The 458,379-nt window shown below is 65.3% G+C and carries 414 protein-coding genes, 8 tRNA genes and 5 pseudogenes (2 of these 427 running past the window's edge); 289 read left to right on the top strand and 138 right to left on the bottom strand.

The window, feature by feature from the left end; genetic code table 11:
• The 5 genes from ACTZWT_RS08225 to ACTZWT_RS08205 all read left to right on the top strand — a co-directional run.
• On the top strand, positions 1–947 hold the 3' portion of the coding sequence (locus ACTZWT_RS08225; protein ID WP_444769157.1) for a hypothetical protein. The gene continues 70 nt to the left of window position 1, outside the view; 947 of the gene's 1,017 nt are visible here — the last part of the coding sequence; its start codon lies beyond the left edge, outside the window; it ends in the stop codon at positions 945–947.
• Positions 944–2,128, top strand: a complete 1,185-nt coding sequence (locus ACTZWT_RS08220; RefSeq protein WP_444769156.1) for a radical SAM protein — start codon at positions 944–946, stop codon at positions 2,126–2,128. Before ACTZWT_RS08225 ends, ACTZWT_RS08220 begins: the two co-directional genes overlap by 4 nt.
• A gap of 840 nt (positions 2,129–2,968) precedes the next feature.
• Positions 2,969–3,307 carry a hypothetical protein gene (locus ACTZWT_RS08215; protein WP_444769155.1) on the top strand — a complete coding sequence of 113 codons (339 nt, stop codon included), beginning with the start codon at positions 2,969–2,971 and terminating at the stop codon, positions 3,305–3,307.
• Entirely contained in the window at positions 3,304–5,091 is a 1,788-nt protein-coding gene (locus ACTZWT_RS08210; protein ID WP_444769154.1) for a B12-binding domain-containing radical SAM protein, read from the top strand. The genes ACTZWT_RS08215 and ACTZWT_RS08210 overlap by 4 nt, the downstream gene beginning before the upstream one ends.
• 5 nt (positions 5,092–5,096) lie before the next feature.
• Entirely contained in the window at positions 5,097–5,999 is a 903-nt protein-coding gene (locus ACTZWT_RS08205) for a glycosyltransferase family 2 protein (RefSeq protein WP_444769153.1), read from the top strand.
• Here the strand turns inward: ACTZWT_RS08205 and ACTZWT_RS08200 are convergent.
• Positions 5,985–7,385 carry a pyridoxal phosphate-dependent aminotransferase gene (locus ACTZWT_RS08200; protein ID WP_444769152.1) on the bottom strand — a complete coding sequence of 467 codons (1,401 nt, stop codon included), beginning with the start codon at positions 7,383–7,385 and terminating at the stop codon, positions 5,985–5,987. The two genes, ACTZWT_RS08205 and ACTZWT_RS08200, sit on opposite strands and share 15 nt — an antisense overlap.
• Positions 7,386–7,459: 74 nt before the next feature.
• On the opposite strand from ACTZWT_RS08200, the gene ACTZWT_RS08195 reads away from it, so the two are divergent.
• Genes ACTZWT_RS08195 through ACTZWT_RS08185 form a run of 3 tightly spaced genes read left to right on the top strand, consistent with a single transcriptional unit; the run spans position 7,460 to position 11,194 of the window.
• Complete coding sequence (locus ACTZWT_RS08195; RefSeq protein WP_444769151.1) at positions 7,460–9,199, top strand: hypothetical protein; 1,740 nt, start codon at positions 7,460–7,462, stop codon at positions 9,197–9,199.
• A complete protein-coding gene (locus tag ACTZWT_RS08190) occupies positions 9,196–10,482 on the top strand; it encodes an alanine racemase (RefSeq protein ID WP_444769150.1) in 1,287 nt (428 codons plus the stop codon). The genes ACTZWT_RS08195 and ACTZWT_RS08190 overlap by 4 nt, the downstream gene beginning before the upstream one ends.
• Positions 10,457–11,194 (top strand): GntR family transcriptional regulator, encoded by a 738-nt coding sequence (locus tag ACTZWT_RS08185; protein ID WP_322517700.1) that lies wholly within the window; start codon positions 10,457–10,459, stop codon positions 11,192–11,194. The genes ACTZWT_RS08190 and ACTZWT_RS08185 overlap by 26 nt, the downstream gene beginning before the upstream one ends.
• Positions 11,195–11,219: 25 nt before the next feature.
• Here ACTZWT_RS08185 and ACTZWT_RS08180 read toward each other — a convergent pair whose 3' ends face one another.
• On the bottom strand, positions 11,220–11,618 hold the full coding sequence (locus ACTZWT_RS08180) for a nuclear transport factor 2 family protein (RefSeq protein ID WP_444769149.1): 399 nt from the start codon (positions 11,616–11,618) through the stop codon (positions 11,220–11,222).
• A gap of 282 nt (positions 11,619–11,900) precedes the next feature.
• On the opposite strand from ACTZWT_RS08180, the gene ACTZWT_RS08175 reads away from it, so the two are divergent.
• From ACTZWT_RS08175 to ACTZWT_RS08150, 6 genes are all read left to right on the top strand, one after another.
• Positions 11,901–13,085, top strand: a complete 1,185-nt coding sequence (locus ACTZWT_RS08175) for an ABC transporter substrate-binding protein (protein ID WP_444769148.1) — start codon at positions 11,901–11,903, stop codon at positions 13,083–13,085.
• A 221-nt stretch (positions 13,086–13,306) separates the two neighbouring features.
• On the top strand, positions 13,307–14,176 hold the full coding sequence (locus ACTZWT_RS08170) for a branched-chain amino acid ABC transporter permease (RefSeq protein WP_444769147.1): 870 nt from the start codon (positions 13,307–13,309) through the stop codon (positions 14,174–14,176).
• Between the two features lie 2 nt (positions 14,177–14,178).
• The gene (locus tag ACTZWT_RS08165; protein ID WP_444769146.1) at positions 14,179–16,668 is read left to right on the top strand and encodes a branched-chain amino acid ABC transporter ATP-binding protein/permease; all 2,490 of its coding nucleotides are present in this window, start codon (positions 14,179–14,181) and stop codon (positions 16,666–16,668) included.
• A gap of 183 nt (positions 16,669–16,851) precedes the next feature.
• The gene (locus tag ACTZWT_RS08160) at positions 16,852–18,084 is read left to right on the top strand and encodes an amidohydrolase family protein (RefSeq protein WP_444769145.1); all 1,233 of its coding nucleotides are present in this window, start codon (positions 16,852–16,854) and stop codon (positions 18,082–18,084) included.
• A gap of 41 nt (positions 18,085–18,125) precedes the next feature.
• Positions 18,126–19,319 carry an amidase gene (locus ACTZWT_RS08155; protein ID WP_444769144.1) on the top strand — a complete coding sequence of 398 codons (1,194 nt, stop codon included), beginning with the start codon at positions 18,126–18,128 and terminating at the stop codon, positions 19,317–19,319.
• Positions 19,320–19,436: 117 nt separating this feature from the next.
• Positions 19,437–19,685 carry a hypothetical protein gene (locus ACTZWT_RS08150; RefSeq protein ID WP_444769143.1) on the top strand — a complete coding sequence of 83 codons (249 nt, stop codon included), beginning with the start codon at positions 19,437–19,439 and terminating at the stop codon, positions 19,683–19,685.
• A gap of 51 nt (positions 19,686–19,736) precedes the next feature.
• On the opposite strand, the gene ACTZWT_RS08145 is transcribed toward ACTZWT_RS08150, so the two are convergent.
• Complete coding sequence (locus tag ACTZWT_RS08145; RefSeq protein ID WP_444769232.1) at positions 19,737–20,204, bottom strand: Lrp/AsnC family transcriptional regulator; 468 nt, start codon at positions 20,202–20,204, stop codon at positions 19,737–19,739.
• Positions 20,205–20,465: 261 nt separating this feature from the next.
• On the opposite strand from ACTZWT_RS08145, the gene ACTZWT_RS08140 reads away from it, so the two are divergent.
• From ACTZWT_RS08140 to ACTZWT_RS08085, 12 genes are all read left to right on the top strand, one after another.
• Positions 20,466–21,617: a PLP-dependent cysteine synthase family protein gene (locus tag ACTZWT_RS08140; RefSeq protein WP_444769231.1), complete on the top strand. Its 1,152-nt coding sequence runs from the start codon at positions 20,466–20,468 to the stop codon at positions 21,615–21,617.
• Positions 21,618–21,698: 81 nt separating this feature from the next.
• Positions 21,699–22,868, top strand: coding sequence for a M20 aminoacylase family protein (locus ACTZWT_RS08135; protein WP_444769142.1), 1,170 nt, complete (start codon positions 21,699–21,701; stop codon positions 22,866–22,868).
• Positions 22,869–23,087: 219 nt separating this feature from the next.
• A complete protein-coding gene (locus ACTZWT_RS08130; RefSeq protein WP_444769141.1) occupies positions 23,088–23,954 on the top strand; it encodes a VOC family protein in 867 nt (288 codons plus the stop codon).
• Positions 23,955–24,015: 61 nt separating this feature from the next.
• Positions 24,016–25,029 (top strand): quinone oxidoreductase family protein, encoded by a 1,014-nt coding sequence (locus ACTZWT_RS08125; protein ID WP_444769140.1) that lies wholly within the window; start codon positions 24,016–24,018, stop codon positions 25,027–25,029.
• Positions 25,026–25,460, top strand: coding sequence for a PaaI family thioesterase (locus ACTZWT_RS08120; RefSeq protein ID WP_444769139.1), 435 nt, complete (start codon positions 25,026–25,028; stop codon positions 25,458–25,460). The genes ACTZWT_RS08125 and ACTZWT_RS08120 overlap by 4 nt, the downstream gene beginning before the upstream one ends.
• A gap of 74 nt (positions 25,461–25,534) precedes the next feature.
• Positions 25,535–27,142: an ABC transporter substrate-binding protein gene (locus tag ACTZWT_RS08115; RefSeq protein WP_444769138.1), complete on the top strand. Its 1,608-nt coding sequence runs from the start codon at positions 25,535–25,537 to the stop codon at positions 27,140–27,142.
• 20 nt (positions 27,143–27,162) lie between these two features.
• Complete coding sequence (locus ACTZWT_RS08110) at positions 27,163–28,131, top strand: ABC transporter permease (protein WP_444769137.1); 969 nt, start codon at positions 27,163–27,165, stop codon at positions 28,129–28,131.
• A 2-nt stretch (positions 28,132–28,133) separates the two neighbouring features.
• Positions 28,134–28,991 carry an ABC transporter permease gene (locus tag ACTZWT_RS08105; RefSeq protein ID WP_444769136.1) on the top strand — a complete coding sequence of 286 codons (858 nt, stop codon included), beginning with the start codon at positions 28,134–28,136 and terminating at the stop codon, positions 28,989–28,991.
• A gap of 1 nt (position 28,992) precedes the next feature.
• Complete coding sequence (locus ACTZWT_RS08100; protein WP_444769135.1) at positions 28,993–29,997, top strand: ABC transporter ATP-binding protein; 1,005 nt, start codon at positions 28,993–28,995, stop codon at positions 29,995–29,997.
• Positions 29,975–31,006 (top strand): ABC transporter ATP-binding protein, encoded by a 1,032-nt coding sequence (locus ACTZWT_RS08095; RefSeq protein ID WP_444769134.1) that lies wholly within the window; start codon positions 29,975–29,977, stop codon positions 31,004–31,006. Before ACTZWT_RS08100 ends, ACTZWT_RS08095 begins: the two co-directional genes overlap by 23 nt.
• Positions 31,003–32,541, top strand: a complete 1,539-nt coding sequence (locus ACTZWT_RS08090) for a class I adenylate-forming enzyme family protein (RefSeq protein WP_444769133.1) — start codon at positions 31,003–31,005, stop codon at positions 32,539–32,541. The genes ACTZWT_RS08095 and ACTZWT_RS08090 overlap by 4 nt, the downstream gene beginning before the upstream one ends.
• Positions 32,538–33,302: an SDR family oxidoreductase gene (locus ACTZWT_RS08085; RefSeq protein WP_444769132.1), complete on the top strand. Its 765-nt coding sequence runs from the start codon at positions 32,538–32,540 to the stop codon at positions 33,300–33,302. The genes ACTZWT_RS08090 and ACTZWT_RS08085 overlap by 4 nt, the downstream gene beginning before the upstream one ends.
• Before the next feature lie 392 nt (positions 33,303–33,694).
• Here ACTZWT_RS08085 and ACTZWT_RS08080 read toward each other — a convergent pair.
• Positions 33,695–33,768: transfer RNA gene (locus ACTZWT_RS08080), tRNA-Gln, on the bottom strand.
• Positions 33,769–34,167: 399 nt separating this feature from the next.
• Between ACTZWT_RS08080 and ACTZWT_RS08075 the strand changes: the two genes are divergently transcribed.
• The 6 genes from ACTZWT_RS08075 to ACTZWT_RS08050 all read left to right on the top strand — a co-directional run bounded on the left by ACTZWT_RS08075 (position 34,168) and on the right by ACTZWT_RS08050 (position 39,964).
• A complete protein-coding gene (locus ACTZWT_RS08075) occupies positions 34,168–34,413 on the top strand; it encodes a hypothetical protein (RefSeq protein WP_444769131.1) in 246 nt (81 codons plus the stop codon).
• A 249-nt stretch (positions 34,414–34,662) separates the two neighbouring features.
• Positions 34,663–37,044 carry a TonB-dependent receptor gene (locus ACTZWT_RS08070; RefSeq protein ID WP_444769130.1) on the top strand — a complete coding sequence of 794 codons (2,382 nt, stop codon included), beginning with the start codon at positions 34,663–34,665 and terminating at the stop codon, positions 37,042–37,044.
• 23 nt (positions 37,045–37,067) lie between these two features.
• Positions 37,068–37,757, top strand: coding sequence for a Fe2+-dependent dioxygenase (locus tag ACTZWT_RS08065; protein ID WP_444769129.1), 690 nt, complete (start codon positions 37,068–37,070; stop codon positions 37,755–37,757).
• Positions 37,754–38,713: a tonB-system energizer ExbB gene (gene exbB / locus ACTZWT_RS08060; RefSeq protein ID WP_444769128.1), complete on the top strand. Its 960-nt coding sequence runs from the start codon at positions 37,754–37,756 to the stop codon at positions 38,711–38,713. Before ACTZWT_RS08065 ends, exbB begins: the two co-directional genes overlap by 4 nt.
• Positions 38,714–38,716: 3 nt before the next feature.
• Positions 38,717–39,166, top strand: a complete 450-nt coding sequence (gene exbD, locus ACTZWT_RS08055; protein WP_444769127.1) for a TonB system transport protein ExbD — start codon at positions 38,717–38,719, stop codon at positions 39,164–39,166.
• A gap of 3 nt (positions 39,167–39,169) precedes the next feature.
• Complete coding sequence (locus tag ACTZWT_RS08050) at positions 39,170–39,964, top strand: cell envelope integrity protein TolA (RefSeq protein WP_444769126.1); 795 nt, start codon at positions 39,170–39,172, stop codon at positions 39,962–39,964.
• Positions 39,965–40,351: 387 nt separating this feature from the next.
• Here ACTZWT_RS08050 and ACTZWT_RS08045 read toward each other — a convergent pair whose 3' ends face one another.
• The 3 genes from ACTZWT_RS08045 to ACTZWT_RS08035 form a co-directional block, all read right to left on the bottom strand.
• On the bottom strand, positions 40,352–41,101 hold the full coding sequence (locus ACTZWT_RS08045; protein ID WP_444769125.1) for an SDR family NAD(P)-dependent oxidoreductase: 750 nt from the start codon (positions 41,099–41,101) through the stop codon (positions 40,352–40,354).
• 250 nt (positions 41,102–41,351) lie between these two features.
• Entirely contained in the window at positions 41,352–42,086 is a 735-nt protein-coding gene (locus ACTZWT_RS08040) for an SDR family oxidoreductase (RefSeq protein WP_444769124.1), read from the bottom strand.
• A 362-nt stretch (positions 42,087–42,448) separates the two neighbouring features.
• On the bottom strand, positions 42,449–44,257 hold the full coding sequence (locus tag ACTZWT_RS08035; RefSeq protein WP_444769123.1) for an IlvD/Edd family dehydratase: 1,809 nt from the start codon (positions 44,255–44,257) through the stop codon (positions 42,449–42,451).
• A gap of 238 nt (positions 44,258–44,495) precedes the next feature.
• Between ACTZWT_RS08035 and ACTZWT_RS08030 the strand changes: the two genes are divergently transcribed.
• The 7 genes and pseudogenes from ACTZWT_RS08030 (at position 44,496) to ACTZWT_RS08000 (ending at position 53,558) form a co-directional block, all read left to right on the top strand.
• Positions 44,496–45,560 (top strand): ABC transporter ATP-binding protein, encoded by a 1,065-nt coding sequence (locus tag ACTZWT_RS08030; RefSeq protein ID WP_444769122.1) that lies wholly within the window; start codon positions 44,496–44,498, stop codon positions 45,558–45,560.
• A 100-nt stretch (positions 45,561–45,660) separates the two neighbouring features.
• Positions 45,661–46,986, top strand: a complete 1,326-nt coding sequence (locus tag ACTZWT_RS08025) for an ABC transporter substrate-binding protein (RefSeq protein WP_444769121.1) — start codon at positions 45,661–45,663, stop codon at positions 46,984–46,986.
• A 339-nt stretch (positions 46,987–47,325) separates the two neighbouring features.
• Complete coding sequence (locus ACTZWT_RS08020) at positions 47,326–48,279, top strand: carbohydrate ABC transporter permease (protein WP_444769120.1); 954 nt, start codon at positions 47,326–47,328, stop codon at positions 48,277–48,279.
• Positions 48,272–49,195 carry a carbohydrate ABC transporter permease gene (locus tag ACTZWT_RS08015; protein ID WP_444769119.1) on the top strand — a complete coding sequence of 308 codons (924 nt, stop codon included), beginning with the start codon at positions 48,272–48,274 and terminating at the stop codon, positions 49,193–49,195. Before ACTZWT_RS08020 ends, ACTZWT_RS08015 begins: the two co-directional genes overlap by 8 nt.
• Before the next feature lie 293 nt (positions 49,196–49,488).
• Positions 49,489–50,475: a D-erythronate dehydrogenase gene (gene denD / locus ACTZWT_RS08010; protein ID WP_444769118.1), complete on the top strand. Its 987-nt coding sequence runs from the start codon at positions 49,489–49,491 to the stop codon at positions 50,473–50,475.
• A gap of 225 nt (positions 50,476–50,700) precedes the next feature.
• Positions 50,701–51,870 carry an acetyl-CoA acetyltransferase gene (locus ACTZWT_RS08005; RefSeq protein ID WP_444769117.1) on the top strand — a complete coding sequence of 390 codons (1,170 nt, stop codon included), beginning with the start codon at positions 50,701–50,703 and terminating at the stop codon, positions 51,868–51,870.
• 162 nt (positions 51,871–52,032) lie between these two features.
• Positions 52,033–53,558, top strand: a pseudogene (locus ACTZWT_RS08000) (AMP-binding protein).
• Positions 53,559–53,714: 156 nt separating this feature from the next.
• Here the strand turns inward: ACTZWT_RS08000 and ACTZWT_RS07995 are convergent.
• Positions 53,715–54,608 carry an acyl dehydratase gene (locus tag ACTZWT_RS07995; RefSeq protein WP_444769116.1) on the bottom strand — a complete coding sequence of 298 codons (894 nt, stop codon included), beginning with the start codon at positions 54,606–54,608 and terminating at the stop codon, positions 53,715–53,717.
• Positions 54,609–54,842: 234 nt separating this feature from the next.
• Here ACTZWT_RS07995 and ACTZWT_RS07990 point away from each other — a divergent pair, with 234 nt between their 5' ends.
• The 5 genes from ACTZWT_RS07990 (at position 54,843) to ACTZWT_RS07970 (ending at position 61,360) form a co-directional block, all read left to right on the top strand.
• Entirely contained in the window at positions 54,843–56,057 is a 1,215-nt protein-coding gene (locus ACTZWT_RS07990) for a CaiB/BaiF CoA transferase family protein (RefSeq protein ID WP_444769115.1), read from the top strand.
• Positions 56,058–56,372: 315 nt separating this feature from the next.
• Positions 56,373–57,509 (top strand): thiolase family protein, encoded by a 1,137-nt coding sequence (locus ACTZWT_RS07985; RefSeq protein ID WP_444769114.1) that lies wholly within the window; start codon positions 56,373–56,375, stop codon positions 57,507–57,509.
• Positions 57,506–57,874 (top strand): Zn-ribbon domain-containing OB-fold protein, encoded by a 369-nt coding sequence (locus ACTZWT_RS07980; RefSeq protein WP_444769113.1) that lies wholly within the window; start codon positions 57,506–57,508, stop codon positions 57,872–57,874. Before ACTZWT_RS07985 ends, ACTZWT_RS07980 begins: the two co-directional genes overlap by 4 nt.
• Positions 57,871–59,976: an acetate--CoA ligase family protein gene (locus ACTZWT_RS07975; protein WP_444769112.1), complete on the top strand. Its 2,106-nt coding sequence runs from the start codon at positions 57,871–57,873 to the stop codon at positions 59,974–59,976. The genes ACTZWT_RS07980 and ACTZWT_RS07975 overlap by 4 nt, the downstream gene beginning before the upstream one ends.
• Positions 59,977–60,421: 445 nt before the next feature.
• Positions 60,422–61,360, top strand: a complete 939-nt coding sequence (locus ACTZWT_RS07970; RefSeq protein ID WP_444769111.1) for an IclR family transcriptional regulator — start codon at positions 60,422–60,424, stop codon at positions 61,358–61,360.
• Between the two features lie 98 nt (positions 61,361–61,458).
• Here ACTZWT_RS07970 and ACTZWT_RS07965 read toward each other — a convergent pair whose 3' ends face one another.
• Positions 61,459–62,742, bottom strand: a complete 1,284-nt coding sequence (locus ACTZWT_RS07965) for an MFS transporter (protein ID WP_444769110.1) — start codon at positions 62,740–62,742, stop codon at positions 61,459–61,461.
• A gap of 124 nt (positions 62,743–62,866) precedes the next feature.
• On the bottom strand, positions 62,867–63,637 hold the full coding sequence (locus tag ACTZWT_RS07960; protein ID WP_444769109.1) for an enoyl-CoA hydratase: 771 nt from the start codon (positions 63,635–63,637) through the stop codon (positions 62,867–62,869).
• Between the two features lie 133 nt (positions 63,638–63,770).
• On the opposite strand from ACTZWT_RS07960, the gene ACTZWT_RS07955 reads away from it, so the two are divergent.
• The 8 genes from ACTZWT_RS07955 (at position 63,771) to ACTZWT_RS07920 (ending at position 71,826) form a co-directional block, all read left to right on the top strand.
• Entirely contained in the window at positions 63,771–64,451 is a 681-nt protein-coding gene (locus ACTZWT_RS07955; RefSeq protein WP_444769108.1) for a TetR/AcrR family transcriptional regulator, read from the top strand.
• Between the two features lie 146 nt (positions 64,452–64,597).
• The gene (locus tag ACTZWT_RS07950) at positions 64,598–66,094 is read left to right on the top strand and encodes a CoA-acylating methylmalonate-semialdehyde dehydrogenase (protein WP_444769107.1); all 1,497 of its coding nucleotides are present in this window, start codon (positions 64,598–64,600) and stop codon (positions 66,092–66,094) included.
• A gap of 54 nt (positions 66,095–66,148) precedes the next feature.
• Complete coding sequence (locus ACTZWT_RS07945; RefSeq protein ID WP_322517664.1) at positions 66,149–66,376, top strand: hypothetical protein; 228 nt, start codon at positions 66,149–66,151, stop codon at positions 66,374–66,376.
• Positions 66,373–66,801 (top strand): type II toxin-antitoxin system VapC family toxin, encoded by a 429-nt coding sequence (locus ACTZWT_RS07940; protein ID WP_444769106.1) that lies wholly within the window; start codon positions 66,373–66,375, stop codon positions 66,799–66,801. Before ACTZWT_RS07945 ends, ACTZWT_RS07940 begins: the two co-directional genes overlap by 4 nt.
• The gene (locus ACTZWT_RS07935) at positions 66,798–67,946 is read left to right on the top strand and encodes an isobutyryl-CoA dehydrogenase (protein ID WP_444769105.1); all 1,149 of its coding nucleotides are present in this window, start codon (positions 66,798–66,800) and stop codon (positions 67,944–67,946) included. The genes ACTZWT_RS07940 and ACTZWT_RS07935 overlap by 4 nt, the downstream gene beginning before the upstream one ends.
• On the top strand, positions 67,943–69,016 hold the full coding sequence (locus ACTZWT_RS07930) for an enoyl-CoA hydratase/isomerase family protein (RefSeq protein WP_444769104.1): 1,074 nt from the start codon (positions 67,943–67,945) through the stop codon (positions 69,014–69,016). Before ACTZWT_RS07935 ends, ACTZWT_RS07930 begins: the two co-directional genes overlap by 4 nt.
• Positions 69,017–69,051: 35 nt before the next feature.
• A complete protein-coding gene (mmsB, locus tag ACTZWT_RS07925) occupies positions 69,052–69,939 on the top strand; it encodes a 3-hydroxyisobutyrate dehydrogenase (protein ID WP_444769103.1) in 888 nt (295 codons plus the stop codon).
• Between the two features lie 165 nt (positions 69,940–70,104).
• Positions 70,105–71,826, top strand: a complete 1,722-nt coding sequence (locus ACTZWT_RS07920) for an AMP-binding protein (RefSeq protein WP_444769102.1) — start codon at positions 70,105–70,107, stop codon at positions 71,824–71,826.
• Between the two features lie 169 nt (positions 71,827–71,995).
• Here ACTZWT_RS07920 and ACTZWT_RS07915 read toward each other — a convergent pair whose 3' ends face one another.
• The 3 genes from ACTZWT_RS07915 to ACTZWT_RS07905 all read right to left on the bottom strand — a co-directional run bounded on the left by ACTZWT_RS07915 (position 71,996) and on the right by ACTZWT_RS07905 (position 75,661).
• Positions 71,996–72,886: a crotonase/enoyl-CoA hydratase family protein gene (locus tag ACTZWT_RS07915; RefSeq protein WP_444769101.1), complete on the bottom strand. Its 891-nt coding sequence runs from the start codon at positions 72,884–72,886 to the stop codon at positions 71,996–71,998.
• Between the two features lie 194 nt (positions 72,887–73,080).
• The gene (locus tag ACTZWT_RS07910) at positions 73,081–74,496 is read right to left on the bottom strand and encodes an amidase (protein ID WP_444769100.1); all 1,416 of its coding nucleotides are present in this window, start codon (positions 74,494–74,496) and stop codon (positions 73,081–73,083) included.
• Positions 74,489–75,661 (bottom strand): M20 aminoacylase family protein, encoded by a 1,173-nt coding sequence (locus ACTZWT_RS07905; RefSeq protein WP_444769099.1) that lies wholly within the window; start codon positions 75,659–75,661, stop codon positions 74,489–74,491. The genes ACTZWT_RS07910 and ACTZWT_RS07905 overlap by 8 nt, the downstream gene beginning before the upstream one ends.
• Before the next feature lie 435 nt (positions 75,662–76,096).
• Between ACTZWT_RS07905 and ACTZWT_RS07900 the strand changes: the two genes are divergently transcribed.
• Positions 76,097–76,183, top strand: a tRNA-Leu gene (locus ACTZWT_RS07900).
• Between the two features lie 174 nt (positions 76,184–76,357).
• On the opposite strand, the gene ACTZWT_RS07895 is transcribed toward ACTZWT_RS07900, so the two are convergent.
• Complete coding sequence (locus ACTZWT_RS07895; RefSeq protein WP_444769098.1) at positions 76,358–76,813, bottom strand: GNAT family N-acetyltransferase; 456 nt, start codon at positions 76,811–76,813, stop codon at positions 76,358–76,360.
• Positions 76,814–77,029: 216 nt separating this feature from the next.
• Here ACTZWT_RS07895 and ACTZWT_RS07890 point away from each other — a divergent pair, with 216 nt between their 5' ends.
• A complete protein-coding gene (locus ACTZWT_RS07890) occupies positions 77,030–77,449 on the top strand; it encodes a twin-arginine translocation pathway signal (protein WP_444769097.1) in 420 nt (139 codons plus the stop codon).
• 33 nt (positions 77,450–77,482) lie between these two features.
• Here ACTZWT_RS07890 and ACTZWT_RS07885 read toward each other — a convergent pair whose 3' ends face one another.
• Positions 77,483–78,697 carry an FAD-dependent monooxygenase gene (locus ACTZWT_RS07885; RefSeq protein WP_444769096.1) on the bottom strand — a complete coding sequence of 405 codons (1,215 nt, stop codon included), beginning with the start codon at positions 78,695–78,697 and terminating at the stop codon, positions 77,483–77,485.
• 7 nt (positions 78,698–78,704) lie between these two features.
• Positions 78,705–78,950, bottom strand: a complete 246-nt coding sequence (locus ACTZWT_RS07880; RefSeq protein WP_444769095.1) for a zinc-finger domain-containing protein — start codon at positions 78,948–78,950, stop codon at positions 78,705–78,707.
• Between the two features lie 211 nt (positions 78,951–79,161).
• Between ACTZWT_RS07880 and ACTZWT_RS07875 the strand changes: the two genes are divergently transcribed.
• From ACTZWT_RS07875 to ACTZWT_RS07860, 4 genes are all read left to right on the top strand, one after another.
• Positions 79,162–80,322, top strand: coding sequence for a hypothetical protein (locus ACTZWT_RS07875; RefSeq protein WP_444769094.1), 1,161 nt, complete (start codon positions 79,162–79,164; stop codon positions 80,320–80,322).
• 84 nt (positions 80,323–80,406) lie between these two features.
• Entirely contained in the window at positions 80,407–81,159 is a 753-nt protein-coding gene (locus ACTZWT_RS07870) for an alpha/beta fold hydrolase (RefSeq protein ID WP_444769093.1), read from the top strand.
• A gap of 226 nt (positions 81,160–81,385) precedes the next feature.
• Positions 81,386–82,213 carry a serine O-acetyltransferase gene (gene cysE / locus ACTZWT_RS07865; protein WP_444769092.1) on the top strand — a complete coding sequence of 276 codons (828 nt, stop codon included), beginning with the start codon at positions 81,386–81,388 and terminating at the stop codon, positions 82,211–82,213.
• A 183-nt stretch (positions 82,214–82,396) separates the two neighbouring features.
• Positions 82,397–82,612 (top strand): DUF3126 family protein, encoded by a 216-nt coding sequence (locus ACTZWT_RS07860; protein WP_444769091.1) that lies wholly within the window; start codon positions 82,397–82,399, stop codon positions 82,610–82,612.
• A gap of 217 nt (positions 82,613–82,829) precedes the next feature.
• Here ACTZWT_RS07860 and ACTZWT_RS07855 read toward each other — a convergent pair whose 3' ends face one another.
• Positions 82,830–83,540: a hypothetical protein gene (locus tag ACTZWT_RS07855; protein ID WP_444769090.1), complete on the bottom strand. Its 711-nt coding sequence runs from the start codon at positions 83,538–83,540 to the stop codon at positions 82,830–82,832.
• Positions 83,541–83,721: 181 nt separating this feature from the next.
• Between ACTZWT_RS07855 and ACTZWT_RS07850 the strand changes: the two genes are divergently transcribed.
• Together ACTZWT_RS07850 and ACTZWT_RS07845 are read left to right on the top strand one after the other, a co-directional pair.
• On the top strand, positions 83,722–84,051 hold the full coding sequence (locus tag ACTZWT_RS07850; RefSeq protein WP_444769089.1) for a DUF6949 family protein: 330 nt from the start codon (positions 83,722–83,724) through the stop codon (positions 84,049–84,051).
• A gap of 58 nt (positions 84,052–84,109) precedes the next feature.
• Positions 84,110–84,640, top strand: coding sequence for a gamma carbonic anhydrase family protein (locus ACTZWT_RS07845; protein WP_444769088.1), 531 nt, complete (start codon positions 84,110–84,112; stop codon positions 84,638–84,640).
• Positions 84,641–84,682: 42 nt separating this feature from the next.
• Here ACTZWT_RS07845 and ACTZWT_RS07840 read toward each other — a convergent pair whose 3' ends face one another.
• Both ACTZWT_RS07840 and ACTZWT_RS07835 read right to left on the bottom strand, forming a co-directional pair.
• The gene (locus tag ACTZWT_RS07840) at positions 84,683–84,844 is read right to left on the bottom strand and encodes a hypothetical protein (RefSeq protein ID WP_444769087.1); all 162 of its coding nucleotides are present in this window, start codon (positions 84,842–84,844) and stop codon (positions 84,683–84,685) included.
• Positions 84,845–84,856: 12 nt separating this feature from the next.
• Complete coding sequence (locus ACTZWT_RS07835; RefSeq protein ID WP_444769086.1) at positions 84,857–85,051, bottom strand: hypothetical protein; 195 nt, start codon at positions 85,049–85,051, stop codon at positions 84,857–84,859.
• A gap of 167 nt (positions 85,052–85,218) precedes the next feature.
• On the opposite strand from ACTZWT_RS07835, the gene ACTZWT_RS07830 reads away from it, so the two are divergent.
• The gene (locus tag ACTZWT_RS07830; protein ID WP_444769085.1) at positions 85,219–85,635 is read left to right on the top strand and encodes a hypothetical protein; all 417 of its coding nucleotides are present in this window, start codon (positions 85,219–85,221) and stop codon (positions 85,633–85,635) included.
• Between the two features lie 157 nt (positions 85,636–85,792).
• On the opposite strand, the gene ACTZWT_RS07825 is transcribed toward ACTZWT_RS07830, so the two are convergent.
• Positions 85,793–87,280, bottom strand: coding sequence for a porin (locus ACTZWT_RS07825; protein WP_444769084.1), 1,488 nt, complete (start codon positions 87,278–87,280; stop codon positions 85,793–85,795).
• 521 nt (positions 87,281–87,801) lie between these two features.
• On the opposite strand from ACTZWT_RS07825, the gene ACTZWT_RS07820 reads away from it, so the two are divergent.
• Entirely contained in the window at positions 87,802–88,335 is a 534-nt protein-coding gene (locus ACTZWT_RS07820) for a MarR family winged helix-turn-helix transcriptional regulator (RefSeq protein ID WP_444769083.1), read from the top strand.
• A gap of 182 nt (positions 88,336–88,517) precedes the next feature.
• Here the strand turns inward: ACTZWT_RS07820 and ACTZWT_RS07815 are convergent, their stop codons facing one another.
• The 3 genes from ACTZWT_RS07815 to ACTZWT_RS07805 all read right to left on the bottom strand — a co-directional run bounded on the left by ACTZWT_RS07815 (position 88,518) and on the right by ACTZWT_RS07805 (position 92,437).
• Complete coding sequence (locus tag ACTZWT_RS07815) at positions 88,518–89,138, bottom strand: transglutaminase-like cysteine peptidase (protein WP_444769082.1); 621 nt, start codon at positions 89,136–89,138, stop codon at positions 88,518–88,520.
• 341 nt (positions 89,139–89,479) lie between these two features.
• Positions 89,480–90,091 carry a PilZ domain-containing protein gene (locus ACTZWT_RS07810; RefSeq protein WP_444769081.1) on the bottom strand — a complete coding sequence of 204 codons (612 nt, stop codon included), beginning with the start codon at positions 90,089–90,091 and terminating at the stop codon, positions 89,480–89,482.
• A 66-nt stretch (positions 90,092–90,157) separates the two neighbouring features.
• Positions 90,158–92,437, bottom strand: a complete 2,280-nt coding sequence (locus ACTZWT_RS07805; protein ID WP_444769080.1) for a PAS domain S-box protein — start codon at positions 92,435–92,437, stop codon at positions 90,158–90,160.
• 787 nt (positions 92,438–93,224) lie between these two features.
• Between ACTZWT_RS07805 and ACTZWT_RS07800 the strand changes: the two genes are divergently transcribed.
• Together ACTZWT_RS07800 and ACTZWT_RS07795 are read left to right on the top strand one after the other, a co-directional pair.
• Positions 93,225–93,437, top strand: a complete 213-nt coding sequence (locus tag ACTZWT_RS07800; protein WP_444769079.1) for a hypothetical protein — start codon at positions 93,225–93,227, stop codon at positions 93,435–93,437.
• A 161-nt stretch (positions 93,438–93,598) separates the two neighbouring features.
• On the top strand, positions 93,599–94,372 hold the full coding sequence (locus ACTZWT_RS07795; RefSeq protein WP_444769078.1) for a Crp/Fnr family transcriptional regulator: 774 nt from the start codon (positions 93,599–93,601) through the stop codon (positions 94,370–94,372).
• Here the strand turns inward: ACTZWT_RS07795 and ACTZWT_RS07790 are convergent.
• On the bottom strand, positions 94,354–94,914 hold the full coding sequence (locus ACTZWT_RS07790) for a PAS domain-containing protein (RefSeq protein WP_444769077.1): 561 nt from the start codon (positions 94,912–94,914) through the stop codon (positions 94,354–94,356). The genes ACTZWT_RS07795 and ACTZWT_RS07790 overlap by 19 nt on opposite strands.
• Positions 94,915–95,410: 496 nt before the next feature.
• Between ACTZWT_RS07790 and ACTZWT_RS07785 the strand changes: the two genes are divergently transcribed.
• Positions 95,411–96,190 carry a rhomboid family intramembrane serine protease gene (locus ACTZWT_RS07785; protein WP_444769076.1) on the top strand — a complete coding sequence of 260 codons (780 nt, stop codon included), beginning with the start codon at positions 95,411–95,413 and terminating at the stop codon, positions 96,188–96,190.
• Positions 96,191–96,406: 216 nt separating this feature from the next.
• On the top strand, positions 96,407–96,835 hold the full coding sequence (locus ACTZWT_RS07780; RefSeq protein ID WP_444769075.1) for a CBS domain-containing protein: 429 nt from the start codon (positions 96,407–96,409) through the stop codon (positions 96,833–96,835).
• Positions 96,836–97,017: 182 nt separating this feature from the next.
• On the opposite strand, the gene ACTZWT_RS07775 is transcribed toward ACTZWT_RS07780, so the two are convergent.
• Positions 97,018–98,058 (bottom strand): patatin-like phospholipase family protein, encoded by a 1,041-nt coding sequence (locus ACTZWT_RS07775; RefSeq protein WP_444769074.1) that lies wholly within the window; start codon positions 98,056–98,058, stop codon positions 97,018–97,020.
• Positions 98,059–98,318: 260 nt separating this feature from the next.
• On the opposite strand from ACTZWT_RS07775, the gene ACTZWT_RS07770 reads away from it, so the two are divergent.
• On the top strand, positions 98,319–99,380 hold the full coding sequence (locus tag ACTZWT_RS07770; RefSeq protein ID WP_444769073.1) for a hypothetical protein: 1,062 nt from the start codon (positions 98,319–98,321) through the stop codon (positions 99,378–99,380).
• A 220-nt stretch (positions 99,381–99,600) separates the two neighbouring features.
• Complete coding sequence (locus tag ACTZWT_RS07765) at positions 99,601–99,777, top strand: hypothetical protein (protein ID WP_444769072.1); 177 nt, start codon at positions 99,601–99,603, stop codon at positions 99,775–99,777.
• 802 nt (positions 99,778–100,579) lie between these two features.
• On the opposite strand, the gene ACTZWT_RS07760 is transcribed toward ACTZWT_RS07765, so the two are convergent.
• Complete coding sequence (locus tag ACTZWT_RS07760; protein ID WP_444769230.1) at positions 100,580–101,299, bottom strand: HWE histidine kinase domain-containing protein; 720 nt, start codon at positions 101,297–101,299, stop codon at positions 100,580–100,582.
• A gap of 477 nt (positions 101,300–101,776) precedes the next feature.
• Here ACTZWT_RS07760 and ACTZWT_RS07755 point away from each other — a divergent pair, with 477 nt between their 5' ends.
• Positions 101,777–104,050 carry an AAA family ATPase gene (locus tag ACTZWT_RS07755; protein WP_444769071.1) on the top strand — a complete coding sequence of 758 codons (2,274 nt, stop codon included), beginning with the start codon at positions 101,777–101,779 and terminating at the stop codon, positions 104,048–104,050.
• Entirely contained in the window at positions 104,047–105,903 is a 1,857-nt protein-coding gene (locus tag ACTZWT_RS07750) for a UvrD-helicase domain-containing protein (protein ID WP_444769070.1), read from the top strand. The genes ACTZWT_RS07755 and ACTZWT_RS07750 overlap by 4 nt, the downstream gene beginning before the upstream one ends.
• Before the next feature lie 24 nt (positions 105,904–105,927).
• On the opposite strand, the gene ACTZWT_RS07745 is transcribed toward ACTZWT_RS07750, so the two are convergent.
• Complete coding sequence (locus ACTZWT_RS07745; protein WP_444769069.1) at positions 105,928–106,623, bottom strand: hypothetical protein; 696 nt, start codon at positions 106,621–106,623, stop codon at positions 105,928–105,930.
• A gap of 218 nt (positions 106,624–106,841) precedes the next feature.
• Between ACTZWT_RS07745 and ACTZWT_RS07740 the strand changes: the two genes are divergently transcribed.
• On the top strand, positions 106,842–107,141 hold the full coding sequence (locus ACTZWT_RS07740) for a hypothetical protein (RefSeq protein WP_444769068.1): 300 nt from the start codon (positions 106,842–106,844) through the stop codon (positions 107,139–107,141).
• On the opposite strand, the gene ACTZWT_RS07735 is transcribed toward ACTZWT_RS07740, so the two are convergent.
• The 12 genes and pseudogenes from ACTZWT_RS07735 to ACTZWT_RS07680 form a co-directional block, all read right to left on the bottom strand.
• A complete protein-coding gene (locus ACTZWT_RS07735; RefSeq protein WP_444769067.1) occupies positions 107,142–107,483 on the bottom strand; it encodes a hypothetical protein in 342 nt (113 codons plus the stop codon).
• Between the two features lie 169 nt (positions 107,484–107,652).
• Positions 107,653–108,609 (bottom strand): TniQ family protein, encoded by a 957-nt coding sequence (locus tag ACTZWT_RS07730; protein ID WP_444769066.1) that lies wholly within the window; start codon positions 108,607–108,609, stop codon positions 107,653–107,655.
• Positions 108,610–108,616: 7 nt separating this feature from the next.
• Positions 108,617–109,045: a hypothetical protein gene (locus ACTZWT_RS07725; RefSeq protein ID WP_444769237.1), complete on the bottom strand. Its 429-nt coding sequence runs from the start codon at positions 109,043–109,045 to the stop codon at positions 108,617–108,619.
• 138 nt (positions 109,046–109,183) lie between these two features.
• Positions 109,184–109,564 (bottom strand): annotated as a pseudogene (locus ACTZWT_RS07720) (TniQ family protein); the annotation flags it as partial.
• Positions 109,561–110,658 (bottom strand): TniB family NTP-binding protein, encoded by a 1,098-nt coding sequence (locus ACTZWT_RS07715; protein WP_444769065.1) that lies wholly within the window; start codon positions 110,656–110,658, stop codon positions 109,561–109,563. The gene ACTZWT_RS07715 and the pseudogene ACTZWT_RS07720, both read right to left, overlap by 4 nt.
• A gap of 15 nt (positions 110,659–110,673) precedes the next feature.
• Complete coding sequence (locus ACTZWT_RS07710) at positions 110,674–112,869, bottom strand: hypothetical protein (RefSeq protein WP_444769064.1); 2,196 nt, start codon at positions 112,867–112,869, stop codon at positions 110,674–110,676.
• Between the two features lie 26 nt (positions 112,870–112,895).
• On the bottom strand, positions 112,896–113,486 hold the full coding sequence (locus ACTZWT_RS07705; protein ID WP_444769063.1) for a hypothetical protein: 591 nt from the start codon (positions 113,484–113,486) through the stop codon (positions 112,896–112,898).
• 5 nt (positions 113,487–113,491) lie between these two features.
• Positions 113,492–113,743 carry a hypothetical protein gene (locus ACTZWT_RS07700; RefSeq protein WP_444769062.1) on the bottom strand — a complete coding sequence of 84 codons (252 nt, stop codon included), beginning with the start codon at positions 113,741–113,743 and terminating at the stop codon, positions 113,492–113,494.
• A 558-nt stretch (positions 113,744–114,301) separates the two neighbouring features.
• The gene (locus ACTZWT_RS07695) at positions 114,302–116,227 is read right to left on the bottom strand and encodes an AAA family ATPase (protein WP_444769061.1); all 1,926 of its coding nucleotides are present in this window, start codon (positions 116,225–116,227) and stop codon (positions 114,302–114,304) included.
• A 24-nt stretch (positions 116,228–116,251) separates the two neighbouring features.
• A complete protein-coding gene (locus tag ACTZWT_RS07690) occupies positions 116,252–116,587 on the bottom strand; it encodes a DUF6634 family protein (RefSeq protein ID WP_444769060.1) in 336 nt (111 codons plus the stop codon).
• Between the two features lie 68 nt (positions 116,588–116,655).
• Positions 116,656–117,300 (bottom strand): hypothetical protein, encoded by a 645-nt coding sequence (locus tag ACTZWT_RS07685; RefSeq protein ID WP_444769059.1) that lies wholly within the window; start codon positions 117,298–117,300, stop codon positions 116,656–116,658.
• A 45-nt stretch (positions 117,301–117,345) separates the two neighbouring features.
• On the bottom strand, positions 117,346–117,645 hold the full coding sequence (locus ACTZWT_RS07680; protein WP_444769058.1) for a hypothetical protein: 300 nt from the start codon (positions 117,643–117,645) through the stop codon (positions 117,346–117,348).
• Between the two features lies 1 nt (position 117,646).
• On the opposite strand from ACTZWT_RS07680, the gene ACTZWT_RS07675 reads away from it, so the two are divergent.
• The 4 genes from ACTZWT_RS07675 (at position 117,647) to ACTZWT_RS07660 (ending at position 123,354) form a co-directional block, all read left to right on the top strand.
• The gene (locus ACTZWT_RS07675; protein WP_444769057.1) at positions 117,647–118,108 is read left to right on the top strand and encodes a hypothetical protein; all 462 of its coding nucleotides are present in this window, start codon (positions 117,647–117,649) and stop codon (positions 118,106–118,108) included.
• 140 nt (positions 118,109–118,248) lie between these two features.
• Positions 118,249–121,641, top strand: coding sequence for a tetratricopeptide repeat protein (locus tag ACTZWT_RS07670; protein WP_444769056.1), 3,393 nt, complete (start codon positions 118,249–118,251; stop codon positions 121,639–121,641).
• Positions 121,642–121,791: 150 nt separating this feature from the next.
• On the top strand, positions 121,792–122,634 hold the full coding sequence (locus ACTZWT_RS07665; protein ID WP_444769055.1) for a hypothetical protein: 843 nt from the start codon (positions 121,792–121,794) through the stop codon (positions 122,632–122,634).
• A 282-nt stretch (positions 122,635–122,916) separates the two neighbouring features.
• Entirely contained in the window at positions 122,917–123,354 is a 438-nt protein-coding gene (locus tag ACTZWT_RS07660) for a hypothetical protein (protein WP_444769054.1), read from the top strand.
• On the opposite strand, the gene ACTZWT_RS07655 is transcribed toward ACTZWT_RS07660, so the two are convergent.
• Positions 123,351–123,989 carry a transposase gene (locus ACTZWT_RS07655; protein WP_444769053.1) on the bottom strand — a complete coding sequence of 213 codons (639 nt, stop codon included), beginning with the start codon at positions 123,987–123,989 and terminating at the stop codon, positions 123,351–123,353. The genes ACTZWT_RS07660 and ACTZWT_RS07655 overlap by 4 nt on opposite strands.
• Between ACTZWT_RS07655 and ACTZWT_RS07650 the strand changes: the two genes are divergently transcribed.
• The 7 genes and pseudogenes from ACTZWT_RS07650 to ACTZWT_RS07620 all read left to right on the top strand — a co-directional run bounded on the left by ACTZWT_RS07650 (position 123,950) and on the right by ACTZWT_RS07620 (position 130,197).
• Complete coding sequence (locus ACTZWT_RS07650) at positions 123,950–124,666, top strand: hypothetical protein (RefSeq protein ID WP_444769052.1); 717 nt, start codon at positions 123,950–123,952, stop codon at positions 124,664–124,666. The genes ACTZWT_RS07655 and ACTZWT_RS07650 overlap by 40 nt on opposite strands.
• A gap of 292 nt (positions 124,667–124,958) precedes the next feature.
• Positions 124,959–125,993, top strand: a pseudogene (locus ACTZWT_RS07645) (sensor histidine kinase).
• A gap of 58 nt (positions 125,994–126,051) precedes the next feature.
• Positions 126,052–126,426 (top strand): response regulator, encoded by a 375-nt coding sequence (locus tag ACTZWT_RS07640; RefSeq protein WP_444769051.1) that lies wholly within the window; start codon positions 126,052–126,054, stop codon positions 126,424–126,426.
• 355 nt (positions 126,427–126,781) lie between these two features.
• Positions 126,782–126,939, top strand: a pseudogene (locus tag ACTZWT_RS07635) (DUF3309 family protein); the annotation flags it as partial.
• 37 nt (positions 126,940–126,976) lie between these two features.
• Positions 126,977–127,435, top strand: coding sequence for a Spy/CpxP family protein refolding chaperone (locus ACTZWT_RS07630; RefSeq protein ID WP_444769050.1), 459 nt, complete (start codon positions 126,977–126,979; stop codon positions 127,433–127,435).
• A gap of 94 nt (positions 127,436–127,529) precedes the next feature.
• The gene (locus ACTZWT_RS07625; protein WP_444769049.1) at positions 127,530–128,864 is read left to right on the top strand and encodes a ferredoxin reductase family protein; all 1,335 of its coding nucleotides are present in this window, start codon (positions 127,530–127,532) and stop codon (positions 128,862–128,864) included.
• A gap of 100 nt (positions 128,865–128,964) precedes the next feature.
• The gene (locus ACTZWT_RS07620) at positions 128,965–130,197 is read left to right on the top strand and encodes an APC family permease (RefSeq protein ID WP_444769048.1); all 1,233 of its coding nucleotides are present in this window, start codon (positions 128,965–128,967) and stop codon (positions 130,195–130,197) included.
• Between the two features lie 32 nt (positions 130,198–130,229).
• On the opposite strand, the gene ACTZWT_RS07615 is transcribed toward ACTZWT_RS07620, so the two are convergent.
• Positions 130,230–131,453, bottom strand: a complete 1,224-nt coding sequence (locus ACTZWT_RS07615; protein ID WP_444769229.1) for an MgtC/SapB family protein — start codon at positions 131,451–131,453, stop codon at positions 130,230–130,232.
• 220 nt (positions 131,454–131,673) lie between these two features.
• Here ACTZWT_RS07615 and ACTZWT_RS07610 point away from each other — a divergent pair, with 220 nt between their 5' ends.
• The gene (locus ACTZWT_RS07610; protein WP_444769047.1) at positions 131,674–132,264 is read left to right on the top strand and encodes a cytochrome b; all 591 of its coding nucleotides are present in this window, start codon (positions 131,674–131,676) and stop codon (positions 132,262–132,264) included.
• A gap of 133 nt (positions 132,265–132,397) precedes the next feature.
• Positions 132,398–133,093 carry a VIT1/CCC1 transporter family protein gene (locus ACTZWT_RS07605; protein ID WP_444769046.1) on the top strand — a complete coding sequence of 232 codons (696 nt, stop codon included), beginning with the start codon at positions 132,398–132,400 and terminating at the stop codon, positions 133,091–133,093.
• A gap of 140 nt (positions 133,094–133,233) precedes the next feature.
• Here ACTZWT_RS07605 and ACTZWT_RS07600 read toward each other — a convergent pair whose 3' ends face one another.
• Positions 133,234–134,193, bottom strand: a complete 960-nt coding sequence (locus tag ACTZWT_RS07600) for a helix-turn-helix domain-containing protein (protein WP_444769045.1) — start codon at positions 134,191–134,193, stop codon at positions 133,234–133,236.
• Between the two features lie 202 nt (positions 134,194–134,395).
• Here ACTZWT_RS07600 and ACTZWT_RS07595 point away from each other — a divergent pair, with 202 nt between their 5' ends.
• The 7 genes from ACTZWT_RS07595 to ACTZWT_RS07565 all read left to right on the top strand — a co-directional run bounded on the left by ACTZWT_RS07595 (position 134,396) and on the right by ACTZWT_RS07565 (position 147,112).
• The gene (locus tag ACTZWT_RS07595; RefSeq protein WP_234832247.1) at positions 134,396–135,187 is read left to right on the top strand and encodes a DUF2092 domain-containing protein; all 792 of its coding nucleotides are present in this window, start codon (positions 134,396–134,398) and stop codon (positions 135,185–135,187) included.
• A 369-nt stretch (positions 135,188–135,556) separates the two neighbouring features.
• Positions 135,557–135,814 (top strand): hypothetical protein, encoded by a 258-nt coding sequence (locus ACTZWT_RS07590; protein WP_119018715.1) that lies wholly within the window; start codon positions 135,557–135,559, stop codon positions 135,812–135,814.
• Between the two features lie 97 nt (positions 135,815–135,911).
• Positions 135,912–137,408 carry a DUF1254 domain-containing protein gene (locus tag ACTZWT_RS07585; protein ID WP_444769044.1) on the top strand — a complete coding sequence of 499 codons (1,497 nt, stop codon included), beginning with the start codon at positions 135,912–135,914 and terminating at the stop codon, positions 137,406–137,408.
• Between the two features lie 186 nt (positions 137,409–137,594).
• The gene (locus ACTZWT_RS07580; RefSeq protein ID WP_444769043.1) at positions 137,595–140,033 is read left to right on the top strand and encodes an arylsulfatase; all 2,439 of its coding nucleotides are present in this window, start codon (positions 137,595–137,597) and stop codon (positions 140,031–140,033) included.
• A gap of 210 nt (positions 140,034–140,243) precedes the next feature.
• Positions 140,244–141,254 (top strand): SphA family protein, encoded by a 1,011-nt coding sequence (locus ACTZWT_RS07575; RefSeq protein ID WP_444769042.1) that lies wholly within the window; start codon positions 140,244–140,246, stop codon positions 141,252–141,254.
• A 298-nt stretch (positions 141,255–141,552) separates the two neighbouring features.
• Positions 141,553–143,889, top strand: coding sequence for a tetratricopeptide repeat protein (locus ACTZWT_RS07570; protein WP_444769041.1), 2,337 nt, complete (start codon positions 141,553–141,555; stop codon positions 143,887–143,889).
• A 766-nt stretch (positions 143,890–144,655) separates the two neighbouring features.
• The gene (locus ACTZWT_RS07565; RefSeq protein WP_444769040.1) at positions 144,656–147,112 is read left to right on the top strand and encodes a putative bifunctional diguanylate cyclase/phosphodiesterase; all 2,457 of its coding nucleotides are present in this window, start codon (positions 144,656–144,658) and stop codon (positions 147,110–147,112) included.
• A gap of 326 nt (positions 147,113–147,438) precedes the next feature.
• Here the strand turns inward: ACTZWT_RS07565 and ACTZWT_RS07560 are convergent, their stop codons facing one another.
• Positions 147,439–148,002, bottom strand: coding sequence for a nitroreductase family protein (locus ACTZWT_RS07560; RefSeq protein WP_444769228.1), 564 nt, complete (start codon positions 148,000–148,002; stop codon positions 147,439–147,441).
• Between the two features lie 296 nt (positions 148,003–148,298).
• On the opposite strand from ACTZWT_RS07560, the gene ACTZWT_RS07555 reads away from it, so the two are divergent.
• Positions 148,299–148,877, top strand: a complete 579-nt coding sequence (locus ACTZWT_RS07555; RefSeq protein WP_444769039.1) for a hypothetical protein — start codon at positions 148,299–148,301, stop codon at positions 148,875–148,877.
• Positions 148,878–148,921: 44 nt separating this feature from the next.
• On the opposite strand, the gene thrS is transcribed toward ACTZWT_RS07555, so the two are convergent.
• A complete protein-coding gene (gene thrS / locus ACTZWT_RS07550; RefSeq protein ID WP_444769038.1) occupies positions 148,922–150,997 on the bottom strand; it encodes a threonine--tRNA ligase in 2,076 nt (691 codons plus the stop codon).
• A 246-nt stretch (positions 150,998–151,243) separates the two neighbouring features.
• Between thrS and ACTZWT_RS07545 the strand changes: the two genes are divergently transcribed.
• From ACTZWT_RS07545 to ACTZWT_RS07525, 5 genes are all read left to right on the top strand, one after another.
• The gene (locus ACTZWT_RS07545; protein ID WP_444769037.1) at positions 151,244–152,035 is read left to right on the top strand and encodes an FkbM family methyltransferase; all 792 of its coding nucleotides are present in this window, start codon (positions 151,244–151,246) and stop codon (positions 152,033–152,035) included.
• A 195-nt stretch (positions 152,036–152,230) separates the two neighbouring features.
• Entirely contained in the window at positions 152,231–153,448 is a 1,218-nt protein-coding gene (locus ACTZWT_RS07540) for a hypothetical protein (RefSeq protein ID WP_444769036.1), read from the top strand.
• A gap of 228 nt (positions 153,449–153,676) precedes the next feature.
• Positions 153,677–156,121, top strand: coding sequence for a diguanylate cyclase domain-containing protein (locus ACTZWT_RS07535; RefSeq protein ID WP_444769035.1), 2,445 nt, complete (start codon positions 153,677–153,679; stop codon positions 156,119–156,121).
• A 109-nt stretch (positions 156,122–156,230) separates the two neighbouring features.
• On the top strand, positions 156,231–157,346 hold the full coding sequence (locus ACTZWT_RS07530) for an MFS transporter (RefSeq protein ID WP_444769227.1): 1,116 nt from the start codon (positions 156,231–156,233) through the stop codon (positions 157,344–157,346).
• 168 nt (positions 157,347–157,514) lie between these two features.
• The gene (locus ACTZWT_RS07525) at positions 157,515–158,963 is read left to right on the top strand and encodes a mechanosensitive ion channel domain-containing protein (RefSeq protein ID WP_444769034.1); all 1,449 of its coding nucleotides are present in this window, start codon (positions 157,515–157,517) and stop codon (positions 158,961–158,963) included.
• Between the two features lie 136 nt (positions 158,964–159,099).
• Here ACTZWT_RS07525 and ACTZWT_RS07520 read toward each other — a convergent pair whose 3' ends face one another.
• On the bottom strand, positions 159,100–159,762 hold the full coding sequence (locus ACTZWT_RS07520) for an O-methyltransferase (RefSeq protein ID WP_444769033.1): 663 nt from the start codon (positions 159,760–159,762) through the stop codon (positions 159,100–159,102).
• A gap of 88 nt (positions 159,763–159,850) precedes the next feature.
• On the opposite strand from ACTZWT_RS07520, the gene ACTZWT_RS07515 reads away from it, so the two are divergent.
• Entirely contained in the window at positions 159,851–160,483 is a 633-nt protein-coding gene (locus tag ACTZWT_RS07515) for a TetR family transcriptional regulator (protein ID WP_444769032.1), read from the top strand.
• A gap of 7 nt (positions 160,484–160,490) precedes the next feature.
• Positions 160,491–160,901, top strand: a complete 411-nt coding sequence (locus ACTZWT_RS07510) for a DUF3574 domain-containing protein (RefSeq protein WP_444769031.1) — start codon at positions 160,491–160,493, stop codon at positions 160,899–160,901.
• Here the strand turns inward: ACTZWT_RS07510 and ACTZWT_RS07505 are convergent.
• The 3 genes from ACTZWT_RS07505 to ACTZWT_RS07495 form a co-directional block, all read right to left on the bottom strand.
• Positions 160,891–161,091 (bottom strand): TenA/THI-4 family protein, encoded by a 201-nt coding sequence (locus tag ACTZWT_RS07505; RefSeq protein WP_444769030.1) that lies wholly within the window; start codon positions 161,089–161,091, stop codon positions 160,891–160,893. The genes ACTZWT_RS07510 and ACTZWT_RS07505 overlap by 11 nt on opposite strands.
• An 88-nt stretch (positions 161,092–161,179) precedes the next feature.
• The gene (locus ACTZWT_RS07500; protein WP_444769029.1) at positions 161,180–161,518 is read right to left on the bottom strand and encodes a transcriptional regulator; all 339 of its coding nucleotides are present in this window, start codon (positions 161,516–161,518) and stop codon (positions 161,180–161,182) included.
• 41 nt (positions 161,519–161,559) lie between these two features.
• Positions 161,560–161,769 (bottom strand): cold-shock protein, encoded by a 210-nt coding sequence (locus ACTZWT_RS07495; protein ID WP_011441069.1) that lies wholly within the window; start codon positions 161,767–161,769, stop codon positions 161,560–161,562.
• Positions 161,770–162,143: 374 nt separating this feature from the next.
• On the opposite strand from ACTZWT_RS07495, the gene ACTZWT_RS07490 reads away from it, so the two are divergent.
• Both ACTZWT_RS07490 and ACTZWT_RS07485 read left to right on the top strand, forming a co-directional pair.
• The gene (locus ACTZWT_RS07490) at positions 162,144–163,364 is read left to right on the top strand and encodes an alpha/beta hydrolase family protein (protein ID WP_444769028.1); all 1,221 of its coding nucleotides are present in this window, start codon (positions 162,144–162,146) and stop codon (positions 163,362–163,364) included.
• Between the two features lie 222 nt (positions 163,365–163,586).
• Positions 163,587–165,002 (top strand): sulfatase-like hydrolase/transferase, encoded by a 1,416-nt coding sequence (locus ACTZWT_RS07485; protein WP_444769027.1) that lies wholly within the window; start codon positions 163,587–163,589, stop codon positions 165,000–165,002.
• Between the two features lie 28 nt (positions 165,003–165,030).
• Here the strand turns inward: ACTZWT_RS07485 and chrA are convergent, their stop codons facing one another.
• The gene (gene chrA / locus ACTZWT_RS07480) at positions 165,031–166,266 is read right to left on the bottom strand and encodes a chromate efflux transporter (protein ID WP_444769026.1); all 1,236 of its coding nucleotides are present in this window, start codon (positions 166,264–166,266) and stop codon (positions 165,031–165,033) included.
• Between the two features lie 212 nt (positions 166,267–166,478).
• On the opposite strand from chrA, the gene ACTZWT_RS07475 reads away from it, so the two are divergent.
• Positions 166,479–167,204, top strand: coding sequence for a DUF3750 domain-containing protein (locus tag ACTZWT_RS07475; protein WP_444769025.1), 726 nt, complete (start codon positions 166,479–166,481; stop codon positions 167,202–167,204).
• A gap of 304 nt (positions 167,205–167,508) precedes the next feature.
• Here the strand turns inward: ACTZWT_RS07475 and yidD are convergent, their stop codons facing one another.
• Positions 167,509–167,877, bottom strand: coding sequence for a membrane protein insertion efficiency factor YidD (gene yidD, locus ACTZWT_RS07470; protein ID WP_444769024.1), 369 nt, complete (start codon positions 167,875–167,877; stop codon positions 167,509–167,511).
• A 300-nt stretch (positions 167,878–168,177) separates the two neighbouring features.
• Here yidD and ACTZWT_RS07465 point away from each other — a divergent pair, with 300 nt between their 5' ends.
• A complete protein-coding gene (locus ACTZWT_RS07465; protein ID WP_444769023.1) occupies positions 168,178–169,077 on the top strand; it encodes a hypothetical protein in 900 nt (299 codons plus the stop codon).
• Between the two features lie 477 nt (positions 169,078–169,554).
• Here ACTZWT_RS07465 and ACTZWT_RS07460 read toward each other — a convergent pair whose 3' ends face one another.
• Positions 169,555–170,007: an iron-sulfur cluster assembly scaffold protein gene (locus ACTZWT_RS07460; protein WP_444769022.1), complete on the bottom strand. Its 453-nt coding sequence runs from the start codon at positions 170,005–170,007 to the stop codon at positions 169,555–169,557.
• Between the two features lie 268 nt (positions 170,008–170,275).
• On the opposite strand from ACTZWT_RS07460, the gene folE reads away from it, so the two are divergent.
• From folE to ACTZWT_RS07440, 4 genes are all read left to right on the top strand, one after another.
• Positions 170,276–170,965, top strand: coding sequence for a GTP cyclohydrolase I FolE (gene folE, locus ACTZWT_RS07455; RefSeq protein WP_322517607.1), 690 nt, complete (start codon positions 170,276–170,278; stop codon positions 170,963–170,965).
• 28 nt (positions 170,966–170,993) lie between these two features.
• Entirely contained in the window at positions 170,994–171,437 is a 444-nt protein-coding gene (gene hisI, locus ACTZWT_RS07450) for a phosphoribosyl-AMP cyclohydrolase (protein ID WP_444769021.1), read from the top strand.
• Between the two features lie 358 nt (positions 171,438–171,795).
• Positions 171,796–172,938, top strand: coding sequence for a transglycosylase SLT domain-containing protein (locus ACTZWT_RS07445; RefSeq protein WP_444769020.1), 1,143 nt, complete (start codon positions 171,796–171,798; stop codon positions 172,936–172,938).
• Between the two features lie 423 nt (positions 172,939–173,361).
• Positions 173,362–174,531: a DUF2336 domain-containing protein gene (locus tag ACTZWT_RS07440; protein ID WP_444769019.1), complete on the top strand. Its 1,170-nt coding sequence runs from the start codon at positions 173,362–173,364 to the stop codon at positions 174,529–174,531.
• A gap of 282 nt (positions 174,532–174,813) precedes the next feature.
• On the opposite strand, the gene ACTZWT_RS07435 is transcribed toward ACTZWT_RS07440, so the two are convergent.
• Positions 174,814–175,392, bottom strand: coding sequence for an Hpt domain-containing protein (locus ACTZWT_RS07435; RefSeq protein ID WP_444769018.1), 579 nt, complete (start codon positions 175,390–175,392; stop codon positions 174,814–174,816).
• A 4-nt stretch (positions 175,393–175,396) separates the two neighbouring features.
• Positions 175,397–175,942: a response regulator gene (locus ACTZWT_RS07430; RefSeq protein WP_444769017.1), complete on the bottom strand. Its 546-nt coding sequence runs from the start codon at positions 175,940–175,942 to the stop codon at positions 175,397–175,399.
• A gap of 599 nt (positions 175,943–176,541) precedes the next feature.
• Between ACTZWT_RS07430 and ACTZWT_RS07425 the strand changes: the two genes are divergently transcribed.
• Positions 176,542–176,718: a hypothetical protein gene (locus tag ACTZWT_RS07425; RefSeq protein WP_444769016.1), complete on the top strand. Its 177-nt coding sequence runs from the start codon at positions 176,542–176,544 to the stop codon at positions 176,716–176,718.
• Positions 176,719–177,105: 387 nt separating this feature from the next.
• On the opposite strand, the gene ACTZWT_RS07420 is transcribed toward ACTZWT_RS07425, so the two are convergent.
• Together ACTZWT_RS07420 and ACTZWT_RS07415 are read right to left on the bottom strand one after the other, a co-directional pair.
• Positions 177,106–177,885, bottom strand: coding sequence for an NAD kinase (locus tag ACTZWT_RS07420; RefSeq protein WP_444769015.1), 780 nt, complete (start codon positions 177,883–177,885; stop codon positions 177,106–177,108).
• Positions 177,886–178,008: 123 nt separating this feature from the next.
• Positions 178,009–178,530, bottom strand: a complete 522-nt coding sequence (locus ACTZWT_RS07415; RefSeq protein ID WP_444769014.1) for a tetratricopeptide repeat protein — start codon at positions 178,528–178,530, stop codon at positions 178,009–178,011.
• A 197-nt stretch (positions 178,531–178,727) separates the two neighbouring features.
• On the opposite strand from ACTZWT_RS07415, the gene ACTZWT_RS07410 reads away from it, so the two are divergent.
• The 6 genes from ACTZWT_RS07410 (at position 178,728) to ACTZWT_RS07385 (ending at position 182,154) form a co-directional block, all read left to right on the top strand.
• On the top strand, positions 178,728–179,129 hold the full coding sequence (locus tag ACTZWT_RS07410) for a hypothetical protein (RefSeq protein ID WP_444769013.1): 402 nt from the start codon (positions 178,728–178,730) through the stop codon (positions 179,127–179,129).
• Positions 179,130–179,332: 203 nt separating this feature from the next.
• Positions 179,333–180,046, top strand: a complete 714-nt coding sequence (locus ACTZWT_RS07405; RefSeq protein ID WP_444769012.1) for an outer membrane protein — start codon at positions 179,333–179,335, stop codon at positions 180,044–180,046.
• Between the two features lie 377 nt (positions 180,047–180,423).
• On the top strand, positions 180,424–180,537 hold the full coding sequence (locus ACTZWT_RS07400; RefSeq protein ID WP_322517594.1) for a sodium:solute symporter: 114 nt from the start codon (positions 180,424–180,426) through the stop codon (positions 180,535–180,537).
• A 295-nt stretch (positions 180,538–180,832) separates the two neighbouring features.
• Positions 180,833–180,907: transfer RNA gene (locus ACTZWT_RS07395), tRNA-Thr, on the top strand.
• A gap of 151 nt (positions 180,908–181,058) precedes the next feature.
• Positions 181,059–181,553, top strand: coding sequence for a hypothetical protein (locus ACTZWT_RS07390; protein WP_444769011.1), 495 nt, complete (start codon positions 181,059–181,061; stop codon positions 181,551–181,553).
• A gap of 58 nt (positions 181,554–181,611) precedes the next feature.
• The gene (locus ACTZWT_RS07385) at positions 181,612–182,154 is read left to right on the top strand and encodes a hypothetical protein (RefSeq protein ID WP_444769010.1); all 543 of its coding nucleotides are present in this window, start codon (positions 181,612–181,614) and stop codon (positions 182,152–182,154) included.
• Between the two features lie 65 nt (positions 182,155–182,219).
• On the opposite strand, the gene rlmB is transcribed toward ACTZWT_RS07385, so the two are convergent.
• On the bottom strand, positions 182,220–183,041 hold the full coding sequence (gene rlmB, locus ACTZWT_RS07380; RefSeq protein WP_444769009.1) for a 23S rRNA (guanosine(2251)-2'-O)-methyltransferase RlmB: 822 nt from the start codon (positions 183,039–183,041) through the stop codon (positions 182,220–182,222).
• Between the two features lie 199 nt (positions 183,042–183,240).
• Here rlmB and ACTZWT_RS07375 point away from each other — a divergent pair.
• Positions 183,241–183,326 (top strand) — tRNA-Tyr (locus ACTZWT_RS07375).
• An 88-nt stretch (positions 183,327–183,414) separates the two neighbouring features.
• On the opposite strand, the gene ACTZWT_RS07370 is transcribed toward ACTZWT_RS07375, so the two are convergent.
• The 3 genes from ACTZWT_RS07370 to ACTZWT_RS07360 all read right to left on the bottom strand — a co-directional run bounded on the left by ACTZWT_RS07370 (position 183,415) and on the right by ACTZWT_RS07360 (position 187,460).
• The gene (locus tag ACTZWT_RS07370; RefSeq protein WP_444769008.1) at positions 183,415–185,379 is read right to left on the bottom strand and encodes a MacB family efflux pump subunit; all 1,965 of its coding nucleotides are present in this window, start codon (positions 185,377–185,379) and stop codon (positions 183,415–183,417) included.
• Between the two features lie 3 nt (positions 185,380–185,382).
• A complete protein-coding gene (locus tag ACTZWT_RS07365; RefSeq protein ID WP_444769007.1) occupies positions 185,383–186,600 on the bottom strand; it encodes an efflux RND transporter periplasmic adaptor subunit in 1,218 nt (405 codons plus the stop codon).
• Between the two features lie 206 nt (positions 186,601–186,806).
• Positions 186,807–187,460 (bottom strand): TetR/AcrR family transcriptional regulator, encoded by a 654-nt coding sequence (locus ACTZWT_RS07360; RefSeq protein WP_444769006.1) that lies wholly within the window; start codon positions 187,458–187,460, stop codon positions 186,807–186,809.
• A gap of 211 nt (positions 187,461–187,671) precedes the next feature.
• On the opposite strand from ACTZWT_RS07360, the gene ACTZWT_RS07355 reads away from it, so the two are divergent.
• From ACTZWT_RS07355 to ACTZWT_RS07315, 9 genes are all read left to right on the top strand, one after another.
• Complete coding sequence (locus ACTZWT_RS07355; protein ID WP_444769226.1) at positions 187,672–188,889, top strand: efflux RND transporter periplasmic adaptor subunit; 1,218 nt, start codon at positions 187,672–187,674, stop codon at positions 188,887–188,889.
• Position 188,890: 1 nt separating this feature from the next.
• The gene (locus tag ACTZWT_RS07350; protein WP_444769005.1) at positions 188,891–192,037 is read left to right on the top strand and encodes an efflux RND transporter permease subunit; all 3,147 of its coding nucleotides are present in this window, start codon (positions 188,891–188,893) and stop codon (positions 192,035–192,037) included.
• Positions 192,038–192,057: 20 nt separating this feature from the next.
• On the top strand, positions 192,058–193,596 hold the full coding sequence (locus ACTZWT_RS07345; RefSeq protein ID WP_444769004.1) for an efflux transporter outer membrane subunit: 1,539 nt from the start codon (positions 192,058–192,060) through the stop codon (positions 193,594–193,596).
• A 368-nt stretch (positions 193,597–193,964) separates the two neighbouring features.
• Positions 193,965–195,539 (top strand): TolC family outer membrane protein, encoded by a 1,575-nt coding sequence (locus ACTZWT_RS07340; RefSeq protein ID WP_444769003.1) that lies wholly within the window; start codon positions 193,965–193,967, stop codon positions 195,537–195,539.
• Positions 195,540–195,717: 178 nt separating this feature from the next.
• The gene (locus ACTZWT_RS07335; RefSeq protein WP_444769002.1) at positions 195,718–197,919 is read left to right on the top strand and encodes a type I secretion system permease/ATPase; all 2,202 of its coding nucleotides are present in this window, start codon (positions 195,718–195,720) and stop codon (positions 197,917–197,919) included.
• A gap of 9 nt (positions 197,920–197,928) precedes the next feature.
• Positions 197,929–199,263: an HlyD family type I secretion periplasmic adaptor subunit gene (locus ACTZWT_RS07330; protein ID WP_444769001.1), complete on the top strand. Its 1,335-nt coding sequence runs from the start codon at positions 197,929–197,931 to the stop codon at positions 199,261–199,263.
• 334 nt (positions 199,264–199,597) lie between these two features.
• Positions 199,598–200,482 (top strand): transglutaminase-like cysteine peptidase, encoded by an 885-nt coding sequence (locus ACTZWT_RS07325; RefSeq protein ID WP_444769000.1) that lies wholly within the window; start codon positions 199,598–199,600, stop codon positions 200,480–200,482.
• Positions 200,483–200,586: 104 nt separating this feature from the next.
• Entirely contained in the window at positions 200,587–200,925 is a 339-nt protein-coding gene (locus ACTZWT_RS07320; protein ID WP_444768999.1) for a hypothetical protein, read from the top strand.
• A 476-nt stretch (positions 200,926–201,401) separates the two neighbouring features.
• Positions 201,402–214,997, top strand: coding sequence for a T1SS-143 repeat domain-containing protein (locus ACTZWT_RS07315; RefSeq protein WP_444768998.1), 13,596 nt, complete (start codon positions 201,402–201,404; stop codon positions 214,995–214,997).
• Positions 214,998–215,100: 103 nt separating this feature from the next.
• Here ACTZWT_RS07315 and ACTZWT_RS07310 read toward each other — a convergent pair whose 3' ends face one another.
• Together ACTZWT_RS07310 and ACTZWT_RS07305 are read right to left on the bottom strand one after the other, a co-directional pair.
• Positions 215,101–215,580 (bottom strand): hypothetical protein, encoded by a 480-nt coding sequence (locus ACTZWT_RS07310; protein WP_444768997.1) that lies wholly within the window; start codon positions 215,578–215,580, stop codon positions 215,101–215,103.
• Between the two features lie 122 nt (positions 215,581–215,702).
• On the bottom strand, positions 215,703–216,374 hold the full coding sequence (locus ACTZWT_RS07305; RefSeq protein WP_444768996.1) for a site-2 protease family protein: 672 nt from the start codon (positions 216,372–216,374) through the stop codon (positions 215,703–215,705).
• A 226-nt stretch (positions 216,375–216,600) separates the two neighbouring features.
• Here ACTZWT_RS07305 and ACTZWT_RS07300 point away from each other — a divergent pair, with 226 nt between their 5' ends.
• Together ACTZWT_RS07300 and ACTZWT_RS07295 are read left to right on the top strand one after the other, a co-directional pair.
• On the top strand, positions 216,601–217,764 hold the full coding sequence (locus ACTZWT_RS07300; RefSeq protein ID WP_444768995.1) for a S1C family serine protease: 1,164 nt from the start codon (positions 216,601–216,603) through the stop codon (positions 217,762–217,764).
• Positions 217,765–217,924: 160 nt separating this feature from the next.
• Positions 217,925–219,937 carry a methyl-accepting chemotaxis protein gene (locus ACTZWT_RS07295; protein WP_444768994.1) on the top strand — a complete coding sequence of 671 codons (2,013 nt, stop codon included), beginning with the start codon at positions 217,925–217,927 and terminating at the stop codon, positions 219,935–219,937.
• A 14-nt stretch (positions 219,938–219,951) separates the two neighbouring features.
• Here ACTZWT_RS07295 and ACTZWT_RS07290 read toward each other — a convergent pair whose 3' ends face one another.
• Positions 219,952–220,359 carry a DUF2177 family protein gene (locus ACTZWT_RS07290; protein WP_444768993.1) on the bottom strand — a complete coding sequence of 136 codons (408 nt, stop codon included), beginning with the start codon at positions 220,357–220,359 and terminating at the stop codon, positions 219,952–219,954.
• Positions 220,360–220,503: 144 nt separating this feature from the next.
• Between ACTZWT_RS07290 and ACTZWT_RS07285 the strand changes: the two genes are divergently transcribed.
• A complete protein-coding gene (locus ACTZWT_RS07285) occupies positions 220,504–220,716 on the top strand; it encodes a hypothetical protein (protein WP_011503608.1) in 213 nt (70 codons plus the stop codon).
• Between the two features lie 185 nt (positions 220,717–220,901).
• Here ACTZWT_RS07285 and ACTZWT_RS07280 read toward each other — a convergent pair whose 3' ends face one another.
• The 4 genes from ACTZWT_RS07280 to ACTZWT_RS07265 all read right to left on the bottom strand — a co-directional run bounded on the left by ACTZWT_RS07280 (position 220,902) and on the right by ACTZWT_RS07265 (position 225,410).
• The gene (locus ACTZWT_RS07280; RefSeq protein WP_444768992.1) at positions 220,902–221,753 is read right to left on the bottom strand and encodes a transglutaminase-like domain-containing protein; all 852 of its coding nucleotides are present in this window, start codon (positions 221,751–221,753) and stop codon (positions 220,902–220,904) included.
• A gap of 153 nt (positions 221,754–221,906) precedes the next feature.
• On the bottom strand, positions 221,907–224,108 hold the full coding sequence (gene glgX, locus ACTZWT_RS07275; protein WP_444768991.1) for a glycogen debranching protein GlgX: 2,202 nt from the start codon (positions 224,106–224,108) through the stop codon (positions 221,907–221,909).
• 220 nt (positions 224,109–224,328) lie between these two features.
• Positions 224,329–224,889 carry a DUF4142 domain-containing protein gene (locus tag ACTZWT_RS07270; RefSeq protein WP_444768990.1) on the bottom strand — a complete coding sequence of 187 codons (561 nt, stop codon included), beginning with the start codon at positions 224,887–224,889 and terminating at the stop codon, positions 224,329–224,331.
• An 11-nt stretch (positions 224,890–224,900) separates the two neighbouring features.
• Positions 224,901–225,410 carry a YciE/YciF ferroxidase family protein gene (locus ACTZWT_RS07265; RefSeq protein ID WP_444768989.1) on the bottom strand — a complete coding sequence of 170 codons (510 nt, stop codon included), beginning with the start codon at positions 225,408–225,410 and terminating at the stop codon, positions 224,901–224,903.
• Positions 225,411–225,662: 252 nt separating this feature from the next.
• Here ACTZWT_RS07265 and ACTZWT_RS07260 point away from each other — a divergent pair.
• From ACTZWT_RS07260 to ACTZWT_RS07210, 11 genes are all read left to right on the top strand, one after another.
• Positions 225,663–225,736 (top strand) — tRNA-Gly (locus tag ACTZWT_RS07260).
• A 93-nt stretch (positions 225,737–225,829) separates the two neighbouring features.
• On the top strand, positions 225,830–226,585 hold the full coding sequence (gene arsH / locus ACTZWT_RS07255) for an arsenical resistance protein ArsH (RefSeq protein WP_444768988.1): 756 nt from the start codon (positions 225,830–225,832) through the stop codon (positions 226,583–226,585).
• On the top strand, positions 226,582–227,667 hold the full coding sequence (locus ACTZWT_RS07250; RefSeq protein WP_444768987.1) for an ArsO family NAD(P)H-dependent flavin-containing monooxygenase: 1,086 nt from the start codon (positions 226,582–226,584) through the stop codon (positions 227,665–227,667). Before arsH ends, ACTZWT_RS07250 begins: the two co-directional genes overlap by 4 nt.
• 390 nt (positions 227,668–228,057) lie before the next feature.
• Complete coding sequence (gene phnC / locus ACTZWT_RS07245) at positions 228,058–228,831, top strand: phosphonate ABC transporter ATP-binding protein (protein ID WP_444768986.1); 774 nt, start codon at positions 228,058–228,060, stop codon at positions 228,829–228,831.
• 22 nt (positions 228,832–228,853) lie between these two features.
• On the top strand, positions 228,854–229,723 hold the full coding sequence (phnD, locus tag ACTZWT_RS07240) for a phosphate/phosphite/phosphonate ABC transporter substrate-binding protein (RefSeq protein WP_444768985.1): 870 nt from the start codon (positions 228,854–228,856) through the stop codon (positions 229,721–229,723).
• 13 nt (positions 229,724–229,736) lie between these two features.
• Positions 229,737–230,531 carry a phosphonate ABC transporter, permease protein PhnE gene (gene phnE / locus ACTZWT_RS07235; RefSeq protein WP_444768984.1) on the top strand — a complete coding sequence of 265 codons (795 nt, stop codon included), beginning with the start codon at positions 229,737–229,739 and terminating at the stop codon, positions 230,529–230,531.
• 4 nt (positions 230,532–230,535) lie between these two features.
• Positions 230,536–231,516 carry an NAD(P)-dependent oxidoreductase gene (locus ACTZWT_RS07230; RefSeq protein ID WP_444768983.1) on the top strand — a complete coding sequence of 327 codons (981 nt, stop codon included), beginning with the start codon at positions 230,536–230,538 and terminating at the stop codon, positions 231,514–231,516.
• Positions 231,517–231,536: 20 nt separating this feature from the next.
• Positions 231,537–232,448, top strand: a complete 912-nt coding sequence (locus tag ACTZWT_RS07225) for a LysR substrate-binding domain-containing protein (RefSeq protein ID WP_444768982.1) — start codon at positions 231,537–231,539, stop codon at positions 232,446–232,448.
• A 258-nt stretch (positions 232,449–232,706) separates the two neighbouring features.
• Positions 232,707–233,000, top strand: coding sequence for an ArsR/SmtB family transcription factor (locus ACTZWT_RS07220; protein ID WP_444768981.1), 294 nt, complete (start codon positions 232,707–232,709; stop codon positions 232,998–233,000).
• Complete coding sequence (locus ACTZWT_RS07215) at positions 232,997–234,049, top strand: permease (protein ID WP_444768980.1); 1,053 nt, start codon at positions 232,997–232,999, stop codon at positions 234,047–234,049. The genes ACTZWT_RS07220 and ACTZWT_RS07215 overlap by 4 nt, the downstream gene beginning before the upstream one ends.
• Before the next feature lie 12 nt (positions 234,050–234,061).
• Positions 234,062–234,295, top strand: coding sequence for a thioredoxin family protein (locus ACTZWT_RS07210; RefSeq protein ID WP_444768979.1), 234 nt, complete (start codon positions 234,062–234,064; stop codon positions 234,293–234,295).
• A 126-nt stretch (positions 234,296–234,421) separates the two neighbouring features.
• Here the strand turns inward: ACTZWT_RS07210 and ACTZWT_RS07205 are convergent, their stop codons facing one another.
• A complete protein-coding gene (locus tag ACTZWT_RS07205; protein WP_444768978.1) occupies positions 234,422–235,087 on the bottom strand; it encodes a TetR/AcrR family transcriptional regulator in 666 nt (221 codons plus the stop codon).
• Positions 235,088–235,326: 239 nt separating this feature from the next.
• Here ACTZWT_RS07205 and ACTZWT_RS07200 point away from each other — a divergent pair, with 239 nt between their 5' ends.
• Together ACTZWT_RS07200 and ACTZWT_RS07195 are read left to right on the top strand one after the other, a co-directional pair.
• A complete protein-coding gene (locus ACTZWT_RS07200) occupies positions 235,327–236,559 on the top strand; it encodes an acyl-CoA dehydrogenase family protein (RefSeq protein WP_444768977.1) in 1,233 nt (410 codons plus the stop codon).
• Positions 236,560–236,713: 154 nt separating this feature from the next.
• A complete protein-coding gene (locus ACTZWT_RS07195; protein WP_444768976.1) occupies positions 236,714–237,772 on the top strand; it encodes a phosphotransferase family protein in 1,059 nt (352 codons plus the stop codon).
• 168 nt (positions 237,773–237,940) lie between these two features.
• Here the strand turns inward: ACTZWT_RS07195 and ACTZWT_RS07190 are convergent, their stop codons facing one another.
• On the bottom strand, positions 237,941–238,726 hold the full coding sequence (locus ACTZWT_RS07190) for an SDR family NAD(P)-dependent oxidoreductase (RefSeq protein WP_444768975.1): 786 nt from the start codon (positions 238,724–238,726) through the stop codon (positions 237,941–237,943).
• Positions 238,727–238,856: 130 nt separating this feature from the next.
• On the opposite strand from ACTZWT_RS07190, the gene ACTZWT_RS07185 reads away from it, so the two are divergent.
• Positions 238,857–239,615: a histidine phosphatase family protein gene (locus ACTZWT_RS07185; RefSeq protein WP_444768974.1), complete on the top strand. Its 759-nt coding sequence runs from the start codon at positions 238,857–238,859 to the stop codon at positions 239,613–239,615.
• A 129-nt stretch (positions 239,616–239,744) separates the two neighbouring features.
• Positions 239,745–240,512, top strand: a complete 768-nt coding sequence (locus ACTZWT_RS07180; RefSeq protein WP_444768973.1) for an SDR family NAD(P)-dependent oxidoreductase — start codon at positions 239,745–239,747, stop codon at positions 240,510–240,512.
• 297 nt (positions 240,513–240,809) lie between these two features.
• Here ACTZWT_RS07180 and ACTZWT_RS07175 read toward each other — a convergent pair whose 3' ends face one another.
• Positions 240,810–242,033 (bottom strand): serine hydrolase domain-containing protein, encoded by a 1,224-nt coding sequence (locus ACTZWT_RS07175; RefSeq protein WP_444768972.1) that lies wholly within the window; start codon positions 242,031–242,033, stop codon positions 240,810–240,812.
• A gap of 174 nt (positions 242,034–242,207) precedes the next feature.
• Between ACTZWT_RS07175 and tuf (ACTZWT_RS07170) the strand changes: the two genes are divergently transcribed.
• Positions 242,208–243,398, top strand: coding sequence for an elongation factor Tu (tuf, locus tag ACTZWT_RS07170; RefSeq protein ID WP_444768950.1), 1,191 nt, complete (start codon positions 242,208–242,210; stop codon positions 243,396–243,398).
• Between the two features lie 403 nt (positions 243,399–243,801).
• Positions 243,802–243,877, top strand: a tRNA-Trp gene (locus ACTZWT_RS07165).
• Between the two features lie 128 nt (positions 243,878–244,005).
• Here ACTZWT_RS07165 and ACTZWT_RS07160 read toward each other — a convergent pair.
• Positions 244,006–244,791, bottom strand: a complete 786-nt coding sequence (locus ACTZWT_RS07160; RefSeq protein WP_444768971.1) for an IclR family transcriptional regulator domain-containing protein — start codon at positions 244,789–244,791, stop codon at positions 244,006–244,008.
• Between the two features lie 282 nt (positions 244,792–245,073).
• Here ACTZWT_RS07160 and ACTZWT_RS07155 point away from each other — a divergent pair, with 282 nt between their 5' ends.
• From ACTZWT_RS07155 to ACTZWT_RS07055, 21 genes are all read left to right on the top strand, one after another.
• A complete protein-coding gene (locus tag ACTZWT_RS07155) occupies positions 245,074–246,432 on the top strand; it encodes an aromatic ring-hydroxylating dioxygenase subunit alpha (protein WP_444768970.1) in 1,359 nt (452 codons plus the stop codon).
• 94 nt (positions 246,433–246,526) lie between these two features.
• Positions 246,527–247,897 carry a glutamine synthetase family protein gene (locus ACTZWT_RS07150; protein ID WP_444769225.1) on the top strand — a complete coding sequence of 457 codons (1,371 nt, stop codon included), beginning with the start codon at positions 246,527–246,529 and terminating at the stop codon, positions 247,895–247,897.
• Positions 247,898–247,941: 44 nt separating this feature from the next.
• Positions 247,942–249,114: an ABC transporter substrate-binding protein gene (locus ACTZWT_RS07145; protein ID WP_444768969.1), complete on the top strand. Its 1,173-nt coding sequence runs from the start codon at positions 247,942–247,944 to the stop codon at positions 249,112–249,114.
• Between the two features lie 179 nt (positions 249,115–249,293).
• On the top strand, positions 249,294–250,160 hold the full coding sequence (locus ACTZWT_RS07140; RefSeq protein WP_444768968.1) for a branched-chain amino acid ABC transporter permease: 867 nt from the start codon (positions 249,294–249,296) through the stop codon (positions 250,158–250,160).
• Positions 250,160–251,158, top strand: coding sequence for a branched-chain amino acid ABC transporter permease (locus ACTZWT_RS07135; protein WP_444768967.1), 999 nt, complete (start codon positions 250,160–250,162; stop codon positions 251,156–251,158). Before ACTZWT_RS07140 ends, ACTZWT_RS07135 begins: the two co-directional genes overlap by 1 nt.
• Complete coding sequence (locus tag ACTZWT_RS07130) at positions 251,155–251,919, top strand: ABC transporter ATP-binding protein (protein WP_444768966.1); 765 nt, start codon at positions 251,155–251,157, stop codon at positions 251,917–251,919. The genes ACTZWT_RS07135 and ACTZWT_RS07130 overlap by 4 nt, the downstream gene beginning before the upstream one ends.
• The gene (locus ACTZWT_RS07125; protein WP_444768965.1) at positions 251,900–252,613 is read left to right on the top strand and encodes an ABC transporter ATP-binding protein; all 714 of its coding nucleotides are present in this window, start codon (positions 251,900–251,902) and stop codon (positions 252,611–252,613) included. The genes ACTZWT_RS07130 and ACTZWT_RS07125 overlap by 20 nt, the downstream gene beginning before the upstream one ends.
• Positions 252,614–252,959: 346 nt before the next feature.
• A complete protein-coding gene (gene secE / locus ACTZWT_RS07120) occupies positions 252,960–253,148 on the top strand; it encodes a preprotein translocase subunit SecE (protein ID WP_444768964.1) in 189 nt (62 codons plus the stop codon).
• Positions 253,149–253,164: 16 nt separating this feature from the next.
• Positions 253,165–253,695 (top strand): transcription termination/antitermination protein NusG, encoded by a 531-nt coding sequence (nusG, locus tag ACTZWT_RS07115; protein WP_011441168.1) that lies wholly within the window; start codon positions 253,165–253,167, stop codon positions 253,693–253,695.
• Between the two features lie 275 nt (positions 253,696–253,970).
• Positions 253,971–254,399 (top strand): 50S ribosomal protein L11, encoded by a 429-nt coding sequence (gene rplK / locus ACTZWT_RS07110; protein ID WP_092685317.1) that lies wholly within the window; start codon positions 253,971–253,973, stop codon positions 254,397–254,399.
• Between the two features lie 6 nt (positions 254,400–254,405).
• Positions 254,406–255,095, top strand: a complete 690-nt coding sequence (rplA, locus tag ACTZWT_RS07105) for a 50S ribosomal protein L1 (protein WP_444768963.1) — start codon at positions 254,406–254,408, stop codon at positions 255,093–255,095.
• Between the two features lie 110 nt (positions 255,096–255,205).
• A complete protein-coding gene (locus ACTZWT_RS07100; protein WP_444768962.1) occupies positions 255,206–256,153 on the top strand; it encodes a 2-hydroxyacid dehydrogenase in 948 nt (315 codons plus the stop codon).
• Between the two features lie 176 nt (positions 256,154–256,329).
• Positions 256,330–256,794 carry a (2Fe-2S)-binding protein gene (locus ACTZWT_RS07095; protein ID WP_444768961.1) on the top strand — a complete coding sequence of 155 codons (465 nt, stop codon included), beginning with the start codon at positions 256,330–256,332 and terminating at the stop codon, positions 256,792–256,794.
• Positions 256,795–256,797: 3 nt separating this feature from the next.
• Positions 256,798–258,966, top strand: a complete 2,169-nt coding sequence (locus ACTZWT_RS07090; protein WP_444768960.1) for a molybdopterin cofactor-binding domain-containing protein — start codon at positions 256,798–256,800, stop codon at positions 258,964–258,966.
• Complete coding sequence (locus ACTZWT_RS07085) at positions 258,963–259,616, top strand: Isoquinoline 1-oxidoreductase subunit (RefSeq protein ID WP_444768959.1); 654 nt, start codon at positions 258,963–258,965, stop codon at positions 259,614–259,616. Before ACTZWT_RS07090 ends, ACTZWT_RS07085 begins: the two co-directional genes overlap by 4 nt.
• A gap of 660 nt (positions 259,617–260,276) precedes the next feature.
• Positions 260,277–260,795: a 50S ribosomal protein L10 gene (rplJ, locus tag ACTZWT_RS07080; RefSeq protein WP_444769224.1), complete on the top strand. Its 519-nt coding sequence runs from the start codon at positions 260,277–260,279 to the stop codon at positions 260,793–260,795.
• A 54-nt stretch (positions 260,796–260,849) separates the two neighbouring features.
• Complete coding sequence (gene rplL, locus ACTZWT_RS07075; protein ID WP_444768958.1) at positions 260,850–261,221, top strand: 50S ribosomal protein L7/L12; 372 nt, start codon at positions 260,850–260,852, stop codon at positions 261,219–261,221.
• 538 nt (positions 261,222–261,759) lie between these two features.
• A complete protein-coding gene (gene rpoB, locus ACTZWT_RS07070; protein ID WP_444768957.1) occupies positions 261,760–265,932 on the top strand; it encodes a DNA-directed RNA polymerase subunit beta in 4,173 nt (1,390 codons plus the stop codon).
• Between the two features lie 152 nt (positions 265,933–266,084).
• Entirely contained in the window at positions 266,085–270,287 is a 4,203-nt protein-coding gene (gene rpoC, locus ACTZWT_RS07065; RefSeq protein WP_444768956.1) for a DNA-directed RNA polymerase subunit beta', read from the top strand.
• A gap of 301 nt (positions 270,288–270,588) precedes the next feature.
• On the top strand, positions 270,589–272,649 hold the full coding sequence (locus ACTZWT_RS07060; RefSeq protein WP_444768955.1) for an FAD-dependent oxidoreductase: 2,061 nt from the start codon (positions 270,589–270,591) through the stop codon (positions 272,647–272,649).
• Positions 272,650–272,776: 127 nt separating this feature from the next.
• On the top strand, positions 272,777–274,891 hold the full coding sequence (locus tag ACTZWT_RS07055) for an ATP-binding cassette domain-containing protein (RefSeq protein WP_444768954.1): 2,115 nt from the start codon (positions 272,777–272,779) through the stop codon (positions 274,889–274,891).
• Between the two features lie 231 nt (positions 274,892–275,122).
• On the opposite strand, the gene ACTZWT_RS07050 is transcribed toward ACTZWT_RS07055, so the two are convergent.
• Positions 275,123–275,935: a hypothetical protein gene (locus tag ACTZWT_RS07050; RefSeq protein WP_444768953.1), complete on the bottom strand. Its 813-nt coding sequence runs from the start codon at positions 275,933–275,935 to the stop codon at positions 275,123–275,125.
• 514 nt (positions 275,936–276,449) lie between these two features.
• Between ACTZWT_RS07050 and ACTZWT_RS07045 the strand changes: the two genes are divergently transcribed.
• The 33 genes from ACTZWT_RS07045 (at position 276,450) to ACTZWT_RS06885 (ending at position 300,287) form a co-directional block, all read left to right on the top strand.
• Positions 276,450–278,732, top strand: coding sequence for a TonB-dependent siderophore receptor (locus ACTZWT_RS07045; RefSeq protein ID WP_444768952.1), 2,283 nt, complete (start codon positions 276,450–276,452; stop codon positions 278,730–278,732).
• Between the two features lie 1,144 nt (positions 278,733–279,876).
• Positions 279,877–280,248, top strand: coding sequence for a 30S ribosomal protein S12 (gene rpsL, locus ACTZWT_RS07040; RefSeq protein ID WP_011441182.1), 372 nt, complete (start codon positions 279,877–279,879; stop codon positions 280,246–280,248).
• Positions 280,249–280,263: 15 nt separating this feature from the next.
• A complete protein-coding gene (gene rpsG, locus ACTZWT_RS07035; protein WP_322517519.1) occupies positions 280,264–280,734 on the top strand; it encodes a 30S ribosomal protein S7 in 471 nt (156 codons plus the stop codon).
• Positions 280,735–280,764: 30 nt separating this feature from the next.
• Positions 280,765–282,837 carry an elongation factor G gene (fusA, locus tag ACTZWT_RS07030; protein WP_444768951.1) on the top strand — a complete coding sequence of 691 codons (2,073 nt, stop codon included), beginning with the start codon at positions 280,765–280,767 and terminating at the stop codon, positions 282,835–282,837.
• 39 nt (positions 282,838–282,876) lie between these two features.
• Positions 282,877–284,067, top strand: coding sequence for an elongation factor Tu (gene tuf / locus ACTZWT_RS07025; RefSeq protein WP_444768950.1), 1,191 nt, complete (start codon positions 282,877–282,879; stop codon positions 284,065–284,067).
• 84 nt (positions 284,068–284,151) lie between these two features.
• Positions 284,152–284,460, top strand: coding sequence for a 30S ribosomal protein S10 (rpsJ, locus tag ACTZWT_RS07020; RefSeq protein WP_002712302.1), 309 nt, complete (start codon positions 284,152–284,154; stop codon positions 284,458–284,460).
• Positions 284,461–284,510: 50 nt separating this feature from the next.
• The gene (gene rplC / locus ACTZWT_RS07015; RefSeq protein WP_444768949.1) at positions 284,511–285,239 is read left to right on the top strand and encodes a 50S ribosomal protein L3; all 729 of its coding nucleotides are present in this window, start codon (positions 284,511–284,513) and stop codon (positions 285,237–285,239) included.
• A gap of 1 nt (position 285,240) precedes the next feature.
• Positions 285,241–285,861, top strand: a complete 621-nt coding sequence (gene rplD, locus ACTZWT_RS07010) for a 50S ribosomal protein L4 (protein WP_322517515.1) — start codon at positions 285,241–285,243, stop codon at positions 285,859–285,861.
• Entirely contained in the window at positions 285,858–286,157 is a 300-nt protein-coding gene (locus ACTZWT_RS07005) for a 50S ribosomal protein L23 (protein ID WP_322517514.1), read from the top strand. The genes rplD and ACTZWT_RS07005 overlap by 4 nt, the downstream gene beginning before the upstream one ends.
• A 13-nt stretch (positions 286,158–286,170) precedes the next feature.
• Positions 286,171–287,007, top strand: coding sequence for a 50S ribosomal protein L2 (rplB, locus tag ACTZWT_RS07000; RefSeq protein WP_444768948.1), 837 nt, complete (start codon positions 286,171–286,173; stop codon positions 287,005–287,007).
• A gap of 11 nt (positions 287,008–287,018) precedes the next feature.
• Complete coding sequence (gene rpsS, locus ACTZWT_RS06995; protein ID WP_444768947.1) at positions 287,019–287,297, top strand: 30S ribosomal protein S19; 279 nt, start codon at positions 287,019–287,021, stop codon at positions 287,295–287,297.
• Positions 287,298–287,307: 10 nt separating this feature from the next.
• Entirely contained in the window at positions 287,308–287,694 is a 387-nt protein-coding gene (rplV, locus tag ACTZWT_RS06990) for a 50S ribosomal protein L22 (protein WP_011441190.1), read from the top strand.
• A 22-nt stretch (positions 287,695–287,716) separates the two neighbouring features.
• Positions 287,717–288,415, top strand: coding sequence for a 30S ribosomal protein S3 (rpsC, locus tag ACTZWT_RS06985; protein ID WP_444768946.1), 699 nt, complete (start codon positions 287,717–287,719; stop codon positions 288,413–288,415).
• Positions 288,416–288,448: 33 nt separating this feature from the next.
• Positions 288,449–288,862 (top strand): 50S ribosomal protein L16, encoded by a 414-nt coding sequence (rplP, locus tag ACTZWT_RS06980; protein ID WP_119857377.1) that lies wholly within the window; start codon positions 288,449–288,451, stop codon positions 288,860–288,862.
• 5 nt (positions 288,863–288,867) lie between these two features.
• Entirely contained in the window at positions 288,868–289,077 is a 210-nt protein-coding gene (gene rpmC / locus ACTZWT_RS06975; protein WP_011441193.1) for a 50S ribosomal protein L29, read from the top strand.
• An 11-nt stretch (positions 289,078–289,088) separates the two neighbouring features.
• Positions 289,089–289,337, top strand: coding sequence for a 30S ribosomal protein S17 (gene rpsQ / locus ACTZWT_RS06970; RefSeq protein ID WP_444768945.1), 249 nt, complete (start codon positions 289,089–289,091; stop codon positions 289,335–289,337).
• A gap of 60 nt (positions 289,338–289,397) precedes the next feature.
• Positions 289,398–289,766, top strand: a complete 369-nt coding sequence (gene rplN / locus ACTZWT_RS06965) for a 50S ribosomal protein L14 (RefSeq protein WP_011441195.1) — start codon at positions 289,398–289,400, stop codon at positions 289,764–289,766.
• Positions 289,766–290,080 carry a 50S ribosomal protein L24 gene (rplX, locus tag ACTZWT_RS06960; protein ID WP_011441196.1) on the top strand — a complete coding sequence of 105 codons (315 nt, stop codon included), beginning with the start codon at positions 289,766–289,768 and terminating at the stop codon, positions 290,078–290,080. Before rplN ends, rplX begins: the two co-directional genes overlap by 1 nt.
• Positions 290,073–290,630, top strand: coding sequence for a 50S ribosomal protein L5 (gene rplE / locus ACTZWT_RS06955; protein ID WP_444768944.1), 558 nt, complete (start codon positions 290,073–290,075; stop codon positions 290,628–290,630). Before rplX ends, rplE begins: the two co-directional genes overlap by 8 nt.
• Before the next feature lie 57 nt (positions 290,631–290,687).
• Entirely contained in the window at positions 290,688–290,993 is a 306-nt protein-coding gene (gene rpsN, locus ACTZWT_RS06950) for a 30S ribosomal protein S14 (protein ID WP_011441198.1), read from the top strand.
• 13 nt (positions 290,994–291,006) lie between these two features.
• The gene (gene rpsH / locus ACTZWT_RS06945) at positions 291,007–291,405 is read left to right on the top strand and encodes a 30S ribosomal protein S8 (protein WP_322517510.1); all 399 of its coding nucleotides are present in this window, start codon (positions 291,007–291,009) and stop codon (positions 291,403–291,405) included.
• Between the two features lie 112 nt (positions 291,406–291,517).
• Positions 291,518–292,051 (top strand): 50S ribosomal protein L6, encoded by a 534-nt coding sequence (gene rplF, locus ACTZWT_RS06940; RefSeq protein WP_444768943.1) that lies wholly within the window; start codon positions 291,518–291,520, stop codon positions 292,049–292,051.
• An 11-nt stretch (positions 292,052–292,062) separates the two neighbouring features.
• Positions 292,063–292,425, top strand: coding sequence for a 50S ribosomal protein L18 (gene rplR / locus ACTZWT_RS06935; RefSeq protein ID WP_322517508.1), 363 nt, complete (start codon positions 292,063–292,065; stop codon positions 292,423–292,425).
• 60 nt (positions 292,426–292,485) lie between these two features.
• Complete coding sequence (gene rpsE / locus ACTZWT_RS06930; protein WP_322517507.1) at positions 292,486–293,061, top strand: 30S ribosomal protein S5; 576 nt, start codon at positions 292,486–292,488, stop codon at positions 293,059–293,061.
• A gap of 56 nt (positions 293,062–293,117) precedes the next feature.
• Entirely contained in the window at positions 293,118–293,312 is a 195-nt protein-coding gene (gene rpmD, locus ACTZWT_RS06925; protein WP_011441203.1) for a 50S ribosomal protein L30, read from the top strand.
• A gap of 12 nt (positions 293,313–293,324) precedes the next feature.
• Positions 293,325–293,810 (top strand): 50S ribosomal protein L15, encoded by a 486-nt coding sequence (rplO, locus tag ACTZWT_RS06920; protein ID WP_322517506.1) that lies wholly within the window; start codon positions 293,325–293,327, stop codon positions 293,808–293,810.
• Positions 293,811–293,960: 150 nt separating this feature from the next.
• Complete coding sequence (gene secY, locus ACTZWT_RS06915) at positions 293,961–295,292, top strand: preprotein translocase subunit SecY (protein WP_444768942.1); 1,332 nt, start codon at positions 293,961–293,963, stop codon at positions 295,290–295,292.
• Entirely contained in the window at positions 295,289–296,344 is a 1,056-nt protein-coding gene (locus ACTZWT_RS06910; protein WP_444768941.1) for an adenylate kinase, read from the top strand. Before secY ends, ACTZWT_RS06910 begins: the two co-directional genes overlap by 4 nt.
• 186 nt (positions 296,345–296,530) lie before the next feature.
• On the top strand, positions 296,531–296,899 hold the full coding sequence (gene rpsM, locus ACTZWT_RS06905; RefSeq protein WP_322517503.1) for a 30S ribosomal protein S13: 369 nt from the start codon (positions 296,531–296,533) through the stop codon (positions 296,897–296,899).
• Between the two features lie 123 nt (positions 296,900–297,022).
• Entirely contained in the window at positions 297,023–297,412 is a 390-nt protein-coding gene (gene rpsK / locus ACTZWT_RS06900; protein WP_322517502.1) for a 30S ribosomal protein S11, read from the top strand.
• Between the two features lie 136 nt (positions 297,413–297,548).
• Positions 297,549–298,568 carry a DNA-directed RNA polymerase subunit alpha gene (locus ACTZWT_RS06895; protein ID WP_444768940.1) on the top strand — a complete coding sequence of 340 codons (1,020 nt, stop codon included), beginning with the start codon at positions 297,549–297,551 and terminating at the stop codon, positions 298,566–298,568.
• A gap of 179 nt (positions 298,569–298,747) precedes the next feature.
• On the top strand, positions 298,748–299,164 hold the full coding sequence (rplQ, locus tag ACTZWT_RS06890) for a 50S ribosomal protein L17 (protein WP_444768939.1): 417 nt from the start codon (positions 298,748–298,750) through the stop codon (positions 299,162–299,164).
• Positions 299,165–299,492: 328 nt separating this feature from the next.
• On the top strand, positions 299,493–300,287 hold the full coding sequence (locus ACTZWT_RS06885) for an SDR family NAD(P)-dependent oxidoreductase (protein ID WP_444768938.1): 795 nt from the start codon (positions 299,493–299,495) through the stop codon (positions 300,285–300,287).
• Between the two features lie 369 nt (positions 300,288–300,656).
• Here ACTZWT_RS06885 and ACTZWT_RS06880 read toward each other — a convergent pair whose 3' ends face one another.
• On the bottom strand, positions 300,657–301,670 hold the full coding sequence (locus tag ACTZWT_RS06880) for a zinc-binding alcohol dehydrogenase family protein (protein WP_444768937.1): 1,014 nt from the start codon (positions 301,668–301,670) through the stop codon (positions 300,657–300,659).
• 209 nt (positions 301,671–301,879) lie between these two features.
• On the opposite strand from ACTZWT_RS06880, the gene ACTZWT_RS06875 reads away from it, so the two are divergent.
• Both ACTZWT_RS06875 and ACTZWT_RS06870 read left to right on the top strand, forming a co-directional pair.
• Positions 301,880–303,274: a DegQ family serine endoprotease gene (locus ACTZWT_RS06875; RefSeq protein ID WP_444768936.1), complete on the top strand. Its 1,395-nt coding sequence runs from the start codon at positions 301,880–301,882 to the stop codon at positions 303,272–303,274.
• A gap of 132 nt (positions 303,275–303,406) precedes the next feature.
• Positions 303,407–304,735, top strand: a complete 1,329-nt coding sequence (locus ACTZWT_RS06870) for a replication-associated recombination protein A (RefSeq protein WP_444768935.1) — start codon at positions 303,407–303,409, stop codon at positions 304,733–304,735.
• A 266-nt stretch (positions 304,736–305,001) separates the two neighbouring features.
• Here the strand turns inward: ACTZWT_RS06870 and ACTZWT_RS06865 are convergent, their stop codons facing one another.
• Positions 305,002–305,679, bottom strand: a complete 678-nt coding sequence (locus ACTZWT_RS06865) for a nitroreductase (protein ID WP_444768934.1) — start codon at positions 305,677–305,679, stop codon at positions 305,002–305,004.
• A 166-nt stretch (positions 305,680–305,845) separates the two neighbouring features.
• On the opposite strand from ACTZWT_RS06865, the gene ACTZWT_RS06860 reads away from it, so the two are divergent.
• Together ACTZWT_RS06860 and ACTZWT_RS06855 are read left to right on the top strand one after the other, a co-directional pair.
• Positions 305,846–306,583, top strand: coding sequence for a tetratricopeptide repeat protein (locus tag ACTZWT_RS06860; RefSeq protein ID WP_444768933.1), 738 nt, complete (start codon positions 305,846–305,848; stop codon positions 306,581–306,583).
• An 86-nt stretch (positions 306,584–306,669) separates the two neighbouring features.
• Complete coding sequence (locus tag ACTZWT_RS06855; protein ID WP_444768932.1) at positions 306,670–307,089, top strand: secondary thiamine-phosphate synthase enzyme YjbQ; 420 nt, start codon at positions 306,670–306,672, stop codon at positions 307,087–307,089.
• Between the two features lie 70 nt (positions 307,090–307,159).
• Here the strand turns inward: ACTZWT_RS06855 and ACTZWT_RS06850 are convergent, their stop codons facing one another.
• Positions 307,160–307,432, bottom strand: a complete 273-nt coding sequence (locus ACTZWT_RS06850) for a hypothetical protein (protein WP_444768931.1) — start codon at positions 307,430–307,432, stop codon at positions 307,160–307,162.
• 437 nt (positions 307,433–307,869) lie between these two features.
• A complete protein-coding gene (locus tag ACTZWT_RS06845; protein ID WP_444768930.1) occupies positions 307,870–308,094 on the bottom strand; it encodes a hypothetical protein in 225 nt (74 codons plus the stop codon).
• A 209-nt stretch (positions 308,095–308,303) separates the two neighbouring features.
• Here ACTZWT_RS06845 and ACTZWT_RS06840 point away from each other — a divergent pair, with 209 nt between their 5' ends.
• The 7 genes and pseudogenes from ACTZWT_RS06840 to blaOXA all read left to right on the top strand — a co-directional run bounded on the left by ACTZWT_RS06840 (position 308,304) and on the right by blaOXA (position 315,758).
• Complete coding sequence (locus ACTZWT_RS06840; RefSeq protein WP_444768929.1) at positions 308,304–308,843, top strand: REP-associated tyrosine transposase; 540 nt, start codon at positions 308,304–308,306, stop codon at positions 308,841–308,843.
• Positions 308,844–309,941: 1,098 nt separating this feature from the next.
• Positions 309,942–311,315 (top strand): RluA family pseudouridine synthase, encoded by a 1,374-nt coding sequence (locus ACTZWT_RS06835; RefSeq protein ID WP_444768928.1) that lies wholly within the window; start codon positions 309,942–309,944, stop codon positions 311,313–311,315.
• Between the two features lie 48 nt (positions 311,316–311,363).
• The gene (locus ACTZWT_RS06830) at positions 311,364–311,684 is read left to right on the top strand and encodes a hypothetical protein (RefSeq protein WP_444768927.1); all 321 of its coding nucleotides are present in this window, start codon (positions 311,364–311,366) and stop codon (positions 311,682–311,684) included.
• Positions 311,685–311,862: 178 nt separating this feature from the next.
• Complete coding sequence (locus ACTZWT_RS06825; protein ID WP_444768926.1) at positions 311,863–312,660, top strand: ATP12 family chaperone protein; 798 nt, start codon at positions 311,863–311,865, stop codon at positions 312,658–312,660.
• Between the two features lie 59 nt (positions 312,661–312,719).
• Positions 312,720–314,441: pseudogene (gene fliK, locus ACTZWT_RS06820) on the top strand (flagellar hook-length control protein FliK); the annotation flags it as partial.
• Complete coding sequence (locus tag ACTZWT_RS06815; RefSeq protein WP_444768925.1) at positions 314,333–314,767, top strand: EscU/YscU/HrcU family type III secretion system export apparatus switch protein; 435 nt, start codon at positions 314,333–314,335, stop codon at positions 314,765–314,767. The pseudogene fliK and the gene ACTZWT_RS06815, both read left to right, overlap by 109 nt.
• A gap of 172 nt (positions 314,768–314,939) precedes the next feature.
• Entirely contained in the window at positions 314,940–315,758 is an 819-nt protein-coding gene (gene blaOXA / locus ACTZWT_RS06810) for a class D beta-lactamase (protein ID WP_444768924.1), read from the top strand.
• A 4-nt stretch (positions 315,759–315,762) separates the two neighbouring features.
• On the opposite strand, the gene ACTZWT_RS06805 is transcribed toward blaOXA, so the two are convergent.
• Positions 315,763–316,200: a DUF4260 domain-containing protein gene (locus ACTZWT_RS06805; RefSeq protein WP_444768923.1), complete on the bottom strand. Its 438-nt coding sequence runs from the start codon at positions 316,198–316,200 to the stop codon at positions 315,763–315,765.
• 288 nt (positions 316,201–316,488) lie between these two features.
• Between ACTZWT_RS06805 and ACTZWT_RS06800 the strand changes: the two genes are divergently transcribed.
• The 6 genes from ACTZWT_RS06800 (at position 316,489) to ACTZWT_RS06775 (ending at position 321,588) form a co-directional block, all read left to right on the top strand.
• A complete protein-coding gene (locus ACTZWT_RS06800; protein ID WP_444768922.1) occupies positions 316,489–318,021 on the top strand; it encodes an acyl-CoA carboxylase subunit beta in 1,533 nt (510 codons plus the stop codon).
• Positions 318,022–318,060: 39 nt separating this feature from the next.
• On the top strand, positions 318,061–318,297 hold the full coding sequence (locus ACTZWT_RS06795; protein ID WP_444768921.1) for a DUF4160 domain-containing protein: 237 nt from the start codon (positions 318,061–318,063) through the stop codon (positions 318,295–318,297).
• Positions 318,278–318,532 carry a DUF2442 domain-containing protein gene (locus ACTZWT_RS06790; protein WP_444768920.1) on the top strand — a complete coding sequence of 85 codons (255 nt, stop codon included), beginning with the start codon at positions 318,278–318,280 and terminating at the stop codon, positions 318,530–318,532. The genes ACTZWT_RS06795 and ACTZWT_RS06790 overlap by 20 nt, the downstream gene beginning before the upstream one ends.
• Positions 318,533–318,875: 343 nt before the next feature.
• Positions 318,876–319,931 carry a lipase family protein gene (locus tag ACTZWT_RS06785; RefSeq protein WP_444768919.1) on the top strand — a complete coding sequence of 352 codons (1,056 nt, stop codon included), beginning with the start codon at positions 318,876–318,878 and terminating at the stop codon, positions 319,929–319,931.
• A gap of 69 nt (positions 319,932–320,000) precedes the next feature.
• A complete protein-coding gene (locus ACTZWT_RS06780) occupies positions 320,001–320,627 on the top strand; it encodes a hypothetical protein (RefSeq protein WP_444768918.1) in 627 nt (208 codons plus the stop codon).
• A 145-nt stretch (positions 320,628–320,772) separates the two neighbouring features.
• Positions 320,773–321,588, top strand: coding sequence for a DUF1295 domain-containing protein (locus ACTZWT_RS06775; protein WP_444768917.1), 816 nt, complete (start codon positions 320,773–320,775; stop codon positions 321,586–321,588).
• 113 nt (positions 321,589–321,701) lie between these two features.
• Here ACTZWT_RS06775 and ACTZWT_RS06770 read toward each other — a convergent pair whose 3' ends face one another.
• Complete coding sequence (locus tag ACTZWT_RS06770; protein ID WP_444768916.1) at positions 321,702–322,133, bottom strand: hypothetical protein; 432 nt, start codon at positions 322,131–322,133, stop codon at positions 321,702–321,704.
• A 325-nt stretch (positions 322,134–322,458) separates the two neighbouring features.
• On the opposite strand from ACTZWT_RS06770, the gene ACTZWT_RS06765 reads away from it, so the two are divergent.
• On the top strand, positions 322,459–325,944 hold the full coding sequence (locus tag ACTZWT_RS06765; RefSeq protein ID WP_444768915.1) for an indolepyruvate ferredoxin oxidoreductase family protein: 3,486 nt from the start codon (positions 322,459–322,461) through the stop codon (positions 325,942–325,944).
• A gap of 57 nt (positions 325,945–326,001) precedes the next feature.
• Here the strand turns inward: ACTZWT_RS06765 and ACTZWT_RS06760 are convergent, their stop codons facing one another.
• Positions 326,002–326,529: an RICIN domain-containing protein gene (locus tag ACTZWT_RS06760; RefSeq protein ID WP_444768914.1), complete on the bottom strand. Its 528-nt coding sequence runs from the start codon at positions 326,527–326,529 to the stop codon at positions 326,002–326,004.
• A gap of 379 nt (positions 326,530–326,908) precedes the next feature.
• On the opposite strand from ACTZWT_RS06760, the gene ACTZWT_RS06755 reads away from it, so the two are divergent.
• The 7 genes from ACTZWT_RS06755 (at position 326,909) to ACTZWT_RS06725 (ending at position 336,652) form a co-directional block, all read left to right on the top strand.
• A complete protein-coding gene (locus ACTZWT_RS06755) occupies positions 326,909–328,057 on the top strand; it encodes a thiolase domain-containing protein (protein ID WP_444768913.1) in 1,149 nt (382 codons plus the stop codon).
• On the top strand, positions 328,057–328,449 hold the full coding sequence (locus tag ACTZWT_RS06750) for a Zn-ribbon domain-containing OB-fold protein (RefSeq protein WP_444768912.1): 393 nt from the start codon (positions 328,057–328,059) through the stop codon (positions 328,447–328,449). The genes ACTZWT_RS06755 and ACTZWT_RS06750 overlap by 1 nt, the downstream gene beginning before the upstream one ends.
• A gap of 183 nt (positions 328,450–328,632) precedes the next feature.
• Entirely contained in the window at positions 328,633–329,493 is an 861-nt protein-coding gene (locus ACTZWT_RS06745) for a MaoC/PaaZ C-terminal domain-containing protein (protein ID WP_444768911.1), read from the top strand.
• Between the two features lie 169 nt (positions 329,494–329,662).
• Positions 329,663–330,616 (top strand): dihydrodipicolinate synthase family protein, encoded by a 954-nt coding sequence (locus ACTZWT_RS06740; protein WP_444768910.1) that lies wholly within the window; start codon positions 329,663–329,665, stop codon positions 330,614–330,616.
• 4 nt (positions 330,617–330,620) lie between these two features.
• On the top strand, positions 330,621–331,415 hold the full coding sequence (locus ACTZWT_RS06735) for an NUDIX hydrolase (RefSeq protein ID WP_444768909.1): 795 nt from the start codon (positions 330,621–330,623) through the stop codon (positions 331,413–331,415).
• A 150-nt stretch (positions 331,416–331,565) separates the two neighbouring features.
• Complete coding sequence (locus ACTZWT_RS06730; RefSeq protein WP_444768908.1) at positions 331,566–333,749, top strand: PQQ-dependent dehydrogenase, methanol/ethanol family; 2,184 nt, start codon at positions 331,566–331,568, stop codon at positions 333,747–333,749.
• A gap of 200 nt (positions 333,750–333,949) precedes the next feature.
• Positions 333,950–336,652: a PAS domain S-box protein gene (locus ACTZWT_RS06725; protein ID WP_444768907.1), complete on the top strand. Its 2,703-nt coding sequence runs from the start codon at positions 333,950–333,952 to the stop codon at positions 336,650–336,652.
• A 22-nt stretch (positions 336,653–336,674) separates the two neighbouring features.
• Here ACTZWT_RS06725 and ACTZWT_RS06720 read toward each other — a convergent pair whose 3' ends face one another.
• Positions 336,675–337,025, bottom strand: coding sequence for a GrlR family regulatory protein (locus ACTZWT_RS06720; protein WP_444768906.1), 351 nt, complete (start codon positions 337,023–337,025; stop codon positions 336,675–336,677).
• Positions 337,026–337,386: 361 nt separating this feature from the next.
• On the opposite strand from ACTZWT_RS06720, the gene ACTZWT_RS06715 reads away from it, so the two are divergent.
• Together ACTZWT_RS06715 and ACTZWT_RS06710 are read left to right on the top strand one after the other, a co-directional pair.
• Entirely contained in the window at positions 337,387–339,477 is a 2,091-nt protein-coding gene (locus ACTZWT_RS06715) for a carbon starvation CstA family protein (protein ID WP_444768905.1), read from the top strand.
• A gap of 4 nt (positions 339,478–339,481) precedes the next feature.
• Positions 339,482–339,670: a YbdD/YjiX family protein gene (locus ACTZWT_RS06710; protein ID WP_444769223.1), complete on the top strand. Its 189-nt coding sequence runs from the start codon at positions 339,482–339,484 to the stop codon at positions 339,668–339,670.
• A 91-nt stretch (positions 339,671–339,761) separates the two neighbouring features.
• Here ACTZWT_RS06710 and ACTZWT_RS06705 read toward each other — a convergent pair.
• Positions 339,762–339,838 (bottom strand) — tRNA-Arg (locus ACTZWT_RS06705).
• A 207-nt stretch (positions 339,839–340,045) separates the two neighbouring features.
• On the opposite strand from ACTZWT_RS06705, the gene ACTZWT_RS06700 reads away from it, so the two are divergent.
• Positions 340,046–340,492, top strand: coding sequence for a hypothetical protein (locus tag ACTZWT_RS06700; RefSeq protein WP_444768904.1), 447 nt, complete (start codon positions 340,046–340,048; stop codon positions 340,490–340,492).
• An 83-nt stretch (positions 340,493–340,575) separates the two neighbouring features.
• Entirely contained in the window at positions 340,576–341,451 is an 876-nt protein-coding gene (locus ACTZWT_RS06695) for a DMT family transporter (RefSeq protein WP_444768903.1), read from the top strand.
• A gap of 911 nt (positions 341,452–342,362) precedes the next feature.
• On the opposite strand, the gene ACTZWT_RS06690 is transcribed toward ACTZWT_RS06695, so the two are convergent.
• Together ACTZWT_RS06690 and ACTZWT_RS06685 are read right to left on the bottom strand one after the other, a co-directional pair.
• Entirely contained in the window at positions 342,363–342,722 is a 360-nt protein-coding gene (locus tag ACTZWT_RS06690; protein ID WP_444768902.1) for a hypothetical protein, read from the bottom strand.
• Between the two features lie 90 nt (positions 342,723–342,812).
• Positions 342,813–344,276, bottom strand: a complete 1,464-nt coding sequence (locus tag ACTZWT_RS06685; protein WP_444769222.1) for a cryptochrome/photolyase family protein — start codon at positions 344,274–344,276, stop codon at positions 342,813–342,815.
• A 111-nt stretch (positions 344,277–344,387) separates the two neighbouring features.
• On the opposite strand from ACTZWT_RS06685, the gene ACTZWT_RS06680 reads away from it, so the two are divergent.
• From ACTZWT_RS06680 to ACTZWT_RS06660, 5 genes are all read left to right on the top strand, one after another.
• Positions 344,388–344,786, top strand: a complete 399-nt coding sequence (locus ACTZWT_RS06680; RefSeq protein ID WP_444768901.1) for a DUF2177 family protein — start codon at positions 344,388–344,390, stop codon at positions 344,784–344,786.
• A 323-nt stretch (positions 344,787–345,109) separates the two neighbouring features.
• Positions 345,110–345,685 (top strand): hypothetical protein, encoded by a 576-nt coding sequence (locus ACTZWT_RS06675; protein ID WP_444769221.1) that lies wholly within the window; start codon positions 345,110–345,112, stop codon positions 345,683–345,685.
• Positions 345,686–346,072: 387 nt separating this feature from the next.
• Positions 346,073–348,088: an acetyl-CoA carboxylase biotin carboxylase subunit gene (locus ACTZWT_RS06670; RefSeq protein ID WP_444768900.1), complete on the top strand. Its 2,016-nt coding sequence runs from the start codon at positions 346,073–346,075 to the stop codon at positions 348,086–348,088.
• 4 nt (positions 348,089–348,092) lie between these two features.
• A complete protein-coding gene (locus ACTZWT_RS06665; protein ID WP_444768899.1) occupies positions 348,093–348,962 on the top strand; it encodes an isocitrate lyase/PEP mutase family protein in 870 nt (289 codons plus the stop codon).
• Positions 348,959–349,258 carry an acylphosphatase gene (locus tag ACTZWT_RS06660; RefSeq protein ID WP_444768898.1) on the top strand — a complete coding sequence of 100 codons (300 nt, stop codon included), beginning with the start codon at positions 348,959–348,961 and terminating at the stop codon, positions 349,256–349,258. Before ACTZWT_RS06665 ends, ACTZWT_RS06660 begins: the two co-directional genes overlap by 4 nt.
• A gap of 32 nt (positions 349,259–349,290) precedes the next feature.
• On the opposite strand, the gene ACTZWT_RS06655 is transcribed toward ACTZWT_RS06660, so the two are convergent.
• Both ACTZWT_RS06655 and lipB read right to left on the bottom strand, forming a co-directional pair.
• Positions 349,291–349,614, bottom strand: a complete 324-nt coding sequence (locus tag ACTZWT_RS06655; RefSeq protein ID WP_444768897.1) for a YnfA family protein — start codon at positions 349,612–349,614, stop codon at positions 349,291–349,293.
• Positions 349,611–350,378: a lipoyl(octanoyl) transferase LipB gene (gene lipB, locus ACTZWT_RS06650; protein ID WP_444768896.1), complete on the bottom strand. Its 768-nt coding sequence runs from the start codon at positions 350,376–350,378 to the stop codon at positions 349,611–349,613. Before lipB ends, ACTZWT_RS06655 begins: the two co-directional genes overlap by 4 nt.
• Before the next feature lie 63 nt (positions 350,379–350,441).
• Between lipB and ACTZWT_RS06645 the strand changes: the two genes are divergently transcribed.
• Both ACTZWT_RS06645 and ACTZWT_RS06640 read left to right on the top strand, forming a co-directional pair.
• On the top strand, positions 350,442–350,684 hold the full coding sequence (locus ACTZWT_RS06645; protein WP_011441262.1) for a FliM/FliN family flagellar motor switch protein: 243 nt from the start codon (positions 350,442–350,444) through the stop codon (positions 350,682–350,684).
• Positions 350,685–350,762: 78 nt separating this feature from the next.
• Positions 350,763–350,847, top strand: a tRNA-Leu gene (locus ACTZWT_RS06640).
• A gap of 134 nt (positions 350,848–350,981) precedes the next feature.
• Here ACTZWT_RS06640 and ACTZWT_RS06635 read toward each other — a convergent pair.
• Entirely contained in the window at positions 350,982–352,352 is a 1,371-nt protein-coding gene (locus tag ACTZWT_RS06635; RefSeq protein ID WP_444768895.1) for an ATP-binding protein, read from the bottom strand.
• On the bottom strand, positions 352,349–353,086 hold the full coding sequence (locus ACTZWT_RS06630) for a response regulator (RefSeq protein WP_444768894.1): 738 nt from the start codon (positions 353,084–353,086) through the stop codon (positions 352,349–352,351). The genes ACTZWT_RS06635 and ACTZWT_RS06630 overlap by 4 nt, the downstream gene beginning before the upstream one ends.
• A gap of 171 nt (positions 353,087–353,257) precedes the next feature.
• On the opposite strand from ACTZWT_RS06630, the gene ACTZWT_RS06625 reads away from it, so the two are divergent.
• Both ACTZWT_RS06625 and ACTZWT_RS06620 read left to right on the top strand, forming a co-directional pair.
• Positions 353,258–353,767 carry an EF-hand domain-containing protein gene (locus tag ACTZWT_RS06625; protein WP_444768893.1) on the top strand — a complete coding sequence of 170 codons (510 nt, stop codon included), beginning with the start codon at positions 353,258–353,260 and terminating at the stop codon, positions 353,765–353,767.
• Between the two features lie 65 nt (positions 353,768–353,832).
• Positions 353,833–354,324 carry a cytochrome b gene (locus ACTZWT_RS06620; protein ID WP_444768892.1) on the top strand — a complete coding sequence of 164 codons (492 nt, stop codon included), beginning with the start codon at positions 353,833–353,835 and terminating at the stop codon, positions 354,322–354,324.
• Positions 354,325–354,364: 40 nt separating this feature from the next.
• On the opposite strand, the gene ACTZWT_RS06615 is transcribed toward ACTZWT_RS06620, so the two are convergent.
• Together ACTZWT_RS06615 and ACTZWT_RS06610 are read right to left on the bottom strand one after the other, a co-directional pair.
• Positions 354,365–355,678, bottom strand: a complete 1,314-nt coding sequence (locus ACTZWT_RS06615) for a polysaccharide deacetylase family protein (RefSeq protein ID WP_444768891.1) — start codon at positions 355,676–355,678, stop codon at positions 354,365–354,367.
• A gap of 118 nt (positions 355,679–355,796) precedes the next feature.
• The gene (locus tag ACTZWT_RS06610; protein ID WP_444768890.1) at positions 355,797–356,594 is read right to left on the bottom strand and encodes a polysaccharide deacetylase family protein; all 798 of its coding nucleotides are present in this window, start codon (positions 356,592–356,594) and stop codon (positions 355,797–355,799) included.
• Positions 356,595–356,755: 161 nt separating this feature from the next.
• On the opposite strand from ACTZWT_RS06610, the gene mgtE reads away from it, so the two are divergent.
• The 3 genes from mgtE to ACTZWT_RS06595 all read left to right on the top strand — a co-directional run bounded on the left by mgtE (position 356,756) and on the right by ACTZWT_RS06595 (position 359,911).
• A complete protein-coding gene (mgtE, locus tag ACTZWT_RS06605; RefSeq protein WP_444768889.1) occupies positions 356,756–358,177 on the top strand; it encodes a magnesium transporter in 1,422 nt (473 codons plus the stop codon).
• A 45-nt stretch (positions 358,178–358,222) separates the two neighbouring features.
• On the top strand, positions 358,223–359,041 hold the full coding sequence (locus tag ACTZWT_RS06600; RefSeq protein WP_444768888.1) for an aldo/keto reductase: 819 nt from the start codon (positions 358,223–358,225) through the stop codon (positions 359,039–359,041).
• Between the two features lie 75 nt (positions 359,042–359,116).
• Entirely contained in the window at positions 359,117–359,911 is a 795-nt protein-coding gene (locus ACTZWT_RS06595) for a YdcF family protein (RefSeq protein WP_444768887.1), read from the top strand.
• A gap of 18 nt (positions 359,912–359,929) precedes the next feature.
• Here the strand turns inward: ACTZWT_RS06595 and ACTZWT_RS06590 are convergent, their stop codons facing one another.
• Positions 359,930–360,205, bottom strand: a complete 276-nt coding sequence (locus tag ACTZWT_RS06590) for a DUF3253 domain-containing protein (protein ID WP_444769220.1) — start codon at positions 360,203–360,205, stop codon at positions 359,930–359,932.
• A 185-nt stretch (positions 360,206–360,390) separates the two neighbouring features.
• On the opposite strand from ACTZWT_RS06590, the gene ACTZWT_RS06585 reads away from it, so the two are divergent.
• The 4 genes from ACTZWT_RS06585 (at position 360,391) to ACTZWT_RS06570 (ending at position 363,089) form a co-directional block, all read left to right on the top strand.
• Positions 360,391–361,047: a glutathione S-transferase family protein gene (locus ACTZWT_RS06585; RefSeq protein WP_444768886.1), complete on the top strand. Its 657-nt coding sequence runs from the start codon at positions 360,391–360,393 to the stop codon at positions 361,045–361,047.
• Between the two features lie 210 nt (positions 361,048–361,257).
• Complete coding sequence (locus tag ACTZWT_RS06580; protein ID WP_322517439.1) at positions 361,258–361,449, top strand: hypothetical protein; 192 nt, start codon at positions 361,258–361,260, stop codon at positions 361,447–361,449.
• 156 nt (positions 361,450–361,605) lie between these two features.
• Positions 361,606–362,616 carry a hypothetical protein gene (locus tag ACTZWT_RS06575; RefSeq protein WP_444768885.1) on the top strand — a complete coding sequence of 337 codons (1,011 nt, stop codon included), beginning with the start codon at positions 361,606–361,608 and terminating at the stop codon, positions 362,614–362,616.
• A gap of 35 nt (positions 362,617–362,651) precedes the next feature.
• Complete coding sequence (locus ACTZWT_RS06570) at positions 362,652–363,089, top strand: DUF1489 family protein (protein WP_444768884.1); 438 nt, start codon at positions 362,652–362,654, stop codon at positions 363,087–363,089.
• On the opposite strand, the gene panC is transcribed toward ACTZWT_RS06570, so the two are convergent.
• On the bottom strand, positions 363,090–363,941 hold the full coding sequence (gene panC, locus ACTZWT_RS06565) for a pantoate--beta-alanine ligase (RefSeq protein WP_444768883.1): 852 nt from the start codon (positions 363,939–363,941) through the stop codon (positions 363,090–363,092).
• A gap of 227 nt (positions 363,942–364,168) precedes the next feature.
• On the opposite strand from panC, the gene ACTZWT_RS06560 reads away from it, so the two are divergent.
• The 4 genes from ACTZWT_RS06560 (at position 364,169) to ACTZWT_RS06545 (ending at position 367,807) form a co-directional block, all read left to right on the top strand.
• A complete protein-coding gene (locus ACTZWT_RS06560) occupies positions 364,169–365,092 on the top strand; it encodes a division plane positioning ATPase MipZ (protein WP_444768882.1) in 924 nt (307 codons plus the stop codon).
• Between the two features lie 271 nt (positions 365,093–365,363).
• A complete protein-coding gene (locus ACTZWT_RS06555) occupies positions 365,364–366,197 on the top strand; it encodes an alpha/beta fold hydrolase (protein ID WP_444768881.1) in 834 nt (277 codons plus the stop codon).
• A 100-nt stretch (positions 366,198–366,297) separates the two neighbouring features.
• On the top strand, positions 366,298–367,038 hold the full coding sequence (locus ACTZWT_RS06550; RefSeq protein WP_444768880.1) for a VWA domain-containing protein: 741 nt from the start codon (positions 366,298–366,300) through the stop codon (positions 367,036–367,038).
• A 43-nt stretch (positions 367,039–367,081) separates the two neighbouring features.
• A complete protein-coding gene (locus ACTZWT_RS06545) occupies positions 367,082–367,807 on the top strand; it encodes a DnaJ domain-containing protein (protein ID WP_444768879.1) in 726 nt (241 codons plus the stop codon).
• A 264-nt stretch (positions 367,808–368,071) separates the two neighbouring features.
• On the opposite strand, the gene ACTZWT_RS06540 is transcribed toward ACTZWT_RS06545, so the two are convergent.
• Both ACTZWT_RS06540 and ACTZWT_RS06535 read right to left on the bottom strand, forming a co-directional pair.
• Entirely contained in the window at positions 368,072–369,802 is a 1,731-nt protein-coding gene (locus ACTZWT_RS06540) for a serine hydrolase (protein ID WP_444769219.1), read from the bottom strand.
• 451 nt (positions 369,803–370,253) lie between these two features.
• Entirely contained in the window at positions 370,254–371,642 is a 1,389-nt protein-coding gene (locus tag ACTZWT_RS06535) for a pilus assembly protein TadG-related protein (protein WP_444768878.1), read from the bottom strand.
• Between the two features lie 463 nt (positions 371,643–372,105).
• Here ACTZWT_RS06535 and clpS point away from each other — a divergent pair, with 463 nt between their 5' ends.
• Positions 372,106–372,435, top strand: coding sequence for an ATP-dependent Clp protease adapter ClpS (gene clpS / locus ACTZWT_RS06530; RefSeq protein WP_444768877.1), 330 nt, complete (start codon positions 372,106–372,108; stop codon positions 372,433–372,435).
• Between the two features lie 197 nt (positions 372,436–372,632).
• Complete coding sequence (gene clpA, locus ACTZWT_RS06525; RefSeq protein ID WP_444768876.1) at positions 372,633–375,026, top strand: ATP-dependent Clp protease ATP-binding subunit ClpA; 2,394 nt, start codon at positions 372,633–372,635, stop codon at positions 375,024–375,026.
• A gap of 239 nt (positions 375,027–375,265) precedes the next feature.
• Here the strand turns inward: clpA and ACTZWT_RS06520 are convergent, their stop codons facing one another.
• On the bottom strand, positions 375,266–376,786 hold the full coding sequence (locus ACTZWT_RS06520; RefSeq protein WP_444768875.1) for an ArnT family glycosyltransferase: 1,521 nt from the start codon (positions 376,784–376,786) through the stop codon (positions 375,266–375,268).
• 536 nt (positions 376,787–377,322) lie between these two features.
• On the bottom strand, positions 377,323–377,667 hold the full coding sequence (locus ACTZWT_RS06515; protein ID WP_444768874.1) for a PilZ domain-containing protein: 345 nt from the start codon (positions 377,665–377,667) through the stop codon (positions 377,323–377,325).
• A 243-nt stretch (positions 377,668–377,910) separates the two neighbouring features.
• Here ACTZWT_RS06515 and ACTZWT_RS06510 point away from each other — a divergent pair, with 243 nt between their 5' ends.
• Positions 377,911–378,903, top strand: a complete 993-nt coding sequence (locus ACTZWT_RS06510) for a lytic transglycosylase domain-containing protein (protein WP_444769218.1) — start codon at positions 377,911–377,913, stop codon at positions 378,901–378,903.
• A gap of 11 nt (positions 378,904–378,914) precedes the next feature.
• Here ACTZWT_RS06510 and ACTZWT_RS06505 read toward each other — a convergent pair whose 3' ends face one another.
• Positions 378,915–379,406, bottom strand: a complete 492-nt coding sequence (locus ACTZWT_RS06505) for a PilZ domain-containing protein (RefSeq protein WP_444768873.1) — start codon at positions 379,404–379,406, stop codon at positions 378,915–378,917.
• 19 nt (positions 379,407–379,425) lie between these two features.
• Here ACTZWT_RS06505 and ACTZWT_RS06500 point away from each other — a divergent pair, with 19 nt between their 5' ends.
• The 3 genes from ACTZWT_RS06500 to tsaA all read left to right on the top strand — a co-directional run bounded on the left by ACTZWT_RS06500 (position 379,426) and on the right by tsaA (position 381,042).
• Positions 379,426–380,166, top strand: coding sequence for an AzlC family ABC transporter permease (locus ACTZWT_RS06500; protein ID WP_444768872.1), 741 nt, complete (start codon positions 379,426–379,428; stop codon positions 380,164–380,166).
• Complete coding sequence (locus ACTZWT_RS06495; RefSeq protein WP_444768871.1) at positions 380,163–380,507, top strand: AzlD domain-containing protein; 345 nt, start codon at positions 380,163–380,165, stop codon at positions 380,505–380,507. The genes ACTZWT_RS06500 and ACTZWT_RS06495 overlap by 4 nt, the downstream gene beginning before the upstream one ends.
• 76 nt (positions 380,508–380,583) lie before the next feature.
• Positions 380,584–381,042, top strand: a complete 459-nt coding sequence (gene tsaA / locus ACTZWT_RS06490) for a tRNA (N6-threonylcarbamoyladenosine(37)-N6)-methyltransferase TrmO (RefSeq protein WP_444768870.1) — start codon at positions 380,584–380,586, stop codon at positions 381,040–381,042.
• A gap of 73 nt (positions 381,043–381,115) precedes the next feature.
• Here tsaA and ACTZWT_RS06485 read toward each other — a convergent pair whose 3' ends face one another.
• From ACTZWT_RS06485 to ACTZWT_RS06465, 5 genes are all read right to left on the bottom strand, one after another.
• Positions 381,116–382,195: a calcium/sodium antiporter gene (locus ACTZWT_RS06485; RefSeq protein ID WP_444768869.1), complete on the bottom strand. Its 1,080-nt coding sequence runs from the start codon at positions 382,193–382,195 to the stop codon at positions 381,116–381,118.
• Positions 382,196–382,399: 204 nt separating this feature from the next.
• On the bottom strand, positions 382,400–382,828 hold the full coding sequence (locus tag ACTZWT_RS06480) for an HIT family protein (protein WP_444768868.1): 429 nt from the start codon (positions 382,826–382,828) through the stop codon (positions 382,400–382,402).
• A gap of 52 nt (positions 382,829–382,880) precedes the next feature.
• Entirely contained in the window at positions 382,881–384,116 is a 1,236-nt protein-coding gene (locus tag ACTZWT_RS06475) for a GNAT family N-acetyltransferase (RefSeq protein ID WP_444768867.1), read from the bottom strand.
• A 91-nt stretch (positions 384,117–384,207) separates the two neighbouring features.
• Entirely contained in the window at positions 384,208–384,960 is a 753-nt protein-coding gene (locus ACTZWT_RS06470) for a glycerophosphodiester phosphodiesterase (RefSeq protein WP_444768866.1), read from the bottom strand.
• Positions 384,961–384,977: 17 nt separating this feature from the next.
• Positions 384,978–385,445, bottom strand: a complete 468-nt coding sequence (locus tag ACTZWT_RS06465) for a RidA family protein (RefSeq protein ID WP_444768865.1) — start codon at positions 385,443–385,445, stop codon at positions 384,978–384,980.
• 290 nt (positions 385,446–385,735) lie between these two features.
• Here ACTZWT_RS06465 and ACTZWT_RS06460 point away from each other — a divergent pair, with 290 nt between their 5' ends.
• Entirely contained in the window at positions 385,736–386,596 is an 861-nt protein-coding gene (locus ACTZWT_RS06460) for a cell envelope integrity EipB family protein (protein WP_444768864.1), read from the top strand.
• A 487-nt stretch (positions 386,597–387,083) separates the two neighbouring features.
• On the opposite strand, the gene ACTZWT_RS06455 is transcribed toward ACTZWT_RS06460, so the two are convergent.
• Both ACTZWT_RS06455 and ACTZWT_RS06450 read right to left on the bottom strand, forming a co-directional pair.
• Positions 387,084–388,373, bottom strand: coding sequence for a DNA polymerase IV (locus ACTZWT_RS06455; protein ID WP_444768863.1), 1,290 nt, complete (start codon positions 388,371–388,373; stop codon positions 387,084–387,086).
• On the bottom strand, positions 388,370–388,669 hold the full coding sequence (locus ACTZWT_RS06450; protein WP_444768862.1) for a DUF3572 domain-containing protein: 300 nt from the start codon (positions 388,667–388,669) through the stop codon (positions 388,370–388,372). Before ACTZWT_RS06450 ends, ACTZWT_RS06455 begins: the two co-directional genes overlap by 4 nt.
• Before the next feature lie 149 nt (positions 388,670–388,818).
• Between ACTZWT_RS06450 and ACTZWT_RS06445 the strand changes: the two genes are divergently transcribed.
• Both ACTZWT_RS06445 and ACTZWT_RS06440 read left to right on the top strand, forming a co-directional pair.
• Complete coding sequence (locus tag ACTZWT_RS06445) at positions 388,819–389,184, top strand: response regulator (RefSeq protein WP_322517410.1); 366 nt, start codon at positions 388,819–388,821, stop codon at positions 389,182–389,184.
• A gap of 9 nt (positions 389,185–389,193) precedes the next feature.
• Complete coding sequence (locus ACTZWT_RS06440; RefSeq protein WP_444768861.1) at positions 389,194–390,567, top strand: PleD family two-component system response regulator; 1,374 nt, start codon at positions 389,194–389,196, stop codon at positions 390,565–390,567.
• A gap of 218 nt (positions 390,568–390,785) precedes the next feature.
• Here the strand turns inward: ACTZWT_RS06440 and rpmG are convergent, their stop codons facing one another.
• Positions 390,786–390,953 carry a 50S ribosomal protein L33 gene (rpmG, locus tag ACTZWT_RS06435; protein ID WP_011441304.1) on the bottom strand — a complete coding sequence of 56 codons (168 nt, stop codon included), beginning with the start codon at positions 390,951–390,953 and terminating at the stop codon, positions 390,786–390,788.
• A gap of 290 nt (positions 390,954–391,243) precedes the next feature.
• Between rpmG and ACTZWT_RS06430 the strand changes: the two genes are divergently transcribed.
• Positions 391,244–392,494 carry an MFS transporter gene (locus ACTZWT_RS06430; protein ID WP_444768860.1) on the top strand — a complete coding sequence of 417 codons (1,251 nt, stop codon included), beginning with the start codon at positions 391,244–391,246 and terminating at the stop codon, positions 392,492–392,494.
• A 21-nt stretch (positions 392,495–392,515) separates the two neighbouring features.
• Here the strand turns inward: ACTZWT_RS06430 and ACTZWT_RS06425 are convergent, their stop codons facing one another.
• Genes ACTZWT_RS06425 through topA form a run of 4 tightly spaced genes read right to left on the bottom strand, consistent with a single transcriptional unit; the run spans position 392,516 to position 398,822 of the window.
• The gene (locus ACTZWT_RS06425) at positions 392,516–393,274 is read right to left on the bottom strand and encodes an NUDIX hydrolase (protein WP_444768859.1); all 759 of its coding nucleotides are present in this window, start codon (positions 393,272–393,274) and stop codon (positions 392,516–392,518) included.
• A 42-nt stretch (positions 393,275–393,316) separates the two neighbouring features.
• The gene (locus ACTZWT_RS06420; protein ID WP_444768858.1) at positions 393,317–393,748 is read right to left on the bottom strand and encodes a DUF983 domain-containing protein; all 432 of its coding nucleotides are present in this window, start codon (positions 393,746–393,748) and stop codon (positions 393,317–393,319) included.
• Entirely contained in the window at positions 393,745–396,078 is a 2,334-nt protein-coding gene (rnr, locus tag ACTZWT_RS06415) for a ribonuclease R (protein ID WP_444768857.1), read from the bottom strand. Before rnr ends, ACTZWT_RS06420 begins: the two co-directional genes overlap by 4 nt.
• Before the next feature lie 2 nt (positions 396,079–396,080).
• Positions 396,081–398,822 (bottom strand): type I DNA topoisomerase, encoded by a 2,742-nt coding sequence (gene topA / locus ACTZWT_RS06410; protein ID WP_444768856.1) that lies wholly within the window; start codon positions 398,820–398,822, stop codon positions 396,081–396,083.
• Between the two features lie 246 nt (positions 398,823–399,068).
• Here topA and ACTZWT_RS06405 point away from each other — a divergent pair, with 246 nt between their 5' ends.
• Entirely contained in the window at positions 399,069–399,275 is a 207-nt protein-coding gene (locus ACTZWT_RS06405; protein WP_444768855.1) for a hypothetical protein, read from the top strand.
• A 261-nt stretch (positions 399,276–399,536) separates the two neighbouring features.
• Here the strand turns inward: ACTZWT_RS06405 and ACTZWT_RS06400 are convergent, their stop codons facing one another.
• Positions 399,537–400,145, bottom strand: a complete 609-nt coding sequence (locus tag ACTZWT_RS06400; protein WP_444768854.1) for an FMN-dependent NADH-azoreductase — start codon at positions 400,143–400,145, stop codon at positions 399,537–399,539.
• Positions 400,146–400,217: 72 nt separating this feature from the next.
• Between ACTZWT_RS06400 and ACTZWT_RS06395 the strand changes: the two genes are divergently transcribed.
• Complete coding sequence (locus tag ACTZWT_RS06395; protein ID WP_444769217.1) at positions 400,218–400,655, top strand: winged helix-turn-helix transcriptional regulator; 438 nt, start codon at positions 400,218–400,220, stop codon at positions 400,653–400,655.
• Between the two features lie 4 nt (positions 400,656–400,659).
• Here ACTZWT_RS06395 and dprA read toward each other — a convergent pair whose 3' ends face one another.
• The 4 genes from dprA to ACTZWT_RS06375 form a co-directional block, all read right to left on the bottom strand.
• The gene (dprA, locus tag ACTZWT_RS06390) at positions 400,660–401,796 is read right to left on the bottom strand and encodes a DNA-processing protein DprA (protein WP_444768853.1); all 1,137 of its coding nucleotides are present in this window, start codon (positions 401,794–401,796) and stop codon (positions 400,660–400,662) included.
• 102 nt (positions 401,797–401,898) lie between these two features.
• Positions 401,899–402,492 carry a glycerol-3-phosphate 1-O-acyltransferase PlsY gene (plsY, locus tag ACTZWT_RS06385; protein WP_444768852.1) on the bottom strand — a complete coding sequence of 198 codons (594 nt, stop codon included), beginning with the start codon at positions 402,490–402,492 and terminating at the stop codon, positions 401,899–401,901.
• Between the two features lie 181 nt (positions 402,493–402,673).
• Positions 402,674–403,975: a dihydroorotase gene (locus ACTZWT_RS06380; RefSeq protein WP_444768851.1), complete on the bottom strand. Its 1,302-nt coding sequence runs from the start codon at positions 403,973–403,975 to the stop codon at positions 402,674–402,676.
• 18 nt (positions 403,976–403,993) lie between these two features.
• Positions 403,994–404,947, bottom strand: a complete 954-nt coding sequence (locus ACTZWT_RS06375) for an aspartate carbamoyltransferase catalytic subunit (protein ID WP_322517397.1) — start codon at positions 404,945–404,947, stop codon at positions 403,994–403,996.
• 182 nt (positions 404,948–405,129) lie between these two features.
• Here ACTZWT_RS06375 and ipdC point away from each other — a divergent pair, with 182 nt between their 5' ends.
• The 3 genes from ipdC (at position 405,130) to ACTZWT_RS06360 (ending at position 409,293) form a co-directional block, all read left to right on the top strand.
• Positions 405,130–406,761 (top strand): indolepyruvate/phenylpyruvate decarboxylase, encoded by a 1,632-nt coding sequence (gene ipdC / locus ACTZWT_RS06370; protein ID WP_444768850.1) that lies wholly within the window; start codon positions 405,130–405,132, stop codon positions 406,759–406,761.
• Between the two features lie 13 nt (positions 406,762–406,774).
• Positions 406,775–407,524: a M15 family metallopeptidase gene (locus ACTZWT_RS06365; RefSeq protein ID WP_444769216.1), complete on the top strand. Its 750-nt coding sequence runs from the start codon at positions 406,775–406,777 to the stop codon at positions 407,522–407,524.
• A 119-nt stretch (positions 407,525–407,643) separates the two neighbouring features.
• Positions 407,644–409,293 carry an acyl-CoA dehydrogenase family protein gene (locus ACTZWT_RS06360; RefSeq protein WP_444768849.1) on the top strand — a complete coding sequence of 550 codons (1,650 nt, stop codon included), beginning with the start codon at positions 407,644–407,646 and terminating at the stop codon, positions 409,291–409,293.
• Between the two features lie 315 nt (positions 409,294–409,608).
• Here ACTZWT_RS06360 and ACTZWT_RS06355 read toward each other — a convergent pair whose 3' ends face one another.
• Together ACTZWT_RS06355 and ruvX are read right to left on the bottom strand one after the other, a co-directional pair.
• The gene (locus ACTZWT_RS06355) at positions 409,609–409,992 is read right to left on the bottom strand and encodes a YchJ family protein (protein WP_444768848.1); all 384 of its coding nucleotides are present in this window, start codon (positions 409,990–409,992) and stop codon (positions 409,609–409,611) included.
• 42 nt (positions 409,993–410,034) lie between these two features.
• Positions 410,035–410,517 carry a Holliday junction resolvase RuvX gene (gene ruvX / locus ACTZWT_RS06350; protein ID WP_444768847.1) on the bottom strand — a complete coding sequence of 161 codons (483 nt, stop codon included), beginning with the start codon at positions 410,515–410,517 and terminating at the stop codon, positions 410,035–410,037.
• 261 nt (positions 410,518–410,778) lie between these two features.
• On the opposite strand from ruvX, the gene ACTZWT_RS06345 reads away from it, so the two are divergent.
• Positions 410,779–412,758, top strand: a complete 1,980-nt coding sequence (locus ACTZWT_RS06345) for an oleate hydratase (RefSeq protein ID WP_444768846.1) — start codon at positions 410,779–410,781, stop codon at positions 412,756–412,758.
• Positions 412,759–412,817: 59 nt separating this feature from the next.
• The gene (locus tag ACTZWT_RS06340; protein WP_444768845.1) at positions 412,818–413,462 is read left to right on the top strand and encodes a TetR/AcrR family transcriptional regulator; all 645 of its coding nucleotides are present in this window, start codon (positions 412,818–412,820) and stop codon (positions 413,460–413,462) included.
• A 10-nt stretch (positions 413,463–413,472) separates the two neighbouring features.
• On the opposite strand, the gene ACTZWT_RS06335 is transcribed toward ACTZWT_RS06340, so the two are convergent.
• Positions 413,473–414,420, bottom strand: coding sequence for a cyclase family protein (locus ACTZWT_RS06335; protein ID WP_444768844.1), 948 nt, complete (start codon positions 414,418–414,420; stop codon positions 413,473–413,475).
• A 307-nt stretch (positions 414,421–414,727) separates the two neighbouring features.
• Between ACTZWT_RS06335 and ACTZWT_RS06330 the strand changes: the two genes are divergently transcribed.
• From ACTZWT_RS06330 to ACTZWT_RS06320, 3 genes are all read left to right on the top strand, one after another.
• The gene (locus ACTZWT_RS06330; protein WP_444768843.1) at positions 414,728–415,804 is read left to right on the top strand and encodes an NAD(P)H-dependent flavin oxidoreductase; all 1,077 of its coding nucleotides are present in this window, start codon (positions 414,728–414,730) and stop codon (positions 415,802–415,804) included.
• A 91-nt stretch (positions 415,805–415,895) separates the two neighbouring features.
• Positions 415,896–416,183: an Asp-tRNA(Asn)/Glu-tRNA(Gln) amidotransferase subunit GatC gene (gatC, locus tag ACTZWT_RS06325; RefSeq protein WP_444768842.1), complete on the top strand. Its 288-nt coding sequence runs from the start codon at positions 415,896–415,898 to the stop codon at positions 416,181–416,183.
• A 12-nt stretch (positions 416,184–416,195) separates the two neighbouring features.
• Positions 416,196–416,402, top strand: a complete 207-nt coding sequence (locus ACTZWT_RS06320; protein WP_322517386.1) for a hypothetical protein — start codon at positions 416,196–416,198, stop codon at positions 416,400–416,402.
• Between the two features lie 3 nt (positions 416,403–416,405).
• Here ACTZWT_RS06320 and ACTZWT_RS06315 read toward each other — a convergent pair whose 3' ends face one another.
• Both ACTZWT_RS06315 and ACTZWT_RS06310 read right to left on the bottom strand, forming a co-directional pair.
• A complete protein-coding gene (locus ACTZWT_RS06315) occupies positions 416,406–416,645 on the bottom strand; it encodes a BrnA antitoxin family protein (RefSeq protein WP_444768841.1) in 240 nt (79 codons plus the stop codon).
• Positions 416,638–416,925 (bottom strand): BrnT family toxin, encoded by a 288-nt coding sequence (locus ACTZWT_RS06310; protein WP_444768840.1) that lies wholly within the window; start codon positions 416,923–416,925, stop codon positions 416,638–416,640. The genes ACTZWT_RS06315 and ACTZWT_RS06310 overlap by 8 nt, the downstream gene beginning before the upstream one ends.
• A 163-nt stretch (positions 416,926–417,088) precedes the next feature.
• On the opposite strand from ACTZWT_RS06310, the gene gatA reads away from it, so the two are divergent.
• The 5 genes from gatA to ACTZWT_RS06285 all read left to right on the top strand — a co-directional run bounded on the left by gatA (position 417,089) and on the right by ACTZWT_RS06285 (position 422,985).
• Entirely contained in the window at positions 417,089–418,567 is a 1,479-nt protein-coding gene (gatA, locus tag ACTZWT_RS06305; RefSeq protein ID WP_444768839.1) for an Asp-tRNA(Asn)/Glu-tRNA(Gln) amidotransferase subunit GatA, read from the top strand.
• Positions 418,568–418,648: 81 nt separating this feature from the next.
• Positions 418,649–419,749, top strand: a complete 1,101-nt coding sequence (locus tag ACTZWT_RS06300; RefSeq protein ID WP_444768838.1) for a sensor histidine kinase — start codon at positions 418,649–418,651, stop codon at positions 419,747–419,749.
• 123 nt (positions 419,750–419,872) lie between these two features.
• Positions 419,873–421,357: an Asp-tRNA(Asn)/Glu-tRNA(Gln) amidotransferase subunit GatB gene (gene gatB / locus ACTZWT_RS06295; RefSeq protein ID WP_444768837.1), complete on the top strand. Its 1,485-nt coding sequence runs from the start codon at positions 419,873–419,875 to the stop codon at positions 421,355–421,357.
• A 520-nt stretch (positions 421,358–421,877) separates the two neighbouring features.
• A complete protein-coding gene (locus ACTZWT_RS06290) occupies positions 421,878–422,006 on the top strand; it encodes a hypothetical protein (RefSeq protein WP_322517378.1) in 129 nt (42 codons plus the stop codon).
• 712 nt (positions 422,007–422,718) lie between these two features.
• Positions 422,719–422,985: a hypothetical protein gene (locus tag ACTZWT_RS06285; protein ID WP_444768836.1), complete on the top strand. Its 267-nt coding sequence runs from the start codon at positions 422,719–422,721 to the stop codon at positions 422,983–422,985.
• A gap of 65 nt (positions 422,986–423,050) precedes the next feature.
• On the opposite strand, the gene ACTZWT_RS06280 is transcribed toward ACTZWT_RS06285, so the two are convergent.
• Positions 423,051–424,070 carry a Bug family tripartite tricarboxylate transporter substrate binding protein gene (locus ACTZWT_RS06280; protein ID WP_444768835.1) on the bottom strand — a complete coding sequence of 340 codons (1,020 nt, stop codon included), beginning with the start codon at positions 424,068–424,070 and terminating at the stop codon, positions 423,051–423,053.
• Positions 424,071–424,219: 149 nt separating this feature from the next.
• Between ACTZWT_RS06280 and ACTZWT_RS06275 the strand changes: the two genes are divergently transcribed.
• From ACTZWT_RS06275 to ACTZWT_RS06250, 6 genes are all read left to right on the top strand, one after another.
• Positions 424,220–424,804: an NnrU family protein gene (locus ACTZWT_RS06275; protein ID WP_444768834.1), complete on the top strand. Its 585-nt coding sequence runs from the start codon at positions 424,220–424,222 to the stop codon at positions 424,802–424,804.
• 2 nt (positions 424,805–424,806) lie between these two features.
• A complete protein-coding gene (gene panB, locus ACTZWT_RS06270) occupies positions 424,807–425,631 on the top strand; it encodes a 3-methyl-2-oxobutanoate hydroxymethyltransferase (protein ID WP_444768833.1) in 825 nt (274 codons plus the stop codon).
• Positions 425,632–425,789: 158 nt separating this feature from the next.
• On the top strand, positions 425,790–426,443 hold the full coding sequence (locus ACTZWT_RS06265) for a tetratricopeptide repeat protein (RefSeq protein ID WP_444768832.1): 654 nt from the start codon (positions 425,790–425,792) through the stop codon (positions 426,441–426,443).
• A gap of 55 nt (positions 426,444–426,498) precedes the next feature.
• Complete coding sequence (locus ACTZWT_RS06260; protein WP_444768831.1) at positions 426,499–427,038, top strand: hypothetical protein; 540 nt, start codon at positions 426,499–426,501, stop codon at positions 427,036–427,038.
• 72 nt (positions 427,039–427,110) lie between these two features.
• The gene (gene der / locus ACTZWT_RS06255; RefSeq protein ID WP_444768830.1) at positions 427,111–428,493 is read left to right on the top strand and encodes a ribosome biogenesis GTPase Der; all 1,383 of its coding nucleotides are present in this window, start codon (positions 427,111–427,113) and stop codon (positions 428,491–428,493) included.
• Entirely contained in the window at positions 428,490–429,773 is a 1,284-nt protein-coding gene (locus tag ACTZWT_RS06250) for a TCR/Tet family MFS transporter (RefSeq protein WP_444768829.1), read from the top strand. Before der ends, ACTZWT_RS06250 begins: the two co-directional genes overlap by 4 nt.
• Before the next feature lie 98 nt (positions 429,774–429,871).
• On the opposite strand, the gene ACTZWT_RS06245 is transcribed toward ACTZWT_RS06250, so the two are convergent.
• The 5 genes from ACTZWT_RS06245 to radA form a co-directional block, all read right to left on the bottom strand.
• A complete protein-coding gene (locus ACTZWT_RS06245) occupies positions 429,872–431,098 on the bottom strand; it encodes an ABC transporter substrate-binding protein (protein WP_444768828.1) in 1,227 nt (408 codons plus the stop codon).
• 81 nt (positions 431,099–431,179) lie between these two features.
• Positions 431,180–431,923, bottom strand: coding sequence for an SDR family NAD(P)-dependent oxidoreductase (locus ACTZWT_RS06240; protein ID WP_444768827.1), 744 nt, complete (start codon positions 431,921–431,923; stop codon positions 431,180–431,182).
• Positions 431,924–432,041: 118 nt separating this feature from the next.
• The gene (gene purF / locus ACTZWT_RS06235; RefSeq protein ID WP_444768826.1) at positions 432,042–433,586 is read right to left on the bottom strand and encodes an amidophosphoribosyltransferase; all 1,545 of its coding nucleotides are present in this window, start codon (positions 433,584–433,586) and stop codon (positions 432,042–432,044) included.
• A gap of 22 nt (positions 433,587–433,608) precedes the next feature.
• Positions 433,609–434,235, bottom strand: a complete 627-nt coding sequence (locus ACTZWT_RS06230; protein WP_444769215.1) for a CvpA family protein — start codon at positions 434,233–434,235, stop codon at positions 433,609–433,611.
• Between the two features lie 212 nt (positions 434,236–434,447).
• Complete coding sequence (gene radA / locus ACTZWT_RS06225; RefSeq protein WP_444768825.1) at positions 434,448–435,899, bottom strand: DNA repair protein RadA; 1,452 nt, start codon at positions 435,897–435,899, stop codon at positions 434,448–434,450.
• Between the two features lie 204 nt (positions 435,900–436,103).
• On the opposite strand from radA, the gene ACTZWT_RS06220 reads away from it, so the two are divergent.
• Positions 436,104–436,496: a NifB/NifX family molybdenum-iron cluster-binding protein gene (locus ACTZWT_RS06220; protein ID WP_444768824.1), complete on the top strand. Its 393-nt coding sequence runs from the start codon at positions 436,104–436,106 to the stop codon at positions 436,494–436,496.
• Between the two features lie 226 nt (positions 436,497–436,722).
• A complete protein-coding gene (locus tag ACTZWT_RS06215) occupies positions 436,723–436,977 on the top strand; it encodes a hypothetical protein (RefSeq protein WP_444768823.1) in 255 nt (84 codons plus the stop codon).
• A gap of 135 nt (positions 436,978–437,112) precedes the next feature.
• Here ACTZWT_RS06215 and alr read toward each other — a convergent pair whose 3' ends face one another.
• The 3 genes from alr to ACTZWT_RS06200 all read right to left on the bottom strand — a co-directional run bounded on the left by alr (position 437,113) and on the right by ACTZWT_RS06200 (position 440,280).
• On the bottom strand, positions 437,113–438,360 hold the full coding sequence (gene alr / locus ACTZWT_RS06210; RefSeq protein ID WP_444768822.1) for an alanine racemase: 1,248 nt from the start codon (positions 438,358–438,360) through the stop codon (positions 437,113–437,115).
• Between the two features lie 50 nt (positions 438,361–438,410).
• Positions 438,411–439,907 (bottom strand): replicative DNA helicase, encoded by a 1,497-nt coding sequence (locus ACTZWT_RS06205; protein WP_444768821.1) that lies wholly within the window; start codon positions 439,905–439,907, stop codon positions 438,411–438,413.
• 250 nt (positions 439,908–440,157) lie between these two features.
• Complete coding sequence (locus ACTZWT_RS06200) at positions 440,158–440,280, bottom strand: hypothetical protein (RefSeq protein WP_444768820.1); 123 nt, start codon at positions 440,278–440,280, stop codon at positions 440,158–440,160.
• Between the two features lie 137 nt (positions 440,281–440,417).
• On the opposite strand from ACTZWT_RS06200, the gene ACTZWT_RS06195 reads away from it, so the two are divergent.
• The gene (locus tag ACTZWT_RS06195; RefSeq protein ID WP_444768819.1) at positions 440,418–440,618 is read left to right on the top strand and encodes a hypothetical protein; all 201 of its coding nucleotides are present in this window, start codon (positions 440,418–440,420) and stop codon (positions 440,616–440,618) included.
• On the opposite strand, the gene ACTZWT_RS06190 is transcribed toward ACTZWT_RS06195, so the two are convergent.
• Positions 440,606–440,806: a hypothetical protein gene (locus ACTZWT_RS06190; RefSeq protein WP_444768818.1), complete on the bottom strand. Its 201-nt coding sequence runs from the start codon at positions 440,804–440,806 to the stop codon at positions 440,606–440,608. The genes ACTZWT_RS06195 and ACTZWT_RS06190 overlap by 13 nt on opposite strands.
• Positions 440,807–440,854: 48 nt before the next feature.
• On the opposite strand from ACTZWT_RS06190, the gene ACTZWT_RS06185 reads away from it, so the two are divergent.
• On the top strand, positions 440,855–441,949 hold the full coding sequence (locus tag ACTZWT_RS06185) for a hypothetical protein (RefSeq protein WP_444768817.1): 1,095 nt from the start codon (positions 440,855–440,857) through the stop codon (positions 441,947–441,949).
• 78 nt (positions 441,950–442,027) lie between these two features.
• Here the strand turns inward: ACTZWT_RS06185 and rplI are convergent, their stop codons facing one another.
• From rplI to ACTZWT_RS06160, 5 genes are all read right to left on the bottom strand, one after another.
• Positions 442,028–442,615: a 50S ribosomal protein L9 gene (gene rplI / locus ACTZWT_RS06180; protein ID WP_444768816.1), complete on the bottom strand. Its 588-nt coding sequence runs from the start codon at positions 442,613–442,615 to the stop codon at positions 442,028–442,030.
• A gap of 35 nt (positions 442,616–442,650) precedes the next feature.
• The gene (locus tag ACTZWT_RS06175; RefSeq protein ID WP_444768815.1) at positions 442,651–443,601 is read right to left on the bottom strand and encodes a hypothetical protein; all 951 of its coding nucleotides are present in this window, start codon (positions 443,599–443,601) and stop codon (positions 442,651–442,653) included.
• A gap of 153 nt (positions 443,602–443,754) precedes the next feature.
• Positions 443,755–443,994, bottom strand: a complete 240-nt coding sequence (rpsR, locus tag ACTZWT_RS06170) for a 30S ribosomal protein S18 (RefSeq protein ID WP_011441353.1) — start codon at positions 443,992–443,994, stop codon at positions 443,755–443,757.
• A gap of 5 nt (positions 443,995–443,999) precedes the next feature.
• Positions 444,000–444,479 carry a 30S ribosomal protein S6 gene (rpsF, locus tag ACTZWT_RS06165; RefSeq protein WP_444768814.1) on the bottom strand — a complete coding sequence of 160 codons (480 nt, stop codon included), beginning with the start codon at positions 444,477–444,479 and terminating at the stop codon, positions 444,000–444,002.
• Between the two features lie 260 nt (positions 444,480–444,739).
• Positions 444,740–446,011, bottom strand: coding sequence for a diguanylate cyclase domain-containing protein (locus tag ACTZWT_RS06160; protein ID WP_444768813.1), 1,272 nt, complete (start codon positions 446,009–446,011; stop codon positions 444,740–444,742).
• A gap of 293 nt (positions 446,012–446,304) precedes the next feature.
• Between ACTZWT_RS06160 and fabD the strand changes: the two genes are divergently transcribed.
• The 7 genes from fabD to gmk all read left to right on the top strand — a co-directional run bounded on the left by fabD (position 446,305) and on the right by gmk (position 453,073).
• The gene (gene fabD / locus ACTZWT_RS06155) at positions 446,305–447,264 is read left to right on the top strand and encodes an ACP S-malonyltransferase (protein ID WP_444768812.1); all 960 of its coding nucleotides are present in this window, start codon (positions 446,305–446,307) and stop codon (positions 447,262–447,264) included.
• 20 nt (positions 447,265–447,284) lie between these two features.
• Entirely contained in the window at positions 447,285–448,022 is a 738-nt protein-coding gene (gene fabG, locus ACTZWT_RS06150) for a 3-oxoacyl-[acyl-carrier-protein] reductase (protein ID WP_444768811.1), read from the top strand.
• 341 nt (positions 448,023–448,363) lie between these two features.
• Positions 448,364–448,603, top strand: a complete 240-nt coding sequence (locus ACTZWT_RS06145; protein WP_002716125.1) for an acyl carrier protein — start codon at positions 448,364–448,366, stop codon at positions 448,601–448,603.
• A gap of 97 nt (positions 448,604–448,700) precedes the next feature.
• A complete protein-coding gene (fabF, locus tag ACTZWT_RS06140) occupies positions 448,701–449,966 on the top strand; it encodes a beta-ketoacyl-ACP synthase II (protein ID WP_444768810.1) in 1,266 nt (421 codons plus the stop codon).
• Positions 449,967–450,169: 203 nt separating this feature from the next.
• Entirely contained in the window at positions 450,170–451,423 is a 1,254-nt protein-coding gene (mltG, locus tag ACTZWT_RS06135; RefSeq protein WP_444768809.1) for an endolytic transglycosylase MltG, read from the top strand.
• A gap of 97 nt (positions 451,424–451,520) precedes the next feature.
• Positions 451,521–452,408, top strand: a complete 888-nt coding sequence (locus ACTZWT_RS06130; protein WP_444768808.1) for a YicC/YloC family endoribonuclease — start codon at positions 451,521–451,523, stop codon at positions 452,406–452,408.
• Positions 452,409–452,410: 2 nt separating this feature from the next.
• Complete coding sequence (gene gmk / locus ACTZWT_RS06125; protein ID WP_444768807.1) at positions 452,411–453,073, top strand: guanylate kinase; 663 nt, start codon at positions 452,411–452,413, stop codon at positions 453,071–453,073.
• Positions 453,074–453,106: 33 nt separating this feature from the next.
• Here the strand turns inward: gmk and ACTZWT_RS06120 are convergent, their stop codons facing one another.
• The 6 genes from ACTZWT_RS06120 to ACTZWT_RS06095 all read right to left on the bottom strand — a co-directional run.
• Positions 453,107–454,153, bottom strand: coding sequence for a hypothetical protein (locus ACTZWT_RS06120; protein WP_444768806.1), 1,047 nt, complete (start codon positions 454,151–454,153; stop codon positions 453,107–453,109).
• A gap of 159 nt (positions 454,154–454,312) precedes the next feature.
• Positions 454,313–455,371 (bottom strand): alcohol dehydrogenase, encoded by a 1,059-nt coding sequence (locus tag ACTZWT_RS06115; RefSeq protein ID WP_444768805.1) that lies wholly within the window; start codon positions 455,369–455,371, stop codon positions 454,313–454,315.
• Positions 455,372–455,384: 13 nt separating this feature from the next.
• On the bottom strand, positions 455,385–456,248 hold the full coding sequence (gene rsmA / locus ACTZWT_RS06110; RefSeq protein ID WP_444768804.1) for a 16S rRNA (adenine(1518)-N(6)/adenine(1519)-N(6))-dimethyltransferase RsmA: 864 nt from the start codon (positions 456,246–456,248) through the stop codon (positions 455,385–455,387).
• Positions 456,245–457,249 carry a 4-hydroxythreonine-4-phosphate dehydrogenase PdxA gene (gene pdxA, locus ACTZWT_RS06105; protein ID WP_444768803.1) on the bottom strand — a complete coding sequence of 335 codons (1,005 nt, stop codon included), beginning with the start codon at positions 457,247–457,249 and terminating at the stop codon, positions 456,245–456,247. The genes rsmA and pdxA overlap by 4 nt, the downstream gene beginning before the upstream one ends.
• A gap of 62 nt (positions 457,250–457,311) precedes the next feature.
• Positions 457,312–458,241: a SurA N-terminal domain-containing protein gene (locus tag ACTZWT_RS06100; protein ID WP_444768802.1), complete on the bottom strand. Its 930-nt coding sequence runs from the start codon at positions 458,239–458,241 to the stop codon at positions 457,312–457,314.
• 67 nt (positions 458,242–458,308) lie between these two features.
• Positions 458,309–458,379, bottom strand: partial view of an LPS-assembly protein LptD gene (locus ACTZWT_RS06095; RefSeq protein WP_444769214.1) — the end only. Its footprint extends 2,431 nt past the window's final position; the window shows 71 of its 2,502 coding nt (coding positions 2,432–2,502); its start codon lies beyond the right edge, outside the window — the gene reads right to left on this strand; the stop codon is at positions 458,309–458,311.

The following is a 458,379-nucleotide window of genomic DNA, read 5'->3' as shown; positions in this document are numbered from 1 at the left end:
TCGTGCCGCATCGTGACGGCCTGCAGACCCTCGGCGGCCGCGTGATCGCACTGCCGGCCACGGCCTGCGCGGTCGTCGCGCGCTTTGCCGAGGGACATGAACTCGACGAGAGCGAATTGTCGCCGGGCGAGCGCGTCGCCGCGCGCGACCTGATCGAGGCCGGCTTTCTGCTGCGTCTGCCACAGGCCCGGCCGATCGATCGCGCGGCGCCGGTCGACGTGGTGCTGTCGCCGCATATCGACGACGCCGCGCTGTCGCTCGGCGGCAGCATCGCTCTGGCGAAGCGCCGCACGCTGGTGATCAACGTGTTCACGTCGCAATCCTATCAGACCGGGCTGCGCGTCCCGCCCGAGCGGCTCGATGCGGTGGCCTGCGCCGAGGATCGTTTGGCCGGCCGGCTGCTCGGCTACGACGCCGTGTCGCTCGGCCTCGCCGGCGCGCAGGACCGGCATCGGTTCGGCCTGTCGGCGACGATGGGATGGCAGCCGCGCGACGTCGCCGATCGGTTTGCGGGCGAGATCGAAGTCGTGGCGCAGCGCGCCGTCGCGGCGATCCGGGCATCGCTGGGCAACGCACCGATTGCGAGTCTGTACGCGCCCGCCGCGATCGGCGGTCATCTCGATCATGTGGTCGTCGCGCTGGCGGCGCCGGCGATCGCCGCGGCGCTGGCGCTGTCGCCCGGCGTCGTCGCGTATTACGAGGATCTGCCTTATGCGGCGGCCGGCTGGTGCGGAGGCGTCGATCTCGGAGGTTACGCGCCGCGCTGCCGCGACATCAATGCGGCGCTGCCGCGCAAGCGCAGGGCGCTGGCGATCTTCAAAACGCGGCTGCGCGCGCCGCAGATCGAACTGTGCATCACGCACGCCTCACGCATCGCGGCGCGCGGCGCGGCGGAGCGTTGCTACCTGCGCAGCGACGATCCTGAGCGAGCGGAGGACGGCGGATGAAGCATCTTTTGTATCACGACCTGATCGTCGCCGGAAACTGGTGCAATCTGAAATGCAGCTACTGCACCAGCGTCGCCGACGCCGACGATTACGGCGCCGTCACCTCGGCGTCGCGGCGCGGCAGGGGCGCGACCATCGCGATCGCCGAGGTGCTGGCGATGCTCGACGGCTTCGCCGCGCGAGTCGACGCGCCGGTGATCAAGCTCAGCGGCGGCGAACTGTTCCTGCTCGCCAATGCCGCCGAGCTGATCGCCGAACTGGCGCAACGCTACGCGCATGTCCAGGTGCTGACCAACGGCACCGAACTCGACGCCGCGACGGTGCAGCGGATCGCGCGGCTCGGCAACGTCTCGTTCAACCTCTCGCTCGACGGCCATACCGAGGCGATGAACGCGATGCGCTGGCGCTCGCCGCGGATCGGCGCGCGGGTGATGGCGGCGTTCGCGGCGATGGTTCAGGCGTGCGAGACGGTCGAGATCACAAGCGTGATCAGCGCGGCCAATGCCGATTGCTATGCCGGCTTCCTCGACGTGCTGGCAGCGCAGCCTTGCCGCATCGTCGCGGTGCCGATCCCGGTGCGCGGCGTCCATGCCGCGGCGCTGTTTCCCGCGCAGGCGCGTCGCGCCTTCGCGGCGACGCTGCGGACCTGCGTGCGGACGAATCCCGACGTGCTCGGGCCGCCCGCTTACTACACGACGCTCGCGGATTTCCTCGACGCCGGCGGCGCGCAGCGCGCGCGGCGCTGCCATCTCGTCACCGCGGCCGTGCAACTGTTCGACACCGGCGCGGTGACGCCGTGCCCGGTGGGCTGGACCGGCGCGATCGGCGATCTGCGCGGCGAGGGCGCAGCCGCCGTCGCGGTGCGGGTCGGCACTCACAAGATGTACGACCTGCTGACCCGCGAGCGGCCGCGGGTGCCGGTCTGTCGCAACTGTTTCAGCGCCGCCGACATGCTCAATCTGTATCTCGACGGCGAGATCGAGCTCGACGCGCTGGCGCGGCTGCCGCTGTATCAATCGGCTGCGGCGCAGGCCCGCCTGGTCGCGCTGCGCGAAGCTGCGGTCAGCCGCCTGACGGCGTCGATCGTGTCGCAGCTCGGCAGCAGCGAGATCAGCAGCAGATCGGCCAGCGCCGGCGGATCGGCGGCGTCGCAGCCGATGCCCGCGCCCGCCGCGACCTGAGCCGCCTGCGCCTGCGCGCCGGGCCAGTCGTGCGCGAGGCAGGCCTGCAGCGCCGCGCCGAACGCCGCCTTGTCGGCAAGCCAGCCTTCGGTCGCGGCGCCGAGGCGGCGCAACCGGTCGCGGGATTCTGGCGCGCACAGTTCGGCGCGATCGGCTTGCGCGGAGTTGTCGCGCAGTGCTGCGACCGAGGCGGTGGCTGCGACCAGCCGGTCCAGCGATTTCGCAGGCGCGAGCTGCTGGGCGACGAACAGTCGCGTCCGCGGCGTCAGCGCCGCGCGCGGATCAATCAAAGCGGCGATCCGCTTCAGCGATGCGCGGCGCAGCGCATTGGCCGCGAACGCATCGGCGATCTCGAACGGCAGATAAGCCAGCGCCAGCGCGAAGCCGGCTTCCTCGGTGTTCAGCGTCGGCGTTGCCGCACGCAGCATCGCGCCGGCCGATCCTGCATCACCCTCGAAGCGCAGCAGCCGGCGCAGCGTCTCGCCGTCGCACGCGCCGGCGTCGATTGCCCGGATCGCGGCGGCGAGGGCGCGGAGCTGGCGCATGTCGGCAGCGCCGATCGTGGCGCCGAACATATGCGCCATCGGCACGAGCTGCTGTTTGGCCGCGAATTCGCGCAGCATGCTGCGCCCCCAGGCGCGGCCGTCGTCGATGAGGTCGGACACGGGCCCTCCGTGGCCATCGGCGCCGCTGCCAGGTTGTGGCAAATACAACCATGGCGGGAATTGATATTGACAGAAAACGTATAAGTTGCAAAGCTGGCACTGCTATCACGGAAGTTGCGCTACGCGGGTGACTTAGAGGTCCCGCCGCGGCGGCGCCGGCAGGGAGGTCGCAGCCATGGTCCAGGCCCATCCGACGAGCCTCGCGGAGGCACCCGCCGGGACGCAAGCAGACACGCTCACCGAAGTCCTGACCCGCATCCTCGCCAGCATTCTCGAGGCGAAAGGCGGCCTGCCGGACGACGTCGATCTGTCGACCGCGACCTTCACCTCGCTGGATTTCAACTCGGTCGATTACCTCGAATTCGTGCTCAACGCCGAGGCCGATCTCAATCTGGATATTCCGGACCTAGCCGTGCTCGATCAGTCGTTGTGTTCGGTGGCGACCTGGGCCGGATGGCTGGCGGCGCATGGCGACGAACTGGCGACGCCGGCGATCGGGACGGCCGGCGCATGACCGGCGCCGCGCGCGCGCCGCTGCGGGTGGCGCTGGTCGGGCCGCGCGAGCAGCCCTTCGCCGGCGATCCCGATCGCGAGCATCGTGAGACGATGCTGCGCAGCTACGCGGAGATCTGCGACAGCGTCGCCACCTTCGGCTCGGACTTCACGCTGTCGCGCGAATTTCTCGGCATCGAGTATCTCGCGGCAACGCTGCGGCGCGACGGCCGCATCGTCCGCGTGCTGTCCGCCGCCAATGAGGGGCTCGGCGACGACGCGCTGCTCGCCGAACTGCTGGCGTTCGCGCCTCGGATCGTCGGCATTTCGGTGCTGTACGATTTGCAGCTCGGCAATGCGCTGGTGCTGGCGCGGCGGCTGAAGGCGGCGCGGCCCGGTCTCGCCATCGTGTTCGGCGGCCCGCTCGCCACCGCGCTGTCGCAGGAACTGCTCGGCACCTTCGCCTTCGTGGACTACGTCGTCGAGGGCGAGGGCGAGGCAGCGCTGAGCCGGCTCGCTGACGCGATCGAACAAGGCGAGGCGCCGCGCGACGTGCCGGCGCTGGCGCATCGCGGCCCGGGCGGCGTCGTCCGCAATCCGCGCGGCGCGCCGCTCGATCTCGACACGCTGCCGCATCCGGCGCGCGACGGCATCGCCTCGATCCGCGACCGCGGCCTGCCGGCGCCGAGCGCCTATCTCACCACCTCGCGCGGCTGCAAGGCGTTCTGCACCTTCTGCACGGTGCCGGGCAGCGTGCGGAGCCTGAAGAGCGGTGTCTACCGGATGCGCGATCCCGTCGACGTGGTCGACGAGATCGAAGAGTTAGTCCGGGGCCACGGCGTCAGCCGGTTCTACATGGCGGACGACAATTTCCTCGGCTACGGCGAGGACAGCAATGCGCGGATGCATCGCTTCGCCGACGAGATCATCCGCCGCCGGCTCGCGATCCATTTCCACGCCGAATGCCGGGTCGACTCGCTGATCCCGGAGACGCTGATCAGGCTGCGCGCCGCCGGCTTCGACCAGATCCTGTTCGGCCTGGAATCCGGCTCGCCGCGGACGCTGAAGCGCTGGGCCAAGGGCCAGACCGTGGCGCAGAACGAAGCCGCGATCGCGCTGGCGCGGCGGTTGCGGATCGAGATGATGCCGAGCCTGATCCTGCTCGACTGGGAATCCGACCTCTCCGAGATCGCCGAGACGGTCGGCTTCATCGAGCGCAACCAGCTGTGGCGCAGCGGCCAGCCGCTGTGGCTGGTCAACAAGCTCAAGGTGCATTGCGGCACCGCCGCCGCGCGCCGCTACGACAGCGTCCACGGCCGGCCGACGCTACCCGCGATCGGGGACTCCGACGCCGATATCCACCGCTGGTGCGAGACCGTGACCTATCAGCACGTCGGCATCGACGATGTCTATGTCGCTGCGTTCTGGCGCGCGCTCAACGCCGCCGCCAATCGCTGGTCGGTGCTGATCGACGAAGTGCTGCCGCCGTTTCTGAAGAGCCTGCGCAGCGAGAGGCGCCGGGGCGACCGGATCGAACTGGTGCGCCGGCTGGCGGCATTCCGCCGCTCGATCGGGGCCTCGCTCGCGGTGCTGATGCGGCTGCTGATCAACCGGGCGGTCGCGCTGCAGCGGGCGAGGGTGCCGCGGCCGGATCTGCGCGCGGTCGCGCTCGCCTTCGCCGAGGCGCGGGAGCGCCGCTTCTTTCCGGAGGGTCTGCATGTGGCCTTGCAGGATACCGGCCGCCGCCGCGCCGTTGCTGGTTATGCGATCGGCGCGCGGCTGGGCGAAATCGTTTCGCCGGCGTGACGGCGATGCCGCAGCCGTCGGCGATTTCGATCATCATTCCGACCCGCGACAAGCCGGAGCGGCTGGTGCTGACGCTGCATGCGCTGCTGCGCCAGCGCAGTGGCAACGCACGCCGCATCGAGACCATCCTGGTCGATGACGGCAGCGCCGCTCCGGTCGAACCGTTGCTGGCGCCGCTGCGGGCGCAGGGGCGCGAGGTCGAGTTGATCCGGACCGCAGGCATCGGCCAGGCGGCGGCGCGCAATCGCGGCGCGGCGGCGGCGCGCGGCGAGTTGCTGCTGTTCGTCGATGACGACGTGCTGCTGTCGCCGGACTATGTCGCGCGCTGCGTGGCGCTGTGCAGCGGTCGTCCCGATTTGATCGTCCGCGCGCCGGTGTATCTGCTGCGCTATCTCGCGGCGTTCCGCGATCCCGAGCGCGGCCTGCGCTACGACGGCCGCGCTGCCGACGAGCGGCTTTTCGGCGAGCGCATCAGCCGCGCGATGATCAGCAATGACTGGCCGTCCATCGCGCGAAAATGCCGGCATCGCAACCGCTTCGAGCGGCTGGTGTCGGACGCGCTGGCGCAGCGGCCGCCGCGGTTTCCGTGGCTCGGCTATTCCGGCTCCGGCGTCGCGCTGTCGCGCGCGTTGTTCGTGCGAAGCGGCGGATATGACGAGGCCTTCGGCCTGCGCTGGGGCGCCGAGGCGATTGAGCTCGGCTACCGGCTGTGGCGCGGCGGCGCGCGCTTCGTCGAGGCCGAGGCCATCTATTCGGCGCACATGGATCATCCGCGCGGCGCGTCGCTGGGCAGCTTCGACGACAGTTTCGACCTGTTCTTCGCCAGGCATCGCGATCCCGCGATCCGCGAGGTGCAGGCGCTGATCCTCGCCGACGACCGGCGGCCGTCGGCGTCAGCGGCGGGCTGAACCCGAATCGAGAAAGCGCGCGAGATTGTCGATGCCGCGGGCGAACATCTCGCGCTCGGCGGCGCAGGAGACCCGGACCCAGAAGTCTGTCGAGGAGGCGTCGTCGTGATCGGCAAACACCGTCTCGGTATAGAAATCGGCGCCGGCCTGGTCGAAAGCGGCGGTGACGAACTCCCATTCCGTCATCCCGGTCGCGAGCCGGACGCAGTGATTGAAGCCGGACTGCAGGTCGATGCTGTGCGCGAGATGCGGGCCGATCCGCTGTTCGAAGTCATTCCAGTTGGCGCGGCAGGTCGCGCCGACCGCGGCGAGGTCGGCCGTGTAGCTCGCAAGCGCTGCGGTCCAGTCCAGCTCGGCATCGAGAAAGCGCCAGATCCCGTCGAAGCGGGCGAAATCGTCGGAGAACGGCGCGAACAGTTCGAGATAGTGCCGGGCCTCGCGCGCGGTGCGGGTGACGATGCGCTGCGCGTCGCGGCCCTGCGCGCGGCGCAGCCGCCGCGCCATCACCCGCAGGATCATGTCGGCGATCAGCGCGCTCGACCCGGCATTGACCGGCGACCAGGATTGCCGCTCATTGTGCTTGCGGACGAAATCGACCACCGGCTGCGCCGCCAGCAGATAGCCGGCGCGCAGGCCGGCGAGGCTGCGCGATTTCGAGTAGCTGCCGATCCAGATCAGCCGCGGCGGAAACGTCGCGAGGGTTTCGTCCGGCAGCGGCGCCGGCAGATCGTCCTCGTCGGCCGCGGCCAGCGACGGCACCTCGTCGAACACCAGCCAGCCGCCGGCCTGCGCGACGGCGTCGACGACACGGCGCAATTCGCCGGTGTCGTAGGTCTCGCCGGACGGATTGCTCGGCTGCGACAGCACCACGATATCCGGCCGCTCCGCTGCGATCCGCGCGCAGGCCTCGTCGGCGGTCGGCAGCAGGCGGTCGCGCAGCTCGGACCGCGCAATGCGATAGGCGATGCCGACCTCGTCGCAGACGGTCGAGAAGAAGCTGTAGTTCAGCCCCAGCACCAGCGCGTTGCGGGCACAGGCGGTGTCCGCGAGATAGCGGAAGGCGCCGGCGAGCGCGCCGGTGGCGCCGACGGTGAGGCACACATTGGCGGGGGCGATCGCGCCGAAGGCGGGGCGGCCGAGCCGGTCGTGCATTTCGAAGGCGATCGCCGCGCCGATGCCGAGCGCGCCGCCGGGCGCAGTGTAGTTCTCGATCAGCCGCCGCTCGCGCAACTCGCGCGCCGCGAGATCGAGCAGCACACGCGGCGTCTGCAGATGATTGACGCCCGAGGACAGATAGCTGACGCCGCCATGACGCGCGATCACCGCGCGCCGCCGCGCCGGGTCGTAGAAGTAAGCGTTGGCGCGTTCCAGCGAGCGATAGGTCATCGCGACGATCCGGGACAACGGGCTGCGCACGAATGGCGTGCGTCGACGCCTGAATACTCGCAAAGATTGTGTGAGTGCGCAACTTCAATCACGATGATCGCAGCATGATCCGCGCGTCGTGTAGCAGCGGGGACGAACTGCTGATCGAAGTGCGCGGCGCAGGTGTAGCTCGGCCCGACGCAGGCGACATCGTCGCCTTCGGCAACGAGGCCGTGCCCGCTGCCGCGCTGTATTCAGAACTGACAGGACGGCCATGGAGGGTTGCCGCGACGATCGGCGCGGGGGCGCTCGCGCGCTGCAAAGTCATCGTGGCGCTGACGACCCGGATCGACGACGAGCTGATCGAAATCGTGTTCGGCGAGCGCCGCGACGCCTATCCCGGCCTGATCATCGCCGCGACGCCGGAGCGGCTGCGCTGCCGCGTACTGAGCTGCGCGGCGGCGCTCGCCGCGGACGGCGAGGATCGGCCGCATCGGGTCGAGCTGATTCCGGGCCTCGACATCGAGACCATCGCGAGCGCCGACACGACGTTGCTCGGGCGCAGGTCGCGCGCCGCCGATATTCGGGCCGCGCTCGGCCGCGGCGATAGCGCGGTGCTGATCCACGGCCATGGCGACGGCATCGACGGCGATCTCGGGCCGCTGGTCCTGTGCCCGGTCGACGACGCCTGGCGCGCCCGGCTGCCTGACGCTGCGCCGGTGTGCCGGATCACCGCGCGCTGCTATCGCAACCGGCACGACCTCGGCTCCGATGCGCATCGCGCGGCGCAATTGTTCGCATCGCAGATTGCCGCGCGGGTGCTGATCTGGAACACCTGCATCGGCTTTCCGTCGCAGCACGGGCTGGTCGGGCGGGAGTGGGGCGCGGGCGTGCTGCTCGCGGAAAGCCCGTCGATCGGCGCGCTGCTGACGACATGGCGGATCACGATGGCGCCGGCGACGCTGCCGGCCGCTTTGCTCGATCGGCTGATGGCGGGCGCAACCATCGGAGAGGCGCTGGTCGCGATCAATGCGCGCGCCGATGCGCAGCGCGCCGGGTATCAGCTCTGTCTGTTCGGCGATCCTGATCTGCGGATCGCGCCGCCGCGCACTGCGACTCCGCAGCCACGCGCAGCGCAGTCGCGAAAGCCGCCGCGCGGCGTGCAGCTCACCGCCGCCGATCCGGCCGCGCGCGTGATCGAACTCTGCGTCCGCGACGCGCCCGCGTTGCAGACCCTGCCGAAACAGGCGCGGCGCGAAGCGAACCTGCGGCGATATCTGCGCAGCGCGCTGCTGCGCTATCAGCAGACGCAGGTTGCGGCGACGCGGGCGCGGCTGCGTCGCGGCTTGGTCGCCCACGCCGCCGCCCGCGGCGGCCTGCGCGATCTGTGGATTCCACACGCCGCGATCGTTGCGGACGGCAAGGAGGCGTGCCCGCATTGCGGCGCGCCGGCGATGCGTTTCGCGGCGGACCTCGATCATCTCGGCATTGCGCCGCGCGTGCTGCTGAATTGCAGCCGCTGCGAGATCGTGGCCGATCGCCCCGCGGCGCTACCCGTCTCCGCGACCGTGACGCATGACGGCGTCGCGTTGCGCGCCGATGTCGAGGCCGGGTGCTGGGATGCGATGCTGGTGGCGTCGTCGCGCTGGCCGGTGGCGCCGCGCATCCGCCGCTGGCCGGCTGCGGCCGACGGCGGGCCCGAACCAATGCTGTCGCTGGCGGATTGGCGCTGGCCGTATCCGTCCGAGGTCGCGGTCGTGGTCGCCGCCGGCCTCGACGTCGCGGTGCTGGCGCGCACGCTGCGGCTGCGGCCCGGCGACGAGCCGCCGCGATGAGCGCCCCGGTCGCGTTCGATCCCGATCGGATCGCGACGCTCGCCGCGCGCCACGGCACGCCGCTGTTCGTCTACGACGCGCCGGCGATGCGCGCCGCCGCGGCGCGATTGCAGGAGGCGCTGCCGCCGGGGGCGCGATTGTTCTATGCGGTGAAGGCGAACCCGGCGCCGGCGGTGATCCGGCTGTTCGCCGGCGAGGGCCTCGGCGCCGAGGTGGCGTCGGGCGGCGAATTGCGGCTCGCGCTCGGCTGCGGTGTCGCGCCCGATCGCATCGTGTTCTCCGGGCCGGCGAAGACCGCGCCGGAGCTGTGCAGTGCGATCGCCGCCGGCATCTTCGCGGTGCAGGCGGAGTCCATTGCCGAGCTCGAGACGCTGCAGGCGCTGTGCGTCGAGCGCGGCGCGACGGTGCGCGTCGCTCTGCGCGTCAATCTCGGGCAGAGCGGCGAGCGGCGCGGCGGCTGGGGCGGGCCTTCGCCGTTCGGCATGGATACCGACGCGCTGGACGAGGTCACGGCGCACGCCGCGCGGCTCGACCGCGTCCGCATCGTCGGCCTGCACAATCACCAGGCGTCGCAGACGCTCGACCCGGCGAAGCTGATCGCGCGGTTCGACGCCTTCGCGCGCATGGCGGCGCGGCTCACGTCGCGGTTCGATCTGCAGTTCGTCAATTTCGGCGGCGGCTTCGGCGCGCCGTTCTACGCCGACGACGAGCCGATCGATCTCGCGCCGGTCCGCGCGTCTTTCGCCGCGCTCGCCGGCGTGTTCGGCGAGCGGCCGCTGCAGATCGCCGCTGAGTCCGGGCGCTATCTCACCGGCCCTTCGGGCTGCTACGTCGCGCGCGTGGTCGATGTGAAGCGGTCGTTCGGGGTGCGCTACGCGCTGCTCGACGGCGGCATCCATCACATGCTCGGCCTGTCCGGCGCGATGCGGGCGCTGCGCCGGCCGGTGGCGGTGGCGCGGGTCGGCGCGCGATCGGGGGGGCCTTGCGAGCCGACCGAGATTGCCGGGCCGCTATGCACGCCGATCGATCGCCTCGCCGGCGCGGCCGAGCTGCCCTGCGATCTCGCCGCCGGCGATCTGCTCGCCTTCGCCAATTGCGGCGCCTATGCCAAACACGCGAGCCCGCTGAATTTCCTCGGCCACGACTGGCCTGCCGAACTGATGATCGACGGTGAGCGCGTCATCGTGCTGTCGCCGCAAATTGCATTCGACCCGCTGCTGTGGCAATCACGTGAGGCACTCCAGCGATTTCGATGCGATGGCAAAATCCACTCGGGCTCCTGATCGCGGCGCGGTCATCTACAAGGCGTTGTGGCACGCCATCATCGAGCAGGCGCTGCAGCCCGGCGCCAAGCTTCCCGAAGATGCGATCGGCGAGAAATTCGGCGCCAGCCGCACCATCGTCCGCGCCGCGCTGGGCCGGCTCGCTGCGGAAGGGCTGGTCGAGCTGCGCCGCAATCGCGGCGCCGCGGTCGCGACCCCGAGCTGGAACGAGGCGCGCGACATCTTCGACGTCCGGATCGGTCTCGAGCGGCTGGTGGTGGCGCGGCTCGCCGGCCGGCTGACGCGCGAGCAGATCAAGCAGCTCGAGCAGCATGTCGACGCCGAGGAGCAGGCGAGGGGCAGCAACGAGCCGCTATCGATCCGGCTCGCCACCGCGTTCCATATCCGGCTCGCCGAGATGACCGGCAATCCGGTGCTGGCGCGCTATGTCAGCGAGGTGGCGTCGCGCTGCGGGCTGATTCTCGCGCTGTACAGCCGGCCGCATTCGGCCGATTGCGCCGTCAGCGAGCATCGCGCCATCATCGCGGCGCTGGCGTCGGGCGACGCCACCCGCGCCACCGCGCTGATGGACCACCATCTCGACGCGGTGGCCGAGCGTGCGCTGATCGTGCCGCACGCCCCGGAAGCGCGCGACATCCAGGACATCCTGTCGCCCTATGCGAAAGAGGCGGCGTTGCCGAAGACCAGGAAAGCCGGCGCGAAGAAGCGTTGAGCCGCCCGCCGCGAAAACTGCGCGCTTACGCCTCGATGCCGTGCCGGGTCAGCAGCCGCTCGGCGCTGTCGTTCCAGACGTCCATCTTGACGATCTTGCCGTCGCGCACCACGAAGCGGTCGACATAGCGATTGCCTTCGAACGGCGTGCCATCGGGCCATTCGCCGTACAGCGTGCCGGTGTTGTAGACGATGGTCTCGCCGTTTCCGGGCGCGACGTCGGTGCGCTCCATCTTCTTCTTCACCCATTTGTAGCGGCCGGCGTTGAACGCGGTGGCATCGCGCGGATGCTGGAATTTGCGGCCGCCGGTGAAGGTGATGGCGACGTCGGGAGCCATGAAGGTGCCGGCAGTCTCCGGGTCGGGAACCATCGACGCCACGAGAAAACGTTCGACCAGCGCCGCGGCTGCGGCGGTCTGATCCATGGACGGCGCGGCTTCAGCGCGGGATGATGACACGGGAATTCTCCTGAACATGCGACAACGGGCGGGGCGATCCAAGCAAGCCCGGTGCCAGATATCGTATCCGTTTCCAACAAAAATTGTATACGATTTGTGCGGGCGCTGTCTGGATAATGGGCAGCGGTCGTGAAAAACAGCCGCGATAGCGGGCTTTCCTCACGATTCCCGGCGGCTTCGGCGCGGTCGGGGGATGGCACAGCGCTTGCTAGCAAGGATGCGATGATTTCATCCTGCGAGGAGCCCGTGATGAGTTTCGCTTCCCAAATTTCGCGCCGCCTGTTGCTCGCGGCCGGCGCCGCATCTCTGGCGCTGGTCGGCGTGGCGCCCGCGTCGGCCCAGGACACCATGAAGATCGGCCTGGTCGCGGCGATGTCCGGCCAGTCGGCGAAATCCGGCGAGGCCATCGTCCGCGGCCTGTCGCTGGCGATCGACGAGATCAACGCCAAGGGCGGCGTGCTCGGCAAGAAGCTCGAACTGGTGGTGCGTGACGACGAGAGCAATCCCGCCAAGGGCGTGATCGCCGCGCGCGAGCTGGTGCAGCGCGAGAAGGTCGCCGCTTACTTCGGCGGCATCGACACCCCGGTGTCGATGGCGATCGTGCCGTTCGCGAATCAGTCCAAGGTGCCGTTCATCGGCGTCTGGGCCGCCGGCACCAAGATCACCCAGAACGGCGCGCCCGAGAACTACGTGTTCCGGGTCTCGGCGGTCGACGCGCTGGTGGATATCGCGCTGGTCGACTATGCGATCAAGAAATACGGCGCCAAGAAGCCCGGCATGATCCTGATCAACAATCCCTGGGGCGAATCCAACGAGGCCGGGCTGAAGAGCGCGCTCGACGCCAAGAAGATGACCGCCGCCGGCATCGAGAAATTCGAAGGCGGCGACGTCGACGTGGTGCCGCAGCTCACCCGGCTGAAGGACGCCGGCGCCGATACGCTGTTCTTGGTCGCCAACGTCGCGCCCTCGGCGCAGGTGGTGAAGTCGCTCGACCGGATGGGCTGGAACGTGCCGGTGGTGTCGCATTGGGGCCCGGCCGGCGGACGTTTCACGGAGTTGGCCGGTCCCAGCGCCGAGAAGGTCCACTTCATCCAGACCTTCAGCTTCTCCGGCAACAGCAACCCGAAATCGGTCGCGCTGTTCGACGCGCTGAAGAAGAAATATCCCGAGGTCAAGACGGCCGCCGACGTCACGCCCGCGGTCGGCATCGCCAACGCCTACGACGCGATGCATCTCACCGCGCTGGCGATCGCCAAGGCCGGCTCGACCGAAGGCCCGAAGGTCCGCGAAGGCTTCTACCAGATCGGCAGCTATGACGGGTTGATCAAGACCTACAACAAGCCGTTCAGCGCCGACAATCACGACGCGCTGTCGCCCTCTGACTATCTGTTCACCTACTTCAAGGGCGCCGAGATCCTGCCGCTGGTGAACTGACCTGCCGCCAGAGTTCGTCATTCCGGGATGTGCGTTCGTCGGCGAAGCCGACGGACGTGCAGACCCGGAATCCATATCCCCTGTGACCGCGGTTCGGCGCAGCGGTTCTCACGCCCTGAGCGAACAAACGGTCCAGGGGGTATGGATTCCGGGTTCGCGCTGCGCGCGCCCCGGAATGACGATCGTGAGTTTGTCCTTCTGAAAACCACTACGGACGTTTCATGCTCACCTCCGCCATCATTTCCGGCATCGGCCTCGGCAGCATGTACGGGTTGATCGCGCTCGGCTTTCACATCACTTACGTGGTGTCGAACACGGTGAATTTCGCGCAGGGCTCGGCGATGATGCTGGGCGCCGTGCTGGGCTACACCTTCGGCATCCGATACGGCTGGCCGATGCCGCTGGCGATCGTCGCGGCGCTTTGCGTCTGCGCGCTGTTCGGCCTCGTAGTCGAGCGCATCCTGGTGCGGCCGTTCGTGGCGCGCGGTTCCAACGCCTGGCTGATGGCGACCGTCGCCGCCGGCATCGTGCTCGACAATGCGGTGATGTTCACCTTCGGCAAGGAGCCGCGCGGCTTTCCCTCCGACTGGGCGGCCCAGCCGATCCGGATTTTCGGCGCCGGCGTTTATCCGCTGCAACTGGTCATTCCGCTGGTCGGGATCGGCGCTGCTGCGGTGATGCATCTCTTGCTGCGCCACACAAGGCGCGGCAAGGCGCTGCTGGCGGTGGTGCAGAATCCCGATGCCGCGCGGCTGATGGGTATCAACGTGCATCGCACGATCGCAATCTCCTTCATGGTCTCGACGGCTCTCGCCGGTCTCGCCGGCCTGCTGATCGCGCCGTTGTTCAGCGTCAGTTCGGAGATGGGCACGCTGTTCGGCATCAAGGCATTCGCGGTTGCGATCCTCGGCGGCATGGGCTCGGCCTGGGGCGTGGTGATCGCAGGCCTGGTCTACGGCCTGATCGAGGCGCTGGTGACGTCGTTTCTCGGCTCGGTCTACACCCAGATCGTGGTGTTCTCGGTGGTCATCCTGGCGCTGGCGCTGATGCCGAACGGCCTGTTCGGCCGCGCCGCGATCAACAAGGTCTGATCATGGGCTTGGCTGAAAGACTCCGCAGCTACGCGATGCCGGCGACGGTGTTGCTGCTCACCGCGATCGCGGCGCTCTACGCCGCGCAGGCGGAAGGCTATTTGCCGTTCGTGCTGGCGATGGTGGCGCTGACCTGCATCGTCGGCGTCGGGCTCAACATCCTGGTCGGCCTCACCGGGCAGATATCGATCGGCCATGTCGGCTTCTACGCGATCGGCGCCTACACGGTGGCGATCCTGACCCTGCAGGGCTGGAGTTTCTGGCTGGCGCTGCCGCTGGCGGGCGTGATCGCCGGCGCCATCGGCCTGCTGCTGTCGCTGCCGGCGCTGCGCGTCTCCGGGCCTTATCTCGCGATGATCACCATCGCCTTCGCCTTCATCGTGCAGCATCTCACCATCGAATGGCGCGGCGTCACCGGCGGCTCCAACGGGCTGATGGGACTGCCGCCGCCGCAGCTCGGCGGCACGGTGTTCACCGAGCGCGAGATGGCGCTGCTGGCAATTCTGTTGGCCGGCGCCTCGACCTATCTGTTCTATCGGCTGGCAGGTTCCGCCTGGGGCAAGGCGATGATCGCGGTGCGCGACGCCGAGGTCGCGGCGCGGTCGATCGGGCTCAATCCGGTCAGCGTCAAGGCGGCGGCATTCGTGCTGTCGGCGGCGTTCGCCGGCATCGCCGGCGGCATCTTCGCCTCGCTGCTCGCCTTCGTCGCCCCGGACTCGTTTCCGTTCTCGCAGTCGATCCTGTTTCTGTTTGCCTGCATCGTCGGCGGGGCCGGCTGGGTGCTCGGGCCGGTGGTCGGCGCCGCGATCACCGTGGTGCTGCCGGAATTGCTATCCCAGCTCGCCGAATATCGGCTGCTGTTCTTCGGGCTGCTGCTGCTGGTGGTGCTTTGGCTGGCGCCGGAGGGCATTCTCGGCACGCTGGCGCGATTAGTAAGGCGGATCGATCCACGGCCCGCGAAGCCTGGTGACGTCGCAGCCTTTCTTTCTGCCTCGCCTGAGCATGGCGCGCTGCAGGTCGGCGGCATCGGCATCAGCTTCGGCGGCATCAAGGCGGCCTCGCAGGTGTCGTTCACGGCCGCGCCCGGCAAGGTCACCAGCGTGATCGGCCCGAACGGCGCCGGCAAGACCACCGTGCTCAACATGATCGGCGGCTTCTACAAGCCGGATTCCGGCAGCATCCGGCTCGGCGGGCAGGAGCTCGCCGGCGCGCCGGCGTGGAAGGTGGCGCGCGCCGGCATCGGCCGCACCTATCAGACCACCAAATTGTTCGAGACCATGAGCGTGCGCGACAACGTGCTGATCGCGATGCGGCGCGGCCGGCTCGGCTCGATGCTGGCCTTTGCCGCGAACGACGCCGACGAGGCCGCCGCCGAGGCGCTGATCGATTTCGTCGGCTATCGCGGCGCGCTGGCGGCGATCGCCGGCGACCTGCCGCATGTCGATCGCCGGCTCGTCGAGATCGCCCGCGCGCTGGCGATGCGGCCGCGCGTGCTGTTACTCGACGAGCCCGCCGCCGGCCTGATGGCGGCCGACAAGGACGCGCTGAGCGGGCTGCTGCGCCGGATCGCCGATCTCGGCATCGCGGTCATTTTGGTCGAGCACGACATGCGGCTGGTGATGGGGATCTCCGACCACGTCGTGGTGCTCGACGCCGGCACGCCGATCGCGGCCGGTTCGGCCAACGTCATCCGTCGCGATCCGAAAGTGCTCGCCGCCTATCTCGGCGGCGCCGAGATGCGCGCCCGCGGCCGCGAGACGCCGTGGGACGGCTCGCGCGACGCGGTGCTCGACGTGATCGATCTGGTCGCCGGCTATGGCGCCGCGCCGGTGCTGCAGAAGGTCAATCTGCAGGTGCGGCCCGGCGAGATGGTGGCGCTGATCGGCGCCAACGGCGCCGGCAAATCGACGATGATGCGCGCGCTTGCCGGCCTGCTGCGCCCGGTGCAGGGCGACGTCATCCTCGACGACCAGCGCATCGAAACCAGCGAGGCGCATCGCATCGCCGCGCGCGGCCTCGCGCTGGTGCCCGAGGGTCGGCAAGTGTTTCCCGAACTCAGCGTCTACGACAATCTCGAACTCGGCGCCAACACGCGGAGCAATGTCGACTACGCCGCCGAGATCGAAGCCGTGCTGACGCGGTTTCCGCGGCTGCGCGAGCGGCTGAACAGCCGGGCAGGGCTATTGTCCGGCGGCGAGCAGCAGATGCTGGCGATCGCGCGCGGCATGATGGCGAAGCCCCGCATCCTGCTGCTCGACGAGCCGTCGCTGGGCTTGGCGCCGGCGATGATCAATGAGCTCTACGACGTGCTCGCCGACCTGCGCGACGAGGGCATCACCATCCTCTTGGTCGACCAGATCGCCGTGCTGGCGCTGGCGGTGTCCGACCGCGGCTATGTGATCGACAGCGGCCGCATCGTCCGCGACGACAGCGCTGCGGCGCTCGCCAGTGATCCCGAGGTCGAGGCCGCTTATCTCGGCCACGTCGCGTGATGCCAGGCGCCCTCATCGTTTCCCGGACGCGGTGCGGCATGCTTATGCCGCTCCGCAGATCCGGGATCCCGGTTACCTGCAAAAGCCGAAACCGGGACCCCGGATCTGCGAAGCAATCCTTCGGATTGCATCGCGTCCGGGGAACGGCTTTCGCGAACTGAATCAAACTTCAAGGACCCGTCCATGACCTTCGACCTCATCCTGCGCAACGCCGCCATCGTCGATCGCGAGGGCCGCGCCGACATCGGCATCAGCGGCGGAAAGTTCGCCGCGATCGAGGCCGGGCTGCCGGCGACCGGCGCCCCGGAGCACGATTGCGGCGGTCGCCTCGTCGTGCCGGGCTTCGTCGAGACGCATATCCACCTCGACAAATCCTGTCTGCTCGGCCGCTGCAATTGCGAGAAGGGAACGCTCGACGAGGCCATCGCCGAAGTGGTGAAAGCCAAGCGCGCCTTCACCGAGGAGGACGTGTACCAGCGCGCGTCGCAGACGCTGGAAAAGGCGATCAAGAACGGCACCAATCAGATGCGCACCCACGTTGAAGTGGACCCGCGGGTCGGCCTCACCAGCTTTCGCGCGCTGAAGCAATTGAAGCTGGACTATTCATGGGCGATCGATCTGCAGCTCTGCGTGTTTCCGCAGGAGGGCCTGCTCGACGATCCCGGCTGCGACGCGGTGATGCTGCAGGCGTTGCGTGAGGGCGCCGACGTGGTCGGCGGCGCGCCCTATATGGACAAGGATTCGCACAGCCAGATCGGCCGGATCTTCGAAATGGCCAAGGAGTTCGACGTCGACATCGACTTCCATCTCGATTTCGGGCTCGACCCCGCGCATCTCGATCTCGACGAAGTGTGCCGGATGGCGGACGCCACCGGCTGGGGCGGCCGCGTTGCGATCGGGCATGTGACGAAACTGTCGGCGATGCCCAAGGCCGCATTCGACGCCGCGGCGAAGCGGCTTGCGGACGCCGGCGTCGCCGTCACCGTGCTGCCGGCGACCGATCTGTTTCTCACCGGGCGTGACGCCGACCACAACGTGCCGCGCGGCGTCACGCCTGCGCACAAGCTGCGCGCGCAGGGCGTCAATTGCAGCATATCGACCAACAACGTGCTCAACCCGTTCACGCCGTTCGGCGACTGCTCGCTGATCCGGATGATCAATCTCTACGCCAACGTCACCCAGGTCGCGGCGACCGCCGATCTCACCGGCTGCCTCGATATGGTGACGTCTGGCTCGGCGAAGCTGATCAACCGCGCTGATTACGGCATCGCCGTCGGCCATCCGGCCGATCTCGTGGTGCTGGATTGCGCCACCAAGGCGCAGGCGGTGTGCGAGATCGCACAGCCGCTGTTCGGGCTGAAGCGCGGCGTGCGGACATTCGACAAACCCGCCGCGATGCTGCACAAACCGAACTGATCTCGCCGCGCGGCGACAACAAGAAACTCACGGAGAAGGCGATGCCGGTCGACGATACTCTGAACGCGTTCTGCACCTATGGCCTGGGCGATCGGCGGACGCAGGACAGCGGCGCGCTGGCCGGGCTGAGCTTCGCGGTGAAGGATTTCTTCGACGTCGCGGGTCTGCCGACCAGCGCCGGCAGCCCGGAATGGCTGGCGACGCATCCGGTGCCGACACAGTCATCGCCGGTGGTCGACCGGTTGTTCGCGGCCGGCGGCACCATGGTCGGCAAGACCCACACCGACGAAATGGCGTGGAGCCTCAATGGCGAGAACGCGCATTACGGCACGCCGATCAATCCGGCCGCGCCTGGGCGGATTCCCGGCGGCTCGTCGAGCGGATCGGCCGCGGCCACCGCAGGCGGCCTGGTGGATTTCGCGATCGGATCGGACACTGGCGGCTCGGTGCGGCTGCCGGCGAGCTATTGCGGCATCTACGGCATCCGCACCACGCATGGGCGGATTCCGCTCGACGGCGCGGTGCCGCTGGCGCCGAGCTACGACACCGTCGGCTGGTTTTCGCGCAGCGCCGCGTTGATGGCGCGGGTGGGTGAGGTGCTGCTCGACGGCGTCCGCGCGCCGCGCCGTCCCAAGCGCGTGCTGATCGCGCGCGATCTGTTCGACGCGCTGGAGCCGCGCGTCGTCGCGGCGCTGCAGCCGGGGCTCGAGCGGTTGACCGGATTGCTGGGCAAGCCGGAGCCGGTCGACGTCGCGGGCGATCAGCGCGCGGCATGGCGCAACACGTTTCGCGTGCTGCAATCCGCCGAAGCCTGGGCCGCGCATGGCGACTGGGTGAACGCGGTGAAGCCGGCGTTCGGTCCCGGCGTCAAGGAGCGCTTCGCCGCCGCCGCGGTGCTCGATCCCGCCGAGGTCGTCGCGGCGAAAGCGCTGCGCGAAACCATCGCGGCGAAGATGCGCGCGCTGCTGCAGGACGACGCCGTGCTGATCGCGCCGACCGCGCCCGGCATCGCGCCGCTGCGCAACAGCACGGGCGAAGCGCTGGAGACCTTCCGCGCCCGCTCGCTCGAACTGCTCTGTCCCGCCGGCCATGCCGGCCTGCCGCAGCTCTCCCTGCCGCTCGCCACGCTGGACGACTGCCCGATCGGCCTGTCGCTGATCGGCGGCCGGCATTGCGACGAAGACCTGCTGGCGCTCGCGGCGGAGCTGGAGGCGGGGACGGCGAAGCAGCACTGAGGCGCACATAGGCGCTTCTCATCGGCCGTTGACCGCGCCGGCGTCAGCCCGCCGCTTGACTCGTCAAGAACAAAATGAGAACAATTTTGTTGCGAAGCAGGCTCGGAAGGCGATTCGATGGCCGATGTCACCTACTACGTCGCGCTGCCCTTCACCGCGTCGGACGAGGGCGCGGTGCCCGGTGAGCCGGCCGAGTGCCAGAGCGCATCCGCCGCCATCCGCAGGGCCGAGGTGCTGGCGCGGACCAGCGGCAACGCCGGCGCGGTCGCGTTCAGCCGGACCGGTGATCCGTCGATCGGCGAATTTCACGACGCGGTTCTGCTCAAGGCGTTCGGCGATGTGCCGAGCGATCTGTCGGAGCTGTAGAAGCGTTTTCGAGCGAGGTCGATGCCGGCCCGCAACGACGGCGGGATCGGTTCAGCGCTGGACCGGGAACGGCCGTCCATCGATGATGGCCTCCATCGAGAAATATGAAGTGACGGTCTCCAGTTCCGTCTTGTTGATGATGGTCTGGTAGACCTTGTCGTAGTTGCTCATGTCGCGCGCCGCGATCTTCAGCATGTAGTCGAAATCGCCGCTGATCCGGTAGAACGCGACCACCTCCGGAATCGACTCGACCTGCGTCCGAAATCGCCGGAGCCATTCCGCGGAATGCCGGCGCGTGCGGACCATCACGAACACCGTCATCGGGACGCCGGCGGCCTCCTGAGAGACCCGTGCGCCATAGCCGGCGATGGCGCCGCTCGCCTCCAGAGCCTTCAGCCGCCGCCAATAGGCATTTTGCGACAGGCCCACTTCGTCGGCGAGGTCGCGCTGCGAGCGCGAAGAGTCGGCCTGCAGCGCCGCCAGAATGCGAAGGTTAATTTGATCTAATTTTGAGGTCATGATTGGTTCAAAGCCACCAGAAATTGCGCTGCAACAGGTAAAATATGTGAAGTTTTCTGCAGATTCAATGACGATAATTCGCAACTAGACGATTGCTGAAACTGACAAGCAGTGTGCCTCTCCCTGGGCGACGACCGAAGACGACGGGCCTGATCGCGATCCCGCAAATGCGGACGTGATGTCGGCCATCGCATCTTGGTTCGATCGCTCCGAGGCCCACGCGAGGTGCGGTACTTGATGACGAGTTTAGAGGTTGCGCTGGTGCAGAGTCCTTCCACCAAACCCGCAACGTTCGCGGGCCTGCCTGGCGACGAAGCGGCCGAGCGGGAGTGGGTGCGAAACGCCGTTGCCGTTCTCGAAGGGGAATCCCGTCGTTCGGTCGACACGCATCTGTTCCGCCTGAGATTTCCCGGCCTGAAGGGGATCGATGTCTACCTCAAGGATGAAAGCACGCACCCGACCGGCAGTCTGAAGCACCGGATGGGCCGTTCGCTCATCATGTTCGGACTCTGCAACGGCCTGATCGGGCCGGGCACCACGCTGGTGGAAGCCTCGTCCGGATCGACCGCCGTATCCGAAGCCTATTTCGCCGAACTCCTCGGACTTCCGTTCGTGGCCGTCGTTCCACGCTCGACATCACGGCAGAAGATCACCGCGATCGAGCGCTTCGGCGGTCGATGCCACTTCGTCGAGGGTTCCTCGGAGGTCTACGCCGCGGCGCAACTGATCGCCGCAGAGATCGGCGGTCACTATCTCGATCAATTCACCTATGCCGAGCGGGCGATCGACTGGCGTGCCGGCAATATCGCCGAAAGCATCTTCAAGCAGATGGCGGGCGAGCGTCACCCGGTGCCGGAGTGGATCGTCATGAGCATCGGCACCGGAGGGACCTCCGCGACGATCGGACGCCACATCCGCCACAGCAAGCACGACACCCGGCTGTGCGGGGTGGACGTCGAGAATTCGTGCTTCTTCGAAGCCTACGAATCACACAGCCGGGCGCAAAAATGCGCACGCGGATCGCGCATCGAGGGAATCGGACGCCCCCGGGTCGAGCCGTCCTTCGTGCCGACGGTGATCGATCAGATGATCAGGGTGCCCGACGCGGCGTCGATCGCGGCTGCCCGCGTCCTGACGTCGAGGCTGGCTCATCGGGTCGGCGGTTCGACCGGCACCAATTTCATCGGACTTTGCTATTGCGCGGCTGCGATGCTGCGCGACGGCCGGGCCGGATCGTTGGTGACCATCATCTGCGACGACGGCGAGCGCTATTCCGACACGTACTACGACGACGCCTGGCTGAAGGAGCAGGACATCGTCATCGCGCCGCATGTCGAGGCGATCGAACGCTTTCTCGACACCGGCATCTTCGAGATGCCCGGAAATGGCGCGGGGTTTGAATGTGCAAGCTGACGCCTCGCCGCGCATCCGCGGTGCAGGCGTGACTTCGAGGACCGGACCGGCAGCGAACTCGCAAACCCTCAGGATTTTTCAATGCCCGTAGAGAACTGGACATCGCGCTACCTCGACGAACTGAAGGAGTTCCGGCACGATCTGCATCGCAACCCGGAGTTGCTGTACGACGTGCATCGAACCGCGCAGCGGGTCGCGCAGCGATTGCGCGAGGCCGGCGTCGATGAAGTCCACGAAGGCATCGGCGGCACCGGCGTGGTCGGCATCATCCATGGCCGCTCCCGCGCATCGGGCCGGATGATCGGCCTGCGTGCCGACATGGATGCGCTGCCTATCCATGAGGCGACTGGCGCGGAATGGGCCTCGGAAGTTCCGGGCAAGATGCATGCGTGCGGTCACGACGGTCACACCACCATGCTGCTCGGGGCGGCTCTCGGACTGGTCGAAAGCCGCGCCTTCGACGGCACGGTCGCGATGATTTTCCAGCCGGCCGAAGAGGGCGGCGCCGGCGCCAAGGCGATGCTGGACGATGGTCTGCTGAGCCGGTTTCCGATCCAGGAATTCTACGGGATGCACAACCGTCCGGGATTTCCGCTCGGCAGCTTCGCCACCGGCCCAGGGCCGCAGATGGGCTCGGTCGACGAGATCATCATCACGATCGAAGGGCGCGGCGGTCACGCGGCACAGCCGCACGCGACGATCGATCCGGTGGTCATCGCCGCTTCGCTGATCCAGGCGACCCAGTCGATCGTCGCCCGCAACATCGATCCGCTGAAATCGGCGGTGATCTCGATCACCCAGATGGCGGCCGGCGACGCCTTCAATGTCATTCCCCAGACGGTGACGCTGCGCGGCACGGTCCGCACGCTGGATGAACCGACCCGGGATGCGGTCGAAGCGCGGCTTCGCGAATTGACGGAAAGCGTGTCCAGGGGGTTCGGCGCCACCGGGACACTGTCCTATCTCCGCCACTATCCGGTCATGCGCAATGCGGAGGTCGGCGTCGAGCGCTCGGTCGCTGCCGCCAGTGCGGTCGCGGGCGAAGCCCACGTCACCGCCGATCTGCCGCCGACCCTGGGCGGCGAAGATTTCGCTTTCATGCTCAACGAGCGTCCCGGCGCGATGATCATGATCGGCAACGGCGACAGCGCAGCGCTGCACCACCCGAAGTTCGATTTCAACGACGACGCGATCCCGTGGGGCTGTTCGTACTGGACCACGCTGGTTCGACAGCGAATGCCGCTGGGCTGAATCAGGTGAGCAAGGCCCGATGAGGAAAAGCACGCTGAGAATTGCCGCGCGCAGAGACGGAACACCTCGAAACGCGCGCAAATATGGAGAACCGCGTCGATTGGCAATCTGCAATAACGTCGACGGCGTTGGTCGAAGTGCGACGCGGGAATGAAGTGAGTGCGAACGTCGAGAACGAGAATTGTAACCGGACGCCCAACCAACCAACAAGGAGATTGAATGCCTGAATCAGAGGATGGTCATCAGCGCGGCCGACTGCCCGCTGAACTGGATCATGTCATCGTGCTCGTGCACGGAGACCTCGATGCCGCAGCTGCGGCTTACCAGTCGCTCGGATTCCATCTGACGCCGCGCGGTCACCATTCGCTGGGATCGTCGAACAATCTGACGATCTTCAAGAACAACTACCTCGAACTACTGGGCTACGAGCCCGGCAAGAAACAGCAGCGGCCGGAGCAACGGCACGACCCCAAAGGTCTGTCGGGCATCGTCTGGCGCTGCCCGGATCCGGCGCGCGCGCAACTCAACGCCGCGCATGCCGGCGTGACGCCAGAACAGCCGCTCGACTTCGTCAGGCCGGTCGAGACCAATGACGGCGTGTTCGATGCGGCGTTCACGGTGCTGCATCTGCCCAAGGTCGGGTTCGACTACGGCCGCACGTTCTTCTGCCATCACAGGACGCCGGAGCTGGTGTACCGGCCGGAATGGCAGACGCATCTGAACGGCGTCGAGAACATCTCCGAATTCGTGTTCTGCGGCGACGATCCGCGGGCGGCGCTCGGTCTGTTCGAGCGCATGTTCGGTCCGGGCCTGCTGATGGAGATCCCGGGCGGCTACGGCTTCGACGCCGCCGAAGCGCGCGTCGTCGCGCTCAGCCGCCAGGCTGCGTCCGAGCGATATGGCGCTGATGCGCCGCTGCCCGAAGAAGGCAAGACCCAGATGATCGGTCTCGGCTTCAGGACCGCGTCGCTGGCGCAGGCTGAAGCCGCGCTGAAGGCCGGCGGTGTGCCGTTCGTTGCGGCCGACGGCCGACTTCGCGTCGGCCCGGCGCACAGCTTCGGCGTCGCGATCGAATTTACGGAATAGTCCGGCTTCGGCCGATTGCGCGCGGAGCCGCGGGCAACATCAGAATCAAAGGGAGAACTCAATGCGTGCAGTGCTGCTTCATGAACATGGCGGTCTCGACAAGATGAGCTATGTCGAGGACTTCGCCGATCCGGTGCCGGGCGAGGGCGACGTGCTCGTCAAGGTCAAGGCGACCTCTTACAACTACCACGACATCTTCACGCGGCGTGGCATGCCGGGCATCAGCATCCCGATGCCGATCATCATGGGAATCGACATCGCCGGCGAAGTCGCGGCCTGCGGGCCCGGCGTCGAGGGCTGGAAGGTCGGGGATCGCGTGCTGATCGACCCGATCAACCGGGTCGAGGGCGGACTGATGGGCGAGACCCGCCACGGCGGGCTCGCCGAATACTGCGTCACCCGCGCGCACCAGTTGATCGCGCTACCCGATGACATCTCGTTCGAGCAGGCCGCCAGCCTGCCGGTGGCTTATGGCACCGCGCTGCGGATGATGACGACGATCGGACGGGTGTCGGCAGGCGAAAAGGTGCTGATCCTCGGCGCCTCGGGGGGCGTCGGAATCTGCTGCGTGCAACTCGCCAAGGCCGCAGGCGCCTATGTGATCGCCTGCGCCGGATCGCCGGAAAAGGGGCAGCGGCTCACCGAGATCGGCGCCGATGAAATCATCCTCTACAGCGAGGTCGATTTCATGCAGGAGTGCCGCACCCGCCACGGCAAGCCGCGGGCCGGCAAGGCCGCGGTCGGCGCCGGCGTCGATATGGTGGTCAACTTCACCGGCGGCGACACCTGGGTGCCCTCGCTGAAATGCCTGCGCAAGGGCGGGCGGCTCGTCACCTGCGGCGCCACCGCCGGCTTCAATCCCACCGAAGACATCCGCTTCATCTGGACGTTCGAATTGCAGATCTTCGGTTCGAACGGCTGGGAGCGCGAAGACATCCTGAAGCTGTTCGAACTGATCCGTATCGGCAAAATGAAGGCGGTGATCGACCGCACCTTCCCGCTGCAGGATGCCATCGAAGCGATGGGTGTGCTCGAGGACCGCAAGGTGCTGGGCAAGCTCGTGGTGACTCCATGAGCTCGACCGCGGCGAAGCCGCTCGACATCGCCGGCCTGCAGGCGATGGCCGACAACGCGCCCTTCATCGCGTTCTGCGGATTGAAGGTCACCGAGATCGACCTCGAGCAACAGGTGCTGACGATGCATGCGCCGTTCCGGCCCGAATTCGAACGCGGACCCGGCACCAGGCAGTGGCACGGTGGCCCGCTGGCCTCGATCATCGATACGGTCGGCGATTTCGCGATCGCCATGCTGGTCGGGGGTGGCATTCCGACGATCAATTTCCGCGTCGACTATCTGCGTCCCGCGGTCGACACCGGCCTGGTGGCGACCGCCAGGGTGCGTCGTCTCGGCCGCACCGTCGGTGTCTCCGACGTCGATCTGTTCAACGACAAGGGCGCTCTCGTCGCGATCGGCCGTGGATCCTACGCGATCCCGGCGGGCGCCTGAGCGGACCAATTTCCCGCAGAGCTCGCGCTCCGCGGCCGACCGACAACGTCCATTCTTCCTCAACGGAGATCCCAATGACTAGCAATATGAACAGACGAGTGTTCCTGGGCACGTCTGCCCTTGCCGCGATCGCCGCTGGTACGTCGTTTGGTTCGTCGTCGGCCGCGTTCGCCGCGACGACGCCGAAGAAGGGCGGGTTGCTGGTCGCGACCTGGGGCGGGTTCGAGCCGCAGGCGGTGTTCGTGCCCGGCGGCGGCGGGTCCAGCCCGCTGATCAGCTCGACCAAGATCCTCGAGCCGCTGCTTCGCCAGGACAGCAAGGCGGAGTTCTTCCCGGTGCTGGCCACCGGCCTGAAGCCGTCGGCGGACTTCAAGTCCTACGACATCGCGCTGCGCAAGGACGTGACCTGGCACGACGGCAAGCCGTTCACGGCCGACGACGTGATCTTCAGCATGAACAAATACTGGTCGCAGACGATCGCCAAGGCGGCGCTGAAGAATTTCGCCGGCATCGAGGCGATCGACGGCGGGGTTCGGGTGACGTTCAGCGAACCGACTCCCGAATTCTTCTTCAAGTCGGTGCTGGCGACCGCGCTGGTGATACCGAAGCACGTCTATGACGGCGCGGAGATCGCCACCAACCCCGCCAACAACGCACCGATCGGAACCGGGCCGTTCAAGTTCAAGCAGTGGGTGCGCGGCAGCCACATCGAGTACGCCGCCAACGACAAATATTGGGACGCCGGAAAGCCGTATCTGAACGGCCTGGTGATGCGCTATTGGAGGGACGCGGCGTCGCGCACCGCCGCGCTGGAGGCCGATGAACTGCAGCTCGGCATCTTCAATCCGATCCCGGCGCCGGACATCGACCGGCTCGCCAAGACCGGCAAGTTCGAGGCCTCGACCGACGGCTATCTCGGCGCCGCCTGGGCGTCGACGATCGAGTTCAACAGCCGACGCGACATCGTCAAGGATCCGGCGGTCCGCCGCGCCTTGCTGACCGCGATCGACCGCGAGACGATCGCCGACGTGGTCTATTTCGGCCGCGCCAAGCCCGGCACCTCGTTCGTCAGCTCCACCAATCCGAAATTCTACAACCCGAATCTGCCGCGCTACGAGTTCGATGCGAAGAAGGCGGCGAAGATGCTCGATGACGCCGGCTATCCGAAGAAAGGCAAGTCGCGCTTCAAGCTCAATCTGCTCGCCGCCGGCTGGTTCGAGGAGAACGGCAAGGTCGGCCAGTTCGTGAAGCAGAATCTGGAAGATATCGGCGTCGAGGTCAGTCTGACCGTGCCCGATCGCGCGACGTCGCTGAAGCAGATCTACGGCGACTACGATTACGACATCGCGCTGTCGAACTACGCCGCTCGCGTCGAGCTGGTGCCGCAACAGACCGACTACGTCACCACCAGCGGCATCGTCAAAGGCGCCGCGTTCCGCAACGCCAACGGCTATTCCAACCCCGAGATCGACGCCATCGTCGGCAAGATGTCGGTCGAGACCGACGAAGCCAAGCGCAAGGAACTGGCCTTCAAATTGCAAGAGATCGTGGCACGGGACCTGCCGATCACCGTCCTGGTCGAACTGATCTCGACCACGATGTTGGCCAAGAAGGTCAAGGGCATGGGCAATCGTGCCGATATTTCCGCCGACAGTCTGTCGGACGTCTGGCTCGACGTCTGAACACGAGAGGAGACCGATCGATGAAACGCGCGATCCTGCGGAGGCTGTTTCAGATCGTGACCCTGATCCTCGGCGTCATCGTGATGAACTTCACGCTCATCCAGATGGCGCCGGGATCGCTGCTCGACATCATGACGTCCGAGCAGCAGGTCACGGACCCGGCCACGCTGGAGCGTATGAAGCAATTGTACGGGCTCGACCAATCGCCCGTCGTCCAGCTTCTGCGCTACATCTGGTCGGTGTTCAGCTTCGATCTCGGCTATTCGTATCGTCAGAACGCGCCGGTGCTCGATATCATCATGGCGCAGCTGCCATCGACGCTGCTCCTGATGCTGACGGCGCTGGGAGTTGCGGTCACGCTCGGTATGATCGCCGGCGTGATCGCGTCGGTGAAGGTCAACACGGCGTGGGACGTGGTGATCTCGCTGGCGGCGGTGTTCTTCTTCGCCGCGCCGACGTTCTGGCTCGGCATCATGCTGATCATCTTCTTCTCGGTGCAGCTGGACTGGCTGCCGGTCGGCGGCATGACCACGATCGGCGCGCAGTACGGCCCGTTCGGCCACGTCGTCGACGTGCTCAAGCATCTGATCCTGCCCGCTTTGTCGCTCGGCCTGTTCTATGCGGCGATCTATACGCGGGTGATGCGCGCCTCGATGCTCGAAGTGTTCTCGCTCGATTTCGTGCGCACGGCACGCGCCAAGGGTCTCAGCAAGACGCGCGTGGTGATCGCACACGTGTTCCGCAACGCGCTGTTGCCGGTGGTGACGCTGCTCGGCCTTCAGCTCGGCACGGTGCTCGGCGGATCGGTGGTGATCGAGGCGGTGTTCTCCTGGCCCGGCATCGGCAGCCTCATGCTCGACAGCGTCATGAGCCGCAACTACCCGGTGGTGCTGGGCGTATTCGTTCTTTCGGCCGTCGTCGTGACCGTCGCCAATCTGCTGGTCGATCTCGCCTACTACCGGCTTGATCCGAGAATCCGGAGCCGATGAACATGCATGGTAGCTCTTCCTCCGCCTTCCTCGAATTCGCGGTGCGGTTCGCCCGCAACCGCGGCGCGGTGTTCGGAATGATCATCCTCGTGGTGGTGATTGGATTGGCGCTGGCGGCGCCGTGGCTGATCGACAAGAACCCGCTGCGCATCGTGTCCCGGCCCGAAGTCTGGCCGCTCACCAATCCGCGGTTTCCTCTCGGCACCGATTCGATCGGCCGTAACATCTTCGCGATGGTCGCTTACGGCGCGCGCACCACCCTGATGATCGGCATCGTCGCCGCGCTGACGGCGACGGCGATCGGCGTGGTGATCGGCGCGACCGCGGCGTGGTTCGGCGGCTGGGTCGACGAAATCCTGACCCGGCTGACCGAGCTGTTCCAGACGGTTCCCAACATCCTGCTGATCATGACGGTGGTGGCCATTCTGGGACAGTCGATCAACAATATCATCGTGGCGATCGGGATCACGATGTGGCCCGGCATCGCCCGGCTGACGCGCGCCGAATTTCTCACGCTGAAGAACCGCGAATTCGTGCTGGCGTGCCGCTCGATGGGAATGAGCAACATCCGGATCATGGCCCGGGAGGTTTTGCCCAATGCGATTCCGCCGGTGATCGTGCTGGCGTCGGTGATCATCGGCAGCTCGATCCTGTTCGAGAGCGCGATTTCCTTCCTCGGACTGGGCGATCCGAACGTGGCGAGCTGGGGAGCGCTGATCGGCGACGGCCGCACGCTGATCCGGCGATCCTGGTACATCTGCGCGATCCCCGGGCTGGCGATCATGTTCACGGTGCTGGCGATGAATTTGATCGGCGACGGCCTCAACGACGCACTCAATCCCAAGCTGAGGGATCGCTGAGATGACGGCACTGCTTGAAATCCGGGACCTGGAAGTCGATCTGTTCACCCGGCGCGGCGTGCTGCGGGCGATCGACCGGTTTTCATTGACCGTCGAGCATGGCGAGACGCTCGGCCTGGTCGGCGAGTCCGGTTGCGGAAAGTCGATGACGTCGCTGGCGATCATGGGGCTGCTGCCGACGCCGCCGGCTAGGATTACTGGCGGCGCCATCCTGCTCGAGGGGCGCGACCTGACCAAGCTCAGCGACGGCAAGATGCAGGCCGTGCGCGGGCGCGAGATCGGGATCATCTTCCAGGACCCGATGAGCTCGCTGAATCCGGTCTACACCGTCGGCTATCAGCTCGCCGAGGTGATCCGCCGGCATTTCAAGCTCGATCGACGTGCCGCGGAAAAGCGCGCGCTGGAGTTGCTCGATCGCGTCCACATTCCGGATGCACGGCGTCGTCTCGAGGCGTTTCCGCACGAACTCTCCGGCGGCATGAACCAGCGGGTGGTGATCGCGATGGCGATCGCCTGTGAGCCGAAACTGCTGATCGCCGACGAGCCGACCACGGCGCTGGACGTCACGATCCAGGCGCAGATCATCGAACTGTTGAAGGGCATCCAGCGTGAATCCCGGATGGGAATGATCTTCATCACCCACGATCTCGGCGTGATCGCCGACGTCGCCGACCGCGTCACCGTGATGTATGCGGGCAAGAAGGCCGAGGAGGCGCAGGTCGATGTCCTGTTCGACGATCCGCGGCATCCCTACACCCGAGGCCTGATCGGCGCGACGCCGAAACCCGGCGACGAGCGACGCAGCCGACTCGTCGAGATTCCAGGCACCGTGCCGGGGCTCTCCGACCGCGCGACGGGCTGTGGCTTCGCCAACCGCTGTCCGCTGGTGTTCGATCGTTGCCATGTCGAGGACCCGGCGTTGATCAGCCAGGGTGCCGGACACCAGGTCGCATGTTTCCTTGCTGCCGAAATGGAGGACCGCCATGTCGCTTCTGTCGGTGCGTAGTCTGGTCGTCGACTATCAGACCTCGTCGGGCACCGTTCACGCGGTGAACGATGTGAGCCTCGAGATCGAGCCCGGCGAGACGGTCGGGCTGGTCGGTGAGTCCGGCTGCGGCAAGTCCACCCTCGGCAAGGCGATCATGCAGCTGATCCCGGCGGCCAACGGGCAGATCGTGCTGGACGGCCAGGAAATCACCGGGCTGCGGCCAGCGGCGATGCGGCCGATCCGCGCCAAGATGCAGATGATCTTCCAGGATCCGCACAACTCGCTCAATCCGCGCCGCACCGTCGGAAACCTGATCGCGCAGCCGCTGCAGGTCGCAGGTTACGACAACAAGGCCGTTGCCGAGCGGGTTTCCGAACTGATGGTGCAGGTCGGACTTCCGCCGGACGCCGCCGCGCGTTATCCGCACGAATTCTCGGGCGGTCAGCGGCAGCGGATCGGCATCGCCCGCGCGCTGGCACTGAAGCCGAAACTGGTGATCTGCGACGAGCCGGTGTCGGCGCTCGACGTCTCGATCCGCGCCCAGGTGATCAACCTGCTGCAGGATCTGTCGGACAAGCTCGGCGTGTCGTATCTGTTCATCTCACACGATCTGACGATGGTGCAGCACATCGCCGACAAGCTGATCGTGATGTATCTGGGACGGATCGTCGAAACCGGGTCTGCCGAGACGATCTGGAAGCATCCGGCGCATCCCTACACGCAGGCGCTGCTGGCGGCGGCGCCGGTCGCCGACCCTGGCGTGATGCGCGGCCGCCGTCGCTTCGTGCTACAAGGTGACCTGCCGAGCCCGACCAATCTGCCGGAAGGTTGCGCGTTCTCGACGCGGTGCCCGTTCGTCACCGACCGCTGCCGGCAGGAGCGGCCGAACTTGCGGTCGCTCGGCGAGAACCGGAAGACGGCCTGTCACTACGATCTGGTCGACCAGCTCGATACCACAGAGAACAAGTCCACATCGTCGTTCGGCCCCAAGGTCGAGGGCAAGTACAAGGTAGGAGGATGGGCATGAGCGTCCGTTGGAAGAATCTCGGAGATCTGGTGGATCGTTCCGGCGATCTGAACCGCCCTGCGATCATCGATTTGCGGACCGACCAGCCGAGGGTGTGGAGCCACATCGAAATCGACCGGCTCGCCAACGGCGTGGCGTCCTATCTGACCGGGCTCGGCTTCGCCAGAGGAACGACAGTGGCGATCCTCGCGTCCAATCGCGCCGAGTATATCGCGACCTATTTCGGCATCATGCGGGCGGGCTATGTCGCGCTTCCGGTGAACACCAAGCAGCCGCCGGAGACGATCGATTTCGTTCTGCGCGACTCCGATTCGAAATTCGCCTTCGTCGACGCGCAGGCGCGGCGCCTGTTGCCGGAGGGGATCCCGTGTCTCGACTTCGACGACGAAGGGCAGGGCGGCTTTGCAGCACAGATCAAGCCCGGCGATTTCGAAACGGTGGAAGCCATGCCGGGCGAGCTCGGGCAGATCCTCTACACCTCCGGCTCCACCGGACGGCCGAAAGGAGTCGAGCTCAGCCACGACAGCCAGCTCTGGGCACTCAGCACCAAGGTCGGCGACGCCGACAGTTCCAACGAGGTCTACATCATCGCGCAGCCGCTGTTCCACATGAACGGGCTGTTCGGCGCCAAGGCCATCTTCGCCAGCAACGCCTGTATGGTGCTGATGCCGGGATTCGACGGCCGGCGCTATCTGCAGGCGCTGGCGGATTACGGCGTCACCGCGGTCACGGCGGTGCCGACGATGTTCGCGCGGCTGCTGCGTGAGCCGGATCTGCTCGCCGCCAATGATTACAGCCGGCTGAAGCGGCTGGCGCTGGCCTCGGCGCCGATCACCCGCGCGATGGCCGACAAGATCCAGGCGGCGTTTCCGTCTGCCGCCCTCACGCACGGCTATGGCACCACGGAAGCCGGCCCCGCGGTGTTCGGCGCCCATCCGCAGGGCAAGCCGCTGCCGCCGATGACGATCGGCTATCCGATCGATCCGGCGATGGTGAAGCTCGTCGACGGACCGGACGACAACGAGGGCGTGCTGCTGATGCGCAATCCCGCGTTGATGAACCGCTACCGCGGCATGCCGGAAAAGACGGCGTCGGTGATGCGCGACGGCTGGTACTACAGCGGCGACGTGATGCGCCGCGACGCCGACGGATTCTATTACTTCATCGGCCGCGCCGACGACATGTTCGTCTGCGGCGGCGAGAACATCTATCCGGGCGACGTCGAGAAGATGCTGGAAGGCCATCCCGCGGTTCGCCAGGCGGCCGTCGTGCCGCTCGCCGACGAGGAGCGGGGCCAGATGCCGGTGGCTTTCCTGGTGCTTGCCGACGGCCAGCACGCCACCACCGAGGACATCAAGGCCTACTCGTTGCGAAACGGCCCGACCTATCAGCATCCGCGCCGCGTCAGCTTCGTCGCCGACCTGCCGTGGGCCGGCACCAACAAGATCGACCGTGCCGCGCTGATCCGTGAAGCCCGGGAGCTCGAGGCGAGCAACGGCTGGTCGGTGTCGTCCGGCGCGGAAGCCGCGGCATGAGCGGACGGCTGGCCGGCAAGATCGCGCTGGTGACCGGGGCGAGCCGCGGCATCGGAAGGGCGATCGCAATCGAGGCGGCGCGTGAAGGCGCGCTGGTCGCGGTTCACTATGCCGGCGCCGCCGATGCGGCCCAAACCACGCTCGACAGCATTCGCGACGCCGGCGGGGACGGATTCATCCTGCAGGCCGATCTGTCCGAGAAGGACGGCCCCGACACGCTCGCCAAGAGATTTCTGGACGAGGTGGAGCGGCGAACCGGGCAGCGGACGTTCGACCTTCTGGTGAACAATGCCGGCCATGGCGGCCGCCACGGCATCGACGAGGTCGATCTGGACATCTTCGACCACATGATCGCGGTGAACTTGCGCGCACCGTTTTTCCTGATCCGGGCGTTGCATCCCGCGATCAGGGACGGCGGCCGCATCGTCAATGTCTCGTCGATGGGGACGCGCGCGGCGGCTCTGTACATGAGCATCTATGCGCCGTCCAAGGCGGCGCTCGAAACGCTGAGCGTGGTGCTCGCCAAGCAGCTCGGCCCTCGCGGCATCACCGTCAACGCCGTTCTGCCGGGCGCGACCGTGACCGACATGAATCCGCTCGACAAGGATCCGGCACGGGCGGCCGCCACCATCGACTCGATCGCGCTCGGACGCCTCGGCCAGCCACGGGACATCGCGGAGGTTGTGATGTTTCTGCTGTCGCCAGCCGGCGGCTGGGTCACCGGCCAGAGGATCGACGCGTCGGGCGGACAAAGGATTTGATGCTCACGATAGAGCTGTGATGCACCTGTAGCCGTGCGAGTTCGCTCGTTGTCCTTCCAGACGGATATCCTGGTTCATTCAGGGCAGAGCGGCTCATCGATTGATTGCAGCGATATCGTCCTTGCCGCATCCATTGAATCGTCATCCTGAGCAGCCCGGCGAAGCCGGGCGTCTCGAAGGATGCGGAGACGGCATCGCCTGCGGCGCATGGTTCGAGACGGCGCTTCGCGCCTCCTCACCACCATGAGGCTGTGCCTTTGGTGAGCAACCCAGAACACTGGTTGCCGATTCCATCGCAAGGGAGACGGCTGTAGAATGAAAGAACGCTGGGACCGCGTTGGCACCCGCCATAAGATGCTCAATGATTTCAGCTATTTAACGCGATCGCGGAATGGCTGGGGAACTAGGATTCGAACCTAGACAAACAGAGTCAGAGTCTGTTGTGCTACCGTTACACCATTCCCCACCGCCTAAATGCCGAATGGGATCAGGCATTTATCTGGTGCCGGGCGCGGGCTGAATTGACGCTTCACGCCCCGGATGTGGGCGACTTCTAACGGGCTCGCATCGTCCCTGCAAGGGCTTCCTGCGGAAGAAAGCCGGCGGGACACCGATCCGTCCCACCTCGTTCCGCTGCCTGCTGGGCCTCGCCGGGGCGACTGTCGTCGTTCGCCCGCCGGGACGGAGATCGGCGACGGCCTGTCTCCGAGCGGCATCTGCGCGACAGCTCTCTTCACGCTCCTGTCCGGCGCGGACAGTGGGTGGCGTCCCAGTTCAGAACTCTTCCAATTGTCAGCGCCCCCGCGGTCGGTCATATCCGCCGCAGCAGTTGTGGCCCACCCTCGCCACGCCAGCCGGAGCATGCATGGAAGAGCTGAACGGCCGCATGATCGCCTGCCAGATTCTGATCACCGGCCTGATCGCACGCGTCGCGAACGATCAGCCGGATCCGCTGCGTTTCCTCAGCGAGTTTCGCGACGAGATCCGTGCCGTCGTGAGCGGGATCAGGATCGACGGGGCGCTGGATACGGACCGTGTGCGCGTGATCGCGCAGCATACAGTCGACGAATTGTTCTCGTTGATGAAGCCGCCGAGCCCGCCGTCGGAATAACACCGCCAGGTCGCCACCATCCGTGTACCGTGGCATTTCGCGCAAAGAGCGCGCAAATGCTTATTCTATCGGCATTTCAGACGCATCTGGTCGTTCGCCTCCGGATGTTTCCGGAGCTCATAGTTTAGAACGATTTTCATCTTGAGTGATTCCAGCGCGACAAAGGCGCGCGCGCGTTGACCCTCCATTTCACGACCGATACCACTGAAACTGCAGGTAATTAGCAACTGCATGCTTTTGGGGGCAGTTATGATTGGGGTCAAGGCACCGAGGTCGCTACGTGCGGAAGCGTCGATCCGAATGGTCGACGAAGAGTTCGACAGCCATTATGGCCGCAAGGTCTCGGCCGTCGCCGGGATGATCGCAGTGGCGTCGATCGGCGGTGCCGAGGCGCAGCAGTCGAGCCTGCCTGCGGTGACCGTCGATGCCCCTGTGGCGCGGCCGCGCCCGGCTGCGAAGCCGACGCCGGATCAGGTGCGTGCCCGCACCGCGCTGCGTCGCGCGGCAAGGCGAGCCCAACCGGCGCAGGTGGCGCCGGTGCCGTTCCCCAATGCCGGCGCGCTGTCGGCGGATCGCAACCCCTATGCCGATGCGGACGCGCCCTACAAGGTCGACCGGCTGTCCGGCACCAAGTTCACCGAGCCGGTGCTGAATACCCCGCGCACCGTGACGGTGCTGAGCAAAGAGATCCTGCAGGACAAGAATGCGACCTCGCTGCGCGACGTGGCGCGCTCCACCGCCGGCGTCACGCTGGGCACCGGGGAGGGCGGCAACGCCTTCGGCGATCGCTTCTTCATCCGTGGCTTCGACGCCCGCAACGACGTCTTCATCGACGGCATTCGCGATCCGGCGGTGTCGATCCGCGAGAACTTCTTCACCGAGCAGGTCGAAATTCTGCGCGGGCCGGCATCGACGCTGGCCGGCCGCGGCACCGCCGGCGGTGCCATCAACATCGTCACCAAGCAGGCCACCACCGCGGGCAACTTCGCCAAGGCGGAAACCACCTTCGGCACCGACGCCACCAAGCGCGTCACCGTCGACGTCAACCAGGTGCTGAGCCCGACATTGGCGGTGCGGTTCGACGGCCTGTACCAGAAGGCCAACGTCGCCGGCCGCAACTACGTTTATGACGACCGCTGGGGCACCCTCGGCGCGATCAAATGGACGCCGACCGACGCCGTCAAGATCACCGCGAACTACGTTCACACCGATCTCGACGGCCTGCCGGATTTCGGCGTGCCCTACAACACCACGCTGCGAAAGCCGTCGACCAGCGTGAACGTGCCGCGCGGCACCTATTACGGTTTCGTCAATCGCGACTTCCAGAAGGCGCAGCAGGATTTCGGCACGGTGATCGGCGAGTTCGCGATCACGCCCGATCTCACGCTCAGCAATCGCTCGCGCGCCGCCCGTTCGGTGCTCGATTACATCGGCACGCTGCCGAGCAACCCGACCGCGACCACCGTTCAGCTGGCGTCCCAGAGCCGCTATCAGGTCACCAACGTGCTCGCCAACCAGACCGACCTGACCTACAAATTCGATACCGGCCCGGTGAAGCACACGATGGTGGCCGGCGCCGAAGTCTCCCGCGAAAGCGTGATGCGCGACACCTATTCGGGGCTGACCTCGGAACTCACCGGCTTCCAGACGGGCAATCGGATCACCGTGCCGCTGCTGTCGCCGCCGAACGAGTTCGATTTCGCCAGCACGCCGCAGCGCGCCTACAACCCGACCTACATCACGGTCGACACCAAATCGGCCTATGTGATCGAGACCGCGAACTGGAACGACTTCGTCATCCTCAACGGCGGGCTGCGATACGACGACTACAGCATCAACGGCGAAAGCAGAACCGCGTCGACCGGCGTGCAATCCGGCATGTGGAACTACAATCTCGGCGCCGTGGTCAAGCCGCTGCCCTATGCCAGCCTGTACGCCGCCTACGCCACCTCGTCCAATCCGGTCGGCGCCGAGCTCGACGCTTCGGGCACCGCCTATGGCGGTCTCGTCGTCAACAACACCACCTTCCAGGCGTTGCAGCCCGAGCAGAACAAGGCGGTCGAGGTCGGCACCAAATGGGAACTGTTCGATCGCCATCTGTTGCTGACCGGCGCGCTGTTCCAGACCGAGAAGTCGAATGCTCGCGAGACCGTGGGCAGCAACATCCTCTCCACCGGCGTGTATCGCGTCCGCGGCATCGACCTCGAAGCCGCCGGCAAGATCACCGATCGCTGGAGCGTGTTCGGCGGCCTCGTGCTGATGGAGAGCGAGGTGCTGCAGTCGGTCGATCCGACCCAGATCGGCGCGCAGCTCGCCAACATCGCGCATCAGTCGTTCAATCTGCTCAGCAAATATCGTTTCGGCGAGCAGTGGGAAGTCGGCGGGCAGGCGACCTATGCCTCAAAGATCTACGGCGGCACCTTCGGCGCCATCAACGGCAACGTTCTGCCGGAACATTGGCGGTTCGACAGTTTCGTCGAGTTCAAGGTCGACAAGCACCTGACTGCCAAACTGTCGGTCAACAACATCCTCAATACGACCTATTACGACGCGTTTTACCGCAGCGCCTCGCCGTTCGTGTTCATCGCGCCGGGCCGTTCGGTGCTTCTCACCATGCGCGGCACGCTCTGACGCGTGCCCGAGCCGGAGTTGCCATGCTGGTTTGCATTCCCGAGGTGATGTCGAAGCATGAGGTGGCGGAGTTCCGCCATCTCATGGACGGCGCCGACTGGGAGGATGGACGCTCCACCGCCGGCGCGCAGTCGGCCATGGTCAAGCGCAACGAGCAGCTGCCGCCGGACGGCGAACTCGCGCGTGCGCTCGGCCGCCGCATCATCCAGGCCCTCACCGCCAATCCGAAATTCGTCTCGGCGGCGGTGCCGCTGCAGATCTTTCCGCCGCTGTTCAACCGCTATGCCGCGGCGGGCAATCATCATTTCGGCATCCACGTCGACAATGCGGTGCGCGGCGATCCGCTCACCGGGCTTCGTATCCGCACCGATCTGTCGGTGACGCTGTTTCTCGCCGAGCCTGATGAGTATGACGGCGGCGAACTCGTGGTCGAGGACACTTATGGGTCGCACGAGGTCAAGCTGCCGGCCGGCGATTGCGTGCTGTATCCGTCGACCAGCCTGCACATGGTCACGCCGGTCACCCGCGGCGCGCGGGTCGCGTCTTTTTTCTGGCTGCAGAGCATGATACGAGATGCTCATGCGCGCAGCATGATCTACGATCTCGATGGTGCCATTCAGGCCCTGGTCCAGCGGCTGGGACGCGACGACCCTGAAACGGTCAAATTGACCGGCATCTATCACAACCTCATCCGCTACTGGGCCGAAGTATGAAACTGTCGAAAATTCGATCGATCGCCGTCGCATTGGTTGCCGCGGTCCTGCTGGGGCCGATTGCGCCTGTGTTCGCGCAACAGCCGACTGCGCAGCAGCCTCCTGCCGCCGCTCCTGCAATGTCGACGCCTTCGGCCGGGCAGCCCGCGACCGCATCCGAGCCCGCGGCCGCCCCCGAGACGGCTGCCGCGCCGGAGACGACCGGCGCGACCCAGGCCTTGCCGGCCTCCGGGACAGCGCCGAACGGCAGCGTGACGCCGGGACTTGCCGAACTGTCGCCCTGGTCGATGTTCCTGCAGGCCGACATCGTCGTGAAGGCGGTGATGGTCGGTCTGGCGCTCGCCTCGATGATCACCTGGACCATCCTCATCGCCAAGAAGATCGAACTCGGCCGCGCCCGCTTGCGGCTGCGCTCGGCGCTGAGGCAGATTGCGGAAGCGCGGTCGATGTCCGAAGCGCAGCTTGCGCTCGGCGACAAGACCAGCCCGCTGTCGATGCTGCTGGCCGCGGCGCTGCGCGAGGCGCGGGTCTCGGCCGGGCTCGCCAGCGACGAGGGTATCAAGGAGCGCGCGGCGTCGAGCTTCAGCGAAATCGTCCGCGCCGAGTCGCGGCACATGCGCCACGGCATGGGCTTTCTCGCCACCATCGGCGCGACGGCGCCGTTCATCGGCCTGTTCGGCACGGTGTGGGGCATCATGAACAGCTTCATCGGCATTTCGAAATCGCAGACCACCAATCTGGCGGTGGTGGCGCCCGGCATCGCCGAGGCGCTGCTCGCCACCGCGATCGGCCTAGTCGCGGCGATTCCGGCGGTGATCATCTACAATCACTTCTCGCGCGAGATTAAGGTCTATCTCGAAATGGTCGCGCGTGCCTCCGGCGCGGCGGGCCGGCTGTTGTCGCGCGATCTCGATCGCAGCCACGGCAGCGGGCGTCACGCCCGCGCGGCGGAGTAGCCGATGGCGGTCTCGCTCAACGATTCCGACGGCCTCGACGACGATTTCGACGAGACCCACGAGATCAACGTCACGCCGTTCATCGACGTCATGCTGGTGCTGCTGATCATCTTCATGGTCGCCGCGCCGCTGTCGACGGTGGATCTGCCGGTCAGCCTGCCGACCTCGACCGCGACGCCGCAGAAGCGCCCGGACAAGCCGACCTATGTCAGCATCAAGCCGGATCTCGCGGTGGCGATCGGCGAGGAGCAGGTCAAGCGCGTCGATCTGGTGCGCACGCTGGATGGGATGCCGGACATGACCAAGGATCGATTCATCTTCGTGCGTGCCGACCGCGCGGTGCCGTATGGCGAACTGATGGACGTGCTGGAGATGCTGCGCACCGGCGGCTACGCCAAGATCAAGCTGGTGGCGCTGGAGGGCGTGCCCGGGTCGACGCCCGGGGCGCAGTAACGCATGACCGAGTTCGATTTTTCCCACAAACCCTCGCGCACGCTCTGGCTGATCGCCGGGGTCGCCGCGGTCGCGCTGCATGTCGGCGGCGTGGCGCTGGCGATGGCGCATCGGGAGGAGGATGTCGACGACGACGCGCTCGGCGCGCCGGCGATCGAGGTCGGGCTCGAGATGATGTCGCCGAAGCACGAGGCGACCGATCTGCCGCCGGGTCCGGACACCGATGCGTCGGCCGCGTCGCCGGCGCTGAACGAGCAGAAGGCCGAGGTTCAGGAAACCGACCTGCCGAAGGACACGCCGCAGGAAACCGAAGAAGCCGACCGCGTCGTCACTACGCAGGAGGCGAAGAAGCCCGACGAGGAGGTGAAGGAAAAGGCCGTGGTGCAGCAGCAGGCCTCGACCGAATCGGTCGCCGCCGAAGCCACCGCGATGCCGAGCAACGAGACCGCCAAGGAAGGTCCGCGTTCGGTCGCCCCCGCCCAGGGCGTCGGCCAGGCCGCGCAGCGCATTCGCGCCACCTGGCAGAAGGAACTCGTCGCCTATCTCGACAAGCACAAGCGCTATCCGAAGGACGGCAGCCAGAAGAACGTCCGGATCGTGGTCAGCTTCGAACTCGACCGGGTCGGCCACGTGCTCGCGACCCGGATCGTCGAAGGCTCCGGCGATGCCGCTTTCGATCAGGCCGCGATCGACATGATCAAGCGCTCCGATCCGGTGCCGGCCCCGCCGCCGCTGATCGCCGACGAGGGCCTGACCTTCAGCCTGCCGGTGATCTTCCGGACCAAGGGCAGGGGGTAGTTCGACCCGTTCGTTCGACCCGCTCCCCGGACGCGCTGCGGCACGCAGTGCCGCTGCGCAGATCCGGGATCCCGGTTGCTCGATCGCGGCGGGCGCAAGAACTCCACAGCCCCGTTGCGATCGAAACTTCAAGCACAGCGGGGTCCCGGGTCTGCGGAGCAGCGCTGCGCGCCGCACCGCGCCCGGGACACGTACGCGACCTCTCACCCAAGTCATTCCGGGGCGCGCGCAGCGCGAACCCGGAATCCCTAACCCCTATCGCTGGTTGTTAATCGCGGCATGGCCAAAGCCATGCCAAACTTGACCACAGGGGTTATGGATTCCGGGTTCACGCCAGCTTCGCTGTCGTGCCCCGGAATGACGAACGGTCGTTAGTACGGTTCGAAGTTAATACGTCGCGCGGCCGCCCGAAATATCGAACACTGCGCCGGTCGAGAACGCGCAGTCCTCCGACGCCAGCCACGCCACCATCGCGGCGAGTTCTTCCACCAGCACGAAGCGGCCTTTCGGAATTTTCGACAGCATGAAGTCGATATGCTGTTGCGTCATCTGGTCGAAGATCGCGGTCCGCGCGGCGGCCGGCGTCACCGCGTTGACGGCGATGTCGTAGGACGCCAGTTCCTTGCCGAGCGATTTGGTCAGCGCGATCAGCCCGGCTTTCGAGGCCGAGTAGTGCGCGGCGTTGGGGTTGCCTTCCTTGCCGGCAATGGATGCGATATTGACGATGCGGCCGTATTTGTGCGCGATCATCAGCGGCACGATCGACTTGCAGACGATGAACGGGCCGTCGAGATTGACCCGCAGCACCCTGCGCCACTCGTCGTAATCGGTGTCCCAGACGGTCTTGTTGATGCCGGCGATGCCGGCATTGTTGACCAGGATGTCGATCTTGCCGAATGCGGCCATCGTCGCGTCGCGCGCGGCGTCGACCGCCGCCGGATCGGTGACGTCGACCTGATAGGCGGTGACGACGTCGTCGCCGATCTCCTTCGCAGTCGTCTCGGCCAGCGCGATGTCGTGATCCCAGATCGCGACCCGCGCCCCCGACGCCGCGAACCGCTTGGCGATCGCGCGGCCGAACCCCTGCGCGCCGCCGGTGACCACGGCGCAGCGGTGATTGAGATCGATGGTGTTCATGGCACGAAGCTCCCGCGTGTAGTTGCTGATCTTGTGTCGTCGGTCTTATCAACTGGGCACGACCGCAGCCGAATCGGAAACCTGCTCCCTCGCCCCGCTCTTGCGGGGAGAGGGTCGGGGTGAGGGGCTGCGGCCGGCCCGCAAGTGCCGAGGTCGGATGCAGCACAGTGCCTTGCCCCTCACCCGACCGGCTTCGCTGCGCTACGCCGGTCGACCTCGCCCCGCAAAAGGGCGGGGAGAGGTGAGCAAGTCACAGCGTCCAGCCGCCGTCGATGATATGCGCGACGCCGGTGGTGAAGGCGCTCTCGTCGCTGGCGAGATACACCGCGAGCGACGCGATTTCCTCGGCGGTGCCGAGCCGGCCCATCGGCTGGCGCGCCACGAACATCTCGCGGCCCTGCGGGCCGGCGGCGGCGGCGCGGCCGAGCATCGACGGGGTCTCGATCGTGCCGGGGCAGATCGCGTTGCAGCGGATGCCTTTGGTGATGAAGTCGGCGGCGACCGCGCGCGTCAATGCGGCGACCGCGGCTTTGGTCGCGCCATAGACGTAGCGGTTCGGCGCCGCCTTGAACACGCCGGCGGCCGAGGAGATGTTGACGATCGAGCCGCCGCCTTTCTCCAGCATGCCGGGCAGGAACGCCCGGATGGTGCGGTGCATCGACTTGACGTTGAGGTCGAACGAGAAGTCCCAGTCCGCATCGGAGCAGTCGAGCACGGTGCCGTGATGCACGAAGCCGGCGGCGTTGAGCAGGATGTCGACCGTGCCGACGCGTTGCGCCATCGCCGCCACCGCGTCGCTGTCGCGGACGTCGAGTTTTGCCGCTTCGCCGATGCCTTCCGTCGCGAGAGACGCGAGCCCGGCCTCGTCGATGTCGGTCGCGAACACCTCGGCGCCCGCGCGCGCGAACGCGATCGCCGACGCCCGCCCGATCCCCGCCGCCGCCGCGGTGACGAATGCGCGCTTGCCTTTCAATCGGTCGGACATGATGTTTCCCTTGGATCAGCTTTTGGATCAGTTTGCGTCTTCGCGTTTACTTTGAGTTCGTCATTCCGGGATGCGCCCGCAGGGCGCAGACCCGGAATCCATAACCCCTGTCAGTGAGTATGGATTCCGGGTTCGCGCTGCGCGCGCCCCGGAATGACGTCGCGCGGTGGTGATAACTCCCTCGCCCCGCCTGCGGGGAGAGGGCTGTGGTGAGGGGGCGTCTCGGCGAGGCGAGCGGCTCGGCCGTGTCGAAGCGCCCCCTCACCCGGAAGTCGCGCTGCGCGCAACTTCCGACCTCTCCCCGCACGCGGGGAGAGGTTCGACTGCTACGCGAGGAGAGGTCCTTCGTCAGCACGGGCGCATCAATGATTATGCCGCGCCACGCCCACTGTCCCTGCGATGTCGTGGTAGCGCGTCGCGAGTTCGAGGCAGGCGCCGGTGGCCTGTTGGCCGACGGTCTGGCGATACAATTCCTGCCACGGCGTCTGGTGTTTCGGATAGGCGAAGCCGCCGGCGGCGTCGAGATCGGCGCGGCGCTGCTTCAACTCGTCGTCGCTGATCAGAATATTGGCGCTGCCTTTGTTCAGATCGATACGGACGCGGTCGCCGGTCTTGAGGATCGCGAGCCCACCATTGGCAGCCGCTTCCGGCGTCGCGTTCAGGATCGACGGCGAGCCCGAGGTCCCGCTTTGGCGGCCGTCGCCGATGCAGGGCAACGAATGGATGCCGCGTTTGATCAGCGCCGCCGGCGGCTGCATGTTCACCACCTCGGCGCCGCCCGGATAGCCGATCGGCCCGGTGCCGCGCACGAACAGGATGCAGTGCTCGTCGATGTCGAGCGCAGCGTCGTCGATCCGGTCGTGATAATCCTCCGGCCCCTCGAACACGATGGCGCGGCCCTCGAACGCATTGGGGTCTTTCGGGTTGGACAGATAGCGCTCGCGGAATTCCAGCGAGATCACGGACGTCTTCATAATCGCGGAATCGAACAGATTGCCGCGCAGCACCAGGAAGCCTGCGTCCTGCACCAGCGGCCCGTCGTAGGACTTGATGACGTCGCCGTCGGGTGCGGGCGCAGCGGCGCAGTTCTGCCCCATGGTGCGGCCGTTGACGGTCAGCGCGTCCTCGTGAATCTTGCCGTGCGTCATCAGTTCGCGCACCACCGTCGGCACGCCGCCGGCGCGGTGATATTCCTCGCCGAGATAGAATCCCGCCGGCTGCATGTTGACCAGCAGCGGAATTTTGTGGCCGACGCTTTCCCAATCGTCGATCGTGAGCTCCACGCCGATGTGGCGCGCCAGCGCGTTGAGATGGATCGGCGCGTTGGTCGAGCCGCCGATCGCCGAATTGACCACGATGGCGTTCTCGAACGCCTCGCGCGTCAGGATATCGGACGGCTTCAGATCCTCCCACACCATCTCGACCGCGCGCACGCCGGTGGCGTAGGCGATCTGGCCGCGCTCGCGATACGGCGCCGGGATCGCGGCGCAGCCCGGCAGCGACATGCCGAGCGCCTCGGCCAGCGAGTTCATCGTCGACGCGGTGCCCATGGTGTTGCAATGGCCGACCGACGGCGCCGAGGAGGCCACGATCTCCATGAATTCCTCGTAGTCGATCTCGCCGGCGGCGAGGCGCTCGCGCGATTTCCACACCACCGTGCCGGAGCCGGTGCGCTCGCCATCATGCCAGCCGTTCAGCATCGGCCCGCCGGACAGCACGATCGCCGGGATGTTGACGGTCGCCGCCGCCATCAGGCAGGCCGGCGTGGTCTTGTCGCAGCCGGTGGTGAGCACCACGCCGTCGAGCGGGTAGCTGAACAGCACTTCGACGAGACCGAGATAAGCCAGATTGCGGTCGAGCGCCGCGGTCGGCCGCTTGCCGGTCTCCTGGATCGGATGCACCGGGAATTCCATCGCGATGCCGCCGGCAGCGCGGATGCCCTCGCGCACCCGCTGCGCCAGTTCCAGATGATGACGGTTGCACGGCGACAGATCATTGCCGGTCTGGGCGATGCCGATGATCGGCTTGCCGGACTGCAATTCGCCGCGCGTCAGCCCGTAGTTGAGATAGCGCTCGAGATACAGCGCGGTCATCGCCGGATTGTGCGGGTCGTTGAACCATTCGCTGGAACGCAGTTTGCGCCGGGCGGTCCCCGGGGTGATCTTGTTCATCGTTTCTCCCGCAGCGCACACGCCCGTTGTTCGGGCGTCTCGAGCTTATTGATGGTGAGTCATTCGGCGGAGGCGCATGCTGACATGCCGTGTGCGGCTCCGCAATTGGCGGTGATGCCGATAGCGCCAGTTAATTTGTTGGCGCGACATCCCCGCAAAAGTCTGGTAAGAGCTTCGTCAACAAACATCCGGCCTGCGGCAACGACCGCATTCAACAGGCCGGCCCGGGAGGTGACGTATGGCGTCGGTGCAGATTCACGACGTGCGGAAATCATTCGGCGGCTTCGAGGTCCTGCATGGCGTGACGGTTCCGATCGAGGACGGCGCTTTCGTCGTGCTGGTGGGCCCTTCGGGCTGTGGCAAGTCGACCTTGCTGCGCATGCTGGCGGGGCTGGAAAGGATCACCTCCGGAACCATCTCGATCGGCGACCGCGTCGTCAACGACGTGCAGCCGAAAGAGCGCGACATCGCGATGGTGTTCCAGAACTACGCGCTGTATCCGCACATGACCGTCGCCCAGAACATGGGCTTCTCCCTGAAGCTGCGCGGCGCCGACCAGGCGGCGATCGACGCCAAGGTCAATCGCGCCGCCGACATTCTCGACCTGCGTAAGCTGCTCGACCGCTTCCCGCGGCAGCTCTCTGGCGGCCAGCGCCAGCGCGTCGCGATGGGCCGCGCGATCGTGCGCGATCCGCAGGTGTTCCTGTTCGACGAGCCGCTGTCGAATCTCGACGCCAAGCTGCGCGTCGCCATGCGCACCGAGATCAAGGAACTGCATCAGCGGCTGAAGACCACCACGGTCTACGTCACCCACGACCAGATCGAGGCCATGACGATGGCCGACAAGATCGTGGTGATGCAGGACGGCATCGTCGAGCAGATCGGCGCGCCGCTCGATCTCTACGACAACCCCGCCAACAAATTCGTCGCCGGCTTCATCGGTTCACCGGCGATGAATTTTCTCGACGGCACGCTGACGGTCAATGGCGGCCAGCCCTTCGTCGAGACCGCGAACGGCGCGCGGCTGCCGATCAGCGAAGCGCCGGCGGACAGCAGCGGCCGGCCGATCACCTACGGCATCCGCCCCGAACATCTCGATTTCGCCGATACAGGCATCGCGGCGGAGGTCGTCGTGGTCGAGCCGACCGGATCGGAGACCCAGATCGTCGCGCGCGTCGGCGCGCAGGAGATCATCGCGGTGTTCCGCGAGCGGCATCGGGTGCAGCCCGGCGACGTCATCCATCTGCAGCCGAGGCCGCACGTCGCCCATCTGTTCGACAGGGAGACCGGCACGCGGCTCTGATGCCGCAGATCGAACCATTGGCTCGATCGACGAAGGTAGTGACAAGACGAGTACGATCGCAATCAAGACCAAATAGGCAATAAAGAGGAGTGAACGGACGATGACTGACTTCACATTCGATCGCCGCTCGTTGCTGAAAGGTGGCGCGCTGACACTGGCCGCTGCGGCGACCATGTCCGCCGATCAGTTGCTGGGCTACGCCAAGGCCTGGGCGCAGACCTCGCCGTGGAAGCCGGAAGCCGGCGCCAAGATCAATCTGCTGCGCTGGAAGCGCTTCGTCGAGGCCGAGGACGTCGCCTTCATGAAGATCGTCGACGCGTTCCAGAAGGCCAACAACGTCACCATCAACGTCTCCAACGAATCCTACGACGACATCCAGCCGAAGGCGTCCGTCGCGGCCAATACCGGGCAGGGGCTCGACATGGTGTGGGGGCTGTATTCGCTGCCGTTCCTGTTCCCGAGCAAATGCACCGACGTCACCGACGTCGCCGATCATCTCGCCAAGAAGTGCGGCGGCTGGACCGAGTCCGGCAAGGCCTACGGCATGCACAACGGCAAGTGGATCGGCATCCCGGTGGCCGCCACCGGCGGCCTCGTCAACTACCGGATCAGCGCCGCGGAGAAAGCCGGCCACAAGGAATTCCCGAAGGATCTCGCCGGCTTCTCGGACCTGATCAAGGCGATGAACAAGAACGGCACGCCGGCCGGCATGGCGCTCGGCCACGCCTCGGGCGACGCCAATGGCTGGGTGCACTGGGCGCTGTGGGCGCATGGCGGCAAGCTGATCGACAAGGACAACAAGGTCGTCGTCAATTCGCCGGAGACCGCCAAGGCGCTCGACTATGTGAAGGGCCTGTACGAGAACTTCATTCCCGGCACCGCGTCGTGGAACGACGCCTCCAACAACAAGGCGTTTCTCGCCGGCCAGCTCTATCTCACCGTCAACGGCATCTCGATCTACGTCGCGGCGAAGAAGGACAACAAGGAGATGGCGGCGGATATCGACCACGCGCATCTGCCCGCCGGCGTCAGCGGCAAGACCCGCGAGCTGCATCTCGGTTTCCCGATCCTGATCTACAACTTCACCAAGTTTCCGAACACCTGCAAGGCGTTCACCGCCTTCATGATGGAGCCGGAGCAGTTCAACCCGTGGGTCGAGGCGGCGCAGGGCTATCTGTCGCCGTTCCTGCTCGACTACGAGAAGAACCCGATGTGGACCGCCGACCCGAAGAACACGCCGTATCGCGACGTCGGCCGCACCGCTTCCACGCCCGCCGGCGACGGCCAGATGGGCGAGAATGCGGCGGCGGCGATCGCCGACTTCGTCGTGGTCGACATGTTCGCGAACTACTGCACCGGCCGCGAAGACGTGAAGACCGCAATGAGCAGCGCCGAACGCGCGGCCAAGCGCATCTTCCGGGCTTAGGGGAGGCGTCATTGCGAGCGAAGCGAAGCAATCCAGAGCCACGCGTCCAGCCTGGATTGCTTCGTCGCTTCGCTCCTCGCAATGACGGCGAGGTCGTCCCTCATGGTGAGCAGCCCGGCGCAGCCGGGCGTCTCGAACCATGAGGCCCTGATCTTTCTGTGAGGCGGAAATTGAGGCCATGAATTCGTCATTCCGGGGCGCGCGTAGCGCGAACCCGGAATCCATACTCCCGGTGGTGGTTATGGATTCCGGGTTCGCGCCAAGAGGCGCGCCCCGGAATGACGAACCTGAGGTCGTTAGTTCTGTCAGTCGGCCGATGATGGCCGAACGGAGTTGTGAATGACCACCATCCAGACCTCCGGGCCTTCGCGGTCGCATGGCGGCGCGTCGGCGTGGCAGCGGCTCTCGACCAACCGCAACTGGCTGGCGCTGTGGTTCATGATGCCGGCGGCGGCGTTCCTGATCCTGTTCCTGGCCTATCCGTTGTTCCTCGGCGTCTGGATGAGCTTCACCGACGCACGGATCGGCCGTGACGGCGTCTATGTCGGCATCGAGAACTACGAATGGCTGTGGGACGATTCGATCTTTTGGCTGTCGGTGTTCAACACCATCCTCTACACGACGGTCGCCAGCGCCATCAAATTCGCTGTCGGGCTGTATCTGGCGCTGCTGCTGAACCGGCACATGCCGTTCAAGGCGATGATCCGCGCCGCGGTGCTGGTGCCGTTCATCGTGCCGACCGTGCTGTCGGCGATCGCGTTCTGGTGGATCTACGATTCGCAGTTCTCGATCATCTCCTGGTCGCTGATCAAGCTCGGCCTGATCGACCAGAACATCAATTTCCTCGGCGACACGACATGGGCGCGCGCATCCGTGATCTTCGCCAATATCTGGCGCGGCGTGCCGTTCGTGGCGATCACGCTGCTCGCCGGGCTGCAGACGGTGTCGCCATCGCTGTACGAGGCCGCGACGCTCGACGGCGCCACCTCGTGGCAGCGCTTCCGCTACATCACCTATCCGCTGCTGACGCCGATCATTGCCGTGGTGATGACGTTCTCGGTGCTGTTCACCTTCACCGACTTCCAGCTGATCTGGGCGCTGACCCGCGGCGGGCCGGTCAACGCCACGCATCTGATGGCGACGCTGAGCTATCAGCGCGGCATTCTCTCGGGGCGGCTCGGGGAGGGCGCGGCGATCGCCACCGCGATGATCCCGTTCCTGCTCGCGGCGATCGCGATCTCGTGGTTCGGCATGCAGCGCCGCAAGTGGCAGCAAGGAACCGACAATGACTGAGACCACCGCGTCTGATCCGCGCCTCGCCGTCAAGGCCGCGACCGTCGCCAAGGACGACGACAGCGAGGGCATGAGCTATCTGGAGTCGCTGCCGCGCCGGCTGGTGACGCTGTATCTGCCGCTGTTCATCATCGTCGTGATCCTGCTGTTCCCGTTCTACTGGATGGCGCTGACCTCGATCAAACCCGACGAGCAGCTGATCGACATGGACACCTACAACCCGTTCTGGGTGGTCAAGCCGACGCTGAAGCACATCTCGAAGCTGCTGTTCGAGACGCAATATCCGCGCTGGCTGTGGAACACGATGTATGTCGCCGCGGCCGCGACCACGCTGTCGATCATCGCCTCGGTGCTCGCGGCCTATGCGATCGTGCGGCTGCGCTTCCGTGGCGCCGACAGCGTCGGCGGCGCGATCTTCCTCGCCTATCTGGTGCCGCCGTCGATCCTGTTCATTCCGCTGGCTTCTGTGATCCAGGCCTACGGCCTGTTCGACTCGCCGCTGTCGCTGATCCTGGTGTATCCGACGCTCTTGATCCCGTTCTCGACCTGGCTCTTGATGGGCTATTTCAAGACCATCCCGTTCGAGCTGGAGGAATGCGCGCTGATCGACGGCGCCTCGCGCTGGCAGATCCTGACCAAGATCATCGTGCCGCTGGCGGTGCCGGGGCTGATCTCGGCCTTCATCTTCTCGTTCACGCTGTGCTGGAACGAGTTCATCTACGCGCTGACCTTCCTGCAGTCGACGCCGAACAAGACCGTGCCGGTGGCGATCGTCAACGAATTCGTTGATGGCGACATCTACAAATGGGGCTCGCTGATGGCCGGCGCTCTGGTCGGCTCGCTGCCGCTGGTGATCCTCTATGCGTTCTTCGTCGAGCACTACGTGTCGGCGATGACCGGGGCGGTGAAGGAATAGTCGCTCGTGCAGAACATGCCGCCGCCCTTCGAGGCTCGCCCGAGCGGGCGAGCACCTCAGGGTGACGGCTCCAACCACAGCGTCATCCTGAGGTGCGAGCGCAGCGAGCCTCGAAGGATGGTGACGAGTCATCAAGGCATGATAAGTACGCCCAGCATCTCAGGCCGTAATCCCGGGGCGCGCGCCGCGCGAACCCGGAATCTGAAACGAGCACGTTAGCACCTCACCTTGAAGAGAGATTCCGGGTTCGCGCTTCGCGCGCCACGGAATGACAACGTCAAAGGACATCAACCTTGCACATCCTCATCCTCGGCGCCGCCGGCATGGTCGGCCGCAAACTCACCGACCGCTTGCTCGCCGATGGCCGCCTCGGCAGCCGCGAGATCACGCGGATGACGCTGCAGGACGTGGTCGCGTCGGCCAAGCCCGCCAACGCGGCGATGCCGATCACGACGATCACCAGCGATCTCGCCGAGCCGGAGCAAGCGGCTGCGCTGGTGGCGCATCGGCCCGACGTGATCTTTCATCTCGCCGCGATCGTCTCCGGCGAGGCCGAGGCCGATTTCGACAAGGGCTACCGGATTAATCTCGACGGCACGCGGCATCTGATCGACGCGATCCGCGCCGAGGGCGACGACTATCATCCGCGGCTGGTGTTCACCTCGTCGATCGCGGTGTTCGGCGCGCCGTTTCCCGACAGGATCGGCGATGAATTTCTGTCGGCGCCGCTGACCAGCTACGGCACCCAGAAGGCGATCTGCGAACTGCTGATCGCCGACTACACGCGCAAGGGTTTTCTCGACGGCGTCGGCATTCGCCTGCCGACGATCTGCGTCCGCCCCGGCAAGCCGAACAAGGCGGCGTCCGGCTTCTTCTCCAACATCATCCGCGAACCGCTCAGCGGCCACGAGGCGGTGCTCCCCGTGTCGGACGAGGTGATGCACTGGCACGCCTCGCCGCGCTCGGCGGTCGGCTTCCTGCTCCATGCCGGCACGATGGACACGGCGACGCTGGGCCCGCGCCGCAATCTGTCGATGCCGGGCCTCGCCGCGACCGTCGGCGAACAGATCGCGGCGCTCGAACGCGTCGCCGGCAAAGGCGTCGTGGCAAGGATCAGGCGCGAGCCCGATCCGGTGATCAACGGCATCGTCGCCGGCTGGCCGCGCAATTTTGCGACCGACCGCGCGCGCGCGCTTGGCTTCACCACGGCGGAACAGAGCTTCGACGACATCATCCGGATTCACATCGAGGACGAACGGGGCGGGGCATTCGTGAAGTAGCCGCCACTGCCCAAGGCGTCATTGCGAGGAGCGAAGCGACGAAGCAATCCAGAAGCGCCGTGTACGGAGCCCCTGGATTGCTTCGCTTCGCTCGCAATGACGAAAACGGGGGCGGTATCCGACCTTCGCCCGGCGCCACGCCTCCATGCTGACGAGGGGGATGCTTTTGGCTGACGGTCGTCCTATATTCCGGCCAAACCAGCAACCGGATCGAGGAGAAACGCCATGACCGCCAGCATCGTTGGATGGGCGCATATGCCCTTCGGCAAGTTCGACGCCGAGACCGTCGAGAGCATGATCGTCCGCGTCGCTAATGAGGCGATCGCCGATGCCGGCATCGCCGCCGGCGATGTCGATGAAATCGTGCTCGGGCATTTCAACGCCGGCTTCTCGCCACAGGATTTCACCGCCGCGCTGGTGCTGCAGGCCGATCCGGCGTTGCGCTTCAAGCCCGCCACCCGCGTCGAGAACGCCTGCGCCACCGGCTCCGCCGCCGTGCATCAGGGCATCCGCGCGATCGAGGCCGGCGCCGCCAAGGTGGTGCTGGTGGTCGGCGTCGAGCAGATGACGCGCACGCCGGGGCCGGAAATCGGCAAGAACCTGCTGCGCGCCTCCTATCTGCCGGAAGACGGCGAGACGCCCGCGGGCTTCGCCGGGGTGTTCGGCATCATCGCGCAACGATACTTCCAGAAATACGGCGACCAGTCCGACGCCCTCGCCATGATCGCGGCCAAGAACCACCACAACGGCGTGGCGAATCCCTATGCGCAGATGCGCAAGGATTTCGGCTTCGAGTTCTGCCGCGCCGAGGGCGAGAAGAACCCGTTCGTCGCCGGGCCGCTGAAGCGCACCGACTGCTCGCTGGTCTCCGACGGCGCCGCCGCGCTGGTGCTGACCAGCGCCGAGAACGCCAAGGCGATGGGCAAGGCCGTCAACATCCGCGCCCGGGCGCACGCGCAGGATTTCCTGCCGATGTCGAAGCGCGACATCCTGCAATTCGAAGGCTGCACCGTGGCCTGGCAGCGCGCGCTGGCCGACGCCGGCGTCACGCTCGATGATCTGTCCTTCGTCGAGACCCACGATTGCTTCACCATCGCTGAACTGATCGAATACGAAGCGATGGGGCTGACGCCGAAGGGGCAGGGCGCCCGCGCCATCAAGGAAGGCTGGACCCAGAAGGACGGCAAGCTGCCGATCAATCCGTCCGGCGGCCTGAAGGCCAAGGGACATCCGATCGGCGCCACGGGGGTGTCGATGCACGTGCTGACCGCGATGCAGCTGCTCGGCCAGGCGCCGGAGGGCATGCAGATCAAGGACGCCAAGCTCGGCGGCATCTTCAACATGGGCGGCGCCGCCGTCGCCAACTATGTCTCGGTCCTCGAGCCGGCGAAATAAGTAATGGCCGCTCGTTCGTCATGCCCGGCCTTGTGTCGGGCATCCACGTCTTGAAGGTTGCTCCGCATCGAAGACGTGGATGGCCGGCACAAGCCCGGCCATGACGCGTGAGTGAGTCGGCATCAACGACCCCTTCGTCCAAATTCACTTGAGAGGCGCGCGATGAATCTGGCGCAATGGCTCGCCGCGATCGCAAGGCTGCGGCCGGCTGCGCCCGCCTTGCTCACGGGCACCACCATCGAGGCGGACTACGCAGCCTTTGCGGCGCGCGCCGCCTCGTTCGCCGCAGCGCTGCAGCAGGACTACGCCGTCGCGCCCGGCGATCGCGTCGCGCTGTTCGCGCATAATTGCACGCAGTATCTCGAGGCGCTGTACGGCATCTGGTGGGCGGGCGCGGTGGCGGTGCCGATCAACGCCAAGCTGCACGGCCGCGAGGCGGCGTGGATCTGCAGCAATTCCGGCGCCAGGCTGGCGCTGATCTGCGACGACACGGCGGACACCTTCAACGAGGCCGCGCGCGAATTCCCGGCCGGCATGGCGACGCTGGCGCTCGACAGCGACGCCTACATCCGCGCCCGCAGCGGCGGAGGGCCGGCGGCGCCTGTCGCGCGCGAGGACGACGATCTCGCCTGGCTGTTCTACACCTCCGGCACCACCGGCCGGCCGAAGGGCGTGATGCTCAGCCACGGCAATCTGGTCGCGATGTCGCTGTGCTATCTCGCCGATGTCGACGCGGTGTCGCCCGACGATGCCGCGCTCTACGCCGCGCCGATCTCGCACGGCGCGGGGCTCTACAACATGATCCACACCAGGTTCGGCGCGCGTCACGTGGTGCCGCCGTCGAAGGGGTTCGATCCCAACGAGGTGCTCGATCTCGGCAAACAGCTCGGCAATGTCGCGATGTTCGCCGCGCCGACGATGATCAAGCGTCTGGTCGAGGCGGCCAGGCGCCGCGCGAGCGAGGCGAGGGGCTACGCACCATCGTCTACGGCGGCGGCCCGATGTATCTCGCCGACATCCGCGACGCGCTCGACGTGATGGGCCAGCGCTTCGTGCAGATCTATGGACAGGGCGAGTCGCCGATGGCGATCACGTCGCTGAAGCGCGAGCTGCACGCCGATGTCGATCATCCGCGCTATCTGCAGCGGCTGGCCTCGGTCGGCACCGCGCAGAGCGCGCTGTCGGTGCGGATCACCGGCGCCGACGGCGAGGTGTTGCCGGCCGGCGAGACCGGCGAAATCGAGGCCAAGGGCCCGACCGTGATGCGCGGCTACTGGAACAATCCGGACGCCAACGGCGAGACGCTGAAAGACGGCTGGCTGCGCACCGGCGACGTCGGCCGGCTCGACGACGACGGCTTTCTCACGCTGTCGGACCGCTCCAAGGACGTGATCATCTCCGGCGGCACCAACATCTATCCGCGCGAGGTGGAAGAAGCGCTGCTGACGCATCCCGCGGTGCGCGAGGTCTCCGCGATCGGCGTCGCCGATCCCGAATGGGGCGAGAACGTCGTCGCCTGCGTCGTGCTGGCCGAGGGCTCCGCGCCCGACGATGCCGCGCTCGACGCGCATTGCCGCGATGCCATCGCGCGCTTCAAGCGCCCGAAACGCTACGTTTATCTGGAGGCGCTCCCGAAGAACAATTACGGCAAGGTGCTGAAGACCGAGCTGCGCAAGATGGTGAAGTAGTCATCCGCCGAAGCAAGTCCTGACCGTCATCCTGAGGTGCGAGCGCAGCGAGCCTCGAAGGATGACTGCCGCAGGCTCGCATCCCGCCGTCGCCCTTCGAGGGCCGCTGCGCGGCCACCTCAGGGTGACGGCTAACGCCGTGCGGACGAACTCCGATCAGATCGCACCCGACAGCCGCCCCACCATCGCCGGCCGCTCGTCGCCGTCGACCCACAGCGCGAAATCGTCGCTGTCGGCCGCGTGCGCCTGCCGCAGCGTGACGTCGCGGCCGTAATACACCGGGCCTTTCAGCCACAGGTCGAGCTGCCGCATCGGCGCCTGTGTCGGCGCGAGGTGCCCGAGGCATTGCGCGGCGATCCGCTGCGGATGCGCCGAGGCCGCGGCGAAGCCGGTCCGTCGCGCATAGGCGTCGAGCAGATGCAGCGGATTGGCGTCGCCGGTCAGCCGCGCCCAGCGCAGCCGCCGATCGCCCTCGACGTTCCAATGCGCGACCGGCCGCAGCGTGGCGTCGACCACGGGCGACGCGAAGGCGGCGCCCTCGGCCGCGCCGCGCGAGAACTGCGGCGCGAAGCGGCCGCGATAATAGAACGTCGTGATGCTTTCCCACGGGCAATCGTCGCCCTGCAGCAGTTGCGCGTGGATGTCGAGCTCGATGCCCTTGTCGTGCACGCGCCAGGCGGTCGCCCGCGCGATCAGATCGGACGGATACGCGACCTTGATCTCGCCGCTGCGGGTCAACCGGTTGCGCAGCTGCAGCGCGCGCCAGATCGGCAGCGGCCAGCGCGGATGCATCAGCATCGCCAGCGTCAGGCGAAAGCCGGTGACGTGCGGCGCCAGCAGCAGCAGCCGGTCGGTGGCGGCGGCGTCGGCGCGGCCGGCGATGCGTTGCAGCGCGCCGATCGCCTGCTTGCTGATGCGGTAGTCGCGCCAGATGAAGCTGAATTCGGGAAAGCCGCGCTCCGCGTCCCAGCCCGGCGATGGCCACAGCGCGCCGATCCCCATCGCCGGCAGCGACGGCGTCGCAGAGAATATCTTGTGATGCGTCGTCATCTGGCCTCGGCGGGCGGGATCGCGGCTGTCCGGGTCGCTGCTCAATGAGGACATCGCTGGCCGCGGTCAATGATCTCGCGCGACGTTTCCGTGCCGCGGAACATCTCGGGCCTTGCGCGGGGCCGCAGGGCGCCATGTCGTGGGCCAGCTTGATCTGCCTGATTGCTCCACGCTACACCGGAACGACGGCGCCGCGGAGAGCGCCGAAATCCGCACCGGGGAGCGATCGCGACGATGGGGCCACTTGCGGGCGTGAAGATCGTCGACATGACGTCGGTGCTGATGGGGCCCTATGCGACCCAGATGCTCGGCGACTACGGCGCCGACGTGATCAAGATCGAATCCCCCGACGGCGACGTCACGCGGCAGATCGGCCCCGCGCGCCATCCCGGCATGGGCCCGGTGTTTCTCAACGCCAACCGCAGCAAGCGCAGCATCTGCATCGATCTCAAACACGCCGCCGGTCGCGACGCCGCACTGCGGCTGATCGCCGGCGCCGACGTGCTGGTCTATAACGTCCGCCCGCAGGCGATGGCGCGGCTGAAGCTCGGCTATGATGATGTCGCGCCGATCAACCCGCGGCTGATCTATGCCGGCCTGTTCGGCTTCGGCCAGGACGGGCCGTATGCGGCCAAGCCGGCTTATGACGATCTGATCCAGGGCGCCACCGCGTTGCCGGCGCTGAATGCGCGCATCGGCGACGGCATGCCGCGCTACGTGCCGAACGCGCTGGTCGATCGCGTCGTCGGGCTCACTGCCGTCGGCGCGATCTGCGCGTCGCTGGTGCATCGCGACCGCACCGGGCAGGGCCAGCGCGTCGACATCCCGATGTTCGAGACGATGGCGAGCTTCGTGATGGGCGATCATCTCGGCGGACTGACCTACGAGCCGCCGCTCGATCGCGGCGGCTATGCGCGGCATCTATCGCCGGACCGGCGGCCGTACCGGACCGCCGACGGCTACATCTGCGCGATGGTCTACAACGACAAGCAGTGGGTCAGCTTCCTGCGCGCAGTCGGCCGCGACGATCTTTTGGCCGACGAGCGCTACACCAGCTTCGCGCGGCGAGCGCTGAACATCGACGTGGTCTATGCCGAGCTGGCGCGGATCTTTCAGACCCGCACGACGGCAGAGTGGACCGAGCTGCTCGACGCCGCTGACGTGCCGGCGATGCGGATGCACGATCTCGAAACCATGCTCGACGATCCGCATCTGCTGGCGACCGATTTCTTCCCCGTCGTCGCGCATCCGAGCGAAGGCCCGATCCGCGACATGAAGGTCTCGGCGACCTGGTCGGCGACCCCGGTGGAGCGCCAGCGCCTGGCGCCGCGTTTGGGCGAGCAGGGCGCGGAGATACTTGGGGAGGTCGGCTATAGCGACGAGGAGATCGCGGCGCTCGCGGAATGCGGGGCATTGAAGCTGCCGGCCGCGGCGAAGGCGGCGAGCTGAGATGACGCGTGGTGCTAACAACTCCCCTGGCTCGGCGCTGCGGGTGCAACGGCGCCTCTTCTTCCTCCCCCCTTGCGGGGGAGGGTCGGGGGTAGCGACGCGCTCAGTGCTTGCGGACCCCCACCCCCGACCCCTCCCCGCAAGGGGGAGGGGAGTCGGTCGTCATCAGCTTCTCGTTCGTCATTCCGGGGCGCGCCTCTTGGCGCGAGCCCGGAATCCACACTCCCTGACGGTGGTTATGGATTCCGGGTTCGCCGCTGCGCGGCGCCCCGGAATGACGAACGAGAGGTTATTGCCAAGCGGCGGATATGCGCCATGAGCTACATCACCGGCACGGGCCTCACGCCGTTCGGCAGGATCGACGGTTCAACCACGCTATCGCTGATGCGCGACGCTGCCGAGCAGGCGCTCGCCGATGCGGAGCTGACGCGCGTCGATATCGACGGACTGCTGTGCGGCTATTCGACGACGATGCCGCACATCATGCTGGCGACCGTGTTCGCCGAGCATTTCGGCATCCGGCCGAGCTATTGCCACGCCGTGCAGGTCGGCGGCGCCACCGGCATGGCGATGGCGATGCTGGCGCATCAGCTCGTCGAGAGCGGCGCGGCGAAGAACATTCTGGTGGTCGGCGGCGAGAACCGGCTGAGCGGCCAGAGTCGCGACGCCTCGGTGCAGGCGCTGGCGCAGGTCGGCCACCCGGTCTACGAAGTGCCGCTCGGCCCGACCATCCCGGCTTACTACGGTCTCGTCGCGTGGCGTTACATGCACCAGCACGGCGTCACCGAGGAAGACCTCGCCGCATTCGCGGTGCTGATGCGCGCGCATGCGGCGACGCATCCCGGCGCGCAGTTCCGCGATCCGATCAGCGTCGCCGAGGTGATGGCGTCGAAGCCGATCGCGACGCCGCTGAAGCTCTTGGATTGCTGCCCGGTGTCGGACGGCGGCGCCGCGCTCATAGTCAGCCGCGAGCCGACCACGCAGCATCGCATCAAGGTCCGCGGTTGCGGCCAGGCGCATACGCATCAGCACGTCACCGCGATGCCGGCGGACGGCCCGTCCGGCGCGGAGCTGTCGATCGCGCGCGCCAAAGCTGCGAGCGGTGCGGCGATCGCCGATGTGAACTACGCTGCGGTGTATGACAGCTTCACCATCACGCTGCTGATGCTGCTGGAAGACCTCGGTCTCGCCGGCCGCGGCGAGGCGGCGGCGCGCGCCCGCGACGGCTACTTCTCGCAGGCCGGCGCGATGCCGCTCAACACCCATGGCGGGCTGTTGTCCTACGGCCATTGCGGCGTCGGCGGCGCGATGGCGCATCTGGTCGAGACCCATCTGCAGATGACCGGCCGGGCCGGAGAGCGTCAGGTCCGCGACGCCTCGCTGGCGTTGCTGCATGGCGACGGCGGCGTGCTGTCGTCGCATGTCAGCATGTTCCTGGAGCGGGTGCGATGAGCGAACCGGCGATGACCTCCGACTGGACCGCGGGCATCGAGGCGATCAGCTATCAGCGCTGCACCGCCTGCGGCGGCGTGCAATATTTCCGCCGCGACTTCTGCGCCGCCTGCGGCAGCAACGATCTCGCCACGCTGCGCGCCGGCGGCGAGGGCGTCGTCCACGCCGCGACGCTGGTGCACCGCGCCGCGACGCCGGAGGCGCGTGAACATGTTCCGTTCAAGATCGTTCTGATCGACACCGCGGAAGGTTTCCGCATGATGGCGCACGGCGCCCAGGATCTCGCCATCGGCGACCGGGTGACTGCGCGCTATGCGCGGTTCACAGGCCGCCTCGTTCCGTTCTTCGAAAGGACCCCTGCATGAGCCGTCTCCGCGCCGCCCTCGATCCGAAATCCGTCGCCATCATCGGCGCGTCGGACAATCCCAACAAGGTCGGCGGCCGGCCGGTGCATTTCCTCGGCAAGTTCGGCTTCAAGGGCAAGATCTACCCGATCAATCCCAGCCGCCCCGAGATCCAGGGTCACAAGAGCTACGCGTCGCTGCAGGACCTGCCCGAGGCGCCCGAGATGGTGATCGTCGCGGTCGCCGGCGACAACGCCATCGCCGCGGTCGAGGATTGCGCCGCCGCGGGCGTCAAGATCGCGGTGGTGATGGCGTCGGGCTTCGGTGAGGTCGATGCGGTCGACGGCAAGGCGAAAGAGCGCCGCATGGTCGAGGCCGCGCACAAGGCCGGCATGCGCATCGTCGGGCCGAATTCGCAAGGGCTCGCCAATTTCGGCACCGGCGCGATCGCGTCGTTCTCGACGATGTTCGTCGACATGGACCGCGCCGCGGAAGACGCCAAGGGCCATGTCGCGATGCTCAGCCAGTCCGGCGCGCTGTCGACGGTGCCGGTCGGCTTCCTGCGCCAGAAGGGCATCGGCGTCCGCCACACCCACGCCACCGGCAACGATGCCGACATCACCGTCGGCGAACTCGCCTGCGCGGTCGCCGAGGACGCCGAAGTCAAGCTGATGCTGCTGTATCTGGAGAGCATCCCGGACAAGCGCTATCTCGAAGAGCTGGCGTCGATCGCTCGCGATCGCGATCTGCCGATCATCGCGCTGAAGTCCGGCCGCACCGAGGCCGGCAAGGCGGCGGCGCAATCGCACACCGGCGCGCTGGCCAATGAGGATCGCGTCGTCGACGCGTTCTTCGCGCATCACGGCATCTGGCGCGCGCCGGACATGCGCGGGCTGGTCGAGGCGACAGAGCTGTATCTCAAGGGCTGGAAGCCGCAGGGCCGGCGGCTGGTGGCGATCAGCAATTCCGGCGCCGTCTGCGTGCTCACCGCGGATGCCGCAACCTCCGTCGGCATGCCGATGGCGAAGCTGGCGCCCGAGACCGACACCAAGCTGAAGGGCATCCTGCCGAGCTTCGCGACGACGACCAATCCGATCGATCTGACCGCCGCGCTGCTGTCGAACAGCGCGCTGTTCGGCGACATCCTGCCGGTGATCGCGGAAGACCCCGCCGCCGATGCGTTTCTGATCGGCGTGCCGGTGGCGGGGCCGGGCTACGACGTGCCGGCGTTTTCGCGCGATGCCGCGGCGTTCGCCAAGCAGACCGGCAAGCCGCTGGTGGTCGCGGCGACGCAGCCGAGCGTGGCGCAGGCGTTCGCCGCCAACGGCACCTCGGTGTTTCCGACCGAGGTCGAGGCGGTGACGGCGCTGCATCAGTTCCTCGCGCACCGCGAACTAATGGCGAAGACGCGCGCACGACGCGCGGCATCCGCGCCCGACGAGACGCCTTCCGCGGCGTCCGCGCAGATGCTGATGCTCAACGAGGCCGACAGCCTCGCGTTGCTGGCGTCGCGCGGCATTCCGGTGGTGCCGCACCGGCTGTGCCTGTCGCGCAACGAGGCGGTCGCGGCGTTCACGACGATCGGCGGGCCGGTGGTGGTGAAAGGCTGTTCCGCCGACATCGCCCACAAATCCGAGCTCGGCCTGGTCCGGGTCGGCGTCAATTCGGCGGATACCACCGGCGACATCTTCACCGAGATGGAGCAGATCATCGCGAAGAACGGATCGCGCTTCGACGGCGTGATCGTCGCCGCGATGGCCGGGGGGCGCCGCGAGATGATGATCGGCGCGCATCGCGACCCGGTGTTCGGGCCGGTCGTGATGGTCGGCGACGGCGGCAAATATGTCGAGATCTTCAAGGATACCAAACTGCTGCTGCCGCCGTTCACGGCGGACGACGTGCGCGACGCACTCCGCTCGCTGCGGATCGCGCCGCTGTTCGAGGGCGTGCGCGGCGAGCCGCCGATGGATCTCGACGCGCTCGTCGCCGCCGTGTTGAAGGTCGGCGAAGTGATGCTCGACCCCGCCGGGCGCGTGGCGAGTCTCGACCTCAATCCGGTGATGCTCGGCAGCGAGGGCCAGGGCTGCGTGGTGGTCGACGCCGTGGTGTTTCACAGCGTCTGATTGCAGCCGTCGACGGATCAGCCGGCACGAGGGGTCGCTGCAAGATGCGGCAATAAGTCGCCGAACCTGCGTAGCCGGCCGTCATGGCCGGGCGGCCTCCCGCCCGGCAACGCGGCCAGCAGCGAAGCCGCGGCGCCCGGCTGCGCGCGTGAGGCCGATGCGGCTTGCGAGGCAGAGCAGGATGACGGTGGGCGGCGTGTTCCTCGTCCCCATCCGGGCTGAATTCCACCCCGCGGCAGCTCGGGAAAATCTTGCGTCGACTGGCTGGGAAGGTGCCGCAACCTCCAGCTTGTTGTGGTTGTCGGCGCTGATCGCGTGATGTAGCTTCGTCGGCAAGTGGAATTTCATTCCGCAGAGTGAAATTAAAAAATGTGCGCCGTGACGGGGCTGATGGGCGCTCCCGTCGCTGTGCATTTGGCATCAAGAACCACGCGGGAAAAACAACATGGGACGACGCTCGGAACGGCTCTGCAGACAGGCCAGCGGTGACCTCGCCGGCGAAAGCGATGTGATTCAGGTGGTGTCGCGCGCATTCGACGTGCTGCGCTGCTTCGAGGGGGCCGAAGCCCGGCTCGGCAATCTCGAAATTTCCAATCGCTGCGGACTGCCGCGCTCGACGGTGTCGCGATTGACCCACACCCTGACCCGGATGGGGCAGCTGGTGTATCTGCCGCGCGACCAGAAATATCGCATCGGCCCGAGCGCAGTGGCGATGAGCACGGCGATGATGCGCGGGCTGCAATTGCGCAATCTGATCCGGACGCGGCTGCAGGAAGTCGCCGACCAGATCCCCGGCACGATCGGCTTCCTGATCCCGGACCGCTTTCATCTGGTGTACTTCGAATACGCCCGGGCGCCGCACGCGCTCGGCCTGAATTCGACCACCGGCAGCCGCATCGCGATGACGCAGACCGCCGGCGGCCATGCCTACGCCGCGGCGCTCGAAGCGGATGCCGCCAATGCCCTGCTGACGGAGATGGAACGCGAATTTCCCCAGCACGCGCCGCTGCTGCGCGAGCGCCTCGAGGCCAATCGCACGATGCTGCGCGAGCGCGGCTACGTGATTTCCTGTGGATTGCTCAGCCCGCACATCAACGGCATCGCCGTCCCGATGTGGTCGCCGCAATACCAGACCTACGTCGTGGTGAGTATCGGCCTGCTGGCGGCGATGTACGACGAGCAGCGGATCCACGACGAGGTGGCACCGGTGCTGCTGCGTCTCAGCACGGCGATCGATGCGTTGATCCAGAACGCCGATGGCGGGCTGATGGCAGCCGGCGCGGGCAAGCCGACAGGCCGGACGGCGACCACGGCCCGACGAACCGACCCGCGCAGCCTCGGCGCTGTGGACGAGCGGCGTCGACACGGTCAGGTTCCGGCCTGATCCACTCTCGCGCCCCTCACGGTGAGGCGCGCACCACGGCCCGCATGGCGAGGCGGCGCGCAGCGCCGTCTCGAACCATGAGCTGATTCACGGTTTTCCTACGCCGCGGCAGGCCGCGGATGCTTGCTGATCGTCAGCACGATCGCTGCCGCGATGATGCACAGCGCGCCGGCGACGAAGAACGCCGGCAGGTAGCTCAGCAGCACGGTGCGCGACAGGCCGGCGCCGAACGCCGCGGTGGCCGCGCCGAGCTGATGGCCGGCGAAGATCCAGCCGAACACCAGCCCGGCACGCTCGGGGCCGAATTTCTGCGCGGTGAGCCGCACCGTCGGCGGCACCGTGGCGATCCAGTCCAGGCCGTAGAACATCGCGAACAGCGACAATCCGTAGAAGGTGAAGTCGCTGAACGGCAGGAACAGCAGCGACAGCCCGCGCAAGCCGTAATACCAGAACAGCAGCCAGCGATTGTCGTAGCGGTCCGACAGCCAGCCCGACAGGATGGTGCCGACGAAATCGAAGATCCCCATCGCGGCGAGCAGCCCGGCCGCCTGCACCTGCGGAATGCCGAAATCGGCGCATAGCGGAATCAGGTGAACCTGAATCAGGCCGTTGGTCGATGCGCCGCAGATGAAGAACGTCGCGAACAGGATCCAGAACACCCGGGTCTTCGCCGCATCGCGCAGAGCGCCCAGCGCCGCCGCCATGATCGGGGCGTTGGCGGGCGGGGGCGGCGGCAGCGGCTCGGTCCCGGTATCGCCGAACGGCCGCAGCCCGAGGTCGCCGGGCCGGTCGCGCATCATCAGCAGCACGCCCATCGCGGCGATGCCGAGGCCGACGCACAACAGCATCAGCGCGACGCGCCAGCCGTAGAGTTCGGTGAGCTTCGCCAACATCGGCAGGAACACCAATTGCCCGGTGGCGACGCTGGCGGTGAGGATGCCGACCACGAGGCCGCGGCGATGGTTGAACCATCGCGCCGCCACCGTGGCGCCGAGCACCATCGCGGTCAGCCCGGTGCCGATGCCCACCGCGACGCCCCACAGCACCACCAGCTGCCACACCTGCGTCATCGCCACCGAGCCGATCAGGCTCGCGGCGATGATCACCTGCCCGGCGAGCGCGACGTTGCGCAGCCCGTAGCGGTTCATCAGCGCCGCCGCGAACGGCGCCATCAGCCCGAACAGCAGAAAGCGGATCGACAGCGCCGAGGAAATCTCCGCGGTGGTCCAGCCGAATTCCTGCTGCAGCGGCAGGATGAAGACGCCCGGCGCGCCGACCGCGCCGGCCGAGACCAGCGCCGTGAGGAAGGTCACGCCGACCATCACCCAGCCATAATGGATGTCGCGGCGGGCGAGGGCGGCGGACAGCCAGGTCGAGATCATGCGTCGGGTCCTGATGCAGGGGAGAGCGAGAACGGCGCCGGCCGCTTCAATATGATGCAGATCATATAATGGATCGCCCGGTTTGCAATCCGCTGCAGCGCAACAGGCTGTGATGTCGCCCGCGTCAGCGCTTGCGGCTGACGAATTCGCCCATCAGTCTCTGCGGCTCGCCGGTGAGGTAGGACTGGCCGAACACTTTGACAGAGTGTTCCACCGATTCGCGCAGCGGCATGTCGTGCCAGGCGGTCAGCAGCGCCTTCTGCGCCCGCAGCGCCTGCGGCGCGGCGGCGAGCAGCGACGCGACCAGGCCCTCGACCGCGTCGTCGAGCCCGTCCGGCGGCGCGATCGTGTCGATCAGGCCCCAGTCCAGCGCGATCGGCGCATCGATCGTCTCGGCGGTCATCAGCAGCCAGCGCGTGCGGCTCCAGCCGATCAGCCGCGGCAGCAGCGCGGCGTGGATCACCGAGGGGATGCCGACCCGCACCTCCGGCATCGCGAATTTGGCGTCGGCGGCCGCGACGCGAAAGTCGCAGGCGGCGGCGACTTCCAGCCCGCCGCCGAGGCACCAGCCGGAAATCTGCGCGATCACCGGGTACGGCACGGTGCGTATCGTTTCGCACAGATCGGCGAGCCCGGTGATGAAGCGCTCGGCCGAGGCCTGATCCAGCGTCGCCATCTCCTTGATGTCGGCGCCGCCGATCATGCTGCGGTCGCTTTCGCCGGCGACGATCAGCACGCGAATCGCGTCGTCGGCCGCGAGTTGTGCGACGCCCTCGCGAACCGCCTCGATCACTTTGGAGTTCAGGATGTTGAGCGGACCGGCGCCGCAGATCGTCAGCCGGACCACGCCGCGATCGTCGTCGGCGACGCCGCAATGGGAGTTGATCATCCGCATGGCTTTACCTTCCGTTTCCCCGCCGCGCATGTCCCGGTCGAGCGCGGCCTTTGTCAAGCGCGAGCAGTCCTTTCGCGATGGCATTCCCGGCGGATCGCGCTATGATATGATCAGGAACATCTGATCGGACCCGATGCGCTATTCCAAGGAACACAAGCTCGAGACCCATGCCCGGATCGTGCGGAAGGCGTCCGTGCGGCTGCGCGAAAAGGGCGCCCACGGCATCGGCGTTGCCGACCTGATGAAGGACGCCGGCCTCACCCATGGCGGGTTTTACGCGCATTTCTCCTCGCGCGAGCAACTGGTGATCGAGGCTTTCGCCTACGCGATGGACCGCGCCAACGAACGCTGGCGCAAGCTCGCGGACGACACGCCGCCGCGCGAGATGCTGGCGATCGTCGTCAACAACTACCTCTCTGCGGCGCATCGCGACGACCCCGGCCGCGGCTGCGCGGTGCCGGCGCTGGGCGCGGAGATCGCCCGCGAGAGCCCGAAGACGCGCCGCGCCTTCGCCGCCAAGCTCGAGCAGATGATCGCGACGATGGCGACGCGATTTCCCGACGCGAGCCCGAAGGCCGCGCGCAAGCAGGCGATGGCGACGCTCGCCACGATGATGGGGGCGCTGCTGATGGCCCGTGTCGCCGGCAGCGGGGAACTGTCCGACGCGATCCTCGAAGCCGGCCGCGACGCCGCTCTGGCCGGCGCCATGCCGGCAAAACCGGCGCCGAAAGCGCCGGCGAGACCGCGCGCGGCGCGGAAACCCGCGGCGGCGGCGCCGTCCCGAACCCGGACCAAAGCCGCTCCCCGGCGCTGATCGCCGTCCGTCCGCGCCGGACGCTGCCGGCGCGCACCAGCCGCGAGGGTTGCATTTTGGCAGGCGTCGGTCGCGCGCAGGCCCTTCCCAAAGCCCGAAAAAGGCTGTTCAAGGAAGTCCAGAAAACAGCCTTTCAGGAGGAACGGATGCGCACCATCGGGCACTTCATCGGCGGCAAAGAGGTCGAAGGACAATCCGGCCGTTTCGCCGACGTGTTCGAGCCGATGACCGGCGAGGTTCAGGCCAAGGTCGCGCTCGCGACCCGCGCCGAGATGCGCGCCGCGATCGAAAACGCCAGTGCCGCGCAGCCGGAATGGGGCGCCACCAACCCGCAGCGCCGCGCCCGCGTGCTGATGAAGTTCCTCGACCTGGTGCAGCGCGACTACGACAAGCTCGCCGAGCTGCTGGCGCGCGAGCACGGCAAGACCATCCCCGACGCCAAGGGCGACATCCAGCGCGGCCTCGAAGTCGCCGAATTCGCCTGCGGCATTCCGCATCTGATGAAGGGCGAATACACCGAGGGCGCCGGCCCCGGCATCGACATCTATTCGATGCGGCAACCGCTCGGCGTCGTCGCCGGCATCACCCCGTTCAACTTCCCGGCGATGATCCCGATGTGGAAATTCGCCCCGGCAATTGCCTGCGGTAATGCCTTCATCCTGAAGCCGTCCGAGCGCGATCCCGGCGTGCCGATGGCGCTCGCCGCCCTGATGCTCGAAGCCGGCCTGCCGCCCGGCATCCTCAACGTCGTCAACGGCGACAAGGAGGCGGTCGACGCCATTCTGGACGACGTCGACATCCGCGCCGTCGGCTTCGTCGGCTCGTCGCCGATCGCGCAATACATCTACGAGCGCGCCGCGGCCACCGGCAAGCGCGCGCAGTGCTTCGGCGGCGCCAAGAACCACGCCATCATCATGCCGGACGCCGACATGGACCAGACCGTCGACGCGCTGATCGGCGCCGGCTACGGCTCGGCCGGTGAGCGCTGCATGGCGATCTCGGTCGCGGTGCCGGTCGGCAAGACCACCGCCGACAGGCTGATGGAAAAGCTGATCCCGCGCGTCGAGGCTTTGAAGATCGGGCCGTCGACCGATCCGTCCGCCGATTTCGGTCCGCTGGTGACCAGGGAGGCGCTGGAGCGCGTCAAGAACTACGTCGAGATCGGCGTCCAGGAAGGCGCCACGCTCGCCGTCGACGGCCGTGGCTTCAAGATGCAGGGCTACGAGAACGGCTTCTACATGGGCGGCTGTCTGTTCGACAACGTCACCCGCGACATGCGGATCTACAAGGAAGAGATTTTTGGCCCCGTCCTGAGCGTCGTGCGCGCCCACGACTACGCCGAAGCGCTGGCGCTGCCGTCGGACCATGACTACGGCAACGGCGTCGCGATCTTCACCCGCGACGGCGACGCCGCGCGCGACTTCGCAGCGAAAGTGAATGTCGGCATGGTTGGTATCAACGTCCCGATCCCGGTGCCGATCGCCTACTACACCTTCGGCGGCTGGAAGAAGTCCGGCTTCGGCGACCTCAACCAGCACGGCCCGGATTCGGTGCGGTTCTATACCAAGACCAAGACCGTCACCTCGCGCTGGCCGTCCGGCGTCAAGGAAGGTGCGGAGTTCTCGATCCCGCTGATGAAGTGAGGTAGACTCCGGTGGGGCCGGGTGCGGCCTCGCCGGAGTTCGAGGAGGTGTATGATGGCCGAAGCACAGCTACGTAGCCGCGTGGAGGAAGCGTTGGCCTCGTTCGAGCGACGTGCCCGCGCGAAAGGGCGCACCTTCGATCAGGAGGTCGAGCTGCTCTTGCAGGGTGCAGAGAAGTTCACTCCCGAAGAACGTGTCGCGGTGTCTCACTATTTCCGATCACAGCATCCCGAGATACAACCCTCGCTCACTCTCGACGAGATCAGGGAAGGGTTGATGTGACCGATTTCATCGTCGACGCAAGTGTCGCGGTGAAATGGTTCGTTGCTGAACCGGACGCTCCGGCGGCCGATGAATTGTCGCTCGGCAGCGATCGGCTGTTCGCGCCTCAGATTATTTTCGGAGAGATTGCAAACGCGCTGTGCCGGAAAACATCGGCGGGGCTGATGTCTGCCATGGAGGCGGTCAGCTACTTTCGATCACTGCGTAGCTATTTCGACGGTATCGTGGCGACCGATGATTTGCTTGAGGCGGCTTTGCTCAACGGTTGTACCTTTCGTCATCCGGTTTACGATTTCATCTATCTCGAGGCGGCTCGTCGGATGAACGCAGTCATGATAACGGCCGACCGTCGCTTCGCCGCCAAGCTAGCCGGCACCGAACACGCCCGCTACGTGACCCTTCTCTCCGACTGGCAACCCGCATGACAATGTTCGACCTCAACGAAGACCAGCGCGCCATCCGCGACATGGCGCGCGATTTCGCTGCCGAGAAGATCGCGCCGCACGCGCTGCAATGGGACGAGGACAAGCATCTGCCACTGGACGTGATCCGGCAGGCGGCGGCGCTCGGGATCGGCGGCATCTACATCCGCGACGACGTCGGCGGCAGCGCGATGACGCGGTTCGACGCGGCCTTGATCTTCGAGGCGCTGGCGGAAGGATGCCCGGCGATCTCGGCCTTCATCTCGATCCACAACATGGCGGCGTGGATGATCGACAGCTACGGCTCGCAGGCGCAGCGGCAGCAATGGCTGCCGAGACTGTGCAGCATGGAGCTGATCGCCAGCTACTGCCTGACCGAGCCGGGCTCGGGCTCGGACGCCGCGGCGCTGCGCACCCGCGCGGTGATCGACGGCGATCATTATGTGCTCAACGGCCAGAAGCAGTTCATCTCCGGCGCCGGCGCCAACGATCTCTATGTGGTGATGGTGCGCACAGGCGGCGACGGTCCGGGCGGGATCTCGACGCTCGTCGTCGACAAGGACACCCCCGGTCTCAGCTTCGGCGCCAACGAGCGCAAGATGGGCTGGAACGCGCAGCCGACCCGCGCGGTGATCTTCGAGAACGCCCGCGTGCCGGTCGCCAACCGGCTCGGCGACGAGGGCATCGGCTTCAAGATCGCGATGGCCGGGCTCGACGGCGGAAGGCTCAACATCGGCGCGTGTTCGCTCGGCGGCGCGCAGTCGGCGCTATCCAAGGCGCTGGACTACATGAAAGAGCGCAAGGCCTTCGGCAAGCGCCTCGATGAATTCCAGGCGCTGCAGTTTCGCCTCGCCGACATGGCCACCGAGCTCGAAGCGGCGCGGACGCTGCTGTGGCGCGCCGCCGCCGCGCTCGACCGCAAGGACGCCGACGCCACCAAGCTGTGCGCGATGGCCAAGCGCTTCGCCACCGACACCGGCTTCAACGTCGCCAACGACGCGCTGCAGCTGCACGGCGGCTACGGCTATCTCGCCGAATACGGCGTCGAGAAAATCGTGCGCGATCTGCGCGTGCACCAGATCCTCGAAGGCACCAACGAGATCATGCGGCTGATCGTGTCGCGCAAGCTGCTCGAGGACAACCGATGAATGCGCCGATGACCGAACCCGACCTGATCGTCCGGCGCGAGGGCGCGGCCGGCGTGGTCCGGCTCAACCGGCCGAAAGCGCTGAATGCGCTGACGTTGGAGATGGCGCGCGGCCTCGACGCCGCGCTGACTGATTTCGAAGCCGATCCGGGCGTCGCGCTGATCCTGATCGAAGGCGCAGGCGATCGCGGGCTGTGCGCCGGCGGCGACATCGTCGGGCTGTACAACAGCGCGCGCGAGGGCGGCGATCTCGGCAAAGTATTTTGGCGCGAAGAGTACATCATGAACGCGCGGATCGCGAAATATCCGAAGCCCTATGTCGCCTATATGGACGGCCTGGTGATGGGTGGCGGCGTCGGCATCGCCGGCCATGGCAGCCATCGCGTCGTCACCGACAAGACGAAAATCGCGATGCCCGAGGTCGGCATCGGCTTCTTCCCCGATGTCGGCGGCACCTGGCTGTTGTCGCGCGCGCCCGGCGAGATCGGCACCTATTTCGGCCTCACCGGCGAGACCATGAACGGCGCCGACGCGATCCACGCGAAGTTTGCCGATGCGTTCGTGCCGGCGTCAGCATGGCCTGAGCTGCGCGCCGCGTTGACAGCGGCGTCGGCCGATGCCCATGCCGACAATGTTCGCGGCATCATCGCGCGGTTCACGATCACGCCCGAGGCAGGGTCGGCGCAGCTTCACGCGCAGCAGATCGACCAATGGTTCGCGCACGACACCGTCGAGGAGATCCTCGCGGATCTCCAGAGCGACGGCTCGGAGTTCGCGCAAGCCACGCTGAAGGCGCTGCGGGCGAAGTCGCCGACCAGCCTCAAGGTCGCGCTGAAGCTGCTGCGGATCGCGCGCGGCGCGGCGTCGCTGGAAGAATGCCTGGTGCACGAATATCGCGCCGCGCTGCAGGTGTTCGTCAGCGACGATTTCGTCGAGGGCATTCGCGCTGCGGTGATCGACAAGGACCGCGCGCCGAAATGGCGTCCGGCCACGATCGAAGAGGTGACGCCGGACATCGTGGCGCGCTACTTTGAAGACCGCGGCGCCGACGAGCTGCAATTTCCGGACTGAAGAGCCGGGACAGGCGAGGGACGAAGGGGGAGGATATGACGAATATCGCATTCATCGGACTCGGCAATATGGGCGGGCCGATGGCCGCCAATCTGGTCAAGGCCGGCCGCAAGGTCGTGGGCTTCGATCTGGCCGCCGCGTCCTGCGACGCAGCCAGGGCCGACGGCGTCGCGATCGCCAACTCCGCCGTCGACGCCGTGCAGGGCGCTGGCGTGATCGTCACCATGCTGCCCGCCGGCAAGCACGTGCTCGCGGTCTGGAACGAGATCCTGCCGCATATCGCCAAAGGCTCGCTGATCATCGATTGCTCGACCATCGACGTCGAAAGCGCGGTGCAGGCGCATAAGCTGGCGGCGAAGGGCGGCATCGCCGCGATCGACGCGCCGGTCTCCGGCGGCACCGGCGGCGCGAAGGCGGCGACGCTGACCTTCATGGCCGGCGGCAGCGAGGCGGCGTTCGCCGCGGCCAAGCCGGTGCTCGACCAGATGGGCAAGAAGATCGTGCATTGCGGCGGCGCCGGCGCGGGGCAGGCGGCGAAGATCTGCAACAACATGATCCTCGGCATTTCGATGATCGCGGTCGGAGAGGCGTTCACGCTGGCCGAAAAGCTCGGCCTGTCGCATCAGGCGCTGTTCGACGTCGCCTCGACCTCGTCGGGCCAGTGCTGGTCGCTGACGACCTATTGCCCGGTGCCCGGCCCGGTGCCGACCTCGCCGGCCAACAACGGCTACAAGCCCGGCTTCGCGGCGGCCTTGATGCTGAAGGATCTGAAGCTGTCGCAGGAGGCCGCGCAGACCTCCGGCGCCGCGACCCCGCTCGGCGCCCACGCCGCCGAGCTCTACGCCGCGTTCGAACAGGCCGGAAATGGCGGCTCGGATTTCTCCGGCATCATCAACTACCTGCGCGAGCAGGGGCGGAAGTAATCGCCGCGCACACGGCGTCGTCATCCTGAGGTGCGAGCGAAGCGAGCCTCGAAGGATGCGGCGGCAAGTGCAAGCGGCCCATCCTTCGAGACGCCCGGCTTCGCCGGGCTCCTCAGGATGACGTCTTCTTTGTAGTTGCTCAGTGAGACGATTGACGAGGGCGCCATGACCACATTTCAACAGGCCCGTTCCTTCCTGCTCGACCATCGCACCGACTACGCCGCCGCGGTCGCCGGTTTCAAATGGCCCGATCCGGTGCCGTTCAACTGGGCGCTGGACTGGTTCGACGCCGAGCTCGCGACCAATCCCGACAGCCGCGACCGCGCGGCGCTGTGGATTGTCGATGGTCCGACCGGCACCGAACTGAAGCCCAGCTTCGCGCAGATGTCGAAACGCTCCAATCAGGTCGCGAACTATCTGCGTGCCAAGGGCCTGAAGCGCGGCGATCATCTGCTGCTGCTGCTCGGTAATGTCGTGCCGTTGTGGGAGGTGATGCTGGCGGCGATCAAGCTCGGCCTCGTCACCATCCCGGCGACGACGCTGCTGACGCCGGATGAGCTGCGCGACCGGCTCGAGCGCGGTGCCGCCAAAGCGGTGATTGCGGCGCCGGATCAGGTCGCGAAATTCAAGGATCTCGGCGCCGACGATCTGGTGCGCATCGTCGTCGGCCCCGCGCAGGATGGCTGGCTCGGCTACGACGAGACGGCGCAGCAGCCGGACTCCTTCGCGCCGGACGGGCCGACGCAGGCCGACGATCCGATGCTGTTGTATTTCACCTCCGGCACCACCGCGAAGCCGAAGCTGGTGCGGCACAGCCAGCGCTCCTATCCGGTCGGCGCGCTGTCGACGATGTTCTGGCTCGGGCTGCAGCCCGGCGACGTGCACCTCAATATCTCATCGCCCGGCTGGGCGAAACATGCGTGGAGTTGTCTGTTCGCGCCGTGGAACGCCGGCGCAACCGTGTTCGTCGTCAACCAGCCGCGGTTCGACGCCAAGAGTCTTTTGGCGACGATCGGCCGCTGCGGCGTCACCACGCTGTGCGCGCCGCCGACGGTGTGGCGGATGTTCATCCAGGAAAAGCTCGCGGACTACAAAGTCGCGCTGCGCGAGGTCTGCGGCGCCGGCGAGCCGCTCAATCCCGAAGTGATCGATCAGGTCAAGGCCGCCTGGGGCGTCACCATCCGCGACGGCTACGGCCAGACCGAGACCACCGCGATGGTCGGCAATTCGCCCGGCCAGAAGGTGAAGATCGGCTCGATGGGCCGGCCGCTGCCGGGCTATGTCGTGCGGATCACCGATGCCGACGGCCAGCCGGCGAAAGAGGGCGAGATCACGCTGGCGCTGGGCGACGCGCGGCCCGCCGGCCTGATGCAGGGCTATCAGGGTGAGGGCGGCAAGCTCAGCGGCGCGGACGGCGCGATCTATCGCTCCGGCGACGTCGCCTTCGCCGATGACGACGGCTATCTCACCTTCGTCGGCCGCACCGACGACGTGTTCAAATCCTCGGACTACCGGATCTCGCCGTTCGAACTGGAGAGCGTGCTGCTCGAACACGATGCCGTCGCTGAGGCCGCGGTGGTGCCGAGCCCGGACCCGATCAAGCTGGCGATCCCGAAGGCCTATGTGCTGCTGACCGCAGGCGCCGATCGCTCGCGCGACACCGCGCTGTCGATCTTCCGCCACATGCAGGCGCGGATGTCCCCGTTCAAGCGCATCCGCAAGCTCGAACTCGTGACCGAACTACCGAAGACGATCTCGGGAAAAATCCGCCGCGTGCATCTGCGCCGGATCGAGCACGAGCACGACCAGACCGACTCGTTGCGCGGCATCGAGTTTCGCGAAGAGGAGTTCCCGGAGCTGAAAGCCGCCCCGGCGCAGGAGGGGTGAGGCCGCGCGACGCGCGCGCACCGTCCTCTCGTTCGTCATTCCGGGGCGCGCGTAGCGCGAACCCGGAATCTCTCTTTGCAATCACCGCGGGATTCCGGGTTCGCGAGCTGGCGCTCGCGCCCCGGAATGACGGCGATTGTTGCCGGTCCGCTCGATGAGCGCGCTGCGCTTACTTGTATTCCCGCTCGTCCCACCACGGGAAATACGCCGGCATGTCGGCCGTCACCTTGTTCCTGAACTGCGCCGGGCGCTTTTCCAGGAACGAGGACACGCCTTCCTTGACGTCGTCGGAGCGGCCGCGTTCGTAGATGCCGCGGCTGTCGATCTTGTGGGCTTCCATCGGATCGTCGGCGCCGAGCATCCGCCACATCATCTGCCGGATCAGTGCCACCGACACCGGCGCGGTCTTGGCGGCGATTTCCTTGGCCAGCGTTCGCGCGGTCTCGATCAACTGATCGGCCGGCACCACGCGGCTGACGAGCTTGCCGTCGAGCGCTTCCTGCGCCGGGAACACCTTCCCGGTGTAGCACCACTCCAACGCCTGGCTGATGCCGACGATGCGCGGCAGGAACCAGCTCGAGGCGGCTTCCGGCACGATGCCGCGCTGCGAGAACACGAAGCCGAACCGCGCCGCCTCGGACGCGATGCGGATGTCCATGGCGAGCTGCATGGTGACGCCGATGCCGACCGCGGGGCCGTTGACGGCGGCGATCACCGGCTTCAGGCATTTGAAGATCCGCAGCGTGACTTGTCCGCCGCCGTCGCGCACCTGCGGGTCGGCGTAGTCGACCGAACCGTCGGCGTTGCGCCGCACCGGGCCGCGGCGCGCGTCGCGGTCGAAGGTGTCGGCGCCGGACGACAGATCGGCGCCGGCGCAGAACGCGCGGCCTTCGCCGGTGACGATGATCGCGCGCACATTGTCGTCGGCATCGGCCTTGTCGAACGCCTCGATCAGCTCGCGCTGCATCGCCGGATTGAAGGCGTTCAGCTTCTCCGGACGGTTCAGCGTGATGGTGAGGATCTGGTCGGCGACCTCGTATTTGATCGTCTCGTAGGACATGGGTGTTTCCTTCGCCCGTTGTTGTTGTTGTTGATGCCTTTCGGCGCGTCATTCCGGGATGCGCGCATCTGCGCGCAGACCGGGAATCCATACCCCCTGGCGGTGGTTATGGATTCCGGGTTCGCGAGCTTTCGCTCGCGCCCCAGAACGACAATCGTTAGGGTGCGCGTGGTGCCTTGGTCAAGCGCGACTACTCAGCGCGGCGGCACCGGCCACGGCTGCTGCGCGCCGCGAACATCTTCGAACGCCTTCGCCATGCGCAGCACGCCGAGATCGTCGAACCGCCTACCCACGATCTGCACGCCGATCGGAAATCCCTTCGAACTGTACCCGCCATTGATCGACGCCGCCGGATTCTCCGACATATTCCACGGCACGGTATAGAGGATGTGGTCGAACGGAATGTCCGGATCGTCGAGCGGCGAGGGCAGCTCGGCGGGGAAACTCACCACCGGCGCCACCGGCGAGATCAGATAGTCGATCTCCGCGAACAGCTTCGCCGCCATGGCGCGCACCGCCATGGTCTGGTTGAAGCCGCGTACCACCTCGACGCCGCTCAGCGTCGCGCCGCGCTCGGCCCAGCGCACGATATAGGGCAGCACCTGCGCGCGCTGCGCCTCGCTGAGCTTGGAGACGTCGTCCCACATCCGCGCCCGCCAGAACGCGTCGAGCCCGTCCATCATCTCGCGGGTGAAGTCGAGCGACACCTCGCGGACGGTCGCGCCCTGCGCCTCGAAGCTGCGCGTGGCGTTCAGCACGACGGCTCGCACCTCGTCGTCGAGCTTCATGCCGAAGCCGAGATCGGTGACGAGGCCGATGGTCTTGCCGCGCAGATCGGTCGCCAGATCGTGCCAGGCGAAATCGTTCGGCGGCAGGTTCATGCCGTCGCGCGCATCGGGAAGCGACAGCACGCTCATCATCAGCGCGGAGTCGTCGACCGTCCGCGTCATCGGCCCTGCGCAGCGGCCGACATAGGGCGGATCGATCGGCACGCGGCCGAGCGAGGGCTTCAGCGCGAACAGGCCGCACCAGTTCGCAGGCAAGCGAACCGAGCCGCCGATGTCGGTGCCGAGATGCAGCGGCCCGTAGCCCGCAGCCCCCGCGGCGCCCGCGCCGGAGGAGGAACCTCCGGTGTTCTGCGTAGTGTCCCACGGATTGCGGGTGACGCCGTGGAAGCTCGACAGGCCGGACGACAGCATGCCGAAATCCGGCATCGTGGTCTTGGTCCACAGGATCGCGCCGGCTTCGCGCAGCCGCGCCGCGGGCGGCGCATCCACCGTCGCCGGCGTCGGCGCGGTGATCGGCACGCCGAGCGGAATCGGCACGCCCTTGGTCGCGACGTTCTCCTTGATGGTCACCGGCACGCCGTCGAGCACGCCCTGCGGTTCGCCTTTTTGCCAGCGCTCGGTCGATTGCTTCGCCGCGGCGCGTGCGCCGTCGGGATCGCACGCATACAGCGCGTTGAGCTGCGGTTCCCAGCGCTGCGCCTGGGCGATGACGTCGTCGATCACCTCGGACGGCGAGAACTGCTTCGCGTAGTAGCCGGCGAGCAGTTCGGTGGCGCTGAGGTCGTGCAGCGCGGTGGTCTTGCTCGTCACGCCGTCAGACATTGGCGGCTGCCGGCAAACGGGTTTCGACGATGCGCGCGAACATGCTGGCGCCGATCGGCAGGATCTTGTCGTCGAGCACGTAGCCGGGATTGTGCACCGGCACGTCGCCGTCATGGCCGACCCAGAAATACGCGCCTGGGATCGCCTGCAGCATGTCGGCGAAATCCTCGGAGCCCATCTTCGGCTGCTCGCGCAGCTTGACGTTGGCGTCGCCGACCACGCCGCGGGCGACTTCGGCGACCACGTCGCTCTGCGCCTGCTGGTTCACCAGCACGCTGAAGATGTCGCGGATCTCGACGGTGATTTCGACGTCGAACGCCGCCGCGATGCCGGCCGCGAGCGCGCGCATCCGCTCGCGCACCAGTTTGCGGATGTCGTCGGAGAACGCCCGGACGGTGCCGGCGAGCCGCGCTTCGCCGGGGATGACGTTGTAGGCCGAGCCGGAATGGATCTGGGTGATCGACAGCACCGCGGAGTGCAGCGGATCGACGTTGCGGCTGACGATGGTCTGCAGCGCTTGCCCCAGCGTCATCGCGATCACCACCGGGTCCTTGGAGCGCTCCGGCATCGCACCGTGGGCGCCGTAGCCCGAGATGGTGATGTCGAAGAAATCGGCGCCGGCCATCGCCGGCCCGGGCAGGATCGCGATCTCGCCATGGGCGAGGTCGGGCGCGTTGTGCAGGCCGTAGAGCTCGTCGCAGGGGAATTTCTGGAACAGCCCGTCCTTCAGCATCGCGCGGGCGCCGCCGAGGCCTTCTTCGGCCGGCTGGAAGATGAAATGCACGGTGCCGTCGAAATTGCGGGTCTCGGCGAGATACCGCGCGGTACCGAGCAGCATGGTGGTGTGGGCGTCATGGCCGCAGCCGTGGAAGCGGCCGGGAATGGTGGAGCGCCACGCCAGATTGGTGTGCTCCTCCATCGGCAGCGCGTCCATGTCGGCGCGCAGGCCGATCCGGCGATTGCCGGAGCCGTTGCCCTTCAGCACGCCGACCACGCCGGTGCCGCCGAGCCCGCGGTGCACCTCGATGCCCCATTGGTCGAGTTTCTCGGCGACGATGTTGGAGGTGCGGACCTCCTCGAAGCCGATCTCCGGATGCATGTGCAGATCGCGGCGGATCGCGGTCAGTTCGTCGGCGAAGGCATCGATGCGGTCGATGGTCGGCATGTTCGGGAGCACCCTTGGTGGTCTGGTTGACGTGAGGTGAAACAGTCGCAGCGCTTGTATGCAAGGATCGGGCAAGGAATCCGGCAAGGATCCGGCGAGGATCCCGGCAAGCCACGCGCAGGGCCGGGCAGGACCTAGGCGGAGCCGGCCTCGGCGCGGGCTTGCAGCATCTCACCCGACAATGCCTGGCAATGTCAAAGCGCACTGCGCGCCCAGTCCCCCCGTCGCCGCAACCCCGCTTTGCGTTGCGCCCCGCCCTCGACTATGAATGCGGCGCTCTGGCGTGGATCGAGGCACCGCCGCGACCCACCGCGCCGGTTGCAGGGTTTCGGGACGCAGTGCACGGCGAATTCCTGTCGCGGGCGGACCGGTGATTTCACCGGACACCTGCCGCCGATGTGTGGTCGGATGCAATGACGGCCCGAGCGGCCCGATGCGGACGTGGCGAAACTGGTAGACGCAAGGGACTTAAAATCCCTCGATGGCAACGTCGTGCGGGTTCGACCCCCGCCGTCCGCACCAAAGCCGTATAAGGGGCGTGATTAGTCCAGTCTCAGGTGATAGCGGGTATAGCGCAGTTCACCCGTTCGGGTCAGAGCTTCCTTCACAACAAGATTTTGCAGATCACGCGTAACATAATGAGTTATCGCAAGTCGTTCTATGCCTCATCCAGCGGGTGAACGGATTCCGCCCTCGCTAACCGATCCGCTTCACCATGTGCACCACCTTGTCGCCATTGGCGCGGGTCTCGTCGTGTTCGTGGACGTAGCCGAGCGAGGCATAGAGGCGGATGTTCTCTTCGAAGCGGGCATTGGTGTAGAGCCGCAGCGTGTCGCGGCCGGCCTCGGCGGCGAGGCGTTCGGCGTGGGCGAGCAGCCGGCGGCCGTAGCCGCGTTTCTGCGCGTCCGGCGACACCGCGACGTTGACGATCAGCAGATCGTCGTCGCGTAGCTCGGTTTCGATCAGCGCCGCCAGCGCGCCGTCGGACTCCAGCAGATCGAAGCGATGCTGCTGCAGCGCGACCGCGTAGTCGGCGAGCATCGGCAGAGGCTCGTGGCCGATCAGTGCGACCCATTTGGCATAGGCCTGCATCGTCAGTGCGGTGATCGCCTCGACATCGGCGGCCGTTCCCGGCCGGAAGAGTTCGCTCATCTGGTCTCCTGCAGCACGATCCGTTGACCCCGCGCCATCGGGATCTTGCCGGGCCCGTTGCGCTGTCGCAATCTGTCCGCGCGTCGGGCGCAGCCCTGCGCCTCGCGCGCGATCTCGCCGGAGCGGGCTCAGTGCCGCCTGCTTCCGCGCCTCATTCCCGCCATTGCCGCCTGATCTTTCCGAAATCGCAACATTGTTCTGCCAGTCACGAGCGCCATGACCGATCGCCGCCGCCTTGTTTCATCTCGCTTGGGCTTCGTCGCCTTCGCCGCGCTCGTCGTCGGGGCGGGGGGGCTGTCGGGCTGCGCGGCGATCGGCGACAGTGCGATGTCGCAGGCGTTCGTCGATCCCGCCAAATATGATCTGTACAATTGCGAGCAGCTTGCCGCGGAGCGTAAAGCCCTCGATGCGCGACTGGCCGATCTCGACGGGCTGATGCGCAAGGCGCAGACCGGCGTCGCCGGCTCGGTGGTGTCCGAGGTCGCCTATCGCAACGACTACATCAACGTGAAGGCCCAGTCGCGGCTCGCCGAACAGACCTGGCGCGACAACAAATGCGTCGAGGCGGCGCCGCCGCCCGCGGCGGCTGCGCCCGGCCCGCGCGCACCGGCGCATTCGGGCCGCACTGCGCGCTGAGCCGGGTCTGGACGCGCCGCGGCGCCACCTGGCTCATGGTCGCCAGTCGTAGACCCAGCCTTGCCGCGCCAGCAACCGTTCGCCGCCGAGTGCCTGCATCGCCAGATCGCGCGCCAGCGCCATCGGGCCGGTGAGGTGATAGATCCTGCCATTCTGCTGCGCCAGCCGCTGCACCCGCGCCACCCGCGCGCGGCGCGCCTGCGCGTAGCGCTGCAGCGACGCCGGCACCGACAGCGTATCGCCGGCGGCATTGGCGCCGTGGCTGTCACCGAGGCATTGCGCCAGCACCGCGGCGTCCTCGATCGCCATGCCGGCGCCCTGCGCGGCGAACGGCAGCATGCCGTGCGACGCATCGCCGAGCAGCGCGGTCGCGCCCGCGGTCCAGGCGCCGCCATCGGGCATCGCGAACAGCGCCCATCGCTTCCAGCTCTCGACCGCGCCGATCAGGTCGCGCGCCGAGGACGCCCAGCCGGCGGCGGCGAACCGGTTCCTGATCTCGCGCGGCTCGCCCGGCGCGCTCCAGCCTTCGCGATTCCAGTCGTCGGCGACGATCGCAACCAGATTGATCCGCCGACCGCCTGAAATCGGATACAGCACCAGATGCGCCTGCGGCCCCATCCAGAGTTGCACGCCGGCGGGCAGGTCGGTCCGCGGCATCACTTTGGCGTCGACGGTGCCGCGCCAGGCGATCAGTCCGCTGAACCGCGGCTGCGTCGATGGAAATAACTGCCCGCGCACCGCCGACCAGATGCCGTCGGCGCCGATCAGCGCCAGCGCCTGTTCCTGCTTGCGTTCGGTGCGCCGGCGATGACCGACCGTGACGCCGCGCGCGTCGCTGGCGAAGTCCTCGAACCGGCAGCCGAGCCGCAAATCGATCGACGGATGGGCGACCACCTGCGCCTCGAGCGCGGATTGCAGATCGGCGCGGTGGATCACCCAATACGGTGCTCCGGCGCGCGCTGCTGCGGCTTCGCCGAGCGGCAGCCGCACCACCGCGCGGCCGCTGCGCGCGCTCATCACCGTCACCGCGTCGGGCGCGACCGCGCGCTGCGCGAGCCTGTCACCGAGGCCGAGACCGATCAGCACGCGGCTGGCGTTGGGGGAGAGTTGCAGTCCGGCGCCGGCTTCCTCGAGCCGTTCCGTCTTTTCCAGAACGACGACGCGAAAGCCGCGCGCCGCGAGCGCGAGCGAGGCCGTCAGTCCGCCGATTCCCGCGCCGGCAACGACGATCGTGCGCGACGCCGGCACGATGCGATCAGGCGACCTTGTCCTTCAGCACGCATTCCGGCGGGCGCGCTTCGCCGGGCCCGAGGTCGGGCGCGTAGCGATACAGCGTCGAGCAGTACGGACAGATGATCTCGTTGTCGTTGCCGAGGTCGAGAAACACATGCGGATGATCGAACGGCGGATTGGCGCCCACGCACATGAATTCCTTCGAGCCGATCTCGATCATGGGAACGCCGGCATCGTTCTGGAAATGAGGAACCACGTGGTCGGACATTCGGCTCACCTTAGCTCGCGACGGAGAGGGCAATCATCACGGTGCAGCGCACCATACCGGCGTCGGCTCCTGATTCCTAGAGCGCGCGGACAGGCTTTGCCTGTCGAAATTCGACACAATCCCATGATGTTGGAGAAGCCCTTCTTTCGTTGGATCGGTTGTGTCCAAGCTGTGACACCCCACATTGATGACACACCGAGGGCCGCAGCAAATGCGTCTGAAACTGGGCATCGCCAAAGCTGGCATCGCACTCTGCGCGGTCGCGCTGGTGCTGACGTGGCCGCATGCCCGGCGCAGCGCGGCCTTTCTTGCCGCGCAGGACGATCCGGCGCAACTGTCCGAGTTGCAGATCGGCTCCGCATTGCAACAGGAACCGGAACTGATCAGCCGTCATATCACTGACGCGCTGGAGGCCCGCGATCCGGATCTCGCCGGCAGCCTGGTGCAACTTGCCGCTGCACAGAATATCACTCTTCCCGCCGAACTGATCACGCGCGTCACCGCGGCCGTCGCCGCGCAGCAGTCGGCCGCCGGCATCGCCACCCGCTTCGCGACCGGTCTCGTCACCGGCAAGGCCGAGGACGGCGCCAGCCTGTCCGGCACGGTGGCGGGCGATCTGTTCGTGTTCGGCGACATCCGCGACGTCGTCCGCGAGGGCACCAATCTCGCCACCGGCGCGGCGACCGACCGGGTCGTGCTCGGGCTCGCGGCCGCCGGCATCGCTATCACCGCGGCGACCTATGTCACCCTGGGCGGCGCAGCGCCGGTGCGCGCCGGGCTCACGCTGGTCAAGGACGCCCGCAAGGTCGGCCGGCTCGGCGGGGGGCTGGCGACATGGACCAGCCGCTCGGCGCGCGAGGTGGTCGATGCGCCGGCGCTGCAGCGCGCGGTCGCAGGCTCCTCGTTCAGCCGCCCGGCCGAAACCCTGACCGCGGTGAAAGCGGCGTTCCGGGCCGAGAAGGCCGGCGGGCTGATGCGGCTGGCCAAGAATGTCGGCCGCATCGGCGACAAGGCCGGCACCCGCGGCGCGCTCGATACGCTGAAGATCGCGGAGGGCCCGAAGGATGTCGCGCGCGCGGCGCGGCTCGCCGAGGCCAAAGGCGGCCAGACCCGCGCCTTCCTCAAGATTCTCGGCCGCGGCGCGTTGCTGCTCACCACCGGCGCGTGGAATTTCGCCTGGTGGATCTTCGGCGCGCTGATCACGCTGTTCGGCCTCGTCACCTCGCTGAAGGCCGGCGTCGAGCGGATGACGCAGGCCTCGATCGATCGCGGCAAGGCGCGGCGCGCGAAACGTCTGCTCGCCGAGGCGAAACGGGCGCAGCGCGCGCAAGTCAATCCGTCTCCGGTCGCAGCGGCCCTGTCGGTTTCGTAACTGTCGCGGGGCCTCGTAACGCTCTATCCTGCCGGTCTCCTCACGACATCCTCACCATCTCCTTCAACAATCATCGGACGGTCGATGCCGAGCTTTGATCACGGCGGTGTCAGCATTGCATATCTCGACGACGGCGAGGGCGATCCGATCGTGCTCGTGCACGGCTTTGCGTCGAACAAGAACGTCAACTGGGTGTATCCGTCCTGGCTGTCGGAGTTGAAGCGCGCCGGCCGCCGCGTCGTCGCGCTCGACAATCGCGGCCACGGCGAATCCTCGAAGCTGTACGACCCCGCCGACTACGGACTGACCACGATGGCGGGCGACGTCATCGCGCTGATGGATCATCTTTCGATCGATCGCGCCGACGTCATGGGCTACTCGCTCGGCGGCCGCATCACCGCGACGCTGGCGCGCCGGCATCCCGAGCGCGTGCGCGCGGCGATCCTCGGCGGCATCGGCAGCGGCCTGGTCAATGGCGGCGGCCCGGGCGAGAGCGTGGCGCTGGCGCTCGAGGCGCCGTCGCTCGACGACGTCAGCGATCCGGTGGGCCGCACCTTCCGCGCCTTCGCCGACCAGACCCGCTCCGATCGCAGGGCGCTCGCCGCCTGCCTGCGCGGCTCGCGGATGCTGATGAGCGCGGAGGAGGCGGCGGCGATCGCGGTCCCGGTGCTGATCGCGGTCGGCACCGTCGACGATGTCGCCGGGTCGGCGCATCAGCTCAGCGGCATGATTCCCGGCTCCGAAGTGCTCGACATCCCGCGGCGCGATCACATGCGCGCGGTCGGCGACCGGGTCTACAAGCAAGGCGTGGTTGATTTTCTGGCGCGCCGGCCGTGATGGCGCGGCTCCGTCCGCCGGTTGTCTCGCCTGACCGGATCGACCCGCTCCCCAGCCTGAGATTCGGCGACAACCGCACCCCGCCATCGGTGATCGAGGCAATGTGATTGCGCGTGAAAGGGTTAACGGTCATCCTGACGATCCCCTCCGGGCGCGCGGGGTGGCGGGACAGCGTTGTGGCGGGCGTGCTATAGTGGACCCGAGAGGCGAGATCGAGAGAGCCGGCATGGTGATGCATCAGGTCAATACGCAATCCGCGAAACTGACGTCGCTCGATCCGATCTGGGAGCGCGTGCGCACCGAGGCGGAGGACGTGGTTCGCCGCGAGCCGACGCTCGCTTCGTTCATCTACGCCAGCGTGCTGCATCACGACCGCCTCGAAGACGCGGTGGTGCATCGTGTCGCCGAGCGGCTCGATCATGCGGCGCTGTCCGGCGACCTGATCCGCCAGACCTTCGAGGAGGCGCTGCGCGACGCGCCGGATATCGGCAACGCCTTCCGCGCCGACATGGTCGCGGTGTTCGATCGCGATCCGGCGACCGCGCGCTTCATCGATCCGCTGCTGTACTACAAGGGCTTCCACGCCATCCAGACGCATCGCCTGGCGCACTGGCTGCTGCGCCAGGGCCGCAAGGATTTTGCGTATTACCTGCAGAGCCGCGCCTCCGCGGTGTTCCAGACCGACATCAATCCCGCCGCCACCATCGGGCGCGGGATTTTTCTCGACCACGCGACCGGCCTCGTCGTCGGCGAAACCGCGATCATCGAGGACGACGTTTCGATCCTGCACGGCGTGACGCTCGGCGGCACCGGCAAGGAGCACGAGGACCGGCATCCGAAGATTCGCCACGGCGTGATGATCGGCGCCGGCGCCAAGATCCTCGGCAATATCGAGGTCGGCCATTGCGCCCGCATCGCCGCGGGCTCGGTGGTGCTGAAATCGGTGCCGCACAACATGACGGTCGCCGGTGTGCCGGCCAAGGTGGTCGGCGAGGCCGGCTGCGCCGAGCCGTCGCGCACCATGGATCAGATGATCAACGCCATCGGGTTGTGATCCGGCGGCTTTCAGCCGATGGACTTTCGTCTCGCTGCGAATGCAGTCTGAATCGCGACGCCGGGGCTTGCGGTCAGCGGCGCGAGAACGTACTGACGGCGGCCTCGCTTGCCGCGATCGCCCCGCGGACCGCGCGTCCGCCGGGCGTCGGAGCCTTGTTATCTAGTTGGATTGGAGATCACCGTGGACGTTCAGGAAGTCAGAAAACTCGATGCGTATCTCAAGCGGGTGTTCGGCAATCCGAAGATCCGCGTGGTGCCGCGGCCGAAGAAGGACGACTCCGCCGAAGTGTATATCGGCGAGGAATTCGTCGGGGTGCTGTTCGTCGACGACGAGGACGATGATCGCTCGTTCCAGTTCCAGATGGCGATCCTGGAAGAAGATCTCGCCGACGTGTGAGACTTCGGCACGCGCTCGCGCACTCGACTTGTCAGCGGGGCGATAGATAGCCGACGCGATCGCGAGCATCGCGGTAACTGCTCAAATCCGTCATTGCGGGGAGCACTCGGATCGGCGCACCGCGCCGTCCGAGCACAGGCTCCGCGACGAAGCAATCCAGCTCGGTGCTCGGCACTGGATTGCTTCGCTGCGCTCGCAATGACGAGCTCTGACGGAGCTAACCGCGCACGGCGTGGAGCTGCGCGGCGAGGCGGTCGATCGCGGTCGCGACGTCGCGCCATTGCGTCAGCCATTGCCGTGGAAACCGGAAGGTCAGGTCGGCGCCGTCGATCCGGCGCTCGCTGATACACATCCCGGGCGTCTGCCGGTCGCGGGTGCAGCGCGCCGCGAGCGGCGGCTGCTCGGCGGTGACCAGATCCTCACTGCCATAGGGCGATCCCTCGGCGAATGGGCGAAGCGTCAGCCCGTCGTCGATCTGCTGCTGAGGCTGCGCCAGATAGCGCGGATAGATCGTGCGCAGCCGTATCTGCGGGTCGAGCGTGTCCTGATGCGCGGCGATCGACACGAAGATGCGGTCGATCGGATGAAATTCCTCGACGTCCTTCGGCGACGCGCGCTTCGGCCGCTCGGGCGGCAGCAGCGAAGGATACAGGAAGGCCAGATCGACGCGCTCCTGCGGCCCGGAATGGCGCTGGAACTTGACCCGGAACGCCTTGGTCGGGACGTTGAACAGCGTCTCGCCGATGCTCACCGGGGTTCGGTCGGGGTCGCCGACCGGCTGCGCGCGCCAGGTCGGCCACAGCAGATAGGCGACGGCCGCGATCGCGAGCAGCGAGATCGTGCTGCCGATCGCGACCGGCACACGATGGCTGCGCCGGGCCATCGGCGCGGCGCGGCGCGGGTAGGGGGCTGACGAAACCAAGCTCATTGCAGATCAGAACCCGGGCAAATTCACATGAGGGAGGCGATGCGGCACCGCTGCGACCACCGATGTCGCGGCGCGAGCGCTATCCCTCGCACGGCCGCGTTAACCCAAACTTAACGATGCGCTGGCGGTGGCGGCTGGTTTTTGCGACACAAGTGCGGCTGGGGAGTGCGGGACTGTGTCGATGTCGCCGGATGCGTTCAACAATCTGTTCTCGCTGCTGATCGGCTTCGCCGTCGCCGGCACGCTGGCCAGCGGCTATCAGGCGATGCGGCGCCGGCCGGCGGGCTTCGGCCTGCTGCAGCAGGGCGTGGTGGCGCAGAGCTTCGCCGCGGTGCCGTTCCTGGTGTTCGCGGCCCCCTTCATCATCATGCGCAACGTGCTGCTCGGTCCGCGCATCGAGCGCCGCCGCACCGAATTCGTGATGCTGGCCACCGTGCTGGCGGGCACCTGGAGCATGATGTCCGGCACGGTGCTGCTGATGGCGCTGCACGCCGTCGGCGTGATCGCCTGAAAACCATTGCTCTCTGTTTCGCGCGTTGTCATGAGTGGGCGCGCAACAGGAGACCGAGATGGCGATCTACGAGCTCGACGGGCAGCGCCCTGATCTTCCGCAGGATGGAAACTACTTCATCGCCGAAACCGCGACGGTGATCGGCAAGGTTCGGCTGAAGCCGTCCGCCACCGTGTGGTTCGGCGCGGTGCTGCGCGGTGACAACGAGTGGATCGAGGTCGGCGAGGGCTCCAACGTCCAGGACGGCTCGACCTGCCACACCGATCCGGGCTATCCGCTGACCATCGGCCGGAACTGCACGATCGGCCACAACGTCATCCTGCACGGCTGCACCATCGAGGATGGCGCCCTGATCGGGATGGGCGCGATCGTGATGAACGGCGCGCGGATCGGCCGGGGCTCGATCGTCGGCGCCGGCGCCATCGTCACCGAAGGCAAATCATTTCCGGAAAATTCGCTGATCCTCGGCGCGCCGGCCAAGCTCGCGCGTGCACTCGACCCGGCGCAGGTGGCCGCGATGGAACTCCCGGCGATGTTCTACGCCACCAATGGCCCGCGCTACGCCAAAGGGCTCAAGAAGATCGGCTGACGCACGCTGCATCCCGACTTGCGACGCCGGGAGCGGCGACGGTCAGGTGCCTTCGGATTCGCGGGCCTGCATCGCCGTGGCGACCCGCTCGTGGCCGGCGGCCCACAGCGAATGCTCCTCGCTGCCGTCATGATACGGATTGGCTTCGGCGGGAATGTTCTGGCGCGCGGCGCGCTCGCCCTGTTCGAACGGATCGTCGGCCATCTCGCTGGTCCTTCAATGCTTGCGTTGCGAATCTGACGAAGCCGCGCTCTTGCGCAGCGCGTCGTTGAGATCGATCGGCACGCCGTGCTTCTTCAGCAGATCGGCGAACGCCTCGTCGGCGAGCTCCTGCAGCGTGCCCATGCGATCGCGGCCGAGCTGCCTCAGCTTGTCGAACGTATCCTCGTCGAATTCGATCAGCTTGCGCATGCGATTACCTTCCGCATCGACCAATCGCCGTGCCGTCAAATCGTTCCGCCGGGCCGCGGACGGCAGTCGCGCAGATTTGAAACCCGCGATGCGCCGATCGCCCAACATCGTGCGACACCCGGGCGCATGCTGCGCGCGGGGCGACTTTGTCCGGAATGGAGTGCAAGATGTTTCGTAAGGCGATCGTTGCGTTTTCGGTGGCGGCGCTGGCTGCGCTGGCGGCGCCGACCGCGGCTTCGGCGCGCGGCGGCTTCCACGGCGGCGGTTTTCACGGAGGTGGCTTTCACGGCGGTGGTTTCCACGGCGGTGGCTTCCGCGGGGGCTGGCATGGTGGCGGTGGATGGCGCGGCGGCGGCTGGCGCGGGCCCGGCTTCGGCATCGGGGCCGTCGGCGTCGGGCTGGGGCTCGGCCTCGCGGCGCCCTATGCCTGGGGCGGCTACGGATACGGCTACCCGGCCTATTACAACGGTTACGGCTACAGCTATCCCTACGCCGTCGGCTACGACGATGGCTGCTATCTGAGGACGCGGCGGGTGTGGACGCCTTATGGCTGGCGGCTGCGGCGGGTCGAGGTCTGCTACTGATTCAGGTCTGCTACTGATTGCCGTCTGCTACTGATTGCGGTCTACGACCAGGCGCGGTCGGCTATGAAGCGCGGCCCTGCGGCCTCCAAAACAGGAGAACCTCCGGCGGGGCATCGCCGGAGGTTCCTGGAGGTTTACATGTCCATAGTGGTGTAGCTTAGAACGTCCGCTGAACGCGGACGGCGCCGGACCAGGTGTTCTGGTCCTTGAACTCGTACCGCGAGGTCGGCTTGACGGAACCGGGATTGACCGCCGGGCCAGTCACGCCCGAGTAGTTCTGGTCGATCATGGTGTAGAGCAGTTCGCCCGAGAACGTCAGGTTCTTGACCGGAGTCCACGCGGTGCGGGTGCCGATCTGCGCGATGTTGAAGTTCGGGTTGCCCGAGAAGGCGGAGGCTGCGCCACCAACCGCGGCGCGCAGGCCGGTGGTGTAGAGAGCGCCGCCGGCGCCGCCGAAGTCGACCGACGAGTACGCGCCGAACACCGAGGTGGCCCAGTTCGGGGACCAGTTGTGGTTGAACGAACCGCGGATACCCCAGGCCTTGGTGGTGTGGATCTGGCCGCCGGTGGCGAACACGCCGTCGACTGCGGAACCGATCGCGATCGACTGATAGGCGCCGGCCGCGTTGTTGCCGTACATCGAGAAGTTGTTCGGGCTGGTGCCGCCGATCACGTAGCGGATCGCGCCGTCAGCATAGGTGGCATCGAAGTTGATGGTGTCACCCTTGCCGGTGGGCAGGTTCTTGAGCGACAGCGCGGCGAGAACCGCGAAGCCCCACTTGTCGTCGGGATGGCCGCTGATCTCCTGCGACGGGTTGTAGTAGCTGGCGCGAATCTGGTGCGCGGCGGCCGAAACCTGGAACAGGCCCCAGGCCTGGTCGAGGCGGATCTTGCCGACGATGTCGGGGATCTGCGTGCCGGCAACGTAGCTGGTGCCAACGCCGGCGCCCGACAGCCAGGTGGCCGCGGTGTTGGTGCCGCCGAGACCCGTCGTGTTGAAGACGCTCGAGACGCCCTGCGACTGGCGGTAGCCGCTCTGGTCTTCGAGCGAGACCGAGGCCGACAGGCCGTTGCCGAATTCCGCGGTGTACGACACCTGGTTGATGCCGGTCGAGGTGTCGTCGCCGCCGAGCAGGTTCGAGGTGATGTTGCCCGGGGAGCCGTTCCACGGCGTCGAGAACTGCGACACCGCCTTACCGAAGGTGAAGCCGGCGAACTGGATGAAGGCGTAGTAAACGCCGATGTTACCACCTGCGACGCTGTCGCTGCCGGTGGTCCAGGTGAACACCGAGTCGAAGAAGGTGCGGACCACGCCGTATTCGGTCGCGGTGCGGGTGTCGATGTTGAGGTCGGCGCGCGTGCGGTACATCGTGCTGTTCGCAAGACGGTTCCGCTGGCCGGAGTTGCCGTTCCAGGCCGGCGAGTTGGTCATGCTCGACGTGTTGTGCCCGTACTCGGCGCGGACGTAGCCGCCGAGCTTGATGCAGGTGTCGGTGCCCGGAATGTAGTAGAAGCCCGCGCCGTAGAGCGAGCACACCTTGACGTATTCGACCGCCTTCGCCTTGAGCGGAAGATCGGCGGCTTGCGCGCTCGTCGCCATCAGGACGGCCGTGCTGCCCAGCATCAGGCCTTTAACGAAATTCATTTGAAACCTCCAAGTTTGCCGTTTGGGTAACGCCATGGGCTTCAAGTATCAGCCCCACGGCGTCGCCCGCGAACTACCCTGAAAGCGCCCGCTGATCCTGCGAGGCCGCTCGTTGGGCAGGGACGACTTCGAGGTGCCCCCCTCCGTCGGTCTGAGATTCGATACATAACAAAGTTAGCTATTGAAAGGACCAAACCACGATGTCGGCCTAGGTGCGGCAAACCTGTGGCCTTGTCGCAACACAGCGTCATGATTCTGTCACGTTGTATGATCAGGCATGGCGGACCAGAAACAACTCGGTCAAACCGGGTGGGGAGGATTAATTTGCTGAATCTGAAACGCTTATGGCGCCCCCGGGCCGACAGCCTGCGTATCGACCTGCGGATTTTTCGTGCAGGAGCGGGTCGACTTTAGTCGTGGTGATCCGCGCGGGATGTCTTATGAAATTACATTCTGTTCTTCGCAAAAGTCGCGCGACAAACGTCGTCCAGAGAGAAGCGGCGCGATCGGAGGTCCATCGAATGCCGAATCGGCAGAACGCCCGGAAGATCGCAGCGGCCGGGACGGCCACCGCCGGGGCGCCCGCGACGAACGATCATTGCCTGTCCTATCAGGTGATCTGGGACTTCGTCTCGATCAGCAACAATCTGGAGGACATGCGCCGGGCCTGGGCGAAGCTGTTCGGCATCAGCGGCTCGCAATGGCTGATCCTGATGGCGATCAGCGATCTCGATCAAGGCAGCGGCGTGTCGGTCGGCGACGTCTCCGACAAGATCCACGCGGTCTCCACCTTCGTGACGACCCAGACCAAGATCCTCGAGCGGCTCGGCCTGATCAATCGCGTGAGCTCGACCACGGATGCGCGGGTCGTGCTGATGTCGCTGTCGGATTCGGCCCGGACCAAGATGGCGGAACTGACGCCGCGCTGGGAAGCGCTGCACGAATACATCTTCCGCGACTTCGACGCCGAGGCTCTGAGTGACGTCAAGGCCAAGCTCGAAATGCTGAAGCATCGCACCAAGGTCGCGATGCAGCGGGTCGCGGACGACACCTGAGCGCAAGCGGTCGCGCTGTCCTCGGTCCCGTCACGAATCGCCCCGGATCTTCAGTCGCCAAAAAGTTGCGGCCAGCCTTGGGGGAGGCTGGCCGCGCACGATCCGATCTGGGACGGGGAGGGGTGGGGATTTGACCGGATCGTGTTTCCCTGTGTTCGTGTTGCCTTGTTGCTGACGTCGCCTCAGCGCTGCGCGCTGGCGGTGGCGACGGCCGGGCGGGAATCGCCGAGTGCGACCCATTCATTGGCGTCGGTCTGCGACTGCCGCTTGACGAAGCGGTAGCCGGTCTCGGTCCAGCTGACGACCTCCTCGTTCTGGTTGTCGAGGACGAACTCGCCCTTGTCGGTCTTGACCGTCAGCACCGCGTGGCCTTCGTTCTTCTTGTCGCGGACCACGGTGATCAGCAGCGCCTCGCGCGGCCAGCCGGCGTCGATCAGCATCTTGCGCTTCATCAGCACGTAGTCTTCGCAATCGCCGTAGCCGTCGGCGGGCATCGACCATTTCTCGATCACGCCCCAATGGTCCATGTCGGTCAGCGGCTTGACGTTGTCGTTGACCCAGCGGTTGACCTTCAGCAGGTCGCGCCACGCGGTCTGCGTCATCACGATGTCGCGCGCCTGGCTGCGTCCGGTGCGGCAATCGCCGGGATTGTCGGCGCAGAATTCGATCCAGCCGATCGGCGCGCGCGTGGTGTCGCCGATGCTGGCGTAGCGAACCTTTTCTCCTGCCTGCGCCGCCGCCGTCATCGTGACGACCGCCGCGGCAATGATCAGTCCCGTCCGCAATCCCCTGCTAACAAACATTGTGGCCCCCGTTTTCTTGTTGGGACCATGTTTTCCACAAACGATTTGCAGGGCCGCTAAATCAACTAAGTCAAGTCGAGACGAATACTAATCAAGCTAAGTACGTGTTCGATTTATACTTGAATCGAATTTGCGTAAAATACGACACGACTGCAATTGATTCAAAGTTGAGCGATTAAGCCGGAAGCCGCTGCGACGTCGGCGATTTTGCAATCGGTACGGGCGTGGATTAACCATCTCCGGCGCGGCGGCGCATGGCGGCGGGCGGGGGAGCGCACCGGCGAAGCCGCGCCGGGGGTCGATTGCAGGCGATCAGGGAGTGGCCGGACGGCCGCTTGCGTTCACTGCGCGGTAACGCTCTCTTCAAGCGTGTCTTCGAGCTGCTCGTGGATGAACTCCAGCGCGAAGCCATCGTCGAGCTGACGGACGACGCGGGCCGCGACGCGGCCGAGCAACACCTGAGAGTCCGTCGGCGGCCGGTGTTCGGCCGCGATCGCGGCGCCCGAGCGCGACATGTCGATGATCCGGCAGGTCATCCGGCTGCCGTCTTCGAGCGTGAGCACGGAAATCGGATTGCGCGGCACGATACGGTCGTGGCGGCGGTCCTCCGGCAAATTGAGGATGTCGCGGTTGGCGAGCCAGGTGAGCTGCGCCGCGAGCTTGTCGCGCTTGCGCGGCGTGGCCCCGACGGTCATCGCGAAGCCGTTGTCGATGATCCGGGTGATCTTGCCTTCGACGCGGCCGATATGGTCGAGATAGGCGATGACGCGATCGCCGATATTGCCGATCCCGGGCGCCAGCATCGCCAGCCCCCCCGGCGACATGTTGATCACCTGGCAGGGAAATTCCCGCCGGTCCGGCAGCATGTAGCGGCCCAGCAGGTGGACTTTCACCCGCTGGAATCGGCGCCGCTCGGCCGTCGCCGGCTGTATGGTTTGTTTTTGCAACAACACGGAAATCCGCTATCCGGCCGGAAACCAAATATCCCCCACCGTAGGATGCTCAGGGTTAACGGCCCGTTAGCATTCGCGGCTCGTCGCGGCCGGCGGTGGCGATTCGAGCACGTCCCGCAGTCTCCGCGCCAGCTCCGCCTTGCGGTACGGCTTGTGAAGGATCGGCAGGTGGTCGCGGCGGTGGCTCTGTCCGGCGATGGTTTCGAGCGCGTAGCCGGAGGTCAGCAGCACCCGCAGATTCGGCCGTCTGCGCGTCGCGGTCTCGGCGAGCTCCCAGCCGCCGATGCCGCCCGGCATCACGACGTCGGTGAACAGGATGTCGATATTGGTGTCGCCGTCGAGCGCCTGCAGCGCGTCGGCGCCGTCGGACACCGCGATCACGATGTAGCCGAGGCTGCGCAGGCACATCACCCCGTAGGCGCGGACGAATGGATCGTCCTCGACGATCAGCACGACTTCACCGCGCGACACGAGATGCCCGACCGCGTCCGGCGCATCCGGACTGCTGGGCTGGCCGGCCGCGATCACGGGCAGATACAGCCGCACCGTGGTGCCGAGCCCGGGCTCGCTGTCGAGCGCGACGTGGCCATCCGATTGCTTGACGAAGCCGTACACCATGCTCAGTCCGAGGCCGGAGCCCTTGCCGACCTCCTTGGTCGTGAAGAAGGGGTCGAACACCTGTCCGAGCAAGTCCTTCGGCATTCCCGAACCGTTGTCGGTGACCATGATCAGCACGTAGTCGCCGGGGCGAGCCTCCTGGTTGACGACCGAGTGATACGAGGCGTCGAGCGTGACGTTCGCGGTGGTGATGCTGAGCCGGCCGCCGCCGGGCATGGCGTCCTGTGCGTTCAGCGACAGACTGAGGATCGCGGATTCGAGCTGGGCACGATCCACATAGGCGTAGCGCAGGTCGGCGTCGAACCCGGTCTCGATGGCGATGTCCTCGCGCAGCGTCAGACGCAGCAGATCGTGCATCGACCCGACGAGCTCGTTGCAGTCGAGCACCACCGGCTTCAGCGTCTGCTCGCGGCTGAAGGCCAGCAGGCGCTGCGTCAGTTCGGCGCCGCGCTGGCCGGCGCGGCCGATTTCGCAGGCGAGCCCGCGCAGATCCTGCCGCGCCTTGAGCTGGTCGCCGAGCAGCTCGGCGTTGCCGACGATCACGGTCAGCAGATTGTTGAAGTCGTGCGCGATGCCACCGGAGAGCTGGCCGACGATCTCCATCTTCCGCGCGTGCGCCAGTTGCTCTTCGGTGCGCTCGCGGTCGTCGTGGATCACCGTGACGAACGCCGTCTCGCCGTCCTGTACGGTGGTGCCGACCGACAGGTCCATCGGAAACGTCTGGCCGTCACGGCGCAGTCCGGTCGCCCCGCGGACGGTACCGATCCGCACGTGCTCGTCGGCGTAGGGGCCGCTGAGAAACAGCGACTGCAACTCGCCGGCGCTCACCGCCGGCAGCAGCATCGAGATGTGCTGGTCGATCACGTCGTCGGCCTCGTAGCCGAACAGCAGATGGCAGGCGCGGCTGAAAGTCCTGATCCGGCCGTGCCGGTCGGTGAGGATCACGCCGTCGCGCACGGTCTGGGTCAGCGTCGCGATGAGCGCCTCGGACTCGCGGATCAGCTGTTCGGCGCGGCGCTGCCCGGTGATGTCGCGGGTGACTTTGGCGTAGCCGATCAGTTCGCCGTGCGTGCCGCGCCGCGGCTCGATCGCCACATGCGCCCAGAACCGGTTGCCGTCCTTGCGCTGGCGCCACGCCTTGGCTTCGAAGCGGCCGCGGTCGCGTGCGATCGCGAGGTTTCGCTCCGGTTCACCGCGGGCGCGGTCCTCCAGTGGATAGAACTCGCGGACATGCAGGCCGAGGACCTCGGCGGCAGTGAATTGTTTGATCCGCTCGGCGCCGCAGTTCCAGCTCGCGATGCAGCCATCGACGTCGAGCATATAGATGGCGGCATCGGTGACGCCCTCGACCAGCCGCCGGAATTCGGGCTCGTCGGCGTCACCGCCCGCGCGCCGCGGTTCGGTGTCGTCGAGTTCGCGCAGCGTCGCCACGATGAACGCCGCGTCGCCGGCCGAGGTGGCCGTCGCCAGCGCGACGGTGAAGGCGGTGCCGTCGCGGCGCCGCGCCTGCACCCGTGCCCGGCGCGTCGGCTGCAACTGTTGCGGCCAGTCCGGCATCAATGTGGCGACGTCTTTGCCGAGCACGTCGCGCGCCGGCCAGCCGAACAGGGCTTCGCAGGCCGGATTGAACAGCACGACACGTCGATGTGGATCGATCAGGAGAATGCCGTCGGGCGCCGCGTGAACCAGCGCCTGGAGCAACGAAGCACTGGCATTCTCAAAGCTCATCGGCGCCTGCCGTCGCGCTTTCCCACAATGTGCCTGCCGGCGTGGAAACAGTATGCCTGCCGGCGTGGAATACGTATCGAAACATCGAGCGGCACTCGGCCTTTGTCCCCCGGATGGAAATGTCCGCCCGAATTGCGGAATAATCAAGCCACCGATCCGGTGGCGATGCCGTCGGCTCATCTACCTTGAACGGGTTGATAGTTGCTGCGGTTGTGGATCACGCGGACGGAGGACGCTCGACGAAGGGTTCGTTGTGGCAATCGCAGATGGTTTCTCGCCGATATCGCGCAAGCCGCGTCCGTGTCACCGGCGGTTTCGGACTGCAGCGAGTCGTTGTGCGACGCTGATATGAAGGCTGTGGCGTCCACTCGGCGAGACGGAACTGATAGCCCCGCAATGCAGCGCGCACGCGGTCGAGGGGCTCAGTCGTCGGCTGTTGACGGGAGCACCTCGCGGGCAGCGACAAACTGCCGCTGACGCGGAGAACTTTTCGAAAAGGCTCGGCGTGCGGCGCAATAGCAGCGCGCTGGCGGTAATTGCCCTGCAGCAGGCGGCTGATCCGCTACCATCGGGGGCAGCTACAAATCCTTGACCTCCAACGACGAATGAAACACGCTTGCGAATGCGATGCAGCCGGCGGGGACAGCCCGGCGGCTCGCCGAACAGCCGACGGTTCCGCAATGAGGTTCGCCCGGTGGCGCGCGCGATTGATTTTCCTGATGCTTGAGCCAGATCAAAGCTGCAAATGTCTCGTTCGATATTGCACACTCCAGTTAGGAGAGCTCTCATGGCAAACAGCGACGACAGCGACCGATCCTCGCAAGACGACCTCGCCACGCAGCTCGTCGCGGAAGAGGAATTGCGCGTACTCACTGCTCTGATCGGCTGCATCATGGTTGCTGAGGATGCCGACGGCCGCAATGATCGCCGCAGCGGTCTCCGGCACTTGACGCCGCCTGCGGCCCAGCAGGGCCTCGCCAAGACCGGACAGGGCGGGTAGGCACGGCTTCGTGAGTAGTAGTACGAACTGGACTTTGCCACGCATCGGATCGATGAGTTGCCTGTGTTGCTTCCCCCGAACGGAACCGGGCGCAACTTGGGACTTCATCGGCCGGGTCGCGCGAGAGAGCGCTGATTCCCGGCCTTGCCGGGACGGCTACGATGGTGACGAGTCGCCAATCCCCGAACGATCTGCTGGCCGCGCTGCCCTCGGCGGAGTTCGATCTGCTGCGGCCGTATCTGCGCCCGATGGTTCTGGATTTCGGTCAGGTGCTGATCGAGGCCGGTGCGCCGATCAGGCAGGTGATATTTCCGCATAGCGGCATCGTCTCGACGCTGGCGCGGCTGCAGCGCGGCGAAACCATCGAAGTCGGCGTGATCGGTCGGGACAGCGTCGTCGGCGGCGTCGCCGGTTGGTTCGGGGAGCCGTCATCGACCGCGGCGGTCGTCCGGTTTTCGGGCGCGGCCTCGGCGATCGAGGTCAGCCATTTCCGAACCATCGCCGAACACAGCCCCCCACTGCGCGAGGCACTGCTGCTGGACCAATCGAGCCGCGCGATCAAAGCCGAGCAGACCGCGGCGTGCAACGCCGCGCACACCGCCGAGGCGCGGCTGTGCCGTCGGCTGCTGCAATCCCGGGAGATGGCCGGGAGCGACTCGATGCTGCTCAGTCAGGACCTGATGGCGCAGATGCTGGGCGTGAAGCGCAATACCATCTCGCTGATCGCGCATGGGCTGCAGCAGCAGGGGCTGATCCGCTACAGCCGCGGCCGGATGGCGATCACCGATGTCGACGGCTTGATCCGGCGATCGTGCGAATGCCGAAGCCTGGACCGGCTGCCGGTCGGGTCGCCGCCGGTGGTCCGGCCCTGCGTCACGGTGCTGGCGGCGCGGCCGGTGCCGGAGTTCGTGCAGGCTCAGCGCATTCCTTCATAGACCATCAGCCCGCGCGCGACTTCCCATTTGCGCAGCACCCGCGGTCGCAGCCGGCGGGACTGCCGGCCGAGCGTGCGCCATGTCGTCAACCGCAGCGCGCCGATGTCGCCGGCGCTTCTGGGGCCGAGCGGCGCCAGCAGCCCGGTCATGGTGAGCGGCGTGTGCAGCCGCGGGGCGAAGGGCAGCAGCAGCAATTCGAGATGCGCGACCGCGCCGGCCGGGGACGAGGACGTCACGCCCGCGACCAGCGCCAGCGACTCGTCGGCGACGACGCCGAGAATGTCCTCGCATTCCCGGCGGCTGTCGCCGCCGAACAGGCCGGGCAGGCTTTCGCCTTTGAGATCGCGGCCGAGCAGGGCGCTGAGCCGGGTTCCGGCGACGCGGAACGGGTATCCGGCCGCGGCGTCGCAGGACAGCACGAAGATGTCGCCAAGCAGTTCGCGGATCGCGCCGGGCTCGATATCGCTGCGCTCGGGCGCCGGCGCGTGGCCGCGCTGGCTGTCCCAATATGCAAAAAACGCGCGGCTCGACGGATGCTTCATAGCGGTCCCCGGCCTGCGCCGCGTGCGTTCGGGACAGTTCTGTCCCGTATCCGCGCGCTGCCGGCCCCTGAAATCTTGTGCAGGAGAGGCATTGCAGCGTCCATGCCGGAAGCCGGGAGGGCGGCCGTTAACCCCTGTTTTGTCGCGTTAAGGTTAAGTTAACTATGACGTTGTGGCCGGCGGCGACGCGGCTATTGTGGGGCTGTTCTTGGCGCGCGGATGTTCTCCAGGCATTCGGGCGATGAGTTACAGGGTGGCTGCCAAAACAGACCGGTCGTCGCGGATTCAGCCGCTGACAGCACCGGCAGGATCGAAGGGAGGGCTTTCTCAGAGCCCTCCCTTTTTTCGTTGTCGCACCCGACCGGCGCGGTGCCCCGGTCGCGGCGGCCCGCTGAGGCATGGAACGCCCGGCTTGCGCCGCTTTGCCAAGCCGCTTATGGGATCGGATCGCCTCCGGGCCGCGCCGCGGCCGGGCGCTCGCAGCAGGTCGCTCACGTTGGATTCGTCGCCCGAAACGCAGCCGCTGCCGCCACCCCCGCCGGAGCCGCCGCGCGAACCGATCCTCAACCTGCCGCGCGCGCTCACCGCCTATGTCGCGCTGCTGGCGGTGATCCATCTGCGCGTGCTGCTGCCGCCGGATATCGACTACTGGACCATCGAGGTGTTCGGCTTCATCCCGAAGCGCTACGACGCCACGCTGCTGGCGGCGCCGTTTCCCGGTGGCACCGGCGCCAAGATCTGGACCTTCGTCACCTATTCGCTGCTCCACGCCAATCTCAGCCACATCTTCTTCAACGTGCTGTGGCTGCTGCCGTTCGGCAGCGCGCTGGCGCGGCGTTTCGGCGCGGCGCGGTTCTTCCTGTTCATGGCGGTCACCGCGATCGGCGGCGCGCTGGCGCATCTGCTCACCCACGAGCACGAAATCGCGCCGATGATCGGCGCCTCGGCCTCGGTGTCGGGCGCGATGGCGGCGGCGATCCGTTTTGCCTTCGCCCGCGGCAGTTTCCTGTCGTTCCGCAGCGGCGATGCCGACGCCGCGGCGCGGGTGCCGGCGCAGCCGCTGCTGCGGGCGCTGCGCGATCCCCGCGTGATCGCCTTCCTGGCGATCTGGTTCGGCATCAACATCATCTTCGGCGTCGGCTCGATCGCGGTCGGCAACGAAGGCGCCAGCGTCGCCTGGCAGGCGCATATCGGCGGCTTCTTCGCAGGGCTCTTGCTGTTCTCGCTGTTCGACCCGGTGCCGCGCCGCGCCCCGGCGGCAGCCGATCCAAACTAATCAGTTGCCCGCAACCGACTGACGTTGCACTGCGGCCGCGTTGTTGCGCTGCAAGCAGCGTGGCGCGGATTCGCCTTATTTGTTAGTTATCATTTGCATCTGGATCGCTCCTGTCGCGTCGCCACGACGCGCCGGCGCCTTCGTAACTGCTGACTGCCGATCAATGACCAATCAGAGCCGCCTTCTTTTGAAGGACGTGCCATTCGGGAGGCGACCATGACAGTACGCGCCATTCTGGAATCCAAGGGGCGATACATCTACAGCGTCGAGCCGGACGAGCGGCTGTCGGCGGCGATCAGGACGCTGGCCGAACGCCGGGTCGGCGCGGTGCTGGTGATGCGCGGCACAAGGCTCGACGGCATCCTGTCGGAGCGCGACATCGTCAAGGTGCTGGCCGATCGCGGCGCCGATGCGCTGGACGGTCCCGTGCACGCGGTGATGACCCGCGACGTCGTGAGTTGCGCGCAGGGCGACACCGTCGGCGAGATCATGGAAGTGATGACGACGGAGAAGTTCCGGCATCTGCCGGTGATCGAGAACGAGCGCGTGGTCGGCCTGATCTCGATCGGCGACATCGTCAAATGGCGGCTCAACGAATACGAGCACGAGCAGCGCGCGCTGCACGACTACATCAAGAGCGCCTGATCGCTCCATGCCCGTCATTCCGGGGCGCGCCGCAGGCGCGAACCCGGAATCTTGAGCTGGTCTGCACGACGGCGCTGAGTTCAACTGCCGAGATTCCGGGTTCGCTCGCTGGCGCGAGCGCCCCGGAATGACTCGCGGTGATGCTTTGCAGGAATGACCAACGTTGAGGGCTGAGGACGGCCTCAGGTCTCGACCGGCACGTCCGGCTTGGCCTGGGCCTGCGGCGCGGCTTCCTCGATCGCCTCGTTGATCGAATCGATCGCGCGTTCGGCGGCTCTCGCGCCATGCGCGATCATCTCGTCGGCGCGGTGGAAGTCGAACCAGCCGATCCGGCCGACCCGCGGCGAGATCAGCATGTCCGGGGGATCGCCGGCGAGCCGGGCGCGGGTGATGCGGTCCTGCATGATGTTGAAGGCGTCGACCATCACCTTGGAGATGCCGGGACGGTTGCCGCTGCCGAAAATCTCCTGCTTGATCAGCTTCTCCGCCGAGAAGAACCGGCCGAAGCCGCGTTTCGGCTCAGGCTCCGGCGCGGGCTCGATCGCCTCCTCGACCGCGCCGTGTGAGAAGATCGTGGTGCCGTGACCGAACACGTCGCTGGAGACGTTGGCGGCGATCACGATCTCGGCGCCGAGCGCGCGCGCCGCCGACACCGGCACCGGATTGACCAGCGCGCCGTCGACCAGCCAGCGGTCGCCGATCAGCACCGGCGAGAAGATGCCGGGCAGGGCGTAGGACGCCCGCACCGCGTCGACGATCCGGCCATGCGTCAGCCAGATCTCGTGGCCGGTGCGGACCTCGGTGGCGACGCTGGCGAACTTCTGCTTGAGGTCCTGGATCATGGTCTGGCCGAGCGTGGCTTCGAGCTGCGCCGCCAGCTTGCTGCCGCCGATCAGGCCGGAGCCGTTGAGGCGGATGTCGAGATAGCCGATGATGTTGCGCGGCTGCAGTCCGCGCGCCCATTCTTCCAGCGTGTCGAGATGGCCCGCCACATAGGCGCCGCCGACCACCGCGCCGATCGAGGTGCCGACCACCACGTCCGGAGTGATGCCGTGGTCCAGCAGGGTGCGCAGGATGCCGATATGGGCGAAGCCGCGCGCCGCGCCGCCGCCGAGCGCCAGCCCGATCACCGGGCGGCGGATGGTGTCGAGGCCGACCTTGCCTGAAGCGGGCCCCTGGGCTGGCGGGCCGCTTTGCCCTCGACCGATCAGATTTTCCAGCATGGTGCCTCCTCGAAACCGCTTCGGCCTTCGCAACGAGTCCGACGCCTGTGCGGTGTATCCCAGTCGCGATCAAAGCGCGACCGAACGATCCTTCGCCGACCGTATCGCAGTGCATGATGAATGCCTGTCAAAGTCCGCACTAGGGGAAAATCGTGACAATGCCGCGAAAATCATCGTGATCTCGCCGCGGCGGGTCGTCGCTCTGGTCGCGTGACTGCCGAGGCTTGAATTTGCCGCGTTTTCAGTGAAAACAATCCGTCATGATTTGCAGGGGTAAAACCGGCCGGGCAGGGCCACGCGGTTGGCTGGCGGCTGCCTGCGTGTTGGCAGGCCTGTCTGTCATGGCTGCGCATCCCGCCTCGGCTCAGTTTTTCAGCGACCGGCCGCCGCCGGTTCCTCCCGCCTCCGTGCCCGAGCCGCCCGCGGGCGGCGCCATCAGTCTCGCGCCGTCATCGGGCGCTGCGGCGGTGCCGACCCTGCCGCCGCCGCTGACCCAGCCGCCGGTCGCCGCCGTCACCCCGCCGCCGATCTCGCCGCTGCCGCCTGCCGCCGCGCCCGCGCCGGCCCAGGGCGTGCTGGCGCTGACCGCGCGTTACGGCAAGGAGCTGCCGGCGATCAACAGCGGGCTGGTGTGGCGGGTCTATTCCGACCGGCCGGACGATAGCGGCGTGATCAAGCTGATCCGCGAGGAGCATGGTCCGACGCCGAACATCGTGCTGCCGCCCGGCAATTACGTGGTGCATGTCGCCCATGGCCTGGTCAGCGCGGTGCGCCCGGTGACGCTGAAGACCGACACCGACCGCGAGGCCTTCATCCTGCCGGCCGGCGGGTTGCGGATCGAGGGCCGCGTCGGCGGCACCCGGATTCCGCAGAACCAGATTTCGTTCTCGATCTACAAGGGCAGCCAGTTCGAGAATTCCCAGCGTCCGCCGCTGGTGCCGAGCGCCGCCGCCGGCGACGTCGTGCTGGTTCCCGAAGGCACCTACTACATCGTCTCGAATTACGGTGACGCCAATTCGGTGGTGCGCTCCGACATCCGCGTCCAGGCCGGCAAGCTGACCGACGTCACGATCACCCACCGCGCCGCCGTGATCACGCTGAAGCTCGTCTCCGACAAAGGCGGCGAGGCGCTCGCCAACACCGCATGGTCGGTGCTGACGCCGGGCGGCGACGTCATCAAGGAATCGATCGGCGCGTTCCCCAAGGTGGTGCTGTCCGAAGGCGAATACCGCGCCATCGCCAAGAACGAAGGCAAGGTGTTCGAGCGCGGCTTCAACGTCGTCAACGGCGTCGACGGCGAAGTCGAAGTGCTGGCCCGCTGACGCGGCCGGCGTTCCTCGCGTCGCGATGATCAGGGCGGCGCCTCGGTTCCGCTCGCAGCTCGACAGATCGACAGCACCCCAATGGGCCTCGGGCATCAAATGCTATCGACATTCATTCGCATCCGTGTGCAGTCTCGGTGATCACCTTGCTGCTGTCGGCATCCACGGGTGACTGAGAGCTCGGTTGTGCTCCCGCCTGCTCACAGGGGAGATTTCTCTCATGCAGGATTTCATCCGCGATGAGAACCTCAAGCTCTACCGTGCTGCTCTGGCTCGGAGCACCGACCAGGATCAGCGCAGGGTGTTGCTGGTGTTGCTCGGCTTGCTCGGAGACGAGCAGCCCCGGCCGGGCAGCGGGCCGAAGCAATTCGCGTCCGACCCTGATCAGGGCGTTTGACCCGCCGTCGGTCAGCACCGAACTGCTCTGGTAACTGCCGCTTGCGATCCCCATATCCGGACTATCGTCGCACAGGGTTGTCCCGGGCATCGGCGGCTGAGAGACGCGACTGCGCTCCCGCCCCTGAAGGGAGAAGCGTCATGCGTGCGATCATCGCCCCCATATGCGTCCGGCCAAGCCTGCACCGTCGCCTGGCCGTTCGGGTGGCCGTTTGAACGATCCGCGACGCTCCAATCCGCTCGGAACCTGCTCCTGTGTGTGCGGCCAGGCCGTGGTCGCGCCCAGCCGCTCGAATTATTCCGCATCCGCCGTGGTCAACGAGTGGCATTGCGCCGCCTGCGGCCGCGTCTGGAAAACTTTCGCCGACAGCGCTCAACCCGAAGGACAGACGACATGAACCGAACGTTCGCCGAATGGCTGGTGCCGCCAGTTCTCGTCCCTGTGCTTCTGATGCTGATGGTCGGCGTCGCCGCATGGGTTCGGTGGTGAGATATGGCTGTTTCCGCAAGCACTGAACCGTCGTCCTGAGAGCCTGACCGAAAATGTAGGTCGCAAAAATCAACGCTCGATCCCGTCATTGCGAGCGAAGCGAAGCAATCCAGTGTGCCGAGCACAGGAGTCCGGATTGCTTCGTCGCGGAGCCTGTGTTCGGACGGCGCGGTGCGCCGATCCGAGTGCTCCTCGCAATGACGAACTTTGTGCCTGATCTTGTTGCGCGCATTTGAGTCAGGCTCTCACCAGGAGGTGCCGGTGGTGAGCCTCCCGGAACGCCAGCGCAGATTCCATGGAAGACAGAGCTGATCTAGTCCTGCGGCTTTTCCAGGAGCGACGCCAGCGGCGCATCCAGCCGGTAGGCGAAACCGGCCTCACCATAGGCGAGCGCCACTTCGCCGTTCAGTTGCTTGCCCAGCATCTCGATCAGACGCGTGCCGAAGCCGTGATGGTCCGGAATCCGCGCCGGCGGCCCGTTTCGTTCGAGCCAATTCAACTGGATCGCCTGCGTCGCGGGATTGATCGTCCAGGTGATTTCGACACGACCCGCCGCGGCCGACAACGCCCCGTACTTCATCGCGTTGGTGCAGAGTTCGTTCAACGTCATCGCAATCGCAATGACGGCGCCGGATCCCAGCCTCACATCCGGACCCTCGATCGCGATCCTGGATGCCTGCGGATCGTCGAACGCCGCGACGGCGCCGCGGACGATCTGACCGAGATCGGCGTTGCTCCAGCGTTCCTGCAACAGCAGATCGTGCGCCTTGCCGAGCGCGATCAATCGCCCCTCGATGGCCTGACGGGCGTGCTCGGCCTCGGTGACGCCGCGCAGGCTCTGCGAGACGATGGCGAGCACCGTCGCCAGCATGTTCTTGATGCGGTGATGCAGTTCTCCGACGATCAGCTTTTGAAGCACGTCCGCGTCGGCGTTCGCTTTGGCATCGGCGCTGGACTGCGCATACAGGTCCCATGCATCGACCCTGGCCTGGGACAGCAACAGCCGGAGGCTGTCGTTTTCTGCGGACAACAGATCCGCAGGCACCGCTCCAAGGGGCGGCCGGCGCAGGAGTTCGTGTGATCTCTGTTGCTCCCCACATAAGAGCGACGTGAAATCGAAAATCTTCAAGGATGTCTGAGGCGGCCGCACCCTATAAGAAAACGCGATTCACCCCATAAGACCGTCTTAACCGGGTGTTTTCACCCCATAAAGACGTCGCGTTTTTCAGGGCCAGCTGACTGACGAGAGAGCCTGTCGAACGCTTGCCCCCGGGCCCTCTCAAAACGAGGTGGAACCTTTCCAGTGCGGTATTGGGATCATTGCCGCCTCTCTTGGGCCGCGCCAGCCGCCCTTCGATGCCCCTTCCAGACAGAGCGGGTTGTAGCGCCGTTCATCCCGTTCCTCGTGCCGATCGAGGCCGGACCGTCATACCTTCAAAATGCCCCCAGTTTGCTACCTTTAGTTGATTCCACGAATCGTGAAGACTGCGAGGTGCGCTGGGGATGGAATATGCATATTTCGCAAATAGAAATCGGAAATTTCCGAAAACTCGTGGCCACTCGGATCGCATTTGCTCCCGAGAAGACCGTATTCGTTGGCGCCAACAATAGCGGCAAGACTTCTGCGATGAACGCGCTTCGTCGTTTCCTGGTCGATTCGCGTGGCTTTACAATCAACGATTTCTCTCTCGCTCATTGGCAAGCACTGATCGCGGAAGGCGACGCATGGGAAGCAGCTATCAAGTCCAGCGAGGTACTTCCGACACCGAATCTGCAGACGTTTCTGCCGCAGTTAGACTTGTGGCTTCAGGTTGGAAAGGGCGAGATGCACTACGTGCAAAAGCTCCTCCCGACGCTGGATTGGAAGTCAGGCCTCCTCGGCGTACGGCTGCGGTACGAGCCTGATGAGCCGATCAAGTTCCAGCAGGATTACATTGCGGCCCGATTGAAAGCGGCGGACACTACCGCAGCAGCAATCAAGGCTTCGGAAGGGAAAGGTGATCCGCCTCAGCTTGAACTCTGGCCGCTAAATTTGATCGACTTCCTTGAGCGGCGTGTGCGGTCGTTTTTCAAGGTGAAGGCTTATCTCTTGGACCCTGCGAAATTGGTAGATCCCAAGGATGGTCTAGCTGAGATGCAGTTGCTTCCGGAGGGTTTAGATCCAGTTGAAGGAAACCCTCTCGATGGCCTCATTCAGATCGACGAGATCAGTGCGCAACGAGGCTTTGGCTCCGCTACGCCCACAAGACTCCAACGTGACGAACCCGGCTCAGAAGCCAGGGGCGCGCGCCGACTCTCGGCGCAACTGCGTTCCTACTACGATAATCATCTCGACTGGCAGGATACTCCGGAACTGCCCGACATCAAGGCCATGGAAGCGCTCGATAGGGCACGAAAGGCCTTTGACGAGAGGCTGTCTGATTCGTTCGCAACTGCGTTGAAGGAGCTTCAAAAGCTCGGCTATCCAGGCATATCCGACCCCAAGCTCAGAATCGTGACCAAGCTCAGATTGCAGGACGGCTTGAACCACGATTCCGCAGTTCAATATGAAATCCCGGCTGCGGCAGGCGAGCAAGTGCATCGACTGCCCGAAGACTCCAATGGGCTTGGCTATCAGAACCTTGTCTCGATGGTTTTTGGTCTGATGAGCTGTCGTGATGCCTGGATGCGCGTCGGGAAAGCAGCCTCTTCGGGAAACGTTGCTAAGCCTCCTCCACCGTTGCACCTAATGTTAGTGGAAGAACCCGAAGCCTATCTTCACGCCCAGGTGCAACAGGTCTTCATAAAGCACGCTTATGATGTCTTGCGGAACGATCCGACACTTGGCAAGTCAGCGACATTTTGTACGCAGCTCGTCGTTAGCACCCACTCCAGCCATGTCGCTCATGCCTGCGAATTTGCTGCGCTACGCTACTTCCGTCGGCTTCCGCCTACAGAGAAACGCAAGACGCCAACTGCGTGCGTGGTCAATCTTTCGTCGGTGTTCGGAAAACCAGATCAGACCGCCAAATTCGTCGCCCGCTATCTCAAAGCAACACATTGCGATCTCTTCTTTGCTGACGCAGCCATATTCATCGAGGGCAACGCAGAGCGCGTTTTGGTGCCACATTTTGTCGAACAGATTGATGAGTTCGAGTATCTTCGGAGTTGCTACATCACTTGGCTCGAGGTGGGCGGGAGTCACGCTCATCGATTCAAAGGCTTAGTGGAGACGCTTGGTCTTACGACACTAATCGTCACTGATCTCGACGCCAAAGACCCAATTACGAATAAGGTCGAGAGGCCGGTCTTGGGGAAAGGTCTTGAGGCCCGAAATGAGACGCTGCGGACCTGGGTGCCAAAGCAGACCTCCGTAGACGTGCTTATGACGCTTGGGGAAAACGATAAGGCGCTCCTCTGTCCTAATGGATACACCGTTCGAGCGGCCTATCAGACCAGCACAACACTAAAGATTGGAACAACCGATGTAGACATTCATGCTAACACTTTCGAGGACGCGCTATTGTATAGGAACTTCGCATTCTTTAAGGGTCGGAAGGCCATAGGGCTTGCCGGAAACTTCCAGAAGATCGCGGACGATGCAAAGGACGCCGCCGACCTCACGGTCAGGGTTGCGAAGGCGATTGATGATGGCGACAAGGCCGAATTCGCCTTGGAGCTGCTGTTCAGCGATGACGTCGACAAGCTGAGCGTCCCTGACTACATCCGGCAGGGATTGCTTTGGCTGAAGACGCAGCTGGAGCGCAAAGAAGCGGACCTTGCTCCGAAAGGCACCACGGCATGACTGTGGCGGCCACGATAGCGAACGACGACCTCGATCTACACGTGGACGAGGAGATCAAGAAGTGCCTTGATCCTGAGGCACCAAAGAGCTTCTTTCTATTTGCTGGAGCTGGCTCCGGTAAGACGCGCTCGCTCGTAGCGGCCCTCGATCACCTACGCGGCACGATGGGGACGAGTTTGAGGTCGCGCGGTCAGAAGGTCGCGGTGATCACCTACACGAAAGCGGCGCGCGATGAGATTGTCCGCCGGACGCAGTTTGATCCTGTAATTGCCGTTTCGACGATCCATAGCTTTGCCTGGTCCCTGATCGACGGATTTGATCATGATATCAGAGAGTGGCTTCGTGTCGCGCTGACCGACGACATCAGGGAGTTACAAGTTAAAGAGGCAAAGGGACGCGCGGGCACCAAGGCATCCGCGGAGCGCCTTGCCGATATCGCGTCCAAGCAGAGGCGCCTTGTGCGACTCGATAGCACGAAGAAATTCGTGTATAGCCCCGACAGCGATAACAGAGGACGAGACTCACTCAATCACGCGGAAGTACTTAAGCTCGCTGGCGATTTTGTTCTGACCAAATCAACGTTACGACAGATTGTGCGCGATGGCTTTCCGTACATTCTCGTCGACGAAAGCCAGGATACCAATCGACATATTGTAGAAGCCCTGTTTGCCTTCCAGGCTGCGTACCAGGGCGAAGTCGTCGTTGGCCTTTTCGGAGACATGATGCAACGCATCTACGGTGATGGTCAGCCGGGCCTGGGCGAGAACCTTCCGGCGGATTGGGCAACGCCCACAAAGAAGCTGAACTTCCGATGCCCGCGGCGCGTGATCGAGCTCATAAACAAGGTTCGCGAAGCCACCGATAAGCAGGTTCAGATACCCTGTAGCGCGGCTCAAGAAGGCCATGTCCGGATGTTTGTGCTCCCTACCGAGGGGACTGACAAGGTCGCTACGGAACAATCGATCTGTGTTTACATGGCCGAACTGACAAATGATCGGGATTGGTTAGATGAGGACTCAGTCAAGGTTCTTATCCTTGAGCACCGGATGGCGGCTCTTAGGATGGGATTCGATGACTTGTTGGCGGCGCTATATCCAATTGCGCAGTTTCGAACTGCGCTACTCGACGGATCACTTGCGCTGGTCAACTTCTTCTCGAATCTGATCCTTCCGCTATGGGATGCAAGGGACGACAAATTTGCGATTGCGCGGATCATTCGCGCGGCGTCGCCACTCGTCAGCGCGAGCGCTTTGAAGGATGCCGACGACCAATTCGAGCAACTTGCCAAGGCACAGGCTGGGGTGGATGCGCTAGTTGCGCTGCTCGAAGGGAATCCTGCCGCAACCTTCCGTAACATTGTTCAGAACGTTGCGGAAACCGGATTGTTCGCGATACCGGACCTGCTCAAGGTAGGGCTGGCTGGTGCGGAAATTGAGGTGGCCGATGATGATGGGGAGGAAGAACGGACCGACCGCGACAAAGGGATTGCCGCGTTCCTGGCTGCGCCCTTTGGACAGGTGCGAGCTTACGCCAAATACGTTAGCGGTAAGGCGCGTTTCGACACTCATCAAGGGGTTAAGGGCCTCGAGTTTCCGCGTGTTATGGTCATCATGGACGACCATGAAGCGCGCGGATTCCTTTTCAAGTACGACAAGCTTTTCAGCGGCGGAGCAGAGGACAACCAAACTGCTTCAACGCGTCGGCTCTTTTACGTCACGTGCAGTCGCGCAGAACAATCCCTAGTTCTGGTCGCCTACGCTGAAAATCCAGCGCGTGTGAGGGATCAGCTCCTGGCGGATGATTGGTTCGAGGAGGGGGAGATATTCCTTGGAATTCCGAGTAGCGAGGCGTGAGCGTCGATGCGGGCCATGACGCCTTTAGGCCTTCCTGTCCCAGAATCTAGTGCTGAAGTTATTCAAGTGCCCGCTGGCATCGACCTTCGCCACGGAGGTCCCTGGTATCGCAATTGGATCTCCACCTTCCTTCAAATAGTCTCTGACCGAATAGAGCGCGCCCCTCATCAGATGCTCCCAGGTGTCGGATAGCTGTTTCTGAAGGTCCTCCTGCTGCTTACGGGCGCTCAGCTTGCGTTTCGAAGGCGGAAAGCCATGGGCAAGCGTGTCAACATTGTGCACGAATGTGATGTTGCCATGCGTCCAATCGTCATCGACAGTCTTCCGCCATCGATAGCTGACCCTTGCAGTTAGCTTATGGTTGAACCGGTACGGCGGAGCAATCTCGCCTTCGACATGGAAATGCAGTTGATCCCGCATCTCTTCATCGGCACGTTGCTGCATTGATCGGACGGCAGAGCTCAAATCTCGCTTAGCCCTCTCCAAATCGTAGGCCACTTCCTCTCGCTTTCGCGACGATTTCGCTTCTCGATACCTTGAAAGAGTGCGTTCTAAGGTATCGAGACGGCCAGAGACAAAAGGACCACACAGTCTCAGGTTGAGCGTGCCGAGGCACCCCGATCGTTCTTCATCTACCGCCTTGTCGATAAGTTCATCGAGTTTGCGAGAATCGACCGCAGATAGAGCGATCCGTTCGCTAGTGGTCATATAGATATCCATCTGTCTGACTCCTTCTCACTTCATAGGGTCCTATAGTCAAACAAAAGCGCGCTCTAACGCGAGTTGTTACTCGAATCGCGACGGCCCGTATTTATGGTATTGCGCCGAAGCGGTGCTGACAGCATCATCATTGCAGGCGCGGTCGGATCACCTCGATCGCCACGGATTTAGCGCATGTATCGCGCACATCGTTTTTCGAGGAGGAAAAGAGGGGCAACATGATTGAGCCGATCAAGCCAGGACACGAACTGTTCCCCTACGATGTCGAGGTAGTCGATGGTAAGAAGACTGTCGTACTCAAGAAGGGCTGGAACGATGAGAAGCAGGTCGCTTTCATTCTGCAGGCGATCGAATACTTGCTCCAGTTTGAACACAACCATGGTTCGGTCAGTATGATCAACATGATCGAAGGCGAAGCGCACGGCGCCATGTTGCGTGGAACGGAAAAGCAAAAGGAACGGTTTGGAGAGCTTATGGCACTTCGACAATCGTGGCTCGAAGCTCAACAGGCCGCCTGATCACATTCCGAATCGTCCCCAAGGCTTCCGCCGATAGGCCTCGTTCATTGCATCTGCGGCATCGTGAAAATACCCGACGAAGTCTCCTTCGTCATCAAACAGCAGCCATTGTTCGCCGTCCCACACCATTGCGTATCCGTTTTCAAGTTGCCGCAGGCGCGGGCGCTGGAAGTCGCCTGTAGGTTCAACTGGGCGCTCAGTCTGTTCTTCTGTTAGCACGGTGTCTCGATGACCGGCCTTGGGATCTCGTCGTGAACTGGACGGCGGTCTTAATGTTGGAGGTGTGCCCTGGCCGCTCTGATCGCCGCTGCCTTCATCATCCTGACTATTGTCGTCACACATCTATATCGCCCCAGTGCTTCATTCAACATCAGGTACTACTGAGGATTGATGAGAGCCAGGTTAACTGCGCAGTTCAGCGTACGTGGCAGACTGGGCACTGCATACCGATTTTGGCTAATAGCCGTTGTCGTTGGGACGAAATGGGATGCCCCGTCTTGAAAGCTGCGACCTAAGTTGAATGACCAAGGCCCCATCCGCTTCTAAAGGAAGGTTGCGACCGCTTTCGTCTCGTCGCTCTAACAACGATCGTCTCATAAATACGGGCAGAGGCTTCCTGAAACTGCAAATCTAGAAGCCATTCACCGAACCAGCCATAGGCATTCTTGATCGTGGCCGCTCTACCTGAATTCGTGGCCACGAACTCCACGTAGACGCGGTCTACAACTTCGTTCAGTTGTTCAAGTCTGAGGATCCGAAAGCCTCGCGAACGCACCTCGGCCACCGACACGCCGAAATCTCTGGGTTCCGGCCATGCCGTTTGATAACCCCCGAGGTCGAGCAAGCCAACGTTTTGGATCACATGCAGAGCAGTGCCCACATTCATGGAATCGAGGAGCGGAACGGAAGATACCCCGCCAACCCGCAGCCTCGAGAGAATCCACCGATCCATCTCTAAGATATCAGGCCGAGCTTGGATCCAGGGGATGTTAGTGACATCTCCGTTATCGCATCGACAACACTTCGAAATGCGAACATCTGTCCACGATAGCGGTTGTCCACACGAGCAGGTCTGGATCAACTTCCTGCCATGGGCAGGGCAGGTAGTGACGAATTCTAGATCGAACCAGAACCGATGATGAGAGGACTCCACTACACATTCTGGACAGAGGCGACGTGCGGACTGCCTCACTGCGTGCCTCGCACTGAAGCGCTCTCCTCGAATGGCTAGCCCGCCGTCCGAGACGATCGGGGCCGAATTCATGAGATGGGCCGGGTCGCAGTGCGCCACAGCGGCGAGGCGTTCGATTCCGGCCCCATTCCGTAGCTCTCGCACCGACAGTCCGGTCAAGACTGAAAGCTGGCTTTGGCTTTGGATGCCATTTCGTTCAGCGAGCCGAAGCAGCAACCCGTGTGGGGGTTCGTCTTCGGCGGGAACGACCCATAGGGGGAGTGATGAGCGAAGCATGATACTGTCATTTCTTCACTTCGATGTCGAATACGGATTTGCGTGCCGCGTTGGCGATTACGATCTCAGCGAACGGTCTCGCGTGTTCGACAAACTGCTTGCTGTGGTACCAGATTTTGAACCATTGACCGAAGAAGCCGTAAATTGTCCTGAGCGTCTCGGCGAGCTTCCGTGTCTTTGCCGCCAGATATTGTTCGTATGCTTCATCTAGCGCCTGGTCGAGAAGCCCCAACTGAAGAACCCGGAATCCGTTAGCTTGCAGTTGGTGTGCTGGCGTATCGTACCCGTCTACACCACGCCAGCACGTATAGCCCTCGGCCGCTAGCACGCCGACACGGCTCACAATATTCAAGGCGGTCCACAAGGGCATCGCGTCGAGAATAGGGACAGGTACGGGGTCGCCAACCCCAAGCTTGCCTAAGGCCCAACGGTTCATTGCCAAAACGTCATTTCCGGGTGACTTAAGCGTCATCCGAAATACGCTTCCGTCTTGGCAATGGGAGCATTTTTCGATGTCGACATCTTTCCAGGTGAGTGCAGTGCCGCAAGAGCATGCATCAACAAGCGTCACTTGATGCCTTGGGCATGTCGAAACAAAGGAGAGGTCAAACCAAAAGCGCTGGTGAGCCGCTTCCGTAATGCAAGTAGGACATACTCTCCGCCGCTTTAGGAGGAGGTGGTCTGACGTTCGCAATCGCTCGCCTCGTAGCGACACGACTCCGCGAACGATGGGTTCTGTCGTCGAACGCATGAATAGGTCCGGACTGCACTGAAGGAGTTCGGCAAGGCGCCCGGCGTCATGTCCCAGTCGCAACCTCGCAACTGACATGTCGGTCAGCTCTCTCATTGTGCGAAGATCTTTGACGCCATTACGTTTCGCGAAACGCAAAAGAAGCCCATGTGCTGGTTCGTCTTCGCCCGGGGTGACCAATAGAGGTAGCTTGTCAACTCTCATGCCGCCGCAGCTGCTTTTCTGAGTGACTTCTCCCGCTCTTTTCTTCGGCGTGCTGCACGGCTCTTAAAAGCCTCTTCCTCAAGCATCTTTCTGCGGGCGGCTTTGATCTTCTGGAAGCCATCCTCGTCGATCTCGCCTTTCACCCGGAACGGGTTCTCCTTGTCGGGGACATTATGCTTGCGAGCATATGCGTCGCCAATGAGATCCATTGTCACCGTGTCGAGGTTCTGGTCGATCGCGTCCTTCGCTGCCATTGAGACGTACTTAGTAATATACCCAACGTAGCCATCGGAGGCCAGGTGAAGTCGAAGGGCCTGCGCAGGCGTGAACAGTTGCGGCTTGCGGTCGAAGGGCAAGTCATCGGACAGGGACCGCAAAAACATGCACAATTCGGCACTTTCGCTGAAATCCAGCGGGAACGGCCTCATATGATGTTCCTCGCTCTTCATGGTCTCGAGCTGCCCATTCTCCAGTAGGAAGTCCGTTGCATAGTGGAGCCCTACGCAGCAGATTTGGACGCGCGTCTCTTTCATCAACTCCTTCAGAAAATCCGCTGCCTCGTAGGGATCGCGAATTTGGCTGCTATCTACGATGTGTTGGCATTCGTCGAAGATAATCATTCGCACGCCTTGACCCTCGATTTGTCGGCGAACGATCGACTTCATTTCCGCCAAGGTCGCGCGCTTGGTGGGCATGCCGAGCGCGGCTAGCGTCTCACCAAACAGTTGTTTGTAGGTCGTCTTCTTGCTGACCATAATCTTGAGAATCGGGCGAACGAGGCCGCGCCCAGGCTGCTGAAACGTGACGCTCATGTTCGTAGGATAGGTTTTGGGATCGATCGTATGGACATCGATTCCGTCTTTGAGGGTACCGCGATATTCTTCGCGGATTTCCTCCATAAAATCGTTCGCAGCGGTCGTCTTGCCGACACCAGTCTCGCCGACGACGAAAGAACAACTCGCCTGCTGACTTTCGTGGTATTCGCGGTAACAGCGACGGAACACATCCGTTGCTCGTTTCATCGTCGGCGTGACGGCAACAAAGCTGCCGATATGCTTCCGGCGTTCTTCTACAGAGCGAGTACTCCACGTCATCTTTGACTCCGTCGACTAGTCCAGAGAGCGCCGCTTTACAACTAAGAGTGGCGGTGATTGATCGGGTTTTACAACGCGCTTCGGCTCGAGTTCGGCGTCAGCACTGGCTGAGAAGGCGGCTAGATCGACCTCCGGGGAGTCAAGAACCGCCCGCGAAGGTGGGGTTTCGACCGCCGGAGTGCGATCGCGGTAGGGGCCGCGCTCGTCTGGCGGTGGTGACATCAGAGTGCGATCCGGATCGTAGGAGTCCAACTTCCGTTCGCTTTCATCCGGGGAAAGGCGCTCGCCACGGAGATGCTCGGAAGGGTTGCGACCGTCGGTCAAGAAGCGAACCGCCTTTTTCGGCACTTTCTTGCGGGGCCTGCGTTCGTCGATGAGATCGATGATCTCTTGGCTCGATTTTGCACGAGCCAGAGCGTTTTTCGGATCAAATCGTTCGTCGTCAGCATTCTGACGAGCTTTCTTCAAAAACCGATATTGGTAGAGCGTAAGCTTTGCGACCTCTTCATCGGCCTGAAGGTGGCCTTCAACCCATTTCGCTTTCGCGTCCAAAGCGGTAGGATCGAGGATGTACGCCGTCCTTAAGTCCTGTGGGTCGATCCGAACCGTCACAGCGCTGTTTCCGGCAAGTCTGTTCCGGAGTCCCGAGAAGGCATTGGAATTCCACCGAAGGCCTTCGAATTCAATACCGGGGGATCTCAGGTGACGATCAATTACTAGACCGGTCAGCGGAACAAGAAGTTCCTCGGGCGGAGCAGGGCGCTCTCCAACCTCGAGAATGCCTCTCGTCCATCGGTCCAGCGGAGTCTCCCCAATCTCGGAGTGAATGGTCGTGTGATAGACATCCACGATCCATTTCGCGATGATCCAATTTGCGTCTTCGAGAGTAAGGACCGCGTGCTTTTCGGAATTGTAGGTTCCGCGGTCGCGAGGGTTCGACTTGGTCGTGCCCGGCAATTTGTGAATGACTCCCTGATTGTGGCTCCGAAACCAGCGCTCCACACGACCTTTGAGCCAGCCCGCTGCTCTGGGCAGGTCGACGATTTGCATATTCAATGCGCGTTCGGTCTGCCTCATGGACCTTGAGCGAAACTCAGCGCCGTTGTCGCAGAATAATCGCGTCATGGGGCCGTAGCAGGGCCAAGGAAAGCGGAAGGTGACGTCCCGTCCGGCCGCCGAACTGATCTTCGCGAGCAAGGCTTCCTTGGGCTGGACGGCAACCCTAAGCGATTCCATGACGCTAACCCAGGAAGGCGGCGTGAAGCTGAGTGACAGGCCAAGGATCATTCGTGACCAACGATCGATGATCACGGTGAGCCATGGGCGACCTAGGACGAGGCCATTCTTATCTACGACGATCAGGTCCAGCCGTGTGTGATCAACTTCCGCTTCTTCGAGCGGCATGCTGCAGGCAGGTCCCTTTCGAACCGCTTTCATCAGAAAGTCTGCTTGTCTTTTACCATGTCTCGCGACGGTCAAATCGTAGACCTCCATCTTGTTGATCATTCGCGTGACCAAGTGCTTTCCAATTACCTCCTTGGCACCAAGCGACGGAAGGGCAAGACCGTCACGGTCCGCGCGAAGCAAAATGTGACGAGCGGCCGCTTCGCGGGCATCGGCTTTCGAGCCAGCGATTTCGTTCCGATAGACTTCATCGATGCCGTTCATGATCTCCTGCTTGTGCCATTCCGCCAGACGAGGTGTCCGATTACCTTTCTTTCGGTGATTATCGACGAGAGCGCGAATGTCCCGCCCAGCTACCAGCCAGCGCAGGTACCATTCTCGAGCACTACGGAAGGTGACTTCCCTGGTCGGACGCAGATCGTCTGTTGCTTTAGCGGTTACCCGCTCGATCACAGGCAAGACGTGCTTCCGCTTGTCTCGAAACGGTGCTGGAAGTTCATCGATAGCTTTGACGAAGGGATACTTTCTTTCCGCTGATAGCCGCTCGACATCGGAAAAGGCGCCCCAATCCACCTGCAGATTCTCTTGGACGACCGGGGGAAGCGCACGAAAAGCAGCGTCGGTCGTAATTCGGCCCGACCGCATCATGTGCAGGATTGCAGTGTTAGCTAACGCCTTCTCGGTGCCGGACTCCTTATCGGTGAATACACGAACCTGGTCGCCAGGCGGACCGACGAGATAGCGGCGGGTGTCGAGGCGGATCGTTGCTCCAGTACGGATTTGAACAGGAACGTGCGCAAGGTTCATTGGTAATCCTCCTGACGCAAGCGAGATTACGTTTTCACGAAAGTCGAACGACGGCTGAACGCGGTGCGACCGTCCATCTTGATGTGTCCGAGCCAGTCGAGCTGGAGGGCGAGGGCGAATGCATCGAATCGGCTGCCCACCTGCTCCTGCAAGGCGGCAACAGACGATTCCTTAGGCAACTGAGCCAGCGCATCGATAGCCAAGAGCTTTTGAAGCTTTTGATCGTTCTCGGCGTACCCGACGAGGTGACGCCGAAGCATCCTTGCGTTCGAAAGGCGCGGCTGAACTCGAATATCGTCCTCAGTTTCAAGGCGGAATCCAAAGCCAATGCGCCGGGCTGCCGACGTCATTGCATCGATGAATTCCCTAGGCGTTACGCCAAGTTCCCTAGTCCTTTGCATCAGCCAGGACACGGTCCACACCAAGACAAGATCGCGCTGTCCATCCTTATGGAAGATCGCGTAGTCGATCCTTTGCATCTTCGCTTCGCCCCGGACGTCCACGGACAGAGGAGCAAGTTCGTCGATGACGTCGGTTACGTTGCGGGTGAAGGCATCGATGACCGTTAGGAAATCGAGAGCGAGCAGGGAGCGTGCCCCGACGAGTTTGTCCTCCAAACACATCATCGGTGTCTCACCGACGTAATGGTCTTCCTGCCCGCTGCGAATTGCTCCCGGCCGGGTGCCGACACGGCGACCACGCTTCTTTGCTTTAGCCGGGCCCGGCGCAGGATCGTCTTCTGCGGACGGCAGCTTCCATTCGGGTTCATCATCGGAAGAAGCGGACGCCCGGCGCCGAACTTCGAGACGGGGAGCTTCTTCAGCCGGATGATTGCCGACGGCATTTCGGCCTTCATTCTCACGTTTGACTTCATCTTCATTTCCAGAGCGCTTTCGCCGGGTCTTTAGCCCGCTATGCGCAAGCTCCCGGAGACGTCATCGACGTGAATTTCGGGCGCGTTACTGCGGCCGCTGGCGGAAGAGCGATTGGGATCAGACGGATCGTAGGGAGGTTGAAATTGCTCGTTGTAGTTCATGACACGCAACTCCTCGTCTCGGCGCATACCCGTCGCCGAGGCTTCCTTTGGTCTCCAGGAGTTCTGGAAACAATGTCAACGACTGCAGCTGTAATTTAGACCGCTATCGCTGAGGCTATGAGGAGGAGCGTGGAGGGCGCGAAGGAGGGGGAGGCGCGTACGATTGCTTGCATCACCTTTCTCCTTCGGTTGCGACCGACAGAGCGGTCATAGGTGGGGTTTCTCGCGCAGGAAGGCGAGGCGCATCCTTTAAGGATTGAGTCCTTTGAAGAACAACAACGGGGTCCATTTAGCAGCGCTGAATCCATCGATCTAGATCCCCCGAACGAGTGTTAGAAAGCTGACTTACGTAAAGTTACTGGGTAACTCATGGTTTGAAGAGAATGCCGAAGGGATTCAAGCCGTGGCGATTTCGCATTCGATCTCCTCCGCAGATGCGCATCCGCGCTTCAACAAAAGCCCGACGATTCTATCGAATGCCGTCGCTCGATCTGTGATGATCCTCTTTGCTCGCATGAAGCTTCCGTCCAAAGTCGTAGCGACATGCTGCCGGAGCAGTGGGTCCGTTTGCAGTCGCGCGAGGACTGCGTCCGGGCGCCTCGAGGACAGGTAAACGAGACTGCTGCCGAGACCGAGTGAGACCTCCATCGTCGCCGCAATCAGGGTTGCCTGTCGGAGGTCGGAATCCTCCGTACCGCCGCCGCCATCGGCATGGTCGCCGAACACAATTTCCTCGGCCGCAATGCCAGCCAGAAGGATCGCGATTTGCGCCGAGTACGCTGCCTTGCCGAGATTCCGGCCGGGAATTTGCCGCATGACCGTTCGGCCGCCAGAGCCGTCCATCCCGACCTCCCGGAAGACTTGGCTTTCAATCAGGCGGTTGCCCGACTGACTCCCGAGGAAATGGCCAACGAGCGCATGGCCAGCCTCGTGTACGCAGGCCTCGTGGAAGGCTTCTTCGGTCTGCACAATCCTGACAGGGAGGCCGTGCAGAAGGTCGGCAAAGGTCATGGGGCGGCGTTCGGAGCGAGACTTGCGCCTTGCGTCCCGGACCACTTGTTCGATTACAGCTCCGGAAGCGCCTTCTAGGCGCAACGCGATGTCGGCCAGATCGGCTGAGGTGCAGTCGCCTCGGAGATGGTGTCGCAGAATCCCAATACGAGCGTCGAGGTCGGGAAGGGGAATTTTGACATGCTTTCCCAAACGGCCTGGCCGCAGGATCGCCTTGTCGATTTTCTCCGGCAGATTTGTCGCCCCCACGACCACCACGCCTTCACGTCCGTCTACGCCGTCGAGGCATTCCAGGAAGGCGTTGATGACTTCTCGGGAGTATTGTTCGTGCCTTCCCTCGAGCCTTTCCCGATCCCCGAATGAATCAAGTTCGTCGATGAAGAGAATACTGGGAGCATCCACGATGGCGTCACGGAAAGCTCTCCTCATCGCCTTCAGAAGGTCATTCAGATAGCCGGCTGCCTGCCAGCGGGCGAGCGAGTGGATATGGATTGGGACCTTGCAAGTGCGGGCCAACGCCTGAGCAAATGTCGTCTTTCCTGTCCCGGTCGGTCCGCTGACCAAGACGCCTCGATCGACATCCGCCCATGGCAACTGCCCATTCCGGAATTCAGCCAAGTCTTTGGCGAGTTCACGGCCCCAGATAGCCGCCTCGCCAAACCCGTGCAGATCGTCCAGGCTCGGAATTTCCACTACCGAAGATGTCTTCTGACGGCTCCTTCCGAGCTGGTCCTTCTTGACCTGCCTTAGGCTCCGCTCGATATGGCGCGTGCTGCGACCTGGCTTAATCAGGATGCTCAGCAGGGAGAGAGGCTCTCCAACGACGAGAGCAAGAACCTCGTCAGAGAGGCCACGAATTCCTGCAGCCCGGGAGGCTGCCTTAAGAGCCGACAGGTCGGCGAACGGCAGGGCTACGATCCCATCAGCTGCTAAGCGGAACGGCAGCGGAAAAGAGTCAGCGTTGTAAGCGAATCCAATGACGTGGTCGTTTGATGCCAACGTCTTACCGAGTTCCTTTTCGCGCGGGCGGCGAACTGAGGCTTCGCTATCCCAGTGCAGGATCTCCGGCCGAATGATGCGCGTCGATCGATTTCGGTTGCGATGAAGCGTGCGCACCGCTTCCTCGAATGTTTCACCATCAGCCGGATTGTTCAGGATGAAGCCGATTGCGCAGGGATATCCCGACAAAACATGATGAAGGTTGTAGTGTCGCAGAGCTCGAACGAGAAGATACCGTGCGACCGCCAAACCAACGTTAGTTGGACGTTGGCTTGAGGTTACATTCGATCTTGAGAGGTTTCTTAGGTTCATTGCTGTCTCCAACGAACGATAGGCTCAATGGAGGCTGGGATCGGCGAAGGGAGTACCCAGCCGATACAGACGGGAGAACGTTCTCGCGTATCCAAGCTCTGGAGAAATCACCCACAGAGCCGAGGTGTAGGCCTCCTTGTCGTCCGTAATGATGGGATGGCCATTGACGACACCGGTGAGGCACAGCTCGACGCGCTGCGCCATTTCCCAGTTGTTCAAGATAGGCGCTCTGGCAATTCTGGCCGCGCTGGGATGGTCGCCGCGACGAATACGTTCCAAGTCTTCAAGCAGACGACGCAGGCGCTCGATGTCGGACCGAAGCTCGGGGACGGGAATGCGACCAGTGACCATATAGGACATGACGTGCTCCATTGCTTCCGGACGCACGAGTGCGCTCGGTGAAGGTGGACGGGGAGAAGAGGAAGGGATCAGCCGCGGAAGCGGGAGACTATGGTGCCGGGACCAATGCGAGCGTCATCGAGTTCGATCTCGATGAACCGTTGCAGCGCCAGCGAGGCGATGACTGCTATCGCGTCACGCCCGCTCTGGATGGCCTCCAGGCAGCTTGAGAGGGGCATGGAGCCGCTTTCCTCGAGGAGGGCAAGGATACGGACGCGATCGCCCAAGGAAGGGCGGTAGGCTGCGTATTGGAGGAGGTCACGGGCGTTCTCGAGCCTGATGCTCCCGCGCAGCTCGGCTTCCTGGTGCGTCTCGTGCTGGTAGCCCATCGCCTGAGCAGCTTCGACAACCCATTCGGGCACGGGCCGCTTTCCCAACATGGGCTGGGCGTCCACCAGGCTGACGCCTTCGGGTCGGGTGATAGAGAAGTCCGGAACGTGGTGGCGGTTGCGGCGGCTCAGGACCAGAGGCAGGCAGGTCCAAGAGATCACCGTTGGATCGACGTCGAGGAGGCAGCCAACGTCGCGTGCCGCCTGAGTTCGGAACATCGGACGGCCCACGCACCGCACCGTGCACTTCGGCGGGAAGAAGAGGCCGACAGCCTCGTCCTGAGCGCTCTGAAGAAACTTCGAGATGAGGTGCGGCTGACGATCGGAGCGCTGGGGTCTGGACATGAATACGCTAGTCCCAAAGCGGATTGGGCGGCATCCGCGATACCTTCAAAAGCGAGGCGTCGTGGGTATCAGCGTATGTATGAAAAGCGCGGCTGAGCGGCGCGGTGGACGCGCTTTCTGAAGAGCTGGCGGTTGGTGAACGCGCTTGACATAAAGAGAACAAATAGCGAACTTTGCGCCGATGTCAACGAGGAATTTTTTGCCAAGCTTTTCCCCGGAAATGACCAATGGACCACTATGCAAAGGTTCACTGATGTCAGAGTCTGCTGAAGTCGATTTCAGTTTGCGATGATCTTCAATCGCTTGGCGTGGGATTGCTACACCGTTTTGGTAGCCTGGAAACATTATGGCTGATCCGATCACTCTAACGACATTACTTCTGGCTGGCGCCGCCGCCGCAGGCACCGAACTCGTAAAGGAAGGCACCAAGGACGCCTACCGCAAGCTCAAGGATAAAGTCGGGGAGCTCTTCGGCTCACGCGCAACGAGAGCGCTTGCGAAGCTCGAAGACCCTGCCACGCAAGAGGAAGGCAAAAAGGACCTCGAGAGTTGCGTTGGCGGCAACCTCGGGGCGGACGACGCATCTCAGATCGAGCCTTTTGTGAACGCTTTGGTGCAGGCGCTGAAGGAGGATGTCGCTGGATCATCCGCGGCGCACGCTCGTGTCGGTTTGGACATCGTAGCTGGAGGAAATGCTTTCATTCGCGAGATTCACAACGCTCGCGAAGTCGTGGTGAAGGTGAAGGCTGATAAGGACGTTATAATCGAAGGCATACGGATGGATCCCGGGAAAAACCCGGGAAAATAACCGGCGCGCTTTCCGGTCCGAACAGCGCGCCGGTTACCTACACGGATCAATCCAGCAGCGTACAGATCAACGCAAGCGCTGGAGAAGTTGTTCAAATCACAACCAACATTGGCGCCGACGTTGGCCAGCTCGAAGCTTTGATGCATCGGGTCTTGGACAGCCGGGGTGTGCCGCATCTCTCGGGTGGCCTTGATAGCGCTCCGGTCCCTGCTCATGAACAATATCTTTCCGACCAACTGGATCGCCTGAGAGACAATGCCAAGAGCTCCGATCCAAAGAGCAATTTGCGGGTTTTTCAGAGCTTCCTCGATAGCTTGCCTGCTGATGCAAGTCCGACAATTCGTTTTCGGGCAAAGGCGAATATCGGCATTCAGCACCTTGAACAAGGTGATGCGGAGCAAGCCGTCAAATGGTTACTTGACGCCTATGAAGAGGCTCCTGAAGATCGTAGGGCGATCGCGAACCGCGCCTTGGCGCTGTGGCTCGCTGGAGACGCGGAGGAAGCCTATAAATTCGGAAAAGAAAAGCTCGCTGCCGATCCAGAGAACGACGCTCTCGCGTCCTATCTACCTCAGATTGCTGCAAGCGTTCCGAGCGTAACCGATGGGCTCGAAGGAATTCCAGACGCTCTTCGAGACAGAGAGCCAATAGAGGTCGCTGAAGCCGTCTTTCTGCGCGCCCGCAACCAGTGTCCAGCTTGGTGGAACTGGACCCGTTCCGCCTTGGAACGATATCCTGAGTCTAAGCACCTGCAGGTCATGGCTGCCGCCTCCTATGTTGAGGAGATTTTGCGGGACGAGACCGCCCAACGCACCCAGATCTATAGCGACGATCAACGCGAGCAGCTGAGGCACGCCGCAGAGGTCCTCGACGCAGATTGGCAAGCAAAGCCGTGGCGTCTGAAGAGCCGTCTCGATGACGCGCCGCAGACGTTAGCAAACGCGATGATCGCGTATCGGCTTCTTCATGATCGAGAGAAGGCTGTCGCTCTTGCAGAGCGTATAGCCGATGAGGCAATTACCTATCCCGATATCGTTCGGAATGCGGTTATGATTGCTATGAGCTTCGATCAGATGAAGCTCGCGTCACGGCTGATCTCATTGACGCCTGATGATCCCGAGCTGGCTTTCCACGCCGGGATTATCGCAGTGGGAAACAACGAATGGGGCCGGGTAGCTGATCTTTTCAAAAAGGGAGCTATTCCAGATGTTGAGAAACGTGTTGTAGAGACCGCAATTGCTCTGGCGCCGATCATGGAGAGTGGACAGCCTGTCGACGGAAGCGCAATCGATCCATCCCCGATCGCGAGCCTCATCGAAGGCAATCGAGACAATCCGCGCGGCCTGACCCTCATCGCGCAAGTTGCGAAACACCTTGGTCTTGATGATCTGTCAAAGGTCGCCTTCGAAGCGGCCGTCGGTGCGGTACAGAACGACTCCCACATTGCAACAAGGCTGATGCTAGCCAGCTTCGCCGAGAAGTCGCAGGCCCCCACGAGCGTCATTGATCTTTTAGACGGGCATCTTCCACCAGAAGGGTTTGAGCGCGACTATGAACGACTGGCGGTCGCTCACGCGAATGAACACCCCCATCGTCAGAGAAACATCACCTTCTTTGACAAGCTTCCCCCCAAATTGCGCAACATCGATACCATCAAGCAAGCGCACGCCAGTGTGTTGGTCGATGTCGGTCGGCTGCCCGAAGCGATAAAGCTCCTTCGCAGTCTCCATGTTAAAGATCCAACGAATGTTTTTGTCGTTCTGCGGCTGATGCAAGCTCTTGTTCGTTCGAATGACAAAGCGGGTGCTCTCGCATTGTCGAACGCAGTCGATTTGCCAAGTCTGGTAGGCCCGCCAGAATTTATAATGGCAATCGCACAGCAAGTGTCCATGAACGGACATCCAGAGCGAGCATATCCGGTTGCCTATAACCTCGTTCGCGGAAACTCTGAAAACGCAGGCGTGGTTCTCGGCTATGCCGGGTTGGGCATGATGCTTGAATCAAACCCGATGTTCGAAGCCGCATCTGTAAGCGTCGGAACTCATCTCTCGATAAAGGCTTCCGATGGTCAGCAGCAGGATTTTGTCATTGATGAAGGTGGCGATTTCTTCGGAATAAGGGTGCTTTCGCCAAATTCTGGAATAGCGCCGCGCTTTCTAGGGCTGACCAGGGGGCAAACGGTCGAACTTGAAAGACCCGGGGTGGGCTCCTCGCTGGTTTGGACAATGATTGAGGTACGTAGCAAATACCTCCATCTCCATCATAGGGTTTTGGAGGAGTTTGAGACTCGTTTTCCAGACAATCCAGGGCTCGTCCGCTTCAATGCAGCCGAAGGAAACGTAGACGCCGTCCTGGACGTCATCCGGCGGCGCGCTGAGCAAAATGCCAATCGAGTTCGCCTATACAGGGAGAACTCCATCCCGCTTGCTATCGCTGCTCGCGGGCAGGGTGGTGGGGTCGTCGGCTTTGCTCAGTACATTCTGCAGCTTGGAGGCCAGATTGTCACCTGCAGCGGCGACAAGGAAGAGCTCACTAATGCTGTGCAGTTGGCAAAGCGTCACCGAGGAAAGGGGGCGGTTCTTGACCCATACACTGCTTGGGTGGCGGCCGATACGAGAGCGCTTCCGGCTCTCAAGGCGTTCTTCGGAAGGCTACAGACACCGAGCGCCACAATTGAAATGATCGAGCGGATGCTCGGACGTGCGGAGGAAGGCCGAGGGAAGCAGCAGATGACCGTCGAGTATCGCGACGGGATTTTCTATCGTGACGAGATCACAGACGAATTTCGCGACAGGCAGATCGCTCATTTTGAGCGGGTCCGGAAAATGATCGATGAGAACTGCGATGTGGTCTCAGTGATCATGCCTGATAAGCTTTCGGAGAATGCAGAGCTGCTTCTCAAGGTGGGCGGAAGTCGCTTTCTGGATGCTGCTCTTCTCGCAGCGGATTCCAAGTTTGTCCTTATTTCAGATGATATGCGATACCGTCAAATTGCATCGTTTGCCACTGGTTGTGACGGCGTTTGGCTTCAGGCAGCTCTTGCGGCCGCCTGCGAAATGAACCAGCTGAGTCCGTCAGATTACGCAAGTTGCGTCGTTGGTCTGGCAACGTACGGGCACGGGCATCTATCTGTTACCAGCGGATTGCTGTTTTTGATCGCTCTACAAGACGAGAGTGGATTTCCGAACCTCAAATCTGTTCTGACGATGTTCGCTGGTCCAAACGCGGATATGCAGTCTCATATGTTAGTATTCGAAGAGTTCCTTGAGTTCTTGTGGCCGCCCACGCCACTTTTTCCTGAACCTAAGGCTCAAGCAGCGACCGGTCTCGGGCTTTCTGCTCTCCTTAAACATCGGAAGGGTGATTGGAGGTCACTCTTGACCGCAGTAATCTCTCTGTGCCGGGGGCGCCCCGGTCTGTCGAGCTACATGCTCCAATGGCTTCGTGGCCACTTTATCAAGGCGGAGGACCTTTCGCCAAAGACACCTGCGGCCTCTGATATAAGAAAGAAGGCGCGAAAGAGGAAACGGTGATCCAGATGTGCCGGACCGTCCATCAAGATGCGCGATCATAACGTTCGGAACTATTCATCAGGGCACTGCAGAGCTGGTCTACGGAGTGGACGCCAGCGGTGCTATGCGACACGTCTCCAAATTTGAAGGTGGTCTTGCGAGCGGCTGACAATGCTGCAACTGCTGCGCGATATCAGCTTGGGGAGCAATATGGACTGGGGATATATTTTGATCTTAGCAATAGGTGTGCTGGCAGGCTATGGTCTCCGCACGAAGGATAAACTGGCGTTTCAAGACACCCCCGTTCATATGCGTGCGTCGGCTATTGATCGCAGCAACCTTCTGCACGCCTATGCCCGTGAGCTTTCCAATTATCTCATCGAGATTGACCCAAACCGCTACTGCACCGTCTACAGCCGGGCTCTGATCGAGCAGGAGAAGCTATTCGCTGCGGCCGCTAAGATTCGCGAGGCCCAACTCCTGATCCTCACCGAGCGGTACCCACTATACGAAGACTTCGATTTCATCCGTACACGCCCCTATATCCTTTATCGAGAGACACTTGAGCGCAGCACCGCGGAAGCCATTGAGGATCACTTCCTCAACCTGGTGAGATTTCACTCTTTGCAGCGTGCTGCGTCGGAAGAGTGGCGCCTGTTGATGCCAATGCTCAGCGAAAAGGAGGAGGAGCATCTGCTCGGATATGCGAGAAAGGTGAGGGACACAAAGTTCAAGGAGCGGATCAAACAGGCGGTGCGGGAATACGATGCGGCGCGGCCCAGCAAGCTAACAGATTTTCAGATTCCAGACGGTGAAATGCTCTACGATTCGCTCAATTTTGCGGTCTACAAGCTGCACGACATCGCTGAGTCCATGGAAGGATATTGGTTTAAGGATACCAATGAATACGGCATCCATTCAGCTTTCTACGGGGACAAGGTTGGCGATGTCTACGAACACTGGTACCGCAGCGACCAGACCTTTGAGAAGCGCGAAGTCCTGCTAGTCCTGTGATGGCAAAGCGTGCTGCAATACCCGTTCGTCCAACGCTTTGATCGCGTAGATCGCAATATCATTTCGGGTGTACGTTTTTTCGTCGGTTGCCATCTCACGTCGAGAGAGGTCGATCTCGAATCGTCTCAGACCGTTGGTTGAACACATCTTCCTATTTATCATGTGCGCGATAGGAGACGTTCCAAAGTGTACGGCAGAGAAGTCCGGCATTAGGTAGCAAACGCCACCGGACGAACAACCCGCCCGTCTTCACAATAGCCCCATCTTTATTTGGGGTCTTTGATGGATGTTGTTCTCGAACTGCGCCGCAAGCAGGATAATCTAAAGGCTGATCGACAGGCGCTCATCGATCAGATTGCGGAGATCGACAGGCAGATTGCGGCCGTCGATAAAGTTATTCAGATTTACGAGCCGGGACATTCGCCTCGGAAGGCTGCCGCTCAACGTGGTAGGAAGGGCGGGCAGTGCCTCGGCGGATTGTTCGCCAACGAAAACCTTTCCGCCCGAATCCTCAACACCCTACGTCTGGCGCAAACGCGAATTTCCTCTCATGAATGCGCGATCCGCGTAGCTCTGCAGAAGGTCATTCCAGAGGATGACCCGCGATTGCCTGAGCTCGCCAACAGAGTCGCGATCTCCTTGTCGGGACTCGCGAAGCGTAATCGGGTTGAACAGATTAAAGGGGACGGCCGAGCATTTCTCTGGAGAGTTGCTGCCTAACTCGTCCACACAAGATCGTCCGGCTTGTTTCCTTGCCAGTACCGGCAGAGATTGCGCGACGTCGGATGGGCCAAGGTGCGCTTCAGCATATCGAGAACGTGTCCTCCATTGCCAACACGCCGGCGATCTTCACGCCAAGCTAGTTCGGCGGCGTACCAGTCGAGGTACTTCATCGAGAACCGATGATGAATCCCGCGATACGAACGCCGGACACGAGAGAAGAAGCTCTCGATGATGTTGGTCGACACGCCAAAGCCATGCTGGTAGGCCTCCGAATGGTTTACCCGGGTGAGCGAATTAAGGCCGCAGATTTCGTCATAGGCCAGGTGCTCGTCAACATAGACGTGAGCCTTGCGGCTGACGTGCGCCCGGACCATGTCCCATGCACAGTCGGCATTCTCGCTCGGCGTCACTCGGGTCAACGTCTGCCCAGTCAGGCGACGTTCCCGGACAGCCATGACGACCAGGCGCTTCGGCGACTGAATCTTGCGTCGGTCCTCCCGGACTGGCAGACTCTGTAGGCGAACAACCTGATGGACTTGATGAATTGGACAATGTTGACGTTTGACGTCATGCTGTCCGGCGGAGGCTCGCCGTGGCACAGACGAGGAAGCGAAATCGAGGGGCGGGCGCATCAAAGAAGCGCAGCAAGAAGCTCGTGAATTCGGGGCGGGGAAAAGAGGCCGTCCGGGTTGTCGCGCTTGGAAAGAAGCCGAAGACCTCGGCGAAAACGAACCCGAGATCGATCGAGAAGCGTGCGAGCCTCGAGTTTCTAAAATGGTACTCAGCTGGAGCGAAGAAGGCAAAAAAGGTCGGTCAACCCATTCGCTTTATTGTGGAGGTGTTGCCAGATGGCAGTGCGAAAGCGATCGGAACTCCCGTCACCATTGCTCCACCAAATGTCTCGTCGCTGGAGGCAGCGCTGTCAGCTGCCCGAGACCGCGGAAGGCTCAAGATCGCCGAAATTCTGAAAGGCGAGGACATGCTGACCGGGAGCGACTTCGGTGTTCTCATCGGAGCTTCTCACGAGACGGTCAACGTCAGGCGAGGGCGGGGCGAGATTCTTGGACTGCAAGGTGCAACCCGCGGCGTGAGATATCCGAGTTGGCAACTCACGGATGCTGGGATGCCTTTGCCTGGCTTATCCGAACTGTTCGAAGTCCTCGGACGGCAGCCTTGGTCAGTCTATCGTTTTCTGAAGACCGAACACCCCGAACTTGGCGGGAGAACTGCCGTGGAGGCCATGAAAGCGGGGCAACAGAAGGCCGTACTGGGAGTGGCCAAAAATCAGATGATTGGTGTCTTTTCCTGAAATGGCAAAGGCCGCGGGGCCGCGGGGTATCGGCGGCGTAGGCGGCGCGTGAACCATAGCCGCTCAAGCCTATCCAGGCGGAGTTATCCGCAAATGAGAATCGGAATGAATTCTGATTGCGAGCATGGACCGGACGCCAGAGGCCCAAGATCCTAAGGTCGCTACATAGCGTGATGCTGTTCTGCATCCCATATGATAGGGTACTATAGGGCGTCAACCTTCAAGTGAGAAAGGCGGCGCTCTCGCCGAGCTATGATTCGCATCGCGAGTCTCCGGCCCCTGAGGGCCAAACATTCTTACGACCCCGACCGAACATTTCGAGGCAGCGAGCACACTTGCCGTTGTGGTGTCATCGCACGAACCGCTGCTGTTCCTCTCGGAGGAGCAGCGAGTCATCGCAGCAAGCGCGTCGTTCTGCCGGGCATTCGAGATCGATCCTGCGACGGTGACCGGCAAATGTCTCAGCGAAATTGGACACGGTGAGTGGGCGATGCCCAAGCTCGCTTCTCTGCTGAAGGCGACAGCGTCGGGAAGCGCTCAGATCGAAGCCTATGAAATCGACCTTCAGAGGCCGCATCGGCAAGCTCGGAACCTGTCATCAACGCTCGAACGATTGATGACGGAGACAAGGATCACGTCCGGCTGCTGATGGCGGTTACCGATGTGACCGACGAGCGAGCCGCGGCTCGGCTTAAAGACGATCTCATTCGCGAGAAAGCAATCCTGCTGCAAGAAGTGCAGCACCAGGTTGCGAACAGCCTTCAGATCATTGCCAGCGTGCTGATGCAGAGCGCGCGTCGGGGTCAGTCCGAAGAAGCGCGTGGTCATCTGCGCAATGCCCACAATCGGGTCATGTCAATCGCTGCTCTCCACCGCCAGTGGAGAAACCGTCGAACTCCGGACCAACTTTTCGCAACTCTCCCAGAGCCTGGGGGCGTCCATGATCGATGATCCGGACCGCCTCTCCATTCTGGTGAGAGCCGACGAAACCACGGTGAGCGCGGGCGTATCCGTTAGTCTCGGCCTTATCGTCACCGAACTGGTGATCAATGCCCTCAAGCGCGCATTTCCGGATCAACCTACAGGTCAAATCGTAATCGACTATCACTCGTCCGGCAACGACTGGACTCTTTCGGTCTCAGATAACGGCGTCGGCATGCCTTTCGGCGGGGATACGCCAAAGGCAGGCCTGGGTACCGGCATTGTTGAGGCTCTCGCCAAGAACCTGATGGGGACGGTTACGTCGGTTGACGCAAATCCCGGCACGATCGTCACAATCAGCCATCGGGAGAATTCCGATAGCCAAGACGTCGTTTCGCAGACTTAGCAGCTATGCGCCGTCGAATCTCCGCACTTAATGCACCGCTTAGCAAACCGAGTCCCTTATGAACAATGGCAAGGCAGTTGTCTTGATAGTCGAAGACAGCACGATCATTCGGATGGGAGCTGTAGATCTCGTGCTGTCAGCCGGGTACGAAGCTCTGGAGGCGAACGATGCGGAGGGGGCGATCCGTATCCTTGAAGCGCGAAATGACGTTGATATCGTATTTACCGATGTGCGGATGCCGGGGACGATGGACGGCATCAAACTGTCGCACTACATCCACGATCGATGGCCACCTGTTAAACTGATCGTCGCCTCCGGCGAGGCCATTCTCGAAAAGAGCAGCCTGCCGACCGGGAGCCGGTTCTTTTCCAAGCCTTTTGACGAACGCTCGATTACGGACGCGATGGCGTTGCTGATATCGGGCGACATTTGACCGGCCCACGGTGAAGTGCTTCCGCTCGAATAAGCGATAAAGTTGGTGTCGTGACGGATTGCGCCTCGCGTAACTTGGTGCAGAGCTCGCCAATTGCGGCTGGGTATTTGAGACCTTCTCGCAACAAGTCCGCCCCCGGTGATTTCGTTGTTCCAGAATGGAACTATCGAGTTCCAAGCAAATTGTCGCAAGTGACGGTCTTGCTTGCTGAGCGGTCAATCCTCAACACCATCGATGACTAAGTCTCGACGAGCACGGCGTGCGAGCCGCGTCGTGTCACGCCCGAAATACTGATCGATAGCTCGCTTTCCGGCTTGCCGATTTTTGTCGGAATGATGCCTGACAGGAGTCTGTCATGTCAGTCGGATTAATCATTCTCATCATCTTCGCCATCGCGCTGCTGGGGGGATTCAGCGGCGAAGGGGGAGGGCCCTTCTACGGCACTGGATACTCGGCGGCGGTCTCGGCCTTGTGGTCGTCATTCTGCTGATCTTGCTGTTGCTCGGAAAAATAAGAACGCACGAACTGAACTCCAAAAAAGGACTGCACCATGCGAAGAACCATCACATCCCTGGCGACCGCTGCTGTGTTGATCGGGTCGGCGGCAATCGGGCCCGCAATGGCGCGAGATCGATCCGATCGTGTGGAATTGACCGCGAGCCAGCTCACCGATCGGGCGGCGGCCCGTGCCGCCCAGCTCAAGGCGGACCTGAGGCTCACGCCGGAGCAGGACAAGAATTGGTCGGGTGTCCAGGCCGAACTGGTCAATGTCTGGAAGAAGCACGACGAGCACCGACAATCCTGGCGGATTGCACGCGCCAACCAGGCGGGCAGCGCCGATCTGATCGAGCAAATGCGCAAGGATGGCGACGACCGGATCGAGCGTGGCAACGATCTGAAGAAGCTCGCCGATGCGTCCCAGCCTCTCTATGCATCCCTCGACGATCAGCAGAAGCAGAGGTTCGGAGAAGCGCTGTTTCATCGGTCGCGTGATCGCCGCTCCGATTGAGAGCAGGACTTCTCACTAGCGACTTCGCAATAGCGGGCTTCCTTTCTGGCGGCCCGCTATTCGTCCTTTCCACCAACCCGATCGAGGGCGAACAATGCAGTTTAAACGATTGACGACCGCGCTTGCAGTGGCAGTCGGCGGGCTGCTCGGCTTGTGGCTTCTCAGCCTTCCGCCCGGTGCTTTCGACCAGGGGTTCTGGGCGACGCGCACCACGCTGGTTTACGGCAGCGGCGTGCTGGCGCTCGGCCTGATGTCGATCGGCGTCATTCTGACAGCCCGGCCGGTTTGGTTCGAAACGCCGCTGGGTGGTCTCGACAAATTCTATCGCCTGCACAAATGGCTCGGCATTTCAGTGCTGGGATTCGCGATCATGCATTGGGTGCTGCGAAAGGGACCGTCGTTGATCAGCGAAATCGGCCTGTTCTCGATCCCGCCGAAGCCAGCGCATGCGCAAGAGCTTGAAACCGGCTTCAACCTGTTTCGTGATCTCAAGCATCCGGCCGCTGAAATCGGCGAATGGGCACTTTATGCTCTGCTCGCACTAGCGGCGATCGCGCTGTGGAAACGGTTTCCTTACAAGTACTTCTACATGACGCATCGGCTGATGCCCGCCGTCTATCTGGTTCTGGTGTTTCACGCTTTCATCCTGATCGACCGAAGTTACTGGACCAAGCCGCTCGGTCCAGTGCTGGCATTTTTATTGCTCACCGGAACGACTGCCGCGCTGATCTCGCTGTTTCGACGGATTGGCTATTCACGAAAGGCCGCGGGGCAGATTGCGACACTTTCGCTCTACGATGAAAATCAGGTGCTGGACGTAGGCGTCAGGCTGGAGACGGCCTGGCGTGGACATGAGGCCGGACAGTTTGCTTTCGTGGATTTCGACGATGCCGAGGCAGCGCATCCCTTCACCATTACGTCCGCGTGGCTCGACGACGGGCTGCTGAAATTTTCGATCAAAGGCATAGGCGACTACACGCGGACGCTAGCGGGCAGCCTGCATGTCGGGCAGGGCGTCGTGGTTGAAGGTCCTTATGGTCGGTTCAATTTTCAGGGCGACGGCGACCGTCAGATCTGGATCGGCGGCGGAGTCGGCATCACACCCTTCATCGCTCGGCTGAAGCAACTCCTCCGAGTCAGCCGGACCGGTCCAATCGATCTGTTCTATGCGACCAGTACGCCAGATAGCGGATTCATGGCTCCGATCCGGCAACTGGCTCAACAAACCGGAGTAGCCTTCCATTTGGTCGATGGATCGAAAAATGACCGCCTTACAATCGAGACGCTCGCCGCCATGGTGCCCGAATGGAAGCAAGCGGATGTCTGGTTCTGCGGCCCAAGCGGCTTTGGAGATTCGATGCGTCTCGCAATGGTCGCGCAAGGACTGCCGACATCGCGTTTCCATCAGGAATTGTTCGACATGCGCTGAATTGCGGCTGCTCGTCGGCGGCCGATCCAATCCTGAGCCAGCGAGTGTCCTTTCGTGTTACGATGTCGCCTTCTGATGGGTCGGCGAGAAAGACCTTGGCATGTCCCTGAAAATTGCGGAGTCACAGTCGCGACTGGTTCGCTCGCTGACGTTAACGCATGCGGTTCTGTACGGACTTGGCGTCACCATTGGTGCCGGAATCTATGTTTTGGTCGGGATTGCCGCTGGGCGTAGCGGCATGCATGCCCCGCTGGCGTTCATGGGTGCCGCGGTTGTAATGGGCTTCAGTGCAGCATCGTTCGCCGAATTGGGAACACGGATGCCCGTCAGCGCCAGTGAGGCGGCCTATGTCAAAGCCGCTTTCGGATCTGAATGGCTCAGCCTTCTTGTCGGGCTTCTCGTTGTCGCCACGGCGACGATTTCTGCCGCCACGATCAGCGTCGGAAGTGCCGGTTACGTTGCGGTGTTCTTACCGTTTCAAGCGCCATGGATCATCACTGGGGTGGTGCTGATCATGGGTGTAGTGGCGTGTCTCGCCACGGTACAGTCTGTCAGCTTTGCCGGAATCATGACACTGATCGAGATCGGCGGGCTGGTGCTGATCATCATCGCTGGTTTCGGGCAGGGGACAACCGTCGTCACCCGATTGCCGGAAATCTGGCCGTCCGCCGCCGACGCGAGCGCATGGATAGGCCTTGGCGGAACCGCACTTATCGCGGTGTTTTCCTTTATCGGCTTCGAGCATCTCGTCAATGTTGCGGAAGAGATGAAGGACCCGAACCGGACCCTGCCACGCGCGCTGTTTCTGACGCTTGGCCTGACAGCGCTGATCTACGCGCTGGTCGTATGGATTGCGGTAACCGCGGTGCCTCCGAAGGAACTGGCAGAATCGTCGGCACCGCTGGCACTCGTGTTCGAGCGGCTGACCGGTTTGCCACTGGTGACGATGGGAGCCATCGCTATTGTGGCAACTCTCAACGGCATCATCGTGCATATGATCATGATCGCCCGGGTGATCTACGGCTTGGCGCATCAAGGCAATTTGCCGAAGGTCCTGACGCGGCTCAATCCGCTGACGCATACGCCGTTACTTGCGACGGCGATCGGCATTTTCGCCATTCTTGCGCTCGCGCTAGCGGTTCCGCTCGCGGGACTGGCCGCGTTGACTGCGCGCTTCACATTGATGATCTTTGCGATCGTCAATCTCGCGCTCATCTGGATCAAGCACAGACATGACAATCCGCCGGAAGGTGCGTTCATCTGTCCGCGGTGGGTGCCGTTCGCAGGCTTGCTATCCAGCCTTCTGCTTCTCGTCATCGACGTTATTATGTGACCACGAAACTCTCGCCAGAGCTGCCGGGCGCCTTAGATCAGGTTAACGCCGAGGAGTGTGCCTGCCCATGCCGCAAGGGCGACGACGATCAGTCCCGGGATCACTCGAATAGCGAATGCCGATCCGCCGCTGATAGCCGCGAATATCATCTTGCTCACCGTGTTGGTCGTAAGTCCCGCCAAAATCGGAAGGATCGCACCATCCGGCGTGATTCTTCCCGACGACACCAACGCGGCAATTGAAATTGCGGCGGAGTGCGTATCCGCAAAGCCGGCGAGAGCTGCTGCGATGAAGGTGCCTTTTTCGCCGAAAATATCCTGAAGTGCTGCGGAGGCGACCAGGATGCAAGCCAGCATGGAGGCGAACACCAATGCAGTCGAGATGCTGAATGCGCGGCCTTGTTGGGGAGCTCCGTCCACCCGTTGCCGCAATGCCAGGATCGTGAATGTGCTGCCGTAGGCAGTGGCGGCGAGGCCTGCGCAGAGTAGCGGGGCGGCAAGCGATTGCAGCGTGGCAATGCTGGTCGCGGCCAGAACGACTGTCATCTGAACAATCGTCGCTATTGTTGATAACACCGCGCCTGCAACCGCGGCCGGGAGAGCCTCTCTGGACTTGGCGGCCAGCGCTCCCATGGCACCAATCGTGGCCGTGCTCGAGATAAAGCCGGATGCCAGCCCTGCGATCGGCAATCCGAAACGCGCCCCGAGGAGACGGACTGCGAGGTAGCCTCCGGCGCTGATCGCCATGATGAGGACGACGATGATCCAGATGGCGTGCGGATTGAGCGCCCCATAAGGTCCCATCGCACGGTCTGGCACAAGCGGCAGGACGACAAGCGAAGCCGCTGCAAAGATCAGGGCATCCTCAAGTTCGTCTTCGGTGAGCAAGGTCCGAACGAATCGATGAAGCCATGATTTCACTGTCAGCAATATGGTCAGTACCACAGCGATGCCGCCGGCAACTTCTGGCTTCTGCATCGACAGCCCGCCAAGCAGGACGGTCGCAATCAAGGCCAATTCCGTTGTCAGTCCAGGATCGTCCTCGTGCACACGCCAGTAGGCGGCCGTAACCAAAAGGACGACACCAGCGGTCACAATGGCAAACAGCGTGACGCCGCCGACGATGAAGCTTATCGCACCAACAATCGAGGCAACTGCGAACGTCCGAATTCCAGCTGGCGAGCGTGACGGACCAACGCCTTTGCGACGCTCCCGCTCCGTCCCGATCAGCAGACCGACTCCGAGGGCAACCGCCAGGTTGAGAACAATGGGATCGATGATGGAAGCTCTCCCAGCAAATTGGTTGCGATAGCGAGCAGACTATCGGCATCGAAGCAAGACGAGAAGAGACACCTCTCGAAACAGCTTGCGAATGAATGGCAAGAAAGGTCAGGATACGTCCCTGAGAGAGCGTGTGTCAGCGACTGGTCAGGGCCGCCGTGTGATCATGAAGCACCTTCAACCGAGGTGTGCAGCAATGACTTACACGAATGCGGTCGAGATCGCTTCGCCGCCTACTGAAGACCGCTACGATCTTTTTACTCAATCGATCCATTGGCTGACGCTGCTAATCGTCGTGATTGCCTTCGTGGCCGGTCTCGTCATGGAGGAAATGCCACGCGGCCCAGAGAAGGTACAGCTCCTCAATCTGCATGCTTCGATCGGCGTGATATTAATGGCGTTGACCACAATCCGGCTAACTTGGCGCTTGGCGGTACCAACGCTCCAGTCGGTGCCTGGACCGCAACTGCTGCGCCTCGGCGCCAAGGTGGTGCACGTGGGACTGTACCTCGTGCTCTTTGCAATACCGATAACAGGCTTGCTGATGATGGCGGCAAAGGGTCGCGCGGTCGAAGTGTTCGGTCTTTTTACCCTGCCGCCGCTGGTATCGACGAATCGCGCATTCGTACATTCGCTCGAGGAGGTTCACGAGGCTCTGGCCATTGTGTTGTTATGGTTGGTCGGAGTGCACACCGCTGCGGCTCTACTACATCGATTTATGTTCCGAGATTCGGTTCTATATCGGATGGTTCCGTTCCCTGCCAAGACCGATGCGAAGCGACGATGATCCCAGACCGGGAGATGATTGTCGTCGCATAAGGCCTATCACAGCACACCGGAACGGGATACTTTCGAGGACTATGATTGGGAACGGCGCGACGTCAATCCCGAGCAATCTTAGTCCTTAGGAAGAGTCGATTATGCATCCGATCCACCGTGAATCTCATCTCATCGAACGGATCGGCTGGCTTCGCGCCGCAGTGCTGGGTGCAAATGACGGAATTATTTCCACTGCCAGTCTGGTTGTAGGTGTTGCCGCAGCCGCTACCGCCTCTAGCGAAGTCCTGGTGGCAGGAGTCGCAGGGCTTGTCGCCGGAGCCATGTCCATGGCCGCCGGGGAATACGTGTCGGTAAGTTCTCAGGCCGATACGGAACAGGCTGATCTGGCCCGAGAGCGCCAGGAGCTCGCTGAAACACCCGAGTCTGAGTTAGACGAGTTGACACAAATCTACGTTGGTCGCGGCGTCGAGTTCGCCTTGGCGCGAAAAGTTGCCGAGCAATTGACGGCGAAGGACGCATTTGCTGCGCATGCAAGAGATGAATTAGGGCTATCGGCCCATGTCGTCGCCCGGCCGGTGCAGGCGGCATTGACGTCGGCTCTAACGTTTTCGGTCGGCGCAGCTTTGCCGATCGGCATCGTGCTGCTTGCACCTTCGGGTTCAACGGCCCTCATCGTGTCTGGCGGTTCTCTATTTTGCCTGGCGTTGCTAGGTGCCGTCAGCGCACGCATTGGCGGCGCAGGCATTGTGAAGCCAACGCTACGAGTCACTTTTTGGGGTGCCATCGCGATGGCTGCCAGCGCCGGTATCGGCGCGCTTGTAGGGCATGCGATCTAGTCGCTGTGACGTACTCTGTATCTGCGGTGCTGTGGTTTGGCGACGATGGCAACCACACCCGGCGGTAGTGCTCAGTCAGGGGAACGGAAGATGTAATTGTTTGATTCAATCCGCTTCTGAGATTGCAAATAGCAATGCAATCAACAGGCTCGCGCTCTCAAAAGAGTGACGGATGGCAGTTCTCCGAATTTGCGTCTGTAGATATTCGAAAACCGTCCCAGATGGGTAAAGGAGTATCTTTCCGCAACGCTGGTCACGCTCGTGGCTCCGTCAGGCCGCAGCAGGGCACGGCGAGTGGCGTTGAGTCTCAAATCCGTCATCAGTGCCATCGGTGACCAGCCAAACGCTTCCATACAGCTCAGATGGAGTGTGCGCTCTTTCGCACTGACTGCTACGCAGAGGTCGGTGATCGTTGGTGGATCGTCCAGTCTCTCATTCAAAATTGCGAGCAGTTGTCGCGCAATGCGAGCGCGGTTGTGCAACGGCTCGATGATTTCGGCCGACGGGATCATGCCGAGTATGATCTGAAAGATGCGTTCCTGAAGCTGCGGCGCTGCGCCGCGCAGCTCCATCTCGGCGTGGGTGGCGAGTTCCTCGAGCAGAGCCGATAGCGCATGCGTACGACGGCTCAATTCCTCGGTCGGTACGTGCCAGCGCGGCGACGGTAGGTGGACGTTGAAGTCGTCAGCGCCACGACGCACATGCATCCAGTGCTCAATCGCTTGTGCTGGCAGCACCGCAACGATGATATCGGCGGATCCCGTGGTCGCGAAACCGACATCATCCTGAGATGTCGCAGCAATCAACTCTCCCTGAGCAACCGGCCTCCGGCGAACATGCAATGAGCCTTGAGCAGAGAGAGGCAACCCGAAAGCCCATGCGTCGTCAGGCGCGCAGCCGCGCTGAAGCACACCTAATGAATATGAAACGCGAGCGAACTGGAACTGGTCGAAGACGAACTGCGTCAACCGGCCTTGGAAGCGACCTCGGCCAATTTGCTCGTAGTGCTGATTCCATGCGATCGGGCTCGCGGCCATGGCATCCACATCGTCGAACGTGTTTTCGATGCGAGCGAACGGAACAGGCAGGTCGCGCAACATGGAGAATCTCTCCGGTCGACGATGGCACTGCGGCATCATGGCTTTATCATCTCCAAAATGGAGAGTCAGGTCGTCTTTTGCAGAAAACGGATAGTTCGAGCGTCTGTTTCGCCCTACTGTTGCAGCCGGTCGTCGTCGATTAGTCGCGGCAGGCGGCGATATTAGTCACTAGTACTGACGTATCGGGTGGGGGAATACGATGATGACGCCACGCCATTTATTGCGACGAGCTTGCATCTTAATCGGTGCATCATTGGTCGGGAGCGTTGCGTTCGCCGGATCAGCGAGCGCTCAACCTGTCGACGCTGCAACGCTGCTCAAGGCGATGTCGGACTATGTCGGCAGCCAGAAGACCCTCGCGATCAAATTCGACTCAGATGTCGAAGTGATCACATCGAAACTGCAAAAAATCCAGTTTACCAGCTCTGGTCAGGTGCAGCTGAGCCGTCCCGACAAGCTTCGCGCGACCCGAACGGGCGGATACCGGGATGTCGAGCTGGTGTTCGACGGCAAGACGGCGACCGTGAACAACAAGGATTTCAACGACTACGCCCAAATCGAGGCGAACGGTACGATCGATGAATTGATTGATGGCCTCCGCGAAAAGCACCGCGTAGCGGCTCCCGGCGCCGATCTACTGGTCGCCAATGTCTTCGAAAGCCTGATGGCCGATGTCATCGAAGCCAGCGTGATCGGCAAAGGTGTCATCGACGGCGTCGAATGCGATCATCTGGCATTCCGCAACACTGAAACCGACTGGCAAATCTGGATCGAATCCGGCGCGCGGCCGATTCCACGGAAATATGTGATCACCAGCAAGGGTGTGGGTGAGGCGCCGCAATATACGCTGCGCATCAAGGAGTGGAAATCAGACGTGACTGCCGACGCGTTCACGTTCAAGCCCGATCCATCCGCCAAGAAGATTGCAATCGGTGATCTGGCGGATATCGACGAGGTGCCGCAGGGCAGCATCAAGGCGGGAGCAGAGAAATGATCCGGACTTCAAAGATCCTGTTTCACATCTCTCTGTCATTGGGTGTCTGCACCGCAGCGATGATGTGGAATGGCACGTCTCCACTGCAGTCGTCGTCTTCGCTGCTCTCGTCCGCCGAGGCGAGGATCGGCCGACCGCTGACTCCCATGAGTTATGCTGGAGTTGCGCGGCGTACGACCCGTCGGGCCGTGGTGGGGACTGCGGCAGTCTATGGTGGGTCGGTGGTGGTCTCCCCCGTCTGTACCCAGGCGGTCGACGTCTACGGGCGTATCGTAACCGTTTGTCGCTGACAGACGTGGTTCTGAGAAACCAGGGTCGGCTGTCGTCTTCGAAGGCGAGGGTCCACCACCTGCAGACGAGGAAATCGGCATGAAACGTTCGCTCACGCTATCGTCGTTGCTGGTCGTCGGCTTTGCGGCCGTGGCGACCGAGCCGGCCGCTGCCGCTGTGTATTGCCAATATGTCGGCTATCCGGCGGGCTGTGTGGTCAGGCCAGGAGTAGTGCTGCGTCCAAGGCCTGCGGCGCGGGCCGTCGTGACGCCCGGGGTCGGCGCGGCCGGGGTCGGCGTACGTCCCGGAACGCCCGCCAATCGTGGTGGTCCCGTCAACCGCGTCGGTCGTCGCTGACGGGCAATGCGCTGCGATCAGTCCTCAATTCGGGCGCGTCGTTCGATTGTGCCCGTCGACCATCGTCCCCGCGACCACCATGAATAGGCGAAATGTCATGAAGTTCACTCGGCTATACCTCGCAACGATCCTGCTGATTGCGAGCTCATCGCAATCGGTGGATGCGCAGCAGTACAAGATGCAAACGCCCATCCCTTCGGGCATCGCTGTTCCCGACAAAGTGGATACGCGACTCGGGACGTTGAAGTTCTTCGATGGCTTTCCCGACGATGCCACGGTCGAGAAGCTGTACGACAACCTGGATTTCCAGCGCGCCGTTCAAGCCTACCTTCTGGCCCTGGCACCGGTGAGCCAACTGGCCAATCGCAAGGGGATTGCCGGAATAGGACCGATCAATCTCACGGTGCCGATCTTCCAGGACCGGATGGATTCGAAGTCGCTGTTCCTGACACCCAACAACAATACGCCCTACACCTGGTTCTGGCTTGATCTGCGCGACGGACCGCTGGTCCTCGAGGTACCGCCCAAGGTGCTCGGCGCAATCGACGATATGTGGTACAATTATGTGACGGACTTGGGATTTGTCGGCCCTGACAAGGGGCAGGGTGGCAAGTATCTGCTTCTGCCGCCCGGCTACAAGGGCGACCCTCCCGAAGGCTACTTCATCGTGAGGCCTGCGACATTCAGCGTGTGGGTCCCATGGCGCTCGTTTCTCGTGGACGGCGACCCGAAGCCGGGCGTCGATCTGGTCGAGAAGCACACGCGAATCTATCGCCTGAAGGACGCCGCCAATCCGCCGAAACTCAATTTCGTCCACGTGTCCGGCAGGGCGTTCAGTACGCTGGCGCCAGCCGATTATACGTTCTGGGAGTATCTGAACCAGGTGGTACAGGAAGAGCCGACGGACTCCGTCGATCCGGTCACGCTCGGCCTGTACGCGTCGGTCGGCATTCAAAAGGGCAAGCCATTTGCGCCTGATGCGCGGATGAAGGCGATTCTGACGGAGGCGGCGCTTGTCGGTGACGCGACGGCGCGGGCGATCAACAGTCGGCTCCGGATCAAGGAGAGCTACTATTATCCCAATAGTGCCTGGCGCACCGGGTTCTTCGGCGGCTACAAATTCGAGGAGAACGGTGCCCGCATCCTTGATGCATATTCTGCATTCTTCTTCTACGCGACGGGCGTGACCCCGGCGATGGACTCGAAGACGGTCGGCGAAGGGTCGCAGTACATGGGGGCGTTCGTCGACAGCAAGAGCCAACCGCTCGACGGCGGGAAAACGTACAGACTCCACCTACCTCCCAACATTCCGGTCAAGCAATTCTGGTCCGTGATCGTCTACGACAACCAGACCCGATCGATGCTGCAGAGCGACCAGCGCTGGCCAGCTGCGACCAGTCAGGATCCGAAACTTGCAACCAACCCGGACGGCTCCGTTGATGTCTATTTCGGCCCTAAGGCGCCTCCTGGCAAGGAGAGCAATTGGGTCCAGACAGTGCCCGGTAAAGGTTGGAATACGCTATTCCGCCTCTATGGTCCGCTGCAGCCGTGGTTCGACAAGACTTGGCGGCCCAGTGAGATCGAAGAGTGGTAATACAGAGTTGGGGTGAAGCCCATGGCGGGCGATCGACGAAGCTGTTCTTGATCTCGATCATGTCCTCTGTGCTACCAGCGCTCCAAACTCGGTTGTCCCGATGCACGCGTCGCGCCGACAACACGTCGGCCCAGACAGGTTGATATCGGCCTGTCGTCCTGTTCGTTCAGTACCGAGGTCGTTACCATGAAGCGTCTAGCTCCTGCGATCGCGACACTATCGTTCGTGGCTCTTCTGGCGATGCCTGTGAGCGCGCAGACGACGGGTGCGCCCGGCACGGTGTTTCCGACCGACCGCAGCGTGCTGCCCATCCCCGAGCCGACGTACCCGCACAGCACGGTGTTTGATGCCCGGAACGCGACGCCGCCGCCACGGTTCGAGGTCAAGGCACCCGCCAACGCTCCCAATGTGCTGATCGTCCTGATCGACGACATGGGCTTTGGGCAATCGAGTGCGTTTGGTGGCCCGATCACCATGCCGACCGTCGACCAGCTCGCAAACAACGGACTGCGCTATAATCAGTTTCACACGACGGCGCTTTGCTCGCCGACCAGGTCAGCCCTGCTGAGCGGCCGCAACCACCACATGAACAATTTCGGCTCGATCGCGGAGACCGCGACGACGTTTCCCGGACAAACCGGGCAGCGCCCCAACAGTGTCGCCACCGTTGCCGAGATGCTCAGGCTGAACGGCTACAGCACGGCCCATTTCGGCAAGAACCACGAGACGGCGGCATGGGAAGTCAGTCCGTCTGGGCCGACCGACCGATGGCCGACGCGCCAGGGCTTCGACAAGTTCTACGGCTTCATGGGTGGCGAGACCAACCAATGGGCGCCGTTGATCTATGATGGAATGACACAGGTCGAGCCGTCGAAGGACCCGAACTACAATTTCATGACGGACATGACCAACAAGGCGATCGACTGGATGCAGTACCAGAAGTCGCTGACGCCCGATAAGCCGTTCTTCATCTACTTCGCGCCCGGCGCCACGCATGCGCCGCACCACGTGCCGAAGGCATGGATCGAAAAGTACAAGGGCAAGTTCGATCAAGGTTGGGACAAGCTGCGAGAGGACACGCTTGCGCGCCAGATCAAGCTCGGTGTGGTCCCTCCGGATACCAAACTTGCGCCCAAGCCAGAGGCGATCAAGGACTGGACGTCCCTCGGCCCCGACGAAAAGAAACTGTTCGCACGGCAGATGGAGGTGTTCGCCGGATTCGGGGAATATGCCGACACCGAGATCGGCCGCCTGATCGGTGCCATCAAGGCGACCGGCCAGCTCGACAACACCCTGATCTTCTACATCGTCGGCGACAATGGCGCGAGTGCCGAAGGCGGCATGAACGGGCTGTTCAACGAAATGACCTACTTCAACGGTGTGCAGGAGGGCGTTCAGGACATCCTCAAGCACTACGACGAACTCGGCGGCCCGATGACCTACAGCCACTATGCGGCAGGCTGGGCGGTCGCAGGCGACACTCCATTCACGTGGACGAAGCAGATCGCTTCGAGCTACGGCGGCACCCGCAACGGCATGGTGGTGCATTGGCCCAAGGGGATTGCGGCCAAGGGTGAGGTGCGTCCGCAATGGCACCACGTCATAGATATCGTGCCGACGATCCTCGAGGCGGCAAAGCTTCCTGAGCCGAAGAGCGTGAATGGAACGCCGCAGACCCCGATTGAGGGCGTGAGCATGGCGTACAGTTTCGCCGCCGCCGATGCGCCGAGCACGCACACGACGCAGTATTTCGAGATCTTCGGCAACCGAGCGATCTACAACGACGGTTGGCTAGCCGGAACCATTCACCGCGCCGCATGGGAAACCAAGAACCGCAGGCCGCTCGAACAGGATATCTGGGAGCTTTACGACACGCGATCCGACTTCAGCCTCGCGAAGGATCTGGCAGCACAGAATCCGTCGAAACTGAAACAACTTCAGGAGCTGTTCCTCTCGGAAGCCGTCAAATACTCAGTCTTGCCGCTCGACGACCGGACTTTGGAGCGATTGAATCCGGCGATGGTTGGTCGGCCCGACCTGATGGCCGGTCGCACGTCGCTGACTGTGCACGAGGGCATGACCGGAATGTCCGAGAACGTCTTCATCAATACGAAGAATAGGTCACACACCATCACGGCCGACGTCGACATTCCGAAGGGCGGTGCCAGCGGGGTGATCCTCGCGCAGGCGGGGCGGTTTGGAGGTTGGAGCCTGTATCTGAAGGACGGCAAGCCGACCTACACCTACAACTTCCTCGGTCTGCAGAGGTTCACGATTGCAGCAAAGCAGTCCTTGCCTGTCGGAAAGTCCAAGATCCGCTACGAGTTCGCCTATGACGGCGACGGAGTCGGCAAAGGCGGTGTGGGCACGCTGTTTGTCAACGGCAAGAGCGTCGCGACGGGCCGGATCGACCGCACCCAATGCTGCGGCTACTCCGCCGACGAAGGCGCCGATGTCGGCGCCGATGAAGGCACCCCGGTCACCGAAGCCTACAAGGTGCCGTTCAAGTTCACGGGCAAGATCGGCGCCGTAACGATCGAACTCAAGGACTTGAAGAAGGCCGATGCCGAAGACGCCGCGGAGGCCAAGAAGGCTGCAGCGATGAAGAAAGGCCTGTCAGACTGATGAACTGGACTTGCAACTGAACCGCGCACTGCAGGTACCCGACCGGGGGAGGGCGAGCGATGCGTCTGGGGAGTTCTTGGGCAGGTGCGTGCTGACCCAGTTGGCGGTCAGGTGGCGTGGGACGACTGATTTGGTTGGGGCAAAGCGATGCGGCGCAATAGACTTCATTGTGGATTTCGATCTTGGCGACGTTGCTTAAGCGTCGGCGCGGTGGGCGCCTTTCTCGCGGTGCCCACCCAGATCGCACGCGCCGATGAGGTCGGTGTTTCGTTCTGGCTTCCAGGATTGTTCGGCAGTCTCGCCGCTGTTCCACAGACCCCGGGCTGGTCGATGGGGGCAATTTACTATCACACCCAGGTCAATGCGTCGGGGGCCGTGGCGGCTGCAAAACAATTCCAGATTGGCAGATTCTCCCCGACGGCCAGCGTCAGCCTGAGCGCAAACCTGAATGCGCAGGGTGATATGACGATCCTCTCGCCGACCTACACGTTCGCGACACCGGTGCTGGGCGGACAATTGGCGATCGGCGTGACCGGGATATTCGGCCGCAACAGCGTCGGGCTTGATGGGACGCTGACGACCGGATTTGGCCAGTTTTGGCAGACGCGCACGGGAAGCATCTCGGACTCGCTGACCTCCGTCGGCGATCTCTACCCGATCATGTCGCTGAAGTGGCACAACGGAGTTCATAACTGGATGGTGTACGTGACGGGCGATATTCCGGTCGGCGCTTACAATCCGGGCCGTCTTGCTAATCTCGGGGTTGGTCACGGTGCGATCGACGGCGGTGCCGGATACACCTATCTCAACCCTGCATCGGGCTACGAATTCTCCGGCGTTGCCGGATTCACATACAATTTCAAGAATCCGGACACGCATTATCAGAGCGGCATCGATTTCCACTTCGACTGGGGTGCATCGAAATTTCTGTCCAAGCAGGTCTTCGTCGGCCTTGTTGGATACGCGTATCAGCAAGTCTCCGACGATAGCGGCGGACTGCCGGTCCTCGGCGGCTTCCGATCACGTGTTGTCGGAGTCGGTCCGCAGATTGGATATATTTTCCCGATGGGTGACCTGCACGGATATTTGAATCTCAAAGGCTACGGCGAGTTCGCTGCGGCGAATCGGCCATCGGGCTGGAACAGCTGGCTGACGTTCGCAGTTTCAGCGGCGCCGCCGGAGAGCACCGTAACGCCATCCAGACATCTGATAACGAAGTAAAATTGAGAGTAAGATCGGCTGCAGCCGTGGAGTAGGGCGGTGAACCTCGGGGTGGGGGAATCTGCAAGAGCCGATGATCGAATTTCCAACCCGGAATGAACCGATCCGGCCCTCGCTCGCCGAGGCAGTGTGTCGCCCTAGTGTTGGTTCGAGGATTTGACGATTGGCGCGCAAGCGGCGGAAGACCGGTGGCAAGGCAAATAATTCGAAAGGGGCCGCGGATCGCTCTTCGCCGCCGATGTCGGAAGCTGTTGGTTCTGGTCGACCCGTCGAATTCTCGAGGTGGAAGCCTTGGGTCGTGGCCGTCGCCACGCTGGTCGTGCTATTCGGTGCGGGTTTCGTATTCCATGTACTGGAGAGCCCCGGAGAGCCGTCGAAGCCAACGCAAACGTCTTCAGCCTCCTTCGTCGGCAGTGACACCTGCGTGGGCTGTCACCAGACCGAGGCCCGGCTGTGGAACAAGTCGCAGCACAAAGCCGCGATGCAGCACGCAACCGAGAGCTCCGTGCTCGGCGACTTCAATGATCAGCATTTCGACCATTTTGGCGTTCGGTCGCGGTTCTTCCGGCAGAACGGCAAGTTCATGGTGGAGGCCGAAGGACCGGACGGAAAGCTGGCGACATTCGAAGCGAAGTACACGTTCGGGATTTATCCGCTTCAACAGTACCTCATCGAATTTCCAGACGGGCGCCTGCAGGCGCTGTCGATTGCCTGGGATACACGGCCGAAGGATAAGGGAGGGCAGCGCTGGTTTCATCTCTACCCGGACGAACGGATCGGGCACGACGACGCGCTGCACTGGACCAGGCTGAACCAGAACTGGAATTTCATGTGCGCCGAATGCCATTCGACCGGCGTTCGGAAGAACTACGAGGCGGCGTCCGATCGCTTCAAGACGTCATGGGCCGAGATCAGCGTGGGGTGTGAAGCCTGCCACGGCCAGGGATCGCGTCATGTCGGTTGGGCCCATGCGCAGCAAAGCTGGTGGCCGATCGGAATATCAGATGACGCCACGATGGGCTTGCTGGTGCGCTACGCCGAGCGCAACAACATCACCTGGAGGCTTGATCCGAAGACGGGAAATTCGACACGGAGTTCGCCGCCCGCGACGCTTCGGACCGAAGTCGAATCCTGCGGGCTTTGTCACGCAAGGCGAGGGCAACTGTCCGAGGATTGGGTGCCGGGCCGATGGCTGTCCGACACGCATGCGGTCTCACCTCTCAGCCGCGGGCTCTATCACGCCGACGGCCAGATGCGTGACGAGGTCTACAACTACGGCTCGTTCAAACAGAGCAAGATGTACACTGCGGGCGTGACCTGCAGTGACTGCCACGATCCTCACAGCGGAAAGCTGTGGCATGACGGAGACAATGTCTGCCTGCAGTGTCACGCTGCGGAAAAATTCTCGAGCGCCACGCATCATCGGCACGCCGCGGCACAGCAGGCGCTTCCTTGCAAGGCGTGCCACATGCCGGTTCGGACCTACATGGGAGTCGATCAGCGCCACGACCACGGCTTCCGTATTCCACGACCTGACGTGTCGGCGCAGCTCGATACACCCAACACTTGCAACGATTGCCATTCCAATCGGTCGCCACAATGGGCCGCCGATGCGATCGAGGCCTGGCACGGATCGAAACGCAAGGGCTTCCAGACCTTCGCACCTGCGTTCGCCGCTGCCTGGGACGAGGGTGCCGACGCATCCCGCCTTCTCGCGGCGGTCGCCACCGATCCGGCGACACCGGATATCGTCCGTGCCACGGCTTTGACCGAGATCAGCTCGCACCCATCGCCGCAAGCCCTCGAGCTTGCGAAAGCCGGTTTGGCAAACCCCGATCCGATGGTGCGGATCGCCGCGCTCGATCTGCTCGAGGGCGTACCGCCAGCGCAGCGATGGGCAACGGCCGCACCGCGACTGTCGGATCCGGCTCGTGGCGTGCGTATTCGCGCAGCGTCGCTACTCGTGGCGGTTCCGACCGACCAACAACCATCGGCCGACCGGCAGTGGTTCGCTCAGGCCGCAGAGGAGTTTGTCGCCGCGCAGCGTCTCAATGCGGATCGGCCGGAGGCGCGATCAGCGTTGGGACGTTTCCTGCTGGCACGCGGGCAGGCGGCCGCAGCCGAGATCGAATACAAGGCGGCGCTGCGCCTCAGCCCCCACTATGCTCCGGCGGCGGTCAATCTGGCCGACCTGTACCGGCAATCCGGCCGTGAGATCGACGGCGAAACGGTGTTGCGCGAGGCACTCACTGTCTCGCCTCAGGATGCCGGGCTGCACCATGGTCTGGGGCTGACCCTGGTGCGGCTGAAGCGGCACGACGAAGCGATCAGTGAGCTTCACCAGGCCGCCGAGCTGGCCCCCGATCGGACGCGTTTTGCTTATGTCTATGCCGTCGCTCTGCAAGCGGTCGGCCGTGTCGCAGATGCGGTTGCCATCCTGAAACAAAGCGCCGCTCGACATCCGCATGACCGTGACACGCTGATGGCATTGGTCGCCTACAGCCGCGCCGCTGGGGATATCGGTACGGCGATTACATACGCTGAACGCCTGGCAGCCGACTTTCCGGACGACGCGGGACTCGGTCGCCTGGTTCAAGAAATTCGACAGCAATCAACGAGACCGACGTCGCGATAGTTGGCGTCTGGACGCATGGCGAAGCCCGGAGTGCGACCGCTTGCCCAACCGAACGGGGCAAAATTCCAGCTGGGGTTCTGAGCATCCCGGAGCGGCCCTCGGGGTGTTCTCACGGAGGCTTGGTGGGCTGGGGGTGGTTTGACCCAACCCAAACCAACCCATTTTTACCAAGAGATTGCAACGGCGCGTCGCGGTAGCGTCTTAGGTCGATCCAGCCAAAACAGTCTGGGGTCGAGCTTACGAACAGGATGCCGTCATTCACAGCCTGACCTGGGCACCGCCGATGCCTGCAGGACGTCCGATCCAAGCCTTGTGCTCGGCGGGTGGCTGCAGACACGCCGCCAACCAGCTTCGGGCTGATCTTGGGCACGCAAATCGAGGCAAACGGTAGTCTCAATCTCAAAAGCACGACGGTCTTATGGGATGCGTCGCGACGTTCATTTGGGGTGAAGTGCAGTCTTATGGGGTGCGCAACAATCTCTCTGTCTGAGCCATCCGTCAGTGTATTGCCTCCGGCTTGCGAATTGCAATTCCTATCGGTCGATCCTGGATCGCATCGCGATCAGGACTAATGAATTGCGATTCGATTTCAGATATCTCGACACATCCGCCAAAGCTAACGAGAACTAACCATCACATGACATAAATCCTTCATAATAAGCGGTTTTTCGGCCAAACGGCGCGGCGTTTACATCGTCTTAATCGGGAACACGTCGAGGTGCGTCGAGTGATTGGCGTGGGGACGCGATACGTGAAGGCCGTCAGAATGAAACGGGAGGTGCTGACCGCTCAGCTCTCCGCAGATCTCGCGATCCTGCAGCGCAAGTGGCACGCCGCGGTACAGGCCGGGCAGTCGCTGCCGAGCTACGAGGAGGTGATGCTCGGCAGTCTCGGCCGGCTCGCCGACCACATGGCGCTGCTTCAACTTGCGGTCGCTGCGCCGGGCGTGTCGCGCACCGGCCGCTACGTTCAGCAATGGCTCGGCGACGAGCGCTGGGACATCCCGCTCGACGCCTTGTCGCCGGATTGTGCGATGGCGCTGGTGCAGGCGGCGTCGAGTGCGCTGCAGAACCAGCGGCCCCATCTTTGCACCGCACATTTCGTCCGCGACGGCATCGTGCAGAAATACGTGCTGCTGGCGCTGCCGACCACCTCGCGCTGGGGCAGCACGCTGGTCGGCGTCTACGTCAACGAGGACGGCTTCCGCTACAATCTGCTCGACGCGATCTTCTCGTCGACCGACGACGGCATCGTCTCGCTCACGGCGATCCGCGGCCCCGACGACCGGCCGTTCGATCTCCAGATCGTCCACCTCAATGACGGCGCCTCGTCGTTGCTGCATCAGCCGGTGACCGCGCTGCAATGGAGCCGGCTGTCGGGCGGGCGGCATTTCCTGTGCGAGCCGGCGGTGATGGCGCGCCTGCTCGCGCTGATCGACACCGGCGGTCAGGACACCATCGCGATCGATACTGACGAGCGCAATCTCAGCCTCGGCGTCACCGCCTTCGGCGACATCGTCTCGGTGACGATCTCCGACATCACCTCGCTGAAGAAGCGCGAGGAATCGTTCCGCCTGCTGTTCGACGGCAACCCCATGCCGATGTGGGTGTTCGACGCGGCGACCACCGAATTCCTCAGTGTCAACGACGCCGCCGTGCAGCATTACGGCTACGACCGCGACGCCTTCCTGGGGATGACGCTGCGCGAGATCTGGCCGCGCGACGAATGGGCGGCGCATAGTCACGCGTTGCTGCAGGTCGGTGACAGCTACCAGTCCGGCGGCAATTGGCGTCACGTCAAGGCCGACGGCACCGAGATCCAGGTGATGACCTTCGGCCGCCGCGTGGTGTTCGACGGCCGGGAAGGCTTCCTCGTCGCCGTGGTCGACGTCACCGAGCGGCGCAAGGCCGAGGCCAAGATCGCCCACATGGCGCATCACGACGGCCTCACCAACCTGCCGAACCGCACGCTGTATCAGGAGCGGCTGCAGCAGGCGCTGGAGCAGGGCCGGGCGAGCGGCGCCAATGTCGGCGTGCTGTGCCTCGATCTCGATCTGTTCAAGAACGTCAACGACTCGTTCGGCCATCCGATGGGCGACCGGCTGCTGCGCTGCGTCGCCGAGCGGCTGAGCGCGCAGGTCGGCGGACAGGATCTGGTGGCGCGGCTCGGCGGCGACGAATTCGCAGTGGTGCTGACGCACGTCACGTCGCCGAACGAGGCCAGCGATTTCGCAGCGCGGCTGATCGAAATCGTCAGCGCGCCTTACGACATGGACGGGCTCGACGTGGTGATCGGCGCCTCGATCGGCATCGCGCTGGCGCCGGGCGACGGCGAGGATTGCGACGCCCTGCTGCGCAATGCCGACATGGCGCTGTACCGCGCCAAGGCGGCCGGCGGCGGCTGCCATCATTTCTTCGAAAAGGAGATGGATCGCCAGGCGCAGCTCCGCCGCGATATGGAGCTCGACATGCGCCACGCCTTCGCGCACGGCGATTTCGAGCTGCACTATCAGCCGCTGATCGACCTCGCCGAGGACCGCATCAGCGGCTTCGAATCGCTGCTGCGCTGGCGCCATCCCGAGCGCGGCATGATCTCGCCGGCCGATTTCATTCCGATCGCCGAGGATATCGGGCTGATCGTCGGCCTCGGCGAATGGGTGCTGCGGCAGGCCTGCCTCGAGGCGGCGCGCTGGTCGGGCGACATCAAGGTCGCGGTCAATCTGTCGCCGGTGCAGTTCCGCAGCCGCAATCTGGTGCAGGTTGTGATCTCGGCGCTGGCGCAATCCGGCCTGTCGCCGTGCCGGCTCGAGCTGGAAATCACCGAATCCCTGTTCCTCGCCGACAGCGAGGCCAATCTCGCGACGCTGCACCAACTCCGCAGCCTCGGCGTCCGGATCTCGATGGACGATTTCGGCACCGGCTATTCGAGCCTGAGCTACTTGCGCAGCTTCCCGTTCGACAAGATCAAGATCGACCGCTCCTTCGTCAAGGATCTCACCGAGCGGCCGGACTGCCTCGCCATCGTCCGCGCCATCGCCGGCCTCGGCCGCAGCCTGAACATCACCACGCTTGCCGAAGGCGTCGAAACGGTCGAGCAGCTCCGCGCGCTGCGCGCCGAAGGCTGCCACGAGGTGCAGGGCTTCCTGTTCAGCCCGGCGCGCCCGGCCGCCGAGATCGGCGCGCTGTTGGCGAAATTCGGAAGGCAGGCGTCGCAGGCGGCGTGAGGCCGCGGGCAGGGCGATGCCGATGAATCCGTGCGGCGCGCTACGCAGCATCCGGGGCACGCAGGATCGATGGTATCAAGATTCGACAGAGCTGCAGCAGATCACGTGAACTAACGACACGTCGCGGCGCGCTCCCTCTCCCGCTTGCGGGAGAGGGCTGGGGTGAGGGCGACGCGAGTCGCAGCGGTGGTGATCATCCACAGTTGATGCGCCCGCTTGCTCGCACGTGAACGTTCGGCCGTGTCGAGGCGCCCCCTCACCCGACCGGCTGCGCTGCGCTCCGCCGGTCGACCTCTCCCCGCGCGCGGGGAGAGGTTCGTAACGCCTCAGAACCGCGTCACGATCTCCGACAGCGCCGGCCGCGGGCGGTCCTCGTTGTCGCGGGTGCGGCTGCCGATGTGGATGAAGCCGGCGAGCTTTTCGCCGTCCTTCAGGCCCAGCCCCGTCAGCACGTCGCGGTCGTAGGCGATCCAGCCCGTGAGCCAGTTGGCGCCGTAGCCGAGCGCGGTGGCGGCGGCGACGATGTTCATGCAGCTCGCGCCCGCGGAGAGTTCCTGCTCCCACGCCGGCACCTTGGGATGCGGCTTCGGCGAACTCACCACCGCGATCACCAGCGGCGCTTCCATCAGCCGGCCGCGCTCGACCGCGATCTCGTCCGGCGTCGCGTCCGCCTTATTGCGCGCGAACGCCTGCGCGATCACCTCGCCGGCGCGCGCCCGCGCCTCGCCTTCGAACACGATGAAGCGCCACGGCGCGATCTTGCCGTGATCCGGCACCCGCGCGCCGATGGTGAGGATGGTCTCCAGCTCCTCGGCAGAGGGGCCGGGCCCGGTCATCTCGCGCGGCTTCACCGAGCGGCGGGTCTTGAAGAATTCGATCGGGTCGGAAATGGCTGCTCTCCATCTGCTCCAGCGCCGCCCGCAGCAGCGATCCGCGGGCGCACGCTTCGTGCCGGCAATCTATCGCATCTCGGCGCAAGGTTCGATCAGAACCATACCAATCCGGCGCGCGCGACCGTCCCGCTTCGCCATAGGAAAAGCTTGCCGCCACCGGCAATTGTCGCCGCGGTGCCGGCCAAGAAGGCCACGCGATCGTGTTGATCGGACAAGGCTTCTTCGTGGCGCGACGTTTGCAGCCCATTTCCCGGACGAACTTGTTCCGGACGAACTTGCGATGGGGCGCCACCATGAACATCACCGACCGACACGGCCATGTGCTGACGCCGTACATGCATGTGACGAAGGCGGACTCGGACAAGTCGACCGGCAAGAACGGCCTCAGCTTCGAAGGCGACGTGTACAGCTTCGCCGATCTGATGAAGGCGCATCCGGAGGCGGTCCGGAAGGCGACGTCCGCCGAAGTCGATGACATCGCCCGGGTCTGGCTGCAGCAGCAGGAGACGGCGCCGCGCGGCCGCTCCGACAACGAGCCGGACGACGTCTACGCCACCGTCAAGGTCGGCAATCAGGTGGTGGCGACGCTGTACAATGGCGGCATCGCGGAGATGAGCGGCGCCGCCGCATCCGCCGTCAGCGGTCTCGACGAGCCGTCGCTGGTCGGCCCGGCGCTGGCGCAATGGCGGGCGGAGACCTACGCCAGGCTGCTCGGCGGCAAGGTCGAGATCGCCGACACCGCCAAGACGCAAAGCGAATGGACGCCGCGCTCCGGCACCGCGCCGCAATACAGCCGCGCCGAACTCGACGCCGCCATCGCCGCGATGCAGAAGGCCGTCGCGCAGTCGGCCACGGTCGACCGCAACGCTTGAAGCCGCTCGCGCAGGCGAGGCGGCCTGAGGCCGCCGCGCGGCGATTACGCCGCCTGCGCGCGCATCCTTCGCACGTCCGGCGGGGTCGCTTCCTCCACCAGCGCGGCGAGCGCCTCGGCGGTCGGCATCACGGTCTGGCCGTCGCTGCCGAGCCGTCGCACCGAGACCGAATGCGTCTCGGCCTCCTTCTTGCCGACGACCAGCAGGGCCGGGACCTTGGCCAGCGAATGCTCGCGCACCTTCAGGTTGATCTTCTCGTTGCGCAGATCGATGTCGACGCGCAGGCCCGCGCGCCGCGCCGCGGCGACGACCTGCTTGGCGTATTCGTCGCCTTCCGAGGTAATCGTCGCGACGACGAGCTGCACCGGCGCCAGCCACAGCGGGAAGTTGCCGGCGAAATGCTCGATCAGGATGCCGATGAAGCGCTCCATCGAGCCGCAGATCGCGCGATGCACCATCACCGGCGCCTTCTTGGCGCCGTCGGCGTCGATGTAGAACGCGCCGAAGCGCTCCGGCAGGTTGAAGTCGACCTGCGTGGTGCCGCATTGCCAGTCGCGGCCGATCGCGTCGCGCAGCACGTATTCGAATTTCGGCCCGTAGAACGCGCCTTCGCCCGGGTTGATCTCGGTCTTGATGCGGTTGCCGCCGCTGGCCTTGATCTCGGACAGCACCGTGGCCATCACCCGCTCGGCGTGATCCCACATCTCGTCGGTGCCGACGCGCTTGTCGGGTCGGGTCGAGAGCTTCACGGTGAGTTCGCCGTCGAAGCCGAAATCCGCGTAGGTCGACAGGATCAGATCGTTGATCTTCATGCATTCGTCGGCGAGCTGCGCCTCGGTGCAGAACACATGCGCGTCGTCCTGGGTGAAGCCGCGCACCCGCATCAGCCCGTGCATCGCGCCCGACGGCTCGTAGCGATGCACGATGCCGAACTCGGCCATCCGCAGCGGCAGGTCGCGATAGCTCTTCAGCCCGTGCTTGAAGATCTGGACGTGGCCCGGGCAGTTCATCGGCTTCAGCGCGAACCAGCGCTTGTCCTCGGCGTCCTCGCCGGCGGACTGCGCCGCGAACATGTTCTCGCGATACCAGTCCCAGTGGCCGGAGGTCTCCCACAGCACCTTGTCGAGGATCTGCGGCGCGTTGACCTCGTCGTAGTCGCCGGCGAGCCGGCGGCGCATGTAGCCCACCAGCGACTGGAAGATGCTCCAGCCCTTGGCGTGCCAGAACACCACGCCGGGGCCTTCCTCCTGGAAGTGGAACAGGTCGAGCTCGCGGCCGAGCTTGCGGTGGTCGCGCTTCTCGGCTTCCTCGATCTGCTTCAGATACGCGTCGAGGTCCTCCTGCTTGGCAAACGCGGTGCCGTAGATTCGCGTCAGCATCGGATTGTTGGAATCACCGCGCCAATACGCGCCGGCGACCTTCATCAGCTTGAAGGCGGTGCCGATCTTGCCGGTCGAGGTCATATGCGGGCCGCGGCACAGATCGAACCAGTCGCCCTGCTTGTAGATCTTGATGGTCTGGTCTTCGGGGATCGCGTCCACCAGCTCGACCTTGAACATCTCGCCATTGTCGGCGAACACCTTCTTGGTCTCGTCGCGGCTCCAGATTTCCTTGGTGAAGGGTTTGTCGCGCGCAATGATCTCGCGCATCTTCTTCTCGATCGCGCCGAAGTCCTCGGGCGTGAACGGCTCGTTGCGGAAGAAGTCGTAGTAGAACCCGTTCTCGATGGTCGGGCCGATCGTCACCTGCGTGCCCGGCCACAGCGCCTGCACGGCTTCGGCCAGCACATGCGCGCAGTCGTGGCGGATCAGTTCGAGCGCACGGGCGTCGTCGCGGGCGACGAAATCGATACTGGCATTGTCTTCGATGCCGTCGGCGAGGTCGGTGAGCACGCCGTTCAGCGCCATCGCCACGGTGCGCTTGGCCAGCGACGGCGAGATCCCCTTGGCGATCTCCAGCCCGGTGGTGCCGCGCGGATAATCGCGGGTCTTGCCGTCCGGGAAGGTCACGGTGATCTGCCCGGCATTCACCGCCGGCTTGAGGTTCGAGAGGGTGAACTGGAAGCCGGAGGCGGCGGCCTTGTCGGAAGCGGCCTTGTCGGCGGGGGTCTTGTCGGTCATGTCGTTCTCCTGTGGCTCACTCCTGCACACGAGCGCAGGTAAGCGGGTGACAGTGGATATCGCTGCCGCTGCGGCGGCGCAACTGCGATGACCAGCGGGGTTGTGGCGGCCGGAATTCGCAGCTTCACAATTCGCAGCTATGTTCCCGCACCATTCCCCGGAAATGGATGGCCTTGGGGAGGGGACGGCCGCCATGCCCGGCCATTGCCGCGGGCGGTTAACGATACTCAGAGGGGCTTTTCGACGATGATACACAGCCGTGTCCTGCGAGGGCTTCGCAGCTTCTCGAGAGCAGGGGAGCTTTTCCGCTGCATCGAACACACCCCGCAATGGGACGATGTGATTCAGGGATATATTGGACTGAAGCGACTCAATTGGCCGTACGAATTTCATCTCCGGAACGGGCATACGATCGAGCTCGACGACTGGAACGACCTCACGACCGTCTGGGCTGTGTTGTTCGGCGATGAATACCGCGTCGGTGGGGACGATGAGATCGTCGTCGATCTCGGCGCCAACATCGGCGCCTTCACGGTGATGGCCGCAGCCGCCGCGCCCCGTGCGACCATTTTTGCGGTCGAGCCGTTCCCGGCGAATTTCAGCCGGTTGGAAGCCTGCGTCGCCCGCAATTCGCTTCAGGATCGGGTGCGGTGTCGGCAGGCCGCGATCACCGGACAGGACGGCACGGTGACGATGGACGGTGCGCCGGACATTCCGAGCCATTCCCGCATGATCACGTCGACCGACAAAGCCTCCTCTCCCGTCGTCATGCAGGGCATCTCCCTGCAAACCTTGTTCGAGCAGGAGCGCCTGACCCACATCGACTACCTGAAGATGGACATCGAGGGCGCCGAGTTCGACGTGATCGAACACGCCCCGGTTGCCACGCTCCGGCAAGCCAAAGTGATCGGGCTGGAGGTGCACGGCGCGCCGTCGGGATTCGGCGTGCTGTGGGAAAAATTGAAGACCGCTGGATTTGTCGAGCGGCGCCTCGCGCGACGCCCGTTCTGGATGACGGTCGAATTCGAGCGGCTTTGAGCTCCGCCCAAGGGGCATGCCGCGCGGCCTGCCTGCGCTGGTGCAGGCGGGGTGACGCGGGATAGAGCGGGATCGTTGTTTGCGCGATCGGGACGGACCGGACGCGGCGCGCAGCGCTGTCACACGCCGTTGCTATGCAGATCGCGATTTGCTTGTTGATCGATTGCCGCCGGTATGAATTTCCGCGCCGTCACCTTGTCCATGCTCGTTCTGTGCGCCGCCGCCGCCGTCGCGCCGTCGCATGCGCAACCGCCGCCGCCGGGGAGCGGGTATTCGCCGACGCTGCTGATCTATTCGGCCAGGGGCGCGTCCGATTCCTGCGGCAAAGGCTGCGACCGCTGGATCGCGATCGAGGGCAGAGTCGACAATGCCGCTGCCGCGCGGGTCGAGCAGTTCCTGGCGGCGCTGGGGGACAGCCGGCGCCCGGTGTACTTCCATTCTCCCGGCGGCGAGGGCAGTCAGGCCTTCGCCATTGCGCGGTTGCTGCGCGCCCGCAATCTGACGGCGCGGATCGGGCGGACCGTGGTCGACGCCTGTCCCGGGGGCCAGACCGACGATGCCTGCGTCATGATCAAGAGCGCGGGCCACGAGCGCCGCGCCCACATCGCTTTCGCCGGCGCGATGTGCAATTCGGCTTGCGGCCTGATGTTCTTCGGCGCGACCACGCGTGAGGTTGGGCCCGGCGTCGTGTTCGGCGTCCACAATGCGAAGATCGTGCTCGATTTCAAGCAGTTCGTGTCCGAGCGGCAGCGTGACGAGGCGATGGCGAAGGCGCGGGCCAAATCGGATCGCGACCTGAAGGCGTTCATCGCCGAGATGGGCATCGGCCCCGATCTGTTCGACCTGATCGAAACCGTCAGTTACGAGAACAAGCGTCTTCTGACGCGGGACGAACTGCATCGCTTTCGCATCGATCCGCGAAGCTTCGGCGAAACGCCCTGGACGGTCGAGACCGGCGACCGTCCGTTCGTCCGTAAGGCAGCGTTCGCCCGGCACGGCGGCCGGTTCGTCGATCTGGAATGGCGGCTGACCTGCGCCCCGAAGAATCACGCGGCGCTGCTGTACGGCCGCGACATCGGCGCCGGCGCCGGCGCGGTCGCGGTGGCGATGTCCTCGGGAACGTGGACGCCGGCACGGTTCATCCGGCTCCCGCGCAGCGACCGTTTCGAGGTGTGGGGCGCAGCCATTCCCGCAGCGGACTTAGCGAAGCTGTTCGCCGCGCCGTCGCTGCAGGTCGGCGAAGTCACGCCGCTGGCGGACGGCGGCACCTCGCAGAACAGCTTCGAGATCGGCACCGGCGGCCTCGAGACAGCATGGCGCAAGGTTGAACCGGCCTGCACGCGGATGCCGCCGCCGGGCCAGCGCAGGCCGATGCCGCCGCCGTTTCACCGGCCCGGCCCCGGGCAGGGGTAGGCCATCTGAGCGGCGCCGCCTGCGACCGGGACGCCGGCGTCTCTGGCAACGGAACGATTCTGATCTGCGGCCGTTACTCCAAGCCACTGGTAGGTCCATCTTCCGGGCGTGCAGTTCCTCCCCGGGGTGCATTGGCAAATCTCGCCGATCCCAAGCGATGGGCGTGGCATTCCAATCGTGGCTGATACTCGCCGCCTTTCCCGGGCCCGCACCGAAGAAACGATCAGCATGGCGAGTGATATTGTGCAATCAGATCTGGACTATTCGATTTGCGACCGAGAGCCGATCCATATCCCCGGCGCAATCCAGCCGCACGGCGCCTTGCTCGCTGCGCGGATCGACAATTCGCGGGTCACGCATGCCAGCGCCAATCTCGACGAGATGCTCGGCATTTCCGCCGGCGCTGCGCTGGGACGAACGCTTCAGCAATCGATCGGGGCCCTCGCCAGTTCCGCGATCCTGGACGCGCTATCCCGCGAACACAGCACGCTGTATCAGATGTCCGGCTGGTACGGCAAAGACCTGCATCTGACCGCGTACCGGGTCGGCCCGCAGCTTTGCATCGATATTGAACCTGTTTCGCCGAGTGTTGCGCCGATCTCGCCGGTTCACCGGGTCCGGGCCGTGCTGGACGCTTTCAGGTCTGCCGAGGGGCAGCGAGAACTCTGTGCGCTGGCGGTGCGCAGCCTCAGGGAGATCAGCGGCTACGACCGGGTGATGGCGTATCGCTTCGACAGGGACGGGCATGGCGAGGTGATCGCCGAGGCGCGTCATTCCGATCTGGATCCATATCTGGGGCTTCACTATCCCGCATCGGACATTCCGCCTCAGGCAAGGCAGCTGTATTTGCGCCAGCGCGTCGGCGCCATCGTCGATTCCCGCTATCGGCCGGTGCCGCTGCTCACCGGACAGACGCTCGAGCACGAGGCGCCGCTCGATCTGACCTGCAGCACCTTGCGCAGCGTCTCGCCCTACCATCTGGCCTACATGCAGAACATGCATACTGCGGCGAGCTTGACGATCGGCCTGGCGGATGGGGCGGAGCTGTGGGGCATGCTGGTGTGCCACCACCGCACGCCGCGGAATCCGGGCCCGGAACTGCGCGCGTCCGCCGACATTCTGGGACAGTTCGTTTCGACATTGCTGGGTCCTCTGGGCGAGGCCGAGGCCGCAAAGAAAAGAGCCGAGCGCAGCGCCACCATGACGCGGCTCGCCGAGCAGTTCGCGTTCGCGCCGACGATGCTCGAGGCATTCGCCGCGGTGGAATCCGAGTTGCTCGATCTGGTCGATGCCGCGGGCGCCATCATCAGTTTCGCCGGGACGGTTCGCCGCATCGGACGGACGCCGCCGCGCCGCCAGGCCGAGCGGGCCCTCGCGCTGCTGCGTGGCGAAACCGCCGGCAGATTGCTGGCCTGCGACGACCTCGGCTTGCGCCATCCCGAACTGTCCGAATGCAAGCGGGAGGGCAGTGGCGCGATGCTGCTGCCGCTGCCGGCAGGCGCCGGCGACGCGATCCTGTGGTTCCGTCCGGAGCAGTCCCGCACCACGCGGTGGGGCGGCGACCCGACCGCAGCCGCCGTCGCCGACGCGGCCACCGGAGTCATTTCGCCGCGCACATCCTTCGCCGTCTGGACCCAGACCGTCAGCGGCTATTCCGCCCCCTGGCAGGAAGGCGATATCGCGCTCGCGCACGAATTCCGTGAACTGATCGAAGGCGAGGTGGCCCGGCGAACGAAGGTCGAACTCGCACAGCTCCGTCTGGCGCGTGAAAAGGAGCAGATTGTCCAGGCGGCACGGCTCAAGGTCGCACTCGAGAATCTGGGCGACGGAGTCGCGATGTTCGACGCCAATAGTCGGCTGGTGATGTGCAACAATCTGTACGCGCGGCTGTATCGCTTGCCTGCTGAACTGCAGCAGGTCGGCACGAATATCCAGGACATCGTCGGATTCTGCATCGAAAACGGCGTCGTCGCCGGCGACACCGCAAGTCAGGAGGAATGGCTGAAGCTCTACGCCCTGGCGACCGACGCCGCCTCCAGCCGAGTCCAGAAGCTGTCCGACGGGCGGCTCATCAATCTGACCCGACAGCCTCTGCCGGAAGGCGGCTGGGTCAGCACGCATGAGGATATCACCGAGCAGCAACGCCGCGAGGCCGAGATTCTCTATCTCGCGCATCACGACCTTCTGACCGGGCTGGCCAATCGTGCGGCTTTCGATGAAACGATCGAGAGCGCTCTGGCGCGTCTTGAGCGGAACGGCGAGCCGTTCACATTGTTGATGCTCGATCTCGACAGGTTCAAGCAGGTCAACGACACGCTCGGGCATCCTGCGGGAGACCAGTTGCTTCGGGAAGCTGCGCAACGGCTCAAATCCTCCGTCCGCAAGACCGATGTCCTCGCCCGCCTGGGCGGCGACGAGTTTGCGATCATTCAGTTCAGCTCGAAGGACCGGTTCAAAGCGGCGAAAGGTCTGGCCGAGCGAATCGTCGGGCTGATCTCGCAACCGTTCGATCTCGATGGGTCCGAGGTTTCGGTCGGAGTCAGCATCGGCATTGCGCTGGTGCCGGATTCGCCGACGGATGCCGCGGCCATGCTCAAGATGGCCGATGTTGCGCTCTATGCCGTCAAGTCCGGGGGCCGGAATGGATACCGGTTCTTCGAGCCGAGCGCATGATAACCGCGTCGCCACGCCCGCCGGGTCCGGTCGTGAAATGTTAATGCACCTGCATTGAAACCCTGATAGACCTTTGCGGGTGTCCCGCAGTTTTGCTCCCTCCGCCCTGATGCTCGGCAATTTCGTCACCGGAACCTCGGTTCTGGCGCCGGCCGGCATGCTCGGTGAATTGTCCGACGGCCTCGGCGTCACCGTCCGCGACGCCGGGCTGCTGATCACCTTCGGCGCGGTGGTGCTGTGCATCGGCTCGCCGCTGTCGGCGTGGCTGACCAGCCGGATCGACCGCCGGGTGCTGCTGACGGCGACGCTGCTGGTGCTCGCGCTCGGCAATCTGGCTTCGGCCTTCGCGCCGAACTACGCGGTGCTGCTGCTGCTGCGAGTCGCGATGCTCGCGGTCGGCGCGCTGTACACGCCGCAGGCCGCCGGGGCGGTGGCGCTGATCGTGTCGCCGCAAAAGCGCGGCGGCACCATGGCCTATGTGTTTCTCGGCTGGTCCCTGGCGGTGGCGCTCGGCGTCCCGATGATCGCCTTCATCGCCGGCCATTTCGGCTGGCGCGAGGCCTACGGCCTGATCGGCGCGATCGGCGTGGTGTCGTTCGCGCTGCTGTGGGCGCGGCTGCCGGGCGGGCTGCGCGCGGCGCCGGTCGATCTGCGCACCTGGGCCGCGGTCGGACGCAACCGCCGGGTTCTCAAGCTGCTCGGCGTGTCGTCGCTGCAGACCTCCGGGCAGTTCGTGGTGTTCACCTATTTCGGTCCGCTGCTGACCGGGCTCACCGGCGCCGGCGCCGCCGAGATCGGCCTGGTGTTCGCGCTCTACGGCGTGTTCGGCTTCGCCGGCAGCGTGATCGCCAGCCGGATCGTCGACCGCTGGGGGGCCTACAACACCTCGGCGCTGTTCACCGCCTTCATGCTCGCGGGCATCGCCGGCTGGACCTTCGGTGCCGGCCATTTCGCCGTGATGGCCGCGTCGGTGGCGATCTGGGGCCTCGGCTTTGCCGCCGCGAATTCGATGCAGCAGGTGCGCCTGCTCACCGCCGATCCGGCGCTCGCGGGCGTCACCGTGTCGCTCAACACGTCGGTGCTGTATGTCGGCCAGGCGATCGGCTCGGCGATCGGCGGGGCGCTGTTCGCGGCCGGCCTGCTGCACGTCAACGGCTACGTCTCGACCGCGGTGATGTGCTGCGCGCTGCTCGCGGTGCTGTTCGCGACGCGGGAGAAGCAGTAGAGCCTGATTCTGTGGCCGCACTTGGCGGGAACTTCGCGGGAACAATGTGTTGCGGCGCCCGTTGGCTGCGGAACCGCCGGCCGTACCGGCTGGCCGGGTGCGGGGTCCGCGCGCCCGATGACGGCGCGTCTCCGTGACGCGCGCCCCCGATTTCACACAGGAGCAGGTATGGATTGTTCGCTCTCGCGCCGTCGACTCGGCTCTGGCGTGCGCGGCGCCGGCCGGCACGGGCGGATCTTCGGCATCGCGCAGAGGGTGGCGCTGATCGCCGTCTGGCTTGTGGCCTGTGCCACGCTGGCGTCCGCCCAGACCCCGCCGGCCGGTTTGGGCGAGCAGGCCGACACCGCGGTTTCGAAGCCGGTCGAGGTCGATCCCACCGCCGACGATCAGGCGATCGCCGGCCGCATCCAGCGCATCCTGCGATCGACCAACTGGTTTCGGAATCCCGCCGTTTCGGTGCGGGACGGCGTGGTGTTTCTCGAAGGCGGGACCGATACCCAGGACCATCGGCGCTGGGCCGGCACCCTCGCCCAGAACACCGAGGGGACCGTCGCGGTGGTCAATCGCATCGAGGTCGATGCGAATCTCGGCTCGACCTTCGGTCTCGCCGGAAACGAGTTCGTCACCATCTATCGGCACGCGGTTCAGGCCTGGCCCTGGTTGCTGCTGGCCGCCGTCATCCTGCTGGTGACGTGGGGCCTGGCGCGTCTCGTTGGACTGTTTGCGCGGATGTTCTTCGCCCGACGCGTGCCGTCGTCGCTGCTCCAGTCCGTGGTCGTTGCGGCGTTTTCGATCCCGATATATCTGCTCGGCATCTACTTCGTCCTCCAGGTCGCCGGGCTGACGCGCCTCGCACTCACCGTGCTCGGCGGCACCGGGCTGATCGGCATCATCGTCGGCTTCGCCTTCCGGGACATCGCCGAGAATTTCCTCGCCAGCATTCTGCTCAGCGTCCGCAATCCGTTCAGTACCGGCGATCTGATCGAGGTCGCCGGCAACACCGGCATCGTCCAGAACCTGAACGTGCGCACCACCGTGCTGCTCACGCTCGCCGGCAACTACGTGCAGATTCCCAACGCCATCGTCTTCAAGAGCACGATCGTCAATTTCAGCAGCACGGCGAGCCGGCGCGCGACCTTCGCGGTCGGGATCGGCTATGATTCGCCCACCACCAAGGCGCAGGCGCTGATCGCGGGGGTGCTGGCGCAGCATCCCGCCGTGCTCGACACGCCGGAGCCGCTGGTGCTGGTCGAAGAGCTCGGCGAGGCGAGCGTCAATCTTCGGATCTACTACTGGTTCGCCAGCGCCACCTATTCCCCGGCCAAGATCAATTCGGCGCTGCTGCGGCTCACCAAGGAGGCGCTGCAGAAGGGCGGGATCGAGCTTCCCGATCCGGCGCGCGAAGTGGTGTTTCCGAAAGGCATACCGATCCTCCGTCGGGACGCGGCGAGCGCGCCGGCAGCGCAGCCCGAGGGGAGCGACGGCGAGGCCGAGGCCGAACAGGAACGCAGGCCGGTCAGCTACGGCGAGGGCAATCTGAGCAATGAAACCAGGGAAGTCTCCGAGCAATCCGACGGCAAGGCGCCGGAGTCCTCGGAGAACCTGCTGAAGAAGTGATCGACGCGCCACCGCGGCCGGCTCCCGCATGCGGCGCGCGCCGATCGCGAGGATCGTCGAGCGCGTTGGTTGACGTCAACGCTTTACGGCCAGTGGATCTGGCAAAGGCGGCCCGCGGCGTGCGGGCCGATCGTCGTCAGCCGAGCCGCATCGACAACTCGACCTCGTCGCCGAACGGCACCGACAGATAGCCGTGCGCCGGCGAGCGCACGCGCGCCAGATAATCCGGCGCGTAGTCGGCGTTGTCGGCAACGATCAGCGCGCCGGGTGCCAGGCGCGGCTCGAGCAAAGCGAGGATCTCCGGATACAGCGCCTTGGCGCCGTCGAGCAGCACCAGGTCGATCCGCTCCGGCAGATCGGCGCGCAGCGTCCGCAACGCATCGCCTTCGCGGAATTCGACCAGATCGGCGAGCCCGCCGGCGGCCAGGTTGGCCTTGGCGCGCACCAGCTTCGACGGCTCGAACTCGGTGGTGATCAGCCGGCCGCCGCCATTGTCGCGCAGCGCGGCAGCCAGATGCAGCGTGGAGATGCCGAAAGACGTGCCGAATTCGACGATCGTGGCTGCGCGGCGGCTGCGCGCCAGCATGTAGAGCAGCGCGCCGGTCTCGCGCGAGACGGCGAGCGGCAGATCCTTCATCCGTCCGTAGAAGGCGAGGTAGTCGGTCTTGCTCCGCATCAGCCGGTCATGATCTGCGACCAGATCGGCGAAGGCGGGGTCGCCGGCCGGCGAGCGCACATTGGCATCATCGAACAGCTCGGCCAAAAGCGGGGCGAGCGGGGCGGTGGTGAGGGTGGTCATTGCAAACTCCGGGACGTCAGCGCGATATTGCGCTCTTCGAAAATACGAATAATTATTCGCGTTTCTATTCGCATTCCCCGAGGCGACGATGGCTGACCGACCAAGTGGCTCGATTTCCACGCGAAAGCAGCCGCAACAGGCGCGTTCGACGGAGCTGGTCGCTGCCATTCTGGAGGCTGCTGTTCAGGTTTTGGCGAAGCAGGGAGCGCAGCGCTTCACCACCGCGCGGGTGGCCGACAAGGCCGGCGTCAGCGTCGGCTCGCTGTATCAGTACTTCCCGAACAAGGCCGCGATCCTGTTTCGGCTGCAGAGCGACGAGTGGCGGCAGACCGCGCAGATGCTGCGTGACATCCTCGAGGACCGCCGCGATCCGCCGCCGAAACGGCTGCGCCGGCTGGTGCTTGCTTTCATCCGATCCGAATGCGACGAGGCGGAGGTTCGCGGCGCGCTGGACGACGCCGCGCCGCTGTATCGCGACGCGCCAGAGGCCCGCGCGGCCCGGGCCGCGATGGACGGCACCATGGCGGCCTTCATGCGCGAGGCGGCGCCGCGCAGTTCCGAGGCCATTCGCGTGCGCGCGGCGGAGCTGATCACCGGCACGCTCTCCGCCGTCGGCAAGGATTTCTCCAGCCGCCCGCGCGGCGCGGACGAGATCGCCGGCTATGCCGATGCGGTGGCCGATATGTTATGCGCTTATCTGAAGACGCTGCGGCGAGGGTGAGATCGAGATGATGCGCTTGCTGATCGCCTGCAGTCTCGCGACGACGCTGGCCGGCTGCGCCGCGCTGCCGGCGCCGGCGTGTCTGCCGCCGTCGCGGCCGATGCTGAGCGCCGAACTCGCCTTCGGCCGCAACATCGGCGACCGGCCGGGCGTCAGCGACGCCGACTTCAGGAGGTTCGCCGCCGAGGAGATCACGCCGCGATTTCCGGACGGCTTCACCGTGGTCGACGGCGCCGGGCAATGGCGCGACACAGGGCGCAGCCGCATCGTCCGGGAAAAGTCCAAGCTGGTGACGATCGTGTTCGCTGATGATGCGGGCCGGCGCGCGGCGCTCGGCGAGATCGCCGAAGCCTACAAGCGGCGCTTCAGGCAGCAGGCGGTGATGGTGGCGGTGCGGCCGAGCTGCGTCAGCTTCTGACCGCCGCGGAGCGGCCGCGTTCGGTGATCTGGTAGAACGCCGATTTGGACTCCAGCGGGGGCGAGCGCTTCAGCCAGCCCAGCACCACCAGGTCTTCGTATCGGTGCTGTTCGCGCGGGTTGAACACCTGCTTGCGTCCGCCGGCGTCGCGGATTTCGCGGATCAGTTTGAAGTCGTCAGGCACGGCCATTCTCAACTCCAGACGGATACAGCTCCAGACGGACACCAACCCGGAAGAACAGCTTCGGACCGAGGCCCGGACAGCCGTCGCCGTGCGGTCAGGCCTTCTTGCGCGATTTCTTCTTGGCGGGGGGAGCGTTCTCCGCAGCGGTCTGGGCGTCGCTCTCGGCCTTGGCTTCCTTGGCGAGCCGCAGCGCCCGCAGCCGCTCCATGTTCTTGCGCACATTGACCGCTTCGGTCTGGAACTGGGCCATGGTGCGCGCGCCTTCTTCGCTGGCGAGCTGCTTCTTGCGGGCCCGGTCGAGGCTCGCGGGGGATCGTTCGCTGTCGCTTTTGCCGACCATGTCGAGATCCTCGCTTGTAGACGCCGCGCCTTCAGGGAACACACCTGCAGACATGGCGACGCCCGCCCAATCGCAGAGGATCGAGCGGGTCACACCTACCGTTTCAGTACATCCGTGAAACGGAGCGAGCTGGATCAGACCAGCTCGAGATTTTCCGCGCTCGTCTTACCGCGCATCTTGTCGGTCTTGAGCTCGAAATTCACCTTCTGACCTTCGGCGAGGCCCGAAAGCCCAGCGCGCTCAACGGCGCTGATGTGAACGAACACATCGTTGCCACCGTCGTTCGGCGCGATAAAGCCGAAGCCCTTTTGTCCATTGAACCACTTCACGGTCCCTGTCGGCATATTGTCTTCTCCAAAGAATATAGACGCATGACGATCACACGTCGTCGTTCAACTAATCGATGTCTTTGGGAAGGAGCCCGCAGGCGCGTTCAGAAAGTCACAGCGGCTAATCGAATTGAAGGACCTTAACCGAAACAGCCGGCAAACACAAGCGTCGTATCTGTCGCGGCTTTGGTGGCGAAGGAGCGCTCACAATGCGTTCGCAATGCGGCGGACGATGTCGTCTTGCCGCATTGCGATGATTCGCGCTCGGGCGTCGTGCGAGTGAGCAAGTTCCAAGTCCGCGTCGACGGAACTCAATCTTTACCGGCGGCTGCTACACGCATGCGCTCAACGCGAACGTCTCGGCGGCAAATTCTCGGCGGCAGATAATGATGATGATGATGACACGCCTGGTCCGGATCGCATTGGTGCTGGCTGGCGCAGCGCTCGCATGGTCGCCCGCCGCCGCGCAGCCTTCGCGCGAAAACGTGCAGGTCAGCTCCGGCGTCTCCTATCAGTATCTCGATCGCTGGGACGTCGATCGCCTCAACAACATTCTCACCACCGACACACCGAAATTCGCCGGCATTCCGGTCAGCTACACGCCCGCCACCAACGCCGTGAAACTATATCGCGTGACCTATGCGTCGGTGGTGCCCGAGCGCGGCAACAGGCCGATCACCGCCACCGGCCTGATCGCGATTCCGGACACCGCCGCCACGTCGTTTCCGATGGTGTCGTATCAGCACGGCACCGTGTACGGAAAGCAGGAGGTGCCGTCGTTCCCGGAGCAGTCGCCCGAGACCCAATTGATGATCGCGCAATTCGCCGGGCAGGGCAGAATCGTGATCGGCGCCGATTATTTCGGCATGGGCGCCTCCACCGAACCGGAAGGCTACATGGTCAAGCAGAGCCATCAGCAGGCGACCGCCGACATGTTGCTCGCGTCTCGCGCCGTGCTGGCGCAGATGAAACTGAGTGCGCCGAAACTGTATCTCGCCGGCTGGTCGCAGGGCGGCTTCGTCGCCATGGCGCTGCTCGAGAAGCTGGAGAGCGACGGCGTGCCGGTCGCGGCCGCCGCAACCGCGAGCGCGCCGGTCGATATTTCCGTGGCGCTGAGCGGCTTCCTGGATCTCCCGCGCAGTAACGACGCGAGCTGGGTGACGACGCTGTTCATCCTGTCGTCGTTCTCGTTCGAGAATTACTACGGCATTCCCGGCCTGGCGCGGGCGCTGATCACCGAGGAGGCCTACGAGATTTCCCGCAAGGCCTATGAGCGAAAGCCCTACGACGCCGCCGACATCCCGACCGATTTGCGCAAGCTGATCCGCCCCGATTACTTCGACTCGCAGTATTTCGCCGCGTCCGCCTATGGCCGGCTGGTCGCGGCCACCAATGCCTATCGCTGGGTGATCCGGACCCCGGTGCGCAATTACTACGGCGAGAGCGACGAGGTGATCAGCGTCGGCCTCGGCCGGATGGCGATGACCTATCAGCGCGCGATCGGCAGCGGCAATCCGCAGGTCGAGGCGGTCTCCACCGGCCCGACGACACATCGCGGCACATTCGCGACCGCCGTGCCGCAATGGAAGGCGTGGTTCGACGGCAAGTAACAGCCGGCGCGGCGAAGCCGCGCGCGACTTGCTTTCAATCCGATTCATCGCGCCGCGGCCGGGAGTTCAGCCGCGACGATGCGATGGCGGTTCAGGCCCGTGGTGCTCGGTATTTGCGTAGCGCCTGTTTTCGCCATCGAATTAACTCCGATTTCGCAATTTCAACCGTAGCGTTCATTCCGATATTTTCCGAATCGATAGTTGCAACAATGAGTATTGCCGATGTCCGCGATTGCAGGTGTCGCCGCTGAGATTTCGCAGGGGGCCGCGCCGCTGGTGCGCTTCGCCCGCGCCAATGCCAGGCTGATCGCCGGCGGGTTGCTGATCCCCAATCTGCTGTCGCTGCTGACGATGACGTCGCTGGTCGACATCGGCCTGCCGCCGCGCACCGAGGCGATCCTGCTCTATGCCAGCGTCGCGGCGCTGGCGCGGAGCGTGCCGTTCGCGCTGATCGTGCCGCTGTTCGTCGTCGTGCTCGGCTTCGACATCGTGCGCACGCTGTCGCTGATGTTCGGCGTGGCGCCGGTTGAGTTTCTCGCCGCGATCGATCGCGCGCAGCGGATCCAGTTCTTCGCCTCGCCGCTGTATGCGGCGCTGATCATCGCGATCGCGATCACCTCGGTCGCGGCGCTTTCCTGCCTGCGCCGCCGCGCTGCTCTGGCCGGCGCCAGCGTGCCGGCGCTGTTCGTCTTGACCGCAGGATTCGCCGCGCTCGACTTCGTCGGTAACGTGTCGCCGCATTATCATTTCGGCGCCACCATGGGGCGCGACCAGCCGGTGCGGTCTGCGGCGGACGTCTCCGGCTTCGCGGCGGCGGCCGGGGCCGACGGCCGCAACGTCCTGGTGGTGATGGTGGAGAGCCTCGGCTTTCTGCGCGATCCGGCGGCGCGCGCGAAGGTCGCTGCGCCGCTGTATGATCCCGCGGTCACCGGCGACTACGCCGTCACCGCCGGACACGCCGGCTATTTCGGCTCCACCACCTCCGGCGAGATGCGCGAACTCTGCAACACGCGGATGTTCTACCAGGACTACGTGGCGACCGACACCTCCGGCTGCCTGCCTAACCGGCTGGCCCGGCGCGGCTATGTGACCGTCGCGGTGCACGGCTTCGCCGGCGGCATGTTCGAGCGCGAGCAATGGTACCCGACCATCGGCTTTGACCGCGCGCTGTTCGGCGACGATCTGATCAGGACCACCGGCCGCGCCTGCGGCGGCGCCTTCCGCGGCGCCTGCGACGCCGACCTCGCGCCGCTGATCGCGGCGGCGTCGCGCGCGCCCGCGGCCGGCGACAAGCCGCGCTTCATTTATTGGCTGACGCTCAACAGCCACGTGCCGGTCGCGCCCGCCGAGGCGGCCGCCGACTTCCACTGCGGCGACGACGGCGGCGAATTCGGCCGGGTCGACGTCTGCCGCATGGCCGAACTCTGGCGCGACGTGTTCGACGTCACCGCCCGGCTGGCGCGCGATCCGGCGATGGGACGGCCCGAGATCCTGATCGTCGGCGACCACGCCCCGCCGCTGTGGTCGAAGCGCGGCCGCGCCCAGTTCGAACCCGGCCGGGTCGCCTGGTACAGGCTGCAGCCGCGCGACGCCGCCGGCGCGCGGATCGGGCAGTCGGCGATCGAGGCGGATGATTGAGGCCTGTGATCGAGGCGGGGGCGGCCGCTCAGGCCGCGCCGAGCGCGAGCAGGGCGCCGGCGAGCGCGCTGCCCGCCACGACGACCAGCGGCGGCGCGCGCCACGACGTCAGCAGCACGAAGCCCGTCAGCGCGATGGCGAAATCGATCGGGCCGTGCACGCTGCTGGTCCACACCGGATCGTACAACGCCGCGCCGAGCAGCCCGACCACCGCGGCATTGACGCCGCGCATCGCCGCCTGCGCGGCCGCGAACCGCCGGAACGCATTCCAGAACGGCAGCACGCCGAGCAGGATCAGCAGGCCGGGCAGGAAGATGCCGACGAGCCCCAGCGCGGCACCGGCCGCTCCATGTGGGGCCGGCGAGACGATCGTTCCCAGATAGGCGGCGAAGCTGAACAGCGGGCCGGGCACCGCCTGCGCGGCGCCGTAGCCGGCGAGAAAGGCGTCGTCGCTCACCCAGCCCGGCGCGACGAAGGCTTCACGCAGCAGCGGCAGCACGACATGGCCGCCGCCGAACACCAGCGCGCCGGACCGATAGAACGCGTCGAACAGCGCGATGCCGGGGGAGGCATTCGAACTCACCAGCAGCGGCGGCCCGATCAGCAGCAGCACGAAGGCGGCGAGCGCAGCCAGCCCCGCGGCGCGTGACACCGGAAATACGACCGGTCGCGTCGGCAGCGCCGATCCGTCCCGGCACAGCCACAGCCCGGCGATTCCGCCGACAGCGATCGCCGCGATCTGCATTGCCGACGACGTGCCGAGCAGGACGACGAGCGCGGCGACCGCGGCGATCGATGCGCGTTCGCGATCCGGGCACAGCGTCCGCGCCATGCCCCAGACCGCCTGCGCCACGATCGCCACCGCCGTCAGCTTCAGCCCGTGCAGCAGCCCGGCCCCGGCCGGGCCGTCGAGGGCCGCGGCGCCGTAGGCGAACAGCACCATCGCCAGCGCGGAGGGCAGGGTGAAGCCGGCCCAGGCGGCGAGCGCGCCGGGATATCCGGCGCGCATCAGGCCGATCGCGAAGCCGGCCTGGCTGCTGGCCGGCCCCGGCAGGAACTGGCACAGCGCGACGAGGTCGGCATAGCCGTGCTCATCGATCCACTTCCGCCGCACTACGAACTCGTTGCGGAAATAGCCGAGATGCGGGATCGGCCCGCCGAAACTGGTCAGTCCGAGCTTGAGAAAGATCAGCAGCACTTCCAGCGCGGAGCCGGCGCGCGGCCGGTCCGCTTGTGCATCGATCTGCGGTGGGGTGCTGGTCACAAATCGGTCCGCGGCAGCCGGCTCTCCATCCGCTGTCGATAGACGAGATCGGTCGCGACGGCCAGTTCCCGCCCGCCGCCGGGCCGCCCGTCTCATTTGATCGCGCGCGCAGGTCGCAGGGGCGTCGGCTGGCAATGCCGGGCGTGCAACCTATATCGCCATCACTTGTTCTATCCGCTCCTCATCCCGCACAGATCCTCGTGAGACGCCTCGTGATCCTCCTGCTGTTGTTCCTGATCGTGCCGATCGTCGTGTCGGCCGGCAAATACGCGCTGGGCGATCGCAGCGTGTCGTGGCAGGCGGCCGACCGCTCCAGCGCCGGGCTGCTGCCGCCGGCGGCTGCGCATCCCGACGCGCTGGTGCGGGTGTTCGCCGCGCGCACGGTGCGCTGGCGCGGGATCTTCGCGGTGCACAGCTGGATCGTGGTGAAGCCGGCGAATGCGACGCGCTACACCCGCTATGACTACACCGCCTGGGGCGACCCGGTCCGCGTCAACGGCTTCGTCGCCGACGGCCGCTGGTTCGGCGACGAGCCGCAACTGATCGCCGCGGCGGACGGCGAGGCGGCGGCCGCGATGATCCCGAAGATCGAGGCCGCGATCAAAAGCTACAAGCTCAGCGCCTATGGCGATTATCGCGCCTGGCCGGGGCCGAATTCCAACACCTTTGTCGCCGCGGCGCTGGCGGCGGTGCCGGAACTCAAGACCACGCTGCCGCCGACCGCGATCGGCAAGGACTATCCGTGGGACGGCGGCTGGATCGGCTGGACCCCGTCCGGCACCGGCATCCGCGCCACGCTCGGCGGCTATCTCGGGCTGACGCTGGGCTGGATCGAGGGCGTCGAGCTGAACCTGTTCGGCGCGGTGCTCGGCCTCGATCTGCGCCGCCCGGCGATCAAGCTGCCCGGCCTCGGCCGCATCGGGCTGAGCCCGATCTGAGCAAAGAAGGTAGGGTGGGCAAAGCGCAGCGTGCCCACGCGTCTCCTTGATAAGCATTGCAGCCGAGCGCGCTTCATCGCTTGATTGAAGCAACCGCGGCATTCTCGCGTCCGGAGTCGTCATCCTGAGGTGCGAGCGCAGCGAGCCTCGAAGGATGCGGCCAAGGCACCTGCGGCTCATCCTTCGAGGCCCGCTGGGCCGCGCATGGCGCGGCCCAGCGGGCACCTCAGGATGACGGCGGTGATTCCATCAAAGCCAGAGCTGCTCTGGCGCGTGGGCACGTCGCTTCGCGACTTTGCCCACCCTACTCATCATGATGGCCGCAGCCACAGTCCGGGGCGTTGACGCCGCGCCAGCGTGCGTAGCGCCAGGGCAGGTACCAGCGCGCGCCGGGCGGCGGGGTCTCGGGCACATTGTCGATCCCCGAGGTGCCGTAGGGATTGCAGCGAATGAGCCGCGCCAGCGTCATCCAGCCGCCGGCCCACAGCCCGAACCGGCCGATCGCCTCGTCGCCATATTGCGAGCAGGTCGGCAGGTGCCGGCAATTCGAGCCGACCAGCGCCGAGAAGCTGTGGCGATACACCCAGATCAGGCCGCGGCCGGCATTACGCGGCAGGCGGCTGAGCGCCTGCAGCATGTCGGCGGCGGTCGCTGGAAATCGAATGGGCATCATGCCTCGGATCTGGCCGCGGATCTGCCGGGTTCCTGGGCGGGGAACCGTTCTACTACTGCAAATGCGCAACAGACACGGAAATATCGCACTTTGTTGACTGCAGTGCAGCGTCGATCGGACCGATTGCGATTGATCAACGCCGGATTTTCCATGAACCTTAAATAACGTAAGCGTGACGGATTCGAGCATATTCCCCGGAACCTTTCGCGCATCTGCTGACGGAGTTGAAGTCCGCCGAGTTGAAGTCTGCCCGAGTTGAAGCCAGCCCGGAGTTGAAGAACCGGAGTTGAAGGAGCCACGGTGAACGCCGCTGTTCTGTCCCGCTTCGCCAGATCGACGCTCGCACGCGTCGCCGCGCTCGGCTTTGTGCTGCTCGGCGCTGCGGCGGGACCGACGCAATTGGCGCAAGCCGCCGGCGGCAGCCTCGAGGCCCGCAAGCTTCCGATGCGGTTCGAGTGGGTCGCCTGCGAGCCGAACTGCACCGGCTGGATCAGCGCGGTCGGCATCGTCACCGCCGACACCCCGAAGGATTTCGACGATTTCGCCCGCAGCCGCCCGCTCGACGGCGCGGCGCTGGTGCTGGATTCCAGCGGCGGCTCGGTCAACGACGCGATCGCGCTCGGCCGGCGCTGGCGCCAGATGGGGCTGATGACCACGGTCGGCGCCAGCGTGCGGACGCAGACGCCGTCCGGGATGCGTGCCGGCATCGTGCCGCAGGCCTATTGCGAGTCGATGTGCGTGTTCCTGCTGCTGGCGGGCCGGACCCGCTACGTGCCGGAGGGGGCACGGGTCCGGGTGCACCAGATCTGGATGGGCGACCGCGCCGAGGATGCCCGCGCCGCCAGCTACACCGCGCAGGACGTCACCATCATCGAGCGCGATATCGGCCGGCTCGCCAAATACACCTTCGAGATGGGCGGCACCGGCGATCTGCTGGCGCTGGCGCTGAGCGTCCCGCCCTGGGAGGATCTGCACCAGCTCTCGCCGCAGGAACTGCGCGACGCCAATCTGGTCACCGCCCAGGCGCTCGCCGAGCTGCTGCCGCCGAAACACGCCGCCCCGCCGGCCACGGTTGCCGCCGCCGCGAAGCCGATCCAGGACCGCTTCGTCCCGTCCCCGGTCGCCGCGACCAAAACCGCCGAAGCCGCGCTCCCCACCGGCGGCACCGCCCCCGCAGCGCTGCCGCCGCCGGCGCATTGAGCACCACCTATCCACGTCATTCCGGGGCGCCGCGTAGCGGCGAACCCGGAATCGAGAGCCGTTCTGCTTTAGGTGGAATCAGAATTGATGATGCGCAGCCACCAGTACATCCTCATGGTGAGGAGGCGCGCAGCGCCGTCTTGAACCATGCGCGACCGGCACTGCGTTGCCCCATCCTTCGAGACGCCCGGCTTCGCCGGGCTCCTCAGGATGAGGACTCAGTGCCTCTGGAAAGGCCGGATTGCTTCAATCAATCGATGAACCGCTTAAGAGGTTGCTCTGCGCGCCGGCCTGAGATGAACAGCTCGGGTTTCCGGGTTCGCTCGCTTGCGCGAGCGCCCCGGAATGACCTTGTTTTGTTTCGCGGTTGTTCAATGCCTCCGCCGCCATGCACAGCGCGCTCCCTCGCCCCGCTCTTGCGGGGAGAGGGGTGGGGTGAGGGGCGACGCGAGTCGCGGCCTCCGTGATTGAAACCGCTTACGCGCTCGCACCCGCGCCGGCGCGCTGCGCCTCGATCTGGCCGATCGCATCCACCACCGCGTCGAAGGTCAGCAGCGTCGAGGCGTGCCGCGCCTTGTAGTCGCGGACCGGCTCGAGCATCGCGATATCGGCCCATTTGCCGTCCGGCGGCGCGCCGTTTTCCTTGAGCATTTTCCGCACGCTGTCGCGCAAGGCTCGCAGCTCGCTGGAAGTCGAGCCGACGACATGGCTGGCCATGATCGACGACGACGCCTGGCCCAGCGCGCAGGCCTTCACCTCGTGGGCGAAGTCGCTGACCACGTCGCCGTCCATCTTGAGGTCGATCTTGACGGTCGAGCCGCACAATTTCGAGTGAGCGGTGGCGGTGGCGTCGGGATGATCGAGGCGGCCGATCCGCGGGATATTGCCCGCCAGCTCGATAATCCGCTTGTTGTAGATGTCGTTCAGCATGCGAAAGTGTCCGGGCCGGTTCGCCGGCCCGCCGATGGATTCGGGGGGGCTGCTTGGCGGTTCCGGCGTCTCATCTTATATAGGAGGGGAGGCGACGAAAGACAGTCCGCCGCGCCGCGCTGAAACCGCCGGCCGTATCTTGTGAACCCCAGTCCGCTCAGCATGCTGCGCGGCAAGGTTCGCTGAAGGGATCAAGACGACCGGCGGCTGGCCGCCCGTCTGCCCGGTGACACATCCGGCCCGCGCGGGCCGGTCGAACGGAGTGAAGATGGACGCCAAGATCAAGCCGCTGCGAACCGGCAAGCTGCCGGAGGCCCGCACCGAATTTCAGCCCGCCGAGCTCGACCCGTCGGAATTCCTCGCTGCCGCCGTGCAGCCGGATCAGCCGCGGCCGTCGCGCGCCGAAGCCGAGGCCGCGGTCAAGACGCTGCTGTCCTATATCGGCGAGAACATCGAGCGCGAGGGCCTGCTCGACACCCCGCGCCGGGTGGTCGAGGCCTATGACGAGCTGTTCCAGGGCTATCACCAGTGCCCCGCCGAAGTGCTCGACCGCACCTTTGGTGAAACGGCGGGCTACGACGATTTCGTGCTGGTGCGCGACATCTCCTTCACCTCGCATTGCGAACACCACGTGATGCCGTTCTACGGCAAGGCGCATATCGCCTATACGCCGGTCGAGCGCGTCGTCGGGCTGTCGAAGCTGGCGCGGCTGGTCGAGATCTTCGCCCGCAGGCTGCAGACCCAGGAGCATCTCACCGCGCAGATCGCGGCTGCGATCGACGAGGTGCTGAAGCCGCGCGGCGTCGCCGTGATGATCGAGGCCGAGCACACCTGCATGTCGGTGCGCGGCATCGGCAAGCAGGGCGCCTCGACCTTCACCAGCCGCTACACCGGCATGTTCCGCGACAATCCGGCGGAGCAGGCGCGGTTCATGTCGATGATTCGCAACCGCGGCTAACGCCCCGGACTGCGCGAGGAAAACGCTCGTGAGTTCATCCGCTGCCTCATCGCCCGCGCTCGACGATATCGAGGAGGGCATCGCGCTGCGTCCGAAATTCGACGCGGCCGGCCTCGTCACCTGCGTCACCACCGACGCGCGTTCGGGCGATGTGCTGATGGTCGCCCATATGAACGCGGAAGCGCTGGAGAAAACCATCCAGAGCGGCGAGGCGTGGTACTTCAGCCGATCCCGAAAACGGCTGTGGAAAAAGGGCGAGAGTTCGGGCCACGTCCAGAAGGTGCTGGAGATGCGGGTCGACTGCGACCGGGACGCGGTCTGGATCCGCGTCGAGCAGGCGGGCGCCGCCTGCCACACCGGCCGCCAATCCTGCTTCTACCGCCGCATCGACCGCGACGCCTCCGGCGATCCGCTGCTGACCATGGTCGACGCCGACCGGCATTTCGACCCGGCGAAGGTGTACGGGAAGTAGCAGGCGCGACCGCGCCCGGGTCTCACCGCGTAGGGTGGGCTGAGCGCAGCGAAGCCCACGCATGTCGCGCGCGTGGGCACGGCGCTCCGCGCCTTTGCCCACCCTACAGCAGTTTTGAACCCGTCATTTCGGGGCGCTCGCGCAGCGAGCGAACCCGGAATCTGGAGCTGTTCATCGCGCGGCATTCCCCAACTTCGAGATTCCGGGTTCGCGCCTGACGGCACGCCCCGGAATGACGGCGCGTAGCGGGAGGCACTCGCCGGCCGAATTAACTCCTCGTTAACCATACCGGCCGCACGGTCGCAGCCGGTGTCACGCGCGAGTCTCACCGCAACTCGGGGAGCAAGGGTCCTCCATCATGTCGGCCGAAATCTCCAGTTCCGCGGTGTCGATCGTCGATCCGGCGCGGACGAAGATAGCCGGCGCGATCAGGCAGGCCGCCGGCGCGACCGGCGCCAGCTTCGAATATCTGCTCGCCACCGCCAGGATGGAGTCGAACTTCAATCCGCAGGCCGCGGCCGCGACCTCCTCGGCGAAGGGACTGTTCCAGTTCATCGACCAGACCTGGCTCGGCACCGTGAAAGAGGCTGGCGCCCAGCTCGGCTATGGCGACTATGCCGACGCGATCAGTAAATCCGCGTCGGGCAGCTACTCGGTCAGCGATCCGGCGGCGCGCCAGGCGATCATGGATCTGCGCAACGATCCCGCGGTCAGTTCGGCGATGGCCGGCGCGCTCACGCAGTCCAACAGCTTCAAGTTGACGGCCGAGATCGGCCGCCGGCCGAGCGATTCCGAACTCTACATGGCGCATTTCATGGGGGTGGGCGGCGCGTCCCGGCTGATCAACGCCGCGCAGGACAATCCGAACGCCAGCGCGGCGGCGATGTTTCCGGCCGCCGCCGCCGCCAACCAGTCGATCTTCTACGACCGCTCGGGCAATGCCCGCAGCGTCGCGCAGGTCTACGACAACCTGAACACGCGCTACAACGCGGCGGCGAATTCACAGGCGACGCAGAGCGCGCTGGCCTCGGCCGGCGGCGCGGCGTCCGTCAGCGGCGCCGCGATGGTGCTGGCCTCGGCGAGGTCGGTCGACAACGCCGCCTATCTGTCGAGCTTCCCGGACCTGCGCACCGTCGAGGCGGTGCGCGCGGTGTCGCCTGTCGACGCCACGGCGTCGTCGACGCGGCAATCCTCCGAGCCGATGTTCCGCACCCTGTTCCAGGGCGGCGACCGCAGCGAGCCGGTGTCACCGGCGGTGCAGCAATTGTGGAGCAACGCCACCGACGTCTCGGGCACGACGACGAGCGGCGCATCGGGCACCTCCACCGCGCCGGCGACGGGCGCGTCCAGCACGACGATGTCCTACGCCCCGGCGGCCGCGGCCGCGCCGACCGATTTCGGCCTGTCCGACCCCTCCGCCGCGCTCTCCACCACCCCGACCATCCGCCCGCCGCGCACCCTCGACCTGTTCAGCGACCGCAACGGCACCTACGCGAACTGATCGTCCGCTCCCGTGTCCCGGCGCGCACTGCCTCACCTCTCCCCGCGTGCGGGGAGAGGTCGGCGCGCATCGCCAGATGCGTGCCGGGTGAGGGGGCGTCTCGCCGCGGCCGAGCGCGCCTGCAACTAACAACTCGCTTCATCGTCATCCTGAGGAGCCCGGCGCAGCTCGCAGAGCGGAGCCGGGCGTCTCGAAGGATGGTCCGCGCGCGACACCGATCGATCAGCGCGCAACTATCCGTCGCAACTAACTCGATCGATGGCTGCGACAAACGGCGCCGGACGTCCGAACGTTTCCGTATCGTTAACGAAACAGCAACAAACCCAACCAGTTATGGTGAACCCTTTGTTAAGCGTCATGGTTTAGAAAGTATGACGAAGACGTCGCGTCGCGGTGTCGTTGGTTGCGTAAGCCGGAATGCCCATGATCGTTCGGCAGTTCATCAGCTGGATTCGTCACGCGCCCGCGGGCGAACGTGCAGAGGCGACGAGGGCGCTGGCGCGGGCCCTCCTGATCTCCGATCTCACCCCCGACGACCGCGCCGCCGCCGAGGGCGCGCTGCTGATGATGCTGGACGACGTCTCGGCGCTGGTGCGGCAGGCGATGGCGCAGGTGTTCTGCCGCAGCGCCCACGCGCCGGCCGCGATCATTCGCGCGCTCGCGTCCGATCAGCCGTCGGTGGCGCTGCCGGTGCTGGAATTCTCGCCGCTGCTGATCGACGCCGATCTGGTCGACATCGTCGCCACCGGCGACGATGCGGTGCAATGCGCGGTTGCGCGCCGCGTGCGGCTGCCGGCCGCGGTGTGCGCGGCGATCGCCGAAGTCGGCACCGCCGCGGCCGCGCTGGAGCTGATCGAAAATCCGCACGCCGAGCTGGCGCCGTTCTCGTGGGACCGCATCGTCGAGCGTCACGGCCATCTCGCCGCGATCCGCGAGTCGATGCTGGTGCTGGACGGTCTGCCGGCGGCGACGCGGCTGGCGCTGGCCGCCAAACTCTCCGACACGCTTCAGCAATTCGTCGTGGCGCGCGGCTGGCTACCGGCCGATCGCGCCGCGCGCACCTCCACCGAGGCGCTCGACCGCTCCACCGTGACGGTGGCGGCGCGCGCGCGCGGCGACGATCTGCGCGCGCTGCTGCGGCATCTGCGCGCGACCTCGCAGCTCACCGCCGGGCTGATCCTGCGCGCGCTGTTGTCCGGCAATCTCGAATTGTTCGAATGCGCCCTGGTCGAACTCTCCGGCCTGCCGCAGGCGCGCGTCGCGGCGCTGCTGCACGAGCGCGGCGGCCCGAGCCTGACCGCGCTGCTGGCCCGCGCCGGCCTGCCGGAGACCACCTATCCGGCGTTCCGCGCCGCACTCGAGGCGATCCACGAGATCGGCTTCGTCGGCAGCGAGGGCGGCGCCGCAAGGCTGCGCCGGCTGATGGTCGAGCGCGTGCTGACGCGCTGCGAGACCGGCGCCGATGCCGCGGCCCCGCTGTTGATCCTGCTGCGCCGCTTCGCCACCGAATCCGCCCGCGAAGACGCCAGCGCCTTCTGCGGCGAACTGATCGCCGAACAATTCGTCCAGCGCCTCGAGCGGATGGCGGCGTAGCCGTTCGCAACGAGGCGCGACCGCCTTCACCTCTCCCCGCGCGCGGGGAGAGGTCGGATCATCGCGCAGCGATGATCCGGGTGAGGGGGCGCATCAAAGCAGCCGAGCGAACGTGCTGGACGAAGTGCGATCCGCGTCGCAGCCGCTGCAGCCCCTCACCCCAACCCTCTCCCCGCAAGAGCGGGGCGAGGGAGCTCGCCCTGCGCGGGGCGGACAGACGTGTTCTCACCGCGCTGCGCGGCGCCCCGGAATGACGGTGCTGGGATCTCAACGCGCGCCGGACTACTCCCCCGGCGCGATGCTCGGCGACAGGATGGCGTCGAGGTGGTCGGGGCGGTCGCGGTTGACGGCGGCGAGGTAGTCGTCGGCGACGCTGCGCAGCTTGCGGTTCAGCGCGCGCTGCAGCTCGGCCTTGTCGGCGGCGGCGCCTTCGCGGACCATCGCCTGGATGGCGCGGACGTGGTTGGCGATCAGTTCGTCGGGCACCGCGGCGAAGTCGGGCGCGTGCTCGATCACCCGGCACAGGCTGAAGGCGGCGGCGGCGACGGCCGGATAGCCGAAGGTCGCGGCGTCGCCCTTGATGTCGTGCGCGGCGCGGAACAGTTCGGCGCGGCTGTCGGCGGTGACGCCGTCGGTCTTCAGCGCCGCATAGGCGGCGGCCAGCCGCTCGCATTCGACGCTCATCCATTCGCCGAATTCGCCGGCGAGCTGCGCCAGCGCCTGCTCGGCGCGCGCCACCGAATCGTCGACATCGCCGCCGTCGACCCGGCGCATCACCTTGCGCAGCGGGTTGGCCTGGGTGATCACCTGATGGTCGGGATAGCTCGCGACCTGGATGTCTTCGGGGCGTTTCCGGCTCATGATATCAGCCTGCGACCTTGGCCTTGTCGAGCAGCGAGGCCTGCTGGATGACGTCGGCCTCGCCGTGGCCGCGCCGCTCCGGGCCGATATAGCCGCCGCCGGCGCTGCGCCGCCGGTCCGGCCCGAAGTAGTTGCGCGTCTTGATGAACGGCCGCGGGCTGGCGACCACGTTGAGCACGCGCTGATACAGCCCCTTCGACGAGATCGGCTTGGCCAGAAATTCGGTGACGCCGGCGTCGCGCGCCAGCGTGACGCGGCGCTTCTCGGAATGCGAGGTCAGCATGATGATCGGCACATAGGGGTTGGCCTTGGAGTCCGGCTGGCGGATCATCTGCGCCAGCTCAAGCCCGTCGAAAATCGGCATTTCCCAGTCGGTGATGACGATGTCGGGCGCGGCATGGCTGAAGGTCTCGAGCGCGGTGGCGCCGTCCTCGGCCTCGTACACTTCGCGCGCGCCGAACGAATGCAGCAGCGTGCGCAGGATCCGGCGCATGTGCGGATTGTCGTCGCACACCAGGAAGCGCAGCTTGTTGAAGTCGATGCGGAACATGAAACAGCGGGCTCGGCCGGGCGACGATATACTTCGCGTTAAGCATAGGCCGACGTCGTTAAGGAAGCGTTGCCGCGAGGCCGGCGGGCGCAGCGCAGCGCATCCGAAGGCACGACCCTCAGCCCGGGCGCGCCGCCACATGCACGGCCCTCATCCCGGGCGTCTGACTGGAAATGAGAGCAACAGGATCAGGCACTCAATTTCGTCATTGCGAGGAGCACTCGGATCGGCGCTCTGCGCCGTCTGAGTACAGGCTCCGCGACGAAGCAATCCAGAAGCCCCATACTCGGCGCCTCTGGATTGCTTCGCTTCGCTCGCAATGACGGGGATAGGGCGTTGATTTGGCGGCCCGCATTTCCAATCGGGCTCTCAGGAGCCCGGCGCGGAGCGGGGGCGTCTCGAAGGATGAGCGTTGGTCTCGCGTTCTTGCCGCGGCGCAGCAACGCGCGCTTAAGTAACGATTAGCCATCGCCCGCGATCGACGCCGCGCCGCGCGCCGGAATTGTCGCCGGTCATGTGCAATCGCCCTGCGCGATGATTACGATCGTCGCCCGGGCAGCGGGAAGCTGCCGCGCGGCGAACCGGACAGGGGCGACATGATGACCGACGAAGTAACCGCGTTTCTGATCTTCATCCTGGCCTGCAGCGCCTTCCTGATCGGCCTGATGGCGCACTACGCGCGCCGCATCAACCGCCTGCGCGCCATGGTCGACGGCTTCAGCCGCGTCCACGACCTCGTCCCCCAGCGCGCCCCCGCGCCGCGCAAGCGCGGCTGAGCGGGCCGGGCGGCGCGGCGAGCGCTTACGCCACCCGCCGCAGCGCGTAGTTGACGCCGTGGTCGGAAGCGACGTAGCCGAGCCGCGCCAGCGAGGCCAGCACCTCGGCGATCTGCCAATCGCCCGTGTCCCCGGGGCCACGCTCGGCGTCACCCCGATTATACTACCTCTCGCCGCCCCCGGCGGGCCCGCCGCAAACCGGCCGCAAGCGGATTTTGCCGGGTGCGGCGCGTGCCGCAGCTTTGTCACCGGTTTGCCGCAAGCGCCCGATCGGTAATTCTGTTGTGATTTCAATCGCCGCGGTGGCCGCCGGCGGCGCTGACACAGGTTTGCCCCAAGATTCCGCGTATCGAGGTCAAGCCTTTGATCAGGCAGCAGAAATAGCGATCAGCTGCCGAATTGCTCGTTCAGGATGCGCTCCTCGAGGCTGTGGCCGGGGTCGAACAGCATCCGCAGCGCGATGGTCTTGTCGGAGATCACTTCGACCCGTCGCACGTCGCGCGCCTCGTCGTGATCGGCCACCGCCGCGACCGGACGCTTGTCGACTTCCAGCACTTCGATCACCACGAAGGCGTTGTCCGGCAGCAGCGCGCCGCGCCAGCGCCGCGGCCGGAACGCCGAGATCGGCGTCAGCGCAAGTAACTGCGCGTTGATCGGCAGGATCGGGCCCTGCGCCGAGAGGTTATACGCGGTGGAGCCCGCCGGCGTCGCGACCAGAATGCCGTCGGCGACGAGTTCGCTCATGCGCTCGCGCTCGTCGATGATGATGCGCAGCCGCGCCGCCTGATGGCTCTGCCGGAACAGCGAGACCTCGTTGATGGCGTGGTGGATGTGCACCTCGCCGTAGATGTCGGTGGCGCGCATCAGCAGCGGATGAATCACGGTCTCGCGCGCGGCCGCGAGCCTGCGGGGCAGATCGTGAGTCGAGTATTCGTTCATCAGGAAGCCGACCGTGCCGCGATGCATGCCGTAGATCGGCGTGCCGCTGCGCATCTGCTGGTGCAGCGTCTGCAGCATCAGGCCGTCGCCGCCGAGCGCGACCACGACGTCGGCCTCGGCGGCGTCGTGATTGCCGTAGATCGACACCAGTTGTGCCTGCGCCGCTTGCGCTTCCGCGCTCTGGCTCGCGACGAAGGCGATGCGATCGCGTCGCGGGGAGGTGCTCATGAGGCGGGCTCTGCGCAGGCGTGGGCGGCTCGAAACCCGCAACCGAAGCGAGCTTCACCGCGCCCGTCTATACGACCTTTCACGGCTTTGTCGAGCCGTCCGCCGATTTCGCCTGCGTGCGGATCAGTACGATCCGCCGCCGCGGCCGATCGCATCCGCCAGCGATGTGTATTCCTCGCACGCGGTGTTGCCGCACAGCGCGGCGATGCGGTCGAGGTGATATTGCGCGCGCTCGCGATTGCCCTGTTCGACCTGCCACAGGCCGTAATACTGCCAGGTGCGGACGTGGTTCGGATCGGTCTTCAGCGCGCGCTCGTAATACGCCTGCGCCAGCCTGGTGTCGCCGAGCTTGCGATGCGAATAGCCGAGCAGCGTCGCCACCGAGGCGTTGTCGTCGCGGCCGAGCGCCTGGAGCTGATCGATGCCGGACGCGTAGTCGCCGCGCTCGTAGATCGTCGCGTAAGCGGCGCGGTAGCCGTCCTGGAAGCGCTGCTCGGACTGCTTCTTCTTGCCGGACTTGCCGTCCGAGCGCGGCGGCGGCGCCGGGTCGGAATCCGGCGCGGCCAGCGCCGGCGGCGCGATCAGCGCGGCAGAGACCAGCATGCAGGCGAGCAGTCGCAATCCCTTGGACGATCCTTTGGACATTGGCAGTCCTCCCATGGTCGAGCCGATCAGGACCCGCGGTCCTGCAGCATGATCGGAAGCCCGGCCGCGTTTGGCAACAGGCTTTGTCGCCGCGAGGCAAGCCTGCGGCGTGTGCCGGCGCGTCGGCGCAATCGTTGATTTCCGCGGCGAACCGGCTATGCCTTGCGCATTCTGCATCCCGATTCACGAGTCCTTCCGTGTCCGATCCTATCCGCCGCATCGCGCTCGCGCTGCTCGCCGCAGCCTCGCTGGGCGGCTGCATCACCAGCGATGACGGCGGCACGGCGCGCGACGGCGGCGATGCGGTGCAGCCGTTTCCGGCGAATTATCGCAGCGAGATCCCGGCGTTCTTGCGCAGCTACCTCAACGACCCGGCGGGCCTGCGCGACGCCGCGATGGCCGAGCCGGTGCAGCGTCCGCTCGGCGGCCGGGTGCGCTTCGTCTCCTGCGTGCGCTTCACGCCGCCCTCCGGCAAGCCGCAGGAACTCGCGATCGTCCACGTCAACGGCCGGCTCGATCGCGTTGCCGGAAATGTCCAGGAGCTCTGCACCGGCGTCGTCTACGCGCCGTTTCCGGAACTGGAAAAATTGTCGCGATAGACCCGACCAAATCGCAATCCGCCGCGACTAATCTGTCGATCCTCGAAGCTTTCGAGCCTCGAAACCCGGGTTCCCGGCTGTTGCGCGCCGTCACAGTCGCGCTCGATCCTCGCTGCGGCTTCGCCGCGCGGCAACCAAACTGGCGCCAATTTGTTTTGAGCAGATCGGACGATACGAAGGCGAGACGACGACGAGGGACGACGATGAAGAAGTTTCTGCTCAGCGCAGTCGCGGTCTGCGTGCTCGGCGCGCCGGCTTTCGCTGCCGATCTCGGTCCGCGGCCGACCTACACCAAGGCGCCGCCCGCCACCGCGCCGGCGGCGGTCTACAACTGGACCGGCTTCTACATCGGCGGCAATGTCGGCGGCGCGTTCGCCGGCAGCAACAACCTCCAGGACGATTCCGGCCGCTTCATGGGCGGCGTGCAGGGCGGCTTCGACTATCAGTTCGCGCCGAACTGGGTGGTCGGCGTCGAGGCGCAATACAGCTGGATGGCGTCGAACAACACCGGCGTGATCTTCCCGGCCGGCAGCACCGCGACCGAGAACACCCGCGGGCTGGGTTCGGTCACCGGCCGGCTCGGCTATACGTGGGGCCCGGCGCTGCTCTACGCCAAGGGCGGCTACGCGTTCCGCGACTCCTCGCTCGGCGTCAACACCGCCGGCGGCCTGCAATCCGCCTACACCACCTCGGGCAGCCGCAACGACGGCTACACCGTCGGCGCCGGCCTCGAATACATGTTCGCGCCGAGCTGGTCGGCCAAGGTCGAGTATCAGTACTACAAATTCGACAACACCACCTTCACCGGCGGCCCCGCCGACGTCGCCGGCACGTCGTTCCGCAGCGACGACCACACCGTCAAGGCCGGCATCAACTATCGCTTCGGCTGGGGCGGCCCCGCGGTCGCGAAGTACTGAGACGCGAAGCCAGCCGTCGTTCCGACCAAAGTCCCAGGACGATTTACGAAAGGCCGGCCTCGCGCCGGCCTTGGTTTTGGCGGGCAGGGCGGCGGCGGGAATCGAAGGTTAACGAGTGTTAAATCCCGCGAAAAATATCGCCCGGGACTCGGCGGCCAGAATCGCCCGATGGTCCGGCCATGACGACGATCTCCAAAACCCGCATCGACGGGATGCCGGTCGGCCTGACGCTGGCGCTGCTGCTGGCCTGTGCGGTCAACCTCGCCGTGCTGGCCCGCTGGCTCTGACGCCGGCCGCTGCGCGGGATTGACCGGCATCAAGGCCGGCCGGGGCCGGGCGTGCGGATATTGCCGCATGCGCCACAGAGGACTATTCCCATGCCTCAGATCGATGTTCTGGTGATTGCCGCCGCCGCGCTGTCCACGCTGGTGATCTGGCTCGGCGTCGTGGTGCAGGGTCGAATCGCCGCAGCGCTCGCGTCGCGCCGCTAGCCGAGGCGGCCTTGGGGCCGCGCCGCAGCGTCAGCCAAACAGCATCCAGGCTACCACGCCGAGCAGCGGGATCACCGCGACGGCGATCATCAGCAGGGGGGCAGGCTCGTTGCCTTTGCGGCTCGGGTCGTCGAATTTGTCGCTCATGCACGTTCAAAGCGCGGGGACGCAATCCGTTCCTGACGATGCGCGAGATGACAGGTGCGGCGGCTCCTGAAGAGCAGGCGGCAAAATCGGGCGGCACACTTGTCCCGACCCGCCCGCGCTGCTAGCTGTTTTGCGCCCCCGTGGCGATGCCGGCGTAGCACAGCGGTAGTGCAGCGGTTTTGTAAACCGAAGGTCGGGAGTTCGATCCTCTCCGCCGGCACCAGTCCCCTCGACATCGCGGGGCGCGCCGCCGTTAACGATTCGCTTGGCACGACAGCCGATGGAACGCGGATTCCCGCCCGTGCGTTAGGGTTGTCGGAAGTCCGCCGCCGCGCCTTAACCCATCCGCCAAGCTTTTCGACTAGCATCGGGTCATGTCCATGAAACGCCCCACGCTGCGCGCCGCGCAGGCGATGCTGCTTCTGTCCCTGACCGCGGCGCCGGCGCTCGCCGACAGCGGCGGCTTCGCCATCGTCGTCCCGGGCCGCCCCGGCGTGCCGATCATCGTCAACGGCCGCGACGTGTCCTATTCGGTGGTCGAGGGCGATTGGGGGCTGGAGCGCGGCACGCACCGGCAGCCGACCTTCTACGGCAGCCGCCCGGTGCGTCTGCCCGAGGTCGGGCATTATTATCCCGGCTCGAATCGATTGCCCGGCTATGGCCGGCTCGAGATCGAGCCGCCGGCGAACCGGCCGCTGCCGAAGCCGGCCGAGAGTTTCCGCCAGTCCTGGGAAGTGGAATCGCGTCCGCCGCAGCCCGCCGCAGCGCCGCTGCCGATGGATCCGCCGCAGGTGATCATCGCGCCGCCGCTGGACGAGGGCGGAGGGCGGCTGCCTGTCGAACCGAACTATCGCAGACCGCGAGGCTAGACCTTCGAGCTGCACGTCGAGGCCAACCAAGAAAAGAGCCCTGTCAGGAGAGAGTAACATGCGTCAGATGATGTCGGGATTGGTCGCGGCGATCGCCGTCGTGACGGTGAGCGCAGCGCCGGCGCTGGCGTGCGGCGGCGGCCTGTACGCGGGCGCCTGCGCGCCCTGCGGCGCGGTCAGCGGCTGCGGCTCCGCAGCCTATGTGCCGTACGATTACGGCTACGGCTATGGTTACGGCTCCGCGGCGTTCGAGCGACTGCCGGACCCGACGCGCTATTACTACGTCAATCAGGGTCCGACCTATACCGGCCCGGGCAATTTCGCGCCGGCGCCGTATTACGACAATCGCACCATCTCGGTGTGGCGCACCGGCTCCGCCTACACCGGCGGCGTCTATGCCGACGCGATGACGCATCAATATGCCGGCGCGCCGGCGATGGGCCCGGTGGTCTACAGCTACGGCCGCCGCCACGCCCGGCATCATCATCGCCACGGCATGCACCATCGCGCAATGATGCGCGGGCATCACGGCGCGCCGCGCCATGCCCAAGCGCCGCGCAGCCATCATCGCCATCACGCGCCGATGCGCCGCTATTACTGATCGCCCGCAAAGCGAGGCGAGGGCGCCCGTCCGCAGCGATGCGGGCGGGCGTCGACGCTTGCGGGTTACCGCATCAGGCCGAGCCGGCTGGCGCCGATATACAGCGCCAGCGCGGCGGCGTTGGAGACGTTGAGGCTCTTGATCGCGCCCGGCATGTCGAGCCGCGCCACGACATTGCAGGTTTCGCGCGTGAGCTGCCGCAGCCCCTTGCCCTCGGCGCCGAGCACCAGCGCCAGCGGCTGCCGCAGCTCGACCGCGGCGAGGTCGGCGCTGCCTTCGCTGTCGAGCCCGACGGTGAGGTAGCCGCGGTCGTTGAGCTCGGTCAGCGCGCGGGCGAGGTTGGTGACCAGCACCAGCGGCACCAGCTCCAGCGCGCCCGAGGCCGATTTCGCCAGCACGCCGGTGGCCTCCGGGCTGTGCCGCGCGGTGGTGACGATCGCCTTGACGGCGAACGCCGCGGCCGAGCGCATGATCGCCCCGACATTGTGCGGGTCGGTGATCTGGTCGAGCACCAGCACGATGCCTTCCTCGGGCAGGGTGTCGATTCGCGGCGACTCCAGCGGATCGACCTCCGCGAGCATGCCCTGATGCACTGCATCCGGTCCGAGCCGCCGGTCGATGTCGCCTGGGCGCACCATCTCGGGCGTCACCCTGGTGTCGATGTTGTCGTCGGCGAGCTTTCGCGCGGCGTTCTCGGTCAGCCACAGCTTGCGGATGCGGCGTTGTGGATTGGCCAGCGCGGCCGTGACGGTGTGCCAGCCATACAGGATCGCCGGCCCATCAGGATCGCGCTCGCGCGCGCCGTGGCGCCCGCCCGATCCCTGCGGTCGTCCCCGATCCCGGTCGTCGCGGCGCTGAAACCGCGGATTTCGCTCTTTCGGACTCATCGCGCGCTTGTCCCACGCGGCCGCGCGCATGGCAATTTGGTCATGCCGCCTATTGGCCCAAGAAATTGTCATGTGATTGGTTGACTTGAGGGGGCCGCATCGCCCATAACCGCGCCGCGTTGCAGGCCCGCCCGCGGGCTCGCTGCGGCTGTCCGGTTCCGGTTTTGCCTGCCAAAGGCGTTCGGCCGGCGGCACGGGCGGGGGAGTGTCCCGAGTGGCAAAGGGAGCTGACTGTAAATCAGCCGCCTTATGGCTTCGCAGGTTCGAGTCCTGCCTCCCCCACCAATCATCTTCTTGAAATCATGGATCATTCGACGGCCCGCCGGCTGTGCGCGGGCGCCGGTGGGCGCAGCCCCGACAAGACTGGCCTGGTCTAGTCCCGCGACAGGGCAGCCAGCGGATCCAGGAACGAAGCCTGACGCGCCGGCAGATAGCCGAACACGATGCCGATCCCCGTCGAACAGATGAAGGCGGCGGCGATCGAGGTGCCGGACAGGCTGAGCGGAAACATCGGCACCACCAGGTTGAACAGCGCGGCGAGGCCAAAGGCGACGCCGACGCCGAGCCCGCCGCCGATCAGGCAGACCACCACCGCCTCGATCAGGAACTGCTGCAGGATGTCGCTGCGCCGCGCGCCGACCGCCATGCGCACGCCGATCTCGCCGACCCGTTCAGACACCGACACCAGCATGATGTTCATGACGCCGATGCCGCCGACCACGAGCGAGATCACCGCGATGGCGGCGATCATCAGGGTCAGCGTGCCGGTGGTGCTGGTGATGGTCTTGCGGATGTCGTCGGTGTTCAGGATCACGAAGTCCTTGACCCGGTGCCGCAGCGTCAGAAACCGGGTGACGTCCTGCTCGGCGTCCGCGGTGGCGACCGTATCGCTGACCCGGAGCAGAATGCTGCGCAGCGACGAATTGCCGAGGAAACGGGCCTGCACGGTGGTGTAGGGCAGGTAGACCGAGAGGTTCTGGTTGGAGCCGAAGCCGCTCTGCTGCTGCTGCATCACGCCGACGATCCGGCACGGCACCTTGCCGATCAGAATGACCTTGCCGACCGCGCTGTCCGCCACGTCGGCGAAGAATGTCTGCCGGGTCTTTTCGTCGATCACCACGTCCTGCACGATGTCGCGCAGGCCGCTCGCGTCGAAGAACCGTCCGGCGGCGAGCTTGGCGCCCTTGACGGCGAAATACTGTTCGCCGACGCCGTTGACGAGCGCGTTGGCCTCCAGCCCGCCATAGCGCAGCGTGCTGTTGGTCGAGACCGTGGGCGTCACGCCGTCGATGTAAGGCTGCTGCGCCAGCGCCCGGGCGTCGGCGGCGACCAGGGTCTTGATCTTCGAGGAGCGGACGTCGCCCATGTCCTTGCCGGGAAAGATCTCGATCGTGTTGGTGCCGAGGCTGCTGATATCGGCCAGCACCTTGCGCTTGGCGGCGTCGCCGACCGCGACGACAAACACCACCGACGCGATGCCGATGATGATGCCCAGCATCGTGAGGAAGCTGCGCAGCCGGTGCGCCGCCATCGCCAGCACGGCGATCCGTGTCGCTTCGGCGATCCGGTCGTATTCGCGCCGCCAGTTCCATCGGGCGGTCGGCGCCGGTGGCCGGGCGTCCGAATCCTCAGCGCGAGGTTGCGTATCGGGCGAGGTGAGGCGGTCCGCGACCACGACGCCGTCGCGCAGCTCGATCACCCGCTTGGCGCGCGCCGCGACCGAGGCGTCGTGGGTGACGATGATGACCGTCTTGCCGTCGTTGTTCAGTTCGTCGAGAATCTGCAGCACCTCGGCGCCGCTGCGCTGGTCGAGCGCGCCGGTGGGCTCGTCGGCGAGAATCACGTCGGCGCCGTTCATCAACGCGCGCGCGATCGACACCCGCTGCTGCTGGCCGCCCGACAGCTGATTGGGGCGATGGCCGCTGCGGTCGGCGAGGCCGAGCCGCGCCAGCAATTCTCCGGCGCGGGCGCGTCGCGCCTCGCCGGGTTGTCCGGCGTAGATCGCCGGGATCTCGACATTGCCGAGCGCCGACAGCGCCGGCAGCAGATGATAGCGCTGAAAAATGAAGCCGAAATGCTCGCGCCGCAGCGCCGACAATTCGTCGGCTTCGAGCGACGAGGTCTCGCGGCCGGCGATCCGGTAGCTGCCGGAGGTCGGCCGGTCGAGACATCCGAGGATGTTCATCAGCGTCGATTTGCCCGATCCCGACGCCCCCATGATCGCGACCATTTCGCCGGGCTCGATCGTCAGATCGAGATCCTGCAGCGCGACGACGGTGGCCTCGCCGGACGGAAATTCGCGGCGCAGGCCGCGCAGCTCGATGGTCGAACCGGCCATCGCTCACATTCCGGGGGGCGGGCCGGCGGGGCCCGACGATTGCTTCGTTTCGGGCGCGGCCTTGCGCACCACGACTTCCTCGCCGACCGAGAGGCCGGAGCGCACCTCGGCCGTCAGCTTGTTGTTGATCCCGATCCGGATCGGGCGCGCCGCTGCCGCGCCGCCGGCGTCTTTGACCTCGACCTGATAGCTGCCGTCGGGATTGCGCCGGGTCAGCGCCGCCGAAGGGATCGTCATCACGCCTTTCGCCTGCGCCACGACGATGTGGACTTCCGCGGTCATGTAGGTGCGCAGCAGGCCGTCGGGGTTGGGCGCGGTGAAGATGCCGTTGTAATAGATCGCCGACGTCGAGCTGCTCGAGGAGGACGAGGAACTGCTCGATGTGACGCTGGTCGAACTGAAGCTGCTGTCGTTCTTGATCGATTCCGGTGCGGGCTCGATGAAGTCGAGCCGCGCATTGTAGCGATGATCGGGGTCGCCGAGGATGTTGAAATAGACTTCCTGGCCGGGCCTGATCTTGATCACGTCGACTTCTGAAATCTCCGCGCGGATCGTCATCGTTCCGACCTCGCCGAGGATCACGATGGTCGGCGCCGATTGAACGGCGTTGACGGTCTGGCCCTCCTGGGTGACGACGGCGAGCACGGTGCCGTCGATCGGCGCGGTGATCCTGGTGTAGTCGAGATTGACCCGCGCGTTCTCGACCGACACGATCGATTCCGTGATCTGTGCGTCGAGCGCCGCGATCTGCGCCCGGGTCTGCTTCACGGTCGCTTCCGCGGTTTCGAAGTCGGCGCGCGAGGTCGCCTTCTGGGCGAAGGTGAGGTTGTGGCGGGCGAGCGATGCCTCCGCCAGCGCCAGCGTGGCTTCCTTCTCGGAGCGCTGCGCGCGCATGTTCTGCAGCGCAGCTTCCGCCGTGCGCAGATCGTTCTGCTTGGTGACCGGATCGATCTGCGCGATCTGGTCGCCGAGCTTCACCTTGTCGCCGACGCGAACCTTGAGCGATATCACGCGGCCCGACACCTGCGCGCCGACCGCGACCATCTTGATCGGCTTCAAGGTGCCGCTCGCCAGCACGGTGTCTTCGATGTCCGCGATCTTCACCGGCGCGGTCGTCAGCGCGTCGGCGGGCTTCGCGGACAGCCGGTCCTTGATCAGCCATCCCGCGATCAATGCCATCAACACTGCGCCGGCAACGGCCACGCGCTTCACTTTGAACATCGGTAGTCGATCCTCGGGTCGGCGACGCTGATGAAATATCCGCTTCGCCCGGTCTCGTTCACCAGGCCTCTGCCGTCCGACTTCATGGCTGAAAACGCGGCTTAGTAAAGGGGGGCGTTGTGGCTGAAATGGTGTTTGTTGATCCGGATCATTGCTGATTGTTTCGGACAACGAAGAATCGTCGCGATCGTACCTGATTGATCGGATCAGCGCGGACGGATACCATTGAGGAACACCGAGATGAAGCGTCGAATATGCTTGGCGAGATCGTCCGTTCGCCAATTGCCGGTGTCGTTGAAAGTCTTGAAGGCAAATGCGCCGAACATCATGTCCATCAGCAAGCGGGCCGAATGCTTCGCATCGCCGATGTCGATGGCTTCTCGTTTCGATCGCCGCTTCAGCCACTTCGCCAGATCCGCATGGGATCGATCGGCGCCGTGGTGGTGCAGGATCTCTTTCAGTTCGGGGTTTTGATGGGCCTCGAGGATGACGAGTCTGATCAGGGCCATGCGCTCCTCGTGGGCCGCGGGCTCGATGTCGATGTTGAAGATCTGCTCCAGCGCCCGGTCCAGCGGCAGGTCATCGTAATCGCCGGGCAGCGCGAGCATGCTGTACCGGTGACGATCGACGATGGCGGCGAACAGCGCGGGCTTGCCAGGAAACAGGCGATACAGCGTCTGTTTGGAGATCCGGCAACGTGCGGCGATGTCTTCGGTCGTGGTGCGGCCGTAGCCCTTGATCAGAAAGAGCTCGATTGCACAGTCGGCAATCAGCTTGCGCTGAGCCTCGTCGGATCGCACCTTCGGCCGCCCGCGGGTCGCAGCCGATGGCGACAGAGACGTCTTGCCGGTGTTGCTCAATGGGATCGCTCGCTGCTGGCCGTCGTCGCTGTCTCGATCAATTCAATTGTCGTCCGGATTGTTCATTTGACATTCGAGCCGATCTGGAAATATCAGTACTGATGCGTACTGTAAATATGATGAGGATCGCTTGACTGCGACATTTTCGGCCCAGAGCCGGCGTGACCGGCTGTTTTTCCGGGCAAGTGCGGCGATCCCGGGCATCGCCGTGATGGCTGCGTTGTTGCTCGCCGGCTGCGGCGGGCAGGATCAGACGGCTGCGCAGAAAGCGGCCGGCCTTCCCCGGCCGGAGGTCGGCGTCGTCACGCTGCACCCGCGGTCGGTGGCGATCACCTCGGAACTGGCAGGACGCACCACGGCATCGTTGACGGCGGAGGTGCGGCCGCAGGTCGGCGGCATCATCAAGTCGCGGTTGTACGAGGAAGGCGGCGAGGTCGCCGCCGGAGACGCGCTGTATCAGATCGACCCCGCATCCTACCAGGCGACTTACGACAGCGCGGTCGCGGCCCTGCAAAAGGCCGAAGCCGCCGTGCCGAGCGCGGCGGCGAAGGTCGAGCGCTATCAGGGGCTGGTGAAGCAGAACGCGGTCTCGAAACAGGACTACGACGACGCCGTGGCCACGCTGGCGCAGGCCAGGGCCGACGTCGCGTCCGCCAAGGCGAGCGTCGCGACCGCGCGGATCAATCTCGACTACACTAAAATCGTCGCGCCGATCGGCGGTCGAATCGACAAATCGTCACTGACGCCGGGGGCACTGGTCACCGCCGGGCAGACCACGCTGCTCACCACCATCCGTACACTCGACCCGATCAACGTCGACGTCACCGAGTCCAGCACCAACCTGCTGAACTGGCGCCAGGCGGTCGAAGAGGGGCGCATCAAGGCGACTGGTCCCGACGTCAGCATCAAATTGAAGCTCGACAACGGCACGACCTATCCGCTGACCGGAAAACTCGCCTTCGTCGAGTCCAATGTCAGTGAGACCACCGGCACCTTTGCGCTACGCGCGCAGTTTCCCAATCCGAAACGGCTGCTGCTCCCCGGCATGTATGTGCGCGCCATCATCGAGCAGGGGATCGCCGAGAACAGCTTCGTGGTCCCACAGCGCGCCGTCGCCCGCAATGCCAAGGGCGAGGCCGTCGCGATGCTGGTGACGGCGGAGGGCAAGGCCGAGCAGCGCGTGCTGACGGTCGGCAACAACGTCGGCAACAACTGGCTCGTCAGCGCCGGCATCAAGGACGGTGATCGCGTGATCGTCGAGGGTGTTCAGATGGTGCGCCCGGGCCAGGACGTGACCGCGGTCGAGGTGACGATCGACGAGAACACCGGCCAGGTCCGTGATCGCAAGCAGGGCTCGCTGTCGCCCCCGGATCCGGTCCGTTTCGCCGATCGGGACGGCGATCCCAGCGTCACCGCGGCCGGGAAATAGCATGTCACGCTTCTTTATCGAACGCCCCGTGTTCGCATGGGTGATTGCGATCTCCATCATGCTCGGCGGACTTCTGGCGCTGCAGTCGCTGCCGATCGCGCAATATCCCCAGATCGCCCCGACCACGGTCCGCATCACCGGGACCTATGCGGGCGCCGATGCGCAGACGGTGGAGAACTCGGTCACCAAGGTGATCGAACAGGGCATGACCGGGATCGACCATCTCGACTACATGACCTCGACGTCGACCTCCACCGGGCAGTCGCAGATCACGCTGACCTTCACTGCCGCGGCAGATCCGGACGTCGCGCAGATGCAGGTGCAGAACAAGCTGCAACTCGTGACCGCGCTGCTGCCGCAGATCGTCCAGAACACCGGCCTCTCCGTCACCAAGTCCTCGACTGGCTTCCTGATGGTGATCGCCTTCGTGTCGACCGACGGCAAACTGACTTCGATCGATCTCGCCGACTACGTCAACAGTACGCTCAACGATACGCTGAAGCGGATCGAAGGCGTCGGCGACACCCAGCTGTTCGGCTCCGGCTATGCGATGCGGATCTGGCTCGATCCTGACAGACTGGCGAAATACGCGCTGATGCCGAGCGACGTCGCGACCGCGGTCGAGGCTCAGAACACCCAGGTCTCGGCCGGCCAGCTCGGCGGCCTTCCATCCCGCAAGGGTCAGCAGCTCAACGCCACGGTCACCGCGCGAAGCCGGCTGCAGACCGCCGAGCAATTTCGCAACATCATCCTGAAGAGCGCGACCGACGGCTCGCTGGTGCGCCTCAACGACGTCGCCACCGTCGAACTGGGCGCCGAAAGCTACACGACGACCGCCGCCTTCGACGGCATGCCGGCGGCCGGTCTCGCCGTGAATCTCGCGACCGGCGCCAACGCCCTCGATACCGCGAAGAACGTCCAGTCGACGATCGCCCGGCTGGCGCCGACCTTTCCGCAGGGCGTCAAGGTGGTCTATCCCTACGACACCACGCCGTTCGTTCGCTTGTCGATCGAGGAGGTGGTGAAGACGCTGATCGAGGCGATCGCGCTGGTGTTCGTCGTGATGTTCGTGTTCCTGCAGAACATCCGGGCCACGCTGATTCCGACCATCGCCGTTCCCGTCGTGCTGCTCGGGACGGTCGGGGTGCTGTCGGCGTTCGGCTATTCGATCAACACCCTGACGATGTTCGCGATGGTGCTGGCGATCGGCCTTCTGGTCGACGACGCCATCGTGGTGGTCGAGAACGTCGAACGGGTGATGCAGGAGGAAGGCCTGTCGCCCAAGGAGGCGACCCGCAAGTCGATGGACGAGATCACCGGCGCGCTGATCGGCATCGCCACGGTGCTGTCGGCGGTGTTCGTCCCGATGGCGTTCTTCGGCGGTTCGGTCGGGGTGATCTATCGGCAATTTTCGATCACCATCGTCTCGGCGATGGTGCTGTCGGTGATCACCGCTCTGATCCTCACGCCGGCGCTGTGCGCGACCATTCTCCGCCCGCCGAAGGCGCACGCTTCCGGGAAAGGTCTGTTCGGGTGGTTCAACCGGACGTTCGATCGCAGCGCGGAGGCCTATCGCCGCGGCGCGCACGGCGTGATCATGCGATCGACGCGGTTCGGATTGCTGTTCGTGGCGATAACGGTTGCCATGGGGGTGATCTTCGCGCGACTTCCGAGTTCGTTTCTGCCGCAGGAGGATCAGGGCGTCCTGATCACCAGCGTGCAATTGCCGGTCGGCGCTACGCGGGACCGTACGCTGCGGACGCTCGAACAGGTTCGCGAATACTACGCGACGAAGGAAAAGGACGCCGTCGACAGCGTATTCTACACCGCCGGATTCGGCTTCTCAGGGCAGGGCCAGAACATCGGCATTGCGTTCGTCAAGTTGAAGCCGTTCGACGAGCGCAAGACCGCGGCGCTCAGCGCGCAGGCCGTCGCCGGCCGTGCGATGGCGGCGTTCAGGCAGATCAAGGACGGCATGGTGTTCGCGCTGGCGCCGCCGGCGATCCAGGGCATGGGCAACTCGAACGGATTCGATTTCTATCTTCAGGACGTCAACGGCGCCGGCCATGCGAAACTGATCGAAGCCCGCAACCAGTTGCTGGGCGCAGCGTCCCAGAGCAAGCAACTGGCGAATACCCGGCCCAACGGGCAGGAGGACGAGCCGCAATTCTCGGTCACGATCGATCAGGAGAAGGCGAGTGCGCTCGGTGTCGGGCTTGCGGATATCAACACCACGCTGTCGACGGCGTGGGGCAGCGACTACGTCAACGATTTCATCGACCGCGGCCGCGTCAAGAAGGTCTATCTGCAGTCGGACAAGAATTTCCGGATGCAGCCGGACGACATCGGCCGCTGGTACGTGCGCAATTCGTCCGGCGTGATGGTGCCGTTCTCGGCCTTCGCATCCGGTCAGTGGAGCTTCGGATCGCCGCGGCTGGAACGCTATAACGGGTCGTCCGCGGTCGAGATCCAGGGCGAGGCCGCCGCCGGCGTCAGCTCCGGAACGGCGATGGACGAGATCGACACGCTGATCAAGCAATTGCCGTCCGGCTTTGGCCACGAATGGACCGGGCTGTCGGCGCAGGAGCGGTTGTCGGGTAATCAGGCGACCTCGCTCTATGCGATTTCGGCGCTGGTGGTGTTTCTCTGCCTCGCGGCTCTGTACGAGAGCTGGTCGATCCCGCTCGGGGTGATGCTGGCGGTGCCGATCGGCATCTTCGGGGCGCTGCTTGCGGCGCTGTTGTTCGGCCAGACCAACGACGTTTACTTCAAGGTCGGCCTGCTGACCACGATCGGTCTTGCGGCAAAGAACGCGATCCTGATCGTCGAGTTCGCGCTCGAGCGGCAGGCGGCCGGTCAACCTCTGATCGAGGCGACGCTGGAAGCGGCACGGCAGCGGCTTCGACCGATCCTGATGACCTCGTTCGCGTTCATTCTCGGTGTCACGCCCCTCGCGATCGCGTCGGGCGCGGGCTCGGGCGCCCAGAATTCCATCGGCATCGGCGTGATGGGCGGCATGATCGCGGCCACCGCGCTCGGCATCTTCTTCGTGCCGTTGCTGTTCGTCGCCGTGCGCCGCCTGTTCGATCGCAAATCGGCGACGGGAGAGACCGCCGCGAGCGATCCGGCGAAGGGGACGACGGAATGAATTCAGATCGGATCGTTCCGATGTCGGGCAGCACAACTTTCTCGCGTCATGCGACGGTGCCGCGCGGGCTGCGACGTCGTGCGCCTCGTCTCGCAATGCTGTTGGCGTGCGGCGCGGTGCTGTCCGGTTGCGCGGTCGGGCCGGATTACATCGTGCCTGGCATCGAGCTGCCGACGACCTGGGGCAACGCCAGGCCCACGAAGACACCGCCCGCCATTCCGCAACTGAGCGAATGGTGGCGGCGCCTGAACGATCCGCTGTTGAACCGGCTGATCGAGGAGGCGGTGCAGGGCAATCTCGACGTCGCCAGCGCCAAGGCGCGAATCCGGGAAGCGCGCGCGACCCGACGCCAGGCGGTCGGTGCGCTGTTCCCGACGCTCGACGGATACGGCTCGGCGACGCGCAATCAGATCAGTACGAGCACCACATCCGGCGAGGCGGCGGCGACGACGACGACCTATAATCAGTTTCAGGCCGGCTTCGACTCCAGTTGGGAGCTCGACATTTTCGGCGCCAACCGCCGCAACGTCGAGGCGACCACCTACGGAGTCGATGCCGCCGAAGACGATCTGCGCGCGACGCTGCTGACGCTGGTCGGCGACGTCGCCTCCTACTATACGCAGGCGCGAGGCTATCAGGCCCGGATCGCGCTCGCGCGCCGCACGGCGGCCTCGCAGCGCGAAACGGCGGCACTGACGCAGCGCAAATTCGACGCCGGCTCCGCGTCGGCCGTCGATGTCGCAAAAGCCTCGGCTCAGGCCGCGTCGACCGAAGCCAATATCCCGACCTTCGAGATCTCCTACGCGGAATCGGTCAATCGGCTCGGCGTGTTGCTGGGGCGCGAGCCAACGGCGCTGGCGCCGCTTCTCGCCCGTGTCAAACCGATTCCGGCGCCGCGTCTGCCGTTACCGAAGGGCATCCCAGCCGATGTGCTGGTGATGCGGCCCGACGTGCGCAAGGCCGAGCGGCAGCTCGCGCAGTACACGGCGTTGATCGGCAAGGCCGAGGCCGCGCTCTATCCATCGGTGAGTCTGACCGGTTCGGTCTCGACCACGGCGCTCAAGGTCGGCGATCTGGGGAAGAACTCCACCATCGGCTGGTCGTTCGGGCCGACCCTCAGCGTGCCGATCTTCAACGGTGGACAATTGCGCGCCGCGGTCCAGATCGGCGAGGCCCAGCGCGATCAGTACTACGTCGCCTGGCGCGCGGCGGTGCTGTCTGCGCTGGAGGATGTCGAGAACGCCATCGTGTCGCTGTCGCAGCAGCGCAAGCGGGTCGGCAACCTGTCCGAGTCGGCGCGGCGCTACGCGGAGGCTGCCCGGCTGTCGCGCTCGCTGTATGAAACCGGCTCGTCGAGCTTCCTCGATGTTCTCGATGCGGAACGCTCGCTCTACACGGCCGAGGATTCGCTGCTCGACACCAGGGTGTCGGTCGCGACCAGCTACGTCGCCCTCGCCAAGGGGCTGGGCGGCGGTTGGGACGGCGCGATCGACAGTTCGGTCCCCGAGGTGGTCGACCTCAACACCGGTCCCCACCTGGTCACGTCGCGGCACCCCTAGACGCTTCGTCGATTGATTGAAGCGATACGGCCCTTGCCCACTGTGAGGAGCCCTGCGAAGCCGGGCACCTCAAAGGGTCTGTCGAACACCTGCAGCACCGGCATACTGAGGGGTGCCCCCGCGGGGTTCGCCCCGCCTCCTGCTGGGGGCCCGAGCCCTCTTAGCGGAACCCGCAAGGCCGATGCGGCCAAAATAATCCTGCTGAAGAGCAAGGCAAAGGGCCTGTTAATATCCCGGGGGCGCTTTTACGTTCGCAATTACAGTAGTTTAGGATGGTGAGTCTCGATTCTGCCACACCTATACCTCATTTCGCCACCCTCTCGCCACACCACTTGCGTGTGGTTTTCAAGGTTGTTAGCACTGGTTCCATGTTTAAAATCGCTCAGATTACCGTCGCTGCAGCTGTTGTCGGACTGGTTTCCAGTGCCGCCGCCTTTGCGGCGGAGCCGTTCACGATTTTGGACGCGATCAACCAGGCCGTGAAGACCAATCCCGGGGTCGGCGAGGCGGCAGCCAACCGTCGTGCGACCGAAGCCGAAATGCGGCAGAGCCAGGGGAGCTTGCTGCCGCAGGTCCGGCTCGAAGCCAGCGCCGGCCCGGAGATGCTGAAGCAATACGTCTCGCCCGAGCCGCTCAATAACGACGTCTATCTGCGCGGGCGCCAGGCCGGCGTCGTCGTGCGGCAATTGCTGTTCGATGGATTTGCCTCGATCAACGAAGTCTGGCGGCAGGCGGCCCGTGTCGACGCTGCGGCGTTCCGGGTGCTGGAGCGCACCGAACTGATCGGGCTCGACGCCGCTGAAGCTTACATCGATGTGGCGCGCTACACGCGGCTGGTGGGGCTCGCCGAACAGAACCTCAGGGTCCATCTCGAACTGCGCAAGAACGTGCTGGCGCGTTTCGAAGGTGGACGAGCCGGCGAGGGCGACACCCAGCAGGCCGAAGAACGTGTCGCCGCAGCGCAGGCCGTGGCCGCCGAATTCCGCCTCAGCCTCGAGACCGCGCGCGCCAAATTCCGCAGGGTCGTCGGCCTCGAGCCTTACAATCTGCGTTTCCCCGGCCGCCTCCCGGACATGCCGAAGAGCAAGTCCGCGTCGCTCGACATCGCCTACAAGTTCAACCCGACTTTGCGCGCCGCCGGCGCCGACGTGGTGGCGGCGAAGCGCGGTTTCGATGCGACCACCGGCGCGTTTCTGCCGACGCTGTCGCTTGAAGGGCGGGCGTCGCGCGGCAAGGAGTCGATCCTTTACAACAATCAGTACGACCAGGTCAGCGGCAAGCTGGTGGCGTCCTGGGACATCTTCAACGGCGGTCAGAGCAGCTGGCGGCGGGAAGAGGCCGCGCAGCGGATGATCGAGCAGCAGCAGCGCCAGGCTCGTCTGCAGCGCGACGCGCTGGAGTCGATCGACAAGGCCTGGGCGGCGCGGACCATCACCAATGATCGCGTCGCCGCGCTGGTGCGCGACGTCGAGGCCGCGCGCCGCACCTTCATCGCCTACAACAAGGAATACGAGCTCGGCCAGCGCACGCTGATCGATCTGCTCAACTCGCAGAATCAGTATTTCAACGCCAACGTGTCCTTGATCTCGGCGCGCGGCGTCGCTGTGTTCGCCGACTATCAGCTTCTCGCCACGATGGGGCAGATGCTGAACTATCTTAAAACCGGACATCCGCCGGAGACCGAGCTGGTCGACGTGCATCCGAGCGGATTCATCGGCTACAGGCTCGCTCCGATCAGGCTGGCGCCTCCGTCGCCCGGTCCGGAGCCGCTCGGCACGGTGCCGCCCGTGCAATTGTTCGGACTCCCTTTCAATGGACCGCCGAAGCTGCCGACGGTGATCAGTTTCGACGATCGCTGGGCCTCGCACGAGGTGGCCGAGAGCAGCGCGCTGTTCGTTGCCGCCGGAACCTACGGTCGCAACGCATCGGCCGCCGTGAAGTAACGACGGCAGGCTCGCGGGCCTGCCGTCAGCGGAACGCCGCGATTTACCCTAACATCAGTTCGTTATGCAGACGACGTAGGTTACGGCTTGTAAATGTTGATTTTCAGCTAATACAAATCGAGAGCGATCATGCTGGCGAGGGCCTTGTGGGGCGGGCCCTCTGACATCCGAGGCGTCGGTGAACATTCAGTCCTCAGAATTCAATCTCCTTGGAGCGTCGCCCGTAGCGCCGCCGAGCGCCCCGGCGCCGCACCGGGATCCGTTGAGCGACAGTCTGCTGTACCTCGCCGCGCATCACGGCCGCGCGCTCAGCCGCAGCGCGCTGTTGTCCGGCCTGCCGCTCGAACGCGGCATTCTCACTGTCGGCCTCTATGAGCGCGCGGCGCAGCGCGCCGGACTGGAAGCCCAGATCGAAGAGCGTCCGCTGCAGGACATTCCGGCGCTGGTGCTGCCCTGCGTGCTGATGTTGCACGACGGCTCGACGCGGATTTTGCTGGGCATCGACGACGCCGGGCGGCTGGTCGTGGTCGACCCGTCGCACGGCGATGCCGAGGCCGCCGAGCGCCTCGAAGCCGTCGCCGCGCAATATTCCGGTTTCGCCTATTTCGTGCGGCCTGCGACCGTCGCCGATCCGCGCGCGGTGGCGAGCGGCGACCTGCCGAAGTCGCACTGGTTCTGGTCGGTGGTCAGCCGGTTCGGCGCCAACTACGCGCATGTCGCGATCGCGGCGTTCATCGTCAATATCCTGGCGCTGGCGGCGCCACTGTTCACGATGAGCGTGTACGATCGTGTCATCCCGAACGGCGCGATCCCCTCGCTTGTCGCGCTCGGCATCGGCCTCGCGCTCGCCATCGCGTTCGACTTCCTGCTCAAGGTGGTGCGCAGCCGTATCATCGACATGACCGGCAAGAAGATCGACGTCGTTCTTGCGGCGCAGATCTTCGAGCATGTGATGGCGCTGAAGATGGACAAGCGGCCGCCCTCGGTCGGCATCCTCGCCAACCAGATGCGGGATTTCGACTCGGTGCGCGAATTCTTCACCTCCGGCACGGTGGTGTCGGCGACCGACATGCTGTTCGCGATCCTGTTCATCGCGGTGTTGTTCATGATCGCCGGACCGCTCGGCTGGATTCCGCTGGCGATGCTGCCGGTGATGATCATCGTCGGCCTGCTGATCCAGCGTCCGCTCGACAAGGCAATGCGGCGGATGCAGGCGGAATCGGCGGCCCGCCACGGCATTCTGGTCGAATCGCTGAACGGCATCGAGACCGTCCGCGCCGTGGCCGGCGAGAGCCGGGTTCAGACGGTGTGGGAACGTTCCGTCGCTGCGACCGCGCGCTCGAGCGAGGACGTGCAGTTCTGGGCGTCGCTGGCGATGACGGCGGCCAGCGTCGCCAGCCAGCTTTGCAGTCTGCTACTGGTTGTCGTCGGTGTGTTCCTGATCCTCGACGGCAAGCTGTCGGTCGGCGCGCTGGTCGCGGCCAATATGCTGGCCGGCCGCGTGCTCGGGCCAATCGCGGGCATCGCCGGGGTGATGACCCGCGCGACGCAGACGAGTTCGGCGCTGCGCTCGATCGACCGGCTGATGTCGCTGGAGCGCGAACGGCCGCCCGAGAAGATCTATGTCGCTCGCGAGATCAAGCAGGGCGCGATCCAGTTCAAGAACGTCAGCTTCTCGTACCCCAGCAGCCAGGCCAAGGCGCTCGACAACGTCTCGTTCCAGATCCGGCCGGGCGAGAAGATCGGCATCATCGGCCGCGTCGGCTCCGGCAAGACTACGGTCGGCCGGCTCGCGACCGCGTTCTATCCGCCGAGCGAAGGCACCATCCTGATCGACGGCATCGACATCCGCCAATACGATCCTGCCGACCTGCGCGCCGGGATCGGCTTCGTGCTTCAGGACACCGATCTGTTCTACGGCAAGCTACGCGACAACATCACGCTCGGCCGCTCGGGTGCGACCGACGAGGAAGTGCTGGAAGCGTCGCGGCTGGCCGGCGTCGAGACCTTCATCGCCGGTCATCCGGAAGGCTACGACCTGATGATCGCAGAGGGCGGCCGCAGCCTGTCCGGCGGCCAGAAGCAGGCGATCGGCCTCGCACGGGTTCTGATCCGCAAGCCGCGCGTGTTGTTTCTCGACGAGCCGACTGCGCATTTCGACGTGCGCAGTGAAGGCGAGTTCCTCGAACGGTTGAAGACACTCGCGAACGGCGAGATGACCATCATCGTCTCGACGCACCGGCCTTCACTGCTGTCGCTGGTCGATCGCATTTTGGTGTTCGAACAGGGCAAGATCGTCGCCGACGGGCCGACCGACCAGGTCTTGACCAGGCTGCGGCCGCAACCGGCGGCGGCTCCAGCCGCGGCCGTGCGAGCGTGAGGTCCGGTCATGGCGCACGCTGATTTCGCCTTCTCCAACGACGTCCGCGCCGCCGCCGAATTGCGCACGCCGAAGACCGCGCGGATGTTGCTATTCGCGTCGCTGGCGCTGTTCGTCACCTTCGTGACCTGGGCGCATTTCGCCGTGCTCGACGAGGTCAAGCGCGGCAACGGCAAGGTCGTGCCGTCGCGGCAGACCCAGGTGGTGCAGTCGCTCGAAGGCGGCATCATCGCCGACCTGCTGGTGCAGGAGGGGGCGATCGTCGACAAGGACCAGCCTTTGGCTCGGATCGAGGACACCAACTTCGCCGCGCAGTTCGGCGAGATCCGCGAACGCCGCGGCGCGATGGCGGCGCGGGTTCTGAGGCTCGAAGCCGAGACCGAGGGCCGCACCGGCGTCGCATTTCCCCCCGAGCTGATGCTGGTCGCGCCGCGCGCGGTGGAGGCCGAGCGTCTGGTGTTCGAGGCTCACGTCCGCAAGCTCGCGCAGGACGTCGATGTCGTGCAGCAGCAGGAGATCCAGAAGACCAAGGAGATCGACGAATTGCGCGCCAGCGAGAAGCGCTTTTCCGAAACGCTTGCTCTGCTCAACCGCGAGATCGCCTTGACGCGCAAGCTCTATGAACAAAAAGTCGTCCCGGAAATCGAGATGCTGCGCGCCGATCGTCAGGCCACCGACATGCGCGGCCAACTCGCGGTGGTGCAGGCCACGATCATCAAGACCGAGGCTGCGGTGCAGGAGGCGCGGTCGCGCCGGCTCAACATCACGACGGCGTTTCGCGCGCAGGCCGAGGACGATCTCGCCAAATCCCGCGGCGATCTCGCCGTGCTCGACGAGAACATCAAGTCGGCGAAGGATCGTGTCCGTCGCACCGAATTGCGCTCGCCGGTGCACGGCGTCGTCAACAAGCTCAATATCACCACGATCGGGGCGGTGGTCGCGCCCGGCGCCAGCCTGATGGAAATCGTGCCGCTCGACGACACGCTGCTGGTCGAAGGCCGCATCCGCCCGCAGGACATCGCCTTCATCCGCCCCGACCACGAGGCGGTGGTCAAGCTGAGCGCCTACGATTCCTCGGTCTACGGTTCGCTGCACGGCCGCGTCGAGCGCATCAGCGCCGACACCATCACCGACGACAAGGGCGACAAGAACGAGCGCGGCGAGACCTTCTACCGGGTGATGGTGCGCACCGAGAAGAACCATCTCGGCACCAATGAACAGCCGCTGCCGATCATTCCGGGCATGGTGGCGACGGTCGAAATTCTCACCGGCAAGAAGTCGGTGCTGGACTATCTGATCAAGCCGGCACGCACGTTGCGCGACGAAGCCCTCCGCGAGCGCTGACGTGGTACCCGCCGGGGCGTACCGGAAGCGATACGGTCAACAAATCCTGAATCGATAAATTTCTATGCGATCCGTTGGATCGCGATTAGTTGCGATTCCAACTACGCGGGCGCTCTTGCCACAGCTTAACCGCGTTGAAGCAGCGCCCGCCTTATCCCTGATCCCACACGGATCCGGGACGGGATCGACGCGATGACGTCGGCCGATGTCCCGGACAAACGGGGCGTCAGTGATGTTGCGGATCGATCGGCCGCGGGTTGTCCCGCGCGCGCTGGGGCTTGCGCTTGCGCTTTCGGCTGGGACCATGCTCGGCGGCACGGCGTCGGCGGATGCCTTGACCAAGAAGTCGCCGGCCGAGAGGGCGATCGCGCGTTCACTGCCTGTGACCGCGCCGCAGGTGCGGTTCTTCACCATCAATGCGGTGCTCGCCAAGCACGATGGGCTGCGGCGGTCCGCCTCGGGACCCGTCGAACTGGCTTCGACGGATCCGGCCGCGCGCGCTGGCATCGCCAGCGACGCGCCGGCTTTGCCGGCGATCGCAGCACCGACCGACGAACCGTTCGGTCTGATGACCTTCCGTGCGCCGGAGGGCGTGTTGTGGACCAAGTGGCGCGGCGTCAAGGCGGCGATGGATGCGGACGCGGGGGCGGTCGTCCGCTGCAACACCGACGACGCTCGCTGCTCGCCATCGGAACGCCGTTTCGTCGCGTTGATGCGGAGCGCACGGGATGCCGGCGATGCGCGCGCGCGCGCCGAGCTCGTCAATCGCGCCGTCAATCAGGCGATACGCTACGTCAACGACGATCGGCAGCACGGCGTCGCCGATCGGTGGACTTCGCCGCTGCAGACGCTGCGCAGCGGAATCGGAGACTGCGAGGACTACGCGATCGCCAAATATGCGCTGCTGCGTGCGGCCGGCGCCGGTGAGGCGGATCTGAAACTGGTGCTGGTGCGCGACCTCGCCGTGCGCCAGGACCATGCGGTGCTGGCGGTGCGGCTCGACGGCCGCTGGCTGGTGCTCGACAATCGCCGCGCGACGCTAATGGAAGGCCGCGATCTGCAATCCTTCATGCCGCTGTTCGCGATCGATCATCGCGGCGTCAGCCTGTTCGCGGCGCCTTATGCCGAGCGCCCGCACCACGAGAGCGAGAGCGATATGGCGCCGGCGGCAGATATCGAGGTTGCTGGCGGAAGCTCCGCGCTGCCGCTGCAGTTCTGACGCATCGCGCGAGAGGGCTGCGCGAAGTTGTCCCGACGCTTGTACTGGCGACCGTTTTGCGTTCTTAATTGAACACGGCATGGTACGGGGCAGGGGAAATTGCGATGAATATCAAACAAGTGATTGTTTGCGGGCTTTTGGCTCTGCCGGCTACGGTCGGTTCGGCCAGGGCGGAGATCGTCCTGCCGGGCGCGAGTCTCTCGGTCTCCTGCGCCAATGGCGGCAACTACGTGCTGCAGTCGGGCCCGGTGGCGGCGCCAGGCGAGATCGTCACCGCGCGCCTTTATCTGACGCCGCATCGCGCCGTGCCGATGCGCCTGATCCCGATGGGAGATGGGTATCGCTATGCCGGCCGCGGCATCTGGCTCGACGGTATCCGCGACCAGGCGCTGCTGTATCGCAGCAAATATCTGCCGACCCCCTGTGTGATCGCTCGCAACTGAGCGGTACGATACGCACGTCCACAGCGAAGAAGAGCGCCGTCTCCCGCAAATAGTTCCGGGGGACAGTGGCGTAAATCTGGCCGTTCTGCGACCAAGTCGCGGTTGTCGGCCTGAGTCCGTATTGATCTCTCAAGTATTGGTGCCTCGTTCGAGTCCGTGTTGTTCTAGTTGATGTCCGATAGGATCAGATTCAATACTAGTCTAGAGCACCGATTGGCGGTGGAACCTTAAGTGTACAGTCCGAGATTTCAACGTCCGTAATCCTGTAAACTTTGTTGCACTTAACCAATTTCGCTAAAACTAGCTGAAATAAAGAGGCAATTATTGACCCAATACCAGCGTTAAGACTATTTTAACCTCACGGGCGGGTTGCCACAAATGTGGCTCGCCGATGGAGGTTGTGGTCTATGAATGCTCCCGTCCTGCTGGCTCAGCTGTCTGGCTCGTCACAGCAACCATCGGCCGCTCCAAAGTCATTGAAACTGGCAAAGCCGCCGAGCGGGCAGGCGGTCACCGTCCATCTCGACGGTGCAACCAGGATCGATTTCAGCGAGATTTCCAGCGAGAAGCTGACCTTCGTTCGCATCGGCGACCGACTGATCATCCTGTTCGACAACCAGTCGACGGTCTCGATCGACCCGGTCTTCAGCAACTCCGGCGCGCCGCTGCCGGAGGTGTCGTTCGAAATGGCGCTGGACCGGGTGCTCGACGGCACCGCGTTCGCGGAGTTGTTCCCGATCACCACCGATCAATCGGTGCTGCCGGCTGCTGGTACGCCCGGCGCGCCGTCGTCGCCGTCCGGCGCCAATTTCGGTTCTTTCACGATCGACGCGCTGTCGGGTGGCACGCCGCTGGATTTGCTCGGCGCTGAAGCCTCCGGCACGCAGGCCGGCACAGCGCAACAGACCGCGACGTCGACGCCGATTCCCGGCGGGGCCGACACCGTCATCCTCAATGAAGACGGCCTGTTCGAAGGCCAGCCCGGCGGTCTCGGCGATACCGGCGGCACGCTGACCAGCTTCACCGGCTCGCTCGATATCGACTTCGGCACCGACGTGATCGGCCGCAGCCTCGCCTTCGCCGCGACGCAGCCGGGCCTCGCCGGGCTGACCTCGGGCGGCCAGGCGGTCAACCTGCAGTTCACTACTATCGACGGTCAGCCGGTGCTGATCGGCTACACCGGCAGCGATCCGTCGGTCGCGGCCAACCAGGTGTTCATCGTCTCGCTCGATGTCAACTCGACGATCCAGGGCGCCTACACCGTCACCTTGCTGCGCCCGCTCGATCATCCGGTCGGCGGCACCGAGGATACGCTCAGCCTGACGATCGACGTCGTCGCCACCGACGGCAGCGGCGACACCGCGCCATTGTCGATCGTGATCAGCGTCAACGACGACTCGCCGGTGGCCGGGACGGTGACGCCGACCGCGCTGGTCGAGCAGACCGGCGAGGGCAATCTGTTCATCTCCAGCGCTGTGACGGCGTCGCTCGGCATCGGCTGGGGCGCCGACAGCGGCAACAGCAGTCTCGACGGGGGCTCGTCCGGTTCGGTGGTCCTCGGCGACCGCTCGCTGGTGTTCGCTGATTCGACGTTGGCCACGCTGGCGTCGCTCGGCCTGACCTCGAACGGCGAGGTGATCAGCTACGCGCAGTCGGCCGACGGCACCTCGATCGTCGCCACGGCGGGCGGCAGCCGAACCGTGTTCACGGTGGCGCTGTCCGACGCCGATAGCGGCAGCTACACCTTCACGCTGCTGGACAATCTCGATCACGTCGGTGCCAATGGCGCGATCCAGCCGCTGAGCTTCGCGGTCGTGGCGACCGACGCCGACGGCGATCCGGTGGCCTCGAGCTTCACGGTCGACGTCTCCGACGACGCGCCCGTCGCCGATCCGGGCACCGCCGCGGCGGTCGAGGACGAGTCGCTGCCGGGCGGCAATAACGAAGACGACGGGCTCTCCGCCTCGGTGAGCGGCGTGTCGCTCAACATCGACTGGAATTCCGACGACGCCAACAATGATTCCGGCCAGCCGGGTGACCGCTCGGTGGCGTTCAGCAATGCCGACGTCGCCGTGACCGGCGCCTATGGCGAGACACTGACATCGCTCGGACAGGTGGTGCGGTTCACCGTTCTGCCGACCGGCGAACTGGTCGGCTACACCGGCGAGTCCGTGCCGAATTCGACCGGCGCTGCCAATGTGGTGCTGTTCGCGTCGCTGTCGGACGCCGGCAACGGCAGCTACAGCCTGACGCTGGTCAAGCCGCTCGATCACGCGGCTGGTGATAGCGAAAACACGCTGGCCCTGACGTTCAACTACACCGCGACCGACTCGGACGGCGACAGCTCGTCGAGCACTTTCACGGTCACGGTCGTCGATGACGTTCCGGTCGCCGACACCGGTACGACCGCGAGCGTCGAGGACGAGGCGCTGGACGGCGGCAACAACGAAGATGACGGCTTCGCGGCTTCGGTAAGCGGCGTTTCACTCAACATCGCCTGGGGCGCCGACGACGGCAACGACGGAGACGGCCAGCCGGGCGACCGCTCCGTGGCCTTCTCCGATGCCGATGTGACGGTGACGGGCGGCTTTGGCGAGGCTCTGACATCGCGCGGGGAAACGGTGCAGTTCGCGTTGCTGCCGGACGGCACGCTGGTCGGCTACACCGGCGCGACGGTGCCGGCGTCCACCAGCGCGAGCAACGTGGTGTTGTTCGCCACGCTGTCGGATGCCAACAACGGCGAATACAGCTTCACGCTGGTGAAGACGCTCGATCATGCGGCGGGCAGCGACGAAAACACGCTGGCGCTGACCTTCAACTACACCGCCACCGATTCGGACGGCGACAGCTCATCGAATACTTTCACCGTCAGCGTCGTCGACGACGTCCCCGTCGTCGGCACGCCCTATCAGGACGGCGTGGTCGAGGAAGAACAACCTGCCGTCGTCGGCGCCGGCAACGAGGATTTCGGCGGCACCGGCGATGCCGACAGCGGCATCACGGTATTCGGCGTTCCGGTCGTCCTCAACGATCGCACCACGCAGGCGACCGGCGGCACGCTGGCGATCTCCTGGGGCGCCGACAACGTCAATGACGGCGACGGCCAGCCCGGCGACCGCGCGGTCGCCTTCACCGCCGAAGGCGTTGCCGCGCTCGAGGCGCAGCAACTGACCTCGCGCGGCGCGGAAATCCACTACAAGGTCTTCACCATCAACGGCGGCCAGGTGCTGGTCGCCTATACCGGCAGCGTCGAGCCGACCTCGGTGCCGGCCAGCACCAATGCCGCGATCGCGGCGCATGTGGTGTTCACCGTCAGCCTGTCGGATTCCGGTTCGGGCACGTATCAGTTCACCCTGATCGACACGATCGACCATCCCGGCGCCGTGCAGGGGGAGGAGTCGCTCGCGCTGCAGTTCCAGTTCACCGCCACCGACAGCGACGGCGACACCACCGCGCCGTCGTCGTTCAGCGTTAAGGTGATCGACGACGCGCCGGTCGCGGTCGGGACAATTCTCACCCGCACGGTCGAAGAGGAGCAACTCGCGGGCGGCAACGAGGACACCCGCGGCAACGGCGACGGCGATTTCACGCTGTTCGGCCTGGTCGATGTCACGACCGCGTCGGCCGGCGGCCCGCTCAACATCTTCTGGGGCGGCGACGATTCCGACGCCATCGCCAATGGCGGCTACACCGGCGCCCAAGCGGCGGGCGACCGCTCGGTCGTGTTCGGCGGCAGCAGCGGCGCTTACGTCGCGGACGGTGTGATCAGCGTGGCGGTCGCGGCGCAGTTCATCGGCGTCAGCGGCGGCAACGGGCCGGTTCGTCTGGCGAGCCTGACCTCTGGTGGCGAGAGTCTGATCTACACGCTGTCGCAAAACGGCACCGTCCTGATCGCGACCACCGCGGGTAGCAATCAGACGGTGTTCACCGTGACGCTGTCGGATCAGGGCTCCGGCGCCTACATCTTCAATCTGAGCGGCGTGCTGGATCACCCGGTGACCGGCACCAGCGCGTCGCAGGAGGACACGCTGTCCTTCACCTTCACCTTCACGGCGAGGGACGGCGATGGCGACATCGCGCGGGACACCTTCACGGTCAACGTGATCGACGACAGCCCGGTGGCGAACACCGGCACGGCGTCGCGGGTCGAGGACGAGTCGCTCGCGGGCGGCAACAACGAGACAGAGGCGCCCAATCTCGGCGCGTCGGTCAGCAACGTCTCGCTCAACATCGCCTGGGGTGCGGACGACGCCAACGACAACGACGGCCAGCCGGGCGACCGCTCGGTGGCGTTCGGCAGCGCTAATGTCGCCATTTCCGGCGCTTACCAGGGGACGACCCTGACCTCGTTCGGCGTCGCGGTTCACACCACGGTTCTGTCGAACGGCACTTTGGTCGGCTACACCGGCGCGACGGTGCCAGCCTCCACGAGCGCGAGCAATGTGGTATTCTTCGCCACGCTGTCGGACGCCAATAGCGGCGAATACAGCTTCACGCTGGTGAAGCCGCTCGATCACGCCGCCGGCAATGGCGAGAACGCGCTGTCGCTGACCTTCGCCTACACCGCGACCGATTCCGACGGCGACAGCTCGTCGAGCACTTTCACGGTCAGCATCGTCGACGACGCCCCGGTGATCGGCACGCCGTATCAGGACGGTGTGGTCGAGGAAGAACAGTGGATTGTGGTCGGCGCCGGCAACGAGGATACCTCGGGCGCCGCAGACGGCGACTATTGGGGCAGCTTCTTCGGCATTCCGTATTTCGTCGACGTCACCACCGAGACCGCCGGCGGTACGCTGGCGATTTCCTGGGGGGCGGACAGCGCCAATGACAATAACGGCCAGCCCGGCGACCGCTCGGTGTCGTTCACCGCGGCCGGGATCGCGGCGCTGGAGGCGCAACACCTGACCTCGCGCGGCGAGGAGATCCACTACAAGGTCTTCACGCTCAATGGCGGCGAAGCGCTGGTCGCCTACACGGGCGACGTGGCGCCATCGAGCGTGCCGTCGACTACCAACGCGGCCATCGCCGCCCATGTGGTGTTCGTCGTCGGCGTGTCGGATTTGGGCCAGGGCTCCTACGCCTTCACCCTGGTCGATACGATCGACCATCCCGGCGCGGTGCAGGGCGAAGAAGCGGTGCCGTTGACATTCGGTTTCGCGGCGACGGACTCCGACGGCGACACCGTCACCAGCAGCTTCACGGTGCGGGTGATCGACGACGTCCCGGTGATCGGCCGCCCGGACGACGAGATCGTCCGCGAATCCGATCTGCCGACGACGAATTACGACACCGGCCATCCGGATTATCCGAACTCGACGGTGCAGACCGGCGATCTCGCCATTTCGTGGGGCGCCGACGACAACAATGCGGGCGCGATCAGCAACCGTTCGGTGGTGTTCACCACCTCCGCCGGCGCGACCGGTCTGACCTCGGACGGCTCCGCCATCAGCTATTCGATCTCCGCCGACGGCACCACGCTGACCGCGACCGCGGCCGACAGCCGCGTCGTGTTCACCGTCCAGCTCTCCGACAGCGGCGACGGCAGCTACACCTTCACGCTGTTCGATAATATCGATCACGCGCCGTCCGGCCCCAATGACGGCAGCCTGCCGCTGACCTTCGGTTTCAAGGCAACTGACGGTGACGGCGACACCGCCACGGACAGCTTCACGGTGACCGTGCTCGACACCACACCGGTGGCCTTTGGCGGCGATGCGCGCACGGTCGACGAGGACGACCTCGCCAACGGTAACGACACATCAAAGGAGACGCTGATCGTCAGCGGCGACCTCAATGTGTCCTGGGGCTCCGACGACGCCAATCCGACGCCCGGGGCTGGTCTCGGAGACCGCTCGGTCGCCTTCCGTTACGGCACGGCCAGCGCCAATGTCGACCCGGAAAACGTGTTCGGCCAGAACCTGACGCTGAGGTCCGACGGCGAGACCGTCAAATACGCTTTCGAGAACGGCGTGCTGGTCGGCTACACCGGCGCCGATCTCGCCAATGGCAACCGTGTGTTCGAAGTGTCGCTGAGCGACCAGAACGACGGCTCCTACACCTTCAAGCTGATCGGCAATCTCGACCATCCAGCCGGTGCCGGCGAAAACGTCATCAGGCTCGAATTCAGCTATACGGCGACCGATGGGGACGGCGACACATCGAACAACAGCTTCACCGTCACCGTCAGGGACGACGTGCCTGTGGTCGGATCGCCGGTCGCCTCGACCCTGACCGAAGCCACCACCGGCCCCGCGGGCGCGGAAGCGTTCCAGACCCAGACCGCGTCGAACGTCTCACTCGGCATCGACTGGGGCGCCGACGACGGCAATTCCGGCTCCGCCAATCGCTCGGTCGCCTTCGATTCCGCGATCGACACCGGCGACACCGTCCGTACGACTGGTGCGGGCAGTCCCGCGCTCACATCGAACGGCGTCACCGTGCGGTTCGTCCGTGTCTCGGACACCGAGGTCTGGGGCATTGCCAACGACAATGGTGGCCAACTGTCGCTGAACGACCGCAAGGTGTTCCACATCACGCTGTCGGACGACGACTCCGGCAGCTACACCTTCGAATTGCTCGACAATGTCGATCATCGCGGCGCCGCGCAGGGCAGCGCGCTGGCGCTGGAGATCGATTTCACCGCAAGAGACGCCGACGGCGATTCCGTCGACGGCAGCTTCGTTGTCACCATCAATGACGACGCCGCGACGGTCGGTGCGATCACCACCCGGACGGTGACGGAACTGACCGCCTCGGGCTTCTCCAACGCGTTCCAGGCCCAGAGTCTGTCCGAAATCCCGCTCGACATTTCCTGGGGCGCGGACGATGCCAACGACAACAACGGCCAGCCGGGCGACCGCTCGGTCGCCTTCGCGGCGTCGCTGGCGAATGCGGTGCCGGCCGGTGTCACCTCGAATGGCTTCGATCTGATCTATCTGCGGTCGGCGGACGGCCAGACCCTGACCGCCTATCGTTACGAGAACGGTCACTATCTCACCGGCAACGGCGGCGATCTCGGCACGTCGCCCTCGAATTCGGCGCGGGTGTTCTCGGTCTCGCTGTCCGACAGCGGCAGCGGCTCGTACAGCTTCACGCTGTACGACAACCTCGACCATGCCAGCGGCGCCGGCGCCAACACGCTGCCGCTGAATTTCGCCTTCACCGCGACCGACAGCGACGGTGACGTCGCCAGCGGATCGTTCACGGTCGAGGTGAAGGACGACGTGCCGGTCGCGATCGGCGCACCGGATCTCGGCGCAGTGACGGAAGTCGCCTTGACCGGGGGCGTGTCGCTCACGACGGGCGCGCTGAAGATCGACTGGAACGCCGACGAGTCCGGCGGCCGCCATCTCGAATTCGTCACGTCGGGCGGCAACCCGGTGATCACGTCCGGCCTGACATCGGACGGGGTGCCGCTGGTCTATGTCGTCCGCACCGCCAGCAACGGGGTCGATCAGGAACTGATCGCCTACAAGACCGGCGACACGCAGATCGACGGCAACGCCGTCTTCATCATCGCGCTGAATTCGCCGTCGAATCCGACCTATGTGTTCACGCTGTTCCAGAATCTCGACCACACCGGCGTCAACGGAACGACGCTGCCGGTGACGTTCCAGGTGCGCGGCGTCGATGGCGACGGCGATACGGTCGACCAGACCGTGACCGTCAACGTCAACGACGATACTCCGACGCTGACGCAGGTCCATCGCTACAACGACGTCCACGAGTCGCAGCTCAGCGCCGACCCGGATGTCGATGGTCACAGCTTTGCGGTGCAGTTCGGCGCCGATGGCTATGGCGCGACGGCCTTCACCGGGGCGATCAAGCTCGACATCGGGCCCGGTCTGGCCGGCAATGTCAGCTTCGACGTGTCGGCGGGCGCGCATCGCGAGCCGTTGCTGACCTCCGAGGGGCGGGCGATGACCTTCGTCAAGGTCGACGCCAACACCATCCGCGGCTATGTCGCGTCGGCCGACAATGGCGGCAACCCCGATGAGACGATCATCGAGATCAAGCTCACCGACACCGATGTCAGCGCGACCACGACGCTCTATGGGGTGATCGACCACATCGCCCTGCAGGACGGTTCGCAGATCGACGCCATCCGGGTCGACGCCACCGTGGCCTTCAGCGACGGCGACGGCGACGCCGTCACCGGCGTCATCCGGACGACCATTCACGACGACGCTCCGGTCTCGACCGGCGCCGTCACGGCCGCCACCGTCCTGGACGACGATGCGTTCGCCGGGAACGCCGGCGGTGCCGGCGACGTTCCCGATGCGACGACGGTGACCGGCGCAGCCGGTGCGCTGTTCGCAATCGGCGCCGATGGCCTCAAGAGCGTGGTGCTGGGAACGACGACGGCCTTCAGCGCGATCTACACCGATGTCAACGGCGTCTCGCACACCGAGGGCGTCGCCTGGGGCGCTCCGACCGTGGCGGGCAACGCAACCACCTGGATTGCGGCAGGCGCCCATGGCGATGCGGCCCGGCTGACGATCAACGCCGACGGATCCTACAGCTTCACGGCCCTCAAGCCGCTGGTGCATCCGACCTCCGGCGCGACAGAAGAGACCTTGACGCTGACGTTCAACTACACGGTGACTGATGGCGACGACGACACCGCCGCCGGTTCGCTGACCGTCAACGTCAACGACGACACGCCGACGCTGGCGCAGACCTATCGTTACAACGTCGTCGATGAAGCTCAGTTGGGCACCGGCCCGGATGTCGATGGCCACAGCTTTGCGGTGCAGTTCGGCGCCGATGGCTATGGCGCGACGGCCTTCACCGGGGCGATCAAGCTCGACATCGGGCCCGGTCTGGCCGGCAATGTCAGCTTCGACGTGTCGGCGGGCGCGCATCGCGAGCCGTTGCTGACCTCCGAGGGGCGGGCGATGACCTTCGTCAAGGTCGACGCCAACACCATCCGCGGCTATGTCGCGTCGGCCGACAATGGCGGCAACCCCGACGAGACGATCATCGAGATCAAGCTCACCGACACCGATGTCAGCGCGACCACGACGCTCTATGGGGTGATCGACCACATCGCCCTGCAGGACGGTTCGCAGATCGACGCCATCCGGGTCGACGCCACCGTGGCCTTCAGCGACGGCGACGGCGACACCGTCACCGGCGTCATCCGGACGACCATTCACGACGACGCGCCGACGATTACTGCGATCACCGGTCAGTCGGTCACGGAGGCAACGGCCTCCGGCTTCTCCAACGCGTTCCAGGCCCAGAGTCTCTCCAACGTCTCGTTGAATATTTCCTGGGGTGCGGACGACGCCAACGACAACAACGGCCAGCCGGGCGACCGCTCGGTCGCCTTCGCGGCGTCGCTGGCGAATGCGGTGCCGGCCGGTGTCACCTCCAACGGCTTCGATCTGATCTATCTGCTGTCGGCGGACGGCCAGACCCTGACCGCTTATCGTTACGAGAACGGTCACTACGTGAACGGATCCGGCTGGGAACTCGGCACGTCGCCCTCGGATTCGGCGCGGGTGTTCTCGGTGTCGCTGTCCGACAGCGGCAGCGGCTCGTACAGCTTCACGCTGTACGACAACCTCGACCATGCCAGCGGCGCCGGCGCCAACACGTTGCCGTTGAATTTCGCCTTCAACGCGACCGACAGTGACGGCGACGTCACCAGCGGTTCGTTCACCGTCGACGTCGTCGACGACGCGCCGCTGGTCACGGCCAACGCCGAGGAGGGCTCGGTCGAAGAGCACTATCTCGATGGTCCCAATCCGACCACGTTCGGCAACCTCGCGATCGACTGGAACGCCGACGACCGCAACGTTCATCTCACCTTCACCAACACGATGGTCACCGACGACCTCGGCAACGTGCTGGCGCTGACGTCGGGCGGCGTCGCGCTGGTATACGCCACCGTTCAGGCCGACGGCAGCACCAATCCGCTGGATCAGAAGCTGATCGCCTACAAGGATGGCGACACGCCCGACAATCCGGTCTTCACCGTCAACCTCATCTCGGCCGGCAATCCGTCCTACCAGTTCGTGCTGTATCAGGCGCTCGATCATTCGGGCACCTACGACGACACGCTGACGCTGACCTTCGGCGCCACCGGCCACGACGGCGACGGTGATACGGTGACGCAATCGTTCACCGTGACGCTGGAAGACTGGTCGCCGCAATCGGGCGACGTCGATCCGGTGACGATCGAAGAGGCCGCCGGCAGCGTTTCGACCGGCGATATCGATCTCGAGATCGAGTTCGGCGCAGACGGTGACAGCGCAGGGCCGTCGATCACGTTCATCCAGAGTTCGCCTGTCTCGGTCGTGACCCAGGACGGCAACCCGGTCACGCTGACCTCGTTGGGCTTCGGAATCATCTACGCACTGTCGGCCGACGGAACGACCCTCAGCGCCTACCGCTTCAGCGGCACCAGCTTCATCGGCCAGAACGGTGCCTCGCTCGGTACCAATATCGCCGACGCCGCGGACGCCAAGGTTTTCACGGTGACGCTGTCCGACGCAGGAACCGGCTCGTACAATTTCACTTTGCTGCAGCCGATCGACCATCCGGCCGCGACGGGCTCCGTTCAGCAGCTCACGCTCAACTTCGGGTTCGAAATCAAGGACGGCGACGGCGATACCGACACCAACAATTTCAGCGTCGTGGTCGATGCGGCGGGTTCGGTCTCGACGGGTTACACCGCGCCGAACTCGGCTGTGTTCGTCAACATGAGTGAGACCGCGCAGACCATCGACGGCCAGACCGTGGCCGCGCACACCGCCACCGACCGGACATCCGTGACCGACAAGGTCGTCGGCCTCGATCGGCTCGGCAGCACCGATCAGGCCTATGGCGGCGCCGGCGACGATATTTTGGTCGGCGGTTCGGGCACCAACCGTCTGTTCGGTAACGGCGGCAACGACACCCTGATCGGCGGTGGCGGCTCCAACACCATCCAGGGCGGCGCCGGCAACGATACGATCATCTACGCCGCCGGCAGTGGCGGCATCGACACGGTCGATGGCGGCACAGATACGGACACGCAGATCATCGATGGCACCGCGGCGGCCGAGACGTTCAACATCAACGCCATCAATCTCGGGGGCGGTAACTATCTGGCGGCGAATATCGACGCATCCGGCACAGCGGCCGCGAACACGAACTTCGAAGTCGCGACCACCGCGGTCGAGGAGTGGGTGGTCAATGGCGGCGGCGGCGGCGACACCTTCCACGTGTCCGGCGCACTGCTCGGAACCGGAATCGCGACCTCGACCCTGACGATCAACGGCGACGCCGGCGACGACACGCTCGACCTGACCGGATACGCCCATGACGTCCGGATTGTGTCGGACGGCGGCGCGGATAGCGACACCGTGAAATTCGGGTTCGCCTTCGCGGACGCTAGCTACACCAAAGTCTTCGCGCAGGATGGGCAGACCGTGATCGGCGCGCAGGTGACCTACAACGGCGTCACCCACCAGCTGACGAACTACGAGACGTTCGTATTCACCGACGGAACCTTGACGCTGCCGGATCTGATCAACTCGCCGCCGGTGTTCACCTCGACGTCCTCGGGCCACGTGACAGAGGACTTCTCCTACACCGTGCCGCTGGGCCAGCGCGTCACCAATGGCAGCTTCGAGGGCTCGGACGCTACTGCTCGCCTGAACGGCTGGACGGCGGTGAATGTCGTCAATCTCGGCGCACCGCACACCGGCAGCAATGCGGTCGGCGTCTATCAGGGATCGGGCTCGCTGACCCAGACCCTCCAGACCGTGGCCGGCGTCACCTACAACATCCGTTTCTGGGCATCGAACCCGTTCGACACGGTCGGCGAAGCCGAGAGCCTCAACGTCATTTGGGGCGGCCAGACGGTGTTTGCGCAAGGCAACGTCCCGGCGTCGGGGGGCTATGCAAACTATACGTTGTACAGCATGAACGTCACCGCGACCGGTCCCAGCACCACGATCAGCATCGCCATGCAGGACACCAAGGGCTGGTGGGTCCTCGACGACGTCTCGGTCACGGCCGTCATAACAGCCGGCATCGAAACCACGCAGGGCACGCTCAGCTTCAGCGATGCCGACATCGGCGATGTGCATCAGGTCAGCTACACGCCCATGGCCACTGGTTATTACGGTGCGTTCACGGCCGTGATCGCCGATAGCGCGACGGCCGATGGGTCCGGAACGGTGTCCTGGCGCTATCTGGTCGACGACGCCTCCATCCAGCATCTGGCCGCCGGCGAGACCGTCACCCAGACCTACGCGGTCAGCATCGACGACGGCCACGGCGGCACGACGGCGCAGAATGTGACCGTCACATTGAGCGGGACCAACGATCTCGCGTCGATTGCTGGAACGAATACCGGAGTCGTGACGGAAGACGGCGTGTTGAACGCAACTGGCGCGTTGACGATCACCGACGTCGACAGCGGAGAGAACCAGTTCCAGACCCCGGCCTCGCTGACCGGGACCTACGGCACCTTCACCTTCAACACGACGACCGGTGCGTGGGGCTACACGCTGAACAATGCGGCGACCAACGTGCAGAATCTGAACGCTGGTGACGTCGTGCACGATACGCTGACGGTGACGTCGGCCGACGGCACCGCGAGCGAGATCATCGACGTGACGATCAACGGCACCAACGACGTGGTGGCGTCGCCGCTGACGGTGAACGACACGACCAGCGCCAATGGTCGCTATGCATTGGCGGACAACGGCGATTCGCCCAATGCGATCAGCTTCGATGCGACGACGCTGTTCTCGGGCGGCACCGGCCCGGTAAGCTACACCTACACGCTGGTCGCCCCGAGTTCGCAGTCCGAAGCCAACTGGATCAGCCGGAACGGAAACCAGTTCACGGGCAACCCATCTTCGGGCGACGCGGGTGTCTCCATCTACAAGGTGACAGCGACCGACAGCGTCGGCTCCGTCTCGACCTATTTGGCTCTGACCGCCCTGCCGGATTCGGGCTACAATGTCGAAGTGGTCTCGGGCAATTGGAGCGCCGCGCTGCTCTACTGGAACAGCAACGGCTATCACGACATCGTCACCTTCACGGGCGCGAACGACACCAACGAGGCCGACGCGGGCAGCGGGATCGACGTGATGCTTGGCCAGTCGGGCATCAACCTGATGAACGGCGGCGATTGGGAGGACGCGCTGTACGGCATGGCCGGCAACGACACGCTGAAGGGCGGTGCCGGCAGCGACTTCATCGATGGAGGCGCCGGCAGCGATACGATCACAGGTGGCGCCGGCAACGACGTGCTGGTCGGCGGGTCCGGCGACGACCTGTTCAAATATGCGATCGGCGACGGCGCCGATATCGTCGACGGCGGCATCGGATCCGATACGCTGGCGATGACCGGCACGAGCGGGGCCGACACACTCACGGTCGTGGTCGCTGGAAATGTGATGACGCAATTCGGGACCGGTAGCGTCGTCAATGTCGAGAGCGTGACGGCCGATCTCGGCAGCGGTACGGATACCTTGTCCTATGTCGGAACGACGCAGGACGTGACTGTCGATCTTTCCGTCGGAACGGCTACCGGGTTCACGTCGGTCGCCAACATCGAGAACGTGACGGGTGGCTCGGGCAACGACTCGCTGACCGGCAACGGTTCGGCAAACGCGCTTGGCGGTGAAGATGGCAACGACGTGCTGATCGGCGGCGGGGGGCGCGACAGCCTCTCTGGCGGTGACGGCGACGACATCCTGATCGGCGGCGGGGGGCGTGACACGCTGCGCGGTGGGGCCGGCTCGGACACCTTCAAGTGGCAGTCTGGTGATCTAAGTGATGGCGGCGGCGACAGCATCCTCGACTACAACTCTGGTCAAGGCGACAGCATCGATCTGACCGGGTTGCTCAACTCCCTCTATGGAGGCAGCCAGACCGGCGATAATGTTCGGCTGTTTGATGGGGCGGGCGCCAATGTCAGCCTTCAGGTCGATGTCGATACGACGGCCGGAACAACCTGGCAGAGCGTGGCAACGCTGACAGGTTTCGACACCGGCGGCACCGATCAGGTCAACGTTGTGCTGAACAGTCTGACCAACCAGTCTCACACCTACGCGACGTGAGGGGTTCAACTGTCGCATCAGAAAGGCCGCCCGCGGGCGGCCTTTCTCGTGGATCGGCGCCGCGACGGCGGCGTTAGGCGACGCACGACGGCTTGCGCTCGCCTCAGATCTTCTGGCCGCCCGGCCCGACGCCGACCGTGACGGTGATGCGCTGGACCTGGATGCGGCCCTCGGGGAATTTGACTTCGAGCGTCACCGTGTCGGTGCCGGTGAAGTCGGCCTTGCTCTGGTAGAAGGCGACGAAGCCCGGCACTTCCAGCGCCAGGCATTGCTTGTAGTTTGTGGCGCTGATTTTGCCGCGCTTGATCTTCACCGTGCCGTTGCCGGGCGGGCTGACCAGGCGGATCGAGGGCAGCGGGCCCGAGCTGCAATCCGGCTGGACATTGAGATAGACCCCGACCCGCACCGGCTTGCCGGCGGCGGCGCGCGCGCTGCGTTCGACCGTGGCGGCGGACGGGGCAGCAGGAGAAGGCGCCGCCGACTGGGCGGAGACTGCGGTCAGCATGGCCGTCAATGTGAATGCGGTCAGCGCGGCGACAGCGCTCCTATGCCGCCGCCTCGGTCCGTCGATCGTCGGCTCCATCGGTCGCTCGCTGTCGTCGTTGCCGGCGACAGCTTGCCGTAGTCCGGCGACGGTTCAACGACAGTCGCGGAGGTCGCGCGGAAGTCGCGCGCGGTTCGGCGTGGACGGCGGAGTCACGCACCTCAGGCGTTACCGGTCAGGCGCAGGATCGCCTCGACGACGTAGCGGCTGGATTGCGCGATCCACTGCGTCGCGCCACCGAGGCCGGCGAGCGGCATCAGGAAGACCAGTCCGATCAGGATCAGCATACCGTAGGGCTCGAGCCGCGCCAGCGGCCGCCCCAGGAACCGTGGCAGCACGCCGACGGCGATCCGGCCGCCGTCGAGCGGCGGGATCGGGATCAGGTTGAAGATCGCCAGTACGACGTTGATCAGAATTGCATTGGCGAGATTTCGCATCAGCCATTCGCCGGCTTCCCCGGGCATGTCGATCAGGCGGATGGCGATCGCGGCGATCAGCGCCAGCAGGAGATTGATTGCCGGCCCCGCGGCCGCCACCAGGATCATGTCGCGCCGCGGATGCCGCAGTCCGCGGAAATTCACCGGGACCGGCTTGGCGTAGCCGAACAGGAACGGCGACTGGATCGCCAGCAGCAGCAACGGCAGCAGGATCGTACCGAACGGATCGATGTGCTTGATCGGATTGAGCGTGACGCGGCCGAGCATCCATGCGGTGTCGTCGCCGCACGCCCGGGCCACGTAAGCGTGCGCCGCCTCGTGAAAGGTGATCGCGATGACGAGCGGCAGCGCCCACACCGAGATCACCAGCATCATGGTGGAAAGAGGGTCAGACATCGATCGTCCTGCTGGCGTCGGCGCCATCCGCCGATCTGGTTCCGATATAGAAGCCTGATTCCTTCTGCGCCAGCGGCGCGCCGGCGGCCGTAGCTTTCATGGCCGCGAATTCATCTTGGTTGTGATGGCGGTCGCTCCGGTGGAACCGTCGCTCACCGCAGCGCATTAAGGAGCGGAACTCCCCGGAACCGAGTCCCGTTCCGACGGGATGCAAGGACCGTGACCAATGCCCTCATCTGTCCCGCCGACAGCGCCCAGGCCCGATCCGCAACTTCGCCGGGCCCAGCGTACCGATCTGCTGCTCCGGATCGCCGTGATCTGGCTCCTGCTGCTGGCGACCGCCTGGGTCGCCCAGCCTTATCTCGCTTCACTATGGTTCTCGGTGTCCGGCCCGCGCACCGTCACTGCCCGTGGCGAACTTGCGCCGGCGGAAACTTCGACCATCGAGCTGTTCAAGCGGGTGTCGCCTTCGGTGGTGCACGTGTTCGCCCAGTCGAGCCGGCGTTCGCCGTCGCTGTTCGAGCAGCAGCAGGGCGGCGTGCAGTCCGGCTCCGGCGTGATCTGGGATGCCGCCGGCCACGTCATCACCAACAATCACGTCATCCAGGGCGCCAGCGCCCTCGGCGCAAGGCTGTCGACCGGTGAATTCGTCACCGCGCGGGTCGTCGGCACCGCGCCGAACTACGACCTCGCGGTGCTGCAGCTCGAGCGGCCGCGCGCGGCGCTGCGCCCGATCGCGATCGGCAGTTCGTCGGACTTGCAGGTCGGACAGTCGGCCTTCGCGATCGGCAGTCCGTACGGTCTCGAGCAGACGCTGACCACCGGCATCGTCAGCGCGCTGCAGCGGCGGCTGCCGACCGCGGCCGCGCATGAAGTCAGCGGCGTGATCCAGACCGATGCGGCCATCAACCCCGGCAATTCCGGCGGCCCCTTGCTCGACAGCGCCGGCCGCTTGATCGGCTTGAACACCGCGATCATTTCCGGATCAGGCGCATCGGCGGGCATCGGCTTCGCGATCCCGGTCGACTCGGTCAATCGTATCGCCACCGCGCTGATCAAGACCGGCACCGTGCCGGTGCCCGGCATCGGCATCATCGCCGCCGACGAGAACGAGGCCGCCCGGCTCGGCATCGACGGCGTCGTCGTCGTGCGGACGCTGCCGGACTCTCCGGCGGCGCGTGCAGGACTCACCGGCGCCAGCGAAACCGGCATGGTCGAGGATGTCATCGTCGGCGCCAACGGACAGGAGATTCACAGCATGTCGGACCTCGCCGGAATGCTCGAACGAGTCGGCATCGGCAACGAGATCAAGCTGCAGGTGATCCGCGACGGCCGCGCGCGCACCGTCAACGTCCAGGTCACCGATATCGCCCGATTGCGGCGCAGCTAGCGGGCCGCCGGCCTCGGGGCCGAAGGGTAGTGCGGATCGAGAGTCGTCCGATCAAGGGCCGGGCCTTGAACCTTCGACGACCCGTAGTACTACCAGTTTCAGCGTTAACGAGCTCCTCAGAGCTCAGCCGTATGTTTTGCGACATCAAAGGATGGTCGCAATGCTCAAGCTCAATCGAATCGGAAACAAACTCGGAATCGCCGGCCTCATCGGCATATCGTTGGCGATTGGCATGGTGGTCAACCAGTCCATCACCGAATCGAAGGTGAATGAAGCGACGCGGCTCGCGGATATCGAGGCGCATGTTTCCGAGAAGGCGCTGATCGCCGAATCCGAAATGCGCAACATGCAACTCGCGGTGCGCGGCGTCCGGCTGTCGCGGTCGCTCAAGGAGCTCGAGCAGCGCACGAACCAGTTCAATGATGCCCGGATCGCGCAGGGCAAACTGCTCGATGCGGCGATCTCGCTCGCAATCTCGGCGCCGGAGAGGGAAAAGTTCTCTGAAATCAAGAAGATGGCCATCGAATACGCCGTCGGCGCCGGCGAGCAGGCCGATCAGCATCGCCGAGGCCTCGAACTCAACCTCAAGCGAGCGACGATAGCCGGCGAGTGGGACAAGAAGGTCGAGGCGCTGGAAGCGGCGCTCGCCGACAGTCCGCCGGTCGCGAGCCTGCGGGCTGCCGACGGGGATTTCGCCGGAATCCGCTCGATCGGCTGGAAGTACTTCGTGGTCGAGGACAAGGACTACAAAGCCAAGATGGACAGCAAGGTTTCGGCAACTGCCGAGGCGCTGAAACGCGCCGGCGCACAGGCGCCGGACGCCACCACCAAGGTTGCGCTGCGCGACCTCGAAGCCATGCTGGCGACCTATGCGAAGACCACGACGGAAGCATTCGCCGCCGATACGTTGAAGAACAGCATCAGCCGTGAGCGCACCGTCCCGATCGCCAACAAGGCCGCCATCATGCTGCGTGGCGCGGTGGAGAAATCACAGCAATCCGTGCTCGATGCCAAGGCGAAAACGGCTGCAGAGATCGCCTGGTCCGGCCGGGTCAATTTTGCATTCGGCGCAGCGATCATTCTGGTGTTGATCGGCTCGGCGATCTTCTCGTTCCTCGGCGTGGCGCGGCCGCTGACGCGGTTGAACGGCGCCCTCGGCCAGATCGCTGCGGGGCGGCTGGACGTGAAGATCGTCGGCGCCGAACGCGGTGACGAGATCGGTGATATCGGCAAGACGGTGGGCCTGATCCAGGCCAATGCCGAACAGAAAGCCCGTGATGAAGCCGAGGCCAAGACCGCGCTCGATCGCGAGATCGCGATGAAGCGCAAGGCCGACATGATCCGGCTTGCCGACGAGTTCGAAGGGGCGATCGGCGAGATCGTCGACACGGTGTCGTCTGCCTCGGAAGAACTGGAAGCATCCGCCACGTCGTTGACGACGACCGCCGAACGGTCGCAGTCGCTCGCCACCACGGTGGCGTCGGCATCGGAGGAAGCCTCCACCAACGTACAGTCGGTGGCGTCGGCGACGGAGGAGATGAGTTCGTCGGTCAACGAGATCAGCCGCCAGGTCCAGGAGTCGGCGCGGATCGCGCAGGAGGCGGTCGACCAGGCCCGCCAGACCAACGACCGGGTCGAGGAACTGGCTCAGGCGGCGGCACGGATTGGCGATGTGGTCGAACTGATCAACACCATTGCCGGACAGACCAACCTGCTGGCGCTCAACGCTACCATCGAGGCGGCTCGCGCCGGCGAGGCCGGCCGCGGCTTCGCGGTCGTCGCCAGCGAGGTCAAGGCGCTCGCCGAACAGACCGCCAAGGCGACCGGCGAAATCAGCCAGCAGATCAGCGGCATCCAGTCTGCGACCGAACAGTCGGTCGCCGCCATCAAGGAAATCGGTGGGACGATCGGCAGGATGTCGGAGATTTCCTCGACCATCGCCTCGGCTGTCGAGGAGCAGGGCGCGGCGACGCAGGAGATCTCACGCAACGTTCAGCAGGCCGCCTACGGCACCCAGCAAGTGTCGGCGAACATCACCGACGTGCAGCGCGGTGCGACGGAAACCGGAGCGGCGTCGTCGCAGGTGCTGCACGCGGCTCAATCGCTGTCCAGCGACAGCAGCCGGCTGAAGCTCGAGGTCGAGAAGTTTCTCGGAACGGTGCGCGCCGCATAGCGCGCGGCGCGCGGTCAACCGACCCTGGACAGCGTCCACTGCGCCAGCAGGCCGCCGAGCGCGCCTGCTGCTGCAGTGAGGAGCGATCCCCACACGATATCGGTGCCGACCAGCGCCCAATCCCACTGCCGCAGGATGGCCATGTTGGTGAGCTCGTAGGTCGCGTAGCAGAACAGCCCGAACAGCGCGCCGTAAAGCGCGTTGTGCTGCCAGTCGCCCGGCGCGGCGCCATTGACGAAGACCACGATGCCTGCGGCGTAGAGCAGATAGAACGCAATTGCCGGCGCGACGCGCGGGGTGCTCAGCATCAGTTCGCCGATGTGCTGCTCGAACATCTTCTTGCCGACGCTGCCGAGGAACAGAAAGTCCAGCGGTAACAGCACGACGAGAGTGGCGAAGTAGACGATCGCGTGGCGCTTCATATCGATCTCCGGTGAAGGTTCCGGGCTCAACGGCGCCGATGCGTCCCGGTTCCTCGGCGAAACCGGATCGACCTGCTAGCCGGAACGAACTGCTGCGGCGGTGATTGTCGACACAAACCGCGATCGTTCACGAAGGAGGCGCACATGGGCAAGGCTTACTACGACATCATCGGCAGCGACGACAATTGGGGCATCCGGCACGACGACGACCCGACCGGCGAGTATGCCAGCAAGGAGGCGGCGTTCGAGGCGGCTGTCGCCGCGGCATCCAACGCGATCAAATTCGGCCACGAAGTCCGGATCACCGTGCCGGGCCAGGACGGATCGGGCAACGCGCTGGGGACGGTCAGCAACTGATCAGGCGAAGGATGGATCCGTCCGGGCCCCTCCCGGATGTTCTGCGATCGGCCCGGGCTCGTCCCGGGCGCTTTCGTCTGCATCCACAGCATCTTCGTCAACAGGAATGCTTGGCGTAAGAATGCCCGGCGCAAGGGCCGGGCATTGGGACTTTTCCCGCCACAGTATCTACTGTCGAAACTCGTCTACGCGACCTTCGACAGCGCCGCCTGCTGTTCGGCAGCCGGCTGTTCGGTGACCTCGTGCGTGATCACCTCGAACTGCACCAGTTGCGCGGTGCCGAACGACGTCGAGATCGCCACGTCGGCGGCGTCGCGCCCACGGGCGATGACGATGCGGCCGATCCGCGGATGATTGTGGCGGGCATCGAAGGTATACCAGCGGCCGTCGAGATAGACCTCGAACCACGCCGAGAAATCCATCGGCGCCGGATCGATCGGCACGCCGATGTCGCCGAGATAGCCGGTGCAGTAGCGCGCCGGAATATTCATGCAGCGGCACAGCGCGACTGCGAGGTGCGCGAAGTCGCGGCATACCCCGATCCGCTCGGAATGCCCCTCCGACGCGGTGCGGTCGTTGCGGGCGTAGTGATATCCGAACTCGATCTGATTGTGGGTGTAGTCGACGATCGCCTGAACCCGCTCCCACCCCGAGGTGATGCCGCCGAACAGCGACCAGGCGAGGTTCGACAGCTTGTCGGTGTCGCAATAGCGACTGCCGAGCAGATAGATCAGTGCCTCGTCCGGCAGTTCGGCGATCGGCAGTTGCCGCGCGCCCGGCGCCGTTTCGTCGGGCAGGCCGGAATCCTCGATCAGAAAATCATTGCTGATGTCGATGCGGCCGGCCGGCGCGACGATGCGCGTGCAGATATTGCCGAACATGTCGACGAAGTCGCGCGCCGGAACCTCCGGCGCGAACCGGATCCTGTGTTCGCCGATGATGTGCTGCTGCCGGGACGGATGAACGCTGAGCAGCAGGTTCATCGGGGTTTCCTGGAAGCACTGGAAGGCGATGTTGTAGCCCGCTCGAATCTTCACCGCTGTCTCCGTCGCTCGCGTGCGCGTCGCTCTTGCGCATCAATGTATGTGTCATCGACAATGACGGGACGTTCAGTGGGTTCCCCCTTAACCGACTGAACACCTGCGCAAATTTGCGGCAGAGGTGATCCATTGCGAGGCGGTGGATGAAAACTACTCCACCAGACCGAAGAGCAGCACCGAACGTGCTGTGACCTGATAGATCGAGCCGCACGCGAACTGTTCCTCGTCCGCGCCGTCGGGCATGTTGGTGTCGAGCAGCAGCGACCATTTCGAGCCGTGCGGAACTTCGGGCAGGGTGAAGTCGACCACGCCGTCGAAAGCGTTGGTGATCAGCAGCACGGTGTCGTCTTCGGCGTGCCGCCGAATGCCGGTCTTCCGGGCGCGGCCGTCGAGCAGCATGCCGAAGCACTTCACATTGCCGTCTTCCCAATGCTCGTTCTGCATTGGGCCGCCATTGGCGTTGATCCAGGTGACGTCGCAGACGTCGAGCTCCTCGTCGTATTGGCCCTGCAGGAATCGGCTGCGGCGCAGCGTCGGGCAGTTCCGCCGAAGTTCGATCAGCCGCCTGCTGAAGCCGAGCAGGTCCTGCGCGGCGCCGTCATGGTCCCAATGCACCCAGGAGATCTCGTTATCCTGGCAATAGGCATTGTTGTTGCCCTGCTGGGTCCGGCCGAATTCGTCACCGGCGAGCAACATCGGCGTGCCCTGCGCCAACAGCAACGTCGCCAGCATGTTGCGCTTCTGGCGCTCGCGCAGCGCGAGGATCTCTTCGTCCTCGGTCGGTCCCTCCGCGCCGCAATTCCACGATCGGTTGTCGGAATGGCCGTCCTTGTTGTCCTCGCCATTGGCGATGTTGTGCTTCTCGTTGTAGCTGGCCCAGTCGTTGAGCGTGAAGCCGTCATGCGCCGTGATGAAGTTGACGCTGGCCCACGCCCGGCGGCCCTGGCGATTGAAGACGTCCCCGGAGGCGGCGAGACGTGGCGCGAGGGCCGACACCGAAGCGTCGCCGCGCCAGTAGTCGCGAATCGTATCACGGAACTTGTCGTTCCATTCCGCCCAGCCCGGTGGAAATCCGCCGACCTGATAGCCGCCTGGTCCGCAATCCCACGGTTCAGCGATGAGTTTCACCGAGCTCAGCATCGGGTCCTGATTGACCGCCTTGAGGAACCCGCTCTGTTCGTCGAAGCCGTGAACCTCGCGGGCGAGGATGGTGCCGAGATCGAAGCGGAAACCGTCGATGTGCATCTCGCCGGCCCAGTAGCGAAGCGAGTCGGTGACCATCTGGATCACGCGCGGATGCGTGAGATTGACCGTGTTTCCGGTGCCGGTGTCGTTGATGTAATAGCGCTTCTGCTCCGGCAGCAGGCGGTAGTAGCTGGCGTTGTCGATGCCCTTGAAGGACAGCGTCGGGCCGAGTTCGTTGCCCTCGGCGGTGTGGTTGTAGACGACGTCGAGGATCACCGCGAGGCCGACATCGTGCAGCCGCGCCACCATCTCCTTGAATTCGCGCAGCGAGTTCGGAACATCCGCGGCATAACGCGGGTCGGGCGCGAAGAAGCCGATGGTGTTGTAACCCCAGTAGTTCACCAGCTTCTTGTCGAGCAGATAGCTGTCGTTGACGAAGGTGTGGATCGGCAGCAGCTCGACGGCGGTGACGCCGAGCGCGGCGATGTAGTCCACCACCGGCTGGCTGCCGAAGCCGGCATAGGTGCCGCGCAGCTCTTCGGGCACCTGCGGGTGCAGCTTGGTGAAGCCCTTGACGTGGGTTTCGTAGACGATGGTCTGGTCCCACGGCACGAATTTGCGGCCGGGTTCGCCCTTCCAGTCGAAACCGGGATCGACGACGACGCATTTCGGCACGAATGCCGCGGAGTCGCGTTCGTCGAACGTGGTGTCGTCGCCGGTTTCCATCTGATAGCCGAACACCGCCGGGTCCCATTTCAGCTCGCCGGCGTGGGCGCGCGCGTAAGGGTCGAGCAGCAGCTTGTTCGGATTGAAGCGGTGGCCGTTCTCCGGCTCGTAGGGGCCGTAAACGCGATAGCCGTAGAACGTGCCGGGGCCGATATCAGGGATGTAGCCGTGGAAGACTTCGTCGGTGTACTCGGGCAACTCGATCCGGCGCTCGGTGTCGCCGTCGAACAGGCATACCTCGACCTTGGTGGCGTTGGCGGAGAACAGCGCAAAGTTGGTGCCTTCGCCGTCCCAGCAGGCGCCGAGGGGGTAGGGCAGGCCTTCCCGGACGTTGCTGGTGTCGGTGATGAGTTTGTAGGCCGGCGTGGGCTTCGGCGGTTGTTTCGCTTCGGCGGCCGCTCCAGTGGCCGGCGGCGGATCGAGAATATCGGTACCGGTCATCGTCGTGCCTCTGGTTGAAACCGCGTCGCGCAGGCGGCACGCGACATCGACGATGCCGATTGATCTGTCATGATATCGTCCCCCATTCTGTCGAACGCGATAATGCCGCAGCCCGCCTTCGGTTCCCTGACTAAGGGGCGGAATGTCTGCGCGGATCCGAGACAGCAAACGGCCCGGCGCCGCGTCGCGGTCCGGGCCGTTGATCGAGAATGCGCGTGGCTTACTTGTTGGATTTCGAGGTGGTCGTGCTGTGCTGCTTCTCGAGATTCTGCGCCATGTCGAGATGGTGCTTGAGCGCGGGCAGGGTCTGGCCGGCCCAATTCTTCAGTTCGGCGTTCTCGCCGCCGCGCGCATAGCGGTCGAACAGCGAGACGGCGTCCTTGTGGGCGCTGACCTGCTGATCGATGAAGGTCTCGCTGAACTCGGCGCCGGTGGCGGTCTTCAGCTTCTCCAGTTTGCTCTGATGGGCGTCGTCGAGCGCGGTCGGCAACTGGGCCGTGACCTTCCCGCCCGACACCAGCGACTTCAACTCGTTGCTGGTCTTGGTGTGGTCGGCGACCATCTGCTTGGCGAAGGCCTTCTCCGCGGCGTTGCCCTTGGCTTCTGCCAGCTTGTTCGACTGGATTTCGAACATGTCGCTGATCGCCGCTTGCTTGACGAAGTCGGCGGTGGACGGTGCGACGCCGAGGACGGAATTGACTCCGGTCTTCTCGGTGATCGATTGCGCCAGCGCCGGCGACACCAGCAACAGGCATCCCAGAATGATTGCAGTGCGTTTCATCGAATGTTCCTTCAGCTTGCGGCCTTGCGATTGACGCCCTTGCGGAGCGCCACGGTATTGAGCTTGGTATTGGCGGCCTTTTCTTCGTTCAGATTGGTGGTGAGGAACCGGACGATATCGTCGTGGCCGAGTTCCTCGGCCCATGCGATCAGGGTGCCGTAGCGCGCGATCTCGTAGTGTTCGACGGCCTGAGCATTGGCGACGATGGCCGCATCCAGCACGGCTTTGTCGGCGATCTCGCTGGACGTCGCGTTGGCCTCCTTGATCAGGCCGTCGATCGCCGGGCAGTCGGTGCCCGACGGCGTCTCGCCGAGTTTCTTGAACACCTGATCAAGTCGCTCGATCTGCTTGCGAGTCTCTTCGAGATGCGCCTTGAGGCCCTGCGACAGATCGCGGTTGGTGGCCTGTTCGATCATCGTCGGCAGTGCCTTGGTGATCTGCTGTTCGGCATAATAGATGTCGCGAAGTCCATGCACGAGCATGTCCTCCATCGTCTGGATGTCCTTGGTGAACAGACCCATCGTCGCCTCCTGTTGTGAATTTCAGGGAGTGGTTTCCTGCACAACTGGAACGGGACATTTCGGTTCCTGGCCATCCGCTGACGGCGGGAGCCGGCTCAGCAATTGAGGGTCGCAATCGCGTTCGCGCAGGACGCCGGGTCTGCCGTGGTGGGCGGGCGGCGCGGCCGGGCTGCGGATCGACGGCTCTTCGGCCGAAGCGATCCGGCGGTGGGTGTTGAGACCGGCCGGCGAGCATGTTAGGGAACGGCCAGCGCGGGTGTAGCTCAATGGTAGAGCAGCAGCCTTCCAAGCTGAATACGAGGGTTCGATTCCCTTCACCCGCTCCAATGATTTCAATGGCTTATCGGATTATTGGATTTCCAGCCGAACCCACGCTGGCCTAGTCGCGTTTCGGCGTGAGGACCCCATAAAGGCCCATCATGCGTCTACGGACACTACCTGATCCGGACCACCTGCCGGCTCTCGATCGGCGTTTCATCCATGAGCGGCCCGCGATCGATCTCGGACCGGACGGCCGCAAGCCGCGGATCCTGATGCTTTACGGGTCGTTGCGGCTACGCTCGTTCTCGCGGTTGGCTACCGAGGAGGCCGCTCGATTGCTCCGCCTGTTCGGCGCCGAGGTCCGCATCTTCGATCCCTCGGACATGCCGTTCCCGGACCAGATCCCCGGTGACGACCATCCCGCGATCCACGAATTGCGCGAGCACGCGATGTGGTCCGAGGGAATGGTCTGGTGCAGCCCCGAGCGGCACGGCACGGTCACGGGTTTGATGAAGGCGCAGATCGACAACCTGCCGCTCAACATGGGCGGGATGCGCCCGACCCAGGGGCGCACGCTCGCCGTGATGCAGGTGTCGGGCGGCTCGCAGAGCTTCAATGCAGTGAACACGCTTCGGCTGCTGGGCCGATGGATGCGGATGATCACGATCCCCAATCAGTCGAGCGTCGCCATGGCCTATCAGGAGTTCGACGATGCCGGGAGAATGAAGCCCTCGGGCTACTACGATCGCATCGTCGACCTGATGGAGGAGTTGGTCCGCTTCACGATCCTCACTCGCCCCCACGCGACGCGTCTCGTCGACCGCTACTCGGAACGCAAGGCGAGCGGAAAAGCCTTGGACCCGGCAAACGACCTTTCGGCGATCGCAATCGCTCCGCAGACGCGTTCCCGATGAGCCGCGCCGATCATGATGTCGTCGTGATCGGAGGCGGGCAGGCGGGTCTTGCCGTGGCCTATTATCTCCGCCGCGCCGAGATCGATTTCGTCGTGCTGAATGCCGATGACCGTCCCGGCGGCGCCTGGCTTCACACTTGGGAGTCCCTGCGCCTGTTCTCACCTGCAGGCTACAGTTCGCTTCCCGGCTGGCCGATGCCATCGAGCCGGACTGCAGGATTCCCGACACGCGATGAAGTGATCGACTATCTGACGCGCTACGAGGAACGCTATCGGCTTCCGATCGAGCGGCCCTGCGATGTCCGATCCGTGGAACGCGATGGCGAACTGCTGCGTCTCGAGTTCGAGGATCGACGCAGCATCACGGCGCGTGCAGTCGTCAGTGCCACTGGCACCTGGCGCGCACCTTACATTCCAGCCTATGCCGACCGCGACCGCTTTCGCGGCGTTCAGCTGCACTCGGCGGACTACCAAAACCCCGATCCGTTTGTGGGTAAGCGAGTGCTGATCGTGGGCGGCGGCAACTCCGGTGCGCAAATTCTCGCGGAGGTCAGCGAGGGGGCCGAGACGGTCTGGGTCACCCGCAAGGATCCGGTTTTTCTGCCCGATGATGTCGACGGCCGCGTTTTGTTCGAGCGCGCGAGCGCAAGGGTGCCGGGAGACTTCGACCCGGCTGCCAACACCACGCTGGGCGACATCGTCATGGTGCCTCCTGTGAAAGCGGCGAGAGATCGGGGCGTTCTCAATGCGGTCCGACCGTTCGAGCGCTTCACGGAGAGCGGCGTGGTTTGGCGGGATGGAAGTGAGAGTCGGCACGACGCCGTGCTGTGGTGCACGGGCTTTCGACCTGCGACCGATCACCTGCGCTCGCTTGGCGTCGTCGAATCCGATGGACGCATCGAGGTCGTTGATCAGCGGTCTGTCAAGGAGCCCCGGCTTTGGCTGGCGGGCTATGGAAACTGGACGGGTGCCGCCTCCGCGACGCTGATCGGGGCAGGGCGCACGGCGCGCGAACTGGTCCCACGGATCAGCGCTGCTCTTGCCGAAGCCAAGTCTTCCCCGGACCTCGACGGACGAACTTGAGCGACGTCGAACCATTTGAATGAGGATTGTACGGCGCGTGACGATGGAAGTCGTCGCTGCTGATCGAGAGTGAATGCGTCGCGCCGAACGCTACAGTTGGCTGCAGGCTAGATGCCTTACGCGATATCGGAAGCGAAGCCAGTGAGTCGCCCAGGTTGTAAGTGATCTTGCCGGCGGCACGATGAGCTCGATGGATACGGCTGCATTCCCTCGGGCGTGCGGGTCGACGACGCGATTCCGCGGCAAGACGAGTCGTAACAAGACTTTCGATCGATGCGACGGTCGCGATGTCATTTCCTTGTAGCAAAGCCCCCGTATGAAGATGCCGAACGAAGCGCATGAATGTTCGGTTTTATCGAACAGCGCGCGGTGTCGGATCGGTGAGGCTCCATGCTGTCCAGTCGCGAAATCTGCGTCACCTATGCCAACGGCGTGGTCGCGCTCGAGCCGACCACGCTATCGTTCGAGCGCGGCAGCTTCGTCGTGTTGTTGGGCAGTTCGGGTGCTGGCAAGTCGACGTTGCTCAGGGCGCTGAACGGGCTTGTCCGTCCCCGCTCGGGCGATGTCCTCGGCAGTGACGGCAAATCCATTTTCGCCAGCGCTGCGGCGCTGCGCTCGCATCGGCGTCGCACCGCCATGGTGTTCCAGCAGCATCACCTCATCGGGCGCCTGAGTATTCTGAAGAATGTGCTGATGGGCCGATTGGCGCATCATTCGTCGCTGCGGTCCCTGCTGCCGTTGCCGAAGGCGGACCGGATGGTCGCACTCGAGGCACTGGATCGCGTCGGCTTGGCGGCGCGGGCGCTGGAGCGCGCCGACCAGATTTCCGGCGGCCAGCAGCAGCGAGTCGGTATCGCCCGCGCCATGGCGCAGAATCCGGATATCATTCTCGCCGACGAGCCTGTCGCCAGTCTCGACCCCGCCACGGCGTTTCAGGTGCTATCCGATCTTCACCGGATTTGCCGCGAGGACGGCATCACGACCGTGGTCAGCCTGCATCAGGTGGAGCTGGCCCGGCAGTTCGCGGATCGAATCTGTGCGCTGGTTCAGGGGCGGGTCGTGTTCGATGGCGCGCCCTCCGCCTTGAGCGACATCAAGCTCGACGCCATCTACGGCGCCTCGAATTCCTCGACGAACAGCTCCTTCGCGCTTGCCGCCGAATAACCCATCCAAACGGGAGAACATCATGAATCGCCGTCAGTTCCTGCTTGTCAGCACCGCCCTCGGCTTGTCCGCCCTGTCGACGCCGGTGCTGGCCGACAAGACCAACCCCGAAAAGCTGCGCGTTGCGCTGCTCCCCGATGAGAACGCCGCGACCCTGATCCAGAATGCGCAGCCGCTGAAGGCGTATCTCGAGCAGACCCTCGGCAAGCCGGTCGAGATCATTGTAACGACGGACTATTCGTCGATGATCGAGGCGATGCGTTTCGGTCGGATCGAGGTCGCGTATTTCGGGCCGTTCTCCTACGTGCTCGCCAAATCCAAGGCGCCGGAGATCGAGCCGTTCGCGGTCGGCGTGGAAAAGGGCAAGCCGAACTACAATTCCATCCTGATCGCGTCTGCCGATGGTCCGGTCAAGACGCTTGCGGACGTCAAGGGCAAGCCCTTCGCCTTCGGCGACCAGGCCTCGACCTCCAGCCATCTCGCCCCGCGCGCACATCTCGCCAAGGCGGGTCTGATCGGCGACAGGGACTACAAGGTGGTCCATCTGGGCAAGCACGACGCCGTGGCGAGGGCCGTGGCCGCGGGGCAGGTGCCGGCGGGTGCGCTCTCGGAACAGATCTACCGCGTGCTGGTCGAGAGCAACAAGATCGACGCCACGAAGCTCGTGCAGATCGGCCTTTCCGATCCGATACCGAACTATCCGATGACGCTTCAAGGATATCTGACGCCGGAGCTGAAGACGTCGATCCGCAATGCGTTCCTGAATCTCAAGGATCCGGCCATCCTGAAGCTGTTCCGCGTGGATGGACTCGCCCCGGCCACCGACAAGGATTACGACGTGCTGCGCGACATGGCCAAGATCCTGAATCTCGATATCGCCAAGCTCGGGTGAGGTGGTGACTCAAGTGGGGAGCTTCGAAGCCACGCTTGTCCGCGAAACACAGGCGGCGCGACGGGGTTGGTTGCTGCTCGGCGGCATCGTCGCGACGGTGGTCGTGGCGCTGGCTTCGACCGGTTTCTTCGACCCGCAGCGCTTTATCGAGGCGGGTCCGGCCTTTCGGCAACTCGCGGCCGAAATGATCCCGCCGGATTTCTCACGCTGGCAGAGTTGGCTGCGGCCGCTGGCGGATACGCTGGCGATGTCGATTGCCGGGACGGCGCTGGCGGTGTTGTTCTCACTGCCGCTCGCGCTGCTGGCGGCGCCCAACACCAGCCCCTACCGGGGCGTGGCTTTTCTCGTCAGGACGTTGCTGGCCTTGCTGCGTTCGGTGCCCGAAATCATTCTCGGCGTTCTGTTCGTGGCGGCGGTGGGTTTCGGGGCGCTTCCGGGCGTGCTGGCGCTGGCGCTCCATTCGGTCGGCATGGTGGGCAAGTTCTACGCCGAGGCGATCGAGCACGTCGATCCCAAGCCGCTGGAAGCAGCGCGGGCGGCCGGCGCCACGCCATTGCAGGTCATCACCCATGCGGTATTGCCGCAGGTGCTGCCGCAACTCACCGATGTGACGATCTACCGGTGGGAGTATCACTTTCGCGCCTCCGCCGTGCTCGGCATCGTCGGGGCGGGCGGCATCGGTTTCGAACTGATGGCCGCGCTACGCCTGCTCAACTACGATCAGGTCTCGGCCATTCTTCTCGCCATTTTGCTCTGTGTAGTCATCGTCGATTCGATCGGCGGCTGGCTCCGCAAGTCCCTGAAGTGATCCCATGACCGACCTGCCTCTGGTGGTTCTGACCAATCGCACGTTCGATGATACACGCGCGCTGTTCTCCGGGCGCGCGCGGATCATTGCCAATCATCTCGAGACCCCGTGGCCCGCCGACGTGTTGTTGGCTCACGCAAGTATTGCCGACGCGCTGATGGCCTTCATGCCCGACTGCATCGACGCCGAGTTTCTCGATTCCTGTCCACGCCTGCGCGTGATCGGGGCCGCTCTGAAAGGCTTTGACAACATCGACGTCGAAGCTGCCACCGCGCGTGGCGTCACCGTCACTATCGTGCCCGATCTGCTCACGCGCCCGACGGCCGAACTCGCCGTGGGGCTGACGATCGCGCTTGGGCGTCACATCCTTGCCGGGGACGCCGCCATTCGCCGGGGCGGGTTCAATGGCTGGCGACCGGAGTTTTACGGCCTCGGCCTTGCCGGCTCTACGGTGGGCATTGTGGGCTATGGCCGGGTTGGGCAGGCGATCGCGCGCTGCCTGTCGGGCTTTGGATGTCGCGTTCTGGCCTGCGACGCGAACTGGAATCCGTCGGTGCCGGACGATGCCGAGCGTGTGACGATGGATGTCCTCACGGGATCGGCGGATATCCTCATTCTCGGCATGCCCCTGACCCCTGCGACCCAGGGGATCGTGGGGCATGCCTTTCTCCGGTCGATGAAGGCGGGCGCCTTGCTGATCAATCCGGCGCGCGGCTCACTGGTCGATGAGGCCGCCGTGGCGGATGCGCTCGAAAGCGGCCATTTGGGCGGCTACGCCGCGGATGTTTTCGCGTGCGAGGACTGGGCTCGCGGGGATCGCCCTCGCGAGATCGAACCGCGCTTGCTGAGCATGACCACGAAGACCGTGTTGACGCCGCATCTCGGCTCCGCAGTCGTTGAATCGCGCAGGGCCATCGAGTATTCCGCGGCGGACAGCATCTTGAGGGTGCTGGCTGGCGAAAAACCGGAAACTGCGCTGGCCTGACAGAACTGGCGGTAGCCACCTTGCTGAACCTGACGCATGTCCGCAGTTTTTTGACGGTTATCGAGGCGCGGAGCATACGTGCCGGCGCGAGAACAGTCGGGCTTTCGCCCTCCACGGTTCTCGAACATCTCCGCCAGCTCGAGGCGTCGCTCGGGTCGGTGCTGCTGGTTCGCCAGGCGGGGAATCCGCACCTGACGCCGGCAGGGGCACGGTTTCTGCCGTTGGCCCGGGCTCTGGTGGCCACAGCCCTGCGCGCGGCCGACCTGATCCAGCGCCCGCATCTTGCCGTTGCCGCCTCGAGCAACATCGGCACCTATCTGCTCCACCCCCGCATTGCGGCTTTCGAGCGTGACGCCAGGGTCGAAGTCCGCGTCTGGATTGGGAGCAACATGCAGGCCGCCGCCCGTCTCAAGAGCGGTGAGGCGGATCTCGCCGTCCTGGAGGCCTGGGAGGATACCGACGGTTTCGACGTCACCAGTTGGAGCGCCGAGACTCTCAAAGTGATCGTGGCGCCGGATCACCATTGGGCCGGAAAAAAGTCCATCGACCGGGAAGATCTGACCAAGGAGTTGATCCTCACCGGCGAACCGGGCACCGGAACGGGGCGTATCCTGCGCGAGGCGCTGGGAAGCGTCGTTGCGCGCCTGCATTATCTGGACGGATTGGGGTCTACCGAAGGCGTCAAGCGTGCGGTGCGCGCCGGGCGAGGCATTTCGATCGTAATGGAATCGGCGATCCAGGATGAATTGCTGAACCGCACGCTGGTCGCGCTCGATGTCGACGGAACGAGTTTGGAAAAGCGCCTGTTGATCGTGAGATCTTCTCACCTGCCACCCACCGCCTCAGCATCGCGCTTCGCTGAATGTCTTCTGGAGGGGCCGAATAGCAGCAGTGGGCCGCCGGTGTCGCCGAACCCCGGTCGCCCGATTTGAACCCGGGCTGAATTTGCGGACGTTCCTGCACGAAGATGCTGGTGTCGAACTGCTCTCAAACCGGCCATTCAGCTCTGCAGGAGGCGGAAGTGCTCGCGGTGTCTCAGGCGCACAGTTCGGGCACGTCGATCCTCCGCGCAATCGTGACAAGAAATCGATCAGTAACAATCGATAACCGCCGAGACGGCTACGTATATATGCGAATATGCGCATAGGCGGAAATGCGCAATAGTCGATCAGGAACAGTGCAGGATGACAATGGATCCGATCGACATCGTGTCGGCCTTGGCCGAAGAGACGCGGCTGGAGGCCTTGCGGCTTCTGTGGGACGGTCAGGAACACTGCGTCTGCGAGCTGATGAAGAAGCTGGGCGCCACCCAGTCGCGGATGTCGCGTCACATGGCCATGCTGAAGATTGTCGGGCTGGTGATTGATCGTCGCGATGCTCAATGGGTTCGCTACCGCCGGAATCCCCATCTCGATCCGCGTATCATTGCAGTCGTCGAGGCCGTCCTGGCGCTGCCGTCGCGCGACAGGAGGGCGGCCGCATGACCACGCTGGAGACGAAAGCCGGGCGCGAGCCGCGGGGAGCCGTCTGGCTGGCCGGGACCGCGGCATTCCTGGTTGCCTGGGGACTGATTTACGCGCAATTGCAGCCGTTCTCCAAATGGGCGGTCGGGCTGCTCCCGCTCGAGCCCGGCAGCCATGCGGCAGAGGCTGTCGAGTTCTTCGTCTACGACACTCCGAAGGTGTTGATGCTGCTGACGCTCGTGGTGTTCGGCATGGGCGTTCTGCGCAGCTGGTTTTCGCTGGAGCGGACTCGGGCGCTGCTCGCCGGCCGGCGCGAAGGAGTCGGCAATGTCGCCGCCGCCGGGCTCGGCATTCTCACGCCGTTCTGCTCGTGCTCGGCGGTGCCGCTGTTCATCGGTTTTGTCAGCGCCGGCGTGCCGCTCGGCGTCACCTTCTCGTTCCTAATCGCCGCTCCGATGATCAACGAGGTCGCGCTCGGGCTGCTGTTCGCATTGCTTGGCTGGAAGGTGGCGCTCGCTTATCTGGGCTTCGGGCTCGGAATTGCAATCGTCGCGGGCTGGGTGATCGGTCGCTTCCACCTCGAAGGTTGGCTGCAGGACTGGGTCCGCAACGTTCGTTCCAGCGCCGTCGAGATCCCGTCGTCAACCGTGACAGTGGTCGACCGTCTCCGGGCGGGGATCGAAGCGGTGGTCGACATCGTCGGGCGGGTCTGGATCTGGGTCATCGCCGGGATCGCGGCGGGAGCCTTCATTCACGGCTATGTGCCCGCCGACCTGCTAGCTTCGATCATGGGCCGCGACGCGTGGTGGTCGGTGCCCGCAGCCGTCGTGCTCGGCATTCCGATGTATTCCAATGCCGCGGGTATCATTCCGGTGGTCGAAGCTCTGCTCGGCAAGGGCGCCGCGCTCGGCACCGTGCTGGCCTTCATGATGAGCGTCATCGCTCTGTCGGCGCCGGAACTGATCATCCTGCACAAGGTGCTGACCCCCCGGCTGATCGCCGTGTTCGTCGCGGTCGTTGCCTCTGGCATTCTGGCCGTCGGCTTTCTTTTCAATGCCTTGTTCACATAGGAGCGTGTCGTCATGAAGGACGTCAAAGTACTCGGTCCCGGCTGCAAACGTTGTGTCACGACGGCGGAGATGGTGCAGGCGGAGGCCGACAGGCTCGGCGTTCCGGTCACGATCGAGAAGGTCACCGACTACGCGGCGATCGCCGGTTACGGCATCGTCTCGACCCCGGCGATCGTGGTCGACGGCAAGGTGGTCCACGCCGGCGGGCTACCGAAAGCCGATGACATCGCGCATTGGCTCGCGTGAGGGCTCCCCGCTGGCAGCTTGCGCGGGCAGACGGAGGTGCTGTGACGTCCGAGGCATCCGACATTGTTCCCGTTACGTCGATAGGCCGTTCCGTCGCCGGGGCGCGGGTCATTTGACGTGGTCTGGCTAGCGCCCGCGGCGGGCAGGCGCCTTGTCGGCGGCGGCGGGCATCGGTGCGGTCAACGCCAGCGTCGCGACGCTCACCACACGCTCGATCACGCCGTCGACGTCGTCGAGGTCGCAGGCGCCGTCCGATAGCCGCAACAGCCGCTCGCTGTCGCGCACCGTCTGGTGCGCCATGGCGAGGGCGAAATGCAGGCCCCAATAGATCTCCGCGTCGGCCTTGCCGGGCAGCGAGCGCCGCAGCGCCGCGGCGAATTTCCGCAGATGATCGATCTCGCGGTTCTTGATCTTCCGGATCGCCGGGATCGCCTCGATCGAGGCGCGGATCATAAAGCGCGCCGCATCGGAGCGCTGGCTGTCTGGGCCGAGGCATCCGCGCATGGTCGGGCCGACCAGCGCGCGCAGCACGGCCTCGACCGGCGCGCGGCCGCCGCCGGCCGCCTCTGCGGCCTTCAATTCGTTCAGCCGTTCGCGATTGGTGGCGATCGAACGCGTCACGAACAATTCGGTGATCAGTTCGTCCTTCGAACCGAAGTGATAGTTCACCGCGGCGAGATTGACCTCGGCGGAAGCCACGATGTCGCGCAGTGTGACGTCGCCGAAGCCGCGCTCGGCATAGAGCCGCTCGGCCGCCCGGAGGATCGCTGTGCGTGTGGTGTCGGTGGACATGCCATGCCGTGGAAAATCGTCGAACTTGCATTTCAAACGCCTGTATGAAACTATCGTTTCACAGCCGGAAGTCAATGCGTTCGCGCCTGCGACGTTCGGCAACCCACCGGTCCGCCGTCTTCGCGTCGCTCTCCCGCGATGCAGCGCGCAGCGCAGAATTGGCTTGCGGAGGCGGAGCGGCGGGAAGACAGTGCCGGCAATCCGTGTCGGCCGAACAGGGAAACAGTGAGGATCGCCTGATGGATTTCACGATGTCCGATCGCCAGCGTGAGTGGCTGGACCGCGTCACCGCCTTCATGAATACGCATGTCCGGCCGGCGGTGCCGATCTACAAGCAGCAGGACGCCGAGGGCGACCGCTGGAAGGTGATTCCGATCCTCGAGGATCTGAAGAAGAAGGCCAAGGCCGAAGGCCTGTGGAACATGTTCATGCCGCCGTCGTCGCACGAAGACGACGAATTCCGCGGCGCCGGCCTCTCCAATCTCGAATACGCGCTGCTGTCGGAGCAGATGGGCCACATCAGCTGGGCCTCCGAAGTATTCAACTGCTCGGCGCCGGACACCGGCAACATGGAAGTGCTGATGCGCTACGGCTCCAAGGAGCATAAGCAGCAGTGGCTGCGTCCCCTGATGGACGGCGAGATCCGCTCCGCCTTCCTGATGACCGAGCCTGCGGTCGCGTCTTCCGACGCCACCAATATCGAGACCCGGATCGAGAAGGACGGCGACCACTACGTCATCAACGGCCGCAAATGGTGGTCGTCGGGCGTCGGTGATCCGCGCTGCAAGATCGCGATCGTGATGGGCAAGACCGATCCGAATGCGCCGAAACATCAGGCGCAGTCGCAGATTCTGGTGCCGCTCGACACCCCCGGCATCACGATTGAAAAGATGCTGCCGGTGTTCGGCTTCGACGACGCGCCGCACGGTCACGGCCAGGTGCTGCTCAAGGACGTTCGCGTCCCGGCGTCGAACCTGCTGCTCGGCGAAGGCCGCGGCTTCGAGATCGCGCAGGGCCGCCTCGGTCCGGGCCGCATCCATCACTGCATGCGCACCATCGGCAAGGCCGAAGAAGCGCTGGAGAAGATGGTGCGGCGGCTGCAGTCGCGCACCGCCTTCGGCAAGAAGATCATCGAATATTCGATCTGGGAACAGCGCATCGCCGAGGCCCGCACCGACATCGAGATGAACCGCCTGCTGTGCCTCAAGGCCGCCGACATGATGGACAAGGTCGGCAACAAGACCGCACAGCTCGAGATCGCGATGATCAAGGTCGCTGCGCCGAACATGGCGCTGAAGATCATCGACAACGCGATCCAGGCGTTTGGTGGCGGCGGCGTCTCCGACGAGGCCGGCCTCGCCAAGGATTACGCCAACATCCGCACGCTGCGGCTCGCGGACGGCCCGGACGAGGTGCACAACCGCGCCATTGCCCGGCTCGAGATGAAAAAGTATGCCAACGCGGCGCACTGACCGCGCAGGCCGCATAAAAACGTCATCGCCGGACTTGATCCGGCGATCCATCTCTTGAAAAGATGGATACCCGGGTCAAGCCCGGGTATGACTGTTTCTGGATTGTCGGAACGCGCGGCGCGTAACGCGCGAACAAGAACAAGGGAGCGTCACGTTGGTCGGGATACGGAAAGACGACGAGTACACCGGCACCAAGCCGGTCGAGGAGCGGCATCGCGTCGACGAAGCCCGCCTCGCGGAATGGATGCAGCAGAACGTCGAGGGCTATGCCGGCCCGCTCGAGGTGCAGCAATTCAAGGGCGGCCAGTCCAATCCGACCTACCGGCTCAACACGCCGGGCCGTTCCTACGTGATGCGGCGCAAGCCGTTCGGCAAGCTGCTGCCGTCGGCGCACGCGGTCGATCGCGAATTCCGCGTTATTGCGGCGCTCGGCAAGCAGGGCTTCCCGGTCGCCAAGGCCTACGCGCTGTGCACCGACGATGCGGTGATCGGGGCGGCGTTCTACATCATGTCGATGGAAGAGGGCCGGGTGTTCTGGGATCCGACGCTGCCGAGCCAGACGCCGGAGGCGCGCCGTGCGATCTTCACCGCCAAGATCGAAACGCTGGCGAAGCTCCACTCTTACGAACCCGAGGCGATCGGCCTCGGCGATTTCGGCAAGCCGGGTAATTACTTCGCGCGCCAGGTCGATCGCTGGACCAAGCAGTACAAGGCCTCCGAGACGCAATCGATCCCGGAAATGGACCGGCTGATGGAATGGCTGCCGAGCACGGTGCCGGATCAGCAGCGGGTTTCGGTGGTCCACGGCGACTACCGGCTGGACAACATGATCTTCCACGCCACCGAGCCGCGGGTGCAGGCGGTGCTCGACTGGGAGCTGTCGACGCTCGGCGATCCGATGGCCGACTTCACCTATCTGCTGATGCAGTGGGCGATGCCCGGCCTCGACGGCGCAGATCTGAAGGCGCTGAACATCCCGACGATCGAGGAGGCGACCGCGATCTACAACCGCGCCGCCGGCATCCCCGAAGTCGAGGACATGAACTGGTACTTCGCCTACAACACCTTCCGCCTCGCCGGCATCACCCAGGGCATCGCCGGCCGCATCCGCGACGGCACGGCCGCTTCCGACAAGGCCAAGGACTCCGCCGCCCGCACCGTGCCGCTCGCCAAGGCGAGCTGGGCCTATGCGCAGAAGGCCGGCGCGAAGTAAGCGAGGTCGGGCTTTACGCAAGAAACAGGCGCGGTCCGCAACGGGCCGCGCCTTTTGTCATCCGGTCATTCCGGGGCGCCGCGCAGCGGCGAACCCGGAATCCCGCGATTGATACGACGAGATTCCGGGTTCGCGCGTTTCACGCGCGCCCCGGAATGACTGCGTTTGTTAAATCGGCTTGCCCGCATACGGCATCGACGCTGTCAGGCCACCGTCGACAGGGAACGCCTGGCCGTTGACGTAGCTGGCTTCGTCGCTCAGCAGGAACAGCCCCATGGTGGCGAGCTCGTGCGGCTGGCCGGCGCGCTTCAGCGGATTGAGCTGGCCGATCTTGTGGTCGGTGCCGCGGGCGCGGGCGCCATCGAACACCGGCTTGGTCATGCCGGTCTCGATCAGCCCGGGGCACACCGCGTTGATGCGCACGCCGGTGCCGGACAGCGAATAGGCGGTGGTCTGCACCAGGCTGATGACGCCGGCCTTCGACGCCGCGTAAGGATGCCCCGAAGCACCGCTCTTCAGGCCCGCCACCGAAGCCGTGCACAGGATCGCGCCGTGGCCCTGTTTGATCATGTGCGGCATCGTGTGCTTGATCGCCAGGAACGGCCCGATCAGATTGATGCGCAGGATTTCCTGCCAGTGCTCCGGCGTCTGCTCTGGCAGCGGCACCAGCCCGCCGCTGATGCCGGCATTGGCCCAGATCCCGTCGAGCTTGCCGTAAGCCGCGATCGCCTTGGCGATGAAGCCTTTGACGTCGTCCTCGGAGCCTGCATCCGCGGTCACCGCTTCCGCCGTGCCGCCGGCCTTGCGGACCTGCTCGACGGTCTCGTGCACGCCGTCGGTGCGATCGACCGCGATCAGTTGTGCGCCTTCCTGCGTGAACAGCAGCGATGCCGCGCGGCCGATGCCGCTGCCGGCGCCGGTGATGATGACGGATTTGCCTGCGAGGCGGCCCATGCGTTGCTCCCTAAAGATTGCGGCGTTTGCCGTTTGACGGAATTCGCATCGCGCACGGACACACAAGTGACTTGAGGCGATGCGAGGTCTGACGTACAGCGACTTGAAACGGGAATGAAGGATTTTCTGCATGTCGAATGCGCCGCCTTCCGCCGACGAAAAGCCCTTCGTCGCCCAGCACTCCGTTCCGACGGGCGTCACCGCGACGAGGTGGTGGTGGGTGCGCCACGCGCCGGTGCGCAGCGACGGCGGCAACATCTACGGCCAGATCGATATCGACTGCGACTGCAGCGACAGGGTGGTGTTCGATGCGGTAGGCCGCGTCCTGCCGCGCAGCGCAGTGTGGTACGCGAGCCAGTTGAAGCGCACGCACATGACCGCGGATGCGATCTTCGCCGCCGGCTTTCCGCGTCCGCCGCTGATCACGCATGACGCCGATCTCAACGAGCAGCATCTCGGCGACTGGCAGGGCACCAACCGCGCCGCGTTCTTCGCCAATCTGCCGATCAATCTCGATACCTTCTGGTTCGCCCCGATCGACCAGCGCGCGCCGAACGGCGAGAGCTTCATAGATCTGTACGAGCGAACCAGGCGTGCGATCGCACGGATCACCGCCGCGCATCCGGGCGAGGACATCGTCGCGGTGGCGCATGGCGGCACCATCAAGGCCGCGATCGGCCTGGCGTTGCGCGACCAGCCGGAGCGCGGGCTCGCCTTCACCATCGACAATTGCTCGATCACGCGGCTCGACCACATGGTCTCGTCCGATGGCCAGGAGGGCTGGCGGATTCCGATGATCAATCAGCAGCCCTGGATCGCCGATCCGTCGCACGCCGCAATGCATCAGCCGGCGGGGCCGGAAGTGGCGACGCCGACGAAGCTCGCCTAGTCCGTCATTGCGAGGAGCGAAGCGACGAAGCAATCCAGTAACTCCGCGCACAGCGCTTCTGGATTGCTTCGCTTCGCTCGCAATGACGAGCAAATCATTCAGACCAATAACCAACAAAGGGAGAGAAACATGACGTTGTTCGATCTGACCGGAAAAGTCGCCGTGATCACCGGATCGTCGCGCGGCATCGGCAAGGCGATCGCCGAGCGGATGGCCGAGCACGGTGCCAAGGTGGTGATCTCGTCGCGCAAGCAGGACGCCTGCGACGCTGTTGCCAAGTCGATCAATGATGCGCGCGGGGCAGGGACGGCGCTGGCGATCGCCGCCAATATTTCCAGCAAGGACGATCTCAAGCGCCTTGCGCAGGAGGCGACTGCGGCGTTCGGCAAGATCGATGCGCTGGTCTGCAATGCCGCGTCGAACCCGTATTACGGCCCGCAGGCCGGCATCAACGACGATCAGTTCCGCAAGATTCTCGACAACAACATCGTCGCCAATCACTGGCTGATCAGTGAAGTCGTGCCGCAGATGATCCAACGCAAGGACGGCTCGATCACCATCGTCTCGTCGATCGGCGGCCTCAAAGGCTCCACCGTGATCGGCGCCTACTGCATCTCCAAGGCCGCCGACATGCAGCTCGCCCGCAACCTCGCCTGTGAATATGGCGAGCACAATATCCGCGTGAATTGCATCGCGCCCGGCCTGATCAAGACCGATTTCGCCCGCGCGCTGTGGGAAAATCCCGAGACGCTGAAAGCTTCGACCGCCCGCTCGCCTCTGCAGCGGATCGGCGAGCCCGACGAAATCGCCGGTGCCGCGATCTTCCTCGCCTCCAAGGCCGGCACCTTCACCACCGGCCAGACGCTCGTGATCGACGGCGGCGCGACGATCAGCTGATTGTTGCTCCGTCATTCCGGGGCGCCGCGTAGCGGCGAACCCGGAATCCAGAGGTTGTAGCGGCTTCAGCAGGCGCAGAGCATCTCGAGATTCCGGGTTCGCGAGCTACGCTCGCGCCCCGGAATGACTCGCGGATAGACTTTACTCGCCACACATTCCGTCCTCATCCTGAGGAGCGCGCCGTTTTGGGCGCGCGTCTCGAAGGATGGTGGCGGGAGAAGGCGCGTGCGGCCATCCTTGGAGACGGCCGCTTCGCGGCCTCCTCAGGATGAGGTCAGAGCAAACAGCTGAGCTGCTTTACTCCACCGCCGCATACACCAGATTGCGCACCAGCGTGCGGAAGTACTCGCGCTGTCCCGGCCCTTGCGACATGAACACCGCGAACAGGTCTTCCGCCGGATCGATCCAGAAGAACGTGCCGGCGATGCCGCTCCAGTAGAACTGGCCGACCGAGCCGGGGAAAGGGGCGATGCCGGGTTCGGTGCGCACCGCGAAGCCGAGGCCGAAGCCGTGGCCGGGCGGCAGGATGTAGTTGTCCGGCGGGATGTGCGCCTCGAGATGATTGCTCGCCATCAGCTGCAGCGTCTTGCGGCCGATGATGCGGGTGCCTTCGAGCGTGCCGCCACTCAGCAGCATTTGGCAGAACCGCGCGTAGTCCATCGTCGTCGACACCAGCCCGCCGCCGCCGGACTCCATCGCCGGCTTTTCCAGCATGTTGAACAGCGCCACCGGATCGCCGGTCCACGGATCGGTCGGGAACGGCTCGGCGAGCCGGCCCTTGTTCTCGGCGCCGGTGTGGAAGCCGGTCTCGCTCATCTGCAGCGGCGCCAGGATGCGTTCGGTGAGGAATGCCCCCAGGGTCCTTCCCGAGATCACTTCGATGACGCGGCCGAGGATGTCGGTCGAGCGGCTGTAGTTCCACGCCGCGCCGGGCTGGCACACCAGCGGCATGCCGGCGATCAGGCCGGCGTGCTCCTCGTTGGTGATCTTGCGGCTGCGGACGCGGGACTCGCGATACATCTTCTGGATCGGGCCGTCACTGACGTGATCGTAAGTGATCCCCGAGGTGTGGCGCAGCAGGTCCTGAATGGTGATCGGCCGCACCAACGGCACCAGATCGAGTTTGCCGTCGCGCACCACACCGACGCTGGTGTTCTCGAATTCCGGAATGAACTTCTGCAGCGGATCGTCGAGCTGCAGATGACCGTCCTCGACGAGCTGCATGATTCCGACCGAGACGATCGGCTTGGTCATCGAGAAAATCCGAAACAGGCTGTCCTTGCGCATCGGCGCATCCGAGCCCGGCGCCTGCCGGCCGAGCGCCTCGAACCAGCCAATATGACCACGGCGTGACACCAGCACGGTGACGCCGGGGATGCTGCCCTTGTCGATCTCGCGCTTGAAAGCGTCGGACATCGTCTGCAGCCGGGCGGGGGACAGGCCGATTGCCTCAGGTTTTGCTTGGTCGAGCGGCGGGGTGAGTGGGGCCGCGGCGGATTTGGCGGCTGAGTGAGCGGTCATGGCGTCTCCCGATTGATCTTTTGTTTCGCGGCCTTACATGAGCAACCATGCGGCCTTTCTCGGTACGGCGCAGCGAGATTGGCCCAGAACTTCCGGCTTGAACAGTGTGCTTTTCCGCAGTAACCAGCCGCGGGTTTCGCCGCATGTCTGCTGCGCCGACAAGGATGGATATCGATGGCCAAAGCAAAGTTTGAACGAAACAAGCCGCACTGCAACATTGGGACGATCGGTCACGTCGACCATGGCAAGACGTCGCTGACGGCGGCGATCACCAAGGTTCTGGCGGAGACGGGCGGCGCGACGTTCACGGCCTACGACCAGATCGACAAGGCGCCGGAAGAGAAGGCGCGCGGCATCACGATCTCGACGGCTCACGTCGAATACGAGACGCAGAACCGCCACTACGCGCATGTCGACTGCCCGGGTCACGCCGACTACGTGAAGAACATGATCACCGGTGCGGCGCAGATGGACGGCGGCATCCTGGTGGTGTCGGCGGCCGACGGCCCGATGCCGCAGACCCGCGAGCACATCCTGCTGGCGCGTCAGGTCGGCGTTCCCGCGCTCGTCGTGTTCCTGAACAAGTGCGACATGGTCGACGATCCGGAACTGCTCGAGCTGGTCGAGATGGAAGTGCGCGAGCTGCTGTCGAAGTACGACTTCCCGGGCGACGACATTCCGATCATCAAGGGCTCGGCGCTGGCGGCGCTGGAGAACTCGGATCCGAAGCTCGGCCACGACGCGATCCTTGAGCTGATGAAGGCGGTCGACGCCTACATCCCGCAGCCGGAGCGCCCGATCGACCAGCCGTTCCTGATGCCGGTCGAAGACGTGTTCTCGATCTCGGGCCGCGGCACGGTGGTGACCGGTCGCGTCGAGCGCGGCATCGTCAAGGTCGGCGAGGAAATCGAGATCGTCGGCATCCGCGACACCCAGAAGACGACCTGCACCGGCGTCGAAATGTTCCGCAAGCTGCTCGATCAGGGCCAGGCCGGCGACAACATCGGCTGCCTGCTGCGCGGCACCAAGCGCGAGGACGTCGAGCGCGGCCAGGTGCTGTGCAAGCCGGGTTCGGTGAAGCCGCACACCAAGTTCAAGGCCGAGGCCTACATCCTGACGAAGGAAGAGGGCGGACGTCACACCCCGTTCTTCACCAACTATCGTCCGCAGTTCTACTTCCGCACCACCGACGTCACCGGCGTCGTGCATCTGCCGGAAGGCACCGAGATGGTGATGCCGGGCGACAACATCGCCATGGAAGTGCACCTGATCGTGCCGATCGCGATGGAAGAGAAGCTCCGCTTCGCCATCCGCGAAGGCGGCCGCACCGTCGGCGCCGGCGTGGTGGCCTCGATCATCGAGTAACGTTGCGAAAGCAATCATCAGGGCCGCGAGTACGCTGGGTCGTGCTCGCGGCCTTTCTGTTCGGACAGCCGCTGTTTGCGGCCCAGGCGGCCTGTCCCGACCGCCCGCCTTGCAAAGGTTGCGGTTGCAAGGGCGGCACCGGCTATCGCGCCCCGGATGGGCACTGCGTCGGCTTCCGGGAACTCGACAAGGTCTGCGGCGCGCCGCCGACGCGCTGCGTGTTCGAGAATGCGCCCGGCACGGGCGCCAACCGGGAGTGTGCGCTGGCGCCCCGATCGAAGCGGAAACCGGACGGGCCGACGGACGCCGCGGCGGAATAGACCAAAGCCTAATCGCGCATCCCACTTGCCAGAAGGGCACCGCTTATGCTTCAACCGCGCAAATCGGCGGCAACGTCGGTCGTAGGAGTGTAGCTCAATTGGTAGAGCACCGGTCTCCAAAACCGGGGGTCGCAGGTTCGAGCCCTGCCACTCCTGCCAGCGGCTAAAGTTTCAAAAAATTCAATGGGTTAACGGCTCAAGCCGCGCTGCGACGGGTTCGTGCGCGGTCCGGTCGATCGCTGTCGCAAGTTCCGCGCCTCGCTGCGGCCGCCGGTTTGGCCGACCCTTCACATCATCAAAGGCCGGACATCTTCGGCCATGCGTTTCAGCGGCGGAAGAAAGCGGTCGATCATTTCGCCGGTCGTGATCCGGTCGACATGGGCGCCGATATTGGCGGCGGCGACGATCATTCCATCGTAGCGGCGCACAGGCACGGCGATCGAGCGGAATGCCGGCTCGGCCTCGCAATCGACCAGTGAATATCCCTTGGTCCGATCGGCGATGATGGTCGCAACCAATGTGGGCTTGTCGATCAGGGTCGTGTCGGTCTGCTTCGCCAGCGTCATCCGGTCGATCGTCGCGGCGAGGTCGTCATTGCCGAGCCGGCCGAGCAGGACCCGGCCGACGGACGTGCAGAACAGCGGCAGCCGATAGCCGAGATCGATGCCGGACGAAAACACCCGCGCCGGACTCGACCGTGCGACGAACACCGCGTCGTCGCCATCCCAGATCGCCAGCGAGCAGACCTCCTTGGCCTTGTCCGAGACCAGATCCATCGCCGGCTGCAGCAGGGTGCTGATCTGGTTCGAAGCCAGATACGCCGACGCCAGCCGCAGTACGCGCGGGGTCAATTCGAACAGCCGCTCGTCGCTGGTGACGAAGCCGGATTTCTGCAGCGTGAGAAGAATGCGCCGCGCCGTGGCGCGCGGTAGGCCGCAAGCCTTCGCGACATCGCTTAACGTCATCGGGCGCCGCTCGGCCCCGAACACCTCGATCAGCCGAAGGCCGCGCGCCAGGCTTTCGATGTGCTCGGTATCCGGCAGTTCGCTCTCGTCGCGTTTCAGTTTCGGCATCTGAGGACATTGAAGACGGCGGGTTGGTGATCCTAAGCGTGTTCGTTGTGCGAACACAAGGGCGTTAGACGGATTGTTGATTAGTGCACATCGGTATCCGGAACTTGTCTGCACCTCTGTTGGGCAGTTCTGGGACACAAAATGGGCTTGCAGGCTTCGCTCCTAAGAGGCATTCTTATTCTAATCGAACGATTGTTCGTCTATTGAACAAGCAAAACGGAGCGGCAGTCTGTTCCTTTTTCAGACAAGCTGCTCCTCGACCTGCGAAGGAGGCCTACGCCCATGATGAGCCAGGAGCAGAACGACCTGATCACCCGGATCGGACCCGCCACGCCTTGTGGCAAACTGATGCGCGCCTATTGGCAGCCGGCGGCGCTGGTCGACGAACTCGAAGGCGAGCGGCCGATCAAGCCGGTGCGGTTGCTGGGTGAAGACTTCGTGCTGTTCAAAGACGAGCAGGGCCGCTACGGCCTGATCGATCGCGACTGTCCGCATCGCGGCGCCGATCTCGCGTTCGGCCGGCTCGAAGGCGGCGGCCTGCGCTGCGCCTTCCACGGCTGGCTGTTCGACGTCGAGGGCAAGTGCCTCGAAACCCCGGCGGAGCCCGCCAATTCGGTGCTGTGCCAGAACATCAAGCAGCGGGCGTTTCCGGTGGTCGCCAAGGGCGGCATGCTGTGGGCCTATCTCGGCGCCGGTGAGCCGCCCGCATTCCCCGAGATCGACTGCTTCACCGCGCCCGACACCCATGTGTTCGCGTTCAAGGGGCTGTTCGAATGCAACTGGCTGCAGGCGCTGGAAGTCGGAATCGATCCGGCGCACGCCTCGTTCCTGCATCGCTTCTTCGAGGACGAGGACACCTCGCAATCCTACGGCAAGCAGTTCCGCGGCGCTTCGGCGGGCAGCGAGATGCCGATGACCAAGGTGTTGCGCGAATACGACCGCCCGATCATCAATGTCGAGCACACCGAATACGGCTTGCGGCTGATCGCGCTGCGTCAGATCGACGATGAGCGCACCCACGTACGCGTCACCAATCAGCTGTTCCCGCACGGCTTCGTCATCCCGATGAGCACCGAGATGACGATCACGCAGTGGCACGTCCCGGTCGACGACAACAACTGTTACTGGTACGCGATCTTCACCAGCTACACCAAGCCGGTCGACAAGGTGAAGATGCGCGACCAGCGGCTCGAACTCTACGAACTGCCGGACTACAAGTCGCGCCGCAACAAGACCAACGATTACGGCTTCGATCCGCACGAGCAGGCGACCGCGACCTATACCGGCATGGGCGCCGACATCAACGTCCACGACCAGTGGGCGGTGGAGTCGATGGGGCCGATCCAGGATCGCACCCGCGAACATCTCGGACAGAGCGACAAGGCGATCATCCAGTATCGCCGGCTGCTACGCCAGGAGATCGCCAAGGCCGAGGCCGGCCAGCGTCCGCTGCTGGCGCTCGACGCCGCCAGCGCGCGAGGCATCCAGGGGCCGGCGACGATGGACGGCATCGGCCCGAGCCGCGGCTGGGAGACCTACTGGATGGAGGTCGACGTCAAGCGCCGTCGCGGTGCGCCCTGGGCCGCGCCGGTGCCGGCGGAGATCGCCGCCAAGGTGCCGCATCTGACGGCGGCGGAATGAGCGTGGGCGAGCGGCACGGATCGAGGATCGAGCGTTGAGTCTGGTTGAGAAGTACGGCCTCTGGTCCGACGAACAGATCGAAGCCGCAGCAAGGATGCGGCGAATCGCCGAAGAGCACGGTCTCGAGACCATCCGGTTCTCGTTTCCCGATCAGCACGGCATCCTGCGCGGCAAAACCCTGGTGGCGTCCGAGGCGCTGAACTGCCTCGAGTCAGGCGCCTCGATCACCACCACGATGCTGGCCAAGGACACCTCGCACAAGACGGTGTTTCCGGTGTTTCAGGCCGGTGGTGGCTTCGGCATGTCGGAGATGCAGGGCGGCGCCGACGCCATCATGCTGCCGGATCCGACTACGTTCCGTTTGCTGCCCTGGGCGCCGAACACCGGCTGGGTGTTGTGCGATCTGTATTTCGCCAACGGTCGCGCCGTTCCGTTCGCGACGCGCGGGCTGTATCGCTCGGTGCTGCAGAAACTGGCCGATCGCGGCTACGACTACATGGCCGGGCTCGAAGTCGAATTCCACGTCTTCAAGGTCGAGGACGCGAAGATGCGGCCGGAGCATGCCGGCCAACCCGGCGAGCCGCCGGAAGTCAGCCTGTTGTCGCACGGCTATCAGTATCTCACCGAGCAGCGCTACGATCAGATGGAGCCGGTGCTCGAACTGATCCGCCGCGACATCGTCGCGCTCGGCCTGCCGCTGCGCTCGATCGAGGTCGAGTTCGGCCCGAGCCAGTGCGAATTCACCTTCCAGCCGACCGTCGGCCTGATGCCGGCCGACCTGATGGTGCTGTTCCGCAGCGCGGTGAAGCAGATCTGCCGGCGCCACGGCTATCACGCCACCTTCATGTGCCGTCCGCGAATCCCGAACGTGGTGTCGTCGGGCTGGCATCTGCACCAGTGCCTGATCGCGCGGGACGGCGGGCACAATGCGTTCGTGTCGGAGACGGACGTTCTGTCCGACCTCGGAAGGCACTACCTCGCGGGGCTGCTGCAACACGCCCGTGCTGCAACCGTGTTCACGACGCCGACCATCAACGGCTACAAACGCTACCGCTCGTATTCGCTGGCGCCCGATCGCGCGATCTGGGGACGCGACAATCGCGGGGTGATGCTGCGGGTGCTCGGCGGGCCGGGCGACAAAGCCACCCGGATTGAGAACCGGGTCGGCGAGCCTGCGGCAAACCCGTATCTTTACATGGCTTCGCAGATCCTGTCGGGTCTCGACGGCGTCGACCGCGCGCTCGATCCCGGGCCGTCGGCCGACACCCCTTACGAGACCAAGGCCGACCTTCTGCCCAAGTCGCTGCGCGAGGCGATTTTCGCGTTGCGCGACGACCCGTTCTTCCGGACCGCGATGGGCGGCGAGTTCATCGACTACTACACGTTCATCAAGAACGCGGAGATCGAACGCTTTCAGGCCGAAGTGACGGAGTGGGAGCAGCGCGAATATTTCGAGATGTTGTGAGCCGAAAGTCCACGAAATTGTCAGTCAACAGTGAGGAGAGACGTATGGGTTGGGGATTGCGATCTGTTTATGCACTCGCGGCGGTCTCGCTGATCGCCACCGGCGCGCACGCCGACACCATCAAGGTCGGCGTCATCGGCACGATGTCCGGGCCTTACGCGCTGTTCGGCAAGAACTACAAGATGGGCATCGACGCCTGGGTCGCCGAGCACGGCAACAAGGTCGCCGGCCACACCGTCGAGTTCGTCTATCGCGACGAGGTGTCGCCCAACCCGGCGCAGTCGAAGGCGCTGGCGCAGGAGCTGATCGTCAAGGAGAAGGTGCAGTATCTCGCCGGCCTGTATTTCACGCCGAACGCGATGGCGGTGGCGCCGCTGTTGCAGGAAGCCAAGGTGCCGATGGTGGTGATGAACGCGGCGACGTCGTCGATCACCGAGAAGAGCCCTTACATCGTCCGCACCTCGTTCACGATGTTCCAGAACACGGTGCCGGCGGCGAAGGTCGCCAAGCAGAAGGGCGCGACCAAGGTCGCGATCGCCGTCAGCGATTACGGCCCGGGCATCGACGCCGAAACCGCGTTCAAGAAGACCTTCGAAGCCGAGGGCGGCAAGGTCGTCGAGGCGGTCCGGATGCCGCTCAGCACCACGGATTTCGGTCCGATCATGCAGCGGATCAAGAATTCCGGCGCCGACATGATTTTCACTTTCCTGCCCGCGGGCCCGCCGACTCTCGGCTTCGTCAAGGCCTATATCGACAACGGCCTGAAGGCGGGCGGCGTCAAGCTGATGTCGACCGGCGACGTCGTCACCGAACCGGATTTGCCGAACATCGGCGAGGCCGGGCTCGGCATTCTGTCGACCTATCACTATGCGGTGTCGCACGACTCGCCGGAAAACAAGGCGTTCCTGGCCCAGCTCCAGAAGGGCGGCGCCAAGCTCGACGAAGTCACCATGACGTCGGTCGCGGCCTATGACGGCGCGCGGCTGATCTACAAGATGATCGAGGCGACCTCCGGCAAGAGCGATCCCGACAAGGCGATCGCGGCGGTGAAGGGCATGGAGTGGGTGAGCCCGCGCGGCCCGGTCTCGATTGATCCGGAAACCCGGCACATCACGCAGAACGTCTATCTGCGCGAAGTCGAGAAGGTCGACGGCAAGCTGATCAACAAGGAACTCGAGACCTTCAAGGCGCAGCCCGACTGGGGCCTCGCCAAGTAGTCGACTGGACCGCCCTCCGCGCTGGATTGCGGAGGGCGGTCGCTGTAACAGGGGCAGGCGGCCGCGGGCCGCTTCGGAATCGAGCGCGGGGGCCGGGTCGTGAAGGCTGATTTGGACACGTCGATATCGCGACGGGCTCACCTGCCGAAGCCGTCGACGGCCACGGCGACGGTGTCGTGATGCAGACCGTTCTCGGAATTCTGCCGGATGCGCTCGCTTACGGCATGGTGCTGTTCACGATCTCGATCGGCCTGTCGATCATGATGGGCTTGATGCGGGTGGTGAACCTCGCCCACGGCGCGTTCGCGATGATCGGCGGCTATCTCGCTTCGTTCGCGCTGGTGTCGCTCGGCGTCTCCTATCCGGTCGCGATCCTGATCGCCGTGATCGGGGCGGTGATCATCTCCGTCCCGTTCGAGTACCTGCTGTATCGTCGCATCTATCGCCGCTCCGACGAACTGACCCAGATCCTGCTGACGATCGGCATCACTTTCTTCATCGTCGGCGTCGCCAACTATATTTTCGGGCCGACCTCGAAGCCGATCCCGTTGCCCGAAATGCTCAAAGGCCCGTTCGATCTCGGCTTCCGCATGATTCCCGCGCACCGGCTGTTCGTGATCGGCTGCGGCGTCGTGACGGCGGTGGCGCTCTGGCTTCTGATCGAGAAGACGGAGTTCGGGGTACGGCTTCGCGCCGCGGTCGACAATGGCGACATGGCGGAATCCTTGGGCATCCGCACGCAGATCGTCTATTCGGCGACGTTTGCGCTGGCCGTCGGGCTCGCCGCGTTCGGCGGCGTCGTCGGCGCCGAACTGTTGCCGGTCGAGCCGTATTACGCGCTGCGCTACATGGTGACGTTCCTCGTCGTCGTCTCCGTCGGCGGCGCGGGATCGGTCACGGGCGCGCTCGCGGCGTCGCTGCTGCTCGGCCTGGCCGATACCACGGGCAAGTATCTGGCCCCGGAATTCGGCGAATTCTTCTTCTATGTCGCGGTGATCGTGATCGTGTACATCTTCCCCCACGGCCTGTTCGGAAGGGCCCATTGATGACGACCGCTTCCGTCACAGCCGCTCCGGTCGCCACCGCCGGCCTTCGCAACGATCTGATGGCCGCTGCGATCATCGCCGGTCTTGGGGCGATCGGCTATTTCGTCTTCCCTGATGATCTCGCCTTTCTGACGCGCGTGATCGGCCTGGCGTTCCTCGTCATCTCGCTGGATCTCGTCACCGGCTATTGCGGCGTCGCGACGCTCGGGCACGCGGCGCTGTTCGGCGTCGCAGCTTATGCTGCGGGCAACGCCGCATTGGCCGGCATCACCGATCCGATTGCGATGCTTCTCGTCGGGGCTGTTGCCGGCACTTGCACGGGGCTGGTGTCCGGCCTGCTGGTCACGCGCTTCCGCGGCCTTCCGCAATTGGTGCTGTCGATTGCTTTTGGCCAGCTCGTCGCCGCGCTGGCCAACAAGCTGTCGTCGATCACCGGCGGCAGCGATGGGCTGGCCGGCATTTCGCCGGGGCCGATCTTCGGCGTTTTCAGTTTCGACATCTATGGCCGGACCGGCTACGTGTTTTCGCTGGTGGTGCTGCTGGTCGCGATGGTGGCGCTGCTGCGTTTCGCGCGATCGCCGTTCAGCCTGATGTGCCGGGCGATCAAGGACGACACCTTGCGTGCGCGCATGATCGGCGTTCGGGTCTATCCGCGGCTGGTGATCATGTATTGCGTCGCGGGCGCTGTTGCCGGCGTCGGCGGCGCGGTGGCTGCGATCAACACCGGCGTGGTGGGGCTCGACAGCGTCGGCTTCGAGCGCTCAGCAGAGGCGCTGATCATGCTGATCCTCGGCGGCGCCGGCAATCTGTGGGGCGCCCTGATCGGCACCATCCTGTTCGAGCTGTTCCACCACTACGTGTCGGCGGCCAGCCCCTTCCACTGGATGATCCTGGTCGGTCTGTTGCTGATCGTGGTGGTGCTGTTCTTCCCGCGCGGTCTGGTCAACGAGGTCGTCCGGCGGGTCGAGGATTTCCGGCAGGCGAGGGCGGCGCGATGACCGTCTTGCTGGACGTCCAGCATCTGTCCAAATCGTTCGGCGGCCTGCGGGTCACCGACGACGTGTCGTTCACGTTGTCGAGCGGCGATCGCGTCGCGCTGATCGGCCCGAACGGCGCCGGCAAGACGACGCTGGTCAACCTGATCTCCGGCGATCTGCCGCCCTCCGGCGGGCGCATTCTGCTCGGCGGTGAGGACGTCACCGCCGCCTCGATCCCCGAGCGGGTGCAGGGCGGGCTGGTGCGAACCTTCCAGGTCACGCGGCTCTTCACCAGCCTTACGGTCGCCGAGAACGTTGCGCTGGCCGTGATGCAGCGTCGCGGGCTGACCAAGCGGATGTTCTCGTCGGCGATGGATTCGGCTGAGGTGCGCGACGAATGGCAGGGTGTGCTGAGCCTGCTCGGGATCGCCCATCTCGCAGCCATGCCGGTGACCAAATTGGCCTACGGACAACAGCGGCTGCTCGATCTCGCGATCGGGCTCGCGATGAAACCGCGGGTTCTGGTCCTCGACGAACCGGCCGCCGGCGTGCCGCACGACGAATCGCCACGAATTCTCGAAGCCATCGCCAGGATGTCGCCGGAGATCGCGATCCTGATGATCGAGCACGACATGGATCTGGTGTTCAAATTCGCCAAGCGCGTCCTCGTGCTGGCGAACGGCGCGCTGATCTTCGAGGGAACCCCCGCGGACGTGAAGCAGAACGACGCCGTTCGTCAGGCCTATCTGGGAAGCTATGCCGATGCCCGCAGCACGTCTTGAGGTCGAGCGGCTGAGCGCCGGCTATGGTTCGGTCGGCATCCTGAGCGAGATGAGCTTCGCCGTGCCGGCCGGCGGCCGGCTGACGGTGCTGGGCCGCAACGGCGTCGGCAAGACCACGCTGCTCGCCACGATCATGGGCCTGACGTCGCATCAGGGCGGCGCGATCCGCGTCGACGGGCGCGATGTGACCGGACTGAAGACGTTCGCACGCGCCGCATCGGGCCTCGGCTATGTGCCGCAGACCCGCGACGTGTTCCGGTCGCTGACGGTCGAGGAAAACCTCTTTACCGGCCTCAAGGGCCGGCCGCGCTCGGAGCTCGACGAGGTCTACGCGATGTTTCCGCGGCTCGCCGAGCGGCGGCATCACAACGGGGTCCAGCTGTCCGGCGGCGAGCAGCAGATGCTGTCGCTGGCGCGCACGCTGCTCGGCAAGCCCTCGGTGCTGCTGCTCGACGAGCCGCTCGAAGGGCTCGCGCCGGTGATCTGCGATCGTCTGATGGAGACGATCGTCAAGCTGGCGCAGTCCGGCGAGATGACCGTGGTGCTGGTCGAGCAGCAGATCGCGCGGGCGCTGGATTTCGCCGACGACGTCATCGTCATCGAGCGCGGCCGGATCGCCTGGAGCGGTCAGGCTGATCAGCTTCGCGTCGAGCGGGAATTGGTCGATGCGCTGCTCGGCGTCGGGATCGGGTGAAACGTCGCATCGCCCCGCGGTCGCGCGCCGAGATCCGCCATTACCGCCCGCGAAGCCAAGTATCTGGCAGAAAGACGATTTTTCGAGCCGTGCGGACGGCCCGGGAGCTGCCGCAGGAGCGTCTCGGATACGCCGCCGGCTTGACGTTTTGCCGAACTCGCCATAAAAGGCGTCACTCGCTGCCGGCCCGCTTCGACGGATCTCCGGCGCGGCTTTCATTTCCCGAAAACAGGGCCCGGTTGGCGGCTCATCCTTCGCGAAGGGGTTCCTTGGCAGAGGTTGGGCGCAACAGGGCTGTTCGGATTTCTGAAAACCCGACATTCGACCGACCGATCTGGATCACATGATGGCCTTCAGCCCGTTCAAGTTCCTGCAGGAAGTGCGGAGCGAAACCGCCAAGGTGACCTGGCCGTCGCGCCGCGAAGTCACGATCACCACCATCATGGTGTTCGTGATGGTGGCGCTCGCTTCGATTTTCTTTTTTGCCGCCGACCAGGTGATCAGGATCCTGATCACCTTCGTGCTCGGCGTTTAACGGCAGGCCCCTCGACATGAGCATGCGCTGGTACATCGTCCACGCCTATTCGAACTTCGAGAAGAAGGTCTCCGAATCGATCCGCGAGCAGGCCAAGCAGCGCGGTCTCGAGGATCTGTTCGAGCAGGTGCTGGTGCCGACCGAGAAGGTCACCGAGGTCCGCCGCGGCCGCAAGGTCGACGCCGAGCGCAAGTTTTTTCCGGGCTACGTCCTGGTGAAGATGAACCTCACCGACGAAGCCTTTCACCTGATCAAGAACACCCCGAAGGTCACCGGCTTCCTCGGCGCCGAGAACAAGCCGATGCCGATCTCGGAAGCCGAGGCGATGCGCATCCTGCACCAGGTGCAGGAAGGCGTGGAGCGCCCGAAGGCGTCGGTGTCGTTCGAGATCGGCGAAAACGTCCGCGTCGCCGACGGCCCGTTCGCGTCGTTCTCCGGCGTGGTCGAGGAAATCGACGAGGCGCGTTCGCGCGTGAAGGTCGCGGTCTCGATCTTCGGCCGCGCCACGCCGGTCGAACTGGAATTCGGTCAGGTCGAGAAGGTCTGATTGGGCAAGTGTCATTGCCGGGGCCTGGCTCCGGTTATGGCGTCATTGCCGGGCTTGACCCGGTAGTGGCTGTCATTGCCGGGCTTGACCCGGCAATCCATCGCCTTCGTAAGTGAAGAGCGATGGATGCCCGGATCAAGTCCGGGCATGACGGGAGAGGGCGAGGCGAAGGCTTCGCTCTGAACTGACGTGGGAGGCCGATGACGATCGCCAGTCGTCGCAGGCCCCACCACGAAACCTGAAACCGCCGGCTGTGCCGGCAACAGGAGAAGAGTATGGCAAAGAAAGTGACCGGATACCTGAAATTGCAGGTGCCGGCCGGTGCGGCGAACCCTTCGCCCCCGATCGGTCCCGCGCTTGGTCAGCGCGGCCTCAACATCATGGAGTTCTGCAAGGCGTTCAACGCGCAGACCCAGAAGGAAGAGAAGAACACCCCGATTCCGGTGGTGATCACGATCTACGCCGATCGTTCGTTCACCTTCGAACTGAAGACCCCCCCGATGTCCTTCTTCCTGAAGCAGGCGGCGAAGATCCAGTCCGGATCGAAGCTGCCGGGCCGCGATTCGGCCGGCAAGGTGACCTCGGCGCAGGTGCGCGAGATCGCCGAGAAGAAGATGAAGGATCTCAATTGCGACAGCATCGATTCGGCCATGCGCATGGTCGAGGGCTCTGCCCGGTCGATGGGCCTGCAGGTCGAGGGGTAACGGATCATGGCAATCGGTAAGCGTCTGAAGAAGATCCGCGAAGGCATCGACCGCACCAAGCTGTATCCGCTCGACGAAGCGGTGAAGATGGTCAAGGAACGCGCCGTTTCGAAGTTCGACGAAACCATCGAGGTCGCGCTCAATCTCGGTGTCGATCCGCGTCACGCCGACCAGATGGTCCGCGGCGTGGTGATGCTGCCGAACGGCACCGGCCGCACCGTGCGCGTCGGCGTGTTCGCACGCGGCGCCAAGGCGGACGAAGCCAAGGCGGCCGGCGCCGACGTCGTCGGCGCCGAGGACCTCGTCGAGCAGGTCCAGGCCGGCAACATCAACTTCGACCGCTGTATCGCCACCCCCGACATGATGCCGCTGGTCGGCCGTCTCGGTAAGGTGCTCGGTCCGCGCGGCATGATGCCGAACCCGAAGATCGGCACGGTGACGATGGACGTCGCCGGCGCGGTCAAGGGCGCCAAGGGCGGCTCGGTCGAGTTCCGTGTCGAGAAGGCCGGCATCATCCAGGCCGGCGTCGGCAAGGCCTCGTTCACCGAGGAGAAGCTGGTCGAGAACATCAAGGCGCTCGCGGACGCAGTGACCAAGGCCAAGCCGACCGGCGCCAAGGGCACCTATATCCAGCGCGTCGCGGTGTCGTCGTCGATGGGCCCGGGCGTCAAGGTCGAGCCGGGTTCGGTTCACTAAGTCGTCTGCGGCTCACGTGACTATCGAATAGAGGAGGGCGGATCGGGCAACCGGTCCGCCCTTTGCTTTGAGTCACACCAGGTCACAACAACAAGAAAAGGGAGAGCGGCGTGGCGGACAAGGTTCTGGTGTTTTCGCGGTTCGCGAAGTCGATGCTGGCGCGGTTCGGCGACAAGTTCGAACTGCTCGAGACCGGCGGCAAGCCGGCCAATGAAGTCTTCAGCCCAACCGAGCTCGCCGACGTCCGCGCGCTGCTGACCATGGGCGCGCAGCCGCTCGGCCGCGAGACGATGGATCTGCTGCCGTCGCTCGGCGCGATCGTCTGCTACGGCACCGGCTATGACGGCGTCGACCTCAAAGCCGCCGCCGAGCGCAACATCCTGATCGGCAACAGCCCGGCGGCGAACGCCTCGGCGGTCGCCGATCTGGCGATGACGCTGCTGCTCGGGCTGATGCGGCGGTTGATTCCGGCGGACGCTTATCTGCGCAGCGGCGGCTGGTCGGGGGCCAAGCCGTCGCCGCTGCTCAAGCCGCCGCGCGGGCTGACCGGCGCCAGGGTCGGCGTCTACGGCATCGGCGAGATCGGCAGGAAGATCGCGTCGCGGGTGGCGTCGTTTGAGACCGAGGTCGCGTATCACAGCCGCAGCCGCCACGACGTGCCGTATCGCTATGTCGGGAGCTTAAGCGAACTGGTCGACTGGTGCGACGTGCTGCTGATCGCGGTCCGCGCCGGCCCGGATACGCAGCGCATCATCGATGCTGACATGTTGAAGCGGCTCGGCAAGGACGGCGTGCTGGTCAACATCTCGCGCGGCTCGGTGATCGATCAGCCCGCGCTGATCGCGGCATTGGCCGACCACACCATCGCCGGCGCCGGGCTCGATGTGTTCGAGCAGGAACCCTATGCCCCGGACGCGCTCAGCGAATTGCCGAACGTGGTGCTGACGCCTCATATCGGCGGCCACACCCTCGATGCGCATGTCGCCATGCAGGATTGCGTGATCGCCAATCTGAGGGCGTTGTTCGCGGGCAAGCCAATGCCCTACGAAGTCACGTGACACGTGATAAGGCGAACCGAGTCCAGGATCTGATAGCAGGGGGAGACTGAGCGGCGGGAACGCTGGATGGTCGATTTGGTTCCAGCGCGGCGCGGTCATTTTGCGCAAATTGATGTGAGTTGTTGGAGCCGAATGTTTCCCCTTATTTTCCCGCGCGTGTGTCGGGAGAAATGGCGATGGCGGCTTTCACGCTCAGGATCAATGGTCGGTCCCATTCCATCGATGTCGATCCGGACACGCCGCTGCTGTGGGCGATCCGTGACGGCGCCGGATTGACCGGCACCAAATACGGCTGCGGCGTCGCGCAATGCGGCGCCTGCACGGTGCAGATCGGGGGCGCCACGCTGCGCTCCTGCTCGCTGCCGGTGTCGGCGGTCGAAGGCCGTGAGATCACCACCATCGAGGGGCTGCAGAGCAAGGAAGGCCGCGCGGTGCAGCAGGCCTGGGCCGCGATCGACGTGCCGCAATGCGGTTACTGCCAGTCCGGCCAGGTGATGAGCGCGACCGCGCTGCTCCAGCGCAACAGCAAGCCGACCGACCGCGACATCGATCTGGCGATGAACGGCAATATCTGCCGCTGCGCCACTTATGTGCGGATCCGCGCCGCGATCCATCAGGCCGCGAAATCGCTGGAGGGCTGAGCCATGACGATCCACGACCGCAGCCTGAGCCGCCGCGCGGTGCTGAAAGCCGGCGCCGGCCTCGCGATCGGCGTCTATGTTGCCACCCGCACGCCGTCTTTCGCGCAGAACCAGCCGGCGCCGCATCAGGTCAACATCGCGCCGAACACGTTTCTGATCATCGCGCCCGACAGCACCGTCACCGTGCTGTGCAAACACATCGAGATGGGGCAGGGGCCGCTGACCGGCATGGCGACGCTGGTCGCCGAAGAACTCGACGCAGACTGGGCGCAGATGCGCGCCGATCACGCGCCGTCGAATCCGGCGCTGTACAAGAATCTGGTGTTCGGCGTGCAAGGCACCGGCGGTTCCAGCGCCATCGCCAATTCCTACGAGCAGATGCGCAAGGTCGGCGCCGCGGCGCGGCAGATGCTGGTCGCGGCGGCGGCGGAGAGCTGGGACGTGCCGGCGTCGGAGATCACCGTCGAAGGCGGCGCGATCAAGCATCGCTCCGGCAAGCAGGGCACGTTCGGCGAATTCGCCGGCAAGGCGATGCAGATGCCGGCGCCGCGCGATCCGAAGCTGAAGGACCCGGCGGATTTCAAGCTGATCGGCAAAGAAGGCGCGGTGAAGCGGCTCGACAGCGTCGCCAAGTCGGACGGCTCGGCGATCTTCACGCTCGATATCAACGAGCCGGAGATGCTGACGGTGCTGGTGGCGCGGCCGCCGCGGTTCGGCGGCAAGGTCGCCTCGTTCGACGCCGCAGCCGCCAGGGCGGTGCCGGGCGTGGTCGACGTCAAGCAGGTGCCGACCGGCGTCGCCGTCTACGCCAGGGGGTTCTGGCCGGCGAAGCAGGGCCGGGACAAACTCGAGATCGAATGGGACGACGCCAAGGCCGAGCGGCGTGGCACGGCCGAGATCCTCGCGCAGTTCCGCGAGCTGTCGACCACGCCGGGTCGCGTGATCAAGGCGGAGGGCGATGTCGACGCCGCGATCGCGCAGGGCGGGCAGGTGATCGAAGCCGAATTCGTGTTCCCGTATCTCGCGCATGCCGCGATGGAGCCGCTCAACGGCTTCATCCATTGGCAGGGCGACACCGCTTCGGCGCGCTACGGCTGCCAGTTTCCGACGCCCGATCACGGCGAGATCGCCGAAGTGCTCGGCATCGGCGTCGACAAGGTGAAGCTGCAGACCATCCTGGCCGGCGGCAGCTTCGGCCGGCGCGCGCAGCAATCCGCCCAGGTCGCGCGCGAACTCGCCGAGGTCGCCAAGGCGATCGGCCCCGGGCGGCAGCTCAAGCTGGTGTGGACCCGCGAGGACGACATGCGCGGCGGTTACTACCGGCCGTTCGGCGTCCACCGGATGCGCGGCGTGGTCCGCGACGGCAAGATCGTCGCCTGGAGCGACACCATCGTCGGGCAGTCGATCATGAAGGGATCGGCGTTCGAGTCGATGATGATGAAGGACGGCCTCGATCCGACGGTGTACGAGGGCTCGAACGAGCCGCCCTACGATATCGCCAATTTCAGATGCGACGTGCATCAGGTCGATCTCGGCGTGCCCGTGCTGTGGTGGCGCTCGGTCGGCCACACCCACACCGGCTACGCGGTCGAGGCCTTCGTCGATCAGTTGCTCGAGGCCGCGGGGCAGGACCCGGTCGGGGGACGCCTCGCGATGATGAAGGACAAGCCGCGCCACGCCGGCGTGCTGCGCGCGGTGGCGCAGAGCAGCGACTGGAAGAATGCCAGGCTTGAGCCGGGCCGTGCCCGCGGCGTTGCGGTGGTCGAGAGCTTCGACACCTTCGTCGCGCAGGTGGTCGAACTGTCGATCGGCGAGAGCGGCCCGAAGGTGCACAAGGTCTGGGTCGCGGTCGATTGCGGCGTCGCGGTCAATCCCGACATCATCCGGGCGCAGATGGAAGGCGGCATCGGCTTCGCGCTCGGCCACATCCTCTATGCCGAGCAGACGCTGGAGCAGGGCCGGCCGGTGTCGGGCAATTTCGACACCTATCGCTCGCTGCGGATCGACGAGATGCCGGAGATCGACGTCACCATCGTCGCCTCGACCGAGAAGCCCACCGGGGTCGGCGAGCCCGGCGTGCCGCCGCTCGGGCCGGCGGTCGCCAATGCCATGGCGAAGCTCGGCGCGGGCCGCCCGCGGCAATTGCCGATCGTGCCGGGAGCCAGCGCATGAGCCGGCTGCGTCACGCTGGGATGGTGGTATTGGCCGGCGCGCTGGCCGCGGGGATTCTGGCGATCGCCGGCCCCGCGCTGCAGGGCGAAGCCGACGCGGCCAATACGCCCGCTGCAAACGCGGCGACGCTGCGGCCGGTGTCGGACTTCACCAGGATCCGCGACAAGCAGGCGCGCGCGGTCGCGCTGTTCGAGGAGGCCGGCAAGGTGATCGCCTCGCCGCGCTGCATGAACTGCCACCCGGCGGGCGACCGGCCGACCCAGACCGACTCGATGCGGCCGCACCAGCCGCTGGTGGTGCGTGGCGAAGGCGGCCACGGACCGGTCGGCGGACTCGCCTGCAACACCTGCCACCACGATGCCAATTACGATCCGGCCCGCGTCCCCGGCAATCCGAAATGGGCGCTGGCGCCGCTGGAAATGGCCTGGCAGGGCAAGACGCTCGGCCAGATCTGCGTCCAGCTCAAGGACCGAACCCGCAACGGCGACATGGACATGGCCAAGCTGGTTCATCATATGGCGGAGGACGAACTGGTGGGCTGGGGCTGGAACCCCGGCGCCGGCCGCACCCCGGCACCCGGCACCCAGAAGCAGTTCGGCGCGCTGATCAAGGCCTGGGCCGACGCGGGAGCGGCGTGCCCGAAGGGGTGAGCCCGGCCGCCCGGATGTACCTCTCGCGGAGCAGCGATCGGGCGGGGCGGCGGAGGCGAGTGTCGTTCACGGGGACCGGCCTCGCCCTTGCATAAAAGATGCCGTTTTCCTGAAAACGGCCTTGGCAACTCCGTTCAGACTCGTTAAACAGTTCCTTCCGGGCGTGCTGGCTGGTGCTGGCGCGCTCGTGCGCGCATTCCGATCACCGGTATCGATAGGAGACCAGTCCTTCAAGTCGTCCATCTCAGGATCGCTCGAAGGAAGGGGGACTGTCGTTTCGGGGAGTGCGGGCAGGGGTCGCAGGAAGACTGGTCTGGTTTGCCGGATCTGGCTTCCGACCGACTCCGGTCCTGTCCAAGACTGCAGGCGCCGACGTCGAAACTCGCGTTTCTTCAGAGGCTTAATCGCATGGCCTGCATAGACGGGTGAAGACCGGATTTTGTGTCCTGCCGCGTGCGGCGGGCACGGATAGGGTTCGAACCTCGACACCCCGTGAGGGCAATGGCTTCGGCCGGCGTCGGATCGGGAGGGCAGGCTGTTCAAGATCGTTTTGCCCCTTGGTGTCCGAAGACCGTGTGTCTTGAGGTCAGGTTGGGGCAGGACGGTGGGTGCAACCCGGCGGTCCTGTTCGCAGAGATCGCCAACCGGAGAGAGCTTGCTGTGGAAAGAGCGGCAAAAAAAGAGGCGGTCGAATCGCTGAACGGTCTGTTCCAGACCACCAGCGTCGCGGTCGTCGCTCATTATTCCGGCCTCACCGTGGCCCAGATGCAGAAGCTGCGTGCGCAGATGAAGCAGGCGGGTGCGTCGGTGAAGGTCTCGAAAAACCGTCTCGCCAAAATTGCTCTTGAAGGCACCGACGTCGTTGCCATCGGCTCCCTGCTGAAGGGGCCGACCGTGATCGCGACTTCAGACGATCCGGTAGCGGCGCCGAAAGTTGCCGTCGAATTTGCCAAGGCGAACGAGAAGTTCGTCATCCTCGGCGGTTCGATGGGCAAAACTGTCCTGAATGTCGATGGCGTCAAGGCTCTGGCCTCGCTGCCGTCGCTCGATGAACTGCGTGGCAAGCTGGTCGGCCTTCTGGTCGCGCCGGCCACCAAGATTGCGCAGCTCACGACTGCTCCCGCGGCCAAGGTCGCGCGCGTGGTTCAGGCCTATGCCTCCAAAAGCGAAGCGGCCTGACGCTTCATCTCATTCAACCCTGGTTCGAACTGATACCCGTAAGGAACTGATTCAATGGCTGATCTGCAGAAGATTGTTGACGACCTCTCGAGCCTCACCGTGCTCGAAGCCGCCGAGCTCGCCAAGCTCCTCGAAGAGAAGTGGGGCGTGTCCGCCGCCGCCGCCGTGGCTGTTGCCGCTGCGCCGGGCGCCGCTGCCGCCGCCGTCGAAGAGAAGACCGAGTTCACCGTCGTTCTGGCCGCCGCTGGCGACAAGAAGATCGAAGTGATCAAGGAAGTGCGCGCGATCACCGGTCTCGGCCTCAAGGAAGCCAAGGACCTGGTCGAGGGCGCTCCGAAGCCGATCAAGGAAGGCGTCAACAAGGAAGAAGCCGACAAGCTCAAGGCCCAGCTCGAGAAGGCCGGCGCCAAGGTTGAGCTCAAGTAACCGCAGGTTACTCAGGCGAAATCCCCGGGCGAGCGTCAGCGAGACCCGGGGATCTGCCCCAGAACGTGGATGGCCGGGACAAGCCCGGCCATGACGGGGCGGGCAGGGCGACTTCAGCGGTTGGGGCCGGTTCGCCGGCCCCGGTCGCGGCGGTGGGGGCGGTGAGGAGTGCCGGCCCGGTTGCCGTCACAGGAATGTGTGGGGATGAGCGGGGGAACCCCCTCAAATTTCCACATTGTCGACCCATATTGGTTCGGCAGCACGAAAGCGCAGGCGCGATGGACATGGTAACATTCCGCGCAGCCTCTAGGAGAATCAGCAATTTCGGGCTTTTTCGGTCTGTGACGAGAGGATTTGACGGGCGGGTGCGCGAGCGCCCCGCACGTCGTTTTGCGTTCGGAATAAGTGTTGCTGGAATTTAGGATCTAGTTCCTGACATTCGGCTTCTGAATTTCGGATGTGCGTAATTCAACCCGGGGGCGATGCGGATCGCGCTTCGGAAGGTTCGCCCCACCGGGCGACGACATGAGAGGCCACGATGGCGCAGCAGACGTTCACCGGTCGCAAACGCGTTCGCAAGTTCTTCGGTCACATCCGGGAAGTCGCCGAGATGCCGAACCTCATCGAGGTTCAGAAGGCGTCTTACGACCAGTTCCTGATGGTCGCCGAACCTCCCGGAGGGCGGGACGACGAGGGCCTGCAGGCGGTGTTCCGGTCGGTGTTTCCGATCTCGGACTTCTCCAACGCCTCGATGCTGGAATTCGTTCGCTACGAATTCGAGCCGCCGAAATACGACGTCGACGAGTGCCGCCAGCGCGGCATGACCTATGCTGCGCCGCTGAAGGTGACGCTGCGCCTCATCGTGTTCGATATCGACGAGGAAACCGGCGCCCGTTCGGTCAAGGACATCAAGGAGCAGGACGTCTACATGGGCGACATTCCGCTCATGACGATGAACGGCACCTTCGTGGTCAACGGCACCGAGCGCGTCATCGTCTCGCAGATGCACCGTTCGCCCGGCGTGTTCTTCGATCACGACAAGGGCAAGACGCATTCGTCGGGCAAGCTGCTGTTCGCCGCTCGCGTCATCCCGTATCGCGGCTCCTGGCTCGACATCGAGTTCGACGCCAAGGACATCGTGTTCGCGCGTATCGACCGTCGCCGCAAGATTCCGGTGACGTCGCTGATGTTCGCGCTCGGGCTCGACGGCGAAGAGATCCTGTCGACCTTCTACAACAAGATCCTCTACAAGCGCACCAAGGAAGGCTGGCGCGTGCCGTTCGACGCCAGCCGCTTCCGCGGCTACTCGACCGTCAACGACCTGATCGACGCCGACACCGGCAAGGTCGTGCTCGAGGCCGGCAAGAAGCTGACCGTGCGCGCGGCGCGCCAGCTGCAGGAAAAGGGCCTCAAGGCGCTGCGGCTGTCCGACTCCGAACTGGTCGGCAACTACCTGGCCGAAGACCTCGTCAACCCCAAGACCGGCGAGATCTTCGCCGAAGCCGGTGACGAGCTGACCGGCAAGCCGATCAAGGGCGACGACAAGGAAATCGAGCTGTTCGTCGGCACCACGCCGATGAAGGCGATCTTGGAGCAGGGCTACAAGGAACTGCCGCTGCTCGACATCGACCACGTTAATGTCGGCCCCTACATCCGCAACACGCTGTCGGCCGACAAGAACATGACGCGCGAGGACGCGCTGTTCGACATCTACCGGGTGATGCGACCGGGCGAGCCGCCGACGCTCGACTCCGCGCAGAACATGTTCCAGTCGCTGTTCTTCGACGCCGAGCGCTACGACCTGTCCGCGGTCGGCCGCGTCAAGATGAACATGCGGCTCGACCTCGATGCGCCCGATACCCATCGCACGCTGCGCAAGGAGGACATCCTCGCGGTGATCAAGACCCTGGTCGGTCTGCGCGACGGCAAGGGCGAGATCGACGACATCGACCATCTCGGCAACCGCCGGGTGCGTTCGGTCGGCGAGCTGATGGAGAACCAGTACCGCATCGGCCTGCTGCGCATGGAGCGCGCCATCAAGGAGCGGATGTCGTCGGTCGATATCGACACGGTGATGCCGCAGGACCTGATCAACGCCAAGCCGGCGGCTGCCGCGGTGCGCGAGTTCTTCGGTAGCTCGCAGCTGTCCCAGTTCATGGACCAGACGAATCCGCTCAGCGAGATCACCCACAAGCGCCGTCTCTCGGCGCTCGGCCCGGGCGGTCTGACCCGCGAGCGCGCCGGCTTCGAAGTCCGCGACGTGCATCCGACCCATTACGGCCGGATCTGCCCGATCGAGACGCCGGAAGGCCCGAACATCGGCCTGATCAACTCGCTCGCGACCTTCGCGCGCGTCAACAAATACGGCTTCGTCGAGACCCCCTATCGCAAGGTCAAGGAAGGCCGCGTCACCGACGAGGTGGTGTATCTGTCGGCGATGGAGGAGGGCCGCTACGCGGTGGCCCAGGCCAACATCTCGCTCGACGCCAAGGGCCGCTTCACGGACGACCTGATTGTTTGTCGCGCTGGCGGCACGCGTGACGTCGTGCTGATCCCGGCCGACCAGGTCGACTACATGGACGTGTCGCCGAAGCAGCTCGTTTCGGTGGCCGCGGCGCTGATCCCGTTCCTCGAGAACGACGACGCCAACCGCGCGCTGATGGGCTCGAACATGCAGCGCCAGGCGGTGCCGCTGGTTCGCGCCGAGGCGCCGTTCGTCGGCACCGGCATGGAAGGCGTGGTCGCCCGCGATTCGGGCGCTGCGATCGCGGCGCGCCGCACCGGCGTGATCGACCAGATTGACGCCACCCGTATCGTCATCCGCGCCACCGAAGATCTCGATCCGACCAAGTCGGGCGTCGATATCTACCGGCTGATGAAGTACCAGCGCTCCAACCAGTCGACCTGCATCAACCAGCGTCCGCTGGTGAAGGTCGGCGACCGCGTCGCCCGCGGCGATATCATCGCGGACGGTCCGTCGACCGACCTCGGCGAACTCGCGCTCGGCCGCAACGTGCTGGTCGCGTTCATGCCGTGGAACGGCTACAACTTCGAAGACTCGATCCTGCTCTCCGAGCGGATCGTGAAGGAAGACGTCTTCACCTCGATCCATATCGAGGAATTCGAAGTGATGGCCCGCGACACCAAGCTGGGTCCGGAAGAAATCACGCGTGATATTCCGAACGTCTCGGAAGAAGCGCTGAAGAACCTCGACGAAGCCGGCATCGTCTACATCGGCGCCGAAGTTCGCGCCGGCGACATCCTGGTCGGCAAGATCACGCCGAAGGGCGAAAGCCCGATGACGCCGGAAGAAAAGCTGCTGCGCGCCATCTTCGGCGAAAAGGCTTCCGACGTTCGCGACACCTCGCTGCGGGTGCCGCCGGGCGTGCAGGGCACCATCGTCGAAGTCCGCGTCTTCAACCGGCACGGCGTCGACAAGGACGAACGCGCCCTGGCGATCGAACGGGAAGAGATCGAACGCCTCGCCAAGGACCGCGACGACGAACAGGCGATTCTCGACCGTAACGTCTACGGCCGTCTCGCCGACCTGCTCGACAACCGTCAGGGCGTCGCCGGCCCCAAGGGCTTCAAGAAGGACACCAAGATCACCCGTGCGGTGCTCGAGGAGTATCCGAAGTCGCAGTGGTGGATGTTCGCTTCGCCGAACGACAAGCTGATGGCCGAGATCGAGGCCATGCGGAAGCAGTACGACGAATCGAAGAAGGGCCTCGAGCAGCGCTTCCTCGACAAGGTCGAGAAGCTGCAGCGCGGCGACGAATTGCCGCCCGGCGTGATGAAGATGGTCAAGGTCTTCGTCGCGGTGAAGCGCAAGATCCAGCCGGGCGACAAGATGGCCGGCCGCCACGGCAACAAGGGCGTGGTGTCGAAGATCGTGCCGATCGAGGACATGCCGTTCCTCGAGGACGGCACCCATGCCGACATCGTGCTGAATCCGCTCGGCGTGCCGAGCCGCATGAACGTCGGTCAGATCCTCGAGACCCATCTCGGCTGGGCCTGCGCCGGCATGGGCAAGAAGATCGGCCAGACCATCGACGCCTATTATCAGAGGCAGGATCTCAAGCCGCTGCGCGAGACCCTGAAGAAGATCTACGGCGACGACGAGACCATCAAGTCGCTCGACGACGGCGAACTGATCGAGCTCGGCCGCAACCTCAGCCATGGTGTCCCGATCGCCACTCCGGTGTTCGACGGCGCCAAGGAAGCGGACATCGAGGAGATGCTGAAGCTCGCGGGCTTCGACGCCTCCGGCCAGTCGACCGTCTATGACGGCCGCACCGGCGACGAGTTCGATCGCAAGGTCACGGTCGGCTACATCTACATGCTGAAGCTGCACCATCTCGTCGACGACAAGATCCACGCCCGGTCGATCGGTCCGTACTCGCTCGTCACCCAGCAGCCGCTGGGCGGCAAGGCGCAGTTCGGCGGCCAGCGCTTCGGCGAAATGGAAGTGTGGGCGCTCGAAGCCTACGGCGCCGCCTACACGCTGCAGGAAATGCTGACGGTGAAGTCCGACGACGTCGCCGGCCGCACCAAGGTGTACGAGGCGATCGTGCGCGGCGACGACACGTTCGAGGCCGGTATCCCGGAATCGTTCAACGTGCTCGTGAAGGAAATGCGCTCGCTCGGCCTCAACGTCGACCTGCACAATTCCAAGCTGGGCGTGCCGCCCCCGGCCGAGGCGGCCGAGTAACGACAAGCGTCATGCCCGGCGGTTTGCGCGAATTCATCTTCGCGCGAACCGGCCGGGCATCCCCGCCGCGCCGACGCAATGCGCGCGGACGGGAGCTGCCCTGAGAAATTCGAATTTGCTGCCGGTGACGATCGGTACGCGAGGAGAAGACGATGAACCAAGAAATCATGAATCTGTTCAATCCGACGACGCCGGCTCAGGTCTTCGACCAGATCCGGATCTCGATCGCGTCGCCGGAGAAGATTCTGTCGTGGTCCTACGGCGAGATCAAGAAGCCGGAAACCATCAACTACCGCACCTTCAAGCCCGAGCGCGACGGCCTGTTCTGCGCCCGCATCTTCGGGCCGATCAAGGATTACGAGTGCCTGTGCGGCAAGTACAAGCGGATGAAGTACAAGGGCATCATCTGCGAGAAGTGCTCGGTCGAAGTGACGCTGTCGCGCGTCAGACGCGAGCGCATGGGCCACATCGAGCTGGCCGCGCCGGTCGCCCACATCTGGTTCCTGAAGTCCTTGCCGTCGCGGATCGGGCAGTTGCTCGACATGACGCTGAAGGACCTCGAGCGGATTCTGTACTTCGAATACTACGTCGTGCTGGAGCCGGGTCTGACCGCGCTCAAGGAGCGTCAACTGCTGTCGGAGGAAGAGTACCTCCGCGCGCAGGACGAGTACGGCCAGGACAGCTTCACCGCCATGATCGGCGCCGAAGCGATCCGCGAATTGCTGAAGGGGCTCGAGCTCGAGAAGATCGATGCGCAGCTGCGCGTCGAGATGGCCGAGACCGATTCCGACATCAAGCACAAGAAGCTCGCCAAGCGGCTGAAGATCGTCGAGGCGTTCCGCTTCTCCGGCAACAAGCCGGAATGGATGATCCTGACCGTGGTGCCGGTGATCCCGCCGGACCTGCGGCCGCTGGTGCCGCTCGACGGCGGCCGGTTCGCGACCTCGGATCTGAACGACCTGTACCGCCGCGTCATCAACCGTAACAACCGCTTGAAGCGGCTGATGGAGCTGCGCGCGCCGGACATCATCATCCGCAACGAAAAGCGAATGCTGCAGGAGGCCGTCGACGCGCTGTTCGACAACGGCCGCCGCGGCCGCGTCATCACCGGCGCCAACAAGCGTCCGTTGAAGTCGCTCGCCGACATGCTGAAGGGCAAGCAGGGCCGGTTCCGTCAGAACCTGCTCGGCAAGCGCGTCGACTATTCGGGCCGTTCGGTGATCGTGGTCGGTCCGGAGCTCAAGCTGCACCAGTGCGGCCTGCCGAAGAAGATGGCGCTCGAACTGTTCAAGCCCTTCATCTATTCGCGGCTCGACGCCAAGGGTCTGTCGACCACCGTGAAGCAGGCCAAGAAACTGGTCGAGAAGGAGCGTCCCGAGGTCTGGGACATCCTCGACGAGGTGATCCGCGAGCATCCGGTGCTGCTGAACCGCGCGCCGACGCTGCATCGTCTGGGCATCCAGGCGTTCGAGCCGGTGCTGATCGAAGGCAAGGCGATCCAGCTTCACCCGCTGGTCTGCGCCGCGTTCAACGCCGACTTCGACGGCGACCAGATGGCCGTGCACGTCCCGCTGTCGCTCGAAGCGCAGCTCGAAGCGCGCGTGCTGATGATGTCGACCAACAACATCCTGCATCCCGCGAACGGCCAGCCGATCATCGTGCCGTCGCAGGACATCGTGCTCGGCCTTTACTACCTGTCGATCCTGCGGGAAGGGCTGCCGGGCGAGGGCAAGGTGTTCGGCGACCTCGCGGAGCTCGAGCACGCGCTGTTCTCCAAGGTCATCCATCTGCACACCAAGATCAAATATCGCTGGGACTCGCTCGACGACGAGGGCAAGCCGTACCAGCGGCTGATCGAAACCACCGCCGGCCGCATCCTGCTCGGCCAGGTTCTGCCGAAATCGGTGAAGCTGCCGTTCGAGGTCATCAACAAGCTGATGACCAAGCGCGAGATCTCCAGCGTGATCGATCAGGTCTATCGCCACTGCGGCCAGAAGGAGACGGTGATCTTCTGCGACCGCATCATGGCGCTGGGCTTCTTCAACGCGTTCAAGGCGGGCATTTCCTTCGGCAAGGACGACATGGTCGTGCCGGCCTCGAAGTGGAAGATCGTCGACACCACGCGTACGCTGGCGAAGGATTTCGAGCAGCAGTACAACGACGGCCTGATCACCCATGGCGAGAAGTACAACAAGGTGGTCGACGCCTGGTCGAAGGCCACCGAGGAAATCGCCAAGGAGATGATGAAGGAAATCTCCGCGGTCCGGAGGGACACCTCCGGCGCGGAGAGCCAGGTCAACTCGATCTACATGATGGCTCATTCCGGCGCGCGTGGTTCGCCCGCCCAGATGCGTCAGCTCGCCGGCATGCGCGGCCTGATGGCCAAGCCGTCGGGCGAGATCATCGAGACGCCGATCATCTCGAACTTCAAGGAAGGCCTCTCGGTTCTCGAATACTTCAACTCGACCCACGGCGCCCGTAAGGGCCTCGCGGACACCGCGTTGAAGACCGCGAACTCCGGCTACCTGACCCGCCGTCTGGTCGACGTGGCGCAGGACTGCATCATCACCCAGGATGATTGCGGCACCTCGCTCGGCATCAAGATGCGGGCGATCATCGACGCCGGCACCGTGGTGGCGTCGCTCGGCTCGCGCATCCTCGGCCGCACCGCGGGCGAAGACGTGCGCGATCCGCAGACCAACGAGGTGATCGTCAAGAAGGGCGTGCTGATGGAGGAGCGCGACATCGAAGCGATCCACCAGGCCGGCGTCCAGGAAGTGAAGATCCGCTCGGCTCTGACCTGCGAGCTGGTCAACGGCATCTGCGGCAGCTGCTACGGGCGCGATCTCGCCCGCGGCACCCCGGTGAATCACGGCGAGGCTGTCGGCGTCATCGCCGCGCAGTCGATCGGCGAACCCGGCACGCAGCTGACGATGCGCACCTTCCACATCGGCGGGGCGGCGCAGATCAACGAGCAATCGGTGATCGAGTCGACCTTTGCCGGCAGGGTCGTCATCAAGAACAAGGCGATCGCCAGGAACGGCGAAAACCACAACGTCGCGATGGTCCGCAACATGGTGGTTGCGATCGTCGATCCCGACGGCACCGAGCGTGCGACCCACCGTATTCAATACGGCGCCCGCATGCATGTCGACGAGGGCGACACGGTGGAGCGCGGCCAGCGCATCGCCGAGTGGGATCCGTACAGCCGTCCGGTGCTGACCGAGGTCGAGGGCACGATCGATTTCGAGGATCTGATCGAGGATCAGTCGATCTCGGAAACGCTCGACGAATCGACCGGTATCGCCAAGCGTATCGTGATCGACTGGCGCTCGACCCGCGGTGGCGCGGATCTGCGTCCGGCGATCGTGGTCAAGGGCAAGGACGGCAAGGTGCTGAAGCTGGCGCGCGGCGGTGACGCCCGCTACATGCTGTCGGTCGACGCCATTCTGTCGGTCGACGTCGGCGCTAAGGTGAAGCCGGGCGACATCCTGGCGCGTATCTCGACTGAGAGCGCCAAGACCCGCGACATCACCGGCGGTCTGCCGCGCGTCGCGGAACTGTTCGAGGCCCGCAAGCCGAAGGACGCCGCCATCATCGCGGAAATCGCCGGCACCATCCGGTTCGGTCGCGACTACAAGAACAAGCGTCGGATCTCGATCGAACCGATGGACAGTGAAGAAGAGGCGCGCGAGTACCTGATCCCGAAGGGCAAGCACATCCACCTTCAGGACGGCGACATCGTGGAAAAGGGCGACTTCATCGTCGAAGGCAACCCGGCGCCGCACGACATCCTGGCGATCAAGGGCATCGAGGAACTCGCGGCCTATCTGGTCAACGAAATCCAGGAGGTCTACCGGCTCCAGGGCGTGTTGATCAACGACAAGCACATCGAGGTGATCGTTCGCCAGATGCTGCAGAAGGTCGAGATCACCGACCAGGGCGAGACCGACATGATCTCGGGCGAACAGATCGACAAGATCGAGTTCGACCAGCTCAACGCCAAGGCGCGCGACGAGGGCAAGAAGATCGCCACCGGAACGCCGGTTCTGCTCGGCATCACCAAGGCGAGCCTGCAGACCCGCTCGTTCTTCTCGGCGGCGTCGTTCCAGGAGACCACCCGCGTGCTCACCGAAGCCGCCGTCAACGGCAAGGTGGACCCGCTGGAAGGCCTCAAGGAAAACGTCATCGTCGGCCGGCTGATCCCGGCGGGCACCGGCGCCTCGATGGCCAAGCTCCGCGAGGTCGCGATGAAGCGGGATCGCATGATCCTCGACGAACGCGAGAAGCAGGCGACCATCGTGCCGCCCGCCGCGCCGGAAGCCGAACCGCTGGCGCTGCCGCCGGTCGAGTAGGGCGCCGCTGCTGCGATGCAATCTGAAGAAGGCCGGCGAAAGCCGGCCTTTTTTGCGTCTGCCCGGCTTTTGGGGCTACGCATTACGGTCCGTTCATGTTTCCTTCAGGTGAAAGCCGCCTTGCTGTTCATGAACGATGCGATCCGTGCTCCGGGAGCGCGGATTCCGCGCCAAAATCAGCGTTAAGTCTTTGAACATAAGCTGATTTTCGCACAGAATCGGTCTGCCGGGCGCCGGCGGGGCGGATCGGGTATGGCTGCGCGCGGCCGGACGGCCTGCGCCGATGTGTTGAAAGAACCAGATGTTTGACCTTGCGATCGTTGGTGGCGGCCCGGGCGGACTGATGAGCGCCTGGTATCTGAAAAAGAAGCTCGGACCGATGTGCCGGGTGACGATCTTCGAGGCGTCCGACCGGCTCGGCGGCAAGATCGTGTCCCGCACCTTCGACACCGCGCCGGCGCTGTACGAGGCCGGGGTCGCCGAACTGTACGACTACTCGATGACCGGGCCGGACCCGCTGCGCGAACTGGTGCAGCATTTCGGGCTGCAGACGATTCCGATGGACGCCGAACAGGTCCAGCTCGACGGCGAACTGCTCGACGACGTGCCGGGGATGCGCCGGAAGTACGGTGACAAGACCGCCGACGCGATCCTCGCCTTCCGCAAGACCTGCAGCGAGATGGTGACGCCGCTGGAATATTACGAAGGCGTCGGCGCGCACGACAACGAGCATCCCTGGGCCTGGACCAATTGCGAGCAACTGCTCGACAAGGAGATCGACGACCCGGTCGCCAAGCGCTTCTTCAAGGTGATGGCGCGGTCCGACATCGCCACCGAGAGCCACAACACCAACGGCCTCAACGCGCTGAAGAATTTCGTGATGGATATCGACGGCTATATCGGCCTGTATTCGATCCAGAACGGCAACGAGCAACTGATCGAGGGGCTGCGCTCCGAGGTCGACGCCGAGATCCAGCTCAACCACCGCATCCTCAAGGTCGGCAAGACCGAGAGCGGCCGCTACGAGCTGAACATGATGAACGGCAAGGGGCCGGAGACGCGCGACTTCGATCTCGTGCTGATGTGCCTGCCGCACAACTGGCTCGCGACGCTGGGCTGGGGCGACGAACAGCTCCGCAAGGCGATGGTCAAGCACGTCGCCTATTTCGACCGGCCCGCGCATTATCTGCGGATCTCGCTGCTGTTCGACGGCCCGTTCTGGGGCGACAAGATCCCCGGCGCGTGGTTCATGTCGGAAGCGTTCGGCGGCTGCTGCGTCTACAACGAGGGCGCGCGCCACGACGTCGGCAAATACGGCGTGCTAAACTTCCTGGTCGCGGGCTCCGACGCGTTGGCGTTCTCGAACCTCACCGACGACGAACTGACCGATCTGGCGCTGAAGTCGCTGCCGGCGGCGTTCGGCGAAGCGCGCGAGCATTTCCTCGAATCAAAGACCCATCGCTGGCTGTCGTCGGTCAACTGCATCCCCGGCGGCCTGCCGGCGCGCGACGTGATGACCAACCACCGGCCGGAGCCGAAGAATCACCCGGGCTTCGTCGTGGTCGGCGACTATCTGTTCGATTCGACGCTGAACGGCCTGCTGGATTCCTCCGACGCCGCCACCGACATCATCGTCACCGAGACGATGAAGCTGCGCCGCGCCCGCGCGCTCGCGGGCAATGCGGCGTCCGACAAGATCGACGCGTCGTATTTCGCCAACTATCGCAATCAGGGACCTTATGCCGAGGTCTGGAACCGGTTCACCGACCCCGACTATCTGCTGGCGATGATCAGGACGGTCTGGGACGTGCCCCAGGGCGTCAAACTGCTGGTCGCGGGCGCGGCCAGCGGCGAACTGGTCGGCGCGCTGCGCGAGCGCGGCATCGACGCCTGGGGCGTCGACAACAACCGCGGCATCCTCGCCAGGACGCCGGAGGCGCTGAAGCCGTTCAACCAGTTCGGCTCGATCGTCGACCTGCCGTTCGAGGACGCTTCGTTCGACATCGTGTTCGAGACCAGCCTGTGCCACGTCCCGGACAGTCGCGTCGTCAAGGCGATCCGCGAACTGAACCGGGTGACGCGCACCGGCCTGGTGTTCGGCTCGGTGACCAGCGACATGGATCCGGGCGTGATCGATCGCTACGACCTGCTGCGCGGCGTGAAGAAGCTCGGCACCTGGTGGGAGTGGTCGGAACTGTTCTTCAGCAACGGCTTCGATCTGGCGATGCATCGCAACGACGTCAGCGACAAGCTCTGGGAAGCGACCCTGAAGGCCGGCAAGGGGCCGGGCCAGTGGTACGGCGACGCCGACAGCCTGCGCTACTCGTTCTTCGACAAGGTCGACGACGAAGACGAGGACTGAGCGCTTTGCCGGGCTCGAGATGATAGCTTAGGATACGCCTTAGGATACGCCGTGGCTCACGAGTCACGGCGCTCGTCATTGCGGTCGTGCTGGCCGTCCATCCACGGTTCGACCCCCGGTTCGATACATGGCCCGAAAGCCGCCTGCCAAGCCACCGACCGATCCGGCCGACGCGCCGACGGCTGATCAATCCGCCGTTCCCGACGCGAAACCGGGCGAGGGCGACGCCGCCGCGTCGCCACTCGACGAGAAATTCGCCATGCCGGTCGGCAAGACCGCCGCCGTGGTTCCCGGCACCAAGCCGCCGCTGAAGCAACTCGTCCAGGACAAGACGCCGCCGGCGCCCGCGAAGGCTGCGGCGGACGACGACGATGATGATGACGACGACGAGGACGAGGCGGAAGAGGACGACGATGATGACGACGAGGAACTCGTCGTCTTCACCGCCCGCGAGGCCGCCGGCGCGCTCGCCACGGTGGCGCGGTTCGTGCGGCCGATCCTGCCGAACTACCGGAAGATGGTCGCAATTGTGGTGTTCGGCGTCGTCGTCGAAACCCTGTTCAACGTCATCATGCCGCTCAGCCTGAAATTCCTGATCGACGACGCGCTCGGCGAGGAGGACTTCCAGGAACTCTACAAGATCCTGTCGATCCTCGCGGTCGCCGGCGTGATCACGTCGATCGTGGCGATCTGGTACGAGCGCTGGGACGCGCGACTCGCCGCCGCGGTGATCAGCGACGTGCGCACCCGGCTGTTCGACCACGTCCAGCGCCTGCCGGCCGGCTACTTCGCCCGCACCAAGCGCGGCGAGACGCTGTCGCGGTTCTCGATCGACATGGCGGCGTTCGAGAACGTGGTCGAGATCTTCGCCAATACCGCGCTGCTGCCGCTGCTCGAGCTGATCGCCGGCATCATCCTGATGCTGTTCCTGAACTGGCAGCTCGCCGTGGTCGCGCTCTTGATCTTCCCGATCACGCTGATCGGCCCGCGCATCCTGACGCCGAAGGCGGTCAAGGCCAATTACGAGCAGAAGGTTCAGGAGGCCGGGCTGCTCGGCATGGTGCAGGAGAGCGTCGGCGCGCAGGCCGTGGTCAAGGCGTTCAGCCTGCAGCGCAAGATGTTCGGCTTCTTCACGCTGCGCAACAACACGACGCGGAACAAGATCGCCGAGGCGGTGTTCCTGCGCACGATGGTCGAGCGATCGGTCACCGTCGCGGTGCTGCTGCTGCACATCGTGGTGCTGGCGATCGGCGCCTATCTCGCCACCAAGGGCCAGATCACGGTCGGCACCTTCGTCACCTTCGAGAGCGCGTTCTGGGAGGTGTCGTACAATATCGCGCATCTGATGCAGTTCATCCCGGTGGCGATCCAGGCCTCCGCCGCGGTGCGCCACATGGAAGAACTGCTCGACGAGGAGGTGCCGATCGCGGACCGGCCGGGCGCCGCCGAACTGCCGCGCATCACCGACAACATCGCCTTCGAGCGCGTGACCTTCGCCTATGAGGGCGCGGAGCGGCCGGTGCTGGACAATCTCAGTCTCAGGCTGCAGGCCGGCAAGACCATCGCCATCGTCGGGCCCAGCGGCTCGGGCAAGAGCACGCTGCTCAACCTGATCCTGCGGCTGTATCAGCCCGACGAGGGCCGCGTCAGCATCGACGGCGTCGACGTCCGCAAGGTGACGCTGGATTCGCTGCGGCAGAGCATGGCCGTGGTGTTCCAGGAGAACATGCTGTTCAACATGTCGATCCGCGAGAACATCCGGCTCGGCAAGGAGGGCGCCACCGACGCCGAGGTGGTCGCGGCCGCCAAGAAGGCCGAGATCCACCGCTACATCATGAGCCTGCCGGACAAATACGACACGGTGGTCGGCGAGCGCGGCGACACGCTGTCGGGCGGCCAGCGCCAGCGTCTGGCGATCGCACGCGCGATCGTCCGCGATCCCTCGGTGCTGCTGCTCGACGAGGCGACCTCGGCGCTCGACCAGACCACCGAGGCGGCGATCAACAAGACGCTGCTGAAGCTGGCGCGCGGCCGCACCATGATCTTCTCGACCCACCGGCTCGCCTCGGTGGTCGGGATGGACGAGATCATCGTCATCTCGGGCGGCCGGGCGATCGAACGCGGCTCGCACAAGGAACTGCTGGCCAGGGACGGCGTCTACCGCAAGCTGTGGGACGACCAGACCCACGGCCGTCACGGCAGCCGCAACGACGACGATGATGATGACGACGATGACGAGTGATCGGCGCGCCGCGGGCGAGCGAGCTTCCGACCGCGTTCGCGGACTCCCCGACAGGACAGCGTCATCCTGAGGTGGACGTCGTGACGCGCCAAAGCGCGGAGCGACGTGCCTCGAAGGATGGGCCGCAGGCACCCATCGGCAGCATCCTTCGAGGCGCGCAAGGGCGCGCACCTCAGGATGACGCTCTGCGCGGAACGACGGGGATCGCGCCGTCGGCGCGAGCCGGTGCCCTCAGTTCTTCGTCAGATACAGCGGCGTCCGGACGATGAGCTGATAGGCCGGCTTCGGCGTCCAGGCGATCTGGGCGGTGACGCCGAACCGGCGGTTGTCGTCGTCGTCCATCTTGTCGAGATCGAGCCGCAGGATCGGCTGGGTGAACGGGTCGAGCGGCGTGAGATTCAGCAGCTGCGCGCCGCCGAACGACTGCACGCCGGCGCGGGCCGACACCTTCCAGTTGTTCTCCCACTGATAGAAGCCGCCGAGCCAGCCGACCCAGTTCGGCCGGATCTCGGCGCGGTCGGCGTCGATCGCCGTCAGTGTCGATTGCACCCCGGCCAGAAATCCGCGGGTTTCGTCGGCGTCGAGCGCGTAGCTCGCCTCCAGGATCGTGTTCAGCGATGTGGTCGCCAGCGGCCCGGACGGCACCGCGCGGGTCAGGGTCGATTGCAGCGTCAGGGTCGGGATCGCGCCGCCGTTCTGCTGGAAGATGTCGGCCTGAACGCCGAGGTTCCAGCTCGTGATCGCGACCGCGCTCCAGTCGAGATCGCCGGCCTTCGACGCGGTGGCGCTGAAGCCGCCATACAGCGAGACCTGATCGTTGACGTCCACCGTCAGCGGCACGTCGAAGCCGACGCCCTGGCTGGCCGGCAGCGACGGCGCGGGCAGGGCGGCCAGCGAGGTCAATTGCGACAGCGCGCCCGCCGGATGGCTGAAGCCGATCGACAGCGCGCCGGCCGGGACCCGGGAATAATAGCTGCGCAAGTCGAGATAGACTTGCGGCGCGCTGGGCTTGGCGACGTCGTCATCATCGGCACCGCTGGCCAAGGCGAGGGCGGGAAGCTGCAGGCATAGAAGCGCTGCCAGCGACAAGCAGGCTGCGGCGTGCCGCGACGGCCCGCAATGCGTCACGCTGTACCGACCGTTCCGCCACGACTCCGACACGGATCGGCTCCCACGTTTTACAACCGCCGGTCCGCCACTGCCCGGACGTCGATCAGTAAGCACGGAGCAGGCGCCGACCGCAATCCCGCCGATCAGCCGTGGGCCTTGAAAACAGCGATCCGTTACGGGTTTCGCACTGCTGGTGACACTTCGGCACGAGGTGCAGCGATCGCGCGAGGTTCGGTCGCATGCAACTCCATCTCAGCGATTTCCGTTTCGCGTCAGCGTCCCCAAGAAATCCCGTCATGCGTTCGTATCGATTTGCGTCGCGCACATCACCGCGATGCGTCGCGTTTAAACCCCTTCTAACTCTGCGCCCCTTTGAAACCTCGAGCGGCTGTGGCAATCGCGGATCGGAAATGCACTTTCGTGCGTATGAGCTGGGGATGCCTGCGATATGATTATTTGGAAGTTCAAGGCCTCGCATTCAGCGCGCCTTGGTGGCGTTGCTCTACTCGCACTATCGCTCGATCTCGCCAGTCCGGCGATGGGGCAGGTCAGTCTGCCGCCGGTGACGATCGAAGCACCTCGGGCACAGCGACCGAGTGTCGGGCCGGCGTCGGCGCGCACGTCGTCGCGTCGCGTCACCGCCGCGCGCAATACGCGCCGACGGCCAGCCGCCGAGGTGCGCTCGATCCCGACGCCTTCGTCGCAAGCCGTCGAAACAGCCACTGGACCCGTCAACGGCTATGTGGCATCGCGCAGCGCGTCGGCAACCAAGACCGACACGCCGATCCTTGAAACGCCGCAGACGATCTCGGTCGTGTCGCGCGAACAGATCCGCGACCAGGGTGGTCAGACGCTCGGCGAGGTCCTGAACTACGTGCCGGGCGTCGGCGTTCAAGCGTCCTCGTTCGCCCGCGTCAGCGACAACATCTCCATTCGCGGATTCGACGTCGCCGCCGGCAATTCCGGCATTCTTCGCGACGGACTCAAGCTGACGTCGGGCGTGTACGATTCGACCATGGAGCCGTTCGGCCTCGAGCGGCTCGAAGTCGTGAAGGGGGCGTCATCGATTCTGTTCGGCCAACTCGGCCCCGGCGGTCTGATCAATGCCGTCAGCAAGCGACCGACCGATGTCCCGTTCGGTGAAGTGAATGTCAGCGTCGGCGACTATCAGCGCAAGGAAATCTCCGCCGACGTCGGAGGCAAGCTCGTCGACGACGGGTCGCTGCTCTATCGATTCACCGGGCTGCTGCGTGATGCCGATGCCCCGACCCAATACGTGCCCGACGACAAGCTCTATTTGGCGCCCGCGGTGACGTGGCGGCCGAATGCCGACACCTCGTTGACCGTGTTCGGCTATTATCAGGAGGTCAAAACCCGATTCCCGACCCCGCTGCCTGCGGTGGGCACCGTCGTTCCGACCAGCGTCGGCAAGATCCCGTCGAATCTGTTTCTGGGGGAGCCCAATTTCGATCGGTTCGACTCGAAGGCCGGCACCGTCGGCTATCAGTTCGAGCACGCCTTCAACAATGCCGTGAAGCTACGGCAGAATCTTCGTCTCTACGACGCCACCACGAATTGGGACTATTTGCAGCTCGGCGCTATCGGTGCCGACGGACGCACCGCTTCGCGATCGGTCAGCAGCCGTATCGAGCGCGGCAACGGCTTCGCGGTCGATACGTCGGCCGAGTTCAAATTCGTCGCGGGCCCGACGGCGCACACCGTGATTGCGGGCGTGGATTATTATCGCAGTGTCCTGAATTCGAATCGCTACACGGGAACGGCGACGTCGATCGACGTCTTCAATCCCGTCTACAACACAGCCGTTACGGTCAATCGCAGCGTCGATCGCGGTTCGAATACGTTGAGCAATCAGGTCGGCATCTATGTCCAGGACCAGATCAAGATCTACGACAAATTCGTGCTGCTGCTCGGCGGTCGGAAGGATTTCAGCGACGTTCAAACCAGGGTGTTCCGGACCTCCGTGCTGACGACGCAGGAAGACGACGCCTGGACCGGCCGCGCCGGCGCGGTCTATCTGTTCGACAATGGCGTCGCGCCGTATGCCTCGTTCAGCCAATCCTTCGCCCCGGTGCTGGGAGTCGACCGTCTGGGTAATCCATTCGCGCCGACGCGTGGCGAACAATATGAGGCGGGCGTTCGCTATCAACCGCCCGGCAGCAAGATGCTGTTCAGCGCCGCGGCGTTTCAGATCACCCAGCAGAACGTGCTGACGCCGGATCCGGTCGATATCACCTTCTCGGTGCAGAGCGGGGAGGTGACGTCGCGGGGCGTCGAACTCGAAGCCAAGGCCGAAGTCGGTCCCGTCAGCGTCGTCTCGTCCTACACTTACACCGACGCCCGCACCACGCGATCGAACAACATCGCCTTGCTCGGCGAGCGTACCGCCCTCGTTCCCTACAACGCGGCGTCGATCTGGGGCCTGTATGATTTCGGCTCGGTCGGCTGGTACGGCTTCAAGTTCGGCGGCGGTGTGCGCTTCGTCGGAGAGACGAATCTACCGGGCAGCAGTCTCGATGTTCCGAGCTACGTCGTCACCGATCTGACGGCGTCCTACGATCTCAAACATCTGGCGCGCGAGCTGAACGGCTTCCAGGCCCGGCTGAATGTGAAGAACCTGTTCAACAAGGGTTACGTCGTCTGCGTCGCCGCCTCCGGCTGCCGCTACGGCGATCCGCAGACCGTGGTGGCGACGCTGACCTATCGCTGGTAGGTGGCGACGGCGCGGCCTGACAGCCGCGCCGCTCGCACCGGGAACTGTGCCGGTCGCGGTATCCTGGCCGCTGCCGCGTGCTCGCGTATTCAGGACCGCCGGCCCGCAGCGTGGCCTTGTCGGCTTCGCTCGTCGCGTGTGCCGAGGTCCGGGGATGGGGGATCGGACCCATGGTCGCCCTGATCTCCTTTCTGAGACCAGGCTCGCGTTGATCGCCCCCTTGCCAGTGAACGCCCGCCCGGAGGCGCAACTTGCGTTCGGCGGACCGGTGATCGCGGTCCTGCTCTCATGGGAAAGGAGATTGTGCGGTATCCCCTGACCAGCGTCGTTGATTGTCGCCAAAACGTCGAAGCGTCGCTGTCGCGTCATTTTTTCATGGCATGGTTTCTCGAAATTTTCAGAGTTTCCGACATTCGCTTTGCCGTCGGTTGCAGAGGGGCGGTCGATTCGGCCCAGTTCACGCGCCGCGGAGGCGTTCCGCCGTTTCGTCGGCGGGCGAATCCTCCGATTTTCCCATGCGATTCTCCCGGATCTCCCGATTCGACGCGCACACGCGCCAACGGGCGCCTGTGCCGATCGTCGCTGCAGCGCCTCGCCGAGCCGATGTCGAGCGCCCCATCGACCTGAAAAAGCCCTTGATCGGCGGGCATTTTGTGCGGTTGCGGGGACGGCGGGCCGCGACGTGAGAACGACGTCGGACCTTCGGTTTTGCCTTGACTTGCGGGGCCTGCGCCGATAAAACCCGGCCACTTCAAGACAGGCGGTGAGCTTCGCCAACGTCGGAACGGACCACCCGGACGTCCTCACGGATTTCGGGCACCAACCTCGACCCAAGACGCTCAAACGCTGTCTCTATAAGCCAGGCAATGCCAGGACGTTCATCGTTCTCCGGAGTCTTTTTCTCCTGAGGACTGTTTTGGAAGCATGACCTCGGTACGAGCCGGTCAGCCGATGCTGTCCGGACTGTGCTGCGGTCCTCTGTTGCATGGAAGCGCTTTCCGCTCAGAAATGAGTGGCTGGCGCGATTTCGCTTTGCGCGATTGGACTTGCTCCAATCCTGCGAGGCGGCCGCTGGGGCGGGTGCCCCGAACGAATTTGCGAAGCCCCATAAAGGTTTCGCGTGAAGCTAAGGGTGAAGGCGAAGATGCCGACGATCAACCAGCTGATCGCACGTCCGCGTGTTGTGCAGAAGTCGCGCAAGAAGGTTCCTGCGCTCCAGCAGTCGCCGCAGAAGCGCGGCGTGTGCACCCGCGTCTACACCACGACGCCGAAGAAGCCGAACTCGGCTCTTCGTAAGGTCGCCAAGGTCCGCCTGACCAATGGCTTCGAGGTGATTGGTTACATTCCGGGTGAAGGCCACAACCTTCAGGAGCACTCGGTGGTCATGATCCGCGGCGGCCGCGTCAAGGATTTGCCCGGCGTGCGCTACCACATTCTCCGCGGCGTCCTCGATACCCAGGGCGTCAAGAACCGTAAGCAGCGTCGTTCGAAGTACGGCGCGAAGCGTCCGAAGTAAGCGGGAAACTGAATCATGTCTCGTCGTCATGCAGCTGAAAAGCGCGAAGTTCTGCCGGATCCGAAGTTCGGGAACATCGTGGTCACGAAGTTCATGAATTCGGTGATGTATGCCGGCAAGAAGTCGGTCGCCGAGGGCATCGTCTATGGTGCGCTCGACCTCATCGAGGCCAAGACCAAGCAGCCGCCGCTCGGCGTGTTCGAGCAGGCGCTCGAAAACGTCATGCCGGCCATCGAGGTCCGCTCCCGCCGCGTCGGCGGTGCGACCTATCAGGTGCCGGTCGAAGTCCGCAGCACCCGGCGCCAGGCGCTGGGTATCCGCTGGCTGATCACGGCCGCCCGCGGCCGCAACGAGAAGACCATGACGGAGCGGCTGTCGGCCGAACTGCTCGACGCCTCGAACAATCGCGGCAACGCCGTCAAGAAGCGTGAAGACGTGCACAAGATGGCGGAAGCCAACCGCGCGTTCTCGCACTATCGCTGGTAACGGCGAAGCAACGGAAGCAAGGAAGACGTCATGCCCCGCGTTCACGCCATCGAGGACTACCGTAATTTCGGCATCATGGCCCACATTGATGCCGGCAAGACCACGACGACCGAGCGCATCCTGTTCTACACCGGCAAGAGCCACAAGATCGGCGAAGTGCACGAAGGTGCCGCGACGATGGACTGGATGACGCAGGAGCAGGAGCGGGGCATCACGATCACCTCCGCCGCCACCACCGCGTTCTGGAACGGCAAGCGCCTCAACATCATCGACACTCCCGGCCACGTCGACTTCACCATCGAAGTCGAGCGTTCGCTGCGCGTGCTCGACGGCGCGGTATGCGTGCTCGACAGCAACCAGGGCGTCGAGCCGCAGACCGAGACGGTCTGGCGCCAGGGTGACAAGTACAAGGTTCCGCGCATCGTCTTCGCCAACAAGATGGACAAGACCGGCGCCGACTTCTTCAAGTGCCTGCAGGACATCATCGACCGCCTCGGCGCCAAGCCGGTCGCGATCCAGCTTCCGATCGGCTCCGAGAACAACTTCAAGGGCCTGATCGATCTGGTCCGCATGAAGGCCGTGGTGTGGAGCGATGAATCGCTCGGCGCGAAGTTCGAAGACACCGACATTCCGGAAGACCTGCTCGAGCAGTCCAAGGAATATCGCGAGAAGATGATCGAGGCCGCCGTCGAGCTCGATGACGACGCCATGGCCGCCTATCTCGACGGCAATGAGCCGGACGAGGCGACGCTGAAGCGGCTGATCCGCAAGGCGGTGCTGACCGGCGCGTTCTATCCGGTGCTGTGCGGTTCGGCCTTCAAGAACAAGGGCGTGCAGCCGCTGCTCGACGCCGTGGTCGACTACCTGCCGTCGCCGATCGACGTGCCGGCGATCAAGGGTATCGACGAGGACGGCAACGAAGTCGTGCGCCAGGCGGACGACAAGGAGCCGCTTGCGCTGCTCGCGTTCAAGATCATGGACGACCCGTTCGTCGGCACCATCACCTTCTGCCGCATCTATTCCGGCGTGCTGCAGAGCGGCACCGGCGTGGTGAACTCGACCCGCGAGAAGAAGGAGCGCATCGGCCGCATGCTGCTGATGCACGCCAACAACCGCGAAGACATCAAGGAAGCCTATGCCGGCGACATCGTCGCGCTGGCCGGTCTCAAGGAAGCGCGCACCGGCGACACGCTGTGCGATCCCGCCAAGCCCGTGATCCTCGAAAAGATGGAATTCCCGGAGCCGGTGATCGAGATCGCGATCGAGCCGAAGTCGAAGGCCGACCAGGAAAAGCTCGGCGTCGCGCTGGCGAAGCTCGCTGCGGAAGATCCGTCGTTCCGGGTGTCCACCGATCTCGAATCCGGTCAGACCATCCTCAAGGGGATGGGCGAACTGCATCTCGACATCAAGGTCGACATTCTGCGCCGTACCTACAAGGTCGACGCCAACATCGGCGCGCCGCAGGTGGCGTTCCGTGAGCGCATCACCAAGCGCGCCGAAGTCGACTACACCCACAAGAAGCAGACTGGCGGTACCGGTCAGTTCGCTGCGGTGAAGTTCATCGTCGAGCCGAACGAGCCCGGCAAGGGCTACGAGTTCGAGTCGAAGATCGTCGGCGGCGCGGTGCCGAAGGAATACATCCCCGGCGTCGAAAAGGGCATCGAGAGCGTGCTCGGCTCGGGCGTGGTCGCGGGCTTCCCCGTGGTCGACGTCAAGGTTTCGCTGATCGACGGCAAGTATCACGACGTCGACTCGTCGGCGCTGGCCTTCGAAATCGCGTCGCGGGCCGCCTTCCGCGAAGCGCTGCAGAAGGGCAAGTCGGTTCTGCTCGAGCCGATCATGAAGGTCGAGGTCGTCACCCCGGAAGACTACACCGGTTCGGTGATCGGCGACCTCAACTCGCGGCGCGGCCAGATCCAGGGCCAGGACATGCGCGGCAACGCCAACGTCATCAATGCGATGGTGCCGCTCATGAACATGTTCGGTTACGTGAACAACCTGCGCTCGATGAGCCAGGGTCGCGCGACCTTCACGATGCAGTTCGACCACTACGCGGAAGCCCCGGCAAACGTGTCGGCGGAAGTCCAGAAGAAGTTTGCCTGATTGTCGCCGGCGTAAGCTGCGACTGAACGGAGAAGAACGATGGCCAAAGCAAAGTTTGAACGAAACAAGCCGCACTGCAACATTGGGACGATCGGTCACGTCGACCATGGCAAGACGTCGCTGACGGCGGCGATCACCAAGGTTCTGGCGGAGACGGGCGGCGCGACGTTCACGGCCTACGACCAGATCGACAAGGCGCCGGAAGAGAAGGCGCGCGGCATCACGATCTCGACGGCTCACGTCGAATACGAGACGCAGAACCGCCACTACGCGCATGTCGACTGCCCGGGTCACGCCGACTACGTGAAGAACATGATCACCGGTGCGGCGCAGATGGACGGCGGCATCCTGGTGGTGTCGGCGGCCGACGGCCCGATGCCGCAGACCCGCGAGCACATCCTGCTGGCGCGTCAGGTCGGCGTTCCCGCGCTCGTCGTGTTCCTGAACAAGTGCGACATGGTCGACGATCCGGAACTGCTCGAGCTGGTCGAGATGGAAGTGCGCGAGCTGCTGTCGAAGTACGACTTCCCGGGCGACGACATTCCGATCATCAAGGGCTCGGCGCTGGCGGCGCTGGAGAACTCGGATCCGAAGCTCGGCCACGACGCGATCCTTGAGCTGATGAAGGCGGTCGACGCCTACATCCCGCAGCCGGAGCGCCCGATCGACCAGCCGTTCCTGATGCCGGTCGAAGACGTGTTCTCGATCTCGGGCCGCGGCACGGTGGTGACCGGTCGCGTCGAGCGCGGCATCGTCAAGGTCGGCGAGGAAATCGAGATCGTCGGCATCCGCGACACCCAGAAGACGACCTGCACCGGCGTCGAAATGTTCCGCAAGCTGCTCGATCAGGGCCAGGCCGGCGACAACATCGGCTGCCTGCTGCGCGGCACCAAGCGCGAGGACGTCGAGCGCGGCCAGGTGCTGTGCAAGCCGGGTTCGGTGAAGCCGCACACCAAGTTCAAGGCCGAGGCCTACATCCTGACGAAGGAAGAGGGCGGACGTCACACCCCGTTCTTCACCAACTATCGTCCGCAGTTCTACTTCCGCACCACCGACGTCACCGGCGTCGTGCATCTGCCGGAAGGCACCGAGATGGTGATGCCGGGCGACAACATCGCCATGGAAGTGCACCTGATCGTGCCGATCGCGATGGAAGAGAAGCTCCGCTTCGCCATCCGCGAAGGCGGCCGCACCGTCGGCGCCGGCGTGGTGGCCTCGATCATCGAGTAAGGCGAATAGGGAATAGAGAGTGGCGGGCAGGGACCTGTCCGCCGCTCACTAGTCACCATTGGCTCACTGAAGAAAGATACGGCAATGAACGGCCAGAATATTCGCATTCGCCTCAAGGCGTTTGACCATCGGATTCTCGATACGTCGACGCGTGAGATCGTCAACACCGCGAAGCGAACCGGTGCGCAGGTGCGCGGGCCGATCCCGCTGCCGACCCGGATCGAGAAGTTCACCGTCAACCGTTCGCCGCACGTCGACAAGAAGAGCCGCGAGCAGTTCGAGATGCGCACCCACAAGCGCCTCCTCGACATCGTAGACCCGACCCCGCAGACCGTCGATGCGCTGATGAAGCTCGACCTGGCTGCCGGCGTCGACGTCGAAATCAAGCTCTGAGATTGGACCGTCCGGTTACTTAACGGACAGAAAGAACAGGAAGCACGCCGATGCGCTCCGGAGTGATCGCACAGAAGGTCGGGATGACGCGGGTCTTTACGGAGACCGGCGAACATATCCCCGTGACCGTGCTGAAGCTGGGCAACTGCCAGGTGCTCGCCCATCGCACCACTGAAAAGAACGGCTATGTTGCGCTGCAGCTCGGTTCGGGTGCGCGCAAGACCGTTTACATGCCGAAGGCCGAGCGCGGCCAGTTCGCCGTCGCCAAGGTCGAGCCGAAGCGCAAGGTCGCCGAGTTCCGCGTGTCCGAGGACGCGCTGATCCCGGTCGGCGCCGAGATCCAGGCCGACCACTTCGTCGTCGGCCAGTTCGTCGACGTCACCGGCACTTCGGTCGGCAAGGGGTTCGCCGGCGGCATGAAGCGCTGGAACTTCGGCGGTCTGCGCGCCACCCACGGCGTGTCGGTGTCGCATCGTTCGATCGGTTCGACCGGTGGCCGTCAGGACCCGGGCAAGACCTTCAAGAACAAGAAGATGCCCGGCCACATGGGCGTCGACCGCATCACCACGCTGAACCTGCGTGTGGTGCAGACCGACGTCGAGCGCGGCCTGATCCTGGTCGAGGGTGCCGTTCCCGGCACCAAGGGCGGCTGGATCTCGGTCCGCGACGCCGTCAAGAAGGCGCTGCCGGCCGACGCGCCGAAGCCGGGCAAGTTCCGGCTCGCCAATGGCGGCGATGAGGCTGCGGCTCCGGCTGCTGCCGAGCAGGAGGGTGTGTGAGATGGAATTGAAAGTCACCACTCTTGAAGGTCAGGAAGCCGGCTCGGTCCAGCTCTCCGACGCGATCTTCGGTCTCGAGCCGCGCCAGGACATCGTCCAGCGCTGCGTGATCTGGCAGCTCGCCAAGCGTCAGGCCGGCACCCACAAGGCCAAGGGCCGCGCCGAGATCTGGCGCACCGGCAAGAAGATGTACAAGCAGAAGGGCACCGGCGGTGCTCGTCACGGTTCGCAGCGCGTGCCGCAGTTCCGCGGCGGTGGCCGTGCGTTCGGTCCGGTGGTGCGTTCGCACGCCATCGATCTGCCGAAGAAGGTCCGCGCGCTGGCGCTGCGTCATGCGCTCTCGGCCAAGGCCAAGGGCGGCGGCTTGATCGTGATCGACAAGGCCGAGCTCGAGGCTGCGAAGACCAAGGCTCTGGTCGGCGCGTTCTCCGGCCTCGGTCTGACCAACGCGCTGATCATCGACGGCGCCGAGGTCAATACCGGGTTCGCCACGGCGGCCCGCAACATCCCGAACATCGACGTGCTGCCGGTCCAGGGCATCAACGTCTACGATATTGTGCGCCGTCGGAAGCTGGTTCTGACCAAGGCGGCGGTCGATGCGTTGGAGGCGCGCTTCAAATGAAATCCATCGATCCGCGCCACTACGACGTGATCGTCGCTCCGGTGGTGACCGAAAAGGCGACCATGGCCTCCGAGCACAACAAGGTTGTGTTCAAGGTTCTGGGCGACGCCACCAAGCCGCAGATCAAGGAAGCCGTCGAGAAGCTGTTCGACGTCAAGGTGAAGAGCGTGAACACGCTGGTGCGTAAGGGCAAGTCGAAGTCCTTCCGCGGCACCTTCGGCACGCAGTCGGACGTCAAGCGCGCGGTCGTGACCCTGGAAGAGGGTCACCGCATCGACGTGACCACCGGACTGTAAGGCGGGACCGACCATGGCACTGAAAAAATACAATCCTACGACGCCGGGCCAGCGCCAGCTGGTGATGGTCGATCGTTCGGCGCTCTACAAGGGCAAGCCGGTCAAGACGCTCACCGAGGGCAAGCACTCGAAGGGCGGCCGTAACAACACCGGCCGGATCACCGTTCGATTCCGCGGCGGCGGCCACAAGCAGACCTATCGTGTGGTCGACTTCAAACGCACCAAGGTCGACGTTCCGGCCAAGGTCGAGCGGCTGGAATACGATCCGAACCGCACCGCCTTCATCGCGCTGATCAAGTACGAGGACGGCGAGCAGGCCTACATCCTGGCGCCGCAGCGTCTGGCGGTCGGCGACACCGTGATCGCCGGCGCCTATGTCGACGTGAAGCCGGGCAACGTCATGCCGCTCGGCAACATGCCGATCGGCACGATCATCCACAATGTCGAGCTGAAGATCGGCAAGGGCGGGCAGATCGCGCGTTCGGCCGGCACCTATGCCCAGCTCGTCGGGCGCGACCACGACTACGTCATCGTTCGCCTGAATTCGGGCGAACAGCGGCTGGTCCACGGCCGCTGCACCGCCACCATCGGCGCGGTGTCGAACCCGGATCACATGAACATCTCGATCGGCAAGGCCGGGCGTACGCGCTGGCTCGGCTGGCGCCCGCACAACCGCGGCGTCGTGATGAACCCGATCGACCATCCGCACGGCGGCGGCGAAGGCCGCACCTCGGGCGGCCGCCACCCGGTTACGCCGTGGGGCAAGCCGACCAAGGGCAAGAAGACCCGCTCGAACAAGTCGACCGACAAGTTCATTCTCATCAGCCGCCACAAGCGGAAGAAGAAGTAAGGAAGCCGGACATGGTTCGCTCAGTCTGGAAGGGCCCGTTCGTCGAGGGCTCGCTGCTGAAGAAGGCGGATACCGCGCGTGCGTCGGGCCGTCACGACGTCATCAAGATCTGGAGCCGCCGCTCCACCATCCTGCCGCAGTTCGTCGGGCTGACTTTCGGCGTCTATAACGGCCAGAAGCACGTGCCGGTGGCGATCAACGAGGAAATGGTGGGTCACAAGTTCGGCGAGTTCTCGCCGACCCGCACGTTCCACGGCCACTCCGGCGACAAGAAGTCGAAGAAGGGTTGAGGACGAAGCCATGAGCAAACCCAAGCGCGAACGGGTTCTCCCCGACAACGAGGCCAAGGCCGTCGCCCGGATGCTTCGCGTCAGCCCGCAGAAGCTCAATCTGGTCGCCCAGCTGATCCGCGGCCGCAAGGCTGCGGCGGCGCTCGCCGACCTGCAGTTCTCGCGCAAGCGGATCGCGGTCGACGTCAAGAAGTGCCTGGAATCGGCGATCGCCAACGCCGAGAACAACCACGACCTCGACGTCGACGCGCTCGTCGTCTCCGAGGCTCATGTCGGCAAGGGCATCGTGATGAAGCGATTTTCGCCGCGCGGCCGTGGTCGCTCGGGCCGTATTCTCAAACCATTCGCGCAGCTGACGATCGTCGTTCGTCAGGTCGAAGCCGAAGCAAGCGCTTAAAGCCAGGCGCGGGAGACTTTCGATGGGTCAAAAGATCAATCCGATCGGGCTGCGGCTGGGAATCAACCGGACGTGGGATTCCCGTTGGTTCGCGGGCAAGAACGAATACGGCAAGCTGCTGCACGAGGACGTCAGGATCCGCGCGATTCTGCACAAGGAATTGAAGCAGGCCGCGGTTGCGCGCATCGTGATCGAGCGCCCGCACAAGAAGTGCCGGGTGACGATCCATTCCGCGCGCCCGGGCGTCGTGATCGGCAAGAAGGGCGCCGACATCGACAAGCTGCGCAAGAAGGTCGCCGACATCACCGCGTCGGACGTCGTCATCAACATCGTCGAAATCCGCAAGCCGGAGCTCGACGCGACCCTGGTCGCCGAGTCGATCGCGCAGCAGCTCGAGCGCCGTGTCGCGTTCCGCCGCGCGATGAAGCGGGCGGTGCAGTCGGCGATGCGTCTCGGCGCCGAGGGCATCCGGATCAACTGCTCGGGCCGTCTCGGCGGCGCCGAAATCGCGCGCATGGAGTGGTATCGCGAAGGTCGCGTTCCGCTGCACACGCTGCGCGCCGACATCGATTACGGCGTCGCGACCGCGTTCACCACCTTCGGCACCTGCGGCGTCAAGGTGTGGATCTTCAAGGGCGAGATCCTCGAACACGATCCGATGGCCCAGGACAAGCGTATGGCTGAAGGCGACAATTCCCGCCCGCGCCGCGACGCTGCCTGATCTTCTGCTGAATAAGGTTTGAGGGCGTAAGCCATGATGCAACCAAAGAAGACCAAGTTCCGCAAGGCGCACAAGGGCCGCATCCACGGCGTTGCGTCGTCGGGCGCTACCTTGGCGTTCGGCCAGTTCGGGTTGAAGGCGATGGAGCCGGAGCGCGTCACCGCGCGCCAGATCGAAGCCGCCCGTCGCGCGCTGACCCGCCACATGAAGCGCGCCGGCCGCGTCTGGATCCGGATCTTCCCGGACGTTCCGGTGTCGAAGAAGCCGGCCGAAGTCCGCATGGGCTCCGGCAAGGGCGCGCCGGAATTGTGGGTCGCCCGCGTCAAGCCCGGCCGGGTGATGTTCGAGATCGACGGCGTCAACCAGCAGCTCGCCAAGGAGGCGCTGACGCTGGCCGCCGCCAAGCTGCCGATCAAGACGCGCTTCGTCGCGCGCATCGCGGAGTGAGTGTCATGGCTGAAATGAAGAGCGGCGACATCCGCGCGATGAGCGAAGACCAGATGGACGACGCGATCCTCAATCTGAAGAAGGAGCGCTTCAACCTGCGCTTCCAGCGCGCCACCGGCCAGCTCGAGGATACCTCGCGGCTGCGCGAAGCCCGGCGCGACATCGCCCGGATCAAGACCATCGCCGCGCAGAAGCGCGCCGGCAAGACGAAGTAAGGACCACAGAGATGCCGAAGAGGACCCTGCAGGGCGTGGTCGTCAGCGACAAGCAAGCCAAGACCGTGGTGGTGCGAGTCGACCGTCGCTTCACCCACCCGATCTACAAGAAGACCATCCGGCGCTCGAAGAACTACCACGCGCACGATGAGAACGATCAGTTCCATCCGGGCGACATGGTGTGGATCGAGGAGAGCAAGCCGATCTCGAAGTTGAAGCGCTGGACCGTGGTCCGGGGCGAATCGAAGACCACCGCCTAAGCGCATTTGCGCGTCAGTTGAGAGCGCATCAGCGCATTAGAGAGAGGACGAGGTGCATCAATGATCCAGATGCAGACCAACCTCGACGTGGCCGATAATTCAGGCGCACGCCGTGTCATGTGCATCAAGGTGCTCGGGGGCTCCAAGCGCCGCTATGCCACCGTGGGCGACGTCATCGTGGTGTCGATCAAGGAAGCGATTCCGCGCGGCAAGGTGAAGAAGGGCGACGTGATGAAGGCCGTGGTGGTCCGGGTCCGCAAGGACATCCGCCGCCCCGACGGCTCTGTCATCCGCTTCGACCGCAACGCCGCCGTGCTGATCAACAATCAGTCCGAGCCGGTCGGGACCCGTATCTTCGGGCCGGTGCCGCGCGAGCTGCGTGCGAAGAACCACATGAAAATCATTTCGCTGGCACCGGAGGTGCTGTGATGGCCGCCAAGATTCGTAAGGGCGACAAGGTGATGGTGCTGAGCGGGCGCGACAAGGGTCGCACCGGCGAGGTGTTCGAGGTCCGTCCGGCCGCCGGTGTGGCGCTGGTTCGCGGCATCAACATCGTCAAGCGCCACCAGAAGCAGACCCAGTCCCAGGAAGGCGGCATCATCTCGAAAGAGGCGCCGATCGACCTGTCCAACATCGCGATCGTCGGCAAGGACGGCAAACCGACCCGGGTCGGTTTCAAGATCCTGGCGGACGGCAAGAAGGTTCGCATCGCCAAGAGCTCGGGAGCAGAGATCGATGGCTGAGACCGCATACGTTCCGCGCCTTCGCACGGAATACGACAAGAGCATCCGCACGCAGCTGACTGAGAAGTTCGGCTACGCCAACGTCATGCAGGTTCCGCGACTCGACAAGGTCGTGCTGAACATGGGCATCGGCGAAGCGGTCAACGATCGCAAGAAGGCCGATCTGGCGGCTGCCGACATGGCGCTGATCGCCGGTCAGAAGCCGGTCGTGACCTATTCGCGGGTGGCGATCTCGACCTTCAAGCTGCGCGAGAACCAGCCGATCGGCTGCAAGGTGACGCTGCGCAAGGCGAAGATGTACGAGTTCATCGACCGCCTGATCACGGTCGCGCTGCCGCGCGTCCGGGATTTCCGCGGCCTGAATCCGAAGAGCTTCGACGGCCGCGGCAACTACTCGCTCGGCATCAAGGAACACATCATTTTCCCCGAAATCGACTTCGACAAATCCGGCGAGTCGTGGGGCATGGACATCACGGTGTGCACCACCGCGCAGACTGACGACGAAGCGCGCGCGTTGCTCACCGCATTCAATTTCCCGTTCCGGCAGTGAGACGCTGACAGCCTCGAGCTGATCTGCCTCTCAAACGCGGAAACCCAGGAGCCTGGCATGGCAAAGAAGAGTTCGATCGAGAAGAACAATCGTCGGAAGAAGATGACCAAGAACGCGGCGCCGAAGCGCGCGCGTCTGAAGGCCATCATCGCCGACAAGGACCTCCCGATGGAGGAGCGTTTCGCGGCGACCCTGAAGCTCGCCGAGATGCCGCGCAATTCGTCGGCGACCCGGATTCGCAACCGTTGCGAAATCACCGGCCGCGCGCGCTCGGTCTACCGCCTGAACAAGCTGAGCCGTATCGCGATCCGCGACCTCGGTTCGAAGGGCCTGGTTCCCGGCCTCGTCAAGTCGAGCTGGTAAGGAGGGTCGTCAGATGTCCACGCACGATCCGATCAGCGATCTCATCACCCGCATCCGCAACGCGCAGATGCGTTCGAAGTCCAAGGTCTCGACTCCCGGCTCGAAGATGCGCGCCAGCGTGCTCGAAGTGCTGAAGAGCGAGGGCTATATCCGCGGCTACGCCAGCGTCGAGCATTCCTCGGGGCGCAGCGAGCTCGAGATCGAGCTGAAGTATTTCGACGGCGAGCCCGTGATCCGCGAAATCGAGCGCGTGTCGCGCCCGGGTCGTCGGGTCTATGCTTCGGTGAAGAATTTGCCGCGCGTCAACAACGGCCTCGGCATCTCGGTGCTGTCGACCCCGAAGGGGATCATGGCCGATCACGATGCCCGCGACGCCAATGTCGGCGGCGAGGTTCTGTTCACGGTGTTCTGAGCGAAGCGCGACCCGCCGCATGAAGCGGTCGGGACGCGCCGAGACAACGGAAATTGGCGCATCTTCCGCGGCGTCGTTACGCCGGAGGATGTTTGGTTAGGAAGGATCGACCATGTCACGCGTTGGCAAGAAGCCCGTCACGGTCCCGTCCGGGGTGACGGCGACCGTCGAGGGTCAGACCGTCAAGATGAAGGGGCCGAAGGGTCAGCTTCAGTTCGTCGTGCACGACGACGTCGACGTCAAGTTCGAGGACGGCTCGGTGAAGGTGGCGCCGCGGTTCGAGACGAATCGCGCTCAGGCGTTGTACGGAACTGCGCGCGCCCAGATCGCGAACCTGGTGGAAGGCGTCACCAAGGGCTTCGAGAAGAAGCTCGAGATCACCGGCGTCGGCTATCGTGCCGCACTGCAGGGCAAGAAGCTGCAGCTCGCGCTCGGCTACAGCCACGACGTGCTCTACGACATCCCGGAAGGGATCACCATCACGGTGCCGAAGCCGACCGAGATCAACGTCGTCGGCATCGACTCGCAGAAGGTCGGGCAGGTCGCGGCCGAGATCCGCGACTATCGTCCGCCGGAGCCCTACAAGGGCAAGGGCGTGCGCTATTCTGACGAGTTCATCTTCCGCAAGGAAGGCAAGAAGAAGTAACGGAGCCGGTCATGTCGAAGTTGAATGTCACGAATGCCCGGCGCAAGACTCGGGTCCGGATCGCCCTGCGGCGCACCGCCAACGGCCGTCCGCGGCTGTCGGTGTTCCGCTCGTCGAAGCATATCTACGCCCAGGTGATCGACGATCTGAAGGGCGAGACCTTGGCGTCGGCGTCGTCGCTGGAGAAGTCGCTGCGCGAGGCCGGCAACACCGGCGCGAACATCGACGCGGCGAAGGCGGTCGGCAAGCTGCTCGCGGAGCGCGCGGTGAAGCAGGGCGTCAAGGAAGTCGTGTTCGATCGCGGCGGCTACCTGTATCACGGCCGCGTCAAGGCGCTGGCGGATGCGGCCCGCGAGAGCGGCCTGAGCTTCTAAGTTTCGGTTTGAACGGATACAAGGATCGGGGCGACAGCCTCGCAGAGATTGGAAAACACCATGGCAGCTGAACGCGAACGCGGTGGACGCGAACGGAGCAGGGATCGCGAGGAGCGCGACAGCGAGTTCGTCGACAAGCTCGTCCACATCAACCGTGTGGCGAAGGTCGTGAAGGGCGGTAAGCGTTTCGGTTTCGCGGCGCTGGTCGTGATCGGCGACCAGAAGGGCCGGGTCGGTTTCGGCCACGGCAAGGCGCGCGAAGTGCCGGAAGCGATCCGCAAGGCGACCGAAGCGGCGAAGCGCAACCTGACCCGGGTGGCGCTGCGCGACGGTCGCACGCTGCATCACGACATCGCCGGCCGTCACGGCGCCGGCCGCGTCTATCTGCGCGCCGCCCCGGCCGGTACCGGCATCATCGCCGGCGGCCCGATGCGCGCGGTGTTCGAGACGCTCGGTATCCAGGACGTGGTGGCGAAGTCGATCGGTTCGTCGAACCCCTACAACATGGTTCGCGCCACTTTCGACGCGCTGAAGCACCTCGATTCGCCGCGTGCGGTCGCAGCCCGCCGCAACATCAAGGTTTCCACCCTGCAGGCCCGCCGCGTCGGCGGCGATGCGGAAGTGGTTGCCGAATAACGGCGTGATCGCGCGATCACGCTGACAGAGACAAGACGCGATCCGGAGTGAAGACGATGGCCAACGCCGCAAACATGATCAAGGTCGAGCAGATCGGCAGCCCAATCCGCCGCCATCACTCGCAGCGCGCGACGCTGGTCGGCCTCAAGCTCAACAAGATCGGCCGGGTCACCGAGCTTCAGGATACGCCTGAAGTTCGCGGCATGATCGCCAAGGTGCAACACCTCGTTCGCGTCGTCGACGAGAAGTAAGAGGGCAGGGCGATGAAGCTCAGCGAGATTTCTGACAATCCCGGCGCACGCAAGAAGCGCATGCGCATCGGCCGTGGTATCGGCTCCGGCAAAGGCAAGACCGGCGGCCGTGGCGGCAAGGGCCAGACCGCGCGCTCCGGCGTGCGCATCAAGGGCTTCGAAGGCGGCCAGATGCCGCTGCATCGGCGTCTGCCGAAGCGTGGCTTCAACAACATCTTCCGGCTGGAATTCGCCGAGATCAATCTCGACCGGCTGCAGGATGCGATCGACGCCAAGACGATCGATGCCGGCGCGGTGATCAACGCCGAATCGCTGGTCGCGGCCGGCGTGCTGCGGCGTTCGCGCGACGGCGTGCGGCTTCTCGGCCGCGGCGAGCTCAAGTCGAAGCTCACGATCGAAGTCCACGGCGCCACCAAATCGGCGATCGAGGCGGTCGAGAAGGCCGGCGGCACGGTGAAGATCCTGGCGCCGAAGAAGGACGAAGGCGAAGCTGCGTAACATTGCCGTCATCGCCCGCGAAAGCGGGCGCCGGCCTTGCCGGCGGCAGTGGAATTGACGACAGTCGCGCACCAAATTGATGCCCGGCGCTCACTCGGCGGCCCGCATCCGGCGGCACCACGGGACGAGTAGCGCGGGAGAAAGCCGGACATGGTCTCTGCAGCGGAACAACTAGCGGCAAACCTCAATTTCTCGGCGCTCGGCAAGGCCGAGGAGCTGAAAAAGCGGATCTGGTTCACGCTCGGCGCGCTGCTGGTGTATCGGCTCGGGACCTACATCCCGCTGCCCGGCATCGATCCCACGGTGTGGGAGCAGGTCTTCAAGTCGCAGGCCGGCGGCATTCTCGGCATGTTCAACATGTTCGCCGGCGGCGGCATCCACCGCATGGCGATCTTCGCGCTGAACATCATGCCGTACATCTCGGCCTCGATCATCGTGCAGCTGTTGACGACGGTGTCGCCGCAGCTCGAGGCGCTGAAGAAGGAAGGCGAGTCCGGCCGCAAGACGCTGAACCAGTACACCCGCTATCTCACGGTGATCCTGGCGGCGTTCCAGTCCTACGGCATCGCCGTCGGCCTGCAGGGCGCCGGCAACGTCGTGTCCGAGCCCGGCATGTTCTTCCTGCTGTCGACCGCGATCACGCTGACCGGCGGCACCATGTTCCTGATGTGGCTGGGCGAGCAGATCACCTCGCGCGGCATCGGCAACGGCATTTCGCTGATCATCCTCGCCGGCATCGTCGCCGAGCTGCCTTCGGCGCTCGCCAGCATGCTCGAACTCGGTCGTCAGGGCGCGCTGTCGACCGCGCTGATCCTGGTCGTGCTGGTGATGGCCGTCGTCGTCATCGCCTTCATCGTGTTCATGGAGCGGGCCCAGCGCCGGCTGCTGATCCAGTATCCGAAGCGCCAGGTCGGCAACAAGATGTTCGAGGGCCAGTCCTCGCATCTGCCGCTGAAGCTCAACACCTCGGGCGTGATCCCGCCGATCTTCGCCTCGTCGCTGCTGCTGCTGCCGACCACCATCGCGAGCTTCAATTCGGGCACCGGCCCGGAATGGTTCCAGTGGGTGGTGACGCAGTTCGGCCACGGCCGGCCGCTGTTCCTGGTGTTCTACATCGCGATGATCGTGTTCTTCGCGTTCTTCTATACCGCGATCGTGTTCAACCCGACCGAGACCGCGGACAATCTGAAGAAGCACGGCGGCTTCATCCCGGGCATCCGCCCCGGCGAGCGCACCGCCGAGTACATCGACTTCGTTCTGACCCGCATCACCGTGGTCGGCGCGATCTATCTGGCGATCGTCTGTCTGATTCCCGAAGTCCTGATTTCCTATGCGGCGGTGCCGTTCTATTTCGGCGGAACTTCGCTTCTGATCGTGGTCAGCGTCACCATGGATACGGTCGCCCAGGTGCAGGGCTATCTGCTGGCGCACCAGTATGAAGGCCTGATCCGGAAGTCGAAGCTGAGGGGCCGCAAGAAATGAGACTGATTCTTCTCGGTCCGCCGGGGGCGGGCAAGGGAACGCAAGCGGCTCGCCTGGTTCAGCACTACGGCCTCGTCCAGCTTTCCACCGGAGACATGCTGCGCGCCGCCGTCGCGGCCGGCACGCCGGTCGGGCTGAAGGCCAAGGACATCATGGCGAGCGGCGGCCTGGTGCCGGACGAGGTGGTGATCGGCATCATCTCCGACCGCATCGAACTGCCCGACGCCGCCAAGGGTTTCATCCTCGACGGCTTCCCGCGCACCGTGCCGCAGGCCGAGGCGCTCGACGCGCTGCTCAAGGACAAGAAGCTCGGCCTCGACGCCGTGGTCGAACTGCGCGTCAACGAGAGTGCGCTGCTGGCCCGGGTCGAGACCCGCGTCGCCGAGATGCGCGCCCGGGGCGAGGAGCCGCGCGCCGACGACAACGCCGAGGCGCTGGCGAAGCGGCTGGCCGCCTACCGCGCCCAGACCGAACCGCTGGTCGAGTATTATTCGGACAAGCGCAAGCTGCTGACCGTCGACGGCATGATGACCATCGACGAGGTCACCCGCGAGATCGGCCGAATCCTCGAAGCGCTAGGCGAGGCCAACGCCAAGCAGGCCGCCAAGACCGCGGCTGCGAAGCGGGCCGTCAAGAAGAGCGCGAAGAAGCCGGCCAAGTCCGCCAAGGCTAAAAGCTCTAAGGCTGCGACCTCCAAGGCCAAGGCCGCCGGCAAGGCCGAAGCTCCCGGCAAGGTTCCGGCCAAAAAAGCTGCGCCCAAGAAGGCAGTTAGCGGCAAGTCTTCGAGCAAAACGGCATCCGCCAAGACGGCGTCGTCGGGTCTGAAGAAGCCGGCGAAAGCCACGAAAAAGGCTGGCAAAAAGGCCGCCAAGGCCGCGAGCAGGGCTCCCGCCAAGGCTGTGAAGAAGGCCGGCAAGAAAGCCGACAAGTCGAAGGCCAAATCGACCGCCAAGGCGCCGAAGCGCGGCGCCAAGGTGACCAAAAAGGCGGCCAAGACGGCGGGGACGTCCTCCGCCCAAAAGGCCAGGAAAGTCAACAAAAAGCGAGCTTGAACCTGGATTCGGTTGACGAACAGAAACGGAATCCTTTAATAAGGCCCGATATCCCGTCGGATAGGTTTCAGACGATGCCGGGCCCCAGAACGACCGAGGGGATGGCGTCGTGTTCGCGTTTGTGAACGCCAGCCCGAGATAGCAAGAATAGCCGGCCGGTTGCGGTCGGCGACAGGAGAGAAGTCTGTGGCCCGTATAGCCGGCGTGAATATCCCGACCAACAAGCGCGTGCTGATCGCGCTCCAGTACATCCATGGCATCGGCCAGAAGAATGCCGCCGATATCATCGAGAAGGTGAAGATCCCGGTGGAGCGTCGCGTCAATCAGCTGAGCGACGCCGAGGTTCTTCAGATCCGCGAAGTCATCGACCGCGACTATCTGGTCGAGGGCGATCTCCGCCGCGAGACCGGCATGAACATCAAGCGTCTGATGGACCTCGGCTGCTATCGCGGCCTGCGTCATCGCCGCGGTCTGCCGGTGCGTGGTCAGCGCACCCATACCAACGCGCGCACCCGCAAGGGTCCGGCCAAGGCGATCGCCGGCAAGAAGAAGTAATTTTGCGAGTAGCGAACGGTGCGTGGCGAGTAGGGCTCTACTCGCGGCGCACTTTTCGCCATTCGCATTTTGGTGGAGCCGCTGGTGTTACGGCGGCGTTGAGATCACTCAGAAAGGTAGACCATGGCTAAGGAAGCCGGCCGCATTCGCCGCCGCGAGCGCAAGAACATCGCCTCGGGCGTCGCGCATGTGAACTCGTCGTTCAACAACACGACCATCACCATCACCGACGCGCAGGGCAATGCGATCGCCTGGTCGTCCGCCGGCACGATGGGTTTCAAGGGCTCGCGCAAGTCGACCCCCTATGCCGCGCAGGTCGCGGCCGAGGACGTCGCCAAGAAGGCGCAGGAGCACGGCATGCGCACCCTCGAGGTCGAGGTGGCCGGTCCGGGTTCGGGCCGTGAGTCGGCGCTGCGCGCGCTGCAGGCGGCGGGCTTCACGGTGACCTCGATCCGCGACGTCACCACCATCCCGCACAATGGCTGCCGGCCGCGCAAGCGCCGCCGGGTCTGATTTTTTCCGTCGCGGGTGGCGCCATGCCGCCCGCGACGTTTTTCGATATTTCGGCGCGGATTGATCCGCAGTTTCCATCGCCAGTGACCCGCGCCATTGATTTCGGCGGCGTTCGACTGGCCAGGAAGGTGACACAGTGACGATCCAGAAAAATTGGCAAGAACTCATTCGACCGAACAAGCTTCAGGTGACCCCGGGCAGCGATGCGAATCGCTTCGCGACGCTGGTCGCCGAGCCGCTCGAGCGCGGCTTCGGCCAGACGCTCGGCAACGCGCTGCGGCGCGTGCTGCTGTCCTCGCTGCAGGGCGCGGCGGTGCAGTCGGTCCACATCGACGGCGTGCTGCACGAGTTCTCCTCGATCGCCGGCGTGCGCGAGGACGTCACCGACATCGTGCTGAACATCAAGGACATCTCGCTGAAGATGCAGGGCGAAGGCCCGAAGCGGATGGTCGTGAAGAAGCAGGGTCCGGGCGTCGTCACCGCCGGTGACATCCAGACCGTCGGCGACATCGTGGTGCTGAACCCCGACCTGCAGCTCTGCACCCTCGACGAGGGCGCCGAGATCCGCATGGAGTTCACCGTCAACACCGGCAAGGGCTACGTCGCCGCCGAGCGCAACCGTCCGGAAGACGCGCCGATCGGCCTGATTCCGGTCGACAGCTTGTACTCGCCGGTCCGCAAGGTGTCGTACAAGGTCGAGAATACCCGCGAGGGCCAGATCCTCGACTACGACAAGCTGACCATGACGGTCGAGACCAACGGCGCGCTGACCCCGGACGACGCGGTCGCCTTCGCCGCCCGCATCCTGCAGGACCAGCTCAACGTCTTCGTCAACTTCGAAGAGCCGCGCAAGGAAGTCACCCAGGAGATCATTCCGGATCTCGCCTTCAACCCGGCCTTCCTCAAGAAGGTCGACGAGTTGGAGCTGTCGGTGCGTTCTGCGAACTGCCTGAAGAACGACAACATCGTCTATATCGGCGATCTGGTGCAGAAGTCGGAAGCCGAAATGCTGCGCACCCCGAACTTCGGCCGCAAGTCGCTGAACGAGATCAAGGAAGTGCTGGCGCAGATGGGCCTGCATCTCGGCATGGAAGTGCCGGGCTGGCCGCCGGAGAACATCGACGAGCTCGCCAAGCGCTTCGAGGATCACTACTAAGCAAATCGGCCTCATGGTTCGAGACGCGCTTTCAGCGCTCCTCACCATGAGGCCTCTCTCCTCATCCTGAGGAGCGGCGTAGCCGCGTCTCGAAGGATGAGGCACCACCGGGCGAACGCAGGCAGCCCACCTGCAACTCCGACGAACCGTCGGGACATTGAATTAGAGGGACTACTCACATGCGTCACGGCAAGGTTCATCGGAAGCTCAACCGCACCGCCGAGCATCGCAAGGCGATGTTCGCCAATATGTGCGCCGCGCTGATCAAGCACGAGCAGATCGTCACCACGCTGCCGAAGGCCAAGGAGCTGCGGCCGATCGTCGAGAAGCTGATCACGCTCGGCAAGAAGGGCGGCCTCGACAAGCGCCGCCAGGCGATCAGCGAGATGCGCGACCTCGACCAGGTCCGCAAGCTGTTCGACGTGCTGGCGCCGCGCTACGCCGACCGTCACGGCGGCTACACCCGCATCATCAAGGCCGGCTTCCGCTACGGCGACAACGCCCCGATGGCGGTGATCGAATTCGTCGACCGCGACGAGGACGCCAAGGGCAAGGACTCCGGCCCGACCCAGGACAGCGCGGCCGAAGCGGCGTAAGCGGCTTCTTTCCAGTCTGGTTATTTCTAAAGGCGGTGCCGCAAGGCGCCGCCTTTTTCGTTGTGCATAGGCAACTTCCTCTCGTTCGTCATTCCGGGGCGCGAGCGCAGCTCGCGAGCCCGGAATCCATACTCCCAGCCTTGCGTTCGTGCCGAGTGCGGCAGCGCTGCGGCTTTACGCGTGCTCAGGGGTTATGGATTCCGGGCTCGCGCTACGCGCGCCCCGGAATGACAAACGGAAGGTTGATCAAGCTCGGTCTTGCCTGACGATTGAAACGGCCTGATCGCTACTTAGCTGCGCGCCGAGCAATGTAACCAGGAGCAACCAGATGAACATCAATCTTTCCGGCAAGACCGCGCTGGTCACCGGGTCGACCGCGGGCATCGGTCACGCCATCGCCAGGGGGCTCGCGGCGACCGGCGCCGAGGTGGTGGTCAACGGCCGCAGCCAGGCCAAGGTCGACGCCGCGCTCACCGCGCTGGACAGGGCGGTGCCGGGCGCCAAGCTGTGCGGCGTCGCCGCCGACGTCTCCACCGCGGAGGGCTGCGCCGCGCTGGTGACGGAGATTCCCCGCGTCGACATCCTGATCAACAACACCGGCATCTTCGAGCCGAAGGGCTTCTTCGACATTCCGGACGAGGACTGGCAGCGCTTCTTCGACGTCAATGTGATGAGCGGCGTGCGGCTGTCGCGCGCCTACATGCCGGGGATGCTCGAGCGCAACTGGGGCCGCATCGTTTTCATCTCGTCGGAATCCGCGCTGATGATTCCGAAGGAGATGATCCACTACGGCATGACCAAGACCGCGCAGCTTTCGGTGTCGCGCGGCCTCGCCGAAATGACCCGCGGCACCGCGGTGACGGTCAATGCGGTGATGCCAGGGCCGACGATGAGCGAAGGCGTGCAGACCTTCGTCGCCGATCTGGCCAAGCAGAACGGCCAGTCGGAGGCCGAGGCCGCCTCGAACTTCATCAAGGACCATCGCCCCGGCTCGCTGATCCAGCGCTTCGCCACCGTCGAGGAGATCGCCAACATGGTAGTGTACGTGTCCTCGAAGGAAGCCGCCGCCACCAACGGCGCCGCGCTGCGCGCCGAGGGCGGGCTGCTGCAGACGATCGCGTAGTTCGTCGAGCTCACTGCCCGCGGCTGCCCTCACCCCAACCCTCTCCCGCAAGCGGGAGAGGGAGCGCGCTGCCGGTCGGATGAGCGCCTCGGACCAACTCATAATGACGAGATCGAACTAACTCTTGTAAGAGCGATTCTGAATCGCGTTTGTCCGCTGCCGCAGCCGCGTCGGCAGCCTGCTCCCTCTCCCGCTTGCGGGAGAGGGCTGGGGTGAGGGCGACGCGGGCACGGCGACTACGGTCGTCATTCCGGGGCGCGCCGCAGGCGCGAACCCGGAATCTCGAGGTGTTCTGCGCTCCAGATTCCGGGTTCGCCCGCAGCTTCGCTGCGCGCGCCCCGGAATGACTCGCGGAGGGGGCGCGCGCTGCTACCACCCCTCCAGCACGATCTTGCCGACCGACTTGCCGCTCTCCAGCAGCGCATGGGCGCGTTTCAAATTCGCCGCATTGATGGCGCCGAAGCTGTTCTCCAGCGTCGAGCGCAGCACGCCGGCGTCGATCAGGTCGGCGACCTCGTTCAGAAGATCGTGCTGCGCGATCATGTCGGGCGTGGTGTAGCTCGACCGCGCGAACATCGCCTCCCAGTGCAGCGACGCCGATTTCGGTTTCAGCAGCATCGGGTTCAGCGCCGCAGGATCGTCGATCAGCGCCACCTTGCCCTGCGGCGCGAGGATCTCGACCAGCGCCGGGAAGTGCTGCTCGGTGCCGGTGAGGCTGGCGATCAGCGCCACCGGCGGCAGCTCCAGGGCGTCGATCTGCGGCTTCATCGCCCGGCTGTGATCGATCACCGCATGGGCGCCGAGGTCGCGGCACCAGGCCTGCGTCTGCGGCCGCGACGCGGTCGCCACCACGGTCAGCGCGGTGAGGCGGCGCGCGAGCTGGATCAGGATCGAGCCGACGCCGCCGGCGCCGCCGGTGATCAGCAGCGTGCGCGGGTCGTGCGCCTTGCCGGGCCGCACGCCGAGCCGGTCGAACAGCAGTTCCCACGCGGTGATCGAGGTCAGCGGCAGCGCCGCGGCCTGCGCGAAGGACAGCGTCGTCGGCTTGCGGCCGACGATGCGCTCGTCGACCAGATGCAGTTCGGCATTGGTTCCCTGGCGGCCGATCGAGCCGGCATAGGCCACCTCGTCGCCGGGCCGGAACAGCGTCACCTCGCTGCCCACGGCCTCGACCACGCCGGCGGCGTCGTAGCCGAGGATCTTGATGTCGCCGGCCGGCGGCGCGGCGCGGTTGCGGACCTTGAAGTCGACCGGGTTGACCGAGATCGCCTTCACCGCGACGCGCAGGTCGCGCGGTCCGGGCTCGGGCTTCGGGACATCGACATCCATCAGCGCGTCGGCGTCGTCGATCGGGAGGGATTTGGTGTAGCCAACGGCCTTCATCGAATGGTGCTCCTGTGCTGCGCGGTCGGTTGCTGTAGGTGTCATTTCGACCGGGAATTGCAAGCGTCCCGGCCGCCGGGCTATGCTCGGGACACGCATGATTGACCTGCCGGCGGTGCGCCGGAAGGCTACAATCCGCCGCTTGTGACCGCTTCGATTCGCGCGGCGCGTGGATCCACGCTGCCCCTACAACTCTGGAACATCGCCTCATGTCTGCTGTCCGCATTTTCACGGCAATCGTGCTCTCGCTCGCGACGTCGCTGCCGGCGATGGCGCAGGAGCGGCGGCTGCCGTCGTCGCAGGCCGAGATCAAGCTCAGCTACGCGCCGATTGTGCAGCACGCCCAGCCGGCGGTGGTGAACGTCTACGCCGCCAAGGTGGTGCAGAACCGCAATCCGCTGCTGGAGGATCCGATCTTCCGCCGGTTCTTCGGCGGCGGCGGCCCGCAGCCGGAGCAGATCCAGCGCTCGCTCGGATCGGGCGTGATGGTCGACCCCTCCGGTCTGGTCGTCACCAACAACCACGTCATCGAGGGCGCCGATCAGGTCAAGGTGGCGCTCGCCGACAAGCGCGAATTCGAGGCCGAGATCGTGCTGAAGGACAGCCGCACCGACCTCGCGGTGCTGCGGCTGAAGGACACCAAGGAGAAGTTCGCCACGCTCGACTTCGCCAATTCCGACGAGCTGCTGGTCGGCGATCTGGTGCTGGCGATCGGCAATCCGTTCGGCGTCGGGCAGACCGTGACCCACGGCATCGTTTCGGCGCTGGCGCGCACCCAGGTCGGCATCACCGACTATCAGTTCTTCATCCAGACCGACGCGGCGATCAATCCCGGCAATTCCGGCGGCGCACTGGTCGACATGACCGGCAAGCTGGTCGGCATCAACACCGCGATTTTCTCGCGCTCGGGCGGCTCGCAGGGCATCGGCTTCGCGATCCCGGCCAACATGGTGCGCGTCGTCGTGGCCTCGGCCAAGAGCGGCGGCAAGGCGGTAAAGCGGCCGTGGCTCGGCGCGCGGCTGCAGGCGGTGACGCCGGAGATCGCCGAGACGCTCGGCCTGAAGCGGCCGTCGGGCGCGCTGGTCGCGAGCGTCAGCAAGGGCAGCCCGTCGGAGAAGGCCGGGCTGAAACTGTCCGACCTGATCGTCGCGGTCGACGGCTTTGCGATCGACGATCCCAACGCCTTCGACTATCGCTTCGCGACGCGCCCGCTCGGCGGCACCGCGCAGATCGACGTGCAGCGCGGCGGCAAGCCGGTGAAGCTGACGATCACGCTGGAGACCGCGCCGGACACCGGCCGCGACGAGATCGTGCTGACCGCGCGCTCGCCGTTCCAGGGCGCCAGGATCGCCAACATCTCGCCGGCGATCGCCGACGAACTACGTCTCGATCCGAGCGTCGAAGGCGTGGTCGTCACCGAACTCGCCGACGGCGCCACCGCCGCGGGCGTCGGCTTCCAGAAGGGCGACATCATCGTCGCGGTCAACAACAAGCGCATCGCCAAGACCAGCGACCTCGATCGCATCACCAACGAGTCGTTCCGCCTGTGGCGCATCACCGTCGTCCGCGGCGGCCAGCAGATCAACGTCACGCTCGGCGGATAAACGTTCGGGGCACACCGTCATCCTGAGGTGCGAGGGCGCAGCCCGAGCCTCGAAGGATGCTCACGATGCGCGGCCATCCTTCGAGGCTCGCCCTGACGGGCGAGCCTCGAAGGATGACGCAGGAAAAGCGGCATGAACGCCAAACCAACGGCGCCGGGACCCAATCTCTTCGCCGCCGCCGGCCTCGAGCGCGAGGCGCCGCGGCCGTTGCCGGACCGGCTGCGGCCGCGCGCGCTCGCCGACGTCGTCGGCCAGGATCACATCCTCGGCCCCGACGGCGCGCTGACGCGGATGCTGGCGACGCGGACGCTCGGCTCGCTGGTGTTCTGGGGCCCGCCCGGCACCGGCAAGACCACCGTGGCGCGGCTGCTCGCCGACGCCACCGAGCTGCATTTCGAGCAGATCTCCGCGGTGTTCTCCGGCGTCGCCGATCTCAAGAAAGTATTCGAGGCCGCGCGCGCCCGCCGCGAGATGGGCCGTGGCACGCTGCTGTTCGTCGACGAGGTGCACCGCTTCAACAAGGCGCAGCAGGACTCGTTTCTGCCGGTGATGGAAGACGGCACCGTGGTGCTGGTCGGCGCCACCACCGAGAACCCGTCGTTCGAGCTCAATGCGGCGCTTTTGTCCCGCGCGCGCGTGCTGGTGTTTCAGTCGCTCGATGCGGATGCGATCGAGAAACTGTTCGCCCATGCGGAGGCGGCCGAAGGCCGGAAGCTGCCGCTCGACGCCGAGGCGCGGGCGGTGCTGGTGCGGATGGCCGACGGCGACGGCCGCGCCTCGCTGACGCTCGCCGAAGAAGTCTGGCGCTCGGCGCGCGACGGCGAAATCTTCAACGCCGCGCAACTGCAGGAAATCCTGCAGCGCCGCGCGCCGATCTACGACAAGGGTGCCGACGGCCACTACAATCTGATCTCGGCCTTGCATAAATCGGTGCGCGGCTCCGATCCGGACGCCGCGCTGTACTATCTGTGCCGGATGTTCGACGCCGGCGAGGACCCGCTGTTTCTGGCGCGGCGCGTGGTGCGGATGGCGGTCGAGGACATCGGCCTCGCCGATCCGCAGGCGCTGGTGATCTGCAACGCCGCCAAGGACGCCTATGATTTTCTAGGCAGTCCCGAGGGCGAACTGGCGATCGCGCAGGCGGTGATCTATCTGGCCACCGCGCCGAAATCCAACGCCGCCTACAAGGCCTATGGCGCGGCGATGCGCGCGGCGAAGCAGGGCGGCAGCCTGCTGCCGCCCAAGCACATTCTCAACGCGCCGACCGGGCTGATGAAATCCGAAGGCTATGGCGACGGCTATCAATACGACCACGACACGCCGGAAGGCTTCTCCGGCCAGGAGTACTTCCCCGACGCGCTCGGCCATCAGACGTTTTACGATCCCCCCGACCGCGGCTTCGAACGCGAGATCCGCAAACGGCTGGACTATTGGGCGAAGCTGCGCGCGGCGAAGTCGTAATCTCGCAGGGTGGCGCTGAGCGAAGCGAAGCCCACGCGAACCTCCGCACGGTGCATCGCCTTCGTCGCGCGTGCGCACGGCCCTATGCGCCTCTGCCCACCCTAGGGACTCTTGAAGCACGTGAAGCACGAACTCTCGACGTCATTGCGAGCGAAGCGAAGCAATCCAGGGCCCAGAGCATGGCGCTCTGGATTGCTTCGTCGCTTCGCTCCTCGCAATGACGGAAGTGCCGCCCCGGAATGACCGAGCGAAGGGCGGTCGCGCGATTACTTGTCGAACCCGACGAACACCGCCGCCTCGTCGACCGGCTTGCGTTCCGACACCACCGCATTGGCCGGAAAATCCTCGTACGGCCAGCCGAGCGCGATCGCCTTCATGATGATCTGATCGTCGGCGATGCCGGCGTGTTCGCGCACCACCGGGGACTGCATGATGCCCTGGCTGTTGATGACGCAGCCGAGCCCGCGCGACCACGCGGCATTGACCAGCGCGTTGGTGACCGCGCCGCAATCGAACGGCGTGTCGTCGCTGCCGTCGAGCACGCGATCATAGGTGACGATGATGCACACCGGCGCGTCGAACTGGCGGAAGCCGCGCAGCACCCAGTCGTTGCGCATCTCCTTGTCGTCGCGCGCGATCCCCATCGCGGAAAACAGCTGCTTGGCGACGCCGATCTGGCGGTCGCGATGCGCGCCCGCGAACGGCTGCCCGGTGCGGAATTCGCGCGATTGCGGGATGCCGGCGACCATCCGCTCGGTGTTGCCTGCGCGGATCCGGTCCAGCGGCTCGCCGGTGATGACGGTGAAATTCCACGGCTGGGTGTTCATCGACGACGGCGCGCGCATCGCCAGCGTCAAAATCTCCTCGATCAGCGCGCGCGGCACCGGATCGGGCTTGTATCCGCGAATGCTGCGGCGACCGAGGACGACGTCATCGAACTGCATCTGTCTGGTTTCCCCCATGACTTATCGATTGGTCCGGATCATCGCGGTTTCCCCATCGTCGCGCAAGACAGGCCTATGGTTCGTGCTATTCCGCGCGACGGGATGGCCGGGCGCGGAGCGGCGTTGTGCTATGCTCGCGCGTGACGAAACGGCTGGGATATTTCATATGCGACGTTGCCTGACGACCCCGATTCACCCGCGCACCGCGCGCGCCCGCAAGCGGCTCGCGCTCGTGGCGCTGACGTTGCTGCTCGCGGCATCGCCCGCGTGCGCCGACAGCGTCGAGGTCGCGCCCGGCGTGCAGGTGACGAAGAAGACCTATTCCGGCCCCGTCAATCAGCAGCCGTTCTTCGGCTTCGCCGCCAGGACGCCGGAGCAGCGCGCCGCCGACGAGAGATTCGTCAAGGATATGGTCGCGGCCACCGGCTCGCGGCAGAAGGCATTCGACGAAGCGAGCCTGCGCGGCTGGCGCGCGATCAGCAAGGGCAACGCCTCCGAAGCGGCACTGCGCTTCAACCAGGCCTATCTGCTGGCGCCTGAAGAGAGCGCGGTCTATCACGGCTTCGCCATCGTGACGATGATGCGCTTCAACGACATCGACTACGCCGACGAGCTGTTCAAACGCGCGCGCCTGCAGCCGCATCCGCTGAAGCCGCTGGCGTCGGATCACGGCCGCGCGCTGCTGATCGGCAAGCGCCCGCAGGACGCGCGCGCGGTGCTGGAGCAGGCGGTCGTCGACGCCCCGGACCTCGCCGATGCATGGTCCAATCTCGGCTTCGCCCGGCTGCAGACCGGCGACGCCGCCGGCGCCTGCATCGCGGCCGACGAAGCCGCCACGCGAAAACCGTCCAGCACCGTCTCCAGCGATCTGGCGCTGCTGCGCAGGACGGCGCAGTGCAAGTAGTTCACCGTCATTCCGGGGCGCGCGCAGCGCGAACCCGGAATGACCGCGTGATAAAAGCGATCCGTCACACGCTGGAGCAACGCGCGATGAAATCATTCCGCAAGGAACTGTGGTTCGAGACGCCGGGCCGCCGCGCCTTCGTCAACATCACCCGCGAGGTCGAGGCAGTGTTGCGAGACAGCGGCGTGCGCGAGGGGCTGGTGCTGGTCAACGCCATGCACATCACCGCCTCGGTGTTCATCAACGACGACGAGAGCGGCCTGCACGCCGACTACGAATTATGGCTGGAAAAGCTCGCGCCGCACGAGCCGGTGGCATCCTATCGTCACAACCGCACCGGCGAGGACAACGCCGACGCCCACATGAAGCGCCAGATCATGGGCCGCGAAGTCGTCGTCGCCATCACCGACGGCCGTCTCGATTTCGGCCCGTGGGAGCAGATCTTCTACGGCGAATTCGACGGCGGCCGGAAGAAGCGCGTGCTGGTCAAGGTGATCGGCGAATAGGGCGAAGCGCGGCTGCGCCCGAGAGGCCGGCGCGGCCGATGCGACGCGCAGCGTCGCCGCCCCGCGAACGCTACTTCGGCTCGCCGGCGTTGCGCCGGGCGTCGCGTTCGTTGGTCCGCCGCTTCTCCTTCAGCCAGTCGTAGGTGTCGCTGGTCTTGCCGCCGTGCAGCCCGTCGCCGGTCTTCGGGTCGCCCATATTGTTCATGCCGAAGGTGGAGTCGCGGCCGACCGCGGGATTGGTTCCGGGATTGACCTGCTCACCGGCGCCGGTCGAGGTCGCCTGCGCCATCGCCGCGCCGGACATCGCAGCCGCGCACGCCGCGGCGATCAGAAGCTTCATCATCGTGGTTTGTCTCTCGTTGATCCTGACCTGGATAAACAACGGCGGGCAGGGAAGTTCCGGCGGGGGACGCAGAGCCGATCCCGGCGGGAACGCGACGCCGCGCCGATCTGCCCGTCGCGCGGCGGGCGCAGGCGTAGTCCGCGACGGCCCGTAGGGTGGCGCTGAGCGGCTTGTCCGCCATAGCTCGAAGAGCGGACGGCGGAAAGCGAAGCCCACGCGGCGCAGCGGCTCAGCATCGCGGAGCGACCTACACGTGGGTACGGCACTGACGCGCCTTTGCCCACCCTAGGCTTGCTGAAATTCGCAGTTCAGGTCGATCTGGTCGGCGTCGCGATCGTAGGGCGGGTTAGCCGAAGGCGTAACCCGCCATTGCGGCGCCTCGCCCGAATGGCGGTAGGCAAGTTGGCGGAATACGCTGCGCCAAACCGCCCTGCGGGCTAACGACGGCGGACTCTCTGCTGGAGATACACGAACGCCATCGCGCCGTTCACAACTATTACCCCGAAGAACACGACAGCCGCGATCTGCGCAGGCGCCTCAACGATCATCAGAACGACGAGCAGCCCGATCGCCCAGGCGCAGTTGATCATGATACGCTTGAACAACACGCCGTGCGTCGGAATATCTGCGAACCATTCGCTGAGAAAGAACCAAAGACCCATTCTGAAACTCCGAGCGACCAATTGCGCAATTAGTAGGCGGGTTAGTTAAAGGTGCAACCTGACATTGCGACGCCTCGGCGGAATTGCGGTGGACGAGTTGGCGGATTACGCTCCGCTAATCCGCCCTACGGGCTGCAAATCCGCTCTCCAGGCACGATCGGTAGCCCGCATGAGCGCAGCGATATGCGGGAAAGCGCCGGATTGCCGCGATGGTTCATTATCGACGAAATCGTCTGGCGGGAGGGACGTTCTTCTTCACCGTCACGCTGATGGATCGTCGATCGACAGCCTTGATCGATCATGTCACGGATCTCCGGACCGCTTTCCGGCTCGCGCGCCGCGAGCGGCCGTTCTTCCTGGACGCGATCGTCATCCTTCCCGATCATCTGCACGCCGTCTTCACGCTGCCGCCCGGTGACCCCGACTTTTCTGGAAGGTGGCGGCGCATCAAAGGGCATTTCAGCACCGCCTTAGTTCAAAAGGGCGTGCCGCTGGGGCGGCATCTGAACGGCGACCTTGCGTTGTGGCAGCGCCGGTTCTGGGAGCACACCATCCGCGATGAGGACGATTTCGTCCGCCACGTCGACTACATTCATTTCAATCCCGTCAAACACGGTCTGACGTCGCGCGTTGTGGACTGGCCCTATTCGTCGTTTCATCGCTTCGTGAGGGACGGCATCCTGCCCGCCGACTGGGCCGGAGACGTCAGCGACACCAGCGGCGATTTCGGCGAGCCGATGAACCGATAGCCGCAACGCCGAGATTCGTAGCCCGCATGAGCGCAGCGATATGCGGGAAAGCGCCGGAAAGAATGACCCGGGTATCGCTTCGCTCACCCGGGCTACGCTTGCTATTCGTCGTTTCATCGCTTCGTGAGGGACGGCATCCTGCCCGCCGACTGGGCCGGAGACGTCAGCGACACCAGCGGCGATTTCGGCGAGCCGATGAACCGATAGCCGCAACGCCGAGAGTGGTAGCTCGCATGAGCGCAGCGATATGCGGGAAAGCGCCGGAGAGAATGACCCGGGTATCGCTTCGCTCACCCGGGCTACGCTTGCTGAGTACGTATGGCATTGTGGGGTATAGTATCCATCATTCAAAGGCGACCTACCGGTAGGCGGATGTGTGGGAGGCGGTGGATAGAAATCGTTGCTGCCAGAGGATTGCAACTCGGAAGTCAATCTCCTTGACAAAATTCCCATAGGATCATATACCCACTCTCGTCCCGTCCACGAGGGGCGCTTCTAGAGGCGTCTTGGAGTGGGGCGGGGTGTGGCGCCTGCGGGCGGGGGAGGACGTATCCCCGCGCCTCCGGGAGGCTGAGGGTGACCGTCCGCCGCTACTACGAGCGGCCGCCGCTTTCGTGGCTGGACGGGGGCAGCAGAACGCGGAGAAATTCCGCGCACTCCCTGTCCCCGGAAGAACGGTCCGAGGCCTGACAGAACGCCACGGTGGAGCGCCGGAAGGCGTTTCCGCGGCCTCTGATCGCCGGCGATCCGGTGATCACGCTGCGGCAACCACGACCAAGGTGCGCCTTTCGGCGCTCCGCCGCCCCTCATCGTGCAAGGGGCGGAACTTCCGCAAAGCTCGGGCGCAGGTTGCGCCGCGAGAACGCGGACGTTCGGCCGGGGCCGGTGTCGCCGAGGCGGCAGCGCCCGGGCCCGCGGTCCGGACGGCGTCTCGCCGCTCCGGGCTGCGCGCTCCGCGCCGCACTTGCTGGCGGTCCCGGATGTCGCTGCGCTCATCCGGGCTACCGGGCAGGCCACGCGCCGAGCGCACCGCATTCCGGCCGTGACCCGATGGCGCTTTTGCGCTAGGCACAGCCTCAACCCCGGAGCTTTCATCCTATGAGCCGTCGTACCAAGAAACCCCTCGCCAAGCGCGGCCCTGGCGGCGATCGCCCCAAAGCCGGCCGGCCGGCCGCGAAGCGGGGGCCGGCTGCCGGCGGGCCGGTGCGCGGCAATCGCGGCGAGGACGGCCGTCCGATCTCGGCGCGGCCGCAGCGCGAGCCCCGTGGCGAGCGGCCCGCCGCCAAGCGGCCTGCCACGAAGCGTCCCGCCGCCGAGCGGCCGGCCGCTGAACGTCCCGCGTCCGATCGCCCGCAGAGCGCGCGTCCCGGCCGTCCGCCGGCGCGGTTCGGCGCGTCATCCGCCACGCGGCCGCCGCGTGCGGCGCGCCCCGAGGCCGCAGTCGAGCCCGAGAAGGCCGCCAAGCCCGACGCGCCGCTGCCGACCAAGGTCGAGACCGTGGTCGTCACCGCCGACGAGAACGGCATGCGGGTCGATCGCTTCCTCGAGGGGCGGTTTCCCGGCCTGTCGTTTTCCCACATCCAGCGCATCGTCCGCAAAGGCGAGCTGCGGGTGAACGGCAAGCGCGCAGACTCAAAGGATCGGCTGGAGGAGGGCCAGAGCGTGCGGATTCCGCCGCTCAAGCTCGACACGCCGAAAGCGCCCGGGCATCTGTCCGAAGCCGAGCAGAAGACGCTGGCGGCGCTGAAGGCGATGACGCTGTACGAGGACGCCGACGTGCTGGTGCTGAACAAGCCGGCGGGGATCGCCGTGCAGGGCGGCAGCGGCACCACCAGGCACATCGACCAAATGCTCGAGGTGATGCGCGACAGCAAGGGCCAGAAGCCGCGGCTGGTGCACCGCATCGACAAGGAGACCGCGGGCTGCCTGCTGGTCGCCAAGACCCGCTTTGCCGCCACCGCGCTGACCGGCTCGTTCCGCCACCGCTCGGCGCGCAAGGTGTACTGGGCGCTGGTCGCCGGGGTGCCGAAGCCGAAGCAGGGCCGGATCTCGACCTATCTCGCCAAGGAGGAGAGCGAGGACGACAGCATCATGCGGATCGCCGAGCACGGCGACGAGGGCGCCAGCCACGCGGTGACCTACTACGCGGTGGTCGAGACCTCGGCGCAGAAGCTCGCCTGGGTGTCGCTGAAGCCGGTCACCGGCCGCACCCATCAGCTCCGCGCCCATATGGCGCATATCGGCCACGCCATCGTCGGCGATCCGAAGTACTTCAACATCGAGAACTGGCAATTGCCGGGCGGGTTGCAGAAGCGGTTGCATCTGTTGGCGCGCCGCATCGTGATTCCGCATCCGCGCGGCGGCACCATCGACGTCTCGGCGCCGCTGCCGCCGCATATGCTGCAGAGCTGGAACCTGCTCGGGCTGGAGCACGACCGGTTCGATCCGATCGAGCATGCGCCGGAAGAATGAGCGCGCAGCGCGCGGGGGCGGCTTGCGGTTTTGCGGCGCGATGCCGACATGATGCCGATGAAACGGATCGTGCCCTTGCTGCTCGCCGCAGCGCTTCTTGTTCCGCCCGGCGGCGCCGCGTCGGCGCAGGTGATTATCGGGACGCAGCCCTCGCTGCTGCCGCCGCCCCCGGCGCCGCCGCCGCCGCCGCGGGTGTATGTTCCGGAGGTGCCGAAGCTCGACGCCCCGGCCCCCACTCCCCGGGCGCAACTGCCGAACCAGCGCCGCTCGTTCGGCGACCGCATCACCGATTGCCTCACCGACGGCAATGCGGCGCGGCTCTCGCCGAACGATCGCGCGGCCTATTCGCGCGGCTGCGCCAATCAGTAGACACTGATCCGGAGTTTGAGCGATGATGATCGGCATCTCTCCGTCATGGCCGGGCTTGTCCCGGCCATCCACGTCTTGCCGCGCAGCGAGGCCGAAGGCGTGGATGCCCGCGACAAGCGCGGGCATGACGTGGTGAAAGGATCTTGTCAGTTGCCGCTGGCTGCGAATGGACAACATCATGCGTGAACTGTTCGACGAGGTCGCCGGCAAGTCGATGCTCGATCCCGAGGAAGCGGTGCGGCGCACGACGCGTACTTCGCTGCCGAAGCGGTTCTACACTACGGCCGCGATCAGCGAGACGCCGGACGGCTTTGCGATCACGCTCGATGGAAGGCCGATCAGGACGCCGTCCCGCAACGCGCTCGCGGCGCCGAGCCGCGATCTCGCCGAAGCGATCGCCGCCGAATGGCAGGCGCAGCAGGAGCTGATCGATCCGACCACGATGCCGCTGACGCGTTTGGCCAACAGCGTGATCGACGGCGTGGTCGGCCGCATCGACGCGGTCACCGACGACGTCGCCAAGTACTTCGGCTCGGATCTCCTGTTCTATCGCGCCGGCCACCCGGAGGAACTGATCGCGCGCGAGGCGCAGCATTGGGACCCGGTGCTGTTCTGGGCCGCGGAGCAATTCGGCGCGCATTTCATCCTCGCCGAGGGCATCATCCATGTCGACCAGCCGGAATCCGCGATCGCCGCGGCGCGCGCTGCGCTGCCGCAGGATCCGTGGTCGGTCGGCGCGGCCCATGTGGTGACGACGATCACCGGCTCGGCGCTGCTGGCGCTGGCGCTGGCGCAGCGCCGGCTCGATCCCGAACAGGTCTGGGCCGCCGCGCATGTCGACGAGGACTGGAACATCGCGCGCTGGGGCCTCGACGACGAGGTCGCGGCGCGGCGTGCGGCGCGCGAGGTCGAGTTCCAGGCCGCGGCGCGGGTGCTGGCGGCGCTGTCGCCGCGCGCAATCGCGCCTGGAAGTTAACGAGGGGTTTACGGCCGTCGGATAGCTTGACCGGACACGCGCGGGGCGAAGTAATCTCGATGGCGATTTCGGTCAATCCGAACCTTCCGGTGATCGCCCTGCAGGGCGTGACCGCCGATGTCGCGCTGCAGCCCGGCACGGTGGTTCAGGCCAAAGTGCTGTCGATCCTCGACAACAACCAGGTCCGGATCGCGATCGGCGGCCAGACCGTCGACGCCACTGCGCAAATTCCGCTGCAAGCCGGGCAGACGCTGCAGGTCGCGGTGTCGCAGACCGATCAGGGCATCCGCCTCGCGGTGGTGAACCAGCCGGCGACGGCATCGGTCACGACCGCCAATCTCGCCGCGTCCAGCACCGCGCTCGACACCGTCACGCTCGCGCCGCAGGCGATCGTGCTCACCGCGCAAGCCGCACCCAGCATTGTGCCGTCGGCGAACGCGCTGACGCCGCAACAACTCACGGCGCTGACGACCGCGGCGCAGGTCGCCGCCACGCAGCAGACCGGGCTATCGGCGCTGTTCGCCAATCTCGACGCCGTCACCGATCTCGCCAGCCTGCCGCAGGCGGTGCGCGCGGCGGTCGAACAGGTGCTGGCGCAGCGCTCCAGTCTCACGCCGGCGCTGACCGGCGCGGACATCCAGCGCGCGTTCCAGCGGTCGGGGATCCTGCTCGAAGCGTCGCTGGCGAGTGCGCAGCCTCCGACCGCGGGCACCGATCTCAAGGCCGCGCTGATCGTGCTGCGCCAGGTGCTGAGCACCGCGCTCGGAAGCAATGCGACCGCCGCGCAGGCGGCGCCGACCGCCACGACGACGCCGTCACTTCAGATCGGGCAGGGCACGCAGCTACTTGCCCAGGCCGCGCTGCTCGCCGCGCAGACCGGGCTTTTGAACGCGACCGATCCAACGACCGCGCAGGCGACACCGTTTGCGGCCGCCGGCCTCGCGACAGCGACGCTCGCGACCTCGACCGCCGCGCCAGCAAGCGTTGCGACCGACGCGGCCGAGCAGGCGCTGATCCGGAACGTGATCAATCAGCTCACCAACGTCAACGCATCCTCGTCCGCTTCGAACCCGACGGCGTCGACCCAGACCACGGCCGCGACGCTGAGCGCATTGCAGGCGGCGATCCAGGCCAATCCGCAGGCGGCGGCGCTGCTCGCCAACACCGGCTTCGCCAACAACGCGCTGCTGCTGTCGCTGCTGCCGGCGGTGGCCGGCGGCGCGCGCACCGGCAAGGTCGACGACAACGCCATCGCGCGCACCAACACGCCGCCGCCGCCGATCGGCGGCGCGCTGCCCGCGGCGCAGCCGGTGATGCCGGCGAATCTCGATCCGCACGCGCCGCTCGACACCGCACTGCGCCGGATACTCACCGAGACCGAAGGTTCGCTGGCGCGGCAGACGTTGCTGCAGGTCGCCTCGCTGCCGGACCGCGCCGATCTCGCACAGGCAAAGCTCGATGCGCCGCAGCCGCGCTGGAGCTTCGAGATTCCGTTCACCACGCCGCACGGCACCGCGGTGGCGCAATTCGAAATCTCCCGCGACGGCGACGACGGCGAGACCGGCGCGGCCACGCACCGGGTGTGGCGGGCGCGGTTCTCGCTCGACGTCGAGCCCGCCGGTCCGGTCCACGCGCTGATCTCGCTGCAGGGCGAGAAGACCTCGGTGCGGATGTGGGCGGAGCGGCCGTCGACCGCGGCGCAACTACGCGCCGGCGCCTCGCAGCTCAGCGCCGCGCTGAGCCGCGCCGAACTGACGCCGGGCGACATCGTCATTCGCGACGGCGCGCCGACCGCGCCGCCGCCGGCTGCGGCCGGCCATTTCCTGGATCGCGCGCTGTGACCGTCGGCATCAAGAACCCGATCGCCGTCGCGCTGCACTACGATCACGACGGCGCGCCGCGCGTGGTCGCCAAGGGCAGGGGGACGATCGGCGCCAGGATCATCGAGGTCGCCAAAGAGCACGACGTTCCGATCGAGGAGAACGAAGTGCTGGCCGGCGCGCTGTCGCATGTCGAACTCGGCGACGAGATTCCCGAAGAGCTCTACAAGGCGGTCGCCGAAGTGCTGGTGTTCGTGCTGAAGCTGTCGGGCAGGGCGCCGCGCTGACTTCCTTCGTCATTGCGAGCGAAGCGAAGCAATCCAGCGCAGTGCATTGAGCCGCTGGATTGCTTCGTCGCTGCGCTCCTCGCAATGACGGTGAGGTTTTGGCTCGACGGCCATCGTTTCACCACGAGCCTCGCGCATCCTCCGCGCTTTATCCATCCTCGAGGACCATCCATTGCTCTCCCGCCGTTCCGCTCTCGGCCTCTGCGCCGCCGCCCTGCTACCCACCCCCCGGGCCTTTGCGGAAGTGGCGCCGCCGCGCAGCGAAATCCGCGCCAGCCTGGCCAAGCGCTTCGCCGATGAAGACACGGCAGGTACTTTCGTCGGCTACAGGACCGACGATTACTTGATCGTCGCCAGCGACGCGCAGCGCTCCGGCGAAGCGTTTCTGCCGGCGTCGACCTTCAAGGTGCCGAATTCGCTGATCGCGCTCGAGACCGGCGTCGTTTCCGATCCCGACAAGGACGTATTCAAGTGGGACGGCGTCACCCGCAGCATCGAGGCGTGGAATCGCGACCACACGCTGCGCAGCGCGATCGCGGTGTCGGCGGTGCCGGTGTATCAGGAGATCGCGCGCCGGATCGGTCCGGAGCGGATGCAGAAATACTTGGACCTGTTCGAGTATGGCAACCGCAACATCGGCGGCGGCATCGATCAGTTCTGGCTGACCGGCGATCTGCGGATCGACTGCATCCAGCAGATCGACTTCCTCGACCGGCTGCGCCGCCGCGTGCTGCCGATCTCGAAACGAAGCCAGGATCTGGTCGTCGACATCCTGCCGGTCACCAAGGTCGGCGACGCGGTGATCCGCGCCAAGACCGGGCTGCTCGGCGCCGAGAAGGGCCAGCCGTCGCTCGGCTGGCTGGTCGGCTGGGCCGAGAAGGGCGACCGTCAGACGGTGTTCGCGCTCAATCTCGACGCCCGCGAGCCGCGCCACGCCGACGCCCGGATGACGCTGGCGCAGCAGTGCCTGACGGATATCGGCGCGATCTGAGTGCTTAGTTCACTTCGGAGGTGACCGCTGCGGCCGGCTTGCGCTTGCCGATCCGGCCGAGATGGGTGTCGTGGAAGCTCGATCCGTATTTCAGGCCGTAGCCGAGCATGCGGTCGAATCCGATATGGGCGAACCAGATCAGCGCCAGCGTGCCGGCCAACGGCCACAGCACGAGGATGCCGCCGATCGCCAGCAGCAGCGGCGCGACCGTGGTGTGCAGCGCGTTGTAGACGATCGCGCCGATCCGCGGCCCGGCGAGATAGCCGAGGAAGCCGAGATCGGGCGCGAAGAACAGGATCGCGTACAGTTCCCAGGGCGCGTCCGAGATCAGATAGAACAGCGAGGCGCCGACGAACAGCGCCGCGCCTTCGGCGCGCATCAGCGACGCCACGCCGCCGCTCGCCGCGCCGGGATTGCTGGTTTCATGGGTGGCCTCGATCATGCGGTGCTCCTGCGCGGGACACGCGATATAGGGCGGTTCGCGCCGCAACGCCATCGCGCTTTCGCATTTGGCCGATGCAGTTTTGAAGGCGGTGGCGGGCCCGCATCCGCGGCCGGGCGCGACAGCCGGCCGGAACGCGCCGAAATGGCTATTCCGGCCGGGCGCAAAGGCCGTTTCCTCCGCCGAATAGCCCGTGCTAGAAGGCCTTGAATGTTGCGGCAAACCCGGGGCAAAGCTCGGGCACGCCATGCGGCGGGACAACGACATCAAGAAGCGCGGCTCAACCTCATGAAACACATCCTTGAAGCACTCGACGAACGCCGGGCGGCGGCCAAACTCGGCGGCGGCGAGAAGCGCATCGACGCGCAGCACGCGCGCGGGCGGCTCACCGCGCGCGAGCGCATCGATCTCTTGCTCGACAAGCATTCGTTCGAGGAGATGGACATGTTCGTCCAGCACCGCTCGACCGAATTCGGGATGGAGAAGACGAAAATTCCGGGTGACGGTGTGGTCACCGGCTGGGGCACCGTCAACGGCCGCAAGACATTCGTGTTCGCCAAGGACTTCACCGTGTTCGGCGGCTCGCTGTCGGAGACCCACGCCGCCAAGATCACCAAGATCCAGGACATGGCGCTGAAGGCCCGTGCGCCGATCATCGGCCTGTACGACGCCGGCGGCGCGCGCATCCAGGAGGGCGTCGCCGCGCTCGCCGGATATTCCTACGTGTTCCGCCGGGTGGTGCAGGCCTCCGGCGTGATCCCGCAGATCAGCGTCATCATGGGCCCCTGCGCCGGCGGCGATGTCTACGCCCCGGCGATGACCGACTTCATCTTCATGGTGAAGAACACCAGCTACATGTTCGTCACCGGCCCCGACGTGGTGAAGACCGTGACCAACGAGGTCGTCACGCCCGAAGAGCTCGGCGGCGCCTCCGTCCACGCCACCCGCTCCTCGATCGCCGACGGCGCGTTCGAGAACGACGTCGAGACGCTGCTGCAGATGCGCCGGCTGCTCGACTTCCTGCCGGCCAATTCGTCGGACGGCGTGCCGGAATGGCCGAGCTTCGACGACATCGAGCGCGAGGACTTCTCGCTCGATACGCTGATCCCGGACAATCCGAACAAGCCCTACGACATGAAGGAACTGATCCTGAAGGTCGTGGACGAGGGCGACTTCTTCGAATTGTCGGACGCCTTCGCCAAGAACATCATCACCGGCTTCGGCCGCATCGCCGGCCGCACCGTCGGCTTCGTCGCCAACCAGCCGATGGTGCTGGCGGGCGTGCTCGATAGCGACGCCTCGCGCAAGGCGGCGCGCTTCGTGCGGTTCTGCGACAGCTTCAACATCCCGATCGTCACCTTCGTCGACGTGCCGGGCTTCCTGCCGGGCACCGCGCAGGAATATGGCGGGCTGATCAAGCACGGCGCCAAGCTCTTGTTCGCGTTCTCGCAATGCACCGTACCGCTGGTGACGCTGATCACCCGCAAGGCCTATGGCGGCGCGTTCGACGTGATGGCCTCCAAGGAAATCGGCGCCGACATCAACTACGCCTGGCCGACCGCGCAGATCGCGGTGATGGGCGCCAAGGGCGCGGTCGAGATCATCTTCCGTCAGGACATGAACGATCCCGACAAGATCGCGGCCCGCACCAAGGAATACGAAGACCGCTTCCTGTCACCCTTCATCGCCGCCGAGCGCGGCTACATCGACGACGTCATCATGCCCCACGCGACACGGCGCCGGATCGCGCGCGCGCTGGCGATGCTGCGCGACAAGAAAATGGAAATCCCGGCGAAAAAGCACGACAACATGCCGTTGTAGCGGTCGATCGCTAGCGAAAGGCCGACCGAAGGAGGCAGGATGCCGACGGTTCTGCGCTGGGGGCCGTATCGCGCGTTCTTCTATTCGGCGGACAGCGCCGAACCCGCGCATGTCCATGTCCGCAACGGGGACATGGAAGCGAAGTTCTGGCTTCACGATCTGAGCATTGCCGTCAATGTCGGCTTTCGGCCGCACGAGATCGGCAGTATCATTCGTCACCTTCGAGCGCATCAACCAGACCTCATGGATGCCTGGAATGAGCACTTTGGAAATTGATGTCGGCGATCTGCGCGCGCAGGCGGTGGAATGCACGGCCACCGAACTGATCGTGACCCTGCGCGACGGGCGCAGGATCGCGACGCCGCTGGCCTGGTACCCGCGGCTCGACCGGGCGACGCCTGCGCAGCGCGCCAATTACGACATCATGCCGATGGGCATTCACTGGCCCGAGATCGACGAGGACCTGAGCATCGCGGGAATGTTGCAGGGAAAGCCGGCGCGCTCGAAGTGATGATGTTGTCCTGGCAGGCGTGTCCTGGATGTTCGAAGCGATATCAAGCTGCTGTGCTCCTGCATAACGCTGCGCTCATGCGGGTCAGCTCCGGCGGCTTGGAGCACTTCCTTTAAATCGCTGCGTGCCCTTTTTTGCTGGTGTGCCGCGCGCGGTATTTCCCGCGCTTCATCCGTCGTTAGTTGTAGCGCCGCCTCCGCAACTTCGCTGGAAATGTTCCGCGATCAGGCACAAGATCGCCGCGTGAGCGCAACGCCGCCGCGGCGTTTGTCGTCGCCTCCGATGGCGTAGGTGGCTCCGATTTTGAGACGAAACTGATTGCGCAACCCAGGAGGGCCGAACCATGCGTGCCCTGGTGATAGTAATCCTGATCGTCGCAGCGGCTTTGGCGGGGTGGCTGTATTTTCACGGCTCGTTCGACAGCTACCGGCAGAAGACCGGCGAGGCCTTCGTCCGGGTCGGCGATTTTCGCGCGGCGCATCTGCCGGCTGCGAATTATGCCGGGCACTATCTGCCTTACGGGCTGTTCGCGCTCCGGGCCTACGATCCGGCCGGAGGCGACGATTCGCCAAAGTTGAACGCGCTGGAGCGGCCGGCGCCGGACGATCCCGCGCGGAGCAGGATCACCGCCGAACTGCGCGACGGCTGGCTCGAGGGCTGGACGCTGATCGAGCAGGGCGAGGGGCCGTTGCCGTGTCCGGAGGGCGACGGGCAGTGCGGCGGCCGGGCGCTCGGCGGGCTCGGCTACAAGGTGTTCAGCTCGCAGGCGCATAACGAGATCGTCGTCGCGTTCCGCGGCACCGACTTCAAGGAGGCGCACGACTGGATCGCTAATCTGCGCTGGGTGACGCGGTTTCTGCCGTACTACGATCAGTACGCGCAGGTGCAGCGGCACATCGGGCCGATCCTCGACCGCGCGCTGGCGGCTCACGGGCAGCCCGATCCGACGATCGTCGCCACCGGGCATTCGCTCGGCGGCGGGTTGGCGCAGCAGGCGGCGTACAAGGACGGGCGGATTCGCTTCGTCTACGCGTTCGACCCATCGACCGTCACCGGCTATTACGACCCCGATGTGCCGGGCAGGGAGAATTCGGTCGGGCTGCTGATCGACCGGGTGTATCAGCGCGGCGAGGTGCTGGCCTATCTGCGGTTCCTGATGACGCAGCTCTATCCGGTGGCGGCGTTCAATCCGCAGATCCGCACCGTGCGGTTCAGCTTCGGCGCCGAGGGCGGCGTCGTCGCCAGGCACAATATGGCGGATCTCGCCGCCGGCCTGCTCGAAACCGCGGGAGCGCCGGAGGCGTGGGCGGCGCGCGCGTGCCCGCTGCCGAATGCGCCCGGCAGCGACCCCGGCGAGACCTGGATCTATCGCCTCGTCGACTGGATCAACCGGAAGTAATTGAACCGGCCGGCGACCGGCGGCGACCACGGTCGATCTGGTTGGCCCGACGCAGGCGGATGGCCGCTGATGACGGGCCGGCGGACGTTATTGAAACCGGCCTGGTTCTCAGGCACAGTTTCACCGCCCTTCCGCAGGTTTCCCCTCATGTATCGCAGCTTTGCCGCCGTCCTCGCCTTCGCCGCCGTGCTGGCGCCTCTCGTGCCGGCCCAGGCCCTGGAGCAGATGCTGCTGAAGCCGCCGAAAGGCTATAAGGTGGTGGCCGAGTCCAAGACCGATACGATGAGCACGGCGGTGATGGTCCCGGACGGCCAGAGCGTGGCGAACTGGACCGAGAAACTGACGACGCAGGTCCTGTTCAAGCAGGTCGAGCAGTCGCCCTCGGACTATCGTGCGCGGTCCGAGAAGGCGGCGGCAGCCGAATGCCCGGGCGCGACCTTCGCGACGATCAAGGACGGCACCGAGAACCTGTATCCGATGGTCACATGGACCGAGACGTGTCCGAAAGCGAAGGACGGCGGCAGGCCCCAAGTCGTCTGGTCGAAGGCCGTGCGGGGGCGCGAGAATTTCTATTTGTTGCAGAAGGCGCACCGCTTCGAGCCCAGCGCGAAGCAGCGCAAGGCGCTCGCCCGTTTGTTCGATGCGTCGAGAGTATGTGATACCCGCGTGGCCGGCCATCGCTGCAAACAGAAGTGAGCCGCGCGGTCGTCGTTAGGCGGCCTGCCTGCGATCGGGCGGGCAGCCGTCCTGTCCGAGTTGAAGAGTTTTTCGCGTGACGTCGCGTCCGCGCCGGGCCTATAACATCCGGGCTGACGGCCATCGCATCACGCGGCGAGTCGATATGACAATTCCGTGGCATCTTGTCGGGCTTGCCTTCCTGATCTGCCTGGCCGTCTCGGCGCCGGGCTTCCGGCGGGTCTATTACTTCGTCAGCCTTTGCTATGCCGGCGCCATTGCGGCGCAGAGCCTGGTGTTCTGGCTGGTGTTTCGCGACACGGTCGAGGGATGGACGCTGCTGCAGCTCGGCCTGCTGCTTGTCTACGGCATCCGGCTCGGCGGCTTCCTCGCGATCCGGGAGCGCCACCCCGTCTACGCGAAAGAGCTCGCAGGCGCGGAGCGGCGCACCGCCGGGGTGAAGCTTTGGCAGAAAATGGTGATCTGGCTCGGCGTCAGCCTGCTGTTCACGCTGCTGTTCCTGCCGGCGCTACTGACGCTGTCGTTGCAGGCGCAGGGCGCATGGCCGGCGTCGACGCCGCTCGGGGTGATGGTGATGGTCGCCGGCCTCGTCATCGAGAGCGTCGCGGACTGGCAGAAATATCGCTACAAGCAAGCCAACCCGACGCATTATTGCGACGTCGGGCTGTACCGCATGGTGCGCTGCCCGAATTATTTCGGCGAGATGCTGTTCTGGTTCGGCGTCTGGCTGTCTGGCCTGTCGGCCTATACGACGGTCGCGGCATGGCTGCTGGCGACGCTGGGCATGCTGTATATCGAAGCGCTGATGACGGCGGCCGCGGCCGGCCTGGAGCGCAAGCAGGACGAACGCTACGGCGCCGATCCGGACTATCAGGACTTTGTCCGGACCGTTCCGATCCTGTTTCCGGCCACCGCGATCTATTCGCTGCGCAAGCTGCGGCTTGCATTCCGCCAGCGGTGATTCGAAGCGTCGTGGGGGACTCATACGGCTAATCCGGCCGCACAGGAGGGCAGCGGGTACATTGCTGCACCCGCTGCCCGGTCGATCCGCCGATCAATGAATTGCTCGTCCGATTACTTGCTCGCGCCGGCGCCCGTTGGGGCCGCAGCGCTGCCCGATGGCGCCGCCAGCGGCGGCGTCGGCTGATCACGCGACGGCGCTGCGCCGGTGGTGGTGCCCGGCTGCGCATTGTTGCGCGGCGTGACGTCGCGCACTCCGGCCGGTGGCGCCGTCTGCGCTGCCTGACTGGCAGAGTTGTCCGGGCTGTTCTGCGTGGTGGAGATCGCCGGCGCGCCGGGGTCGGTGGCGGTCGAGTTCATGCCGTAGAATACGGCCGCAAACACCAGCACGATGGCGACAGCAAACGCCGCGATCCGGCCGCCGGTGGCGGGACCTTCCTGCAACTCGGGATCTGCCTGAAGCTCGGAATCGAGGCTTGATCGCGTGCGCGGATCGTCGGCCGGCATGGGGGGCTGATAGGGATCGTTCGGATTGCTTCGCGCCATGGATATCCTCCTTTCGACGTCCCTGAATCAATCCATCGCCGCGTGATCCGTTCCGCGTTTTCTCGGGCGATGTGTCCGGTGTCGGGACTGCCATGGATGCGGCTTGTTGCAGCGCACCGGACACGATCGTTCGCGGCGGGCCGCTTCCGCGACGTTATCTGCAAGGACACGCCGTAGCGAAAGGAACGAAACTGCGAAGATCGGAGTGACGGGCATCCGCCGTTTTTTGTGATGTGCCAACGGCATGAACCGGCATAGACTGATTCCAAGAAAGACCGCTCGAGCGGCCGGATGGTTGCGCGGTCCAACGCGTCATGAGGGCCGTATGGGAATCGACCAGGGACCGATCAGTCTCGACCAGAAATACACCCAGCATTCGGGACACATCTTCCTCACCGGCATTCAGGCGCTGGTGCGGCTGCCCATGGCGCAGGTCCGCCGCGACCGCGCCGCGGGTCTGAAGACCGCGGGCTTCGTCACCGGCTATCGCGGATCGCCGCTCGGCGGCTACGATCAGCAACTGATCGCGGCGCGGCGGCATCTCGAGCAATACAACGTCAAGTTTCAGCCCGGCGTGAACGAGGACCTCGCGGCCACCGCGATCTGGGGCACGCAGCAGCTCAATCTGTCGCCCGGCGCGCAATATGATGGCGTGACGGGGATCTGGTACGGCAAGGGCCCTGGCGTCGATCGCTGCGGCGACGTGTTCCGCCACGGCAATGCCGCGGGCTCGGCGAAGAACGGCGGTGTGCTGTGTCTGGCCGGCGACGATCACGGCGCCAAATCCTCGACGGTGCCGCATCAGTCCGACCACGCCTTCATCGCGGCGCTGATGCCGTATCTGTATCCGTCGTCGATCCACGAAATCATCGAGATGGGCCTGCTCGGCATCGCAATGTCGCGCTATTCCGGCTGCTGGGTCGGGATGAAGGTGATCACCGAGACGGTGGAGACCACCGCCGAGATCAACCTCGCCGACGAGATGACGCCGTTCGTGATCCCGAGCGATTTCGAGATGCCGCCGGGCGGCCTCAACCTGCGCTGGCCGGACGATCGCTACGAACAGGACCGCCGGCTGCAGGACTACAAGGGCTTCGCCGCGATCGCCTTCGCCCGCGCCAACAAGGTCAACCGCATCACCATGGATTCGCCGAATGCGCGGTTCGGCATCATGGCGTCCGGCAAGAGCTACGAGGACGTGCGCCAGGCGCTGCGCGAGCTCGGCATCGACGAGCAGGTGGCCGCGCGGATCGGTCTGCGGCTGTACAAGATCGGCATGCCGTGGCCGCTGGAGCCGGAAGGCGTGAGGGAATTCGCGCACGGGCTGGAGGAAATCTTCGTCGTCGAGGAGCGCCGCGAGATCGTCGAGAACCAGCTCAAGCAACAGCTGTTCAGCACCCCCGACCGGCCGCGGGTGATCGGCAAGATGGACGAGCACGAGCATCGCTTCCTGCCGTTCGCCCAGGAGCTGAGCGTCGCCAAGGTCGCGACCTCTCTGGTCGATCGATTGCTGGCGATGGAGATCGATCCGACCATCGCCGAGATGCTGCGCGCCAAGGCCGACTGGTTTCACGGCCGCGACGCGTCGCAGGTGCAGAACGTCGTGCCGATCGCGCGGACGCCGTATTTCTGCTCGGGCTGCCCGCACAACACCTCCACCAAGGTGCCGGAGGGCAGCCGCGCGCTCGCCGGCATCGGCTGTCACTTCATGTCGCTGTGGATGGACCGCAACACCGAGACGTTCACGCATATGGGCGGCGAGGGCGTGCCGTGGGTCGGCATCGCGCCGTTCACCGACGAGAAGCACATCTTCGCCAATCTCGGCGACGGCACCTATTTCCATTCCGGCTCGCTGGCGATCCGGCAGTCGATCGCCTCGAAGGCCAACATCACCTACAAGATCCTCTACAACGACGCGGTGGCGATGACCGGCGGCCAGCGCCACGACGGCGATCTGTCGCCGCAGCAGATCACCTATCAGCTCCATGCCGAAGGCATCCGCGCGATCTATCTGGTCTCGGAAACGCCCGACGCCTATCCGGCCGACAGCATCGCGCCGGGCACGCATCTGCGCCATCGCGACGAGCTCGACGCGGTGATGAAGGAGTGCCGGGAGATCGAGGGCGCCTCCGCGATCGTGTTCGTGCAGACCTGCGCCGCCGAGAAGCGCCGCCGCCGTAAAAGGGGGACGCTGGAGGACCCGCCGCGCCGGGTGATGATCAACGCCGCGGTGTGCGAAGGCTGCGGCGACTGCTCGGTGCAGTCGAACTGCATCTCGGTCGAGCCGCTGGAGACCGAACTCGGCCGCAAGCGCACGATCAATCAGTCGACCTGCAACAAGGATTACTCCTGCCTCAAGGGCTTCTGCCCATCCTTCGTCACCATCGACGGCGGCCAGTTGCGCAAGCGCGCGCCGGTCGATCTCGGCGGTCTCGGTGATCTGCCGGAGCCTTCGAGCCGACCCGGCCTCGACAAGCCGTACAACGTCGCGGTCGGCGGCGTCGGCGGCACCGGCGTGCTGACGATCGGCGCGCTGCTCGGCATGGCGGCGCATATCGAGGGCAAGGCCTCGATGATCCTCGACATGTCGGGGCTGGCGCAGAAGGGCGGCGCGGTGCTGAGCCACGTGCGCTTGTCGGACAAGCCCGAGGACGTCACCTGTTCGCGGATCGTCACCGGCACCGCCGACGTGCTGATCGTCGCCGACGAGGTGATGGCGATTTCCAAGGAGACGATCTCGCTGTGCGAGTCCGGCCGCACCCATGGCATCGTCAACACGCATCTGATCCCGATCGCCGATTTCATCCGCAATCGCGATTTCGACTTCCAGACCCGCAAGGTCAACAGCGTGCTGGCAGGCGCGCTGCGCAAGGATTCCGCGTTCCTGGATTTCACCAAGGCGGCGGAAACGCTGCTCGGGGATTCGATCGCCACCAATATGATGATGATGGGCTACGCCTATCAGCAGGGACTGCTGCCGCTGCGGGCGGCGTCGATCGAGCAGGCGATCGAGCTGAACGGCGTGTCGATCAAAATGAATACCCAGGCGTTCCATCTCGGCCGGCTCGCCGCCGCCGATCCGGCGCGGCTGGCGTCGCTGCTGCAGGGCGCGGATCGAACGGTCGCCGTGAAGACGCAAGGCGAGATGTCGCTCGACGAGATCATCGCGCATCGCACCGCGATGCTCACGGCCTATCAGGGCAAGCGGCTCGCCATGCGCTACAATGATCTGGTGGCGAAGGTTCGCGCCGCAGCGGACGCCGGCGGCTACGCAGAGGACTTGCCGCGCGCCGTGGCGATCAACTACGCCAAACTGCTGGCCTACAAGGACGAGTACGAGGTCGCGCGGCTGCTCAGCGACGACGGATTTGCGCAGAAGATCCGCGATCAGTTCGAAGGCGACTACAAGATCAGCTTCAACCTCGCGCCACCGATCCTGCCGGGCGTCGACGTCACCGGCCGGCCGAAGAAGCGGCAGTTCGGCGAGGGCATGCGGCCGGTGTTCCGGGTGCTGGCGAAGCTCAGCTTCCTGCGCGGCACGCCGCTCGACGTGTTCGGCTATCACCCCGAGCGCAAGCTGGAGCGCGAGCTGATCGCCGGATACGAGAAGGACGTCGGAACGGTGCTGGAGCAGCTCTCGCCGCGCACGATCGAAACCGCGGTCGAATTGCTGTCGCTGCCGGACCTCATTCGCGGCTACGGCCCGATCAAGGAAAAATCCGTGCAGGAAGTCAAACTCCGCTACGCGGAATTGATGCGCGAGCTCGCCAATCCACGTCCGGCGGCGCCGCGCCAGATCGCGGCCGAGTAGGGCGCGGCCTGAATTCGGGAGGTCGCCCGGATCGCGGTGCGCGTCCGGGCGATATGCTCAGCGGACCGGGGTTGCGGTCGGCGTGATGCGCCAGTCCTGGCCGCTGACATCATCGCATTTGGTGAGCCACGGCTGGTTGTTGGTGGCTCCGCCATTGAAGATGTCGAGGCACATGTTCTTGCCGCGGAACTGCGTCTTCAGCCGATATCCGTCGCCATCCGGCACCACTTGCCACATCTGGCCGGTGACGTCGTCGCATTTGGTGAGCCACGGCTGGTTGTTGGTCGGCCCGCCATTGATGATATCGAGACACATGTCCTTGCCGCGGAACTGTGTGGTCATCTTGTAGTAACCGTCGTCGGCAGGCGTGAACCGCCACAACTGGCCGGAGACGTTCTCCGCCGGCATCAGGTGAGTCAGGTTGTTCTTCGGTCCACCGTTGAACACGTCGAGCGCCAGGTCGGGGCCGCGGAAGTCGGTGGTGAGCCGGTGATAGACCCCGGTGTTCAATCCGGCCGCCGACGCGATCTGCGGTGCGAGCGAGGAACCGAGCAACAGGGCGAGCATGAGGCGTGCGTGGCGCATGTGTGCTTTCTATCCGAATCCGGATGGCGACGATGGGGTGAGCAGGGGAAAGGCCGGGGAAGGGCGGGTCGGTGCAACGGAAGTCGATCAGCCGAAACGATCGCCTGCTCGAGCTTCGGAGCAGTGGTTTCACCGCAGAACAAGGTCATAGAGGTAATACGCCCCGAGAAGCAATCGCCACGTGCTTCTCCGCGCCGCGGTTCCGGCCAGCGCGTCGTCGCGGCGGCGAGCGCAACGGGGCGGACGTCGGGCGGGTGCTACGCGCGCAAGCGACCGCGTCGCACATTCCTCGACACGGGATTGCGTGCGAAAACCGGCGCTTGCCAATCCGGCCGCGACGGGCGAAGACATCCGCAACGACAAACCAGCGGAGACTGTGTTGAGCATCAAAGGCAAGGCCTACCTCGCCGGGATCTATGAACATCCCACGCGCCACGCGCCGGACAAATCCATCGCGCAGCTGCACGCCGAAGTCGCCAAGGGCGCACTGGAAGATGCCGGGCTGACCCACAAGGACGTCGACGGCTATTTCTGCGCCGGCGATGCGCCCGGCGGGCTGTGGCCGATGGTCGACTATCTCGGCATCAAGCCGCGCCACGTCGATTCCACCGAAACCGGCGGCTGCTCCTACATCATCCATCTCGGCCATGCCGCGCAGGCGATCGCCGCCGGCAAATGCTCGATCGCGCTGATCACGCTGGCCGGCAAGCCCCGCACCGGCGCGATGCCGCCGCGCGCGCAGGGCGCCGAGGCCGATTTCGAGACCGCCTACGGGGCGACCACCCACAATGCCTATGGCATGTGCGCCATGCGCCACATGCACGATTACGGCACCACCAGCGAACAACTCGCCTGGATCAAGGTCGCGGCGTCGCATCACGCGCAGTACAACCCGCATGCCATGCTGAAGGACGTCGTCACGGTGGAGGACGTCATCAACTCGCCGATGATCTCCGACCCGCTGCACCGGATGGATTGCTGCGTCGTCAGCGATGGCGGTGGGGCGCTGATCGTGACCACGGAGGAGATCGCCAGGAGCCTGAAGAAGCCGCTGGTGCGCCTGATCGGCCATGGCGAGGCGATGAAGGGTCCGCGCGGCGGCAAGGATCTCGATCTCACTTATTCGGCCGGCGTCTGGTCCGGCCCGCGCGCGTTCGAGGAAGCCGGCATCACCCCGAAGGATATCAAATACGCCTCGATCTATGACAGCTTCACCATCACGGTGCTGATGCAGCTGGAGGATCTCGGGTTTTGCAAGAAGGGCGACGGCGGCAAATTCGTCGCCGACGGCAACCTGATTTCCGGCGTCGGCAAGCTGCCGTTCAACACCGATGGCGGCGGGCTGTGCAGCAATCATCCGGTGAACCGCGGCGGGATGACCAAGATTCTTGAAGCCGTGCGCCAGCTACGCGGCGAAGCGCATCCCAAGGTGCAGGTGCCGAACTGCGACCTCGCCTTGGCGCACGGCACCGGCGGCATGCTCGGCATCCGCCACGCCGCATCGACCTGCATTCTGGAGCGCGTGTGATGAACAGCCCCGTGAAATATCCCGCGCCGCAAGGCAATCCGGAAACGAAGGCTTTCTGGGATGCGGCGAGCGAAGGCAAGCTGCTGATCAAGCGTTGCCAGGCATGCGGCGAGGCGCACTACTTTCCGCGCGCGCTGTGCCCGTTCTGCTTCTCGGACCAGACGGTGTGGGAAGAGAGCAAGGGCGAAGGCGAGATCTACAGCTACAGTCACATGCGAAAATCCGCGACCGGCCCTTACGCCATCGGCTACGTCACGCTGAAGGAAGGCCCGTCGGTGCTGACCAATTTCGTCGACTGCGATTTCGCCACGCTGAAGATCGGGCAGAAGGTCAAGGTGGTGTTCAAGCCGAGCGACGGCGGCGCACCGCTGCCGTTCTTCACAGTGGTCTGATTACTTCCCTCTCCCCTTGTGGGAGAGGGTGCCTGTGCGCAGCACAGGCGGGTGAGGGGTCAAGCGCGCGATGCCGCTTCCCCTCACCGGACTGCAATCGGTGCGACGTCAGTGCAGCCCTCTCCCACAAGGGGAGAGGGCGCAGTCGCAAGCGTAACACTAATAACAACAATGGAGAAGCCGATGTCGGCCCGTTACGACGAACTGATGGCCCTGAAGACGACGGGGCAGAACTACGCCTACACCGATCGCGACGTGATGCTTTACGCTTATGGCATCGGCCTCGGCGCCGATCCGATGGACGAGCGTGAACTCGCCTTCGTCAACGAGGCGACCTACACCGAGCGGCCGCTGAAAGTGGTGCCGACCTTCGCCTCGGTCGCGGCGTGGGGCGCTGGCCCCGGCGAGATGAATCTCAACCGCCTGCTGGTGGTCGACGGCGAGCGCGACATCACCTTTCACCGGCCGATGCCGGTGGCGGCCAAGATCACCGCGGATTCCAGCGTGCTGGCGGTCTACGACAAGGGCAAGGACAAGGGTGTGGTGATCCGTCACCAGACCATCCTGCGCGACGAAGCCGGCGCCGAACTGGCGACGCTGCTGGCGTCCCGCTTCGCCCGCGGCGACGGCGGCTTCGGCGGCCCGGCGCTGGAGCAGCCCGAGCCGCACAAGATGCCGGACCGCGCGCCGGATCGCACGATCGACATCACCACGCGGCCGGATCAGGCGCTGATCTATCGGCTGTGTGGCGACCGCAACCCGCTGCATTCCGATCCGGAGTTCGCCAAGAAGGCCGGCTTCCCGCGGCCGATCCTGCACGGCATGTGCACCTATGGCATCACCTGCCGCGGCGTGCTGCAGACCTACGCGGACTACGATGCCTCGGCGTTCCGGCAGCACGCCGTGCGGTTCTCGTCGCCGGTGTATCCGGGCGAGACCGTCACGATGGATTTGTGGAAGGACGGCAATGTGGTTTCGTTCGAGGCCAGGGTGAAGGCGCGCGACGTCACCGTCATCAAGAGCGGCAGGAGCGTGCTGGGCTAGGCAAACTCGCCGCCACAGAATCCAGTTCCCACCTCGATGCAATGTCCTGGTTCCCGGATTGTCGGCGGGACACGGCCATGCGAGGGCGGGGGGGATTTTGGCCGGGGATGATGTTATCGAGTGGTCGATTGGATTGAATTTCGGCCACGACTGGATAAAGGCTGCCCCGATGAAGCTGACCCCCGACGCCGCAGGCACTTTCGCCATCGCTCCGACGCCGTTCCATCCGGACGGCAAGATCGACGAAACCTCGATCGACCGGCTGACCGACTTCTACGCCGAGGTCGGTTGCGAAGGCGTCACGGTGCTCGGCATTCTCGGCGAAGCGCCGAAGCTCGATGCCGCCGAGGCGGAAGCCGTGGCTGTGCGGTTCGTCAAGCGCGCCACGTCGATGCAGGTGATCGTCGGGGTGTCGGCGCCGGGCTTCGCCACGATGCGTACGCTGGCGCGCACTTCGATGGATGCCGGCGCCGCCGGCGTGATGATCGCGCCGCCGCCGAGCCTGCGGACCGACGAGCAGATCACCGGCTATTTCCGTCAGGCCATCAAGGCGATCGGCGACGATATTCCGTGGGTGCTGCAGGACTATCCGTTGACGCTGTCAGTGGTGATGACGCCCGACGTGATCCGGCGGATCGTGATGGAGAACCCGTCCTGCGTGATGCTGAAGCACGAGGACTGGCCGGGGCTGGAGAAGATCACCAGATTGCGCGCGTATCAGAAGGACGGCTCGCTGCGGCCGTTGTCGATCCTGACCGGCAATGGCGGGCTGTTCCTCGATTTCGAGATGGAGCGCGGCGCCGACGGCGCGATGACCGGCTATTGCTTCCCGGACATGCTGGTCGACGTCGTCAAGCTGTCGAAGGCGGGACAGCGCGATCTCGCGCACAACCTGTTCGACGCGCATCTGCCGCTGATCCGCTACGAGCAGCAGCAAGGCGTCGGGCTCGCCGTGCGCAAATACGTGCTGAAGAAGCGCGGCATCATCGCCTCGTCGGCGCAGCGCAAGCCCGGCTCGGTGATGAGCGAGACCGCGCGCGAGGAGGTCGACTATCTGCTGTCGCGGCTCGCCCGAATCGACAAGCGCGCCGATCTCGAATTGCATTCCAACGCGGCGGAGTAGGGCGATGTCGAGCGAAACGGCGGTGGCGCGTCCCGCATCCACCATCATGCTGCTGCGCGATCGGCCGGACGGCTTCGACGTCTTCATGATGGTGCGGCACTATCAGATCGAGTTCGCCTCCGGCGCGCTGGTCTTCCCGGGCGGCAGCGTCGATCCCGGCGATCGCGAGATCATCGGGCAGCCGGAGCTGTATTGCTGCGCGGAGGCCGAAGACGCGCCGGCGCTGGACTTCCGGATCGCTGCGATCCGCGAGACCTTCGAGGAAAGCGGCATCCTGCTGGCGCGCCCGCGCGGCGCAGATCAGCTCGTCGCGGCCTCGCGTGCCGCCGAGATCGAGGCGGCGCACCGCACCGCGCTGTGCGAGCACAAGATCACGTTCTCGCAGATCCTCGCCGACAACGCTCTGGTGCTGGCGCTCGATCTGCTGGTGCCCTATGCGCACTGGATCACGCCGGAGAAGCTGCCGAAGCGCTTCGACACCTGGTTCTTCCTCGCCGAGGCGCCGCCCGAACAGCTCGGCATGCACGACGGCAAGGAGTCGACCGATTCGGTCTGGCTGTCGCCGCAGGAGGCGCTCGACGGCGGCGCGAACGGACGCTTCACCCTGCCGTTTCCGACCACGCGCAACCTGATCCGGCTCGGCAAGCAGCCGAACGTCCGGCAGGCGCTCGACGAATGCCGCGGCAAACCGGTGGTCTCGGTGATGCCGATCATGGGGCGGGACGGCGACAAGCGAACGCTGCGGATTCCGGCCGAAGCCGGCTACGACGGCGACGTGTTCGAATTCACCGGCAGTTAGTTCACGCCGCTTCGCGCGCTGCGCTGCGGCGAACGCGCGCTGCGGCGCGTCATGCGATACAACTTGTAGCACGTGCGTCCTTGGTTGACGCTGGCATCAACGCGCGCAACACTCCCGGCCAGGCCCGCCAGAGGCCATAGGGAGCGAAGCATGAAACAGCCTGCCGTTTCGGTGTGGTTTGCGCGCCGATTCCTCCGCGACAACGCGAAACCACGATCCGCAAAGAGAGACCTGAAAGTCGGTGCCGCCGCGCTCATCGCCGCGGCACTGTTTCATGGCGGCGCCTTCGCGCAGAATGCGAAGGGCTCCGCCGATCACATCCGCGCCGCGACCGGCGCGATCGACGGCGCCGCGATCATCGCCAACGCCAAGACCACCAATGATTGGCCGAGCTATGGGCTCGACTACGCGGAGACGCGGTTCAGCAAGCTCGACCAGATCAATGCCGGCAACGTCAAATCGCTCGGCCTGCAATGGAGCTACAATCTCGGCTCGGACCGCGGCGTCGAGGCGACGCCGCTGGTGGTCGACGGCATCATGTATGTCACCGCGTCGTGGAGCGTGGTGCACGCCGTCGACGTGCGGACCGGCAAGAAGATCTGGACCTACGATCCGGGCGTTACCCGCGAGAGCGGCTACAAGGGCTGTTGCGACGTCGTCAACCGCGGCGTCGCGCTGCACAAGGGCAAGGTGTTCGTCGGCGCCTATGACGGCCGCCTCATCGCGCTGGATGCTGCGACCGGCAAGGTGGTCTGGGAAAAGGACACGCTGATCGATCACGACCATTCCTACACCATCACCGGCGCGCCACGGGTGTTCAAGGGCAAGGTGGTGATCGGCAATGGCGGCGCCGAATACGGCGCGCGCGGCTACGTCACCGCCTACGATGCCGAGACCGGCAACCAGGCGTGGCGCTGGTTCACGGTGCCGGGCGATCCGTCGAAGCCTTTCGAAGACGCCTCGATGGAGGCGGCGGCCAAGACCTGGGATCCGGCCGGCAAATGGTGGGTCAATGGCGGCGGCGGCACCGCGTGGGACACCATCACCTTCGATCCGGACCTCAACATGGTCTATATCGGCACCGGCAACGGCTCGCCCTGGGCCCGGCACCTGCGCAGCCCGTCCGGCGGCGACAATCTTTATCTAGGCTCGATCGTGGCGCTGAACGCCGACACCGGGAAATACATCTGGCACTATCAGGAGACGCCCGGCGACAATTGGGACTACACCTCGACCCAGCCGATGATCCTGGCGGATCTCACCATCGACGGCCAGCCGCGCAAGGTGGTGCTGCACGCGCCGAAGAACGGCTTCTTCTTCGTGATCGACCGCACCAACGGCAAGTTCATCTCGGCGAAGAACTTCGTCGAGGTGAACTGGGCGACCGGCTACGACGCCAACGGCCGGCCGATCGAGAATCCGGAAGCGCGCGACCCGACCAAATCGTTCGACAGCATTCCCGGGCCGTATGGCGCGCACAACTGGCACCCGATGTCGTTCAATCCGCAGACCGGGCTGGTGTATCTGCCGGCGCAAGGCGTGCCGTTGAACCTCACCGGCGAGAAGGCGATGGCTCACAACAAGACCGAACCGCTGAAGTTCGGCAGCGCCACCGGCTGGAACGTCGGCTTCACGCTGAACGCGGTGCCGCCGAAGAACCTGCCGTTCGGCCGCCTGCTGGCGTGGGACCCGGTGCAACAGAAGGAAGTCTGGCGCGCGGAATATGTGGCGCCGTGGAACGGCGGCACGCTCACCACCGCGGGCAATCTGGTCTTCCAGGGCACCGCCGACGGTCGCTTCGTCGCCTACAACGCCAAGACCGGCGAGAAGCTGTGGGAGAGCCCGCTCGGTACCGGCGCGGTGGCGGCGCCGGCCACCTACATGGTCGACGGCGTGCAATACGTCTCGATCGCGGTCGGCTGGGGCGGCGTGTTCGGCATCAGCCAGCGCGCCACGGAGAAGGAAGCGCCGGGCACGGTCTACACCTTCGCGGTCGGCGGCAAGGCGCCGATGCCCGAATTCACCAAGTATCAGATGGGCAATCTGCTGACCGGGATCGAGTATGATCCCAAGGACGTGCCGGAGGGCACCGCGATCTATGTCGCGGCCTGCGCCACCTGCCATGGCGTGCCGGGCGTCGACCGCGGCGGCAACGTCAAGAATCTCGGCTATAGCTCGACCGAGAATATCGCCAATCTGAAGGACATCGTGTTCAGGGGCCCGCACCGCGACAAGGGCATGCCGGACTTCTCCGGCAAGCTCACCGAGGCGGACGTGGTCAAGATCCAGGCCTTCATCCAGGGCACAGCGGACGCCATCCGGCCCAAGAAGTAGCGGCGGCCCGACGACTGGCGCCGGCGGACCCTGGACCAGGCGCTTCCCGATCCAGGGTCCGCGACGGCGGGGACCAGTGACCTGCAGGGGGCGGGCGGCGCGGCAGCCCGCGGAAGGACATTGTTGCCGGCCGGGCGAGGCTGTACCCTTCGCGGCGATTGTAGACAGACATTTGCCTCGACAGGAGCGGTTTCGCCGGCATGCCAAACGCCGTTTCAGCGTTCGTCCAGAGCGTGAGGTCGCGCACGCTCTCGATCGGACAGATGACGTTCGGCAGCTTCCTGCTGCTGCTGACCATCATCGCCATGACCAGCATCGGCAGCGTCGTCGCGATCCGGCATATCGATGCCACCTTCGCCGAGCTGCAGCGGCTGCAGAGCGTCGGCGATCTCGCCGAGGAGATCGAGCGCCGGATGAGCGACCTGCGCTTCGCTGCGCGCCAGGTCGTCAGCGAGCCGAGCGCGCAGCCGGCCGGCCGGGTGTTCGAGGCCGCGTCGACCTTGACGGCGCTGCTGAAGAAAACCCGTCTCGAACTCGATTCCGATCAGCGCGAGATGATCGACGGCGTCACCGAGCGGCTCAGCAATTATCGCGACGGGCTGGAGCGGATCACGGCGCTGATGCCGCGGCGGGCCGAGATGGTCGCCACCGTGCCGCCGCTGCGCGAAGCGTTCGAGGCCGTCGTCATCGGACTGCGGGACCGCTCGCTCGCCGCGGCCCTGCACGGCGAGCACAGCAAGATCGCCGCCGCGCTGCTGTCGCGCGATCTGGTCGGTGCGGGCGAAGCGGCGCAGCGGATGAGCGCGATCCCGATCGGCGAAGCCGCCGCCGCGACCGCAGTGCGCGACTATGCCGACGTGATCATCTCGACCACCGCGGTGGAGCAGGAGATCGCGTTGCTCGAGCGCAACGTGCTGGGCACCGAAGGGCGGCTGATCGGGCGGGTCACCGAGCTGCTGCGCGATGTCGCCGCAAGGCGGGGCAGGGTGCTGTCACGCGACCTCGCCCGGACGCTCACCGAGGACAAGTGGCAGAGCATCGTGCTCGGCTCCGCCGGCGTGCTCGTCGGCCTGATGGCGGCGGCGTTCGTGGTGCGCCGGACAGTCGGTCCGCTCACCGCGATCACCGCCGCGATCCGCCAGCTTGCCGCCGGCCAGCAATACACCGCGATTCCGGCGATCGACCTCAAGAACGAGATCGGCGACATCGCCCGCGCGGCGGAAGTCTTCCGTCGGACGCTGGTCGAGGCCGACGGCGCCCGGGAAGCCGCGGTGCGGGCGCTGGCCGAACAGCGCCTCGCCGAGGAAAGCTACCGCAAGCTGTTCGAAGGCTCGATCGACGGCATCTACGTGACGACGCCGGACGGCGCGCTGCTCAACGCCAATCCGGCGCTGGCGCGGATGATGGGCTACGACGATCCGGCCGAACTGATGCGCGAGACCCGGGACATCGCCCGCTCGATCTACGTCGATCCGGGCAAGCGTGACGCCTACCGCACGTTGATGCAGCGCGACGGCATGGTGCGCGAATTCGAATATCAGGCGTTCAAGCGCAACGGCGAGGTGCTGTGGCTGTCGGACAGCGCCAGCGCGGTGCGCGACGAGACCGGCGCGGTGATCCGATATGAAGGCGCCGTTCGCGACATCACCGATCAGAAGCGCGCGGAAACCGCGGTCGCAGAGGGGCGCCGCCTGTTGCAGCAGGTGATCGACACCGTGCCCGCGGTGATCAACGTCAAGGATACCGAGCTGCGCTATCTGCTGATGAACCGCTACATGGCGACGATTTTCGGCATCGACCCGAGGGATGCGATCGGCCGCACCACCGCCGATCTGATGTCGCGCTACGGCTCGCACAAGACCGACGCCAACGACAAGCGCGTGCTGGAGACGGGCGAGGGATTGGGATTCTACGAGGAGGAATATCACGACGCCACCGGCGCGATGCGGCAGTGGCTGGTCAACAAGATGCCGCTGAAGGACGCCGAAGGGAACATCGAGCGGATCGTCACCGTCGCGCTCGATATCGGCGAGCGCAAGCGCGGCGAGCTCGAAATGCGCAAGGCCAAGGACGCGGCCGAGGCGGCGCTGCGCAATCTGCGCGAAACCCAGCAGTCACTGATCGAGGCCGAGAAGCTCGCCGCGCTCGGTCGTCTGGTCGCGGGCGTCGCCCATGAGGTCAACAATCCGGTCGGCATCAGCCTGACGGTCGCCTCCGCGCTGGAGCGCAAGACCTCGGTGTTCGCCGCCGAAGTCGAGCGCGGCGACCTGAAGCGCTCGCGGCTCAATGAATTCCTCGCCACCAGCCGCGATGCGTCGTCTCAGCTCGTCGCCAATCTCAATCGCGCGGCCGAACTGATCCAGTCGTTCAAGCAGGTCGCGGCCGACCGCAACTACTCGGATCAGCGGCCGTTCGACCTCGGCGACCTGACCGAGCAGGTGGTGATGAGTCTGCGGCCGGGGCTGCGCAAGCACAACCTGACGCTGGACGTCGACTGCCAGCCCGGGCTGACGATGAACTCCTATCCCGGCCCCTACGGGCAGGTGCTGACCAATCTGTTCCTGAATTCGGTGGCGCACGCGTTCCCGAACGGCCGCGCCGGCACGGTCGAGATCAAGGTCCGAGCCTCCGGCAAGGACAATGTCGAGATCATCTACGCCGACGACGGTTGCGGCATGAGTCTCGATGTGCGCAGGCGGGCGTTCGATCCGTTCTTCACCACGCGGCGGGATCAGGGCGGCACCGGGCTCGGCCTGCACATCGTCTACAGCATCGTCACCAATCGCCTCGGCGGCCGGCTCGATCTGGATTCCGAGCCGGGCCACGGCACCCGGATCCAGATGATCCTGCCGCGCGTGGCGCCGCGCGATGTCGTGGACCAGCCGTTGAGCGCGCAGGCCTGAGGGCGGGGCGCTTCCATCGCCGTCAGTCGGCTTCCGCGAGCCAGCGCAGGGTCGCCCGGAACAACTGGCTTGATTTGCCGACCAGCGCCGTGCCCTGCATCACCGCCGAGGTCTCGGTCCAGCTTCCGGAAACGCCGATGCCGACCGGTTCCTTCTGGCCGCCGAACAGCGGATTGGCGTCGGGGCTCGGCGTGTGCTGGCTGACCGTGACCTCGCCCTTGAAGGTATCGCCGGTCGTGACGTAGCTACCTGTGTAGAACAGATAGGCGTCGCCCCCGTGGATCTTGCCGTTCCGGAACAACGCGACGCCGCTGCCCTTGCCGGAACGGCCGTCCAACAGATCGGCGTGGATCGAATACAGACCGTTCCTCATCACGTCCCCCCGCGCCGTCGGTCGATCGCTGAAAGGCGCTGCTCACTTATGCCAAAGCCGGCCAATCGACGTCAACGTGACAGGATCACGCGAAGGCGCTCGCGGGGCGTTTCGGGGTTGTTCGGCCAAGGAGCACGAGGAGGCCGCGGGTCGGCGCCGGATGGCGGCCCGACTCCACGGCCCGATCGTCGAGAGCTCATGTGACAGGTAGAAAAGGCGGGCGCCAAGCCCGGACGGCAGGCGAAGGGGCGCGCTTTTGCCGCGCGCGTTTGATCGGGATCAACGCGGGCCCTTTCGGCGAGGAATTCATGCTCGCAAAGGGATGCCAGACCGCATCGGGCCGATCATCACGAAGGAAGCTATGAATACGCTCGCCACCAAGGGAAGTTCGCTTCTGTCAAAGCTGATCTGGGCTGCGGTGATCGCGGTCGGCGTGGTCTCTTTCGGAATCGTCGCACTCAGCCGGGGCGAGACCATCAACGCGTCCTGGCTCGTGATTGCAGCGGTGTGCGTCTACTTCATCGCCTACCGGTTCTACTCGCTGTTCATTGCCGAGAAAGTCCTGGGCGTCGATCCCGCGCGGCGGACGCCGGCCTACCAGCATAATGACGGTCTCGATTACGTCCCGACCAACCGCTATGTGCTGTTCGGTCATCACTTCGCGGCCATCGCCGGCGCCGGTCCGCTGGTCGGCCCCGTGCTGGCGGCGCAGATGGGCTATCTGCCCGGCACGCTCTGGATTCTCGCCGGCGTGGTGTTCGCCGGCGCGGTGCAGGATTTCATCGTGCTGTTTCTCTCGACGCGGCGGGACGGCCGCTCGCTCGGCGATATCGTGCGCTCTGAAATGGGCCCGGTGGCCGGCAGCATCGCGCTGGTCGGCGTGCTGCTGATCATGGTGATCCTGCTCGCCGTGCTGGCGCTGGTGGTGGTCAAGGCGCTGGTCGGTAGTCCCTGGGGCACCTTCACGGTGTTTTCCACCATTCCGATCGCCATGCTGATGGGCGTCTATGCCCGCTTCATCCGGATCGGCCGCATCGGGGAAATGTCGTTGATCGGCGTGGCCCTGCTGCTGGCGTCGCTGATCTACGGCCGCACCGTCTCCGAAAATCCGGCGCTGGCGGCGTGGTTCGATCTCAGCGGCGAAACCCTCGCGCTGGTGATCATCGGCTACGGTTTCGTGGCGTCGGTGCTGCCGGTGTGGCTGCTGCTGGCGCCACGGGATTATCTGTCGACCTTCCTCAAGGTCGGCACCATGGCGCTGCTCGCGGTCGGCATCATCATCGTGCAGCCCGATCTGAAGATGCCGGCGCTCACCAAATTCATCGACGGCAGCGGGCCGGTCTGGTCGGGCGGCCTGTTCCCGTTCCTGTTCATCACCATCGCCTGCGGCGCGGTGTCCGGCTTCCATGCGCTGATCGCGTCGGGCACCACGCCGAAGATGGTGGAGAACGAGAACCAGCTCCGCTTCATCGGCTATGGCGGCATGCTGACGGAATCCTTCGTCGCCATCATGGCGATGATCGGCGCCACCGTGCTCGAGCCCGGCATCTACTTCGCCATCAACAGCCCGAGCGGCGTGATCGGCACCACCGCGGTCCAGGCCGCGCAGGTGATCTCCGGCTGGGGCTTCGTCATCACCCCCGACATGATCACCCAGATCGCCCAGGACGTCGGCGAGAAGACGCTGATGTCGCGCACCGGCGGCGCGCCGACCCTCGCGGTCGGCATGGCGCATATCCTGTCGGGCATGTTCGGCGGCAAGGCCCTGATGGGGCTGTGGTATCACTTCGCCATCCTGTTCGAGGCGCTGTTCATCCTGACCACGGTCGACGCCGGCACCCGCGTCGCCCGCTTCATGATCCAGGATATGATCGGCAGCGTCGTGCCGTCGTTCCGCAAGACCGAGTCCTGGGCCAACAACCTGATCGGATCGGCGCTGGCGGTCGGCGCCTGGGGCTACTTCCTCTATCAGGGGGTCATCGATCCGATGGGGGGGATCAATACCCTCTGGCCGCTGTTCGGCATTTCCAACCAGATGCTGGCCGCGATCGCGCTGATCCTGTGCACGGTCGTGCTGTTCAAGATGAAGCGCCAGCGCTACGCCTGGGTGACGATCGTGCCGACCGTATGGCTGCTGATCTGCACGCTGACGGCGGGCTATCAGAAGATCTTCAGCGCGGATCCGAAAATCGGCTTTATCGCCCACGCCTGGAGGTTCAGCGATGCGGCCGCCGCCGGCAAGCTGCTGGCGCCGGCGAAGACGATGGCGGAGATGCACCGCGTCATCGTCAACGATTACGTCGATGCAACCCTCTGCGCGCTGTTCGTCGCGGTGGTGCTGTCGATGATCGTTTATGGCGTCATTGCCATCCGCCGCGCGCTGGGCGATCCTAAGGTCACCGCCAACGAGATCAGTCTGCCTGCGACGATCCGGGGAGCCGACCTTGCGTGACCTGATGGCGATGAAGGAATGGTCGGTTCGCACCGCGCGTCTGATGGTCGGGATTCCCGACTATCAGACCTATGTCGATCATGTCCGGGATAACCACCCCGACAAGCCGACGATGACGTACAAGGAGTTCTTCGTGGAGCGCCAGAACGCGCGCTACGCCGTCGGCAAAGGCCGTTTCCGCGGCTGCTGTTGAGCGGAGGGAGCGTCGCGGCGGCTGTATTGGCGCGGCCGTTTGGACGGAACACGGCTATCGCGGATGCTCGCAGGCCGTTCCCGATACAAGTTGGCGCGCTCGGAAGGATTCGAACCTCCGGCCCTCGGAATCGAAATCCGATGCTCTATCCAGCTGAGCTACGAGCGCCTGACCAACTCGACCGGCCGCCGCGAAGCAGCCGGGCACCTGCCGATTACCGCATTTTTGCCGGGATTTACAAGGGGGTGCGCAGAATTGCCCATGTTTTCGCCGGAATGCGATGCTTAAGGATTTCCAAACCATGTGACGCCACATTGGGGAGCCCGGCGGAATCCGCCGTCGTTTCCTCCCGACCATCCGGTTGCCGACCGATCCATGCGAAGATTGCTTGCCGCGCTGCTGTTGCCTCTGGTGCTGATGGTGTCGCCGGCGCATGCCGATCTGCGCATCACCCGCGACCACGGCGGCTATGTCACCGAGTACAAGGCCAAATACGAGCGCATCCGAGAACGCCGCGAGCGGGTGATCATCGACGGCATCTGCAATTCGGCCTGTACCATGGTGTTCGGCATCGTGCCGCTGAACAAGATCTGCGTCACCCCGCGCGCCAGCCTCGGCTTTCATCTGGCCTATTACGACAAGGCCTTCACCTTCGGCATCAAGGTCAACAGCTCGGAGGGCACCTCCGAGCTGATGGGCTATTATCCACAGCCGGTGAGGGACTGGATCCGGCGCAATGGCGGCCTCACCAACGAGATGAAGAAGATCAGGAACGGCGCCGAGCTGTGGAAGATCGTCGATCCGTGCCCCGAGGACTTCTGATCGCGGCGCCTCGCTGAGCATCCGCGGGCCGCGCCGCACCTTTGAGATTGCCGCCCGCGCGCGGATCGGGCACTCAGGCCGCCATGGCTTTACTCTCCGACCATCCGGCCGCACGCGCGGCGCCGGCGATCTTCGTGGTGCTGTGGAGCACCGGCTTCGTCGGCACCAAATACGCGCTGAGCGGCGCCGAGCCGCTGACCTATCTGGCGATCCGGATGGTGCTGGTGGTGGCGCTGATGGCGGCGATCGCCGCGATCGGCCGGCCGCGCTGGCCGAACCTCGCCGGCATCGGCCACAGCATCGTCGCCGGCCTGCTGGTGCACGGCGTCTATCTCGCCGGCACCGCGATCGCGATCGCACACTCCGTGCCGGCGGGACTGTCGGCGCTGATCCCGGGCCTGCAGCCGATCCTGACCTCGACGCTGGCGAACCGCTGGCTCGGCGAGCGCGTCACCGCGCAGCAATGGGCCGGGCTGGCGCTGGGTCTCGGCGGGGCGCTGATGATCATGCACAACCGCAGCATCAGCGGCGACGCCGGCTGGGGATGGTTCGCCTCGGGATGCTCGCTGGTCGCGATCACCGTCGGCACGCTGTACCAGAAGCGGTTCTGCGGCGGCATCGACTGGCGCGCCGGCAACTTCGTGCAGTTTCTTGCCGCACTGGCGTTCTTCGCCACCGGCGCTTTCCTGTTCGAAACCCGCGAGGTCGACTGGACCGCGGAGTTCGTGCTGGCGGTGAGCTGGCTCGCGGTGGTGCTGTCGATCGGCTCGATCGGGCTGCTGTACTGGCTGATCCGGCGCTCGGCCGCGACCTCGGTGGCGAGTCTGTTCTATCTGGTGCCGGCGGTGACGGCGCTGATGGCCTTCGTGCTGTTCGACGAGCGGCTGGACGCGGTCGCGATCGCCGGCATGGCCACCTGCGCGGCGGCGGTGTTCCTGGTCAACCGCGCGCGGGTGTAGGCAAGGCGAGCGCCGCGTTGGGCTCGGGATGCAGATTGATGTCATTGCCGGGCTTGACCCGGCAATCCATCTTCTTCACGAGATGCATCGATCAGCGCGCTGCGCGCGCGATGGATCCGCGGGTCAAGCCCGCGGATGACGGCGGTGAGTGTAGCAGTCGCCATGCCCTGCCGCGATCTCCGATTCAATTGTCAAACAGCCACGCCCAATACTTCTCGCGGCTCCTAAGAGCCCGAGTTGTGCACCCGTCGCTGTCACAGCGAGGGGCGGGGGCGCGCCGCGTGGCGCAAAGGTGGTGAGTGTCGCGATGGCTTTGCGGACCATCGCGCAACGCCTCGTCGGCGCGCCCACCGCGGCGATTTTGGGCATCGGGACCGTTCTTCCGGGAACACAGCGGTGCGGGATCTCCCCGGCCTTGCTGCGCCCGTCCAGCCACGAAAGCGGCAGCCGCTCGTAGTAGCGGCGGACGGTGACCTCTGCCTCCCGGACGCGTGCTTGCGAGGCACAGCGCGCAGGACGCCGCGTCCGTCCGATTCCACCGGCACAGCGCCGGCTTCATCGAACCATCGTTCCGGACCGGTTGCCCGGCCCGTCGATCTGTCCCGCTATCCGACGCCTCGCGAAGCGCCCCTCACGGACAGGACAGTGCGGACTATAATCATAATAGGAATGTTGTCAAGGGGTCGGCGATGGGGTTACGTTCGATCTCGCGCACGCCTTCTCGTTCGTCATTCCGGGGTCGCGCTGCTTCGCTGCGCGCCCCGGAATGACGAATGCGAGGTGGAGCACCCGGCGCCGTTGCGCTCCTCGCCATGACCGCACGGTCGACGATCGAGGAGGTGGGACGCCCCGCACAGCAAAAAGCCTCCGGAGACGATCCGGAGGCTTTCGCTTTGCCGAGGCCGAAGGGCTCAGCGCTTGGACTTCTTGGCCTTCTTGCCGGCCTTCTTCGCGGTCTTCTTGCCGGCCTTGGCGACCTTCTTGCCGGCCTTCTTCACCGACTTCGTCGCCTTCTTGGCGGACTTCTTCGCCTTCTTGGCGACGCTCTTGCCGGCCTTCTTGGCGGATTTCTTCGCGGCCTTCTTGGCAGGAGCCTTCTCGGCTTTCTTGGTCTTCTTGGCAGGGGCCTTCTTGCCGGTCACCTTCTTCGCGACCTTCTTCGCCGCCTTGGTGGCGGCCTTGCGGGCCTTCTTGACCGCCTTCTTGGCTTCGTCCGCCGCGGTGTTGATGGCGTCGGTCATCTGATCGATCATCGGCTTGTCGTCGTCCATGTCATTCCCCGAGGGTTCACTAGATGGTTTACAGATGGAATCGACGATAGCCGATTCGCGTCAGTTAGTAGCGGTGCTAACCGAAGTTGTTCAACTCTGACGCAGTTCGGCGTAGGCGGCAAGCGCGCGCTCGCGTCCAACCTTGTGATCCACGATCGGCGCGGGGTAATTGCCGCCGAGCGTGACGCCCGCCGCGGCGAGTTCGAGCGGGGTCGCGGTCCACGGCTGGTGGATGAACTTGTCGGGCAGGGCGGCGATCTCCGGCACCCAGCGTCGGACATAGTCGCCCGCGGGATCGAATTTTTCTCCCTGCAGGATCGGGTTGAAGACGCGAAAATACGGCGCGGCATCGGCGCCGGACCCGGCAACCCACTGCCAGTTGCCGGGATTGCTGCCGGGATCGGCGTCGACCAGCGTGTCCCAGAACCACTGCTCGCCGAGCCGCCAGTCGATCAGCAGATGCTTCACCAGGAACGACGCCACCACCATGCGGACGCGATTATGCATCACGCCCGACTGCCAGAGTTCGCGCATCCCGGCGTCGACGATCGGGTAGCCGGTGCGACCACGCTGCCAGGCGTGCAGCGCCGCGTCGTTCGTGGTCCATGGGAAAGCGTCGAACGACGCCTGCAGATTGCGCTCGGCGAGGTCGGGATGGTCGTGCAGCAGATGCCGGCAGAACTCGCGCCAGCCGAGTTCGCTCAGGAACTTGTCGACATCGGCCGCGATCGCCGGCCGCTTGGCGGCGGCAAAGCGCGCGGCGTACCAGACCTGTCGCGGACTGATCTCGCCGAACCGCAGATGCGGCGACAGCCGCGAGGTGGCGCAGCGATCGGGCCGGTCGCGGCCCTCGGCGTATCCGGGCAGGCCGTCGAGGAAGGCGGTCAGTCCGTCCTGCGCGGCCCGCTCGCCCGGCGTCCAGTTCTCGCGCAAGCCGCCGGCCCAGTCGGGAGCCGTCGGCTCCAATTGCCACGTCGCCAGATCATCGCTCGCAAGATCGGGCGTAGCACGCAGCGCCGTCGGCGCCGGCAACGGCTTCGGCGGATCGCCGAGGCTGAGGGCGCGGCGCCAGAACGGCGTGAACACCCGCATGCCGCGGCCTTCCTTGCCGCGGATCGCGGCCGGCGCGGCGAGCAGGTCGCCGCGATGGCGGTGGTGATCGATCCCGGACATGCTCAGCGCTTCGGCGAGGTCGTCGGCGATCGCGCGATCGGGTGCGGTCTCGATCTCGTTCCAGTGCACTGCGCCGGCGTCGACCTGTCGCGCGAGTTCGCCGACGACCGCGGCGGCAGGGCCGCGGCGAAGGATCAGTTGCGCGCCGCGTTGTTCGAGCTCGGCAGAAAGCGCGCGCAGCGACTGCGCCAGCCACCAGCGCGAGGCGCCGCCCAACGGCCGCGCTTGCGGCGGGCGGAGCTGCGGGCTGTGCTCATCGAACACGTAGATGCAGATCACCGGCCCGCCGGACGCGGCTGCTTCATGCAGGGCCGGATGATCGGACAGGCGCAGGTCGTCGCGAAACCAGACGATGACGGGGCGGGGCGTGTCTTTGGCCATCAGCAAGATGTAATCCGGCGGGAGGGATTTTGATCCGTGGCGAGGTGAAGGCTTGAAACCGGACAGGAAGTGAAGCGTATTGAGGACGATGGCTGATTTCAGGAGGTCGATTTGAAGCGGTATGGCGTTCTCTACCTGGCGACGTTCATCATTCTGATCCCGCTGGATTTCCTGTTTCTTGGATTCATTGCGAAGGACTTCTTCGCCGGTCAGGTCGGCGAGATGCTCGGCCCGGTCCGGATGCTGCCCGCAGTGCTGTTCTATTCGCTCTACGTCGTCGGCATCATGGTGTTCGTCAATGGCGCGGCGACCGCCACCTGGCGGTCCGCGCTGCTGCTCGGCGCGCTGTTCGGCTTCTTCTGCTACGCGACATTCGAACTGACCGCACTGGCGGTGCTGAAGCACTGGACCTGGCCGATGGTCGCCGTCGACATCTCGTGGGGGACCTTCGTCACCGCGCTGTCCGGCGCGCTCGGCCTCGTGATCGCCGACCGGTTGTCGCCGCGCTGATTTCCGACGACGGCTAAGCTGAACGGAACGTGTCTGCGGCGGCGCGCGCACGCGGCCGGCCGTTATGGTGCCCAGGCACCCTGCGCGACGCCGCGACATCTGGTGCCGGCCTGCCTCGATAAAGCCTTTGCTGCGCCGCAACGCCGCCGGAGCGGCCTGCGATCTCTTTGTCCGTGACCCTGGTCACTGCGACAGAACCGGAATCCTCTTAACGATGATCGCGTGAGGATGCAGGAACCTCGCAAGCCGGAATGAAGACTTAACCAAGCGTTTACGCCGGCATGGAAGTGCTGGTCGGCAACCAACATGAAGAGCAAGGAACCATGACTGCCGCTGCCCTGGCCGACGAGATCGGCATCGAACCCACCCGTATTTCGGACCGCTACACCGCCGCTCTGGCGCTCGGTGTCGTGCGCGATGGCGTGATCACCGGAGAGGGCCCGACGACCCGCGGCAGAGTTCATTTCTCGCGGACGCTCGACGACGCCGACGCCGCCTGGTGCGCCCGCATCCTCACCGCCACCGCGGTCGAGAACCTGCCGATCAGCCGCGCGGAGGCCGAGGCGCTGTTCGAGATCAACGCTGCCGCGGCCGAGCGTAAGGACGATGGTCGTTTCGACGACCTGTTCGCCAAGGCGGTCGTCCACCATGCCGCCGCAGCGTCGGGGCTGCCGGTGCCCGCGCGCAGCGTGGCGCTGGCGCCGGATACCGCCATTGAATCCTGGGCACCCACCAGGGCGGTCGGCGTCGACACCGAGGTTCTGGAGTGGATCTCGCGTCAGATGCGCGGCAGCGCGCGCCCGAACAATCACACCTTGATGCGGATGGTCGCGACCCTGATCGGCGTCGCAACCCTGCCGCTGATTCAGCTGCCGAAGGTCTTCGACCTCGGCATGTAAGACAGTTTTCTCTCAGGCTGAGAGCCTCGGGGCGGCGGGATCATCTCCCGCCGCTTTTTTGTGTGTGCCCGGCATCCGCCTTGGCTTTATCCAAAACCTCGTGCGACTGCGTGAGGTCATTGTCTGCGATGCGGAATTTCGGCGCCGGCACGCACGGCTGCGCCTGTTGCAGGGTACCCGTTCCGGGCTAAAGCGGGGTGCAGACGGGGGGCGGACCCCTGAAATCTGAGCGGCGGAGGGGGCGGAGCGTCCTGCGACGGGCGGCGGGGCACCCCTTCGCAATAACTAGTTTTCCTCGGCGACAGAATTGTTACAAGCACATGCGCAACGCCGATTGCCGTCCCTGCCGGGAGGGCAGAACACCCCAAGGTCGCAAGCAACAAGAACATGTTCAAACGCATTCTGATCGCCAATCGCGGCGAGATCGCCTGCCGGGTCATCAAGACCGCCCGCCTGATGGGGATCGAGACGGTCGCCGTCTATTCCGAGGCCGACCGCGACGCGCTGCACGTCGAGATGGCCGACGAGGCCGTCCTGATCGGGCCGGCCGCGGCCTCCGAGAGCTATCTGGTGATCGAGAAGATCGTCGAGGCGTGCCGGAAGACCGGCGCCGAGGCGGTGCATCCCGGCTACGGCTTCCTGTCCGAGCGCGAGTCCTTTCCGCGCGCGCTGGCTGACGCCGGCATCGTCTTCATCGGTCCCAACCCCGGCGCGATCGCCGCGATGGGCGACAAGATCGAATCCAAGAAGGCGGCCGCCAAGGCCAAGGTCTCGACCGTGCCGGGCTATCTCGGCGTGATCGAGGACGCCACCCACGCGGTCAAGATCGCCGACGAGATCGGCTATCCGGTGATGATCAAGGCCTCGGCCGGCGGCGGCGGCAAGGGCATGCGCATCGCGCACTCGACCGCCGAGGTCGCCGAGGGCTTCAACCTCGCCAAGGCGGAAGCCAAGGCCTCGTTCGGCGACGACCGCGTCTTCATCGAGAAGTTCATCGTCGATCCGCGCCACATCGAGATCCAGGTGCTCGGCGACAAGCACGGCAACGTGATCTATCTCGGCGAGCGCGAATGCTCGATCCAGCGCCGCAATCAGAAGGTGATCGAGGAAGCGCCGAGCCCGCTGCTCGACGAGGCGACCCGCCGCAAGATGGGCGAGCAGGCGGTCGCACTGGCGAAGGCGGTACAGTACGATTCCGCCGGCACCGTGGAGTTCGTCGCGGGACAGGACAAGAGCTTCTACTTCCTCGAAATGAACACCCGCCTGCAGGTCGAACATCCGGTCACCGAGATGGTCACCGGCATCGACCTGGTCGAGCAGATGATCCGCGTCGCGGCCGGCGAGAAGCTGGCGCTGGCACAGAAGGACGTCAAGCTGAAGGGCTGGGCGGTGGAGAGCCGCGTCTATGCGGAAGATCCGTTCCGCAGCTTCCTGCCGTCGATCGGCCGGCTGGTGAAGTATCGCCCGCCGTCCGAGAGCTCGGCCGACGGCATCACCGTGCGCAACGACACCGGCGTTCAGGAAGGCGGCGAGATCTCGATCTTCTACGATCCGATGATCGCCAAGCTGGTGACGCATGCGCCGTCGCGCGCGGCGGCGATCGAGGCGCAGGCGCACGCGCTGGATGCGTTCTACGTCGACGGCATCCGCCACAACATCCCGTTCCTGTCGGCGCTGATGACGCATCCGCGCTGGCGCGAGGGTAATCTCTCGACCGGCTTCATTGCCGAGGAATTCCCGCAGGGCTTCGCCGCGCGGCTGCCGGAGGGCGACGTCGCCCGCCGCATTGCAGCGGTGGGCGCCGCGATCGACCGCGTGATCGGCGAGCGCAGGCGCAAGATCTCCGGCCAGATGATCGGCCGCGCGGTGATCCGCGAACGTCGCCGCTGCGTCTGGCTCGAGCGCACCGAGATCCAGCTCGACGTGATCCGCGAGGGCGAGGGCTTCGTGGTGCGCTTCGTCGAGGCCGACGGATCGCTGGGACAGCCGCATCAATTGCTGTCGTCGTGGATTCCCGGCGACCCGGTCTGGCAGGGCACCATCAACGGCCGCCCGGTCGCGGTGCAGGTCCGGTCGATCCCGAACGGCGTCCGGCTCGCGCATCACGGCTACGAAGTCGCGGTCAACGTCTTCACCGAGCGCGAGGCGTCGTCGGCGCGCTGGATGCTGGAAGGCAACAAGGCCGATACCGGCAAGAAGGTGCTGTGCCCGATGCCGGGCCTGGTGGTCTCGATCGCGGTGACCGAGGGCCAGGAGGTCAAGGCCGGCGAGACGCTGGCGGTGGTCGAGGCGATGAAGATGCAGAACGTGCTGCGCGCCGAGCGCGACGGCACGGTGAAGAAGATCCACGCCGCGCCCGGCGCCACGCTGGCGGTGGACGCGCTGATCCTCGAATTCGCGTAAGGCCATGGCCTGGCGCGACCGCCGCGGCGCGTTGCGGGCGATCCTTCAAGGGTCTGCCTGCGTGCGCCCGGCGTCGGTTTACGACGCGATCTCGATCCGGATCGCCGACGATCTTCGGTTCCCGCTCGGGATGTTCGGCGGCTCGGTGGCGTCGCTGGCGATCCTCGGCGATCCCGATAGCGCGCTGATCACGCTGACCGAACTCGCCGAGCAGATGCGGCGGATGGCGCGCGCGGCGGCATTGCCGGTGCTGGTCGACGCCGACCACGGCTACGGCAACGCGCTCAACGTCCGCCGCACCGTGCAGGAGCTGGAAGCCGCAGGCTGTGCCGGCCTCACCATCGAGGACACGCTGCTGCCGCAGGCCTATGGCGAGGCCGCGCCGCAACTGATCTCGCGCGAGGAAGGGCTCGGCAAGATCAGCGCCGCGCTCGACGCCCGGCTCGATCCGTCGCTGGTGATCATCGGCCGCACCGGCGCGGCATCGATCAGTTCGCTCGACGATGCGATCGAACGCGCGGTGGCCTACGAGGCGGCCGGCGTCGACGCGCTGTTCTTCACCGGGGTGAAGACGCGCGACCAGTTGGCGGCGATCAGCGCCGCGACGACGCTGCCGATCGTGCTCGGCAGTCCGCCTGCGGAACTGGCCGATTGGGAGTACCTCGCCGATCAGCGGGTGCGGATCGCGGTGCAGGGCCACGCGCCGATCGCCGCTGCGACCGAGGCCGTTTTTAAGACGCTGTCGGCGATCCGCGATGGCGCCGCGCCGAAGCAACTGACAGGTCTGGCGACGGCCGACCTGATCGACCGCGTCACCCGCGCGTCGCTGGTCGAGGAGCGCGGCGCGCGGTTTCTCGGGCTCGCACGCGAATGAGCCGGGCGATCCGGCAGGTGATTGTTCGCGGCCGGGTGCAGGGCGTCGGCTATCGCGCCTGGGTGGCGACGACGGCGCAGGCGCAGGGCCTCGAAGGCTGGGTCCGCAACCGGCGCGACGGCAGCGTCGAGGCCTTGCTCTCCGGGGTGAGCGCGACCGTGACCGAGGTGATCGCCGCCTGTCACCACGGCCCGTCCGCCGCGCGGGTCGATGCGGTGTTCGCGGAAGATGCGGGATCGGACGCGCTCGATCAGCGGCATCCCGGCGAACGGTTCTCGATCCTGCCGACGGTGTGACGGGACGACGCGCTGCCGCGCCGCGTCATGCGCTAGCCGCGCGGGCCCCACAGGATGATCGCCGCGCCGGCGAGACAGACGCAGGCGCCGGTGACGTCCCAGCGATCGGGGCGCACATGCTCGACGCTCCACAGCCAGGCCAGCGAGGCGACGATGTAGATCCCGCCATAGGCCGCATAGGCACGGCCTGCGGCTGCGCTCTCGACCAGCGTCAGCAGATAGGCGAACAGCGCGAGCGAGAGCAGCCCGGGCACCAGCCACCACACCGGCTTGCCGAGCCGCAGCCAGCCCCAGAACGCGAAGCAGCCGGCAATCTCGGCGACCGCCGCGCCGACATAGACGATCACGGTGTTCATGCCGGCGATCTCTCGCCTGCATTCTTCGCCGGTTCGGCGCGCTGCGCATCGATGGTCTGGCCGAAGATGCCGGTGAAGGCCGCGCGCAGCGCGATGTCGGCGTCCGTCATCGTCACCGGCAGGCCGAGGTCGACCAGGCTGGTGACGCCATAGCGCGGATCGCTGATGCCGCAGGGCACGATCGCGGTGAAGTGGCTCAGATCGGGCTCGACGTTGATGGCGATGCCGTGCAGCGACACCCAGCGCTTCAGCCGGACGCCGATCGCGGCGATCTTGTCCTCGTAGCCCGGCCCCTTGTCGGGCCGCGCGACCCAGACGCCGACGCGGTCCTCGCGTCGCTCGCCCCGGACATTGAACGCGTCGAGCGTGGCGATGATCCACTGCTCGAGCGCGGCCACATAGGCGCGAACGTCGGGACGGCGGCGCTTGAGATCGAGCATCACATAGGCGACCCGCTGGCCGGGGCCGTGATAGGTGAGCTGTCCGCCGCGCCCGGTGGTGTGCAGCGGGAAGCGCGGATCGAGCAGGTCGGCTGCCTGGCCACTGGTGCCGGAGGTGTAGAGCGGCGGATGTTCCAGCAGCCAGACCAGTTCGGCGGCGTCGCCGGCCGCGATCGCTGCGGCGCGCGATTCCATCGCCGCGACCGCGTCGGGATAGGGCACCGGCTGCTCCGAGATCAGCCATTCGACCGGCTGGGCGTGGGCAATGGGTCGGAAACCGGCGATATCGAGCGTCTGGCGGGCTGAAGGCGGCGCGTTAATCATTGGATAACCATAACGTGGTCAAGTTCGCACACTTTCATTCACAGTCTGCCGGTCCGGGTCCCAGTGCCAACACTCGATAACGTTTCGGTCGATCTCATGGTGGTGCTCGGCACCACCTCGATGCCCATTCATCAGGTGCTGCGGCTGTCCCGCGGCGCCATCATCGAACTGGACGCCACCGAGGCCGACGAGGTCAAGATCCTCGCCAATAACATGCCGGTGGCCAGCGGCGTGGTGCTGGTCGATCGCAATCGCATCGCGGTCGAGGTCAAACAGATGTTGACGCGATCACCGGATCGACGATGACGGCCTTGTACCCCCTTCATTGATTTGTTAAATGGGCGCCGTCGATCCGGTCGGGCGCCCAGCCTGAACCGATCCCAAGCGCTCGTGGCGGAATTGGTAGACGCGCTGCCTTGAGGTGGCAGTGAGTAAAATCGTGGGGGTTCGAGTCCCTCCGAGCGCACCAGGCCAATGCCTAATTGATTGAAATTAGGACGTTTCTTCAAGCATTCTCGTGCAGCGTCCCGCAAACCCGCGGGGAAAGCAACGCAGCCGGCGCCTGTCACGCACCACATCCATCGACGCTGAGAGGACGCCGACCTATCGCGCGAAGGTCACCGTCCCGCGCAGACCGCCTTCGGGTCGGTTGGACAAGGTGATGCTGGCGCCGTTCGCCTGCAGGATGGCGCGCGCGATCGGCAATCCAAGGCCGCTGCCGCCGGTGTCCCGCGAGCGGGAGGTCTCAAGCCTGACGAACGGTTCGAACACCCGCGCAAGCTCGCTGTCCGGAATCCCGGGACCACGATCCTCGATCACCATTCTGACTTCGGTGCCGTCGTGCTCGATCCGGACCTCGCCGCCGCCGCCATAGCGCTGGGCGTTTTCCAGAATGTTGCGCAGCGCGCGGCGCAGCGGCACGCGCCGTAGCGGCAGCACGACCGGCGTCGCCGACGTGATCCGGATCGGGGGGCCGATCGCGCTGAGCTCGGCGGCCAGCTCCGATACCAGCGCGGCGAGGTCGACCGGTTCGCTCGGCTGGTCGGTGGAGACGCCGCGGGCGAAGGCCAGCGTCGCTTCCACCATCTGCTGCATCTCGTCCAGCGTCGCGATCATCCTTTCCTTGTTTTCGGCGTCGTCCACCATCTCGGCGCGGACGCGCAGCGCGGTGATCGGCGAGCGCAGATCGTGGCCGAGCGCCGCCAGCATCCGGGTTCGCTCTCCCAGCATCCGCGACAGCCGCTCATGCATCCGCGCCAGCGCGTCCGACAACGCACGGACTTCGCGCGGTCCGCCGGTCGGCATCCGGGGAGGCGGGGCGTCGAGGCCGAAGCCGTCGGCGGCCGAGGCGAGCTGATCGAGTGGCCGGGTGACGCGCCGTAGCGCGAACCACAGCGCCGCCAGCACCAAGGCCAGCGAGACCAGCGTGGTGCCCAGCACCTGTGGGGGCAATTGAATGGCCGGCCGGTCGAAGCGCGAGGTGACGTTGAGCCACTGCGCGTCGCGCAGCGGCAGCGACAGCTTGAACGCCACAGGCGCCAGGCCGGACTTCATGATCCGGTCGCGAAAGCGGTGTGAAGGCTCGCTGAACCGGCCGCCATCGCGCCGCGAGATGTATTCCTCCTGCATGCGCAATCCCGCCGGCAAGTCGAGTTCGTCGCAATGGTGCTGCCCGCAATCGGCCCCGAGCAGGTCGACGGGATGATCGACGATCGTCGCCGCGGCAATGTCGAACCGGGTCGAGCGTGAACTGGCGGCTTCGAGCAGATCGTCGCGCGCGGTCACCGGGGCCTTGTCCAGCAATGCGGCGACGGCGGCGACGCGTTCGACCACCTCGATGCGCTGCGCGACCCGAATCCGCTTGGCGCGGTCGGCCGTGAACAGCCAGAAGCTGACGAATTGCGCCACCAGCAGCGCCACGAAGCTGAGCAGCGCCACCTGGGTGAGGAGGCTGCGCGGCCTGCGGCGGCTCATGACAGGTCCCGGACGTCGGCGGCGAGGCTGTAGCCGCCGGAACGGACCGTGGTGATGATCTTCGGATGCGCCGGGTCGTCCTCGATCTTGCGGCGCAGCCGGCTCACCTGGTTGTCGATGGTGCGGTCGAACACGTCGGCGCTGCGGCCGCTGGTGATGTCGAGCAATTGCTCGCGCGTCAGCACGAATCGCGGCCGTTCCAGGAACGCCACCAGCAGCTTGAACTCGGCTGTCGTCAGCGCGATTTTCTCTGCGCCTTCGGCGTCGCGGACGAGGTCGCGGGTATCGGTATCGAGCATCCACCCGGCGAAGCCGAGCTTGCGGCCGCCGAGCCCGCCGGCGAGCGGCTCGCGCCGTTCGCTGCGGCGCAGGATCGCCTTGATCCGTGCCAGCAGTTCGCGCGGGCTGAACGGCTTGGCGAGATAATCATCGGCGCCGATCTCCAGCCCGACCACCCGATCGGTCTCCTCGGACAGCGCGCTCAGCATCAGCACCGGCGGCCCGCCGCCGGCACTGAGCCGCCGCGCCGCCGACAGCCCATCCTCGCCGGGCATCATCACGTCGAGGATGATCAGGTCGAATCGGCCGGCCTTGAGCTGGGTGTCCATCTCGATCGCGTTGCTCGCGGCGCTGGCGCGCATGCCGTTGCGCTCAAGGTATTTCGTCACCGCGTCGCGGATTTCGCGGTGATCGTCGACGACCAGGATGTGCGGCAACTGCGGTTGATCGGCCATGTTGTTGATCTAGCCCGACTTGCCCCGCGCCGGAAAAGACTTCTGTCGCAAATGATCGCAGGCCGGCGTGTTGCGACAGACCGATACAAATCCCCGCCTGGCCGACAAGCTGCTGCGACAGGACGGGCCGATCTTCGCTGCATCCATTCTGGAGCAAGAGGAGATCACGACATGAAACGCAGCACAATCCTGGCGCTCGGCGCCGTCGCAGCCGTGGTGGCCATCGGCGCCGTGGCGATCCCGGCGATCGCCGGCGGCGGACCGTTCGGCAATTGCGGACCGCACGGCTTTGGACCGATGGGCAATTGGGGGCCGGGCATGATGCACTTCGCGCAAGGCGGCTGGGGCGGTCGCGGCGGCTTCGCCAACAACCCGCTGATCAAGACCCTCGACGCCGATGGCGACGGCGTCGTCTCGCCTGAAGAAGCCAAGGCCGGCACCGCGGCGCTGCTGAAGAAGCACGATGCCGACGGCAACGGCACGCTGTCCAAGAAGGAATTCGGCGACATGGTCGCCGAGATGTCCCGCGGCTTCGCCGAGCGCCCGTTCGCGATGCTCGATGCCGACAATGACGGCCAGGTCAGCGTCGTCGAGATCAACGCCCCGGCGCAGATGATGGCGCGGATGCACGCCTGGCGCTACGGCGCGTCGAAGCCGGACGCGGCGCCGCAGAAGCCGTGATCGAGACTGCGACGGCGCCCGGACAAGGCGCCGTCGTTCGATCCCAACATCGCGAGGACACGTCGATGATCTCTCCCATAGGCTATTCGCGCGTGCAGATCGCGCTGCACTGGGTCGTGGTGGCGCTGGTCGCCGCGCAGTACATCTTCAAGGATTCCATCGCCAACGCCTGGATGGCGTGGCAGCAGGAACTGCCGTTCGCGTTCGACCCGCGCATCCTGGCGCATATCGTCGTGGGGATGCTCATTCTGCTGCTGATCGGCTGGCGTCTGGTGCTGCGTGCCAAGCTCGGAACGCCGTCCCCGCCGGAAGACGAGCCGGCTCCGATGCGCACGATCGCCCAATTCTCGCACGCCAGCTTCTACGTGGTGCTCGCAGCAATGTCGGTCAGCGGCGTCATCGCCTGGTTCGGCGACGTAGCGCCCGCGGCGCAACTGCACAATCTGCTCAAGTTGGTTCTGCTCGGGCTGATCGCGCTGCATGTGCTCGCCGCACTGCTCCATCACGTCGTTCTGAAGACCGACGTGATGCGGCGGATGGTCCGGCCGCAAGCCTGAGCGATCGCACGCGATCACCCGGGATCGCGTCGATCGCCCGTCAGTGGTTCAGCGGCCGCGGCCGGGCGGTGACTTTGATCGGGCCGCGCTGCAGGGCAGCGGGGGCGATCGCGGCGCTTCCGGAGATCGGTCGGGCGGCGGCGCCGATCTCGGTCGAGCGCAGCTCCGACTGCGCTGTCTGCGGAGCGGCGTCACGCGACGCGCGGTGCGCCGGGATGCGGACCATCGCGCGAATTGCCGGCTGGCTCTTCTCGGGGATACTGAACAGCGCTTCCGCGGGAATCGGGAAGGCGATCGAATTGGCAAAGCTCGCAGCCGGCCTCTGTCGCGGCCAGGGCGCCGGCTTCGGCAGCGGCACCTGGCCGCGCGCCAGATGCCGGAGGCCGTCGAACGGCTCCGTCACGCGGCCGATGTCGAGGCCGAGATCGGCGATCGATGGCCCCGGCAGCATCGCGGCGCTGGCAAAGCTGAAGCTCGGCACCTTCGGCCAATGCGAGATCGCGACATGCTCGGTGACCGGGTGCAGCCGCCATTGCGACGGCAGGGTCGGCGTCTTCGGGCGGTCCGGCGCTGCCGGCACGACGTGAACGATGCGGAAGCCGCGGGCCTTCAGCTCGTGCAGGATCTGCGGCAGCGCCGCCACCGTGCGCGGCTGGATGTCGTGCAGCAGCAGCACGCCGCGGCCCTTGGCCTGCAGCCGGCTCATCGCCAGGCTGTAGACGGCTTCCGGCGAAATGTGCCGCCAGTCGTCCGCGGGGAAATCGGCGCTCCAGGTCTGGATGCCCTGCGAGCCCAGATAGCCTTCCACCGCCTCGGCGCGCAGCAGGCCGGGGATACGAAAGAACGGCGCGATCGCGGCGCGGCTGCCGAGCGCGGCCGCGACCGCATCGATGCCCTCGTCGACTTCCTGCTTGGCCTGTTCGGCCGTCATCCGGTTGAAGCTCAGCGGATGGTTCTGGCTGTGGGTGCCGATGGTGTGGCCGCCGTCGCGCATCCTGCGCACGCCTTCCGGATAGGCCTTCGCCATTCGCCCGACCACGAAGAACGTCGCCTTGACGCACTCCTTGGCCAGGATATCCAGCACCGCGTTGCTGTAGCGCGGCAGCGGACCGTCGTCGAAGGTCAGCACCACCTCACGGTCCTGCAGCGGCAGCGTCTCGGCATATTGCATCGTGCCGATCCGCGGATGTTCGCGCGGATCGACGACCAGGGTGCGGGAGGTGCCGAGCGCGCCGGGATTTCCGGGGCAGTCCGCGGCCATGGCGGCTGCGGGAAGGGCGAGCGCTGCGGTCACGCAGGCGATGCCGAGCAGGGACCGGGTCCGCGCCCGTCGTCGAAACAGTTCACTTGCCATTACGTGACCACGCACCCCGGGCCGTCAAATCAGTCGTCTTGGAACATAGGATAGCGGCCTGAACAGCAGCTTAACTGTGGCATTGATCACGGTTTCCCGGCCGGCGCCAGTGTGCCGGTCAGCGCGTCGCATGAGACCCGGCGGCGACAGCCGGCTGCTCGTCCGGCGGCGGCACGGCGTGCACGACGCGATAATGATTTTCGCGCAGCCAGCGCAGGAAAGCCGGTATCATTTCAGCGGTTTGCGAGCGGGGGTCGTGAAACAGGATGATGCCCTTGCCGGCGGCCTTGAGCCGATCGGTGATAAGTTTGAGCTGGGCCTCCGGCGTCATGACGTTCCAGTCGCTGGCCCAGAGATCGGCGCCCCACACGACGATGCCGCGCGACTGCAGATTGTCGAGCAGCGCGGGCGTCGATTCGAAAAACGGAAACCGGAAGAACTTCGTCGGCGACACGGCGATGCCGTTGCGGCGGAGGATCGCCTCGTCGGCGGCGATGCCGCGATCGATTTCCGCCAGCGCGTCGGCATAGCCGAGACTCGACAGATGTTTGTGCGTCCAGGTGTGATGCGCAACGGTGTGGCCCTCGATCGCGATCCGCCTCACCAGGCCGGGCGTCTCGGCGGCCGGCTTGCCGACCAGAAAGAACGTCGCCTTGACGCATTCGTCGGCGAGCGCCTTCAGCACCTTCGGTGTCGTCGCAGCGGGGCCATCATCGAATGTCAGCACGACCTCGTGGTCGTCCAATGGCAGCGTCTGCGGAAAGCTCTTCGTCCCGATGCGCGGGTACTTCGCCGCGTCGACCACCATGGTGCGCGCGGTGCCGAGCGCGCCGGGGCGGGCACAATCGGCGGCCTGCGCGGCGGAGCCGAGAACGCCGAGAGCCACGATCGCGGCCACCGCTGTCGATGCGTTCATGACACCCCTTCCGGCTGATGATTGATCGCGGATGTCACGAAATTCATTGCGCCGTGCATCACCGATTGAGTATTGCCAAAGTCATTCGATCCGCCGATCGACAGCGCATCTTGCCCGACGGCGCACGAAATCTGCAACCGATAAAACCCGCGGGGTGCGCCATGGCCGACGAACTCGATGCGGTCGTGCGAGCCGACCAGTCCGGGCCCGATCAGCTTTCGATGCGCGACGAGGACGGCGAAATCAGGGCCGACTTCGTCGCCGCGATCTCCCGCGCGATCGAACAGGAAAACGCGCCGTTTCTGCGCGAAATCGTCTCCGATCTGCACGAGGCGGATGTCGGCGACCTGATCGAGGCGCTGGATTCCGACGAGCGCGTCCGGCTCGTGGAACTCACCGGCACCGATTTCCACTTCTCGGCCCTGAACGAGGTCGACGAGACCGTCCGTGAGGAGATCCTCGAGGAACTCGAGCCCGCTGCCGTCGCCGAAGGTGTCCGCGAGCTGGATTCCGACGATGCGGTCGAACTGCTGCGGGTGCTCGACGAGGACGAGCAGGACGAAATCCTCGGGAAGCTGCCGCAATCCGAGCGCGACGCGCTGGAGCGCAGCCTCGACTATCCGAAAAACTCCGCCGGCCGGCGGATGCAGACCGAGTTCATCGTGGTGCCGCGCGACTGGAATGTCGGGGAGGCGATCGACTTCATGCGCGAGACGCCGGATCTGCCGGACCGGTTCTACGAGATCTACGTCGTCGACGGGATCAACCGCTGGCAGGGCGCGATCGCACTCGACGCGCTGCTGCGGTCGCATCGTAACATTCCGCTGGCCGATCTGATCGACGAGGACCGCCGCAAGGTCTCGGTGCTCGACGACCAGGAAGAGGTGGCGCGGCTGTTCGGCAAATACAATCTGGTCGCGGCGCCGGTGGTCGACCCCGACAACCGGCTGGTCGGCGTGATCACCATCGACGACGTCGTCGACGTCATCGAGGAAGAGGCCGACGAAGACCTCAAGGCGCTGGGCGGCGTCACCAGCGACGAAGAACTGTCCGACCGGGTCTGGCCCACCGCCCGCGGCCGCTTCAACTGGCTTCTGGTCAATCTCGCCACCGCGTTCCTGGCATCGTCGGTGCTGGGGATGTTCGAGGACCAGTTGCAGCAGATGGTCGCGCTGGCGGTGCTGGCGCCGATCGTCGCCAGCCAGGGCGGCAACGCCGCGACCCAGACCATGACGGTGGCCGTGCGGGCGCTGGCGACCCGCGAACTCGGCTCCAGCAATGCCTATCGCGTGGTGAGGCGCGAATTGCTGGTCGGCCTGGTCAACGGCATCGGCTTCGCGATCATCACCGGCGTCGCCGCCTATGCCTGGTTCCGGGTCCCCGGCCTCGGCGTGGTCATCGGTCTGGCGATGATCACCAATCTGGTCGCCGGCGCCCTCGGCGGCATCCTGATCCCGATCGCGCTCGACCGGGTCCGGGCCGATCCCGCGGTGGCGTCCGGAACGTTCGTCACCACGGTGACCGACGTGGTCGGCTTCTTCGCCTTCCTCGGCATCGCCACGCTGTGGTTCGGGCTGAAGTAACTGCGCCTTCATAGGCTGTTAACATCGCTGGCGGACCATCTTCCGATGGAAGTCGTCGACGCGCACGGCGCAACAATCCCCGCGATCGGACTCGGCACCTGGGAGCTGAGCGGCCACGCCTGCGCCCGTATCGTCGAACAGGCGCTGCGGCTCGGCTATCGCCACGTCGACACCGCTCAGATCTACAACAATGAACGCGACGTCGGCGAGGGCATCCGCAGCTCGCACGTCCGGCGCAGCGAGATGTTCATCGCGACCAAGGTCTGGACCACGCATTTCGCGCCCAACGACCTGATCCGCTCGACCAAGGAGAGTCTGTTCAAGCTGCGGCTGTCGGAGGTCGATCTGCTGATGCTGCACTGGCCGAATGCACAGGTGCCGCTGCAGGAGACGCTCGGCGCACTGGCGCACGCCAGGGAACTCGGCATGGCGCGGCACATCGGGGTGTCGAACTTCACCGTTGCGCTGCTGAAGCAGGCGGTCGCGGCCTGCCCGGCGCCGCTGGTGTGCAATCAGGTCGAGTATCATCCGTTTCTCGGCCAGTCGAACGTGCTTGCAGCCTGCGCCGCGCACGGCATCGCGATGGTCGCCTACAGCCCGATCGCGAGGGGCAATGCGCAGCAGAGCGAGGTACTGAGCCGGATCGGTGCTGCGCACGGCAAATCCGCCGCGCAGGTTTGCCTGCGCTGGCTGGTGCAGCAGAAAGTCCCGGCAATCCCGCGCACGTCGCGGGTCGAGCGTCTCTCGCAGAACATCGACGTGTTCGACTTCGTGCTCAGCGAAGACGAGATGCGCGAGATTTTCGCGCTGGGTAGCCCAGGGGGGCGGCTGATTCACACGGCGACCGAACCGGAGTGGGATTGAGCGACATCGCGGCCGATTGACCCGAGCGTTGAAATCGAGCACCTCGCGGGCACCGCATCGCTGCGCAGGTGAACGATGTTCTTCGTGCTCTCCAAGATCCTCGGCTTCTTCATCCACCCCTCCAACACCATCGCGGTGATCTGCGCGGTCGGCGTGCTGTTGTTGCTGACACGGTGGCGGCGGGCAGGGGCGGGGGTGCTGAGCGTGGGCGTCGTGGCGCTGCTGATCGTCGGCTATTCGCCGCTCGGCAGCGTGCTGCTGCTGACGCTGTCGGAGCGCTTCCCGCCGTGGCAATACAGCGGCCGCGCCCCGGACGGGATCATCGTGCTCGGCGGCGCCATCGACTCCGAGGTCAGTGCCGCGCGCCATTCGCTCGAACTCGATTCCTCGGCCGAGCGCGTCATGGCCGCGCTGGAGCTGGCGCGGGACTATCCGCAGGCACGGATCGTCTACAGCGGCGGCAGCGGCAATCTGATGCAGAATTCGGTGGCCGAGGCGCCGATCGCGGCCGGCCTGTTCGCGCGCTTCGGCGTCGCGCCGGACCGCTTCGTGGTGGAGAGTAGATCGCGTACGACGGCGGAGAACGCCAGCTTCACGCGCGAGCTGGTGTCGCCGAAGCCGGGCGAGTTGTGGCTGCTGGTGACCTCGGCGTTCCACATGCCGCGCTCGATCACCGCGTTCCGCGCCGCCGGTTTCGACGTGACGGCCTATCCGGTGGATTGGCGGACGCGCGGCTGGCGCGACGCGGCGCTGCCGTTCAACCGGCTCAGCAGCGGGCTGGCTCGCACCGACGTCGCGGCCCATGAATGGGCCGGGCTGTTGGCCTATCGGCTGAGTGGCCGGACCACGAGCCTGCTGCCGTCGCCCTAGCGTTCAGTCGCTTTAGCTTCAATCGTGCCGCGGCAGGCCGAGCCGGTAGACGCCGCGGAAGTCGGTCGGGTCGGCCGGCTTGCCCTTGCGATAGATCACCAGCCGGCCGGCCATTGCCAGCGCCACTGCGGTGCGCCGGATCGGCATCAGCAGGCCGTGCCAATCGCCCTCCGGAGAGATCGCATGCGCGATCTCCGGGGCGCTCAGTGTGCCGGGGCTGGCCTTTGTCAGGATGGAGAGGAGCGCATCTTCGAGAGACGCGGGCGCGGGGGTGGTCGAATCCTGGATGCTCATCCGCCACACCTGCAGCATCGCGCCGTCGTTCGCAACCGCCACTCGCGCTTCGGTTCTGATCGACGCGTTGTCTTGATGCGAACCGGTGCCGCTTCGATCGAAAACGCCGTGATTGACAGCCAGCCCGGCGTCGCGATTGATTGTGCTGCAGGCCGTGTGGAATCGGCTGTTTCTGGAGTTCATCGATGGCGCGCACGCTGGTGATCGGCAACAAGAACTACTCGTCCTGGTCGATGCGGCCGTGGCTGGCGCTGAAGGCGACCAACACCGCCTTCGACGAAGTCGTGATCCCGCTCTACACCGGCGACGCGGACAAGCAACGCATCCTCGCCTTCACCGATTCAGGCAAGGTGCCGGTGCTGATCGATGGCGACGTGACGATCTGGGATTCGCTCGCGATCATCGAATACGCCGCCGAGCGATTTCCCAAGGCGCAGCTCTGGCCCGATGACGTCGCCGCACGCGCGCATGCGCGCGCAGTGTCGGCGGAGATGCACTCCGGCTTCGCGGCGCTGCGAAACGAATGCGGTATGAACATCCACCGGCCGGTCGGTCCGAAGACGCTGTCCGAGGCGGCGCAGGCCGACATCGCCCGGATCAAACAGATCTGGACCGACTGCCGCGAGCGTTACGGCAGGTTCGGTCCCTATCTGTTCGGGGCCTTCAGCGGCGCGGATGCGATGTACGCGCCGGTGGTGCACCGGTTCCGCACCTACGCGATCGAGCTCGATCCGATCTCGCAGGGCTATGTCGACGTGATGCGGGCGCTGCCGGCGTTCCGCGAATGGACCGAAGCGGCGCTCGCCGAGACCCTGATCATCCCGAAATTCGAGGCGGATTGAACGGGTTCCCCGATCGCTGCCGGAAGACTCCCGAAAACGCTGCGACGATCTGGCCTACCTCGCTGAAAAAGCTGCAAATTCGATGCGGAGCTATGCCCTCTGATCACTGGTCATCGGACCCCCTCGCATGCTATAAAGCACTAGGGTTTTGGCCGGCTTGCGCAGGGGATCAGCGGTAGCCGGCGTTCTCTTGGCGCATGGAGTAGAGCGTTGAAGCACAAGTTCGTGGTTGGTGAAAACGTGTATTTTACCGCCAGCAACGTTGCCCGCCCGGCAGCGAGCGGTATTTACGAGGTCATCCGGTTGCTCCCGACCGATGGCCACGACTGTCAGTATCGCATCAAAAGTTCGTCCGAAACCTTCGAGCGCGTGGCCAAGGAAAGCCAGCTCACGGTTACCTGATCCGGCCGTTGGCTGACCGGCGTCGCAACGCCGGCAGCCCGCCGACCGATGGCGCGGCGGAACTTTGATTGCATGACTCGCCCGCAATGCGCGCGCGTATTTTGGTCGCAAATCCCGTGTTGATTTGATCCGGGTAGGCGCAAGGGGACAACGCGCATGGATTGGCCGTCATGGTCGGCGGCAGCCGACCGCATTCTGCATTCGCCGAATTTCCCGGTCCTGGCCGCGGTCACCGCGCTGGCCATCTTCACCCTGGTTCTTCTCGTGGCGTTGCTGCGCGCCGACAAGTCGGCAGCCAATGGCGTGCTCGGATTCATCACGCTGCTCGCCGTCGGCATCGCCGGCTTCGCGTCGTGGCGGCTGTTCGTCGACGGCGCGGGGCCGTCGCTGCGCAGCGCGGACGCGGGACGCAGCATCCACGCCATTCCGGCGCTGGCCTGCGTCGACGATCTCGCCGGCGATGCGGTGCAGGCCGCCTGCGAGCGCGTGCTGTTCGGTGGACCCGAGACGGTCGCGGCGGCGGTGTCCTACGCATCATCCCGGCTGGCGAATCTGACGGCGCACGGCGACGTCGCGTCGGCGAACCGGCGCATGACTCCCGAGCTCGACCGGTTGAGGAGCGCCATCGAACGCGACCGCTACGGCCTGATCGCCTATGTGCTGACCTCGCAGGAGCGCTGCGTGCCCGAGCAATGCGCGGCGTTCCAGTCGCTGACTGACCACAGCCGAATCTCGGCCAATATGAACGAGCACGTCTACGAGACGAGCGTGACCCGGGCCGCACCATCGTGGGGCGCGGCAAGTGGACCTCTCGCGGGCGCCGCGCCGGTGCCGGGTGGCGTGCTCGGCGCCGCCGAGGCGCCGAGCGGCAAGCCGGTCAATATCGATTTCGCGACCTCGTCCTCGATCCCCCCGATTTCGATCATGACCGAGCCGGCGCCGGCCGCGTCGAAGCCGGCCGCCACAAACGCGGCAGCCGGCCATGCGCCGCCGCCCGCCGCGCCCAGACGGCCGCCGTCAGCAGCCAACGCCCAGGCTCCGTCCAGCGGACAGGCCCCCGCGAATGCCCAGGCCGCTGTCAGGCGACCGCCGCCGCAGCCGAAGCCGAAGCCGCCATTGGCTGCGCCGGTCCAGCTTGCGCCGGCGGGGGCAAATCCGGATAACTGATCGCGAACCCTCCCGCATCAGGATCGATCCGAACCATGGCGCTTCATCTGATCAAGCTGGCGGTCGGCTGCGAGTCGGTGAAGGACCTGACCGACCGGGTCGCCGAGCGCGCCAAACTGGCGCGCCAGCAGGGGCTGTCGCGCCAGCATGTCCACATCACCCGGATGGTGCCGAAGCGCGATGCGGAGCTGCTCGACGGCGGCTCGATCTATTGGGTGATCCGCGGCGAGGTCGCCGCGCGTGAGAAGCTGATCGGGATCGAGCCGTTTCGGGACGGCGACGGCATCGGCCGCTGCCGTCTGATCATGGAGCCGAAGGTGCATGCGGTGAGCCCGCGGCCGATGCGGCCGTTTCAGGGCTGGCGTTATCTCACCGCCGCAGACGCACCGCCCGACCTCGGCAAGGCCGCCGAGAGCATCGCAGCGATGCCGGAGCCGATGCGTCGCGAGTTGCGCGAACTCGGGCTGCTGTAACTACACCGCGACGTTGTCGATCAGCCTCGTTTTGCCGAGCTTGGCGGCGACCAGCAGGCGGATCGGACCGTCCTTGATCGACCGGACCGGCGCCAGCGTGTCGGCGTGGCGCGCTTCGAGATAGTCGAGCGCGAAGCCGGCTTCGGCGATCATCTTCGCGCCAGCAGCCAACGCCGCTTCCGCGCTCTTGCCGGCCTTGAGAAGTTTCGCCGTCTCCTTCATCGCGCGATACAGCGTCGGCGCGACGGCGCGCTGCTCGGGCGTGAGGTAGACGTTGCGCGACGACATCGCGAGGCCATCGCGCTCGCGGATCGTCGGCGCGCCGATCACCTTCACGCCCAGGTCGAGGTCCGCCGCCATTCGCGTCACGACGCGGAGCTGCTGGAAATCCTTCGAGCCGAACACCGCGACATCCGGCCGGACCTGCAGGAACAGCTTGCCGACCACGGTGGCAACACCGCCGAAGAAATGCGGACGGAAGCGATCCTCGAGTCCGGCGACGGCGGGGCCCTCGACGCCGATTCTGGTCGCGAAGCCCTCCGGGTACATCGTCTTGACGTCGGGATTCCAGATCAGGTCGACATCTTCGGCGGCAAGCTTGGCCACGTCGGCCTTCCAGGTCCGCGGGTAGGAGCCGAAATCCTCGTGCGGCGCGAACTGGGTGGGGTTCACGAACACCGACACCACGACCTTGGTGGCGCGCCGCTTCGCCAGCCGCACCAGCGACAGATGGCCGTCGTGCAGCGCGCCCATGGTCGGGACCAGCGCCACGGTGGCGTTCCGGCGCCGCAGATCGTCGAGCGCGCGGCGGAGGGCGGGGAGGGTGCGGGCGACGACGGGGGGAGGGGACATGAGGACTCGCAAGCATGAAGCGCCGCCGGGCGGCAGCGTTGAGGACTTCGATCTTATCAAAGCTCGCCGCCGGCCGCCAACACCAAGGGGTTTTCCGGCGCCCGGAACGGCTGCTTCGCCGTCACGATTCATGATGAAGCGCGAACGCCGTTGATCCGGCAGCGGGTTCACGCAATTTGCTTGACCGCAGAGGTCGCCGCTTTGAAAATACCCACAAGGGGAGATCGATGCTGGTTCAGGCTCCGCATTCACAGTCCGGCCCGGCGCGCGTAGTTGTCCTCGGCAACGAGAAGGGCGGCTCGGGAAAGTCGACGCTGGCGCTGCACATTGTGGTGGCTTTGTTGAAAGCCGGCCAGCGCGTCGCGACCATCGACCTCGACTGCCGCCAGCAGAGCTTCACCCGCTCGATCAACAACCGCCGGACCTGGGCGCGGCACAGCGGGCTGGACCTCGAATTGCCGCAGCATTGCTGCATCAAGCTCGGCGAGACGATGCAGATCGCCGACAACGAGGCGAGCGAGTTCGCGCAATTCGCCGACGCGGTGTCCGCGGTCGAGCTCACGCACGACTTCATCGTAATCGATACGCCCGGCGCCGACAGTTATCTGATGCGGCTGGCGCATTCGATGGCCGACACGCTGGTCACGCCGATCAACGACAGTTTTCTGGATTTCGACGTGCTGGGCCGCGTCGATCCAGCGACGTTCATGGTGACCGGCCCCAGCCACTATGCGTCGATGGTGCTCGATGCACGCCGCAGGCGGCGCCAGCTCGACGGCGTCGATACCGACTGGATCGTGGTGCGCAACCGTCTGTCGACGATGGGGTCGCGCAACAATCAGCTCGTCGCGGGCAATCTGAAGGAGCTGGCGATGCAGATCGGCTTTCGCCCGCTCGACGGTTTCGCCGAGCGCGTGGTGTATCGCGAGTTCTTTCCGCGCGGACTGACGGCGCTCGACGATCTCACCGAGGCGACGCTGGGGACCCGGCCGAGCATGGGTCACGTCACCGCGCGCGAGGAAGTCACGAGCCTGCTGCGGCAATTGAAGCTGCCGCTCGACGAACGCGGGCGCCGCCGCGCCGCCAACCGCGCCGAATGGTTCGCCCAGGTCGACAAGCCGCTCGAACTACACGACATCGTCGGCGCGTAGCAGGCGGGCTGCCGTCTGCTGCTTTGGTCGCAGCCTGGTGCGCGGGCATGGAATCGTCTGCTTTCCGAGACCTCCGTGACGTCCGTTCGATCCCGCAACATGCTGCCGCGACAGCAAAAACGGCCCTCGATGTCGCTGCATTGTGCAGTTGCACAAGCTGCGAGCGCGATTCTCCTAATGTTTGATCTTCCCGTCATATGGCGGTGATCTAAACTCGCGGTATCGGCATACGAGGCCTCGGGCCTTGGTATGTGCCGTTACAGGATGGATCATGACGCGCGGAATTGCCGTTCTGCTGACGCTGTGCCTCGTGACGGCCGCAGCGTATTTCACCGCTTCGAAGTGGGCGATCCGTCACGAGACGCTCACGTTCTTCGATGCCGCACGCAACCGACCGGTCGCGGTCGACATCGCGGTGCGGCGCGACAAGGAGCTTCAGGCCGACGCCGGTCTGCTGGAGCTGCCGGTCGCGATCCTCAATCACGGCAACACCGTCCGCTTCACGGAGTACTCGTTCCTCGCCAATCTGTTCGCCGCGCGCGGCTACATGGCGTTGAGTATCCAGCACGATCTCGCCAGCGACGCGCCGCTGATGACGAAAGTCGGCGAGCCCTATGTCGGACGGCTGCCGGTGTATCAGCGCGGCATCGCCAATATCGAATTCGCTGTGAAACAGCTCGGCAAGTTGCAGCCGAATGCCGATTACGACCACCTGACGATGGTCGGTCATTCCAACGGCGGCGATATTTCGATGTACTACGCTCAGCTCCATCCCGACCGGATCAGGAAGGTGGTGACGCTGGACAATCTGCGGGTGCCGTTCATGATCGACGGCAAGTTCAGAATTCTGTCGTTCAGGTCCAAGGACCCGGTGTTCAAGCCAGATCCGGGCGTCGTGCCGGATCAGGAGATCTGCGACAAGGCCGGCATTACCGTGGTCAACACCGGCTTCCAGCACGTCGACATGAGCGATCGCGGACCGGAAGACGTCAAGGCGTCGATTTCCAGCGCGCTCGACCAGTTTCTCGACACCGAGGGAGCCAGGCCGGGGCCGGTCAGGGCACGACAGGCTCCTGGCGCAGGCGCGATGGCTCAGGTGAAATGAACCGCGGGCTTTGGCCGCTTGCGGTCGAGGCGCTCCGGCATTGACCGCCGCGGGGGCAGGCGCCACATAAGCCGCGTGACCAACGCGAGCTTCAGCTTCGATGCCTCACGATCCGACCAAATCTTCCCAACGACCGCTGACGGACGCCGCCGGTCGGTCGGTGCGCGGCAGCAATTCGTCGGATGAGATCGCTGCCTTCGTCGCCAGGGCCCGGGCGATGGCGCCGGGGGCGGCCGGCGTACGCGGCCGGCTGGTGTTCGCGCTCGACGCGACGATGAGCCGGCAGCCGACCTGGGACATGGCCTGTGCGCTGCAGGCCGACATGTTCCGCGAGGCGGCGGCGATCGGCAGCCTCGACATCCGGTTGGTATATTATCGCGGCCTGAGCGAATGCCGCGCCAGCGGCTGGATTTCGTCCAGCGACGAACTGGCGCGGCTGATGGGCCGGATCGACTGCCGCGGCGGCCATACCCAGATCGGGCGCGTGCTGTCGGACACGCGCCGCGAGGCGGTCGCGTCGGGGGTGCGCGCGGTGGTGTTCGTCGGTGACGCGATGGAGGAATCGGTCGACGATCTCTGCGCCAAGGCCGGCGAACTCGGCATGCTGAAGGTGCCGGTGTTCATCTTCCAGGAAGGTTACGACCCCGTGGCCGAACAGGCGTTCCGGGAGATCGCGCGGTTGACGGGCGGGGCCTGGTGCCGGTTCGATCCGGGGGCGGTGGCGCAGTTGCGCGAACTGTTGCGGGCGGCTGCGGCCTATGCGGCCGGTGGCCGCGATGCGTTGCTGCGGCTCGCCCGGGGCGGCGGGGGTGCGGCGCTGCTGCTCGGGCAGATGAAATAGCCGCGACGATGCTTTTTGCCGGCCGACATCCTATATTGGCTTCATGACTCTGATCGTCGGCATCGTCGCCGTTTTCGTTCTCTACATGCTGCTGCAAATGGTCCGGTCGGCGAACCCCGCCGTGCTGGCGCGCGCGATCAAGGTCGCCGGTGGCATCGTCACGCTTGCGGCGGCCCTGTTCACCGGCGTCAAGGGCCAGCTGGCGGTGGCGATCCCGCTCGGCCTGTTCGGCGCCGGCCTGCTCGGCTGGGCGCCGATGGGCAATACCGGCTTCGGCAGGCTCGGCGGAGTGTTCGGGTCGGCCGGCCGGCGCTCGCCCGGCCAGACCTCGCAGGTCCGCACGTCCGCGCTGGAAATGACGCTCGACCACGAGAGCGGTGCGGTCAACGGCCGCATCCTGACCGGCGTGCATGCCGGCCCCTCGCTGGACGAGTTCGATCTTTCCGAACTCGCCGCGATGATGGCCGGCTTCGATGCCGAGAGCTGTGCGTTACTTGAAAGCTATCTGGACCGCCGGTTTCCCGCCTGGCGTCAGAACGCGCAGGGAGACGCGGCAGGGGGGCGTGGAAGCCAGGCGTCGAGCGGCAAAATGACGGCCGAGGAGGCCTATGAGATCCTTGGCCTGAAGCCGGGCGCGGGGCCGGACGACATCGGGCGCGCTCACCGCGCCCTGATGAAGAAATTGCATCCCGACCAAGGGGGGTCGACGTACCTTGCCGCCCGTGTAAACGCGGCCAAGGACACTTTGCTTCGCACGCATCGCAGCTAACTCCGGCAACGCAACTCTACGCTACAGACTGCGAGGGCTCTGGTTCTCTGATGACACCTCATGCCCGCCGATTCCGGCGTGGCTGTTGTCGGAGTTTTATCGCGCAATGATTGACGAGTGGTTTCCCGCGCCCTCCCGCGCGTGCGATCTCGCATCAACGATGCGAACTGTGGCCGCGCAAGTACAAACGCGGCCGGGCGAAGGCCCGACCGCGTCGCAATCTACCCTGAACGTCGGCTGAGCCCGGCTTGCGTTAGGAGCGCGTCAGTTCTTGATGGTGAAGCAGGAGATGTCGGAGCGCTTCAGCTTGCGGCACACGGCTTCGGCCTCTTCGCGACCGAGCCCGGCGAAGCGGGCGCGATACAGTTTGCGGTCGCCCTTGGACACGACCGTCTCGGTGAACGGATCGGCCTTGCCGAGCAGGCCGCGGGCCTGATCGCGCGCAGTTTCGAGCCGTGCCAGCGCCTGGCTCTCGCTCTCGAGTGCGCCGACCTGGATGATCCAGCCGGTATGCGTCACCGATTTGATCGCGCCGTTCTGCTGAACCGTGCTCGACGACGGTGCGTTCGCCGGCTCGACCGAGGCCATCGCCCGGGCGTTCGACGGGCTCACCCGCGAGGCCGGCAGCACGCCGAGAATGCCGTTGCCGGTGCCGTGATTGGCCGGCTGCTGGATCAACTCGGCCTTGGCGATTGCGGCGGTGGAGGTTTCGGCGATCTCGCGGCGTGGCGCCGGAATCGCGTTGGTGACGGGCGGTGCGGCGACGGCGGAAGCGAGCTTGATCGGCGCCGATTTGACCTGAACCGTCTTGACCCGGACCGGCTTCATCGGCTCCGACGAACCTGGAACCAGCGACAGCGGCTTGGTCTCGATGGTGCCGCTGTTGAACGGGCCGGGCTCCGGCTTCTCGGCCCTGGCTGGGATGGCGCGGGTGACGGGTGCCGGCGGGACGGGGCGGGCCACCGTTTCAATCGGCTCCGGTGCGGCGGAAGCGACCTGGACGGCGCCCTGGACCTGGACGGTCGGCGACGGGCGGCGGGTATCCGGCGCATCTTCCGCGACCTCGGTCTGCGACGGCGCGCGTTCAACGATCGCAGCGACGGTGCGCCTTGTCGCGCCCTTCTCCAGATTTTCGGCGAGCAGCTTGCGCATGGCCGCGTCGCGCGAACTGCCGCTGCGACCGCCCAGCACCACGCCCACGAGGAAGCGATTGCCGCGGTGCATCGAGGTGACGAGGTTGAATCCGGACGCGCGGGTGTATCCGGTCTTGATGCCGTCGACGCCTTCGACATTGCCGAGCAGGCGATTGTGGTTGCGGATCGAGGCGCCGCGGTAGTTGAACGAGGCGGTCGCAAAATAGCGGTAATAGCGCGGGAAGCGATCCTGGATCGCGCGGCCGAGGATCGACTGGTCGCGGGCGGTGGTCACCTGATCGTCGTTCGGCAGGCCGGAGGCATTGCGGTACACGGTGCGGGACATGCCCAGCGCACGCGCCTTGCGCGTCATCATTCTGGCGAAGTCGGCCTCGCTGCCGCCGATGGTTTCGGCGATCACCGCCGCGGCGTCATTGGCCGATCGCGTCACCAGCGCCTTGATGGCGTCTTCGACGCGCAGCGTCTGGCCGGGGCGCAGACCGAGCTTGGTCGGAGGCTGCGACGACGCATGCGCCGACACCTCCATCTCGCTGTCGAGCGACAGCTTGCCTGCCTCCAGGCGCTCGAACAGCATATAGAGCGTCATGATCTTGGTCAGCGACGCCGGATGGCGCAGCGCGTCGGGATTGGTCGCGCTCAGCGTGGCGCCGGTGTTGGCGTCGACGATGATCGAGGCGAAGGCCGGATTGTAGCTGTTGCGCTCGACGTGATGCCGGGAAGAGCGGTGTTTTCGCCGGGCGTCCGCCGTGTCGGTGGTTGCGATGACGGCAGCGGCGATGGTGGCCAAGCCGAGTACGCAAACTCGCAAGACCCGCGAGCTGACATAGGTGTTGCGGTGCATGAACGTCCCCGTCCGATCTTTCATCAATCACCGGACCGTGAGGCAGAATTATGCCCGTCACGGCGGCAACGCTTCCCGGTTCGGCCTCGAGTTCAGCCGCGGAAGCCCGACCCATAGTGTCGAGGACGAACGGTCGAGATTAAGCGGCTGTGTTTACGCAGCTTTTTCTCAAGAGCGCGAACAATCAGAGGTAGAGGTTAGGGGAGGCGCGTTTCCAAAAGGTTAAGCATCTGTTGCGGCAAACCCGAGGATTTCGGTAAAATCCGCGCTGTGCGGCGCGCGAGGCCCGGACAGGAGGGTGCAATGCAGCAGATCGAGCGGCGATTCGCAGGGGAGCGGCCCGATCTGGTCGACACAAAATACCGCTCCGACGAGCTCGGAGCGGCTGGTCTTCGCGCGGTGCTTTATTGCCGAAGTCGCGAGCCCGGCCGTCCTGGCGGGCTCCGGGGACCTATTTGGCGATGCGCAGCTTGGACAGCGAATTGCCGATCTGGGCGAAGGCGGTGCTGATGCCGGACGCGGTAGTGGTGGCGAAGAAATTGCCGCTGTCGGCACAGTATTTCAGAATCTCGGATTCCGGATCGCCGTCGGTGTTGACCTGGATGGTGTAGATCACGGTCTTCGTCTCGCTGCTGGCCGAGGCGGCGCGGATGTTGTCGCAGAGAAGCTTCTGACGGGCGTCGACATCCTTCGACCAGGTCGAGCCGTTGCCGTACCAGCGGTCGATCGTGTTCATGCCGTCCGACAGCAGAATGATCGCGTCAGTGTATTTGTAGTCCGAGTCCTTGGCCGGGGTGTTGAGTGGAACGCCGGTCTGCAGCGACATCCATGCCCAGTGCAGGCCGATCGCCTGATTGGTGCCGCCGTTGCCCTTCAGCGCATCGATCTTGTCCTTTACGGTCTGGGCGCCACTCGCCGAATAGGCCGAGGTCATCGGCAGAATTTGCGCCGGGCAGGCATCGTAGGCCGCGGCCGGAAATTTCGTCGCCGTCGTGGTCGGTGCGTCCTTGGTGGTGTCCGCCGGCTGATCGCGATCGGTGACGCAGCCGCCCCACGCGGTGCGATTCGCGGTCCACGTCCGTCCGGCATTCTCGCAGTCCGTCTTGTTGTAATAGTTTCGGTAGTTGTAGCGGCTGGTGCTGCAACTGCCGTTGTCTTCGTCCCACAAATCCCATTTCAGCCAGCTGGCGCCCTTGTTGCTGCTGCCGACATTGACCATCTGCGCGAACGGCACGATCGACACATAGACGTCCTCCGCGTCCTGCGCGTTGGCGCGCAAATTGTCGACCAGAGCCTTGGCCGCCTTTTTCATTTCGGCGAGTTTGGTCGACCCGTATTGAACCATCGACCCGGTGACGTCGAGCGCCATCGCGACGCGCAGCCGAGTGCCGCCCCAGGTGGCGGTGGCGGCGCTGCCGATCCCGAGTGTCGGGAAGCCGAACAGTCTCATGAATTCGGTGCTGATTTCGCCGGAGCCTTTGAGCAGGACGGTCGACGAGCCCGTGCTGTCCTTCGCCGTGTAGGTCGCCGTGACGGCGATGTCGGGAGCTTCGGTGTTGGTATAGAGGGCGGCAAAATAGCTCTGCGCCTTCGCCGCGACCTGGCCCGAGTTGATGACCCCCGACGACAGATCCTTCGCGACCATCAACGAAGCCGAATCGAGCGCCGCCTGCATCGAGGTGCGCGCCTTGTTGGCGCGGGAATAGTCGATCGCCGCGCCGATGAAGCCGAGCATCGGCAACAGCGCGATCGCGAAGAGGATCGCGACGTTGCCTCCCTCCGCTTTGACGAAGCGGCTCGAAACGTCCCTCGACCAAGGGGCTATGGACGTCAGCGACATCTGCAAATTCCCGACTGTAAGAAGATCGCCGGGATGTTCCATTCTACCGCTGAACGGCGAGTAAAGCCGATCTGCGAAACTCGCTAAATTGCATGACAAATGCTGTCGGAACCGCGCCCAGGGTGAATCGCCCGCAAACGGCTCCACCGCGATTGCGGGCGAATCGGGAAGGATCCATTAACATTCAAGGTTTCGGTGGGGAGCGTCTGTTTGGACAGGCTCCGGAATTTCTGCGCTTGCGGCGCAACGCGTGTCGACCCATATTTGCGGTACCCGGTCCTGTCGGATCGGCCCGCCGGGGTGGCGGACAGCCGGAGCTGAATCGTCGATCACATTTTGTGCGCGTTGCGGTTCCGGTGATGATGAGTTCCCTGGGGATTCGAATACCTGAGCCATGCTGCAACGATTTTCATGTTCCGACTCCGTCCCCGCATCCGCCGGGCCATTGAACTGTACGACCCGTATGGCGGGCGAAGGCGGTCGCTCCAGCGGCGGTAGCCCGACGACGTCGGTCATCACCAAGGTCAAGCCGAAGACCAAACGGCCGAACCTGTATCGTGTTCTGATTCTGAACGACGACTACACGCCGATGGAATTCGTGGTTCACGTGCTGGAGAAGTTCTTCCAGATGGACATCGAGGCCGCGACCAAGGTGATGCTGCATGTTCATCATCACGGCATCGGCGAGTGCGGAATCTTCACCTACGAGATCGCCGAGACGAAAGTGACGCAGGTGATGGACTTCGCGCGAAAGCACCAGCATCCTCTGCAGTGCGTGATGGAGAAGAAATAGGCGGGGTCAGGTCGCTGAACTCGGAACGGCTCTTGCATCGGTTCTGTTAGCGAGTTTTCCCGGACTTGCCTGGTGTGCCGCCCGACGCGGAAGGGAACGGGGCTTTCGTCGGCGGGTTGCGACACTATATGTCGAAAGGTTGTTGTTGCGCGACGTTGCAGCGGCGATCATGATGAGCGGGGGCCACAGAGGACGAGATGCCAACATTTTCGCAAAGCCTTGAGCAATCCCTCCACCGCGCGCTCGCGATCGCCAACGAGCGACATCACCAATACGCCACGCTCGAGCATCTTCTGCTCTCTCTGGTCGACGATTCCGATGCCGCCGCGGTGATGCGTGCCTGCAGCGTCGATCTCGACAAGCTGCGCGCGAGCCTGGTGAACTACCTCGAAACCGAATTCGAGAATCTGGTCACCGACGGTTCCGAAGACGCCAAGCCGACGGCCGGTTTCCAGCGCGTGATCCAGCGTGCGGTGATCCATGTGCAGTCGTCGGGCCGCGAAGAGGTGACCGGCGCCAATGTGCTGATCGCGATCTTCGCCGAGCGCGAGAGCCACGCCGCTTATTTCCTGCAGGAGCAGGACATGACGCGCTACGACGCGGTCAACTACATCAGCCACGGCATCGCCAAGCGCCCCGGCGTCTCCGAGGCGCGGCCGGTGCGCGGCGTCGACGAAGAGACCGAGACCAAGAGCGGCGAGGAGTCCAACAAGAAGAAGGGCGACGCGCTCGAGACCTATTGCGTCAACCTCAACAAGAAGGCGCGCGACGGCAAGATCGATCCGGTGATCGGGCGCAATGCCGAAATCAACCGCGCCATCCAGGTGCTGTGCCGCCGGCAGAAGAACAATCCGCTGTTCGTCGGCGAAGCCGGCGTCGGAAAGACCGCGATCGCCGAAGGCCTCGCCAAGCGCATCGTCGACAGCGAAGTGCCGGAAGTGCTCGCGGCGGCCACGGTGTTCTCGCTCGACATGGGCACGCTGCTGGCCGGCACGCGCTACCGCGGCGATTTCGAGGAGCGCCTGAAGCAGGTGCTCAAGGAACTCGAAGCGCATCCGAACGCGATCCTGTTCATCGACGAGATCCACACCGTGATCGGCGCCGGCGCCACTTCCGGCGGCGCGATGGATGCCTCGAATCTGCTCAAGCCTGCCTTGGCATCAGGCACGATCCGCTGCATGGGCTCGACGACGTATAAGGAATACCGCCAGCACTTCGAGAAGGACCGCGCGCTGGTGCGCCGGTTCCAGAAGATCGACGTCAACGAGCCGACCGTCGAGGACGCGATTGCGATCCTCAAGGGCCTCAAGCCGTATTTCGAGGACTATCACAAGCTCAAATACACCAACGAGGCGATCGAATCGGCCGTCGAACTGTCGTCGCGCTACATCCATGACCGGAAGTTGCCGGACAAGGCGATCGACGTGATCGACGAATCCGGCGCGGCGCAGATGCTGGTGGCGGAGAACAAGCGCAAGAAGACGATCGGCATCAAGGAAATCGAGGCCACCGTCGCGACGATGGCGCGGATCCCGCCGAAGAGCGTGTCGAAGGATGACGCTGAGGTGCTGAAGCACCTTGAGACGACGCTGAAGCGCGTCGTGTTCGGTCAGGACAAGGCGATCGAATCGCTGTCGGCTTCGATCAAGCTCGCCCGGGCGGGCCTGCGCGAACCGGAAAAGCCGATCGGCTGCTATTTGTTCTCGGGCCCGACCGGCGTCGGCAAGACCGAAGTCGCCAAGCAATTGGCGTCCTCGCTCGGCGTCGAGCTGCTGCGCTTCGACATGTCGGAATATATGGAGCGTCATACCGTCTCGCGGCTGATCGGCGCACCGCCCGGCTATGTCGGCTTCGATCAGGGTGGCCTGCTGACTGACGGCGTCGATCAGCATCCGCATTGCGTGGTGCTGCTCGACGAAATCGAGAAGGCGCATCCCGATCTGTACAACGTGCTGTTGCAGATCATGGATCACGGCCGCCTCACCGACCACAACGGCAAGCAGGTCAACTTCCGCAACGTCATCCTGATCATGACGACGAATGCGGGTGCCGCCGATCTTGCGCGGCAGGCGTTCGGCTTCACCCGCAACAAGCGGGAAGGCGACGACCACGAGGCGATCAACCGGCAGTTCGCGCCGGAATTCCGCAACCGTCTCGACGCGATCGTGTCCTTCGCGCACCTCAATGCCGACGTCATCGGCATGGTGGTGGAGAAGTTCGTGCTGCAGCTCGAGGCGCAGCTCGCCGATCGCGACGTCACCATCGAGCTGACCGACGAGGCCAAGGCCTGGCTGGTGCAGCACGGCTATGACGAGCAGATGGGCGCGCGGCCGATGTCGCGCGTGATCCAGGAGCACATCAAGAAGCCGCTGGCCGACGAGGTGTTGTTCGGTCAGCTCAAGGGCGGTGGCCACGTCAAGGTGGTGCTGGTCAAGGACGAGGCGGTCGCCGGCGTCGAGCTGGAGAAGATCGCCTTCGAATTCCTCGACGGCCCGGTGACGCCGAAGCCCGAGAACCTGCCGGGCGCCAAGAAGCGCGGCGCGTCCCGCAAGGCCAAGCCCCGCGCCAAGGATCAGGTCGAGAAGGCCTGATCAGGCTGCGAGCAAGCGACGAGTCAAGAAGGCCGGCGAGCAATCGCCGGCCTTTTTTTGGTTGGGGCGAGTCGTCATCCTGAGGTGCGAGCACAGCGAGCCTCGAAGGATGCGGCGGCGAGGACGGCATTTGCAGCCCATCCTTCGAGGCCCGTCGAGCCGCGCTGTGGCGCGGCTCGACGGGCACCTCAGGATGACGTTGAGACTTGTGGCGAGGGTTGATGAAGAATTCCGTCTAATTACTTCGCCGGCGCCGGCGCCTGCAGCGTTTCGCCCTCCGGCGCGATCATCGCCCAGCCATAGGCTTTCAGCTTGCCGCGGCCGAGCGGCAGCACCATCGTGCCGAACACCGGCGCGCCGCCGCCGAGCGCGCTGCGATAGGGCGCCGGGATCTCATCGGTGCGCGCGAATTCATCGGTCGACCACACCACCAGCGTGCCGGATTGCTTCAGCCGCTGCGGCGTGATCCATGGGCTTTTGGCGAAGTCGGCATCGATGAACACCGACGGCCGCGGCGAGGCTCCGAACGCGACGAAGCCGGCCTGCCGCGTGCTGCCGGTGACGCTGTCGAGCGGCCTCGTGGTCCGGCTCTTCCACACCGCCTGCATCGCATGCGACAGCGCGCGGGCAGGGTAGAGTTCGGTCGGCAGCGGGCCGTCGCCATAGGCCCTGGTGTAGATCGAGGCGGTGGTGGCGAACGGCACGCCGATCAGCACCAGCAACCACGCCACCACTGCGAGGCGCGGCGCGCGCAGCACCAGCCGCGGTGGCAGCAGCAGGATCAGCGCCAGCCCAGACAGCGCCACCAGCGAACTGCCGGTGTAGGCACCGATCGTGAACCAGTCGGGGACGCTCCCGACCGCAACCAGCAGCGACGGCACGAAAGCGGCGGCGAGGATCAGCGAGCGATCGAACGGGGGCGGTGAATCGCGTTCGATCACGGCCGGCTCGCCCTGCAGCGGCACGCGCGGCAACAACGCCAGCACCGCGATCAGGATCAGCCCGGCATGCAGCGCCGCCTGGCCGAATACGAACGCGAAAGCTGCGCCCATCCGCGGCAACAGATCCGCCGACGCCCCCGCCGCCACCGGCGCTGATGCGTTGGCCTGACCCAGCCAGATCAGATGTGGCAACAGCACGACGAAGCAGACCAGCGCTGCGATCGGGAGGCCCAGGGTGCCCAGTTGCCGGCGGCCCTCGCGCGTCAGCAGCAGATGGCCGAGCAGCACCAGGATCAGCGCGATGCCGGCGTGATTGGCATTGCCCAGCAGCGCGCAAACGACGCCGAGGCCGATCCAGCTCGACCGCGCCTGCCCGAGCACCGCCTGCCGATACAGCAGCACCGCCGCGACCGTCAGCGGCAGGCTGGCGATCGCGGGATCATAGCCGGTGACCTGCGGGCCGAAGCAGCCGATCAGGATCGTCAGCGCGACGGCCAGCGTCGCGCCGGCAGCGCCGACGATGCCGGCGCCGAGCCGCCACAGCAGCACCAGCGTCGCCAGCGCCGAGCCGATCGACAGCAGGAGCTGCGAGCCGCTCCACCGGCCGGTGAGCAGGGAGGCGATCTCGGTCAACCAGGGCGCCAGCGGCGGATACTTCCAGTAGCCGGCCTGCAGCTCCTTGCCGAACAGCGACATCTCGTAGCTGATCGCCGGCAGCCCCGGGAAGCTGATGGCCGCGACGAACCAAAGCCCGCCATAGATGCCGAGGATCCACAGCAGCAGCCGCCGCGGCTCGCCGCGCAGGATTTGTAACACCACGTCGCAGGCGCGAAGCAGCAGCCCCGGCGTGGCGCCGGCGGGGCGCGCAACCGGTGCGGCATCCGGAGCCGGCGACGCGGCCGGTTGGCGGGGTGATGGCTTGAGAGTGGACGGCTTTGGCTGCGCAACGGGACGTTTGGGAGCGCCGGGGGCAAAGCGCGCCGGCGCGCTCTCGGCCTTTTCCCCGCGCGGCGCGGGCGCAGCGACCGGCGCAGATGCTGCGGCCGAGTCAGCCGCCGCGGTCTCGGCACCGACGTCGGAAGCGGCGGCTGTCTCGACCGCACCGACGGCCGGGCTCGCGCCGCTGTTGCCGCCGTGCTGCTTCTTCGGCCGCCGCTTCTTCGACTGGTTCTTCGACTGGTTCCTGGGCTGCTTGCGCTTGATGGTGCGTCGTCCTCTGCAGATCGGCGACGCAGCCGCAGCCGCGGGCCTGATCGTGAAGTCAGGACGACGTTGTAGTCCATCCGGCAGGCGAGGCAATTGCCGGAAAGGCGACTTGCGGAGAACCGGATACTGCGGCGGCGCGCGCCGGCCGCTCAGGCCTCTCCGAGCAGAACCTTGATCTTGCGCTGCAGCTCGCGCTTCTTTCGCTCGCTCTTGCGCAGGCGCTCGCCGAGGTCCGAGCCGTCGGCCGCCGCGCTGAACGCCAGTCCGACCGTATCGCCGCGGCGCCAGACGATCTTCGACGGATAGGTCCGGGCCTTCCTGGCGACGGTCAGCGCGATCTGGTCCGGGACGCCGGCCGCGCTGCCGAACTCGACCGTGGCGCCGTCGTCCGAGATGTTGCGGACCACGCAGTTCCGGGTCGAGCCACGCGCGTTGATCGCCGCGACGCCGCCATACACAACCTTGTCCCGCCGGGTTTTCCGCCGATCGTCCATCGAACCCTCCACGCATGAGCGACGGAGTGTAGGCGGCTTCGGAAGGTGCGGAAGGGCGCGGGCGAGCCGATCGCGGGTTAACCTGAATCGATCGTGTGTCCGATCCGCCGTTCGTGAGATTTGCGCGACAATGCGGCATTGTACGTTCAGCGAGAAGGAACATCCTTGGCGATCGTGCGATAATAGCGCGGGTTGCCGTGTCAGCCTCGACCACACGATCAGGAACTTCGCGTGAGGATCCGGATGCTCATCGGCATGCTGCGCGGCATCGCGGTCGTTCTGCTCGTCGCGCTGACAGCGCCGGGCTTCGTGCGCGCCGAGGAGGCGCAGCCGGCGAAGCAAAGCGAGACGCAGAGCAAGCCCGAGCCGCAGGCGAAGTCGGACCCGGCGGAGCCCGCGGCAAAGCCTGTCGAGCAGCCCGGAGAGAAACCCGCCGACCGCGACACCCGCGAGTCGATCTGCCTGATGATCGAGTCGGCGGCGAAGGCGCACGATCTGCCGCTCGAGTTCTTCGCCCGCGTGATCTGGCAGGAGAGCCGGTTTCAGCCGGACGCCATCGGGCCGGTGACGCGCAACGGTCAGCGCGCCCAGGGCATCGCGCAATTCATGCCCGGCACCGCGACGGAGCGCAGCCTGCTCGATCCGTTCGACCCGGTGCAGGCGCTGCCGAAATCCGCCGAATTTCTCAGCGAACTACGTAGGCAGTTCGGCAATCTCGGTCTCGCGGCGGCGGCTTACAACGCAGGCCCGCGCCGGGTGCAGGAATGGATCGCCGGCACCGGCCCGATGCCGCAGCAGACCCGCCACTACGTCTATGCGATCACCGGTACCACCGTGGATGATTGGGCCGCTGCCGGCCGCAATACCAAGCCTGCGACGCAAGCCGCCGGAGATTGCCGCACGCTGATGGCGCTGCTGCGGCGCGCGCCGAACCCGTTCGTGACGCAGCTCGAAGCGCGGGTGAAGCTCGCCGCCGACAAGCCCTGGGGCGTGCAGCTTGCGGCCGGCTTCAATCGCGACCGGGCGCTGGCGATGTATGCGCGCGCGATGTCGCGGCTGAGCGCGGTGATCGGCGATCACGATCCGAGCCTGTCGAGCTTGGTGTTCCGCAGCCGCGGCACGCGGCCGTTCTATCGGGTCCGGATCGGCGCCGAGACGCGGCCCGAGGCCAACGAGCTATGCAATCGCATTCGCCGCGCCGGCAGCGCCTGCCTGGTGCTGCGCAACCGCGGCTGAGTGGGCGCGGATCAGAATTCGGACCGCAGTTGCGCCAGCCTGGCGCGCAATTGCACATTGACGCGCTCGGTGGCGCGGATGCGCAGAGCGAGGTCGAGCGGCAGTTCGGAGGGTTGCCGCCGCGGCGCGTCCAGCCGAAGACCGGCGCGGTTCTGACGCCGCCAGACGACCCGGCCGAGATAAGCGATGCTCTTGCGCGTGATCACCAAGTCCACGCGGTCCGGCACGGCGGCCGGATTGTCGAACTCGATCTGGGCGCCCTCCGCCGACAGATTGCGGACGACACAGTCGATCGTTGCGGTGCGGGCCTGGAAGGCCAGCCGTCCGCCGTAATAGACCCGTCTTCGTAAACTGCTGCGCCGTTCGAACATCGTCAGCCCCTCGCGATGGTTGTGGAATGCTATCAGAGGTAGTGGCAAGGCGGGAATTCGACTGACGATCAACCGATTGTTAAGGTAAACGGGCCGCGAGACGGTGCGGGGATTCGCCGCGCGTCCGGCCAATAAGGTGTTCTCATTCGCAATGGCGCTTCCTCCCCATGAATCCTCGCGCTGGCAGAGCCCGATGCGCGCCTTTCTGCTGGGGCTGCGGGCGGTCGCGACCTCGGTACTGTCGATGGTGCTGTTCGCCACCTTCATCGGCATCGGCGCGCTGGCGCATGACAGCGGCTTCAGCCTCGGCTGGGTGCTGCTCGGCACGCTGCTGGTCTGGGCTGGCCCCGCGCAGATCATTCTGATCTCGACGCTCGGCTCCGGGGCCACCGCGTTGCAGGCGGCGATCGCGGTGACCGTCAGTGCGATCCGGCTGTTTCCGATGGTGGTGTCGGTGCTGCCGATGCTGCGAACGCCGACCACAAAGCTGCGTCACCTCGTGATGCCGGCGCATTTCGTGGCGGTGACGATGTGGGTCGAATGCTTCCGTCTGCTGCCGCAGGTGCCGCGCGAGCGACGGATCGCCTTCGCCAATGGACTCGGCACCGGGCTGATATCCGTGTCCCTGATCGCCAATGTGACCGGCCATCTGCTGGCTGCCAATCTGCCGCCATTGTTCGGCGCGGCCGTGCTGCTGTTGACGCCGCTGGCGTTTCTGCTGTCGACGGCGCGCAACTGCCGCGAACTCGCGGACGTCGTTGCGCTCGGGCTGGGGCTCGCGCTGTTTCCGCTGGTCGCGCTGTTCGATACCGGCGTCGACGTGCTGATCAGCGGCGTCGCGGCCGGCACCATCGCTTACGGTGTGCATCGCTTTCGGCGGAGGCCGGCATGAGCGGCTTCATCGGTGAATGGCAGGCGCTTCTGGTGCTGGTGCTCGCGGGTTTCCTGCCCAACGAGATCTGGCGGATGCTCGGGCTGTGGCTCGGCGGCGGCATCGACGAAGGCTCCGAACTGCTGATCTGGGTGCGTGCGGTGGCGACCGCGATCCTCGCCGGCGTCATCGCGCAGATTCTGGTGCTGCCGCCGGGCGCGCTGGCGGGGGTGCCATGGCCGCTGCGCACCGGCTCGGTTGCCATCGGGTTGCTGGTGTTTCTGGTGACCGGACGATCGATCCTGACCGGGGTCATCGCCGGCGAAGCGGTGCTGATCGCCGGGCAGTGGTGGCTGGCCTGATCGACTTTTGCGGTGCTTGCCAGCGTGCGCCGAGCGACTAGGTTGAAGCGCGCATCGTTCGCATGGGACAGCAATCATGGCCGACGACGACATTCGTGAGGGTGAAATCACCGTGGCGCCGCCGTCGCCGACCGACGCCGGGCTGGTGTTCGTCGGCCGCATCCGCACGCCGTGGACCTCGCGAAGCCAGACGCCGCGGCAGGGCAGCTTCGACGGGCCGATCTGCCGGCTGGAGATCTTCGAGCCCTGGACACCGGCGCTGCAGGGGCTGGAGAAATCTGCGCAGGTCCAGGTGGTCTATTGGCTGCACCAGGCGCGGCGCGATCTGGTGATCCAGCGCGGCCACGGCATCGACGGCCCGCGCGGCACCTTCGCGCTGCGCTCGCCGTTGCGGCCGAACCCGATCGGGATTTCGGCGGCCGCGCTGGTCGGGATCGAAGGCACGGTTGTGCTGGTGCGCGGCCTCGACTGCCTCGACGGTACGCCGCTGATCGACCTCAAGCCGGATCGCTGCAGTCATTCAATGGCGAAGTAACAAGACAACGGCGCAATGTCGGGCGATCGGCGAACGTCCCGACGATCGCTTCGTCGTCTGTGACGGTCCCCGATCAGGGCGACTTGTGTCTGGCACGCCACTCGCGCCAGGTGATCACCACGAAGGTCAACGCGCACAGCGGTAGAACAATGGTCCCGAGGACAAAGCCATAGGTCGACAGGCCGTCATGGTCCTGGGCTGCCATCACCAGATAGACGGTGTAGCCGACATAGAGCGCCAGAAACAGCGCGCCCTCCCAACGGGCGATCAGGTTGCCGGTGAAGAAAATCGGCAGGCAGGCAATCGCCACCGCGACCATCACGGGGATATCGAACGCCATCATGGCCGGAGCGATGGAAAGCCCGTCCGGCACCACCCCGGCGGACAGGCCGAGCACGCCGAGAATATTGAAGGTGTTGCTGCCCACCACGTTGCCGACGGCGATGTCGCGCTGTCCGCGGATCGCAGCCGTCACCGAGGTCGCGACTTCGGGCAGGGAAGTGCCCGCCGCCACGATCGTCAAGCCGATCACCATCTCGCTGATGCCGAGCAATCTCGCGAAGGTGACGGCGGCATCGACCAGCCACGTCGCGCCGAACACGAGCATGGTCAAGCCGACGACCATCAGCGCAATCTGCACCGGCAGCCGCGAATCCCACCCTGATACGGGTTCGGAGGTCGTCGGCTCCGCCTCGTCCGAGGCTGCGTCCTGACGGCGGCTCTGCACGATCAGAAACGCAGTATAGGCCGCCAGGAGACAGACCAGAATCAACCCATCGATGCGCGACAAACTGCCGTCCCATGCCAGGGCAGTCAGCAGCAGGGATGCGCCGACCATGATCGGAACTTCCTGGCGGATCAGTTGTCGATTGATGATCAGGGGCGTGATCAGCGCCGACACACCGAGGATGAACAGCACATTGAAAATGTTGCTGCCGACGACGTTGCCAACCGTGATGTCGACCTGGTTCGACATCGCCGCCTGAATCGCGACCGCCAGCTCCGGGGAGCCGGTCCCGAAAGCCACCACCGTCAGCCCCACCACGAGTGGCGATATGCCGAACGAGAGCGCCAGTTTCGAGGCCCCTCGGACCAGAAGTTCTGCGCCGACAATGAGAGCAACAAGTCCCAACAGAAAACTGAGGAGCGCCATCACTCTCGTGCCTCGTTAGCGGACGGCGCCGAGACGGCGACCTGGTTCCGGAAGTAAGCCTGCAATGTGCGTCAAAATCCCGGCCGAGCGGCGAGGCGGACTGGAGCAGGATGACAATCTTCGAATCGCCATCCTGCTTCAGGCTTTCTTGTTTGAGCACGAAGTTTTCCGAAAACCGCTATCCAATTATCGGGTTAGCGTGCTCTAACCCTGCGCCAGCGCCGCCTTCAGCTTCTCGGCGTGGCCTTCCAGCACGGCCGGGTCTTCTTTTTTTGTCGCCGGCGGCAGCAGCGGCACGCCGTCGTGGCGCGGCATCACGTGCATGTGCAGATGATACACGACCTGGCCGGCGGCCGGTTCGCTGAACTGCTGCACCACGATGCCGTCGGCCTTGAAGGCTTTCATCGCGGCGTGGGCGATCTTGTGCGCGCCGCGCGCGACATGGGCGAAGTCTTCGGCGGTAATATCGAGGATGTTGCGCGCCGGTGCCTTCGGGATGACCAGCGTATGCCCGGGCGAGCGCGGCATGATGTCGAGGAAGGCGAAGACGTGGTCGTCCTCGTAGATCTTGTGGCAGGGAAACTCGCCGCGCAGGATCTTGGCGAAGATGTTCTCGGGATCGTAGGCGGTCATGGCGGCTCCGGCTGTTCGCTCGCGCCATCTTTCGCCGCCGTCGATGAGCGGGTCAAGCCGGATCGGCGGCGTCGCTCTTGCGGAACGGACCGGCCTCGGTCAGTTCGCGACCCATTTCGTCGACGACCATCCGTTCGCGCTTGAGATAATCCGCGATCGCGCGGCGTAGCGCCGGGTCGGCGATGTAGTGCGCCGAGTAGGTGGTCTGCGGCAGGTAGCCGCGGGCGATCTTGTGCTCGCCCTGCGCGCCGGCCTCGACGGTGGCCAGGCCGCGGGTGATGGCGAAGTCGATCGCCTGGTAGTAGCAGACCTCGAAATGCAGGAACGGGTGGTGCTCGATCGCGCCCCAGTGCCGGCCGAACAGCGTGTCACCGCCGATGAAATTGATCGCCCCCGCAATCCAGCGGCCGCCTCGTTTGGCCATCACCAGCAGCACGTCCTCGGCCATGCTCTCGCCGATCAGCGAATAGAACGCGCGGGTGAGATAGGGGCGGCCCCATTTGCGTGAGCCGGTCTCGATGTAGAATTCGAAGAACGCGTCCCAGGCGTCCTCGGTGATGTCGCGGCCGGTCAGGCAGTGGAGGCTGATGCCGTTGGCCAGCGCGTCGCGGCGTTCGCGCTTGATCGCCTTGCGATGCCGCGAGGCGAGGGTGGCGAGGAAATCGTCGAACGTCTTGTAGCCGGCATTGTGCCAGTGGAATTGCTGATCGGTGCGCTGCAGGAAGCCCTGCGCGGCAAGGAAGCGCCACTCGCTTTCGCGGGCGAAGGTGACGTGCGCAGATGACGCCTTGCTCAATCCGCACAGCGCCACCAGCCCGCCGGCGAGCGCGGCGGCGACCTGCCCGGTGTCGCCGCCGTCGCGGATCAGCAGCCGCGGTCCGGTCGCCGGGGTGAAGGGGACCGAGACCTGCAGTTTCGGATAATAGCTGCCGCCGGCGCGCTCATAGGCGTCGGCCCAGCCGCGGTCGAACACGTATTCCCCTTGGGAGTGCGATTTCAGGTAGCACGGCACGACGCCGACAACCCTGCCTTCCTGCTTGGCGACGAGATGCCTGGGCCCCCAGCCGGTCCGCGCGCTGGCCGACTTCGAGGTCTCGAGCGCAGCGAAAAACGCGTGCGACAGGAAGGGATTGTAAGCCGTTCTCGAAGTGGTGCAGGAGCTGCCTGAGAGGCCGGTGGAGGATGCGTCGGGCGCCACCGCGGCACGCGCGCAGGCATCCCAGTCGGCGGCGGCGATGGCGTCGACCGAGGGGACGGCTTCGAGCACGATGTCGGATGAAGTCGTCAATCAGCAGACCGGTCGCTGGGGCGATCTAGGCAGGTGAGCGTCATTCGCAGAGATTGGGCATTTCCGGCGCGGGCCGCAAGGGCTGCCGTCGTCACGGTTCCGGAACGAAACCTTCGAAGATCATCTGGTCGGCATGGTCCGCGGCGCGGCGGCGCTGCTCCGGGGTGCGCACCGTCCAGGCTAACAGCGCGCAGCCGAAGACTTTTTGCGCGATCCAGGGCGCCGGCGCGGGGAGGTCGTCGACGCGGTAGGCGATGAAATGCGGCCGGGTGCGCAGGCCGTGGCGCAGCGCGACCATCGGATTGCGCTGGGCCTGGTTGAGCTTGTCCCAATAGGCGTCGTCGTAGCGGCGCTCCGCGGTGATGCCGCGCGGCAGTTTCGGCGCGAGCTGGCGCAGCGCCAGCACCTGGTCGGGATCGAACGACATCGCCGCGACCGGGCCGCGATACCGCGCCAGCACTTGCGTCAAACGTGTGGCAAGCTTGCGATCGCCGTCGAAATGGCTTTTCAGCTCGATCAGCAGCGGCACCCGGCCGCCGACCAGGTCGAGCAGGTCGCCCAGCGCCATCATCCGCTCGGCGGTGTCGTGGAAGCGGGCCTGCTTCAGCTCGGCCGTCGTCAGGTCGAGCAGCGCGGCGCTGCCCTCATTGAGTCGGCCGAGCGTGTCGTCGTGATGCACCATCGCCTCGGCATCGGCGGTGAGCTGGATGTCGACCTCGATGGCGAAGTTGCCGGCGATCGCGGCGTTGATCGCGGCCGGCATGTTCTCGATCGCGCCGCGGGCGCGGTCGTGTAGTCCGCGATGCGCGATCGGACGAGCCGTCAGCCAGTCGGGGGCGCGCATCGCAGTCCGGTTCCGTATCAGGCGACTTCGAACAGGCCCTCGACCTCGACCGCGGCGTCCGCCGGCAGCGAGGCGACGCCGATCGTGGTGCGGGCGTGGCGGCCCTTGTCGCCGAAGGCGGCGACCATCAGGTCGGAGGCGCCGTTCATCACCTTCGGGCCGTCGACAAAATCCGGCGTCGAATTGATGAAGCCGCCGAGCCGCACCACGCGCACCACCTTGTCGAGATCGCCGAGCGCCGCCTTGAGCTGCGCCAAGAGATTGATCGCGCAGCCGCGCGCGGCGGCGTTGCCGTCCTCGATGCTGACGCCGGCGCCGAGCTTGCCCTTGGCGATCAGCTTGCCGCCGCCGTCGAAGCAGAGCTGGCCGGACACCACCAGCAGATTGCCGGTGCGGACGAAGCCGACGTAATTCGCGACCGGGCTCGCGGGTTCGGGCAGGACGATGCCCTGCGCGGTCAGCTTCTGCTCGATAACTCCGGTCATAGCGGTCCCCAGTTTTGTTGATCACATGGTCTGTTCGTCAAGTCCCCGGCCGGCCATGCGTCCGGGCCGCCCTGTTTGGCCGATTGCGCGGGGTCTTGCAAGCAAGCCGGGCGCGGCTGTGAACAGCGGGGCGATGCCGCGACCGGCGGCCTTTTCCGCAGCCTTCATGCAAGTTTGATCGAATTGCTCCGCGAATTCACCGCAATCGGGTGTTCCATCGGCCGGTGGCGTTGCGGCGCGACCGGCCGCTTACTATCCTCAATTGCATGTCTTCAAGGAGATCAATCCGCATGTCACGACCGACGAGCCTTCGCCTGAGCGTGCTGGCGACGACGATGTTCGGCGCCGCGGCGCTTTCCGGTGCGCCCGCGATCGCCGCTCCGAACGTCTCGTTCCTGCCGCATCAGGCGTTGTACGATCTCAGCCTGCTGAAGACGCGCAACAATGCTTCGGTCAGCACCGTGCGCGGTCGCATCCTGTACAATTTCTCCGGCAATGCCTGCGAGGGTTACACCTCGGACTTCCGTCAGGTCTCCGAGATCGAGAGCGGTGAGGGCAAGAACACGCTGAGCGACCTGCGCTCGTCGAGCTGGGAAGACGCCGCCGGCAAAAGCTATCGATTCAAGATCGACACCAAAATGAACGATGCCGATCCGACCGACGTCGACGGCATCGCGGAGCGGACCGGCGACACCATCACGGTGAAGCTGAAGCAGCCGGTGCAGAAGACCTTCACGCTCGACGGCAAGACGGTGTTTCCGACCGAGCAGATCGAACGCATCATCGCGGCGGCGCGCGAAGGCAAGACGCTGCTCGAGCTGCAGGTCTATGACGGCTCGGACAACGGCGAGAAGGTCTACAACACGCTGACGGTGATCGGGCAGCCGATCTCCGGCGACCGCGCGGCATCCTCGCCCGACCCGTCGACCTCCGACGACGCCATGAAGCCGTTGAAGCGCTGGCCGGTGACGGTGAGCTATTACGATCACGCGGCGAAATCCAATTCCGGCGAGCAGACGCCGGTTTATGCGATGTCGTTCGAGCTCTACGAGAACGGCGTCTCGCGCTCGCTGGTGCTCGACTACAATGATTTCGTGCTCGCCGGCGCGATGGGCAAGTTCGACGTCAAGACCAACAAGCCGTGCAACTAAGTCGAGCGAGCCGTTACCCTGAGGAGCGGCGCAGCCGCGTCTCGAAGGGCGACGGCATTTCCGGCCCGTCCTTCGAGGCTCGCTGCGCGAGCACCTCAGGACGACGCAAGCCTCGCTGCAGCGACGATGCCAACTAACAACCTTCGTCATGGCCGGGCTTGTCCCGGCCATCCACGTCTTGGGCCTGTCCACGTAACAAACACGTGGATGCCCGGGACAAGCCCGGGCATGACGGTGGTTGTTGATGTCTCGGCGCTAGAGCCGTTCTGCTCTAGGTGGAATCAGGATTGATGATGCGCGGCCACAAGTACCTTCTCATGGTGAGGAGGCGCGGAGCGCCGTCTCGAACCATGCGCCACCGGCACTGCGTTGCCCCATCCTTCGAGACGCCCGGCTTCGCCGGGCTCCTCAGGATGAGGACTCAGTGCCTCTGGAAAGGCCGGATTGCTTCAATCAATCGATGAAGCGCTCTAAAGACGAAAGTGAGTCAACTCCGCGTTTTTTCCGGCCCGTCGTAAGCCAGCCCTTTGATCACCGCGGCGTTGCCGAATTTCTTGCGCAGATCGTCGATGGCGCGCTCCGCATGGGCGGAGCGGCGATCGATCATGTCGGTGTCGCCGGCCGTGGAGCCCGGCGCCAGCGCGCTGACGCCGGTGCCGATCAGCCGAAACGCGGTGCCGTCGATTTCCTTCGCCAGCATGTCGCGCGAGATCGCGAAGATTCGTCCCGCGAGCTGGGTCGGCGCGTGGATCGTCTGCGAACGGGTGCGTTGACGGAAGTCCCCGGTTTTCAGCTTCAGGGTGATCGTCGAGCCGGCCAGCGATGCGCCTTTGAGACGCGAGGAGACTTTCTCCGACAATCGCCACAGGATCCGTTCCAGCGTCTCGAAATCGCGGATGTCGGTCTCGAAGGTGGTCTCGTTGGAGATCGACTTGGCGCCGCGATCCGGCACCACGCGGCGGTCGTCGATGCCGCGGGCGAGCCGCCACAGCCGCCGGCCTTCGTCGCCGAACTGCCGCATCAGCTCGATCTCGTCGGCCTTCTGCAGATCGCCGATGGTGCGAAAGCCGCGCTGCGCGACCCGCGCGGCGGTCGCCGGGCCGACGCCGAAGATGAAGCCGACCGGCCGCGGCGCCAGCATCTCCCGGGCTTCGTCCTGATCGAGCGCGGCGAAGCCGCGCGGCTTGTCGAGATCGGAGGCGATCTTGGCGAGGAACTTGTTGCAGGACAGCCCGACCGAAACGGTGATGCCGATGTCGCGCTCGATGTCGCGGGCGAACCGCGCCAGCACCTTGGCGGCGATCGAGCCGTGCATCCGCTCGGTTCCGGACAGATCGAGGAACGCCTCGTCGATCGACAGCGGCTCGACCAGTGGCGTGAGCTGCAGCATCGCCTGGCGGACCTCGCGGCCGACCCGGACGTATTTCGCCATGTCCGGCCGCACCACGGCGGCCGACGGGCACAGCGCCAGCGCCTTGAACATCGGCATCGCCGAGCGCACGCCGAAGGTCCGCGCGATGTAGCAGGCGGCCGAGACCACGCCGCGTTTGCCGCCGCCGATGATCACCGGACGATCGGCGAGATCCGGATTGTCGCGCTTCTCGACGGTCGCATAGAACGCGTCGCAGTCGATATGCGCCAGCGTGAGCGCCGGCAGCGCGCGATGCCGGACCAGCCGCGGGGAACCGCAGGAGGCGCAGCGCCGCGCACCCGCCTCATTGTCGGCGAAGCAGTCGCGGCAGAAGCACAGCGGTCCGGGCGGCAAGGCCGACGTCACGGCGTATCGCGCTCCCACGGCTTGTCTTCCAGCACCTGCAGCGCGGCCGCGACATTGGTCGGATCGAGGTCGACCGAGGTCGCGAACGCCTTCACGGTCGCGTCATCGCGCATCACGAAATTCAGCACGCTGACGAGAAACTGCGGGTCGGCGGCCGACTGTCGCAACGTCTCGGGGCCGATCCCGGTCTCGGCGAGGAACAGGCCCAGCCGCTCGGGGTCGGCGGCGATGAAGGACAGCGCCTGAATCGCTACGATTTCAGAAACTTGTCTCACATTGTGAACACGCTTTGGCATCGCTGATGTTTGCCTTTCCGTAACTTCTGGTCTCTATTTTATTCAATCATGCCCGAGTCTTGCATGCTTGAGTCTCGAGTTTTGCGGCTTGTCGAACAGTATCGCTCGCCGCAGGCGCGGGCATTCTCGTATCAGGATTGGAGGGCGGGATGGCCAAAACCGTCCTGATCGTCGAGGACAATGAGCTCAACATGAAGCTCTTTCGCGACTTGCTGGAAGCCCATGGTTACCAGACGTCGGGAACGAGCAACGGCCATGAAGCGCTCGCCCTCGTGCGCAAGCTGCATCCCGATCTGATCCTGATGGACATCCAGCTTCCGCAGGTGTCTGGTCTCGACGTCACCCGATGGATCAAGGACGATCCCGAACTGCGGCACATTCCGGTGGTCGCGGTTACGGCGTTTGCGATGAAGGGCGACGAGGAACGCATCCGCGAGGGCGGCTGCGAGGCCTATCTGTCGAAGCCGATTTCGGTGGGCAAGTTCATCGAAACCGTGCGCCGTTTCATCGGATAGGAGAACGCGATGTCCGCACGCATCCTGGTGGTCGACGACATTCCGGCCAACGTCAAGTTGCTCGAAGCGCGGTTGTCGGCCGAGTATTTCGACGTCGTGACCGCCGTCAATGGCGCGCAGGCGCTGGAGATCTGCGAGCGCGCCGAATGCGACATCGTGCTGCTCGACGTGATGATGCCGGACATGGACGGGTTCGAGGTCTGCCGCCGGCTGAAGGCCAATCCGAAGACGCATTTCATCCCGGTGGTGATGGTGACGGCGCTCGACAGCCCGGCCGATCGGGTGCGCGGGCTCGAGGCCGGCGCCGACGACTTCCTCACCAAGCCGGTGTCGGACGTGGTGCTGATCGCGCGGGTGCGGTCGCTGACGCGCCTGAAGATGATGACCGACGAACTGCGGATGCGCGCGATCACCTCGTTCGAGATCGGCGTGCAGGCGCCGGAGCGCGAGGCGGTCAACGATCTCGGCAAAGGCGGCCGCATCCTGCTGGTCGACGACCGGCCGTCGTCCTACGAGCGGCTGGCGCCGCTACTCGCCGCCGAACACGACATCGACGTCGAGCCAAATCCCTCCGAAGCGCTGTTCCATGCGGCCGAAGGCAATTACGACCTGCTGATCGTGTCGCTCGGCCTGGAGAATTTCGACGGGCTGCGGCTGTGCAGCCAGGCGCGCTCGCTGGAGCGGACGCGCCACGTGCCGATCCTCGCCATCGCCGACGCCGACAATAATGCACGGCTGCTGCGCGGCCTCGAGATCGGCGTCAACGACTATCTGCTGCGCCCGGTCGACAAGAACGAACTATTGGCGCGCGCACGCACGCAGATCCGCCGCCGGCGCTACACCGATCACCTGCGCGACAACGTGCAGCATTCGATCGAGATGGCGATCACCGACGGGCTCACCGGCCTGCACAATCGCCGCTACATGGAAAGCCACCTCGCAACCCTGGCCGAGCAGGCGGGGGCGCGCGGCAAGCCGCTGGCGCTGATGATCCTCGACATCGACTTCTTCAAATCGATCAACGACAGCTACGGCCACGACGCCGGCGACGACGTGCTGCGCGAGTTCGCCGTGCGGATCAAGAAGTCGATCCGCGGTATCGACCTCGCGTGCCGTTACGGCGGCGAGGAGTTCGTGATCGTGATGCCGGAGACAGATCTGCACGTCGCCCAGATGGTGGCGGAGCGGCTGCGCCGCGCCATCGCCGGCGAACCTTTCGCGATCGAAAAGGGCACGAAGCGGATCGGGGTCACGATCTCGATCGGACTGTCGACGCTGGAGCGCAAGGGAGAGGCGGTGCGCGATCTCCTCAAGCGCGCCGACACAGCGCTGTACCGCGCCAAGCACGACGGCCGGAATCGGGTGGTCGCCGCGGCGGCGTGAGCAGAGGCACCCTCTGCATCGAAACACGCGCCGCCGTCATCCTAAGGTGCGCGCCGTCCTTCACGGCGCGCCTCGAAGGATGGCCGCGCGTGCCTGCCGCCCATCCTTCGAGGCGCGCAAGAGCGCGCACCTCAGGATGACGTGGATTGTGTGGTGACGCCCCGCAAAAGCAAACGGGGCCCGAAGGCCCCGCGAAACTCGACCAGCAAGCGTGACGCTTACTTGATCTTGGCTTCCTTGAATTCGACGTGCTTGCGCGCGACCGGGTCGTACTTCTTCTTGGTCATCTTGTCGGTCATGGTGCGCGAGTTCTTCTTCGCCACGTAATAGAAGCCGGTGTCGGCCGTGGAGACGAGCTTGATCTTGATGGTGACCGCTTTGGCCATGTCGGAACCTCGGATGTCGGGAATCAATCAGCGAGGTCGAACGTCAGGACCCGCGTTTGGCGCGCAAACTAGCCGCGAATGATCGAAAGTCAAGGTTTTCGCTCCAATCGGCGCCGCCGCCGGGAGCCGGAGGCGGTTTCGGGCCATTTCAGGCCGGACTAAGCCGAAATACGGGCGATTTCGACAAGACGGCGGACTTCTGCATCGCAGATCCTCGCCGAACCGCTCTCGACACGGGGCCGGCGTGCCCCATGTTCGAAGCCGACCCGAATCCATACGAAAGTCGAGCAATGACAGCGATCGAGCCGAGCCTGAGGGTGGTGGACGAGCAACGACCCGAGCCGCCGCCGCGCAAGGCCGGCCGGGAGGAGGGCGCGCCATCGGGCCCGGCGATGAGCTTCGGCCTGACCCTGGCGATGGCAGCCGCCTCCGGGATCGCGGTGGCCAACATCTACTACAACCAGCCGATGCTCGGCGTGATCGAGCGCGACCTCGGCACGCCGTCGCTGACCGGCATGATTCCGACCGCGACCCAGTTCGGCTACGCCGTCGGCCTGTTCCTGCTGGTGCCGCTCGGCGATCTCACCGACCGGCGCCGGCTGATCGCATGGCAATTCGTGCTGCTCGCGGGCGCGCTGGTGCTGGTGGCGCTGGCGCCGTCGGCCGGCCTGATGATCGTCGCCTCGCTGGCGCTGGGCGCCTGCGCCACGGTGGCGCAGCAGGTGGTGCCGTTCGCGGCGGCGCTGGCCGAGCCGGCGCGGCGCGGCAAGGTGATCGGCGCGGTGATGGCGGGGCTGCTGTGCGGCATTCTGCTGAGCCGCACCGTGGCCGGATTCGTCGCCGGCCATGCCGGCTGGCGCGAGATGTTCTGGCTGGCGGCGCCGATGGCGCTGGTCGCCGCCGCGCTGATGGCGTGGCTGCTGCCGCGCCACCATCCGCATCTGACGATCGGCTACGGCGCCGCGCTGAAATCGCTGCTGGCGCTGTGGCGCGAGCAGCCGAGCCTGCGCCGCGCCACGCTAGTGCAGGCCGCGCTGTTCGGATCGTTCAGCGTGTTCTGGACGGTGCTGGCGCTGCATCTGCAGGAGCCGCGCTTCGGGCTCGGCCCCGACGCGGCCGGCTTGTTCGGGCTGGTCGGCGTGGTCGGCATTCTTGCCGCCCCGATCGCCGGACGCATCGCCGACCGCAGCGGGCCCGGGCCGGTGATCACGATCGGCGCGCTGCTGACGCTGGCGTCATGGGCGCTGTTCGGCCTGTGGGGCAGCGTGGCGGGGCTGGTGCTGGGCGTGATCGTGCTGGATTTCGGGCTGCAGAGCGCCCTGATCTCGAACCAGCACATCGTCTACGCGCTGGTGCCGGAGGCGCGCAGCCGGCTGAATACCGTATTCATGACCGGCATGTTCATCGGCGGCTCGGCCGGCTCCGCCGGCGCGGCGTTCGCATGGGGGCAGGGCGGCTGGCCGGCGGTATGCGGCTTCGGCGCCGCGCTGGCGGCGGTCGCCCTGGTGCTGGAAATCATGGCCCGCCGGGCGGCCCGGTAGAGCGCAGGCAGTGCCGGGCCCTCAGGCGCCCGGCAGCAGGTCCTTCTGCATCTTGCCGCCATAGAAATGGAAGAACGGCACCGGCGCGTCGTGGCGCAGCGGGCCGGTGGCGAGGCGGCGATGCAACTCGCCGAGCACGTTCTTGGTCATCGCATGCAGATCGGCGAGCGGGCTGGAGCCGAGCTCGACCCAGACCAGCTCGACCAGCTCGGCATCGGCGTGGACGACACCCTCGACCCGGTGGGCGATCGCCGACGCATCGGCGGTGAAGAACCGGGTGTCGAAGCGCCGGACGCGGCCGGGCGGGGTGATGGCGCGGGCAATCAGGAACAGGCCGGAGGGATCGGGCAACAGCCCGGCCTCGGCGAAGGGCTGCCAGGGTCCGTCGAGACCGGAGCGGACCGCGTCCGCCTTGCAGCCGAGACACAGGCCGGTCTCCTCACAGGCCTCGCGGATCGCCGCGATCGCCAGCGCGCGGGCGCGGGCGGGGGTGATTCTGGGGCTGCCCTTGAGCAGATTGGCCTCGAGCTCCGGCGGAATCTGCGCTGCCACCGGCACGCGGTTGTCGAACTTGTCGACCCGGCCGCCGGGGAACACGAACTTGCCGGGCATGAACACCACCTTGTCGTGGCGGCGGCCGACCAGAACCTTCGGGATGCTGCCGCTGCGATCGACCAGGATCAGCGTCGCGGCGTCCTTGGGACGGAAATACGGATGGTGATCGGCTTCCTTCTCACCCTGTTCGACCGTGTGCGCAGCCTGCGTGACCGTCTCGCTCATCCCGCTCCCCCTTTTCTTGTTATTGATGCGGCGTGATCGCCGTCACTTCTCTGGATTGTTCTCGTCGAAGCCGTGCATCCGGAACGCCCATTGCAGGCCGACCACCGCGCCCTTCACCGGCTGCAGCAGCGCCAGCGATGCAATCAGGGTGATAGGCAGATAGATCGCAAGCTGCAACATCACCGGCGGCGAGAAATTGGTCTCGATCGACAGCGCGATCGGAACCACGATGTGGCCGACGATGACGATCACCAGATAGGCCGGCAGATCGTCGGCGCGGTGACCGGTGAAGTCCTGACCGCAATGGCTGCAGCTATCGGCGGTCTTCAGGAAACCGCGGAACATCTTGCCTTCGCCGCATTGCGGGCAGCGGCCGCGGAAGCCGCGCCACATCGCCTGCCAGACATTGCGATCCTCGGTGGGAGCGTTGTCCGACGGCCAGACGATCGGCGCACGATTCACAACGGCTTTCATCGCTTTCCCTTTCCGGGCTTGTTCGGCTTTCGCTTCGATGCCTTGGCGTCTTTCGTCTTGCCGGCCTTGCTGCGCCCGATGGCATTGCCTTTTGGCGGTTTCGGTCCCTTGCCCTTGTGCGGAACTTTGCCCGGGCCGCGCGCGACGCTACGCGATTCACTTAAGAGCTCGAACCGCAATGCGCCAGCCACTGGTGCAGCTTCTACCAGACGAACGTCGACGACGTCCCCCAGCCGATGCATGGCACCGCTGCGCGAGCCGATCAGCGCATGGCGGGCTTCGTCGTAGTTGTAATATTCGTCGCCGAGTGTGCGGATCGGAATCAGCCCGTCGGCACCGGTGTCGCTCAACTTGACGAACAGGCCGGCCTTGGTGACGCCTGAAATCCGGCCCTGAAAGGTCGCGCCGATGCGGTCGGCGAGGTGATGCGCGATCAGCCGGTCGACGGTCTCGCGCTCGGCCTTCATCGCGCGGCGTTCCGTCAGCGAGATCTGGGCTGCGACTTCGGCCAGCGTTTCCACCGTCTCGGCCTCGGGTAGTGCCCCGTCGCCGAGATTGAGCGCGCGGATCAGCGCGCGGTGCACCACGAGATCGGCGTAGCGCCGGATCGGCGAGGTGAAATGCGCGTAGCGGCGCAGGTTCAGGCCGAAATGGCCGTAATTCTCCGAGGCATATTCCGCCTGCGCCTGCGAGCGCAGCACCACTTCGTTGACCAGCGGCTCTGCGTCTTCGCCCTTGACCATCGCCAGGATGCGGTTGAACTGCGCCGGCTTCAGCGCGCCGCCCTTGGCGAAGGACAGATCGAGCGTCTTGAGGAAATCGACGAGGTTGTGGACCTTCTCCACGCTCGGCTCGTCGTGCACCCGGTAGATCAGCGGCAGCGCCTTCTTCTCCAGCATCTCCGCGGCGGCGACGTTGGCGAGGATCATGAATTCCTCGATCAATTTATGCGCGTCGAGGCGTTCGGGCACGATGACGCGATCGACGGTGCCGTCCGGCTTCAGCATGATCTTGCGCTCGGGCAGATCGAGATCGAGCGGGTCGCGCTCGTCGCGGCCGCGCTTGACGATCGCGTAGGCGTCGTAAAGCGGCTTCAGAATGGTGTCGAGCAGCGGTCCGGTGGTGTCGTCCGGATGGCCGTCGATCGCGGCCTGGGCCTGCGCGTAGTTCAGCTTTGCGGCCGAGCGCATCAGCACGCGATGAAACGAATGCGAGCGCTTGCGGCCATCGGCGCCGATCACCATGCGGACCGCCAGCGCGCCGCGCGGCTCGCCGGGCTTCAGCGAGCACAGATCGTTGGAAATCCGCTCCGGCAGCATCGGCACGACGCGGTCGGGGAAGTACACCGAATTGCCGCGCCGCAGCGCGTCGCGGTCGAGCGCCGAGTCGGGCCGCACGTAGTAAGCGACGTCGGCGATCGCGACGTGCAGGATCACGCCGCCTTTGTTGTTTGGATCGGGATCCGGTTCGGCGTGGACCGCGTCGTCGTGGTCCTTGGCGTCGGGCGGATCGATCGTCACCAGCGGCAGCTCGCGCCAGTCCTCGCGGCCCTTTAGCGTCGCCGGCTCGGCGGCTTCGGATTCGCGCAGCGCGGTTGTCGAGAATTCCTGCGGGATGTCGTGGGAGTGGATCGCGATCAGGCTGACGGCCTTTTCGGTCGCGAGCGAGCCGAGCCGTTCCTTGACGCGCCCGGAGGAGAGTCCGTAACCGCGGCTGCGGATCAGGTCGACGCTGACGAGATCGCCGTCTTCCGCGCCGCCCGCATCGTGGGGCGCGATATTGAGTTCGCGCCCGGCCTGTTTCTTGTCGACCGGCACCAGCCGGCCGCCGCCCTGCGGCGATGCGCGAAAGATGCCGAGAATGCGAGGCTTGCCGCGATCGAGCACGCGGATGACGCGGCCGACGTAAGCGGGACCTTGCTCGGGCGCCTCGGCCGGCTCGACATGCAGCAGCGCGCGGTCGCCGAGGCCGGCGGCGGTGCCGGGCTTGGGACGGCGCGGGATGTGGAGGCGGATCTTCGGCGGATCGCCGTCCTGCTCGTCCCATTCCGCGGGCGTCGCGATCAGTTCGCCGTCGCTGTCGCGCGCGACGACGTCCGCGAGCAGCGTCGGGGGCAGGGTTGCCGGCTCGGCGACCTTGCGGCGGCCGCTCTTGCGGATCGTGCCCTCGTCGGACAGTTCCTTGAGACGGCGCTTCAGCTCGGCACGGTCGGCATTCTTCAGGCCGAACTCCCGCGCGATCTCGCGGGTGCCGACCTTGCCTGGATGCGCGCGGATGAAGGCGAGGAGGGTGGCCTTGTCCGGGAACTTGTCGTCGCGCGTCTTGCTCACATCTATCCGTTCTTGGCCGCGCTCTTCTTGGCGGTTGATTTGGGCTTGGCGGCTGCGGCTTTGGGCTTGGTCGTTGACGTCTTGGCTTTCACCGGCGCGCGCGCCGGGCTTGCGGCGGCGCCTTCGGCTTTCGGCTTTGCCTTTTTCGCGGCGGCTTTCTTGGCGGGCTTGGCATCGCTCTTGGTGGCAGCCTTCTTGGCCGGCGCCTTCTTCTTGGCCTTAGCCCCGCCGCCCTTGGCGGCGCGCTCGTCGATCAGCGCGATCGCTTCCGGCAGCGTGATGGTGTCCTGGGTCTTGTCGTTCGGGATCGTGGCGTTGACGCCGCCCGCCGTGACATAGGCGCCGTAGCGGCCGGCCTTGACGGCGACGGGACCGAGCGACGGATGATCGCCGAGCGGCTTGCCGGGATCAGCACCAAAACGCCGCTTGCTCGGGCCCTTGGCGATCTTCTCGGCGATCAGCGTCGCCGCGCGGTTGAGCCCGATATTGTGGACGTCGTCGCCGGCCTCGAGGCTGGCGTAGGTCTTCTCGTGCTGCACATAGGGCCCGAACCGGCCGATGCCGGCCTTGATCGGCTCGCCGGTCTCGGGGTGCTTGCCGACTTCACGCGGCAGCGCCAAGAGCCGCAGCGCGACGTCGAGCTCGACGTCGGACGGCGAGGTGCCCTTCGGGATGCCGGCGCGCTTGGGCTTCTCGCCTTCCGCGTAGTCCTTGGCATCGCCGAGCTGGATATAGGGGCCGAACCGGCCGGATTTGACGGCCACTTCGAAGCCGGTGTCCGGATCGAGGCCGAGCACGCGGTCGGCATCGCCGCCGCCGCCGTCTGCAGCAAGCGGGCGGGTGTGGCGGCATTCCGGATAGTTCGAGCAGCCGACGAAGGCGCCGAACTTGCCGGCCTTGAGGTTGAGCCGACCGGTGCCGCAGCTCGGGCATTGCCGCGGATCGCCGCCGTCCTCGCGCGGCGCATAGATGTGCGGGCCGAGCAACTCGTCGAGCACGTCGAGCACCTGTGCGACGCGCAATTCCTTGATGTCGTCGACGGCGCCGATGAAGTCGGTCCAGAAATCGCGCAGCACTTCCTGCCAGGAGATTTCGTTGTTGGAGATGCGGTCGAGCTTTTCTTCCAGCGCCGCGGTGAAGTCGTATTCGACGTAGCGGGCGAAGAAGCTCTCCAGGAACGCGATCACGACGCGGCCCTTGTCCTCGCCGTGCAGCCGCTTCTTCTCGAGCCTCACATATCCGCGATCCTTCAGCACCTGCAGGATCGACGCGTAGGTCGAGGGCCGGCCGATGCCGAGCTCTTCCATCCGCTTTACCAATGAGGCTTCGGAGAAGCGCGGCGGCGGCTCGGTGAAGTGCTGGGTGACGGCGAGCGCTTCGCGCTTCAGCGCTTCGTTCTCGCTCATCGCCGGCAGCCGGCGCGACTCCTCGTCCTCGCTGTCGTCGTCGCGGCCTTCCTGATAGGCGGCGAGGAAGCCGTCGAACTTGACCACCTGGCCGGTGGCGCGCAGCTCCAGCACCCGCGACCCGGCTTTCGCCTCGATGTCGACGGTGGTGCGCTCCATCTCGGCCGATTCCATCTGGCTGGCGACGGTGCGGACCCAGATCAGTTCGTAGAGCCGCGCCTGATCGGAATCGAGCCGCTTGGTGACCTCGGCCGGGCGGCGCGACATGTCGGTCGGGCGGATGGCTTCGTGGGCCTCCTGCGCGTTCTTGGCCTTGGCCTGATACTGCCGCGGCGAGCCCGGCACATAGGCTGCGCCATAATCCTCGGCGATCACCTTGCGCGCCTGGGTGATGGCGGACGGGTCGATCTGGACGCCGTCGGTTCGCATATAGGTAATGAGGCCGGTGGTCTCGCCGCCGATGTCGATGCCTTCATACAGTCGCTGCGCGATCCGCATCGTGTGCGCCGGCGCGAAACCGAGCTTGCGGCTGGCTTCCTGCTGCAGCGTCGAGGTGGTGAACGGCGCCTGCGGGTTGCGGCGGGCGGGCTTGGCCTCGACGCTCGACACTTTGAAATTGGCGGTCTCGATCGCCTGCTTGAAATCCTCCGCCTCGGCGCCGGTGCCGATGTCGAGCCGCTGGATCTTCTTGCCGTCGGCGCCGACCAGGCGGGCCTCGAAGCTCTCGCCGCGCGGCGTCGTCAGGGTCGCGATCAGCGACCAGTATTCGCGCGCGACGAACTTCTCGATCTCCATCTCGCGGTCGCACACCAGACGCAGCGCGACCGATTGCACGCGCCCCGCCGAGCGGGCGCCGGGCAGCTTGCGCCACAGCACCGGGGAGAGGGTGAAGCCGACCAGATAGTCCAGCGCGCGGCGGGCCATATAGGCGTCGACCAGCGCACCGTCGATCTCGCGCGGATGCTGCATCGCCTCGGTGACGGACTGCTTGGTGATGGCGTTGAACACCACGCGCTCGACCTTCTGGTCCTTCAGCGCACGCTTCTGTTTCAGCACCTCCAGGACGTGCCAGGAGATCGCCTCACCCTCACGATCAGGGTCGGTGGCGAGGATCAGCTTGTCGGCGCCCTTGAGCGCCTTCGCGATGTCGTTGAGCCGCCCGGCGGCTTTCGGATCGATCTCCCAGATCATCTGGAAGTTGGCGTCGGGATCGACCGAGCCATTCTTGGCCGGAAGGTCGCGCACATGCCCGAACGAGGCCAGAACCTCGTAGGACGAGCCCAGATATTTGTTGATCGTCTTGGCCTTCGCAGGCGACTCGACAATGACGAGATTCATCGGATTCCAATGACTTAGCTGAGAGAAATGCACCGTTTTCGCGAGACTCGCGCCAGCCGCATTGCCCGGAACATGGGTTCTGGTGCGGTCGCTGTCAAATCGTCCCGGTCATCACGCCGGCCCATAGCGACAGAAAATCGCGTGGGCCGATACGAAAATTAAACCTAGAGTTGCACAACCTAGAGTAGTATTACGTAGGTGAGACTCACCGATGGGGGCCGTCGTTACCCCTGAAAGGATCCGCCCATGGTGTCACGAAGTGGCAGCGGCTCACGTGATCGCGATGGCGGCCCGGCCGAAGCGGCCGGCTACCTCGTCGAGGCGATCTCCGAGCTGATCACGATCGCCGGTGTCCATCGACTGGATATGCTGTGTTATCTGCTCGACATGGCGCGGCTGGAGGCCACCGAGATCGTCCGCCATCGCACCGGTCGCCGTTCGGAGAGCAAGTAAAGAGGCTCGCGCCGAGTGTCAGATGAACGAGCTAACCTCGCGGGCTGCTTTGACTTTCAAAGGCCAAGTCGGACGCTTGTGAGCGCGCTCCCGCAAGCTCGGCGGAACCAAAGTCGGCGTTCACGTCTTATTAACCGAACTGGTTCACGATTCGAATAAGCAGGAGGCGGGCCGGATGTACGTCCGCCTCCAAGATGGCTCGAAGTGTCACCACTTCGGGCCGTTGCTTTTTTGGGGGGGCGTGCCGCGATGCTTGCGCCGTCAGGCCGCTCGCAGGCCGGCCGCGGCGGACAGCGCCGAAGCGAGCGCCTTCTCGCGATGCTCCGGACCGAGCTGGATGCCGTCCGCCGAGATGATTTCGGGATCGGCGATGCCGATGAAGCCGAACACGAAGCGCAGATAGCTTTCCAGATGCTCGCCGACCGCCATCGGCGTATCGGCGCCATAGAAGCCGCCCCGCGACACCGCGATGATCACCCGCTTGCCGGCGGCCAGCCCGTCGACGCCGGTGGGACCGTATTTGAAGGTCTTGCCGGCGACGAGGATGCGGTCGATCCAGGCCTTGAGCTGGCTCGGGATGGTAAAATTGTACATCGGCGCGCCGATTACCGCGATGTCGGCGGCGAGGAATTCGTCCAGCACCGCCTGACCCGCGGCAAGGTCGGATTGCAGCGACGGCTCGGGGGCGGCGCCCTGCGCGGCGGCGAGATGCGGACCCGAAAGGTGCCGCAGCGGCTCGGCGGTGAGGTCGCGATAGGTGACGGTCAGTCCCGAGTGGGCCTGGCGAAGCCGGTCGACGATCGCGGCGGAGACCTGGCGGCTGACCGAGTGGGGGCCGAGCACGCTGGAGTCGATATGGAGCAGTTTCATTGGCGTCTTCCTTGGTATAGATTTGTAACTGACGCACTATGAGTGACTGCGAAAACCGCACAAGAAGGCACTATTTTGAAACCCGAGCACAGCGATCTGCCTGCGCACAGCGATGTTCCCGGGCACACTGATGTGCCTCTCGGGCCGGGCGCCCACGCGCACAGCGATTGCCAGGGCGTGAATTCAGTGCTGTCGCGGGTCGGCGACAAATGGACCGTGCTGGTGATCATGCTGCTGCGCGATGGGCCGCGGCGCTTCAACGAGCTGAAGCGGATGATCGGCGGGATCTCGCAGCGGATGCTGACGCTGACGCTGCGCGGGCTCGAGCGCGACGGGCTGGTGACGCGCACCGTGTTTCCGACGGTGCCGCCGCGCGTCGACTACGAACTGACGCCGCTCGGGCACGGCCTGAGCCAGCCGGTGCAGGCGCTGGGCTGCTGGGCGATGCAGCATCTGCCGGAAATCGAGACCGCGCGACGCGCCTTCGATAGTCGCGGCTCGTCGAACTGACGCTTCAACTCAGCGACACCAGCCCGCCGCCATGGCGCTCCAGCCGGCCGGCGATCTCCAGCTCCAGCAGCACCGTGCGCACAACCGCCGGAGCGATGCCGGAGAGGCGGATCAGATCGTCGATGCCGACCGGGCTCGGCCCGAGCAGGTTGATGATGCGGGCGCGGTCGCCTTCGTCGGGCTCGCTCGCCGGCAAGGCGTGATCGGGCTCGCGGCCCGGCAGCTCGATCGGCCGCTCGAGGATCGGCGCCACCGCCTGGATGATGTCGGCGGCGCAGGTGATCAGCGCCGCACCCTGCTTGATCAGGTCGTTGGTGCCGGCGGCGCGCGGATCGAGCGGCGAGCCGGGTACCGCGAACACCTCGCGCCCCTGATCGGCGGCGCGCCGCGCGGTGATCAGCGAGCCGGAGCGGTACGCCGCCTCGATCACCGCGACGCCGACCGACGCGCCGGAGATCAGCCGGTTGCGGCGGGGAAAATCCTTGCCGCGCGGGACATGGCCGAGCGGCATCTCCGAGATCGCCGCGCCGCGGGCTTCGACGATGTCGAGCAGCAGCTCCTCGTGCTCGGCCGGATAGATCCTGTCGTGGCCGCCGGCGAGCACCGCGACGGTGCCGCTGCCGAGACTGGCGCGATGCGCCGCCTGGTCGATGCCGCGCGCCAGCCCTGAGATCACCACGAAGCCGCTGGCGCCGAGGTCGCCGGCGAGAAGCTGAGCGAATTTCAGCCCGGCGCCGGAAGCGTTGCGCGAGCCGACGATCGCGATCATCGGCCGTGCCATCAAGGCCAGCGCGTCGGGCAATGCGTGGACGCCAAGCAGCGGCGGCGCGTCGTCGATCAGCGCGAGGCGAGGGGGATAGCCGGGCTCGCCCGGCGCGACCAGTTCGACGCCGAGCCGACGCCCGCCCTCGATCTCGCGCCGCGCCTCGTCCTCGCCCGGGATGCGTCCGGCGCGCGCCGCGCCGCCGCGCCGGGCCAGATCCGGCAGCCGCTCCAGCGCCGCGCGGGCCGAACCGAAATGATTGATCAGCGAGCGAAAGGTGCGCGGCCCGACATTGTCGGCCCGGATCAGCCGCAGCCAGTCGATCCGCTGCGCCTCGGTGAGGACGGTCGTGCCGGAAGTCCCAATGCTGTCGCCCACGCCCGCCTCCGCAAGGCGAGTGTTGCGCAACTTATTGGTGTAGGCAAGTTCGACGAAGGCGGTGCGTGAGGCCGGCGTTTCCGGCTTCGCGGCGGTGGCCGCTTACTTCTTCTCGCCGATCCTGCTCTCGGTGCCGGCCTGCAGTCGCTTGATGTTTTCGCGGTGCATCCAGAACAGCAGCAGCGTCAGCACGGCGAACAGCGAGGCGAGGGCCGGGTGGCCGAACCACCACAGGAAGATCGGGGTGATGAAGGCGGCGACCAAAGCGGACAGCGACGAGTAGCGCGCGGTGAAGGCAGTGGCGAGCCAGAGCAGGCAGAACACGATCGCCGCCGGCCAGAACAGGCCGATCAGCACGCCGATGTAGACGGCGACGCCCTTGCCGCCCTTGAACTTCAGCCAGACCGGAAACAGGTGGCCGAGAAACGCGCCGAGCGCCGCCAGCATCGCCGCTTCGGCGCCGCCGAAACTCGACGCGATGATCACCGCGGCGGTGCCCTTCAGCGCGTCGAGCAGCAGCGTGGCGGCGGCGAGGCCCTTGCGGCCGGTGCGTAACACGTTGGTGGCGCCGATATTGCCGGAGCCGATCGAGCGCAGATCCTGCGTGCCGGCGAACCTGGTCAGGATCAGCCCGAACGGGATCGAGCCGAACAGATAGCCGAGCAGCAGCGCTGCGATGTAGATCCCGATCATCACAATTCTCCAAACAACTCTAGCGCGTCGGCAATAAAGTCAGACTTTCCCCGTCATTGCGAGGAGCGAAGCGACGAGGCAATCCAGCGTAGTGCACGGCGCTTCTGGATTGCTTCGCTTCGCTCGCAATGACGAGAACGGAAGCCCTTATCGTCCGGACACTGACGCAGTCCTTCAAATCCACTTACACGTGCTCGTACACCGTGCGGCCGCCGACGATGGTGCGGACCACCCGTCCGGAGAACCGCGCCTCGTCGAACGGGGTGTTCTTGCACTTCGATTTCAGTTCGTTCGGATCGACGATCCACGGCGTGTCGAGGTCGATCACGATCAGGTCGGCCGGGCTGCCGGCGCGCAGCGTGCCGCCGGGCAGGCCGAGCAGTTCGGCCGGGCGGGTCGACATGGCGCGGATCAGGCTCACCAGATCGAGTTCGCCACTATGCACCAGCCGCAGGCCGGCCGGCAGCATCGTCTCCAGCCCGATCGCGCCGGCGGCGGCCTCGGCGAAGGGCAGCCGCTTGACCTCGACGTCCTGCGGATTGTGATCCGACATGATGACGTCGATCAGACCGGAGGAGACGGCGGCGATCAGCGCCTTGCGGTCGTCCTCGGTGCGCAGCGGCGGCGACAGCTTGAGGAAGGTGCGGTACGGGCCGATGTCGTTCTCGTTGAGGGTGACGTGATTGATCGACACCGACGCCGAGACGTTGATCCCGGAATCGCGCGCGCGCTGCAGGATCTCCAGCGACTCGATGCAGGTCAGCGAGGCGGCGTGGTAGCGGCCGCCGGTCAGCGCGGCGAGGCGGACGTCGCGCTCCAGCACCACGGCCTCGGCGGCGTTCGGCACGCCGGACAGCCCGAGCCGGGTGGCGAATTCGCTCTCGTTCATCACGCCTTCGGCGACCAGATCGGGGTCTTCGGTGTGGTGCACGATCAGCGCGTCGAAATCGCGGGCGTAGGTCAGCGCGCTGCGCATCACCCGCGCGTTCATCACGCTACGGTCGCCGTCGCTGAACGCCACGGCGCCGGCGGCCTTCAGGAGGCCGATCTCGGTCATCTCGGTGCCGTTCAGCCCCTTGGTCAGCGCCGCCATCGGATGGATGTTGACGATCGCGGTGTCGCGCGCGCGGCGCATTACGAAGTCGACCGTCGCCGAATTGTCGATCACCGGCGAGGTGTTCGGCTGGCAGATGATGGTGGTGATGCCGCCGGCGGCGGCGGCCTGGCTGGCCGAGGCGAAGGTCTCGCGGTGGCTGGCGCCGGGCTCGCCGACGAAGGCGCGCATGTCGACCAAGCCGGGGGCGACCACCATGCCGGCGCAATTGATGATGTCGGTGCCTTCCGGCACACCGGCCGCGCCGATGCCGCGGCGGGCGTCGCGGATCACGCCGTCGGCGATCAGCACGTCGCCGAGGCCGTCGAAGTCGCGCGCCGGATCGATCAGGCGGGCATTAGCGAGCAGGATCGGGCGGCGGTCGATCAGCATCTCAGTTCCGTTCCAGCTTCACGCGTTGGGCAGGTTGCGGGCGAGCGCTTCGAGCACCGCCATCCGCACCGCCACGCCCATTTCGACCTGTTCGCGGATCACCGATTGCGCGCCGTCGGCGACGATCGAGTCGATCTCGACGCCGCGATTCATCGGCCCCGGATGCATCACCAGCGCGTCGGGCTTGGCGTAGGCCAGCTTCTTCTGGTCTAGCCCGAAATAGTTGAAATACTCGCCGCTCGACGGCACGAAGGAGCCGTTCATCCGCTCGCGCTGCAGCCGCAGCATCATGACGATATCCGCGCCGTCGAGCCCCTCGCGCATGTCGCGCGCGACCTCGACGCCCATCCGCTCGATGCCGCGGGGCAACAGCGTGGAGGGCGCGACCACGCGGACGCGCGCGCCCATGGTGTTGAGCAGCAGGATGTTGGAGCGCGCCACCCGCGAATGCATGACGTCGCCGCAGATCGCGATCACCAGACCTTCGAGCCGGCCCTTGTTGCGGCGGATGGTCAGCGCATCCAGCAGGGCCTGGGTCGGATGCTCGTGCGCGCCGTCGCCGGCATTGATCACCGAGCCGTCGACTTTTCGCGCAAGAAGCTCGACCGCGCCGGAGGCGTGGTGGCGGACCACGAGGATGTCCGGGTGCATCGCGTTCAGCGTCACCGCGGTGTCCATCAGCGTCTCGCCCTTGCGCATCGAGGACGACGACACGCTCATGTTCATGACGTCGGCGCCGAGCCGCTTGCCGGCGATCTCGAACGACGACTGCGTCCGCGTCGAGGCCTCGAAGAACAGATTGACCTGGGTGCGGCCGCGCAACGAGGCGCGTTTCTTGTCGACCTGCCGGTTGAGCTCGACATATTCCTCGGAGAGGTCGAGCAGGCCGGTGATGTCGGCGGCGGAAAGCCCTTCGATCCCCAGCAGATGCCGGTGAGCGAGGACAAAGGTCGATTTCAATGCGGGGGTCATTAAAGCAAGAGCTATAGGGAGAGTTGCCGGAGCGGGCAAGCGCGATCAGCACCGCCGCGCAGAATATCCCCGGCGCTGTGGAACATGCGTCCGGCGTGTCGCGACCGGCTTGCGACGTTGGTCGGATGCGGCGGTTCTGGTAAAGCGGTGCGGACTGTTTCGCGCGACGCTCAGGAGCCCCCATGCCGACGCTTGCGACCGCTTTGCTCGACGCTCTCGAGGATCATGGCGCCAGGGAAATCTTCGGCATCCCGGGCGATTTCGTGCTGCCGTTCTTCAAGGTGATCGAGGAGAGCGGGAGCCTGCCTTATTTCACCCTGAGCCACGAGCCGGCGGTCGGCTTCGCGGCGGATGCGGCGTCGCGTTACCATGGCGGCATCGGCGTCGCGGTGGTGACCTACGGCGCCGGCGCATTCAATCTCGTCAATTCGATCGCCGGCGCCTATGCGGAGCGTTCGCCGGTGGTGGTGATCGCAGGCGCGCCGGGTGCGCGCGAACGCACCAGCGGCTATCTGCTGCATCACCAGGTCCGCACCGTCGACACCCAGCTAGCGGTGTTCAGGGAAGTCACCTGCGCGCAGGCGGTGCTGGACGATCCGGCGACTGCGCCGGCCGAGATCGCCCGGGTGCTGCGCAGCGCGCTGGAACTGTCGCTGCCGGTCTATATCGAGTTTCCGCGCGACATGGTCGACGCCAATGTCGAGCCGGTCGAGAAGCTGCCGCAGCGCGCGGCCGATCCCGGCGCGCTCGCCGAATGCGCCGAGGAAATTCTCGGCCGGGTCGCCAAGGCGAAATCGCCGGTGGTGGTGGTCGACGTCGAGATCCGCCGCTACGGTGTCGAGAAAGAGGTCGCGGCGCTCGCCCGCAAGCTCGGCCTGCCGGTGGTCACCACCTTCATGGGGCGAGGATTGCTCGAAGGCGAGGACGACGTCGTGGCCGGCACCTATATGGGCGCCGCCGGCGATCCGGGGCTGTCCGCGCTGGTCGAAGAGTCAGACCTGGTGCTGATGTTCGGGGTGATCCTGTCCGATACCAATTTCGCGCTGTCGACCAACATGACCGATCCGCGCCGCACGGTTCTCGCGACCGGGCGCGAAGTGCAGATCGGGCACCACGTCTATCGCGATCTGCCGCTGGCGGATCTGATCGCCGGGCTCGACGCCCATGCCACGCAGCATCCGCCGCGGCCGCGCAACGCCGGGCAGGGCATGGTCTATCCGCGCAAGCTCGTCGCGGATTCAGGCGCAGTCGCGCCATCCGACATCGCGACCGCGATCAACGACCTGTTCGACAAATACGGCAAGATGCCGATGACCGCCGATATCGGCGACTGCCTGTTCACCGCGATGGAGATCGACAACACCGCGCTGGCGGCGCCGGGTTACTACGCCGGCATGGGCTTCGGCGTGCCGGCCGGCGTCGGCGTCGCGGCCACCGGGTTGCGGCCGCTGATCCTGGTCGGCGACGGCGCGTTCCAGATGACGGGCTGGGAGCTCGGCAACTGCAAGCGCTACGGGCTCGACCCGATCGTGGTGCTGTTCAACAATTGCAGCTGGGAGATGCTGCGGGTGTTCCAGCCGGAATCGAAGTTCAACGATCTCGACGACTGGCACTTCGCCGATATCGCGCCGTCGATCGGCGGCCACGGCGTGCGCGTCAGAACACGCGCCGAACTCGCCGCCGCGCTCGATGCCGCGTTCAACCGGCGCGGGCAGTTTTCGCTGATCGAAGTGACGCTGCCGCGCGGCGCCACCTCGCACACGCTGGCGCGGTTCGTCAAAGGCTTCAAGGCCGCGCGCGAGCGGATGAAATGAGCGCATGAGCTTGATGCGCCGCCTCTCGCTGGCTTTCTTCAGCATCGTACTGACGACGCCGGTGGCTGCGCAGGCTCTGCCTGACGACTTCGTTTATCTGCGCGATCTCGATCCCAGCATTCGGCAGGATATCCGCTATGCGGGCGTCAACAATTTCGTCGGCCGCAGGCTGCCCGGCTATGAGGCGAACGAGTGCATCGTCAGGCGTTCTGTCGGGCTCGCCTTGCAGAAGGTGCAGCGCGAACTCGCCCAACAGCAAGTCTCGCTGAAGATGCTGGATTGCTACCGGCCGGCGCGGGCGTCGCGCGAGATGGTGACGTGGGCGCAGGACGGCCACGAGACCGCGGCGCAGCGGCGCTACAATCCGGGCTTCAGCAAGAGCGAGCTGTTCCGGCTCGGCTACATCGCGGAATATTCCGGTCACTCGACCGGCGCCGCGGTCGACGTCACGCTGGTCGATCTCACCGCGCCGAAGGGACCGGCGTTCGATCCGGACCGCGCCTATGCCGATTGTATCGCGCCGGAAGCGCGACGCGCGCCGGAGGACAGCGTCGACATGGGCACCGGCTACGATTGCTCCGACGCAAGGGCGCATACCGCGGCCAAATCGATCAGTCCGGCGCAGCGCCGCTGGCGCAGGCTGCTGGTGAGCGCGATGGCACGGCAGGGCTTCGTCAATTTCAGCAAGGAGTGGTGGCACTTCTCGCTGCCGGGCATCGGTCGCCGGGCCTACGATTTTCCGATCGTACGCCGGCTGCGGTAATCGCGGGCGGCGAGGGGGCGGTCGTAGTCGGACGAGGTGGCACGATCCGCGAACCGGCGTGATCTTGCGCGCGTTTGTGCGTAACATGCCGCCGAATCTCTTCTCAGCCTGGAACAATCATGACCGACAGCGCTTTCGCGACCCACGACGTCTTCAATCAGTCGCCGCCGTTCGAGGACGTCGATCTGTTCGGCGCCGACCGGCCGCTGGTCGAGGCGGTGGCGCTGAATCAGGGCAGCCACGCCCATGTCGAGCTCGAGGCGTTCGGCCGGGTCTGGGGCTCTGCGCATATGGCCGAGCGCGGCCGGCTCGCCAACGAGCACACGCCGAAGCTCAAGACCTTCGACGCCAAGGGGCTGCGTCGCGATCAGGTCGAGTTTCATCCCGCCTATCACGAACTGATGTCCGAGAGCTTCCACGCCGGCATCCACAATTCGACCTGGGACGGGCACGGCCATTCGGCCGGCGGCTCGGCCGAAGTGGTGCGGGCCGCGAAGTTCTACATGGCGGCGCAGGTGGAGACCGGGCATCTGTGCCCGGTGACGATGACGCGCGCGTCGGTCGCAGCACTCGGCGCGCAGCCGGATCTGCTGGCGCAGGTGATGCCGGTGCTCGGCACCAGGCGCTACGATTCCGCATTCGCGCCGTGGAGCGAAAAGCGCGGCATGAGCATCGGCATGGGCATGACCGAGAAGCAGGGCGGCACCGACGTGCGCAGCAACGCGACGCGCGCGATCCGCGACGGCGACGGCTATCGCATCATCGGCCATAAATGGTTCATGTCGGCGCCGATGTGCGATGCTTTTCTCGTGCTGGCGCAAGCGGAGGAAGGACTGAGCTGTTTCTTCATGCCGCGCTTCAGGCCGGACGGCTCGGTCAACGACATCCAGTTCCAGCGGCTGAAGGACAAGCTCGGCAATCGCTCCAACGCGTCGTCCGAAGTCGAATTCACCGGCGCCTATGCGGTGCCGGTCGGCGAGCCGGGGCGGGGCATCCGCACCATCATCCAGATGGTGCAACTGACGCGGCAGGATTGCGCGGTCGCGTCCGCAGGCCTGATGCGGTCCGGGCTCGCGCACGCGCTGCATCACGCCCGGCATCGCAGCGTGTTCCAGAAGCATCTGGTCGATCATTCGCTGATGCAGTCGGTGCTCGCCGACATGGCGCTACAGGTCGAAGCCTCGGTGGCGCTGGTGATGCGACTGTGCCGGGCGTTCGATCAGGCGCCGTTCGATCATCTCGAGGCCGCCTATATGCGGCTGATGACCCCCGTCGTGAAATACTGGGTGTGCAAATCGGCGCCGCCGTTCGTCTACGAGGCGATGGAGTGCATGGGCGGCAACGGCTATGTCGAGGACGGCATTCTGGCGCGCCACTATCGGGAAGCCCCCGTCAATGCGATCTGGGAAGGCTCCGGCAACGTGATGTGCCTCGACGTGCTGCGCGCGATGTCGCGCGAGAGCGACGCCGGCACCGAGGTGCTGCAGAGCCTGATTCAGGATACCGCGGCGCTGACCGGGGCCCCTGCCGCGGCCGGCCTGGTGGCGCGGGCGTTCCTGCAGGCCGACAACGAACGCACCGCGCGGCTCGCGGTCGAGACGCTGGCGAAACTCGCCGCCGCCGCCGCGCTCAACGAAGTGCATCCGCCGCATGCCGAGCTGTTCGCGCGAACGCGGTTGACGCCGGAGCCGGCGACGATGTACGGCGCGGCGGCCCTCTCGGCGGATCAGGCCCGCAGCCTGCTGGCGCGGGCGCTGCCGGAGATGTGAGGGCAGCGTCATTGCGAGCGAAGCGAAGCAATCCAGCGCCGGTGCGCAACGTTGCTAGATTGCTTCGTCGCTTCGCTCCTCGCAATGACGTTTGTTGATAGGACGAGGGCGCCTTAGAGCACTTCATCGATTGTTTGAAGCGTTGCCGTCTCCTCAAGTGCTGAATCGTCATCCTGAGGTGCGCGCGTAGCGCGCCTCGAAGGATGCGGCCAAGGCGGTTGCGGCTCATCCTTCGAGGCCCGCAGCGCCGCGCATAGCGCGGCCCTGCGGGCACCTCAGGATGACGGCGGTGTTTTTGTCAAATGCGGAACTGCTCTAGCCGACCGTCACGCCCTCGGCGAAGTACCACCGGCCGCGCACCTTGCGGAATTGCGAGCGCTCGTGGTGGGTCTGGTCGGTGCCGCCGCGGCTGAAGCGGGCGACGAACTCGACCGTGCCGCTTCGGCCTTTCTCGCTGCTCGCGAGTATCAGCAGGTCGACGAAGGTCGACTGCTCCATCCAGGCGCGATTGGCGTCGTGGTCGAACAGGTCGCGCATGTCGGGATCGGTGGTCTCGACGATGTAGTCGAAATCCTTCAGCGCGTATGCCGCGTAGCGCGAGCGCATCAGCGCTTCCGGCGTCGCGGCGGGACGCGCGCGGGCGAGCAGCGGCCCGCAGCACTCGTCGTAGGGCTTGCCCGATCCGCAGACGCAGTTCATCGCACCAGGTCCGTCATTCGTTCACGTCGCAATGAAGTTCGATCAGCCGGCGCGGTTCAGCGCCGTCAGCCGGTCGAGCGCACCCTGCAGAATGTAGATCGCGGCGTGTTCGTCAATGATCCTGGCCCGCTTGGCGCGGCTGACGTCGTTGGCGATCAGCTCGCGCTCGACCGCGGCGGTCGACAGCCGCTCGTCCCACAGCCCGATCGGCAGCTCGGTGAGCCTGGCGAAATTGCGCGCGAAGGCGCGGGTGGATTGCACGCGCGGACCTTCGCTGCCGTCCATGTTCAGCGGCAGTCCGAGCACGAAGCCGCAGGCGTTACGTTCGGCAGCCAGCGCCAGCAGGCGCTTTGCGTCGGCGGTGAACGCGGTACGCGCCACGGTCTCGATCCCGGTGGCGAGCCTGCGGTCGGGATCGGACACGGCGACGCCGATCGTCTTGGTCCCGAGGTCGAGGCCGAGCAGGGAGCCGCGCGCGGGCCACAGCGCGCAGGCGTCGATCAGCGGAAGGATGGGAGCAGGCATGGCGTCGCATAGCAGCCGATGGCCGCGGGCGCAAAGCCGATCCCGCGCACATCCCCGACGGTCGGTTCTGGTCGTCAGGAGCGCCGCGCCGAGGGCAGCTGTTTGATCTTGGCTGCGAGAGTGGTGCTTAAATACCTAATACCCTGAAGGTTTTCGACTTCCCGCCCTGATTTGAGCAATATCATCTGTCATTCAAATATCAGTTGATATCTGAAACAAGCTCGATCGCGTCCCCGGATGCGATCGACGGAAGGGACGACCATGACCGAACCAGTCCGCACACCGATCAACCCGACTTCCGGCAAGCCCCCGATCGAGGCCGATGCGGGCGCAGGGTTCTGGCGCAAAGGGCCGAGCGACACACTGCCGCCGCCCGACATGATGGGCCCCTACATGCGTAACCGCCCGGTTCCGGCCGAACAGGTTGAAGGGCGCAAGGCATGGATCATCGGCAGCGGCATCGCCGGGCTGGCGGCCGCGTTCTACATGATCCGGGACGGCGGGATGAAAGGCGAGGACATCACCATCCTCGATACGATGCAGATCGCCGGCGGCTCGCTCGACGGCGCCGGCAATGCCGACGAGGGCTACATCATCCGCGGCGGCCGCGAGATGAACTTCAACTACGACAATTTCTGGGACCTGTTTCAGGACGTGCCGGCGCTGGAATTGCCCGAGGGCTATTCCGTCCTCGACGAATATCGGCTGGTCAACGACAACGATCCGAACTGGTCGAAGGCGCGGCTGATGCACAGGCAGGGCGAGATCCGCGATTTCTCGACGCTGGGCCTGAGCAAGCTGCACCAATGGGAGATCCTCAAGCTGCTGCTCAAGCGCAAGGAGGACCTCGACGACATCACCATCGAGCAATATTTCAGCGCGAGCTTCCTCGAGACCAACTTCTGGTATCTGTGGCGCTCGATGTTCGCCTTCGAGAACTGGCAGAGCCTGCTGGAAATGAAGCTCTACATGCATCGTTTCCTCGATGCGATCGATGGGCTGACCGACATGTCGGCTCTGGTGTTTCCGAAATACAATCAGTACGACAGCTTCGTCGTGCCGCTGACCCGTATGCTCGCGGACAAGGGCGTCAAGGTTCAGTTCGGCACAAGGGCCTATGATCTCGACATGGTCGAACAGGCCGGCCGCCGCACCGTGACCGCGATCCGCTGCAAGAAGGACGGCAAGGACGACAGCATCGCCGTCGGACCGCACGACGTGGTGTTCGCGCTGACGGGATCGATGACCGAGGGCACGGCTTACGGCGACATGGACACCGCCCCCGTGCTGGCGCGCGGCAATGCCGAGCCGGGCGACGACAGCGACTGGATGCTGTGGAAGAACCTGGCGAAGAAGTCGCCCGTGTTCGGAAAGCCGGAAAAATTCTACGGCAATGTCGCGGGCTCGATGTGGGAATCGGCAACGCTGACCTGCAAACCCTCACCCCTCATCGACAAGCTGAAGCAATTGTCGGTCAACGATCCGTATTCCGGCAAGACCGTCACCGGCGGAATCATCACCTTCACCGATTCCAACTGGGTGCTGAGCTTCACCTGCAACCGCCAGCCGCATTTTCCGACCCAGCCCGACGATGTGCTGGTGCTGTGGGTCTATGCGCTGCTGATGGACAAGGACGGCAATCACGTCAAGAAGCCGATGCCCGCCTGCACCGGCCGGGAAATCCTGGCGGAGCTGTGCTATCATCTGGGGATTGTCGATCAGATCGACGCGGTCGTCGCCAGCACCAAGGTTCGCCTTGCGCTGATGCCTTACATCACCGCGCAGTTCATGCCGCGGGCGGCGGGCGACCGCCCGCGCGTTGTTCCCGAGGGCTGTACCAACCTGGCGCTGATGGGCCAATTCGTCGAGACCAGCAACGACATCATCTTCACCATGGAAGCCTCGGTGCGCACGGCGCGGATCGGCGTCTATACGCTGCTGGACCTGCCCAAGCAGGTCGCCGACATCAGCCCGACGCAATACGACATCCGCAACCTGCTGAAGGGCGCGCGCGCGATGAACAACAACGAGCCGTTCCCCGGCGAGCGGCTATTGCATCGGTTGCTCGACAACACCTACTACGCCCATATCCTGCCGCCGCTGCCGGAGCACGACGACACGCTGCGCGAGCGCGCCGAGGCCGAACTGTCCACGCTGCTGGGCAAGGGAAGCCAGGCGCTCGGCGCGGTCGTCGGCTGGCTCGACCGGATGCGGGACGGACTGAAAGACACATCGAAATAACGACGAGCGGAGGGAAGCGGGAACGCTTCCTTCCGCGCGCGTTGCAGCGGACCGATTGAATGCGAAAGACGAGGGAACAGAGCCGGCTGGAGACCCGGGAGCGCCTGATTGCTTCGGCCCATGCGGCGATCAGGCGTGACGGCATCGGCGGTCTGTCGCTGCGCCGGCTGTGCGAGGAGGCCGGCTATTCCCAGGGCGCGTTCTACTCGAACTTCGCCAGTCGCGACGACCTGCTGCTGGTGCTGATGGAGCGACACGTGCTCGGCGAAGTGGAAACGCTTCGGCGCCTGGTCCAGGTGATGGACGGCGAGGCCCTGGGCGATGTGCTTGCAACGGTCGCCGCGCGCCTCGCCGATCTGGCGAAGCAGACAGAATGGTCGCTGCTGTCCATCGAACTGCAACTGCACGCCCAGCGCGATGCCCGGTTCGCGGACGCCTACAACGCGGCAAAGACCAGCTATCATGCCGAGTTCGCGCGGCTGGTCGAGGATATCCTGCGACGCCATAACCTCGCGCCGGCGCTGCCGCCGCTGCAGATCGGGATCGGCCTCTACGCGCTGTGGTCGGGCCTTGCCGTGCAGGGGACCGTGCCCGGCGCCGGGCCACGAGACGAGATCTTTCTTGCGTTTCTGCGCGCCGTGATCGGCGGATCGCCATCGCCCGCTGACGGGAGACAGCCCTCCGCCGATCAGTCGGCATCGTGAGAAATGCCGATCAGCGGATCGCCACCGGGTTGATCATGCTCTGCACCGCGCCCTTGAACCGCGGCTGGCCGAGCACGAACATGAACTCGTAGACCTTGTCGCGGGCGAGGTCGGCGGTGTTCATGTTCTCCAGGATGTAGGTGCCGTTCATCGGCAGCAGGATCTGGTGCACCTCGAAGATGTTCTTGCTCTCGAACGGCACCACCTCGACGCCCCAGGTGTCGGCGCCGACCGCGACCACGCCTTTCGAGGTCAGATACTTCGCACCTTCGACGCCGACGCCGGGCTCGCCGGTGTTGTAGCGCTTGTCGTCCTTGCCGATCAGGCTGATCCAGCCGGTGTGAAACAACACGACGTCGCCCTGACGGATTTCGACGCCCTGTTTCTTGGCGACTTCCTCGATCTCCTTGACGTTGAAGGCGGTGCCTTCCTTGACCACGTCGGTGCCGAAATGCGCCGCCATGTCGAGCAGCACGCCGCGCGTCACCATCGGCGGAACCTTGTCGATGCCGAGTTTCTTCAAGCCGGTCGCATCGCCGAAATCGGCGATCTTGTTGCCGTTGTAGTAGACGTGCTCGACGCCGATATGGCCGAGCCCGTCGAGCTGGCTGCCGACGCCGACCCAGCCCTCGATGATGTCGTCGTTGTATGTGGTCTTGCTCGGGCCCATGCCGGGGCTGCCGGCCTGGCCGGGCTGCACGACGGTGATCTTGAAGGCGCGCGGCGGATAGGCGGGGGTCTTGGTATCGACCGGGATGCCGAGCGCGTAGACTTTGCCGGTCTTCACCAGTTGCGCGGCCTTCAGCGCCAGTTCGGGCGTCAGATAGTTGGCGGCGCCGATCTCGTCGTCCGGCCCCCATTTCGATTTGGTCCAGTCCTGTGCGGGGGCCTGGGCCTGGGCAATTCCGATCGAGCCCAGCAAGGCGAGCGAGCAGCCGAGCGTCAGCATCTTCAGCATGGCAGTTTTCTCCCGATTTTTGTTTCTTGACGATTGTCGTCAGCCCGCGATGCCGTTGCCGGTCGCGGTGCGGCGCGATCTTCCGCCGGAAATCCTGTGCGCGCCATCGGCATCATTGCGCGTGCGGCGCGGCGCTACAAAACGCCGCAGAAATCTGGGTCGCACTTGCTGTGGTGCAAAAGTGCGTCGCTGCAATCGCGAACGACCTCACCCGATCCCGGATAGCCGGGCGGCCGGACTGCGTGCTAAAGCGGCAGCGGCGAGCAATGACGCCCGTCGCCGTTTTCCCTCATCGCGAGCGTTGACCATGTGGCCGGATCGCCGTCTCCTCGACCTGTTCGATATCGAGTTTCCATTCGTGCTGGCGCCGATGGCCGGGGCGATGGATGCGGAGCTGGCGATTGCGGCGGCGCGGGGCGGCGCGCTGGCGTCTCTGCCTTGCGCGATGCTGACCGCGGAGAAAGTGCGCGAGCAGGTCGGGATTTTCCGGCAGCAGGTGTCGGCACCGATCAATCTGAATTTCTTCTGCCACACGCCCGCCGCCGCCGATCCTGCGCGCGAGGCTGTGTGGAAGCGCAGGCTCGGTGCCTACTATCAGGAATTCGGCCTCGATCCGGCGGCGCCCGTGGCCGGCGCCAATCGTGCGCCGTTCGATGCGGCGATGTGCGAACTGGTCGAGCAGTTGAAGCCTGCGGCGGTCAGCTTTCATTTCGGCCTGCCGGACGAGGCTTTGCTGCGGCGCGTGAAGGACGCCGGCTGCATCGTGCTGGCGTCGGCGACCATCGTGCGCGAGGCGATCTGGCTCGAGGAACGCGGCGCCGATCTGATCATCGCACAGGGGGCCGAGGCGGGCGGCCATCGCGGCATGTTCCTGACCGAGACCATCGCTGAGCAGCCGGGCCTGTTCGCGCTGCTGCCGCAGGTGGTCGATGCGGTGCGGGTGCCGGTGATCGCCGCCGGCGGCATCGCCGATGGACGAGGCGTCGCCGCGGCGCTGGCGCTCGGGGCGTGCGGCGTGCAAATCGGCACGGCCTATCTGCGCTGTCCGGAATCGCGGATCAGCGCGCCGGCACGCGCGGCGCTGGCGCAGGCCACCGATGCGTCGACCGTCATCACCAACGTCATGACCGGTCGGCCGGCGCGCGGCGTCGCCAACCGGGTGATGCGCGAAATCGGGCCACTGTCCGCTGACGCGCCGGCATTTCCTCATGCGGCCTCGGCGCTTGGGCCGCTCAAAGCGGCGGCGGAGAAGCAGGGCCGGACCGACTTCACCAATCTCTGGGCCGGGCAGGCGGTGCGGCTCGGTCGCGATATGCCGGCGGCGGAACTGACCCGGGCGCTGGCGGGTGCGGCGCTGGCGCGGCTGAGCCGGCTCGCCGGCTGATCGGGCAATCCGGCTCGGCCGGCGAGGTTGCGGCGCCAAAGCCGGCTCTGCTATACGGCGCGGATCGATATCTCCGGAGAGGCCATATATAATGTCGGTCGATGCCGCCACCGTCCGCCGCATCGCGCATCTGGCGCGGATCGCCGTGACCGACGACGAAGTCCCGCATCTTCAGGGCGAGCTCAACGCCATGCTGGCGTTCGTCGAGCAGCTTTCGGAAGTCGACGTCGACGGCGTCGAGCCGATGACCTCGGTGACGCCGATGCAGATGAAGAAGCGCGCCGATGTGGTCAATGACGGCGAGATCGCCGATCAGGTCGTGGCGAATGCGCCGGCGACGGAAGATCACTTCTTCATGGTACCGAAAGTGGTCGAATAGGAGGAGCGCGCCATGTGCCTGCTGTGCGACGACGAGAAAGCCTACCAGGCCTATATGGACTACCTCGACGCGATGGAACGGCAGGGCAAGGTCGCCGATCCCGACAAGGCGATGGACGCGGTGCTGGACGGACTTCAGGCCGCCGACAAGGCTAGGCGCGACGCGCCCGAGAACGACAAGACGCTGTCGCCGTTCTTCTGCAGCCCGGTCAACAAGTGAGGCTCAGGCCTTCTTGAGTTTCCGCACCCGGCGCAGGTCGGCGTTGATCTGCGACTGCCAGCCGGCGCCGAGCGCGCGATAGGCGTCCAGCAGGTCGGCATCGAGCCGCAGCGTCACCGAGCTTTTCGGCTGCGCTCCCAGCGGCGGACGGCCGCGGCGGATGATCTTGTCGCCGTCGCGGATTTCACCGGTCCGGAAAAACTCGTCGAGCAATTCGGGGGCGTCGTCAGGATCGTCAGTCAAAGGCTCGCCGAAAGAGCGCGGCCCAGCGGACTTCTTCCTTGGCATGACAGTACCTCATCGAAATAACATGACGGTCGCCGTTACGAGGCGTCCAGACAATGACGACCATGCGTGAACCGACATATCCGGCCGTGATGTAACGGCTCTCTCCGTGGTCGAAGCGATCGTCGAGTTTCGTCACGATACGTCCGGCAAAAGCCGTTGCGGCGTCGGTGGCAAAGTCGAGGCCACGATGTCGCCGGGTCCAATCCCGCTTCGCCGGATCGAATGTGATGGACATGCAATTATGTAACTACAATATTCGGAACGTCAATGGCCGAGCCTAGCCGTGGCGTACAGATCGGCGCAATCGCTTCAATTCCGGGGGGCGCTGTGCTAGCCAGCCGCAAGTCGCGGCGCTTCGCGCGCGATCCCTGACCTGCCAGACACGCGTGCTTTGACCCATGACCGACCTGACATCGCTGACGCTCGCCGAGGCCCGTGACGGCCTGGCGCAAAAGTCCTTCACCGCCGTCGAGTTGACCGAGGCGCATCTCGCGGCGATCGAGGCTGCGCGTGGGCTGAATGCCTTCGTGCTGGAGACGCCGGAGCAGGCGCGGCAGATGGCGCAGGCCGCGGATGCGCAGATCGGCAAGGGCGAGAGCGGGCCGCTGGCCGGCATCCCGCTCGGCATCAAGGACCTGTTCGCCACCAAGGGCACGCGCACCACCGCCTGCTCGAAAATCCTCGGTGACTTCCAGCCCCCCTACGAGTCGACCGTCACCTCGCAGCTCTGGCGCGACGGCGCGGTGCTGCTCGGCAAGCTCAACAACGACGAGTTCGCGATGGGCTCGTCGAACGAGACCTCGTGCTTCGGCCCTGTGGTCAATCCGTGGCGGCGCGCCGGCTCGGAGACAAAGCTGGTGCCCGGCGGCTCGTCCGGCGGTTCCGCTGCGGCGGTCGCGGCAGGGCTGTGCCTCGGCGCCACCGCCACCGACACCGGCGGGTCGATCCGGCAGCCGGCGGCGTTCACCGGCACGGTCGGCATCAAGCCGACCTATGGCCGCTGCTCGCGCTGGGGCATCGTCGCCTTCGCGTCGTCGCTCGATCAGGCCGGGCCGATCGCACGCACCGTGCGCGACAGCGCGATCCTGCTGCGCTCGATGGCCGGCCACGATCCGAAGGACACCACGTCCGTCGACCGCCCGGTGCCGAACTACGAGGCCGCGATCGGCGGCTCGGTGAAGGGCATGAAGATCGGCATTCCCAAGGAGTATCGGCTCGACGGCATGCCGGCCGAGATCGAGAAATTGTGGATGCAGGGCGCCGAGTGGCTGAAGGCCGCCGGCGCCGAACTGGTCGAGGTGTCGTTGCCGCACACCAGATACGCGCTGCCGGCCTATTACATCGTGGCGCCCGCGGAGGCCTCGTCGAACCTCGCGCGCTACGACGGCGTCCGCTACGGCGCCCGCGTCAACGGCCGTAACATCGTCGAGATGTACGAGAACACCCGTGCGGCCGGCTTCGGCGCCGAGGTCAAACGTCGCATCATGATCGGAACCTATGTGCTGTCGGCCGGCTATTACGACGCCTATTATCTGCGCGCGCAGAAGGTCCGCACCCTGATCAAGCGGGATTTCGAGCAGTGCTTCGACCAGGGCGTGTCGGCGATCCTGACGCCGGCGACGCCGTCGGCGGCGTTCGGCATCGGCGAGAAGGGCGGCGCCGATCCGGTCGAAATGTATCTGAACGACATCTTCACCGTCACGGTGAACATGGCCGGGCTACCCGGCATCGCGGTTCCTGCCGGCGCTGACGGGCAGGGCCTGCCGCTCGGGCTGCAACTGATCGGGCGGCCGTTCGACGAGGAGACGCTGTTCTCGCTCGGCGAGGTGATCGAGCAGTCGGCGGGGCGCTTCACGCCCGACAGATGGTGGGCTTAGGTCGCGTGCAATGCACCTGATTTTGCGTTGCGTTTCCTTTTTTGTTTCGCCATGCTCGAACGATTGGGCAGGAATTGTTGAATGAGTGCCGATGAAGGGGTGCCGTCCGCGCAGAGCGTCGACGGGATTTTGGGATCATCAGAGATTGCGGTTGCGATCGGAAACGACCGCTACAAGCACCTGCTCGACAATGTTCCGGTGGCCGTCGCGGTGTCGCGCGGCAGCGGCGACGCGCAGCGGATCGCGTACATCAACAAGGCCTTCGAGGACCTGGTGTCGCTCACCCCGGCCGACGTCGAAGGCGAGGGCTGGGGCTGCCTCGACGCCTTGGTCAATGAGGACGATCCGGCGCAGACGCTCGGTGCCTCGATCCGCGACGGCGAGGACTTCATCGGCGTGTTCCGCCCGGCGGTGCCGTCCGACCGGTTGCTGATCGTGCAGGCCTACGCCTCGGTGATCGAGAGCGACGACGGCATCGAGAATTTCCGGATCGCAGCGCTGGTCGATGTCGGCGGGCGCGAGCGCGCGCAGATCGAGCAGTTCGAAACCCGGATCCGCGAGCGCGATACGCTGATGCGGGAGCTGCAGCATCGCGTGAAGAACAATCTGCAACTGGTCACGGCGCTGGTGCGGCTTGAAGCCCGCTCGGCGGTGGAGGGCGAGAACGTCGCGCTGGCGCGGCTGGCGAGCCGGATCGATGCGTTGACGGCGTTGTACCGCATCCTGTCGGCGGAAAACGCCGGCGCGAACGACATCGATCTCGGTCAATATCTCTCCGACATCACCGAGGCGGTGATGCAGGCGCACGGCAGCGAGGCGATTTCCTACGAGCTGAACGCCGGCTATTGCCCACTGTCGGTCAACATCGCGATGCCGGCAGGTCTGCTGGTCAACGAGATGCTGACCAACGCGTTGAAATATGCCTTCGTCGGCCGCAGCGGCGGCCGCATCAAGGTGATCTGCTCCGTCGAGAACGGCCGGGTCTCGGTGATCGTGTCCGATGACGGCGTCGGCCTGCCGGAAGGCCAGGAATGGCCGTCGCCGCGCAAGCTCGGCGCGCTGATCCTGCAGACCCTCAAGGAAAACGCCCGCAACGTGACGTTCGGGGCCAAGAGCATCCGCGGTCAGGGCACCTGGTTCACCCTGATGTTCGACGTGTCATCGCCGCCGCCGCCGCACTGATCGCGGGCAGGCACCTACTCCAGTGCAGGTGCGATGCCAGGTTTCCCGGGTGCGGACGGTTGGATTATGTCGCGAAACGGCCTATTCAAGCGCTGATTGCTGAATTCGTCGAGAGAGCTCCCCATGAACGCACCCGTCAAACCGTCCCAGCTCATCAAGGGCGCCACCGGCGATTGGGAAATGGTGATCGGGCTGGAGATCCATGCCCAGGTCTCCTCCAGCGCCAAGCTGTTCTCCGGCGCGGCGACCGAGTTCGGCGGCGATCCCAACAGCCACGTCTCGCTGGTCGACGCCGCGATGCCCGGCATGCTGCCGGTGATCAACGAGGAGTGCGTGAAGCAGGCGATCCGTTCGGGACTGGGACTGAACGCCCAGATCAACCTGCGCTCGGTGTTCGACCGCAAGAACTATTTCTATCCGGATCTGCCGCAGGGCTACCAGATCAGCCAGTACAAGTCGCCGATCGTCGGCGAAGGCGTCGTCGTGGTCGATCTGCCGGACGGCGACAGCGTCTCGGTCGGCATCGAGCGGCTGCACCTGGAGCAGGACGCCGGCAAGTTGCTGCACGACCAGCACCCGACGATGACGTTCGTCGACCTCAACCGCTCCGGCGTGGCGCTGATGGAGATCGTCTCGAAGCCCGATCTGCGGTCATCGGAGCAGGCCAAGGCTTACGTCTCCAAGCTGCGCACCATCCTGCGCTATCTCGGAACCTGCGACGGCGACATGGAGAAGGGCAGCCTGCGCGCCGACGTCAACGTCTCGGTGCGGAAGCCGGGTGAGCCGTATGGCACGCGGTGCGAGATCAAGAACGTCAACTCGATCCGCTTCATCGGCCAGGCGATCGAATACGAAGCGCGTCGCCAGATCGGCATCCTCGAGGACGGCGGCGCGATCGTTCAGGAGACCCGGCTGTTCGATGCGGGCAAGGGCGAGACGCGGTCGATGCGTTCCAAGGAGGAGGCCCACGACTATCGCTACTTCCCCGATCCCGACCTGCTGCCGCTGGAATTCTCCCAGGCCTATGTCGACGAGCTGAAGTCCGGGCTGCCGGAACTGCCGGACCAGAAAAAGGCCCGTTTCATCGGTGCTTTCGGACTTTCGTCGGACGACGCCGGCGTGCTGGTGAGCGAGCGCGAGAGCGCCGACTTCTACGAGGCGGTGCTGGCGAAGCTGTCGGATGCTGCACGCGACGGCAAGCTCGCGGCCAACTGGGTGATCAACGAACTGTTCGGCCGCCTCAACAAGGACGGCCAGAGCATCGACGCGTCGCCGATCTCGGCCGCGCAACTCGCCGCGATCGTCGACCTGATCGGCGAAGGCGTCATCTCCGGCAAGATCGCGAAGGAACTGTTCGAGATCGTCTGGACCGAAGGCGGCGATCCGCGCGAACTGGTCGAAGCGCGCGGCATGAAGCAGGTGACGGACCTCTCCGCGATCGAGAAGGTCGTCGACGACATCGTCGCGAACAATCCCGACAAGGTCGCGCAGGCGATCGCCAAGCCGGCGATGCTCGGCTGGTTCGTCGGGCAGGTAATGAAATCGTCCGGCGGCAAGGCGAACCCGCAGGCCGTGAACGATCTGCTGAAGCGCAAACTCGGTCTCTGACATCCCGCGGGCGTCGTCTTCGCCGTCGCAGCGATGCGAGAAGGCGGCGCGCGGCGCGGACGATCGCTCTCGAATCATCGGTTTCGATTCGTGCGAAAACCGCGCCCGGTGCACTCTTTGTGCGCCAATGCGGGGGTCCGCGTGAAAATATTTTCATTGCCAAAAATTGCGACTCAGAGTCCACGCGCGGCTCCCGCGCTCCGACTCGGTACGCCGCGCTGGTGCGTAAAGTGTGTACTTGGCGCTACTAATCAGTTCGAGAAAGTGCCGTATTTCGGGCTCTTTTCGTGATCTTGACAAACGCCGATGCAGGTTTTTTGCGCCTAAACTCGATCGCGCGACGAATTGAGCGGCGCGCCGATTTCAAAGACGCCGCAGCCACGCGGCAAAACAGCCATCAACACTTCCTTAAGCGGGACACTGTTTTTTTCGATGTGTTGGTGTATTCGGGAAGTAGTGCATCTCGATTCCCGAGTGCACGCAGCAGCAATCGAGCCATCTCACTTTATCGGAGGGCAATATGGCCAAGAAAGCGAAGAAGGCAGTAAAGAAGACGGCGAAGGTCGCCAAGGCCAAAAAGGCCAAGAGCGCCGTCAAGAAGACTGCGAAGAAGACCAAGAAGGTCACCAAGAAGGCCGCCAAGAAGTAAGCTCGTTTCGGCGAGAGCCGGCAGGTCGATGCCGGCAGCGTCACAAGGGCCATCGGCGCGGTTCGCTTCTCGGAGCGGCCCCCGGCGAAGGTTCGGGTCGACGAAAGAGGGTGTCGGCGAGACATCAGGTCAAACGGCTGGGTTCTTCGGCGGGGTTCGCCCACGTTCAGAAGAGTTCGGCAGAAGAAACGGTTTTTCTTCGAACGGTGCGGACGCTAGGTCCGCAGTTTCACGGCGGTCATCGCGTGTGAGATTTGGTCCTGACGTGTTCGCCGACGCCCTCGTTGTTTCCGTCTCCGAGTTTCGATGTTCGGCTCGTGATCAGTTCCGCCTTCGGGCGTGGCGCGGCGTTGCTGTCGCCCATTTTCCTCCCATCCGTTTCGTCCTCGCCATCGCTGACCAACCGCTCCGGTTTTCCCCGGGAGATGCCTGCCGCACTCTCGCCGGTTGCCGCGATGGTTATCGGTTCGCCAAATCCGAGGGTGAATCGACCGTAAGCGATTTGAGGAAAACGCTGTGTCGCAGCGGTTTCTGCAATGCGCGCGGCGGAACGGCGACCTCGCGTTCAGAATCCGTTCATCGCAACGCTTAAACTGCTCTTCAAATTTGACCGACATGATCACCCCATAACGCGCCGGGACACGGCGGTGGGGACGACAGATCAGAGGACGGGAGCCGCGCTCGGTTCAGCCCGGCCAGGATGGAGAGACAGATGCTGCAGGGACATTTCAATACCGAAACGGCGATGCCGATCGAAGCCGGCGAGAGCCCGGACGTGCTGTTCGATCTCGGCCTGTTGTTCGCGTCGGGCCGTGGCGCGCCGGTCGATCTGATCGCGGCGCACAAATGGTTCAACCTCGCCGCATTGCGGGGCCGCGCCGACGCGATCGAATTGCGTCGCGAAGTTGCCGAGCAGATGTCGGCCGACGAGATCGCCGCGGCGCAGCGCGAAGCTCGCGCCTGGATCACCTCGCACTGATTTCCGCCGTTCGCGACGGCGGGTGGGCCAGGACCGCCTGACGACCCTCCGCAGTCGCGCGCCGTTCATTCGATCCGGATGCCGGCGGCGCGGATCACATCGGCCCACAGCAGCTTCTCGTCGGACAGCGTCTTGCGCAACTCTTCGGGTGACGAGGCGGCCGGCACGATCATCTGGGTCTTCAGCTTCGCGATCACCGCCGGTTCGGACAGCGACCGGCGAACCGCTTGGTTGATCGCAGCGACCAGCGCCGGCGGTGTTCCGCCCGGCGCGATCAGCGCGTTCCAGGCATCGGACTGAACCTCGATGCCGCTCTCCCTCAAGGTCGGGACTTCCGGCAGGAACGGTGAACGCTCCGGCGTCGTCACCGCCAGGATCCTGATCGCGCCCGACGCCTGCTGCGGCGCCACTGCGATCGCCGGCAGACAGGCGGCCTGAACGTCGCCGCGGATCAGCGCGGTCACCGCGTTGGGCGATCCGGCATAGGGGATGTGGACCATCCCGGCGCCGGCCTTCTGCGCGATCGCCTCCATGCACAGCTGCGACAGCGAGCCCGCGCCGATCGAGGCGTAGGCGAGACTGCCCTTGCGGTCTTTCAGCCGCGCGACGAAGTCGGCCACGCTGTTGATCCCGAGGCTCGCGGGCACCGCCAGTATGCTCGGCATTCGCGTCAGCATCGTCACCGGCGCGATGTCGCGCTCCGGATCGTAAGGAAGATTGGCGAACAGCATCCGGTTGATCACCAGCGGGCCGGGGATCGAGATGCCGAGCGTCGCGCCGTCCGGCGCAGCCTTCGCAACGGTGGCGGTGCCGATATTGCCCGAGGCGCCCGGCTTGTTCTCGACGACGAAGCTTGCGCCCGGATGGCGCGCCTGCAGACTGTCGGCCAGCACGCGGCCCACCATGTCCGGCGTCGATCCCGCCGCGAACGGCACCACGATCCGCACCAGCTTCGGCGGCCAGGTCTCGGGCGGCGAAGTTGCGGCGGCGGCGTCAGCCATTGCAGCGCTCGCGCCGAGCAGAACGGTCAGTCCAAGCCATGCGACCGTGCACAGCGTCGACCGTCGACCAATGGCTCCCAGCATTTGCATCCGTCCCGTAAAGAATGATACCCGAAATCGCCGGCGCGATCGGCCGATCTGCCTCTGCCTCGTGTCGCAGGCGGCGGCGCGGACCATAGTGGGCTTTGACCGGCGCGGAAACCGACGCGTGCCGATGGGACAGGAGTTGCGCGATGGGACTTGCGATGATGATCCTCGGCCTGGCGCTGTTCATCGGCGTCCACGTCGTGACCACCCAGCGCGACCTGCGGGCCCGCCTGATCGGGATCGGCGGAGAGGCGGTCTACAAGCTCGGCTACGCCGTTCTGGCGATCCTCGGCATTGTCCTGATCTCCTTCGGCTTCGGTGCCTATCGCGCCGACGGATTGATCGAGCTGTGGTATCCGCCGCGATGGACCACGCATCTCACCGCGCTGCTGATGCTGCCGGCGGCGATCCTGCTGGCGGCGGCCTATTCGCGCGGCCGTATCTATCGCGCGGTCAAGCACCCGATGATCACCGCGGTGAAATTGTGGGCTGCCGCGCATCTGATCGCCAATGGCGACCTCGGCTCGATCATTCTGTTCGGCTCGCTGCTGGCCTGGGCGGTGTATGATCGCATCTCGCTGAAGCGGCGCGCCGACCCGGGCGGCCCGCCGATCCCGGTCGGCGGCCCGAAGAACGACGTCATCGCGATCGTCGCCGGCGTCGTGCTGTATCTGGCGCTGGCCTTCGCTTTCCATCCCTACGTCGTCGGCGTTCCCGTGTTCGGAGCCTAAGCATGTCTGTTCAATCGACCATCAAGCGGAAGACCGCTCCGGAGATCCGCGCGCGCAAGGGTGGCGATCCGATCGTGATGCTGACCTCGTATCACGCCCACACCGCCTCGCTGGTCGACCGCTATTGCGACGTCATCCTGGTCGGCGACTCGCTCGGCAACGTCATGCACGGCTTCGAGACCACCGTGCCGGTGACGCTCGACATGATGATCCTGCAGGGCCGCGCGGTGATGCGCGGCTCGCAACAGGCGCTGGTGGTGGTCGACATGCCGTTCGGCTCCTATGAGGCGTCGAAGGAGCAGGCGTTCCATTCCGCGGTGCGGATCATGAAGGAGAGCCTTTGCGGCGCGGTGAAACTGGAGGGCGGGGTCAAGATGGCGGAGACCATCGCGTTTCTCACCGAGCGCGGCATTCCGGTGATGGGCCATATCGGTCTGACGCCGCAATCGATCAACACGCTCGGCTCGTTCCGTGCGCAGGGCCGCGAGGAGGGCAGCTGGGAGCCGATCGAGGCCGACGCCCGTGCCGTCGCCGATGCCGGCGCATTCTCCGTCGTGGTCGAGGCGGTGGCCGAGCCGCTCGGGCGCAAGATCACCGAGACCATCGCGATCCCGACCATCGGCATCGGCGCCAGCGCCGCCTGTGACGGCCAGGTACTCGTACTCGAAGACATGCTCGGCCTATCGCCCTGGGCGCCGAAATTCGTCAAGCGGTTCGGCAATCTCGGCCCCGGCATCGAGGCGGCGATCAAGGACTATGCGGCGGAGGTGCGGTCGCGCGCCTTTCCCGGGCCGGAGCACGTCTATGGCATGAAGGCGAAGGGCTGAGCCTGGCGCGCCGGTTAATCATTTCGGGGCATCCCCTTGATCCGGCTGGCTTTGCCTTGCCTCCGCCATAACGCTAGGGTATCGCCGCCGCGACGTCGGGAGACGGGCGCGCGCCGGTTTTGCAAAAGCGCGGCTCAGTCGAGACAGGAAATCTATAAGTGTCTGAATTATTTAATGAAGTCGATGAAGAAGTTCGTCGCGAGCGGCTCAAGCAGCTGTGGAGCAAATATTCGCTCGTCATCATCGCCGGCGCGATCCTGATCATCGCCGGGGTCGGCGGCTGGCGCGGCTATCAATACTACGAGGGCAAGCGGGCTGCCGAAACTGGCGCGGCGTTCACCGCGGCTGCCGATCTGGCAGAGCAGAACAAGCACGCCGAGGCCGAGGCCGCGTTCAACAAGATCGCCGAGACCGCATCGGGCGGCTATCGCACGCTGGCGCGTCTGCGCGCCGCGGCCGAGGTCGCGCAGCGCGATCCGACGGAAGCGGTCAAGGTTTACGACGCCATCGCTGCCGATCGCAGCGTTCCGGCGCAGGATCGCGATCTCGCCACGCTCCGCGCGGCGCAGTTTCTGATGGACAGCGCCAGCTACACAGACCTGTCGCAACGGCTCGAACCGATCTCCGGCGCGAATGCCGCCTATCGTCACAGCGCGCGCGAGATGCTGGCGCTATCCGCCTGGCGTGCCGGCAATGTTGCTGCCGCACGACAATGGATCGAGCAGATCAATACCGACGCCGAGACGCCGGCGAGCCTGCGCAATCGCGCCGAGGTGCTGCAGGCGCTTCTGCCGCCTGCAGCCAAGAGCTGAGTTTCGACCCAGACCGCCACAACGCCCGCTTTTGAGTTCATGTGAGATACCGTCCATGCGTCGTTCGCACCGTCTGATCTCCCTCGCCGTGTTGCTCGCTTTGTCGAGCGGACTGACCGGCTGCGGCAGCCTCGGCGGATGGGACCCGACCGACATGTTCGATTTCCTCGACACCAAGAAGAAGCTGGCGGGCGAGCGCAAGCCGGTGTTTCCGGAGGGCGTGCCGGGCCTGGAACAAGGCGTCCCCAAGAGCCTCTACAAGGGGTCGGTCGAGGAACAGCAGCGTGAGGAAGCCGCGGCGGCCGCTGCTGCCGTCCAACCGCCGCCGGCCGAAGCCCGACCGAAGCGGCCCCGGTCGCGCAGCAACTCGGCTGCTGTCCGCCCCGCGGCCGCGCCGCAATCCGCCGACGAGCCCGCACCGGAAGAGCAGGGCAGCACCGCCGCCGCTCCGCCGGCGCCGAAGCCGGTGAAGCAGTCGCGCCGCCGTGTCACCACGCCGCCGGCCGACGAGTCCGAGCAATCGACCCCCTCGAGTTCGTCAGCGGCGCCGTCGGCGTTCCCGGCGCCGCTGCCGAGCGGTACTTTCCAGCGCTGATACCGGTCGCCGGGCGTCTCCCGGCATGCGGCGACATTGACAGGCCACCGCTTCTCGGCGCACGGATCAGCCATGTCATTCACACTCGCCATTATCGGCCGACCCAACGTCGGCAAATCGACGCTGTTCAATCGACTGGTCGGGCAAAAGCTCGCGCTGGTCGACGACACGCCCGGCGTCACGCGCGACCGCCGCGAAGGCGAGGGGCGCCTCGGCGATCTCGAATTCACCATCATCGACACGGCGGGCCTCGACGAAGGCGCCAAGGGCTCGCTGACCGCGCGGATGCAACTGCAGACCGAAACCGCGATCGAACTCGCCGACGCGCTGATGTTCGTGTTCGACGCCCGCATGGGGCTGACGCCGAACGACCGCGCCTTCGCCGATTTCGCCCGCCGCGCCAACAAGCCGGTGGTCCTCGTCGCCAACAAGAGCGAAGGCAAGGCCGGCGAGATCGGCGCGATGGAATCCTACGCGCTCGGCCTCGGCGATCCGGTGCAGATCTCCGCGGAGCACGGCGAGGGCCTGAGCGAATTGTACGACGCGCTGCGCGCGATCATGCCGGAACCGGATGTCGAGGCCGAGGACGACGAGGAGATCGAAGGCCTCACCGAGGAGGATTTCTCCAAGCGTCCGATCCGGGTCGCGATCGTCGGCCGCCCCAACGCCGGAAAGTCGACCTTCATCAACCGCCTGCTCGGCGAGGATCGGCTGCTGACCAGTCCCGAGGCCGGCACCACGCGGGATTCGATCGCCGTCGAGGTGAACTGGAAAGGCCGCGACTTCCGGATCTTCGACACCGCGGGGCTGCGGCGCCGGTCGCGGATCGAGGAGAAGCTCGAAAAGCTCTCGGTCGCCGATGCGCTGCGGGCAGTCCGCTTTGCCGAAGTCGTCGTGCTGATGATGGATTCGCAGAACCGCTTCGAGGAGCAGGATCTGCGCATCGCCGACCTGATCGAGCGCGAGGGCCGTGCGCTGGTGATCGCGGTCAACAAATGGGATCTGGTCGAGCAGCAGGGCGGACAGATCGGACAGCTCCGCACCGATGCCGATCACTGGCTGCCGCAGATCCGGGGCGTCCCGATCGTCGCCACGTCCGGGATGCTGGGCGAGGGCGTCGACCGGCTGATCGATGCGATCCAGGACGCCTATGCGGTGTGGAATACGCGGGTGTCGACCGCGGCGCTGAACCGCTGGTTCGAGCAGGCGGTGGCGCAGAATCCGCCGCCGGCGGTCGCGGGCCGTCGGCTGAAGCTGAACTACGTCACCCAGACCAAGGCGCGGCCGCCGAGCTTCGTGGTGTTCTGCTCGCGCGCCGACGCGGTGCCGGAATCCTATCTGCGCTATCTCGTCAACAGCCTGCGCGGCGTGTTCAAGCTGCCGGGCACGCCGGTCCGCATCACGCTGCGCGAAAAGGCCAATCCTTTCGCACACAAGCGCAAACGGAAATCATGACCGCGGCCGACCCCGCTTCCGGGACGAGCGCGCCGGCTCCGGGCGCGCGCCCCGCCGCGGTCGGCTTCATCTTCGTCACCATCCTGCTCGACATGCTGAGCGTCGGCATGATCCTGCCGATCCTGCCGAAACTGATCGAGAGCTTCTCCAACAACAACACCGCGGACGCGGCCAAGATCTACGGCCTGTTCGGCACGGCCTGGGCGCTGATGCAGTTCGTCGCGTCGCCCGTGCTGGGCGCGCTGTCCGATCGTTTCGGCCGCCGCCGGGTGATCCTGCTGTCCAATCTCGGCCTCGGGCTCGACTACATCCTGATGGCGCTGGCGCCGACGCTGGCCTGGCTGTTCATCGGCCGGGTGATCTCCGGCATCACCTCGGCGAGTATCTCGACGTCATTTGCCTACATCGCCGACGTGACGCCGGCGGAGAAGCGCGCGGCCGTGTTCGGCAAAGTGGGAGCCGCGTTCGGCCTCGGCTTCATCTTCGGCCCCGCGATCGGCGGTCTGCTCGGCGGCGTCGATCCGCGGCTGCCATTCTGGGTCGCGGCAGGCTTGAGCTTGTGCAACGCGCTGTATGGTTTGTTCGTGCTGCCGGAATCGCTGCCGCCGGAGCGGCGGTCGCCGTTCCGCTGGCGGTCCGCCAATCCGATCGGCGCGATCAAGCTGCTGCGCTCCAATGCGACGCTGACGGCAATGGCGGTGGTCACCTTCTGCGCCGAGGTCGCGCATGTCGCGTTGCCGGCGATCTTCGTATTGTACAGCACCTATCGCTACGGCTGGGACCAGACCACGGTCGGGCTGGCGCTGGCCTTCGTCGGCGTCTGCACCGCGATCGTTCAGGGCGGGCTGGTCGGGCCCGCGGTGAAGCTGCTCGGCGAGCGCCGTGCGCAGATCATCGGTTATGGCGGCGGCGCGCTCGGATTTCTGATCTATGCGTTGGCGCCGAGCGGCGCGCTGTTCTGGATCGGCATTCCGGTGATGACGCTGTGGGGCATCGCCGGGCCGGCGACGTCGGGAATGATGACGCGGCTGGTATCGCCGGATCAGCAGGGCCAGTTGCAGGGCGCCAACACCAGCGTGCACAGCGTCGCCGAACTGATCGGGCCGTTCCTGTTCACGATGATCTTCGCGTATTTCATCGGCGCAGACGCGCCGGTGGTGCTGCCGGGTGCGCCGTTCCTGCTGGCGGGCGCGCTGCTGATGGTGTCGATGCTGATTGCGGCCACTGCGTCGCGGGCCGCCGACGGCAATCAGGCGCCGCAAGCGGCGCCTGAAAGGTAGTTTGGGTCGTCATTGCGAGAAGCGAAGCGACGAAGCAATCCAGCACGGCACTCGATATCTGGATTGCTTCGCTTCGCTCGCAATGACGGTGTTGGGGGTTACTTCTTGACCAGCGGGCACTCGCTCTGGGCCAGCGGGCGTGCGGCGTCTTCGGCGGAGATGTCGGCGATCTTCTTGTAGTAGTCCCACGGCGCTTTCGATTCCGCCGGGGACTTCACTTCGAACAGGAAGGCCGGGACCATGCGCCGGCCGTCGGCGCGGATGATCGACTTGCCGAACGGCGTGTCGTCGGCCGGGATTTCCTTCATCTTGGCGACGACCTTGGCGCCGTCGTGCGGATTGCCGCCCATCGCCTCCAGCGTCTTGAGATAGTGCAGAACGGCGGCATAGACGCCGGCCTGGGTCATCGACGGCTTGGCGTTGTTCTTGGACTGCTCCGAGAAGCGCTTGGCGAAGGCCCGGGTGTTGTCGTTGAGATCCCAATAATAGGATTCGGTGAAGGTCAGACCCTGCGCGACCTTGAGGCCGAGCGAATGCACGTCGTTGATGAACAGCAGCAGCGCGGCGAGCTTCTGGCCGCCGGCGGTGATGCCGAATTCCGAAGCCTGCTTGATCGAGTTGGTGGTGTCTCCGCCGGCATTGGCGAGGCCGATGACCTTGGCCTTCGACGCCTGCGCCTGCAGCAGGAATGACGAGAAGTCGGCGGTGTTGAGCGGATGCTTGACGCCGCCGAGCACCTTGCCGCCGTTGGCCTTCACCACAGCGGTGGTGTCCCGCTCGAGCGCGGCGCCGAACGCGTAGTCCGCGGTCAGGAAGAACCAGGAGTCACCGCCGGCCTTGGTCAGCGCCTGACCGGTGCCGTGCGCCAGCATGTAGGTGTCGTAGGTCATCGAGATGGTGTTGGCATTGCACGCCTTGCCCGTCAGGTCGGCGCTGGCGCCGCCGGAGTTCATCAGGATGGCGTTCTTTTCCTTGACGAGATTGCTGATTGCCAACGCCACGCCGGAGTTCGGCGTGTCGGTGATCAAGTCGACCTTGTCGACGTCGATCCATTGGCGGGCGACGTTGACGCCGATATCCGGCTTGTTCTGATGGTCGCCGGCGACCAGTTCGATCTTCCAGCCTTTCTTTTCGAGACCGGAATCAGCGATGGCCAGCTTTGCGGCGACGACCGAGTTCGGTCCGCCGATGTCGGCGTAGAGGCTCGACATGTCGTTGAGAACGCCGATCTTGGCGGTCTTGTCCTGGGCGAGTGCGGGCGTTGCGAAGGCGGCGCCAGCCAGCGCGATGGCAATGGCACGACGGCGCGAGAACACGACTCTCATTCAATTTCCCCCTTGTGGTGGTCGATTGTGAGCGGGTGTCGCCCCCGCTTGCGGTCAGTCAATCGCGCCACCGGGCCGAAGTCAATCGGCGGAGGGGTCTTTCAAGGTTCGGGACGCCGCGTCGAACAACTGGCCGGTCTCGGTCCAGGACGGCAGGCACATCGGTACCAGTAGCTCCGCGATCTGATCCGGTGTCGGCAGCGTTTCCGGGTCTTCGCCGGGCATGATCGTGCCGCGCAGCTTGGTGCGGGTGGGGCCCGGATCGAACAGGTTGATGCGGATCGGGGTGGTGTTCACCACTTCCTTGGCCCAGACTTGAACTAAAGTCTCAAGCGCCGCCTTGGAGGCCGCGTAGGGGCCGCGATAGGCCGGGGCCTTGCCGCCCGCCCGCGACGTCATGAACACCGCGCGTCCGGCATCCGACATCCGCAGCAGCGGCTCCATGCAGCGGATCAGCTGGAAATTGGCGGTGAGGTTGATGCCGATCACGCCGCTCCAGGACTTCATCTCGATGTGTCCGAGCGGCGACGACGGACCGGCGATGCCGGCATTGCCGACCAGCACGTCGAGCTTGCCATGGCGCTCGTGGATCGAGGCGCCGAGACGGCCGATCGCATCGAAATCGGTGAGATCCAGCGGCACCAGCGTTGCGGCGTGTCCGCCGTCGGCGCGGATCGCGTCGTCGAGTTCTTCAAGTCCGCCCTGCGTCTTGGCGACGGCGATCACATGGGCACCGGCCCGGGCGAGGGCACGCGCGGTCGCATAGCCGATGCCGCGCGAAGCGCCGGTGACGAGAGCGATGCGGGAGGCAAGGGGATGGGTCATGACATGCTCTTCCGGTGTGATGGCCGGGTTCGTCCCGGTCATCACGACCTTCTAAAGACGTGGATGCCCGGCACAAGGCCGGGCATGACGAACTTTAGTAAGAAGATCGCGTGAGCGGTCAGCTCGCTTCGGCCAGCAGTGACAATTGGCGCGGCGATGCTTCGGTCTGATTCAGGTCCGTCAGCGGGGTCGGATACTCACCGGTGAAGCAATGGTCGGTGAATTTGGGCTGGGCCGGGTCGCGGCCCGGTTCGCCCATCGCCCGGTAGACGCCGTCGACCGACAGAAACGCCAGCGAGTCCGCGCCGATCAGGTCGCGCATCTCGTCGAGCGAATGCGTCGCCGCCAGCAGACCGGCGCGGTCCGGCGTGTCGATGCCGTAATAGTCCGGATGGGTGATCGGCGGCGAGGCGATGCGGAAGTGGACTTCCGTGGCGCCGGCGTCGCGCATCATCTTGACGATCTTCTTCGAGGTCGTGCCGCGCACCAGGCTGTCATCGATCAGCACGATCCGCTTGCCCTCGATCGCCGCGCGGTTGGCGGAGTGCTTCATCCGCACGCCGAGTTCGCGAATGCTCTGGGTCGGCTGAATGAAGGTGCGGCCGACATAATGGTTGCGGATGATGCCGAGTTCGAAGGGCACGCCGCTTTCGCGGCTGTAGCCGATCGCCGCCGGCACGCCGGAATCCGGCACCGGTACGACGACGTCGGCCTCGACATGGCTCTCGCGCGCCAGCTCGGCGCCGAACCCCTTGCGGACGTCGTAGACCGAGCGGCCGCCGACGATCGAATCCGGCCGGGAGAAATAGATGTATTCGAAGATGCAGGGCCGCGGCGGCTGCGGCGGGAACGGCTTGTGGCTCTGCGCGCCCTTTTCGTCGAACACGATGATTTCGCCGGGCTCGACATCGCGGACATGCTTCGCGCCGATGATGTCGAGCGCGCAGGTTTCCGACGCCAGGATCGGACAGCCGTCGAGCTCGCCCAGCACCAGCGGGCGGATGCCGAGCGGATCGCGCGCGCCGATCAGTTTCTTGTTGGTCAGCGACACCAGCGAATAGGCGCCCTCGATCGCGCGCAGCGCCTCGATGAAGCGGTCGATGAAGCGGCCGCGCTTGGACTGCGCGACCAGATGCAGGATCACCTCGGTGTCGGTGGTCGACTGCATGATCGCGCCGCTTTGCACCAGTTCGCGGCGCAGCGTCAGGCCGTTGGTGAGATTGCCGTTGTGGCCGACCGCGAATCCGCCGGCGTTGAGTTCGGCGAACAGCGGCTGGACGTTGCGCAGGATGGTCTCGCCGGTGGTCGAATAGCGGACGTGGCCGACCGCGAGATTGCCCGGCAGCCGCGCGATCACATCGGCGCGGGAGAAGGTGTCGCCGACCAGGCCGAGTCGACGCTCCGAATGGAAGCGTCCGTTGTCGAACGAGACGATGCCGGCGGCTTCCTGGCCGCGATGCTGCAAGGCGTGCAACCCGAGCGCGGTGATGGCGGCGGCGTCCGGGTGGCCGAAGATGCCGAACACGCCGCATTCCTCCCGCAGCGTATCGCCGTCGGTGTCGAACACATTGTCATCCGGGATATGGTTATCGAGAACTTGCGGGTCGCGGGCGTCCAGAGCGGGCGTTGCGGCGTCGTCGGAAGAGCTGTTGATCGCGTCCATCGCGCCTCTCACTGAGCACGCGTCAGCGTGCGTCGGGTTTGCCCTCTATCAGCTTTTTCAAACTGTCGCGGGCGGGTTTGCTGTAGCCGTCGCCACTGCCGGGCGTGGCCGACTCATCGGTCTGCTCTTCGTCCGACTTCTTCTTGAACCTTTTCAAGATGGTATTTTCAGGGTCGTCCGGCAAGAGCGTCATCAGCCAATCACCGCTTCCTTGCAGGACGGTGCGCGATTTTGCGTTGGTCACCCAATCAGGCCGCTGTTTTTCGGGAACCAGCCAGTTGAAAAACAGATAGGCCACCACCACGATCAGCAGGCCGCGGGCGAGGCCGAACAGGAACCCCAGCGTCCGATCGAGCGCGCCGATCCGCGAATCCAGGATCATGTCCGAGATTCGCACGGTGATGATCGACACCACGATCAGGGTGCCGAGGAACACGCCGGCGATCACGACGACGGCGGCGACCGTATCGTTCGAGAAATAGGTCTTGGCGGTCGGCAGCAGCTTCTGGAAGGCATACAGCGTCACCAGAGCGGCTGCGCCCCAGGCCGCGATCGACAGCACTTCGCGCATGAAGCCGCGGACCATCGCCAGCAGGCCCGACACCAACATCACCGCGAGGACAACGAAATCGAGAATCGTGATCGGCATCGGTTCGTCGGGTCCGCTCGGTCTGCAAAACGGAGAATCGGCGTGCGCAGCGCCGCTCCAGATGACGGTGGTATGGCACGCCGCGCAAGGCGAGAAAACCGCCAACCATCCCGTCGCCACAGCAATGTTCCGCTGGGTTAAAGGTTGGTGGCTGCTACTGCCGCAAAGCGCGCGCGTTGTATAGCGGCGCCGTCCGTAAAGGTCACGCCGGTTCAGCCCTCCTGCCGCCGGAATCGCGCCGGTGTGGCATTTTTCTCCGACGAACTACTGTCGCGCCCTGCGGGGCGCGGCGTTCCGCGTGCCGCGATATCGGCGACCAGGCTGGTGAGCCCGCCGACCGTCTGCAGCGCCATCCCGGCGTCGGATGGCGCATCGCCCCGGGCGGTCTCGGGCAGGATCGCGCGGGCGAAACCGAGCTTGGCGGCTTCCTTCAGCCTGGCGGCGGTCTGCGCCACCGGCCGCACCGCGCCGGAAAGCGAGATCTCGCCGAAATACACCGCGTCGGTCGGCAGCGGCGAATTCGCCAGCGACGACACCAGCGCTGCGGCGGCGGCAAGATCGGCCGCGGGCTCGTTGATCCGCAGCCCGCCGGCGACGTTGAAATACACATCGTAGCCCGACAGCTTGACGCCGCAATGCGCCTCGAGCACCGCCAGCACCATCGACAGTCGCGCCGAATCCCAGCCCACCACCGCGCGGCGCGGCGTGCCGAGCGTGGTCGGCGCCACCAGCGCCTGCAGTTCGACCAGCACCGGGCGGGTGCCTTCGATGCCGGCGAACACCGCAGTGCCCGGCGAGCCGAGATCGCGCTCGGACAGGAACAGCTCCGACGGATTGGCGACCTCGCGCAGGCCCAGCCCGGTCATCTCGAACACGCCGATCTCGTCGGTCGGCCCGAAGCGGTTCTTCACCGCGCGCAGGATGCGGAACTGCTGCGAGCCTTCGCCCTCGAACGACAGCACCGCGTCGACCATGTGTTCGACGACGCGGGGACCGGCGATCTGGCCGTCCTTGGTGACGTGGCCGACCAGGATGATCGCCGCGCCGGACTTTTTCGCAAAGCGGATCAGCGCCTGCGCCGAGGCGCGCACCTGCGTCACCGTGCCGGGCGCCGACTCCACCGTGTCGGTCCACATCGTCTGAATCGAATCGATCACGATCAGCCGCGGCGTCGCGCCTTCAGAAAGGGTTGCGATGATGTCTTCGACCGAAGTCTCGGCCGCAAGTTCGACCGGCGCGGACGCGAGGCCGAGCCGCTCGGCGCGCAGCCGCACCTGCGCCACGGCTTCTTCGCCGGAGATGTACACCGCGCGATGGCCGCTGCGCGCCATCAGGCTGGTGGCTTGCGTCAGCAGCGTCGATTTGCCGATGCCGGGGTCGCCGCCGACCAGCAGCACCGAGCCGCGGACGAAGCCGCCGCCGGTGACGCGGTCGAGTTCGGCCATGCCGGAGGGCAGGCGGGGCGCGTCGACGCTCTTGCCGGCGAGCGATTCCAGCTTGAACGGCCGCCCGCGCCGCTTGGCGCGAATGCTGACCGGGACGGCGCTGTCGCCGGCTTCCTCGACCAACGTATTCCACTCGCCGCAGGACTCGCACTTGCCCTGCCAGCGATTATAGGTCGCGCCGCAGTTCTGGCAGACGAAGGAGGGCGAGGCTTTGGCCATTGTTCATGCAGTCGCGACGTGAGCGTGTCGACATTTTTGTTCATATTTTGTTCTTGGCGTCAACCTCGGAGGCGAGGTTGCGATAGCAGTCGGTGTGCGGCGACGTCGAGGCAGCAATTGATGAGGAAGATTTGGATCAACGCCGTTGCCTGGAAGGCGCGGCATTCTGGCTTCCGATTCTGAGCACAGAGCGGAAGAGCCAACATGAAGATCGCCATCCCCACGACCGACTGGGTCACCGTCAGCGGCCACGCCGGGCAGGCGCGGCAATGGCTGTTGTTCGATCTGGCCGGGCATCGCGGCGACGCGCCGCTGCCGGCGCCGTCCCGGGTCGAACTGACCAAGGAGCAGCTTCCGCACTACTTCAAGGACGACGGTCCGCATCCGCTCGACGGCGTCGAACTGATCGTCGCCGGGAGCGCCGGCGACGGCTTCGTCCGCCACATGAAGAAGCGCGGCGCCGACGTGCTGCTCACCGGCGAGACCGATCCGGCCACCGCGATCGACCTCGTCATCAAGGGCGAGACGCTGCCCTACCAGCGCTTCGACATCACCACTACTTTGTGCCGGCTGCGGGATCTGTTCTCGCGGCATTGAATCGCCGCCTCTCGTCATGGCCGGGCTCGTCCCGGCCATCCACGCCTTAACTTCCGGCGTCTGCTGCAAGACGTGGATGCCCGGCACGAGGCCGGGCATGACGCGTTGGCGGTGGTGCCCGATGTGATAGGTCGCATCTTCGGCCGACACCCAGGATGACGAGCAGTGCCTGCGGAAGGCCGTGCCGCTTCAACCACGCGATGAATTGCTCTAGCATGGCGCGGCGATGCCAGACGACGACCGCAACGCCTACGAGCGACGCAAATGGCGGCAGGTGGCCGGGCATTTTGCGATGGGTGCTGTGTTCGGCGCAGGATTCGCGGTGATCCTGCTGCTCGGCAATTATTTCGGCCTCGCCAAAGTCATCGACACCAGCGAGGCGCCGATGCTGATCCGCGCGGTGCTGGTCGTCGGCATCGCCGGCTCGTTCGCGTTTCTCGCGGCGATCACCGGCTTCCTGTTTCTGGTGCACGAAGACTGAGCCGGCTGGCCGATCAGGTGAGAGGCTCCGTCATTGCGAGCGCAGCGAAGCAATCCAGAGACGCGGTGCACTGCGCCTCTGGATTGCTTCGTCGCTGCGCTCCTCGCAATGACGCTGAGAGTTCGTGCGTGGGACTCAGTCCGTCGTGGCGGTGAGCGCGCCGTCGCCCTCGGCCGGCTTCTCGTCCGGCTTGGCGTCGCCGCCCTTATAGATCCGCGCGTAGCGGCGGCCGAGGCTGGTCAGCACTTCGTAACCGATGGTGCCGAAATGATGCCCGAGTTCGTCGACGGTGATGCCGTCGCCGATCAGCGTCGCCATCTGGCCGCGGCGGGCGGCGTTGGCGGGCAGGTCGGTGACGTCGACCGCGATCAGGTCCATCGAGATCCGACCGGCGATCGGGCAGCGCTGGCCGGCGATGATCACGTCGGCGCCGCGGGTGCCGTCGTTCGAGCCGGCAGCGCGGAAGTAACCGTCGGCATAGCCGGCCGACAGCACCGCGATCTTCGTCGGCCGCCGCGCCGTCCAGGTGCCGCCATAGCCGACGCTGTCGCCGCGCTCGACGCCGCGGACCTGCAGGATGCGCGCCTTGAGATCGACCACCGGCAGCATCGGATTGTCGGCCTCCGGCGTCGGGTTGATGCCGTAGAGCGCGGCACCGGGGCGCACCATGTCGAAGGCGAATTGCGGGCCGAGGAAGATGCCGGAGGAGGCCGACAGCGACGCCGGCACGCCGGCGAACAGGCTGGCAATCTCGCGAAACGCCGTGACCTGCCGGGCGTTCATCGGATGGTTGAGGGCTTCGGCGGCGGCGAGGTGACTGATCACCAGCGTGACGCCGTGATCGCCCGTGGCGATCCGCGGCACGATGCCCTGCGCCTCCGAGATCGTCAGGCCGAGCCGGTTCATGCCGGTGTCGATATGGATCGCCGCGCCGCCGTTCCAGTGCGTGCGGCGGCAGTACACGTCCCATTCGGCGAGTTCGTAGAGATCGCCGATCACCGGTCGGCAGTTCAGCCTGGCGAATTCGTCGCCGGTGCTCTGGAAGAAGCCGTCGAGAACGTAGATCGCCGCGTCCGGCGCAATCGCGCGGGCGGCGCCGGCCTCGGCGAGGGTGGCGACGAAGAAGGTCTTGCAACCCGCCGCGGCGAGGGCCTTCGTGACCGGGCCGATGCCGCAGCCATAGGCGTCACCCTTGACCACGGCGGCGGCTTCGGCCGGCACCGCGGTCTTCTCGAGCTTGCGCCAGTTGGCGACGATCGCGTCGAGGTCGATGGTGAGGATGCCGGGCGCCGTGGCGGTTGCTGCAGCCAGCGCCGCCGCTTGGCCGGCTTCAGGTGTCAACAGGCTGGCGACGGTCGCGTTGGGATCAGGAAGAATGTTCATGCCGCACGATAATCTCTGCCCGAATTCCGTTCAACGGCGGTTGCTGGGCCTCAGATCCGCTCCGGCAGATGACCTTCGCTGACGAGGTCGCTGAAGCGGGTGAATTGGCCTTCGAACTGCAGGTCCACCGTGCCGGTCGGACCATGGCGCTGCTTGGCGATGATGACTTCGGCCTTGCCGTGAACGAGGTCCATATCCGTCGTCCACTTCTCGTGCTCGGGCGTGCCGGGGCGCGGCTCCTTGTTCTGCAGGTAGTACTCTTCGCGGAACACGAACATCACGACGTCGGCGTCCTGCTCGATCGAGCCCGATTCACGCAGGTCGGAGAGCTGGGGACGCTTGTCGTCGCGGGATTCGACCTGACGCGAGAGCTGCGACAGCGCGATGATCGGAACGTTGAGCTCCTTCGCCAGCGCCTTCAGGTTGGTGGTGATCTCGGTCACCTCCTGGACGCGGTTGTCGCCCTTCTTGCTCGAGCCCTGCAGCAGCTGGATGTAGTCGACCACCAGCAGGTCGAGGCCCTTCTGCCGCTTCAGCCGCCGCGCCCGCGCGGTGAGCTGCGAGATCGCCAGGCCGCCGGTTTCGTCGACGTAAAGCGGCAGGGTCTGCAGTTCGATCGAGACGTCGCGAATCCGTTCGAAATCGGACTCCGAAATGCCGCCGCGCCGGATCTTGCTCGACGCGATCTCCGCCTGCTCGGCGAGAATACGCGTGGCGAGTTGCTCGGCCGACATTTCGCAGGAGAAGAAGCCGACGATGCCGCCATTGACTGCCTTCGTCGTGCCGTCGGCCTGGACCTCGCCGCGATAGGCCTTGGCGACGTTGTAGGCGATGTTGGTGGCGAGCGCGGTCTTGCCCATGCCGGGGCGGCCGGCCAGCACGATCAAGTCGGAATGCTGCAGTCCGCCCATCCTTGTGTCGAGGTCGCGCAGGCCGGTGGCGATGCCCGACAGCTTGCCGTCGCGCTGGAACGCCTTCGCCGCCATGTCGACCGCGGTGGTCAGCGCCTGCGAAAACCGCTGGAAGCCGCCGTCATAGCGGCCGGATTCGGCGAGTTCGTACAGCCTGCGCTCGGCGTCTTCGATCTGGTTGCGCGGCGCGAAATCGACCGGCGCGTCGAACGCGACATTGACCATGTCGGTGCCGATCCCGATCAGGTCGCGCCGCAGCGACAATTCGTAGATGGTCCGGCCGTAGTCGTGGGCGTTGATGATGGTGGTGGCTTCGGCGGCGAGCCGTGCCAGATATTGCGCGACCGTGAGGCCGCCGAGATCGAGGTCGGCGGCGAGGAAGGTCTTGAGCGTGATCGGCGTCGCGACCTTGCCGGCACGGATCAGGCTGGTGGCGGTCTCGAAGATGGTCTGGTGGATCGTTTCGAAGAAGTGCTTCGCCTCGAGAAAATCCGACACCCGGTAGAACGCGTCGTTGTTGACCAGGATGGCGCCGAGCAGGGCTTGTTCCGCCTCGATATTGTGAGGCGCGGTCCGATAGGCAGGCGCGGTGGCGTCGGGCGCGAGCTTCAGAACGTTCGAATCGATTGCAGCCATAGCTCTGAATTGTTCTTTCGAATTTGTCGGATGCGGGGCGCGACTAAAGCGCCGATTCAACTGCCAGCGGAAGCATCAATCGCGCGTTATGCACCAGCGCGAAGAAGAGTGTGGAGAACCGGCGCATCCGTGGCGGCGGGCTTGACGAACCGGCGTTGCGGAAGCCCCAGCCGGGGCGGGGGTTCCATTTGTCGCAGCCAGATTGAACCGTGTGATCGCAGGCCCATACCTAATGGATGGGTCGGATTTCTCACACCAGCAGCAGGCAGACTAATCCGATCAGCCCTGTCGCTGTCCCAATGGCGAGCAGGGCATAGTCGATGGCGATGTCCTTCGGGACCCGGAGGCGCGTTTTGCGGGGCTGTTCGATCATGAACCGGATTGAGCGCGACGCCGGGAAATTGATCTGTGATCTTGGTCACATTAGCCGAGGGTTGTCATTTGTAGGAACGGTTCGAGCGGCGGCGGGTTGATCACGCAAAATATCGAAGATGAAACACGGGAACGGCGATGGCTCAGAAACAGCGACGCGACGGAACCGACCGGCTCTGGCTGGAATCGCTGATCGAATCGTTCGAGGCGACGTTGCGCACTGAGGTGCGTGCCGTTCCGTGCGACCGGGCGCTTCTGACCGCCACGCGTGAACATCTTTCGATTCACAAGGGACCGCGCGATGACGAGAGCAAGGTCCGGCTCACTCACGCTGCTTGATCGCTTGTTGAGCTGACCAGCGCGCCGCCGACGCTGGCAGGCCCGTCCGGCGGATCCAACCCGCGCATCGACGACGCGATTGCGCGGCTGGTATGCGACTGTTCGTTATGGCAAAACAGCGTCATCTCTTCCCTTCCAATCATCTTCCAATCGGATAAAAGGACTGCGCCGCGGGCGCGGCCGTTCATGCATTGGAGGATCAAATGTCGAGCCGAGCGCTCATTTCAGCGGCGGTGATGCTTCTGATCGCCTCCATCACGCCCCCGGCGCAGGCGCAGAACCTCGAGGCCGGCAAAAGCCCGGCCCAGCTTTTTTCAGGGAATTGCGCCGTGTGCCACAAAGGCGCGCGCGGTCTCGTTCGATCGATACCCCCCAATTCCCTGGCGTCGTTTTTGCGCCAGCACTACACGACCAGCGGCGACATGGCTTCGTTGCTCGCGGCCTACCTGATTTCCAACGGAGCGACCGACACCCGCTACAGGCAGAACGACGTCAGGACCAATCCCGGCCAGCAGGACGGCCGGTCGGGGCGCCGGCAGCGGCCGGGCGCGGAGCAGGCTGAAAAGCCGGAGACGGCCAAACCAGAGGCGGCGCGACCCGAAGTTCCGGCGCAGGCCGAAGAAGGCGCGCGCCGCGGCCGCCACAGCAAACGGCCGCCCAAACCCGAAGCTGAAAAACCCGCCGACGGTGCTGCGGCAGCGGAGAGCGCTGCGCCTGTGGATCAACCGCCCGCAAAGGATCGCCGCAAGCAAAGCCGGAAAGACAAGCCCGCGAAGGGCGCGCCTGCCGACGCGGCCAAGGGCGAAGCGGCGAAGCCGGAGCCCGCCGCGAGCGAACCGGCCGCAGCGAAACAAGACGCTGTGAAAACAGACGTTGCGAAACCGGAAACTTCGACGTCGGAAACCCCGAAGCCGGAAACTTCGAATTCCGGCACGCCCAAGCCCGATGCGTCGAAAGCGGATGTCGTCGAGCCGCAACAGCCGAAGTCGGACTCCGTCAAGACCGAACCGCCAAAGACCGAGCCGCCGCAGACCGAGGCCGTGCCGGCGGAGCGGGCCGTAACGCCTGGCGCGGTGCCGCTGCGCGCCGATCCGGTTCCTGCGGTGACGCCGGCGCCGAAGCCCGCCGACACGCCGCCGGCGACTGCTCCGCTTGCGAAGCCGCACGAGCCGCCTGCGGCTTCGACGGCGCCTGCTGCGACGCCTGCGACCCCGACCAGTACGCCGGCCGCTGCGGCAACCCCGTCCAGCGAACCCTCGGTCACCGTGACGCCGACGCCGCCGCCGCCGCCCGAGCAAGGCAACTCGCGCGACGTGCCGATCTCACGATAGACCGCGTCGTCTCAATGCAAAAAAAAGCCCGGCGCGAATGCCGGGCTTTTTCGTTGAGGCGCCTCGCAGGCGAGCGGCTTACTGCTCGGCCGGCTGTTCTTCTTCCTGCTCCGCATCCGGATCGAAGAATTCGCCGGCAGCGGCGATCGCCTCGGCGGCCGCGTCCTGGTCTTCCCGACGGGTCGAGATGTCCTCGCCGCGATTGATCCGCTCGGCTTCCTCGGCGCTGCGCGCCACAGTCACCGACACGCCGACTTCGACTTCCGGATGCACCGCGACTTCGATGGTGTGCTTGCCGATGGTCTTGATCGGGGCATCGAGCAGGATCTGGCTGCGGCTGATCATGACGCCTTCGGCTTCGAAGCTGGTGACGATGTCGCGCACCGACACCGAACCGAACAACTGGCCGGTTTCGGAAGCCTGACGGATCACGACCACATTGTGACCGTCGATCTTCTCCGCGACCTTGGCGGCTTCAGCCTTGGCGGCGATGTTGCGCGCCTCGAGATCGGCCTTCATGTGCTCATACTTGTCGCGATTGGAGGCGGTCGCGCGCAGCGCCTTGCCGCGTGGCAGCAGGAAATTGCGGGCATAACCGTCCTTGACACGAACCAGTTCGCCCATCTGGCCGACCTTGGCGACGCGTTCCAGCAGAATGACTTCCATGTTGTTCTCCTCGGGTTGTTTGATAGGGGAAAAAATCAGTTAGCGGTCGGTGGCGGCATCGAGCGGCGCTGGTAGTAGCGCTGACGAAAGCCGAAGACGGCGTCGCCGATGCCGAGAGCGATCAGGCCGATCGCCGGCCACAGGAAGATCAGCACCAGCGCGTAGGTCGAACTCAACAGAAAGCCGCGATGGCGGGCGGACATCGTCAGCGTGTGCAGTGTGGCCGCGCCGGTCAGCCCGTAGGCGACCAGCAGCGTGGCGCTCACGGTCTTGCCGATCAACGCGGCCAAGCCTCCGGCAAAGCTGAGGCCGAGTGCGAGCGAGAGCACCGCCAGCGTCATCGCCGGCAGCGCCACTGTTCGCAGATCCGGCCGCGGCCGGGTCAGCCGGCCGGAGGTCGCGGTGATCCTGGCGGCGAGCCAAAGATTCAGCGTCAAGGTCAGCATCGCCACCGTGGCGGCGGCCGGCGGCGCGACCGCGACCAGCGCGTCGATCAGCTTGTCGGCATCGGCGGAGCTGCGCGGGCCCAGCGCCCGCTGCAATCCGCTGCGCAGGCCTTCGCTGATCGTAGCGCCGTCAGTGCCGAGCGTCAGCATCGCGGCCATCGTGGTCAACGCGGCGAAACCGGCCATCCACACCACGATGCGGCCGACCGGGTACCACTCCAGCGCGGCCGGGGTGGCGCCGTCCGGGGCCTCGGCCGGTCGCGCCAGCATCGCGAGGCGGCCGAGCCAGTAGGCCGGCGCCACGACAGTGACCATAAAGGCGATGGCGTAGGAGAAACTGAAGATCGCGGCGAGCCCGGCGGCGCCGAGCAGCCCGCCAGCCGCGGCGCCTGCCGCGCCCCAGCCGAGCGCGGCCACCATCAGCGGCAGCGGCGCCAGATAAAACAGCAGCAATGAAATCAGCGCGCCCGAGACAATCGAGGCGAACATCAACGCCGAGGCACAGCCAGCGGCAATCGCGATCAGGATCTGGATCATCATCAGCTGTCCCGCTCCTTTCGAGCGGTTAGAGGCGATTCGCCCCAACCATCGGCGTCCGGGTCAGCGGCGCCTTATGACTTACGACACGTGATCTGCGACACGTGACGACGAAACCAAGGGAAACCCGCGGCGCGAACGCCGCGGGTGAAACAATCAGCGGATGACGTAGGGCAGCAGACCGAGGAAACGGGCGCGCTTGATGGCGCGCGCGAGTTCGCGCTGCTTCTTGGCGGAGACGGCAGTGATGCGGCTCGGCACGATCTTGCCGCGCTCGGAGACGTAACGCATCAACAGCTTGGAATCCTTGTAGTCGATCTTCGGCGCATTCGGACCCGTGAACGGGCAGGTCTTGCGACGGCGGAAGAACGGACGGCGGGCACCTGCTTCAGCCATGATTCTTACTCCTCGCTCGCTGCGGCAGTGTCGGCGTCTTCACGCGGACGGCGCGGACCACGGTCGCCACGGAAGCCACCGCCCTCGCGGTCGCCTCGGCCTTCACGATCGCCACGGAAGCCACCCTCGCGGGGGCCGCGATCGTCGCGCTCGCGGTCACGGTCGGCCTTGCGCATCATCGCCGAGGGGCCTTCCTCGTGCTCTTCGACGCGGATCGTCAGATAGCGCACGACGTCTTCGTTGATGCGCTCCTGGCGCTCGATCTCGGCGACCACCGCGGAGGGGCCGTCGATGTTGAGCAGCACGAAATGCGCCTTGCGATTCTTGTTCATGCGGTAGGTGAGGGAGCGTAGTCCCCAGGCTTCGGTCTTGGTGACCTTGCCGCCGAGCCCTTCGATCACGCCGGTGATCTGCGTGGTCAGCTCTTCCACCTGCTGGGTGCTCGCGTCCTGACGCGCGAGAAAAACATGCTCGTAAAGAGGCATGACAGTCCTTTCCATGTTGGCGCAGAACCGGCGGCAAGCCCTTCGAACCCTTCGGAAAGGACTCGACTGCTCAGAAGGCGGAAGCACGGGACGACGAGCCGACTGGCTCTGCCGCATCAAATTCGCCGGAAAGGTGAAAATGCTGAGACCGTCCGTTCAGCTCCCGGCCGGGATCTGCGGATGCGCGGGTTATACGGATTTTGGCCGCGATGGCAAGGGTCCGAACGTTCTCCGGCGCCCTGGACGTTCGAATCCGCCCGTCAGGCCTCGGCTCCGGACCACACCCGCCGTGCCGCGCGGGAGTTGGCATCCGCCTCGGGAACCAGCCCGATCGCATCGTCAAGGCCATCGCATTGCACCACGATGCCCTTGCCCTGACGCTTCGCCTCGTACATCGCACTGTCGGCCGCGCGGAGCAGGGCGTCGACCGTCGAGCCGTCGCGCGGGAAGGTGGCGCTGCCGATGCTGACGCCGATCGTCAGCGGCTCTTCGCGGCCGAGATCGAAAGGTTCGGCGATCCGGGCAATCACCCGCCGGGCGATCGCCGTGCTTTCGTCGGCATTGGTCGCCGGCAGCAGGATCACGAACTCGTCGCCGCCGACCCGGAAGATCAGGTCGTGATCGCGCACACAATGGCGAAGCCGTTCGGCCACGACCACCAGCACCGCGTCGCCGAGCGCGTGGCCGTAGCAGTCATTGGCGGCCTTGAATCCGTCGAGGTCGAGGCAAAACACCGTCAGCGGTTGATAACCCCGGCCGGGCGTGCTGAGCGCGCTCTGCAAGAGATGCTCGAAGCGCTGATGCTGCATGGTCCGGTTCGGCAGGCCGGTGAGCGGGTCGTAGTTTGCAAGCCACTGGTTTTCCCGCTCTTTCAGAAACAGATTGAGCAGAACCTGATAGTTTTCCATCAACACCAGCGCCATCCCCAGTCCCCACAGCGGAACCAGAATGCCGACCACGTACATATGGGGAATCGGCGACAACGCCAGGGCGCAGGTGTAGGGAAGGCCGAGAATGTAGATCAGCGTAATTCCGTAGCGCGGCGTGCCCGCATTGCGCGACGAGATGCCACCGGCGAGACCGGCGATCACCATCCCTGCGAGCAGGATCAGCGGCCATTCGCCCGAGACGACGCACATTGCGCAGCCAATCGCGTAGCTGACGCCCCAGGACAGGCCGATATACAATGGCAGCACGGCGTTGCCGGCCCGGCCGGCGGCTTGGGCCCTGATCAGCGAACGCAGGGCGGCGTACCGGGCGACGCCGAAGGCCAGCTCGACCCCCAGCCAGGTGTAGGCCCAGGCCGCGCCCGTCATTGTCGCAGCAACGATCGTCAACAGGACGGTCGAAAGGATGGCCAGGACCAGCGAGCGCGCCTTTGTCTGGCTGTGGAGCAGCAGCCGGCGCGTGATCGGCTGAGGCTGGCAACGCGGCCCGTTGACCAGCCACGCGATGGCGCGCGCCATCGCGCCGGTATGTCCAGCCTCTCCGGTTTCGATCGGATGGATGTCGACTTCGTTCACGTAGGGCATCAGATACGGGCTGTTACTTGTTGTCGTTGGGCTTTAGCCGAACCACGGTTGATTGGCGCCATATTGCGCTGCATGAATTCAGACAGAGTAAACAAACTCGGTCTTGGGTGACCGAATGTTCCGCGACTGCGAGGCCGTCGCAATCTCTTCGGCGGGACACGGACGGGCACCTCCCGTCTGCAGCCGGAGGGGCGGCGCGCCTATAGAGGGGAGCGCGCCCCTGCATTGGTCAACTTGACACGACCCGCCCGCGGGGTGTCTTACGGCGCCACTCAGAAAGGTTCAGGAACGCAATGACGGCAGCATTCACATTCCCCGGGCAGGGCTCGCAGGCGGTCGGCATGGGCAAGGGGCTGGCCGATGCCTTTCCCGCCGCAAAGGCGGTGTTCGACGAGGTCGATGCCGCGCTCGGCGAAAAGCTGACGGCGATCATCTGGGAGGGGCCTGCGGAGACGCTGCAGCTCACCGAGAATGCCCAGCCGGCGTTGATGGCGGTGTCTCTGGCCGCGCTGCGGGTGCTCGAGAGCGAGGCGGGGCTGAACGTCGGTCGCGATGCCGCCTTCGTCGCCGGGCATTCGCTGGGTGAATATTCGGCGCTGGCAGCCGCCGGCGCGCTGTCGGTCAGTGATACCGCACGACTGCTGCGCATCCGCGGCCGGGCGATGCAGAAGGCCGTGCCGGTCGGCGTCGGCGCGATGGCCGCGCTGCTCGGGCTCGACTATGAGGCCGCAATGGCGGTCGCGAGCGAAGCGGCCCAGGGCCAGGTCTGCCAGGCTGCCAACGACAATGGTGGCGGTCAGGTGGTGGTCTCCGGCCACAGGGAGGCCGTGGAGCGCGCTGTCGAGATCGCCAAGGGCAAGGGCGCCAAGCGCGCGATGTTGCTGCCGGTGTCGGCGCCGTTCCATTGCACCCTGATGCAGCCCGCGGCCGAGGCGATGGCGGAAGCTCTGGCGGGGGTGACGATCCGGTCGCCGGCGGTGCCGCTGGTCTGCAACGTGTTGGCCGCGCCGATCACCGACCCGGACGAGATCCGCCGCCGACTGATCGAGCAGGTCACTGGCACCGTGCGCTGGCGCGAGTCGGTAGAGTATATGGCCAGCCAGGGCGTCACCCGGTTCTTCGAGATCGGCGCCGGAAAGGTGCTGAGCGGACTGGTCAAGCGGATCACCGACGGCGCGACGGGTCTCGCCATCGGCAGTCCCAACGATATCGCGGCCGCCAAGGACGCACTCACGGCCGGACGTTCGACGTAATCGGCGGCGAAGGAGACGACATGTTCGATTTGACAGGACGAACCGCGCTGGTCACCGGCGCAACCGGCGGCATCGGCGGCGCGATCGCGCAGGCGCTGCATGGACAGGGCGCGACGGTGGCGATTTCCGGCACCCGGCGCGAGGCGCTGGACACGCTGGCGGCGAGGCTCGGCGAGCGCGTTCACGTGCTGCCGTGCAACCTCTCCGAGGCGTCGGAGGTCGAGGCGCTGGTGCCGGCGGCGGCCGAAGCCATGGGGCAGCTCGACATTCTGGTCTGCAATGCCGGCATCACCCGCGACAATCTGTTCGTGCAGTTGCGCGACGAGGACTGGGACGAAGTGATCAAGGTCAATCTCACGGCGACCTTCCGGCTGACCCGCGCCGCGACCAAATTGATGATGCGCAAGAAATTCGGCCGCATCATCGCGATCACCTCGGTGGTCGGCGTCACCGGCAATCCCGGGCAGGGCAACTACACGGCGTCGAAGGCCGGGCTGATCGGCATGATCAAGACGCTCGGCGCCGAATACGCCAAGCGCAACGTCACCGCCAATTGCATCGCGCCGGGGTTCATCGCGACGCCGATGACCGATGTGCTGAACGACAAACAGCGTGAAGCGATTCTCGGCAAGGTGCCGGCAGGCCGGCTGGGTACCCCCGAGGACATCGCGGCTGCGGCAGTGTATCTCAGTTCGAACGAGGCCGCCTACGTCACCGGGCAGACCATCCACGTCAACGGCGGGATGGCCATGATCTGAGCCGGCGGCACCTTTGCTGCAAGTCCTTGTGCTGCAAGTCCCTGTGCTGCAAGTCCTTGGCATCACACGCGGCGGTCCGCGCCTGCGGCCGTGTCCGGTGGTCAATGCATCGGAAGTATGATAACCGGAGCACCGGCGGATAGGCAAAGAAGGCCATTGCAGGAAGTCCAAACCCTGTATATTGCCGATGGGGACCTGCCGCTGGGGGCGGTCGGTTTTCGACCTCGGGGACGGGGCAAAATCAGTACACTTTCGCGATTGCGACGGGAACTTAGCGAGTTGACGCACCACGATGGCTCGTATCGTCTGTCGGTCGGGTCGGAACAGCACGGGGTTAGAGAATGAGTGAGATTGGCGAGCGGGTTAAGAAGATCGTGGTGGAGCACCTCGGTGTCGAGCCGGAGAAGGTGGTCGATAGCGCCAGCTTCATCGATGATCTCGGTGCCGACAGCCTGGACACCGTCGAGCTCGTGATGGCGTTCGAAGAAGAGTTCGGCTGCGAAATTCCCGACGATGCCGCCGAGACGATTCTGACCGTCGGCGACGCCACCAAGTTCCTCGAAAAGAACGCGAAGAGCTGATCCTCTGCGCGGTGAACGATGAAGCCGGACGGACCGTGCATCAGCGGTCCACCGGCTTCTTGCTTTGGACCGCGCATTCTGGCCCGGAGTACAGGATATGAGACGTGTCGTGATCACAGGCCTAGGCATGGTTTCGCCGCTCGGCTGTGGCGTCGATGCGACCTGGAGCCGGATTCTCAAAGGTGAGAGCGGTGCGCGAAAGATCGAAGCCTTCGACGTCTCCGACCTGACCAGCCAGATCGCCTGCATCATCCCGCGCGGCGATGGCACCGACGGCACCTTTAATGCCGATCAATGGATGGAGCCGAAGGACCAGCGCAAAGTCGACGAATTCATCGTCTATGCGATGTGCGCGGCGCGCCAGGCCCTCGACGACGCCGGCTGGCATCCGTCCACCGAAGAGGAACGCTGCGCCTCCGGCGTGCTGATCGGCTCCGGCATCGGCGGCCTCCAGGGGATCGCCGAGACCGCGCTGATTCTGAAAGAGCGCGGGCCGCGCAAGATCTCACCGTTCTTCATACCGGGCCGTCTGATCAATCTCGCCTCGGGCTATGTGTCGATCGAGTTCGGGCTCAAGGGACCGAATCACTCCGTCGTCACGGCGTGCTCGACCGGCGCGCATGCGATCGGTGACGCGTCGCGGCTGATCGCGCTCGGCGACGCCGACGTGATGGTCGCTGGCGGCACCGAATCCCCGATCAGCCGTCTGGCGATGGCCGGCTTCTGCGCCGCGCGTGCGCTGTCGACTGGTTTCAACGAAACGCCGCAGAAGGCGTCGCGACCCTATGACAAGGATCGCGACGGCTTTGTGATGGGCGAGGGCGCCGGCATCGTCGTGCTCGAGGAGTACGAACACGCCAAGGCGCGCGGCGCGCGGATCTACGCCGAAGTGACCGGCTACGGCCTGACCGGCGACGCCCATCATATCACGGCGCCGGCGCCGGACGGCGACGGAGCATTCCGCTGCATGGGCGCCGCGATCAAACGCGCGGGCATTGCGGTCTCCGATATCGACTACATCAACGCGCACGGCACCTCGACGCCGCTCGGCGACGAGATCGAACTCGGCGCCGCGCAGCGACTGCTCGGCAACGCCGCGTCGCGGGTGTCGATGTCGTCGACGAAATCCTCGATCGGCCACCTGCTCGGCGCGGCCGGCGCGGTCGAAGCGATCTTCAGCGTGCTGGCGATTCGCGACAATGTCGCGCCGCCGACCATCAATCTCGACAACCCGTCGGTCGAAACCGCGATCGACCTCGTGCCGTGGAAGCCGCGCGAACGTGAAATCAACGTCGCGCTGTCGAACTCTTTCGGCTTTGGCGGGACTAATGCATCGTTGATCCTGCAGCGTGTCGTCGATTGACGCGCTGCAAACGCTTCAACGTTTCGCCGTAATCCCTGCTAAATCCTGCGACATCAGGCAATATGGGGGTATGATCGGCTGCGGCCCCGATGACGTCTGGAGCAGTTCCACGCCGGATCTCCACATCAACGACGTGATCCCGAACGCCGCCGGTGCGATCTTGCACGGACCATCCATCAGACCACAGGAATCAGGTTGCACCGATGAGTGAAAGGCCGCCGATCTCGCCGAGAAGTCCGCGCGCGGCGCTGGAACCGGAGCAACTGCCGCCGCCGCCGAAGCGATCGGATCGGGCGCGCAATCCGCTGGTGATCATCGGCAACGCCATCATCACGCTGGTGCTGGTGCTGATGATCGGCGCGGGCGGCATCTACGTCTACGGCAAGCAGAAGATCGAGGCCGACGGCCCGTTGCAGGAAGACAAGGTCGTCAACATTCCGCAGCGCGCAGGGCTCGGCGATATCGCCGAGATCCTGCAGCGCGAAGGCGTGATCGAAAACAATCGCTGGGTGTTCATCGGCAGCGTGCTGGCGTTGAAGGCGCGCGCGGATCTCAAGCCCGGCGAGTATTCATTTCAGAAGAACGCCAGCCTGCGCGACGTGATCGGCACCATCGTCGAAGGCAAGGTGGTGCAGCACGCGGTGACGATTCCGGAGGGACTGACCTCCGAGCAGATCGTCTCACGCCTCACCGACAACGGCATCTTCACAGGGGGCCTGCGCGAAATTCCGCGAGAAGGAACATTGCTGCCGGAGACCTACAAGTTTCCGCGCGGCACGCCGCGCGAGCAGGTGATCAGTCGGATGCAGCAGGCGCAGAAACGCGTGTTGAGCGAAGTCTGGGAACGCCGCAATCCGGAGATCCCGATCAAAACGCCCGAGCAACTGGTGATCCTCGCCTCGATCGTGGAAAAGGAGACCAGCAAGGCGGATGAGCGAAGCCGTGTCTCCGCCGTGTTCGTCAATCGCCTGCAGAAGAAGATGAGGCTGCAGTCCGACCCGACGATCATCTACGGCCTGGTCGGCGGCAAGGGCACGCTCGGGCGACCGATCAAGCGCAGCGAAATTCAGCAGCCGTCCCCCTACAACACCTATGTCATCGACGGTTTGCCGCCGGGCCCGATCGCGAATCCCGGCCGGGCTTCGCTGGAAGCTGCGGCCAACCCGGCGCGAACGCGCGATCTGTACTTCGTCGCGGACGGCAGCGGCGGTCACGCCTTCAGCGACAGTTATGATCAGCATCTGAAGAACGTCGCCAAGCTGAGGGCGCTCGAGCGGCAGACGCAGGACGATACGATGGAGCCCGCGGAGGATACCCCGCCGACAGCGACGGGCGCTCCCGACGCGAACGCATCGGCCCCGCCGCCTGCGCCGGCGGCGAAGCCTGCGAGGAACAGCGGTGCACCCAAGAAGCGGACGCCGAACGGCACCGCTCCGGCTGCAGGCGGCCGGGATTAGTCCCGCGGCTGTTCCCATCGCACGCCGCGATGGGCTAAGCTCCGCCGTCCACGCGTCACGCGAATCTCAATCCAGCAATCTGCGGAGTCTGTGAGCGATGTCTTTGTCGAGCATGACGGGGTTTGCGCGCAGCCACGGCAGCAGCGGCCCGTATTCGTTCGAATGGGAATTGAAGTCCGTCAATGCGAAGGGCTTCGATTTCCGGCTGCGCATCCCGCAGGGCTGGGACGATATCGAGGCCGGCGTACGGAAGCGCGCGGCCGAGGCGCTGTCCCGGGGCACCGTTTACGCCAACCTCACGGTCAAGCGCGCCGATGCGGCGTCGACGGTGCGCATCAATGAGGATGTGCTGAATTCGGTCCTGAAGATCGCAACCGATCTTGCGGGCCGGGTCGATGCGGTGGCGCCGAGCATCGATGGGCTGATGTCGATCAAGGGCGTGATCGAAGTGTTCGAACCGGAGGCCGACGAGGCCGAGGAGCAGGCCGCGCGCGCCGCGGTCGAGGCCTCGTTTGCGCAGGCGCTCGCCAGCCTGATCGAGATGCGCAAGCGCGAAGGCGCGACGCTCGGCGGGGTGTTGTCGCAGCGGCTCGACGAGATCGAAACTTTGGCGAAGAAGGCGGAGGCCGCGCCCGGTCGCAAGCCGGAGGCGATCAAGGCCCGGCTCGCCGAACAGGTCGCGGCGCTGCTGGAGACGTCCGAGCGGTTCGATCAGGATCGGCTGCATCAGGAAGCCATCATGATGGCGACCAAAGCCGACATTCGCGAAGAACTCGACCGCATCGCCTCTCACGTCGCGCAGGCCCGCGAGATGCTGGGCACCGGCGGTGCCGTCGGCCGAAGGCTCGACTTCCTGTCGCAGGAATTCAACCGCGAGGTGAACACCTGCTGCTCCAAGTCGATCGATATCGAACTGACGAATACGGGTCTTGCGATGAAGAACGTGGTCGAGCAGTTCCGCGAGCAAGTGCAGAATCTGGAGTGAGCATGAAAGACGGCGCGGCGGGCAGCCTGAACGGCATCGAGCGGCGCGGACTGATGTTCGTGCTGTCGTCGCCGTCCGGCGCCGGCAAGACGACGCTCTCGCGCATGCTGGTCGACGAGGCGCCGGGACTGCGGATGTCGGTGTCGGCGACCACCCGGCCGAAGCGGCCGGGAGAGGTCGACGGTCGCGACTACTACTTCGTCGACCGACCGAAATTCGACGCGATGGTCGAGGCCGGCGAGTTCCTCGAATGGGCCAACGTGTTCGACAATTGCTACGGCACGCCACGCGCGCCGGTCGAAGCGGCGCTCTCCGCAGGCAACGACGTGCTGTTCGACATCGACTGGCAGGGCACCCAACAGTTGCGCAGCCGGGCGTCGAACGACGTCGTCAGCGTCTTCATCCTTCCGCCGTCGGTTCAGGACCTCGAGCATCGTCTGCACACCCGCGCGCAGGACTCCGACGAAGTGATCCGCGGACGGATGAAAAAGGCCGGCGACGAGATGAGTCATTTCGACGCCTATGACTACATCGTCGTCAACGACAACATCGGCGTCGCCTTCGAATCCGTCAAAGCGATCCTGCGCGCGGAACAGCTCAAGCGCGAGCGGCAGATCGGGATCGACGCGTTCGTGCGCGACATGCGCCGCGAACTCGAGAAGTAGCGGGCGGGTATCGCCGCTACTCCCGTGGAGGCGTCAAGCCGCCGGACGCTTCTGCGCGCGCGCCAGCAATTCCTCGATCTCGTCGGTGCTCTTCACTTCGGTTTGGCGCTGGCGCGCGGCCTTGATCCAGGCCGGCGGCTCGGCGGGCTGCGTCGGCGGCGACGGATCAATTTCGAGATCGATATGTTCGGCGGCGACGTCCTCGGCTAAGGCCGATCTCGGCGCGTCGCGCCAGATATCCGGACGGCCGTTGGGATCGCGACGAACGACAGGCTCGCGCCTGCCGAATTTGACGATGCCGCCGACGATCAGGCCGGCGAGGGCGAGCGCGGCGAGCAGCGCGGCGATCAGCGTGGATGCGGATCCGCTCGCGGACAGCGCTGCCGCAGCCGGCGTGGCGCCCTTGGCCGCCGCCGATTGCGCAGCCGTGCGCAGCTTGCTCGATGCATCCGCCGTCGAAGCCGGACCAGCGGAGGACGCATCGATTGCGGTCGCGTCCGTCCAGCGCTGGTCGATCGGCGAGCCCTGGCTCGCGCTGGGCAGTTCGCCGGCTTGCGTCGGGCTCTGCGGATTTGACGATGACGTCATCGCAGGTAGCGGCGCCGGGAATTGCGAAGCCTGGCCCGGTTCGGCGACTTCGCGCATCGGCGCGGGTTCAGGCGGCGATGGAAATTCGGCACGCGCATTGGCGATCGATGAATGCAACGGCACTGCAGTTGTTCGCACCGGTTTGGGCGAGGTCTGCGGCCCGGCAGCGGAGGCCGTCGGATCGGCCGCCGCAGGCTGGCTTCTGACTGCCGGTGCGGCGGCTGCGGCGTTCGTGCCGCCCGGGGCCGCATCGGTCGAGGCCGTGTCGGCCGGCTTCGCCGACTGTTCGCCCGTCGCGCGAACGTACCAGCATTTGCGCTTGTTGGTGTGATCGGTCCGGTAGAACCAATGGCTTCCGGCGGGCGCCGGTCCCTTCGGTCCGGCGAGACATTCGCTCGCTTGCGCGGCGCTATCGGGAACGGCGGTGAGGGCGAGGCTTGCGATCAATCCGGCGCCGGCGGCGCTCAGGACCTTCGCGGTGGACTGACTCATGGCATCCCCGATCATGATGCGGTAACGGAAATTTAGCGTTCGCTGTTTTCCGCATCAAATGGGGTCGCAATAAGCCGCAAATCCGGTGGGGTTGGGACAAGAATCGGGCCTGCATTGCGGGTGGAATGGAACCCGCAATGCAGCTCCGCGGAAGCGCGATTAGTTGGTCAGCATGATGCGGCCGACGACCTTGCCGGCGCGCAACTGATTGATCCACTTCTGCACGTCGGTCATCGGCTCTTCTTTCATCGGCGTCGGCTTGATTTTGCCGGTGCGCGCCAGCGCCAGCAGCTCCTTGGTCTCTTCGAGCGTGCCGACCATGAAGCCCTCGACGGTCATGCGCTTGTAGATCCACTGCACCATCGGCAGGCTGAACTGGCCGCCCATCAGGCCTGACACCACGATCTTGCCGCCGCGCGCCACGGTTCCGACGGCGAAGTTCATCGACTTGTCGTTGCCGGCGAAATCCACGATGCAGTCGAAGCCGCCTTCGGTTTCCTTGACGATGCGCTTGATCACGTCCGGCTCCGACGGATCATAGGCGGTCGCGGCGCCGTTCTGCAGCGCCGCTTCGCGCGCTGCCGGGCTGAGATCGGCGACCGAAATCGGCTGCTTGAACATCGCCTGCGCCAGCGACAGCCCCATCATGCCGACGCCGCCGAGACCGATCAGCAGGATGTTGCGTTGGCGCGGCTGATCCACCAGCCGCTTCAGCGCGCCGTAGGCGGTGATGCCGGAGCACATCAGCGTCGCCGCGACATTGGTCGGCAGCGGGTCGTAGTCGAGCAGATACTTCGCGTCGGGTACCAGCACGTGCGTGGCGAAGCCGCCGTCGATCGCGACGCCGAGGAAGCGATTCTTGGTGCAGAGATTCTCGTCGCCGGCGAGGCAGTCGCGGCACTTGCCGCAGCCGATCCACGGAAATACCGCCTTCTTCTTGCCGACCAGATCGGCCGGCGCATCGGGGCCGACTTCATCGACCACGCCGGCGATTTCGTGGCCGAGCGTGAACGGCAGGGTCATGCCACGCGTGGTGTCGAGCTTCTTACCGCCGCCGAGATCGGCGTAGCCGTCCTGAATGTGCAGATCGGAATGGCACAGCCCGCAGCGCTCGATCCGGACCAGCACTTCGCGGCCCTGCGGCTTCGGCGTGTCGATGATGGTCTCGCACAGCGGGGCGTCGAATTTCACCAGCGATTGGCGACGCATCTGCGTCATGTCGGTCTCTCCCTTAGGGTGTGTTTTTTGTAGCTCGTATATCGGTCAATTCATTCGCCATGGCAACAAAGCCGGACACCGGGACGGTCTCGGCGCGGCGCGTCGGATCGATGCCGGCGGCCTCGGCCAGCCGCGCCGGATCGACGCCGAGCGCCTTGAGGCTCTGCCGCAGCATTTTGCGGCGCTGGCCGAAGGCGGCGGCGGCGACCTGCTCCAGCGCCGCGCGGTTGCATGGTTCGGGCGCGGAGCGCGGGACCAGGCGGACCACGGAGGAGGTCACCTTCGGCTGCGGCACGAAGGCGGAGGGCGCGATGTCGAACAGCATCCCGGTTTCGCACCGCCAGTTCGACAGCACCGCGAGCCGGCCATAGGCGTCGTCGTCTTCGCAGGCGACGATGCGCTGCGCCACTTCGCGCTGAAACATCAGCACCATCATGTCGTACCAGGGCGGCCACGGCTCGGCGCAGAGCCAGCCGATCAGCAGCGGCGTGGCGATGTTGTAGGGCAGGTTGGCGACGATCTTCGCGCGCGCATTCCCCAGCAGCGGCCGCGGGTCGAACTCCATCGCATCGGCGCAGACGATCTCCAGCCTGTCCGGATAGTGCGCCGCGATTTCCTCGAGCGCGCCGAGTGCACGCTCGTCGCGTTCGATCGCGATCACGCGCCGGGCACCGGTGGCGAGCAGCGCGCGGGTCAATCCGCCGGGGCCGGGACCGATCTCGACCACGGTGACCTCCTCGAGCGGGCCGGCGGCGCGCGCGATCCGGGCGGTGAGGTTGAGGTCGAGCAGAAAATTCTGACCGAGCGATTTCTTCGCGGCGAGGTCGTGGCGCTTGATGACGTCGCGTAACGGCGGCAGACCGTCGATCGCGCTCATGGCGAACGCGCCGCAGCCATCCGGGCCGCGAGTTTCAGCGCGGCGATGAGGCTCGATGGATCGGCGCGCCCGGTGCCGGCGATGTCGAATGCCGTGCCGTGATCGGGCGAGGTGCGGATGAAAGGGAGACCGAGCGTGACGTTGACGCCTTCGTCGAAGGCGATGGTCTTGATCGGGATCAGCGCCTGGTCGTGATACATGCAGATCGCGCAGTCGTAGCGTTCGCGCGCGGCGGGATGAAACATCGTATCGGCGGGCAGCGGTCCGCGGGCGTCGATCCCGTCGCGGCGCAGGATCTCCACCGCAGGCGCGACGATGGCGCGATCTTCGCTCCCCAGCGCGCCGTCTTCGCCGGCGTGCGGGTTGAGGCCGGCGAGCGCGAGCCGCGGCGCGGCAATGCCGAGGCGGCGTTGCAGATCCTTCACCACGATGCGTGCGGTCGAAACGATCAGTTCGGTCGTGAGCTGGGCGATCGCGTCGCGCAGCGAAACATGGATCGTGACCGGCACCACGGCGAGGGTCGGACACCACAGCATCATCACCGGCTGCGGCAACGCGCCATCGCCGCGCGCCAGTTCGGCGAGGAATTCGGTGTGGCCGGGATGCGCGAAGCCGGCTTGATACAACACGCTCTTGGCGATCGGATTGGTGACGATCGCGGCCGCCCGGCCGGCCCCGACATCGTCCACCGCCCGGCGGATCGACGCGATCGCTGCGGTTGCGCTGGTGGCGTCCGGCCTGCCGGGGTCTGCCGTCGCGGCATGTCCTGTCGCCACGACGGGCAGGGCGGTCGCAAAGGTCTCGGCGGCCTCTTCGGCACACACATCAGCGATCGGGATGTCGACGCCCAACAGGTGCGCGCGCCGCGCCACGCAGTCGCGGTCGCCGAGCAGATAAAACGGCGGAAGATCGCCCGCGTCGCGGCGCATCCACGCCGCGATCGTGATATCGGGGCCGATGCCCGCTGGCTCGCCGAGCGACAAGGCTAGTGGTCTGGTCATTCTTGGTCCGCCGCCGGAAGCGCCCCGTGCCGCGCGAATTCGCGCGGTGCCTGATGCGCGCCCTAGCGATACTCGATCATCGCGGCATTACGCGACTCGCGCAAATAGTCCTTCGACTTGGCCTGGAATTTTTCCGCATACATCTTCTCGCGGATTTCACGCTTCATCGGCGTGTCGGCGGTGGTGGGCTTGCGGGAGCACAGCGCCACCATCTCGATCCCCTGCTTGGTCGCTTCCGGCGCCGTCATCTGGCCGACCGGGGTCTTGTCCAAAATCTCGCGCAGCGCCGGCGGAAGATCGGCCGACGTCTTCACGACCGTGCCGCGGATCGCCGCGTTCGGCAATGCCTTGAAGATGCGATCGGCCTCCGCGCAGCTCTGGACGCGGCCGCGCAACGATTCGGCTTCCTTGCGCCGGGCTTCCACCGCGCCCGCGCCGGAGCCGCGCGACACGATCAGCACGACCGGTCGCATCCGATATTCGAAGCTCTCGGTCGTCGCCTTGTCGTCGCCGCCCTTCGCGGCGAGCTGCGCCTGGATATCCTTCTCGCCGACCAGCAGACTGTCCTTGAAGCGGCCGCGCACCAGGCTGGTCCAGACCATCTCGGCCTTGATCTTGGACTTCAGTGTGCCCGGGCGGATGCCCTGAGCGGCGAGCATTTTCACCATCTGATCCGGCGACATCCGCATCCGCGAACTCATGCTCGCAAACGACGAATCGATGTCGGAATCGCTCGGGTTGACGCCGAATTTCTTGCCTTCCCTGATTTTGACTTTCTCGTCGATCAGTTCATCGAGAATCTGCTGACGCGTGCGGGATTGGTTCGACAGCCTGTCGAGCTTGGAGCGCTGCTCGATGTCGAAATTGGTGATCGGCTCGCCATTGACCATGACGGCGACGGATTGCGCGCGCGCGAGTCCCACTCCGCCCCACGTGGTGACGGCGCAGGCCAGCGCCAGAGCGAACATACGAAAGGAAAACTTGGTCGTCATGGGTCGCATATGCCTCCCAGCCGATTTGATTGATCAGAAACGGGGCCTGCCCGTATGTGTTTCGGCGCTACTGGCCGAAAACGCCGCTCGACGCGCCCGATACGCTCTGTTGCATCGCGCTCATGCCGATGGTCCGAA

This window comes from Rhodopseudomonas sp. NSM (assembly GCF_052445935.1).
Classification (GTDB): Bacteria; Pseudomonadota; Alphaproteobacteria; order Rhizobiales; family Xanthobacteraceae; genus Rhodopseudomonas.
This window is presented reverse-complemented; position numbering and strand designations above follow the sequence as displayed.

Coding starts and splice junctions, on each gene's coding strand:
- ACTZWT_RS08220 (WP_444769156.1), top strand. CDS start 944: ATGAAGCATCTTTTGTATCACGACCTGATCGTCGCCGGAAACTGGTGC.
- ACTZWT_RS08215 (WP_444769155.1), top strand. CDS start 2,969: ATGGTCCAGGCCCATCCGACGAGCCTCGCGGAGGCACCCGCCGGGACG.
- ACTZWT_RS08210 (WP_444769154.1), top strand. CDS start 3,304: ATGACCGGCGCCGCGCGCGCGCCGCTGCGGGTGGCGCTGGTCGGGCCG.
- ACTZWT_RS08205 (WP_444769153.1), top strand. CDS start 5,097: ATGCCGCAGCCGTCGGCGATTTCGATCATCATTCCGACCCGCGACAAG.
- ACTZWT_RS08200 (WP_444769152.1), bottom strand. CDS start 7,385: ATGACCTATCGCTCGCTGGAACGCGCCAACGCTTACTTCTACGACCCG.
- ACTZWT_RS08190 (WP_444769150.1), top strand. CDS start 9,196: ATGAGCGCCCCGGTCGCGTTCGATCCCGATCGGATCGCGACGCTCGCC.
- ACTZWT_RS08185 (WP_322517700.1), top strand. CDS start 10,457: ATGGCAAAATCCACTCGGGCTCCTGATCGCGGCGCGGTCATCTACAAG.
- ACTZWT_RS08180 (WP_444769149.1), bottom strand. CDS start 11,618: ATGGATCAGACCGCCGCAGCCGCGGCGCTGGTCGAACGTTTTCTCGTG.
- ACTZWT_RS08175 (WP_444769148.1), top strand. CDS start 11,901: ATGAGTTTCGCTTCCCAAATTTCGCGCCGCCTGTTGCTCGCGGCCGGC.
- ACTZWT_RS08170 (WP_444769147.1), top strand. CDS start 13,307: ATGCTCACCTCCGCCATCATTTCCGGCATCGGCCTCGGCAGCATGTAC.
- ACTZWT_RS08165 (WP_444769146.1), top strand. CDS start 14,179: ATGGGCTTGGCTGAAAGACTCCGCAGCTACGCGATGCCGGCGACGGTG.
- ACTZWT_RS08160 (WP_444769145.1), top strand. CDS start 16,852: ATGACCTTCGACCTCATCCTGCGCAACGCCGCCATCGTCGATCGCGAG.
- ACTZWT_RS08155 (WP_444769144.1), top strand. CDS start 18,126: ATGCCGGTCGACGATACTCTGAACGCGTTCTGCACCTATGGCCTGGGC.
- ACTZWT_RS08150 (WP_444769143.1), top strand. CDS start 19,437: ATGGCCGATGTCACCTACTACGTCGCGCTGCCCTTCACCGCGTCGGAC.
- ACTZWT_RS08145 (WP_444769232.1), bottom strand. CDS start 20,204: ATGACCTCAAAATTAGATCAAATTAACCTTCGCATTCTGGCGGCGCTG.
- ACTZWT_RS08135 (WP_444769142.1), top strand. CDS start 21,699: ATGCCCGTAGAGAACTGGACATCGCGCTACCTCGACGAACTGAAGGAG.
- ACTZWT_RS08130 (WP_444769141.1), top strand. CDS start 23,088: ATGCCTGAATCAGAGGATGGTCATCAGCGCGGCCGACTGCCCGCTGAA.
- ACTZWT_RS08125 (WP_444769140.1), top strand. CDS start 24,016: ATGCGTGCAGTGCTGCTTCATGAACATGGCGGTCTCGACAAGATGAGC.
- ACTZWT_RS08120 (WP_444769139.1), top strand. CDS start 25,026: ATGAGCTCGACCGCGGCGAAGCCGCTCGACATCGCCGGCCTGCAGGCG.
- ACTZWT_RS08115 (WP_444769138.1), top strand. CDS start 25,535: ATGACTAGCAATATGAACAGACGAGTGTTCCTGGGCACGTCTGCCCTT.
- ACTZWT_RS08110 (WP_444769137.1), top strand. CDS start 27,163: ATGAAACGCGCGATCCTGCGGAGGCTGTTTCAGATCGTGACCCTGATC.
- ACTZWT_RS08105 (WP_444769136.1), top strand. CDS start 28,134: ATGCATGGTAGCTCTTCCTCCGCCTTCCTCGAATTCGCGGTGCGGTTC.
- ACTZWT_RS08100 (WP_444769135.1), top strand. CDS start 28,993: ATGACGGCACTGCTTGAAATCCGGGACCTGGAAGTCGATCTGTTCACC.
- ACTZWT_RS08095 (WP_444769134.1), top strand. CDS start 29,975: ATGTCGCTTCTGTCGGTGCGTAGTCTGGTCGTCGACTATCAGACCTCG.
- ACTZWT_RS08090 (WP_444769133.1), top strand. CDS start 31,003: ATGAGCGTCCGTTGGAAGAATCTCGGAGATCTGGTGGATCGTTCCGGC.
- ACTZWT_RS08085 (WP_444769132.1), top strand. CDS start 32,538: ATGAGCGGACGGCTGGCCGGCAAGATCGCGCTGGTGACCGGGGCGAGC.
- ACTZWT_RS08075 (WP_444769131.1), top strand. CDS start 34,168: ATGGAAGAGCTGAACGGCCGCATGATCGCCTGCCAGATTCTGATCACC.
- ACTZWT_RS08070 (WP_444769130.1), top strand. CDS start 34,663: ATGATTGGGGTCAAGGCACCGAGGTCGCTACGTGCGGAAGCGTCGATC.
- ACTZWT_RS08065 (WP_444769129.1), top strand. CDS start 37,068: ATGCTGGTTTGCATTCCCGAGGTGATGTCGAAGCATGAGGTGGCGGAG.
- exbB (WP_444769128.1), top strand. CDS start 37,754: ATGAAACTGTCGAAAATTCGATCGATCGCCGTCGCATTGGTTGCCGCG.
- exbD (WP_444769127.1), top strand. CDS start 38,717: ATGGCGGTCTCGCTCAACGATTCCGACGGCCTCGACGACGATTTCGAC.
- ACTZWT_RS08050 (WP_444769126.1), top strand. CDS start 39,170: ATGACCGAGTTCGATTTTTCCCACAAACCCTCGCGCACGCTCTGGCTG.
- ACTZWT_RS08045 (WP_444769125.1), bottom strand. CDS start 41,101: ATGAACACCATCGATCTCAATCACCGCTGCGCCGTGGTCACCGGCGGC.
- ACTZWT_RS08040 (WP_444769124.1), bottom strand. CDS start 42,086: ATGTCCGACCGATTGAAAGGCAAGCGCGCATTCGTCACCGCGGCGGCG.
- ACTZWT_RS08035 (WP_444769123.1), bottom strand. CDS start 44,257: ATGAACAAGATCACCCCGGGGACCGCCCGGCGCAAACTGCGTTCCAGC.
- ACTZWT_RS08030 (WP_444769122.1), top strand. CDS start 44,496: ATGGCGTCGGTGCAGATTCACGACGTGCGGAAATCATTCGGCGGCTTC.
- ACTZWT_RS08025 (WP_444769121.1), top strand. CDS start 45,661: ATGACTGACTTCACATTCGATCGCCGCTCGTTGCTGAAAGGTGGCGCG.
- ACTZWT_RS08020 (WP_444769120.1), top strand. CDS start 47,326: ATGACCACCATCCAGACCTCCGGGCCTTCGCGGTCGCATGGCGGCGCG.
- ACTZWT_RS08015 (WP_444769119.1), top strand. CDS start 48,272: ATGACTGAGACCACCGCGTCTGATCCGCGCCTCGCCGTCAAGGCCGCG.
- ACTZWT_RS08005 (WP_444769117.1), top strand. CDS start 50,701: ATGACCGCCAGCATCGTTGGATGGGCGCATATGCCCTTCGGCAAGTTC.
- ACTZWT_RS07995 (WP_444769116.1), bottom strand. CDS start 54,608: ATGACGACGCATCACAAGATATTCTCTGCGACGCCGTCGCTGCCGGCG.
- ACTZWT_RS07990 (WP_444769115.1), top strand. CDS start 54,843: ATGGGGCCACTTGCGGGCGTGAAGATCGTCGACATGACGTCGGTGCTG.
- ACTZWT_RS07985 (WP_444769114.1), top strand. CDS start 56,373: ATGAGCTACATCACCGGCACGGGCCTCACGCCGTTCGGCAGGATCGAC.
- ACTZWT_RS07980 (WP_444769113.1), top strand. CDS start 57,506: ATGAGCGAACCGGCGATGACCTCCGACTGGACCGCGGGCATCGAGGCG.
- ACTZWT_RS07975 (WP_444769112.1), top strand. CDS start 57,871: ATGAGCCGTCTCCGCGCCGCCCTCGATCCGAAATCCGTCGCCATCATC.
- ACTZWT_RS07970 (WP_444769111.1), top strand. CDS start 60,422: ATGGGACGACGCTCGGAACGGCTCTGCAGACAGGCCAGCGGTGACCTC.
- ACTZWT_RS07965 (WP_444769110.1), bottom strand. CDS start 62,742: ATGATCTCGACCTGGCTGTCCGCCGCCCTCGCCCGCCGCGACATCCAT.
- ACTZWT_RS07960 (WP_444769109.1), bottom strand. CDS start 63,637: ATGCGGATGATCAACTCCCATTGCGGCGTCGCCGACGACGATCGCGGC.
- ACTZWT_RS07955 (WP_444769108.1), top strand. CDS start 63,771: ATGCGCTATTCCAAGGAACACAAGCTCGAGACCCATGCCCGGATCGTG.
- ACTZWT_RS07950 (WP_444769107.1), top strand. CDS start 64,598: ATGCGCACCATCGGGCACTTCATCGGCGGCAAAGAGGTCGAAGGACAA.
- ACTZWT_RS07945 (WP_322517664.1), top strand. CDS start 66,149: ATGGCCGAAGCACAGCTACGTAGCCGCGTGGAGGAAGCGTTGGCCTCG.
- ACTZWT_RS07935 (WP_444769105.1), top strand. CDS start 66,798: ATGACAATGTTCGACCTCAACGAAGACCAGCGCGCCATCCGCGACATG.
- ACTZWT_RS07930 (WP_444769104.1), top strand. CDS start 67,943: ATGAATGCGCCGATGACCGAACCCGACCTGATCGTCCGGCGCGAGGGC.
- mmsB (WP_444769103.1), top strand. CDS start 69,052: ATGACGAATATCGCATTCATCGGACTCGGCAATATGGGCGGGCCGATG.
- ACTZWT_RS07920 (WP_444769102.1), top strand. CDS start 70,105: ATGACCACATTTCAACAGGCCCGTTCCTTCCTGCTCGACCATCGCACC.
- ACTZWT_RS07915 (WP_444769101.1), bottom strand. CDS start 72,886: ATGTCCTACGAGACGATCAAATACGAGGTCGCCGACCAGATCCTCACC.
- ACTZWT_RS07910 (WP_444769100.1), bottom strand. CDS start 74,496: ATGTCTGACGGCGTGACGAGCAAGACCACCGCGCTGCACGACCTCAGC.
- ACTZWT_RS07905 (WP_444769099.1), bottom strand. CDS start 75,661: ATGCCGACCATCGACCGCATCGATGCCTTCGCCGACGAACTGACCGCG.
- ACTZWT_RS07895 (WP_444769098.1), bottom strand. CDS start 76,813: ATGAGCGAACTCTTCCGGCCGGGAACGGCCGCCGATGTCGAGGCGATC.
- ACTZWT_RS07890 (WP_444769097.1), top strand. CDS start 77,030: ATGACCGATCGCCGCCGCCTTGTTTCATCTCGCTTGGGCTTCGTCGCC.
- ACTZWT_RS07880 (WP_444769095.1), bottom strand. CDS start 78,950: ATGTCCGACCACGTGGTTCCTCATTTCCAGAACGATGCCGGCGTTCCC.
- ACTZWT_RS07875 (WP_444769094.1), top strand. CDS start 79,162: ATGCGTCTGAAACTGGGCATCGCCAAAGCTGGCATCGCACTCTGCGCG.
- ACTZWT_RS07870 (WP_444769093.1), top strand. CDS start 80,407: ATGCCGAGCTTTGATCACGGCGGTGTCAGCATTGCATATCTCGACGAC.
- cysE (WP_444769092.1), top strand. CDS start 81,386: ATGGTGATGCATCAGGTCAATACGCAATCCGCGAAACTGACGTCGCTC.
- ACTZWT_RS07855 (WP_444769090.1), bottom strand. CDS start 83,540: ATGAGCTTGGTTTCGTCAGCCCCCTACCCGCGCCGCGCCGCGCCGATG.
- ACTZWT_RS07850 (WP_444769089.1), top strand. CDS start 83,722: ATGTCGCCGGATGCGTTCAACAATCTGTTCTCGCTGCTGATCGGCTTC.
- ACTZWT_RS07845 (WP_444769088.1), top strand. CDS start 84,110: ATGGCGATCTACGAGCTCGACGGGCAGCGCCCTGATCTTCCGCAGGAT.
- ACTZWT_RS07840 (WP_444769087.1), bottom strand. CDS start 84,844: ATGGCCGACGATCCGTTCGAACAGGGCGAGCGCGCCGCGCGCCAGAAC.
- ACTZWT_RS07835 (WP_444769086.1), bottom strand. CDS start 85,051: ATGCGCAAGCTGATCGAATTCGACGAGGATACGTTCGACAAGCTGAGG.
- ACTZWT_RS07830 (WP_444769085.1), top strand. CDS start 85,219: ATGTTTCGTAAGGCGATCGTTGCGTTTTCGGTGGCGGCGCTGGCTGCG.
- ACTZWT_RS07825 (WP_444769084.1), bottom strand. CDS start 87,280: ATGAATTTCGTTAAAGGCCTGATGCTGGGCAGCACGGCCGTCCTGATG.
- ACTZWT_RS07820 (WP_444769083.1), top strand. CDS start 87,802: ATGCCGAATCGGCAGAACGCCCGGAAGATCGCAGCGGCCGGGACGGCC.
- ACTZWT_RS07815 (WP_444769082.1), bottom strand. CDS start 89,138: ATGTTTGTTAGCAGGGGATTGCGGACGGGACTGATCATTGCCGCGGCG.
- ACTZWT_RS07805 (WP_444769080.1), bottom strand. CDS start 92,437: ATGAGCTTTGAGAATGCCAGTGCTTCGTTGCTCCAGGCGCTGGTTCAC.
- ACTZWT_RS07800 (WP_444769079.1), top strand. CDS start 93,225: ATGGCAAACAGCGACGACAGCGACCGATCCTCGCAAGACGACCTCGCC.
- ACTZWT_RS07795 (WP_444769078.1), top strand. CDS start 93,599: ATGGTGACGAGTCGCCAATCCCCGAACGATCTGCTGGCCGCGCTGCCC.
- ACTZWT_RS07790 (WP_444769077.1), bottom strand. CDS start 94,914: ATGAAGCATCCGTCGAGCCGCGCGTTTTTTGCATATTGGGACAGCCAG.
- ACTZWT_RS07780 (WP_444769075.1), top strand. CDS start 96,407: ATGACAGTACGCGCCATTCTGGAATCCAAGGGGCGATACATCTACAGC.
- ACTZWT_RS07775 (WP_444769074.1), bottom strand. CDS start 98,058: ATGCTGGAAAATCTGATCGGTCGAGGGCAAAGCGGCCCGCCAGCCCAG.
- ACTZWT_RS07770 (WP_444769073.1), top strand. CDS start 98,319: ATGATTTGCAGGGGTAAAACCGGCCGGGCAGGGCCACGCGGTTGGCTG.
- ACTZWT_RS07765 (WP_444769072.1), top strand. CDS start 99,601: ATGCAGGATTTCATCCGCGATGAGAACCTCAAGCTCTACCGTGCTGCT.
- ACTZWT_RS07755 (WP_444769071.1), top strand. CDS start 101,777: ATGCATATTTCGCAAATAGAAATCGGAAATTTCCGAAAACTCGTGGCC.
- ACTZWT_RS07750 (WP_444769070.1), top strand. CDS start 104,047: ATGACTGTGGCGGCCACGATAGCGAACGACGACCTCGATCTACACGTG.
- ACTZWT_RS07745 (WP_444769069.1), bottom strand. CDS start 106,623: ATGGATATCTATATGACCACTAGCGAACGGATCGCTCTATCTGCGGTC.
- ACTZWT_RS07740 (WP_444769068.1), top strand. CDS start 106,842: ATGATTGAGCCGATCAAGCCAGGACACGAACTGTTCCCCTACGATGTC.
- ACTZWT_RS07735 (WP_444769067.1), bottom strand. CDS start 107,483: ATGTGTGACGACAATAGTCAGGATGATGAAGGCAGCGGCGATCAGAGC.
- ACTZWT_RS07730 (WP_444769066.1), bottom strand. CDS start 108,609: ATGCTTCGCTCATCACTCCCCCTATGGGTCGTTCCCGCCGAAGACGAA.
- ACTZWT_RS07725 (WP_444769237.1), bottom strand. CDS start 109,045: ATGAACCGTTGGGCCTTAGGCAAGCTTGGGGTTGGCGACCCCGTACCT.
- ACTZWT_RS07715 (WP_444769065.1), bottom strand. CDS start 110,658: ATGACGTGGAGTACTCGCTCTGTAGAAGAACGCCGGAAGCATATCGGC.
- ACTZWT_RS07710 (WP_444769064.1), bottom strand. CDS start 112,869: ATGAACCTTGCGCACGTTCCTGTTCAAATCCGTACTGGAGCAACGATC.
- ACTZWT_RS07700 (WP_444769062.1), bottom strand. CDS start 113,743: ATGAAGTCAAACGTGAGAATGAAGGCCGAAATGCCGTCGGCAATCATC.
- ACTZWT_RS07695 (WP_444769061.1), bottom strand. CDS start 116,227: ATGAACCTAAGAAACCTCTCAAGATCGAATGTAACCTCAAGCCAACGT.
- ACTZWT_RS07690 (WP_444769060.1), bottom strand. CDS start 116,587: ATGTCCTATATGGTCACTGGTCGCATTCCCGTCCCCGAGCTTCGGTCC.
- ACTZWT_RS07685 (WP_444769059.1), bottom strand. CDS start 117,300: ATGTCCAGACCCCAGCGCTCCGATCGTCAGCCGCACCTCATCTCGAAG.
- ACTZWT_RS07680 (WP_444769058.1), bottom strand. CDS start 117,645: ATGTTTCCAGGCTACCAAAACGGTGTAGCAATCCCACGCCAAGCGATT.
- ACTZWT_RS07675 (WP_444769057.1), top strand. CDS start 117,647: ATGGCTGATCCGATCACTCTAACGACATTACTTCTGGCTGGCGCCGCC.
- ACTZWT_RS07670 (WP_444769056.1), top strand. CDS start 118,249: ATGCATCGGGTCTTGGACAGCCGGGGTGTGCCGCATCTCTCGGGTGGC.
- ACTZWT_RS07665 (WP_444769055.1), top strand. CDS start 121,792: ATGCTGCAACTGCTGCGCGATATCAGCTTGGGGAGCAATATGGACTGG.
- ACTZWT_RS07660 (WP_444769054.1), top strand. CDS start 122,917: ATGGATGTTGTTCTCGAACTGCGCCGCAAGCAGGATAATCTAAAGGCT.
- ACTZWT_RS07655 (WP_444769053.1), bottom strand. CDS start 123,989: ATGCGCCCGCCCCTCGATTTCGCTTCCTCGTCTGTGCCACGGCGAGCC.
- ACTZWT_RS07640 (WP_444769051.1), top strand. CDS start 126,052: ATGAACAATGGCAAGGCAGTTGTCTTGATAGTCGAAGACAGCACGATC.
- ACTZWT_RS07630 (WP_444769050.1), top strand. CDS start 126,977: ATGCGAAGAACCATCACATCCCTGGCGACCGCTGCTGTGTTGATCGGG.
- ACTZWT_RS07625 (WP_444769049.1), top strand. CDS start 127,530: ATGCAGTTTAAACGATTGACGACCGCGCTTGCAGTGGCAGTCGGCGGG.
- ACTZWT_RS07620 (WP_444769048.1), top strand. CDS start 128,965: ATGTCCCTGAAAATTGCGGAGTCACAGTCGCGACTGGTTCGCTCGCTG.
- ACTZWT_RS07610 (WP_444769047.1), top strand. CDS start 131,674: ATGACTTACACGAATGCGGTCGAGATCGCTTCGCCGCCTACTGAAGAC.
- ACTZWT_RS07605 (WP_444769046.1), top strand. CDS start 132,398: ATGCATCCGATCCACCGTGAATCTCATCTCATCGAACGGATCGGCTGG.
- ACTZWT_RS07600 (WP_444769045.1), bottom strand. CDS start 134,193: ATGTTGCGCGACCTGCCTGTTCCGTTCGCTCGCATCGAAAACACGTTC.
- ACTZWT_RS07595 (WP_234832247.1), top strand. CDS start 134,396: ATGACGCCACGCCATTTATTGCGACGAGCTTGCATCTTAATCGGTGCA.
- ACTZWT_RS07590 (WP_119018715.1), top strand. CDS start 135,557: ATGAAACGTTCGCTCACGCTATCGTCGTTGCTGGTCGTCGGCTTTGCG.
- ACTZWT_RS07585 (WP_444769044.1), top strand. CDS start 135,912: ATGAAGTTCACTCGGCTATACCTCGCAACGATCCTGCTGATTGCGAGC.
- ACTZWT_RS07580 (WP_444769043.1), top strand. CDS start 137,595: ATGAAGCGTCTAGCTCCTGCGATCGCGACACTATCGTTCGTGGCTCTT.
- ACTZWT_RS07565 (WP_444769040.1), top strand. CDS start 144,656: ATGAAACGGGAGGTGCTGACCGCTCAGCTCTCCGCAGATCTCGCGATC.
- ACTZWT_RS07555 (WP_444769039.1), top strand. CDS start 148,299: ATGAACATCACCGACCGACACGGCCATGTGCTGACGCCGTACATGCAT.
- thrS (WP_444769038.1), bottom strand. CDS start 150,997: ATGACCGACAAGACCCCCGCCGACAAGGCCGCTTCCGACAAGGCCGCC.
- ACTZWT_RS07545 (WP_444769037.1), top strand. CDS start 151,244: ATGATACACAGCCGTGTCCTGCGAGGGCTTCGCAGCTTCTCGAGAGCA.
- ACTZWT_RS07535 (WP_444769035.1), top strand. CDS start 153,677: ATGGCGAGTGATATTGTGCAATCAGATCTGGACTATTCGATTTGCGAC.
- ACTZWT_RS07530 (WP_444769227.1), top strand. CDS start 156,231: ATGCTCGGCAATTTCGTCACCGGAACCTCGGTTCTGGCGCCGGCCGGC.
- ACTZWT_RS07525 (WP_444769034.1), top strand. CDS start 157,515: ATGGATTGTTCGCTCTCGCGCCGTCGACTCGGCTCTGGCGTGCGCGGC.
- ACTZWT_RS07520 (WP_444769033.1), bottom strand. CDS start 159,762: ATGACCACCCTCACCACCGCCCCGCTCGCCCCGCTTTTGGCCGAGCTG.
- ACTZWT_RS07515 (WP_444769032.1), top strand. CDS start 159,851: ATGGCTGACCGACCAAGTGGCTCGATTTCCACGCGAAAGCAGCCGCAA.
- ACTZWT_RS07510 (WP_444769031.1), top strand. CDS start 160,491: ATGATGCGCTTGCTGATCGCCTGCAGTCTCGCGACGACGCTGGCCGGC.
- ACTZWT_RS07505 (WP_444769030.1), bottom strand. CDS start 161,091: ATGGCCGTGCCTGACGACTTCAAACTGATCCGCGAAATCCGCGACGCC.
- ACTZWT_RS07495 (WP_011441069.1), bottom strand. CDS start 161,769: ATGCCGACAGGGACCGTGAAGTGGTTCAATGGACAAAAGGGCTTCGGC.
- ACTZWT_RS07490 (WP_444769028.1), top strand. CDS start 162,144: ATGATGATGATGACACGCCTGGTCCGGATCGCATTGGTGCTGGCTGGC.
- ACTZWT_RS07485 (WP_444769027.1), top strand. CDS start 163,587: ATGTCCGCGATTGCAGGTGTCGCCGCTGAGATTTCGCAGGGGGCCGCG.
- yidD (WP_444769024.1), bottom strand. CDS start 167,877: ATGATGCCCATTCGATTTCCAGCGACCGCCGCCGACATGCTGCAGGCG.
- ACTZWT_RS07460 (WP_444769022.1), bottom strand. CDS start 170,007: ATGCTGAACGACATCTACAACAAGCGGATTATCGAGCTGGCGGGCAAT.
- folE (WP_322517607.1), top strand. CDS start 170,276: ATGGACGCCAAGATCAAGCCGCTGCGAACCGGCAAGCTGCCGGAGGCC.
- ACTZWT_RS07445 (WP_444769020.1), top strand. CDS start 171,796: ATGTCGGCCGAAATCTCCAGTTCCGCGGTGTCGATCGTCGATCCGGCG.
- ACTZWT_RS07440 (WP_444769019.1), top strand. CDS start 173,362: ATGATCGTTCGGCAGTTCATCAGCTGGATTCGTCACGCGCCCGCGGGC.
- ACTZWT_RS07435 (WP_444769018.1), bottom strand. CDS start 175,392: ATGAGCCGGAAACGCCCCGAAGACATCCAGGTCGCGAGCTATCCCGAC.
- ACTZWT_RS07430 (WP_444769017.1), bottom strand. CDS start 175,942: ATGTTCCGCATCGACTTCAACAAGCTGCGCTTCCTGGTGTGCGACGAC.
- ACTZWT_RS07425 (WP_444769016.1), top strand. CDS start 176,542: ATGACCGACGAAGTAACCGCGTTTCTGATCTTCATCCTGGCCTGCAGC.
- ACTZWT_RS07420 (WP_444769015.1), bottom strand. CDS start 177,885: ATGAGCACCTCCCCGCGACGCGATCGCATCGCCTTCGTCGCGAGCCAG.
- ACTZWT_RS07415 (WP_444769014.1), bottom strand. CDS start 178,530: ATGTCCAAAGGATCGTCCAAGGGATTGCGACTGCTCGCCTGCATGCTG.
- ACTZWT_RS07405 (WP_444769012.1), top strand. CDS start 179,333: ATGAAGAAGTTTCTGCTCAGCGCAGTCGCGGTCTGCGTGCTCGGCGCG.
- ACTZWT_RS07400 (WP_322517594.1), top strand. CDS start 180,424: ATGCCTCAGATCGATGTTCTGGTGATTGCCGCCGCCGCGCTGTCCACG.
- ACTZWT_RS07390 (WP_444769011.1), top strand. CDS start 181,059: ATGTCCATGAAACGCCCCACGCTGCGCGCCGCGCAGGCGATGCTGCTT.
- ACTZWT_RS07385 (WP_444769010.1), top strand. CDS start 181,612: ATGCGTCAGATGATGTCGGGATTGGTCGCGGCGATCGCCGTCGTGACG.
- rlmB (WP_444769009.1), bottom strand. CDS start 183,041: ATGAGTCCGAAAGAGCGAAATCCGCGGTTTCAGCGCCGCGACGACCGG.
- ACTZWT_RS07370 (WP_444769008.1), bottom strand. CDS start 185,379: ATGGCCGGTTCGACCATCGAGCTGCGCGGCCTGCGCCGCGAATTTCCG.
- ACTZWT_RS07365 (WP_444769007.1), bottom strand. CDS start 186,600: ATGTTCAAAGTGAAGCGCGTGGCCGTTGCCGGCGCAGTGTTGATGGCA.
- ACTZWT_RS07355 (WP_444769226.1), top strand. CDS start 187,672: ATGGCTGCGTTGTTGCTCGCCGGCTGCGGCGGGCAGGATCAGACGGCT.
- ACTZWT_RS07350 (WP_444769005.1), top strand. CDS start 188,891: ATGTCACGCTTCTTTATCGAACGCCCCGTGTTCGCATGGGTGATTGCG.
- ACTZWT_RS07345 (WP_444769004.1), top strand. CDS start 192,058: ATGTCGGGCAGCACAACTTTCTCGCGTCATGCGACGGTGCCGCGCGGG.
- ACTZWT_RS07340 (WP_444769003.1), top strand. CDS start 193,965: ATGTTTAAAATCGCTCAGATTACCGTCGCTGCAGCTGTTGTCGGACTG.
- ACTZWT_RS07330 (WP_444769001.1), top strand. CDS start 197,929: ATGGCGCACGCTGATTTCGCCTTCTCCAACGACGTCCGCGCCGCCGCC.
- ACTZWT_RS07320 (WP_444768999.1), top strand. CDS start 200,587: ATGAATATCAAACAAGTGATTGTTTGCGGGCTTTTGGCTCTGCCGGCT.
- ACTZWT_RS07310 (WP_444768997.1), bottom strand. CDS start 215,580: ATGGAGCCGACGATCGACGGACCGAGGCGGCGGCATAGGAGCGCTGTC.
- ACTZWT_RS07305 (WP_444768996.1), bottom strand. CDS start 216,374: ATGTCTGACCCTCTTTCCACCATGATGCTGGTGATCTCGGTGTGGGCG.
- ACTZWT_RS07300 (WP_444768995.1), top strand. CDS start 216,601: ATGCCCTCATCTGTCCCGCCGACAGCGCCCAGGCCCGATCCGCAACTT.
- ACTZWT_RS07295 (WP_444768994.1), top strand. CDS start 217,925: ATGCTCAAGCTCAATCGAATCGGAAACAAACTCGGAATCGCCGGCCTC.
- ACTZWT_RS07290 (WP_444768993.1), bottom strand. CDS start 220,359: ATGAAGCGCCACGCGATCGTCTACTTCGCCACTCTCGTCGTGCTGTTA.
- ACTZWT_RS07285 (WP_011503608.1), top strand. CDS start 220,504: ATGGGCAAGGCTTACTACGACATCATCGGCAGCGACGACAATTGGGGC.
- glgX (WP_444768991.1), bottom strand. CDS start 224,108: ATGACCGGTACCGATATTCTCGATCCGCCGCCGGCCACTGGAGCGGCC.
- ACTZWT_RS07270 (WP_444768990.1), bottom strand. CDS start 224,889: ATGAAACGCACTGCAATCATTCTGGGATGCCTGTTGCTGGTGTCGCCG.
- ACTZWT_RS07265 (WP_444768989.1), bottom strand. CDS start 225,410: ATGGGTCTGTTCACCAAGGACATCCAGACGATGGAGGACATGCTCGTG.
- arsH (WP_444768988.1), top strand. CDS start 225,830: ATGCGTCTACGGACACTACCTGATCCGGACCACCTGCCGGCTCTCGAT.
- ACTZWT_RS07250 (WP_444768987.1), top strand. CDS start 226,582: ATGAGCCGCGCCGATCATGATGTCGTCGTGATCGGAGGCGGGCAGGCG.
- phnC (WP_444768986.1), top strand. CDS start 228,058: ATGCTGTCCAGTCGCGAAATCTGCGTCACCTATGCCAACGGCGTGGTC.
- phnD (WP_444768985.1), top strand. CDS start 228,854: ATGAATCGCCGTCAGTTCCTGCTTGTCAGCACCGCCCTCGGCTTGTCC.
- ACTZWT_RS07230 (WP_444768983.1), top strand. CDS start 230,536: ATGACCGACCTGCCTCTGGTGGTTCTGACCAATCGCACGTTCGATGAT.
- ACTZWT_RS07220 (WP_444768981.1), top strand. CDS start 232,707: ATGGATCCGATCGACATCGTGTCGGCCTTGGCCGAAGAGACGCGGCTG.
- ACTZWT_RS07215 (WP_444768980.1), top strand. CDS start 232,997: ATGACCACGCTGGAGACGAAAGCCGGGCGCGAGCCGCGGGGAGCCGTC.
- ACTZWT_RS07210 (WP_444768979.1), top strand. CDS start 234,062: ATGAAGGACGTCAAAGTACTCGGTCCCGGCTGCAAACGTTGTGTCACG.
- ACTZWT_RS07205 (WP_444768978.1), bottom strand. CDS start 235,087: ATGTCCACCGACACCACACGCACAGCGATCCTCCGGGCGGCCGAGCGG.
- ACTZWT_RS07200 (WP_444768977.1), top strand. CDS start 235,327: ATGGATTTCACGATGTCCGATCGCCAGCGTGAGTGGCTGGACCGCGTC.
- ACTZWT_RS07190 (WP_444768975.1), bottom strand. CDS start 238,726: ATGGGCCGCCTCGCAGGCAAATCCGTCATCATCACCGGCGCCGGCAGC.
- ACTZWT_RS07185 (WP_444768974.1), top strand. CDS start 238,857: ATGTCGAATGCGCCGCCTTCCGCCGACGAAAAGCCCTTCGTCGCCCAG.
- ACTZWT_RS07180 (WP_444768973.1), top strand. CDS start 239,745: ATGACGTTGTTCGATCTGACCGGAAAAGTCGCCGTGATCACCGGATCG.
- ACTZWT_RS07175 (WP_444768972.1), bottom strand. CDS start 242,033: ATGACCGCTCACTCAGCCGCCAAATCCGCCGCGGCCCCACTCACCCCG.
- tuf (WP_444768950.1), top strand. CDS start 242,208: ATGGCCAAAGCAAAGTTTGAACGAAACAAGCCGCACTGCAACATTGGG.
- ACTZWT_RS07160 (WP_444768971.1), bottom strand. CDS start 244,791: ATGCCGAAACTGAAACGCGACGAGAGCGAACTGCCGGATACCGAGCAC.
- ACTZWT_RS07155 (WP_444768970.1), top strand. CDS start 245,074: ATGATGAGCCAGGAGCAGAACGACCTGATCACCCGGATCGGACCCGCC.
- ACTZWT_RS07150 (WP_444769225.1), top strand. CDS start 246,527: ATGCGGCGAATCGCCGAAGAGCACGGTCTCGAGACCATCCGGTTCTCG.
- ACTZWT_RS07145 (WP_444768969.1), top strand. CDS start 247,942: ATGGGTTGGGGATTGCGATCTGTTTATGCACTCGCGGCGGTCTCGCTG.
- ACTZWT_RS07140 (WP_444768968.1), top strand. CDS start 249,294: ATGCAGACCGTTCTCGGAATTCTGCCGGATGCGCTCGCTTACGGCATG.
- ACTZWT_RS07135 (WP_444768967.1), top strand. CDS start 250,160: ATGACGACCGCTTCCGTCACAGCCGCTCCGGTCGCCACCGCCGGCCTT.
- ACTZWT_RS07130 (WP_444768966.1), top strand. CDS start 251,155: ATGACCGTCTTGCTGGACGTCCAGCATCTGTCCAAATCGTTCGGCGGC.
- ACTZWT_RS07125 (WP_444768965.1), top strand. CDS start 251,900: ATGCCCGCAGCACGTCTTGAGGTCGAGCGGCTGAGCGCCGGCTATGGT.
- secE (WP_444768964.1), top strand. CDS start 252,960: ATGGCCTTCAGCCCGTTCAAGTTCCTGCAGGAAGTGCGGAGCGAAACC.
- nusG (WP_011441168.1), top strand. CDS start 253,165: ATGAGCATGCGCTGGTACATCGTCCACGCCTATTCGAACTTCGAGAAG.
- rplK (WP_092685317.1), top strand. CDS start 253,971: ATGGCAAAGAAAGTGACCGGATACCTGAAATTGCAGGTGCCGGCCGGT.
- rplA (WP_444768963.1), top strand. CDS start 254,406: ATGGCAATCGGTAAGCGTCTGAAGAAGATCCGCGAAGGCATCGACCGC.
- ACTZWT_RS07095 (WP_444768961.1), top strand. CDS start 256,330: ATGGCGGCTTTCACGCTCAGGATCAATGGTCGGTCCCATTCCATCGAT.
- ACTZWT_RS07090 (WP_444768960.1), top strand. CDS start 256,798: ATGACGATCCACGACCGCAGCCTGAGCCGCCGCGCGGTGCTGAAAGCC.
- ACTZWT_RS07085 (WP_444768959.1), top strand. CDS start 258,963: ATGAGCCGGCTGCGTCACGCTGGGATGGTGGTATTGGCCGGCGCGCTG.
- rplL (WP_444768958.1), top strand. CDS start 260,850: ATGGCTGATCTGCAGAAGATTGTTGACGACCTCTCGAGCCTCACCGTG.
- rpoB (WP_444768957.1), top strand. CDS start 261,760: ATGGCGCAGCAGACGTTCACCGGTCGCAAACGCGTTCGCAAGTTCTTC.
- rpoC (WP_444768956.1), top strand. CDS start 266,085: ATGAACCAAGAAATCATGAATCTGTTCAATCCGACGACGCCGGCTCAG.
- ACTZWT_RS07060 (WP_444768955.1), top strand. CDS start 270,589: ATGTTTGACCTTGCGATCGTTGGTGGCGGCCCGGGCGGACTGATGAGC.
- ACTZWT_RS07055 (WP_444768954.1), top strand. CDS start 272,777: ATGGCCCGAAAGCCGCCTGCCAAGCCACCGACCGATCCGGCCGACGCG.
- ACTZWT_RS07045 (WP_444768952.1), top strand. CDS start 276,450: ATGATTATTTGGAAGTTCAAGGCCTCGCATTCAGCGCGCCTTGGTGGC.
- rpsL (WP_011441182.1), top strand. CDS start 279,877: ATGCCGACGATCAACCAGCTGATCGCACGTCCGCGTGTTGTGCAGAAG.
- rpsG (WP_322517519.1), top strand. CDS start 280,264: ATGTCTCGTCGTCATGCAGCTGAAAAGCGCGAAGTTCTGCCGGATCCG.
- fusA (WP_444768951.1), top strand. CDS start 280,765: ATGCCCCGCGTTCACGCCATCGAGGACTACCGTAATTTCGGCATCATG.
- tuf (WP_444768950.1), top strand. CDS start 282,877: ATGGCCAAAGCAAAGTTTGAACGAAACAAGCCGCACTGCAACATTGGG.
- rpsJ (WP_002712302.1), top strand. CDS start 284,152: ATGAACGGCCAGAATATTCGCATTCGCCTCAAGGCGTTTGACCATCGG.
- rplC (WP_444768949.1), top strand. CDS start 284,511: ATGCGCTCCGGAGTGATCGCACAGAAGGTCGGGATGACGCGGGTCTTT.
- rplD (WP_322517515.1), top strand. CDS start 285,241: ATGGAATTGAAAGTCACCACTCTTGAAGGTCAGGAAGCCGGCTCGGTC.
- ACTZWT_RS07005 (WP_322517514.1), top strand. CDS start 285,858: ATGAAATCCATCGATCCGCGCCACTACGACGTGATCGTCGCTCCGGTG.
- rplB (WP_444768948.1), top strand. CDS start 286,171: ATGGCACTGAAAAAATACAATCCTACGACGCCGGGCCAGCGCCAGCTG.
- rpsS (WP_444768947.1), top strand. CDS start 287,019: ATGGTTCGCTCAGTCTGGAAGGGCCCGTTCGTCGAGGGCTCGCTGCTG.
- rplV (WP_011441190.1), top strand. CDS start 287,308: ATGAGCAAACCCAAGCGCGAACGGGTTCTCCCCGACAACGAGGCCAAG.
- rpsC (WP_444768946.1), top strand. CDS start 287,717: ATGGGTCAAAAGATCAATCCGATCGGGCTGCGGCTGGGAATCAACCGG.
- rplP (WP_119857377.1), top strand. CDS start 288,449: ATGATGCAACCAAAGAAGACCAAGTTCCGCAAGGCGCACAAGGGCCGC.
- rpmC (WP_011441193.1), top strand. CDS start 288,868: ATGGCTGAAATGAAGAGCGGCGACATCCGCGCGATGAGCGAAGACCAG.
- rpsQ (WP_444768945.1), top strand. CDS start 289,089: ATGCCGAAGAGGACCCTGCAGGGCGTGGTCGTCAGCGACAAGCAAGCC.
- rplN (WP_011441195.1), top strand. CDS start 289,398: ATGATCCAGATGCAGACCAACCTCGACGTGGCCGATAATTCAGGCGCA.
- rplX (WP_011441196.1), top strand. CDS start 289,766: ATGGCCGCCAAGATTCGTAAGGGCGACAAGGTGATGGTGCTGAGCGGG.
- rplE (WP_444768944.1), top strand. CDS start 290,073: ATGGCTGAGACCGCATACGTTCCGCGCCTTCGCACGGAATACGACAAG.
- rpsN (WP_011441198.1), top strand. CDS start 290,688: ATGGCAAAGAAGAGTTCGATCGAGAAGAACAATCGTCGGAAGAAGATG.
- rpsH (WP_322517510.1), top strand. CDS start 291,007: ATGTCCACGCACGATCCGATCAGCGATCTCATCACCCGCATCCGCAAC.
- rplF (WP_444768943.1), top strand. CDS start 291,518: ATGTCACGCGTTGGCAAGAAGCCCGTCACGGTCCCGTCCGGGGTGACG.
- rplR (WP_322517508.1), top strand. CDS start 292,063: ATGTCGAAGTTGAATGTCACGAATGCCCGGCGCAAGACTCGGGTCCGG.
- rpsE (WP_322517507.1), top strand. CDS start 292,486: ATGGCAGCTGAACGCGAACGCGGTGGACGCGAACGGAGCAGGGATCGC.
- rpmD (WP_011441203.1), top strand. CDS start 293,118: ATGGCCAACGCCGCAAACATGATCAAGGTCGAGCAGATCGGCAGCCCA.
- rplO (WP_322517506.1), top strand. CDS start 293,325: ATGAAGCTCAGCGAGATTTCTGACAATCCCGGCGCACGCAAGAAGCGC.
- secY (WP_444768942.1), top strand. CDS start 293,961: ATGGTCTCTGCAGCGGAACAACTAGCGGCAAACCTCAATTTCTCGGCG.
- ACTZWT_RS06910 (WP_444768941.1), top strand. CDS start 295,289: ATGAGACTGATTCTTCTCGGTCCGCCGGGGGCGGGCAAGGGAACGCAA.
- rpsK (WP_322517502.1), top strand. CDS start 297,023: ATGGCTAAGGAAGCCGGCCGCATTCGCCGCCGCGAGCGCAAGAACATC.
- rplQ (WP_444768939.1), top strand. CDS start 298,748: ATGCGTCACGGCAAGGTTCATCGGAAGCTCAACCGCACCGCCGAGCAT.
- ACTZWT_RS06885 (WP_444768938.1), top strand. CDS start 299,493: ATGAACATCAATCTTTCCGGCAAGACCGCGCTGGTCACCGGGTCGACC.
- ACTZWT_RS06880 (WP_444768937.1), bottom strand. CDS start 301,670: ATGAAGGCCGTTGGCTACACCAAATCCCTCCCGATCGACGACGCCGAC.
- ACTZWT_RS06875 (WP_444768936.1), top strand. CDS start 301,880: ATGTCTGCTGTCCGCATTTTCACGGCAATCGTGCTCTCGCTCGCGACG.
- ACTZWT_RS06870 (WP_444768935.1), top strand. CDS start 303,407: ATGAACGCCAAACCAACGGCGCCGGGACCCAATCTCTTCGCCGCCGCC.
- ACTZWT_RS06865 (WP_444768934.1), bottom strand. CDS start 305,679: ATGCAGTTCGATGACGTCGTCCTCGGTCGCCGCAGCATTCGCGGATAC.
- ACTZWT_RS06860 (WP_444768933.1), top strand. CDS start 305,846: ATGCGACGTTGCCTGACGACCCCGATTCACCCGCGCACCGCGCGCGCC.
- ACTZWT_RS06855 (WP_444768932.1), top strand. CDS start 306,670: ATGAAATCATTCCGCAAGGAACTGTGGTTCGAGACGCCGGGCCGCCGC.
- ACTZWT_RS06850 (WP_444768931.1), bottom strand. CDS start 307,432: ATGATGAAGCTTCTGATCGCCGCGGCGTGCGCGGCTGCGATGTCCGGC.
- ACTZWT_RS06845 (WP_444768930.1), bottom strand. CDS start 308,094: ATGGGTCTTTGGTTCTTTCTCAGCGAATGGTTCGCAGATATTCCGACG.
- ACTZWT_RS06840 (WP_444768929.1), top strand. CDS start 308,304: ATGGTTCATTATCGACGAAATCGTCTGGCGGGAGGGACGTTCTTCTTC.
- ACTZWT_RS06835 (WP_444768928.1), top strand. CDS start 309,942: ATGAGCCGTCGTACCAAGAAACCCCTCGCCAAGCGCGGCCCTGGCGGC.
- ACTZWT_RS06830 (WP_444768927.1), top strand. CDS start 311,364: ATGATGCCGATGAAACGGATCGTGCCCTTGCTGCTCGCCGCAGCGCTT.
- ACTZWT_RS06825 (WP_444768926.1), top strand. CDS start 311,863: ATGCGTGAACTGTTCGACGAGGTCGCCGGCAAGTCGATGCTCGATCCC.
- ACTZWT_RS06805 (WP_444768923.1), bottom strand. CDS start 316,200: ATGATCGAGGCCACCCATGAAACCAGCAATCCCGGCGCGGCGAGCGGC.
- ACTZWT_RS06800 (WP_444768922.1), top strand. CDS start 316,489: ATGAAACACATCCTTGAAGCACTCGACGAACGCCGGGCGGCGGCCAAA.
- ACTZWT_RS06795 (WP_444768921.1), top strand. CDS start 318,061: ATGCCGACGGTTCTGCGCTGGGGGCCGTATCGCGCGTTCTTCTATTCG.
- ACTZWT_RS06790 (WP_444768920.1), top strand. CDS start 318,278: ATGAGCACTTTGGAAATTGATGTCGGCGATCTGCGCGCGCAGGCGGTG.
- ACTZWT_RS06785 (WP_444768919.1), top strand. CDS start 318,876: ATGCGTGCCCTGGTGATAGTAATCCTGATCGTCGCAGCGGCTTTGGCG.
- ACTZWT_RS06780 (WP_444768918.1), top strand. CDS start 320,001: ATGACGGGCCGGCGGACGTTATTGAAACCGGCCTGGTTCTCAGGCACA.
- ACTZWT_RS06775 (WP_444768917.1), top strand. CDS start 320,773: ATGACAATTCCGTGGCATCTTGTCGGGCTTGCCTTCCTGATCTGCCTG.
- ACTZWT_RS06770 (WP_444768916.1), bottom strand. CDS start 322,133: ATGGCGCGAAGCAATCCGAACGATCCCTATCAGCCCCCCATGCCGGCC.
- ACTZWT_RS06765 (WP_444768915.1), top strand. CDS start 322,459: ATGGGAATCGACCAGGGACCGATCAGTCTCGACCAGAAATACACCCAG.
- ACTZWT_RS06760 (WP_444768914.1), bottom strand. CDS start 326,529: ATGCGCCACGCACGCCTCATGCTCGCCCTGTTGCTCGGTTCCTCGCTC.
- ACTZWT_RS06750 (WP_444768912.1), top strand. CDS start 328,057: ATGAACAGCCCCGTGAAATATCCCGCGCCGCAAGGCAATCCGGAAACG.
- ACTZWT_RS06745 (WP_444768911.1), top strand. CDS start 328,633: ATGTCGGCCCGTTACGACGAACTGATGGCCCTGAAGACGACGGGGCAG.
- ACTZWT_RS06740 (WP_444768910.1), top strand. CDS start 329,663: ATGAAGCTGACCCCCGACGCCGCAGGCACTTTCGCCATCGCTCCGACG.
- ACTZWT_RS06735 (WP_444768909.1), top strand. CDS start 330,621: ATGTCGAGCGAAACGGCGGTGGCGCGTCCCGCATCCACCATCATGCTG.
- ACTZWT_RS06730 (WP_444768908.1), top strand. CDS start 331,566: ATGAAACAGCCTGCCGTTTCGGTGTGGTTTGCGCGCCGATTCCTCCGC.
- ACTZWT_RS06725 (WP_444768907.1), top strand. CDS start 333,950: ATGCCAAACGCCGTTTCAGCGTTCGTCCAGAGCGTGAGGTCGCGCACG.
- ACTZWT_RS06720 (WP_444768906.1), bottom strand. CDS start 337,025: ATGAGGAACGGTCTGTATTCGATCCACGCCGATCTGTTGGACGGCCGT.
- ACTZWT_RS06715 (WP_444768905.1), top strand. CDS start 337,387: ATGAATACGCTCGCCACCAAGGGAAGTTCGCTTCTGTCAAAGCTGATC.
- ACTZWT_RS06710 (WP_444769223.1), top strand. CDS start 339,482: ATGGCGATGAAGGAATGGTCGGTTCGCACCGCGCGTCTGATGGTCGGG.
- ACTZWT_RS06700 (WP_444768904.1), top strand. CDS start 340,046: ATGCGAAGATTGCTTGCCGCGCTGCTGTTGCCTCTGGTGCTGATGGTG.
- ACTZWT_RS06695 (WP_444768903.1), top strand. CDS start 340,576: ATGGCTTTACTCTCCGACCATCCGGCCGCACGCGCGGCGCCGGCGATC.
- ACTZWT_RS06690 (WP_444768902.1), bottom strand. CDS start 342,722: ATGGACGACGACAAGCCGATGATCGATCAGATGACCGACGCCATCAAC.
- ACTZWT_RS06685 (WP_444769222.1), bottom strand. CDS start 344,276: ATGGCCAAAGACACGCCCCGCCCCGTCATCGTCTGGTTTCGCGACGAC.
- ACTZWT_RS06675 (WP_444769221.1), top strand. CDS start 345,110: ATGACTGCCGCTGCCCTGGCCGACGAGATCGGCATCGAACCCACCCGT.
- ACTZWT_RS06670 (WP_444768900.1), top strand. CDS start 346,073: ATGTTCAAACGCATTCTGATCGCCAATCGCGGCGAGATCGCCTGCCGG.
- ACTZWT_RS06665 (WP_444768899.1), top strand. CDS start 348,093: ATGGCCTGGCGCGACCGCCGCGGCGCGTTGCGGGCGATCCTTCAAGGG.
- ACTZWT_RS06660 (WP_444768898.1), top strand. CDS start 348,959: ATGAGCCGGGCGATCCGGCAGGTGATTGTTCGCGGCCGGGTGCAGGGC.
- ACTZWT_RS06655 (WP_444768897.1), bottom strand. CDS start 349,614: ATGAACACCGTGATCGTCTATGTCGGCGCGGCGGTCGCCGAGATTGCC.
- lipB (WP_444768896.1), bottom strand. CDS start 350,378: ATGATTAACGCGCCGCCTTCAGCCCGCCAGACGCTCGATATCGCCGGT.
- ACTZWT_RS06635 (WP_444768895.1), bottom strand. CDS start 352,352: ATGAGCCGCCGCAGGCCGCGCAGCCTCCTCACCCAGGTGGCGCTGCTC.
- ACTZWT_RS06630 (WP_444768894.1), bottom strand. CDS start 353,086: ATGGCCGATCAACCGCAGTTGCCGCACATCCTGGTCGTCGACGATCAC.
- ACTZWT_RS06625 (WP_444768893.1), top strand. CDS start 353,258: ATGAAACGCAGCACAATCCTGGCGCTCGGCGCCGTCGCAGCCGTGGTG.
- ACTZWT_RS06620 (WP_444768892.1), top strand. CDS start 353,833: ATGATCTCTCCCATAGGCTATTCGCGCGTGCAGATCGCGCTGCACTGG.
- ACTZWT_RS06615 (WP_444768891.1), bottom strand. CDS start 355,678: ATGGCAAGTGAACTGTTTCGACGACGGGCGCGGACCCGGTCCCTGCTC.
- ACTZWT_RS06610 (WP_444768890.1), bottom strand. CDS start 356,594: ATGAACGCATCGACAGCGGTGGCCGCGATCGTGGCTCTCGGCGTTCTC.
- mgtE (WP_444768889.1), top strand. CDS start 356,756: ATGGCCGACGAACTCGATGCGGTCGTGCGAGCCGACCAGTCCGGGCCC.
- ACTZWT_RS06600 (WP_444768888.1), top strand. CDS start 358,223: ATGGAAGTCGTCGACGCGCACGGCGCAACAATCCCCGCGATCGGACTC.
- ACTZWT_RS06595 (WP_444768887.1), top strand. CDS start 359,117: ATGTTCTTCGTGCTCTCCAAGATCCTCGGCTTCTTCATCCACCCCTCC.
- ACTZWT_RS06590 (WP_444769220.1), bottom strand. CDS start 360,205: ATGAGCATCCAGGATTCGACCACCCCCGCGCCCGCGTCTCTCGAAGAT.
- ACTZWT_RS06585 (WP_444768886.1), top strand. CDS start 360,391: ATGGCGCGCACGCTGGTGATCGGCAACAAGAACTACTCGTCCTGGTCG.
- ACTZWT_RS06575 (WP_444768885.1), top strand. CDS start 361,606: ATGGATTGGCCGTCATGGTCGGCGGCAGCCGACCGCATTCTGCATTCG.
- ACTZWT_RS06570 (WP_444768884.1), top strand. CDS start 362,652: ATGGCGCTTCATCTGATCAAGCTGGCGGTCGGCTGCGAGTCGGTGAAG.
- panC (WP_444768883.1), bottom strand. CDS start 363,941: ATGTCCCCTCCCCCCGTCGTCGCCCGCACCCTCCCCGCCCTCCGCCGC.
- ACTZWT_RS06560 (WP_444768882.1), top strand. CDS start 364,169: ATGCTGGTTCAGGCTCCGCATTCACAGTCCGGCCCGGCGCGCGTAGTT.
- ACTZWT_RS06555 (WP_444768881.1), top strand. CDS start 365,364: ATGACGCGCGGAATTGCCGTTCTGCTGACGCTGTGCCTCGTGACGGCC.
- ACTZWT_RS06550 (WP_444768880.1), top strand. CDS start 366,298: ATGCCTCACGATCCGACCAAATCTTCCCAACGACCGCTGACGGACGCC.
- ACTZWT_RS06545 (WP_444768879.1), top strand. CDS start 367,082: ATGACTCTGATCGTCGGCATCGTCGCCGTTTTCGTTCTCTACATGCTG.
- ACTZWT_RS06540 (WP_444769219.1), bottom strand. CDS start 369,802: ATGCACCGCAACACCTATGTCAGCTCGCGGGTCTTGCGAGTTTGCGTA.
- ACTZWT_RS06535 (WP_444768878.1), bottom strand. CDS start 371,642: ATGTCGCTGACGTCCATAGCCCCTTGGTCGAGGGACGTTTCGAGCCGC.
- clpS (WP_444768877.1), top strand. CDS start 372,106: ATGGCGGGCGAAGGCGGTCGCTCCAGCGGCGGTAGCCCGACGACGTCG.
- clpA (WP_444768876.1), top strand. CDS start 372,633: ATGCCAACATTTTCGCAAAGCCTTGAGCAATCCCTCCACCGCGCGCTC.
- ACTZWT_RS06515 (WP_444768874.1), bottom strand. CDS start 377,667: ATGGACGATCGGCGGAAAACCCGGCGGGACAAGGTTGTGTATGGCGGC.
- ACTZWT_RS06510 (WP_444769218.1), top strand. CDS start 377,911: ATGCTCATCGGCATGCTGCGCGGCATCGCGGTCGTTCTGCTCGTCGCG.
- ACTZWT_RS06500 (WP_444768872.1), top strand. CDS start 379,426: ATGGCGCTTCCTCCCCATGAATCCTCGCGCTGGCAGAGCCCGATGCGC.
- ACTZWT_RS06495 (WP_444768871.1), top strand. CDS start 380,163: ATGAGCGGCTTCATCGGTGAATGGCAGGCGCTTCTGGTGCTGGTGCTC.
- tsaA (WP_444768870.1), top strand. CDS start 380,584: ATGGCCGACGACGACATTCGTGAGGGTGAAATCACCGTGGCGCCGCCG.
- ACTZWT_RS06485 (WP_444768869.1), bottom strand. CDS start 382,195: ATGGCGCTCCTCAGTTTTCTGTTGGGACTTGTTGCTCTCATTGTCGGC.
- ACTZWT_RS06480 (WP_444768868.1), bottom strand. CDS start 382,828: ATGACCGCCTACGATCCCGAGAACATCTTCGCCAAGATCCTGCGCGGC.
- ACTZWT_RS06470 (WP_444768866.1), bottom strand. CDS start 384,960: ATGCGCGCCCCCGACTGGCTGACGGCTCGTCCGATCGCGCATCGCGGA.
- ACTZWT_RS06465 (WP_444768865.1), bottom strand. CDS start 385,445: ATGACCGGAGTTATCGAGCAGAAGCTGACCGCGCAGGGCATCGTCCTG.
- ACTZWT_RS06460 (WP_444768864.1), top strand. CDS start 385,736: ATGTCACGACCGACGAGCCTTCGCCTGAGCGTGCTGGCGACGACGATG.
- ACTZWT_RS06450 (WP_444768862.1), bottom strand. CDS start 388,669: ATGCCAAAGCGTGTTCACAATGTGAGACAAGTTTCTGAAATCGTAGCG.
- ACTZWT_RS06445 (WP_322517410.1), top strand. CDS start 388,819: ATGGCCAAAACCGTCCTGATCGTCGAGGACAATGAGCTCAACATGAAG.
- ACTZWT_RS06440 (WP_444768861.1), top strand. CDS start 389,194: ATGTCCGCACGCATCCTGGTGGTCGACGACATTCCGGCCAACGTCAAG.
- rpmG (WP_011441304.1), bottom strand. CDS start 390,953: ATGGCCAAAGCGGTCACCATCAAGATCAAGCTCGTCTCCACGGCCGAC.
- ACTZWT_RS06430 (WP_444768860.1), top strand. CDS start 391,244: ATGACAGCGATCGAGCCGAGCCTGAGGGTGGTGGACGAGCAACGACCC.
- ACTZWT_RS06425 (WP_444768859.1), bottom strand. CDS start 393,274: ATGAGCGAGACGGTCACGCAGGCTGCGCACACGGTCGAACAGGGTGAG.
- ACTZWT_RS06420 (WP_444768858.1), bottom strand. CDS start 393,748: ATGAAAGCCGTTGTGAATCGTGCGCCGATCGTCTGGCCGTCGGACAAC.
- topA (WP_444768856.1), bottom strand. CDS start 398,822: ATGAATCTCGTCATTGTCGAGTCGCCTGCGAAGGCCAAGACGATCAAC.
- ACTZWT_RS06405 (WP_444768855.1), top strand. CDS start 399,069: ATGGTGTCACGAAGTGGCAGCGGCTCACGTGATCGCGATGGCGGCCCG.
- ACTZWT_RS06400 (WP_444768854.1), bottom strand. CDS start 400,145: ATGAAACTGCTCCATATCGACTCCAGCGTGCTCGGCCCCCACTCGGTC.
- ACTZWT_RS06380 (WP_444768851.1), bottom strand. CDS start 403,975: ATGCTGATCGACCGCCGCCCGATCCTGCTCGCTAATGCCCGCCTGATC.
- ACTZWT_RS06375 (WP_322517397.1), bottom strand. CDS start 404,947: ATGACCCCCGCATTGAAATCGACCTTTGTCCTCGCTCACCGGCATCTG.
- ipdC (WP_444768850.1), top strand. CDS start 405,130: ATGCCGACGCTTGCGACCGCTTTGCTCGACGCTCTCGAGGATCATGGC.
- ACTZWT_RS06365 (WP_444769216.1), top strand. CDS start 406,775: ATGCGCCGCCTCTCGCTGGCTTTCTTCAGCATCGTACTGACGACGCCG.
- ACTZWT_RS06360 (WP_444768849.1), top strand. CDS start 407,644: ATGACCGACAGCGCTTTCGCGACCCACGACGTCTTCAATCAGTCGCCG.
- ACTZWT_RS06355 (WP_444768848.1), bottom strand. CDS start 409,992: ATGAACTGCGTCTGCGGATCGGGCAAGCCCTACGACGAGTGCTGCGGG.
- ruvX (WP_444768847.1), bottom strand. CDS start 410,517: ATGCCTGCTCCCATCCTTCCGCTGATCGACGCCTGCGCGCTGTGGCCC.
- ACTZWT_RS06345 (WP_444768846.1), top strand. CDS start 410,779: ATGACCGAACCAGTCCGCACACCGATCAACCCGACTTCCGGCAAGCCC.
- ACTZWT_RS06340 (WP_444768845.1), top strand. CDS start 412,818: ATGCGAAAGACGAGGGAACAGAGCCGGCTGGAGACCCGGGAGCGCCTG.
- ACTZWT_RS06335 (WP_444768844.1), bottom strand. CDS start 414,420: ATGCTGAAGATGCTGACGCTCGGCTGCTCGCTCGCCTTGCTGGGCTCG.
- ACTZWT_RS06330 (WP_444768843.1), top strand. CDS start 414,728: ATGTGGCCGGATCGCCGTCTCCTCGACCTGTTCGATATCGAGTTTCCA.
- gatC (WP_444768842.1), top strand. CDS start 415,896: ATGTCGGTCGATGCCGCCACCGTCCGCCGCATCGCGCATCTGGCGCGG.
- ACTZWT_RS06320 (WP_322517386.1), top strand. CDS start 416,196: ATGTGCCTGCTGTGCGACGACGAGAAAGCCTACCAGGCCTATATGGAC.
- ACTZWT_RS06310 (WP_444768840.1), bottom strand. CDS start 416,925: ATGTCCATCACATTCGATCCGGCGAAGCGGGATTGGACCCGGCGACAT.
- gatA (WP_444768839.1), top strand. CDS start 417,089: ATGACCGACCTGACATCGCTGACGCTCGCCGAGGCCCGTGACGGCCTG.
- ACTZWT_RS06300 (WP_444768838.1), top strand. CDS start 418,649: ATGAGTGCCGATGAAGGGGTGCCGTCCGCGCAGAGCGTCGACGGGATT.
- gatB (WP_444768837.1), top strand. CDS start 419,873: ATGAACGCACCCGTCAAACCGTCCCAGCTCATCAAGGGCGCCACCGGC.
- ACTZWT_RS06290 (WP_322517378.1), top strand. CDS start 421,878: ATGGCCAAGAAAGCGAAGAAGGCAGTAAAGAAGACGGCGAAGGTCGCC.
- ACTZWT_RS06285 (WP_444768836.1), top strand. CDS start 422,719: ATGCTGCAGGGACATTTCAATACCGAAACGGCGATGCCGATCGAAGCC.
- ACTZWT_RS06280 (WP_444768835.1), bottom strand. CDS start 424,070: ATGCTGGGAGCCATTGGTCGACGGTCGACGCTGTGCACGGTCGCATGG.
- ACTZWT_RS06275 (WP_444768834.1), top strand. CDS start 424,220: ATGGGACTTGCGATGATGATCCTCGGCCTGGCGCTGTTCATCGGCGTC.
- panB (WP_444768833.1), top strand. CDS start 424,807: ATGTCTGTTCAATCGACCATCAAGCGGAAGACCGCTCCGGAGATCCGC.
- ACTZWT_RS06260 (WP_444768831.1), top strand. CDS start 426,499: ATGCGTCGTTCGCACCGTCTGATCTCCCTCGCCGTGTTGCTCGCTTTG.
- der (WP_444768830.1), top strand. CDS start 427,111: ATGTCATTCACACTCGCCATTATCGGCCGACCCAACGTCGGCAAATCG.
- ACTZWT_RS06250 (WP_444768829.1), top strand. CDS start 428,490: ATGACCGCGGCCGACCCCGCTTCCGGGACGAGCGCGCCGGCTCCGGGC.
- ACTZWT_RS06245 (WP_444768828.1), bottom strand. CDS start 431,098: ATGAGAGTCGTGTTCTCGCGCCGTCGTGCCATTGCCATCGCGCTGGCT.
- ACTZWT_RS06240 (WP_444768827.1), bottom strand. CDS start 431,923: ATGACCCATCCCCTTGCCTCCCGCATCGCTCTCGTCACCGGCGCTTCG.
- purF (WP_444768826.1), bottom strand. CDS start 433,586: ATGGACGCGATCAACAGCTCTTCCGACGACGCCGCAACGCCCGCTCTG.
- ACTZWT_RS06230 (WP_444769215.1), bottom strand. CDS start 434,235: ATGCCGATCACGATTCTCGATTTCGTTGTCCTCGCGGTGATGTTGGTG.
- radA (WP_444768825.1), bottom strand. CDS start 435,899: ATGGCCAAAGCCTCGCCCTCCTTCGTCTGCCAGAACTGCGGCGCGACC.
- ACTZWT_RS06220 (WP_444768824.1), top strand. CDS start 436,104: ATGAAGATCGCCATCCCCACGACCGACTGGGTCACCGTCAGCGGCCAC.
- ACTZWT_RS06215 (WP_444768823.1), top strand. CDS start 436,723: ATGCCAGACGACGACCGCAACGCCTACGAGCGACGCAAATGGCGGCAG.
- alr (WP_444768822.1), bottom strand. CDS start 438,360: ATGAACATTCTTCCTGATCCCAACGCGACCGTCGCCAGCCTGTTGACA.
- ACTZWT_RS06205 (WP_444768821.1), bottom strand. CDS start 439,907: ATGGCTGCAATCGATTCGAACGTTCTGAAGCTCGCGCCCGACGCCACC.
- ACTZWT_RS06200 (WP_444768820.1), bottom strand. CDS start 440,280: ATGATCGAACAGCCCCGCAAAACGCGCCTCCGGGTCCCGAAGGACATC.
- ACTZWT_RS06195 (WP_444768819.1), top strand. CDS start 440,418: ATGGCTCAGAAACAGCGACGCGACGGAACCGACCGGCTCTGGCTGGAA.
- ACTZWT_RS06190 (WP_444768818.1), bottom strand. CDS start 440,806: ATGAACGGCCGCGCCCGCGGCGCAGTCCTTTTATCCGATTGGAAGATG.
- ACTZWT_RS06185 (WP_444768817.1), top strand. CDS start 440,855: ATGCTTCTGATCGCCTCCATCACGCCCCCGGCGCAGGCGCAGAACCTC.
- rplI (WP_444768816.1), bottom strand. CDS start 442,615: ATGGAAGTCATTCTGCTGGAACGCGTCGCCAAGGTCGGCCAGATGGGC.
- ACTZWT_RS06175 (WP_444768815.1), bottom strand. CDS start 443,601: ATGATGATCCAGATCCTGATCGCGATTGCCGCTGGCTGTGCCTCGGCG.
- rpsR (WP_011441353.1), bottom strand. CDS start 443,994: ATGGCTGAAGCAGGTGCCCGCCGTCCGTTCTTCCGCCGTCGCAAGACC.
- rpsF (WP_444768814.1), bottom strand. CDS start 444,479: ATGCCTCTTTACGAGCATGTTTTTCTCGCGCGTCAGGACGCGAGCACC.
- ACTZWT_RS06160 (WP_444768813.1), bottom strand. CDS start 446,011: ATGCCCTACGTGAACGAAGTCGACATCCATCCGATCGAAACCGGAGAG.
- fabD (WP_444768812.1), top strand. CDS start 446,305: ATGACGGCAGCATTCACATTCCCCGGGCAGGGCTCGCAGGCGGTCGGC.
- fabG (WP_444768811.1), top strand. CDS start 447,285: ATGTTCGATTTGACAGGACGAACCGCGCTGGTCACCGGCGCAACCGGC.
- ACTZWT_RS06145 (WP_002716125.1), top strand. CDS start 448,364: ATGAGTGAGATTGGCGAGCGGGTTAAGAAGATCGTGGTGGAGCACCTC.
- fabF (WP_444768810.1), top strand. CDS start 448,701: ATGAGACGTGTCGTGATCACAGGCCTAGGCATGGTTTCGCCGCTCGGC.
- mltG (WP_444768809.1), top strand. CDS start 450,170: ATGAGTGAAAGGCCGCCGATCTCGCCGAGAAGTCCGCGCGCGGCGCTG.
- ACTZWT_RS06130 (WP_444768808.1), top strand. CDS start 451,521: ATGTCTTTGTCGAGCATGACGGGGTTTGCGCGCAGCCACGGCAGCAGC.
- gmk (WP_444768807.1), top strand. CDS start 452,411: ATGAAAGACGGCGCGGCGGGCAGCCTGAACGGCATCGAGCGGCGCGGA.
- ACTZWT_RS06120 (WP_444768806.1), bottom strand. CDS start 454,153: ATGAGTCAGTCCACCGCGAAGGTCCTGAGCGCCGCCGGCGCCGGATTG.
- ACTZWT_RS06115 (WP_444768805.1), bottom strand. CDS start 455,371: ATGACGCAGATGCGTCGCCAATCGCTGGTGAAATTCGACGCCCCGCTG.
- rsmA (WP_444768804.1), bottom strand. CDS start 456,248: ATGAGCGCGATCGACGGTCTGCCGCCGTTACGCGACGTCATCAAGCGC.
- pdxA (WP_444768803.1), bottom strand. CDS start 457,249: ATGACCAGACCACTAGCCTTGTCGCTCGGCGAGCCAGCGGGCATCGGC.
- ACTZWT_RS06100 (WP_444768802.1), bottom strand. CDS start 458,241: ATGACGACCAAGTTTTCCTTTCGTATGTTCGCTCTGGCGCTGGCCTGC.